General features: G+C 71.6%; 335 protein-coding genes, 2 tRNA genes and 1 riboswitch (1 of these 338 running past the window's edge). Of the genes, 155 read left to right on the forward strand and 182 right to left on the reverse strand.

Annotated elements, in window-relative coordinates:
- On the forward strand, positions 1 to 200 hold the 3' end of the coding sequence (locus G569_RS0102575; RefSeq protein ID WP_371683443.1) for an ABC transporter permease. The gene continues 682 nt to the left of window position 1, outside the view; 200 of the gene's 882 nt are visible here — the last part of the coding sequence; its start codon lies beyond the left edge, outside the window; it ends in the stop codon at positions 198 to 200.
- A 2-nt stretch (positions 201 to 202) separates the two neighbouring features.
- Complete coding sequence (locus tag G569_RS0102580; protein WP_028062253.1) at positions 203 to 1,009, forward strand: ABC transporter permease; 807 nt, start codon at positions 203 to 205, stop codon at positions 1,007 to 1,009.
- 16 nt (positions 1,010 to 1,025) lie between these two features.
- Here G569_RS0102580 and G569_RS0102585 read toward each other — a convergent pair whose 3' ends face one another.
- The gene (locus G569_RS0102585; RefSeq protein WP_211232891.1) at positions 1,026 to 2,231 is read right to left on the reverse strand and encodes a chymotrypsin family serine protease; all 1,206 of its coding nucleotides are present in this window, start codon (positions 2,229 to 2,231) and stop codon (positions 1,026 to 1,028) included.
- A gap of 175 nt (positions 2,232 to 2,406) precedes the next feature.
- On the opposite strand from G569_RS0102585, the gene G569_RS0102590 reads away from it, so the two are divergent.
- Positions 2,407 to 3,372, forward strand: a complete 966-nt coding sequence (locus G569_RS0102590; RefSeq protein ID WP_028062255.1) for a dihydrodipicolinate synthase family protein — start codon at positions 2,407 to 2,409, stop codon at positions 3,370 to 3,372.
- A gap of 11 nt (positions 3,373 to 3,383) precedes the next feature.
- Here G569_RS0102590 and G569_RS64430 read toward each other — a convergent pair whose 3' ends face one another.
- From G569_RS64430 to G569_RS45020, 3 genes are read right to left on the reverse strand one after another with little or no spacing between them, the layout of a single operon-like run.
- A complete protein-coding gene (locus tag G569_RS64430) occupies positions 3,384 to 3,794 on the reverse strand; it encodes a hypothetical protein (protein WP_211232892.1) in 411 nt (136 codons plus the stop codon).
- Positions 3,791 to 4,507 carry a Kelch repeat-containing protein gene (locus tag G569_RS0102600; RefSeq protein ID WP_028062257.1) on the reverse strand — a complete coding sequence of 239 codons (717 nt, stop codon included), beginning with the start codon at positions 4,505 to 4,507 and terminating at the stop codon, positions 3,791 to 3,793. The genes G569_RS64430 and G569_RS0102600 overlap by 4 nt, the downstream gene beginning before the upstream one ends.
- Before the next feature lie 38 nt (positions 4,508 to 4,545).
- Positions 4,546 to 4,695: a hypothetical protein gene (locus G569_RS45020; RefSeq protein ID WP_157591772.1), complete on the reverse strand. Its 150-nt coding sequence runs from the start codon at positions 4,693 to 4,695 to the stop codon at positions 4,546 to 4,548.
- Positions 4,696 to 4,882: 187 nt separating this feature from the next.
- On the opposite strand from G569_RS45020, the gene G569_RS0102610 reads away from it, so the two are divergent.
- Together G569_RS0102610 and G569_RS0102615 are read left to right on the forward strand one after the other, a co-directional pair.
- The gene (locus tag G569_RS0102610) at positions 4,883 to 6,889 is read left to right on the forward strand and encodes an Ig-like domain-containing protein (protein ID WP_157591773.1); all 2,007 of its coding nucleotides are present in this window, start codon (positions 4,883 to 4,885) and stop codon (positions 6,887 to 6,889) included.
- A complete protein-coding gene (locus G569_RS0102615; protein WP_028062259.1) occupies positions 6,889 to 9,906 on the forward strand; it encodes a M14 family zinc carboxypeptidase in 3,018 nt (1,005 codons plus the stop codon). The genes G569_RS0102610 and G569_RS0102615 overlap by 1 nt, the downstream gene beginning before the upstream one ends.
- A 48-nt stretch (positions 9,907 to 9,954) precedes the next feature.
- Here the strand turns inward: G569_RS0102615 and G569_RS0102620 are convergent, their stop codons facing one another.
- From G569_RS0102620 to G569_RS0102635, 4 genes are all read right to left on the reverse strand, one after another.
- Positions 9,955 to 13,011: a M20/M25/M40 family metallo-hydrolase gene (locus G569_RS0102620; RefSeq protein ID WP_028062260.1), complete on the reverse strand. Its 3,057-nt coding sequence runs from the start codon at positions 13,009 to 13,011 to the stop codon at positions 9,955 to 9,957.
- A gap of 184 nt (positions 13,012 to 13,195) precedes the next feature.
- Entirely contained in the window at positions 13,196 to 14,050 is an 855-nt protein-coding gene (locus G569_RS0102625) for a DUF1206 domain-containing protein (protein ID WP_028062261.1), read from the reverse strand.
- A complete protein-coding gene (locus tag G569_RS0102630) occupies positions 14,050 to 14,937 on the reverse strand; it encodes a diacylglycerol/lipid kinase family protein (RefSeq protein ID WP_028062262.1) in 888 nt (295 codons plus the stop codon). Before G569_RS0102630 ends, G569_RS0102625 begins: the two co-directional genes overlap by 1 nt.
- Positions 14,937 to 15,758, reverse strand: coding sequence for a phosphatase PAP2 family protein (locus G569_RS0102635; RefSeq protein ID WP_084284065.1), 822 nt, complete (start codon positions 15,756 to 15,758; stop codon positions 14,937 to 14,939). The genes G569_RS0102630 and G569_RS0102635 overlap by 1 nt, the downstream gene beginning before the upstream one ends.
- Before the next feature lie 82 nt (positions 15,759 to 15,840).
- Here G569_RS0102635 and G569_RS57105 point away from each other — a divergent pair, with 82 nt between their 5' ends.
- Positions 15,841 to 16,713, forward strand: a complete 873-nt coding sequence (locus tag G569_RS57105) for a phosphatase PAP2 family protein (RefSeq protein ID WP_053225735.1) — start codon at positions 15,841 to 15,843, stop codon at positions 16,711 to 16,713.
- Here G569_RS57105 and G569_RS0102645 read toward each other — a convergent pair.
- Together G569_RS0102645 and G569_RS0102650 are read right to left on the reverse strand one after the other, a co-directional pair.
- Positions 16,710 to 16,937 carry a hypothetical protein gene (locus G569_RS0102645; RefSeq protein WP_028062264.1) on the reverse strand — a complete coding sequence of 76 codons (228 nt, stop codon included), beginning with the start codon at positions 16,935 to 16,937 and terminating at the stop codon, positions 16,710 to 16,712. The two genes, G569_RS57105 and G569_RS0102645, sit on opposite strands and share 4 nt — an antisense overlap.
- 372 nt (positions 16,938 to 17,309) lie before the next feature.
- Positions 17,310 to 17,391: transfer RNA gene (locus G569_RS0102650), tRNA-Tyr, on the reverse strand.
- A 76-nt stretch (positions 17,392 to 17,467) separates the two neighbouring features.
- Here G569_RS0102650 and G569_RS0102655 point away from each other — a divergent pair.
- On the forward strand, positions 17,468 to 19,078 hold the full coding sequence (locus G569_RS0102655) for an NAD-binding protein (protein WP_169542054.1): 1,611 nt from the start codon (positions 17,468 to 17,470) through the stop codon (positions 19,076 to 19,078).
- Positions 19,075 to 19,944 (forward strand): glycoside hydrolase family 6 protein, encoded by an 870-nt coding sequence (locus tag G569_RS0102660; protein ID WP_084284067.1) that lies wholly within the window; start codon positions 19,075 to 19,077, stop codon positions 19,942 to 19,944. Before G569_RS0102655 ends, G569_RS0102660 begins: the two co-directional genes overlap by 4 nt.
- Here G569_RS0102660 and G569_RS0102665 read toward each other — a convergent pair.
- From G569_RS0102665 to G569_RS0102725, 12 genes are all read right to left on the reverse strand, one after another.
- The gene (locus G569_RS0102665; protein WP_028062266.1) at positions 19,941 to 21,053 is read right to left on the reverse strand and encodes an ABC transporter ATP-binding protein; all 1,113 of its coding nucleotides are present in this window, start codon (positions 21,051 to 21,053) and stop codon (positions 19,941 to 19,943) included. The genes G569_RS0102660 and G569_RS0102665 overlap by 4 nt on opposite strands.
- Positions 21,054 to 22,391: a GH1 family beta-glucosidase gene (locus tag G569_RS0102670; RefSeq protein ID WP_053225736.1), complete on the reverse strand. Its 1,338-nt coding sequence runs from the start codon at positions 22,389 to 22,391 to the stop codon at positions 21,054 to 21,056. It abuts the gene before it with no gap.
- The gene (locus tag G569_RS0102675; protein ID WP_028062268.1) at positions 22,388 to 23,224 is read right to left on the reverse strand and encodes a carbohydrate ABC transporter permease; all 837 of its coding nucleotides are present in this window, start codon (positions 23,222 to 23,224) and stop codon (positions 22,388 to 22,390) included. Before G569_RS0102675 ends, G569_RS0102670 begins: the two co-directional genes overlap by 4 nt.
- A complete protein-coding gene (locus G569_RS45030; protein ID WP_157591774.1) occupies positions 23,221 to 24,216 on the reverse strand; it encodes a carbohydrate ABC transporter permease in 996 nt (331 codons plus the stop codon). Before G569_RS45030 ends, G569_RS0102675 begins: the two co-directional genes overlap by 4 nt.
- Positions 24,216 to 25,595 (reverse strand): sugar ABC transporter substrate-binding protein, encoded by a 1,380-nt coding sequence (locus G569_RS0102685; protein ID WP_028062269.1) that lies wholly within the window; start codon positions 25,593 to 25,595, stop codon positions 24,216 to 24,218. The genes G569_RS45030 and G569_RS0102685 overlap by 1 nt, the downstream gene beginning before the upstream one ends.
- Before the next feature lie 98 nt (positions 25,596 to 25,693).
- On the reverse strand, positions 25,694 to 26,728 hold the full coding sequence (locus G569_RS0102690) for a LacI family DNA-binding transcriptional regulator (protein ID WP_028062270.1): 1,035 nt from the start codon (positions 26,726 to 26,728) through the stop codon (positions 25,694 to 25,696).
- Positions 26,729 to 26,848: 120 nt separating this feature from the next.
- The gene (locus G569_RS0102695) at positions 26,849 to 28,738 is read right to left on the reverse strand and encodes an Ig-like domain repeat protein (RefSeq protein ID WP_084284068.1); all 1,890 of its coding nucleotides are present in this window, start codon (positions 28,736 to 28,738) and stop codon (positions 26,849 to 26,851) included.
- 66 nt (positions 28,739 to 28,804) lie between these two features.
- Positions 28,805 to 30,385, reverse strand: coding sequence for a hypothetical protein (locus tag G569_RS0102705; RefSeq protein WP_028062272.1), 1,581 nt, complete (start codon positions 30,383 to 30,385; stop codon positions 28,805 to 28,807).
- A gap of 8 nt (positions 30,386 to 30,393) precedes the next feature.
- The gene (locus tag G569_RS0102710) at positions 30,394 to 31,758 is read right to left on the reverse strand and encodes a DHA2 family efflux MFS transporter permease subunit (protein ID WP_028062273.1); all 1,365 of its coding nucleotides are present in this window, start codon (positions 31,756 to 31,758) and stop codon (positions 30,394 to 30,396) included.
- Complete coding sequence (locus tag G569_RS0102715) at positions 31,755 to 33,200, reverse strand: ATP-binding protein (RefSeq protein ID WP_028062274.1); 1,446 nt, start codon at positions 33,198 to 33,200, stop codon at positions 31,755 to 31,757. The genes G569_RS0102710 and G569_RS0102715 overlap by 4 nt, the downstream gene beginning before the upstream one ends.
- A 19-nt stretch (positions 33,201 to 33,219) precedes the next feature.
- Entirely contained in the window at positions 33,220 to 35,940 is a 2,721-nt protein-coding gene (locus G569_RS0102720) for an AAA family ATPase (RefSeq protein WP_028062275.1), read from the reverse strand.
- A gap of 59 nt (positions 35,941 to 35,999) precedes the next feature.
- The gene (locus G569_RS0102725) at positions 36,000 to 37,874 is read right to left on the reverse strand and encodes an Ig-like domain repeat protein (RefSeq protein ID WP_028062276.1); all 1,875 of its coding nucleotides are present in this window, start codon (positions 37,872 to 37,874) and stop codon (positions 36,000 to 36,002) included.
- Positions 37,875 to 37,929: 55 nt separating this feature from the next.
- Here G569_RS0102725 and G569_RS0102730 point away from each other — a divergent pair, with 55 nt between their 5' ends.
- A complete protein-coding gene (locus tag G569_RS0102730; RefSeq protein WP_053225739.1) occupies positions 37,930 to 38,619 on the forward strand; it encodes a DUF8091 domain-containing protein in 690 nt (229 codons plus the stop codon).
- Here the strand turns inward: G569_RS0102730 and G569_RS0102735 are convergent.
- Together G569_RS0102735 and G569_RS45035 are read right to left on the reverse strand one after the other, a co-directional pair.
- A complete protein-coding gene (locus G569_RS0102735; protein WP_028062278.1) occupies positions 38,613 to 39,860 on the reverse strand; it encodes a hypothetical protein in 1,248 nt (415 codons plus the stop codon). The two genes, G569_RS0102730 and G569_RS0102735, sit on opposite strands and share 7 nt — an antisense overlap.
- A 58-nt stretch (positions 39,861 to 39,918) precedes the next feature.
- Positions 39,919 to 40,776, reverse strand: a complete 858-nt coding sequence (locus tag G569_RS45035) for a DNA-3-methyladenine glycosylase family protein (RefSeq protein WP_157591775.1) — start codon at positions 40,774 to 40,776, stop codon at positions 39,919 to 39,921.
- Between the two features lie 37 nt (positions 40,777 to 40,813).
- On the opposite strand from G569_RS45035, the gene G569_RS0102745 reads away from it, so the two are divergent.
- From G569_RS0102745 to G569_RS0102755, 3 genes are all read left to right on the forward strand, one after another.
- The gene (locus tag G569_RS0102745) at positions 40,814 to 41,230 is read left to right on the forward strand and encodes a hypothetical protein (protein ID WP_028062279.1); all 417 of its coding nucleotides are present in this window, start codon (positions 40,814 to 40,816) and stop codon (positions 41,228 to 41,230) included.
- 33 nt (positions 41,231 to 41,263) lie between these two features.
- Positions 41,264 to 42,742 carry a CYTH and CHAD domain-containing protein gene (locus tag G569_RS0102750; protein WP_028062280.1) on the forward strand — a complete coding sequence of 493 codons (1,479 nt, stop codon included), beginning with the start codon at positions 41,264 to 41,266 and terminating at the stop codon, positions 42,740 to 42,742.
- Positions 42,743 to 42,803: 61 nt separating this feature from the next.
- Positions 42,804 to 43,541: a ParA family protein gene (locus G569_RS0102755; protein WP_028062281.1), complete on the forward strand. Its 738-nt coding sequence runs from the start codon at positions 42,804 to 42,806 to the stop codon at positions 43,539 to 43,541.
- 43 nt (positions 43,542 to 43,584) lie between these two features.
- On the opposite strand, the gene G569_RS0102760 is transcribed toward G569_RS0102755, so the two are convergent.
- Positions 43,585 to 44,712 (reverse strand): sigma-70 family RNA polymerase sigma factor, encoded by a 1,128-nt coding sequence (locus G569_RS0102760; RefSeq protein ID WP_064750239.1) that lies wholly within the window; start codon positions 44,710 to 44,712, stop codon positions 43,585 to 43,587.
- 236 nt (positions 44,713 to 44,948) lie between these two features.
- On the opposite strand from G569_RS0102760, the gene mptA reads away from it, so the two are divergent.
- The gene (gene mptA, locus G569_RS0102765) at positions 44,949 to 45,932 is read left to right on the forward strand and encodes a GTP cyclohydrolase MptA (RefSeq protein ID WP_028062283.1); all 984 of its coding nucleotides are present in this window, start codon (positions 44,949 to 44,951) and stop codon (positions 45,930 to 45,932) included.
- Positions 45,933 to 46,038: 106 nt separating this feature from the next.
- The gene (locus G569_RS0102770; protein WP_028062284.1) at positions 46,039 to 47,865 is read left to right on the forward strand and encodes an MGH1-like glycoside hydrolase domain-containing protein; all 1,827 of its coding nucleotides are present in this window, start codon (positions 46,039 to 46,041) and stop codon (positions 47,863 to 47,865) included.
- Here G569_RS0102770 and pgsA read toward each other — a convergent pair.
- The gene (gene pgsA / locus G569_RS0102775; RefSeq protein ID WP_028062285.1) at positions 47,828 to 48,382 is read right to left on the reverse strand and encodes a CDP-diacylglycerol--glycerol-3-phosphate 3-phosphatidyltransferase; all 555 of its coding nucleotides are present in this window, start codon (positions 48,380 to 48,382) and stop codon (positions 47,828 to 47,830) included. The two genes, G569_RS0102770 and pgsA, sit on opposite strands and share 38 nt — an antisense overlap.
- A 37-nt stretch (positions 48,383 to 48,419) precedes the next feature.
- Here pgsA and G569_RS45040 point away from each other — a divergent pair, with 37 nt between their 5' ends.
- Genes G569_RS45040 through clpP form a run of 3 tightly spaced genes read left to right on the forward strand, consistent with a single transcriptional unit; the run spans position 48,420 to position 50,882 of the window.
- Positions 48,420 to 49,667 (forward strand): hemolysin family protein, encoded by a 1,248-nt coding sequence (locus G569_RS45040; protein ID WP_084284072.1) that lies wholly within the window; start codon positions 48,420 to 48,422, stop codon positions 49,665 to 49,667.
- A 34-nt stretch (positions 49,668 to 49,701) separates the two neighbouring features.
- Positions 49,702 to 50,280: a response regulator gene (locus G569_RS45045; protein WP_084284073.1), complete on the forward strand. Its 579-nt coding sequence runs from the start codon at positions 49,702 to 49,704 to the stop codon at positions 50,278 to 50,280.
- A 20-nt stretch (positions 50,281 to 50,300) separates the two neighbouring features.
- Positions 50,301 to 50,882 carry an ATP-dependent Clp endopeptidase proteolytic subunit ClpP gene (gene clpP / locus G569_RS0102790; RefSeq protein ID WP_028062286.1) on the forward strand — a complete coding sequence of 194 codons (582 nt, stop codon included), beginning with the start codon at positions 50,301 to 50,303 and terminating at the stop codon, positions 50,880 to 50,882.
- On the opposite strand, the gene G569_RS0102795 is transcribed toward clpP, so the two are convergent.
- Positions 50,871 to 51,650, reverse strand: coding sequence for a fumarylacetoacetate hydrolase family protein (locus G569_RS0102795; RefSeq protein ID WP_028062287.1), 780 nt, complete (start codon positions 51,648 to 51,650; stop codon positions 50,871 to 50,873). The genes clpP and G569_RS0102795 overlap by 12 nt on opposite strands.
- Positions 51,651 to 51,725: 75 nt before the next feature.
- On the opposite strand from G569_RS0102795, the gene G569_RS57110 reads away from it, so the two are divergent.
- Positions 51,726 to 53,201 (forward strand): sensor domain-containing diguanylate cyclase, encoded by a 1,476-nt coding sequence (locus tag G569_RS57110; protein ID WP_053225743.1) that lies wholly within the window; start codon positions 51,726 to 51,728, stop codon positions 53,199 to 53,201.
- 75 nt (positions 53,202 to 53,276) lie between these two features.
- Positions 53,277 to 53,436, forward strand: a riboswitch (cyclic di-AMP (ydaO/yuaA leader).
- Positions 53,437 to 55,440 (forward strand): peptidoglycan DD-metalloendopeptidase family protein, encoded by a 2,004-nt coding sequence (locus G569_RS57115; protein ID WP_084284075.1) that lies wholly within the window; start codon positions 53,437 to 53,439, stop codon positions 55,438 to 55,440. It begins immediately after the preceding riboswitch.
- A gap of 88 nt (positions 55,441 to 55,528) precedes the next feature.
- On the opposite strand, the gene G569_RS0102810 is transcribed toward G569_RS57115, so the two are convergent.
- From G569_RS0102810 to G569_RS45065, 3 genes are all read right to left on the reverse strand, one after another.
- Entirely contained in the window at positions 55,529 to 56,158 is a 630-nt protein-coding gene (locus G569_RS0102810; RefSeq protein ID WP_028062288.1) for an HAD family hydrolase, read from the reverse strand.
- 56 nt (positions 56,159 to 56,214) lie between these two features.
- A complete protein-coding gene (locus G569_RS63650; protein WP_053225745.1) occupies positions 56,215 to 56,610 on the reverse strand; it encodes a hypothetical protein in 396 nt (131 codons plus the stop codon).
- A gap of 71 nt (positions 56,611 to 56,681) precedes the next feature.
- A complete protein-coding gene (locus tag G569_RS45065; RefSeq protein ID WP_053225746.1) occupies positions 56,682 to 58,355 on the reverse strand; it encodes a DEAD/DEAH box helicase in 1,674 nt (557 codons plus the stop codon).
- Positions 58,356 to 58,451: 96 nt separating this feature from the next.
- Here G569_RS45065 and G569_RS0102825 point away from each other — a divergent pair, with 96 nt between their 5' ends.
- Positions 58,452 to 59,342, forward strand: coding sequence for a thioredoxin domain-containing protein (locus G569_RS0102825; RefSeq protein WP_157591776.1), 891 nt, complete (start codon positions 58,452 to 58,454; stop codon positions 59,340 to 59,342).
- A 148-nt stretch (positions 59,343 to 59,490) separates the two neighbouring features.
- Here G569_RS0102825 and G569_RS45070 read toward each other — a convergent pair whose 3' ends face one another.
- Positions 59,491 to 61,935 carry a M6 family metalloprotease domain-containing protein gene (locus tag G569_RS45070; RefSeq protein WP_084284078.1) on the reverse strand — a complete coding sequence of 815 codons (2,445 nt, stop codon included), beginning with the start codon at positions 61,933 to 61,935 and terminating at the stop codon, positions 59,491 to 59,493.
- A gap of 121 nt (positions 61,936 to 62,056) precedes the next feature.
- Positions 62,057 to 64,513, reverse strand: a complete 2,457-nt coding sequence (locus G569_RS45075; protein WP_053225748.1) for a M6 family metalloprotease domain-containing protein — start codon at positions 64,511 to 64,513, stop codon at positions 62,057 to 62,059.
- Positions 64,514 to 64,645: 132 nt separating this feature from the next.
- Between G569_RS45075 and G569_RS0102840 the strand changes: the two genes are divergently transcribed.
- Positions 64,646 to 65,890: a clostripain-related cysteine peptidase gene (locus G569_RS0102840; protein ID WP_028062290.1), complete on the forward strand. Its 1,245-nt coding sequence runs from the start codon at positions 64,646 to 64,648 to the stop codon at positions 65,888 to 65,890.
- Here the strand turns inward: G569_RS0102840 and G569_RS45080 are convergent.
- The gene (locus tag G569_RS45080; protein WP_084284081.1) at positions 65,836 to 66,183 is read right to left on the reverse strand and encodes an STAS domain-containing protein; all 348 of its coding nucleotides are present in this window, start codon (positions 66,181 to 66,183) and stop codon (positions 65,836 to 65,838) included. The two genes, G569_RS0102840 and G569_RS45080, sit on opposite strands and share 55 nt — an antisense overlap.
- Before the next feature lie 20 nt (positions 66,184 to 66,203).
- Here G569_RS45080 and G569_RS57120 point away from each other — a divergent pair, with 20 nt between their 5' ends.
- On the forward strand, positions 66,204 to 66,746 hold the full coding sequence (locus G569_RS57120; RefSeq protein ID WP_157591777.1) for an acyltransferase: 543 nt from the start codon (positions 66,204 to 66,206) through the stop codon (positions 66,744 to 66,746).
- Here G569_RS57120 and G569_RS45090 read toward each other — a convergent pair.
- The gene (locus G569_RS45090) at positions 66,712 to 67,908 is read right to left on the reverse strand and encodes a glycosyltransferase family 4 protein (protein ID WP_245602343.1); all 1,197 of its coding nucleotides are present in this window, start codon (positions 67,906 to 67,908) and stop codon (positions 66,712 to 66,714) included. The two genes, G569_RS57120 and G569_RS45090, sit on opposite strands and share 35 nt — an antisense overlap.
- A gap of 19 nt (positions 67,909 to 67,927) precedes the next feature.
- Here G569_RS45090 and G569_RS0102860 point away from each other — a divergent pair, with 19 nt between their 5' ends.
- Both G569_RS0102860 and G569_RS57125 read left to right on the forward strand, forming a co-directional pair.
- Entirely contained in the window at positions 67,928 to 68,365 is a 438-nt protein-coding gene (locus tag G569_RS0102860) for a GNAT family N-acetyltransferase (protein ID WP_053225749.1), read from the forward strand.
- 12 nt (positions 68,366 to 68,377) lie between these two features.
- Entirely contained in the window at positions 68,378 to 69,841 is a 1,464-nt protein-coding gene (locus tag G569_RS57125) for a GGDEF domain-containing protein (protein WP_028062292.1), read from the forward strand.
- Here G569_RS57125 and G569_RS0102870 read toward each other — a convergent pair.
- The 5 genes from G569_RS0102870 to G569_RS0102890 form a co-directional block, all read right to left on the reverse strand.
- Positions 69,801 to 70,226, reverse strand: a complete 426-nt coding sequence (locus G569_RS0102870; RefSeq protein WP_028062293.1) for a hypothetical protein — start codon at positions 70,224 to 70,226, stop codon at positions 69,801 to 69,803. The genes G569_RS57125 and G569_RS0102870 overlap by 41 nt on opposite strands.
- 50 nt (positions 70,227 to 70,276) lie before the next feature.
- Entirely contained in the window at positions 70,277 to 72,238 is a 1,962-nt protein-coding gene (locus G569_RS45100; protein ID WP_028062294.1) for an alpha-amylase family glycosyl hydrolase, read from the reverse strand.
- Positions 72,235 to 74,352, reverse strand: a complete 2,118-nt coding sequence (gene glgX / locus G569_RS0102880; RefSeq protein WP_037494236.1) for a glycogen debranching protein GlgX — start codon at positions 74,350 to 74,352, stop codon at positions 72,235 to 72,237. Before glgX ends, G569_RS45100 begins: the two co-directional genes overlap by 4 nt.
- Positions 74,352 to 76,079, reverse strand: coding sequence for a malto-oligosyltrehalose trehalohydrolase (treZ, locus tag G569_RS0102885; RefSeq protein WP_211232894.1), 1,728 nt, complete (start codon positions 76,077 to 76,079; stop codon positions 74,352 to 74,354). Before treZ ends, glgX begins: the two co-directional genes overlap by 1 nt.
- 63 nt (positions 76,080 to 76,142) lie before the next feature.
- Positions 76,143 to 77,066, reverse strand: coding sequence for a nucleoside hydrolase (locus G569_RS0102890; RefSeq protein ID WP_028062297.1), 924 nt, complete (start codon positions 77,064 to 77,066; stop codon positions 76,143 to 76,145).
- A 39-nt stretch (positions 77,067 to 77,105) separates the two neighbouring features.
- On the opposite strand from G569_RS0102890, the gene G569_RS0102895 reads away from it, so the two are divergent.
- Positions 77,106 to 78,314: a fibronectin type III domain-containing protein gene (locus tag G569_RS0102895; protein WP_028062298.1), complete on the forward strand. Its 1,209-nt coding sequence runs from the start codon at positions 77,106 to 77,108 to the stop codon at positions 78,312 to 78,314.
- Between the two features lie 386 nt (positions 78,315 to 78,700).
- On the opposite strand, the gene G569_RS57130 is transcribed toward G569_RS0102895, so the two are convergent.
- From G569_RS57130 to G569_RS0102925, 6 genes are read right to left on the reverse strand one after another with little or no spacing between them, the layout of a single operon-like run.
- The gene (locus G569_RS57130) at positions 78,701 to 79,654 is read right to left on the reverse strand and encodes a GGDEF domain-containing protein (protein ID WP_028062299.1); all 954 of its coding nucleotides are present in this window, start codon (positions 79,652 to 79,654) and stop codon (positions 78,701 to 78,703) included.
- 39 nt (positions 79,655 to 79,693) lie between these two features.
- Entirely contained in the window at positions 79,694 to 81,871 is a 2,178-nt protein-coding gene (gene glgB / locus G569_RS0102905) for a 1,4-alpha-glucan branching protein GlgB (protein ID WP_028062300.1), read from the reverse strand.
- Between the two features lie 55 nt (positions 81,872 to 81,926).
- On the reverse strand, positions 81,927 to 83,237 hold the full coding sequence (locus G569_RS0102910; protein ID WP_028062301.1) for a TolB-like translocation protein: 1,311 nt from the start codon (positions 83,235 to 83,237) through the stop codon (positions 81,927 to 81,929).
- 49 nt (positions 83,238 to 83,286) lie between these two features.
- Entirely contained in the window at positions 83,287 to 84,672 is a 1,386-nt protein-coding gene (locus tag G569_RS0102915) for a maltokinase N-terminal cap-like domain-containing protein (protein ID WP_028062302.1), read from the reverse strand.
- Positions 84,669 to 86,348 (reverse strand): maltose alpha-D-glucosyltransferase, encoded by a 1,680-nt coding sequence (gene treS, locus G569_RS45110; RefSeq protein WP_053225750.1) that lies wholly within the window; start codon positions 86,346 to 86,348, stop codon positions 84,669 to 84,671. Before treS ends, G569_RS0102915 begins: the two co-directional genes overlap by 4 nt.
- On the reverse strand, positions 86,348 to 88,273 hold the full coding sequence (locus G569_RS0102925) for an alpha-1,4-glucan--maltose-1-phosphate maltosyltransferase (RefSeq protein ID WP_028062303.1): 1,926 nt from the start codon (positions 88,271 to 88,273) through the stop codon (positions 86,348 to 86,350). The genes treS and G569_RS0102925 overlap by 1 nt, the downstream gene beginning before the upstream one ends.
- A gap of 31 nt (positions 88,274 to 88,304) precedes the next feature.
- On the opposite strand from G569_RS0102925, the gene G569_RS0102930 reads away from it, so the two are divergent.
- Positions 88,305 to 89,519, forward strand: a complete 1,215-nt coding sequence (locus G569_RS0102930; RefSeq protein WP_028062304.1) for a 4-alpha-glucanotransferase — start codon at positions 88,305 to 88,307, stop codon at positions 89,517 to 89,519.
- Positions 89,520 to 89,926: 407 nt separating this feature from the next.
- Here G569_RS0102930 and G569_RS0102935 read toward each other — a convergent pair whose 3' ends face one another.
- Positions 89,927 to 90,325, reverse strand: coding sequence for an MmcQ/YjbR family DNA-binding protein (locus G569_RS0102935; protein ID WP_053225751.1), 399 nt, complete (start codon positions 90,323 to 90,325; stop codon positions 89,927 to 89,929).
- A gap of 87 nt (positions 90,326 to 90,412) precedes the next feature.
- Here G569_RS0102935 and G569_RS57135 point away from each other — a divergent pair, with 87 nt between their 5' ends.
- The 3 genes from G569_RS57135 to G569_RS0102950 are packed head-to-tail and all read left to right on the forward strand — an operon-like array spanning position 90,413 to position 93,579.
- Positions 90,413 to 91,996: a S8 family serine peptidase gene (locus G569_RS57135; RefSeq protein ID WP_053225752.1), complete on the forward strand. Its 1,584-nt coding sequence runs from the start codon at positions 90,413 to 90,415 to the stop codon at positions 91,994 to 91,996.
- Positions 91,997 to 92,020: 24 nt separating this feature from the next.
- On the forward strand, positions 92,021 to 92,932 hold the full coding sequence (locus tag G569_RS0102945; protein ID WP_028062306.1) for a class I SAM-dependent methyltransferase: 912 nt from the start codon (positions 92,021 to 92,023) through the stop codon (positions 92,930 to 92,932).
- Entirely contained in the window at positions 92,929 to 93,579 is a 651-nt protein-coding gene (locus tag G569_RS0102950; protein WP_028062307.1) for a DUF3159 domain-containing protein, read from the forward strand. The genes G569_RS0102945 and G569_RS0102950 overlap by 4 nt, the downstream gene beginning before the upstream one ends.
- Here the strand turns inward: G569_RS0102950 and G569_RS0102955 are convergent.
- Both G569_RS0102955 and G569_RS64435 read right to left on the reverse strand, forming a co-directional pair.
- Positions 93,494 to 94,237 carry a GDSL-type esterase/lipase family protein gene (locus G569_RS0102955; RefSeq protein WP_028062308.1) on the reverse strand — a complete coding sequence of 248 codons (744 nt, stop codon included), beginning with the start codon at positions 94,235 to 94,237 and terminating at the stop codon, positions 93,494 to 93,496. The genes G569_RS0102950 and G569_RS0102955 overlap by 86 nt on opposite strands.
- The gene (locus G569_RS64435; RefSeq protein ID WP_028062309.1) at positions 94,234 to 96,192 is read right to left on the reverse strand and encodes a S8 family serine peptidase; all 1,959 of its coding nucleotides are present in this window, start codon (positions 96,190 to 96,192) and stop codon (positions 94,234 to 94,236) included. Before G569_RS64435 ends, G569_RS0102955 begins: the two co-directional genes overlap by 4 nt.
- A gap of 48 nt (positions 96,193 to 96,240) precedes the next feature.
- Between G569_RS64435 and G569_RS0102965 the strand changes: the two genes are divergently transcribed.
- From G569_RS0102965 to G569_RS0102975, 3 genes are all read left to right on the forward strand, one after another.
- Positions 96,241 to 97,380: an aldo/keto reductase gene (locus tag G569_RS0102965; RefSeq protein ID WP_028062310.1), complete on the forward strand. Its 1,140-nt coding sequence runs from the start codon at positions 96,241 to 96,243 to the stop codon at positions 97,378 to 97,380.
- 79 nt (positions 97,381 to 97,459) lie between these two features.
- Complete coding sequence (locus G569_RS0102970) at positions 97,460 to 98,911, forward strand: hypothetical protein (RefSeq protein ID WP_028062311.1); 1,452 nt, start codon at positions 97,460 to 97,462, stop codon at positions 98,909 to 98,911.
- 13 nt (positions 98,912 to 98,924) lie between these two features.
- Positions 98,925 to 99,476: a YqgE/AlgH family protein gene (locus G569_RS0102975; RefSeq protein WP_028062312.1), complete on the forward strand. Its 552-nt coding sequence runs from the start codon at positions 98,925 to 98,927 to the stop codon at positions 99,474 to 99,476.
- Between the two features lie 75 nt (positions 99,477 to 99,551).
- Here the strand turns inward: G569_RS0102975 and G569_RS0102980 are convergent, their stop codons facing one another.
- The 5 genes from G569_RS0102980 to G569_RS0103000 form a co-directional block, all read right to left on the reverse strand.
- On the reverse strand, positions 99,552 to 100,412 hold the full coding sequence (locus G569_RS0102980; protein WP_028062313.1) for a hypothetical protein: 861 nt from the start codon (positions 100,410 to 100,412) through the stop codon (positions 99,552 to 99,554).
- Positions 100,409 to 100,945 carry an RNA polymerase sigma factor gene (locus tag G569_RS0102985; protein WP_211232895.1) on the reverse strand — a complete coding sequence of 179 codons (537 nt, stop codon included), beginning with the start codon at positions 100,943 to 100,945 and terminating at the stop codon, positions 100,409 to 100,411. The genes G569_RS0102980 and G569_RS0102985 overlap by 4 nt, the downstream gene beginning before the upstream one ends.
- Before the next feature lie 75 nt (positions 100,946 to 101,020).
- Positions 101,021 to 101,689, reverse strand: coding sequence for a response regulator transcription factor (locus tag G569_RS0102990; RefSeq protein ID WP_028062315.1), 669 nt, complete (start codon positions 101,687 to 101,689; stop codon positions 101,021 to 101,023).
- A 91-nt stretch (positions 101,690 to 101,780) separates the two neighbouring features.
- A complete protein-coding gene (locus G569_RS0102995) occupies positions 101,781 to 103,118 on the reverse strand; it encodes a sensor histidine kinase (RefSeq protein ID WP_028062316.1) in 1,338 nt (445 codons plus the stop codon).
- Positions 103,119 to 103,123: 5 nt separating this feature from the next.
- A complete protein-coding gene (locus G569_RS0103000; RefSeq protein ID WP_028062317.1) occupies positions 103,124 to 104,695 on the reverse strand; it encodes an HDOD domain-containing protein in 1,572 nt (523 codons plus the stop codon).
- Between the two features lie 74 nt (positions 104,696 to 104,769).
- Here G569_RS0103000 and G569_RS0103005 point away from each other — a divergent pair, with 74 nt between their 5' ends.
- Positions 104,770 to 105,342 (forward strand): FHA domain-containing protein, encoded by a 573-nt coding sequence (locus G569_RS0103005; protein WP_028062318.1) that lies wholly within the window; start codon positions 104,770 to 104,772, stop codon positions 105,340 to 105,342.
- On the opposite strand, the gene G569_RS57140 is transcribed toward G569_RS0103005, so the two are convergent.
- The gene (locus tag G569_RS57140; RefSeq protein WP_053225754.1) at positions 105,320 to 107,314 is read right to left on the reverse strand and encodes a serine/threonine-protein kinase; all 1,995 of its coding nucleotides are present in this window, start codon (positions 107,312 to 107,314) and stop codon (positions 105,320 to 105,322) included. The two genes, G569_RS0103005 and G569_RS57140, sit on opposite strands and share 23 nt — an antisense overlap.
- A 206-nt stretch (positions 107,315 to 107,520) precedes the next feature.
- Here G569_RS57140 and G569_RS0103015 point away from each other — a divergent pair, with 206 nt between their 5' ends.
- From G569_RS0103015 to G569_RS45125, 3 genes are all read left to right on the forward strand, one after another.
- Positions 107,521 to 109,134 carry a putative manganese-dependent inorganic diphosphatase gene (locus tag G569_RS0103015; protein ID WP_306764988.1) on the forward strand — a complete coding sequence of 538 codons (1,614 nt, stop codon included), beginning with the start codon at positions 107,521 to 107,523 and terminating at the stop codon, positions 109,132 to 109,134.
- Between the two features lie 18 nt (positions 109,135 to 109,152).
- On the forward strand, positions 109,153 to 109,356 hold the full coding sequence (locus G569_RS0103020; RefSeq protein WP_028062320.1) for a hypothetical protein: 204 nt from the start codon (positions 109,153 to 109,155) through the stop codon (positions 109,354 to 109,356).
- A 116-nt stretch (positions 109,357 to 109,472) separates the two neighbouring features.
- Entirely contained in the window at positions 109,473 to 110,627 is a 1,155-nt protein-coding gene (locus tag G569_RS45125) for a family 20 glycosylhydrolase (protein WP_053225755.1), read from the forward strand.
- Here the strand turns inward: G569_RS45125 and G569_RS45130 are convergent.
- Both G569_RS45130 and G569_RS0103035 read right to left on the reverse strand, forming a co-directional pair.
- On the reverse strand, positions 110,518 to 111,384 hold the full coding sequence (locus G569_RS45130) for a Type 1 glutamine amidotransferase-like domain-containing protein (RefSeq protein ID WP_064750240.1): 867 nt from the start codon (positions 111,382 to 111,384) through the stop codon (positions 110,518 to 110,520). The genes G569_RS45125 and G569_RS45130 overlap by 110 nt on opposite strands.
- Positions 111,371 to 112,114 (reverse strand): Type 1 glutamine amidotransferase-like domain-containing protein, encoded by a 744-nt coding sequence (locus G569_RS0103035; RefSeq protein ID WP_037494240.1) that lies wholly within the window; start codon positions 112,112 to 112,114, stop codon positions 111,371 to 111,373. The genes G569_RS45130 and G569_RS0103035 overlap by 14 nt, the downstream gene beginning before the upstream one ends.
- Positions 112,115 to 112,274: 160 nt before the next feature.
- Between G569_RS0103035 and G569_RS45135 the strand changes: the two genes are divergently transcribed.
- On the forward strand, positions 112,275 to 113,426 hold the full coding sequence (locus tag G569_RS45135; RefSeq protein WP_053225756.1) for a carboxylate-amine ligase: 1,152 nt from the start codon (positions 112,275 to 112,277) through the stop codon (positions 113,424 to 113,426).
- A 187-nt stretch (positions 113,427 to 113,613) separates the two neighbouring features.
- Here the strand turns inward: G569_RS45135 and G569_RS0103045 are convergent, their stop codons facing one another.
- Complete coding sequence (locus tag G569_RS0103045; protein WP_037494242.1) at positions 113,614 to 114,555, reverse strand: endonuclease/exonuclease/phosphatase family protein; 942 nt, start codon at positions 114,553 to 114,555, stop codon at positions 113,614 to 113,616.
- 103 nt (positions 114,556 to 114,658) lie between these two features.
- Between G569_RS0103045 and G569_RS0103050 the strand changes: the two genes are divergently transcribed.
- On the forward strand, positions 114,659 to 115,129 hold the full coding sequence (locus G569_RS0103050; RefSeq protein WP_028062323.1) for a hypothetical protein: 471 nt from the start codon (positions 114,659 to 114,661) through the stop codon (positions 115,127 to 115,129).
- On the forward strand, positions 115,126 to 115,530 hold the full coding sequence (locus G569_RS0103055; protein WP_028062324.1) for a c-type cytochrome: 405 nt from the start codon (positions 115,126 to 115,128) through the stop codon (positions 115,528 to 115,530). Before G569_RS0103050 ends, G569_RS0103055 begins: the two co-directional genes overlap by 4 nt.
- Here the strand turns inward: G569_RS0103055 and G569_RS0103060 are convergent.
- Both G569_RS0103060 and G569_RS0103065 read right to left on the reverse strand, forming a co-directional pair.
- Complete coding sequence (locus G569_RS0103060) at positions 115,475 to 116,098, reverse strand: alpha/beta hydrolase (RefSeq protein WP_211232896.1); 624 nt, start codon at positions 116,096 to 116,098, stop codon at positions 115,475 to 115,477. The two genes, G569_RS0103055 and G569_RS0103060, sit on opposite strands and share 56 nt — an antisense overlap.
- Positions 116,099 to 116,111: 13 nt before the next feature.
- On the reverse strand, positions 116,112 to 118,460 hold the full coding sequence (locus G569_RS0103065) for a bifunctional aminotransferase class I/II-fold pyridoxal phosphate-dependent enzyme/GNAT family N-acetyltransferase (RefSeq protein ID WP_053225758.1): 2,349 nt from the start codon (positions 118,458 to 118,460) through the stop codon (positions 116,112 to 116,114).
- 217 nt (positions 118,461 to 118,677) lie between these two features.
- Here G569_RS0103065 and G569_RS57145 point away from each other — a divergent pair, with 217 nt between their 5' ends.
- Positions 118,678 to 120,804: a putative bifunctional diguanylate cyclase/phosphodiesterase gene (locus G569_RS57145; protein ID WP_053225759.1), complete on the forward strand. Its 2,127-nt coding sequence runs from the start codon at positions 118,678 to 118,680 to the stop codon at positions 120,802 to 120,804.
- On the opposite strand, the gene G569_RS0103075 is transcribed toward G569_RS57145, so the two are convergent.
- Both G569_RS0103075 and G569_RS0103080 read right to left on the reverse strand, forming a co-directional pair.
- Positions 120,801 to 121,283, reverse strand: a complete 483-nt coding sequence (locus tag G569_RS0103075) for a DUF2269 family protein (protein WP_028062327.1) — start codon at positions 121,281 to 121,283, stop codon at positions 120,801 to 120,803. The two genes, G569_RS57145 and G569_RS0103075, sit on opposite strands and share 4 nt — an antisense overlap.
- Before the next feature lie 11 nt (positions 121,284 to 121,294).
- Positions 121,295 to 121,945 carry an HAD family hydrolase gene (locus G569_RS0103080; RefSeq protein ID WP_028062328.1) on the reverse strand — a complete coding sequence of 217 codons (651 nt, stop codon included), beginning with the start codon at positions 121,943 to 121,945 and terminating at the stop codon, positions 121,295 to 121,297.
- A 62-nt stretch (positions 121,946 to 122,007) separates the two neighbouring features.
- Here G569_RS0103080 and G569_RS0103085 point away from each other — a divergent pair, with 62 nt between their 5' ends.
- The 6 genes from G569_RS0103085 to G569_RS0103110 all read left to right on the forward strand — a co-directional run bounded on the left by G569_RS0103085 (position 122,008) and on the right by G569_RS0103110 (position 126,281).
- A complete protein-coding gene (locus G569_RS0103085) occupies positions 122,008 to 122,307 on the forward strand; it encodes a hypothetical protein (RefSeq protein WP_028062329.1) in 300 nt (99 codons plus the stop codon).
- 64 nt (positions 122,308 to 122,371) lie between these two features.
- Positions 122,372 to 122,881, forward strand: a complete 510-nt coding sequence (locus G569_RS0103090; RefSeq protein ID WP_028062330.1) for a ferric reductase-like transmembrane domain-containing protein — start codon at positions 122,372 to 122,374, stop codon at positions 122,879 to 122,881.
- Entirely contained in the window at positions 122,878 to 123,756 is an 879-nt protein-coding gene (locus G569_RS57150) for an FAD:protein FMN transferase (RefSeq protein WP_053225760.1), read from the forward strand. The genes G569_RS0103090 and G569_RS57150 overlap by 4 nt, the downstream gene beginning before the upstream one ends.
- Positions 123,737 to 124,156: a hypothetical protein gene (locus tag G569_RS57155; protein ID WP_028062331.1), complete on the forward strand. Its 420-nt coding sequence runs from the start codon at positions 123,737 to 123,739 to the stop codon at positions 124,154 to 124,156. The genes G569_RS57150 and G569_RS57155 overlap by 20 nt, the downstream gene beginning before the upstream one ends.
- A gap of 107 nt (positions 124,157 to 124,263) precedes the next feature.
- A complete protein-coding gene (locus G569_RS0103105; RefSeq protein ID WP_028062332.1) occupies positions 124,264 to 125,547 on the forward strand; it encodes a TolB-like translocation protein in 1,284 nt (427 codons plus the stop codon).
- The gene (locus G569_RS0103110; RefSeq protein ID WP_028062333.1) at positions 125,544 to 126,281 is read left to right on the forward strand and encodes an SDR family NAD(P)-dependent oxidoreductase; all 738 of its coding nucleotides are present in this window, start codon (positions 125,544 to 125,546) and stop codon (positions 126,279 to 126,281) included. Before G569_RS0103105 ends, G569_RS0103110 begins: the two co-directional genes overlap by 4 nt.
- Here the strand turns inward: G569_RS0103110 and G569_RS0103115 are convergent.
- The 9 genes from G569_RS0103115 to bglX all read right to left on the reverse strand — a co-directional run bounded on the left by G569_RS0103115 (position 126,253) and on the right by bglX (position 133,793).
- On the reverse strand, positions 126,253 to 126,669 hold the full coding sequence (locus G569_RS0103115) for a RidA family protein (protein WP_028062334.1): 417 nt from the start codon (positions 126,667 to 126,669) through the stop codon (positions 126,253 to 126,255). The genes G569_RS0103110 and G569_RS0103115 overlap by 29 nt on opposite strands.
- Positions 126,666 to 127,127, reverse strand: coding sequence for a CYTH domain-containing protein (locus tag G569_RS0103120; RefSeq protein ID WP_028062335.1), 462 nt, complete (start codon positions 127,125 to 127,127; stop codon positions 126,666 to 126,668). The genes G569_RS0103115 and G569_RS0103120 overlap by 4 nt, the downstream gene beginning before the upstream one ends.
- Positions 127,127 to 127,549, reverse strand: coding sequence for an acyl-CoA thioesterase (locus G569_RS57160; RefSeq protein WP_053225761.1), 423 nt, complete (start codon positions 127,547 to 127,549; stop codon positions 127,127 to 127,129). Before G569_RS57160 ends, G569_RS0103120 begins: the two co-directional genes overlap by 1 nt.
- The gene (locus G569_RS0103130) at positions 127,539 to 128,684 is read right to left on the reverse strand and encodes a GAF domain-containing sensor histidine kinase (protein ID WP_028062336.1); all 1,146 of its coding nucleotides are present in this window, start codon (positions 128,682 to 128,684) and stop codon (positions 127,539 to 127,541) included. The genes G569_RS57160 and G569_RS0103130 overlap by 11 nt, the downstream gene beginning before the upstream one ends.
- A 36-nt stretch (positions 128,685 to 128,720) precedes the next feature.
- On the reverse strand, positions 128,721 to 129,839 hold the full coding sequence (locus G569_RS57165) for a coiled-coil domain-containing protein (RefSeq protein ID WP_053225762.1): 1,119 nt from the start codon (positions 129,837 to 129,839) through the stop codon (positions 128,721 to 128,723).
- A 254-nt stretch (positions 129,840 to 130,093) separates the two neighbouring features.
- Complete coding sequence (locus tag G569_RS0103145) at positions 130,094 to 130,531, reverse strand: DUF5655 domain-containing protein (protein ID WP_028062337.1); 438 nt, start codon at positions 130,529 to 130,531, stop codon at positions 130,094 to 130,096.
- Positions 130,500 to 131,144, reverse strand: coding sequence for a hypothetical protein (locus tag G569_RS0103150; protein WP_028062338.1), 645 nt, complete (start codon positions 131,142 to 131,144; stop codon positions 130,500 to 130,502). Before G569_RS0103150 ends, G569_RS0103145 begins: the two co-directional genes overlap by 32 nt.
- Positions 131,141 to 131,431, reverse strand: coding sequence for a PadR family transcriptional regulator (locus G569_RS0103155; protein WP_028062339.1), 291 nt, complete (start codon positions 131,429 to 131,431; stop codon positions 131,141 to 131,143). The genes G569_RS0103150 and G569_RS0103155 overlap by 4 nt, the downstream gene beginning before the upstream one ends.
- Before the next feature lie 55 nt (positions 131,432 to 131,486).
- Positions 131,487 to 133,793 carry a beta-glucosidase BglX gene (bglX, locus tag G569_RS0103160; protein ID WP_028062340.1) on the reverse strand — a complete coding sequence of 769 codons (2,307 nt, stop codon included), beginning with the start codon at positions 133,791 to 133,793 and terminating at the stop codon, positions 131,487 to 131,489.
- 106 nt (positions 133,794 to 133,899) lie between these two features.
- Here bglX and G569_RS0103165 point away from each other — a divergent pair, with 106 nt between their 5' ends.
- Positions 133,900 to 135,345, forward strand: a complete 1,446-nt coding sequence (locus tag G569_RS0103165) for a glucoamylase family protein (protein ID WP_028062341.1) — start codon at positions 133,900 to 133,902, stop codon at positions 135,343 to 135,345.
- On the opposite strand, the gene G569_RS0103170 is transcribed toward G569_RS0103165, so the two are convergent.
- Entirely contained in the window at positions 135,329 to 136,084 is a 756-nt protein-coding gene (locus G569_RS0103170) for an SDR family NAD(P)-dependent oxidoreductase (RefSeq protein WP_028062342.1), read from the reverse strand. The genes G569_RS0103165 and G569_RS0103170 overlap by 17 nt on opposite strands.
- A gap of 25 nt (positions 136,085 to 136,109) precedes the next feature.
- Between G569_RS0103170 and G569_RS0103175 the strand changes: the two genes are divergently transcribed.
- Genes G569_RS0103175 through G569_RS45165 form a run of 3 tightly spaced genes read left to right on the forward strand, consistent with a single transcriptional unit; the run spans position 136,110 to position 138,430 of the window.
- The gene (locus G569_RS0103175) at positions 136,110 to 136,664 is read left to right on the forward strand and encodes a TetR/AcrR family transcriptional regulator (RefSeq protein ID WP_211232897.1); all 555 of its coding nucleotides are present in this window, start codon (positions 136,110 to 136,112) and stop codon (positions 136,662 to 136,664) included.
- Positions 136,665 to 136,706: 42 nt separating this feature from the next.
- The gene (locus G569_RS0103180; RefSeq protein WP_028062344.1) at positions 136,707 to 137,861 is read left to right on the forward strand and encodes a sensor histidine kinase; all 1,155 of its coding nucleotides are present in this window, start codon (positions 136,707 to 136,709) and stop codon (positions 137,859 to 137,861) included.
- Complete coding sequence (locus G569_RS45165) at positions 137,858 to 138,430, forward strand: response regulator (RefSeq protein ID WP_053225765.1); 573 nt, start codon at positions 137,858 to 137,860, stop codon at positions 138,428 to 138,430. Before G569_RS0103180 ends, G569_RS45165 begins: the two co-directional genes overlap by 4 nt.
- On the opposite strand, the gene G569_RS57170 is transcribed toward G569_RS45165, so the two are convergent.
- The 4 genes from G569_RS57170 to G569_RS0103210 form a co-directional block, all read right to left on the reverse strand.
- Positions 138,422 to 139,975, reverse strand: coding sequence for a cobalamin B12-binding domain-containing protein (locus tag G569_RS57170; protein ID WP_053225766.1), 1,554 nt, complete (start codon positions 139,973 to 139,975; stop codon positions 138,422 to 138,424). The genes G569_RS45165 and G569_RS57170 overlap by 9 nt on opposite strands.
- 10 nt (positions 139,976 to 139,985) lie before the next feature.
- On the reverse strand, positions 139,986 to 140,186 hold the full coding sequence (locus G569_RS0103200; protein WP_028062345.1) for a hypothetical protein: 201 nt from the start codon (positions 140,184 to 140,186) through the stop codon (positions 139,986 to 139,988).
- Position 140,187: 1 nt separating this feature from the next.
- The gene (locus tag G569_RS45175; RefSeq protein ID WP_053225767.1) at positions 140,188 to 142,452 is read right to left on the reverse strand and encodes a CocE/NonD family hydrolase; all 2,265 of its coding nucleotides are present in this window, start codon (positions 142,450 to 142,452) and stop codon (positions 140,188 to 140,190) included.
- 90 nt (positions 142,453 to 142,542) lie between these two features.
- Positions 142,543 to 143,172 carry a TetR family transcriptional regulator gene (locus G569_RS0103210; RefSeq protein ID WP_053225768.1) on the reverse strand — a complete coding sequence of 210 codons (630 nt, stop codon included), beginning with the start codon at positions 143,170 to 143,172 and terminating at the stop codon, positions 142,543 to 142,545.
- 66 nt (positions 143,173 to 143,238) lie between these two features.
- Here G569_RS0103210 and G569_RS0103215 point away from each other — a divergent pair, with 66 nt between their 5' ends.
- Positions 143,239 to 143,952 carry a phosphatase PAP2 family protein gene (locus G569_RS0103215; protein ID WP_028062347.1) on the forward strand — a complete coding sequence of 238 codons (714 nt, stop codon included), beginning with the start codon at positions 143,239 to 143,241 and terminating at the stop codon, positions 143,950 to 143,952.
- On the opposite strand, the gene G569_RS45180 is transcribed toward G569_RS0103215, so the two are convergent.
- Positions 143,939 to 144,616: an RES family NAD+ phosphorylase gene (locus G569_RS45180; protein ID WP_053225769.1), complete on the reverse strand. Its 678-nt coding sequence runs from the start codon at positions 144,614 to 144,616 to the stop codon at positions 143,939 to 143,941. The genes G569_RS0103215 and G569_RS45180 overlap by 14 nt on opposite strands.
- On the reverse strand, positions 144,613 to 145,005 hold the full coding sequence (locus G569_RS0103225; protein WP_028062348.1) for a hypothetical protein: 393 nt from the start codon (positions 145,003 to 145,005) through the stop codon (positions 144,613 to 144,615). The genes G569_RS45180 and G569_RS0103225 overlap by 4 nt, the downstream gene beginning before the upstream one ends.
- A gap of 76 nt (positions 145,006 to 145,081) precedes the next feature.
- Between G569_RS0103225 and G569_RS45185 the strand changes: the two genes are divergently transcribed.
- Positions 145,082 to 145,582 (forward strand): cupin domain-containing protein, encoded by a 501-nt coding sequence (locus G569_RS45185; RefSeq protein WP_037494251.1) that lies wholly within the window; start codon positions 145,082 to 145,084, stop codon positions 145,580 to 145,582.
- On the opposite strand, the gene G569_RS0103235 is transcribed toward G569_RS45185, so the two are convergent.
- The 3 genes from G569_RS0103235 to G569_RS0103250 all read right to left on the reverse strand — a co-directional run bounded on the left by G569_RS0103235 (position 145,579) and on the right by G569_RS0103250 (position 147,932).
- Positions 145,579 to 146,883 carry a hypothetical protein gene (locus tag G569_RS0103235; protein ID WP_157591782.1) on the reverse strand — a complete coding sequence of 435 codons (1,305 nt, stop codon included), beginning with the start codon at positions 146,881 to 146,883 and terminating at the stop codon, positions 145,579 to 145,581. The genes G569_RS45185 and G569_RS0103235 overlap by 4 nt on opposite strands.
- A gap of 107 nt (positions 146,884 to 146,990) precedes the next feature.
- Positions 146,991 to 147,485, reverse strand: coding sequence for a hypothetical protein (locus G569_RS0103245; protein WP_028062351.1), 495 nt, complete (start codon positions 147,483 to 147,485; stop codon positions 146,991 to 146,993).
- A gap of 96 nt (positions 147,486 to 147,581) precedes the next feature.
- Positions 147,582 to 147,932, reverse strand: coding sequence for a hypothetical protein (locus G569_RS0103250; protein WP_028062352.1), 351 nt, complete (start codon positions 147,930 to 147,932; stop codon positions 147,582 to 147,584).
- A gap of 159 nt (positions 147,933 to 148,091) precedes the next feature.
- On the opposite strand from G569_RS0103250, the gene G569_RS0103255 reads away from it, so the two are divergent.
- Both G569_RS0103255 and G569_RS0103260 read left to right on the forward strand, forming a co-directional pair.
- Positions 148,092 to 149,099, forward strand: coding sequence for an NADP-dependent oxidoreductase (locus G569_RS0103255; protein ID WP_028062353.1), 1,008 nt, complete (start codon positions 148,092 to 148,094; stop codon positions 149,097 to 149,099).
- Between the two features lie 70 nt (positions 149,100 to 149,169).
- Positions 149,170 to 149,427: a hypothetical protein gene (locus tag G569_RS0103260; protein ID WP_028062354.1), complete on the forward strand. Its 258-nt coding sequence runs from the start codon at positions 149,170 to 149,172 to the stop codon at positions 149,425 to 149,427.
- A 115-nt stretch (positions 149,428 to 149,542) separates the two neighbouring features.
- On the opposite strand, the gene G569_RS0103265 is transcribed toward G569_RS0103260, so the two are convergent.
- Positions 149,543 to 149,615: transfer RNA gene (locus G569_RS0103265), tRNA-Thr, on the reverse strand.
- A gap of 41 nt (positions 149,616 to 149,656) precedes the next feature.
- On the opposite strand from G569_RS0103265, the gene G569_RS0103270 reads away from it, so the two are divergent.
- From G569_RS0103270 to G569_RS45190, 3 genes are all read left to right on the forward strand, one after another.
- On the forward strand, positions 149,657 to 150,412 hold the full coding sequence (locus G569_RS0103270; RefSeq protein ID WP_157591783.1) for a hypothetical protein: 756 nt from the start codon (positions 149,657 to 149,659) through the stop codon (positions 150,410 to 150,412).
- 210 nt (positions 150,413 to 150,622) lie between these two features.
- Positions 150,623 to 151,102: a response regulator gene (locus tag G569_RS0103275; RefSeq protein WP_053225770.1), complete on the forward strand. Its 480-nt coding sequence runs from the start codon at positions 150,623 to 150,625 to the stop codon at positions 151,100 to 151,102.
- Positions 151,102 to 153,183, forward strand: a complete 2,082-nt coding sequence (locus G569_RS45190) for a putative bifunctional diguanylate cyclase/phosphodiesterase (RefSeq protein ID WP_053225771.1) — start codon at positions 151,102 to 151,104, stop codon at positions 153,181 to 153,183. Before G569_RS0103275 ends, G569_RS45190 begins: the two co-directional genes overlap by 1 nt.
- On the opposite strand, the gene G569_RS0103285 is transcribed toward G569_RS45190, so the two are convergent.
- A complete protein-coding gene (locus G569_RS0103285; RefSeq protein ID WP_028062357.1) occupies positions 153,180 to 153,671 on the reverse strand; it encodes a hypothetical protein in 492 nt (163 codons plus the stop codon). The two genes, G569_RS45190 and G569_RS0103285, sit on opposite strands and share 4 nt — an antisense overlap.
- A 42-nt stretch (positions 153,672 to 153,713) precedes the next feature.
- On the opposite strand from G569_RS0103285, the gene G569_RS0103290 reads away from it, so the two are divergent.
- Positions 153,714 to 154,574, forward strand: coding sequence for a PHP domain-containing protein (locus G569_RS0103290; protein WP_028062358.1), 861 nt, complete (start codon positions 153,714 to 153,716; stop codon positions 154,572 to 154,574).
- Here the strand turns inward: G569_RS0103290 and G569_RS60770 are convergent.
- Both G569_RS60770 and G569_RS0103300 read right to left on the reverse strand, forming a co-directional pair.
- On the reverse strand, positions 154,461 to 157,877 hold the full coding sequence (locus G569_RS60770) for a molybdopterin-dependent oxidoreductase (RefSeq protein WP_157591784.1): 3,417 nt from the start codon (positions 157,875 to 157,877) through the stop codon (positions 154,461 to 154,463). The genes G569_RS0103290 and G569_RS60770 overlap by 114 nt on opposite strands.
- Positions 157,877 to 159,079 (reverse strand): MFS transporter, encoded by a 1,203-nt coding sequence (locus tag G569_RS0103300; RefSeq protein WP_028062359.1) that lies wholly within the window; start codon positions 159,077 to 159,079, stop codon positions 157,877 to 157,879. Before G569_RS0103300 ends, G569_RS60770 begins: the two co-directional genes overlap by 1 nt.
- Before the next feature lie 45 nt (positions 159,080 to 159,124).
- Between G569_RS0103300 and G569_RS45200 the strand changes: the two genes are divergently transcribed.
- Positions 159,125 to 162,277, forward strand: a complete 3,153-nt coding sequence (locus G569_RS45200; protein ID WP_084284096.1) for an ATP-binding protein — start codon at positions 159,125 to 159,127, stop codon at positions 162,275 to 162,277.
- On the opposite strand, the gene G569_RS45205 is transcribed toward G569_RS45200, so the two are convergent.
- From G569_RS45205 to G569_RS0103320, 3 genes are all read right to left on the reverse strand, one after another.
- A complete protein-coding gene (locus G569_RS45205; RefSeq protein ID WP_037494255.1) occupies positions 162,188 to 162,949 on the reverse strand; it encodes an ABC transporter permease in 762 nt (253 codons plus the stop codon). The two genes, G569_RS45200 and G569_RS45205, sit on opposite strands and share 90 nt — an antisense overlap.
- Complete coding sequence (locus tag G569_RS0103315) at positions 162,946 to 163,890, reverse strand: daunorubicin resistance protein DrrA family ABC transporter ATP-binding protein (RefSeq protein WP_028062360.1); 945 nt, start codon at positions 163,888 to 163,890, stop codon at positions 162,946 to 162,948. The genes G569_RS45205 and G569_RS0103315 overlap by 4 nt, the downstream gene beginning before the upstream one ends.
- 62 nt (positions 163,891 to 163,952) lie before the next feature.
- On the reverse strand, positions 163,953 to 165,053 hold the full coding sequence (locus G569_RS0103320) for a DNA polymerase III subunit (protein ID WP_028062361.1): 1,101 nt from the start codon (positions 165,051 to 165,053) through the stop codon (positions 163,953 to 163,955).
- A 46-nt stretch (positions 165,054 to 165,099) separates the two neighbouring features.
- On the opposite strand from G569_RS0103320, the gene tmk reads away from it, so the two are divergent.
- Positions 165,100 to 165,678 carry a dTMP kinase gene (gene tmk / locus G569_RS0103325; protein ID WP_028062362.1) on the forward strand — a complete coding sequence of 193 codons (579 nt, stop codon included), beginning with the start codon at positions 165,100 to 165,102 and terminating at the stop codon, positions 165,676 to 165,678.
- A complete protein-coding gene (locus G569_RS45210; protein ID WP_028062363.1) occupies positions 165,675 to 167,915 on the forward strand; it encodes a RecQ family ATP-dependent DNA helicase in 2,241 nt (746 codons plus the stop codon). The genes tmk and G569_RS45210 overlap by 4 nt, the downstream gene beginning before the upstream one ends.
- Here G569_RS45210 and galE read toward each other — a convergent pair.
- Both galE and G569_RS0103340 read right to left on the reverse strand, forming a co-directional pair.
- Positions 167,909 to 168,877 carry a UDP-glucose 4-epimerase GalE gene (galE, locus tag G569_RS0103335; RefSeq protein ID WP_028062364.1) on the reverse strand — a complete coding sequence of 323 codons (969 nt, stop codon included), beginning with the start codon at positions 168,875 to 168,877 and terminating at the stop codon, positions 167,909 to 167,911. The genes G569_RS45210 and galE overlap by 7 nt on opposite strands.
- A gap of 5 nt (positions 168,878 to 168,882) precedes the next feature.
- Entirely contained in the window at positions 168,883 to 169,449 is a 567-nt protein-coding gene (locus G569_RS0103340) for a YdeI/OmpD-associated family protein (RefSeq protein ID WP_037494604.1), read from the reverse strand.
- Positions 169,450 to 169,475: 26 nt separating this feature from the next.
- Here G569_RS0103340 and G569_RS64440 point away from each other — a divergent pair, with 26 nt between their 5' ends.
- Positions 169,476 to 170,276 carry a hypothetical protein gene (locus G569_RS64440; protein WP_028062366.1) on the forward strand — a complete coding sequence of 267 codons (801 nt, stop codon included), beginning with the start codon at positions 169,476 to 169,478 and terminating at the stop codon, positions 170,274 to 170,276.
- On the opposite strand, the gene G569_RS0103350 is transcribed toward G569_RS64440, so the two are convergent.
- Positions 170,260 to 170,700, reverse strand: a complete 441-nt coding sequence (locus G569_RS0103350) for an Rrf2 family transcriptional regulator (RefSeq protein ID WP_028062367.1) — start codon at positions 170,698 to 170,700, stop codon at positions 170,260 to 170,262. The two genes, G569_RS64440 and G569_RS0103350, sit on opposite strands and share 17 nt — an antisense overlap.
- 73 nt (positions 170,701 to 170,773) lie before the next feature.
- Here G569_RS0103350 and G569_RS0103355 point away from each other — a divergent pair, with 73 nt between their 5' ends.
- The 4 genes from G569_RS0103355 to G569_RS45220 all read left to right on the forward strand — a co-directional run bounded on the left by G569_RS0103355 (position 170,774) and on the right by G569_RS45220 (position 178,472).
- Positions 170,774 to 171,616, forward strand: coding sequence for an SDR family oxidoreductase (locus tag G569_RS0103355; protein ID WP_028062368.1), 843 nt, complete (start codon positions 170,774 to 170,776; stop codon positions 171,614 to 171,616).
- A gap of 252 nt (positions 171,617 to 171,868) precedes the next feature.
- A complete protein-coding gene (locus G569_RS0103360) occupies positions 171,869 to 174,754 on the forward strand; it encodes a vitamin B12-dependent ribonucleotide reductase (RefSeq protein ID WP_028062369.1) in 2,886 nt (961 codons plus the stop codon).
- A 122-nt stretch (positions 174,755 to 174,876) separates the two neighbouring features.
- On the forward strand, positions 174,877 to 176,847 hold the full coding sequence (locus G569_RS45215) for a serine hydrolase (protein ID WP_053225773.1): 1,971 nt from the start codon (positions 174,877 to 174,879) through the stop codon (positions 176,845 to 176,847).
- A 131-nt stretch (positions 176,848 to 176,978) separates the two neighbouring features.
- Positions 176,979 to 178,472 (forward strand): LVIVD repeat-containing protein, encoded by a 1,494-nt coding sequence (locus tag G569_RS45220; protein ID WP_053225774.1) that lies wholly within the window; start codon positions 176,979 to 176,981, stop codon positions 178,470 to 178,472.
- Between the two features lie 45 nt (positions 178,473 to 178,517).
- On the opposite strand, the gene G569_RS0103375 is transcribed toward G569_RS45220, so the two are convergent.
- From G569_RS0103375 to G569_RS0103395, 5 genes are all read right to left on the reverse strand, one after another.
- Positions 178,518 to 179,309, reverse strand: a complete 792-nt coding sequence (locus G569_RS0103375) for a hypothetical protein (protein ID WP_169542056.1) — start codon at positions 179,307 to 179,309, stop codon at positions 178,518 to 178,520.
- A gap of 12 nt (positions 179,310 to 179,321) precedes the next feature.
- Positions 179,322 to 179,759 carry a hypothetical protein gene (locus tag G569_RS0103380; protein ID WP_028062371.1) on the reverse strand — a complete coding sequence of 146 codons (438 nt, stop codon included), beginning with the start codon at positions 179,757 to 179,759 and terminating at the stop codon, positions 179,322 to 179,324.
- Positions 179,756 to 179,989 (reverse strand): helix-turn-helix transcriptional regulator, encoded by a 234-nt coding sequence (locus G569_RS0103385; protein ID WP_028062372.1) that lies wholly within the window; start codon positions 179,987 to 179,989, stop codon positions 179,756 to 179,758. Before G569_RS0103385 ends, G569_RS0103380 begins: the two co-directional genes overlap by 4 nt.
- Positions 179,990 to 180,253: 264 nt before the next feature.
- A complete protein-coding gene (locus G569_RS0103390; RefSeq protein WP_028062373.1) occupies positions 180,254 to 180,568 on the reverse strand; it encodes a hypothetical protein in 315 nt (104 codons plus the stop codon).
- Positions 180,569 to 180,591: 23 nt separating this feature from the next.
- Positions 180,592 to 180,996, reverse strand: a complete 405-nt coding sequence (locus tag G569_RS0103395; protein WP_028062374.1) for a hypothetical protein — start codon at positions 180,994 to 180,996, stop codon at positions 180,592 to 180,594.
- 86 nt (positions 180,997 to 181,082) lie between these two features.
- Here G569_RS0103395 and G569_RS0103400 point away from each other — a divergent pair, with 86 nt between their 5' ends.
- From G569_RS0103400 to G569_RS0103435, 8 genes are all read left to right on the forward strand, one after another.
- The gene (locus tag G569_RS0103400) at positions 181,083 to 182,096 is read left to right on the forward strand and encodes an aldo/keto reductase (RefSeq protein WP_028062375.1); all 1,014 of its coding nucleotides are present in this window, start codon (positions 181,083 to 181,085) and stop codon (positions 182,094 to 182,096) included.
- Positions 182,093 to 182,581: a winged helix-turn-helix transcriptional regulator gene (locus G569_RS0103405; protein ID WP_028062376.1), complete on the forward strand. Its 489-nt coding sequence runs from the start codon at positions 182,093 to 182,095 to the stop codon at positions 182,579 to 182,581. The genes G569_RS0103400 and G569_RS0103405 overlap by 4 nt, the downstream gene beginning before the upstream one ends.
- Before the next feature lie 209 nt (positions 182,582 to 182,790).
- Complete coding sequence (locus tag G569_RS0103410) at positions 182,791 to 183,270, forward strand: GNAT family N-acetyltransferase (RefSeq protein WP_028062377.1); 480 nt, start codon at positions 182,791 to 182,793, stop codon at positions 183,268 to 183,270.
- Positions 183,271 to 183,733: 463 nt separating this feature from the next.
- Entirely contained in the window at positions 183,734 to 185,344 is a 1,611-nt protein-coding gene (locus G569_RS45225; RefSeq protein ID WP_053225775.1) for an NAD(P)H-dependent oxidoreductase subunit E, read from the forward strand.
- Positions 185,341 to 185,961, forward strand: a complete 621-nt coding sequence (locus G569_RS60775) for a 2Fe-2S iron-sulfur cluster-binding protein (RefSeq protein ID WP_053225776.1) — start codon at positions 185,341 to 185,343, stop codon at positions 185,959 to 185,961. Before G569_RS45225 ends, G569_RS60775 begins: the two co-directional genes overlap by 4 nt.
- Positions 185,962 to 185,963: 2 nt before the next feature.
- Positions 185,964 to 188,036, forward strand: a complete 2,073-nt coding sequence (gene fdhF / locus G569_RS45230) for a formate dehydrogenase subunit alpha (protein ID WP_053225777.1) — start codon at positions 185,964 to 185,966, stop codon at positions 188,034 to 188,036.
- A complete protein-coding gene (gene fdhD / locus G569_RS0103430; protein WP_053225778.1) occupies positions 188,029 to 188,775 on the forward strand; it encodes a formate dehydrogenase accessory sulfurtransferase FdhD in 747 nt (248 codons plus the stop codon). Before fdhF ends, fdhD begins: the two co-directional genes overlap by 8 nt.
- A 26-nt stretch (positions 188,776 to 188,801) precedes the next feature.
- Entirely contained in the window at positions 188,802 to 189,299 is a 498-nt protein-coding gene (locus tag G569_RS0103435) for a hypothetical protein (protein ID WP_028062379.1), read from the forward strand.
- A gap of 25 nt (positions 189,300 to 189,324) precedes the next feature.
- On the opposite strand, the gene G569_RS0103440 is transcribed toward G569_RS0103435, so the two are convergent.
- The 3 genes from G569_RS0103440 to G569_RS0103450 are packed head-to-tail and all read right to left on the reverse strand — an operon-like array spanning position 189,325 to position 192,001.
- Positions 189,325 to 189,615, reverse strand: a complete 291-nt coding sequence (locus G569_RS0103440) for an FmdB family zinc ribbon protein (protein WP_028062380.1) — start codon at positions 189,613 to 189,615, stop codon at positions 189,325 to 189,327.
- Positions 189,615 to 190,868 (reverse strand): formamidase, encoded by a 1,254-nt coding sequence (fmdA, locus tag G569_RS0103445; protein WP_028062381.1) that lies wholly within the window; start codon positions 190,866 to 190,868, stop codon positions 189,615 to 189,617. Before fmdA ends, G569_RS0103440 begins: the two co-directional genes overlap by 1 nt.
- A gap of 26 nt (positions 190,869 to 190,894) precedes the next feature.
- Entirely contained in the window at positions 190,895 to 192,001 is a 1,107-nt protein-coding gene (locus G569_RS0103450) for an urea transporter (protein WP_157591787.1), read from the reverse strand.
- A 170-nt stretch (positions 192,002 to 192,171) separates the two neighbouring features.
- Here G569_RS0103450 and G569_RS57180 point away from each other — a divergent pair, with 170 nt between their 5' ends.
- Positions 192,172 to 193,284 carry a helix-turn-helix domain-containing protein gene (locus G569_RS57180; protein WP_053225779.1) on the forward strand — a complete coding sequence of 371 codons (1,113 nt, stop codon included), beginning with the start codon at positions 192,172 to 192,174 and terminating at the stop codon, positions 193,282 to 193,284.
- Here G569_RS57180 and G569_RS0103460 read toward each other — a convergent pair.
- Positions 193,278 to 193,670, reverse strand: coding sequence for a VOC family protein (locus tag G569_RS0103460; RefSeq protein WP_028062383.1), 393 nt, complete (start codon positions 193,668 to 193,670; stop codon positions 193,278 to 193,280). The two genes, G569_RS57180 and G569_RS0103460, sit on opposite strands and share 7 nt — an antisense overlap.
- A gap of 20 nt (positions 193,671 to 193,690) precedes the next feature.
- Here G569_RS0103460 and G569_RS0103465 point away from each other — a divergent pair, with 20 nt between their 5' ends.
- Both G569_RS0103465 and G569_RS45240 read left to right on the forward strand, forming a co-directional pair.
- Positions 193,691 to 194,170 (forward strand): GNAT family N-acetyltransferase, encoded by a 480-nt coding sequence (locus tag G569_RS0103465; protein WP_028062384.1) that lies wholly within the window; start codon positions 193,691 to 193,693, stop codon positions 194,168 to 194,170.
- 3 nt (positions 194,171 to 194,173) lie between these two features.
- A complete protein-coding gene (locus G569_RS45240; RefSeq protein WP_053225780.1) occupies positions 194,174 to 196,987 on the forward strand; it encodes an AfsR/SARP family transcriptional regulator in 2,814 nt (937 codons plus the stop codon).
- Here G569_RS45240 and G569_RS0103475 read toward each other — a convergent pair.
- Both G569_RS0103475 and G569_RS0103480 read right to left on the reverse strand, forming a co-directional pair.
- Complete coding sequence (locus G569_RS0103475) at positions 196,963 to 197,751, reverse strand: macro domain-containing protein (protein WP_028062385.1); 789 nt, start codon at positions 197,749 to 197,751, stop codon at positions 196,963 to 196,965. The genes G569_RS45240 and G569_RS0103475 overlap by 25 nt on opposite strands.
- Positions 197,752 to 197,760: 9 nt before the next feature.
- Complete coding sequence (locus tag G569_RS0103480) at positions 197,761 to 199,113, reverse strand: FAD-binding oxidoreductase (RefSeq protein WP_037494615.1); 1,353 nt, start codon at positions 199,111 to 199,113, stop codon at positions 197,761 to 197,763.
- 110 nt (positions 199,114 to 199,223) lie between these two features.
- Between G569_RS0103480 and G569_RS45245 the strand changes: the two genes are divergently transcribed.
- Positions 199,224 to 199,838 (forward strand): TetR/AcrR family transcriptional regulator, encoded by a 615-nt coding sequence (locus G569_RS45245; protein ID WP_211232899.1) that lies wholly within the window; start codon positions 199,224 to 199,226, stop codon positions 199,836 to 199,838.
- Here the strand turns inward: G569_RS45245 and G569_RS0103490 are convergent.
- The 11 genes from G569_RS0103490 to G569_RS0103540 all read right to left on the reverse strand — a co-directional run bounded on the left by G569_RS0103490 (position 199,835) and on the right by G569_RS0103540 (position 212,631).
- A complete protein-coding gene (locus G569_RS0103490; RefSeq protein ID WP_053225781.1) occupies positions 199,835 to 200,398 on the reverse strand; it encodes a DAK2 domain-containing protein in 564 nt (187 codons plus the stop codon). The two genes, G569_RS45245 and G569_RS0103490, sit on opposite strands and share 4 nt — an antisense overlap.
- Positions 200,392 to 201,393 (reverse strand): dihydroxyacetone kinase subunit DhaK, encoded by a 1,002-nt coding sequence (locus G569_RS0103495; protein WP_028062388.1) that lies wholly within the window; start codon positions 201,391 to 201,393, stop codon positions 200,392 to 200,394. The genes G569_RS0103490 and G569_RS0103495 overlap by 7 nt, the downstream gene beginning before the upstream one ends.
- Positions 201,393 to 203,285, reverse strand: a complete 1,893-nt coding sequence (locus G569_RS0103500; protein ID WP_028062389.1) for a flavin-containing monooxygenase — start codon at positions 203,283 to 203,285, stop codon at positions 201,393 to 201,395. Before G569_RS0103500 ends, G569_RS0103495 begins: the two co-directional genes overlap by 1 nt.
- The gene (locus G569_RS62195) at positions 203,282 to 203,728 is read right to left on the reverse strand and encodes a nuclear transport factor 2 family protein (protein WP_053225782.1); all 447 of its coding nucleotides are present in this window, start codon (positions 203,726 to 203,728) and stop codon (positions 203,282 to 203,284) included. The genes G569_RS0103500 and G569_RS62195 overlap by 4 nt, the downstream gene beginning before the upstream one ends.
- Before the next feature lie 2 nt (positions 203,729 to 203,730).
- Positions 203,731 to 205,059, reverse strand: a complete 1,329-nt coding sequence (locus G569_RS0103510) for a substrate-binding domain-containing protein (protein WP_028062390.1) — start codon at positions 205,057 to 205,059, stop codon at positions 203,731 to 203,733.
- Between the two features lie 47 nt (positions 205,060 to 205,106).
- Positions 205,107 to 207,221, reverse strand: coding sequence for an ABC transporter permease (locus G569_RS0103515; RefSeq protein WP_028062391.1), 2,115 nt, complete (start codon positions 207,219 to 207,221; stop codon positions 205,107 to 205,109).
- 1 nt (position 207,222) lies between these two features.
- Entirely contained in the window at positions 207,223 to 208,746 is a 1,524-nt protein-coding gene (locus G569_RS0103520) for a sugar ABC transporter ATP-binding protein (protein WP_028062392.1), read from the reverse strand.
- A 128-nt stretch (positions 208,747 to 208,874) separates the two neighbouring features.
- Positions 208,875 to 209,912 carry a 3,4-dihydroxyphenylacetate 2,3-dioxygenase gene (hpaD, locus tag G569_RS0103525; protein WP_211232900.1) on the reverse strand — a complete coding sequence of 346 codons (1,038 nt, stop codon included), beginning with the start codon at positions 209,910 to 209,912 and terminating at the stop codon, positions 208,875 to 208,877.
- Between the two features lie 6 nt (positions 209,913 to 209,918).
- A complete protein-coding gene (gene hpaE, locus G569_RS0103530; protein ID WP_028062394.1) occupies positions 209,919 to 211,406 on the reverse strand; it encodes a 5-carboxymethyl-2-hydroxymuconate semialdehyde dehydrogenase in 1,488 nt (495 codons plus the stop codon).
- Positions 211,407 to 211,492: 86 nt separating this feature from the next.
- On the reverse strand, positions 211,493 to 211,795 hold the full coding sequence (locus tag G569_RS0103535; protein ID WP_028062395.1) for an EthD family reductase: 303 nt from the start codon (positions 211,793 to 211,795) through the stop codon (positions 211,493 to 211,495).
- Positions 211,796 to 211,809: 14 nt separating this feature from the next.
- A complete protein-coding gene (locus G569_RS0103540) occupies positions 211,810 to 212,631 on the reverse strand; it encodes an LLM class F420-dependent oxidoreductase (RefSeq protein WP_028062396.1) in 822 nt (273 codons plus the stop codon).
- A gap of 27 nt (positions 212,632 to 212,658) precedes the next feature.
- On the opposite strand from G569_RS0103540, the gene G569_RS45255 reads away from it, so the two are divergent.
- Together G569_RS45255 and G569_RS0103550 are read left to right on the forward strand one after the other, a co-directional pair.
- Positions 212,659 to 213,033 (forward strand): hypothetical protein, encoded by a 375-nt coding sequence (locus tag G569_RS45255; protein ID WP_037494261.1) that lies wholly within the window; start codon positions 212,659 to 212,661, stop codon positions 213,031 to 213,033.
- Positions 213,017 to 213,784, forward strand: coding sequence for an SDR family NAD(P)-dependent oxidoreductase (locus G569_RS0103550; protein WP_028062397.1), 768 nt, complete (start codon positions 213,017 to 213,019; stop codon positions 213,782 to 213,784). Before G569_RS45255 ends, G569_RS0103550 begins: the two co-directional genes overlap by 17 nt.
- Here the strand turns inward: G569_RS0103550 and G569_RS0103555 are convergent.
- A complete protein-coding gene (locus tag G569_RS0103555; RefSeq protein WP_028062398.1) occupies positions 213,769 to 214,620 on the reverse strand; it encodes an alpha/beta hydrolase in 852 nt (283 codons plus the stop codon). The two genes, G569_RS0103550 and G569_RS0103555, sit on opposite strands and share 16 nt — an antisense overlap.
- A gap of 29 nt (positions 214,621 to 214,649) precedes the next feature.
- On the opposite strand from G569_RS0103555, the gene G569_RS0103560 reads away from it, so the two are divergent.
- The 11 genes from G569_RS0103560 to G569_RS0103610 are packed head-to-tail and all read left to right on the forward strand — an operon-like array spanning position 214,650 to position 223,532.
- On the forward strand, positions 214,650 to 214,982 hold the full coding sequence (locus tag G569_RS0103560) for a hypothetical protein (RefSeq protein WP_028062399.1): 333 nt from the start codon (positions 214,650 to 214,652) through the stop codon (positions 214,980 to 214,982).
- On the forward strand, positions 214,979 to 215,449 hold the full coding sequence (locus tag G569_RS0103565; RefSeq protein ID WP_028062400.1) for a nuclear transport factor 2 family protein: 471 nt from the start codon (positions 214,979 to 214,981) through the stop codon (positions 215,447 to 215,449). Before G569_RS0103560 ends, G569_RS0103565 begins: the two co-directional genes overlap by 4 nt.
- Complete coding sequence (locus tag G569_RS0103570) at positions 215,450 to 216,334, forward strand: SMP-30/gluconolactonase/LRE family protein (protein WP_028062401.1); 885 nt, start codon at positions 215,450 to 215,452, stop codon at positions 216,332 to 216,334.
- Positions 216,334 to 217,134 carry an N-acyl homoserine lactonase family protein gene (locus G569_RS0103575; protein WP_028062402.1) on the forward strand — a complete coding sequence of 267 codons (801 nt, stop codon included), beginning with the start codon at positions 216,334 to 216,336 and terminating at the stop codon, positions 217,132 to 217,134. The genes G569_RS0103570 and G569_RS0103575 overlap by 1 nt, the downstream gene beginning before the upstream one ends.
- On the forward strand, positions 217,131 to 217,451 hold the full coding sequence (locus G569_RS0103580) for a gluconate 2-dehydrogenase subunit 3 family protein (RefSeq protein WP_028062403.1): 321 nt from the start codon (positions 217,131 to 217,133) through the stop codon (positions 217,449 to 217,451). Before G569_RS0103575 ends, G569_RS0103580 begins: the two co-directional genes overlap by 4 nt.
- Entirely contained in the window at positions 217,448 to 218,923 is a 1,476-nt protein-coding gene (locus G569_RS0103585; protein ID WP_028062404.1) for a GMC oxidoreductase, read from the forward strand. The genes G569_RS0103580 and G569_RS0103585 overlap by 4 nt, the downstream gene beginning before the upstream one ends.
- Positions 218,924 to 218,931: 8 nt before the next feature.
- Positions 218,932 to 220,398, forward strand: coding sequence for an aldehyde dehydrogenase family protein (locus G569_RS0103590; RefSeq protein ID WP_028062405.1), 1,467 nt, complete (start codon positions 218,932 to 218,934; stop codon positions 220,396 to 220,398).
- Complete coding sequence (locus G569_RS0103595) at positions 220,395 to 220,778, forward strand: carboxymuconolactone decarboxylase family protein (RefSeq protein WP_028062406.1); 384 nt, start codon at positions 220,395 to 220,397, stop codon at positions 220,776 to 220,778. The genes G569_RS0103590 and G569_RS0103595 overlap by 4 nt, the downstream gene beginning before the upstream one ends.
- Complete coding sequence (locus G569_RS0103600; protein WP_028062407.1) at positions 220,775 to 221,632, forward strand: NAD(P)-dependent oxidoreductase; 858 nt, start codon at positions 220,775 to 220,777, stop codon at positions 221,630 to 221,632. Before G569_RS0103595 ends, G569_RS0103600 begins: the two co-directional genes overlap by 4 nt.
- Before the next feature lie 5 nt (positions 221,633 to 221,637).
- Positions 221,638 to 222,840 carry a cytochrome P450 gene (locus tag G569_RS0103605; protein WP_028062408.1) on the forward strand — a complete coding sequence of 401 codons (1,203 nt, stop codon included), beginning with the start codon at positions 221,638 to 221,640 and terminating at the stop codon, positions 222,838 to 222,840.
- A gap of 20 nt (positions 222,841 to 222,860) precedes the next feature.
- Positions 222,861 to 223,532: a GntR family transcriptional regulator gene (locus tag G569_RS0103610; protein ID WP_028062409.1), complete on the forward strand. Its 672-nt coding sequence runs from the start codon at positions 222,861 to 222,863 to the stop codon at positions 223,530 to 223,532.
- 504 nt (positions 223,533 to 224,036) lie between these two features.
- On the opposite strand, the gene dapA is transcribed toward G569_RS0103610, so the two are convergent.
- Positions 224,037 to 224,993: a 4-hydroxy-tetrahydrodipicolinate synthase gene (gene dapA / locus G569_RS45260; RefSeq protein ID WP_053225785.1), complete on the reverse strand. Its 957-nt coding sequence runs from the start codon at positions 224,991 to 224,993 to the stop codon at positions 224,037 to 224,039.
- Positions 224,990 to 226,393, reverse strand: coding sequence for a fumarylacetoacetate hydrolase family protein (locus tag G569_RS0103620; protein ID WP_028062410.1), 1,404 nt, complete (start codon positions 226,391 to 226,393; stop codon positions 224,990 to 224,992). The genes dapA and G569_RS0103620 overlap by 4 nt, the downstream gene beginning before the upstream one ends.
- Positions 226,394 to 226,449: 56 nt before the next feature.
- Between G569_RS0103620 and G569_RS0103625 the strand changes: the two genes are divergently transcribed.
- The 4 genes from G569_RS0103625 to G569_RS0103640 all read left to right on the forward strand — a co-directional run bounded on the left by G569_RS0103625 (position 226,450) and on the right by G569_RS0103640 (position 229,658).
- Positions 226,450 to 227,508: a cobalamin-independent methionine synthase II family protein gene (locus G569_RS0103625; protein WP_028062411.1), complete on the forward strand. Its 1,059-nt coding sequence runs from the start codon at positions 226,450 to 226,452 to the stop codon at positions 227,506 to 227,508.
- Positions 227,505 to 227,930: a nuclear transport factor 2 family protein gene (locus G569_RS45265; RefSeq protein WP_053225786.1), complete on the forward strand. Its 426-nt coding sequence runs from the start codon at positions 227,505 to 227,507 to the stop codon at positions 227,928 to 227,930. The genes G569_RS0103625 and G569_RS45265 overlap by 4 nt, the downstream gene beginning before the upstream one ends.
- A gap of 76 nt (positions 227,931 to 228,006) precedes the next feature.
- Positions 228,007 to 229,275 (forward strand): diaminobutyrate--2-oxoglutarate transaminase, encoded by a 1,269-nt coding sequence (gene ectB / locus G569_RS0103635; RefSeq protein ID WP_028062412.1) that lies wholly within the window; start codon positions 228,007 to 228,009, stop codon positions 229,273 to 229,275.
- Entirely contained in the window at positions 229,272 to 229,658 is a 387-nt protein-coding gene (locus tag G569_RS0103640; protein WP_028062413.1) for a hypothetical protein, read from the forward strand. Before ectB ends, G569_RS0103640 begins: the two co-directional genes overlap by 4 nt.
- 4 nt (positions 229,659 to 229,662) lie before the next feature.
- Here the strand turns inward: G569_RS0103640 and G569_RS0103645 are convergent, their stop codons facing one another.
- Entirely contained in the window at positions 229,663 to 230,847 is a 1,185-nt protein-coding gene (locus tag G569_RS0103645) for a hypothetical protein (RefSeq protein ID WP_028062414.1), read from the reverse strand.
- Between the two features lie 65 nt (positions 230,848 to 230,912).
- Here G569_RS0103645 and G569_RS57190 point away from each other — a divergent pair, with 65 nt between their 5' ends.
- Entirely contained in the window at positions 230,913 to 231,605 is a 693-nt protein-coding gene (locus G569_RS57190; protein WP_028062415.1) for a GNAT family N-acetyltransferase, read from the forward strand.
- Here G569_RS57190 and G569_RS0103655 read toward each other — a convergent pair.
- From G569_RS0103655 to G569_RS57195, 10 genes are all read right to left on the reverse strand, one after another.
- The gene (locus tag G569_RS0103655) at positions 231,566 to 232,984 is read right to left on the reverse strand and encodes a calcium-binding protein (RefSeq protein ID WP_157591789.1); all 1,419 of its coding nucleotides are present in this window, start codon (positions 232,982 to 232,984) and stop codon (positions 231,566 to 231,568) included. The genes G569_RS57190 and G569_RS0103655 overlap by 40 nt on opposite strands.
- 51 nt (positions 232,985 to 233,035) lie before the next feature.
- Positions 233,036 to 235,198 (reverse strand): heavy metal translocating P-type ATPase, encoded by a 2,163-nt coding sequence (locus G569_RS0103660; RefSeq protein ID WP_028062417.1) that lies wholly within the window; start codon positions 235,196 to 235,198, stop codon positions 233,036 to 233,038.
- Complete coding sequence (locus tag G569_RS0103665) at positions 235,195 to 235,995, reverse strand: DUF8832 domain-containing protein (RefSeq protein ID WP_028062418.1); 801 nt, start codon at positions 235,993 to 235,995, stop codon at positions 235,195 to 235,197. The genes G569_RS0103660 and G569_RS0103665 overlap by 4 nt, the downstream gene beginning before the upstream one ends.
- A complete protein-coding gene (locus G569_RS0103670; RefSeq protein WP_245602345.1) occupies positions 235,992 to 236,210 on the reverse strand; it encodes a heavy-metal-associated domain-containing protein in 219 nt (72 codons plus the stop codon). The genes G569_RS0103665 and G569_RS0103670 overlap by 4 nt, the downstream gene beginning before the upstream one ends.
- A gap of 78 nt (positions 236,211 to 236,288) precedes the next feature.
- A complete protein-coding gene (locus tag G569_RS0103675) occupies positions 236,289 to 237,575 on the reverse strand; it encodes an RNA polymerase sigma factor (RefSeq protein ID WP_245602346.1) in 1,287 nt (428 codons plus the stop codon).
- Positions 237,497 to 237,874, reverse strand: a complete 378-nt coding sequence (locus G569_RS0103680) for a YciI family protein (protein ID WP_028062421.1) — start codon at positions 237,872 to 237,874, stop codon at positions 237,497 to 237,499. The genes G569_RS0103675 and G569_RS0103680 overlap by 79 nt, the downstream gene beginning before the upstream one ends.
- A 63-nt stretch (positions 237,875 to 237,937) precedes the next feature.
- On the reverse strand, positions 237,938 to 238,618 hold the full coding sequence (locus tag G569_RS0103685; RefSeq protein WP_028062422.1) for a metal-dependent transcriptional regulator: 681 nt from the start codon (positions 238,616 to 238,618) through the stop codon (positions 237,938 to 237,940).
- Positions 238,618 to 239,769, reverse strand: coding sequence for a ZIP family metal transporter (locus G569_RS0103690; RefSeq protein WP_053225788.1), 1,152 nt, complete (start codon positions 239,767 to 239,769; stop codon positions 238,618 to 238,620). Before G569_RS0103690 ends, G569_RS0103685 begins: the two co-directional genes overlap by 1 nt.
- Positions 239,769 to 240,779, reverse strand: a complete 1,011-nt coding sequence (locus G569_RS0103695; RefSeq protein WP_028062424.1) for a multicopper oxidase domain-containing protein — start codon at positions 240,777 to 240,779, stop codon at positions 239,769 to 239,771. The genes G569_RS0103690 and G569_RS0103695 overlap by 1 nt, the downstream gene beginning before the upstream one ends.
- Positions 240,780 to 240,817: 38 nt before the next feature.
- Positions 240,818 to 242,470 (reverse strand): S8 family peptidase, encoded by a 1,653-nt coding sequence (locus tag G569_RS57195; protein WP_084284108.1) that lies wholly within the window; start codon positions 242,468 to 242,470, stop codon positions 240,818 to 240,820.
- Positions 242,471 to 242,562: 92 nt separating this feature from the next.
- On the opposite strand from G569_RS57195, the gene G569_RS45280 reads away from it, so the two are divergent.
- From G569_RS45280 to G569_RS0103725, 5 genes are all read left to right on the forward strand, one after another.
- Positions 242,563 to 244,401, forward strand: a complete 1,839-nt coding sequence (locus G569_RS45280) for an acyl-CoA dehydrogenase family protein (RefSeq protein WP_037494263.1) — start codon at positions 242,563 to 242,565, stop codon at positions 244,399 to 244,401.
- A 67-nt stretch (positions 244,402 to 244,468) separates the two neighbouring features.
- Positions 244,469 to 245,035 carry a TetR/AcrR family transcriptional regulator gene (locus tag G569_RS57200; protein WP_053225790.1) on the forward strand — a complete coding sequence of 189 codons (567 nt, stop codon included), beginning with the start codon at positions 244,469 to 244,471 and terminating at the stop codon, positions 245,033 to 245,035.
- Positions 245,032 to 246,297, forward strand: a complete 1,266-nt coding sequence (locus G569_RS0103715) for an acetyl-CoA C-acetyltransferase (protein ID WP_028062425.1) — start codon at positions 245,032 to 245,034, stop codon at positions 246,295 to 246,297. Before G569_RS57200 ends, G569_RS0103715 begins: the two co-directional genes overlap by 4 nt.
- A complete protein-coding gene (locus tag G569_RS0103720; RefSeq protein ID WP_028062426.1) occupies positions 246,294 to 247,535 on the forward strand; it encodes a 3-oxoacyl-ACP reductase in 1,242 nt (413 codons plus the stop codon). The genes G569_RS0103715 and G569_RS0103720 overlap by 4 nt, the downstream gene beginning before the upstream one ends.
- Positions 247,529 to 248,275 carry a MaoC/PaaZ C-terminal domain-containing protein gene (locus tag G569_RS0103725; RefSeq protein WP_053225791.1) on the forward strand — a complete coding sequence of 249 codons (747 nt, stop codon included), beginning with the start codon at positions 247,529 to 247,531 and terminating at the stop codon, positions 248,273 to 248,275. Before G569_RS0103720 ends, G569_RS0103725 begins: the two co-directional genes overlap by 7 nt.
- Here G569_RS0103725 and G569_RS0103730 read toward each other — a convergent pair.
- Positions 248,248 to 248,790 (reverse strand): dihydrofolate reductase family protein, encoded by a 543-nt coding sequence (locus G569_RS0103730; protein ID WP_028062428.1) that lies wholly within the window; start codon positions 248,788 to 248,790, stop codon positions 248,248 to 248,250. The two genes, G569_RS0103725 and G569_RS0103730, sit on opposite strands and share 28 nt — an antisense overlap.
- 82 nt (positions 248,791 to 248,872) lie before the next feature.
- Between G569_RS0103730 and G569_RS45290 the strand changes: the two genes are divergently transcribed.
- The 4 genes from G569_RS45290 (at position 248,873) to G569_RS45305 (ending at position 252,698) form a co-directional block, all read left to right on the forward strand.
- Positions 248,873 to 249,979, forward strand: coding sequence for a S1C family serine protease (locus G569_RS45290; RefSeq protein WP_053225792.1), 1,107 nt, complete (start codon positions 248,873 to 248,875; stop codon positions 249,977 to 249,979).
- 111 nt (positions 249,980 to 250,090) lie between these two features.
- Entirely contained in the window at positions 250,091 to 251,140 is a 1,050-nt protein-coding gene (locus tag G569_RS45295) for an FUSC family protein (RefSeq protein WP_053225793.1), read from the forward strand.
- Positions 251,141 to 251,232: 92 nt separating this feature from the next.
- Entirely contained in the window at positions 251,233 to 252,435 is a 1,203-nt protein-coding gene (locus G569_RS57205; protein WP_169542057.1) for an FG-GAP-like repeat-containing protein, read from the forward strand.
- Positions 252,435 to 252,698 carry a DUF6194 family protein gene (locus G569_RS45305; protein WP_157591790.1) on the forward strand — a complete coding sequence of 88 codons (264 nt, stop codon included), beginning with the start codon at positions 252,435 to 252,437 and terminating at the stop codon, positions 252,696 to 252,698. The genes G569_RS57205 and G569_RS45305 overlap by 1 nt, the downstream gene beginning before the upstream one ends.
- Here the strand turns inward: G569_RS45305 and G569_RS0103755 are convergent.
- The 4 genes from G569_RS0103755 to G569_RS0103770 form a co-directional block, all read right to left on the reverse strand.
- Positions 252,679 to 253,323, reverse strand: coding sequence for a response regulator transcription factor (locus tag G569_RS0103755; protein WP_028062429.1), 645 nt, complete (start codon positions 253,321 to 253,323; stop codon positions 252,679 to 252,681). The two genes, G569_RS45305 and G569_RS0103755, sit on opposite strands and share 20 nt — an antisense overlap.
- Complete coding sequence (locus tag G569_RS57210; RefSeq protein ID WP_053225796.1) at positions 253,311 to 254,822, reverse strand: PAS domain S-box protein; 1,512 nt, start codon at positions 254,820 to 254,822, stop codon at positions 253,311 to 253,313. Before G569_RS57210 ends, G569_RS0103755 begins: the two co-directional genes overlap by 13 nt.
- A gap of 104 nt (positions 254,823 to 254,926) precedes the next feature.
- Positions 254,927 to 255,349, reverse strand: coding sequence for a globin family protein (locus G569_RS0103765; RefSeq protein ID WP_028062430.1), 423 nt, complete (start codon positions 255,347 to 255,349; stop codon positions 254,927 to 254,929).
- A gap of 70 nt (positions 255,350 to 255,419) precedes the next feature.
- The gene (locus tag G569_RS0103770; protein ID WP_028062431.1) at positions 255,420 to 256,388 is read right to left on the reverse strand and encodes an alpha/beta hydrolase; all 969 of its coding nucleotides are present in this window, start codon (positions 256,386 to 256,388) and stop codon (positions 255,420 to 255,422) included.
- A 132-nt stretch (positions 256,389 to 256,520) separates the two neighbouring features.
- Between G569_RS0103770 and G569_RS0103775 the strand changes: the two genes are divergently transcribed.
- Positions 256,521 to 256,967 (forward strand): hypothetical protein, encoded by a 447-nt coding sequence (locus G569_RS0103775; RefSeq protein ID WP_028062432.1) that lies wholly within the window; start codon positions 256,521 to 256,523, stop codon positions 256,965 to 256,967.
- Here the strand turns inward: G569_RS0103775 and G569_RS0103780 are convergent.
- Positions 256,956 to 257,609, reverse strand: a complete 654-nt coding sequence (locus G569_RS0103780) for a response regulator transcription factor (protein WP_028062433.1) — start codon at positions 257,607 to 257,609, stop codon at positions 256,956 to 256,958. The genes G569_RS0103775 and G569_RS0103780 overlap by 12 nt on opposite strands.
- A gap of 44 nt (positions 257,610 to 257,653) precedes the next feature.
- On the opposite strand from G569_RS0103780, the gene G569_RS57215 reads away from it, so the two are divergent.
- On the forward strand, positions 257,654 to 258,634 hold the full coding sequence (locus G569_RS57215; RefSeq protein ID WP_053225797.1) for an ATP-binding protein: 981 nt from the start codon (positions 257,654 to 257,656) through the stop codon (positions 258,632 to 258,634).
- On the opposite strand, the gene G569_RS0103790 is transcribed toward G569_RS57215, so the two are convergent.
- Together G569_RS0103790 and G569_RS45320 are read right to left on the reverse strand one after the other, a co-directional pair.
- Complete coding sequence (locus G569_RS0103790) at positions 258,608 to 258,973, reverse strand: response regulator (RefSeq protein ID WP_028062434.1); 366 nt, start codon at positions 258,971 to 258,973, stop codon at positions 258,608 to 258,610. The genes G569_RS57215 and G569_RS0103790 overlap by 27 nt on opposite strands.
- A 59-nt stretch (positions 258,974 to 259,032) precedes the next feature.
- Positions 259,033 to 259,710 carry a type 1 glutamine amidotransferase family protein gene (locus G569_RS45320; RefSeq protein WP_157591791.1) on the reverse strand — a complete coding sequence of 226 codons (678 nt, stop codon included), beginning with the start codon at positions 259,708 to 259,710 and terminating at the stop codon, positions 259,033 to 259,035.
- Between the two features lie 48 nt (positions 259,711 to 259,758).
- Between G569_RS45320 and G569_RS45325 the strand changes: the two genes are divergently transcribed.
- A complete protein-coding gene (locus tag G569_RS45325) occupies positions 259,759 to 260,469 on the forward strand; it encodes a metallophosphoesterase family protein (RefSeq protein ID WP_053225800.1) in 711 nt (236 codons plus the stop codon).
- A gap of 9 nt (positions 260,470 to 260,478) precedes the next feature.
- Positions 260,479 to 262,344, forward strand: a complete 1,866-nt coding sequence (locus G569_RS45330; protein ID WP_053225801.1) for a M13 family metallopeptidase — start codon at positions 260,479 to 260,481, stop codon at positions 262,342 to 262,344.
- A gap of 27 nt (positions 262,345 to 262,371) precedes the next feature.
- Here G569_RS45330 and G569_RS62200 read toward each other — a convergent pair whose 3' ends face one another.
- The 5 genes from G569_RS62200 to G569_RS0103830 form a co-directional block, all read right to left on the reverse strand.
- A complete protein-coding gene (locus G569_RS62200; RefSeq protein ID WP_157591792.1) occupies positions 262,372 to 262,548 on the reverse strand; it encodes a hypothetical protein in 177 nt (58 codons plus the stop codon).
- A 9-nt stretch (positions 262,549 to 262,557) separates the two neighbouring features.
- Positions 262,558 to 264,078, reverse strand: coding sequence for a DHA2 family efflux MFS transporter permease subunit (locus G569_RS45335; protein WP_053225802.1), 1,521 nt, complete (start codon positions 264,076 to 264,078; stop codon positions 262,558 to 262,560).
- Position 264,079: 1 nt separating this feature from the next.
- Positions 264,080 to 264,790, reverse strand: coding sequence for a spermidine synthase (locus G569_RS45340; RefSeq protein WP_157591793.1), 711 nt, complete (start codon positions 264,788 to 264,790; stop codon positions 264,080 to 264,082).
- Positions 264,791 to 264,861: 71 nt separating this feature from the next.
- Complete coding sequence (locus G569_RS0103825; RefSeq protein WP_037494264.1) at positions 264,862 to 265,731, reverse strand: NAD(+)/NADH kinase; 870 nt, start codon at positions 265,729 to 265,731, stop codon at positions 264,862 to 264,864.
- Positions 265,728 to 266,087 carry a cupin domain-containing protein gene (locus G569_RS0103830; protein ID WP_028062436.1) on the reverse strand — a complete coding sequence of 120 codons (360 nt, stop codon included), beginning with the start codon at positions 266,085 to 266,087 and terminating at the stop codon, positions 265,728 to 265,730. Before G569_RS0103830 ends, G569_RS0103825 begins: the two co-directional genes overlap by 4 nt.
- A 70-nt stretch (positions 266,088 to 266,157) precedes the next feature.
- Here G569_RS0103830 and G569_RS0103835 point away from each other — a divergent pair, with 70 nt between their 5' ends.
- Entirely contained in the window at positions 266,158 to 266,655 is a 498-nt protein-coding gene (locus G569_RS0103835; RefSeq protein WP_028062437.1) for a beta-class carbonic anhydrase, read from the forward strand.
- Between the two features lie 502 nt (positions 266,656 to 267,157).
- Here G569_RS0103835 and G569_RS0103840 read toward each other — a convergent pair.
- Together G569_RS0103840 and G569_RS57220 are read right to left on the reverse strand one after the other, a co-directional pair.
- The gene (locus G569_RS0103840; protein ID WP_028062438.1) at positions 267,158 to 268,060 is read right to left on the reverse strand and encodes an NAD-dependent epimerase/dehydratase family protein; all 903 of its coding nucleotides are present in this window, start codon (positions 268,058 to 268,060) and stop codon (positions 267,158 to 267,160) included.
- On the reverse strand, positions 268,057 to 269,007 hold the full coding sequence (locus G569_RS57220) for a COX15/CtaA family protein (protein WP_053225804.1): 951 nt from the start codon (positions 269,005 to 269,007) through the stop codon (positions 268,057 to 268,059). The genes G569_RS0103840 and G569_RS57220 overlap by 4 nt, the downstream gene beginning before the upstream one ends.
- A gap of 127 nt (positions 269,008 to 269,134) precedes the next feature.
- Between G569_RS57220 and G569_RS45350 the strand changes: the two genes are divergently transcribed.
- From G569_RS45350 to G569_RS0103880, 7 genes are read left to right on the forward strand one after another with little or no spacing between them, the layout of a single operon-like run.
- Positions 269,135 to 270,241, forward strand: coding sequence for an N-acetylneuraminate synthase family protein (locus G569_RS45350; protein WP_053225805.1), 1,107 nt, complete (start codon positions 269,135 to 269,137; stop codon positions 270,239 to 270,241).
- Positions 270,234 to 270,974, forward strand: a complete 741-nt coding sequence (locus G569_RS0103855) for an SDR family oxidoreductase (protein WP_028062439.1) — start codon at positions 270,234 to 270,236, stop codon at positions 270,972 to 270,974. The genes G569_RS45350 and G569_RS0103855 overlap by 8 nt, the downstream gene beginning before the upstream one ends.
- Positions 270,971 to 272,413 (forward strand): aldehyde dehydrogenase family protein, encoded by a 1,443-nt coding sequence (locus G569_RS0103860; protein ID WP_028062440.1) that lies wholly within the window; start codon positions 270,971 to 270,973, stop codon positions 272,411 to 272,413. Before G569_RS0103855 ends, G569_RS0103860 begins: the two co-directional genes overlap by 4 nt.
- A complete protein-coding gene (locus tag G569_RS45355) occupies positions 272,406 to 273,113 on the forward strand; it encodes an acylneuraminate cytidylyltransferase family protein (protein ID WP_053225806.1) in 708 nt (235 codons plus the stop codon). The genes G569_RS0103860 and G569_RS45355 overlap by 8 nt, the downstream gene beginning before the upstream one ends.
- Positions 273,113 to 274,960 carry a thiamine pyrophosphate-binding protein gene (locus G569_RS0103870; RefSeq protein WP_053225807.1) on the forward strand — a complete coding sequence of 616 codons (1,848 nt, stop codon included), beginning with the start codon at positions 273,113 to 273,115 and terminating at the stop codon, positions 274,958 to 274,960. Before G569_RS45355 ends, G569_RS0103870 begins: the two co-directional genes overlap by 1 nt.
- The gene (locus G569_RS45360) at positions 274,957 to 275,649 is read left to right on the forward strand and encodes an HAD family hydrolase (RefSeq protein ID WP_037494265.1); all 693 of its coding nucleotides are present in this window, start codon (positions 274,957 to 274,959) and stop codon (positions 275,647 to 275,649) included. The genes G569_RS0103870 and G569_RS45360 overlap by 4 nt, the downstream gene beginning before the upstream one ends.
- Positions 275,646 to 276,701 carry a putative sugar O-methyltransferase gene (locus G569_RS0103880; protein WP_084284117.1) on the forward strand — a complete coding sequence of 352 codons (1,056 nt, stop codon included), beginning with the start codon at positions 275,646 to 275,648 and terminating at the stop codon, positions 276,699 to 276,701. Before G569_RS45360 ends, G569_RS0103880 begins: the two co-directional genes overlap by 4 nt.
- Here G569_RS0103880 and G569_RS63660 read toward each other — a convergent pair.
- The 4 genes from G569_RS63660 to G569_RS45365 are packed head-to-tail and all read right to left on the reverse strand — an operon-like array spanning position 276,664 to position 281,132.
- On the reverse strand, positions 276,664 to 277,656 hold the full coding sequence (locus tag G569_RS63660; protein WP_028062443.1) for a glycosyltransferase family 2 protein: 993 nt from the start codon (positions 277,654 to 277,656) through the stop codon (positions 276,664 to 276,666). The genes G569_RS0103880 and G569_RS63660 overlap by 38 nt on opposite strands.
- Positions 277,653 to 278,747, reverse strand: a complete 1,095-nt coding sequence (locus G569_RS0103890) for a putative sugar O-methyltransferase (protein ID WP_169542058.1) — start codon at positions 278,745 to 278,747, stop codon at positions 277,653 to 277,655. The genes G569_RS63660 and G569_RS0103890 overlap by 4 nt, the downstream gene beginning before the upstream one ends.
- Positions 278,747 to 280,240: a glycosyltransferase family protein gene (locus tag G569_RS0103895; protein ID WP_028062445.1), complete on the reverse strand. Its 1,494-nt coding sequence runs from the start codon at positions 280,238 to 280,240 to the stop codon at positions 278,747 to 278,749. Before G569_RS0103895 ends, G569_RS0103890 begins: the two co-directional genes overlap by 1 nt.
- Positions 280,241 to 280,253: 13 nt before the next feature.
- Complete coding sequence (locus G569_RS45365) at positions 280,254 to 281,132, reverse strand: ABC transporter permease (protein WP_084284119.1); 879 nt, start codon at positions 281,130 to 281,132, stop codon at positions 280,254 to 280,256.
- A 42-nt stretch (positions 281,133 to 281,174) separates the two neighbouring features.
- Between G569_RS45365 and G569_RS0103905 the strand changes: the two genes are divergently transcribed.
- From G569_RS0103905 to G569_RS45375, 5 genes are all read left to right on the forward strand, one after another.
- Positions 281,175 to 282,713: a CDP-glycerol glycerophosphotransferase family protein gene (locus G569_RS0103905; RefSeq protein WP_028062446.1), complete on the forward strand. Its 1,539-nt coding sequence runs from the start codon at positions 281,175 to 281,177 to the stop codon at positions 282,711 to 282,713.
- Positions 282,710 to 284,557: a glycosyltransferase gene (locus G569_RS63665; protein ID WP_028062447.1), complete on the forward strand. Its 1,848-nt coding sequence runs from the start codon at positions 282,710 to 282,712 to the stop codon at positions 284,555 to 284,557. The genes G569_RS0103905 and G569_RS63665 overlap by 4 nt, the downstream gene beginning before the upstream one ends.
- Complete coding sequence (locus tag G569_RS45370; protein ID WP_037494267.1) at positions 284,554 to 285,801, forward strand: ABC transporter ATP-binding protein; 1,248 nt, start codon at positions 284,554 to 284,556, stop codon at positions 285,799 to 285,801. The genes G569_RS63665 and G569_RS45370 overlap by 4 nt, the downstream gene beginning before the upstream one ends.
- On the forward strand, positions 285,801 to 287,156 hold the full coding sequence (locus tag G569_RS0103920) for a capsular polysaccharide export protein, LipB/KpsS family (RefSeq protein ID WP_028062448.1): 1,356 nt from the start codon (positions 285,801 to 285,803) through the stop codon (positions 287,154 to 287,156). Before G569_RS45370 ends, G569_RS0103920 begins: the two co-directional genes overlap by 1 nt.
- A gap of 165 nt (positions 287,157 to 287,321) precedes the next feature.
- Entirely contained in the window at positions 287,322 to 288,350 is a 1,029-nt protein-coding gene (locus G569_RS45375) for a glycosyltransferase family 4 protein (protein ID WP_053225809.1), read from the forward strand.
- On the opposite strand, the gene G569_RS62205 is transcribed toward G569_RS45375, so the two are convergent.
- Complete coding sequence (locus G569_RS62205; RefSeq protein WP_053225810.1) at positions 288,292 to 289,110, reverse strand: glycosyltransferase family 2 protein; 819 nt, start codon at positions 289,108 to 289,110, stop codon at positions 288,292 to 288,294. The genes G569_RS45375 and G569_RS62205 overlap by 59 nt on opposite strands.
- 28 nt (positions 289,111 to 289,138) lie before the next feature.
- Between G569_RS62205 and G569_RS62210 the strand changes: the two genes are divergently transcribed.
- Entirely contained in the window at positions 289,139 to 290,296 is a 1,158-nt protein-coding gene (locus G569_RS62210; RefSeq protein ID WP_053225811.1) for a glycosyltransferase family 4 protein, read from the forward strand.
- Here the strand turns inward: G569_RS62210 and G569_RS0103940 are convergent.
- From G569_RS0103940 to G569_RS0103985, 10 genes are all read right to left on the reverse strand, one after another.
- A complete protein-coding gene (locus tag G569_RS0103940; RefSeq protein WP_028062449.1) occupies positions 290,256 to 291,023 on the reverse strand; it encodes a cephalosporin hydroxylase family protein in 768 nt (255 codons plus the stop codon). The two genes, G569_RS62210 and G569_RS0103940, sit on opposite strands and share 41 nt — an antisense overlap.
- Positions 291,024 to 291,036: 13 nt before the next feature.
- Positions 291,037 to 293,838 carry a hypothetical protein gene (locus tag G569_RS0103945; protein ID WP_028062450.1) on the reverse strand — a complete coding sequence of 934 codons (2,802 nt, stop codon included), beginning with the start codon at positions 293,836 to 293,838 and terminating at the stop codon, positions 291,037 to 291,039.
- Entirely contained in the window at positions 293,831 to 295,273 is a 1,443-nt protein-coding gene (locus G569_RS0103950; protein ID WP_028062451.1) for an ArnT family glycosyltransferase, read from the reverse strand. The genes G569_RS0103945 and G569_RS0103950 overlap by 8 nt, the downstream gene beginning before the upstream one ends.
- Before the next feature lie 7 nt (positions 295,274 to 295,280).
- Complete coding sequence (locus G569_RS45390) at positions 295,281 to 295,718, reverse strand: DUF2304 domain-containing protein (protein ID WP_053225812.1); 438 nt, start codon at positions 295,716 to 295,718, stop codon at positions 295,281 to 295,283.
- On the reverse strand, positions 295,718 to 296,479 hold the full coding sequence (locus G569_RS45395) for a glycosyltransferase family 2 protein (RefSeq protein ID WP_053225813.1): 762 nt from the start codon (positions 296,477 to 296,479) through the stop codon (positions 295,718 to 295,720). Before G569_RS45395 ends, G569_RS45390 begins: the two co-directional genes overlap by 1 nt.
- 104 nt (positions 296,480 to 296,583) lie before the next feature.
- Positions 296,584 to 297,246, reverse strand: coding sequence for a hypothetical protein (locus G569_RS0103965; RefSeq protein ID WP_157591796.1), 663 nt, complete (start codon positions 297,244 to 297,246; stop codon positions 296,584 to 296,586).
- Positions 297,239 to 298,795, reverse strand: coding sequence for a DUF2142 domain-containing protein (locus G569_RS0103970; protein ID WP_157591797.1), 1,557 nt, complete (start codon positions 298,793 to 298,795; stop codon positions 297,239 to 297,241). Before G569_RS0103970 ends, G569_RS0103965 begins: the two co-directional genes overlap by 8 nt.
- Positions 298,792 to 299,955 carry a rhamnosyltransferase WsaF family glycosyltransferase gene (locus G569_RS0103975; RefSeq protein ID WP_157591798.1) on the reverse strand — a complete coding sequence of 388 codons (1,164 nt, stop codon included), beginning with the start codon at positions 299,953 to 299,955 and terminating at the stop codon, positions 298,792 to 298,794. Before G569_RS0103975 ends, G569_RS0103970 begins: the two co-directional genes overlap by 4 nt.
- Positions 299,952 to 301,175 carry a glycosyltransferase family 4 protein gene (locus tag G569_RS45400; protein WP_053225814.1) on the reverse strand — a complete coding sequence of 408 codons (1,224 nt, stop codon included), beginning with the start codon at positions 301,173 to 301,175 and terminating at the stop codon, positions 299,952 to 299,954. Before G569_RS45400 ends, G569_RS0103975 begins: the two co-directional genes overlap by 4 nt.
- A complete protein-coding gene (locus G569_RS0103985) occupies positions 301,172 to 302,041 on the reverse strand; it encodes a methyltransferase domain-containing protein (protein ID WP_169542059.1) in 870 nt (289 codons plus the stop codon). The genes G569_RS45400 and G569_RS0103985 overlap by 4 nt, the downstream gene beginning before the upstream one ends.
- Positions 302,042 to 302,066: 25 nt before the next feature.
- Here G569_RS0103985 and G569_RS0103990 point away from each other — a divergent pair, with 25 nt between their 5' ends.
- Positions 302,067 to 303,083, forward strand: coding sequence for a CgeB family protein (locus tag G569_RS0103990; protein WP_169542060.1), 1,017 nt, complete (start codon positions 302,067 to 302,069; stop codon positions 303,081 to 303,083).
- Between the two features lie 544 nt (positions 303,084 to 303,627).
- On the opposite strand, the gene G569_RS0103995 is transcribed toward G569_RS0103990, so the two are convergent.
- Positions 303,628 to 304,854, reverse strand: a complete 1,227-nt coding sequence (locus G569_RS0103995; protein WP_157591800.1) for a glycosyltransferase family 4 protein — start codon at positions 304,852 to 304,854, stop codon at positions 303,628 to 303,630.
- Positions 304,855 to 304,875: 21 nt separating this feature from the next.
- Here G569_RS0103995 and G569_RS0104000 point away from each other — a divergent pair, with 21 nt between their 5' ends.
- From G569_RS0104000 to G569_RS0104010, 3 genes are read left to right on the forward strand one after another with little or no spacing between them, the layout of a single operon-like run.
- Positions 304,876 to 305,655 carry a hypothetical protein gene (locus tag G569_RS0104000; protein WP_028062458.1) on the forward strand — a complete coding sequence of 260 codons (780 nt, stop codon included), beginning with the start codon at positions 304,876 to 304,878 and terminating at the stop codon, positions 305,653 to 305,655.
- Positions 305,656 to 305,667: 12 nt separating this feature from the next.
- Positions 305,668 to 306,912, forward strand: coding sequence for an ABC transporter ATP-binding protein (locus tag G569_RS57225; RefSeq protein ID WP_084284127.1), 1,245 nt, complete (start codon positions 305,668 to 305,670; stop codon positions 306,910 to 306,912).
- On the forward strand, positions 306,909 to 307,760 hold the full coding sequence (locus tag G569_RS0104010; RefSeq protein WP_053225816.1) for an ABC transporter permease: 852 nt from the start codon (positions 306,909 to 306,911) through the stop codon (positions 307,758 to 307,760). Before G569_RS57225 ends, G569_RS0104010 begins: the two co-directional genes overlap by 4 nt.
- Before the next feature lie 95 nt (positions 307,761 to 307,855).
- Here the strand turns inward: G569_RS0104010 and G569_RS0104015 are convergent, their stop codons facing one another.
- The 3 genes from G569_RS0104015 to G569_RS0104025 all read right to left on the reverse strand — a co-directional run bounded on the left by G569_RS0104015 (position 307,856) and on the right by G569_RS0104025 (position 311,529).
- Positions 307,856 to 309,154: an NHL repeat-containing protein gene (locus G569_RS0104015; RefSeq protein ID WP_028062460.1), complete on the reverse strand. Its 1,299-nt coding sequence runs from the start codon at positions 309,152 to 309,154 to the stop codon at positions 307,856 to 307,858.
- Between the two features lie 122 nt (positions 309,155 to 309,276).
- Positions 309,277 to 310,158, reverse strand: coding sequence for a glycosyltransferase family 2 protein (locus G569_RS45410; protein WP_053225817.1), 882 nt, complete (start codon positions 310,156 to 310,158; stop codon positions 309,277 to 309,279).
- Positions 310,159 to 310,344: 186 nt separating this feature from the next.
- Positions 310,345 to 311,529, reverse strand: a complete 1,185-nt coding sequence (locus tag G569_RS0104025) for a glycosyltransferase family 2 protein (RefSeq protein ID WP_028062461.1) — start codon at positions 311,527 to 311,529, stop codon at positions 310,345 to 310,347.
- A 137-nt stretch (positions 311,530 to 311,666) separates the two neighbouring features.
- On the opposite strand from G569_RS0104025, the gene G569_RS0104030 reads away from it, so the two are divergent.
- Complete coding sequence (locus G569_RS0104030) at positions 311,667 to 312,800, forward strand: glycosyltransferase (RefSeq protein ID WP_028062462.1); 1,134 nt, start codon at positions 311,667 to 311,669, stop codon at positions 312,798 to 312,800.
- Here the strand turns inward: G569_RS0104030 and G569_RS0104035 are convergent.
- Together G569_RS0104035 and G569_RS0104040 are read right to left on the reverse strand one after the other, a co-directional pair.
- Positions 312,779 to 313,864 carry a glycosyltransferase family 4 protein gene (locus tag G569_RS0104035; RefSeq protein ID WP_028062463.1) on the reverse strand — a complete coding sequence of 362 codons (1,086 nt, stop codon included), beginning with the start codon at positions 313,862 to 313,864 and terminating at the stop codon, positions 312,779 to 312,781. The two genes, G569_RS0104030 and G569_RS0104035, sit on opposite strands and share 22 nt — an antisense overlap.
- A 4-nt stretch (positions 313,865 to 313,868) precedes the next feature.
- Positions 313,869 to 314,465, reverse strand: a complete 597-nt coding sequence (locus G569_RS0104040) for a class I SAM-dependent methyltransferase (protein WP_028062464.1) — start codon at positions 314,463 to 314,465, stop codon at positions 313,869 to 313,871.
- Positions 314,466 to 314,490: 25 nt separating this feature from the next.
- On the opposite strand from G569_RS0104040, the gene G569_RS0104045 reads away from it, so the two are divergent.
- Positions 314,491 to 315,615: a glycosyltransferase family 4 protein gene (locus G569_RS0104045; RefSeq protein WP_028062465.1), complete on the forward strand. Its 1,125-nt coding sequence runs from the start codon at positions 314,491 to 314,493 to the stop codon at positions 315,613 to 315,615.
- Here the strand turns inward: G569_RS0104045 and G569_RS0104050 are convergent.
- Genes G569_RS0104050 through rfbC form a run of 4 tightly spaced genes read right to left on the reverse strand, consistent with a single transcriptional unit; the run spans position 315,585 to position 319,619 of the window.
- On the reverse strand, positions 315,585 to 316,742 hold the full coding sequence (locus tag G569_RS0104050) for a glycosyltransferase family 4 protein (RefSeq protein ID WP_028062466.1): 1,158 nt from the start codon (positions 316,740 to 316,742) through the stop codon (positions 315,585 to 315,587). The genes G569_RS0104045 and G569_RS0104050 overlap by 31 nt on opposite strands.
- Entirely contained in the window at positions 316,739 to 318,205 is a 1,467-nt protein-coding gene (locus tag G569_RS0104055) for an oligosaccharide flippase family protein (protein ID WP_037494270.1), read from the reverse strand. The genes G569_RS0104050 and G569_RS0104055 overlap by 4 nt, the downstream gene beginning before the upstream one ends.
- 2 nt (positions 318,206 to 318,207) lie before the next feature.
- On the reverse strand, positions 318,208 to 319,092 hold the full coding sequence (locus tag G569_RS0104060; protein WP_028062468.1) for an NAD-dependent epimerase/dehydratase family protein: 885 nt from the start codon (positions 319,090 to 319,092) through the stop codon (positions 318,208 to 318,210).
- Positions 319,089 to 319,619 (reverse strand): dTDP-4-dehydrorhamnose 3,5-epimerase, encoded by a 531-nt coding sequence (rfbC, locus tag G569_RS0104065; RefSeq protein ID WP_028062469.1) that lies wholly within the window; start codon positions 319,617 to 319,619, stop codon positions 319,089 to 319,091. The genes G569_RS0104060 and rfbC overlap by 4 nt, the downstream gene beginning before the upstream one ends.
- A 42-nt stretch (positions 319,620 to 319,661) precedes the next feature.
- Between rfbC and G569_RS57230 the strand changes: the two genes are divergently transcribed.
- Positions 319,662 to 320,618 carry a glycosyltransferase family 2 protein gene (locus tag G569_RS57230; protein WP_028062470.1) on the forward strand — a complete coding sequence of 319 codons (957 nt, stop codon included), beginning with the start codon at positions 319,662 to 319,664 and terminating at the stop codon, positions 320,616 to 320,618.
- Positions 320,618 to 321,904, forward strand: a complete 1,287-nt coding sequence (locus tag G569_RS0104075; protein ID WP_028062471.1) for a glycosyltransferase — start codon at positions 320,618 to 320,620, stop codon at positions 321,902 to 321,904. The genes G569_RS57230 and G569_RS0104075 overlap by 1 nt, the downstream gene beginning before the upstream one ends.
- On the opposite strand, the gene G569_RS0104080 is transcribed toward G569_RS0104075, so the two are convergent.
- Genes G569_RS0104080 through rfbF form a run of 3 tightly spaced genes read right to left on the reverse strand, consistent with a single transcriptional unit; the run spans position 321,825 to position 324,864 of the window.
- Complete coding sequence (locus G569_RS0104080; RefSeq protein WP_028062472.1) at positions 321,825 to 323,060, reverse strand: class I SAM-dependent methyltransferase; 1,236 nt, start codon at positions 323,058 to 323,060, stop codon at positions 321,825 to 321,827. The two genes, G569_RS0104075 and G569_RS0104080, sit on opposite strands and share 80 nt — an antisense overlap.
- On the reverse strand, positions 323,057 to 324,100 hold the full coding sequence (rfbG, locus tag G569_RS0104085) for a CDP-glucose 4,6-dehydratase (RefSeq protein ID WP_028062473.1): 1,044 nt from the start codon (positions 324,098 to 324,100) through the stop codon (positions 323,057 to 323,059). The genes G569_RS0104080 and rfbG overlap by 4 nt, the downstream gene beginning before the upstream one ends.
- The gene (rfbF, locus tag G569_RS0104090) at positions 324,091 to 324,864 is read right to left on the reverse strand and encodes a glucose-1-phosphate cytidylyltransferase (RefSeq protein ID WP_028062474.1); all 774 of its coding nucleotides are present in this window, start codon (positions 324,862 to 324,864) and stop codon (positions 324,091 to 324,093) included. Before rfbF ends, rfbG begins: the two co-directional genes overlap by 10 nt.
- A gap of 65 nt (positions 324,865 to 324,929) precedes the next feature.
- Between rfbF and G569_RS45420 the strand changes: the two genes are divergently transcribed.
- Genes G569_RS45420 through G569_RS45435 form a run of 7 tightly spaced genes read left to right on the forward strand, consistent with a single transcriptional unit; the run spans position 324,930 to position 332,361 of the window.
- A complete protein-coding gene (locus G569_RS45420) occupies positions 324,930 to 325,739 on the forward strand; it encodes a WecB/TagA/CpsF family glycosyltransferase (protein WP_053225819.1) in 810 nt (269 codons plus the stop codon).
- A 27-nt stretch (positions 325,740 to 325,766) separates the two neighbouring features.
- Positions 325,767 to 327,023 carry a PLL family lectin gene (locus G569_RS57235; protein ID WP_053225820.1) on the forward strand — a complete coding sequence of 419 codons (1,257 nt, stop codon included), beginning with the start codon at positions 325,767 to 325,769 and terminating at the stop codon, positions 327,021 to 327,023.
- 15 nt (positions 327,024 to 327,038) lie between these two features.
- Complete coding sequence (locus G569_RS0104105) at positions 327,039 to 328,286, forward strand: nucleotide sugar dehydrogenase (protein WP_028062475.1); 1,248 nt, start codon at positions 327,039 to 327,041, stop codon at positions 328,284 to 328,286.
- The gene (locus G569_RS45430) at positions 328,283 to 329,191 is read left to right on the forward strand and encodes a DMT family transporter (protein ID WP_053225821.1); all 909 of its coding nucleotides are present in this window, start codon (positions 328,283 to 328,285) and stop codon (positions 329,189 to 329,191) included. Before G569_RS0104105 ends, G569_RS45430 begins: the two co-directional genes overlap by 4 nt.
- Complete coding sequence (locus G569_RS0104115; protein WP_028062476.1) at positions 329,188 to 330,153, forward strand: NAD-dependent epimerase/dehydratase family protein; 966 nt, start codon at positions 329,188 to 329,190, stop codon at positions 330,151 to 330,153. The genes G569_RS45430 and G569_RS0104115 overlap by 4 nt, the downstream gene beginning before the upstream one ends.
- Positions 330,153 to 331,112, forward strand: coding sequence for a GDP-mannose 4,6-dehydratase (gene gmd, locus G569_RS0104120; protein ID WP_028062477.1), 960 nt, complete (start codon positions 330,153 to 330,155; stop codon positions 331,110 to 331,112). The genes G569_RS0104115 and gmd overlap by 1 nt, the downstream gene beginning before the upstream one ends.
- Positions 331,113 to 331,116: 4 nt before the next feature.
- Positions 331,117 to 332,361, forward strand: coding sequence for a nucleotide sugar dehydrogenase (locus G569_RS45435; protein ID WP_053225822.1), 1,245 nt, complete (start codon positions 331,117 to 331,119; stop codon positions 332,359 to 332,361).
- A 15-nt stretch (positions 332,362 to 332,376) separates the two neighbouring features.
- Here G569_RS45435 and G569_RS64445 read toward each other — a convergent pair whose 3' ends face one another.
- Genes G569_RS64445 through G569_RS45440 form a run of 3 tightly spaced genes read right to left on the reverse strand, consistent with a single transcriptional unit; the run spans position 332,377 to position 335,762 of the window.
- Entirely contained in the window at positions 332,377 to 333,702 is a 1,326-nt protein-coding gene (locus G569_RS64445) for a DUF4064 domain-containing protein (protein WP_028062478.1), read from the reverse strand.
- 53 nt (positions 333,703 to 333,755) lie between these two features.
- Positions 333,756 to 334,634 (reverse strand): hypothetical protein, encoded by an 879-nt coding sequence (locus G569_RS0104135; protein ID WP_028062479.1) that lies wholly within the window; start codon positions 334,632 to 334,634, stop codon positions 333,756 to 333,758.
- 12 nt (positions 334,635 to 334,646) lie between these two features.
- A complete protein-coding gene (locus tag G569_RS45440) occupies positions 334,647 to 335,762 on the reverse strand; it encodes a glycosyltransferase (protein WP_053225823.1) in 1,116 nt (371 codons plus the stop codon).
- 22 nt (positions 335,763 to 335,784) lie between these two features.
- Between G569_RS45440 and G569_RS0104145 the strand changes: the two genes are divergently transcribed.
- Genes G569_RS0104145 through G569_RS0104170 form a run of 6 tightly spaced genes read left to right on the forward strand, consistent with a single transcriptional unit; the run spans position 335,785 to position 343,259 of the window.
- Entirely contained in the window at positions 335,785 to 336,609 is an 825-nt protein-coding gene (locus G569_RS0104145) for a beta-1,6-N-acetylglucosaminyltransferase (protein WP_028062480.1), read from the forward strand.
- 8 nt (positions 336,610 to 336,617) lie between these two features.
- The gene (locus G569_RS57240; RefSeq protein WP_053225824.1) at positions 336,618 to 338,309 is read left to right on the forward strand and encodes a glycosyltransferase family 2 protein; all 1,692 of its coding nucleotides are present in this window, start codon (positions 336,618 to 336,620) and stop codon (positions 338,307 to 338,309) included.
- 55 nt (positions 338,310 to 338,364) lie between these two features.
- Positions 338,365 to 339,513, forward strand: coding sequence for a glycosyltransferase (locus tag G569_RS0104155; protein WP_037494273.1), 1,149 nt, complete (start codon positions 338,365 to 338,367; stop codon positions 339,511 to 339,513).
- Positions 339,510 to 340,559 carry a glycosyltransferase family 4 protein gene (locus G569_RS0104160; RefSeq protein ID WP_028062482.1) on the forward strand — a complete coding sequence of 350 codons (1,050 nt, stop codon included), beginning with the start codon at positions 339,510 to 339,512 and terminating at the stop codon, positions 340,557 to 340,559. The genes G569_RS0104155 and G569_RS0104160 overlap by 4 nt, the downstream gene beginning before the upstream one ends.
- An 8-nt stretch (positions 340,560 to 340,567) precedes the next feature.
- Positions 340,568 to 341,191, forward strand: a complete 624-nt coding sequence (locus tag G569_RS0104165; RefSeq protein WP_028062483.1) for a hypothetical protein — start codon at positions 340,568 to 340,570, stop codon at positions 341,189 to 341,191.
- Complete coding sequence (locus tag G569_RS0104170) at positions 341,163 to 343,259, forward strand: O-antigen ligase family protein (protein WP_028062484.1); 2,097 nt, start codon at positions 341,163 to 341,165, stop codon at positions 343,257 to 343,259. The genes G569_RS0104165 and G569_RS0104170 overlap by 29 nt, the downstream gene beginning before the upstream one ends.
- Here G569_RS0104170 and G569_RS57245 read toward each other — a convergent pair.
- Positions 343,233 to 343,799 carry a class I SAM-dependent methyltransferase gene (locus tag G569_RS57245; protein ID WP_028062485.1) on the reverse strand — a complete coding sequence of 189 codons (567 nt, stop codon included), beginning with the start codon at positions 343,797 to 343,799 and terminating at the stop codon, positions 343,233 to 343,235. The two genes, G569_RS0104170 and G569_RS57245, sit on opposite strands and share 27 nt — an antisense overlap.
- Positions 343,800 to 343,817: 18 nt before the next feature.
- On the opposite strand from G569_RS57245, the gene G569_RS0104180 reads away from it, so the two are divergent.
- The gene (locus tag G569_RS0104180) at positions 343,818 to 344,540 is read left to right on the forward strand and encodes a class I SAM-dependent methyltransferase (protein ID WP_028062486.1); all 723 of its coding nucleotides are present in this window, start codon (positions 343,818 to 343,820) and stop codon (positions 344,538 to 344,540) included.
- On the opposite strand, the gene G569_RS45455 is transcribed toward G569_RS0104180, so the two are convergent.
- The 3 genes from G569_RS45455 to G569_RS0104195 all read right to left on the reverse strand — a co-directional run bounded on the left by G569_RS45455 (position 344,449) and on the right by G569_RS0104195 (position 347,722).
- Positions 344,449 to 345,867, reverse strand: a complete 1,419-nt coding sequence (locus G569_RS45455; RefSeq protein ID WP_084284136.1) for a DUF4153 domain-containing protein — start codon at positions 345,865 to 345,867, stop codon at positions 344,449 to 344,451. The genes G569_RS0104180 and G569_RS45455 overlap by 92 nt on opposite strands.
- Before the next feature lie 173 nt (positions 345,868 to 346,040).
- Positions 346,041 to 347,048, reverse strand: coding sequence for a sensor histidine kinase (locus G569_RS0104190; RefSeq protein ID WP_028062487.1), 1,008 nt, complete (start codon positions 347,046 to 347,048; stop codon positions 346,041 to 346,043).
- Positions 347,045 to 347,722, reverse strand: a complete 678-nt coding sequence (locus G569_RS0104195; RefSeq protein ID WP_053225826.1) for a response regulator transcription factor — start codon at positions 347,720 to 347,722, stop codon at positions 347,045 to 347,047. Before G569_RS0104195 ends, G569_RS0104190 begins: the two co-directional genes overlap by 4 nt.
- Before the next feature lie 62 nt (positions 347,723 to 347,784).
- On the opposite strand from G569_RS0104195, the gene G569_RS0104200 reads away from it, so the two are divergent.
- Genes G569_RS0104200 through G569_RS0104210 form a run of 3 tightly spaced genes read left to right on the forward strand, consistent with a single transcriptional unit; the run spans position 347,785 to position 349,893 of the window.
- Positions 347,785 to 348,522: an MBL fold metallo-hydrolase gene (locus tag G569_RS0104200; RefSeq protein WP_028062489.1), complete on the forward strand. Its 738-nt coding sequence runs from the start codon at positions 347,785 to 347,787 to the stop codon at positions 348,520 to 348,522.
- Positions 348,523 to 348,544: 22 nt separating this feature from the next.
- The gene (locus tag G569_RS0104205; RefSeq protein ID WP_028062490.1) at positions 348,545 to 349,303 is read left to right on the forward strand and encodes an SDR family NAD(P)-dependent oxidoreductase; all 759 of its coding nucleotides are present in this window, start codon (positions 348,545 to 348,547) and stop codon (positions 349,301 to 349,303) included.
- A gap of 2 nt (positions 349,304 to 349,305) precedes the next feature.
- Entirely contained in the window at positions 349,306 to 349,893 is a 588-nt protein-coding gene (locus G569_RS0104210) for a TetR/AcrR family transcriptional regulator (protein WP_028062491.1), read from the forward strand.
- Here G569_RS0104210 and G569_RS0104215 read toward each other — a convergent pair.
- The 3 genes from G569_RS0104215 to G569_RS60805 all read right to left on the reverse strand — a co-directional run bounded on the left by G569_RS0104215 (position 349,873) and on the right by G569_RS60805 (position 352,615).
- Positions 349,873 to 351,402, reverse strand: a complete 1,530-nt coding sequence (locus G569_RS0104215; protein ID WP_245602347.1) for a sugar transferase — start codon at positions 351,400 to 351,402, stop codon at positions 349,873 to 349,875. The two genes, G569_RS0104210 and G569_RS0104215, sit on opposite strands and share 21 nt — an antisense overlap.
- A gap of 64 nt (positions 351,403 to 351,466) precedes the next feature.
- The gene (locus G569_RS0104220) at positions 351,467 to 352,408 is read right to left on the reverse strand and encodes a UDP-glucuronic acid decarboxylase family protein (protein WP_028062493.1); all 942 of its coding nucleotides are present in this window, start codon (positions 352,406 to 352,408) and stop codon (positions 351,467 to 351,469) included.
- A gap of 24 nt (positions 352,409 to 352,432) precedes the next feature.
- On the reverse strand, positions 352,433 to 352,615 hold the full coding sequence (locus G569_RS60805; protein WP_371683450.1) for a hypothetical protein: 183 nt from the start codon (positions 352,613 to 352,615) through the stop codon (positions 352,433 to 352,435).
- A gap of 26 nt (positions 352,616 to 352,641) precedes the next feature.
- Between G569_RS60805 and G569_RS0104230 the strand changes: the two genes are divergently transcribed.
- Both G569_RS0104230 and tenA read left to right on the forward strand, forming a co-directional pair.
- A complete protein-coding gene (locus G569_RS0104230; RefSeq protein ID WP_028062494.1) occupies positions 352,642 to 353,169 on the forward strand; it encodes a ferritin in 528 nt (175 codons plus the stop codon).
- Between the two features lie 47 nt (positions 353,170 to 353,216).
- Positions 353,217 to 353,804 (forward strand): thiaminase II, encoded by a 588-nt coding sequence (tenA, locus tag G569_RS0104235; protein WP_211232901.1) that lies wholly within the window; start codon positions 353,217 to 353,219, stop codon positions 353,802 to 353,804.
- Here tenA and selB read toward each other — a convergent pair.
- Positions 353,749 to 355,377, reverse strand: a complete 1,629-nt coding sequence (gene selB, locus G569_RS64450; RefSeq protein WP_053225828.1) for a selenocysteine-specific translation elongation factor — start codon at positions 355,375 to 355,377, stop codon at positions 353,749 to 353,751. The two genes, tenA and selB, sit on opposite strands and share 56 nt — an antisense overlap.
- Before the next feature lie 146 nt (positions 355,378 to 355,523).
- On the opposite strand from selB, the gene ilvB reads away from it, so the two are divergent.
- Both ilvB and G569_RS0104250 read left to right on the forward strand, forming a co-directional pair.
- Positions 355,524 to 357,197: a biosynthetic-type acetolactate synthase large subunit gene (gene ilvB / locus G569_RS0104245; RefSeq protein ID WP_028062496.1), complete on the forward strand. Its 1,674-nt coding sequence runs from the start codon at positions 355,524 to 355,526 to the stop codon at positions 357,195 to 357,197.
- A gap of 176 nt (positions 357,198 to 357,373) precedes the next feature.
- Entirely contained in the window at positions 357,374 to 359,716 is a 2,343-nt protein-coding gene (locus tag G569_RS0104250) for an arylsulfatase (RefSeq protein WP_245602350.1), read from the forward strand.
- 87 nt (positions 359,717 to 359,803) lie between these two features.
- Here G569_RS0104250 and selA read toward each other — a convergent pair whose 3' ends face one another.
- Positions 359,804 to 361,138 carry an L-seryl-tRNA(Sec) selenium transferase gene (selA, locus tag G569_RS45465; RefSeq protein WP_169542061.1) on the reverse strand — a complete coding sequence of 445 codons (1,335 nt, stop codon included), beginning with the start codon at positions 361,136 to 361,138 and terminating at the stop codon, positions 359,804 to 359,806.
- 23 nt (positions 361,139 to 361,161) lie between these two features.
- Here selA and G569_RS0104260 point away from each other — a divergent pair, with 23 nt between their 5' ends.
- The gene (locus tag G569_RS0104260) at positions 361,162 to 362,778 is read left to right on the forward strand and encodes an acyl-CoA mutase large subunit family protein (protein WP_053225831.1); all 1,617 of its coding nucleotides are present in this window, start codon (positions 361,162 to 361,164) and stop codon (positions 362,776 to 362,778) included.
- Here the strand turns inward: G569_RS0104260 and G569_RS0104265 are convergent.
- Positions 362,763 to 363,785 carry a trans-sulfuration enzyme family protein gene (locus tag G569_RS0104265; RefSeq protein WP_028062499.1) on the reverse strand — a complete coding sequence of 341 codons (1,023 nt, stop codon included), beginning with the start codon at positions 363,783 to 363,785 and terminating at the stop codon, positions 362,763 to 362,765. The two genes, G569_RS0104260 and G569_RS0104265, sit on opposite strands and share 16 nt — an antisense overlap.
- A gap of 46 nt (positions 363,786 to 363,831) precedes the next feature.
- On the opposite strand from G569_RS0104265, the gene G569_RS0104270 reads away from it, so the two are divergent.
- Both G569_RS0104270 and G569_RS45470 read left to right on the forward strand, forming a co-directional pair.
- Positions 363,832 to 364,998, forward strand: coding sequence for an NAD(P)/FAD-dependent oxidoreductase (locus G569_RS0104270; RefSeq protein ID WP_028062500.1), 1,167 nt, complete (start codon positions 363,832 to 363,834; stop codon positions 364,996 to 364,998).
- Positions 364,995 to 365,699 (forward strand): GntR family transcriptional regulator, encoded by a 705-nt coding sequence (locus G569_RS45470; protein ID WP_053225832.1) that lies wholly within the window; start codon positions 364,995 to 364,997, stop codon positions 365,697 to 365,699. Before G569_RS0104270 ends, G569_RS45470 begins: the two co-directional genes overlap by 4 nt.
- Positions 365,700 to 365,848 lie beyond the last annotated feature (149 nt).

A 365,848-nucleotide genomic window follows, 5' to 3' on the forward strand; every position in this document is an offset into this window, starting at 1 on the left:
TCACCTTCTCGCTCAGCCTCGGCGACTACATCACGCCGCAGCTCGTGTCATCGACGCAGTTCATCGGCAACGTCGTCTACGCGAACGTGGGCATCGCGAACAACCTGCCGCTGGCCGCGGCGTTCGCCACCGTCCCGGTGCTGATCATGATCGTCTACCTGCTCCTGGTCCGCCGCGCCGGGGCGTTCGAGGCGCTGTAGCGATGCCGGTCTCGAAGCCGCTGCGCTGGCTGCTGCGGATCTTCTCCGCGATCACGCTCGCGTTCCTGTACGCGCCGCTGATCGTGATCGCGATCTACGCGTTCAACACGACCCGCGTCCAGCGCTGGCCGCCGGACGGGCTGACGCTGTCGTGGTTCGACAAAGGGCTGCAGAACCACGGGGCCCGCGACGCCCTGTGGACCTCGGTCCAGGTCGGGCTCGCCGCGACCGCGATCGCCCTCGTGCTGGGGACGCTCGCGTCGTACGCGCTCGCGCGCTTCGAGTTCTTCGGCCGCTCCGCGATCTCGTTCCTGATCATCCTGCCGATCGCGCTCCCGGGCATCGTCACCGGCATGGCGCTCAATGCGACGTTCACGCAGGTCTTGCACGTCGACCTGGCGCTGTGGACGATCGTCGTCGCCCATGCCACGTTCTGCGTGGTCATGGTCTTCAACAACGTCGTCGCCCGCCTGCGGCGGACGGCGGCGTCCTTGGAGGACGCCGCCGCCGACCTCGGCGCCACACCCCGGCGGGCGTTCCGCGAGGTGACCTACCCGCAGATGCGCTCGGCGCTGATCGCCGGCGGGCTGCTCGCGTTCGCGTTGTCGTTCGACGAGGTGATCGTCACGACGTTCACCGCGGGCGACGCCCGGACCCTCCCGCTGTGGATCCTCGACAACCTCTCGCGGCCGCGGAACCTGCCGGTGGTCAACGTCGTCGCCACGATCGTGCTGATCCTGTCGATCATCCCGGTCTGGTTCGCGCAGCGGCTCTCCAGCGATCCGGTGGGTGTCACCGGAGCGCGCTGAGCGGCCCGCCGAGACGTCAGCGCGTCTCCACGTCGTAGCCGGGGACGAACCCGGACTTGGCGACCGGGAGCGCGGTGAACCAGGAGCGCGTGCCGCCGGCGTCTCCGTGGCACCCGGTGCTGCTGCGGCTGTGGATGCCGTAGCCGGTGCGGGTGTTGCCGACGAGCTCGTACCACGTGCCGCCGCTGTCGCCGTGGCACGCGTCCTCGTTGTCGACGCGGGCCATGCCGCGGACCGCCGCGTCGCTCGTGGAGCCGAGCAGGCCGCAGTAGCGCGGGCCGCTCGGGTCCTGGTAGTTGGCGGCGTTGCAGACGACGTCGCCGATCGTCATCGAGGACAGGGTCGGCGCCACCGCGTCGACGTCGTCGGTGTTGTAGAGCCGTCCGCCCGCCTGGCCGGCGTAGGTCGCGTTCGTGACCTGGATGACGCCCACGTCGATGTCACCCGAGTTGAGCGCGCCGAGCATCGGGCCGATCTGCGTCCCGCCCGTGCTCCAGTTGACGCCGATGCCATTCGAGCAGTGGCCCGCGGTGTACACGAAGCGCCCGAGCGTGAACGGGTCCTGCGCCGTGTAGCCGATCGAGCATCCGAAGCCGCCGCCGGCGATCATCGCGCCGGCCGCGAGCGAGCCGGTGCAGCTGTTGCGAGCCGCGCAGGCGTCGTCGACGACCTCCAGGTGCGGGTCCGCCGTCAGCGTCACGCCCGCGGTCTTGGCGGCGTTCTGCAGGCCCGCAAGCTGGTCCGCCGGCACCGCGACCACGACACGATTGGTCTTGACGTCCAGCCCCACCTGACCCTTCGCCGCGGTGCTCAGCGGCCCGGCGCCGTCACGAATGCCGTCGGCCTGGCGCTGGAGCTGATCGAAGCTGCGCGCCACCAGCTGCGTCTCGATCTTCACCGCGCCGGCGCGGGCGTTCGCGTCGGCGACCGCGTCCGCGCTCGTGAGCGCGAGGTGCAGTGTGTTGGCCGGCGGGTCGTACCAGGCGCCGCCGTAGTACGTGCCGTCCTCCTCGATGAGGGAGTCGATGAGCGCCTTGCGGTCGACCGCCTGGTTCGCGGCGGTCGAGGCCTGCGCCGCGGTCATCTGCGGGTACGCCGCGCGGTAGGTGTCGGCGGCCGTCTGCAACGGCACGCCGTCATCGGCCGGGCCGGCCGCCGACGCCGTGCCGGCGATGCCGAGCGTCAACACGGCCACGGTCACTGCGAGCTTCCTGCTTGACATGCTGGCCCTCCAGGGGCAACTGCGTGATGGGGTCAGGGAGCTGAGACCCGGCGTCGGAGGGCGGCGTTGGCCGGTTGCAGAGTTGGCGCGTCAGGAGTCGGTCGACACGTGTCGCCCCAAGACGCGGCATCTGTCGCTGGCCGGATCGCGGGGTGCGCGGCAAGCTGATCGGCAAATGACCGCATCGATTTTCAACGGCACCCTCCCGGCGCTCATGACGCCCTGCAAGGACGACCGCACCCCGGACTTCGACGCGCTCGTGCGCAAGGCCCAGCAGCTGATGGACCACGGCATGACCGCGATGATCTATGCCGGCTCGATGGGCGACTGGCCGTTGCTGACCGACGCGGAGCGCATGGAAGGCGTCGAGCGGCTCGTGGGTGCCGGCATCCCGGTCATCGTCGGCACCGGCGCGGTCAACACCCGCTCCGCCGTCGCCCTCGCCACGCACGCCCAGCAGGTCGGCGCCAAGGGCCTGATGGTGATCCCGCGCGTCCTGTCACGCGGCTCGGTCCTGTCCGCGCAGAAGGCGCATTTCAGCGCGATCCTCTCTGCGGCGCCCGAGCTGGAAGCCGTCATCTACAACAGCCCCTATTACGGCTTCGCGACGCGCGCCGACCTCTTCTTCGCGCTGCGCGCGCAGCACCCCAACCTCGTCGGCTTCAAGGAGTTCGGCGGCGACGAGGACCTCCGCTACGCCGCCGAGAACATCACCAGCGCCGGCGACGACGACGTCCTGCTCGCCATCGGCGTCGACACCGCCGTGTTCCACGGTTACGTCAACTGCGGCGCGGTCGGCGCGATCACCGGCATCGGCAACGTCCTGCCGCGAGAGGTCCTGCACCTCACCAACCTCTGCGTCGCCGCGGCCCGGGGCGAGGCGGAGGCCCGTCAGCGCGCGCTCGAGCTCGAGCAGGCGATGGGCGTCCTCTCGTCCTTCGACGTCGGCCCCGACCTCGTCCTGTACTTCAAGTACATGCTCACGCTGCGCGGCGAGACCGAGTACACGCTGCACTTCAACGAGACCGACGAGCTCACGCCGAGCCAGGCGGGCTATGTCAGGGACCAGCTCGCGCTCTTCGACGCCTGGTACGCGGACTGGAGCCGGCTGCCCGGCGCGGTGCAGACCTACAAGCCGTGAATTGACGCGTCTCAGCCGCGCAGCGTGGCGTCGCGGGTCGTCGTCCCGATCGTCAGCACGACCTTCGCGGTGCGCTTGGCGAAGCGGCGCCGGTCAGCCATGGAGAGCTTGAGACGGACGGTGCTCGTGGCGCCAGGCTTGACGCTCACGTCGGCGCGGGCGAGGGTGCGGCCGCCCCGGACGCGCAGGGTGAGCCGCTCGGCGCAGATGCCCGGGCCTTCGCAGCGCACCTTGACGGTGACGACGCCGTGGACGGCTTTCAGCCGCGACGGCGCCGAGAGCGTCGATCTCGGGCGAGGCGGGAGCGGGTCGAGCCGCGGCGCGGGGTCGACGTGCGGCGTCGGGCTCGCCGGGTCGGGCGTCGCCGTCGCGGACGGTGTGGGCGTCGGGGTCGGCCGGGGCACGACGAGCCGCTCGCTCACGCGTTCTTCCGAGACCCCGTCCGCGACGAGCACCGAGTCGTCCGGCAGCGCGACCGCGACGTGCTCGGAGCGGCCCGCGCCGCGCGCCCGGTCTCCGTCCACGTGCCGGTCTCCGGGTCATAGACGTCGGCCGTGCCGACGTCGGCGCCGTACGGCTCCTCGTACGACGGTCCGTTGTAGCCGCCGGTGAGCACGATCCGTCCGTCACTCAGCGTGACGAGCTGCGCGTAGCCGGCGCGGCGCCGGCTCAGCGGCGCGGGCTCGGTCCATGTGTCCGTTCTCGGATCGTAGATCTCGTACGTGCCGGCGGCGGGATCGATCGCCTGCGGCTTCGTCGCACGCGAGTGCCCGCCGGCGACCAACACGCGGCCGTCCGGGAGCCCGGCGGCCAGGGCCATGGTGCGCACCACGTGCATCGGCGCGACCGGCGTCCACGTGTCGGTCCGCGGGTCGTACAGGTCAGCCGACGTGTACTCGTCGTAGATCCCGTATCCGCCCGCGGACAACACCCGCCCGTCGCTGAGCTTGGCGATGGCGGAGTACATCCGCGGCGTGCCGGTGATCGCCCCGGCGGACCAGGTCCCGCTCGCGACGTCGAACCGCTCGACGTGCTGCTGCTCGAACCCCGATCCGGTCCAGTGGAGGCCGCCGACGACCAGCGCGTCCCCGTCAGGCAGGACGACCGCGCTCGCGTCCATGTGGCTGAACGCCATCGTTCGTTCACGAAATCAGGCGCTCGGCCAACCTCGGCTCATTTGATCTGGCAGAGCAGGTCCGCCCGCACGCGCGGCCGTTGGACCGACACCTCGCGGACGCAGTCGAAGTCGCCCAGATCGATCGACAGCGAGTGATTCGCCTGAGCATTGAGCGGGACAGTATCGAGGCCGAGGCCGGACGCCACGACGAGCGCGACTGTGAGTCGGCCGCCCGCTGCGCTGAGAAATGTCCACGGATCCTGGACTAGCGCGCCCACTCCATTCATGAGAGTTTTGCGCCCTCGTTCGAAGTGAGGGTCGAAGGGAGAGGGTCCCGAGGTGAAGAGCAGGAGAGCATGCACCGCCACACTGGCGGTGCTAGGGGTGTTTGGCGTGGCGCCTGCGGCGCACGCCGCCCAATTGACGGTCGATGACGACCGTGGTGACTGCCCGGCCGCGCAGTTCACCAGCGTGCAGGCCGCGATCGACGCCGCAGCACCCGGCGACACGATCGCGATCTGCCCCGGGACGTATCGCGAAGGCACCGGAGCCGTCGCGAGCAACGCGCTGACGATCTCCAAGAGCGTGACGCTCAAGGGCGCCGGCGCCGATCTCGTGTCGATCCGCCCGAAGGTGAGCGGCGCGGGCCAGATCGCCGAGGCCAGCCAGGACATCCGCAACGGCGTCGGGGACATCGTCTCCGTGCGCGGCGGCGCTGCGCTGCCGATCACGGTCGACATCTCCGGCGTGACCGTCGACGGCGCGGGCGCGGTCGTCGAGGCCGGCGTCGTGTACCTCGACGCGCAGGGCACGATCTATCGCAGCCGCGTCACGAACGTCACCACGTCCGAGCTCGCCGCTGACTCCGGCAAGCCCGGCGGCTACCGCGGGCCGCAGTTCGGCTATGGCATCGCTCAGGTCACGGCGAACACGAGCAACCCGCAGGGCGCGACGACGCGGACGCTGACGGTCAGCCAGACCCGCGTGGAGCGCTACAACCGCGTCGGCGTCCTGATCGACGGCGCGACCAACGACCTGGCGCCCTACACCGCGTCGGGCATCGTCAACCGCGGCGTGCTGGCGAACAACTCGATCGTCGGCCGCCTGGTCTGCACCAACTTCACGACCGACGGCAACTGCTCGTCCACCGGCTCGCCCGGCAACAACCTGACGACGACCGGGCCGCTGTTCGGCCAGGATGGCGTGCGGGCGACCGCGGGCGCGAGCGTCGCTCTGACGGGCAACACCATCAGCCAGAACCTGGTGCACGGTGCCGGCGCTCCGACGCGCGGCGCGGCCACCAACAACGCCAATCTCCCGCTCGGCGCGGGCGTCCGCCTCGTCGGCGCCGCCGCGTCGACCGCTTCGCGCAACAACATCCTCGACAACGCGTACGGCGCGATCAACGTCCAACTGGACGGCACGACGCCGAACACCGCGACGCCGTTCGTGGCGGAGAACAACTGGTGGGGCCTGCGCTCGACCGGCTCCACGCTGCCGAACGCCGGCCCGGTGATCTCGCCGGCGTCGAACCCGGCGTTCCCGGAGAACCCGGTCAACGGCGCCGGCATCCCGGACGGCGCGGGCACCACGTCGAGCACCGTCGACTTCTTCCCGTATCGCAACGGCGCGCAGGCCGACCCCGAGTCGGGTCAGTTCGTCGTCTTCGACGCGCCACGGCCCGTCGACGACGCCGCGCCGACGCTGTCGCTCGTCTCCGACCGCGCGCAGGCCTACCGCGGCGAGACGATCGCGCTGACCGCCAACGCCGGTGACGACTTCGGCGTCCGGCGCGTCACGTTCTTCTTGGGCGCCGTCCAGCTCGCCGAGACGCAGGCGCCGCCGTACAAGCTGATGTACACCGTCCCCGCGGACGCCCCCTGCGACGCCCCGCGGACGTTCACGGCGATCGTCGAGGACTCGCTGGGGCAGACCACGTCGGCCTCCGTCAGCGTGGGCATCAAGTGCTACACCAGCACGGTCGGCGGTCAGGTCAGCCCGACGCTGTCGCTGACGCTCGGCGCGCCGCCCTCGTTCGGGTCCTTCGTCCCGGGCGTGGCCGCCACCTACAACGCGAGCACGACCGCGAACGTGCTGTCGACCGCCGGCGACGCGACGCTGACGGTGCTCGATCCCAGCACGCTGGCCCCCGGCCGCCTCGTCAACGGGAGCTTCTCGCTTCCGCAGGCGATGCGCGCGCGGGCCACGAACCCCGCCAACGCGAACACGCAGTTCGCGGCGATCTCGGGCAGCCCGCTGACGCTGCTGACCTACCCGGGCCCGATCTCCAATGACGGCGTGACGCTGCAGTATCAGCAGCAGATCGGCGCGTCCGACGCACTGCGCACGGGCCAGTACAGCAAGACGCTCACGTACACCCTCTCGACGACGACGCCGTGATGAGCAAACACACCATTCGCCGCAAGCTGGGCGTCGGCCTCGGGCTGGCGCTCTCTGTCGCCTCGCTGTCGATGACAGCGACCGCCAGCGCGGACGTCGATCCCCCCGGCTGCCCGCAGGACGTCACGTTCGACCCGGCGATCCGGACGTGGAGCCAGGTGTTCCCGAACAGTCCGATCGCCGGCACCAACGCGACCGGATCCGGCCAGCGCCACCTGACGGCCGACCTGTACACGTACGCGCAGGCGGTCATGGCCGACGCCGCGCAGACGAACCGCGTCCGCATCGTCGAGAAGGACATCGGCGCGACCGTCCTCGGCCGGCGCCTGAAGTACTACGCCATCGGCACGCCCGACAACATCGCCAACCTCGACGCGGGTCGCAACGACGGCGCGTTCTGGAGCGGCGTGGTCAGCGGCGAGGTGCCGGCGAGCGCGGGCCTCGCGGCCGTGCGCACCCGTCCGGCGTTCGCGTGGGTCACGGCCACTCCGCACGGCTCCGAGCCGGCCGCGGGCGAGGCGATCAGCCGGCAGCTCTACGAGCTGGCGGCGCGCACGGACTGCGCGAACCTGCAGCGCCTGAACAACCTGACGTTGTTCCTGGACCCGGCACGCAACCCGGACGGGCGCGACGCGACGAGCCGCTACACGGCGTGGGGCTTTGACCCCAACCGCGACTTCGGCACGCGCAACCAGCCCGAGAACCGGAACTTCATGCCGGAGATCAACAAGTACCCGGGCCTGTTCTTCATCGACGCCCACCAGAACACGGGCAGCTACTTCTTCCCGCCCAACGAGGATCCCGTCCACCACGAGATCTCCCAGTTCGCCCTGGACTTCATCCAGTACCGGATCGGGCCGGCGATCCAGCAGGCGATGAACGACCAGTCCATCGCCTACCGCAACTACAACACGTACGACCTCTTCACGCCGGAGTACGGCGACACGGTCCCGGCGCTGCTGATGGGCTCGGCCGGCATGACGTTCGAGCAGCCCACGGGCGACGCCTACGGCAAGCAGATCTACAACCACTACCTCGCGATCGACACGACGATCAACGTGACGTCGCGCGACAAGGTCAACCTGCTCACGGCCTGGGTCAAGCAGTGGCAGGAGGCGGTCGACCAGGGCTCTCGCTGCGAGCTGCAGCCGAACAAGCTCGTCAGCCCGCTGCACACCGAGATCACGCAGCAGCCCTCGGGCAACGTCTGCGGCTACTACTACAAGCCGGGTCTGCACTCGGGTGACACCGCGAAGCTGATGCGCGACCTGATCAGCTCCGAGGTCAACGTCTACCGGCTCGACCAGCCCGTCACGGTGACCGACGGCGTCCACGAGTTCGGGCCCGCGGGCTCCAAGACCGACACGCTGCCGGCCGGGACGCTGTTCATCCCGATGGCGCAGCCGCAGAAGCACTGGATCCAGGCGATCCTCGGTGAGGACCCGTTCATCCCGTTCCCGTACTTCTATGACGTGGTGACCTGGTCCTACTCGCTCATGCGCGGCATGGCGGGCAACGGCTTCGTGACCAAGAACCTGCCGTCGGGCACGGCGATGACCAAGATCAGCGATCCGGCCCAGCCCGAGGTGCCGGCCACGGCGAGCCCGGTGTACGCGTTCAACACGGACTCGATGCAGGGCATCGGCCTGGCGATCGACCTGGCGAACGCGGGGGCGACGGTCTACCGCGCCACCGAGCCGTTCGACTTCGGCGGCCGCCACTACGACTCGGGCGCCGGTCTCGTCGACGGCGCGACGATCTCGCTCGCCAACCTGGCGCCGAAGGCGCTCGCCCGCGACACGCCGGTCTACGGCCTGCCGCGGTTCGTCGCCCCGCGCAAGGCGATCGCGAAGCCGAAGATCGCGATGTGGACGGGCAGCGCGAACACCGTCGCCAACCCCGAGTACGGCACCCACTGCACGTCGGCCTCGGACTACTGCTGGGCGCGTTTCACGCTCGAGCAGAAGGACCGCATCCCACGCGAGCAGCTCGTCGGCCTGACGACGACGCAGATCACCAACGGGGAGCTGACGAAGCCCGAGAACGGCTTCAACGCGATCATCATCCCCCAGCAGTACTCGGTGGCCGCGACCAACGCGATCGCGCCGATCATCCAGCAGTTCGTCAACAACGGCGGGCGCTTCCTCAGCTACTACACGGGCGGCACGACGAGCGCCCGCAACATCGGGCTGACGGCGCTCAACACCCAGACGCTGAGCCCGTCGATCACGACCCCCGGCTCGACGTACGACGGCACGTTCGACACGACCAACCCGGTCGCGTGGGGCTTCGACAAGGGCGGGTTCATCTACCGCGACGCGTCGGGCAACGCGGTCTACAACCCGACCACGCTGACCGGCAACGGCGGCTCGATCCCCGCGGCGTCTGCGCCCGTCCGCTACAAGGACGGCGGCAAGTCCTACGGCTACCAGGTGAACTCGATCGGCGCGGGCAAGCTCGACGGCCGTCCCGCGGTCGTCGACCAGCCGTTCGGCGCCGGTCGCGCCTTCCTGTTCGCGTCGGACCCGTTCTTCCGGGCCTGGCACGAGTCGGTCGAGCGTCAGGCGCTCAACGCGCTGATCTACCCGCTCGGGGCGACGATCCCGGCGGACCCGGCCGGCGCACCGCAGGCCGCGCAGCCGACGGCCGAGGCCCGCGCCGAGGCGCGGACCGAGCACGAGGAGGCCGTTGCCCCGGTCGCCGCGCCGCTCGCGAAGGCGGCGCTGCCCGCCGTGGCGAACCGGCCGGTCGCGGCCAAGAACAGCACCGACAACGACATCCGCATCGTGGTCTACCGCCACGACGCCCGCGCGCTGCGCACGGCGGTCAACAAGGCGCGGCTCCCGAAGAAGCTGCGCAAGCGGATCGTCTACATCACGACCAAGGATCGCTTCACGCTGGTGATCCGAGGCGCTCGCCTGCTCGGCGACGAGCACGACCAGAACGAGTGGATGTCCCCGCTGATGCGGCAGCTGAAGGTGACCTACAAGGTCAAGCCGCTGTTCGCACAGCTCTAGGACCGTAGGGACGTGGAGGGCCGGCGCCGCCGGCCCTCCACGGATCGCTCACGGGTTGGTGGTGGAGAGCGTGAAGGTCAGCGTCTTCGCGTAGGTGCCGGTGCGAAGTGCGTCCCGCTCGCCGATGGTCTGCTTGAACGACACGTTCACGGCCTCGTTGGACGTTGGCGCACTCCACGTCTTGACGACGCCGAGGCCCTGTAGCGGCTGCGGGAGCGAGAACGCGCCGTTGACCAGGTGACCGGTGGCCGTCGCGCTCGGGTCGGTGACCGTCAGGGTCGCGTCGCCGGCGGTCGATGTCACAGTCGCCGTGGTGGTGGCGACGTAGTCCTTGGCCAGGCCCGGGGTGAACGGGCCGAGCGAGGCGGGCGCGCCCAGGCTGAGCGCGAGCGTCGCCGGAACGGTGCCCCCGACCGTCGACGGCTTCTCGTCGCTGATCCAGTTGGCGGCGGTCACGTAGACCGCGTCGGGGGAGGAGAACTCCGCGTTCTTCGTCCCGTCACCGAACAGGAAGAAGCCCCGTTGCTTGATCGCCCCGCGCCCGGGGAACGGATCCGGGTTCGAGGCCAGGTACGTCGGATTGACCGTGTACAGGTCTGTCTTGGAGTCCGCGAGGACGGGCTGCACCCCGGCGTACGGCGCATCGGTGATCGCGAGGTTGACCGACAGGTAGAGGGCGTCGGGGTTGGTGGCCGAGATGCGCGAGGAGAAGTACTTGTCCGCACTCTGCCCCGCGGGAACGGCCAGCGGCACGACCGTGTCGCCGACGAGGATGTTGAACTTGAAGTCGGCGTAGCCGCGGGACACGAACTTCGCCCAATCCGCGTCCCGCATGTAGGCCGGGCGCTCCACCTTGAACTCCAGACGCATCGGTGCGACGTACGCGGTGTTCAGGTACTCGGGGTCGTTGAGAGGCAAGTAGGGTCCTCCGGCGGCGTGCCCCAGTGCGTAACCCGCCGCAGTCGGGCTCGTGTTGCCGCGGCCGTTCCACATCGGGATGTTGAACGAGGTGGCGCCGAGCAGGGCGTGCGAGCCCAACTGGCTCTTGCCCACGGCGCCCGACGCGTCCTTGAAGGTTCCGATCGTGACGTCGAGCAGGTCGAGGTCCGCCCGGTCGGCGTTGAGCCCTGGGATGTTCGCCCACATGAACTTGGCGCCGGCAGGCCCGGAGTAGCGGGCCATCTCCAGCATGCCGTCGGCCATCAGCTTCGTCATCTGCACGGCCGAGTCGACCTTCATCCGCTCGTTGGCCGTGTGCCACCAACGCTCGTTCCCCGGGATGACGGCGCCGAAGGCGGTCATCTTGTTGCGGAAGCTGGTGGCGAGGGTGCCGCCCGTCGTGCCCTGCGGATAGGCCACGTCGCTGAGCGAATACGGACTCGCGAACTCCCCCGGGCTGCGGTTGATGGAGGCCTGGTAGCTCCCGAACTGAAGCGCCGTCAGCGGGTTGTCGTGCGTGACGTACAGCCCCGCGCCGACGGGCGAGCCGAGGGCGCCGATGGTGAACCCCTTCGCCTGGAAGGCGGCCGTGACGGCCGCCGTCGCCTCGGCGGAGTCAGCCGCGGTGACGTGCATGCTGCGCACGTACATCGGGATGCTGAGGCTGCCGGAGGCGGCCGTGTAGAAGCTGGCCGGGGTCTCCGAATTGATGCCACCCATGAGGGCGAAGGTCAGGTTCGGCGTGCCGTTGCTCGGGTTGCGCAACAGGCTCGGCGGAATCCCCATGTACTTGCCGATGTAGGCCTCCCCTTCGACACCGTCGCGGAAGAACAGGTCGGCGATGCCGTCGGCCGCTTTCTTGAACTGCATGTCGGCGCCCAAGGCGCCGAGTCCCTTCGACAGGAGGAACATCCCCCACACCACGGCGTTCTTGCCGTACTGCGGGGTTGGCATCTCCATCGCCACATCGGTGTTGATCTCGAGCGCGAGCGAGTCGCCGGTGATCGAGGTCTGCACCTTGGGCGTGGTGCCGGGAGCAGCCGGGAGCCATCCCTTCGCGGTCGCGGCGGCGGTGATCGCCGACACGAATCGGTCGCGCTCGGCGGCGCCGGCCCCCGCCACGTCGAGGGTGAAGCTGGCGCGCGACGCGATCTGCGTGGTGCTGCCGTAGGCGATGTCCTTGAGCGTCGGGTCGCCTTGGCGCAGCGTCACGCCGGCTCTGGCATCCGTCAGCCGGAAGGCCTTGGCGCTGTCCGCGGACAAGTCCATTGACACCGACGGGGTCACCGCGCCGGAGTTGCCGACGATGACCGGGAACCGCGAGTCCGACGTGTAGGCCGCGACCGGGGTCTCCTCGCGGTTGAGGTTCTTGTAGGCCCAGTTGTCGTAGAAGCTCGGGTTCGAGTTGTACGGGATCGACTGGAAGCTCGCGGTGTTCGCCGTCGAGGGCGTGCCCGGACCACCGTCTTCGTAGATGCCCATGACGATGCGGACGCGCCGGTCCATGGGCAACCCCGCCTCGAGCATCGCCTTGGCCGCGAGCAGCGTCGCCAACGTCGGGCCGCTGTCGTCCTGCATGCCGGCCCCGTAGATCCAGCCCTCCTTGATGTACGGCGAGTGGTAGGCACCAGGAGTCCCGAGGTTGCCGAAGGGGTCCCGCCAGCGCGCCAGTTGGGCCGCCGTGACGGAGGCCGTCGGCGAGTCCAGGTGGCTCAACGCCATGACCATCTCCGGCGCCTCCGGGTCACCGATCTCGGCGTAGACGTACTTGTCGGGTTGGCGTTGGACGACCACCGGGAAACCCAGGTCTCGGGCCAGCTTGACCACCCACGCGAGCTTGGCGACTTTGCGGTCGTACTCGTTCTGGTTGGCCGCGGTGTTGCTGACCGGGAACGGGTACGCCGTCGCCGCCGTGCCGCCTCGGGAGATCGAGTCATAGCTCGACCCGTCCAGCATCGCCCCGACCAGCGTGAGCGGGTCGTAGGTGCCGTCCCCCGCCCGCGCGCTGCCGACGCGTCCGGCCAACGCCTCGACCTCCGCGTGGATCGCGTCGCGCTCGGCGTCGGTCACCGATAGGTCGTACGTGACACTCGGCTGGAAGCGCTCCTCGCCGATGCCCGCCGCGGACGCGCCGGCCGCTCCCCCCATGGACACGAGCAGTGACATGCCAACTGTCACGGCAACAGACGTGCTCCGCATCAGCCTGATCCCCCCCGGATCGCGAGCCCCAAACGAACACGAAACCCTTTCAGGCCATTCTCACCTTGTCAATCGGGTGCGGGCGCTCACCCGGCCGCTCGACCGCAGGAGGGTGAGCGGCCGGACACGTCGTCAGACGCCGGAGCTCGGGTCAGACCTTCCGGAACCGCGCATCGGCGATCGAGTAGGCGCCGAAGCACACGAGCCCGGCAGCGACGACGCCCAGGAGGGTCGGCCCGTACGCGGCATGACCGAGGCGGGCGAGGGCGCCGTCGAGGGCGACCGCCTTGTCGGGATCGAAGTCGAGCGCAGCCTTGATCAGGAAGTAGCCGATCAGCGCGAAGACGACCATGCGTGCGAGATAGCCGCCGACGCCGAGGGCGGTGTAGGCCTGGCGGACGCGGTGGCTCATCGAACTGGTGTCGGAGTCCTCGAGGAACTTCTTCTTGAGGGCCTTGTAGCCCTGCTCGAGCCCGACGCCGATGATGATCACGCCGGTGATGGCCACCAGCCAGGTCCCGCCGGGCCAGCCGAGCACGCCGCCGGTCGTCTTGCCGGCCTGCTGCGACCCGCTGCTGCCGGCGCCCGAGCCGGCAAGGATCTTGATCGCCGTCAGGCAGAGGGCGGCGTAGCCGATCCCGCTCACGAGCCCGTCGATGCGCTCCTTGGCGTCTTCGGAGCCCTGGGGCCCCTGACCGAGCGCCGCTCGCATCAGCCGCCAGGACGCGTAGCCCGCCAGACCGATGGCGACCATGACCAGCAACGCGGTGCCGAACGGCTGCTTGGCGATCGTCTGCAGCGCGCCCTGTTGGTTGGTCGCCTTGCCGCCGTCGCCGAGCGCGAGCTTGATCGCCAGCACGCCGATCACGACGTAGACCGCGCCGCGCGCCGCGAGCCCGGCGCGCGCGAACCACTTGAACTGCGGCGTCCTTGCGATGCTCGCGCCCTGCGAACGTGCCTCGTTGACGGGTGCACGAACCGCTCGCGCGGCCGGTTCACTGGCCATCAGCTTGCCTCCTGACCCTCTCGCGGAACCCGCACGCGCAGGGCGCGGGGCTCGACGCGGACCTTGAAAGACTTGATCTCACTGCGTTCCCCGCCGTCGAGCTCGTACAGCACCGGGCGGTCCAGCTTGGCCTTGATCTTGTGTGCTCGCGTCACGCGCACGAACGGCGAGTTGGACGGGTCGCCGACGGCCGTCCGGGCGAGGATCCGCATCCAGCGCACGAGGCCGCCGCCCTGGACGACGCCGAGCTCGAGGTGCCCGTCATCCGGCTCCGCGTCGGGGAAGACCTCGACGCCGCCGAACAGCGAGCCGAGATTGCCGACCAGGATGCAGGTCGCCTGCCCGTCGTACCACTCGGCCCCGTCGACCTCGATGCGCGCGCCGAACTCCTCCGAGGCGAGGTTGCGAGTCCCGCTCCAGACGTACGCGGCACGACCGACCCGGTCCTTAAGGTTGTCGGCGTCGCGGATCATGTCCGCGTCGAAGCCGGCGCCCGCCATGACGGCGAAGCGCTCGCCCTTGAAGCGGCCGACGTCGAGCTTCCGGGTCGTGCCGCGCAGCCCGATCGCCACCGCGCGCTGAATGTCCTTCGGGATCCCCAGGTTGGTGGCGAACAGGTTGGAGGTTCCGGCGGGGAGGACGCCGAGCTCGGCGTCGCCTCCGGCCATGACGCCGACGCAGCGGCGCACCATCCCGTCCCCGCCCCACGCGAACACGAGCTCGGCGCCTTCCTCGAGCGCGCGCTCGACCTGCGCCGGGGCCTTCTTGGCCTTCGGGACCTCGTACCACAGGGGCGAATCGATCCCCTCCGACTCCAGGACGCGGCGCAGTTCCGGAAGCCCGCCCCCAAAGCTCTTCCCCGCGTGCGCGACGACGGCGACGCGCATCACGCGGTCCGCGCCTGACTCGCCCGCGCGGGCGTGCGTGCCTTGGCCGGGGCCCGGTGCGCGCAGGCCGCGGCGCGGCAGGCGAACAGGAGCACCGTGATCGCGCCGAGCCCGATGAGGAGGCCGCTCGCCACGTCGAGCGGATGATGCATCCCTCGATACATGCGCGACGACGCCACGATGACGGGCAGCAGCACGGCCACCACCCACGCACCGATCTTCAACCGACGATCGGCGATCTTCGAAGTAAGCAGGAGCGTGAGGCCGAGATACACGGCGACCGACGCCGCGGTGTGGCCTGACGGGTAGCTCGCGTCGGCCGGCAGGTCCTCCAGCCGGTGCACCGACGGGCGCTCACGCGGGACGACGAGCGACGAGACGCGGTAAGTCGCGGACTCGACCATCAGCACGAACGCCGCGAAGCCGGCGATCAGCCACCGGCGCATCACCGCGAAGACGAGGGCGATCACGCCGACGAGGATCGGCAGCACCGGCGCGCCGCCGACCGCCGTCCCGACCGCGGACGCGTCCGTGAGCGTCGACGTGCGGTCGCGGGCCAGGGACTCGATGAATCCCTCGTCCGCCGAGCCGATGGCGTGGATCGGGACGAGCACGTCCGTGACGAAGAGGCCGAGCAGGATCGCGAACGCCGCCAGCAGCGCGAACCCGCTGAGCAGCGCGACGAAGAACACCGTCACCGGATGTTGACGTCCCACGCGTCCGGCAAAGCGCTCTGCCGGGCCTCCCGGCCGGGCCGACAACGCCGGAATACCGTCATTTTGACCCCTGCTGCGCCCTGATTTCGGTTCTGCAACAGCCATTGACTTTTCCCCCTTCCGCTCCAGCGGGTACCTGATGGTCGGCGCGGCGATACCCGTAAGCCGCCTGACCCACTCCCATCACATGCCTCTCCTCGCACTTCTCCTGATCGCAGTCCTCGTCGGCGCCCTTGTCGCGCGCCTCAGCCTCGAGATCTCCCGCCGGCACACCGGGCGGGAGGCGACCGAAGAGGTCGGCGCCGCCATCGCCGAGCGCCCAGGGCTGCGCGCCGCGACCCAGCGCGCCGAGCCGCAGCGCGTGACCGGGTTCGCGCTCGTCGTCGGGCTCGCGATCGTCCTGGGCGGAGGGGTGCTGCTCGCGGTGCTCGCGTTCCTGGTGCGCTCCGACAGCGGCCTCGTCCGGCTCGATCGCAGCGTCGCCGACTGGGGACAGCGACACGCCTCCCCGTTCAGCGATCACGTGCTGAACGCGATCACGTTCGTCGGCCAGCCGGTCTCGATGGGCGTCCTCGCCGCACTGGTCGCCCTTGCCGCGACGCTTCGCACGCGCAACCGCTGGGTCGCGCCGTTCATGCTCGTCGTGATGGTGGGTACCGGGGTGCTCACCACGACCGTCAAGGAGTTCGCGGACCGCGCGCGACCGGCGTTGAACCCAGTCGCCGAGACGCTCGGCCCGTCGTTCCCGAGCGGCCACTCCTCATGGTCGGCGGCCTTCCTGGCGGCCACCGCGCTCATCCTCAGCCGGAATCGCACCCCGCGCACGCGCGCGCTCGTGGCCGGCGTCGCGGCCGGCCTTGCGGTCACGGTCGCCGCGACGCGCGTGCTGCTCGCGATGCACTGGCTCAGCGATGTCATCGCCGGCCTGGCGCTCGGCTGGGCCTGGTTCACGGTCTGCGCCATCGCCTTCGGCGGGCGCGTGCTGCGGTTCGGGGCGGGCGTGGAGCAGGTGCGCCACGAGACCCGCGAGGCGCCCTCCCACGCGAGCGCGCCGGGCTAGCGCTCTTCGACCCGAGCTTCTTCAGGGTCGACGCCGAACGCCTGCGCGACCGCTTCGACCGCCTGCTCGGGTGAGTCGCTCTCGACCTCGATGGTCGTCGTCGGCACCGCCGCCGCCATCACGTCGGCTTTCAGATCGGCCGAGACCCGCCACCCGGCGGCTTCGACGACCTCGCGTTGCTCGTCGGTGAGCGTGATGGGGATCGTGATGAAGTAGGAAGCCATGTGTGAAGTTGCCGGGAGCCGGAAGGCGGCGGATTGTAGAGGGACTAACGCTCACGTGCGCTCCCTTATCCGTCATCCGCCCAGACAACGCCCGGTCTCAACGGGTCGCGGCCAAGCTCGGCATGCACCTCGACCGCCATGTCCCCACCCGGTGTTGCAGCGGGACGTGGAATCGTGGCGCTTGCGTCGTCGCTGACCACGCCCGTGAGCGCTTGCCGCTGAATACCGACTTGGATGAGCCGGGCGTGGTGCCGTGGGCGGAACTCTTCACGGGACAGCCGACGACCGCGGCACGCTCCAGGCGGCGCGGCGAGAGCGTAAAATGCCTGCTCTTGCGCATTTTGTCCGCCAGCGGCCGGCTGACGGAGGTGATGGTGGGAGCAGGATTCGAACCTGCGAAGGCTGAGCCAACGGGTTTACAGCCCGTCCCCTTTGACCGCTCGGGAATCCCACCGGGCGGCGGCCAGTTTAGCGCCGAATAGGATCGCGTCCACGTGGAGGGGCCAGTGCTCATTGCCGGGGACGATGGAGTGCCCGTTCGTGTGCGGGAGGAATTGGCCGGGCAGGGGGTGCCGACGGTATCGATCTGCTCGTCCAAGCACGTGCGGGCGGCGAAGGCGGCGATCGCGGCGAGCGCCCGCGTCGTGATCGGGGACGTCACGGCTCCGGCGACGTGGGAGGAGGCGGGGATCGGGCAGGCGCGGAGCGTGGGGATCCTGGGCGAGGACGACCTGGCGAACCTGAGTGCTGCGCTGCAGGTGGCCGATGACGTGCCGGATGTGCCGATCGTCGTCCGGCTGTTCGCGACCGACCTCGCCGAGGGCGTGGAGCAGATCCTGCAGCCGCGGGGGACGGTGCTGTCGGAGATCGAGGTGTCGGCGCCGGCGCTGATCCAGGCCGCGCTGTCCGGGAACGAGGGGCAGCGGGTGACGATCTCGGGGCGGATCCTCGAGGTGAGCGAGGTCGACAAGGACGATCCTGGGCTGGTGGTCGCGTTGTGCGACGTCGAGCACCCGCTGGACGTGCTGCCGGCGCGCGATCAGCTCCCGCACCATGTGCTGGGGCTGGTGGACCGGGCGCAGGTGGTCAAGGGGGCGCGCGGGGCGCTGCCGGCGAGCGTCGCGCAGCGGGCGCCGCAGCGGGCCAAGCGGCCGTCGACCACCGAGCGGGCGCGCGCGGCGATGACCACCATTCCGCGCCGGGCGTATCTGCTGCTCGCGACGATCGTCGTGGTGTTCTCGATCGGGACGTCCGTGTTCGCGATCAGCCAGCACCTCGACGTGATCGACTCGATGTACTTCACCGCGACGACGATGGCGACGGTGGGCTATGGGGACGTGAACCTGCTCACGGCGCCCGACTGGCTCAAGCTCTTCGACATCGGCCTGATGGCGGTCTCGGCGGTGCTGCTCGCGTCCGTGCTCGCGTTCGTCACGGACCAGCTGGTCAGCAGTCGCATCGACCGCGCACTCGGGCGCTTCCCACGACCGCGCAAGGACCACGTGATCGTCTGCGGCCTGGGCAAGGCGGGCGCGCGGGTGATCGAGGGACTGCACGCGCTGGGCGTGCCGTGCGTGGGGGTGGAACGCAACCCGGAGGCGGTGGGGATCGAGATCGCGCGGCGCCTCGAGATCCCGGTGGTGTTCGCCGACGGCCGCTCGCCGGGCACGTTGCAGCACGTGCACGTGGATCAGGCGCGCGCGGTGATGGCGCTCACGAGCGACGACCTGGTCAACCTCGAATGCGCGCTCTCCGCGCGCAAGCACAACCCGAAGGTCCGCCTGGTGATGCGGATCTTCGACCCGCGCTTGGCGGAGCGGCTGGACCGCGGGATCGAGCTCGACATCACCCGCTCTGTCTCCGCGCTGGCGGCACCGAGTTTCAGCGCGGCGCTGCTCGGCCGCACGCCCGCCCAGCCGCTCAGCCTCTCCAACGTCCCGCTGCGGGTCCTCGAGACGCGCATCCCGCACCGCTGGCCTCACGCGGGCGCGCGCGTCCGTGACCTGCACGCCGGCAACGAGCTGCGCGTGCTGGCGATCGACGGCAAGTGGTTCCCCCGCGACGACATCGAGCTGCTGCCGGGCCAAGCCGTGTCGGTGGTCGCGACCAAAGAGGCGTGCGACGCCTTGACGGCGCGATGAGGCTGCTGCTTGCGCTGATCCTGCTGGCCGTCGCCGCGCCCGCGGCCCAGGCCGAGCGCGTGCTGACGCCGCAAGCGACGCTGTGGGTCGACCCGGACAGCAGCACGGCGCACGTCGACAGCGCCGACGCACGCCGGCTCGCGACGTACGCGAGCGCGACGTGGCTGACCGGCGGCGACCCGTACGGCGACGCCCGCCGCGTGACCCGAGCCGCCAACGGCCAGGTCCCGGTGATCGTCGCCTACGACATCCCCGGCCGCGACTGCGGGTCGTACTCCGCGGGAGGAGCGAAGGACGGGGCCGCCTACCGCAGCTGGGTGAGAAGACTCGCCAAAGGCATCAGCACGAGAACCGCGGTGGTGATCGTCGAGCCCGACGCGCTCGCCTCCGGCTGCGTCAAGACCAGCCTGGTCGAGTACGCGGTCACCCGCCTGAGCCGACTCCAACACACCGGGGTGTACATCGACGCCGGCCACTCGAACTGGCAGCCCGCCAAGACGATGCGGACACGACTGCGAAACGCGGCCATCGCCAAGGCCGACGGCATCGCCCTCAACGTCTCCAACTACCGCACGAACACCGAGCTGATCGCGTACGCCAAGCACATCGGCCCGTACCACTTCGTGCTCGACACGAGCCGCAACGGCCAGGGTCCGTTCGCCGGCGAGCAGGACTGGTGCAACCCGCCGGGCCGCGGCCTCGGCGAGCGGCCGACGACCACCACCAACACGCGAAACCTCGACGCATATCTGTGGATCAAGACCCCGGGCGAGTCCGACGGCGAATGCCGTTCAGGCCCGCCCGCGGGTCAGTGGTTCGCACAACGGGCCGCCGAGCTGATCAGCAACGCGAACCCGCCGCTCTAGCGGAGGATCACGCCCTCGGTCGAGGGGTCGAACAGGTGCACGCGCGACAGGTCCACGCGCAACCGGACCACGCTGCCCGGCGCCGGCCGGAACGACGGCGGCACCCGCGCGATGAACCGGCAGGAGTCGTCCACCAGTTCCTCCGCGTCGAGCATGTCCGCGGTCAACGCCGACGACGTCGGCGCATCCAGGTGCAGCAGGACGTCCGAGCCGAGCATCTCGCTCAACACGACGGGCATGCTCAACACGTCCTCGCCCTCGCCGTCCGCGGGTGACAAGGCCTCAGGCCGTACGCCCAGGACGACGTCGCCACGGAACTTCGTCCGCACGGCGAGCCGCTGGTCGCCGAGCCAGACACCGGAGTCGTCAGCGCGCGCCCGCAGCAGGTTCATCGCCGGGGACCCGATGAAGCCCGCGACGAACATGTTCTCCGGCTGCTCGTACAGCCGCTGCGGCGTGTCGACCTGCTCCAGCCGCCCGTCGCGCATGACCGCGACGCGATCGCCCATCGTCATCGCCTCGGTCTGGTCGTGGGTGACATACAAGGTCGTCGTGCCCAGCTCCTGGTGCAGCCGCGCGATGTAGGAGCGCATCTCGACCCGCAGCTTCGCGTCCAGGTTCGACAGCGGCTCGTCCATCAGGAACGCCTGCGGCGAGCGCACGATCGCGCGCCCGAGCGCCACACGCTGCCGCTGACCGCCGCTCAAAGCGCGCGGGCGCCGCTCCATCAGCTCGCCGATCCCCAACCGGGAGCCGGCGCGCGCGACCCGCGACGCGATCGAGGACTTCTCCTGCTTCTGCATCCGCAGCGCGAAGCCCATGTTCGACTCGACGCTCATGTGCGGGTAGAGCGCGTAGGACTGGAAGACCATCGCGATGTCACGGTCGCGCGGAGCGACGTCGTTGACCACCCGCTCACCGATCTGGATCGAGCCGGAGGACGCGTCCTCCAGCCCGGCGACCATCCGCAGCGCGGTCGATTTCCCGGACCCCGAGGGCCCGACGAGGATCGTGAACTCGCCGTCCTCGATCTCCAGGTTCAGCCCGTCCACGGCCTTGGTCCCGTCCGGGAAGACCTTGGAGACGTCCTCAAAGGCGATCGATGCCATTTACACGGCCCTCCGAACGCTCGCGATGTGATCCCGGTACCAGAGCGCGCTGCGCTTCGGGATCCGCTCCTGGGTGTCGTAGTCGACGCGTACGATCCCGAAGCGCTTGTCGTACCCATGTTCCCACTCGAAGTTGTCGAGCAGGGACCAGGCGTGGTAGCGGGCGACGTGCACGCCGTCCACGACCGCCCGGCGCAGCGCCTCCAGGTGGGTGGAGAGATAGGCCACGCGCGACGGGTCCTCGACGACCCCGTCGACGAGGCGCTCGTCGTCGAACGCCGCCCCGTTCTCCGTGATCCAGATCTCGAGGTCGCCGTAGTCGTGCCGCAGCCGCATCAGCAGGTCGTACAGACCACCGGCGTCCACGGGCCAGCCCATCGCGGTCGTCGGCCCCCGCGGGGTCACCGCCACCGCGTGCAATGGCGACTCGGCCGCCGACCGCACGTAGGTCGGGTTGTAGTAGTTGACGCCGAGGAATTCGATCGGGCGCGAGATGACGTCCATGTCCTCGGGGTTCAGCGCCGCGAGCGTGCCGAACGTCCGCTCGTAGTGCTCGAGCAGCTCCACCGGGTACGTCCCGCGCAGCACGGGGTCGAGGAACCAGCGGTTCTGGTGGGCGTCCATCCGCGCGACGACTTCGCTGTCGTCACCCCGCATCGGGTTCAGGTTCAGCGTGATGCCGACCGGGGTCGACACCGAGGCGCGCAGCGCATCGACGGCGAGCCCGTGCGAGAGCAGCAGATGATGCGCGGCGGCCAGCGCCGTCGGCCAGTCGCGGATGCCCGGGGCCTTGCGCCCGACGGCGTGGCCGAGGATCGCCACCACCCACGGCTCGTTGTGGGTGATCCAGCCCTCCACGACGTCGCCCAGCGAGTCCGCCATCAGCGCGGCGTACTCGGCGAAGCGCAGCGCGGTGTCGCGCACCGCCCACCCGCCGGCCTCCTGCCGCGCCTGCGGCAGGTCCCAGTGGTAGAGCGTCGCGACCGGCTCGATGCCGCGCTCCAGACAGCCCTCGATCAGGCGCCGGTACCAGGCCACGCCGCGCGGGTTCAAGGCGCCGCGACCGGAAGGCTGCACACGCGGCCAGGCGATCGAGAAGCGGTACGACTCAAGCCCCAGCGAGACCAGCAGGTCGAGGTCGTCGGACCACCGGTGGTAGTGGTCGCAGGCGATGTCGCCCGTGTCGCCGCCCATGCGGTGCGAGAACACGTCCCAGATCGACTCGCCGCGCCCGTCCTCGCGCACGGCGCCCTCGATCTGGTACGCCGCGGTGGCGGCGCCGAACCGGAAGCCGGTCGGCAGCCCCACCGAGGCGGGAAGCGGAGCGGTGGCGGTCATCCCTTCACCGCCCCTGCCGTGATGCCCTTCACGAGCCAACGCTGGGTCGCGAAGAAGGCGATGAGCACGGGGAGGGTCGAGACCACGCCGGCCGCCATCAGCTGGGCCGTCCTTTCCTGGTAGTTGCCGATGAAGTTGCGGATGCCGACCGGGATCGTCTCGGCGTTCTGCTGCGTCAGCGCGGCCACGAACAGCAGCTCGTCCCACGCGAACAGGAACGCGTAGACGAACGTCGCGACGAGGCCCGGCGCGGCCGCCGGGAGCACGATCCGCAGCAGCGCCGTCAGCCGCGTGCAGCCGTCGACCATCGCCGCGTCCTCGAGGTCCTTCGGGATCGCGGCGAAGAAGTAGCGCATGAAGTAGATCGCCACGGGCGTGAAGAACGCCGTGTAGACGAGGATCATCCCGAGGTGGGTGTCGAACAGATGGATCGGGGTGTTCTGCTTGAGCCAGATGAAGCCCATGAAGACGGGCAGCAGGAACAGCGAGCCGGGGATCAGCTGCGTGCCGACGACGCCGAGCGACAGCGCGTTGCTCCCCCGGAAGCGATGCCGCGCGAGCGCGTAGCCGGCCAGTGAGGCGAAGCAGGTCGCCAGCAGCGCCGCGGACGTGCAGATGATCAGCGAGTTGATCAGGTAGCGCTCGAAGTCGACCGACTGCCACATCCGGCTGAACGCCGTGAACGTGGGGTGCAGCAGGTCGTACGCACCGGTCGAGAGCTGGCCGTCGGTCTGCAGCGACGAGGCGACGAGCCACCCGATCGGCGCCAGCATCACCGCCAGCACCAGCCATGTCAGGGCATCGAGCCCTCGGTTCATCCAACGAGAGCTCATGCCGGCTCCAGATCGCGTTTGAAGGCCCGGTACCAGATCAGCACCCACACGCCCATGGCGAGCATCAGCAGGGTGGACGCGGCGGCGCCGAAGCCGAAGAGGTTGTTCGAGAAGGACTGCCGGTAGATGAGGGTCATCATCAGGTCGGCGTCCGGGCCCGGGTTGGAGCCGAGCATGATGTACGGGATCGCGAACTGGTACGCGGCGTAGATGACGCCGAACAGCAACTGGACGGCGATCAGCGGGCGCAGCAGCGGCAGCGTGATGTCGCGGAAGCGGCGCAGCGGGCCGGCGCCGTCGATCGCCGCGGCCTCGTGCAGCTCGGACGGGATCGCCTGCAGGCCGGCGAGGAAGAAGATCATCGCGAACGGCAGGCCGCGCCAGACGCTCGGGATGATGATCGCCCACATCGAGTTGTGGCCCAGCAGCCAGACCGGCCGGTCGGACAGCACGTGCGTGTAGTCGACGAGGACCTTGTTGACGATGCCGACGTCGGACTGCCACATGAACTGCCAGAGCACGGCGACGACGAAGCTGGGGACGATCCACGGCGCGAGCATCAGCGTGCGCACCAGCCGCATCCCGCGCATCTCGCGGTTGAGCAGCAGCGCCACGGCGAGCCCGCCGCCGAGCGTCAGCGCGACCGTCCAGAACGTGTACACCGCCGTGTTCTGCACGGCGCCCAGGAACCCCGAGTGCAGCGGGTTGGCGCTGTCGAAGAGGATGCCGCGGTAGTTCTCGAGCCCGGCCCAGGGGGCGTCCCAGAGCCGGCTGAAGGTGAAGGTGTTGAGCCGCTTGAAAGAGAGGAGGACACCGGCCGCGGTCGGGATCAGGTGCACGAGCACCATGAACGCGACGGCGGGCGCGATCAGCCAGTAGGCGAACCGCGTGCGGGAGCGTTCGGCCGAGCGGCGAGGCCGCCCCGCGCGGGCGGGGAGTTCATCCCGCGCGGGACCTGCCTCGGGGGGCGGCTGGATGGTTGTCTGAGCCACTACCCCGCCGACTGAGCCAGGAGCCCGTCGGCCTCCTTCGCCGCGGCGTCGAGCTGCGACTTCACGGTCGCCTCGCTATAGCCCGCTCCGACGCCGGCCGCGCTGTCGAGGATGTTCCCGAAGCGCGTCTTGTACGCGTTCTCGATCTGGCCCCACTGCGGGATCGGCGCGTACGTGCGCCCGCTCTGGATGGCCTCGAAGAACGCCTTGTGGTTGGGGCTCGAGTCGCCGACCTGCTGCTGGGGCTCCAGCCGCGCCGGGAACATGCCGAGCAACTTCGCGTAGTCCTTCTGCGTCTGATCCTGGGAGAGGAACTTCAGGAGCGCCCAGGCCTCGTTCTGATGCTTGGAGGACTTGAGGACCATCAGGTCCGAGCCGCCCACGAACGTGAACGCCTTGCCGCCGGGACCGGTCGGCATCGGGGCGACGCCGACGTTGGCGCGGGCCTCCTTGGACCAGGTGTCGTCCTCCGGGCGGTCGATCGAGCCGAGCACCCACGGGCCGCCGATCCAGACGGCCAGGCGGCCGCCCTTGAACTGGTTCTCGACCTGCGTGCCGTCGCGCTCGAGCTGGCTCTTGTCGAACAGCCCGGCCTGGATCAGGCCGGCCATGAACTCGACGCCCTGCTGCGCCTCGGCCGTGTTGATCGTCGACGTCTTGGCGTCGGGGGAGAGCTCGGCGCCGCCGTTGTCCCACACGAACGGCATGACCTGGTGGACGAGGTCGTACGCCTTCTTGCCGGGCGCGCCGAACGGCTCGATCCCCGGGACCTTGTCCTTGATCGCCTGCAGCGTCGCCTTGAACGAGTCGAGGTCCTTGAACGCCGTCGCCGGGTCGACGCCGGCCTTCTCGAGCACGTCCTTGCGGTAGTAGATCGAGCGGGCCTCGGTGAACCATGGAATCGCCCACGTGCCGTTCTGGCCCTCGACCTGCGTCGTGTTCCAGATGCCGGGCGCGTAGGCGCCCTTGCCGCCGATGTCCTCGACGCGGTCACTGAGGTCGCTGAACCCGCCAAGCGCGGCGAAGAACGGGACCTGCGTGGTGCCGGCCTGCGTGATGTCCGGGCCTTCGCCGGAGACGGCGGCGTTGCGGATGCGGTCGAACTGGACGTCCCAGCCGACCTCCTGCACGTCGACCTTCACGCCCGTCTTGGCCGTGAAGGGCTCGACCATCTTCTGCAGGTCCTCCTTCGGCTTGGGCGAGTTGGGCATCGTCCAGAGCGTCAGCGTCGCGGTCTTGTCGAGCGCCGGCTCTCCGCCGGACGCGGCCTTCTTCGTCGATGAACTGCTGCCGCCGTCATCGCCGCCGCAGGCGACGAGGGTGGCGGGGGCCAGAACGAGCGCGGTCACGGCAGCGACCAGCGCGAGCCTCTTGGGCACGTGAACTCCTCCTCAGAACAGGTAACAAGGATTACAAAAACGTTTTTGGTGACGAGCGAAAAGAAACGGCGGGTGTCTCTGGGGCGGGGCGAGACCTCCTACGGGAGCGGGGCGGTGGAGCCGCGGACAACGAGCTCGACTTCGAGCGTTCGCAGCGGGGGGCGATCGCCATCGCCGCCGACGCGCGCGACCAGCGCGTCCGCGGCGGCGAAGCCCAAGCCGAGCTTGTCCTGGCGCATCGTGGTGAGCGGGGGGTTGACGTGTGGTGCGAGCTGGATGTCGTCGAAGCCGACGACGGACAAGTCCTCAGGGACGCGCAAGCCGATCTGGGCGACGGCGCGGATCGCGCCGATCGCCATCAGGTCCGACGCGGCGAAGATCGCCGTCGGCGGTTCGGGCAGCGCGAGCAGGCGCTCGGCGGCGGCCCTGCCGCTCTCGGCGTAGAAGTCTCCGTACGCGACGTAGTCGTCGCGGTACGCGAGGCCGAGCTCCTGGACCGCGTGCCGGTACCCGCGCAGGCGATCGGCGCCCGGGCGGCTGTCGAGCATTCCCGTGACCGTGGCGATCCTGCGGTGCCCGAGCTCGTGCAGATGGCGCACGGCCGCGACCGCGCCGCCCTCGTTGTCGGACATGACGACCTCGACCTTGGGTCCCTCGAGCTCCATGTCGATCGCGACGAGCGGGAGGTCGGCGCGGGCGAGCCGGCGCACCTCCGGGTCGTCGGGCTCGAGGCCGATCAGCGCGCAGCCGTCGACCGAGTGGTGCCGCGCGCGCTTGAGGTAGGAGTGCGGGCCGTAGCCGTTGCCGGGCCGCTCGGAGGCGAACAGGAGCAGGTCGAAGCCGTGGCTGCCGACGCGCTGCTTGAGCCCACCGAGCACCTCGTGGAAGAACGGATGTTGGAGGTCCGGATGCCCCTCCCCCGTCTCCATGAACACGCCGATGACGTGGGTGCGCTGGGTGACGAGGGAGCGGGCGGCCGCGGCGGGCGTATAGTCGAGCTCGCGAGCGAGACGCATGATCCGCTCGCGCGTCTCGGGACGCACGTCCGTGTAGCCGTTCAGCGCACGCGAGACGGTGCCGACGGACACGCCGCTGGCTCGCGCCAGCTCCTTGATTGTGACTCTCTCCTCCATGTTCCGAAAACGGTTTTGGAAACCGTGGGCGGGAGTATGCACGGAGCATGGCAGAACGTCAAGCGTTAAGCACGAACGGCCGCCCGAGGGCGGCCGTTCGCGTCGTGCGTCAGGCGGTGGCTAGAGGCCGGTGAAGCGAGGCTTGGCCTGCTTCCTCTGCGCCTTCGGCAGCACGATCGTGATGCGCTGGGTGGTCGTGACCTTCGCGCCGCTGCCCAGCGTCGTATTGATCGTCAGCGTCGCGCGGACGCGGCGGATGCCCTGTTTGCGCGCTTTGCGAACGAACCCCGGGTCGAGGCGGAGCTTGAGCTTCTTGACCTTGCCGCCGGCGATGTGGACGCGAGCGAAGCGGGCCACGGTCGCGGTCCCGGCCGCCGCCGCGCGGGCGGCGGTCCCCGTCGTCACGGTGACGGTGCCGTCGACCGAGCACGCCTGGGCGTCGGGGCAGCGCACGGGGACGCTCAGTTCGCCGTGCGAGGTCGTGGAGAGGGACGTCGAGCGCCCGGGCGCGAAGACCGCGCCGGTCGGGGGCGCCGGCGGCGTGGGTGCCGGCGTGCCGACGCCGGTCAGCGCGACGGCATGCTCGGCCACGCTGTCCGAGAACGTCAGCGTCGCGGTGCGCGAACCGGGCGCCGACGGCTTGAACGCCACGTCGACCGTGCAGGTCGCGCCGGCCGCGACGGCCGTGCCGGAGCAGGTGTCGGCGGCCACGGAGAAGTCGCCGTCACTCACCCTGGCGGCGGCCACGCGCACCGCGAGGGTCCCGGTGCTGGTCAGGGTGACCCGCGTGCTCCCCGTGCTCCCGACCGTGACGCTGCCCGCGTCGGCCGTGGCCGGAACCGACACGCCGGTCTGCTTGAGCGTGAACGCGGCCTCGCCCTGGGACCCGGTGTAGAAGGTGCCGCCGCTGTACACCGCCTTGACGGTGTGGTCGGCGCCGGTGGCCGGCGCGGTCGTGGTGCAGGTCGCCTCGCCCGTCGTGGCGTTGACCGCGCGCGTGGCGCAGTCGGCGATCGCCGTGCCGTCGACGCTGAAGGCGACCGTGCCCTTGTTGGCCTGCGCCAGCGCGGAGATGTAGCCCGTGCTCGGCGGCGGCGTGACCGTGGCGGTATAGGTGATCCCCGCGCCCGGCTCGAGCGAGCCCGCGACCGCCGCGGTCGTGGCCGTGACCGCCTTGACGTTGACGTGCGTCGGGCCGGAGGTGCTGCTCTCGAACGGCGAGTCGCCCGAGTAGGTCGCCGTGATCGTGCGGTTGCCCGGGTTGCCGGTCACGGCCGCGGAGCAGGAGGCCTCGCCGGCGGTCACCGGCACCGACTGGCAGGCCGCGATCGGCGTGCCGCCGTCGCTGAGCGAGACCGTCCCGCCGATCACCGAGCGGTCGCTGCCGGTGGCGCGGTCGACGTGCACGTTGTAGGTCGTCTGCCCGCCGAGGACCGGGGAGCTCGGCGCGTCGACGGCGACCGTCGTCGACACCGGAACGATGAGCTGCGCGTTGTAGAGCAGGGTGAAACCGGGAACGCTGTCGTCGAAGGTCACCGTGGGCGAGGCGCCGACGGCCCCTTCCCAGTACGAGTTCGTTGCGCCCGCCGGCATCGCGGCCTTCACGCTTCCGTTGTCCCACTCGAGCGCGAGCTGGTCGCCCTGGAGGACGTCGAGGCTCGTGGTGAACGTGTTGACGCCGGCGACGCCGGACATCGGCTGCGAGGCGGCGATCACCTGGTAGCTCGGGGCGACCGACTCGCGCAGCACGAGCAGGCGGAGGTGGCAACTGCCGGGGCAGGAGTTCATCCGCGCCTTGAACGAAGTGAGGCGGCCGTCGAACGGCACGGAGTAGCTGGTGCTCCCGTCCGACGTGAGGTTGAGCCAGGTCATCCCCACGAGGACCGTGCCGGGGGCATTGACCGTCAGATCGGGCGGGCCGACGTTCGTCGGGGGGATGCCCGCGGACGCGGTCGACGTCATGCACAGCATTGCCATCGCGGCCGCCAGCACGGCGCCGAACTTCCTCATCGGACCACTCCTCGGGATCGGGGTTGCCCTCGATTCGTCGGAGCGGTCCGCGAGAACTTGAGCGTTTCAGCGCCTTCCGCGGCTCACCTTCACGCCGATGCGGGTGCCGGGCTTGCGGACCGTGCCCGCCTTCGTCGCGAGGCCGATCACGCGCCCCCGCTTCACGCCCGAGCGACGCTTGACCACCCGCGCGTCGCAGTTCGCGTTGCGCAGCTTGCGCTTTACGGAGCTCAGCGTGGCGCCGCGCTTGACCGCGGGGACCGTGCAGCGGATTCCCGGCTGCGGCTGCTTGAGCGTCTCGACGACCGTCACGTCGGTCGTGGCGCTGGTGGCCTGGCCCGCCGCGTCGGTCGCCGTGACCGTGATCCTGCTATTGCCGAGCGGCAGGTCGAACGTGGTGCTGAAGCTGCCGTCCTCCGCGAGACGGGTGGCTCTGCCGTTGACGGCGAGGCCGGCGACGCCGAGATTGTCCGAAGCGTGGCCGAACACGGTCACCGACGGCGTGGTGAGGATCGTCCCGTTCTTCGGCCCGTCGATGGTGACCGTGGGCGCCGCTCGACGATCGGCGATCGTGACGTCGCCGGTCGTGAACGTGCGCGTGGTGGTCGTCGGGTTGCGCACCTCGAGCGTGTCCTCGAGCAGGTCGGCGTCGGCGAAGCCGAACTCGCCGGGCGCGGGGTCGTAGGTGATCGAGCCGGCGTTCGCGAGGATCGTGCCGGGGCCGGTGACCGCGACGCGCTGGCCCGGCTTGTACGGCAGGAACGCAGGGGAGCCGGGGAAGCGCCACAGCGTCTTGGTGGCGCCGTGCAGGTGGGTGATCCGGATGCGGTGTGGGCGGCCGTCGCTGCTCACCCACTGGTCGCGCACGTCGGCGACCGCATGGTGCTCGGTGAACGCGATCGTGCGCACGAGTCGCACGCCGGTGTCGGTGACCCCGAGGCACTTGTCCTGGCAGGTGACGATCTTCTCGGTCTCGGTGACCGTCACGTCGTTCGTGTGCGGGTCGAGCCGGACCTTCGCCTCGACGCCCTCATAGCCGACCGGCGCCAGCGGGCGACCGTCCTGGTCGATCAGCGGGACGTCGGCCGCGGTGTAGGAGATCGCTCCGTCGACGGCGATCGCCTTGATCGCCGAGGCGGCGTACCAGACGTCGTTCTTGATCGCCTTCGCGCCGGCGCCGTGCACGGTCGCCGGGCCGGTCTCGACCGAGTAGTCGAGCACGGCGACCTGCTTGCCGCCGCTCACCGGGACGAGTCGGTACTCCGGTCCGAAGCGGGTGATCCCGACGCGTGGGCCGGTGAACGCGGCGACATCCTTCGGGCGGAGCTTGATCGGGAACGCGCGGAGCGTGCACTCGCGCGTGCCGAACGCCGTGATCGGGATCGTGGTGGCGAAGCGGCCGTCCTTGTCGACCGCCACGTTGCGCTTGAGCTCGGTCTCGTCGCAGAGCAGGTCGACGGCGTCGCCGGGCGCGCCGTCGGTGCTGCCGCCGACGTCGACGTTCTCGACCTCCTTGTTGGACGGCGTGTAGACGCGGTAGAGCGGGTCGGCGGGCGTGAGCACGCTGCTGCGCGTGATCGCCGCGCTCGCGCTCGCGGGTGCGATCGCCGCCGCGACGGCGATCGCGGTCAGGACTCTGGGGAGCAATGGGTCTCCTAGGTACGTGCGGCGTGGGGTCGCCGCATGGGGGTGGGAACGAGCGTGAGCGCGACGACCGCCGCGCCGAGGGCCCAGAGCGTGCTGACGAGGTAGACGTCGTCGGCCGCCGCGAGCGTCGTGGGCGCGCCGATGGCGAACAGGACCGCCGTGCCGAAGACGCCGCCGAACTGCCGCGCGGCGCTGGACACCGCGCTCGCCTGGCCGAAACGCTCGGTGGGGACGTGCGCCAGCGCCGCGGCCGCCAGCGCCGGGAACGCCATGCCGAGGCCGGCGCCGTTGAGCGCCATCGCGGGCAGCCAAGTGGTCAGGAAGTCGGGGGTGTCGCCGGCTGTTCTGACGATCGCCATGCCCGCGACATAGAGCAGGCAGCCGGGGACGATCACCGCCCGGTGCCCGTGGCGGTCGGCGATCCTGCCGGCGGGGATCGCGGCGATCGTGGTCGCGATCGCGCCGGGGACGACCGCCAAGCCGGCCTTCAGCAGGCCGTAGTGCCAGACGCCCGTGAGGAAGAGGACGTTGGCCAGGATGGTCGAGAAGAACGCCATCCCGAGCAGGAAGATGCCGAGGGTCGCCTTCGCGAAGCCCTCGGTCTTGAGGAGCTCCGGGTCGACCAGCGGGCGCGGGTGGGTGAGGCAGCGGCGGGCGGCGGCGAGCAGCGTGAGCGCGGCGACGGCGAGGCCGACGAGCACGTTGGAACTCGTCCACCCCCACGCCTCGCCTTCGAGGATCGCCAGCGCGAGCGCGCCGAGGCCGGTGATCATGAGCGCCGCGCCGAGGAGGTCGGGCAGGCCTTGCGCGTTCGGGTCCCTGCTCTCCTCGAGCGCGGCGTGGCCGAGCGCGATGACGGCCGCGCCGAGCGGGACGTTGACCGCGAACACCCAGCGCCAGTCGAGCTCGACGAGCAGGCCGCCGAGTGGTGGGCCGGACGCGGCGGCGAGCGCGGCCGAGGCGCCCCACAGCGCGACCGCACTCGCCCGCCGGGCCAGGGGAAACTCGGGCAGGATCAGCGCCAGGGACACGGCCATGGTCACCGCCGCTCCCGCGCCTTGAAGGGCTCGCGCGGCGACCAGCACCTGCCAGCCGGGCGCGGCGGCGCACACGACCGAGGCGACGACGAACAGCGCCACGCCCGCGAGGAAGACCCGCTTGCGGCCGAACCGATCCGCGATCCCACCCGCCGGGAGCAGGAGCGCGGCGATGACGATGAAGTACGCGTCGAGCACCCACGAGAGCCGGCGCGGGGTCGCGTCGGGGAACGACGCCGCGATCCCGGGGAACGCGGTGTTGACGATCGTCGTGTCCAGGAACGCGAGGAACCCTCCCGCGCACGCGGCCACGATCGCGGCTGTGCGCCGGCTCATGCCGCCGGCCGGTCGGACATACCGCGCGCGGCGAGGCGAGCGCCGTCGGGTGCGGCGGGCGCGTCGCCGCGCGCCGGCGTGGCGGGCCGGCCGGGAGCGTCGCCGCGCGGCGGGGCGGCGCAGGCGGCGAGGGCGCGGCGGGCGCGTTCGGCCATCGGCCGCGCGCCCGCCGCGTCGGCGACGGCGGCGGCCGCCGCCAGTGCTTCCCTCGCCTCCGCGCGGTGTCCCAGCCGCAGGTGGGCGATGCCGAGCTCGATCCGGGCGCTCGCGTGCAACAGCGTCGCGGGTGTCGGGGTCGCCAGGACGGCCTCGGCGAGCGCGGCGCGCGCCTCGAGGTCCGGCTCGGCGACGCAGCGGGCGTGCAGGGCGCGGGCGAGCGCCGTCGGCGCGCCGAACGCCCGCGCGAGGGCGATCTCATCGTCGGCCACCGCGGCCGCGTCCTCCAGGTGTCCCGCGTGCGCGAGCGAGAGCGCGAGCGTCGTCCGCCACCCGGCGGCGGCCGGGTTCGTCCGGCCCTGCGCGATGCAGCGCCAGCCCTCCTCACGCGCGGCGGTCACGGCGGCGTCGAAGTCGCCCTCGGCGAGCAGCAGCCCCGCCGGCGCCTCGCGCGTGAGCAGGGCCTCGCGCGCCTCGCCGCACGCGCCCCGGCCGATCAGCGCCGCGACGAGCACGTCGAGCCCGTCCGCGCCCGCGCGGCGGGCTTCGCGCTCCGCGTCGGCGCGACGACCGACGCGGAGCGCCAACTCGGCCGCGAGCAGTGAGACGGCCGGGTCGCCGGTCCCGAGGCGCGCGATCGACGCGTTCGCCTCGGACACGCGGTCGGTGAGGATCAGCGTGTGGAGGGCTTCGAGCGAGTGGGGGTTCTGGAGCAGGGCACTCCGCGCGAGGGCGGCGCAGACGTCGGCGCTCAGCGTGCCCGTCTGGAGGCCGTGCCAGGCGGTGGCGGCCTCGTCGCGTGTGCCGCGACGCTCGAGCCGGATCCGCTCGCCGCCGAAGATCGACGCGACGTCCGGGGTCGCGTCACCGGCATGGGGGCGCGTGGCGAGCACCACGAGCAACGGAAGATCGCTCGCGCGGCGGGCGAGCTGGGCGAGCACCTTCAGCGACGCGCGGTCCGCCCACTGGGCGTCGTCGACCAACAGGGCGATCGGCGCGTGGCGGGCGATCGAGGCGCAGTGCCAGGAGAGCGCGAGCCCGGTCTCGGCGATCGAGCGCTCCGGGGAGAGGGGCTCGTCGAACAGCGCGCGGATCGCGGTGTAGGGGACATGGCGCTCGCTCGCGACATGCGAGGCGCGGCGGGTGATCCAGCCGGCGGCGCGGGCGCGGCGCTCGAGGTTGTCGAGCAATGCGGACTTGCCGGACCCGGGCGGCCCGGCGATGACGCCCGTCGCGCCGGTCCGATCGGCGATGGCGGCCAGGAGACGTGCTGGGGAGGTGGACACCGAGTGACCGTACGGCCGCTCACGTCTCCGCGAAATTCCCCGGATCCCCAATCTTTAGAGCCAGCTGCGCGCGAGATCGCACGCCGAGCTTCGCGTACGCGCTGGAGAGATGCGCCTCGACCGTGTGCACGGTGACGAACAGCGCGTGCGCGATCTCCTTGTTCGTGTGTCCGCGCGCCGCGAGCTCCGCGACCTGCGCCTCGGTCTCTGTCAGCTCGCCCTCGGCCCGCGGCTTGCGCCCGCCGACCCGCGCGAGCTCGCCGCGCGCAAGGTCCGCCCAGCCGGGGGAGCCGAGGGCGTCGAAGCGCTCCGCGGCCGCTTGCAGCGCGTCGCGCGCGACCTTCCAACGTCGCCGCCGCCGCTGCGTGCGGCCGTGGGCGAGCAGGCAGCGGGCGGCGTCGAAGCGAAGCCCGAGCCGCTCATAGCCGTCGGCGATCTCCGCGAGATCGCCCCCGTCGATCAGGGCCGCGCAGCGCCGGGCGGTGAGCTCGGCCCACGGGTGACCTTTGAGCCGGCGCGTCAGCGCGCGCGCCTCGTCGAGCTCGCCCAGCTCGACGAGCGCCTCGACGAGGTCCGGGGCGACCGGGAACGCGCCCGGGTCGTCGACGCCCTCGCGCTCGCAGTACGCCCACACCGTCCGCAGCCGCTCCGCCGCGCCTTCAAGGTCGCCGGCGAGCAGCGCCGCGGCGCCGAGCGCGCGGGAGGACTCGAGCACCTGCCAGCGGTAGTCCCGCGCCTCGGATTCGGCGAGCGCGGGCTCACCCCACACGCGTGCGCCCTCCGGATCGCCCCGCCCGGCGGCGAGCAGCGCGCGACAGCGCTTGTAGGTCGGCGTGATGAGGAGCTGGCCGTCGTCGGTGTCCGCCCACTCGTCGAGCAGGCGGGCCGCGGCGTCCCACTCGCCGGCGCGCAGCTCGAGCTCGGTCAGGTTCAACCGCAGCCACGCGTAGGAGACCTCCTCACCCCGCTCGACCGCGAGCGCGAGGAAGCGGCTCGTCTCGGCGCGCGCCATCTCGATCTCGCCGCGCCACGAGCGCTGGAGCGCGGCGAGCGGCTCGGGCGCGTCGACGAGCTGCTCGCCCGGCCGCGCGTGCTCGCGGAACAGCGCGCAGACGTCGTCGAGGTCGCGCCCGCGCAGTGCCCGCGCCCAGCCGAGCGCCTTGATCGCGTCGAGCTCGGGGAGCGCTTCGAGCGCCCACGCCTCGGCGTCGCGGATCCGCTCGACCCCCTCGGCCGCCGTCGACAACGCGCGAAACGCGAGCACCCGCTTGCGCAACGCCGGGTCGTCGCCGGCCTCGGTGAGCGCCCGGTCCACCCGCGCGGCGTTCTCCTCGCGCGTGTGAATGCCGGAGTCCGCGAGCAGCAGCCACGCCCGGACCCGCAACGGCCCGGCCGGCAGCGCCTCGACCTCCGGCAGCAGCAGCTCGGCCAGCCGCTGCCGCTCCCCGAGGACCTCGAGGTAGGACGCGAGGGCGACGAGCCGCTCGGCCCGCGCGTCGCCGCGCGGCAGGTGGGCGACCACGGCGCCGACCGGCGAGGGCGTGGCGCGCGGGGCGCCGGCCGGCGACGAGACGGCGGCGTTCGCGCGCGGGAGCAGGTCGGCTGGGGCGGGCGGCGTCAGACGCAGGGCCTGCTCGGCGAGCGCGACGGCCTCGGGGCGGGCGCCTCGGGCGGCCGCGCGGGCGGCGGCGGTCGACAGGCGCGAGGCGAGCTCTGCGTCCGGGTGCGGCGTGGCGAGCGCGAAGTGGAGCGCGCGCTGCTCAGGTTCGCGAACCGCGTGGGCGAGCGCGGCGTGCAGGTCGCGGCGCTCCTGCGGCAGCGCTGCGGTGCGTGCCGCCGCGGCGAGGAGTGGGTGCGACGCGCGCACGCGGTCGCCGTCGACCTCGAGGACGCCCGCGGCGAGGGCGGCGTCGACGGTCGCGCCGGTCGCGATCGTCACGAGCTCGTCGAGGTGCAGGTCGGCGCTGAGGGCCACGGCGAGCAGCAGGCGCCGCTGCTCAGGGCCGAGGGCGGCGACGCGGGTGCCGAGGAGGTCTTCGACCGCGGCCGGGACCGGCAGCTCGGCGCCGCTCGCCGGCAGCGCGCGGGCCACCTCCAGCGCGAAGAGCGGATTGCCGAGGGTGGCGTCGGCGATCCGGCGGGCGAGGTCGGGCGGCATCCCGCCCAACAGCAACCGGATCGCGCTGGGGCTCAGCGGGCCGACCGCGAGGCGTTCCAGCGACCGGCGCTCGAGCGCGCGCTCGACGGCCGATTGCGGGCCCGGGCGGCGGGCGCACAGGAAGCCGACCGCTTCGGCGTCGAGCCGCCGGGCGGCGAAGGCGAGCGCGTCGGCCGATGCGGCGTCAAGCCACTGGAGGTCGTCGATCGCGACGAGCACGGGGGCGCACGCGGCGAGCGCGTTGCGCAGGCCGAGGCCGATCGCGTGCGGCTGCGGCGGCTCCTCCTCGACCGGGGAGCGGCGCAGCAGCGCGACCTCGAGCGCGTCGCGCTGCGGCTCCGGCAGGCCGTCCAACTCGATCTCGGAGCACAGGTCGATCAGCCCAGCGAAGGAGAGCTGGGCCTCGGCGCCGCTGGGACGGGCGATCAGGACCCGCAGGCCCGACGCACGGGCGGCCTCGATCCCCGCCTCCCACAGAGTCGTCTTGCCGATGCCCGGCTCGCCGGCCAGCACGAGCGCACGGCGGGTGAACCGGGTCCTGACCCGCTCCAGCTCCGTCTCGCGTCCGACGATCTCACGCATCGCTCACGTGCATTAGACGGCAGGACGCGCCCGTCGTGTCAGAGAATCTCGGCGGCGGGTCAGCCGGTGAAGCGCGGCCCGCGCACGGCGGGGAACACGAGCGTGACCCGACGCCGGGTCGCGACGCGCTCGCCGCCGGCCAGCCTCGTGTCGACCGTCAGCGTCACGCCGATCCGCCGCACTCCGCGCCTGCCCGCCTGGCGCACGAAAGCCGGATCGAGCCGCAGCTTGACCCGCTTGACCTTCCCGGCGCCGATCGTGGTCCGCGAGAACCGGGCGATCGTCGCGCTCGTGGCCCGCGCGGCGCGGGCGGCCGGCGCCGCACCCGCGCCGGCCAGGGTGCCCGCGACCGCGCACGGCTGCGCGGGCGGGCAGCGGAGCGGAATCGTCACCGACCCACCGGCGACGGACAGGGTCGTCGAGTGCCCGGGCGCGAACCCGGCTCCCACGGGGCGCGCCGTCCCGGTGCCGGTCAGGGTGACCGCGTGGGGCGCGCCGGGCGCGTCGTCGGCGAACGTCAACGTGGCCGTCTGCGCACCCGCCGCGACCGGCTTGAACGCGACGTCGACGACGCAGGTCGCTCCGGGCGCGACCGCCGCGCCGGAGCAGCGGTCGGCCGCGATGGCGAAGGCGCCGCCGCCGATCGTGACGGACGTGACCCGCAGGGCCACGCTGCCGGCGCTGGTCAGCGTCACCCGGACGGTCCCGGACCCACCGACCGCGACGCGGCCGGCGGTGGCCGTCGCCGGCAGCGCGGCGCCGGGCGTCTTGAGGGCGAAGCGGCCCTCGCCGGCGGACCCGAGATGGTGCGCCCCGCCGGAGTAGGTCGCGCCGACGACGTGGGCGGCACCGGACACCGGGGCCGTGGTGGCGCAGGTCGCGACCCCGTCGTCGACCGGACGCGCCGCGCAGGCGGCGACCGCCGCACCGTCGACGCTGAAGGCGACCGTGCCGGGATCGCGCGCGGATCGCGCGCCCGCGTCGGACGTGATCCGCCCGCCGAGCGCGGGCGTGACGACGGCGCGATAGACGATCGCTCCGCGCGGATCGAACGGTCCGTCGCCGGCCGCGGCCGCCGTCGTCGTCGTCGCGTCCTTGACCACGGTGGACGCCAAGGCGGTCGAGGGATCGAGGCCGCCGTCCCCGGAGTAGTCCGCCGAGAGCGAGTGGCCGCCCAGGCTCGTGCCGACCGTGGCCGTGCAGGTCGCCTCGCCCTGAGTCACCGGGACCGACTGGCACGCCGCGACCGGCACGCCGTCGTCGCTGAGGGAGACCGTCCCGCCGATCACCGACCGGTCGCTTCCCGTCGCGCGGTCGACCCGGAACCGATAGGTGATCGGGTCGCCCGCGGTCGCCGACGCCGGGGCCTCGAGAGCCAGTGTCGTGGCTACCGGAACCACGAGCTGCGCGTTGAACATCAGCGAGACGCCGCCGAACCCGTACGGGAGCGTGACGCTGGACGCCCCTCCACCGGTCGCGACGTCGAGGTCGTATTCGACCTGCGACCAGTTGCTGTCCGCGTCCACGACGCCGTCGTCGAGCTCGAGTCCGAGTACGTCACCGGCCTGCAGGCCGAGGCTGGTGACGACGGTGTTGAGCCCGGCGCTCACCACCGCGGGCGGCGACGCCGCGATCACGTCGTACGCGTGCGGGGTCGTCGGGCGCAGCGCCAGCAGACGGGCGTGGCAGGTGCTGGGGCACGACGCCATCCGGAGCTTGAACGAGATGATCCTGCCGGCGAATGGCATGCCCCCGCTCGTGCCGTCCTCGTTCTTCACGCGGGCAAAGATCGCGGGCCCCGTGGCCAGGGTGTTGGTCGCGGTCGTGAGGTCGGCCGTGCCCACGGTCGTCGACGGCAGACCGGCGAACGCCGGCGCGGTGACGATGCCCAGCGTTGTCAGCACGGCCGCGAACGCGGCGCCGAACGTCCTCATCAGACCGCTCCTCGGGTTGGGGTCGTACCGGTTCGTCGGACCAGGACACGCGAACTTGAGCCAGAATCTCCTGGTCGTGATCGGCGTTCTCCGCGAAGGCCCGCTCCACCGCGAGCTCAAAGCGCTGCTCGCGGCGCCGGGCGACGCGTTCGAGGTCAAGGTCGACGGCTACGTGATCGACCTCGTCCGCTCCGACGGCGAGCTGGTGGAGGTCCAGACCGGGGGCTTCTCGCCGCTGCGGGCGAAGCTCGACGCGCTGCTGGACGCCCACCGCATGCGGATCGTCCACCCGATCCCGGCCCTGCGACGGATCGTGCGCGTCGACGAGGACGGCCTCGTCCTCTCGGAGCGCCCCTCGCCGAAGAAGCCGACCGCGGCGATGATCTTCGAGGGCCTGGTCTCCTTCCCCACGCTGCTCTCGCACCCGAACCTGACGATCGAGATCCTGCTGTGCCGCGAGGACCACGTCCGCAAGCCGGAGCCGGTGCGCGGGCGGCGCTACCTGCGCGACCCTGGCGAGCGCCGGCTCACGGAGGTCCTGCAGCGCATCGAGCTCAAGACGCCCAAGGACGCCGCGGCGCTGATCCCGGAGCTCGACGAGCCGTTCACGACGAAGGAGCTCGCGAAGGCGATGCGGGTCCCGCTCCCGCTCGCCCAAAAGGCCGCCCACTGCCTGCGCGCGCTCGGCGTCCTGGAGCCGGCGGGCATGCGCGGCCGCGCGCCGCTGCACACCAAGCGCTACTGAGCGGGCGGCGGGCCAGGCGCCGGCGCCGACCCGCCGGGGACCGGCGCCGTGGGCCGTGCGCCCGTGGTCTCCTCCGCCCACTCCTTCTGCGCACGCTCGGCCGCGTCGCGCGTCTCCCACGGATACGTGAAGTACTCGCCGAGGTCGACGAGACCGAAGCCCTTCGGCCCGAGGTACTCCTTGATCTCGCTGTTGGACAGGACCCGCGGGTCCTTCAGGCTCGCCATCCACGCCCGCCACAGGTCCCGCTCGATCTCGCGCGGCTCGCGCACCGCCTTGCGCATGATCGCCAGCGCCATGGCGTCGATCTGTTGCTCGACCGCGATCGCCTCGGCCGCGGCGGTCGCGGACGCGTCCTCGGCCTCGAGTCCCGCCGCCTTCTCCTCGACCTCCTCGACGGTGAATCGCGCCTTCCCACCGCCGGACAGCCGCAACGCCTCCTTGGCGAGCTCCTGCGACGCCATCGCCATCGCGCCCTGCGACCTCGCCGACTTGCCGAACTGCGGCAGCATGTCGAGCATCCGGTCGAGGTGGCCGAAGGCCTCGGCGAACTTGTCGGGCGGCCCGGCACCCGCCGCGGTCTCGCTCGGCTTGTCCCCGCCGACGCCGACGTTGGTGCCGTCCTTGGCCCAGTCGGCGCCCTTGCCGCCGATCTGCTCGAGCTTCTCGCCTGCGCCGGCTCCGGCAGCGCCCATCACGCGCGAGCCGGCCTCGGCGAGCTGCTTGTCGCGCACGATCGCCTTGCCGGCCGCCAGACCCAGCTTCTCGAGCGTCGCGTTGGTCGACCACCATAGCTTCGCCGCCAGCTTCTCCGCCCCCGCCAGTGCGATCGCCTCGGGCGCGATCGCGCCCAGCGCGGCCGCGACCAGGATGCCCTGCACCGAGTCCTCGAGGTCCTTGTCGTCCTTGTAGGACTTGTCCGCGCGGGTGAGCACCGAGAGGAACTGGGTGTGGGCGACGCGATAGTTGGTGTTCTGCGCCTTCAGGTGGTCCTTGGACTGCCGCAGGCTCTGGATGCAGCTGTCGGAGGCCGCCCCGATCCGGTCCGAGCGCCCCTGGGCGCGCTGCGCGATCTGGCCGAGGGTGCCCTCGATCGCCGTGAGCTTCGCGCGGTCGGGTGCCGGAGCGGCCTCACGCGCCAGCATCCGGGCGACCGCGGCGTTGCCCGCGGTCTGCTGCAGGCTCAGCGCGACCGGTGGGCTGATTCTCGGCCGCTCCTGGAGGCGGATGTGTTCGTGCACACGAACAACGACCCGCCTACCGCGAGCCCGATTCCCGCCCCGGGACCCCCGCCGTTCCCTACACCCAGTCCTGCGTCAACTTCAGCCAGAACGCCAGCCCGGCGTACTCGCGGTAGCGCCGGAACGCCTTCTGGATGCCGACGTCGGTGATCCGAGACCGCCCCGTCAGACGCCGGTACGTCGGCCGCGTCCACGAGTCGAGGATCAGTTGCCGGTAGCGCCCGAGCAGCATCATCATGTGCGCGCACGCGTACGGGCCGACGCCCGGCAACGCCAGCAGCTGCTCGGTCACCTCGGCATCGGACAGCTCCGGGTCGGCGAGCGCCTCGAGATCGAGCCGCCCTTCGGCCGCGTCGGCGGCGATCGACCGCAGGTACGGCCCGCGGTACCCCGTCTTCGCCGCGCCCACGTAGAAGTCGTCGCCCGCGACCGCCATCGCCGCCGGGGTCGGGAACGCCCCGCCGACCCCCAGCTCCCGCACCAGCGCCGTGACCATCCGCACGGTCGCCGACCAGGTGCAGTTGGTCGTGCAGATCGTCTTGACCAGGTCCTCGAACACGGTCGGGCTGCGCAGCATCCGCCCGGCGCCGAGCGCCACCCACGCGAGGTCGGGATCGGCCGCGGCGACGACATAGAACGCGCTCATGTCCTCGTCCAGGCGCAGCATGTGCCGGACGATCGCCGCGAGCTCGCCCACGGGCGCGCCGTCCGCCACCTCGAGGCGCGCCGCGCCCGGCCCGTCGGGCACGACCCGCACGTCCCACACCCGCCCGCCGGCGGACAGCACGGTCTCCAGCGACGACCCGTCGTCGGCGACCACGTTCGGCGGCAGGTGCGCGACCCCGTGCGACAGCACGGTCCGGACGAAGTCGACCGGCTCCCCGCCGCCGCCCTGGAGGACTATCCGTTCGTTCACGCGCACATCATGCCGACCGCCTTTACACTTCAAAATCGTGAAGTGGTGGATCGGTTTCGCGGTGGGCTTCCTCCTCGTCTTCGGCGGCTTTCTCGCGGTGCGCGCGAACGAGACCGAGGTGTACTTCGGGCCGAGCGGGACCACCGTCAGCGTCGACTCGAACCGGTGGGGCCCGTGGCTGCGCAACCGCCGGTGGGCGCCTGTGAAGCACGGCACCGCCGCGATCCTCGTGCATTGCGGCAAGGACGCGATCTGCCGCGGCTCGGTCCTGATCGAGGTGAAGCGGACGGGCCGCGTGCTCGGTGCCGGCAACTACGACATGCGGCCCGGGACGGACGGCCGCATCCGCGTCCGCGTGGGCCAGCTGACGAAACCCACGAAGGTCCGCCTGACCATGCGCGAGGACAACGGCGCGATCGGCTGGCCGGAAGTGACGCTGAAAACAACGCGTTAACAACTTGCGCCGTGTGCCAGACTCGCCGCGGTCATGGCGGTTGTTACCCACCTGTTACCCGAGGGCGCGGACCTCAACGATGCGCGCACGCTGATCAAGGAGCACGTCGAGGTGACGTCCGGGCGCATCCGCGCCGGGACGAGCACGTTCTATGACACGTTCGACGGGCGCCTGCACGCGGCGGGGGTGACGCTGCACCACATCGGCGGGCGGTTGACGCTGACCGATCGCGAGACCGGTGAGACGCTGGCGACCAGCCCCGCGCCCGCGCGCGCCGAGCACCGCCTGTTCGACCACGACCTCGCGGACGGCCTCAACTCCCGGCTCGCGGACGTGATCGAGATGCGCGCGCTGACGCCGGTGGCCAAGGTCCGCACCCGCGAGATCACGCTCGGCGTCCTCAACGCCGACCAGAAGACCGTCGTCCGGCTCAACGTCGCCACCCACGAAGGGCTTCGCGGGCGGGTGCGCGCGACCGCGGTGCGCGGCTACGACAAGGACCTCGAGCAGGTCGACGCGCTCCTAAGGGACGGACTGAGCCTCCCCGAAGCCACCGTCCCGCTCGTCGACGAGGCCGTCGCCGCCACCGGCAAGCCGGCGGACGGCACGAGCGCCAAGCTGAACCTGCACCTCGACCCCGAGGAGCCCGCGAGCGAGGCGGCGGCCACCGTCTTCGCCCGGTTGCTCGAGGTGATCGACGAGAACTTCCCCGGCACGCTGGAGGACGTCGACTCGGAGTTCCTGCACGACCTGCGCGTCGCCGTGCGCCGCACACGCTCGCTCCAGCGGCAGTTCAAGGCGATCTACCCCGAGCGGCTCCAGCACCACCGCGAGGAGTTCAAGCGCATCCAGGCGATCACGTCGGATCTGCGCGACCTCGACGTGTACCTGCTGGACTTCCCCGCGCTGAAGGCGTCGCTGCCGGCCCAGATGCAGCCGGATCTGGACCCGCTGAAGACGCTGCTTGAGACCAAGCGGGCCAAAGCGCTGACGCAGACACGACGCGCGCTGAAGGCCGAGCGCACGCAAGCCGCCCTGAAGGAGTGGGGCGAGTTCACCCACGCCACCTATGCCTCCAAGCAGACCGTCAAGGCCCTCGCGTCGCACCGCATCACCTCCGTCTACAAGCAGATGGTCAAGATGGGCACGGCGATCGACGACGAATCGCCCGCCGAGGATCTGCACGAGCTGCGCAAGGTGGGCAAGGAGCTGCGCTACCTGCTCGAGTTCTTCGCCAGCCTCTACCCGGTCGAGGTCGGCAAGCCGTTCGTGAAGTCACTCAAGGGCCTGCAGGACCAGCTCGGCCGCTTCCAGGACCACGAGGTGCAGGCCAACAAGCTGCGCGAGCTCGCGCCGGAGGTCTCGAACCCGATGACCCTGATGGCGATGGGCGTGCTGGTGGACCGCTTCATCAAGGACGAAGCCCTGGCGCGCCTGGAGTTCGCCGACCGCTTCGCGGTCTTCGCCTCGGACGAGCAGCGCGCGATCGTCAAGGAGCACTTCGCCAAATGAGGACCCCGACCAGCGGCACGACACACCAAGCGCAGGTTTCGGGGATTCCGGGGGTGGCGCGGTGAGCCACCGCGTCCTGGCGACCTACAACATCAAGGGCGGCGTCGGCAAGACGTCCGCGGCGGTCAACCTCGCGACGCTCGCCGCCCACGGCGGCGCGACGACGCTCCTGTGGGACCTCGACCCGCAGGGCGCGAGCACGTTCCTGTTCCGCGTGCGCCCGAAGATCAAGGGCGGCGGCGACAAGCTCGTGAGCGGCAAGTCAGACGTCGACGCGCTGATCAAGGGCACCGACACCGAGGGTCTGGACCTGCTGCCGGCGGACTTCTCCTACCGCCACATGGACCTCGCGCTCGGCGACGCCAAGCGCCCCGAGCGCCGGCTCGCCCGCGTGCTCGAGCCGCTGGCCGACGAGTACGAGTACACCTTCCTGGACTGCCCGCCGAGCATCTCGCTCGTGAGCGAGTCGGTCTTCGACGCCGCCGACGCGCTGCTCGTGCCGATCATCCCGGCGACGCTGTCCAGCCGCACGCTCGAGCAGCTCCAGAGCATCCTGGACCGCAAGGGCCCGCAGGTCCTCGGGTTCTTCTCGATGGCCGACCGGCGCAAGAAGCTGCACCGCGAGCTGATGGACGAGCTGTCGACCCAGCACGACGTCCTCGACACGATCATCCCGACCAGCGCCGAGGTCGAGCGGATGGGCTCGCACCGCGCGGCGATCGTGGACTTCGCGCCCAAGTCACGCGCGGCGCGCGCGTACGCGGACCTCTGGGAAGAGGTCCGCGCGCGAATTGGATGAGGCGGGGCAGCGACACCGCCCCACCCCGATCATCCGACCTCAGTTACGTGGCGTCGCGGAGGCGCTGGGCCTCTGGGAGCGACTCCAGCTTCTTCAGCGTGTGGTTTTCGATCTGCCGGATGCGCTCGCGCGTGACGTTGAACGCCCGCCCGACCTCTTCCAGCGTGTAGGGACGCGCGCCGGTCAGGCCGAAGCGCATCTCGATGACTTCGCGCTCACGCTGCGGAAGCGCGTCCAGCGCCCGCCGCACGTTCTCCTTGCGCAGGTTCTCCGACGCCACCTCGAAGGGTGACTCGGCCGCCTCGTCCTCGACGAAGTCGCCCAGCTCGGATTCCTCTTCCTCGCCGATCGGCTTCTCGAGGGAGACCGGCTGCTGGGCCATGCGCAGGATGTCGCGTACCTCGCGCACCGAGCACTCCAGCTCGGTCGCGATCTCCTCGGGCAACGGCTCACGGCCGAGCTGCTGCACGAGCTGACGCTCCACGTGGACAACCTTGTTCAGCTTCTCGACCATGTGTACCGGGATCCGGATCGTCCGGCCCTTGTCCGCGATCGCGCGGGTGACGGCCTGGCGAATCCACCACGTGGCATAGGTCGAGAACTTGTACCCGCGGCGATAGTCGAACTTCTCGACCGCGCGGATGAGGCCCAGCGAGCCCTCCTGGATCAGGTCCAGGAACGACAGGCCGCGGCCCAGGTAGCCCTTCGCGATCGAGACGACGAGGCGCAGGTTGGCCTCCACCATCTCCTGCTTGGCGACGAGGTCGCCACGCTCGATGCGACGGGCCAGCTCGACCTCACGGTCGGCCGTGAGCAGCTGTACCTTGCCGATCGAGCGCAGGTAGAGCCGCAGCGAGTCAAGGCTGGGCTCGACCGTCAGATCGATCTCGGGCTTGCGCGCGTCCGGAGTGTCCTTCTCCGAGCGTGCCTGAGGCTCCGAAGCCGTCACGGGCTTGCCATCGGCCGTGACGATCTCGATCCCTTGGTCGAGCAGATACGTGTGCAGCTCCGTGATCTGCTCCTTGGTGACCTCCACCTCTTCCAATGAGGCAGCGATCTGCTCGACGGTCAGGATCCCCCGTTCCTGGCCCTCGGCGATGAGCGGTCGAAGTTCGTCGATCTCCGTGATCGCGGCTTCATCCGCCAGCAAAGCATCCGTCTTGGTCGCCAACCGCTCAATCCTTCGGGACGTAACTCAGGCGTTGCCCCGCCCCCGGGGCCGCCCCTTCCGTGCCTATCCGTCTGTTCGCGACATCTGCCGCCGGCGCAACTTTGTGGTTTGCCCTGAGGTGCTTCAGGGAACTTCTTGTGCGCCGTCCCGGCTTTGTAGCACGGGATACGTGGTCTGTCCTTGGCGAAACCTTGGTCCATTCGTCCATTTCGCCGTGCCCGACTACGCTGGGTGTCATGACTCTGTCTTTGGAGGACGTCCAGAGCCGGGTTCCGACGCTCTCCCTGAGCCTCTCGCGCGTGGGTGTGACCAACGTCGAGAAGGTCATCCGGATTCAGGCAAACGGCGCGGAGCAGCTGTTCTCAGCCCGGCTGGACTGCTTCGTCGATCTCGGCCCGCACCAGAAGGGCGCGCACATGAGCCGCTTCGAGGAAGTGGTGAACGACGCGATCGGCGAAGTCGTGCTCGGCGAGAGCGCGTTCCGCGCGGAAACACTGGCGCAGCACATCGCCGAGAAGGTGCGCGATCGCCAGGGAGCGCGCCGCGCCGAGGTGCACATCGAGGCGCGGTACCCGGAGCACAAGCCGGCGCCGGTCAGCGGCATCGAGACCCAGGAGATCTACTCGCTGCTCGGCGCGGCGGTGGCCTCGGAAGCGGGAACGCGCCGGCTGATCGGCGTCCGCGTCCAGGGCCTGACCGCCTGCCCCTGCGCGCAGACCATCATCCAGGCGAACTCGCACGAGCGTCTACGCGCCGAGGGCTTCACCGACGACGAGATCGAGCGGATCTTCGACGCGGTCCCCGTCGCGACGCACAACCAGCGCGGCCTGGCCACGCTGCACATCGGCTGCCCGGAGACCTGCGACACCGACATCGACGCCGAGTGGCTGGTGCAGATCGCCGAGGACTCCATGTCCTCGGAGATCTACGAGCTGATGAAGCGCTCCGACGAGGCCGCCGTGGTCGAGAAGGCGCACCGGCGCCCGCGGTTCGTCGAGGACTGCGTGCGCGAGATGGTGCGCGGCGTCACCGAGCGGCTCGACTTCCTCACCGACCAGCACTTCGTCTCCGCCCGCCAGGAGAACCTGGAGACCATCCACCAGCACAACGTGCAGGCCGAGCGCTTCGGGCTGCTGGGCGAGATCCGCGCCGAGATCGCCACCGGGGAGCAGTCCCCGAGCCACCTGTCGCTGCGTGAGTGGCTCGACGGCGCGAACTAGGTCCGGATCCACCGATCCCCGCGGCGCCTCACCGCCGTATGCACCGCCCCTGGCCGACCGTCCGGAACCCGAAGGGCTCGTCCTGAGGGTGCCCGGCCGGTCGACCATGGACGGGGCCTACGACGCCGAGGCATCCACGGCTCATCGGTGGATCCGAACCGAACTCGTCGGCACCGACCTGTCGCTGGAGACGGCGACATGGCGAACGGACGACCCGTGGGCGCCGCCGCGCCCCGGGTTCGTCGGCCGCCTGCATCTCGGCCACGAGACCGACGTGGTCGACCCGGTGCCGGTGACCTTCGTGGTCGACGGCGTCGCGGTCGAGCCGCGGGTGCTCTCGCACACCTGGTCGCCTGACCTCACCGAAACGGTCTACGGCCTCACGGACTCGCTGCGCGTCGCCGAGCGCAAGGGCGTGCGCGGCGCGGTGCTGTGCGCGGACTGGCACTTCCTCGGCGAGGGACGCGTGGAAGTCCGACCATCCGTTCCAAGACATATACGCGCGCGCGTTACGACGGTCAGCGTCTACGCGGACCTGCGTGTCGACATCCCGGTGCGCTCGACGCCGATCGCCCCGGTCAAGGCGCCCGGGACGGTGCGGTTCCGCGTCGTGCTGGGCGACGGCGAGCCGATCGGCGACCTCGACGCCCGCCCGTTCGAGGCGTGGCTGGCCCGTCACGCGCCGCGGCTGCACACGGGCTCGAAGGAGCTGGCCGAGGTCTATCGCTACCGCTGGTTCGTCGTCTATCGCAACCTGCGCCGGCCGTTCCTGTGGTTCAAGGACCACCCGATGCCGGGCGAGCTGTTCTTCGAGGGACCGGTCTCGAACTGGTTCACCGCGCCGATCGGGCTGTCATTTCCGCTGCAGCTACGGGAGGCGCGGTGGATGCGCTCGCCGCGCGGCGTCCAGGACACGTTGAACGCGTGGACGGCGAACGCCGGCGCGCTGCGCTCCTACGCGGCCGACCCGCTCACCCCCGCGATCGAGTTCGCCGAGCACCACCCGCTGCAGCTGGGCGCGGCGCGCGACGCCGCGCTCGAGTACGTCCTCGGCACCGGCCGCAGCGCGCGTCTGGCCGGCGGGAACATGCACTCGTTCCCGACCACGATCGGCTCGTGGGTGAACGGGACCGAGTACGCGCCGGACTTCTTCGCCGAGGCCGGCTGGGACCACACTCGCTCGGAGATGTTCATCGAGCCGCCCGCGCTCCCCCGTGCGGGCGCACCCGACAGCCCGCAGGCGGACCGGCTGACGCGGGTCTCGCGCGTGGACACCAACGTCTGGCACTGGGCGATGGTCAAGGCGCTCGGCGGCCCGGACCTGCGCACCGAGTTGGCGCGCACGCATCTGCACAACGGCTACTTCCGCAGCGTCGGCGAGCACGGGCCGATCAAGAGCGTCCTCAACTTCGAGGCCGCGCTGCCGTTCCTGTACGCCGACTTTGGGCCGCAGGAGCGAAGCGCCCTGGCACGGGCGATCGACGCCTGGAGCGCGCCCAAGGGCCTGTACTCGACCGCTCCCGACTGCCCGGAGTTCTCGCCCGACAACGCGTTCCGCGGCTACTCCTACCCGTGCTGCTGGAACGGCCCGGTCTGGAACTACGCGACCTCGTGGGTGCTGCACGCGCTCGGGGCGGTGGCGGAGCGCACATCCGAGCCGGCGTTGCGCGAGCGCTTCGCGCGCGTGTGGACGCAGTGGACCGCATCGCACCTCGCGCTCGGAGAACCGCTGGTCGTCGAGCATTTCCACCCTCGAACCGGCCGCCCGTACCGGCTGATCCCCGACTACTTCCACTCCGCCTGGCTGGACACGTTCTTCCGCCATGTCGTGCTGAAGCCGCTGGTCGACGCCGGTCCGCTGCTCGTGGAGGGCGTCCCCTACAAGGAGACCGAGGTCAACTTCGAGCGTGGCGTGCCTGGCGCGCGCGGATGAGGTTGCGGAAGCCGAAGAAGTAGTCCGCGCCGCTGATCACGGTGATGATGACCGTGGCCCAGACGAGCGCGTCGACCCACGGCGGCGAGTCCTCGACCAGGATCAGGACGAGCACCATCGCCACCTGGAAGACCGTCTTGAGCTTGCCCCAGGCGTTCGCGGGGATCACCTCGCCGTGCTCCATCGCCAGCTGGCGCAGGCCGGTGACCGCGAACTCGCGGGCGATGATCACCATCGCCACCCACGCGGAGAGCCGGTCCAGGCTCACGAGGCTCACGAGCGCCGCCGTGACCAGCAGCTTGTCGGCCAGCGGGTCCATCAGCTTGCCGAACGTCGACACGCTCTTCTGGCGCCGCGCGATCCACCCGTCGAGGGCGTCCGTCGCCGACGCCACCACGAAGATCGCGGCGGCCAGCTTGTCCCCGCCGCCGCCCTCCTGCACGAGCGCCGCCACCAGGACGGGGACGAGCAGGATGCGCAGGAGCGTCAGGACGTTCGGCAGGTTGAGCTCGAACACCCAAGGAAGAATCTAGCTAGCCTCGTAAGCCTCCGCCTTGGAAGATCTCTTACGCATCCTCGCGTTGCTGGCCCTGATCGGGGGCAACGCGTTCTTCGTCATCGGGGAGTACTCGATCGTCACCGCCCGCCGGGGTGCGCTGCGCGCACGGGGCGGGAAGGGCGCGCAGTCCGCGCTGCGGCTGATGGAGGACCCGGTGCGGGTGATCTCCACGGTGCAGGTCGGGATCACGGGAATCGGCATCCTCACGGGTGCGGTGGGCGAGCCGGTCGTCCGCGATCTGCTCGGCGACTGGCTGCCCCACTGGGCGTCCTTCATCATCGCGTTCGCGGTCGTGACGTACCTGAGCGTGGTCTTCGGCGAGCTCGTGCCGAAGGCGCTGACGCTGGACCGCGCCGAGACGCTGGCGGCGATCGTCAGCCGCCCGGTCGAGCTGCTGGCGAAGGTGCTGCGCCCCGTGGTGTGGGTCCTGCAGGGCTCGGCGGGCGTCCTGTTGCGGCCGTTCGGCGTCACCGAGGTGATGGCCGGCGAGTCCGTGCGCACCCCTGAGGAGCTGCGCGACCTCGTCGACGAGGCCGAAGGCTCCGGCGTGATCCCGCGCGCCCAGGAGGAGCTCCTGCACAACGTCTTCGACTTCGCCACGCGCGAGGTGCGCGACGTGATGGTCCCGTCGCCGGATGTCGTCTGGCTGGAGGCGTCTTTGACGGGCCGCGAGGCCCACGCGGTCGTGGTCGAGCACTCGCACTCGCGCTACCCGGTCGGCAAGGAGTCGCTCGACCACCTGGGCGGGATCGTGCACGTCCGCGACCTGATCGCCGAGCCCGAGCGGCCCGTCGGGGAGCTGGCGCACGAGGCGATGGTCGTCCCCACGACCAAGGACCTCGGCGCGCTGTTGCGTGAGCTGCGCGAGGCGCGCCAGGTGATGGCGATCGTCGTCGACGAGTACGGCGGTGCCGCGGGCATCGTGACGCTCCACGACGTGCTGGAGGAGCTGGTCGGCGAGATCGAGAGCGAGTACGACCTGCCCAACAACGAGCTCAACTGGGTCGCCGAGGGTTCGGTCGAGGTTTCCGGATCGATGACCATCGACGACTTCAATGAGGCCGTCGGAACCGCGTTGCCCCAGCGCGGGCCGCGGACGCTGGCGGGCCTCGCGTTCGACGCGCTCGGCCGCCGCCCGGAGCCCGGCGACGTGGCCGAGATCGACGGCGTGAAGCTGAAGATCGAGGCCGTCGAGGACCTCCGGATCACCAAGCTTCGCATCGACCTTTCACCCGCTCTTTAGTCCAGGTTCAGGGGTGTCGAGAAGGGTGTGAACCATGACGCGAGTCGTGGTCATCGACCCTCAGCCGGCGGTTCGCGCCGGTCTCGCCATGCTGTTGCGCGCCGAGCCGGGCCTGGTCCCGGTGGGTGCCGCCGTTGGTGCCCATGACGGCCTCGAGCTGGTGTCGCGTCAGCGCCCGGACGTCGTCCTCCTCGATCCCCAGCTGAACGACGGCGACGGCCTCGGGACGTGCCGCCGCCTGCGTGCGCTCGACCCCGCCCCCAGGGTCGTGCTCTACAGCTCGGGCGCAGACCCGACCCTTTCCGTCACCGCGCGCGTCGCCGGCGCCGACGGACTGGTCGACAAGGCCGCGCCGGCGGAGGAGCTCTTCGAGGCGATCCGCCTGGTCGCGCGCGGCGCCAGCGCCCTTCCGCCGCTGGACCGCAAGCAGCTCGACGCGGCCGCCCATCAGGTCGAGCCCGAGGACCTCGCGCTCCTGGCCATGCTGATGGACCGCACGGAGCCCGCCGAGGTGGCGGCGACGCTGCGGCTCGACAAGCGCAAGCTGTCGCGCCGGATCGAGAAGCTGCTCGGGCGGCTGCGCAAGCGCCCGCCGCGCTCTCTCGCGACCTGAAGTCGTAGAGTGGGGCAGCAATGCCTCTTGTCCCCATGGTCATCGAGCGCACCGCCCGTGGCGAGCGCGAATTCGACATCTTCTCGCGGCTGCTGAACGAGCGGATCATCTTCCTCGGCTCCGCCGTCGACGATCAGGTCGCGAACCTGGTCGTCGCGCAGCTGCTGCACCTCGAGTCACAGGATCCCGACAAGGACATCTCGATCTACATCAACTCGCCTGGCGGGTCGATCTACGCGGGCCTGGCGATCTACGACACGATGAACTTCATCAAGCCCGACGTGGCGACGATGTGCGTCGGGATCGCGATGTCGATGGGCTCGCTGCTGCTGGCGGGCGGCGCGAAGGGCAAGCGCTTCGCGCTGCCGAACTCGCGCATCCTCATCCACCAGCCGTCGGCCGGCTTCGAGGGCCAGTCGACGGACATCGAGATCCACGCCAACGAGATCATCAAGACGCGCAAGCGCATCGACCAGATCTACGCCAAGCACACGGGTCAGACCGAGGAGCAGGTCCACCGCGACATGGAGCGCGACCGGTTCTTCAAGGCCGACGAGGCCGCCACGTACGGCCTGATCGACCGGGTGATCTCAACGCACTGAGTGCTCGAGGGCCCCAAGGCCCTCGACCTCCACTCGCACGCTGTCGCCCGGCTGCAGGTACTTCGGCGGCTTGAAGGCCTCGCCGACGCCGGACGGGGTCCCCGTCAGGATGATCGCGCCGGGCTCGAGGGTGCAGGCCTCGGTGATGAAGTCGACGAGCTCCTGCGGCTTGAAGATCAGGTCGCTCGTCCTCCCGTCCTGGCGGGGTTCGCCGTTGACGTGGGTGGTGAGCCTGAGGTCGGCGGGATCGATCTCGTCCGCCGTGGTGATCCACGGGCCCCACGGGCAGGACGTGTCGAAGCCCTTGGCGCGCGACCACTGGGCCTCGGAGCGCTGGAGGTCGCGGGCGGAGACGTCGTTGGCGACGGCGTAGCCGGCGATCGCGTTGTCCGGGCCCATCACGACGACGAGCTCGACCTCGTAGTCGAGCGCCTGGCTCGCCTTCGGGGTCTTGACCGGGCCGGACGGGCGCGTGCTCGAGAGCGGCAGCTTGAGGAAGACCAGCGGCTTGGTCGGGCGCTCGGAGCCGAGCTCGGCGATGTGGGCGGCGTAGTTGCGGCCGATGCAGAAGATCGCGGGCGGGCGCGGGACCGGCTCCAGGAGCTGGACGTCGGTCAGGGCGTGGACCTGGCCGTCGGCGGGGGTGCGATCGCCGGATCGCAGGCGCTCGAGAACGGTGCCGGTGGCGAAGGCGACGATCTCGTCGCCGCGCACTTCTCCGGCCTGTGCGGCGGTTTCTCCGGGGGCGATGAATGTCGCGAGCTTCATGGGGCTGCGACCCTATCGAGACTCGACAGATGACCGGCTTTAGAACTGCCGCCGTTTTGTCGATGATGGTGGGCGATGGACGTCAGCGCGATCCAGGCGGCCGCGGCCGCGACCACGGCGACGTATCGGTCGTTCGCCGACGCGACCCGCTCCGTGCTCGATCTGCTCGAGCGCCATAAGCCCGGGTGCGCCGTCTACATGGCCCACCTCGACCGTGGGCAGTTCATCCACCGCATCGTCGATGTCCGCGGTGGCGGCGACTTCAGCCTCCGCTCCAACCAGGCGCTGCCGCTCGGGGACGCGTTCTGCTCGCACATGGCGGAAGGTCGCGGGCCGCGCCTGTGCGCGGACATCAGCCGCCACGAGGTCTACGGGCGGCTGGCGATGCAGCAGCGGGTCAGCGCGCGCTCCTATCTGGGTGTGCCGCTGGAGCTGTCGGACGGGACGCGGGTGGGCTCGCTCGCCGCGCTCTCCCGTTCGCGCAACCACTTCACACCCGCCGACGAGCAGCTGTTCGTCATGCTCGCGCGCGTCCTCGCGTCCGAGCTCGAGAGAGAGTCCAACGCACGAGATTTGCGCAGGTTCAACGACATGCTTCGAGATCAGGCCAAGGGAATGGGAGCGATCGGCCGGGTCGCCAAGGCGCTCGCCGCGGGCGACGACGCCCGCCAGTCGATCTGCGAGGCCGCCTGCGAGGTCATGGACGCCCCGGTGGCGTTCCTCCTGGAGCCCAAGGGCCGCGACTTCTCCTCGACCGCGATGGCCGGCGTCACGGTGCAGCCGGTGACGATCCAGCCGCGCGGCGACGGTCCGGGCTCGGGCAAGGCGTTCACTGCCAAGGAGGCGTACTTCGTCGCCGACGCGCGCAACCACCCGGCTTTGGCCGCTCCGCTGGTCGAAGCGACCTCCGCTCGCTCCGCCGTGTTTGAGCCGATCCTGCGCGACGGCGAGGTCTGCGGCGTCCTGATCGTCGTCTGGCAGCGGCCGCTGGACGCGCTGCCCGAGGCGTCCGCGGGTGTGTTGCGGCTGGTCGCGGCGCAGGCCGCGATCGCGATCGAGCACGCGCAGCTGCGGGCGCGGGTGGACGCTCTGGCACTCACCGACCAGCTGACCGGTCTGGTGACGAAGCGGGTGTTCGAGGAGGAGCTGCCGCGCGAGATCGCGCGCGCCCGCCGTGGTGACACGCCGCTGTCGATCGCCTGGCTGGACCTCGACCACATGAGCGCGTTCAACATGCTCCGCGGCGAGGCCGAGGGCGACCGGCTGGTCAAGGAGACCGCCGCCGCCTGGCGCAACGAGCTGCGTGACGTCGATTCGGTCGCCCGGATGGACGGGGTCGAGTTCGCGTTGATCCTTCCGTCCTGCGGGCTGGGCGAGGCCGTCGAGGTCCTCGACCGCGTCCGTGCGGCGACACCGCGCGGTCAGACCGCTTCCGCGGGCGTCGCCCGCTGGAACGGCGAGGAGCCCGCGGAGCTGCTGATGCTCCGTGCGCAGGACGCTCTGGCGGCGGCGAAGTCGTCCGGGCGCAACGTCACGATTCCCGCAGAGTGAACTTTCCCTGCCGGGGCAGGGTTCCCGGCAGGTTTACAGAAGTCCGCTCTGGCGTCGTGTACTCTCCACCGCCAGAAAAGAGCACAGCCGAGTCTGCTCGCCTCCGGGTGAGCGGAACGGGGGACCCAAACGGCCAAGGTCAGGCCGATGGGGCGAATCGCCGCCGTCTTGGTGGCGTAGCGCAGGCCAGCGCGAGCCCGACAGCTAACCCCGTAGGCGTGAGGCCGAAGGAGTTATGAGATTGTCTGCTCAGGTCTGGTCTTTCCAGAACGAAGCACCGTATAACCGCGACCTGAGCGATTTCGAGCTCTGGGAGCGTTCGCTGCGCCGGTCACAGCACCGGCGTGAGATCACCGAGGCGGCGCGCAAGGGGGCGGCGCGGCGCAAGGGTGCCGCGGTCGCCGTCAGCGCGTCGATGGCCGTCGGTCCGGCCGCGTCGCCGTTCGCCGCGCTGGCGTCGGCGTCGAATGGCGGGGGTGCTCCCGCCGTGCAGCCGGTGTCCTCGTCGTCGGCGATCTCGATGCCTTCGGGTTCTCTGGTCGCGTTCGGCGACACGGGCGCGGCCGTCGCCGCCGTCCAGCGCCAGGTCGGTGTGGACGACGACGGCATCTTCGGCCCGATCACCCAAGCCGCGGTCTCCGACTTCCAGAAGCGCTACGGGATTCCCGTGACGGGGCGTGTGGACGCTCGGACCTGGCAGGCGTTGTTCAAGTCCAACGTCACCTACGTGGGCGGGTCGGGCAAGACGGTCATGACCGTCTACAACCGCGGCGGCGGGACCGCCGCGCCGGCCGGCCAGGACGGGCCCGCGCCGTCGACGTCCACGCCCTCGTCGGGCACCTCGAAGCCCGACTCCTCGTCCAAGCGCTCGGTCTCGACGCCGACGACGACGGCGCCCTCCCCCGGCTCCACGTCGACCGACGCCGCCACCAACCGCGCGGCGACGACCACGCCCAAGAGCGTGCCGACGACCCCCGCCTCGACGCCGAGCACTCCCGCGCCCGCCGCCGGCGGGTGTGGGGCGGGCAAGATCGCCACCCCGGTCTCGGGCACCGTCACGGGCACGTTCGGCGAGGCGCGCACCGGCCACACCCACGCCGGCCAGGACATCGCCGCCCCCACCGGCACCGCCGTCCGCGCCGCCCAGTGCGGTGTCGTGACGACCGCCGGCGCCGACAACTCCGGCTACGGGAATCTCGTGTGCATCCAGCACGAGAACGGCGTCTCCACGTGCTACGCCCACCTGTCGGAGATCGACACCACCAAGGGCGCCTACGTCCACGTCGGCCAGGTGATCGGCAAGGTCGGCTGCACCGGCTCCTGCACCGGCCCGCACCTCCATTTCGAGGTCCGCGAGAACGGCAAGGCCACCAACCCGGCCCCCTACCTCGAGGGCTCCAAGACCATCCCGGGCAAGACCTCGACGACCGCGACGTCCACCAACGTCAAGGCGACGACCTCGACCGCGAAGGCCACCGCGGCCCTCGCCTCCGCCCCGGCGACGACCGCCACGTCCCCGGCGACGGCGCAGGCGACCACGACCGCTACGGCCGCAACCGCCCCGACGACGGCGCAGGCGGCGACGACCCCGGCCGACGGGTCAGCGCCCGCCGCGGCCCCGACCGACACCTCGGCGCCCGCCGCCGCCCCCACGGACACGTCGGCGCCGGCCGCAGCCCCGTCCGACACGTCAACCCCGGCCGCGGCCCCGACGGACACCTCCGCCCCCGCAGCCGCCCCGGCCGAAGCATCAGCGCCCGCAGCCGCCCCGGCCGAGAGCGCCCCCGCTCCGGCCCCGGCCGAGTCCGCGCCCGCCCCGGCGGAGTCCGCTCCGGCGCCCGCCGCCGAGGCACCTGCCCCCGCGGAGTCGGCGCCCGCGCCCGCCCCGGCCGCCGAGGCCCCGGCACCTGCCGAGAGCGCCCCCGCTCCCGCCCCGGCCGCCGAGGCGCCCGCCGCCGAGGCACCTGCCCCCGCCGAGTCCGCCCCGGCCCCGGCTCCGGCCGCGGAAGCACCCGCTCCGGCACCGGCCGCCGAGGCGCCCGCCCCGGCACCGGCACCCGCCGAGTCCGCCCCGGCCCCGGCTCCGGCCGCGGAAGCACCCGCTCCGGCCCCCGCTCCCGCCGAGAGCGCTCCCGCTCCCGCCCCCGCCGCCGAGGCGCCCGCCCCCGATCCGGCGCCCGCCGAGTCCGCACCCGCCGAGGCACCGGCCGAGTCCGCTCCGGCGACGCCGGCCTCCTAGCTCCACCAACTCGCGTGACTGCTCCCGCCGTGTCGGCGGCGGGAGCAGCCACCGCGCGCCCCGCCCCGCCCCGCCGAACCTAAAGGGGTCAGGCCCCTTTAAGAATCGCCGTGACCGCCTCGTCGAGGTTGGCGGCGGTGGCGTCGGCCGTCGTCGCTTCGGGCCAGGCGGCTTGGATGACGCCCCAGGGGCCGCGGCGGAGGTGGACGGTGAACATGCCCGCGGCGGCGGCCGGGAGGATGTCGAAGTCGACGCGGTCGCCGATGTACGCGATCTCGGTCGGCGGCAGTGCCAGTTCGGCGGCGATGCGCGTGAAGAACGCCGGGTCGGGCTTCGAGACGCCCCAGTCCGCCGAGGTGGCGACCAGGTCGCCGTCCGCGATCAGTTCGGCCAGTGAGGCCTCGGCGCCCGCGGGCTGGTTGCCCGCGAAGCCCACGCGCACGCCCGCCTCGCGCAGGCGTGCCAGGGCAGCCGGGGCGTCGGGGTAGACGTCGTAGAGCTCCTCGTGGCGCGGGATGCCGGCGGCCTCGCGCTCCTTGAACGCGCGGGCGAGGTCGAAGCCCGGACGGCAGAGCTCGAGCGCGTGGCGGTGCGGCAGGCGGCCCTCGACGGTCGCGCCGATCGCGGCGAACAGTTCCTGCCGCGTGACGCCGAGCCAGTCGGCCCACACGCCCCACGCACGCTCCTCGCTCAGCAACGTCTCGCCGAAGTCGAACACCGCCGCGCCGACACGAGGTGTGTCGGCTTGGTCTGGCCTGGCCTGACGAATCCGGCTCACCTCGTGAGCCGGGCGCGGACCTCGGCGTCGCCGCGCTCGGCGTCCTCGTCGGTCCAGCGCCAGCGGACGCCGTCGTCGACCACGAACGTCGGCTGGGTGTGGTCGTTGATGCGCTCGACGTCCACCCGCACGACCGCGATGCGCTCGGCCTCCTCCTCGACGACGGCGCGCCCGACCGCGGTGAACGCGAGGTTCCCCGCCGCCAGCACCGTGACCGCACAGCGTGGGTCGTCACGCAGGCGGGCCAACGACTCGCGGCGTAACGCCAGCGCGAGGACGAGTTCCCGCGGCCCCCGCCGGACCGCGGTCGATACAGGGATCGCATGCGGCTCGCCCGCCCCGGTCGACAACACCGCGACCGTCCCCGTAGGCCACGAGGGCAACTCGTCCATTGCCGCGAGGCTACCCGGCCGGGCCGGCGTGAAGAGGCGCGGCCGCGCGGGCTGCGCCGCCGCCGCGCCGGTCAGCGGCCGTTGAGGCGCGTGACCTCCTTCTCGAGCAGCCGGTTCGCGCGCTCGAGCTGGTCGTCGGTGGACTTGTTCACGGACGCGGCGCCGACCTCGCGGTTCACGCGGCCGTTGATGACGCGGTGCTCCTCGCCCGTCTTGCGGGCGATCACGCCCACCAGCGCGCTGCGCTCGGCGCGCAGGCGCTCGCGCTTCTCGAACGCGGTCTCGGGCTCCAACGCCGCCGGGACCGCGGCCGCCGGAGTCGTCGTGAACGCGGCCAGCGCGGGGGACGCCGTCGGCGGCGCCGGCTCGGCGAACAACTGCAACGCGTCGCCCGGTTGGGTCGTCTGCAGCACGTCCTCGTCGCGGCGGGCGGAGGACCACAACGCGCGGAACGCCTCGCCGGCCTCGCCGCGCTCGCCGCGCTCGGCGACCGGCTCGCCCTTGGGCTCGAAGACCAGCGCGTGGTTGCGCTCCTCCTCGATCTCGACCGCGAGCTTCTTCAGCCGCGGGTCCGACGGGAGGAAGACGTGCGCCATCTGCGACTTGGGCGCGGGCGTGCGGCGGATGAAGCGCCCGATCACCTGGCGGAAGAAGAGCTCCGTGCGCGAGGTCGTCGCGTACACGCCCACGCGCAACCGGGGAACGTCGACGCCTTCCGAGACCATCAGCACCGAGACGAGCCACGGCGCCGACCCGGCCGAGAACGCGGCGATCCGCGCCGAGGCGTCGGCGGCATCCGAATGGACGACGTCGGGACGATCGCCCGTGATCCGCGCCAGCCGGTCGGCGAGCTTGTCGGCGTGCTCCTTGTCGATCGCGACGACCAGGCCGCCCGCCTCAGGGTGGTCACCCGCGCGAATGCGACGCAGCTCCTCGTCGGCGTCGCGCAGCACATGGGTGATCCAGTCGCCCTCCGGGTCCAGCGCGGTCCGCAGCCGCCGCGCCGCCTCGGGCGCGGGCAGCACGACGTCGAAGTCCGCCCGCCGGACCCGCCCGTCGCTGACCCACTCCATGTCCCCGCCGTAGGTGTGGAACGTCACCGGCCGGCAGACGCCGTCGATCAGCGCCTGCGTGTAGCCGTAGTCGTAGTCCGCGGCCGAGACGCCCTCTTCGTCGTACATCACCCACGGGATCGGCGAGTTGTCGGACCGGAACGGCGTGCCGCTCAACAGCAACCGGAACCGCGCCCGCGAGAACGCCGAGATCGTCTTCAGGCCCCACGTCGCGTCCTCGCCCATGTGGTGCGGCTCGTCGGCGATCAGCAGCGTCGGCCGCTCCGCGCAGCGCCGCCTGTGGACCTCCGGGCCGGCGGCGACGGTCGCGTACGTCACCGAGACGCCCATCCGGTCCCGCGGCTCGGGACCCGCCGAGTTCGGCCGGTTCGGCTCCAGCAAGATGCCGTAGCGGGCGGCGTCCAGCGCCCACTGGCGGCAGATGTGGGTGGTCGGCGCGACCACGGCCACGCGCGAGACGCGGCCCTCGGAGAGCATGCGGTGGGCCACGTGCAGCCCGAAGGTGGTCTTGCCGGCGGCGGGGGTCGCCGAGGCGAGGAAGGACTCGCCGTCGTGGTCGAAGACCTTGGCGGCCGCGGCCTGCTGCCACGCACGCAGGGGACGGCCGGTGGGCCAGGACGGCAGGGAGCGGCCCGCCGAGGGGCGGGGAGGAGCATCGATCTCGTACGTCACGGGACCCGAGAGGCTACGAGCCGGGCAAGACGGACCCGCTGCCCGGAAAAAGCCCGCTCAGAGCGACCTTTTCGCGTTGTTGTACCGTCAATGATCGTGTCCTCTCTCCAAGTCACGCATTTCTCCGACCCCGGCTGCCCCTGGGCGTGGTCGGCATCTCCAGCGATCGCGGCCCTGAAGTGGCGCTACGGCGACCAGCTCGAATGGCGCAACGTCATGATCGGTCTGACCGAGACCGGCGCCGTCTACGAGTCGCGCGGCTATACGCCCGCCGGCCAGGCGCGCGGGTACCGCAGCTTCCGCGAGCGCGGGATGCCGTTCGCGACCGAGCCGCGTGAGCGCGTTCACGGCACGTGGCCGATGTGCCGCGTGGTCGTCGCCACCCGCCGGCTCGCCCCCGACCGCGAGTACGCCGTCTTCCGTGCGCTGCAGCTCGCGCAGTTCACCACGACGCTCTTCCTCGAGGAGGACGCGCAGCTGCTCGAGGCGATCAGCTGGGTCCCCGGCATCGACGCCGAGCAGATCGTCGCGGCGGCCCACGACCCCGAGACCGAGGCGCTGTTCGCGGAGGACAAGGACCTGGCCCGCACCGCGGCCAACTCGCCGACGGAGTTCCAGGACAAGCACGCGAACACCGACGGCCGCGTCCGCTACACGGCGCCGAGCATCCGCTTCACGAACCGTCAGGGCGTGACGCTCGAGGCCGGCGGCTTCCAGTCCTTCGAGGCCTACGACGTCCTGATCGCCAACCTCGACCAGTCGCTGACCCGCCGCCCGCCCGCCGAGGACGCCGCCGAGGTCCTGAAGGCCTTCCCCGACGGTCTGACGACCGCCGAGGTCGCGCTGATCATGACCCAGGACAAGTACGCGCCCGACCTCAATAAGGCCGAGGACTCGCTGATCGCGGCGATCGACGGCGAGGCGGCCACGCGCCTGGCGTTCGGTCACGACGCGCTCTGGATCCCGCCCGCGCTCGTCGCGGCCTGAGAACTGCGCGGGGGCGCCGAGGCGCCCCCGCAGAGATTGGCACCGGGGGGCTGCCGCCCCCCCGGAACCCAGATTGGCACCGGGGGGCTGCCGCCCCCCCGGAACCCAGATTGGCACCGGGGGGCTGCCGCCCCCCGGAACCCCCCGCTTAAGGTGTCGTCGTCGACAGCGTGAAGGTCAGCGTCTTCGAGTACGTGCCCGTGCGGAGCGCGTCAGAGGACTTGACCGTCTGCTTGAACGAGACGTTGACCTGGTCGTTGGAGACCGGGCCGCCGTACGTCTTCAGCGTCGCCGGCAGCGTCGAGTAGGTACCCGACGTCGAGCCGGCCGCCTGCAGCGCCTCCGGCAGCGAGAACGTGCCGTTGACGAGCTTGCCCGGAGCCGTGGCGGACGGATCGGCGACCGTCAGGGTCGCGTCACCGGCGGTGGAGACCACGTTCGCCGTCGTGGAGGCGAAGTAGTCCTTGCCCAGGCCCGGCGTGAACGCGCCGAACGAGGCCGGAGCGCCCAGCGTCAGCGCCAGCGTCGCCGGGACCGCGCCGCCGACCGACGAGTCGGCCAGCGTGCAGACGGCCGAGGCCGTCTTGGACGGATCGCTCTCGGAGACCGCGTTGAGCGTGATCGTGCCGGCGCCCGTGCCCTTCTCGATGTAGACCGGGACCGAGACCGACTCGCCGAACTTCGCCGTCGCCAGCGCGTTCTTCAGGTGCGCCGCGTAGCCCGTGCCGGTCGCCGTCGCCGACAGGCGGTAGACGTCCGAGCCGAGGTAGGCGTTGGCGTCCTGCGGGTGCAGGGTCGGGTTGGTCGCCGCCGCGACGCCCGTGTTCTTCAGGTTGAACGTGCAGGTCGAGTAGCCCTCGGCGTTGCCGAGCGTCGGCGACGCCAGCGACACGCCGCGGGTCTGCGGGCCGGCGCCGTCGAGGGAGCGGACCGCGACCGTGTAACGCAGCATGCCGTCGGCATCGGTGCGCTTGTTGATGATGTAGAAGTGCAGGCGGTTCGACTCCGCCTTGAACTCGTACGTCGAGCCCGAGTTCAGGCCGACGTTGAACGAGCCGTCGTTGGTCTGGCGCTCGTCGCCCACCGTGGCCTTGACGGGCGTGCCGTCCGCCTTGAGGTAGTCGACCTGGTTGATGTCCTGCGGGTTGGAGTCGATGTACCAGACGAAGCAGGAGAACGACCCGCACGAGGAGTTGCTGTTCTTCGACTTGCCGATGAGGACGCCGTGGCCCGGGGCGTAGGAGTCCGAGCCGACCTGCTGGACGACCTCCATCGTGTAGTCGTTGAAGCCCGCGGTGACGGCCGAGCCGGTGGCCGTCGTGTACCACGGGCCCTCGCACGTCGGGTTCGTGTGGTAGCGGCACGGCGGGTTCTTGTCGCCGCCGTCGAGCAGCACGCGCACGCCGGCGAGATCGCCGCCCGGCGCGACCTCGCGCGCCTTGACCTCGGCCACGGCGATGCCGGACTGGGCCAGGCCGCCGCGGTTCAGGCGCAGGATGTCGCCGTCGGAGATGAAGTTCAGGAAGCGCTTGTTGCGCAGGTTGTGCTGCGCGCCGAGGGCGCCGCCCTGGGTCGGCGGGATCTGGAAGCGGGTGTGCTGACCGCCCGGGCCGTTGAACGAGCCGCGGCTCATCATGTCCCACATGCCCGACGCGGTGCGCTGCTGCTGCGCCGCGAACGGGTTGTTGTAGTTGTCCGGGATGCTCAGGTTGTGGCTGAGCTCATGGGCGTAGACGGCCATGCCGGAGCTCTCGGCCTCGGTCGAGTTGTTGCTCGAGGCGTTGGGCCAGATGTTGGTCGCGACCGCCCACGAGGACCACGGCACGTACCGGGTCGGAGCCCAGTTCGCGGTCTTGGTCGGGTCGTAGGCCTTGGGGCCGAACGCGTCGGACACGGTGTCCTGCGAGAGGAACTTCATCTCGCCGAACTCCTGCCACGTCGAGCTCTGGTCCTCGCCGGCGACGGTGTAGAAGACGTTGTCGAACTCGGCGTACTTCGGCGCGTTGGGATCCGCGTCCCACGCGGCGCGCAGGTCGGTGCGGATGTTGCGGTTGCACGGCGTCTCCACCGGCGTCGGGCAGTAGCGGTTGTCCGACGTCCCGGCGTAGCCCGAGATGAAGTACTGGTAGGCGCGGTACGGCAGCTTGTACGGGCCGATCGGCGTCAGCTCGACGCCGTAGCGCCCGAACGAGTCCTCCATCCAGTACCGGTTCATGGTCTGGAAGTTGTTCAGCGCCGACGGCTTGTTGAGGAAGTCGGCGTAGAACTGCGGGACCTGGGCGCGCGGGATGCTGTGCGCGGCCGTGGTCGGCGTGCCCCAGATTGTCGAGCCCGCGGGCTGGGTGACGATGAACTCACGGTCCGTGAAGTCCGCCATCACGAGCGCGACCTTCCACTTCTTGACCGTCGGCTGGATGCTCGGATCCGAGTAGTCCGGCCCGGGAAGCTTCTTGTAGTCGGCCCAGGTCAGGTTGTCCTGGAACGACCAGTTCTGCGGGTCGAGCGGTGCGGGCGGCGCCGCCAGCGCCGAACCGACCACTCCAAACGAAGCGACCGCCATCCCGGCGGCCGCGAGTACTGCGCGTGCCCTCATAGAAAGACCCCTCCGTCTGTGGACTCCGCATGCTCATGTTCTGCACATGAGAAGTCAACGAGCGTGGAGTGAAATCCACAGGCGGGGCGATTGAACAATCGTCGCCCCGCCCGGGGTCGATTTACGGAGTTGTGGTTGAAAGGGTGAACGTCAGCGTCTTGCTGTACGTGCCCGTTCGCAGCGGGTCGCTCGCCTTCACCGGCTGCTTGAAGCTCACGTTGACCACGTCGTTGGACGCCGGCCCCCCGTAGGTCTTCAGCGTCGTGGGCAGCGGCGCGTAGGTGCCCGACGTCGAGCCCGCCGCCTGCAGCGCCTCCGGCAGCGAGAACGTGCCGTTCACGAGGCGGCCCGGAGCGTTGGTGGACGGATCGGCGACGCTCAGCGTCGCGTCACCCGCGGAGGAGACCACGGTCGCCGTCGTCGAGGCGAAGTAGTCCTTCTGCAGACCGGGCGTGAAGGCCCCGAACGACGCCGGTGCGCCCATCGTCAGCGCGAGCGTGGCCGGGACGGTCCCGCCCACGGTGTCCCCGGCGCCGAACGAGCAGGAGACCGACATCGACTTCGACGGATCGCTCTCCGACGTCGCGTTGAGCGTGACCGAGCCCGAGGCGGCCGCGCCCGCGGCCTTCTCGATGTACACCGGCACGTCGACGGTCTCGCCGAACTTCACCGCCGCCAGCGCGTTCTTGAGGTGCGCCGTCCAGCCGGTCCCGTTCGCGGAGGCCGTGAGGCGGTAGATGTCGCTGGTCAGGTAGGCGTTCGCGTCCTGCGGGTGCAGCGTCGGGTCGGTCGCCGCCGCGGCCCCGGTGTTCTTCACCGGGAAGGTGCAGGTGGAGTAGCCCTCGGCCGTGCCACGGCTCGCTGCCCCGACCGACACGCCGCGCGTCTGCGGGCCCGCGCCCGCCGTCGAGCGGACGCCCACCTTGTAGTGCAGGATGCCGTCGGCGTCGGTGCGCTTGTCGAGGATGTAGAAGTGCAGCTTGTTGTCGGTCGCGACGTACTCGTACTCGCCGCCCGAGTTGACGCCGACGTTGAACGAGCCGTCGTTGAGCTGGCGCTCGTCGCCGCTCGTGGCCTTGATCGGCGTGCCGTCGGCGCGTACGAAGTCGACCTGGTCGATGTCCTGCGGGTTGGAGTCGATGTACCAGACGAAGCAGCTGTAGGAGCCGCAGGTCGAGCTGCCCGTCTTGGACTTGCCGATCAGCACGCCGTGACCGGGTGAGAACGAGTCCGAGCCGATCTGCTGCACGACCTCCATCGTGTAGTCGTTGAAGCGGCCCTGGATCGCCGCCGTCGGCGACGAGCGCCACGGGCCCTCGCAGGTCGGGTCGATGCCGGCCTGCGACGTCAGGCAGACCTTGTTGAGGTCGCCCTCGCCGTCGAGGTTGATCCGCACGCCCGCGAGCGCGCCGTTGGGCTGGACCTCACGCGCCTTGACCTCGGCCACCGCGAGGCCGGACTGTGCCAGGCCGTTGCGGTTCAGCCGCAGCAGGTCCCCGTCGGTGATGAAGTTCAGGAAGCGCTTGTTGCGCATGTTGTGCTGCGCGCCGAGCGCCGAGCCCTGCGTGGGCGGGATCATGAAGCGCGTGTGCTGGCCGCCGGGCCCATTGAAGGAGCCGCGGCTCATCATGTCCCACATGCCGCTCGCGGTCCGCTGGAACGGCGCCGAGAACGGGTTGTTGTAGTTGTCCGGGATGCCGAGGTTGTGCGAGAGCTCGTGCGCGTACACGGCCATGCCGGCGCTCTCGGCCTCGGTCGAGCTGTTGCCCGATGCGCTCGGCCAGACGTTGGCGGCCGCGGCCCACGAGGTCCACGGGATGTAGCGCGTCGTCGCCCAGTTCCCGCGCGCGTGCAGCGGGTTGATGTGCTTGGGGCCGAACGGGTCGGTCACGGCCTCGGGACCGGTGAAGCGCATCTCGCCGAACTCCTGCCACGCGCCCGACTCGTCCTGGCCCGCGGAGGTCCAGAACATGTTGTCGAACTGCGCGGCCTCATACGGGTTGCCCGGGGCGTCGATGTCGGCCAGCCAGGCGTTGCGCGCGGCGTTGAAGAAGTTCTGGTTGCACGGCGTCGGGTTGGGCGTCGCGTTGCCCGGGCTCGGGCAGTCCGCCGTCGTGTTCTGGAAGTTGGCGATGTGGTACTGGTAGCTCTTCAGCGGCATCCGGTACGGGCCGAACGGGACGACCTCGACGCCGTACTTGCCGAAGGAGTCCTCCATCCAGTAGCGGTTCATCGTCTGGAAGTTGTTCAGCGGCTGCGGCTTGTTGAGGAAGTCCGCGTAGAACTGCGGGACCTGCGCGCGCGGGACGCTGTTGGCCAGCGCCGTCGGCGTGCCGAAGACCGTGCCGCCCGCGGGCTGCGAGATCGTGAACTCGCGATCGTCGTAGTCGACGAGGATCAGCGCGATCTTCCACTTCTTGACCGTCGGCTGGATGCTCGGATCCGAGTAGTCCGGCCCGGGCAGCTTCTTGTAGTCGGCCCAGGTCAGGTTGTCCTGGAACGACCAGTTCTGCGGGTCGAGCGGAGCCGGGGGTGCCGCCGAGGCCCCCGCAGCCACACCGAGCGAGGCGACGGCCATTCCAGCCGACGCCAATACAGCACGTGCCCTCATAGAAACCCCTCCGTTCCTGTGGTGGCCGAATGCTCATCTCACACTCATGAGATGTCAAGCAGAACGTGGAGTGATCTCCACGACTTGTAGGGTCCGGGCATGAGCGCGAAATGGACCGTCATGGTGTACGTGGCGGGCTACAACAACCTCACGGAGTTCGCGGGCAAGGACCTGGCGGAGATGCGCAAGGTCGGCTCAGGCGACGAGGTGAAGATCACCGCCTTCGTGAAACGGCTCGAGCAGCAGGCCTCGCACCGCATCGTGATCGGCAAGGACGGCAAGAACGAGGAGCGCGAGAACCTCGGTCGCGACGTGGACTCCGGCTCGCCGCAGACGCTCGTGGACTTCATCCGCTGGTCGCAGGCCAAGGCGCCCGCGGACCGCTACGCGCTGGTCATCTGGAACCACGGCTCGGGCTGGGACCCGCTCGACTTCGACGAGCTCTACAAGCAGGTCAAGGCCGCGGGCGTGACGCCGCGCGAGCTCGACGCCCGCGCCGGCTCACAGATCGGCCGCAGCCTCTTCCGGCCGACGATCGAGACCGCGCTCACGCAGCCGAACGCGCGGCTGCGCGCGATCGCCTCCGACGACGGCACCGGCCACTCGCTCGACACGATCGAGCTCGGCAGCGTGCTCAAGAAGGCGCACGAGATCCTCGGGCGCCCGGTCGACCTGCTCGGCATGGACGCGTGCCTGATGAGCTGCCTCGAGGTCGCCTACCAGGCCGAGAAGGACGTCCGCGCGGTCGTCAGCTCGGAGGAGCTCGAGCCCGGCGACGGCTGGCCCTACGACAAGATCCTCGCCGACCTGCGCTCGAACCCGTCGATCGACGGCGCCGGCCTCGGGCGGATCGTCGTCAAGCGCTACATCGAGTCCTACAAGCACGACGAGGGCTCCTGGCCCGTGACGATGTGCGCGATCCACAGCGCGGGCATCGAGCCCTTCGCGGACATCGTCGACGCGTTCACGATGGCGCTGCGGCGGACGATCAAGGACGACGACGTCGATGCCACGCGGCTCCTGCGCGCGCACACGCGCTCGACCCGCTTCGACGGCGACCTGATCGACCTCAAGACGCTGTGCGAGCAGGTGCGCGCGCAGCCGTTCGAACCGGCGGTCAAGAACGCCGCGAAGAAGGTGATGGACGCGCTCAAGCCCGGCGGCGACTTCGTGGTCGCGAACGCCAACCTCGGCGAGAGCGTCGAGCACTGCGGCGGCGTGACCGCTTACCTGCCGGCCCCGACCGACGAGATCTCCCCCTACTACAAGGACCTACGGTTCGCCCAGCGTCACGGCTGGGACGAGTTCCTGCGCTCGTACCGGCGCGCGGTCCGCGGGACGTAGCGGCGCATGCCCGTCAGCTCGAAGAGGCGCTCGACGGGCGCGGGACCCTCCGTGAGGGAGAGGTCGACGCCGTGCAACTGCGCCCGACCCGCCAGCCGCACGGCAAGGCGCAGGCCCGAGACGTCCATGAAGCGCAGTTCGGAGAGATCCAACACGACGGGCCCGTGGCCGTCATGGAGCACGCTGTCCATGCTGCCCTCGAGCGTGGGGACGGTCGAGCAGTCAAGCTCGCCATGGACCTCGATATGCGTCGTCTCGCCGATGCGCCGGAATGCGGTGCTGAAGCGTTCGATCGGTTACACCCTAGCGCGTCGTGTTTGAAATGGTGAAGGTCGTGTGGATGCGGGCGCGCTCGCGCGGGCGCCTGCGGGCGGCGCCGTCGGTGCGTGTCGCGCGTGGCGCGCGCGTGCATGTCGCGCCGGGCGCGCGGGTCGTGCTCGGCGCGGGTGTGCGGCTCGGCCCGGACGCGCGGATCGACGCGGTGGCGGGCCTCGTGCGGGTCGGCTCGGGCGCCTCGATCGGCGAGCGCGCCGTGATAATCGCCCACGAGTCCGTCGAGATCGGCGCGCGCGTGGCGGTCGGCGACTGGGCCGCGCTCGACGACAGCGCGCCGACCTACGACGACGTCGAACGCCCCGTCCGCGCGCAGCCGCTGCGCACCGCGCCGATCCGCGTGGGTGAGGGCGCCGTGCTGGGCCCGCACGCGTCGCTGGGCCCGGGCGCGAGGGTGGCCGCGCGCGAAGCGGTCCCGGCCTACGCGGTGCTCCCGGCGCCACCGAAACCGCCCGCGGCGCGCGGCGGCGCGGCGCGGCCCCGCCCGGTTAGGTCCGCGCGGCGCCGCGCGGACGGGCCGTGACGAGCGTGTCGTAGACGGCGGTGGTGTCGCGGGCGACCTCGGCCCAGTCGAAGCGCAGGACGTGCTCGGACGCCTCGGCGACCAACCGGTCGCGCAGCTCCTCGTCGGTCAGCAACTGGAGCGCCATGCGCTCCAACGACCGCACGCTCGACGCGCGAAAACGCAGGCCGACGCGCCGGCCGCGCGGGACGACCTCGCGCAGGCCGCCGGTGTCGGCGACGATCGTCGGGCAGCCCGAGGCCATCGCCTCGAGCGCGACCAGCCCGAACGGCTCGTAGATCGACGGGACGAGGCAGAGGTCGGCGATGCGGTAGAGCGAGTGCAGGACGTCGTCGCCGGTCCAGCCGATGAACGTCCCGTGCTCCATCAACCCCAGCCGCGCCGCCTGCTCTTTCAGCTCGGCTTCGGCGGTGCCCGAGCCCGCGATCAGGAAGCGCACCTTCCCCACCCGCCGGATCAGCCCTGGCAGAGCGTCCAGCGCGAGGTGGAAGCCCTTCTCGTAGACGAGCCGGCCGACGAGCAGCACGAGCTTCTCGTCGGGCGCGGCGAACTTCGCCCGCAGGCGCGGGAGGTCGGCGACGGGCTGCAGGTCGGACGGGTCGATGCCGTTCGGGATCGCGGTGATCTTCGAACGCGCGACGCCGAAGACGTCCGCGACCTGCTCGCGCATGAACTCGGAGCAGGTGATCACGTGGTCGGCGGCGCGGACCATCCGGCGCTCGACGCCGTGGATGTGCGACTGCGGGTGCTTGTGCACCCACCCCTGGTGGCGGCCGTACTCGGTCGCGTGCACGGTCACGAGCCACGGGACCCGCCGCCGGCGCGCCAGCGACCGCCCCGCGGCGGCGACGAGCCAGTCGTGCGAGTGGACGACGTCGAAGCCGCCGCCGAGCTCGGCTCCGGCGGCCAGCATGTCCTCGTTCATGCGGTCGACCCACGCGATGAACGCGTCGAGGTCGTCCTTCGGGAACTCCGGCTCGCGGAGGCGGTGCACGATGACGCCGTGCCGATCCTCGACCTCCGCCAGCCGCCCGCCGCCGCGGGTCACGACGTGCACCTCGTGCCCGTCGCGCACCAACTGCTCCGACAACTTGCGCACGTGCCGCGCGAGGCCGCCCTCGACGATCGGCGGATACTCCCACGACAACGTCAGAATACGCACGGTCTGGCACCCTAGCGCCATGCCGCTGCGACCCGCGCAGCCCGCGGACGCCCCGAGCGTCACGCGGACCTTCCAGGCGGCCCGCGACCACTCGCTCGCGTTCCTGCCCAAGCTGCACACCGACGCCGAGGATCACGCCTTTTTCGCGAGGATCGTGGCCGGCGGCGGCGTGACCGTCGTCGAGGAGGAGGGCGCGGTGGTCGGATTCCTGGCGCTCGACGGCGACGTCGTCGACCACCTCTACGTCCACCCGGACCACCACCGCAAGGGCCACGGATCCGCTCTCCTGGCGCACGCGAAAACGCAGAGCGAGCAGCTGGAACTGTGGGTCTTCCAGCGCAACCATGGCGCGATCGCGTTCTACTCGGCGCACGGCTTCGCGATCGCGCACAGCACGAACGGCGCCGACAACGAGGAGCGCGAGCCGGACCACCGCATGCGCTGGTCCCTACGATGACGTGACGGGTCCATGGATCTAGCCCCTGTCGCAGCCACCGAGCCCCAGCGCCTCGCCGCCCTGGGCAGCACCGGGCTGCTCGAGTCCCCGCCGGATCCGGCGTTCGACGAGCTGGTCACGCTGACCGCACGCCTGCTGGGCTCGCCGATCGCCGCGTTCAACCTGGTCGACTCGGACCGGCAGTGGACGAAGTCCGGCTTCGGCATGGCCAACGGCGACCAGGCGCCGCGCGCGGACTCGTTCTGCGCGCACGCGATCGCCGCCGACGACGGCCCTTTCGTCGTGCCCGACACCAGTCAGGATCCGCGCTTCGCCGACAACGCCATGGGCCTCGGGTTCTACGCCGGGACGCCCGTGACCGCGGGCGGGCAGCGGATCGGCACCCTGTGCGTCGCCGGCGAACAGGCGCGTGAGCCCCCGACCGCCGACGAGCTGGAGACGTTGCGCGTGCTCGCCTCGGCGATCACCGCCCACGTCGAGCTCGCCCGCCGCGAGCGCGAACGCGCGGAGGAGACCGCGACGCTGCGGCGGCTCGGCGACCTCACCAGCCGGCTCGCGCGGGTGTCGGACTCCGCCGAGCTCGAGTCCGAGCTGTGCGCCGCCGCGTGCGACCTGGTCGCCGCCGACGCCGCGGCGCTGTGGACGGCGCTGCCGAGCGGCAACCTGCTGGCGGCGGTGGACGTCGGCCTCGGCATCGCCGGTACCGAGCTCCCGCCCGGTCACGGCGCCGGTACCCGCGCGGCCTTCGACCGCGGCCAGCGCGAGTACCGCACCCGCGGCAACGGGATCGGCGTGCAGGGCTTCGGCGCGGCGGCGATGCAGCCGCTGGGCGTCGGCGACCGGATCATGGGCGTGCTGTCGGTGCTGTGGAAGGCCGAGCCCGGGGTGCGGCCCGAGCGTGAGCTGCAGCTGCTGGAGCTGCTCTCGAGCGAGGCGGCGGTGGCGATCGAGCGCACGACGACGATGTCCGAGCTCGAGAAGCTCACGCGGGTGGACGCGCTGACCGGGATCGGCAACCGCCGCGCCTTCGACGAGCAGCTCCTGCGCGAGCTCAAGCGCTCAGAGCGCGAGGGGAACAGCGTCGCGCTCGCGATGTTCGACCTCGACCACTTCAAGAACTACAACGACACCCACGGCCACCCGGAGGGCGACCGGCTGCTGACGGAGGTCGCCGCCGCCTGGCAGGGCTGCCTGCGCGCGACCGACAGCCTCGCCCGCTACGGCGGGGAGGAGTTCGCGCTGATCGCGCCCGGCTGCACGGAGGCCGACGCGGTCGCGCTCGTCGACCGCCTCCGCGCCGCGGTCACCGAGGGGCAGACGTGCTCCGCCGGCGTCGCGTTCTGGGACGGCGGCGAGTCACCCGCCGAGCTGCTCGCCCGCGCCGACGCGGCACTCTACGAGGCCAAGGTCGCCGGCCGCGACCGGACGAAACTCGCTACTCGGCCGGGAACTGCTCCAGCACCCACTGAGGGCTGAGCGGCTGCCGCCGGTACGAGCGGCCGTTGATCAGCACGTAGTCGCGGGTGCGCAGGTCCATCGGCAGGTCGCGCTCGATCGGGTACCACTCGTTGTGCTGCTCGATCAGGACATTGAGCTCGTCGAACCGGCAGCGCTCGGCGAACGCCCGCCACCGCTCGGCGAACAGCGCGTGGTCATCCCCGCACTCCTCCCGCAACACGCGGTGCGAGCGGGCGAGCCGCCGCTTCTGGTGGGCGATCGAGTTGTCGATCTCGGAGATCCGCTCCATCCAGCGCGGGCGAACGCCCGCTTTGAGGTAGGCCTCGACGGTCCGCTGCGCCATGCGGGCGCGGCTGGAGATCGGCTTCCCGAGGCCGGTCGTCGCGTCGAGATCCTTCCTCACAAGACGTTCGGCTGCACTCCGATCCATCGCAACTGAGTCTAGGAGCGCGGCTAGAGACGCGACAGTAGGGCGAGCCCGTCGAGGGTGAGCGTGCCGGAGACGGTGCGCTCGCCCAGCACGTCGCGCCAGTCGCCCGGCGGCAACGTCAGCGCGACCGGCTCGCCGCGCAGCAGCACCCCCGCCACGACCGCCTCGCCGCGCACGAACGCGATCGCGTCCGGCCCCGCCGCCAACGGCGCGTACGAGCCGGCGAAGACCTCCGGACGCTCGGCCCGCAGGCCCAGAGCGCGCAGGATCAGGTCCAGCTTCGGCGGCGGGTCCTCCAGCGCCGCCCGGCGCTCGTCCCAGTCGACCTCGCGCCGGTTGTCCGGGTCGACGAGCGAGAGGCGCAGCAGCTCGTCGCCCTGGTAGATGTCCGGCACGCCCGGGACGGTCAGCTTGAGCAGGAGCTGGCCGAGCGCCGCGCGGTCGCCGGCCTCGGCGACGCGCTCCTGGAACGGCAGGAAGTCGCGCAGGAAGTCGCGGTGGGTGAGCAGGGCGCGGGCGAAGCGCTGGACGGCTTCCTCGTGCGCCTCGTTCACGGCGATCCACGTCGTGTGCTGCTTGGCCTCGCGCATCGCCTTCATCAGGTACTGCTCGAGCCGCTCGGGTGAGATCGGCCAGACACCGAGCAGCGTCTGGAAGATGAAGTGCTGCTCGGCGGGCGTCGGCGCGCCGCCGGCGGTCAGCGAGCGGCAGGCGTTCAGCCACGTCCTGGTGTGCGCCGCGAACTCGTCCGCCATCCCCGCCAGCGCGCCGATCCGGGCGCGGACGTCACCCGAGCGCTTGGTGTCGTGGGTCTGGGTGACGAGCAGGTTCTTCGGCGGTCGCGCGGCGTTGGCGGCGTGGAAGGCGTCCACGCTCATCGAGAAGCGGGACGGGTTCCCGCCCACGTCGTTCAAAGCGAGCAGCCGCGCATAGCGGTAGAACGCCGTGTCCTCGACGCCCTTGGCCATCACCGGCGGCGTCGTCTGCTGGAAGCGGGTGACGAACGCGTCCCAGCCGGGCGTCTCGAGCTCGAGCACCCGGGCCATCGACGTCGAGAGCCCGGCCTCCTCGATCGCGCGACGGTCCTCGGCCTCGACGCGGCCCGTCCACGGCTCGACGTAGGTGCGGTAGACCGGGAACGACGCCAGCGCGCGCTCCAGGCCGGTCACCCGCGACGGGGCGTCGCGGAGCAGCCGCTCGACCTCGGGCGCGAACGTCGTCCGCGCCTGCTCGAGCTTGGCCTCGAACGCCCAGTCGCCGAAGCGCCGGTCGTCGCCCGAGATCTCGACCCACAGATCGGTCAGCGGCGCCTCGCCGGAGGGGTCGACGAACAGCGCGCAGACGTCGTTGAGGAACTCGTAGCCGACCGTTCCCTCGACCGGCCAGTCGCGCAGCGGCTCGCCGGGGTCGAGGATCTTCTCCACCCACACGTGCTCGACGCCGCCGTCGCGCAGCCGTGCGAGGTAGCCCGCCGGGTCGGCGAGACCGTCGGGGTGGTCGATCCGCAGCCCGTCGACGACGCCCTCGCTCACCAGCCGCAGCGCGAGCGAATGCGTCGCTGCGAAGACCTCCGGATCCTCCTGGCGCAGCGCGGCCAACTCGTCGACGTCGAAGAACCGGCGATGCCGCCCCGTGACCTCGTCGATGTCGAAGAACTTGGTCCGCAGCGCGCGGTCCGCCCAGAAGCGGTTGGCGGGGTCGGTCGCCATGTGGTTGGGGACGATGTCGAGCACGATCCCCATACCGGCCTCGCGCACGGCCGCCACCAGCGCGTCGAAGGCCTCCTGACCGCCGAGCTCGCGGGAGATCGACGACGGGTCGACGACGTCGTAGCCGTGCGTGGACCCCTCGCGCGCCTGAAAGGACGGCGGGAGGTAGACGTGCGACACGCCCAGCCGGGCCAGGTACGGGACGAGCGCGGCCGCCTCGGCGAAGCCGAACCCGGGACCGAGCTGCAGCCGGTACGTCGCCCGGAAGTCGGTCATTCCGAGACGCGGCGCAGCAGCACCAGCGAGTGGTGGACCAGGTCGACCGTCTCGCCGGCGGCGATGTCGACCTCCTCGGCGTCATCTTCGGCTGTGTTGAACACCAGCGTCCAATGTTCGCCGAACGCCGCCTCCGGCAGCGTGAACTCGTGGTCCTCGTGGTGGCCGTTGAACAGCAGCAGGAACGACTCGTCGAGCACCTGGCGCCCGCGCGAGTCAGGGGAGGCGATCTCCTCGCCGTTGAGGAAGACGCCGACGACCGGGGGCGAGCCGCCCCAGTCCTCGTCGCGCATCCGCTCGCCGTCCATGCTGAACCACGCCGCGTCGGGGAGGCCTGAGCCCTCGACCTCGCGGCCGAAGAGGAACTGGCGGCGCCGGAAGACCGCGTGCGCGCGGCGCAGGGCGATCAGCTTGCGGCTGAACTGGAAGAGGTCCTGGTTGGCCTCCAGCAGCGTCCAGTCGAACCAGGAGACCTCGGAGTCCTGGCACCAGCCGTTGTTGTTGCCGCCCTGGGTGCGGCCGAACTCGTCGCCGCCCAGGAGCATCGGCGTGCCCTGGGAGAGCAGCAGCGTGGCCAGGAAGTTCCGCTGCTGGCGGCAGCGCAGCTTCTCGATCTCTGGGTCGTCGCTCGGGCCTTCCTCGCCGCAGTTCCAGGACCGGTTGTCGTCGGTCCCGTCGCGGTTGTCCTCCTTGTTGGCCTCGTTGTGCTTGGAGTTGTACGAGACGAGGTCGCGCAGGGTGAAGCCGTCGTGGGCGGTGATGAAGTTGATCGAGGCGAACGGGTGGCGCCCGTCGTCCTGGTAGAGGTCGCTCGAGCCCGCCAGGCGCTGGGCGAACTCGCCCACGTGGGCCTCACCGCGCCAGAAGTCGCGCATCGTGTCGCGGTAGATGCCGTTCCACTCCGACCACAGCACGGGGAAGTTGCCGACCTGGTAGCCGCCCGGGCCGACGTCCCACGGCTCCGCGATCAGCTTCACCTGGGACAGGATCGGGTCCTGGTGGATGACGTCGAAGAACGCGCTCAGGCGGTCGACGTCATACAGCTCTCGGGCCAGGGCCGAAGCGAGGTCGAAGCGGAACCCGTCGACGTGGCAGTCGATCACCCAGTAGCGCAGCGAGTCCATGATCAGCCGCAGGACGCTCGGGTGCATGACGTTGAGCGTGTTGCCCGTGCCCGTGTAGTCCATGTAGTGGCGCGGGTCGTCCGGGACGAGGCGGTAGTAGGACTGGTTGTCGACGCCGCGGAAGGAGAGCATCGGCCCGAGGTGGTTGCCCTCGGCGGTGTGGTTGTAGACCACGTCGAGGATCACCTCGATCCCCGCCTTGTGCAGCGCCTTGACCATGCCCTTGAACTCGCGCACCTCCTGGCCGGCCTTGCCGGTGGCGGCGTAGGGCGAGTGCGGGGCGAGGAAGCCGATCGTGCTGTAGCCCCAGTAGTTGGTCAGCCCGCGGTCGGCGAGGAACGCCTCGTCGGCGATGTGGTGGACCGGCAGCAGCTCGATCGCGGTGACGCCGAGCTCCTTCAGATAGCCGACGGCCGCGTCGCTCGCCAGCCCCGCGTACGTGCCGCGCAGGTCCTCGCGCACGTCGGGGTGCTGCATCGTGAAGCCCTTGACATGGGTCTCGTAGATGACGCTGTCGGCGAGCGGCGTGTTCGGCGGGCGGTCGTCCTGCCAGTCGAAGCGCGGGTCGATCACGACGCACTTCGGGATCGCGGCGGCGTCGTCGGAGTCGTCCGGCGTCAGGTCGTCGTCCTCGCCGCCCACCGGGATGTACGGGTGGACGTTGGCCTCCTCGAACAGGATCGGGCCGTCGATCGACTTCGCGTACGGGTCCAGCAGCAGCTTGGCGGGGTTGAACCGGTGACCGGTCTGCGGGTTGTACGGGCCGTGGACGCGGAAGCCGTAGCGCTGGCCGGCGTGCACCCCGGGCAGGTAGCAGTGCCAGTTCAGCGACGTGCGCTCGGTCATCTCGATGCACGTCTCGTCGTCGTCGGAGCCGTCGAACAGGCACAGCTCGACCTTGGTGGCGTGCTCGGAGAAGATCGAGAAGTTGGTGCCCTCCCCGTCCCAGGTCGCGCCGAGCGGGAAGGGGGCGCCGGGCCAGACCTCCATCAGCGCACCAGCGCCCCGGCCAGCGCGGGCAGGACGACGAAGCCGGGCTCGAGCGTCGGCTCGTGGGTGGCCAGGACGACCTCCTCGGTGCGCTCGCGCGGCACGTGGACCGGCGTGCGGCCGAAGTTGGCCAGCAGCGTGTACTCGCCGCGGCGCACGGCCAGCCAGCCCTGCTTCTCGTCGAAGTCGACCGCGTCCACATCCCCCGGGGGCAGCAGTTCGCGGCGGGTGCGGATCAGCTCGGCGTGCAGCTCGAGCATGCCGTCGGGCTCGCCGGTGCGGGTGAGCTTGGAGCGCAGGAAGGTCTCCTCGTCCTGGGGATCGGGCACCTCCGCGCCGCTGAACTCGGCGAAGGAGGCGAACTCGCGCCGGCGGCCCTCGCGGGTCGCGTCGGCGATCTCCGGGTCGATGTGATCGGAGAAGAACTGAAACGGCGCGCGCTCTCCGTATTCCTCGCCCTGGAACAGCATGGGCGTGAAGGGTGACAGGAGCGTGCAGAAGGCCGCGAGCGGGCGGGCCTCGACCGGCAGCCGGTCGCCCAGCGCGCGATTGCCGATCTGGTCGTGGTCGGCGGAGAAGACGACGAAGCGCTCGGCCGGCACGTCATCCGCGCGGGCGCCGAACCGGCGCTTGCGGAAGTTCGAGTAGGTGCCGTCGTGGACGTGCGGGCGGTGGTAGGCCTTGCCCAGCAGCTGCAGCGAGTCGAACTCGGCGTACCAGCCGTCGGTGTCGCCGGTCAGGAGCGTCCGCAGCGCGTGATGGAAGTCGTCCGCCCAGGCGGCGTCGCAGCCGTGGCCGCCGAGCTCCGGCACGCGCATGACGCGCGGGTCGTTCAACCCCGACTCCGCGATGACCAGCGCCCCCGGCCGCGTCTCGTGCACGCGGCGGGCGATCTCGGCCACCAGGTGCTCGGGGCTCGAGTCGACGATCGCGTGGATCGCGTCCAGCCGTAGGCCGTCCAGGTGAAAGTCGCGCACCCAGCCCTCGGCCGACTGGCACACCCACTCGCGCACGGCGTCGCACTGCTCGTCGTCGACGTTCAACCCGGCGCCCCAGGGCGTGTGGTGCTTGTCGGTGAAGTAGGGGCCGTAGGCGAGCAGCGCCTTGGTCCCGGAGGCGCCGACGTGGTTGTGGACGACGTCGAGCAGCACGGCGAGGTTCAGCGCGTGGGCGGCGTCGACGAGCTGCTTGAGGCCGTGCGGCCCGCCGTAGGAGGACTGGGTCGCGCTCTGGTAGACGCCGTCGTAGCCCCAGCCGCGCGCGCCGGGGAACTCGGCGACGGGCATCAGCTCGATCGTCGTCACGCCGAGGTCGGCGAGCTGTCGGAGGTACGGGATCGCGCCCTCGAAGGTCCCCTCGGGCGAGAACGTGCCGACGTGCAGCTCGTAGATGACGCTGTCGGGGAGGTTCGGCGCGCGGAACTCGCCGTCGGTCCACTCGAAGGCGCTCGTATCCACGATCCGGGATGGTCCTCTCAGGCCCTGCGGCTGCCAGCGCGAGCACGGGTCCGGCAGCTCGACCCCGTCGAGGACGTAGGTGTAGTCGTCCCCCTCGCCCGCGTCGACCGTGGCCTCGAAGATCCCGAAGCCCGTGTCTTCGAGCGCGTGGTCGGTGCCGTTGACGCGCAGGCGGATGGTGTCCGGGTTCGGCGCCCAGACCCGGAACTCCGTGCGGCCGTTGCGCAGCGGGAACGCGCCCAGCCGGCGCTGGAACGGGAACTCACCCACGGCGCCACCCCGGAACGCCCGAAACCGGACGGTTGGTCCCTCGCATTCGGTTGCCGGGCTCGCTCACGCGAGGGAGGCGATGCGCTCGGTCAGCAGGTCGATGAAGGCGTCGGCGTCCACGTCGGTGGCGACGAGCGCGTTGTCCGGCTTCTCGGTGCGGCGGAGCTGATCGACCACCGTCCGGCCGCGCCCGGGGCCGTGGGTCACGTCGATCTCCACGGGGAAGGGCTGCGTCGTGATCACGTCGGGCTGGATGACGTGGGCGACCGCGAGCGCGTCGTGCACCGGCGTGTCGCTGTGGCCGTAGACCCGCTCGTGGAACTGGCGGTAGAACCCGTGCAGGTCGGCGACGACGGCGCCGGCGCGGCCCTTGTCCCTGAGCGCGTCGGCGCGTTGCGCCGAGAGCATCGCCCGGTGGGTGACGTCGAGGCCGACCATCGTGATGTCGAGGCCGCTCGTGAAGACGCGGTAGGCGGCGTCCGGGTCGGCCCAGACGTTGAACTCGGCGCTCGGGGTGACGTTGCCGAGGCCGATCGCGCCGCCCATGATCACGATCCGCTCGATCTGGGGGCTCAGCTCCGGGTGGGTGGCGAGCAGCAGCGCGATGTTCGTCAGCGGGCCGATCGGGATCAGCGTCAGGCGTTGCTCTCTGAGCTTTTGCGCCATCAGCTCGACGGCGTGGATCGGCTCCGGCTCGCGTGACGGAGGCGGCAGGTCCGGGCCGTCGAGCCCGGTCTCGCCGTGGACGTCGCTGGCGGAGTTCGCGGTGTGGATCAGGCCCCGATCCGCGCCCGCGGCGACGGGGATGTGCTGGGCGTCGACGACGTCCAGGACCCGGATCGCGTTCGCCGTGACGCGGTCGAGGGTCTGGTTGCCCGCGACGGTCGTGACCGCCACGAGGTCGAGTTCTGGGCTCGCGACTGCCAGCATGAGAGCCATCGCGTCGTCGTGGCCCGGGTCGCAGTCGATGATCACCGGCTTCGGCATTGCGCATCATCTTGGCGCGTCACGTGTTCTCACGCTGTCATGCACATCGCCGCTCTCCTTCTCACCGCCGCTCTGGCGGCGCCAACCGCCACCACCGGCGGCGCCGAGTCGATCACCACCGGCTCCGCGGCCGTCACGGGCACGGTGAACCCGGGCGGCGAGGCCACCACGTACCAGTTCGAGTACGGCACGTCGTCGTCCTACGGGCTGACCACGCCCGCCGTCGACGCCGGCTCCGGCTCCGCTGACGTCGCCGCCAAGGCGACGCTCCCGGGCCTCACGAACAACACGACCTACCACTACCGGCTGGTCGCGACCAACGCCACCGACGTCGCCCGCGGCGCCGACAAGACCTTCAAGACGAGCGCACCCGCCTCGGCGCCGACGATCCCGTCGCGCCGGGCGACCGCGGTGAACGCGGGCGGCGCGACCCTGACCGCCAGCGTGAACCCGAAGTCGCTGGCGACCTCCGTGCACTTCGAATACGGCACATCCACCTCCTACGGCGCCTCGACGCCCGAGCAGGCGATCGGCGCCGGGAGCGCGAACGTGGCCGTGGCCGCGCCGATCGGCGGCCTCAAGCCAGGCACCCGGTACAACTTCCGCGTCGTCGCCACGAGCGCCGCCGGCATCACCCGCTCGTCGAACAGCACCTTCACGACCTCGAAGGCCCCGACCGCCGTGGCGATCACCCCGTCGACGATCCGCCCGATCTGGGGCACCGGCCTGACGATCACCGGCTCCGTCTCGGGCGCCGGCTCGCTGCCCGTCGCGTTGGAGAAGCAGGACTGGCCCTACAGCGCGGGGTACGTCGAGATCGCTCGCACGAACGCCAACGCGAGCGGCGCGTTCAACTTCACCGTCGGCGCCCTGGTCGTCACCACCCACCTGCGCGTCGTGACCCGCACCGCCGTGCCGGTCACCAGCCCGGTCACCACCGCCTCCGTCGCGGCCAAGGTGGGCCTGAAGTCCAAGCGCCTGAAGCGCAAGCGCGTCCGCCTGGAGGGCGCGATCTGGCCCGCCGTCCCCAACGGCCGCGTCTCCCTGCAGCGCCAGACCGCGAGTGGCAAGTGGGGGTTCGTCAAGTCGGGGAAGATCTCCGCGTTGGACGTCACCCGCTCCCGCTACCGGATCTCGGCGATCTCGCGTCGCTCGCGCGCGGTGAACTACCGCGTGGTCGTGTTGGCGCGCAATGGTGGGGCGAACGTGCCGGGGACGTCGCGGACGATCACGGTGCCGGCGCGGTAGTCGTCGGGTGCCGTGGCATCTGTGGGCGGGGCTCGGCCTGAGGAACGTCCATCTGCACTCCGAGGGGGGTGGCCTACGTTTCGTCCCTGTACGGGGGCGAAACGTAGAACACCCCCACGAACGCGCCAGCTCGACCAGTGCGGTTTCGGTCGAGAAGCGCCGCCACCGGCGAAAGTGACCACGATCGATCTCGCACGGTCTCCGTGGACCGTAACTTGACGGTCTCCCTGCACGGCGCGGCGAGTCAGCACGGCCAGGCGCAGCGGCGGACGGCGGCACGACCGACCAGGCCGGGGCGCAGCAGCGCTCCCCCTCCCTCATTGGCTGCCTTTCCCCGAATACCGGTACGGCCCCAAAACGGCACGGCGCCCACCGATGCCGCGGCGTCACGCGGCGCGGGCGTCCTTCAAAGCGTGGAGCTCGCGGTCGAGGCTGCGCATGAGGGTGAAGCGGTCGGTGCCGTCCTGCGGGGCGACGGCGTAGGAGACGGTGAGGGAGAGCGGGCCGTCGCCCGCGTCGACCTTCAGGGCGGCGTCGCGCAGCGCGCCCACGAGGCGGTTCGCGGCGTCGGCGCCGGCGCCCGGGGCGACCAGGGCGAGCTCGTCGCCGCCGATGCGGGCGAGGCAGTCGCCGCTGCGGACGGCGGCGGAGGTGTGGGCCGCCAGCTCGCGCAGGACGCGGTCGCCGGTGGTGTGGCCGAAGCGGTCGTTGATCTGCTTGAAGTGGTCGACGTCGGCGAGCAGGAGGGTGAAGCGCTCGCCGGTGGACAGCGCATGCGTGAGCGCCTCGTCGAAGGCGCGGCGGTTCGCCAGGCCGGTCAGCGGGTCGACGCGGGCCATGCGGTGCTGGTGACGCTCGGCGTTGACCAGGCGGCGCTTGAGGAACTGGATCGTGGCCACGAGGCCGGCGTAGGCGACCGCGTAGGCCATCGTGCGCCCGACGAGCAGGTGCTGGGCTCCTCCCGGTGAGGTGACGAGCGGCGAGGCGTAGGTGGCGATCTCCATCACCGCGAGCGGCCACGCGTAGTGCGGCGGGAAGAAGTAGGCCACGTAGAGCATCGGCAGCACGAGCATCGGGCCCATGTAGGCGTCCGCGCCGCCGGTCAGCCAGAGCGCCGCGCAGACCAGGGGCTGCAAGAGGACGACCGCGATCGCGTGCCGGCCGATCGACGCGCGCTCCCACGGGATCGTCCGCGTGACGCAGGCGACGGAGTAGACGACGGTCAGCGCGACGAGGCCCCAGAACCACGCGTCGTGGTCCGAAGGGGCGTCGGGCAGCAGCCGCCCGGCGACGGCCACGACGGCTCCGGCCAGCCAGAGCCAGCCTGAAACCGGTCCCATGAGGTGGCGTTCCGACTCCACCTCCTCTGAATCGACCGATCAGTCGGTTTCTTCAGGCACCAGCCACAGCGCCGCGAGCGGCGGGAGCGTCACCTCTGCGGAGTAGTACTGGCCGTGCCAGCCGACCGCCTCGGCCTCGAAGCCGCCCATGTTCCCCACGCCGGACCCGCCGTAGTAGGCCGCGTCGCTGTTGACGGCCTCGCGCCAGCGCCCGCCGCGCGGGAGCCCGATCCGGTAGTTGGTCCGCACCGCGGGCGAGAAGTTGCCGACGAACAGCGCCACCCGCTCAGCGTCGCGCGTCCGGCGCGCGAAGGCGACCACGTTGTCGTCGGCCGCGTTGGCCTCGGTCCACCAGAACCCGGTGCCGTCGAAGTCCATCTCCCACAGCGCCGGCTCGGCCTTGTAGGCGCGGTTCAGGTCCCGCACGAGCGACTGGATGCCGGCGTGCTCGGGGTTCTCCAGCAGGTGCCAGTCCAGCGAGCGGTTCTCGCTCCACTCGGCCTCCTGGCCGAACTCCTGGCCCATGAAGAGCAGCTTCTTGCCCGGGTGCGCCCACATGTAGGCGTACAGCGCCCGCAGGTTCGCGAGCTTCTGCCAGCGGTCGCCCGGCATCTTGGTCAAGAGCGACCCCTTGCCGTGCACGACCTCGTCGTGCGAGAGCGGCAGGATGAAGTTCTCCGTGAACGCGTAGACCAGCGAGAAGGTCAGCTCGTGGTGGTGGTAGCGCCGGTAGATCGGATCGTGCTCGAAGTACGCGAGCGTGTCGTGCATCCAGCCCATGTTCCACTTGAAGCCGAACCCGAGCCCGCCCAGGTACGTGGGCCGTGAGACGCCCGGCCAGGCCGTCGACTCCTCGGCCGCCGAGATCACGCCCGGCTCGCGGGCGTGGATGACCTCGTTGAACTCCTTCAGGAACCCGACCGCGTCCAGATCCTCGTTCCCGCCGTACTGGTTCGGGACCCACTCGCCCTCGTTGCGCGAGTAGTCGAGGTAGAGCATCGAGGCGACCGCGTCGACGCGGATGCCGTCGGCGTGGAACTCCTGCAGCCAGAACAGGGCGTTGGAGACCAGGAAGTTGCGGACCTCGTGGCGCCCGTAGTTGAAGACGAGCGTCCCCCAGTCCGGGTGGGCGCCGCGGCGCGGGTCCGCGTGCTCGTACAGGGCGGTGCCGTCGAAGCGCGCCAGCGCGAAGTCGTCGCGCGGGAAGTGCGCCGGAACCCAGTCGAGGATCACGCCGATCCCGTTCTGGTGCACGCGGTCGACGAACTCGCGGAAGTCGTCGGCCGAGCCGAACCGCGGCGTCGGCGCGAAGTAGCCCGTCACCTGGTAGCCCCACGAGCCCGTGAACGGGTGCGCCATCACCGGCAGCAGCTCGATGTGGGTGAAGCCCATGTCCTTGGCGTAGGCGCTCAGCTCGTCCGCCAGCTCCAGGTAGGTGAGCGCGCGGTTGCCCTCGAGCGGGTTCAGCCGCCAGGAGCCGAGATGGACCTCGTAGATCGACATCGGCCCGTCCAGCGCCGTCGATTTGGCCCGCTCGGCGAGCCATTCCGCGTCGCCCCACTCATGCTTGGCCGCGCTGACGACCGACGCCGTCTTGGGCGGGAGCTCGGTCTCGAACGCGACCGGGTCGGCCTTGAGGCGGATCTCGCCGTCCTGGGCGAGGATCTCGTACTTGTACCGGGCGCCCTCGCCCACACCGGGCAGGAACAGCTCCCAGATGCCGGACGAGCCGAGCGAGCGCATCGGGTGGATGCGCCCGTCCCAGTAGTTGAAGTCCCCGACCACGGACACCGCCCGCGCGGACGGTGCCCAGACGGCGAACGCCGTGCCCACGACGCCGTCGACCTCGCGGACGTGGGCGCCCAGGCGCTCCCACAACTCCTCGTGGCGCCCCTCGCCCAGCAGGTGGACGTCGAGCTCGCCGATCGTGGGCAGGAAGCGGTACGGGTCGTCGATCGTGATCGTGCCGGACTCGCCGTAGTCGACCTCGAGCTGGTACGCGTAGGGCAGCTTCACGCCCTTGACGTGACCCTCGAACACGCCGCCCGGGTGGACCTGCTCGAGCGTCTCGTGGGTTCCGTCCGGGCCGACGAGCTCGACCTTCGCCGCCGCCGGGCGGAACGTGCGGATGACCACAGACCCGTTGTCCGGATGTGCCCCGAGGTAGGCGTGCGGGTTTGCGTGCTGGCGGGCGATCAGTTGGTCGGCGTCACTCATGTCTGGTCGATGCCTTCCCTGTCCGGCGGACTTGCAAGCCCAATTTCGGGCGAGTCTACGCTTTCAACGTCACCGTCCGCGACACGCCCCCGCCGTTGACCGTCAACGTGACGCTGCGCAGCTTGGCCAGCCGCTTCGCCGCCTGCTTCGTGAACTTCAGCCGCACGTCGGCGCCGGCCTTGGCGCTCCCGGAGGCGACGGTCATCGCCTTCTTGCCCAGCTTGGCCTTGCGCGCGACGGACTTCGAGATGCTCGCGGTGACCTTGACCGTGCCCGGCACGCCCGTGACCTTCACGACGAGCCCGCTCTTGAGCGCGGCCTTGAGCTTGGCGCCGTTGACGCTCAGCGCCGGCTTGACGGCGGGCGGCGGGGTCGGCGTCGGCGACGGCGTCGGAGTGGGCGTCGGCGTGACGCGCGGCTGCGGGTTCACGTCGGCCGGGCCCCAGTCGGGCTCCGAGCCACCCGCGATGAACTCCTTCCACGCCCACTTGTCGCAGTCCGCGTCGCTCGCGGGATGCTCGCCCGCGATCTCCAGGCCGAAGCTGTCGGCGACCACGAGCCGCCGGCCGTCCGGCGCCCACGACGGGCCGCCGAACTTCTCGTCCTTGCTCGTCAGGCACATCATCGTCGGGACGGCCGGGGGCGCCGCGCCGACCTTCAGCGTGAGCAGCCGCGTGTCGGCGCCGTAGCCGCGCAGGACCGCGAGCATGTCGCCCTGGCGGTTGAGCTCGGCGTCGTCGAGGTCCGTGCTGTTCGCCTGCCCCACGAGGTCCTGGTCGTCGAACCAGTGCACGTCGGTGGTGCCGGGCCCGAGGTCGTGCGTGTTGACCTGGTGCAGGTAGCCGGCCGACGAGAGCGTCCGCGTGTTGCCCACCCACGACGGATTGCGGGTGAAGAGGTTGCCCGACAGCTGCTCCGGCGGGGTCAGGTGGTCCGCCGCCGTGTAGCCCGTGGCATAGCGCGCGCCGCAGCTCGCGCCGATCGGGCACGAGTACGAGACGAACGTGTACCCGATCTTTGTCCCGTCCGGCGAGATGGCGACGTCGACAGGGACTCCGTCGAGCGGGTGCGAGATCGAGTCCATCAGCGGCGCCGGGTCGAGCTCGTTGATGACCTCGCCGTTCTGGCGCAGCCGCACGATCTTCGTGCCCTTGGAGACGGCGATCGTCCCATCGTCCGCCTGCGACGGCGACAGGTACGGATGCTCATACGACCCGTCCGTGGTCACCTGCGTGAGCTTGGAGCCGTCCGGGCTCACCAGCCACACGTTGTAGTCCTTCACAAACACGATCGAGTCGGCGCTCGCGACCGCGGGGGCGGCGAGTACAGCGGCCGAGACGGCCAGCGCGAGGAATCCCTTCTTCATAGCGGCGGACGGTACGTCCGGACCGCCACGTCTCAAATCAGGGAGTCCCCTAGTCCGCGTCGAGCAGCCGGACGATGCCCGCGACGGGGATCGGCACCCAGTCGGGGCGGTTGTTGAGCTCGTAGCGCAGTTCGTACACGGCCTTCTCGGTCTCGAACACCGCTAAGAGCTGGTCCGTGGCCTGCTGGCCGGGTGGGAGCAGCGAGCCGTCCACGGCTTCGTAGTACTTCTCGAGGAACCGTTCGCGGGCGCGTTCCTCCCAACCATCCGGTGCGTCCATGCCGCGCAGCAGCTTCGCCCCCGCGGTGACGTAGGAGAACGAGCGCAGCATCCCGGCCACGTCGCGCAGCGGCGAGCGCTTCAGCCGCCGCTCCGGCAGCGGCCGCGCCGGCTCGCCCTCGAAGTCGAGGACCACCCAGCCGCGGTCGCCGAGCATCGTCTGGCCGAGGTGCAGGTCGCCGTGGGTGCGGATGACCTTGCCGCCCGCGTTGACGTGCGACAGGGCGGCGAGCTTCTCGCGCACGTCCTGGCCGCGGCCGCGGATCGGCGCGCAGGCCTCGGTCTCCGGCAGGTCGAGGAAGACGCGCTCGATCTGCTCGTCGACGTCGGCGGTCAGGATCGCCAGCGCCTCCATCGACGGCTCGTCCGGCGAGAACGCCGGGTCGGAGTTGTCCGAGCCCAGCGCCGAGTGCAGCTCGCCGATCACCGTGCCGAGCGCCGCGAGCTTGTCGAGCAGCCCCTCGGGGTCAGAGACGAGCTCGTCCAGCGCCAGCTCCCACCCGTCGCGGAAGCCGAGCAGGAACTCCTGCAGGATGCCCAGCGTGGCGTCGATCAGGCGCCCCTCGACCTCGTACCACCCGGCCAGCGAGGCGATGTGCGGGAACCCATGCGCGGAAAGGAAGCGCAGCAGCTCGAGCTCCGGGTTCACGCCAGGCTCGATCTTGCGGAACGCCTTCAGGATCAGCTCGTCGCCGAAGACGATCGAGGAGTTGGACTGCTCGACGCCGACGGGCCGCACGTCCACGGGGGCGGCGGGGGCGGTGTCCGCGGTCGCGTTCGGCGCCCAGCGGAAGATGAACTCGTCCTGGCCGACCTGGAACTCGCTGTTGGAGCGCATCCGGTGCAGCAGCTCGCGCCCGGCGGCGGGGTCGGCGAGGGCGTCGTAGACGGTCCAGCCGTCGGCCTCGGCGATCACCCGCTCGTCCCAGCCCTCCTCGGCCGGACGCAGCCCCAACGGCACCTGGTACGTCTCGTGCGTGCCGGTGGGGAAGCGCGCCTCGACCAGGCACAGCAGGAGCATCGGGGACTCCTCGCGCAGGGTCACGCTGTCGACGATCTCGATCTGTGAGACCTCGCGCGTCTTGGACGCGAACCAGCGCTGCGCGACGATCCAGTCGTTGAGGGCCTGCTCGTCGAGGGTTGAGAGGTCGATCATTCAGGCTCGTCCTTCACGAGCTGGAACCAATAGAAACCCCGCGGTGCGAGCGTGAGCAGGTACGGCAGCTCGCCGATGCGCGGGAAGCGCGAGCGCCCGAAGATCTCGACGGGCGAGTAGCCCTTGTACGCGGAGAGGTCCAGCTCGACGGCCTGCGCGGAGCGCGCGAGGTTGTGCACGCAGAGCATCACGTCGCCCTCGTACGTGCGGATGTGGGCGAAGATCCGGCTGTTGGACGGCTTCTGCGGCTCATACGTGCCGAGGCCGAAGACCGGGTGCTCCTTGCGCAGCGAGATGAACCGCCGCAGCCAGCGCAGCAGCGAGTAGGGCGTGCGCATCTGCGCCTCGACGTTGACCGCCTGGAAGCCGTAGACCGGGTCCATCAGCGGTGGCGCGTAGAGCTGGGCGAAGTCGGCGCGCGAGAACCCGCCGTTGCGATCCGACGTCCACTGCATCGGCGTCCGCACGCCGTCGCGGTCGCCGAGGTAGACGTTGTCGCCCATCATGATCTCGTCGCCGTAGTACAGGACCGGCGAGCCGGGCAGGCTGAAGAGGATCGCGTGCAGCAGCTCGATCTCGTCGCGCCCCGCGTCCAGCAGCGGCGCGAGTCGCCGGCGGATGCCCACGTTGATCTTCATCCGCGGGTCCTTGGCGTACTCGGCGTACATGTAGTCCCGCTCCTCGTCGGTGACCATCTCGAGCGTCAGCTCGTCGTGGTTGCGCAGGAACAGGCCCCACTGGCAGTTGTCCGGGATGTCGGGGGTCTGGGCGAGGATCTCGTAGATCGGGTTGGCCTCCTCGCGGCGCACCGCCATGAACATGCGCGGCATCACCGGGAAGTGGAACGCCATGTGGCACTCGTCGCCGTCGCCGAAGTACTCGACGACGTCCGCCGGCCACTGGTTGGCCTCGGCCAGCAGCACGCGGTCCGGGTAGTTGGCCTCGATCTCCGCCCGCACCCGCTTGAGATACGCGTGGGTCTCCGGCAGGTTCTCGCCGTTGGTCCCGTCGCGCTCGTAGAGGTACGGGACGGCGTCGAGCCGGAAGCCATCCATCCCGAGGTCCAGCCAGAAGCGCAGGACCTCGAGCATCGCCTCCTGGACCTCGGGGTTGTCGAAGTTGAGGTCCGGCTGGTGCGAGAAGAAGCGGTGCCAGAAGTACGCGCCCGCCTGGTCGTCCCAGGTCCAGTTGGAGGTCTCGGTGTCGGTGAAGATGATCCGGGCCTCGGTGTAGCGGTCCGGCGTGTCGGACCAGACGTACCAGTCGCGCTTGGGGCTCTCCGGCGAGGAGCGGGCCTCCTGGAACCACGGGTGATCGCTCGACGTGTGGTTCATGACGAGGTCGGCGATCACGCGGATGCCGCGCTGGTGTGCGGCCTCGATGAAGTCGCGGACGTCGTCGACGGTCCCGTAGTCGGGCTGGATCTGGAAGAAGTCCGCGATGTCGTAGCCGCCGTCGCGCAGCGGGGACTTGAAGAACGGCAGCAGCCAGATGCAGTCCACGCCCAGCCACTGCAGGTAGTCGAGCTTCTCGGTCAGGCCGCGGAAGTCGCCGGAGCCGTCCCCGTTGGCGTCGAAGAACGCGCGGGTGTGGATCTCGTAGAAGACCGCGGTCTTGAACCAGAGGGGCTGGGCCTCGAACCAATGGCCCGGGTCGTTGCGCGTGCCTGCCGCCACTAGAGCACCTTCAGGATGTGGGTCTGCTCGCCATGCGGATCCAACCGCACGTAGTTTGCGCCGATCCGCCAGTCGTAGTGCGCCCCGGTCATCTGGTCCTCGACCACGAACACCGGCGCGGTGCCGAGCGCGGCCGGGATCGTGACGCTGCCCACCTGGGCGTTGTGCGGGTCCAGGTTGACCGCGCAGATGATCGTGTTCCCCGGCATCATCTTCGCGTAGGCGAGGATCTGGTCGTTGGCCGCCTCGAGCCAGAACACGTCCGAGAGGTGCTGCAGCGCCGGGTTCTCGTGGCGGATCTGGTTCAGCCGCCGGATCATCGGCAGCAGCGGGCCGTTGAGGTCACGCTGGCGGACCTCGTACTTCTCGGAGTTCATGTACTCCTCCGAGCCCTCGCGCACCGGGACGTTCTCGAAGTTCTCGAACCCGCTGTAGATGCCGTACGACGGGCTCAGCGTCGTCGCCAGCACGAGCCGGGAGACGAACGCCGGCGGCCCGCCGTGCTGCAGATACGCATGGAGGATGTCCGGCGTGACGGGGAAGAAGTTCGGCCGGAAGTACTCGCGCTCCTCGCCCCAGGCGAGCTCGTCGAAGTACTCGATCATCTCGTGGCGCGAGTTCTTCCACGTGAAGTACGTGTAGGACTGCGTGAAGCCGAGCTTGGCCAGCTCGCGCATCACCGCGCGGCGGGTGAACGCCTCGGCCAGGAAGACCACGTCGCGGTCGACCTTGTGCACCTCGCGGATGATGAACTCCCAGAACGGGAACGGCTTCGTGTGCGGGTTGTCGACCCGGTAGAACTTGATCCCGGCGTCGGTCCAGTGCAGGAAGACCTCCAGCCACGCCTGCCAGAGCGACTCCCAGTCCTCGGTGTCCCAGTTGAAGTTGTAGATGTCCTGGTAGCGCTTGGGCGGGTTCTCGGCGTACTTGAGCGTCCCGTCAGGGCGCTGCTGGAACCACTCCGGGTGCTCGGTCAGCCACGGGTGGTCGGCGGACGCGTTGAGGGCGATGTCGAGCGCGACGTCCATCCCGTGGGCGTGGGCGGTCGCGCACAGGTCGCGCACGTCCTGCTGGGTGCCGAGCTCCGGGTGCACGTCCAGGTGCCCGCCCTCGGCCGCGCCGATCGCGTACGGGGAGCCGGGATCGTCCGGGCCGGCGGTCAGGGTGTTGTTGCGGCCCTTGCGGTTCTTGCGCCCGATCGGGTGGAACGGCAGCAGGTAGAGGACGTCGAAGCCGAGGTCGGCGATCTCGGGGACGCGCGCCTCGACCGCCTTGAAGCCGCCCCACGAGCGCGGGAAGAGCTCATACCAGGCGCTGAAGCGGGCCTTGACGCGGTCCACCTCGAGCGGGATCGGCGGGTCGAGCGTCGTCGCGCCCTCACGCGGATACACCCGCTCCATGGCGTCGAAGAGCTCCGGCCCGAGCGCGACGTCGAACTTCTCGTGCATCGGGGCGTTGGAGTCGAGCACGTCGATCGCGTGGCGGATCGAGCCGTGCTCGTCGGCGTCGACCGCCCGCTTGAGCAGGACCAGCCCTTCCGAGATCTCGCCGCTCAGGTCCTCCCCGAGATCGGCCTCGACCTTGCGCCGCAACTCGTCGTGGTAGGTGGCCCAGCGGTCCGTCCACGCCTCGAAGGTGAACTCCCACCGGCCGGTGGTCTCGACGTGGAAGTCACCCGCCCAGCGCACGCCGTTGATGTGGGCGTCGACCGTGTGCAGCTCGTTCTCGAGCCAGCGCGTGCCGCCCGGCGCGCGGTACTTCACCACCGCGCGGAGTTTCTCGTGTCCATCCCGGAAGATGTCGGCGGAGACGGCGACGGTGTCGCCGACGGTGCGCTTGACGGCATAGCGCCCGTTGTCGAGGACTGGCGCCGGCTTTGCGATCCTGATCCGGCGCGGAGGTTCGCTGCGCTTCGGTGCGGGCATCTCGGCGTGGAGTATCCGACAAGTCGATCACATGAACCTCTCTCGTACATCCGGGGTCCAACTGCACCCCACGTCGCTGCCCTCCGGACGGCTCGGTCCGGACGCCTATGCGTGGGTCGACTGGCTGGCCTCAGCCGGCCAGACCTGGTGGCAGATGCTCCCGCTCGGCCCGCCCGACGAGCACGACTCCCCCTACAAGTCGGCGTCCGCGTTCGCGGCCTCGCCGAAGCTGCTCGGCGAGCCGGGCGCGCCGGTCACGGCGGCTGAACGGATCGCGTTCCGCGACCGCGCGAGCGAGTGGATCGAGGACTGGCTCGCGTTCGCGGGCGAGGACGCGATCGACGACCAGGTGCGCTTCGACCGCGAGTGGACCGCGCTGCGGACGTACGCGAACGAGCGCGGGGTGAAGCTGATCGGCGACATCCCGATCTACGTCGCCCCCGGCTCCGCGGACCAGCTCGCGCACCCGGCGCTGTTCAAGCCCGGCGCCGTCGCGGGCGTGCCGCCGGACGCCTTCACCGACAAGGGTCAGCTGTGGGGCAACCCGCTGTATGACTGGCGCGAGCTGCGCCGCCAGGGCTACGCGTGGTGGATCGCGCGCTTCAAGCGGGTCTTCGAGCTCTTCGACCTCGCGCGGATCGACCACTTCCGGGCGTTCGTCGCCTATTGGGCGGTGCCGGCCGACGCCGAGTACGCGCTCGAGGGGGCGTGGAAGCGCGGGCCGGGACGCGCGCCGTTCGACGCCGCCCGCGATGCCCTCGGCGAGCTGCCGCTGATCGCCGAGGACCTCGGTGTGATCACGCCGCCGGTCACACGCCTGCGTGAATCGCTCGGCCTGCCGGGGATGAGCGTGCTGCAGTTCGGCTTCACGCCGGGCGAGGAGCACACCGTGCACGTCCCGGAGAACAACACACGCGACCAGGTCGTCTACACGGGCACCCACGACAGCGACACGATCCGCGGCTGGTACGAGTCGATCACCCCCGCCCAGCACGCGCTCGTGGACGCCTGCCTCGCCCGCCACGGCATCGCCGACGACCCCAACTGGGCGCTGATCCGGCTCGTCTTCCGCTCCCCCGCGGTGATCGCGATGATCCAGATCCAGGACGCCCTGAACCTGGGCAAGGAAGGCCGGATGAACCAGCCGGGCTCGGTGGGCGCGTGGGGCTGGAAGCTCGACGCGCTGCCGTCCGCCGATGTCGCCGCGCGGCTGCGCGCGGCGTCCGAGGAGGCGGGCCGCGCTTAGGGGGCCAGCGCCGTGGTGCGTGCGACGGTTCCGTGCGCCGGAAAGGCAAGCACTGAGGGAGGGAGCGGTCGCGGCGCACCATCCCTCTCTCCCTCCGCCGACCGCGCGATGCTCGCCTCGTCGCTCGCGGCCGGGTCCAAGGGAGACCGACAGTTACAGATCGTGGTATTCCGCTCCTGGCTGCCGTGATCGGCCTGAGGAACGTCCATCGGCACTCCGAGGGGGTGGGCGACATCGAGGTCCGCACAGGACCCTCACGTCGCCCACCCCCACCAACGCGCCAACTCGAACAGTGCGCTTTCGATCGAGAAGCGCCGTGGCCGACGAACGTGATCGCAACCGATCTCGCATGGTCTCCGTGGACCGTAACTCGAACCACGGCGCCCGCTCCAACAAGAGCGGCCCTACTACTCGCGGGCGGCGCGTGCTTGCGCGACGAGCGTCTTCGGCGCGACCTCGGCGTACGCGTCCTCGATCGCCCCCGCGATCTCGTTCCAGTCCAGGCCGCGGTTCAGGTGGACGCCGAGCCAGCCGCGGTGGCCCACGTAGGGCGGGCGGAAGTAGTGACCGGGCTCGCCCGCCACGAGCGCCTCCTGCATCCCCGCCGGCGCGGCGCACCAGATCGCGAGGCGGCCGTCGCCGTGGTGGTCGTCGAGGTACATCACGAACGTCTTCTTGCCGCGGACGAACCAGGCGGGGGACCCGTGGCTGGGGCGCTCGGTCACCTCCGGGAGCGCGAGGCACAGCTCGCGCACGCGGTCGAGCTCGGTCACGTCAACGAGTGTTGCATGTCCGCGCGCGGACATTCCCTGATTGCGCCGCGCGGCGCGTCAGCGTGATCGTCCGTTCCGCGGTTTGATGCGGGCAACATCGTCCGGTTTAGCGTCGCCTGAATGGGCCGCATCCTGGCGGTGCTCGCGACGTTCATGCTGTTCGTCTCGCCGGCCCGCGCCGACCCGCAGCCGGCCGAGGAGCAGTGGGCGGCCTCGCCCCAGACGGTGCTCGACCTTCCCGGCGCGTGGCAGCTCTCGCAGGGCAAGGGCGTGGTGGTCGCCGTGCTCGACTCCGGGGTCCGGCTCAGCCACCCCGACCTGCGCGGGAACCTGTGGACGAACCCGGCGGAGATCCCGGGCAACCACCGCGACGACGACGGCAACGGCTACGTCGACGACGTCCACGGCGTCGACCTCACCGGTGAGCACTCGCTCAACGACGCCCAGGGGCACGGCACGCACGTGTCGGGGACGATCGCGGCCGCGCGCAACGGGAAAGGCGTGGTGGGCGTCGCCTACAACGCGAAGCTGATGGTCGTCCGCGTGCTCGACGAGCGCGGCTCCGGGACGACGAAGGCGCTCGCCGAGGGCATCCGCTACGCCGCCGCCAACGGCGCGCGGATCATCAACATCAGCCTCGAGACCACGGCCGACGACCCGCGCATCCGGGCGGCGGTCAAGGCGGCCTCCGCGGCCAACGTCCTGATCGTCTGCTCCGCCGGGAACATGGGCGCCAACATCGACCGCCGCCCGCTGTTCCCCGTGTCGATCCCCGCCGACAACCTGGTCGGCGTGGCCGCGACGGCGCCCGCCGACGGCGGCGAGGCGATCACGCAGTTCTCGAACTTCGGCCCGCTCACCGTGCCCGTCGCCGCTCCCGGCGACGGCGTCGTCTCGACCGCCAACGACGGCGGCTACGAGTCGCGCTCGGGCACTTCGATGGCCGCGCCGCACGTCGCCGGGGTCGCCGCGCTGATGGCCTCGGTGGCGCCCAACCTGTCCGCGCAGGAGCTGCGCGGCGAGTTGCTCGAGCACGCGGTGAAGCCGCCCACGCCCGGCAAGCCCGGCTACGTCGACGCGCTCGGCTCCGTCCAGGCCGCGATGGCGGCCGCCGACCTGGCCGGGCGGGCGGGCATCGGCGCCAGGCCGGAGGTCCGGATCCTCGGGTCGAGCCGGCGCGGCAGGGTGATCCGCGCGCAGCTGGCCAAGAGCGAGAACGTCCGGTTCATCCGCGTGCGGCTCGACGGCAAGGTCGTCTCCGTCCTCAATGGCACCCGCACGCCGCAGACGCTGATCCTGCGCAACTTCAAGGGCCGCACGCTGCTGGCCGAAGGCCTCGGCCCCAACGGCGGCCGGATCGCGTCGGCGACCGCGCCCGTCGGCGGCGCATCGCCCGCGCCGGACGTGATCGCGCTCAGCGGCTCGAGCACAGCGGGCGCCGAGGTCGCCGAGGTGCTGCGCAACCGCCCGCACGCGACGGACTTCCAGCTCGTCAGCGGCGGCACGGAGATGGGGCTCGCCGACGCCGCCCGCGGGATCGTCGACGCCGGCCTGGTCGACCGCCCGCTCACGACCAGCGACCCACCGGGCCTCGTGTTCACGCCGTTCGCGGGCAGCTCCACGGTCGGCTTCGTCACCCGCGGCGCCCCGCCGGAGGAGCTGGGCCGCATCCTGCGCTGGATCGCCGCGTCAGCCACGCCCTGACGCGGCTACGCTCATGTGCGCCAAATGGTCGCTCCGCCCACCGAGCACGAGATCCTCGACGTCAACCGTCGCTACCACGACGTGGCGGCCGACAGCTACGACGCCAAATGGGGCATCTCGTTCGGCGAGATCGGCCACCAGCAGGTGCTCGGCAAGATCGCCAAGCTGCTCGGGCCCAAGCCCGGACCGTTCGAGCGCTCGCTGGAGATCGGCTCCGGGACCGGCTACTTCAGCCTCAATCTCCTGCAGACCGGCGTGATCGGCGAGGCGACCTGCACGGACATCTCGCCAGGGATGCTGCAGGCGCTCGAGCACAACGCGCAGCAGCTCGGCCTGAACGTCGAGACCGCGGCCTGCGACGCCTCGCAGCTCCCGTTCGACGACGAGAGCTTCGACCTCGTCCTCGGCCACGCCGTGCTGCACCACCTGCCGGACCTCGACGCCTGCTTCGCCGAGTTCATGCGGGTGCTCAAGCCGGGCGGGACGCTGTTCTTCGCGGGTGAGCCGAGCCGGTCGGGCGACCGCATCGCGGCCTACCCGAAGCGCGCGGCGATCAAGGTCGCGCCGCTCTGGCGCAAGGCGGTCAAGGCCCGCCCCGCGCCCACCCACCACGGCGCCTCGGACGAGCAGGAGCACGCGCTGGAGGCCGTCGTGGACGTGCACGCGTTCGTCCCCTCCGATCTGGAGACGCACACGCGCGCAGCGGGGTTCGTGGACGTCCAGGTGCGCGGCGAGGAGCTGCTGGCGAACTGGTTCGGGTGGTTCAACCGCACGCTCGAGGCGACCGCCGAGCCCAAGGACGTGCCGATGGGCTGGATCAAGTACGCCTATCACGGCTACATCGCGCTCCAGCGCGTGGACCGCGCGCTGCTCGAGCCGCGCCTGCCCCCGCGGATCTTCTACAACCTGATGCTCGCGGCCCGGAAGCCCGGGTGACGACCCCGCCCGAGCACCCGCCGAGCCCGGTCGACATCCTGCGCGACAAGCGCGCGATGGTGGACACCGGGACGGGGCCGATCGCGTTCGTCGTCGTCTACGCGATCTGGGGCCTGCAGACCGCCGCGATCGTGGCGATCGCGCTCGGCGTCGTGATGGCGATCGAGCGCCTCGTGCGCAAGAAGACGGTCGTCAACGTCCTCGGCGGCCTGTTCGTGACCGTGATCTCGGCCGTGATCGCGTGGAAGACCGGCAAGGCGGAGACGTACTTCGTCCCGCGCGCGCTGATCCAGGCCGGATACGCGATCGCCTTCGCGGGCTCCGCGGTGATCCGCCAGCCGATCACGGGCTTTCTGGTGATGGCGCTGTTCCGCGCCGACGCGAGCTGGCGGGAGCTCCCGGCGGTCAAGCGGGCGATGACCGAGCTGACGCTGGGCTGGGCGTTGCTGTTCGGCTTCCGGGCGGCGCTCTACGGCGTGCTGATCGTCACGGGTCGCGTCGGCTGGCTCGCGGCGGCCTCGGTGGCGATCGGGTGGCCGCTCTTCGGCCTCTGGATGTTCCTCAGCTATCGCTTCGTGCCGCTGCGGCTGCAGCAGCTCGGCGCGCCTGACCCACGGCACCACGAAGAACCCGACCCTGCTCCTTGAGCGTGCGGTAGACGTAGGTCCAGTCGCCTTGCAGGCGCTGCTTGCGGGTCCCGATCGCCGGCCGGATCAGCGTCGACGGCGCGACGCGCACGCGCATCCCGTCGGCGGCCAGCACGGACAGCGCCCGCTCGGCGATCCACACCTGCCCGAACGCCGTCGGATGCACGTGGTCGACCATCACGAGGTTGCGGGCGCCGAAGTCGCGCAGGTCCAACAGCAGCGCGCCGCGCTCACGCGCCGCGGCCTCGATCACCGCGTTCGCCGCGGCCGCGCCCGCCGCGCGCGGGCGGCCGAGGTCGAGCGGGAGCGTGACCAGCAGCAGCCGGTCGCAGCGCTCCGCGAGCACGTCGAGGATCGCCGCGTGGTCGGCCGCGAACGCGGCCGGGTCCCAATCCGGCCGGCGAACGTCGTTGACGCCCACGTAGAGGCAGCCGAGGTCGTAGCGGCCGTCCGGGTCCGCGGCCCGCGCCAGGAACGCGGGCACCTGCTCGCCGCGCACGTCGGCCGCCCGCGCCCCGTCGACGGCGTACGTCGTGAACGGCAGCCCGAGCCCGCGCGCCACCCAGAGCGCCCATGACTGCAGCGCCACGCCCCACTGGAGCTCGCCGCCGCCGTTGGTGATCGAGTCACCGAAGGCGAGCACCCCGAGCCGGGTCACACCTTGAAGCTGACGGCCTTGACCTTGCCGGCGAACGTCGCCGTCACGCGGTACGTCGAGGTCGTCTTCGCGCTCTTGCCGCGCACGGTCACCGTCTTGCCGCGCGCGTTCGCGGTCAGCGACTGCGACTTGATCCGCTTCCACACCAGACGGCCCTTCTTGCGCTCCTGGCGCTCGACCTTGAGCGCGACCTTGCCCTGGCGCGACAACTTCACGGTGACCTTGGCCGTCTTCTTGCACTGCTTGCCCTTCGGGCACTTGGAGATCTTGGCCGAGAGCGACACGATCACCGCGTCGGGGACGACGGTCGGCGTCGCGGTCGGCGTGGGCGTCGGTTCAGGGGTGTCCGGCGGCTTGACGACGATCGGGCAGCCGTCCGGCGGCGCGCCGAACTCGGTCGGGCAGCGATCGTCCATCGATGGGATGCCGTCGCCGTCGGCATCGTCCCCCCTCGGGTTCGCGTCGCAGGCGTTGCCGACGCGGTCCCCGTCGGTGTCGGCCTGGTCGGCGTTGGCGACGGTCGCGCAGTTGTCGCTGGAGTCGGCGATCCCGTCACCGTCGGTGTCGGGGCAGCCGCGCATCGCGATGGTGCCGGGCTGGTCGGGGCACAGATCCTGCCCGCGGTCGTCGCGGACGTGGTCGTGGTCGCGGTCACACGACACCCACGTCTTGGACTCCCCGCCGCCGCTCCCGAGGCGGCCGGGCGCGTCGGCGGCGCGGGCCACGTTCAGACGGCCCCCGGCCACGGAGATCCCTTCCAGCGGCGTCTTGTAGTCGACGGTGTCGCGCAGCTTCTGGGCGATCTGCGCGGGCCCGAGCCGGGAGTCCGTCGACAGCACGATCGCGGCCGCGCCGGCCACCATCGGCACGGCCATCGAGGTGCCCGTGCCGTTGAGCCACGGGTTGGACCCACGCACCGTCGAGTAGATCGCGACGCCGGGCGCGAACAGGTCCACGCTCGTCTGACCCACGTTGCCCCAGCAGGCCGGGTCGTCCTTGACGTCGGTCATGCCGACGCAGAGCAGGTTCGCGATGTCGGGATCGGCGCCCGGGCGCTTGGTCGAGCACGGGTAGACCGGCTCCTGGTCGACGTCGGCGCCCTCGTTGCCGGCGGCGACCACGAACAGCGTGTTCGGGTAGGAGTCGAACAGGTCCACGAACGTCTGGTTGAGCGCCGGGTCGGGCACGCCCGGCTCGGTGCCGAACGAGGCCGTGACGACCGGGATCTGCTGGCGGCCGGCCGCGGTGAAGGCGTCGATGACCGCGGAGAGCTTCGCGACGCCGCAGTTGTCGGCCACGCGCAGCGGCTTGACGTGGGCGAGCGGGGCGACACCGGCGATGCCGCCGTTGTCGCGCAACGCGGCGACGATCCCCGCGACCTGGGTGCCGTGATCGGCGAATCCGACCGGGTCGCCGGCCGAGCAGCCCTCCGTGACGAAGTCCTCGCCGGGCTCGACGTTGCCGGCGAGGTCGGGGTGCGCGGCGTAGACCGACTGGTCGGCCACGCCGACGGTCACGCCCTGGCCCTCCATGATGTCCCACGCCTCGACGGCGTCGATGTCGGAGTCCGGGATCGGATTGAGGTCGAGCACGATCTTGGCGAGCTTGGACGGATCGTTGTCGAGCCACCACTGCATCGACTGCTTGTCGTCGTCGGAGGCGACGCGCAGTTGCACGTTGGGGACCGCGTAGCGCACGTCGGGATCGGCGTTGAGCGTCGCGACGGCGTGGGCCTGCTCGGCGTCGGGAACGGTCACGACCTCGGTGTCGGCGAGGTCGAGCGTCCGGTCGTGCCGAACGCCCGCGTCGGCACGGATCTCCGCCCGCTGGTTGGCGCTCAGGCCGGGGTCGCGGCGGACGATCACCTCGGCCGCATTCGCCGCCGCGGGCACGGAGCAGCCGATCACGCACAGGAGCGCGACCGCGCACGCCAACCCCACGCGCGAGTGCGTCACCCTCGTATCATCGGGCATCTCGTGGGGGCCCTGAGTGAACACTTTGGAGTGCAAGGTTGGCCTGAGCTGACAACTGCCGCTATCGGGACATGGAGCGGCGGTCGCTTCATGCACTTCGGAGAGCCGGTCGACGACGACCGTCTCGCGGCGCTGCTGCGCCCGGACGAGGGTATCGCGACAGTTGTCACAGCGGACACTTACGGCGCCGGGGCCGCCGACCAACTGCTTGGTCGCGCGCTCGCCGGCCTCCCCCGCTCGGATTTCGCCATCGTGGGCGCCATCGGACACGATTTCTACAGGGGCGAGCGTGAGGGTGCCAAGGGCTTCCCTCGATTCACGGATCCCCGCCTGCGCGGCCCTGAGGACTACGCGGACTACGTGCGGATGGCGACGGAACGTTCTCTGGAGCGATGCGGGGTCGATTCGTTTGATCTATTGCTCCTACACAACCCGGACCGCACGGGTTACACGAGCGAAGCGGTGTGGGACGCGTTCTCCTCGGTCAAGGAGGCCGGCCTCACGCGGATGCTCGGTGTCGCCCCCGGTCCCGCGAACGGCTTCACGCTGGACGTGATCGACTGCCTGGAGCGCTTCGGCGACCGGATCGACTGGGCGATGGTGATCCTCAACCCGCTCGAGCCGTGGCCCGGCGAGCTGGTGCTGCCCGCGGCCGAGCGCCACGGCGTGAAGCTGATCACCCGCGTCGTCGACTACGGCGGGCTGTTTCACGACGACGTCCTGCCGGGACACGAGTTCCCTCGCTATGACCATCGCGGGTTCCGGCCGGCCGGCTGGGTCGAGGCGGGGCGCGCGAAGCTCGACGCGATGCGCCCGATCGCCGAACGCCATGGCCTGACGATGCTGCAGCTCGCCTGCCACTGGAACCTTGCCCACGGGCCGGTCGAGTGCGTGGCGCCGACGCTGATCTCCGAGCCGGGGAGCGACAAGTCGATCGAGGACAAGCGGGCGGAGCTGGCCGCGGTCCGCGGGCCGAGCGTGCTGAGCGCGGAGGAGGTAGCGGAGATCCGCGCGATCGGCGACAACCGCGGCTCGATGCTCCTCAAGGGCGCCGCCCCGGACTTCGAGGGCGAGGCGTTGCCCGACCGCTGGCCGATCACCCCGGAGCTGACGGCGCTCGCCGGCCGCTGGGGCATCTCGCCTGGTCGTGACCTGACAAGAGCGGCTTAAGAGCTTCAGCGCCCCGTCGATCACAGGGGGCGTGATGATCCGCCTCCGGCCTCTTGGAGCTGCTGCCTTCGCGCTCGCCATGTTGGCGCTGCCGACGTTCGCCGTCCCGCACAAGGACCCGAACCTCCTGACGCACCGCGACACGCGCACCCAGCTCCAGGACGTCAACCTCGCCGACGTCGTCACGACCGCGCAGGCGGCCGCCGGCGACGGCTCCGACGGACTCCCCACCACCTGGTGCGGTGACGAGACCGGCGGCGACCAGGCGCCGGTCACGCCGGCCGCCAAGGCCCAGTTCAAGCTCGTCTACGCCTACGCCGCCGACCGTCCCGACCGCTTCAACCAGTGGAAGGACGCGCTGCAGGCCAACGTGGCGATCGTCCAGCGCTTCCTGTCGGCCCAGGATGGCGGCACGAAGGCGCTGCGCTTCGACATGGGCACCGCGTGCGGGCCGCAGTACGTGGACATCCAGAGCGTTCAGCTGCCGGGCGCCCGCTCGGCCTACGCCGACAACTTCTCCGCGATCGCCGGCGCCGTCAACCGCGCGCTCGGCGCCGCGGGCGGCCCGCGCAACGCGATCATCCTCGCCGACGGCCTGTCCGGCTCGGCGCAGGAGTACGGCCTCGGCGAGACCGTCATGGGCTCGACCGGCGAGCGGCCCGGCTCCGTGAACATCCACAACCGCGGCGGGCTGACCTCGATCCTCTTCAGCCGCGACGGCGCGAACGCGCCCGGCGCCGCCCGCTGGGGCTGGTGGCCGGAGGGCTTCCTGCACGAGATGACGCACAATCTCGGCGCCGTCCAGTGGGGCGCGCCGCACTCGACGCAGCCGCTCGGCGGCAGCTCGCCGCAGTACGGCCACTGCTGGCAGGGCGCCGACGTCATGTGTTACGTCGAGGACGCGGGCGCCTCGCATCCGATGCAGCAGGACTGCTCCGGCCTGCCGGGCGCGATCCCGCAGAGCTACGACTGCGGCCGCGACGACTACTTCAACCCCGCGCCGGCCGCCGGCTCCTACCTGGCGACGCACTGGAACACCTACGACTCGGCCTTCCTGGCGCCGTGCGGCGAGATCGCCCCGGCCTGCGGCGGCGGGACGCTATGGGTGCCTGAGCCGCCCGCCGCGACGTCCGCCCCGTCGGTCGCCGGCAACGCGCGCCGCGGCCAGACGCTGACGGTCCGCGTCGGCGCCTGGACGAACGCGCCCACGGCGTACGCCTACCAGTGGCAGCGCCTGGTGCCCAACGGCTGGGAGGACATCGACGGCGCCACGGCCGCGACCTACATCGCCACGACCGACGACCTCGGCCGCCGCCTGCGCGTCACCGTGGTCGCCTCCAACGAGGACGGCAGCGCGAGCGCGGCCTCCGCCCCGAGCGCCGCGATCGGCGCCACGGGCCTCAACCGCGCCGCGAGCCAGACGTCCAAGAAGGGCAAGAAGATCCAGGCGAACGCGTCCAAGAAGAAGAAGGCCGCGGCCAAGAAGAAGAAGGCCGCCAAGAGGAAGAAGGCCACGCGCGTACGCGTCTAGGCACAATGCAGGGATGGCCGAGTCGCTGCGCGGCAAGCTCATCCTCGCATCGCCGGTTCTGCGGGACCCCAACTTCATCCGCACGGTCGTCCTGATCGCCGAGCACACCGACGAGGGCGCGATGGGCCTGGTCCTGAACCGCCCCGCCGCCTCGACGGTCGGCGAGGCCGTGCCGGACCTCTCGTGGCTGGCCGGCGACGAGGCGCCCGTCTACGTGGGCGGCCCGGTCGCCGAGACCGCCGTGATCGTGTTGGCCGAGTTCGACCGCCCGGAGCTCGCGGGCGCGCTGGTCGAGGACGACCTCGGCTTCATCGGCGCCGACGCCGACGACCCCGAGCGCCTCGGCGGCGCGATCCGCCGCGCCCGGGTCTTCGCCGGCCACGCCGGCTGGGGCCCGGGTCAGCTCGAGGACGAACTGGCGGAGGAGGCGTGGATCATCGAGCCGCCCACCCGCGAGGAGATCTTCACGCTCGACCCGACCGAGCTGTGGGCGTCCGTGTTGCGCCGCAAGGGCCACCGCTACGCGCTCCTCGCCACCATGCCACCAGACCCCTCTCTGAACTAGCGCCAGGGGTCTGGCCCTTTTGGTCGCTCCGCACCCAGCGACCCCGGCGCCGGAACCTAAAGGGGCCTGACCCCTTTAACTCATCGAGTTCGCGATCTCGAGCGCACGCGCCTTGGGGATGTTCCCCTCGACGCGGATCAGGTCACCGTTGCGCTCGAGCAGCAGGACCGTGTCGGAGACGCGCTGCTCCTCGAACGTGCCGCCGCTGGGCGATTCGTAGGCGAACCCGTGCGCGCCCTTGATCCAGTAGCCGTCCTTGACGCGCTCGACCGTCGCGCCCATGCCGACGGTCTTCTGGATGAACGGCGACACGCGGGCCTTGAAGACCTGCACGAGGATCGGCCCGGGATAGACCAGCGAGACGACGTGGGTCCCGTCGGGAAGCGATGTGTCGTAGGCCTCCGGTTTGCCGAGCACGCCCGGCGTGCGGGTCCCCGCGGGGAGCGCGATCGCGGGCCCGAGGTCAAGCCGCGCGCCGATCTTGGGCTCCACGCGCTCGATCTTCACGGACTTCAACCCGAGCCATTCGAGCACGGTCGACCGCGCCGCGGGCGACGCGGCAAGGGTGCCGCCGACGGCCACCAGGGCCGCGGCGAAGACGTACGCGAGGCGGGCGCGCCACGTGCTGGGCGTGGGCAGGCGCCGCCGGCGCCGGGCGGGCGCGGCGCCGCGCGCGGCCTCGCCGCCCGCCGCCTCGCCGCCCCGCGCGGCCTCGCCGGCCGCCGCCCCGCCGCCCCGCGCGGCGTCGCCGCCCACGGCCTCGCCGCCCCGCGCGGCCTCGCCGCCCAGCGCCTCGCCGGCGCCCCGCGCGGCCTCGCCGCCCGCCGCCGCGCGGCGCGGGTCCGCCGCGATCCGCGTCATCACTGCCGCCGCCAGGTCGGGGGTCGCCGGCCAGTCGACGTCCAGCTCGCGCAACGCGGCCTCGAGGTCGCTCATGCCGTCACCTCCCCGCGCAGGCGTTCGAGGGCGCGCGAGGTGCGCGACTTCACCGTGCCGGGCTTGACGCCGAGGGCGGCGGCGGTCTCGGCCTCGGAGAGCTCGAGCAGATAGCGGCAGCCGAGCACGAGCCGGTCGTCCTCGCGCAGGCGGGCGAGCGAGCTCAGCAGCGCGGTGCGCGCCTCGGTGGCGAGCACGGTCGCTTCGGCCGAGCCGGTCTCGGTCTGCGGCGTCAAACGCAGCACGAGCGCCTGCCGGCGGCCGGCGGAGCGGCGCCGGTTGCGCGCCTCGTTGGCCACGATCGTCAGCAGCCAGGGGCGCCACGGCTCGCCTTCGCGGAAGCGGCCGAGCGCGCGCCACGCTTTCACGAACGCGTCCTGGGCGGCCTCTTCGGCCTCGGCGGCGTCCTGGGTGATCAGCATGGCGGTGCGGAAGGCGATGTCCGAGTGCGCGCGGACCAGCGACGCGTACGCGTCGCCGTCACCGCGGCGGGCGAGGGCGAGCAACTCGCCCTCGGTCAACTCTCGAGCCACCGCCCCCTATACACCGGGGTACTGCAAGTGGTTCCCGCGCCCCCAGACCCTGGGGCGCGGGTGCGACCGGGACTCTTAGTCCCGAAGTCGGTAGCCGGCCCCGCGGACCGTCTCAAGCTGGTTGACGCCGAACGGGCGATCGATCTTGTCGCGCAGGTAGCGGACGTAGACGTCGACGATGTTCGAGCGGTTCTCGTAGTCGTAGTCCCACGCGTGCTCGAGCAGCTGGTAGCGCGAGAGCACCTCGCCCGGGTGACGCATGAACGTCTCCAGCAGCTGGAACTCCTTGGCCGACAGGCTGACCTCGGTGTCGCCGCGCCAGACGCGACGGCCGGCCGGGTCGAGCTTGAGCGTGCCGACCTCGAGCACCGCCGGGCGCTCCACCGGGCCGCGACGGGCAAGGGCGCGCAGGCGCGCCAGCAGCTCGGCGAACGAGAAGGGCTTGGCCAGGTAGTCGTCGGCGCCGCCGTCGAGGCCGGCGACGCGGTCCTCCACGGTGTCGCGCGCGGTGAGCATGATCACCGGCGACCAGATGCCCTCTTCGCGCAGACGACGGCACGTCTCGAAGCCGTCGATGCCCGGGAGCATCACGTCGAGCACGATCGCGTCATAACCCGTCGAACCGGCCATCCACAGAGCGTCCTCGCCCTTGATGGCCACGTCGGCGGCCAAACCTTCCGAGCGCAGACCCCTGCGGATCAGGCTCGCCATCTTGATCTCGTCCTCGACCACCAGCACGCGCATGAACGGTTCCTCAGAGTAGGGGTGAAAGCATCATGCGCTAACCCCATGAGTTGAAGATGAGAATTATGAGAGGGTTCTCATGAGCGCGATCTTATGAAGGCAACGCGATCCACACGTCCGCGCCGCCCTCGATGTTCTTCGCGTGCGCGGAGCCGCCATGCGCACCCGCGACGGCGGCCGCGATCGCGAGCCCGAGACCGGTGCCGCCACGCGTTCGCGCCTCGTCGGCGCGAGTGAAGCGCTCGAACGCGCGCGGCAGGAAGTCCGGCGGGAAGCCGGGTCCCTCATCGAAGACGTGCAGCTCGACGCAGCCGTTCTCCCGGCGCGCGCTGAGCACCACGTTCCCGTGGCCGTACGTGAGCGCGTTGTCGACCAGGTTGGCCAGCGCCTGCTCGATTCGCGCGGGGTCGGCGTTGAGCGACACGCCCTCGGAGGGATCGGCGGTGATCGGGCGCCGCTCGACCTTCGCCCGCGTCTGGAAGCGCCCCGCGACGCGCTGCAGCACCTCACCCGCCACGAGCGGCTCCGGATGCACCGGCAGCCGCCCCTGGTCCGAGCGCGCGATCACCAGCAGGTCCTCGGCGAGCGACGAGAGCCGCTCGGCCTCCTCGGCGGCTGAGCGCAGCGCGTCCTCGAGCTCCTCCTTGGTGTGCGTGCCGCGCAGGGCGAGCTCGAGCTCCGTGCGCAGGATCGCCAGCGGCGTCCGCAGCTCATGCGAGGCATCGCTCACGAACGCCCGCTCGCGTTTGAACGCCACCTCGAGCCGCGCGAGCATCTCGTTCAGCGTGCGCCCGAGCCGCCCGATCTCATCGTTGGTCGGCGGGACCGGAAGCCGCTCGCTCGTCCCCGCCGCGGTGACGGCGGCGGCGTGGCGGCGCATGCGCTCGACCGGCCGCAGCGCCGCGGCAGCCAGGACGTAGCCGACCACGGAGGCGATCAGCAGCGCGATCGGGCCGCCGATCGCCAGCAGCGCGTGCAGCGCCCCGAGCGCCCGCTCGCGCTGCGCCAGCGGCTCGCCCACGACGACGATCTCCTGCGTCCTGTCCGCACGCACGGGCCTCGCGAGCAGGCGCACGGACGCGCCGTCCCCGGTCCGCCGTTCGACGATCACGTCGTCGCCGTGGCGCACCTGCATCACCGACGCGTGATCGAGCAGCGAGGCGGCGCCGGCGCCGGTCGTGGTGTCGATGACGGTCCCTTCCGCGTCGAGCACCTGGGCGAAGGACTCGCCCGTGGAGTCCAGCGCCGATCCGCCGCCGTTGCGAGCGGCGACGACCGCGGCGGCGTCACCCGCCCGCGCCTCGAGCCCGTCGTCGATCGTGTTGTCGAGGTTGTTGGCGACGAGCACGCTGAGCGCGATGCCCGCCCCGGTCAGGAGCACCGCCATCACGCCCGTGAACGCGAGCGTGAGCTTGAACCGCAAGGGCATGCGATTCAAGAAACCCACCTGCCCGCGTCGTCGGCCCACTTGAGCGCAGCAAGGTACGCCTCCGCCAGCTCGGTCGGATCCGCGCCCTCCGGGAAGTGGCCCTGCTCGTAGCGCAGCACGGTCCCGAGGGTGCGCCCCATCGGGCCTTCCAGGCGCAGCAGCGCGCCGGCGATCTCGTCGGAGAACGGAAGCGTTTCGAGCACCTGCTCCATGCTGGCGTCCAGGAGCGCATCCGCGACCGAGAACAATCCAACCGTAAAGAGCCGGTCGCGCTCCTCCTCGGTCGCGCCGCGCCCGAGCAGCTCGCACATCCGCCCGCGCAGCAGCGCCAGCGCGACGACCTGGTCCGGCGCCTCGGGCACGGAGGACAGCGCGACGACGGTCGCCCAGCGGCGCACGGCGCGCGCGCCGAGCAGGGTCAGCGCCTCGCGCACGGTGTCGATCTTGCGCGGGAGCGCGAAGAACGCGGAGTTGACGTGGCGCAGCAGCCCGACCGAGAGGCCGATGTCGGCGCCGATGATCCGCTCGAGCTGCTCGAAGGAGACGTTCGCGGTGCTCGTCAGCTCGCCCAGCGCCTGCAGCGAGGCCACGGCGCCCACGCCGCCCCGCTCACCACTCGGGCGGGCGAAGAACTCGCCCTGGAAGTGCGAGAAGCCGAGCAGCCGGCAGCGGGTGAACTCGTCGGCGGTGGCCACGCCGGTCGCGACCAGCTCGAGCCCCAGCTCGGCCGGCCCGGCGAGCAGCGCGCGCAGCTCGTCGTCGTCGCGCCCGGCGACGCCGACCTTGACGATCCCGCAGTGGGCCAGCAGCGCGGCCGCGCCGTCGAAGTCGTCCAGCGCGAGCGCGAACCCCTGCGCCTGCAACGCGCTCGCCCGCTCGACGGAGGCCTCGGGCGTCAGCTCGAGCACCATCCGCGCGCGGTCGAGCTCCGGCGGCGGTTCGCCCTCGAGCGCCACCCATACCGGCCGCCCCGCGCCGAGCTCGAGCAACCCCGCCGGCGAGAACCCCGCCAGCACGTTGCCCGCGCCGATCAGCTCGTAGGCGACGACCTCGCGGCGGCCGTCGACGACCGGCGAGCGCACGACCGCCACGCCGGGTATCGCCTTCGCCGGCGGGACCGCGGTCAGGTCGCGGTCGATCCCCTGCCACCCGCGCCCGGACCGCACCGAGCGCGAGTCGACCGTCCGGTAGCTGGAGTCCGCGTGCCGGCGCCGCAGCACGCCGGACCACCCGAGCGCCTGATCGTCCGGGTGCGTGAGCTCGGCCAGGGTCAGCCCGATCAGCTCGTCCCGGCCGAGCAGCGCCGCCCCGGCGGGGCTGGAGAACCGCAATCGCCCGTCCTCGTCGACCGCCCACAGCCAGTCCTCGGCGGCGTCGACCGCGTCGCGATAGGGGATCAGCTCGTCGACCTGCCCGCGCAGCTCGGCCAGCCGCTCGCGTTGCGCCTCGACCTCGGCCGCGAGCCGGGAGCGTTCGGCCTCGGCGGCGTCGCGCTCGGCCTCGACGGCGCGCAGGCGGATGAACGCGGCCACACCCACCACGACCAGGACCACCGCCAGCACCACCGCCACCGTCACGGCGGCAATGGTGTCACCCCGTTCACACCTTGGTGGCAGGTTTCGTGCGGGGCGCGACGCGACGATGGCGGCAGATGTTCCTCGCCTATCGCGATCCCGACGGCCTCCGGCAGCTCTACGCCCTCCCGAGCGCGCTCTCGCGGGTGACGATCGGGCGCCGCTCGAGCTGTGACGTCGCCCTGCCGTGGGACGACCAGGTCTCGCGCGTGCACGCCGAGCTGCTGCGGATGGGCGACGCGTGGGTGGTGTGCGACGACGGGCTCTCGCACAACGGGACCTACGTCAACGGCCGGCGCGTGCACGGACGCCGGAGGCTGATCCCGGGGGACGTCCTGCGGGTCGGCGCGAGCACGCTGACGGTCGGCGAACAGGCACCCACCGCCGCGACCACGCCCACACGCCCGGCGGGCGCGGACCGCGAGCTGCCGCGCGTCACGCCCGCCCAGCGCCGGCTGCTCGAGGCGCTGCACCGCGGCGACGGCTCCGCGCCGCCCTCCAATCGCGAGATCGCCGCGGAGCTCGGGATCTCGATCGACACCGTCAAGGGCACGCTGTCGGTCCTCTACGAGCGCTTCGGGCTCGAGCACCTGCCGCAGAACGCGAAGCGGGCGGCGCTCGCCGCGCTCAGCGATAGTCGATCCGAGTGAGCGAGTTGTCGCCCATCCCGGTGACCCACACCGACTTGCCGTCGTCCGCGAGCCCATACGGGTTGAAGCCGACGTGGATCGGCTCACCGATCGGTTCGAGCGTGTCGGGGTCGTACACGATCACGGTGTTGTCGTTGCGGCTCGCCACGTAGAGCCGGCCGCCGGCGAGGACCGACTGCGCCGGCGAGCGGCCGGCGGCGGTGGTGCGCAGGCTCCGGCCGTCGGTGCCGACCCGGGCGATCGCGTCGTCGCCCGCGAGCGTGATCCACAGCGCGCCGTCGGCGTAGCGCATCGTCGTCGTGTCGGACCCGAGGCCCGTCCAGTCCTGGAGCGTCGACGAGCCGGGGGCGAGCCGCGCGAGCCTCCGGGTCGCCTTCTTGATCACCCAGATCCAGCCGTCGCCCGCCGCCAGGCCGCTCACGCCGTCGTTGACCGCGATCGTCTGCTGGAGGTTCCCGTCGTGGTCGTAGCGGAGGATCCGGCCCGGACCGTCGCCGAGCTGCAGCGCGACCCACACCCCGCTCGAATCGACCGCCAGGCGGAGCGGGTACCCGGGGACCTTCCAGCTCTGGCGGACCTTGCCCGTCCGGCCGTCGAGCCGAGAGACCTCGCGCTCGTCGCCGGACGCGACCCACACGCTGCCGTCGTGCTCCGCGATCGCGGTCACGCCGGAGCCCACCTTCGGGTGGAACGTCCGCTCGTCGCCGGTGGCCGATTCGATGCGGGTGATCCATGGCATCCGCGTGCTGGCGATGAACAGGTCGCTGCCGGACCGCACGACGCCCGCCGGGCGGTCCGAGATGTCCTTGAAGCGCTTGACGTGCTTGGCCACGGGGCTGGCCGATGGCGTGGCGGTGGGTGAGGGCGAGGGCGTCGCGGTCGCGGTGGCGGTCGGGGTGGTGGCCGCGACGCCGCGTGGCGCGTCCCCGCGCGTGAGCAGGACCACGAGCACCGCCACGAGCGCGGCCACCAGCGCACCGCCGATCCAGACGCCGGCCCCAGGTCGCCTCCGCTCGGGCCTCGCCACCTTGGCGGGCGCGGTGCGGGTCGAGGCCTCGGCGGCGAGGCCCTCCTCGGTGGGCGTGGAACCTGGCGCGGCGGCGCCACGGGCGACGAGGCGCTCCGGCTCGGTCGGCACCGTGCCGCGAGCGGCCGCGCGCGCGGCGCGGCCGAGGTCGCCGGCGGACGGGTAGCGCTGGTCCGGCTCCTTCGCCATCGCCCGCCCGACCACCGCGTCGAACTCGGCGTAGAGGCCGCGACGCACGCTCGACGGGACCGGCGGCGGGGCGGAGAGCTGCGCCCACAGCTTCGCCTCGTCCCCCTCGCGCACGAACGGGACGCGCCCGGTGAGCGCGAAGTGCAGCACGCCGCCGAGCGCGTACACGTCGGCGCGGGCGTCGATGCGGCCGCCGCGGATCTGCTCGGGCGCGACGTAGTCGAGCGTGCCCACCCACCCGGCCCCGGTCTTCGTCCCGCTCGTCCGGGTCAGGATCTGCTTGGCGAGGCCGAAGTCGGTCAGGTAGACGTGGCCGCCGGGGTCGACAAGCAGGTTCGCGGGCTTGACGTCGCGATGGACGAACCCGGCGCGGTGGATGGCGTCGAGCGCGGCACCCGCCTGGGCGACGAAGTCCGCCGCCTCGACCGGGTCCAGCGCCCCGCCCGCGCGGACCAGTGAGCGCAGGTCGCTGCCGGCCACGAAACGCATCGCGATGTAGGCCAGCCCGTCCTCGGAGCCGGCCTCGTGGACCGGGATCACGTTCGGGTGGTCGACGCTGGCGGCGGCCCGCGCCTCGGCCAGGAAGCGCTTGCGGACGTCCTCGTCGTCCAGCAGCTCCGGCGCGATCACTTTCAGCGCCACGACCCGCTCGAGCGCGAGCTGGCGCGCCCGGTAGACGACACCCATCCCGCCCCGCCCGACGAGCGACTCGATGCGGTAGCCGGCCACGATCGTGCCGGGCTCGAGCGAGGCCATCTCCGCTGTATAGCCGAGTCCGGGAAGTTGGGCAATGCATCTGAACCAGTCGGCGCGCTCGTGCGTATGGACCCACGAGGACCGGAACAGACGCCCGCTTAGGACCCCCCTCCTGAAGGGCGTCACCTTCTCCCGCGGCCCGGCCACGGTCGGCCGGGCCGCTCGGAGTTCCAAGTACATTTCCGGGCATCGACGCCCTGCCCATCATCTACGTCACGGGTCACCGCAACCCGGACACGGACTCGATCGCCTCCGCCGTCGGCTATGCCGAGCTGATGGGGCGCCTCGATCCGCGCAACCGCTACGTCCCGGTCCGCCTCGGCGACGTCAACACCCAGACGCGGTGGGTGCTCGAGCGCTCCGGCGCCCGCGAGCCGGAGTTCCTCCCGCACGTGATGCTGCGCGTGCAGGACGTCATGCGCGAGGACTTCCCGCAGGCGACGGCCTCAGAGCCGGTGCGTGAGGTCGGCCTGCTGATGTCGCACCACGACATGGACCTCGTGCCGATCACCGACGGCGACGGCGCCCTGGCGGGGGTGCTGACCGAGCGCGCGCTGGCGCGGCGCTACATCCGCGAGTCGCGCGAGCCGTCCGAGCTCGACGCGCCGGCGTCGGTGGGCGCGGTCGCCCGCGTCGTCGAAGGGAAGCTGGTCAACGGCTCGGACACCGCCGAGGTCACCGGCCAGATCTGGTGCATGGCGATGGACATCGGCTCGCTGCCGAGCGAGATCGGCCCTGGGGACGTCGCCGTGGTCGGCAACCGCGAGGACGCCCAACGCGCCGCGATCGAGCTCGGCGTCGGCCTGCTGGTCGTCACCAACGGCACCGAGCCCAGCGCGGACACGCTGGCGCTGGCCGCCGAGCGCGACGTGCCGGTCGTGACCTCGCCGCTGGACTCCTACGTGACCGCCCGCATGGTCACGCTGTGCGCGCCGTGCCGGTCGCTGATCGACCCGGACCCGCTGACGGTCCGGCCGGACGACCTGCTGTCCGACGTCGCGGACGAGGTCAAGGAGGTGCACTACCGGGCCGCGGTCGCGGTCGACTCGTCGCGCCGGCCGATCGGCCTCGTGACCCGCACCGACCTGCTCTCACCGCGCCCGCGCCGGGTCCTGCTGGTCGATCACGCCGAGCAGGCGCAGAGCGTGATCGGGGTCGAGCAGGCCGAGATCGTCGAGATCCTCGACCACCACCACATCGGCTCGATCGAGACGACGGTGCCGGTGCGGGCGACGTTCGACCCCGTCGGCTCGACCGCGACGCTCGTGGTCGAGCGCTTCCGTCAGAACGGCCTGGAGCCGAGCCGCTCGACGGCGATCCTGCTGACCTGCGCGATCATGTCGGACACCGTCATCCTCAACTCGCCGACGACCACCGAGCGCGACTGGGCCGTGGTCGAGTACCTGCAGCGGGTGCTGGCGCTGGACCCGATGGCGCTGGGGCGGGAGATGTTCACCGCCACGTCGGACCTCGCGGGTGTGCCGGCCGAGGCGATCGTCGCCCGTGACGCGAAGGAGTACGAGGTGTCGAGCGGCGCGACGATCGCGATCGCGCAGGTGGAGACCGTCGGCCAGGGGCTCGACGATCGCCGCCAGGAGCTGCAGGACGCGATGGACGAGGCGCGCGAGAAGCGCGGGTACGGGCTCTACGCGCTGATGGTGACCGACATCCTGGCCAAGGACACCGACCTCTACGTGTCCGGCGACGCGGGACCGTTGGAGGTCGCGTTCGGGACCGAAGCGCATGACGGCGTCATCCCGCTGCCGGGCGTGATGAGCCGCAAGAAGCAGGTCGCGCCGAAGGTTCTAGCGGCGCTCTGAAAGGGGTAGCTTGTTCCTATGCGACTCAGAAAGCAGAAGTCCCGCAAGGATCAGCTCGCTGACCTCGCCGTCGACTACCTGAAGCTCAAGGCCGTGTCCAAAGCGGTCAAGGGCGCCGGCAAGACGGCCAAGGGCGCCGCGGTCGTGGTCGGCGCCGGCACCGCCGCCGTCGTGGCCACGAAGGTGGTCCGGGGGCGCCACAACGCCCAGGCGGCAACCTGATTCCTCCGCTCATTCCGGCCCCGGCCGCTTATGAGGAGCGGCCGGGGTCGCCCGTCAAGGTCGGCGACCCCGTCGTCGTCGACTTCGACGGCCCGGCCGAGAGCTACCAGCTCTCCGTGGGCGAAGACGGCGTGCAATTGGCCGCGGCCGACGACGCAGGCCGCGCCCGCGGCCTCGCCACGCTGAAGCAGCTCGGCCCGGCCGTCGCGCCGTGTTTGATCGAGGACGCGCCGCGCTACGGCTGGCGCGGCTTCATGCTCGACGTCTCGCGCCACTTCTTCGGTGTCGAGGACGTGGTGCGGCTGATCGACCTCGCCGCGCTCTACAAGCTCAACGTCCTGCACCTGCACCTGACCGACGACCAGGGCTGGCGCATCCCGATCACGAAGTGGCCGGAACTGACGGTGTCGGGCGCCGCGACGCAGGTGGGCGGGGGCGCCGGCGGGTCGTACACGCATGAGGAGTACGCCCGGATCGTCGCCCACGCGGCCTCCCACCAGATCACCGTGGTCCCGGAGATCGACGTCCCGGGCCACGTCAACGCGGCGCTCGTCGCCTATCCCGAGTTGGGCGGCGGAGCGCGGCCGGAGCCCTACACGACCTGGTCCTCGCCGGGCCTGTCGCTCGACGTGGCGTCGGAGATCGCGATCCGCTTCCTCGACGACGTCGTCGCGGAGCTGGTGGCGTTGACGCCGGGGGACTACATCCACCTCGGCGGCGACGAGGTCGAGGGCATGGACCACGAGGCCTACGTGAAGTTCATGTGGGACGCCGCGAGCGTCGTGCTGCGCCACGGCAGGACACCGATCGTGTGGGAGGAGGCCGGCGTGGCCAAGCTCCCCGAGGGCACGATCGTCCAGCACTGGTCGAATCCCGAGCCCGCCCGGGCCGGCGCCGCCCAGGGCCTTCCGTTGATCATGTCCCCCGCGCCCCACACCTACCTCGACCAGAAGTACGACGACTCGACCGAGCTCGGCCTGAAGTGGGCGGGGAACGTCGACGTGCGCGACTGCTACGAGTGGAACCCCGACGACGTCATCCCGGAGGCCACGGTGCTCGGCGTCGAGGCCGCCCTCTGGACGGAGACCACCGAATCGCGCGACGACGTCGACTCCATGGTCTTCCCCCGCCTGCTGGCGACCGCCGAGGTGGGCTGGTCAGCTACGCGCGACTGGGAGGACTTCCGTGCTCGCCTCGCGGCGCACGGCCCGCTCCTGCGCGACCTTGGCGTCGGCTTCCACCCGTCGAAGCAGATCGACTGGCCGGCCTGAGCGCGCGGACACGGCGGAACTCGGCGATCTCGGCCGTCGGGCCGTAGCGGTCGGCGATCTCGAGCAGGCGCGGTTCCAGCTCCTCCTCGCCGTCCGGACCGAGCCGCAGGGCGCGGCGGTTCGGGCGCGAGCTGACGACGTCGGTCAACGTGGCGCCGGTGAACAGGAGCGCGACGCCGTCGTCGGCCGCGTAGCCGGGCGGCATCGTGCCGTCGGCGATGAGCGTGCGGCAGATCGGCAGGCGGGTGGGCTCGCCGTCCATGTGCACCGACATCGAGCCCGGCAGGAAGCCCAGGCCCGGCGAGGGCGCGGGGTGGCCGAGGGACTTGGTGATGCCCCACTCGAACCAGCACATCGCGCCCGCCGACAGGCCCGCCAGGACAACGCCGGACTCCCACGCCTCGCGCAGGATCACGTCCAGGCCGAGAGCGCGCCACACCGCGAGGAGGCCGAGCATCGACCCGCCGCCCACGTAGATGATGTCCTGGGCCAGGAGCGTCTCGCGCAGAGGGATCGGGCGCGAGCCGAGGCGGAACAAGGAGATGTGCATCGGCTCGCACGCGCGCGAGCCGAACGTCGCGTGGAACTGGCGGATCTGCGCCTCGCCGTCGCCCGAGGCGGTCGGCAGCAGGCAGATCTTCGGCATCGCGCTGCCCTCGGCCAGGCCGAGGATGAAGTCGTCGAGGGCGGGGTTCTCCGGCTCCATCGTGAAGCCGCCCCCGCCCATGGCGAAGATCGTCGGTTCAGGCCGCGGCAAGCGTGATCTTCGGCCGTTCACCGAGGTAGGTGGCCTCCAGTGGGAGCTCCACGACCTCGTCGCCGACCGCCTCGACCCGGTACGCACGCGCCTCGGGGCGCGAGAGCACGACGCGATTGAGGTCCTCGCCGACGAAGTGGAGCGCCGCGCCGTCGGAGGCCGCGTACCCGGCGGGCAGCGAGCCGTCCAGCAGCGCGGAGTGATACGCCGGCCGCCGGTTGTCCTCTTCCTCGTAGTGCACCGCGTTGGAGTGCGGGAGGAAGCCCAGCCCGTCGTAGGGCTTGGCGTCGTGGTGATAGGCCGTCAGACCTGACGCGAACCAGCAGAGTGACCCAGCGGACACGCCGACAAGGATGACACCCGCTTGCCACGCCGCGCGCAGATCCTCGTCGATCCCGTGCGCGCGCCAGACGCCGAGCAGCGACAGGATCGAGCCGCCGCCGACGTACACGATGTCCTGCTTGAGCAGGTGCTCGCGCACCTTGCCCGGGCCGCGGTCGCGGCGGAACAGCGAGATGTGCGACGGATCGCAGATCTCGCTCGAGAAGTGCCGGTAGAAGCGCACGACGTAGTGGTCTGCATCGCCCGAGGCGGTGGGGAAGAAGCAGACCCGCGGCTTCTTCCGCCGGGCCAGCGACAGCACGTAGTCGTCGAGCAGCGGATTGCCCGGCTCCATGCTGAATCCGCCGCCGCCGTAGGCGATGATCTGTGGTGGACGTCCACGTGCCATGGGGCCGAATGTACGGTCGATGAGCGGACCCTTGTCGGTACCGCGAGTACAAGCCGTTTCGACCGCTAGTCCTGCGCTCGACCCCAGGGCGATAAGACCCGCAAAAGGCTGGACCGCGCGGAGGGACACAGGGGCGTGAACGCTGGGCACGCTGGCGTGCATGACACTGCCGGAATGGGCTGCTTGGAACGTCGACCCGGACCTCGAGCCCTGGACGGTGGGCGTCGAGGAGGAGGTGATGCTGCTCGAGCCGGACGGCTCGCCGGCCTGGCGCTCCGAGGACGTGCTGCAGGCGCTGCCGGAGTGGCTGGTCAAGCACACGCGCGGCGAGACGCACGGGCTCGCGCTCGAGCTCGCCACCGACCCGCACCGCACCGTCGCCGACGCCACGGCGCAGCTGCGCATGCTGCGCGCCGGCCTTGCGGAGACCGTCCACGGGCTCGGGCTGCGCGCCGCGGTCGCCGGGACCCACCCGCTCGTCCGCGCCGAGGACGTCCAGGTCTCCCCCGGCGCCCGCTACCAGTACCTGCACTCGTCGCTGCGTGAGCTCGCGCGGCGCGAGCCGACGTTCGCGCTGCACGTGCACGTCGCCGTGCCGGACGCCGAGCTCGCGGTGCGCGCCTTCAACGGCATGCGCGCCCACATCCCGGTCCTGCTCGCGCTCGCCGCCAACTCGCCCTTCACCCGCGGGCGCGACAGCGGTCTGGCGTCCGCCCGCACGCCCGTCTTCCAGGCGTTCCCGCGCACCGGCATCCCGCGCGAGTTCCCCGACTACGCCTCCTACGCGGAAGCGGTCGACGTGCTGCTCCGCTGCGGCGCGATCCCCGAGCCCACGTTCATCTGGTGGGACGTCCGGCTCCAGCCCAAGCTCGGCACGCTCGAGGTGCGGGTGATGGACGCGCAGACCCGCATCCGCGACACCGCCGCGCTCGTCGCGCTCGTCCAGTGCCTCGTCAGGATCGAGGCGCTGCAGGGCATGGCCGAGCCCGAGCTCACCCACGCGCCCGAGGTGCTCGACGAGAACCGCTTCCTCGCCGCCCGCGACGGCATCCGCGCGCAGCTGCTGGACCCGCACCGCGACCGCAGCGTGCCGGCGGCGGGTCGGCTGGCCTCGTTGGTCGACGCCTGCTGGCCGCACGCTCGCGCGCTCGGGTGCGAGCGCGAGCTGAAGCTGCTCGCCCACCTGGCCGGCGATCCCGGCGCCGTCCGCCAGCGGGCGATCGCCTCCGAGCGGGACGGCATCCCGGGCCTCGTCCGCTGCCTGGCGGGCGAGTTCTCACCCCCGCGGCCGCGCCTCGCCGCGGCCGCTTAACCCCGCGGTCGACCAGGGGTCGGTCCTCTTTCGACACTCGGTCCGTTGGAGACCGGGCCGCCCATCTCCAGACTCTTTAGAGGAGAAAGGGTGCTGCACACCGGGCTTCTGGACTCTCCTCCCTCGGAGCCCGGCTTTCGGTGGCGGACCTTCCCGGCCAGGCCTGGACAACCTGGCCGGGACTCCGCTACCCCTTCGGTAGCCGGAGCGTCGCGATGATCGCCCGGTGGTCGCTTCCCGGGATGCGCACCACGGTCACCCGCTCGACCTCGACCCGCTTGTCCACGAGGATGTGGTCGATGGTGATGGGCAGCGCGCGGCGCGGGAGCGCGGGCCAGGTCCAGATCCAGCCCTTGCCGGCCGCGTCGGCGGCGTCGGTGTAGCCGCGGGCGAGCAGGCGGCGGAGCTCGACGTGGTCGAGCGTCGCGTTGAAGTCGCCCGCGAGGATGCGCACGTCGCCGCGGCCGTCCGAGCCTGGGAGCGCGGCGAGCGCGTCCGACCAGCGCGGCGCGGCGAACGAGCTGACGGGCGGCGCCGGGTGGACCGCCTTCAGCCGGACCGGCGGCGCGCCGCGCACATCGAGCAGGACCTCGGGCTCGGCGTGGCCGGTCACGTCCGGGGCGGTGTCCCTCGCGAGCACGGGCAGCCGCGACAGCACGCCGGTCCCCGACGCGCCCTGGCCCGGCTCGACCGCGCGCTGCGGGAACGCCGTCTTCGCCCCCACGCGATCGAGCTTGGTCATCTGCTCGGGCCGAAGCTCCTGCAGCGAGAGCACGTCCACGTCGTGCTCGCGCGCGATCCGCAGCAGCGCCCGCGGGTCCCCACGCCCCAGGTACACGTTCGACGTCATCACCACCAGCCGAGGCCCCGCCGCGTCCCGGTCCGGCCCGCCGACCGCCCGCGGGACGAGCGCGAAGGCGAACGCCAGCATCGCCACGCCCGCCACCCCCGCCACGACCCACCGCCGCGCCACGAGCCCCACCGCCACCGGCAGCCACGACGACAGCGCGGCATACGGCGTGAACGCCAGCACCGCGACGAACGGATACGGCAGCTCGACCCCGAACGTCCGCACCACCGCCCACACCACCCAGGGCGCAGCAACCGCGCCGGCGACCAAAGTCCGCATCGGCGCCCAACCTAAACGTGCCGGGCACCTTTAGGCCCGAGTTGCACGGAACCTCCACGAGTGGGGCGGTGTAACAGCCGCACTCCACCGAAAGGAGCGCGCCGTGCGCCGCCTGCTGCTCGCCGTCTGTCTGTTGTTGCTGTTCGCCCCCGCCGCGCGGGCGGGTGGGTGGGCGACCGTGTCGCTGAGCTCGACGCCCACCGACAAGCACTGGGTCGTGGACCTCACCGTGCTGCAACACGGCCGCACGCCGCTGAACGACCTGCAGCCCGTCGTCACGATCCGCAACGGGGCGACGAGCAAGGACTTCGCGGCCAAGCCGACCGGCAAGGCCGGCACCTACCGCGCGGACGTCGTCTTCCCGACGGCGGGCCGGTGGAGCTACGAGATCGACGACGGCTTCATCAGCCAGATGCCGCACACCTACCCGCCGGTGCAGATCGGCGAAGCGACCGCGGCGGCGAGCGACGACGGACCCAATCTGCTGTGGCTGGTGCCCGGCATCGCGCTGCTGCTCGCCGCGGCGGCGCTGCTGCTCCGGCCCCGCCTCGGCCGGCACCCGCAGGCGGCGTGAGAGCCACCATCCTCGCGGCCGGCGGCCTCGCCTGTGCGGGGGCGGCGATGACGATCGCCGCCTTCGCCGGCGGAGGCCACGCGGCGCAGCCCGCCGCGCCGTCACAGGTAAACCGCGGCGCCCAGGTCTTCGCCGAGCAGGGCTGCGGCAGCTGCCACACCTTCAAGCCCGCCAACGCCCGCGGCGGCCTCGGGCCCGACCTCGGGCTCTCGCTCCAGGGCAAGGACGCGCGCTACGTGCTGCAGTCGATCGTCGACCCGAGCGCGGTGCTCGCACCCAACTACGGCGACCTCATGCCGCACGACTTCGAGCGGCGGATCGCCCCGAACGACCTCGGCCTGCTGGTCACGTACCTGCTGACGCCAGAAGCGCCCGCCCCTTCTCGATCTCCGCGTCATTGACGAGGTGGTCCATGCCCTCGAAGACGTCGACCTCGACGACCGCCCCGAGCGTCGAGAGCATCGAGGAGGTCTCCTGCACCCGCCAGGCCGGCACCCAGCCGTCCGGGTCGGACGTGCCCATATAGACCGGAGTCCCCTCGAAGGAACCGTGCTGCGGCGGGACGGTGCCGCGCGGCCCGCAGAACCCGCCGGTGTAGATCAGCAGGCCGCCGTACCGACCCGGGTGGCGCAGCGCGTACTCCGACGCCAGGCAGGCGCCCTGTGAGAACCCGCCGAGAACCACCTTCGAAAGCGGCACCTCCAACGAGTGCAGCAGCGAGTCGACCGCGCCGATCGCCGAGCTCAGCCACGGCTCGTTCTCGGCGAACGGCGCCAGGAACGAGCCCGGCCACCAGCTGTTGTCCGCCGCCGCGGGGGCGATGAAGCTGACCTCGTCGTCGCCGAGGCGCTCGGCGAGCAGGAGCACGTCGTCGGGGCTGCGGCCCCGGCCGTGCAGCAGGACGCAGACGGCGCGGGCATCCTCCACGGACGGCCCGCGCCGCACAACCGGTTGGCCCTCGTGGATCACACGATGCAGCTAATCACGCCCCGTGCGTGTCCGCCGCCAGGGCGGCGAGGACCTCGGAGGAGTAGTGGTCGGCCGCCTGGGCGAAGGCGACGCGCTCCTGCACGTGCGCGCCGAAGCGCGTCTTCTCGAACGTGGCGCCCATGCCGAGCAGGACGCGGCGGGAGCCGAGCTCGCGCGCCCGCAGGATCGCGCGGCGCATCGCCTGCCGGTACGCGCCGTGCGTCCGGACGACCGCGTAGTCGAGCCCGACGACCATCGGCGCGTAGTGGCGCGCGCCGAGGAAGTGGGCGCCGAAGGCGACGACCTGTCCGGTCTCGCGCAGCGTCAGCGTCATCAGCTCCCACGAGGCGTGCGCGAGCATGTCGCGCAGGAACGTCTTCGGCAGCGGGAACGAGTTCAGGTCGCGCCCACGCTGCTGGACCGCCAGGTAGAGGCCATAGAGATGGTCGAGCTCGGCATCGCTCACCGACCGCCCGCCGGCCCGCAGCCACTCGACGTCGTACGCGTCGTCGAACGGCAGCACCGACTTGCGCTGGTGCACGCGCGCCTTGGACGTCAACGTCGCCAGCCACTCCTCGTCACCGCCCGCGACCGGCTCGTAGACCAGCGAGTCCGGCAGCGACGTGCGGACATAACCGCGCTCCTTGACCGCGTCGGCGAGCTCGAGGTCGGCGGAGTGCAGGTCGCGGAACACGATCGTCCCCGCGCCCTCGGCCTTCGCGTGCTCGGACACGGCCGCCATCAGGAGGTCGAGCGCGCCCTTCCAGTCCTTGTTGCGGTCCAGGTAGAGGTGGTCGCCCTCGGTCAGCAGCGAGCCCATCGCGAACGTGCGCGACGTCAGGTAGTACGGATCCTCCACGCGCCGCCGCTCGACCAGCTCGGAGACCTCGGCGGAGGACATCATGTCGTCCTTCCACAGCGCGGCCGTGAAGTAGGCCGCCAGCACGGGGACGCCCTCGGCGTCGCGGACGAGGTAGTAGTGGAAGTCCCACTCGTCCTCGGGCCGCACGCCGCGACCCACCGCGAACGCGGTCTCGAGGTACTTCAGGCCGTCGACCGTGAACGTGCCGCGCTCGCCCAGCAGGTGGTCCCACTCGGCGGCGTCGAGCGCGTCGGCTGAGCGGTGATGCTCGAGCGTCAGCGCGGGCTTGCCCTCGCCCACGATCTTGATGTGGCGCCGGCGCGCCGCCTCGTCGGCCTGCGCGAGCGCGGCCGGGACGTGCTTCGCGAGCGACTCCACGAGCGCGCGCACGTCGTCGAGCGTGTGGTGCAAGGTGAGCGTCACGCGCACGCCCGTGTGCTTCATCGGCACCGCGGGGAACGTGCCGAAGTTCGTGTAGTGGCCGTCGTCGACGAGCCGCTGGAGGACGTCGTGGGTGAGCGTCGGCAGCCCGAGCGGGATGTAGCGGATCGGCGTGACGTCGCGCGAGGCCAGCGGGATGCAGAACTCGTCGGCGAGGTCGGTGAAGAGCTCGATCCGCTCGCGCAGCGCGGCCTGCATGACCGGCAGCTCGTCGGACAGATGGATCTTGGCGGACTGGATCGCGGCGCCGAGCAGCGGCGGCTGGACCGGGCCGGAGAAGATCATCGGGCCGCCGGTCGTGCGCACCTTGCGCTTGAACTCGGCGTTCGGGAACACGATCGCCCCGCCCGCGCACGCGAACGACTTGTTCAGCGAGCACGCGGCGACCAGCCGCGGGTGCATGCCCATCGCGTCCAGCGCCGGCCCGCGGCCGTGCTTGCCCGCCCAGCCCACGCCGTGCGAGTCGTCGATGTACATGTGCAGCTGCGGGTAGCGGTCCAGCAGCTCGACCAGCTCGGCGAACGGCGCCAGGTCGGCGAACATCGAGTAGACGCCGTCGGCCATGTACCAGATGTGCTGGTGGGTCGGCGCGAGGCGCTGGATCATCGCTTCCAGGCGCTCGATGTTGTTGTGGCGGATCAGCTCGACCGTCGCGCCCTTCACGCGCAGCTGGTTGGCCGCCATCTGGACGCTGGCGTGGACCTGGTGGTCCAGCAGCACGGCGTCGCGGGACTCGACCAGCACCGGCAGCGTCGCCAGGTGGCCGAGCGACGTCGTCGGCGTCACCAGCACATGGCCGCCGAACATCTCGTCCAGGAGCGGCTCGAGCTCGTTGTACTGGGGTGACTGCAGGTAGGACCGCGAGGACGAGAACTGCGTCCCGTAGCGGTTGACGGCGTCGATGACCGCGGCCTTCATGCGCGGATCCAGCTCCAGACCGAGGTAGCTGCAGGACCCGAAGTTGATGTGCGGCTCGCCGCCGAGCAACACGGTGCGCCCGTCGAGGGCGTGATCGTCGATGTCGATGTGGAGGAGACCCTTGCTCGCTCCGGTCGTCATCACTTCATCCAGAATCGCCAGGCGCTCTTCAGCAGTCGGCACGTAGTTCCCCCGAGGGTTGAGGTTCAGGGGTCCCTTCGGCAAATGGTGCGTTGGACTCAAGTGTGCGTTTTGTCCGGTCAGCCTCAAGACGACGCCGTTCCGTCCGAAATCACTGGACAAGGTGCTCCACCTTCGGTCACTCAAGCTGCCGCCAACGCTCTTTGCGCGTTTCCGGATGCTGTTGCTCGTCCTCGCCGAGGTCGGGACGGTCAGCGTCGCCTTCATGTCGGCGTTCACCTCGCCGTCGATCCCCGAGAAGTTCACGGGCGTGCTGCTCTCGCTGGCGCTCGGGATCTACTGGATCCGCGGCTACAAGCGCGGATCGTTCTCGGTGGCGCTGGAGCCGCTGGAGGCGGCGGCGATCTTCCTGATCCTGCGCGTGACCCCGGGCGACCCGCTGCTCCCGGTGCTCGGCCTCGCCTTCCGCAGCCTCTACGGCGGGCCGCTGTTGGCCGCGGTTCGCTACGCGTTCTACCTCGCGGCGCTGTTCGGCGGCCACATCGGCCGCGGGCAGCTGCAGTTCGACGGCGACGTCACCCGCGCGATGGGCCTCGCGCTAGCCCCGATCCTCTGCCAGTCCCTGTCGGTCGCGCTGCGCGCCACGGAGACGATCCAGCGCCGCCTCACCTCGATCGTCCAGAACTCCACCGACGTCGTCACGATCGTCGGCGCCGACCTGCGCATCCGCTGGCAGGCGGCCTCGATCCGAGGCGTGCTCGCCCAGGACCCCGACGCGCTCGTCGGCAGCCCGTTCGGAGAGCTGATCCATCCGGATGACCGCGCCGCGCTCGACGGCTACTTCGCCGAGGCCGCCGGCAAGCCCGATCACGCTCGCAACCTGACGCTGCGCCTCGCCCACGGCGAGGGCGGCTTCCGCGACTTCGACGTCGTCGCCGCCAACCGCCTGCACGACACCGCGGTCGACGGCTACGTGCTCAACATGCGCGACGCGACGGACCGCCGCGAACTGGAGTCGGAGCTGCGCTCGCTCGCCGCCCAGCGCGAGCACGACGCGATGCACGACCCGCTGACGGGCCTCGCCAACCGCCGCCGCCTGTTCGCCCGCCTCGAGGAGACCACCGCCGCCGCCCGCGCCGCCAAGACCAAGCTCGGGCTGATGCTGATCGACCTCGACCACTTCAAGGAGCTCAACGACACGCTCGGCCATCAGGCGGGCGACCGGCTCCTGCGCGAGATCGGCCCGCGGCTGGAGGCCGGCGTCCCCGACGCCGAGCTGGTGGCCCGCGTCGGCGGCGACGAGTTCGCGGTGCTGCTCAAGCCCGGCACGACCGTCGAGGACGCCGAGGACATCGCCGCGCGGCTCGCCCGCGCCATCGAGGAGCCCTTCCGCTTCCAGGGCCTGACCCTGCTCGTCCGCGCGAGCGTCGGCATCGCGATGTTCCCCGAGCACGGCCGTGACGTCGAGACGCTGATGCAGCGCGCCGACATCGCCATGTACTCCGCCAAGGCGCGCGGCGTCGGCGCCGAGGTCTACAGCGCCTCGCGCGACGGCCACTCGCGCGCCCGCCTGGCGCTGATCGGCGAGCTGCCCGACGCGATCGAGTCCGGCCAGGTCGTCGTGCACTACCAGCCCAAGTTCAACCTGGAGACCGGCCGGGTCGCCGGCGCCGAGGCGCTCGTGCGCTGGGACCACCCGCAGTTCGGCCTGCTCGGCCCGGGCGCGTTCCTGCCGCTGGCCGAGCAGACCGGCCTGATGCGCCCGCTGACCCTGCGCGTGCTGGACGACGCCCTCGCCCAGTGCGCCGCGTGGCGCGACGAAGGGCTCGACCTCCCCGTCGCCGTCAATCTCGGCGCGCCGAACCTGCTCGACCTCGGCCTCCCCACGGACGTCCACGAGCTGCTGGCCAAGTGGGACGTCGACCCGGGCATGCTCCAGCTCGAGATCACCGAGACGATCGTCGCCGCCGACCCGGTGCGCGTGATCGAGATCATGAACCGGCTCGGCGAGCTCGGCATCTCGCTCTCGCTCGACGACTTCGGCACCGGCTCCTCGTCGCTCGCCTACCTGCGCGAGCTGCCGGTCCAGGAGCTCAAGATCGACAAGTCCTTCATCCTCGGCATGGACGAGGATCGCGAGGCGGCCACGATCGTCGAGACGATCGTCGACCTCGCCCACAACCTCGGCCTGCGCGCCGTGGGCGAGGGCATCGAGACCGAGGAGGCCTACCGCCTGCTCGCCTCGAGCGGCTGCGACTTCGGCCAGGGCTTCCTGATGGGCCGCCCGATGCCGGCCGCCGAGCTCACCGCCCTCGCGTCTCGCGAACCCGTGTCGCGGCTCTAGCCGCCCGGCTTCACGACCATCAAGAAGACGGCCAAGACGATCAGGAAGCCCGACAGGGCGCCCATCGCGCCTTCGCGCTGCGCCTGCCTCTGATAGTCCTCCGAGAGCGTCGTCGCGCCGTCCGCGAGCTCCTTCTCGGCCATCGCCGCCAGTTTGCGGTCGGTCGGGATGAAGTACGCGCCCTGCAGGCCGCCGAGGACGATCGCGATCACGAAGGTGATCCCCAGCCACGGCTTGCTCATCAGGTCGGCGTCGACTCCCTGGTAGATGCCGGTGATGATCAGCAGCAGCAGCGCAGGCGATGCGAGCTTGCGCAGCACCTCGATGTTCATCCGGTGGATGAACGGCATGTAGCGGACGTCCAGGCGCATCGCGAGCGGGAAGGCCACCGAGAGCGCGAACGTCGCTCCGAGGCCGACGACGGCGCTTGAGATGTGCAGCCAGAGCGAGATGTTGTAAAGGCTGAAGTTGGCGAGCACGACCCGGGACCCTATTCGCCGAGCAGGACGTTTGCGGTCGCGAGAAGCTCCTCCGGCTCATGAATGATCCGGTCGGCGCCGGCCTCGCGCAGCTCGTGCGGCGTCCCGATCCCCCACGTGACGCCGATCGCCGGGATGCCGTGAGCCTGGGCGGCGAGGACGTCGAAGGAGCGGTCGCCGACCATCACGGCGCGGGTCGGCCCCAGCTCATGGAGCGCGCGGCCGAGCGTCTCGGTCTTGCCCTCGGCGCGGGCGGCCAGGTCCGGCCCGGCGACGACGGAGAAGTGGTCGCGCAGGCCCATCGCCTCCAGCAGCGGCTCGGTGAGCGCGAGCGGCTTGGAGGTCGCGACCGCGAGCCGGTGGCCGTCGAGCGCCGCCAGCGCCTCCGGGATGCCGGGCGAGACCGTCGTCTCGGTCAGCGAGGCAGTCCTGTAGCGCTCGCGGTAGCCGTCGATGCAGGCGTCGACGATCGGCGCGTCGTGGGCGACGCCGAGCAGCTCCCCGAAGCCATAGGCGAACGGCGGGCCGATGTACGGCAGCAGCTCCTCATCCGGGCGGGTGGGCAGGCCGAGCTTGGAGAAGGCGTAGTTCACGCAGGACAGGAAGACCGCGCGCGAGTCCACGAGCACGCCGTCCAGGTCGAAGATCACGGTCGAGTTCATCGCCCAGGATCCTCTCAGGGTTCTCGCAGGCGGCTCTCGGCGACCGACCCGATTCTCATGGCATGCCCTCCGCACTCGCCCAGGAGAAACTCGCCGCCCGCGCCCGCCGGATCTCGAACCTCCGCAAGCGCATCGTCGCCTCCGTCCTCGCCGCGTTCGTCCTCGCCTGGGGCGTCGTCGCCTTCGACGGCTCGATGGGCGCCGAGACCACGACGGTCGCCTCGACCGGCACGACCGCAACCTCCACCGACACCACCACCTCGACGGACACCAGCTCCTCTACCGCTTCGACCGACACCTCTTCGCAGCAGAGCTCCTCGTCGCAGGACGACGGCTCGACGATGAGCACGAGCCAGTCATGAACGAGCCCGGCTTCCCGCAACGAGGGACCAACCGTCGGGTTTCGGGCGTCCCGGGGGTGGCCCCGTGAGCGAGCACGCGTTCTGGATCACGAGCCGCGCCGCGGGCATCATCGCCCTCCTGGTCTCGAGCCTGGCGGTCGCGGTCGGCCTCAGCCGGCGCGGAAAGGACTGGCGGATCGTCCACGAGTCGCTCTCGCTGGCGACGATGGTCGCGCTCGCGGTTCATGCGCTCTCGCTGCTCGGCGACTCGTATCTCAGACCGAGCTTGGCCGACCTCACGATCCCGTTCGTCTCCGGCTATGAGCGACTGTGGATGAGCGTGGGGATCGTCGCCGGCTGGGCGTTCGTGATCCTCGGTCTCTCCTACTACGTGCGAGCCCGGATCGGCATCCAGCGGTGGCGCGTCCTGCACCGCTTCACCGCGCTCGCCTGGGTGCTCGGCATCGCCCACGCCCTGATGATGGGCACCGACGCGGGCACCGCCTGGTTCCTGCTCGCCGCCGGCCTGTTCGTCGTCCCCGCCGGCGCGCTGCTCGTGCGCCGCTTCACCCCGACCACCCCCGTTCCCGCATGAGATTCACCTGCTTCGGATCACGCTGCGGCGTCTGGGCCACGACCACCGAGGCCGAGGAGGAGGCGCGGCGCTGCCTGGAGAACTGGCACATGCGCTTCAGCCGCTTCATCGCGACCTCCGAGCTCAGCCGCCTCAACGCCGACCCGCGCGACGTCGTCCCCGTCAGCACGACGATGACCCGCCTGGTCGAGACCGTGCGCGAGGCCGCCGAGGCCACCGGCGGGCTCGTCGACGGGACGCTGGTGGGCGAGATCGAGGCCGCCGGCTATCTGGGCGACCTCGGCGCGCCGCTGCCGCTCGAGCTGGCGCTCGGGCTCGCCCCGCGCCGCCGCCCCGCCGCGCCGAACCCGGATGCCCGCTGGGACGAGATCCTCGTCGACGGCTGGGAGATCCGCCGCCCGCGCGGCGTGCGCTTCGACAGCGGCGGGCTGGCCAAGGGGCTGTTCGCCGACCTGATCGCCGAGCGCCTCGGGGACGAGTTCGCCGTCGACTGCGGCGGCGACCTGCGCTTCAGCGGCGCGCCTCGGCGGCTGGAGGTCGCCGACCCGTTCGGCGGCGCTCCGCTGGAGGTCTTCGAGCTCGAGCGGACGGCCGTGGCGACGAGCGGGATCGGCCGGCGCAGCTGGCTCGGCCCCGACGGACGCCCGGCACACCACCTGCTCGACCCCGCGACCGGACGCCCGGCCTTCACCGGCGTCGTCCAGGCCACCGCGCTCGCCCCGACCGCCGTCGAGGCGGAGTGGCGGGCCAAGGCCGCGGTCCTGAGCGGACCCGACCGTGCCGCGGACTGGCTCGAGCACGGCGGTGTCGTCGTGCTCGACGACGGCACGCACTTCACCATCCAAGGAGCACGACATGAACAAGCGAGCGTTTAGACGCATCGCGGTCTTCGCGAGCGCCGCGGCGCTCACCGGCGGCGCCGTCGCCGGCTGCGGCTCGGACGCCGCGACGACCAACGGCACCACGCAACAGCAGCAGAACGGGCAGCCACCGCAAGGCGGCGGGATGGACTTCAGCGCGCTCGCCACCGAGCTCGGCGTGTCCACCGCCAAGCTGCAAGCTGCCATGCAGAAGTTCATGCCGCAGCCGGGCGAGCAGGGGCAGCGGCCCTCCGGCGGTAGTCCCGGTGACATGGCCGCCAATCTCGCGAAGGAGCTCGGCCTGAGCGAGTCGAAGGTCAAGGCGGCGCTGGAGAAGGTGATGCCGCAGGGCGGGCCGCCCAACGGAGGCCAGGCTCCCCCGAGCGGTACCCCATCCGCCGCAACCACGTCGTAGGGATAACGCCCGATTCGCGCTGGCGGAGATCCGCCAGCGCGGGGGCGTTCCCCGCGGCAAGCTCGCGGCAAGGGGCGGGCAAGGCCGGAAGATGAGAGTTCCGCGCCATGCTCCCACGTCTCACCCTCGTCGCGGTCGCGCTCAGCCTCGTAGGCGCAGCGCCCGCGGCGGCTGACTCGATCGCGTACATCCAGAACAACGACATCTGGCTCGCGACGCCCGACGGCGCCCGCAAGCAGCAGGTCACCCACACCGGCGGCTACTACTACGTCTCCCAAGCCGACGACGGCACGATGGCCGCGCTCGTCGGCGGCGAGAAGATCCAGAAGCTCTCGCGCACCGGCCAGGTGCTGGCCGAGTTCTCGACCTACGTCTCGGACGGCTCGCCGGTCGGCGGTCCCGTCACGCAGTTCCACGGTCCGTTCGACCCTGAGATCTCGCCCGACGGCTCGAAGATCGCCTTCGAGTACTTCAACGACACCTACGACGCGGCGCCCGGGTGCAACGAGCTGACCGTCCCGCCCTGCTACGCCTACACGCAGAGCCAGGGCGTCGGGATCACGAACTCGACCGCGTTCACCGGCGTCGACGCGTACGGGCTGCTGACCGGCTGGGTCGCCCCGCACTGGGTGTCCAACGACATCCTGCTGCGTTCGTCGGCGGGCGCGAACCTCAACGACGACGCGGTGTTCTCGACGGTCGGGACGCCTGGTATCGACCCCTGGTTCTATGACCCCAACCAGGGCCTCGGCGTCAAGGACGTCGAGCTCTCGCGCGACCAGCAGACCGTCGTCGGCATCGCCGGCTTCTACGACGAGAAGCTGCGCGTCTACCGCACGACCATGTCGCCCTTCGGCGCCCCCGACTGGGACCACACGCCGTTCACCAACCACGAGAACGTGCCGGTCGCCCAGCAGTGCTACGAGCTGCCGGGCAAGTTCGAGAGCACCACGCTCGCCCCGAGCAGCAAGGCGATGGCCTACAGCACCGCCGAGGGCGTCTTCGTGGCGGCGATCCCGGACGGCTGCGCGCCGGGCGCTCCCGGCACGCTCGTCTTCCCCGGCGCCAAGCACCCGGACTGGGGCGTCGCCGACGTTCCGCCCGCGTCCGCGTTCGAGACGGCCACGCCCACCCCGGCCGACGCTCAGCCGCCCGCGACGCGCAAGCTGACCCTCTCCGTGTCCCGCTCCGGCAAGGTCACCGTCACCGTGCCGGGTCCCGGCAAGGTCACCGTCACCGCCAAGCGCAAGGCGCGCACGGTGGCGAAGGTGTCCAAGACGGCCAAGGCCGCGGGGAAGGTCACGTTCAAGCTCAAGCTGCGCGGCAAGGTCACCGTCACCGCGAAGCAGGGCGGGTTGACCGCGAAGAAGGCGCTAACAATCCGGGCATGACACTGGAAGGAACGGTCGCGCTCGTCACGGGCGCGAGCAGCGGCATCGGCGAGGCCACCGCGCGCGCCCTGACGGCCCAGGGCGCGAAGGTGGCGCTCGTCGCGCGCCGCAAGGACCGGTTGGACGCGCTCGCCGCCGAACTCGGCGGCCTGGCGATCGAGGCCGACGTGACGGATCGTTCGCAGGCGATCGCCGCCGTGGAGAGCACGGTGGGCGAGCTCGGACGGCTCGACACCGTCGTCAACAACGCGGGCGTGATGCTGCTCGGCGACCTCGTCGACGCGCCGGTCGAGGAGTGGGACCGGATGATCGACCTCAACCTCAAGGGCCTGCTCTACGTCGCCCACGCGGCGCTCCCGCACCTGTTGCAGTGGGCGCAGGCAGGGCCGCGCAACGTCGCCGACCTGGTCAACATCAGCTCGGTCGCCGGGCGCCGGGTCGGCCAGGGCGGCGGGATCTACCAGCTGACCAAGCACGGGGTCGGCGTCTTCGCCGAGGCCCTGCGCCAGGAGGTCACGGCGCGTCACGTGCGCTCGTCGCTGGTCGAGCCGGGCGCGACCGAGTCCGAGCTGGTCATGCACGTGCGCCCGGAGGTCCGCAACAACCTCAACCCCAACACCTACAAGATCCTCGAGGCCGGCGACATCGCCGACGCCGTCGTCTACATCGTCACGCGTCCCCGCCACATGGCGGTCAACGAGATCCTCATCCGTCCGACGGAGCAGGTGCGCTGACGACGGCGATCGCCTCGACCTCGATGAGCCGGCCCGCCTCGGCCAGCGTCTGAACGCCGATCAGCGCGTCGGCGGGCTTGTGAGCGCCGAACGTCGCCTGGCGGGCGGCCTCGATCACCGGGATGTACTCCGGGCGCATCCCGGGCACATAGATCGTGAGCTTGGCGACGTCCTCCGGCCGCGCACCGGCCGCCGCGAGGGCGTGGCCGACGTTCTCGAACGCCTTGTGCGCCTGGACGCCGAGGTCGCCGGGACCCACCAGGTTCCCGTGCGCGTCCTCGGCGACCTGGCCGGCGATGAAGACCAGCGTGCCGGGGCTCGCGACGACGACGTGCGTGTAGGTCTGCGGTGTGGCGAGCGTGCCGGGGTTGACGAGGCGCAGCGTCACGGCCGGCCGCTCACGGCCAGCGTCTGGTTCGCGTAGCGGGCGTCGCCGGTCACGTCTTCGCCCATCCACTCAGGGGCGGTGAAGGCGTGGGCGGCGGCCTCGTCGGCGAACTCGACCTCGGCGGTCAGCAACCCTTCGAGCGCACCCTCGTAGACGTCGACCTCGGCGGTGAGGCCCCCGTCAAGCGGGACGAGGTAGCGCGTCTTGACCACCCTCCGGCCCTCGGTCAGCGGCCACAGGCGGTCGAAGTCGGCCGCGTCGAGCGCGACCTCCTCCTCGCCGCGCGCGAGGCCCTTGCCGGTCTTGACCGTCAGCGTGTGCTTGGCGCCCTTGCGGCGGACGCGGACCTCGGCGCCGGCGGGGTCGAGCGCGAGGTAGCCCTGCTCGAGACGATTGGACTCGTGCGCGTCGAGCCCGTCGGGGCGCGCGCTGAGCCGGTACTTGCGTTCGACCTCCATCAGAGCTCCTCTCGAAGACGTTCGGCGATCGGCTCCGGGAAGGGCGCCGCGCGGCCGCTCGCGTAGTCGTAGCCGACGAGCGTCCCCCAGCCTTCGGCGACGAGCCGCCCGTCACCCTCGCAGACCATCCGGAACGCGATCCTCACGCTCGAGCGGCGCAGCTCCTCGGGGCGCACGTCGACCCGCAGGTCTTCCTCGTAGAAGCCCGGCGACGCGAAGCGCACGTGGGTCTCGGCGAAGATCATCCCGAAGCCGCCGGCGCGCCCCATCGGGTCGATCGCGGGGAAGAGCCCGCGCATGTAGGCGACGCGGGCGCTCTCGAAGAACTGGTGGACGGCGACGTTGTTCAGGTGCGCGTTCGTGTCCAGATCGCCGTAGCGGATCCGGTCGCGGAACGAGTACCGCCAGCCGTCAGCGTTCAACCGGGATCACGAGCCGGACGGCAGTGCCACCGCCGCGGGGCGAGTCGACCGAGAACGCGCCGCCGACCGCCGCGGCACGGTCGGCCAGGGTCTCGAGGCCGCCGCCGGGCTTGACCGCGGCGCCGCCGATGCCGTTGTCGCGGAACTCGATCGTCAGCTGGTCGCCGCCGTCGGCCACACGAAGCTCGGTCTCGGTGGCGTGGGCGTACGCGCCCGCGTTGGCGATCGCCTCCGCCACGACCAGGTAGGCCGTCGTCTCGAGCATCGCCTCGAAGCGCCGCCCGGGAAGCTCCCGCAGCTGCACGGCCATCGGCGCCCGCGCCACCAGCACCTGCAGCGCGGCCGCGAGGCCGCGCTCGGACAGCACCGCGGGATGCAGCCCCCGCGCCAGCTCTCCCATCGCCGCGCTCGCCTCCATCGCGTCGGCCAGCACCTCGGCCAGCAGCGCCTCCTCCGGGGAGCCCGGGATCGCGCGCCCGCAGGCGACGCGCAGCTTCAGGGCGAGGGCGACGACGTGCTGGTGCGCGCCCTCGTGGAGCGCGCGCTCGAGGCGCCGGCGGGCCTCGTCGCCGGCCTCGACCAACCGCGCCCGGGAGGCGGCCAGCTCGGCGCGCGCTTCGGCATTGGCGAGCGCCTGGGCGAGCAGGCCGCAAAGCCCGACGAGCCGCCGCTCGCACCCGGGCGGCAGCGCCTCCTCGTCCGCCCCGGACGCCACGAGCACGCCCCACGCGCTGCCGTGGCGCAGCACCGGCGCCGCGACGGTCACCTGCAGCCCGGCCTTCTTGAGCGTCGCCGGGACGTCGCCCTTCGAGCTCGCGGTGTAGACCATCCGCGCCGGCAGGAGCGTCGCCTGCGCACGCCCGATCGCCGTGGTGTCGCGCTCGAAGTCGAGCTCGGCGTTGACGGGCAGGCTGTGGGTCCCGCCGTTGCGGTGGACGCCCACGATCACGGCCCGTTCGCCGCCGATGAAGCGCATGACAGCGCCCGCGTCGACGTGCAGCAACTGCGAGACCTCGGCCGAGACGGCGCCGAACAGCGAGTCCAGCGGCTCGTCCCTGGCCACGAGCATGGCGATTCGGAGCAGGGCCGCCTGCTCTTGCACGACCTGGATGTCCTCGACACCCCGGACCAACATCCCCGCAGTCTCGCGGCTTGGCGTCACCGCCGCAACTCAGAGACCCGGGGGGTGGCGGGCGACGAAGCCCGCGGTGCTGCGCATCTGGCTCGTCCAGCGGGTGCCGCCGCCGGAGAGCGCGCTGGTGTCGTAGCGGCGGCCGTCGACGACCATGAACGCGTGGCCGGCGTTGGCGTAGACCGTGATCCGGCGTCCCGGGCCGGGCTCGCCCCAGCTCATGAAGCCGGTGGAGTCGAGTGAGCCGTTGAGGAGGCCGCCGGCCGCGAGCGCGTAGGAGATCGAGCCGGAGCAGTCGTAGCCGCCGCTCGCGCCGCCGTGGCCGCCGCCCCACACGTAGGGCGTGGTGGCGATCTGGTTGGCGGCGGCGACCACGCGCGCGACCACGTCTCCGCCGCCACCGCCGCCACCGCCCGTGTTGCCGCTCATGCCGGGCGCCGCGCTCGTGGCCGAGGCGGCCATCGCCGCGCGCCGGGCGGCCGCGCGCTGCCGGCGCTCGATCGCCGCGATCCGACCCTGGACCGACGCGAGCTTCGACGCGCTGGCGTTGCGCTTGCGCAGCTGGTCCTGCTCGCGGTTGAGGAGCGCGGTGCGGATCGCGTCCGCCTGGTTGCGGTCGTCGTCGGCCTCCCGCGCGAGCTTCGAGTAGGTCGTCCGCAGCTCGGTGAGGTCCTTCGTCATGCCCTTGACCTTGATCCGCGCGTCGCGCGTGTCGCCCAGCACGGAGGCGTTGCGGCGCGCGATCCTGCGCAGGAACTCGAAGCGCTCGACGAGGTCGGTGAACCCGTCGGCGTTGAGCACGACGGTGGCGAACGTCGGCTCGCCGTCCATGTAGTTGTGGCGCAGGTTCTCGGCGAGCGTCTTCTCCGCCTCTGCCTGCTTCTTCTCCAGTCGCGTCAGCCGCACGCGGGTGGCGACGAGCTTCTTCTGCGTGTCGTCGAGCTGCGTGCGCCGCTTGCGCGCCCGCTCGTCGAGCACGGCCAGCCGGCGCTCGGCGTCCGCGAGCCCTTCACGCGTCGCGGCGATCCGCGACTCCTCGGCCTTGACCGCGGCCTTCAGCCGCGACGCCGCGCTCCGCAGGCCGTCCTGCGCGTTGGCGGGCGCCGCGAGCGCCAGGATGAGTGCCGCCAACGGCAGCAGGAGACGACCGATCCGCATTTCGAGGCCTCGACCCTAGTTCCTGCCGGGCCACAAACCTGCAAGCGGTCGTGCAGAAGGGTGCGGCCAGCCCCCCACCGCACGGCGATCACCCCACCTTTAGACGCCTGCCAGCCCACTGATCCGAAAGGGCTTCGATTGCGAATATTCATCTTGCAATGACGCTCATCGCCAACAGCCCCCGTCGCCCCGCCTCGCACGCGTTCACCACCCCCGTGGTGCGCGAGGTCGAGCGTCCGCGCGCCTCCGCCGGCTCAGCCTGGTAGCTGCTTCTGATCGCCGACGGCGTAGGCCTCGGCGAGCCAGGAGCGGACCTCCGGGTCGACGTCCTCAGGCGCTCGCAGGACGAGCCGGTGGACGTAGTGACGCGGAGGGATGAACTCCACCCGCAGCCGCTCGCTCTCCACCGCGCGCAGCAGCACGAAGTGGACGTTGAGGTGCGTTCGGCGCGGCCGCTCCACCGCCGCGAATCGCATCCGCGTCTGGAACGTGATCCGCGACTTGGTCGCGTTGACCGTCACCGGCCCGTTCAGCTCGGCCGCGCTCAGGTAGGCGTCGAAGACGGCCCGCATCCCGGGCGCGGCCTCGAAGTGCGAATCGAGGTCGACGACCGCGCACGAGTGCGGCATGTTGCGGCTGACGAACGTCTGGCCGCAGGTCTCACAGCGCCACAGGTCGGGCTCGGACGGCACCGACGACCACGATCCCGAAAAGCCCGGCGAGGAGCAACTCGCCGACGTAGGGATCGGTCGACTCGATCTGGTTCTCGGCCACAGGGTCCGTCACGTTGGCGGGAACGACGTTCGGCGCGAGCCGCGGCAGCGCGGCGTAGGTCCCGACCGACACGACGAAGACCGCCAGGCACGTCACGAACGCCGTGCTGAGCGCGCGCCGGCGCGCGGCGACCGCGGCCAGGCCGATCACGATCAACGCCCACTGCGGGTGCTCGCGCACGGTGGCGGAGAGCAGCAGCGCGCCCCACCAGATCAGCCCGGCGGCGAGCGCGCTCACCGACGGGTCGGCGTACGCGGCGGCGAGCAGGCACGTCAGGGTGACGGCGCCGACGATGACGAGCCCCTCGGGGTCCGCGCCGTGGCCCGGACCGCTGAACATCAGGGTGGGCACGGCGAGGACGAGGGCGAGCGTCGCGACCCGCAGCCAGGCCGCGGACCGGGTGAACAGCGCCCGGATGCACCCGAGCGCGAACCGCCGGCGGGCGCGCGGGTCGTCGATCGCCGCGAGCTCGGCGAGCATCGCCTGTCCCCAATCGCCACGCGCGAGCATCCGGATCACGAGCGCGGTCATGCCGGCCTCAAGCTCGCGCCGTGGGCGGGAACGCCGATCTCGGCCGCGGCTCGCTCACCCGCGCCGGTGATCCGGTAGAGGTGCCGCGGTGGCCGCCCGGCGGGCGGGTCGCTCTCCCATCCCGCCTCGAGCAGCCCGCGTTCGGTGAGCCGCATCAGGATCGGATACAGCGTGCCGGCCTCGAGCCCGACCTCCTTGCCGAGCTCGTAGCCGTAGCGCGGTGCCGCCGGATCGCGCGCGAGCGCGGCGAGCACAGCGACGGTCTGCGGTGAGGGGCGACGGGCCATGACGCGGAACTCTATATAGGTAGAGTTCCGCGTCTACAGGACCATCGTCCAGGGTTCAGCGAACCGTGAAGACCTGCTTGTTGTCGCTCTGCGACGACGAGTCGCCCGCGTAGACCTCGATCGCACCGGGCTCGACGCGGTACTTGCCCTTGTTGTCCCAGAAGCCCACGTCGGAGGCGTCCAGCTTCCAGGTCACCGTGGTCTTCGCGCCCGGCGCCAGCGTCACGCGCTGGAAGCCGCGCAGGCGCCGCACCGGCTGCGACAGAGACGCAACCGGATCGTGGATGTAGAGCTGCGCGACGTCGTCACCCGCGACCGCGCCCGTGTTGGTCACGTCGACCGACGCGGAGATCGAGCCGCGCGACGACATCACCGGCGAAGAGAGCCGCAGGTTGTCGACCTTGAAGGTCGTGTACGAGAGCCCGTAGCCGAACTCGTAGAACGGCGCGCAGGAGCCGATGTCGCGGTGGCGCGAGTTGTACTTGGACGTCGCGTCACACGGGCGGCCGGTCGGCTCGTGGTTGTAGTAGATCGGGATCTGCCCGACGTTGCGCGGGAAGGAGACCGGCAGCTTGCCGCCGGGGTTGACCTTGCCGAACAGCACGTCGGCGACGCCGTTGCCCGCCTCGACGCCACCGAACCACGCCTCGAGGATCGCGGGCGAGGCCGCGTCGACCTTGCTCAAAGTGAGCGGACGCGAGTTGAACAGCACGACCGCGAACGGCTTCCCGGTCGAGGCGACCGCGTCGATGATGTCCTGCTGCTTGCCGGGCAGGTCGAGGTTCGAGCGCGACTCGGCCTCGCCGCCCATCTCGCGCGTCTCGCCGACCGCGATGATCACCTGGTCGGCGGCCATGGCGGCGGCCTTCACGGCGGCGACGTCGACCGTCGAGCACTCGCCCGCCGGATCGTCGAGGTCGTTGTGGCTCATCGTGCAGCCCGGCGTGTAGGTCGTGTTCGGGTTCTGCTTCTTCATTCCAGCGAGCAGCGAGACGGCATCGTTGTCGTCGCCACGCCCCCACCACGGGCCGAGCATGTCGTGCGCGTCGTCGCCCAGCGGCCCGATCAGCGCGGTCGACTTCGACGGCGAGATCGGCAGCACCGGCCCGTTGTTCTTGAGCAGGACGACCGACTTGCCCGCGGCCACGCGCGCCGCCGCGCGGTTGGCCGGCAGCAGTTGCTTCTTCTGCGCGTCGGCGACGTTCACGTACGGGTGATCGAAGAGCCCCGCGCGGAACTTGATCCGCAGGATCCGGCGCACGGCGTCATCGATGCGCTGCATCGACACCCGCCGCTGCGCGACCAGCTGCGCGCCGAAGTCGCGGTAGTTGGTCGAGACCATCTCGGAGTCGGTACCGGCGTTCAGCGCCTGCGCCGCGGCATCGGGCCCGTCCTCGGCGACGCCGTGCCCGCACGGCCCGTCGTTCGGGTTCACCGGCGGGCAGGCGCGGGTCTCGGCGACCGCGGTGTAGTCGCTCTCGATGAACCCGTCGAAGCCCCATTCGCCCTTGAGCACGTCGGTTTCGGTGAACGGGTTCGAACAGCCGGGACGGCCGTTCAAGGAGTTGAACGAGCACATGACCGTGTCCGCACCCGCGTCGACCGCGGCCTTGAACGGCGGCAGATAGACGTTGCGCAGCCGCGCCTCGGACATGTCGGTCGTGTTGTAGTCGCGGCCGCTCTCCGGCTGCCCGTAGGCGACGAAGTGCTTCACGCTCGTCACCGTCTTGTCCGGCGCCGAGTAGTCGCCGCCCTGCGCGCCCTTGACCCGCGACGCGGCCATCACCGAGTTCAGGTACGGGTCCTCGCCCGCGGCCTCGACGATCCGGCCCCAGCGGGGCTCGTGCGAGACGTCGACCATCGGCGAGTAGATCTGCTTGATGCCGACCGCCGCGGACTCGAACGCGCCGATCTTGTGGTCGGCGAAGGCGACATCCGGGTCAAACGAAGAGGCCGTCGCCAGCGGCGTCGGGAAGATCGTCCGGAACCCGTGGATCGTGTCGAACGCGAACAGGATCGGGATGTGCAGCCGCGACTGCTCGACGGCCATGTGCTGGTACTTGTCGATCAGCGCCGGGTCCGTCTCACTGAACACCCCGCCGATCGGCTTCTTCGCCTCGTCCGGGTTCGCCTTCATCTGCCCATCCGAGAGCAGCGTGAGCTGCTGCAGCTTCTCATCGAGGGTCATCTGCCGCAGCAGCCGGTCGACCTTCTGCTCGATGCCGCGATCACCCCCTGGGCGCTGGCCTGCCAGCGCCTGCTCGTCACCCGTGCGTGACGCAGCTCCGGCGCCCGCGACTCCGAGCGCGCACAACGCCATCGCCGCTCCCACGGCGATGGGGACACGACCCCTGCGAGACATGGCACTTCCTCCCAACGACTCAGACAGCCGGTCGATCCCCACATGTTCGGTCGTGCAAACCACGGGGTACGGACCCTGCGGGAAGTCCACGCGTTGGGAGGCGCTCATGAAGTCCAGGACCCTCGCGGCAGTGCTTGCGCTGCTCGTGTTCATGCCGGTGGCGAACGCATCGGCCAACGGAGGAGATCTCCGTCAATACGCCGAGACGACGTGGGCGTCGATGGCCGCGATGACCGACGATCAGTCGGGCCTGCCGGCCGACGTGCTCAACGCCGACGGCACGACCAGCGTCCAGACGTCGACGACGAACATCGGCGCGTACATGTGGAGCGCGGTCGCGGCCGAGCGGCTGGGGATCATCCGCAAGCAGGAGCTCGTCGCGCGGCTGAGCAAGACGATCACCTCGCTCGAGCACATGGAGCGCTACGGCAACACCGGCCAGTACTTCAACTGGTACGACCACCACACCGGCGCGAAGCTCCTCAGCTTCCCCGACAACCCGAACTTCCACCCGTGGCTGTCGTCGGTGGACAACGGCTGGCTCGCCGTCGGGCTTCGGATCGTCGAGAACAGCGTCCCGCAGCTGCGCAAACGCGCGGGCACGCTGTTCGACGCCATGGACTGGGGCTTCTACTACGTGCCCGACCGCAACGCCGTCCTGTTCCACTACCAGCCCGAGCCGCTCGACGCGCCCTGCTGCTACGACACCGTCGTCAGCGAGTCGCGGATCGTCGACTACCTCGGCGTCGAGCGCGGGCAGCTGCCGCAGAAGTCCTACTTCAGCCGGCACCGCACGTTCCCGGACACCTGCGACTGGTCGTGGACCGAGACCAAGCCGGTCGGCGGCGTCACCCGCAACTACTTCGGCGTCGACGTCTTCGAGGCGGGTCTGCCGTACGCCGGCATGCGGGTCGTGCCGTCGTGGAGCGGCAGCATGTTCGAGGCGCTGATGCCCGCCCTGTTCGTCCCGGAGGAGAAGTGGGCTCAGCGCTCGTGGGGCATCAACCACCCGCTCACCGTCCAGGCGCAGATCTACCACGGCCTCAAGGAGGCCGGCTACGGCTACTGGGGCTTCTCGCCGTCGAACAAGCCGGAGGGCGGCTATGACGTCTACGGCGTCGACGGGATCGGCTCGGACCCGAACGGCGGCGCGTCCAACGAGGACAAGACGCTGATCGATCACGGGTTCGGTGACTGCCCCGGCCGTCCGGCGGTGCCCGATCCCCCGCAGTCCGCCTACACCAACGGCGTCGTCACCCCGCACGCCTCGTTCCTCGCGATGCGCTACGCCCCGCGCGAGGCGCAGGACAACCTGCGCAAGCTCGCGCGGGACTTCCCCGGCCTCTACACGAAGTGGGGCTTCCGCGACAGCGTGAACGTCCAGACCAAGCGGGTCTCCGGCGCCTACCTGTCGCTCGACCAGGGGATGATCATGGCCGCGCTCGGGAACGCGCTCGGCGACGACGTACTGCGTAAGGCCTTCGCCGACCGCGATCTCGAGCGCGCCGTGCGCCCCGTGATCGGAGTGGAGCAGTTCAGCGCTGGGCGGTGACCCGATAGCGCTCCGCCGGCTCGCGCCGGGACATGTTCGGCACCAGCGCGAGCCGCGCGGCCTCGAACGCGTCCCAGTCCGCGCGGTCCGGCAGCGACAGGATCGTGATCAGCTCGCCGGCGTCCAGGCCGGCGAGCGCCGCGTCGACCGCGTCGTCGATCGGCATCACGATCTCGGGGTCGAGGTGCTCGAGCGGGAGGCCTGACTTGTCCCAGAGCTCGGTCCCGACGGCGCCCGGCATCACGGCCTGGATGCGCATGTCGGGCTGCTCGGCGGCCAGCACCTGGGTGAAGGTCAGCGTGTAGGCCTTGCTGGCCGTGTACGTGGCCATGCCCGGGAGGTGCAGGATCGGGACGACGGACGCGATGTTGACCAGCGTCCCGGTCCGACGTGCCGCATAGGCCTGAGCGAGGCGGGTGAACGCGGACACGTTGAGGTCGATGACCCGCTGGAGCTCGTCCGGGTCGGCGTCCGCGACCGGGCTGGCGTAACTCATCCCGGCGTTGTTGACGAACAGGTCGATGTCGGCGAGCCGATCGGCGACGCGGGTCACGTCCGCCGGCACCGTCAGGTCGGCGACGAGCACCTCGACCTGCGTGGGCAGGGTCGCGGCGAGCTCGCGCAGCTTGTCCTCGCTGCGGGCGACGAGGACCAGGTCGTAGCCGCGGTGCGCGAGACGGTTGGCATAGACGGCGCCGAGCCCTGAGGAGGCGCCCGTGATCAGAGCTTTAGATGTCATGCGTCATCTATAGCACGATAAGATGATGAATGACAGCTATATGGCACGATCTTCACGAAAAGACACCGAGAAGCACCGGCAGCAGGTGATCGACGGCGCGGCCACGCTCCTGCGCGAGCGCGGCGTCGACGGCGTCAACGTCGGCGCGTTGATGGCCGAGGCCGGCCTCACCCACGGCGGCTTCTACCGCCACTTCGCCTCCAAGGACGAGCTCGTCCGGCTGGCGCTGGAGAAGGCGATGGCCGACCAGACCGACTGGCTTGCGGCCCAGAGCGAGCAGGGGCTGATCGACTTCTACCTCTCCCCGGAGCACCGCGACGACCCCGGCCACGGCTGCACGATCGGCGCGCTGGGGTCCGAGGTCGGCCGCGCCGGTGAGGACGAGCGGGCGGCGTTCGCGGAGGGGGTCAGGCGCTACATCGACACGTTCGCCTCGCTCTCGGGCGTCGAGCGCGAGGAGGCGCTCGCGCGCTACTCGACGATGGTCGGCGCGCTCGTGATCTCCCGCGCCACCGCGGGCGACCCGATCTCCGAGGAGGTGCTCGGGGCGGCGCGGTCAGCGCTCGCTCATGGGGAGTAGCGCCTATGTAAGGACGGCGGGTGCCCGTGGCACGGTGGAGTCATGGGTCTCGTCCAAGCGCTCCGCGACCGCCTCGGCCCGCCGTACACGGTGCGCTGGCTGGCGCTCTACACCGCGGCGCGCCTCACCGCCTGGGCGATCGCGCTCGCGCTGATGCTGTGGGGCGGGATCGCCCGCGCCGACGCGATCCTGCTGCTCTACGGCCCGCTCAGCACCGCCGCGCTGGCGGTCTCGCCGAAGCTGCGCCGCTCGCCGGTGGTGTGGGCGGTCGACGTCGCGGCGACGCTCGCGCTCGTCGTCGACTCCGGCGACTGGCGCAGCCCCTACTACCTGCTGTGGCTGGTCGCGCTGGCGTTGCCCGCCGCCTACCTGCCGCTGCGCCACGCGGCCTGGCTCGCGCTCGGCGCGCCGATCGCGTTCCTGTTCGTCGCGATCTGGGGCGGCCCCGCGCCGGGCCATCTCCAGGTCACCTCCACCGAGACGCTGGCGATCCACCTCTCGCTCCCGACGCTGCTCGTCGGCGGGCTGGCGTACGTGTGCGACACGCTGCGCCGGCTCTCGGAGGAGCGCTCGCAGCGCGAACGGCTGGCGATCGAGGCCGAGCGCCGGCGGATCGCCTGGGAGCTGCACGACTCCGCCAAGCAGCGGCTGCACGCCGCGCATCTGCTCGTGTCCTCGCTGTCCGGGCGCGTGGGTGAGCCGCTGGAGCGGATCGTCGCCCGCGCCACGGTCGAGCTGGAGTCGGCGGCGTCGGACATGGACTCGAGCCTGGCCGAGCTGCGCTCGCCGCTCGAAGGCCGGCGCTTGGACGATGCGCTGCGCGAGCGTGCGGCGGAGCTCGCGCCGGACGGCGTCCCGTCGATCACCGTGAGCGGCCGCGCGCCCGCGCTCCCGCCCTTGATCGGCGCCCACGTGTACCGGATCGGCTCCGAGGCGATCACCAACGCGCTGCGCCACGCCGACGCGCGCGTGATCGCGGTGCGCATCGACGCCGACCGCACCCACCTGCGCCTGCGCATCGCCGACGACGGCCGCGGGCTGCCCGACGAGCGCCGCCCCGGCGCGAACGGCCTGTTCGCGATGGAGAGCCGCGCCGCGACGATGGGCGCCACGCTGCGCTTCTCGGCGGCCGAAGACGGGCGCGGCACGGCGATCGACCTCGACGTCCCTCTCGACCAGAACGGAGTCCCGACATGATCCGCATCGTCGTCATCGACGACCATCCCGCGCTGCGCGCGGGCCTGCACACCGTCCTCGACGCCGAGCCCGGCATGGTGTTCGCGGGTGAGTGCGACGGCGATGAGGAGCGCGTGTGGCCGCTGCTGAACCGCACCGAGCCCGACGTGGTGCTGCTCGACTACCACCTGCCCAAGAGCGACGGCCTGCAGCTCTGCTACCGGATCAAGCAGCGGATCCCGGCGCCGCGGGTGATCGTCTTCAGCGCGTATGCGGGACCGGCGTTGTCGTTGCCGGCGGCTTTGGCGAAGGCCGACGGGCTGCTGGACAAGGGCGTCCCGGCGCGCGATCTGTTCGAGGCGATCCGGCTGGTGAACAAGGGGGAGCGGCTGTTGGAGCCGCCGTCGCGGGCCGTTCTGGCGGACGCCGAGTCGCGCCTGGGCGAGGACGACATGCCGCTGCTGGCGATGCTGCTCGACGGGACGCCGGAGCGCGACATCGCCCGCGTGCTGCGGGTCGAGCCGCGCGAGGTCCAGTACGCGGTCCAGCGGGCGCTGAGCGCGTTGCGGCTCGAGGTGCCGTCAGCGTGAGGCGATCAGCCGGCCGACGTCCGCGGCGTCGTCGGCGATCGTTATTCCGAGCTCGCGCAGGCCTGGGCGGGCGTCGATCGGGAGCGCTCCGCCCGTGTCCTCGTTGAGGACGCCGCCGAAGATCGTCAGGCCGTCGTAGCCGGCGCGCAGCTCTCGCCCGAGGGTGAGCGCGCCGCCGTTGTAGGAGCCGACGACGACGGCGTCGACGTCCTCCTGGGTCGCCGCCGCCGCGACCTGGGCGGGCGTGACGCCGCTCGCGAGCACGATCACGTCCGCGCCCTGCTGGGTGAGCGCCTTGGCGAGCGCGTCGCGGATGACGTCGTGGACCTCGAGGACGGCGAGCAGGACGCGGGTGCCGTCGAGGCGGGGCGTGTTGTCGGCGATCCGCGCCGCTTGTCGCGCGACCACGCCCGCCTTCCAGGTCGGGCGGCCGTCGCCGGTGTCGAGGCCGGCGGGCTGGATGCGCCTGAGGGCGAGCAGGACCTGCTCGGGGTCTTTGACGTCGACGCCGTCCGCTTCCAGCCGTGCGAGCGTCCGGTCGCGGAACGCGCGCGCGTCCTGCGCGAGCTGCGCGCCTTTCGCCTCCAGCGGCGCCCAGTGAGTCGACGGGCGGCGCGCTTCGCGCTCCACCTCGCGAGCGATCAGCTGGACCTCGAGGATCTCCTGCGCCGATGGGATTCGCTCGGCCTCGGTGAGTGGGACCGGGTTGATCGCATGGCCGGTGGGGCGGTGGAGCTGGGCGCCGATGTCGACCGTCAGGTACTCCCGCAGCACCCGCTCGTTGGCTGCGTGGTCGGCCGTGTAGTCGACGGTGTTGCCGTAGACCATCGTGCCGATCGAGTCGCGGTCGCGGAGGTCGTCGAGCGCGAAGTGGACGATCGCGCGGTCGTCGGGATCGGGGATCAGGCCGCCGTAGGAGTGGGCGAGCCGGGCGCCGAGGAGGCCTTGCACCACATAGAGCTCGAGCGCCGCCCAGCCCGCGTAGCCGCCGTAGTGGGAGAACTGGACGGCGGGGCCGTCGTCGAGGTAGGAGTGCACGAGAGCGCCGGGCGTCTGTGCCATGCGGCGTAGGGCGCGGGTGGTCGCGTGGGTGAGCTCGGCGTCGTCGTAGCCGCCCGGCGGCTCGAAGGCGAAGAACTGGCCGAGGTTGCCGATCGACGTGATGCCCGCGTCGAGCGCGGCGCGCGCGTTCTCCTCCCCCGCCGGCGTGCCGATCATGTGATCGCCGAGGTGCGGCTGGACGGGGAGCCTCGCGACCTCCGCCCAGTCGTCGGGCTCGAGCCGTGGGCCGGTCTCGCGCCGCGCGTCGGCTCGTTCGGCTGCCGGCAGCCCCATCGCGCGGTCGAGGCACAGGCCGAAGCGCTCGATCGTGTGGCCCTGTTCCGCGAGCTCGCCGTGCACGAGGCGGACGGCTTGCGCTGTCGCCGGCCAGTCGGTCAGGCCGACGTGCATGTGGAACGTGATCCGCCCTTGATCACGTGCGCGTTGCTTGAACTCGAGCTCGTGGGCGACGCCGTGGGCGGCACAGAACGCGGTCCGTTGCACCGCAGTACTTCTACAGGGTCGCGCGACACCCCATACGCCGGTCGCAGGTCACCGCGTCACTGCGCACCACGAGCACGAGGTCGTTGTCCTCGATCACCACGTCCGGCGGGTCGGTCGGCCGCCGCGGCGCCCCCCGAACCGGGGTGGCGCCGCTCAAAGCCGCAAGCGTCGGCGCCGCCACGCCGAGCACGAAGGCCCGGCGCGTCAGCACGTCACGGCGAGGTCGTCGACAGCGTGAACGTCAGCGTCTTCGCGTAGGTGCCGGTCCGCAGCGCATCGGTCGCGCCCACGTGCTGCTTGAAGCCGACCGTGACGACGTCGTTGGACACCGGCGCCGTCCACGCGGCCCGCGAGAACGTCACCTCCAGCGGCGACGGCAGCGCGTACGCCCCGTTCATCAGATGGCCGGGATCGGAGACGCTCAAGGCCGCGTCGCCGGCGCTCGAGATCACATTCGCGGTCGTCGACGCCGCGTAGTCCTTCGCGACCCCGGGGGTGAACGCGCCGAACGAGGGCGAAGCGCCGAGCGTCAGCGACAGCGTCGCGGGCACGGTGCCGCTCACCGGCGCGTCGACATGCGTCGACGCCGCATCCGACAGCGCGCCCGCCTCTTCCAGCGCCCGCATCCCGCCCACGACCGGGATCGTGATCTTCGACGCCCGCGCGTTCAGCGTGATCGTGGTGCCAGTGGTCCCGTTGCGCTCGAGGTTGGAGAAGTTCGCCATCAGCACGACGCCGATCCGGTGCCCGGCCGGGATCGTGTAGTCCACCGGCAGGATCGGGAACTTGAACCGGTACTCGGTCCCCACGACCGCCGGCACGTCCGCACGCAGCGAGTCGCGGTTCGACGAGTCCAGGATCCCGCGCGAGATCCGCCAGCCCTGCGTGGCGGTGATCGTGACGGTCGGCTTGATCGGCTGCTGGTAACAGGCGTCGTAGTCCATCACCTTGCCGTCCGGGCCGACGCGGGTCGAGGAGGAGCCCCAGCAGTCGCTCGGCGCGTCCGCCGGCGTGGAGATGCCGTCGGCCGTGCGCGTGATCTGTGTGCTCGGGCCGTAGTCGACCAGCATCGCCGAGAGGTTCGACTGCGGCTTGTCCAGCGACGCGCGCAGGTCGAGCTGCGGGGTGCCGGAGACGCGCAGGTCGGTCTTCAGCGTCGGCGAGAGGAAGACGCGGCGGTTGTTCTGCGTCGTGCCCGCGGCGATGTTGAGCGCGGTCGCCTCACTCTGGTTGGAGAGGTCGGTCCAGCGCAGCGTGTCGGCGTTGCCGCCCGCGCGAGCGCCGAGGAAGCCCGGCGTGGTCTGCGTGTCGCCCTGCAGGTAGACGTCGACGTCGGCGGAGCCGGGCAGCGGCCAATCCGCGTGCGTGGACCAGTTGTCCTTCGTGTCCTCGATGTCGACGCGCGGCTCGGACATGATCCCGTTCTGGACGCCGTAGAGCCAGTAGTCGAACCACTTGTGCAGCTGGTTCATCCACTCCGCCCGGCGGGTCATGAACGGGTCGATGTGACCCTCGCGGCAGATCCACAGCTTGCGTGGGACGTTGTTCTGCGCCAGGCCCGCCCACCACTCGGAGAACTGGTTCGGCTTGACGTTGTCGTCCTGCAGGCAGTGGGTGACGAACACCGACGCCTTGACCTTGTTCACGTCAGGCCGATAGTTGCGGACGTCCCAGAACGCGTTCATCGTGCCGTCCGCGTCGGCGTCGTTGGCGCTCAGCAGGTCGCGGATCGGCGCGCAGTAGGCCCGCCGGTTGGCGTCGGTGACGTAGTTGGAGAGGAACGCCGGATAGTGCGTTGAGCCGATCACACCGCCCATCCGCGAGTAGTCGTACCAGGAGGAGATCGCGCTGATCGGGACGATCGTCGTCAGCCCCTGGACGCCCGTCGCGGCGACGCCGTTGGGCAGCGTGCCGTTGTAGGAGCGGCCGATCATCGCCGACTTGCCGTTGTCCCAGGTCGCGACGACCGGGTCGGCCGTGCCGGTCACGGCCTTGTAGCCGGGGATGCGGCCCTGGAGCCAGTCGACCACGGCCTTGATCGACAGCACGTCGCTCGGCCCGCCGTTCACGGCGCAGCCGGTCGAGTTCGCGGTGCCGTCCATCTCGGCGAGGATCACCGCGTACCCGCGCGGGACGAAGTAGTTGTCGTACCAGAGCGGCCAGCGATCGTTGATCCCGTCGCCGTCGAGGTCGCCGATGCACTCGCCCACGAACTGGCCGCAGTCGGCCGTGTAGTACGGGCTCGGCGCGACGATCACCGGCACCGGATCGTTCGTCTTCGGGCGCATGATCTCGATCGCCGTGCGGTCCTCGACCCCGTCCATGTCGGAGTCCTGCCCGTTCGGGATGTACACCCGCTCGCGGATCGCCTGGTCGTAGTCGAAGACCGGAGCGGTCTTGCCGTCGACGATCGTCTGTGCGTGCGCGGCCGCCGGCAGCGCAAGGCTCACCAGAACGGCCAGCAGGATGCCCCTCATTGATGCTCCCCCCGGAACGTTGTGTCCTCCTCCGCTCCGGGACTCTGCACCCGCGGGCCGCCTGCGTCCAAGCGCGGCGCGTGGAGTTCTCTACACGGGCTTGGCCGCGAGGGCGCCGGCGAGGACCGGGATCAGCATCCGCTCGAGGTCATCCGGGCAGCAGCCGTCGAGATCCGTGCGCGCGGTGCCGGCCACGAGCCCGCGCAGGATGCCCGCGACACAGTCCCAGCGGAAGCGCAGTTCCGCCTCGGAGACGCCCGGAAGCGCCTGTCCGAGGCGTGACATCAGCTCGGCGTCGACGCGCGCGAGCGAGGCTTTGATCCAATCGCGCAGCTCACCCTCCGGGGCGCTCAGCGTGCGGTCGAAGATCCGCAGCAGCGCACGGTCCGGGCTGGTCGGGTCGCTCAGCGCGGCGATGATCGGCCGTGCGATCGCCCTCGCGACGTCCTCGACGGTCGCGTCGGCGTCGAGCGCCTGAAGCCGCGCGAGCTGCTCCTCGAGCAGGCGGGTGATCGCCGACTTGGCGGTCGCGCAGCACAGCGCCGAGAGCGAGCCGAAGTGGTAGCTGACGCTGGCCACGTTGGTGTCGGCCTTGGTCGTGATGTCGCGCAGCGTGACCGCGTCCTCGCCGCGCTCGGCGAGCAGGGTGAGCGTCGCGTCCATCAGCCGCTGCTTGGTGCGCGCGCCGGCGTCCTTGCGTCGGTCTGTGACGCTGTCCACACGTGTATTGAAGCAAATGCTTGAAGACTTTGCTTGCATGTGCAAAGGTAAATCAATCGCTTGATCATGCTTCGCCGACTCCACCCAGAACTGCTCTTCTTCCTCGCCGCGTACCTGCTGTACATCGGCGCGCGGTGGGTGTTCGCGGGCGACCCGGACGCCGCGCGAGAGCACGCGATGTGGATCGTGGGGTTCGAGCACTCGACGCACGTCTCGGTCGAGGGCTCGGTCCAGCGGGCGCTCGACGGCCCGTTCGTCAGCTGGCTGCTGAGCAACGTCTACATGGCGGCCCAGCTGGTGGTCCTGCCGGGGACGCTGTTCGCGCTGTACCGGTGGGCGCGGCCGGTCTACGTGAAGTTGCGGGCGACCGTGCTGGCGACCTGGATGATCGCGGTGCCGATCCACGGCCTGTGGCCGGTCGCGCCTCCGAGGCTGGCGGGCATCGGGATGGTCGACACCGTGAGCGACCAGCTCGTCTCGCTCTCAGGCCATTCGACGATCTTCTACAACGCGTTCGCCGCGGTGCCCTCGCTGCACGTCGGGTTCGCGTTCGCGATCTCGATCGCGCTGGCCTTCGCGCTGCCGCAGCGGTGGGCGAAGGCGCTCGCGCTCTTGTGGGGGCCGCTGGTGACGCTGGCGGTGATCGCGACGGGCAACCACTTCGTGTTCGACGCCGCGGCCGGCCTGGTGGTCACGGCCGCGGGGTTCGCGGTCGGCACGCTGCTGCCGCGCGTCGCGCACCACTGGTCGGACCCGCGCGCCGCCCTCAGTCCAGCGTGAGGTTGAGCGTCTCCAGCGCGGAGACGAAGTCGGGGTCGTCGGGCTCGATCGCCTCGTTGTCCTCGAGGATCGCGTCGAGCTCGGAGCCCTCGAAGATCCCCCAGTTGGCGAGCTCGTCGCCGAGCCGGCTCAGGTAGCGGATGCCCGCGAACGCCTCGGGGCGCTCGAAGACGTAGCGGGAGACCTCCTGCGTGAGCGCGCGGGGCGTGCGCTTGCGGATGTCGCCGGCGTCGAGGTCGTCGAGGCCGTAGTGGATGAGCCGGTGCGCCAGCGCGTGCCTCAGGTGGGCGAGCGAGCGCGAGTGGGAGATGTCGACGAAGTCGAGGCTCGCAGCTTCGGCCGCGCCGACGCAGCGGGTCTCGAGCCACTCTCGCGGCACCGTCGCCGCCGCGATCGTCGGGTGCTCGGGGTCGTCGTCGATGGTCGCCAGCTCGGCGATCAACTGGAGGTCGGCCCTGAACCGCGCGAGCGTCTCGAGGAACGCGCCGCGCCGCTGGCCCGCCGCGTAGAGCACGCGGTACTCGCCCTCGGGGTCGTCGTAGCGGTTGCCGAACGTGTTGTCCGGCCCGGCGTAGGTCCACGGCGCGAGCGCCCACGCGTCCGGCGCGCGGCCGACCCGGTGGAGCGGCCCGTCCGGCCGCACCACCTGCAGCTCGGGCTTCACCCCCCGATCAGGAACGCGCGCTCGGCGGCGACGATCGCCGGCCCGACCTCGTCCAGCGCGCCCTCCCTGAGCAGCCGCGCGGGCGAGCGGTCGTCGAGCTGCGGGTTCAGCCCCTGGAACCAGGCCTGCGCGATCTTCGGCGAGTCGGCGTTGGCGATCGGCAGCGCGACCCTGAGCGCGAACCGGAGCCGCTGCTGCACCTCGTCGCTCGGCGTGCGCTCGCCCTCCGCCCACTGGTTGACGGCGCGGGTCTCGTTCACGCCACCGAGGTAGGCGACGAGCTTCGCGCCGAGCAGTTCCCTGAGTTCGGTCGCCACGTCCTCGAAGTCGGCGCGCGTCGCGTGGGCGTGGGCGACGAGATCGGGACGAGCGTGGTCGGCAACAGCCATGAACCGAGAGTATCACGCCCCGATCCCGAGACAATCCCAGGTTAGATCACGCGTCGATTGGGTACGTACCCGCTTCATGGCGGAAGCGCGGGTCGAAGCGGGCGTGCCGGTCACCGCGGGTTGGTTCGTGGTCAACGCGGCCGACGCGCCGTGGCTGCACAACGAGATGCGCGCCGTGTGCAAGTTCGGGGGCGAGGGCGAGGCGCACTTCGACGACCTCGGCGTCGCTTTGTATTGGCTCGAGCCGGGGCAGCCGATGGCGATGTACCACCACGAGGCAGGGCAGGAGGACTTCCTGGTGCTGCGGGGACGCGCCCTGCTGATCGTGGAGGGCGTCGAGCGTCCTTTGCGCGCGTGGGATCTCGTGCACTGTCCCCCGCGGATGCCGCACACGATCGTCGGCGGTCCCGAGCCCGCGTTGGTGCTGGCCGTCGGCGCGCGCAAGGAGCGCGGGAGCGCGCGCTATCCGGTCGAGCCGGCGGCGATCCGTCATGGCGCGGGCGTCGCGTCGGCGGACGAGGCACCGTACGCGCGCTTCAGCACGCCGCGGCTCGGGCCGCCTCCGCCGGTCTTCTAGATCTCTTCCCGCTTGTAGGTGCGGCCGCCGTGCTCCTTCAGGATCGGGTTGATCTTGGCCAGCGCGGCGGTCTTGAGCTTGCCGACCTTCTGCAGGTCCGCGTCCGAGCACTTGGAGGCGCATTCGCGGTTCTGGCGCAGGGACTCGGTGATCGCGGCGTCGAAGGCCACGAGCGCGGCCTTGAGCTGCTTGTCGTCCGCCTGTTTGTCAAGCGCGCGGATGTCCTTCAGGAGCTTGGAGCGGTTGGCGATCGCGGCCTTCATGTCCCCGCTCACCGCCGACTTGCGACCTTTGGCCGAGAACCGCACGAGCTCGTCGAGCGTCTTGACCTGGGCCTCGATCGGGGCGGCCGTGGCCTTCGGCTTCGGGGTCTTCTTCGGCGTCGGCTCGGGCGTGGTCGCGACGGGGGTGTCCACCGGCGCGGCGACCTGCTTGGGCTCGTCGCCGCCGGTGAGCACGACGACCGCGGTGGTCACGATCGCCGCGAGCAGCACGATCGCGGCGACGATCCCCGCCGTCTTGCCGTCGATCCGCGAGCGGTTGGGGTTGACCGGTTCGGCGGCGCGCTTCTTCGGCTGTGTCGTCTCCTGCGGGGCGAGCGCGGGGAAGCCATGGCGCGTCTCGGCATAGCCGGGTGGGCGGTCGGCTTCCGGGGCTCGTTGCGCGGCGGCCGCGGCCTCGCGGGGCGTCGCGTCGGGCTGCGCGATGTCGGCGGGCTTCTCGCCGGTGTCCCAGTCGGGGCGCGGTGAGGAGATCTTCCAGAGCGAGGCCGCGGTGACGTAGCCGGGCGGCGTCTCGTCGGAGGGGTGGGCTTCGTGGGGCGGCTCCGCGGGCGCGGGCGGCTCGGGCGCGGCGGGCTCGGGCGCGGGCTCCGGTGCCGGCGGCGGCGCGGCGTCGGCGGGCGGGTGCGGCGAGGGCACCACGGGCGGCGCGGCGGCCGCGGGCGACGGAACGACGGGCGGCGGCGCGGCGGCGAGCGGATCTCCCGAGCCCATGCCGGCGAGCGGGTCTCCCGCGGCGATCCCCGGTCCCGCCGGCACGGCGGGCAGCCGGCCCGACATCAGCGGGTTCCCACTCCCCACCGACGGCCCGGCGTTCGGGTCCGGCGGAGGCGGCTCCGGCGGCGGGCGGAGTGTCGGCGCCGTGACCGCGGGCGGCTCCGGCGCCGGCCGCAACGCCGGTCCGGTCAGCGCGTTCGGCTCCGGGATCGGGGGCGGCTCTGGCGGCGGTTTCAACGCCGGCGACGTCAGCACCGAGGCGGGCATCCCGCACGCGTCGCACACCGCCGCGTCGGCGTCCAACTCGGTCCGGCAATAAGTGCAGATCTGGCGCCCTTCACTCATGTCGTGCGGGCGAGCCTAACCGCACCGGCGAGCCGCGTGGGCCTCACCGGTGCGGTCGGTGCGCATCAGGCGGCGTGCTCGTGCCAGTTCTGACCGACCTGCCCACCGCCGCGGAACCGCAGCTCCACGGTCCCGTTGGACTGGCGGGTGAGCGACGTCAGCGTCGCCCGATTGTCGAACCGCCCGTCGTTGGTGAACCCGCGGGTCCACTGCTGGTTCTTCGACGACGCGTTGCAGATCGCCAGGAACGGCCGCGTGTTGCCGACCGAGGCGGACAGGCACATCTGGTTGCTGAGCCCGACCGTGCTGGCGAGCTTGTACGTGGCGAACCCGCCGCCGACGTCCGTCTTGATCCACTTCTGACGCGAAGCGTTCACGTTGGTCGGCGCGAGGCTCACGCTCGTGCCGAACGCGCTGACCGGACCGGTGAGGGACTCGCCGGTCGCCGTCGAGGCGTGCAGGCGGACCGTCGTCGTCGCCGCATCGGCCTGCGAGGCCATCGGGACCGCGATCGCCAGCATCGTGCCGAGACCGACGAGAGTGGAACGGAGAGAGATCACTTGGTTGCTCCTTGAGGGATCGTTGATGCCTGCAAGGACGCGGCGTTCCGGGAGCCATTCCTCGGCGAGGGGGAGGCGGGGGACCTCCAGGGGGAGCTACTCGAAGAGCTCGGGATGCGTCGCGGGAGCGATGCAGTGCCACGTGTTCACGGGCGGATCGATCATCCGCTCCGTGAACGGGATGAAGCGCGGTTCGATTCGTGTGGTCGCCTCGACCGCCGCCTCCGTCACCGACCAGATGTCGTCGGCGTCCTGCACCGAGAACTCGAGCGACTCCGGGTTGATCCAGATGAAGAGCGTGGTGTCCCCGATCGTCGACCACCCGGGCTGCTCGATCCCGGGCGCGACCTCACTGCGCGGCATGTCGGGGTTGTGCGGGTTCTCGCGCGGCTCGGCACCGACTGCCGCCACGATCCCGAGCGCGTCCTCGACGGAGTGGATCCGCAAGTGAAGCCTGAGCGTGTCCCCATCCCCCGCGTGCCCACCGAACGCGCGGCAGAACCGGAACCAGCGCAGCCGCTTCGCCCACGCTCCGAGCTGCTCCGGCGTGTGCTCTTCGAACAGATACTGGCGGGCCCGCTCCTCGATGGTGTGAGGTTGTAGACCATGTCGTCGTCCAACCAGCAGATCCGCCTCGCCGCACGCCCCGTCGGCCTGCCGAAGCCCTCCGATTGGGAGCTGACCACCGAGCCGGCGCCAGGAGCCGGGCCGGGCGAGTTCGTCGTCGCAGTCGACTACCTCTCGATCGATCCCGCGATGCGCCGCTGGATCGACGCCAGCCCGTTCTATTCCGCACCGGTCGCCATCGGAGATGTGATGGAGGCCGGTGCGGTCGGGCGCGTCATCGCCTCCGAGCATCCCGGCTACGCGGTGGGAGACCACGTGTACGGCGGCTTCGGCGTCCAGGAGCTCGCACGCTCCGACGGCGCGGGAGTGACGAAGCTCGAGCCGCTGCTCGCCCCGCTCACCGCCTACCTCGGCGCACTCGGCATCCCGGGCCTCACCGCCTATTTCGGCTTGCTCGACATCGGTCGCCCGAGCCCCGGCGACACCGTCGTGATCTCGGGCGCGGCAGGCGGGGTCGGAAGCGTCGCCGGCCAACTCGCCCGGATCAAAGGCGCCCGCGTGATCGGCATCGCCGGCGGGCCCGAGAAGACCCGCTGGCTCACCGACGAGCTCGGCTTCGACGCCGCGATCGACTACAAGCGCCAGGACGTCACCGCCGAGCTCGACGACCTCGCGCCCGACGGCGTCGACGTCTTCTTCGACAACGTCGGCGGCGAGATCCTCGACGCCGTTCTGACGCACCTGGGCCGCGGCGCTCGGGTCGTCCTCAGCGGCGGCCTTTCGCAGTACAACGCCGAGCAGCAGCGAGGCCCGTCCAACTACCTGGAGCTGCTCCGCACGCGATCGTCGATGACCGGCTTCATCACCCCCGACTACGCCGACCGCTACCCGGAGGCCCTCACCGACCTCGCCGGCTGGCTGCGCGACGGCCGCCTGATCTCGCGCGAGCAGGTGATCGAGGGCGGCGTGCGCGCCTTCCCGGACGCGCTGGTGCGCCTCTTCGCGGGGGAGAACCTCGGCAAGCTCATGGTCGCGATCGCCCACTGACCCACTTGAAAGCAACGGCCGTTGCGACCACACGCGCTACCGTCGTCGGTTCCCGATCGAGAGGGCCGATATGGCCGGTGCGACCATCACCTTCAGAGTCGACGACGCCGAGCGCCGCGAGCTCGTCGCCCGCGCCGCGCGCGAGAAGGTCAACTTGTCCGACTACATCCGGGTTCGGCTGGGGCTGCGTGCCCAAGGCGCTCAAGGAGACCTCGACGTGGAGATCGGCTCGGAGCTCGAGCGGAGCCTGCAAGCGCAGGTGGCCGACCACGAACTGCGCCTGCAGGCCCTCGAGGCCGGTGGTGGCGCCGAGCGCGGGCAGGCGTGACGGGCAGACCCGCGGGACGCGTGGCCTTCCACGCGGTGCGTCGAGGCCTCCGGCGGGGCGTTGGACCACCGCTGGAGACCTCGGAAACCGCGCCCTAGAGCGCCGTGCGCCGAAGAGCCGACGACCGGACTCGAACCGGTGACCCCTTCATTACGAGTGAAGTGCTCTACCAGCTGAGCTACGTCGGCGCAGGGCGCAGGGTAGCGAAGGATCGGGCTACATTCTCGGCGTGTTGCGACGAGTCGCGAAGTTCGCGGTGGTGGCGACCGTTGCGGCGCCTGGGTTCAGCAAGGAAATCGGGGATGGCGACGTCTTCCGGTGGACGCATGCCGGCGGGATCGGAGCCCTGATCGGCGCCGCGTGGACGGAGGGCGAGGCGGCCGAGCGACAGATCAGCGTCAGCGACCAGGACGTAACCGAAGCGATCGCGCCCCCGCACGACGGGCTCAACGCCAAGGACCGCCGCTACGAGGCCAAGGTCAGCCTGCTGGATGCCGCGCTCAAAGCGCCGATCCTGCAACAGGCGGCGCAGTCCGTCACGCAGCAACAGATCGACGACTACGTCACACAACACCCGAAGCTCGCGCCCGAGCAACGACGCGTCCGGGCGATCGAAGCACGCAGCACCCAAGAGGCGAGACGCATCAAAGCGGCCATCCAGCGCGGCCTGACGTGGCGAGCGGCGGCGCGGCGCTATAGGACGGTCGTGACGCACGATGTCGGCGACGTGAACATCGACCGGGCGCCGGTCCACACGGTCCTCCGGTTCAGGCGAACTGTCTTTGAGGTGACCAGCATCCGGCCTGCGAGGCCCCTGCCGATCGACCAGCAGAAGGCCCAGGCGTGGGAACTCCTGGCGGGCGAGGCGCAGCAGCGCGCGGCCAACGAGTTCGAACAAGCGATGCAAGCGAAATGGCGTCCACGCACGACTTGTGCGGCCCCCGCGAGCGCGAAGGACTTCTGCAGCAACTCCCCAACGGGCTAGAACCGTCCCACCCGCGAGCACAGCGCCGAAAACTCGTACATCCGCCGAAGTTCGGATACCTCCGTTGTTGCGCTGATCGTGCGTCCCTATCGTCGCTGCAACAACCGTTGACGAAGGGGCTCGGCGCCCCATGTCCGAAGTACGAGGAGCAGAGTGTTTGATGCGGTGGCCACGGATGGTCCTCCGCCCCCGGGATCGAGGGGGGCGCGTGTGAGCGATCGCTTCCAGCGATCGCGGGTGCCGATGTTGCCGACGGTCTTGTTCGCGGATGCGAGCGAGGACTACCGGTCGATGGCGCGGGATGCGCTCCTCGAAGGCCGGAACGCGACCGACATGCGGACGGTCGCGGATGGGACGGAAGTGCTCGCGTATCTCGAGCGGGTGGGCGCCACGAAGGGTGCGGTGACACCGGCGCCGAGCCTGATCGTCGTCGACGCGGATCTGCCGGGCACGCCGGCAGGCACCGAGTTGATCAAGGCGCTCAAGAGCAACCCCAAGACGAGGCGGATCCCGGTCGTCGCGCTCGGCGCGGACGACGACGCGGCAAAGGTCGACGCCGCGTACGAGGCCGGCGCGAACACGTACATCGTCAAGCCGGTCACGTTCCTGGCGCTCGTGCGCCTCATGAAGGTCTTCACCGCCTACTGGCTGGAGACCGCCGAACTCCCGCAGGACCAGGACAGCGCCTGATGCGCGTCCTCGCCGTCTCCGCCGACAACGCCCGCCACGCCCCCGTCCGCGCACTGCTGCGGGCCGAGGAGGTCGAGCACGTCACGACGCTGGACGCGGCGAAGCAGGCGGCGACGCGGACCCACTACGACGTGATCCTCGTGGACCGCGAGATCGACCCGCCGGGCACGGACGGTCTCGACCTGGCGGCGCAGCTCGTCCAGGCCGCCAGGCAGACGCCGGTGATCGTGCTGACGCACACCGCCGACAAGCAGGCCGACCAGAAGGCCGTCGACGCCGGCATCGCGGACTTCCTGCTCGTCCCCGGTCTGTCCTCGGACCGGCTCGAGCACGCGATCCGCTACGCGATCACCCACCAGAGAACCCTCCAGAGACTCGCCGAGTCGGAGGAGCGCTATGCCCTCGCCCAACGCGGCTCCAATGACGGCATCTGGGACTGGGACCTGACCCGCGACACCGTCTTCTACTCGCCGCGCTGGAAGAGCATGCTCGGCTACAAGGAGCACGAGGTGCAGTCGACCCGCGGGGAGTGGCTCGGCCGCGCCCACAGGGACGATCGCGCCCCGCTCACCCACGCGCTCGACGCCTACGCGCGCGGCGACAACTCCATCGAGAACTTCGAGTTCGAGCATCGCCTCCAACACCGGGACGGCGAGTACCGATACATGCTCGCCCGCGCCACGGCGGTGCGAGACGCCGACAAGAAGGCCACCCGGATCGTCGGCTCGCTCACCGACGTCACCGAACGCCGCGAGGCGGAACGCCGCCTGCAGCACGACGCGCTCCACGACACGCTCACCGGCCTCCCCAACCGCACGCTCTTCATCGATCGCGTCGACCAGTCGATCCGCCGGGCGCTCAGAAGACACCCGGACACCTGCGCCGCGGTGCTGTTCCTCGACCTCGACCGCTTCAAGATCGTCAACGACTCGATGGGGCACGCCGTCGGCGATCAGCTCCTCATGTCGGTCGCCAAACGCCTCGAGGCCGCCCTGCGGCCCAACGACACCGTCGCCCGCCTCTCCGGCGACGAGTTCACGATCCTGCTGGACGACGTCAACGAGGCCCGCGAGGCGACGATCATCGCCGAGCGCGTCCTGCACTCCCTGCAGGCGCCGTTCCTGCTCGACGGGCGCGAGGTCTTCATCGGCGCCTCCATCGGCATCGCGCTCGCGACGGCGCGCAGCCACCCCGAGCAGGTGATGCGCGACGCCGACGTCGCGATGTACCGCGCCAAGGCGGACGGGAAGGGCCGCCACGCGGTCTTCGACGCCGAGATGCACGAGCAGGTGATGCGCCGGCTCAATCTCGAGCACGAGCTTCGCAGCGCCATCGAGAACGGCTCGCTCGAGGTCGGCTACCAGCCGATCGTGCAGGCCGCGACCGGCCGCATCGTCGGCTTCGAGGCGCTCGGGCGCTGGCCGCATGGCGAGCCGGCGGAGGTCTTGGCGATGGCGGAGGAGACGGGGCTGGCCGTCCCGCTCGCGCGTCAGGTGATGAGGACCGCGTGTGCGCAGCTCGCGGGCTGGCGCGAGCTGCCGCGCGGGGCGGGCCTCACCGTGGGCGTCAATGTCAGCGGGCGGTCGCTGGCGGAGCCCGACTTCATCCCGCACCTGCGGCGGACGCTCGCCGAGACCGGGCTCGACGCCCGCGCGCTGAGGCTCGAGGTGTCGGAGGCGGATCTGACCCGCGGGCGGGCGGATGAGGCGACGCGCCAGGTGCTCGAGCAGACGCTCGCGCAGGTCGGCGTGCGCACGCACATCGACCACTTCGGGACGGGCGCGTCGCCGCTGCGGCTGCTGCACCGCTTCCCGGGCGACGCGATCAAGATCTCGCCCGCGCTCGTCGCCGGGATCGGCCACGACGCGGGCGCGTTCGAGATCGTGCGCGCGGTGGTGGGACTGGCGCACAACCTCGGGCTCGAGGTGATCGCCGAAGGCGTGGAGAAGCGCGAGCAGCTCGACTATCTCAAGGTGCTCGGTTGCGAGTTCGCGCAGGGCCCGCAGATCGCTCCCACGCTCACGGCTGAGGGAGCGCGGGCGCTGCTGGAGTCAACAGCGCCCTCGCACCTACCGGTCTAGTAGCGCGTCGGCTCGTCGCGACGGGTGGGCACGTCCTCGCGGTCGAACCGGGCGGGGCGCTCGTTGGGGGCATCGTCGAGCGTGCCGGCGCCGTTGCGCTCGTGACGGTCGTCGACACCGTCGCCGTCGCGATCGTGGCGACCCGCCACGTCGGCGAAGCGATCGCGCTCTGACTCGTCGATCAGCTCGTCGTCGGCCATGCCGCGCTCGTGCAGGCCCGCACGCTCCTGGTGCAGCTCCGCCTGAGCTCGCTCGGCCTCCGCCTCCTTGGCGGCGATCCGTGCCCTCTGTTCGGCCTCGGACGCTCGCGCCTCACGGGCAGAAGCCTCGGCACGCTGTTCCTCGGCCGCGCGTTCGCGGCGGGTGTTGAGCTCTCGCTCACGCTTCTGCATCTCGGCCTTGGCACGCATTCGCGGAACCATGAACGCGAGAAGAGCGATCACGATCAACGCGACGACGACGATGGCGATGATTGCGCCGGTGGTCATCGGAAACCTCCTTCGCTGGGGTTGCTGTCAGCCTTCCCGTCGATGCCCACCGAGCAAACCGCCCCGACGTTCGACCTGCAGGCGCACTCCACGCATTCGGACGGGACGCTGCCGCCCGCCGAGGTGGTCGAACGGGCCGCGAACGCCGGTGTGACGCTGTTCGCGCTGACCGACCACGACACGGTCGACGGGGTCCCGGAAGCACTCATCGCGGCGCGTGTTAAGAACATCGACCTGATCCCGGCGGTCGAGCTGTCGTCCGTGCACGACGCCTATGAGGACCTGCACATCCTCGGCTACGACCTCGACCACACCGACAGCACGCTGCTCGACGCGCTGGAGGACTTCCGCGCCGACCGCGTCCGCCGCATCTTCGCGATGGCCGACCGCCTCAGGGAGCTCGGCTTCGCGCTCGACGACACCGCGATCCGCGCCCACGCCGCCCCCGGGCGCCCGCACATCGCCGACGCGATCCTCTCCCACCCGGCCAACGCCGAGCGTCTGCGCGACGAAGGCATCGACGGCAAGAACGCGCTCTTCCCCGCCTACCTGGTCCCGGGCGCGCCCGGCTACGTGCGCCGCACGCGGCCGACGGTGCACGACGCGATCGACGTCATCCACGCCGCCGGCGGCCTGGCCGTCTGGGCGCACCCGTTCTGGGACCTCTCCGACCCCGGCGACACGCTGCGCGCCTTCGCGCGCGACGGCCTCGACGGCGTCGAGGCGTTCTACGTCTCCTTCACCGAGGAGCAGACGATCGCGCTCTACAACGCCGCCCGCGCGCTCGGCCTACTGACGACCGGCTCGACGGACTTCCACGGGCCGGCGCACGAGCACTTCAATCGTTTCCGTGGGTTCAGCCTGTACGGCCTGGAACCCGACCTCGGCAGCCTCGGCCAGTAGCGCCTTGACCTGCGGCGCGCACCCGCCGCAGCCGGTGGCGGCACGGGTCGTGCGCTTGACGTCGTCGAAGTCGCGGCACGCCTGGATCTGGCTGCGCCGCACGCCGTTGCAGACGCAGACGAGCGGGTCCGCGTCGCCCTCGGTCGCGAACGCGGGCGCGTCGCCGAGCACGATCGTGCCGACGAGCTCGCCCGCGCGGTAGACCTCGCGCCGGTAGTGGCCGGCGCGCGTGTCGAGCGCGATCACCTCGTCGTCGCCGTCGAGCTCGCCGCTGCAGAACAGGTCGATGCCGGCGACCTTCAGCCGCGTGGCCGCGCGGGCGGGGAGGTACGCGGCGGGGGTGCCGGCGATGTCCGCCGCGGCGGCGCGCGCCATCGCCAGCGCGGGAGCGACGAGGCCGACGAGCACGCCGCGGTGCTCGGCGCACTCGCCCACGGCCCAGACGCCGGGGACGTTCGTGCGCAGCGAGTCGTCGACGAGGATGCCGCGGTCGATCTGCACCCCCATGGTGCGCGCGAGCGTCGTTTCAGGCTGCACGCCGGCGGCGACGATCACCAGGTCGGCGGCGATCGTCGCGCCCGTGCTGAGCTCGACGCGGTCGTCATGGATCGCGGTGGTCATCGCGTCGCACGCGACGTCGATGCCCTGCGTCGCGAGCGCGCGCTCGAGCATGCGGCCGGCGGTCGCGTCGAGCTGGCGCTCCATCAGCTGCCCGGCGAGGTGGACGACGGTCACCGCGATCCCGCGGTTGGCCACCGCCCGCGCGGCCTCCAGGCCGAGCAGCCCGCCGCCGATCACCACCGCGCGACGCGCGCCGTGGGTGCGCCCGCGGATCGTGCGCACGTCGTGGCGGGTGCGGAACGCGATCGCCCGCTCGATCCCCTCGATCGGCGGGATGAACGGCTTCGAGCCGGTCGCGAGCACGAGCGCGTCGTACGGCACCTCGCCGCGCGCCGTCCGCGCGACGCCGTCGCGGGCGTCGAGGATCGCGCCGCAGAGCGTGATCCCGCGCTCGCGATACCAGCGCTTGTCGTGCAGCGGCAGGTCCGCCGCCTCGCGCACGCCCGCGAGATGGTCGGTCAGGCCGACGCGGTCGTAGGGCAGCCCGGACTCGTCGGACGCGATCGTGATCGCGAAGTCGCCGTGCTCGAGCAGGGTCTCGGCGGTCGCGACGCCGGCGGGGCCGCCACCGACGATGAGGACGCGCCGCGGGCGCGCGGCGGTGCGCGGCGAGGCCGCCGAGCCGGGCGCGGCACCGCGCGCGACGCCGTGGCGGCGCGCGACGACGGGCTCGACGCGGATCGCGATCGCCTTCAGGCCCGGCTGGCGAGACACGGGGTCGGTCTCGCGGTGGGTGAGGTCGTTGACGCCGCCCGCGCCGGTCGGCGCGTGCAGCGCGCCCCAGTGGAACGGCGCGAACGCGACCCCGGGGCGCAGGGAGTCGACGAAGCGGGCGCGCAGCTTCACCGAACCCCGCCGCGAGACGACGCGCACGATCTCACCCTCGCCGACCCACGCCCGCCGGGCGTCGTCCGGATGGAGCTCGATGAACGGCTCGGGCTCGGCGGCGACCAACTCGGGCGACTTCGCGGTGCGGGTCATCGTGTGCCACTGCGACGCGATCCGGCCCGTCGTCAGCACGAGCGGGTGATCGGCGTCAGGCGGATCGGCCACACCCACCGGCGACGCGGGCGACAACGCCGGGCGCCCGGAGGCCGTCCAGTAGCGACCGTCCGTGTACAGCCGCGCCGTACCCGGGTCATCCGCGGACCGGCACGGCCACTGGATGGTCCCCTCGATGTCGAGCCGGTCGTGCGAGACGCCCGACTGGTCGCACGGCCGCCCCGCGGTCAGCGCGGCGAACTCGTCGTACACCTCGGCGGCCGAAGCCCAGTCGAAGCCGGAGAAGCCCATGCGGCGAGCCGCCGCCGCGAAGATCTCCCAGTCGGCGCGCGCCTTGCCCGGCGGCGCGATCGCCGCCCGCATCAGCGTGATCCGCCGCTCGGAGTTGACCATCGTCCCGGCCTTCTCCGGCCACTGCGCCGCAGGCAGCACGACGTGGGCGAGCGAAGAGGTCTCGGTCGGGTGGTAGGCGTCCTGCACCACGACGAGCTCCGCCCGGCCCAGTGCCTCCCGAGCGCGCGCGGCGTCGGGCATCGAGACCGCCGGGTTGGTCGCGCAGATCCAGACCGCCTTCACGCGGCCGTCCTCCAGCGCCTCGAACAGGTCGGTCGCGGGCAGGCCCGGCTTCTCGGAGATCGACCCGGCCGGCAGTCCCCACGCCGCCTCCACCTCGGCCCGGTGATCCTCGCGCACGACTTTGCGGTAGCCCGGCAGCAGGTGTGCCAGCCCGCCCGTCTCGCGCCCGCCCATCGCGTTCGGCTGCCCGGTCAGCGACAGCGGCCCGGCGCCCGGGCGCCCGATGTTCTGAGTCACCACGCACAGGTTCAGCAGCGCGCGGTTGATCGCGACGCCCTCGATCGACTGGTTGGCGCCCATCGACCACAGCGCCATCGACGGGCCGGCGGCGAAGACGGCAGCCGCCGCGGCGATGTCCTCCGCGGCCACCCCGCACGCCGCCGCGGCCGACTCCGCGGTCCACTCCCCCGCCAACTCGTGGCCGGCGAGAAGCGCGTTCAGCAGCGCGAGATCCGTTCCCGGCGCGATCTGCAGGTGGAGGTCGGCGGCGGCGGCCGCATCCGTCCGTCGCGGGTCGACCACGATCAGCGTCGCGCCCCGCTCCTGCGCCGCGACGATCCGCCCCCAGAGGATCGGATGGCAGGCCGAGGCGTTCGAACCCAGCAGCAGGATGCAGGACGTCTGCTCCAGGTCGGCATACGCCGGCGGCGGCCCGTCCGCTCCCAGCACCGCGTCGTACGCCGCCACGGCCGAAGACATGCACAGCCGCGAGTTCGAGTCGACGTTGTTGGTGCCCAACCACCCCTTGGCGAGCTTGTTGACCGCGTAGTAGTCCTCGGTCAGCAGTTGCCCGGAGATGTAGAAGGCGATCGAGCCCGGCCCGTGCTCGGCGCGGATCGCCAGCAGGCGCGAGGCCACGACGTCCAGCGCGTCATCCCACGACGCGTCGACGAACCGCTCGTCCAGCGCGTCGCGCACCAGCGGCCGCACCGCGCGATCGGCGGCGCGAGAGGCCGCGGGCAGCGCCAGCGGCTTGCGGCAGGTCAGCCCACGGTTGACCGGATGGTCCTCATCGCCCCGAACGGCATGCAGACGCCCGCCACGCACCTCGGCGACGAGCCCACAGCCGACGCCGCAGTACGGGCACCCGGTCCTGACGGTCATCAGACCGGGGCGTCCGCCAATCGTGCCCAGCCACGGCGCCACATCGGACGCAGGACGCCCACCCCGATGAACGCGGCCAGCGCGACCAGGGCGACGAGGGAGAGCCCCGCGCCGTACCCGCCCATCGAGTCGTGCAGCCCGCCCAGCGCGATCGGCAGCAGGAAGCCGCCGAGCCCGCCGGCGGCGCCGACCAGACCGGTCACCACGCCGATCCGCGCCTGGAAGCGCAGCCCCACCAGCTGGAACGTCGCGCCGTTGCCCAACCCCAGAGTCGCCATCACGACCGGGAACCCGACCGCGGCCCAGCCGAGCGGCGGCAGCGAGGAGAGGAGCAGGAGCAGCGGCGCCGCCAGCCCGTAGACGAAGGTCAGCACGCGCGTCCCGCCGAAGCGATCCGCGAGATGCCCGCCGAACGGCCGCACCAGCGAGCCCGCCGCGCCGCCGACCGCTGCCAGGGACGCCGCGTCGACCTTCGAGAGCCCGTACTGGTCGTGGAAGAAGATCGGGAGGAAGCTCGAGAAGCCGACGAACGCGCCGAACGTGACCGCGTACAGGCCGCACAGGCGCCAGGTGTCGCCCTCCCGGAGCATCGAGCCGAACAGACCGAGCGTGAGCCGCTGCGCCGGCGCGGGCGGCTCCTTCGCCAGCACGCGGAACGCGATCAGGACCAGGGAGGCCGGGATGATCGCCAGCCCCATCGTCGCGTGCCAGCCGATGTGCTCGGCCACCCGCGGCGCGATCAGCGCGCTCGCGACCGTGCCCGAGTTGCCGGCGCCGGCGATCCCCATCGCCAGCCCCTGGTAGCGCGCGGGGTACCAGCGGCTCGCCAGCGGCAGCGAGATCGCGAACGACGCGCCCGCGACGCCGAGCAGCACGCCCACGCCCAGCAGCTGGCCCGGCGTCGTCGCCCCCAGCCAGCCCCAGAGCAGCGGCGCGATCGCGATCAGCATCGAGATCGTGCCGACCCGGCGCGGGCCGAACCGGTCCGCCAGCACGCCGAACGCGATCCGGCAGACCGCCGCCGAGAGCAGCGGAACGGCCACCAGCACGCCCTTCTGCGACGCCGACAGCCCGAGGTCGTCGGCGATGTATGCGCCCAGCGCGCCCAGGATCACCCAGATCGCGAACGAGATGTCGAAATGGAGGAGAGCCGCGACCAGAGACGGCGTGTGGCCGGCGCGCCGGAAGTCGTGCATACGCATGACCGATTGGATCGGCTGATCCGCTCTCATCTTCAGTGCGCTTGAATGAGTGCCATGGTGCGCATCGGCATCCTCGGTGCGCTCCAGATCGAGCGCGACGGGGCCGCGGTCGAGATCGCCGGCGGCCGTCTGCGGGCGCTCCTCGCACGGCTCGCGCTGGCCGGCGGCAAGCCCGTCAGCACCGGCGCCCTGGTCGACGCCGTCTGGGACGACGAGCTCCCTTCCGACCAGCAGCACGCGCTGCAATCGCTGGTCTCCCGCGCCCGCCGTGCGCTCGGCGACGCCGACGCGATCGCCCCCGCCCCCGGCGGCTACACCCTCACCGCCGACGGGGTCGACGCGCACCGCTTCGAGCAGCTCGCCGCCGAAGGCGCCAGCGCCCTGCGCAACGGCGACCCGCAGCGCGCCGCCGACACCCTCGACGAGGCTCTCAGGTTGTGGCGCGGCCGCGCGCTCGCCGACCTGAACTCGCAACCGCTGCAGGCCGCGGCCGCCCACCTCGAGGACCAGCGCCTGAACGCGCTCGCCGACCGCGCCGAGGCCGAGCTCGCCCTCGGCCACGGCGCCAAGCTCGTGCAGGAGCTGGAGGCGGCGCTGGCCGAGCACCCGCTGCACGAGCGGATCGGCGCGCGGCTCATCTCCGCCCTCTACGCCGCCGGCCGCCAGGCCGACGCGCTCGCCGCCTACGAGCGCATCCGCACCCGCCTCGACGAGGAGCTCGGCGCGCTTCCCAGCCCTGAGCTCCAAGAGGCGCATCTCAAGGTCCTCAAGGGCGACACGCCCAAGCCGCGCGGCAAGCGCAGCAATTTGCGGGCGCCGGTCACGAGCTTCGTCGGCCGCGACAACGAGATCGCGCGGATCGGCGACCTTCTGGAGAGCTCCCGGCTCGTCACGCTGGTCGGTCCCGGCGGCGCGGGCAAGACCCGCCTCGCGGGCGAGGCGCTGCAGCCGTGGGTGGAGAAGGTCCACGACGGCGTCTGGATGGTCGAGCTCGCGCCGGTCACGGCCGAGGTCGAGATCGTCCCCGCCACGCTGGCCGCCCTCGGGCTGCGCGAAGCCGCCGTGCTCGAGCGCCGCGACATGCCCGTGCGCGACGGCCTCGAGCGCCTGCTCGACACGCTCGAGGCGCGTGAGACGATCCTCTTCCTCGACAACTGCGAGCACCTGATCGGTGGCGCCGCGGAGCTCGCCGACCAGCTGCTGGCCGGCTGCCCCGACCTGCGGATCGTGGCCACCAGCCGCGAGCCGTTGGCGATCGCGGGCGAGAACCTGATCCCGATCCCGCCGCTCGGCGACGACGCGATCCGGCTGTTCAAGGACCGCGCTCAGGCCGCCTCACCCGGTGCCGAGCTCGACGACGACCTCGTCGCCGAGATCTGCCGCCGCCTCGACGGGCTGCCGCTGGCGATCGAGCTCGCCGCGGCGCGCCTGCGCACCATGCCGATCGAACAGCTCGCCGCCCGCATCGACGATCGCTTCCGGCTGCTCACCGGCGGGAGCCGCGCCGCGCTCCCGCGCCACCGCACGCTGCGCGCCGTGGTCGACTGGAGCTGGGGCCTGCTGGAGGAGCACGAGCGCGAGCTCGCCCGCCAGCTCGCGGTGTTCAACGCGGGCGCGACCGAGGAGTCGGCGGCGGCGGTCACCGGTGACCCGCATGTGCTCGACGGCCTCGCAAGCCTGGTCGACAAGTCCCTGCTGCAGGTGGTCGGCGACCGCTACCGGATGCTCGAGACGATCCGCGAGTACGGGCTCGAGAAGCTCGACGACGCGGGCGAGCTCGAGTCCACGCGCACCGCGCACGCGCGCTACTTCGCGCAGGTCGCGGTCGACGCCGAGCCGAAGCTGCGCACGAGCGACCAGCACGAGGCGTTCCAGCGGCTGAAGATCGAGCACGACGACGTGATCGCCGCGCTGCGCTGGCTCGGCGAGTCCGGCGATCGCCGGACCGCGCTGCGGCTGGTCGTCGCGCTGCTGTGGTTCTGGATGCTCACCGGCGCGCAGGACGAGGCCCAGACCTGGGTGCGCTTCGCGGTCGAGGTGCCCGGCGACGCCGACCCGGTCGACCTGCTGATCGGCGAAGGCATCCTGGCGATGATCGAGGCCGCGACCGGCGGCCGCGAGGCCGGCGAGCAGCTCAAACCGCTGGCCGAGCGGGTCGAACGCGAGAGCGATGGACGCCCGCTGCTCGCTCTGGCCCGCGTGATCCTCGCGCTGTTCTCAGGTGACGACGACATCGCCCAGGCCCGCCTGGCCGAGACGCTGGAGCATCCGGACCGGTGGACGCGCGCGGCGGCGATGTTGATCCGCGCGCACGTGGCCGAGAACAGCGGCGACCAGGAGCACATGCGCGCCGACCTCGAGCAGTCGATGGTCCAGTTCCGCGAGATCGGGGACAACTGGGCGCTCGGCATGACGCTCTCCTCGCTCTCGAGCTGCCTGATGATCGCCGACGACCTCGACGGCGCCGAGACCGTGCTCGACGAGGCGACCGAGCTGCTGGACACGCTCGCCAGCCAGGACACCGCCTCGCTGCTCTGGTTGCGACTGGCGGAGGTGAACATCCGCCGCGGCAACTTCGAGGCGGCCCGCGAGCACGTCGAGCATGTCGTGGCCGAGGCCGACCTGCGTCGCGAGGAGGCCGTGATCGTGCGCGCGACGCTCGCCCGCATCGAGCTGCTGGCCGGGAACACCGACCGCGCCCGCGAGATCGTCGACGGTCTGCGCGAGCGGGTCAGCGGGCTCCCCGACGCCCGCCCCGACCAGGAGCACGCCCGCGCCTTCACGCAGGCGATGATCGCCCGCATCGCGCTCGAGGACGGCGACCTCGACGCCGCCGCGCAGGTCATCGACCGGGCCATCGAACTGGCGGTGGCGACGACCGATATGCCGATCGTCGCCATCGTGGGCTCCACGTCGGTGGAGCTGTCCTTGAAGCTCGGGCGCGTCGAGGACGCCGCCGAGCAGCTCGGCGCCTGCGTCGTGCTGCGCGGGGCGGAAGACCGGTCCAACCCCGAGCTCGCGTGGCTGTACGAGGCGATCGCCGGTCATGAGGCGGCCTACGAGCGGGGCCGCGGGATGACCCGCGACGCCGCCATCGCCCGCCTCGCATCATGCGCGCCGGTTGTAGGCGCGGAGGGCCAGCGGGACGAAGACCGCGACGAGCGCGCCCATCCAGCCGACGGTCCAGAGGACGTCTGAGGCCTCGACGCCGCCGAGCAGCAGCCCGCGCAGGCTGTCGACCAGGTGCGTCATCGGGTTGATGTCGGTGAAGGTCTGCAGCCAGTCCGGCAGCGTGTCGGTCGGGACGAACGTGCTGGCGCCGAACGTCAGCGGGAACAGCGCGAGGAAGAGGATGCCCTGGACGGAGCCGGGCGTGCGGGCCAGCATGCCGATGAAGACCGAGACCCAGCACAGGCACAGCGCGAAGCCGATGGCGAGGGCGCAGGCGGCGAGGACCTGGAAGACGTCGGTCTCGGCGCGGAAGCCGATGATGTAGCCGAAGCCGAGCGTGATCGTGATCAGCAGCACGTAGCGGACGATGTCGCCGAGCACGGCGCCGACCAATGGCGCCGAGCGCGCGATCGGGAGCGATTTGAAGCGGTCGAAGACGCCCTTCTCGATGTCGGAGTTGAGGTTCACTCCGATGGCGACGCCGCCGAAGGCGATCGTCTGGGCGATGATGCCGGGGAGCAGGAACTGCAGGTACTCGTGCTGGGAGCCGCCGGAGATGGCGCCGCCGAACACGTAGGTGAACAGCAGGATGAAGATGATCGGCTGGAGCGTCACGTCCAGCAGCGCCTCCGGGTTGCGGTAGACGCCGATCAGGTTGCGTTTGGCCAACGCGGCCGAATGGCGGGCGAGGCGGATCATGCGGGGACCTCCTGGGGCTTGCGCGTGAGCGCGAAGAACACCTCGTCGAGGCTGGGCAGGTGCAGGGAGAGCTCGGTGACGGCGATGCCGGCGTCGGTCAGCCGGTAGACGGCCTCGGCGAGCACGGCGTCACCGGCGACCGGGACGCTGACGGTGCCGCGGGCGGGATGGTCCGGCCGCGCGCCGCTCAGCTCGGCGACGATCAGCTCGACCTCTTCGAGGCGGGCGGGGTCGACAGGGCGGACCGAGAGGGTCTGGCCGCCGACGATGCGCTTCAGGCCGTCCGGCGTGTCGTTGGCGATCACGCGGCCGTGGTCGATGACGGTGATCTCGTCGGCCAGCGCGTCGGCCTCCTCGAGGTACTGCGTGGTCAGCAGGACGGTCGAGCCGTCGGCGACGAGGTTGCGCACGACGCCCCACATGTCCTCGCGCTTGGCGGGGTCCAGCCCGGTCGTGGGCTCGTCGAGGAAGACGATGCCGGGGCGGCCGACCAGGCTCGCCGCGAGGTCGAGGCGGCGGCGCATGCCGCCGGAGTAGGTGCGGGCGGGGCGGTCGGCGGCGTCGGAGAGGTCGAACCAGGCGAGCAGCTCCTGGGCGCGCGCCTTGCTCTCCTTCTTCTTGAGGTCGAGCAGCGCGCCGATCAGCTCGAGGTTCTGGCGGCCGGTGAGCAGCTCGTCGACGGCGGCGTACTGGCCGGTGAGGCCGATGTTCTCGCGCACCCGGGCGGGCTCTTGCGCGACGTCATGGCCCGCGACGATCGCGGAGCCTTCGTCGGCCTTGAGCAGGGTGGCGAGGATGCGCACCGCGGTGGTCTTGCCGGCGCCGTTGGGGCCGAGGACGCCGTGCACGGTGCCCGTGCGGACGGCGAGGTCGACCCCGTCGAGCGCCTGCGTGTCGCCGAAGCGCTTGCGCAGGCTCCGGGCTTCGATGGCGTAGTCCATGGCAGCAGCATCGGCGGTGGCGCTCGCACGCCACTCGCACGCCGCTCACACGGGCGTGACAGCTATGCGAGGGTCTCTTCGAGGCGGTACGCGAGGGCCTCGCACGCCAGCTCCTCGCTGACGTTGAGGATCAGGCGGGCGCGGGTGTCGTCGACCAGCTCGATGGCCTTGCGGAGCGCCTTCTCGTCGCGGCCGGCGTCCTCTTGGAGGGCGTCTTGCCGGTCGGCGTGGAAGGCCAGCTCGGGCACTCCCGCCGCGAGGCAGGTGAGATCGCGGTACCAGAGGCCGGTGAGCTGGAGCGCGTGGTCGAGCGCCTGCGTGGCGGCGCGCCGGTCGGCTCGGCGTGCGCGCTCGGTGAACTCCGTCTCGCGCCGCTTGTGCTCCTTCTTGGGCAGGTACTGGAGCTCCTCCACCAGCGCGACCTCGATCTCCTCTTTGGCCTTCTGGCCTTGGAGGCGCGCGCGTTCGAGCACGGTGCGCCAGGGGCGCTCGGTCCCGGTCGTGCCTTGGAGCGGCGCGCGGGCGAGGCGTTCCGCGGCGGCCCGGAGCGCGGGTCCGTCGCCCAGCGCGAGCGCGAGCGCCTTGTTCGCGTCGCCGAGGCTCAGCCGCGCGGCCGCCTCCGCGGTCTCGGGCGGCACTCCCCGCGACTGCAGCTTCTGCGCCAGCTGGCCGGGCCCGGGCGGGTCGAACCGCACCGCCTGGCAGCGGCTGGCGATCGTCGGCAGCACCTGCGTCAGGCGGTCCGTGAGCAGGAGCAGCACCACGTACGCGGGCGGCTCCTCGAGCGTCTTGAGCAGCGCGTTGGCCGCCTCGTCGTTCATGACGTCCGCGCGCTCGAGGACGAAGATCCGGTGGGTCGCCTCGAACGGCGTGTGCGCGGCGGCGGCCACGACCGCCTCGTCGACGTCCCTGCGCAGCATCTCGTGCGCGCCGCTCGGGGTCACCCACGTCAGGTCGGGGTGGCTGCCGTGCTCCGCGCGGGTGCGGACGTTCTGCGGGTCCTTCGCACCGCGCGCGAGGAGCTCGCCGGCGAAGGCCCGGGCGGCCGCCCGCTTCCCGGAGCCTGCAGGCCCGTGGAGCAGGTACGCGTGGGCGGGCGCGTCCTTGAGCGCCGCGCCGAGCACGGCCTTGGCGTGTGGGTGGTGTTCGAGCGTCGCGAGCACGGGTGATTGATCCTAGGCGCCGCGCCGGTTGTCAGACTCAGCGTCGATGCTGATCACGGTCGAGGGCTCCGACGGCGCCGGAAAGTCGACGCTCGTCGAGGCGCTCGCGCGCGAACTGGGCGCGACCGCGCTGCGCGACCCGGGCGGCGTGACGCTCTCCGAGCGCATCCGCGCGCTCTCGGCCGACCCGGACCTGCAGATCGACCACCGCACCGAGGCGCTGCTGTTCGCCGCCGCGCGGGCGCAGATGGTCGCCGAGAAGGTGCGGCCGCTGCTCGAGGCGGGCGAGATCGTGCTGATCGACCGCTACATCGACTCCTCGCTCGCCTACCAGGGCGGCGGGCGCGAGCTCGGGGTCGACGCGGTGCGCGCGCTGAACCTGTTCGGCACCGGCGGCCTGCTGCCCGACCGCACGATCCTGCTGCGCATCGACCCGAAGCGCGGGCTCGCCCGCATCACGGACCGGCCGGCGGGCAGGCTCGAGCTCGCGGGGGGCGAGTTCTTCGCCCGCGTGGCTCAGACCTACGACGCCCTCGCGGCCGCCGAACCCGATCGCTTCATCGTCCTCGACGCCACCCAACCCCCCGCCACCGTCCTCGCCGCCGCGCTGAAAGCCCTCTCGTGAAGCGCGCCCTCGACCTCCTCGCCGCCGTCTTCGCCAACCCCGCCGCGGGCGCGCCGCTGCTCGACGAGCTGCGCGGCCGCTGGCCCGAGCTCGCGCCGGAGGAACGCGCCGCGCTCACACCGCTGGCGAAGCTCGCCGCCGACCGCGTCAAGGCCGCCCCGAAGGACGACCCTGACGGCTACTGGGCGTCGCTCGAGCAGGACGCGCCGCCGGTCGAGGACGAGTGGTCGCCGGAGGCCGCGGGCGTCGAGCCGGAGGCGCCGGTCGCGCGGCGCGGCGATGGGCCGCCGACGGCCGCGGGCGTCGAGCGGGAGGCGCCGGTCGCGCGGCGCGGCGATGGCCCGCCGGCCGCCCCGGGCGGACCGCCCACCGGCGAGGCCGCGGCGCGGCGCGGCGATGGCCCGCCGGCCGCCCCGGGCGGCGACGACCCGCCCGCGTGGCGGCGGGACCTCCCCGCGCAGACGCCCGCCGGGCGTGCCGCCTCGGCCGACCAGGGCCAGCTCGCCTTCGGCGCCGCACCGCCCGCGCCGCCCCGCGCCGCCGCGCCCGCGCGGCGCTCGGACGCCACGCCCGAGTCGCTGCTCTCCCTCCTCGGCCTGGACTCGTTCCGCCCCGGGCAGAAGGAGGCCGTGCAGGCCGCGCTCGACGGGCGGGACGCGCTGGTGGTCATGCCGACCGGCGGCGGGAAGAGCCTCTGTTACCAGCTGCCCGCGCTCGCGAGCGAGGACCTGACGGTCGTCGTGTCGCCGCTGATCGCCCTGATGCGCGACCAGGTCGCGCGGCTGACCGACCTCGGCCATCCGGCGGTGATGCTCGCCTCCGGGGAGGACAACGCGCAGGCGCTCAACGACATCCGCGCCGCGCGGGCGACCGTCGTCTTCGCCGCCCCCGAGCGCTTCGCCAGCACGGCGTTCCGCAACGCGATCAGCCAGCGGCGGATCGCGCTGTTCGTGGTCGACGAGGCGCACTGCGTGTCCGAGTGGGGCCATGACTTCCGCCCCGACTACCTGCGCCTCGCGAGCATCATCGGAGAGCTCGGCCACCCGCCCACGATGGCCTGCACCGCGACCGCGACGCCGAAGGTCGCGGAGGAGATCGTCGCCCGCCTCGGGCTCCGGGACCCCGAGCGCGTCCGGTCCGGCTTCGACCGCCCGAACCTCTCCTTCGACGTGCTGCCGTTCGACGGCGAGGGCAGCGTCGCCCGCAAGCGCGCGACGCTGATCGCCGGGCTCCAGCAGAACGAGAACCGTCCCGCGGTCGTCTACTGCGGCACCCGCAAGTCGACCGAGGAGACGGCGCTGATGCTGCAGCAGGAAGGGCTGAGCACCGCCGCCTATCACGCCGGCATGCCCGCCGACCAGCGCAACCGCGCGCAGGAGCTGTTCATGTCCGGCCAGGCGGACGTCGTCGTCGCCACGAACGCGTTCGGCATGGGCGTCGACAAGGCGGACGTGCGCTCGGTCTGGCATGTCGCGCTCCCGTCCTCGCTCGAGGCCTACTACCAGGAGGCGGGCCGAGCGGGCCGCGACGGCGCGCCCGCCAAGGCCGTGCTCCTGGCATCACGGAGCGACCTCGGGCGGCTCGTCCGTTTCATCCGCGAGGCCGAGGTGACCCCTGAGCAGGTCGCGGGCCTCGTGAACCGCATCCGCGGACAGGCAGAGCTCGAGGCCGGCGACGACAAGGACCGGATCCTGCTCGCGGTGGCCGAGCGGGCGGGTGCGGTCGAGCTCGCGCCGGGCCAGGGCGGCCGCGTGCAGGTCAAGCCGACCGGCCGCCTGGACCGCGCACGCGTCTCCCAGCTCTGCCGCGCCGCGACCGACCGCCGCTGGCAGTCCTACCGCAGCATCGAGCACTACGCCGCGACGGGCGACCGCTGCCGGCGCCGCCAGCTGCTCGATCACTTCGGCGACGACGAGCCCGGCCGGCCGATCGGCCGCTGCTGCGACGTCCACGACCCGCCCACCTGGCTCCCGCCGATCTCCGCCAAGCCGAAGAAGCTCGCCCCGGTCGAGGACGGCCCGCCCGTCTCCGACGACGAGCTGGCGCCGCTGAAGGCCTGGCGCCGCGAGCGCGCCGAGGGCAAGCCCGCCTACACGGTGGCGACCGACGCGACGCTGCGCGAGGTCGTGCGGCGCAAGCCCCGCACGGAGCGGGAGCTGTTGCAGATCAAGGGGATCGGCGCGTCCTTCGTCTCAAAGCACGCCGAGTCGCTGCTGGAGCTGCTCGAGACTCAGTAGCCGTCCGGGTGCGCCTGGTGCCAGGCCCAGGCGTCGCGGACCATGTCGTCGAGCGAGCGCTCCGGGGCCCAGCCGAGCTCCGCCCGGGCGCGGGCGTTCGAGGCGACGAGCCGGGGCGGATCTCCGGGTCGGCGCGCCTCCTCGACGGCGACGATGTCGCGGCCGGTGACGCGCCGCGCGGCCTCGATCACCTCGCGCACCGAGTTCCCGGTCTCCGAGCCGAGGTTGAAGATGTCGTGGCGACCGACCACGGCGCGATCGAGCGCGAGCAGGTGCGCCGTCGCCAGGTCCTCGACGTGGACGTAGTCGCGCACCGCGGTCCCGTCGGGTGTCGGGTAGTCGGTGCCGAAGATCGCGACGCTCGGGCGCTTGCCGGCCGCGGCCTGCAGCACCAGCGGGATCAGGTGCGTCTCCGGCGTGTGGTCCTCCCCGAGAGGCCCGCTCGCGCCCGCGACGTTGAAGTAGCGCAGCGAGACCGCCGCCAGCCCGTGCGCGCGGGCCTCGTCGGCGAGCATCCGGTCGATCGTCAGCTTCGAGTTGCCGTAGGCGTTGACGGGCGCGTTCGGCGTGTCCTCGGTGATCAGCTCGACCGGCGGCTCGCCGTACGTCGCGGCCGTCGAGGAGAACACGAGGCGGCGCACGCCGGCGGAGCGCATCGCGTCGAGCAGGTTCAGCGCCCCCACGACGTTGCCGCGCCAGTAGCGCTCCGGGTGCTCGACGGACTCGCCCACCAGCGAGAGCGCCGCGAAGTGCACGACGCCGTCGAAGCCGCCCTGCAATGCGCGCGTCGCCGCGTCGGCGTCGAGCAGGTCGGCCTCGATGAACGCGGCGCCGGCCGGCACGGCCTCGCGGTGGCCGCGGTAGAGGGAGTCGAGCACGGTGACGTCGTCGCCGCGGGCGATCAGCCGCTGGGCGACGATCGAGCCGATGTAGCCGGCTCCGCCGGTCACGAGGAGGCGCATGCGGGCTAGTAAAGCGTCTCGCCGCGCTCGAGCATCGCGACGAACTGCTCGAGCCGGCGCGCCCGCGTCTCCGGCCGCTTGGCGTCGTGCAGGCGGTAGAGGATCGAGTACCGGTTGGTCGAGTTGAGCGTCGCGAAGAACTCCGCGGCGGCGGGCCGCGCGTCGAGCTCGGCCTGCAGGTCCGGCGGCACCTGCATGTTCGCGGGCGAGTCGTAGGCGGCGTCCCAGCGGCCGTCGGCCTTCGCGCGCTCGATCTCCGCGTGGCCGGGCGCTTGCATCTCGCCCGCCTCGATCAGCTTCTCAACCAGCCCCACGTTGCGCTTGGACCACTTCGAGCGCGCCCGCCGCGGCGTGTACTTCTGCAGGAAGTATCGCTCGTCGAGCGGTTTGCGCTGTCCGTCGATCCAACCGAAACAAAGCGCCACGTCGAGCGTCTCGGTCACGACGACGCTCTCGACCCCCGCTCCCTTCTTGGCGATCTTGATCCAGATCCCGTCCGAGGAGTCGTGGTTCTCCGCCAGCCAGGCGGTGAACGCGGCTTTGGACGCAAACGACATCACCGGTTGATCCATGAGCACCGACGGTACAGTGGAGATTCATGCGTAAGCGCCCGATCACGGCCTTGATGGCCGCGCTGGCGCTCCTGACCGTCACCTGCACTGCGTCGTTCGCGCAGTCCCCCACCCCCACGGCGACCACCGCCCAGGACGATGGGACGGGGGCCTATCCGCCGGATGACGCGTCCAAGGAGGTCAAGGCGGTCTACTCCGACTACCGCGACGGCGGCGTGATCGAGGTCTGCGACCACACCCGCGACGTGCTCCAGCAGACGCTCGACAGCATCCCGGCGTCCGTGGACCGCGACTTCCCGGACTTCCGCGAGGCCGTGAAGGCCGGGATCCAGAAGCACGACAAGGGCAAGTGCGATGACGCGACCGCGACGGCGACGGCGACGGCGACGGCGACCGCCACCGCCGAGGCGACGGAGACCGCCTCACCCGACGACGGGACGCTCCCGCCGCCGCAGGAGAGCTCGACGCCGGACGCCGGCGCGCTGCCTCCGCCGACCGACGAGGGCGGGTCGAGCCCGACCCCCGACGCGGGCGCGCTGCCGCCCACAGAGTCGACCACGCCGGTCCCGACGCCGACCCCGACGCCGCCCGAGGCCGCGATCACCCCCGCGCCGTCACCGACGCCCGCCGTGGTCACCCGCTCGAGCGCGAGCGGGTTGCTGATCCCGGGGATCCTCGTGGCGATCGCGCTGCTCGGAGCGCTGGCGCTGACGTTCGTCGCGCTGTCCGGCCGCTCCCCGCGCACCCGCCACGCGTTCAGCGAAGCCGCCTACCGCGCCAAGGGCACGTGGGCGGACTTCAGCGACTGGCTCAGATTCGGCCGCTGAGGGTCACGCCGCTGGTCTCTTCGACCAGCTGCCCCAGCGTCACCTGATCGAGCTCGGCTACGAGCGCCTCGACCGCGCGCCGCTCGATCTCCTCGAGCTCTGACTGGATCCGCTGGCCGACGGTGCATTCAGGGGCGGCGGCGTGAACGCCGAGGACGCCTTCGTCGCCGTGGACCGCCCGCCAGACCGCGCCCAGGGTGGTCTCGCAGGCGGCACCGTCGAGCTGCCACCCGCCGCTCGGGCCCGGCTTGGAGCGCACCATCCCGGCACGCCTCAGCGGCGCGAGCACGCGGCGGACGTGTTCAGGGCTCGTCCCCGCGCTGCCGGCCAGGAACTCGGAGCTCACCAGCTCGGGCGACTCGCTTCCCAGCAGGGTCAGCACGTGCACCGCGAGCGAGAACTGCGTGTTGGTCGGCGCCGGCATCCAGCAAATCGTAACCGATGCTGATACGGTTCTATTCGTAATCGCTCTGCTTACGAATTGACGGAGGACTGGCATGAAGTACGCCATCACCGGCGCGTCCGGCACCCTGGGCCGCCTCACGACCGAGGCGCTGCTGGCTCGCGTGGACGCCTCGGACGTCGTGCTGATCACGCGCGATCCGAGCAAGCTCGACGGCAACGGCGCCGAAGTGCGGGCGGGCGACTTCAGCGCCCCGGAGACGCTCGACTTCAGCGGGATCGACCGGCTGCTGCTGATCTCCACGGACGCCGTCGGCGAGCGCGTCGCCGGCCACAAGGCGGCGATCGCGGCCGCGGTGGCGGCCGGCGTGCAGCGGATCGCCTACACGTCGATCCCCAACCCGTCGCACAACAATCCGGCGTTCGTGGTGCCCGACCACCGCGAGACCGAGCTCGCGCTGATCGCCTCAGGAGCCCACTGGACGTTCCTGCGCAACGCGATCTACACCGAGATGTACCTCGCGTCCGCCCCGGGGGCGATCGCGAGCGGGACGCTGGTCACCAACGTGGGTGACGGCCTGGCGGTCAACGTGTCGCGCCAGGACTGCGCCGAGGCCGCCGCGGCCGTGCTCGTCGGCGACGAGCACGACGACAAGGCCTACGACATCACCGGCACCGAGCCGATCAGCGCCGACGGCCTCGCCGCCCTCTACAGCGAGCTCTCCGGGAAGCCGGTCAGCGTCCAGAACCTCGACGACGACGCGTGGGTGCAGGCGATGTCCGCGCACCTGCCCGAGGCCGCGGCGCGCGCTTTCGCGTCGTTCGGCGAGGCCACCCGCCGGGGGTATGCGGCGGTCGTGTCCACGGCGGTCGCGGATCTGACCGGCCACGCGCCACGTTCGCTGCGCGAGGTGCTCGCCCCGGGCCTCTCCGGCTGACGAAGTCCTCGCTGTTTCCGGGGTGTTCGAAAAGACGCCGCGAAGGTACGGCTAGCCCGCTATTTCGGACCTTCGCGGCGATACAATGGAGGGACACGGAATCCCGGTTTTGCAGGCGCTTTAGCACAGTGCGCCCGTCGCCCCCGCAAGCTCTCGCCGGGTGAAGTTCTGTCCGACGCGGGGTGCAATCTTCCCGGTCCGGATTTGAGGTCCGTGCCGGGAGTCGGCACGCTGAAGGGAGAACGCAGAGTTATGGAGCAGACCACGCCGCATCCAACACTTGAGACCACGTCACGGCCGGCCGAGGCCCTGACCGTGCGGCGCCTGTTCACGCGTCCTGGCGTTCATCCCTTCGACGCCGTCGAATGGGAGCTGCGGACAGCCGCCGTCGGCAAGTTCCACCAGGACGACGTGGAGTTCCCGAAGTCCTGGTCGCAGAACGCGACGAACATCGTCGCCCAGAAGTACTTCCGCGGCCAGCTCAACTCGCCCACGCGCGAGCGCTCGGTCAAGCAGATGGTCTCGCGCGTCGCCGGCACGATCGCCGACTGGGGTCGTGAGCGCGGCTACTTCGCCTCCGAGGAGGACGGCGACACCTTCGAGGCCGAGCTGACGCACATCCTGCTCAACCAGATCGCGGCGTTCAACTCGCCCGTGTGGTTCAACGTGGGCTTCGAGGAGTCCCCGCAGTGCTCGGCCTGCTTCATCCTCTCCGTCGAGGACACGATGGACTCGATCCTCGACTGGAACACGCGCGAGGGCCGCATCTTCCGTGGTGGTTCAGGGTCGGGCATCAACCTGTCCAACATCCGCGGGTCGATGGAGCCGCTGGCCAAGGGCGGCACCGCGTCTGGACCAGTCTCGTTCATGCGCGGGGCGGACTCGTGGGCGGGCACGATCAAGTCCGGCGGCAAGACGCGCCGCGCGGCCAAGATGGTCGTGCTCGACGTCGACCACCCGGACATCCGCGAGTTCATCTGGTGCAAGGCCAAGGAAGAGGACAAGGCCGCCGCGCTGCGTGACGCCGGGTTCGACATGTCGATCGACGGCGACGGCTTCCACTCGATCCAGTACCAGAACGCGAACAACTCCGTCCGCGTCTCGGACGAGTTCATGCACGCGGTCGAGGACGACGCGGACTGGAACCTGATCGCGCGCACGACCGGCAAGCCGGTGGGCGAGCCGGTCAAGGCCCGCGAGCTGATGCGCGAGATCGCCGAGGCCGCGTGGCGCTGCGCCGATCCGGGCGTCCAGTACGACACGACGATCAACCAGTGGCACACGTCGCCGAACTCGGGCCGCATCAACGCGTCCAACCCGTGCTCGGAGTACATGCACGTCGATGACTCCGCGTGCAACCTGGCGTCGCTGAACCTGATGAAGTTCCGCCGGCCGGACGGGACGTTCGACGTCGAGTCCTTCCAGCACACGGTCGACATCATCCTGCTCGCGCAGGAGATCATCGTGTCGCCGTCGAGCTACCCGACGGAGGAGATCGGCAAGAACGCGCGCGCGTTCCGCCAGCTCGGGATCGGCTACGCCAACCTCGGCGCGTACCTGATGGCCAACGGCTTCGCGTACGACTCCGACGAGGGTCGCGGCGCGGCGGCGGCGATCACGGCGCTGATGACCGGCCGCGCGTACGCGCAGTCGGCGAAGATCGCCGCGGCGATCGGTCCGTACGAGCGCTACGCCGAGAACCGCGAGGCGCACAACAACGTCATGCGCATGCACCGCGACGCCGCGTACGCCGTGCCGGAGCACGCCGTCGTGGACGAGCCGCTGCTGGCGGCCGCGCGCGAGACCTGGAACGAGGCCGTCGCGCTCGGCGAGCTCTACGGCTACCGCAACGCGCAGGCGTCGGTCCTCGCGCCCACGGGCACGATCTCCTTCCTGATGGACTGCGACACGACCGGCATCGAGCCGGACTTCTCGCTGGTCAAGTACAAGGAGCTCGTCGGCGGCGGGACGATGATCATCGCCAACCGCACGGTGCCGATGGCGCTGCGCACGCTGGGCTACGGCGAGACCGAGATCGAGCAGATCGAGGCCTACGTCGCCGAGCACGGCACGATCGTCGACGCCCCCGGCCTGCGGCCCGAGCACCTGCCGGTGTTCGACGTCGCCGTCGGCCAGCGCCCGATCTCCCCGGCCGGCCACATCAAGATGATGGGCGCCGTCCAGCCGTTCCTCTCGGGCGCGATCTCCAAGACGGTCAACATGCCGCAGACGTCCACCGTGGACGACATCGCCGAGGCCTACATCCAGGCCTGGCGGCTCGGCGTGAAGGCACTGGCGATCTACCGCGACGGCTCCAAGACGGCGCAGGCGCTGCGCACGGACGCCCAGAAGACCGAGACCCTGCCGACCAAGGCCTCCGACGCGCTGGCCGCGGGTGAGGAGATCTTCACGCAGGCCGAGGTCGACGAGCTGGTCAAGGTCGCGGCCGAGACCGCCGTGGCGAAGTTCAAGGCCCGCGAGGACGAGCCGCTGCGCAAGCGCATGCCGCGCGAGCGCAAGTCGATCACCCACAAGTTCTCGCTCGGCGGCCACGAGGGCTACATCACCGCCGGCATGTACGAGGACGGCTCGGTCGGCGAGATCTTCCTGACCGACATCGGCAAGGAGGGCTCGACCCTCCGCGGCATGATGAACTCGTTCGCCACCGCGATCTCCATCTCGCTCCAGTACGGGGTGCCGCTGGAGACCCTGGTGCGCAAGTTCGCCTACATGCGCTTCGAGCCGGAGGGGATCACCACCAACCCGGAGATCCCGTTCGCGAAGTCGATGCCGGACTACATCATGCGCTGGCTCGCCTCCCGCTTCCTGGACTCCGACGTCCAGGAGGAGCTCGGCATCCTCACCCCCGAGGTCCGCGCGAAGAAGATCGGCGAGGACGCCAACGCCGCCGCCTCCGGCGGCTCGTCGCGCCCGGCCAACGGCAACGGCACGCCCAAGGCGCTCGCGCCCGCGCCCGTGGCGCCCACGACGCAGCTCACGCAGACCCCGCCCGTCGTCCCGGCCCGCATGATCGGCCTCGACCTCGGCCCGGCCTGCAACAACTGCGGCGGCATGATGCAGCGCACCGGCTCCTGCTACACGTGCTCGAGCTGCGGCAACAACACCGGCTGCGGCTGAGATTGAAGGCGGGGTATTCCCGCCTGCCATGATCCTTCCGAAGGGCCGCCACGAGGCGGCCCTTCTTCGTTCGGGCATCTCAGTTCGGTTGCTTATCTCTTTTCGATCAGGTAACCTTGCGCATGGACTTCGTCGCCTACCACGATCGCACCAGCGCTGATCATCAGGCGCAGTTCAACAGCCTCTATCCGCAGGGCTATCGCATGACGAGCCTCAGCGTGTACGGGGCACGCGGGGACGAGCGATACGCCGCGGTGTGGGTGAAGCGCGCGGGCCCTGACTGGTCGGCCGTGCACGGCGTCAACGCGGCCGGCTACCAGGCGGCGTTCGACAACGCGGTCGCCAACGGGTTCGTCCCCGTGCTGCTCGCGGCGACGGGCCCGGCGACCGATCCGGTGTTCGCGGGGACGTTCGAGCAGCGCCCGGGGCCGGTGCCGCTCACCCGGCACCGCCTCACCCGCGGGGACGCCTCGAACCCCGGGGCGATCGAGCACTGGATCGCTCAGGCGCGCGCGAACGGATGGATGCCGACCACCGTCGCGATCTACGGCACCGCGCCGAACCACAACTACGCCGCGATCTGGGTCGACAACCCCACCGGTATCTGCTGGACGATGGACGGGCTGGACGACGGCGCCGGCGATCATCAGCAGCGGTTCAACGCGCTCGTGCCCGCGTCCACCCGCCCGGTGCACGTGGCGGTGGCGCCGGACGGGCGCTACGCGTCGATCTTCCGGGACGACCGGATCGGCGACTGCGTCTTCCGGCACGAGCTGACCAGCGCCGGCTATCAGCAGGAGTTCGACCGGCTGGTCCCGCAGGGCTTCTGGCCGGTGTCGGTGCAGGCGGGCGGCGTGGGTGCGGGCGCGCGGTTCGCGGTCGCTTTCGCCAAACAGGACCAGCCACTGCCGCTGAGCTGGCGCGCGCCGACGGGGCCTGTGGCCAACGCGACGATCGACGGGATCCTGCAGACGCACATGCAGCAGGAGCGTGCCCGCGGGGCCGCGCTCGCGATCGTCTTCCGCAACCGGCTGGTGTACGCGCGTGGGTACGCCTGCGCCGAGGCGGACTATCCCGCCGTCCTGCCGACGACGTTCTTCCGGCAGGCGAGCGTCTCCAAGACCGTCATCGCGCTCGCCATCCACAAGCTGATCCAGGACGGCCGGCTGAAGCTGTCGACGAAGGTCCAGAGCGTCCTCAAGCTCACGCAGCCGAACGGCACCCCACCGCCGGCGGCGACGTTCGGCAAGGTCACGATCCAGCACCTGCTGGAGCACAGAAGCGGGTTGCCGTCGAATCCCTACGGCGTCGAGCCGCAGGTCGCGGCTGCGCTGGGAACGACCCTGCCCGTAAGCGGCAAGTCGACCGACCGCTACATGACCACGCTGCCGGCCAGTCCGCCACCGCAACCGCCCGCCTACAACAACTGGGGCTATTTCCTCCTCGGTCATGTCGTGATGGCCGTGACCGGGAAGCCGAACCTGCACTCCGCGCTCCACGAGGTCCTGTTGAAGCCACTCTCGATCACCGGGCTGCGTACATCACGCACGCGCGCGGAGAGCCAGGCCGCGGACGAGGCGCGGTACCACCCGACGTTCCTCACCACCGGACCGAGCCTCGTAGAGCCCGACCGCCGGCTTCGGCCGACGGGCTCCGGTGGCGGGTACAACTACGAGCGCGACGACGGTGGCGGCGGACTGTCCGCGAGCGTCGTTGCCATCGCCCGTCTGCTGGCGATGCTCGCCGTCAGGAACCACAACCCAGTCCTCAAGCCGGCGTCGATCACGAACCTGTTCACGCTCGCCGCGAACAACGGCGGCCACGGGTTCGACAACTCGATCATCCTGAACTCGGGGACGCACGCGTACTACGGGCAAAAGGGCGGGCTGCTGTACGAGAGCAGCCAGAACTGCGTGCGCGTGCAGACCGACGACTTCTCGATCGTCACGTGCTGGAACCGTTCGGAGGTGGGCGGCACGAACGGCGGCTGGTGGTACCCGGACTTCCCGGCAGTCCTCACCGCCGCACGAGCGACCACCTGGTCCTCCACGGACCTCTTCCCCCAGTTCGGGATGCCGACGATCGGTCCCTGAGCGCATCGTGAGCGCAATCGGAGTAGGTTCGGACGCCACTCGGTAACCACTTTTCGGAGGGAGGCTCCGTGAGAGTGAGAGGGTCTGTACTGGGAGCGCTAGGGGTCGCGCTCGTGTTCGCTGCGCCTGCCATGGGTCAAGGCAAGAACGTGCAGCTCGTCAAGACGATCCCCGAGGGCAAGTGGGCCACGGCGATCAACTTCCTGGAGTACGGTCACGGCAGCAAGACGCGCGACGTCATGGTCGTGACCGGGCGGTTCGGCCTGAAGTCGTACTCGCTGGACGACCCGGCCAAGCCGCAGTTGCTGGACGAGATCTCGTCGGAGCGGCTGAAGCTGCCGGGCGACCCGGACGTGGACTACACGCCCGACCCGGCCAAGGACGGCGACCCGCACTCGACGTTCTGGCAGAACGAGGACATGGACGTCGATCAGGAGCGCAAGCTGGTCCTGATCTCGCGCGATCCGCGCTCCTACAACGGCACGACCGGGACCGACCCGGGCGATTCGACGACCGCGACCAACATCGCCGGCGTCTACGTCATCGACGCCAGTGACCCCGAGGCCCTCCGCCTGCTGTCGTTCCAAGAGCTTCCGACGGGGCACACGACGACGTGCATCAACCGCTGCCGCTGGCTGTGGACCGGCGGCCCGGCGTCGACCGCCAAGCAGAAGCAGCCGCCGCTGAACTGGACGTTCGGGCGTCCGATCATCGCCACCGATCTGAGCGATCCGCGCCGCCCGAAGGCGTACCCCGCGCAGCCGGTGGATCTGTTCCGCCGCGACGGCGTCACCGCCTACTCGCATGACGTCCAGGTCGACGACGCGGGCGTCGCGTGGGTCTCCGGCGACGGCGGCACGCGCGGCTACTGGACCGACGGCCGCCACTTCGACCCGGTCAAGCGCGTGAACCGCAACGCGACGCCGCTCGATCCGATCCCGTACGCCGGCGGGGGCCTGCCGAAGGAGGTGGTCAACGACGACACCGGCGGGTTCGAGCACAACGCGTGGCGCCCGATCGGCAAGAACGCCCCGCGCGGCGACGACCGTTACAAGCGCGGCGAGCTCCTCCTGGCCACCGAGGAGGACTTCGGTCCGGCCAACGAGGCGTGCAGCAAGCAGGGCATGTTCAGCATCGCCACGTTGAAGGGCAGCTACAACGGCGAGGCCTGGGCCTCGACGCCGCAGAAGCCCTTCCGCCTGCAGGTCGTCGGGACCTGGAACCCGTACCAGCAGGAAGGCTCACGCACAGGCCCGATCCCGCCCGCGGCAGACTTCTGCTCGGCGCATTACTTCGACGTCGACGGCAGCCTCGTCACCTACGCCTGGTACGGCGAGGGCACGCGGTTCCTGGACATCTCGAACCCGGCGAAGCCGCGCCAGGTCGCGTACTGGCGGCCCGACGACACCCTCGTCTGGGCCTCCTACCTGCACAACGGCTACGTCTACACCGCCGACCACGTCCGCGGCATCGACATCCTCAAGCTGACGACGGGAGCGAAGACCGCCAAGCGCGAGGTCGTCGCGCCGCCCGCGTCGGCCACCCACCGCGCGTTCCTGACGCGGATGGCCAAGCAGTACAAGCCGCAACCCGGCACCGCCGGGCTCTGCTTCCTGTCGGTCTAAGCCACGCACACGGGGCCGCCGCCTACACGGCGGCCCCGCGCCGCGCTACCGCCAGCCGGAGTAGGCATTCGGCTTGGTTCGCGTGACGCCGTCACCGACGGTGACCTGGCAGGAGTCGACGGTGAGTGAGCCGTCGCCGGACGCGGTGAAGCGCGCGAAGAACTTCTGGAAGCCCGGCCCGTTCGGGTTGTTCGTCCCGTCGCAGGTGATGTACACCCGCTTGAGCGGATCGACCGGTCCACTGGCCTCGACCGCACTGAACGTCACCGCTGCGTCACTGCCGAAGGGCCCGCCCGCGTAGCCACTGCTGTTGAGCAGGCGCGTGTAGCCGCTGAGCACGTTGATTCCGTCGAAGCGCAGGAACAGCGAGAACCACGCCCACGCCGTGCCGAGGCTCTTGGTCGAGTCGACGAGCAGGATCGCGTACTCGCGCTCGGTGACGGTCGCCCGCTGGGTCGCGCCGACCATCCGGAACTGGACGTGCTGCATGCTGAGCGCGCCCAGGTCGGCCTGGCGGAGGCTGACGGCCAGCGAGGCAGCACCGATCGACGCGCTCGCCGGGTCGACCTCCCTCGCCAGTGTGGACGCGTCACTGTCAACCGGCACCTCCACCACCGGCTCGGACTGCGGGAACGGCAGCCCGGGATCGGGCGGGAGCTCGCCCGAGCCTTCGCGCGCGGCGACGTCAGGCGGCTCGTCTTCACGGGCGAGCCAGCGCGTCACGGCGGCGTTGCCGGCGGAGCGTTGAAGCGCGAGGATCGGATGCGGCGCGTCCGTGCCCGGCCGCGGCAGGTCGAGACGCCGCGCCGTCCGGCGCGCGCCATCGCGCATATGCATTGCGTACTCCTTCTAGTCGTCGTGCGAGAGGCGCCGTCTGCGGCGCACCTCCAGCGCCCCGAGGCAGACCGCGAATACCGCAAGGGCCGCGATCGCCGCCGGGACCAGGTCGGCCGCGGCGACGCCCCACACGAGCGGGACGACGAGCAACGCGACCAGGATCGCCACGGCCCCGCCGAGCACGCCGAGGCGAATCGCACGCGCGCCGTGGACGTCGAGCAGCGTCGCGTGACGACGAGCCATCAGCGTCGCGTTGGCGATCAGGGCCAGCGCGACGATCGTGATCACATCCTCGGCGCGCACGCTGGCATCCCAACCGTTGCGGACGCCCGCGAACGCGCACCACGCAACGAGCACGGCCGCCAGCACCCGGAACGAGACCGCGCCCGCGTGATCGCGGACCTGGCGCTCGCGCTCGTCGATCGTGGCATTGCGGCGGATGCTCCTCATGACGGCTCCGGTCGGGACTGTGGATCGAAGAGGCGCTCGACCGTCGTGCCCAGGACAGCAGCGATCCGCAACGCGAGGAAGACCGACGGCGCATAGTCGCTGGTCTCGATCGACACGATCGTCTGCCGGCTCACGCCGACCCGTTCCGCCAGCTCCCGCTGCGTCATCTCGGCCGCCCGGCGTTCGCTGCGAACCAGGTTTCCAACAACGGGTTCCGGGTCGAGAGCCACAGGCGCGAGTGTCTACGATCCTTGACATCGTGTCAAGGATCGTAGACACCGAACCGGAGCGAGTAACCGGACCGGGGTCACCCGGCGTTGGTCGTCTCACGAGCCGCGCCCTGTGCGATCACGAGCGGGCCGGCGGACCACGGGCGAGTCGGGGGCAGTGGCGATGACCGGTCGCGAGCTAGTCGAGCGAGCCGCCGGCGCAGCCCCACCCAGCGCAGAACGTGAACTCGAGGAGGGCGACGACCACGATCCCGGCGTAGGCGGTCAGTGGCAGCGTGGCCGCGAGCCACAGTGCGCCCGTGTCCGCGCGCCGCGCACGCGGTATCCGAGGGCGTAGAAGGCCAGCGTCGGGAGGGTCGCGGTCACGAGGACGGCGGCGAAGAGGACGAGGCGCGACACGGGGTCGGCATCGAGGCTGAGGCCGAACAGCAGGCTGACGGCCGCGACAGCGCCGAGCATCGCCTTCAGCCCAAGGCTCAGCCGGCCGGCGTCCTCCCCGCGCGCCTCGCGCCCGGCCAGGCAGGCGAGGAGCGTCCATACCGCGGGGACAGGCCACAGCAGGAGGGCGAACCCGACCACGGTCGCAACCCTCCCTACCGGCGTCAGGAGAGCCCGCAGCTCGGGCTGCAGATCACGTCGTTGATCAACGCGATGCCGGCGAGCGCCGCGTAGCCCGTGAACGGGATCGACGCGGCCAGCCAGAGCGAGCCGAGGACGCGGTCGCGGCGGACGCGGTAGCCGAGCGAGTAGAACGCGACGACGGGGACCGCGCAGACGACGAACGTGACGATGCCCTCCGCGACGCCCGGGTAGCGCGCGGTGCGGTCGGTCTCGTCGCCGGCCACCTCCAGCGCGACCAGCAGCGCGAACGCGGACGCGAGCATCAGGAGGACGGCCAGCGGAAGGCTCATCCAGTCCGCCCCCGCGCGGCGCGCCCAGCGCCCGCACAGCACCGGCACGAGCGCGGTTAGCGCCGCGGCGAGCCATCCGAGCAGGAGTCCGAGCATCCGCCGACGCTAGTCAGCGTCGGCGCGCCTTTGGATATTTCGATCCGACTACTATTATGGAAGTCACTTCGATGATGGGAGCGACGATGCGATACCGGACGTTCGGGCGGCTGACGGGCCTGCGGGTCTCCGAGTACGCGCTCGGGGCGGGGAACTTCGGGACGAGCTGGGGCGTCGGCGCCGAGCCCGCCGAGGCGCGGCGGATGTTCGACCGTTTCGCCGAGGCGGGCGGCACGCTGATCGACACCGCCGAGACCTACCAGTTCGGCGAGTCCGAGACGCTGCTCGGGGACTTCCTGGCGGCCGACCGCGATCAGTTCGTCGTCGCCACGAAGTACTCGGTGGGCAACGACCGTCGCGGCATGGTGCGCGCGGTCGAGGGCAGCCTCGAACGGCTCAAGACCGACCGCATCGACCTCTACTGGGTGCACCACCAGGACGGCGTGACGCCGATCGAGGAGGTGCTGCGCGGGCTCGACGACCTCGTCTCGAGCGGGAAGATCCTCCACGCGGGGCTGTCGAACTTCCCCGCGTGGCGGGTCGCGCGGGCGCAGACGATCGCCGAGTTGCGCGGGTCCTCGCCGGTCGCCGGCATCCAGGTGGAGTTCAGCCTGGTGGAACGCAGCGCCGACCGCGAGCTGATCCCGATGGCGGAGGCGCTCGGGCTGGGCGTCGCGCTGTGGTCGCCGCTCGGCGGCGGGTTGCTGACCGGCAAGTACCGATCCAGCGACGCGGGACGGCTGACCGACTGGAACCGGCTCATCCACACCGAGGATTCCGAGCAGAAGACGCGAACCGTGGACGAGGTGCTCGCGATCGCCGCAGAGCTCGACGTTCCGCCCGCGCAGGTCGCGATGGCGTGGCTGCGCGATCGCGACGCGCGCTCGGCGACGTCGCTGGTCTCGATCATCGGGCCGCGCACCGTCGAGCAGCTCGACGACTACCTCGCGGCGCTCGACGTGACGCTGACGCGCGAGCAGGCCGCTCGGCTCGACGCCGTCAGCGCCCCCGCGCTCGGCGTGCCGCACGGCGTCGCCGCCGAGGTGCGCGAGCGGTTCGTGGGTGCGGACTTCGACGTCTCGCCGGTCCCGGTCGCATGAGGCGAACGAGCTTCGCCGACGCCGAATGCCCGATCGCGCTCGGTCTGGAGTCGGTCGGCGAGTGGTGGACGATCCTGATCCTGCGCGACGTCTTCGACGGCTTCACCCGCTTCGACGACCTGCAGCGCAACCTCGGGATCTCGCCCTCGATGCTCGCCCGCCGGCTGAAGGCGATGCTCGACGCAGGCCTGCTGACCAAGCGCCGCTACTCCGAACATCCGCCGCGCGACGAGTACGTCCTCACCGAGGCGGGCGCCGCCTTCCGCCCGGTGATCCTCGCCCTCTACGCGTGGAGCGAGGACCACGTGACCGGCCACGCGCGCAAGCTGATCGCGATCGACAAGGCGACGGGCGAGGAGATCGACCCCGTGGTCGTCGACCGCCGCACGGGCCGCCCGGTCGACGAGCTCGACGTGGCGTTCACGGCCGGCGAGGCGGCGGGCGAAGGGATGCGCCGGCGCTACGAGGAGGCGGCGTCGCGGTGAGGCGCGGCGGGCGCGCGGTGAGGCGCGGCGGGCGCGCGGTGAGGCGCGGCGGGCGCTCGGTGAGGCGCGGCGGGCGCGCGGTGAGGCGCGGCGGGCGCTCGGTGAGGCGCGGCGGGCGCGCGGTGAGGCGCGCGGGCGCACGGTGAGGCGCGGCGGGCGCGCGACGCCGCCCGTGCCGACGCCGGCGGCGCGCTAGCCTGCCCGCGGCCGTGGCCCTGACGATCCGCCCCGCGACACCCGACGAGTTCGCCGCCGTCGGCGACCTGTGCGTCGCCGCGTACGAGCCGTTCCTCGACCACGCGGGCGACTACGTCAACACCTTGCGTGACGCGGCGTCGCGGGCGGCGAGCGCCGAGTTGCTGGTCGCGGTCGACGAGCAGCTGCTCGGGACGATCACGTTCGTGCCCGACGGCGGGCCGCTGGGCGAGATCGCGAAACCCGACGAGACGGAGTTCCGCATGCTCGCGGTCTCCCCCGCCGCGCAGGGGCGAGGGGTCGGGACCGCGCTGCTGCGGCACATCGTCGACGCCACCGCCCAGGACGGCCGTAAGGGCATCGTCTGCTCGAGCCAGCCGGCGATGCGCGCCGCGCACCGGATCTACGAGAAGGTCGGCTTCACCCGCGACCCGCAGCGGGACTGGTCACCGCTCCCGGGCGTCCAGCTGCTCGCGTTCGCGTTGCGCTTCTAGATCGGGCACTCGTACGCGCCGGGCGGGCACGCGACGAGCCCGGCCACGATGATCCAGCCCACCCCTGTGTAGAACGCAAGCGGGATCGTGCCTACGAATCAGGCCACGCGCGTGCTGCGTCGCGAACCCGAACGCGTAGGCGACGACGACCGGGAGCACCCCCGAGCCCGAGCACGGCCAGCGCGCAGCCGAAGACGACCTCGCCCGAGGCGACGCCGGCCTCGCGCGCCGTCACGGCGATGGAGCCGACGATCACGGCAGCGATCGCCGGCAGTCGCCGGCGTGCGTTCGACGGCGTGGCAGACCACGGCGGCGCGGCCGAAGTGGCGGTCGCGGTCCAGGGCTGTCAGGTAGTCGAGTTGGCGGACGAACACGATAGATCGCGTCTATCAGAACATTGGTGGTGCCAGTTGGACAATTGCGGCTCATGTCGCGACGATGCCCCGCTGTGTCGCGTAATTTGGTGGAACTGGTCCGGCGCCATCACGAGCAGGGGGCGCCCACCGCGCTCGAGGTGCTCAAAGAGGCGATGGATCGACGGGGGGAGATCACCGACGACGACCGCCGGGTCGCCGCGGAGCGCTCGGGGCTGCCCGAAGCGGCGGTGCACGGCGTGTCGACCTTCTACGACGACCTGCTCGTCCCGCGCGGGGAGCGCCACGTGCGCGTGTGCACCGGCACGGCCTGCTTCGCCGCCACCGGCGACGCCCACGTGGAGACCGTCGAAGCCGCCCTCGGCCTGAAGCTGGGTCAACGGGCCGACGACAAGTCGCTCAGCCTGGCGGAGACGGTCTGCCTGGGCTACTGCCACGCGAGCCCCGCGGTCCGCGACGGCGACACGATCGACGCCGGACCGGGCGCGATCGAGCGGCTGCTCGCCAACCGGACACAGCCGGCGCCGGAGCCCGTATTCGCCAGCCTGCTGCCAGAGCCCGTCCTCACCCGCCCCGGCGACTGGTCCGGCTACGCGAACGCCCTCCAGGGCACGCCCGAGGAGCTCCTCCAAAAGGTCAAGGCCGCCGACGTGAAGGGCCGTGGCGGCGCCGGCTTCCCCGCCGGCGTCAAGTGGGAGTTCGCGGCGCGATCCCCGAACCCGGACAAGGTGATCGTCGCCAACGGCGACGAGGGCGACCCCGGCTCCTACATCGACAAGCTGCTGATGGAGGACAACCCGCACCTGCTGCTCGAGGGCCTCGCGCTCGCGGGCTACGCCGTCGGGGCGCGCCACGGCTTCATCCTCGTCCGCTCCGAGTACCCGCGCTCCAAGCCCGCGCTGGACAGGGCGATCGAGGAATCGAGACACCACTTCGCCGACCACTTCGACATCACCGTGATCGAGGGCGCCGGTTCCTACGTCGTGGGGGAGGAGACCGCGCTGCTCGCGTGCCTCCAGGGCTTGCGAGGCACCGTCTCGGCACGCCCGCCGTTCCCCGCCGAGCGCGGCGTCCACGGCCTCCCCACCGTGGTCAACAACGTCGAGACCCTGGCCAACATGGCCTTCATCGCCAAACACGGGGCGGAGGCCTACAAGGCGCTCAGCCCCGCCCACGCGACCCCCGGCAGCAAGATCGTCTGCTTCAACGAGCGCTTCGCCAAGCCCGGCGCCTACGAGGTCCCGTTCGGGATGACGCTCCGCGAGTTGTGCGAGGACGTCGCCGGCGGCATGGCGTCCGGAAAGGCGATCAAGGCCCTGCAGATCGGCGGCCCGCTCGCCGGCATCCTGCCCGGCCACAAGCTCGACACGGTCTTCGACTTCGACGCCCTCAAGGCCGAAGGGTGCATGGTCGGCCACGGCGGGATCGTCGCCTTCGAGGAGGGCACCGACATGCACGCGGTGGCCAAGCACCTGCTGCACTTCGGCGCCGCCGAGAGCTGCGGGAAGTGCTTCCCGTGCCGGATCGGCCTCCAGCGCGCGCACGCGATGTTCCAGGACCACGCACCGGTCGACCGCGCGAAGCTCGAGCAGCTGCTGGAGACGCTCGAGCTCGGCAGCCTGTGCGCCCACGGCGGCGGCATGCCCGCCCCGATCCGCAGCCTGATCGCCCACTACCCCGAGGAGCTGGGGCTGACGTGATCACGCTCACGATCGACGGCGAGGAGGTCACCGTCCCGCCCGGGACGACGATCCTGCAGGCCGCGCACACGCCCATTCCGACCCTCTGCTTCGACGAGCGCCAGGCCCCGTTCGGCGCCTGCCGGGTGTGCCTGGTCGGCGTCGAGGGCGCGCCCGGGCCGGTCGCCTCGTGCACGACCCTCGCGCGCGAGGGCATGAAGGTCGACACACAGGATCCGACGGCCCGCCGCGTCGCCACCGCGGTCGTCGAGCTCGTCCTGTCCGAGCTCCCGCAGGCGCCCGCCGAGCACACCGAGCTCGGCCAGGTCATCCGGATGCTCGAGGTCGAGGACACCCGCTGGCCGGGGCCGCAGCACGAGTACAAGCACGACGAGCGCCACCCGTACCTGGCGCTGCAGCACGAGCTGTGCATCTCGTGCGGGCGCTGCGTGCGCGCGTGCGACGAGGTCCAGGGGACGTTCGCGCTGACCGCGGTCGGCCGCGGGTATCACGCGAACATCGCCGCGGGCCTCGATCAAGGCTTCAAAGCGTCTGCCTGCGTCTCGTGCGGCGCCTGCGCCGACACGTGCCCGACGGACGCCATCACCGAGATCTCCCTGCTAAACCTGGCGAGGTAGCCATGTTCGATGCCACCGTCACGACAACCTGCGGCTACTGCGGCGTCGGCTGCCGACTCGAGGCACACGCGCGCGACGGCAAGGTGGCCGCGATCAGCCCCGCCCTCGACGGACCCGCCAACGAGGGTCACACCTGCCTGAAAGGTCGCTTCGCGCACCAGTTCTCGCGCCGCCGCGACCGCCTGACGACGCCGCTGATCAAGGAGAACGGGACCTTCCGGATCGCCACCTGGGAGGAGGCGCTGCACCGCATCTCCACCGAGCTGACGCGGATCAAGCGCGCCCACGGCCCCGATGCGATCGCCGGCCTGGCCTCGAGCCGCGCCACCAACGAGGACTGCTACGCGATGCAGCGCCTGATGCGCGCCGCGATCGGCACCAACAACATCGACAACTGCAGCCGCGTCTGCCACTCGCCGACGTCGTTCGCGCTGCGCAAGTCGTTCGGCCTGTCGGGCGCGACGGGCTCCTTCAAAGACTTCGACCACGCCGACGCCTGCATCCTGATCGGCGCCAACCCGACCGAGGGTCACCCCGTCGTCGGCGCGCGGATCAAGCAGGCGACGCTGCGCGGGATGAAGCTGGTGACGATCGACCCGCGTCGCATCGAGCTCTCCGACTACGGCGTCCTTCACCTGAGCCCGCGCCCCGGCACGAACGCCGCGGTGATGCTCGGCATCGCCCACGTCATCCTCCGCGACGGGTTCACCGACCCGGACTTCATCGAGCGACGCACGCTCGGCTACGACGCGCTGCTGGAGCTCCTCCCGCAGTACACCCCCGAGGCGGTCGAGGAGATCACGGGCATCCCGGCCGACGACATCGTCAAGGCCGCCCACATCTACGGCGAGGCCGGGAACGCGTGCTTCTCGTGGGGCCTCGGCGTGACCGAGCACAAGTACGGCTCCGAGGTCGTCCAGCTGATCTGCAACATCGCGCTGATGACGGGCAACGTCGGCCGCCTCGGCGCCGCGCTGCTGCCGCTGCGCGGGCAGAACAACGTCCAGGGCTCGTCCGACATGGGCGCGCTGCCCGACACCTACACGGCCTACCGGTCCGTGGGCGACGAGGACACCGCGAAGCTCTTCGAGGACGCCTGGGGCGTGAAGGTCCCGCGCGAGAAGGGCTACTCGATCCCGCAGATGTTCGACGCCGCGGTCGCCGGCGACCTGAAGGCGATGTACATCTTCGGCGAGGACGTCGCCCAGACCGATCCGAACACCGCGCACGTCGTCGCCGCCCTGGAGAACCTCGAGTTCATGGTCTGCCAGGACATCTTCGAGACCGAGACGACCAAATACGCGGACGTGATCCTGCCCGCGAGCTCGTTCCTCGAGAAGGAGGGGACGTTCACCAACGCCGAGCGGCGCGTGCAGCTCGTCGCCCCCGCGATCACCCCGCCCGGCGGCGCCAAGACCGACTTCGAGATCATCGACCTGGTCGCCAAGTCGCTGGGCTATGACTTCGGGTGGGACAAGCCCGAGGACGCGATGGACGAGGTCGCGCGGCTCACCCCGCACTGGAGCGGCATCACGTACGAGCGGCTCGGCCGCAAGGGCCTGCAGTGGCCGGTCGCCCCCGACGGCACCGACGCGCCGATCCTCTACGAGACCGAGTTCGAGCTTCCCGGCGGGAAGGCGCACTTCGCCGCGCTGCCATACAAGGCGCCCGGCGACGCCGCCGACGACGAGTTCCCGCTGATCCTCGTCACCGGCCGCCGCCTGCAGCACTACAACGCGGGCACGATGACCCGCCGCACGGGCAACCTCGAGCTCAACGACCGCGACTATCTCGAGATCCACCCGGACGACGCCGAGCGGCTGTGGATCTCCGACGGCGACACGATCTCGATCCGCAGCCGCCAGGGCCGCACGGAGATCGAGGCGCAGGTCACGGACCGCATCGAGCCCGGACACGTCTTCACGACGTTCCACTTCCCGGAGACCCGCACGAACCTGCTGATCGGCAACTCGCGCGACGTCAACACCTCGTGCCCCGAGTACAAGGTGATCGCGGTCGACGTGCGGCCGATCGGCGAGGAGGCGACGATGATGCCCGCGCTGGCGAGTGCGTGAGCTGAGCCGGACCGTCGAGTACGACGGCATCAGCGACGAGGTCGCGATCGAGGAGCCGCTGGAGATCCGCGTCGACGGCGCGCCGCTGGCCGTGACGATGCGGACCCCCGGCCACGACGAGGAGCTGGCGCTGGGCTTCCTCTACGGCGAAGCCCTGATCACGCGGGTCCACGCCGCCGGGCTGACGGACGACTTCGCCAACAACACGATCGAGGTCGAAGGCCCGCTGGCGCGCGATCCCAGCGCACGCTCGTTCTATACGACGTCGTCGTGCGGCGTGTGCGGCAAGGGTGCGCTGGAGGAGGTCGCGGTCCACGCTCCGCGACTGCCGGAGGGCCCGGCGATCGACCGCGCGCTGCTGGCCGACCTGCCCGAGCGCCTGCGACAGCCGGGCTTCGCCCGGACCGGCGGCCTGCACGCCACCGGGCTCTTCACCACCGCCGGCGAGCTGCTGCTGGTGCGCGAGGACGTCGGGCGCCACAACGCGATGGACAAGGTGATCGGCCGCGCGCTGCGCGACGGCCTGCTGCCGCTCCACGACCTCGTCCTGTGCGTCTCCGGCCGGCTCTCGTTCGAGCTCGTGCAGAAGGCGGTCGTCGCGGGCGCGCCGATCCTCGTCGGCGTCGGCGCGCCCACCTCGTTGGCGATCGAGCTGGCCGCCGATCGCGGCCTGACCCTGGCCGGATTTGCCCGCAAGGGCTATACGAACGTGTATACAAATCCGCAGCGCGTCACATAAATGCCCAGGTGGGGTATCCCACCGTTATGGAGTTCCAGGAGCACCACTTCCGCAATCTCGGACGCGCGCGCGACCATCTGACGGAGACGATCGTGAGCCTGCAGTCCGCGACCGAGCGGATGACAGGTGACGACTGGATCGACGCGACCGCGTTGCTCAACGACATCTCGCAGGACATCGGCCCGCGACTGTCACAGCTGCGCACCAAGGCATCCGAGCGCTTCGACGAGCACACGCGCACCGAGCACTTCGAGGCGATGCGCACCGGCCGGATGCCGTTTCCAGACGAGCGGTTGCCGGTCGCGACGCCGCTCGAGCGCCTCCCCCCGCCAACCACCGAGCTCCCACCACGCCTGGAGGCGCCGAACGCGAAACGGGGCGCCGCGCTCGTGGCCAAGCATGGCGGCGTCGACGCCGCGATGATGGCCTACGAGCCCGACAGCCCCGAGTTCGACGACATCCAGGCGTATCGCTATGTCTCGACGGGCAAGCGCCCGCCCGGCTGGATTCCTCCTATCGTCTGAACATAAAGGGGCCTGACCCCTTTAACTACGGGCGTGGCAGCTTCGCCAGCTGCGGGGTGAGCGTCGCCATCGGCGTGGGCTTGCGGTTGCCCTTCGCCGGCAGCGACGTCACAAGGTCCGGCTCGTACCTCGTCTTCTGCTCGTGGTCGAGCGCGGCGACGAGCTCGCGCGGCGCGAACGAGACCATCGGGTTCGAGAACACCCGGACGGCCTCGCCCGCGCACTCGGGGCACTCGACCGACGCGGGTGCGGTGCCGATCGGCCGCATCACGTCGAACGCCCCGTCGCGCTCGCACCGGTACTCGTAGATCGCCATCAGTTGGCCGACCGCGGAACGGCCATCCCCTGCTTGACCTGGTGCGGCTTGCCGGGGCCGGGCGCGACGTCGAAGTCGAAGATGCGCCGCGGGATGTAGACCGTCGCGCACGAGTTCGGGATGTCGACGACGCCGGAGAACCGGCCTTCGATCGGCGCCGAGCCCAGGATCATGTAGGCCTGGATGTCGGAGTAGCCGAACTGCATCAGGTAGTCGATCGCGTGGTGGCACGCGCGCTCGTAGGAGAGCTGCGAGTTCAGGTAGTGCTGCTTGCCCGCGAGGTCGACGGAGACGCCGGAGAACGCGATCCACTCCGAGTACTGCGGGTCGCGCAGGCCCGGCATGAAGATCGCGTTCTCGTAGATCCCGTACGTCGCCATGCCGCCCTTGATGACGTCGACGTGCAGGTCCATGAACCCGCCCATCTCGATCGCGCCGCAGAACGTGATCTCGCCGTCGCCCTGCGAGAAGTGCAGGTCGCCGAAGGAGAGCTTCGCGCCGGGCACGAACACGGGGTAGAAGACCCGCGTCCCCGCCGTGAAGTTCTTGATGTCCTGGTTGCCGCCGTTCTCGCGCGGCGGCGCGGTGCGGGCCGCCTCGCCGGCGATCCGGTCGTACTCGGCGCCTTCCAGGCGGCCGATGATCGCCGAGTCCGGCAGCGGCGGGAGCGCCAGCGGCGGCACGCGGTCCGGGTCGGTCTTGATCAGGTCCGTCTCGCGCTTGGTCCACTTCGCCAGCAGCTCCGCCGACGGCGCGGTGCCCATCAGGCCCGGGTGGTGGATGCCCACGTAGGAGCACTCGGGGATGTGCCGCGACGTGGCGACGTCGCCGGTGAAGTCCCAGATCACCTTGTACGCGTCCGGGAAGCGCTCGGTCAGGAAGCCGCCGCCGTTGGACTTGGCGAACACGCCCGTGTAGCCCCACCCCATGCCGGAGAACGGGCCCTCGTCCTCCTGGTCGCACGCGTCGATCTCGAGGATGTCGACGACGAGCAGGTCCCCCGGCTCCGCGCCTTCGACGTGGAACGGCCCGGTCAGCACGTGCACGCCGGCCAGCGGCGCGTTGCGGACGTCCTCGGCGGAGTCGTCGTTCTTGATCGCGCCGTCGAACCACTCGCGGCAGTCGGCGCGGAAGACGTCACCCGGCCGGACGCTGACCACGGCCGGCACGTCCGGGTGCCAGCGGTTGTGCCCGACGTGCTTCTGGTCGGTGAACTTCTTGGTGTTATCGAGCGGGAACAGATTCTTCGGCATGAGCCAACTCCTCCACTTCGATTGGTCTACGCAGGGACGGGAGCGGTCCCGGTTGAAGCCGGTCGCGGGGCACGCGTGCGGGCGAGGTGCTCCTCAGGCGTCGTGATGTCGGCGACCTCGACCGCCACGAGCTTCTCCGACGCGCCCTTGAGCAGCACGAAGGTCAGCGTCGCGAAGCAGAAGGGCAGCGTGAGGGCGGGGAGGCCCCAGGGGATGAAGAGGGTGCCGATCGCGCCGAAGAGCAACGCGGCGAGCACGGCGCAGCCGACCGCGAGGATGCCCGAGCGGACCGACAGGACGAAGAACACGCCGCCGATCGCCAGGCAGGCGTCGAAGGAGTTGAAGCCCCACAGCCCGTTGTAGATCGCGACGCCGCTGGCGCCGAGCGCGAGCCCGGTGCACATGCCCACCGCCGAGCCCACGACGGCGAAGACCGCGGCGATCCGCGAGCACACGGCGATGCCCGCCACCATGATGATTCCCGACCACACGCTGTTGGCGAAGAACAGCTGGCCGATGCCGCGGAAGACCGCGTTGAAGACGCCCTCGATGTTGTTCGCGGAGCCCGCCTGGGCGGCGGAGCGCAGCGTGTTGGACACCGAGCCGGCGGTGACCTGCGCGTCGGCCGGCGCGACCAGGCCGCCGACCCGGCCGTTGGCGTAGCCGAGGGCGCCGACCAGGAACAGCAGCGTCATGAAGTTGAACGCCAGCGTGAAGGGCGGGACCGTGAAGGAGCCGATGAACACCCGCGCCAGCGCGGCGTGCAGGATCGTGGAGAACGCCGCGATCACGACGATCCAGACGATCACCATCTCGTCCCAGGTCGGCTGCAGGAAGAGCGAGAGGCCCGCGCCGACGAGCACGCCGTTGAAGCCGAACAACCCGGCGCGGATCGCGCCGCGGTCCATCCCGATCGCGGCCGCGGTCGCCGTCGACGCGACGAGCCCGAGCACGCCGGCGAAGCCGAGCCACGCCTGGGCGACGAACATCGCCACGATGATCGCCAGCCCCGTGACGGGGTTGTTCATGAAGCAGACCTGCCCGACCCCGCGCAGGCAGGAGTCGATAAAGGCCAGGAGCGGATTGCCGTCGGCACGCTCGCCCCAGGCCTGCATGGTTCCGTTGACCGACACGCCGCCTCCTCGTTCGGGTGGTCGTCGCGCCGGATTCAATGGCGTGGTCCGACTGCGGTCAAAGCATCGACAGCACTGCTTTCACACCCGCGGCCAGTAGATTCCACCGTGTCCGATGCACCGGGCTTGCGGGAGTAGCCATGCTTGACGGCACTACGTCCGATCTCCACGTGAGTACTGGCCTCGACGCGCTCGATGCGGCGCTCGGCGGCCTGTTCTGGGGCGACAATGTCGTCTGGCATCTCGACGGCGCCTCGCCGGAGCTGTTCTACCGCGCGATCACCCGCCTGGGCGACGTGTTCGAGTCAAAGACGTCGGTGTCGATCGCCGGCACCGCGAGCTACCGCGACGTGCCCGGAATGGTGGTCGTCGACGCCGGCTCGCGTGGCGCCTTCGCGCAGCCCGCGGACCTCCTGCGCGAGGTGTTCCGCCTCAGCCAGCCGCGCGGGCACCGGCTGATCCTGTTCGACTCGATGGACGCGATGGTCCACGCGTGGGGCGCGAACCGCACACGCGACTTCTTCACCCGCTGCTGCCCGATGCTGCTCGAGCTCGGCGCGATCGCCTACTGGTCGATGAGCCCCGCCACCCCCGCGGCGGTGCAGGACGCCGTCCACGCCGTCACCCAGTGCGTGCTCGACGTCGACGACCGCTCGATCCGCGTCGCCAAGGCCGAGGGCCGCGACGACAGCGTGCTCGGCACGGTGCTGCACTGGCATCAGGAGAGCGGGCGGCCGATCGTCGCGCCCGCGGAGATCGTCGGGCGGATGGCGGCCGCGCTGCGCGCCGTGCGCCGCACGCGGCATCTCAGCCAGCACGACCTCGGCGACCTCGCGGGCGTCTCGGCCAGCGCGATCTCCCAGGTCGAGCGGGCGGAGCGCGGCCTCTCGCTCGCGACGCTCGTCCGGCTCAGCGCCGCCCTGGACGTGACGATCGACGACCTCCTGCGCGGCAAGGAGCCGGGCGCCTACCGGATCGGCCGCAGGACGGACGACCCGCAGGCCGGCTTCGAGCACACGGTCTCGCTGCTGCACGGCGACGATCTCTGGATCGACCTCGTCCACCTCGGCCCGCGCGAGTCCGGGACGCCCGTCGCCTCCCCGCCCGGCATCGGCGTCGTCGCGGTCGGCAGCGGGCTCGTCCAGGTGCAGGTGGCGGGCCAGAGCCCCGCCGTCCGCCACGGCGAGGTGCTGATCGCCGACTCGGAGTGCGTCGCCGGCTGGCGCAACCTCGGCGCGGTCGAGGCCGAGCTCTTCTGGATCGTGTCGGCGCGCCGTCAGTGATTCGGCGGCGGCTCGTCCTTGGGCGCGTAGCGGTGGTGCAGTGCCAGGAGGTTGCCGTCGGGGTCCTGGAAGAACGCCTGATGGCACACGCCCGAGTCGAGGATCCCGCCGCGGAACTCGATGCCGTGCCCCTCGAGCTCGGAGCGCTTGGCCTCGACGTCGTCGACCGCCAGCGCCACCATCGAGCTGCTCGGACGGAACTCCAGCCCGAAGGCGTCGGACTGCATCACGGCCAACGTGAGGTTCCCCGCCTGATACTCGGACGCGGGCATCTTCCCCCACGTCTTCACGAACGGCAGCCCCAGCGTCTCGCCATAGAACTTGGCGGCGCGGGCGTGGTCAGAAACCTGCAGTGCGACGAAGTCGACGCCGGTGATGTCGGACATGAGGCGGACAATACGCGGCGATGACCGTTCGCCTGGATCCCTGGACCGAGGACGACCTGCCACTCGTGCAGGCGTTGCTCGGCGACCCCGCGATGACGGAGTACCTCGGCGGCCCCGAGGACCCCGACAAGATCGTCGAGCGCCACGCCCGCTACGTCGCCACCCCGACCGCCTTCAAGATCGTCGTCGACGGCGTGCCGGCCGGGTGGGTCGGTTACTGGGAGCACGAGTGGCAGGGCGAGACCATCTACGAGATCGGCTGGTCGGTTCTGCCGGGGTTCCAGGGGCAAGGTGTGGCGACCGAAGGGACACGGCTCGCGCTTGAGTCCGCGCGGGCGAGCGACGGCCCCCGCGTCGTCCACGCGTTCCCGGTGCCGGGGAACGGCCCCTCCAACGCGATCTGCCGCAAGTGCGGCTTCACACTGCTGGGCGAGGTCGACTTCGAGTTCCCGAAGGGTGTCTGGTCGCCATGCAACGACTGGAAGCTCGACCTCGGGTAGCGCTTGGAGTTCCTGGTCCTGGGCACACTCGAGGTTCGCCGGGACGGCCACGCGCTGACCGTCACCGGAGCGCGGCAGCGTGCCGTGCTGGCGCTGCTCGTCCTGCACGCCGGCGAGCCCGTCAGCGGGGAGCAGCTCGCGATCGGGCTCTGGGGCGAGGACGCCTCGGCCGCGGCGGCCAAGACGATCCAGGTGTACGTCTCGCGGCTGCGGGCGGCGCTGGCCGACCCGGGGGTGCTGGTCACGACCGACGCGGGCTACGTCCTGCGCGTGGCGCCGGACGCGATCGACGCGATCCGCTTCGAGCGGCTGTACCGCGCGGGTGCGGAGACGCTGCGGACGGGCCGCGCGGGCGTCGCGGCGACGCAGCTGCGCGAGGCGCTGGCGCTGTGGCGCGGACCGGCGCTTGCGGACTTCGCCGGTGAGGGTTTCGCCCAGCCGGAGATCGCGCGGCTCGAAGAGCTCCGGCTCGCGGCCGTCGAGGCGTGCGCGGAGGCCGACCTGGCCGCGGGGCGGCATCGCGAGCTCGTGCCCGAGCTGCGCCGGCGCGTCGCCGACGAGCCGCTGCGCGAGACCGGCTACCGCCAGCTGATGCTCGCGCTGTCGCGCAGCGGACGCCACGCCGACGCGCTGGCCGTCTATCGCGACGCGCGCCGGACGCTCGTCGAGACGCTCGGCATCGAGCCGAGCGCCGAGTTGCGCGAGCTCGAGCGGCGCGTCCTCGCCGACGAGGCCGGCGCCCCGGCCGAGCCGGGGAAGGCGCGCGTCCCGCGGCCGCCGACGCCCACGGTGGGCCGCGACACGGATCTCGAACGGCTCGGCTCGCTGTTGGCGCGGCACTCGCTCGTCACGGTCGTCGGGCCGGGCGGAGTCGGCAAGACCCGGCTGGCCGTCGAGGCCGCTCGCGCCGGCGCCGCGACGCATCCGGACGGCGCGGATCTCGTGTCGCTCGCCGGCACCAGCGACGGTGCGGAGGTCGCGTCCGCGATCGTCCGGCAGCTCGCGATCGCGCTGATCCCGGGGGAGGACGCCGGAGCCGCGCTGGTCCGCGAGCTCGAACGCCGCGAGCTGCTGCTCGTGCTCGACAACTTCGAGCACCTGCTCGACGCGGCGCCACTGGTCGCGCACCTGATCGAGTCGTGCCCGCGGGTGACGGTGCTCGTGACCAGCCGCGAACCGCTGCGGGTGCGTTCGGAGCGGATCTTCCGGCTCGAGCCGCTGACGCTGCACGCCGCGGTGGAGCAGTTCACGACGCTCGTCGAGGCGCGTGATCAGGTCGTGACGGACGCCGGAGCGGCGGACGAGATCTGCCGGCGGCTCGACGGCCTGCCGCTCGCGATCGAGCTGGCCGCCGGCCGGATCGGCGCGCTGTCCGTCGGCGGCCTCGCCGCGCGCCTGCGGGAGGGCCTCGACGTCCTCGGACCCGGCGCCCGCGACGCCCCCGAACGCCAGCGCACGCTGGCGACGACGATCGCGTGGAGCTTCGATCTCGCCTCCGCCCGGGAGCGATCCGCGGTGACCGCGCTCGCCGTCTTCGCCGGCGGGTGCACGCTCGAGGCGGCCGAGACCGTGAGCGGAGCCGCGCTCGAGGTGCTCGACGCGCTCGTCGCCAAGAACCTGGTCGTCGCGCGGGACGGCCGGCTCACCCTGCTCGAGACGATCCGGGAGTTCGCGCTCGCGCGGCTGGTCGACGGAGGCGCCGTCCGCGCGCGCCACTGCGCGTACTTCCTCGGCGTCGCCGAGCAGGCCGCGGGCGAGATCGACCGCACCGGCGCGTCGGGGCTGCTCGCGCGACACGACGTCGAGGTGGACAACTTCCGCGGAGCGCTGAGTTGGGCGATCGAGAACCGCGACACGGAGGTCGCGCTGCGGCTCGCCACCGCGCTGCACCCGTACTGGCGGGCACGCGAGCTGCGCACCGACGCCGCGCGCTGGCTCCAGGCCGCCCTCGCGCTCGAGGGCGACGACGTCCCGGTGTCCGTCCGGACGCGGGCGCTGAACGCCTACTCGGAGCAGATCGCCAGCGTCGGCGACATCGGACAGGCCGAGGCGGCCGTGAACGAGAGCCTGGCGATCGGCGGCCCGTCCGATCGCGCCGCCGGCCTGTGCGCGCTCGCGTTCCTGAGGCTCCGGCGCCACCGCGTGACCGAGGCCTACGATCTTGCCGGAGAGGCCGAGCGGCTCGCGACCGACGCGCAGACGCGACTGAACGCGATCGAGATCCGGGCGATGATGGCGCCGACCCTCGACGAGGCCCTCGCGCTCGGCGGCGTCGCGCTGGACGCCCATCGGGCCGCCGGCCACGAGCGCAAGCTCGGGCGGCTGCTGGCGAGCCTTGCCTACACCGCCCTCTTCCACGACGACCCGGCGACCGCCGCGCGGCTCTGCGCCGAGGCGTTGGACGTCGCCTCGGAACCCGCCGACCCGTTCCTGGTCACGCTCGCGGAAGGGAACGCCGGCCTGGCCGCGCTCTTCGTCGGCGACCTCCCCCGCGCGGCGCAGGCGTTCACCCGGCAACTCCGGATCGCCGACCGGCACGGCTACGACTTCACGATCTTCGAACCGCTCAGCGGCTTCGCGGTGCTCGCCGCGTGCGCCGGGCGCGACCGGCTCGCTGCGCGGCTTCTGGGTGCGGCCCGCGTCTCATCGGCCGATTGGCATGACCCGCTGATCGCCGAGCGCCTCGAAGCCCGCTTCCTCGCGCCGGCACGCGCGCGGCTCGGGGCGGCGGCCTGGGAGGCCGAGGAGGCGGCGGGCGCTCGCGCGGACCGCGCGTCCGTGCTCGCCGCGGCCTACGACGCCGGCGACGCTCTCTGATCGCCGCGGCCGGCGAGCCAGCTGACGAGGTGGCCCAGGCTCTCGGCGGCCTGCTCGTCGGTGCCCTTGAACTGGCTCTCGTTGAACTGGACGTCGTGCAGGCGACCGTCGGTCACGGTGAGGCGGAAGACGAGGATGCCGGTCCAGGAGCGGTACAGGTTCACGGTGTCGCCCTCCTGGAAGACGAACCACTTGTTCTCCATCTCCTCCGGGACGGTGCCGAGCGCGAGGGTCGCGGCGGCGGGGGCGTCGAGGTGCGTCTCGAAGGCGAGCGGCCGCAGCGGAGGGTCGGGCTCGGTCTTCCAATCCGTGCGTCGGGCGGCCCGTAGCGGCGGGGTGCGGAACAGCCGCGCCTGGTCGAACGAGTGGAACGTGTCGTCGTCGTGCAGCCAGAAGCGGATGTCGGGGATCCGTGACTCGACGGCCGCGTCGAACGCGACCTTCGCCACGCGGTACGGGTGGAACGCGGCGCCGAGGGCGGGAAGCGCGATGCTCGACACGCCCAGTGCCGCCGCCTGGCCGAACACCGCCTGGTAGGTCGCGCCCAGCCGCTCCTCGAGCGTGGGGACGACAGTGTGGATGACGAAGCGGGCGTGCAAGTCGCCGGCGTGGGTGACGCCCGGCCGCTTGATCAGCGCCATCGCCTGCTCGAGGCGCGGCCCGCCGGCGCGCCGGAGCGCCTGCTCGAGCGCGCCGCCGGCGCCGCAGACGATCGCGTCCGCCTGCGCCGTCGTGATGTCTCCGCGCTCGAGCTCGATGCTCACACCCGCAATCTACGGCGTGATGTTGTGGTTGCCGTGGAACACGTTGGCGGGGTCGTACCGGCGCTTGACCTGCCGGAGGCGCTCGTAGTTGGGGCCGTAGGCGGCGCGGATCGCGTCGCCCGCCTCGTCGTCGGCGAGGTAGTTGAGCCAGCGGCGGTCGGCAAGGTGCGGCGCGAGCGCCGCGTGGGTGTCGCGGGTCCAGCGGATGTTCGCGTCCGTCGTGTCCGGGTCGGTCCACACGGTCGGGAGGAACAGGTTCCAGCCGGGCTCGCGGTGCGGGACGGCGGTGTCCGTGGCGCCGATGCGGGTGACGGCGCCGTGGAAGTGCTCGAGCAGGATCGCGCTCATCGGAGACGGGGCGCGCTTGAAGTGCTCCACCGCCGCGTCGATCAGCGCGTCGGGAAGCCCGCGGGTGAAGCTGGCGCGCCAATAGTTGAGCGAGCCATCCGGGTAGCCGGCGTCCAGGAGCGTGTTCATCGTCTCGTAGGGCAGCTCACCGACCTGGACCATCGCCGGCGAGCCGAAGCCGGTGAACGGCTCGAGCTCGCGCTTGGCGGTCTCCGGGTCGCCGGTGTGGAACACGACGAGCGCGGCGAGCTTGGCGCCGTCGGGGGCGTGGATCAGCCCCGCGAACACGGTCAGGTCGTCGGGCGCGCCGGCGACGGCGTCGCGGTAGAAACGCAGCAGCTCCGGCGCGGCGTCCAGCGGGTGGGCGATCAGGCCGCCGGTGACCGTTCCCACGCGATGCAGGCGATACGTGAGCGCGGTCGCGACGCCGAAGTTCCCGCCGCCTCCGCGCAACGCCCAGAACAGGTCGGGATGCGTGTCCGCGCCGACCTGCAGAACCTCGCCAGCGGCGGTGACGAGCTCGACGGACTCCAGGTTGTCCGCCGCGAGCCCGTGCTTGGCCATCAGCCAGCCGAGCCCGCCTCCGAGCGTCAGGCCGGCGACGCCGGTGGTCGAGACGACGCCGCCGGTCACCGCGAGCCCGTGCGGTTGCGTGGCGGCGTTGACGTCGGCCCACGTCGCGCCGCCCTGGACGGTCGCCGTCCGCGCGCCGGCATCGACCTTCACGGCGCGCATGTCGGCGAGGCTGATCATCAGCCCACCGTCGGACACGGCGCGGCCGGCGACGTTGTGCCCGCCGCCGCGGACGGAGACCTCCAGGCCGGCGTCGCGGGCGAGCCGGAGCGCCTCGACGACGTCCCGGCTGCTGCGCGCCCGGACGATCAGCGCGGGGCGCCGGTCGACGAGGCCGTTGTAGACGGCGCGCGCGGCGTCATACCCGTCGTCCTGGGGTGAGAGGACGGTTCCCGCGACACGATCGCGCAGGGCACGCACGTAGGCGTGGTTGGACAGCACGGTCAAGTGCTTCTCCTTCGCTTGGGGAGCGTTCCGATCGGCCTAGTTATTACGACCGTTCGTTTTGGGTGTTAGATCGTACGACCGTTCGTGATAACTTGTCAAGCACATTGGCCTCCACCGAGGGCATCCGAGACGGGCGTCGCCGCCGCAGCGACGGCGAACGCACCCGCGCGCTGATCCTCGAGCAGGCGGCGAGGCTCGCCACCGTCGAAGGGCTCGGCGGCCTCTCGATCGCGCGCCTCGCGGACGCCGTCGGGATGAGCAAGGGCGGCCTGTTCGCCCACTTCGGCTCCAAGGAGGAGCTCCAGCTCGCGACGTTCGAGGCCGCGCGCGAGATCTTCACGGCCCGGGTCGTCGAGCCCGCCGCCTCCGCCACGACCGGGGGCGAACGGCTGCGAGCCTTGACCGCCGGGTACCTCGCCTATGTCGAGGCCGACACGTTCCCCGGCGGCTGCTTCTTCGCCTCCGCCCTCGCCGAGGTCGACATGCAGCCGGGCCCGGTCCGCGACGCGCTCGTGGCGTTCCTCGGCGACTGGATCGCCCGCCTCGAGGACGCGATCCGCGAGGCGCAGGCCGACGGCACCATCGGCGCTGAAGAGGAGCCGGCCCAGCTCGCGTTCGAGATCGAGTCGGCGCTGCTCCTCGCCAACGCGCAGTACGTCGTCATGCGCACGGACGAGCCGCTGCGCCGCGCGCGGACCGCGATCGAGCGGCGGCTCTAGCCCGCCGCGGCTTCGAAGAACAGCGCCACGAGCGCGGCTCCGGGGTCGACGACGCCGGCGGCCGCGTCACCGACGTAGGTCGCGCGGCCGCGCCGCGCGACCAGGTCGGCCGTCGCGTCGGCGCCCGCGCGGGCGGCGCGGGCGGCGGCGTCCAGACCCTCGCCCGCCGCCAGGGCGTCCGCCGCGGGCTGGAGGGCGTCGACCATCGTCCGTTCGCCCACCTGCGCGCCGCCGAGCCGGCGGACGGAGGCTACGCCGGCGCCGACGCCGTCCGCCAGCGTCGCCAGGTCGAGCTCCGAAGCGTCACCGGCTGCCTTGGCCAGGGCGCGGAAGAACATCCCGTACAACGGGCCGCTCGTGCCGCCGGTGCCGAGGTACGCGGTCGACAGCGCCGCGAACGGCGGGGCGTCGCCAAGGCCGCGGCGGGTGCTGCGCACCGCTGTCCGGACGCTGGCGCCGAAGTCGCCGTCGCCGGCGAGGCGGTCGAGCTCGCCGAGCGCGTCCGCCTCCGCCTCGGCGGCGTCGAGGAAGCGCTCGACCCACTCCCGCGCGTTCACCATGTCAGCGCGGGCGTGCGGACCGGCGCGTCCCAGAGCGCGAGCGTCTCGGCGTCCATCCGGACGAGCGTGACGCTGCAGCCGGCCATGTCCAGCGCGGTCAGGTAGCTGCCCACGAGCGCTCGCGCGGTCACCACACCGCGCGCGTCGAGCCGCCGCGCCACTTCGGCGAAAACCACCTGCAGTTCCAGCCCGTGGGTCGCACCGAGGCCGTTGACGATCACCAGGACCGACTCGCCGTCGGCCAACCCAAGAGCGTCGGCGAGGGGCTCGACGAGCTGACCCGCCAGCTCGTCGGCCGACGCGAACGGACGCCGTTCGATGCCGCGCTCGCCGTGGATGCCGACCCCGAACTCGACCTCGTCGTCGCCGAGCTCGAACGACGCCCGCGACTCGCCGGGGTGCGCGCAGGCGGAGAGCGCGACGGCGAGCGACCGCGACCCGTCGGCGACCCGCCGGCCCAGGGCCGCCAGGTCCGCCAGCGAGGCCCCGCGTTCCGCCGCGGCGCCGCAGATCTTCTCGACGGCGATCACGGCCGCGGTGCCGCGGCGGCCGGGGGCGCGGTCGTCCTCGAAGTCGGTGGCGAGGTCGTCGTCGACGACCACCTGCTCGACCGCGATGCCGTCCTCGGCGGCGAGCTCGGCCGCGAGCCCCGCGTTGAGCTTGTCACCGGTGTAGTTCTTGAGGATGTGCAGGACGCCGGCGCCGCCGTCGATCGCGCGCGTCGCCGCCTCGAACTGCGCCGCCGTCGGGCTGGAGAAGATCGCGCCCGGGACCGACGCGTCGAGCATCCCGACGCCCACGTAGCCGCTGTGCAGTGGCTCGTGCCCGGACCCGCCGCCGGAGAGCAGGCCGACCTTCCCCGCCGCGGCCGGCTGCGCGCGGGCCACGAAGTCGCCCGCGCGGTCCCACCGCACCAGACCCGCGTTGGCGCGCTCGAAGCCCGCCAGTGCCTCCCGCACGTAGTCGTGCGGGTCGTTCACGAACTGCCGTCGCATCATCGAACCTCGAGCTCGTCGAACGCCGGGTGGCGCAGAAGATGGAAGATCTCGGGACTGTTGAACGGGCACATGACGGCTGAGCGCCCGTGCTCGGTCCAGTAGTAGTTGTGCGCCCGCGGGTCGCTCCAGACCTTGCGCGCGTTGCGGGCGTCGACGTCCTCGTTGAAGCGGTCGTAGGCCTCGCGCCGCGGCTCGATCGCCCGCGCGCCGCCCTCGATCAGCCGGTGCATGCACTCGATCGCGTAGCGGACGACGAAGTCGTGGAACGTCGCGGGCCCGAGGACGCCGTTGGTGTTCGGCCCATAGACCGACCACAGGTTCGGGAAGCCGGGGTACATGCAGAACCGGTGCGCGCGGGCGCCGCCGACCTCCCACAGCCGGTCGAGCGTGATGCCGCCGACGCCGGTGACCTGCATCGGATACAGGTACTCGGAGGCGTGGAACCCGGTCGCGTAGACGATCGCGTCGACCTCGTGATGGACGCCGTCGCCGTCCTCGATCCCGGTGGGCGTGATCCTCCGGATGCCGCTCGTCACCAGCGTCACGTCATCGCGTTGGATCGCGTCGAGCACGTTGTAGTCGGTGTCGACCACCACGGCGCGCGCCGACCACGGCGGGTGCGGCGGGGTCATCTTCTCCCGCAGCTCCGGGTCGGCGACCTTGCTGTGCAGGAACGACAAAGACGCCTCGCGCACCACCTTGTTGCGCGCGCTGACCGCGTACGGGTCGTCGAAGCCCGGGTCGACCTCCGTCATGCGCATGAAGGCCTTGCCGGTGCCGAACATGCGCAGCCGCATGAAGTTCGTGTAGTACGGGAGGTGGCGGTCCAGCCACGGGACCTCCTCCTCGAACGGCGAGAGGTAGCCCTTGACGCCGAACAGCCACTGCGCGGTGCGCTGGAACGCCACCACGTGCTCGGTCACGAGCGCGAGCTCAGGGATCAGCTGGTAGCCGGTGCAGCCCGTGCCGACGACCGCCACGCGCTTGCCCGCGACGTCGGCGTCGTCGGGCCAGCGCGACGTGTGCCACGACCGGCCTCCAAAGGAGTCCATGCCCTCGATCGACGGGACCCGCGGGCGGTTGAGGAAGCCCACCGCGGTGATGACCGCGTTGGAGCGCAGCGTCCGGCGCCCGCCTGGGCCGTCGACCTCGATCTCCCACTCCGCCGCCGTCTCGTCCCAGGTGAGGGCGAGGACCTCGGTGTCGAACTGGATGTCCTCGCGCACCCCGAACTCGTCGGCGACCCAATCGAAGTAGCGCCGGTTCTCCGCGGCCCCGCAGAACGGGCTCGAATAGGGGAACTGCGCGCCGAAGATGTGGGTGTAGGCGCGACTCGGCGTGTCCACCCGCGCGCCGGGATAGCGCGTCTCCCACCACGTACCGCCGACGCCCGAGTCCTTCTCGATCACGGTGTACGGGATGCCGGCGCGCTTGAGCATCACCGCCGCGTCGAGCCCACCGAACCCGGCGCCGATGACCGTGACCGAGAAGCCGAGCTCGGCCGGCGGGGTCCAAGCGAGCGCACGAGCCCACGGATCGAGCCCGAGTTCCTCGCGGCAGTACTCGTACTCGGCGTCGGAGAGCTCCTCTCCCAACACCAGCGGGATGCTCCGTCGCAGCCGTTCCTCCGGCCCGATGTCCACGGGACCCGAGTCGCGAATCCGCCGCAGCAACGCGGCGGCCTTCGCCCGCAGCAGCGCCGCGTCCTCCTCCGACGCCACCATCATGAACGTCTGGAAGCCCGCGGGATCGACCGTGACCCGCGTCGCCGCGGCCTCCTCGTCGCCCGTGAGCTGGTAGAGGAGGCCGCGGAGCACCATCGGCTCGGCGTGGGCGACGGCGCGTTCGATCTGTTCGTCGCTGAACGCGACCGTCACCGCCGCGGTCATACGGCGGGCACCAACGGGCTGACCGTCCGGCGCAGGAAGCGCCAGCGCCCGTCCTCCCGGATCAGCTCGTCCTCGTAGCCGCCCAACGTCGGGAGCAGTGGGCGGTCGTCGTCGCCGCGACGCACGTGCATCCACAGGCTGCTCGCCGTGGCACGGTCGCCGTCGACCACGATCGTCGGATCGCCGATCCAGTGCCACAGCGTGGACCCCGGTGCCGGCGGGTTGTCCGGCAGCACCGCGACGAGCATGTCGTGGATCCCGTCCGGCCCTGTGGCCGAGCCCGACTTCCCGCTCCATGAGCCCTCGGCGGCGAACAAGGCGGAGTACGCCCGCATGTCGCGGGCGTCCAGTGTTCGCCGGTACTCCTGGAGGAGCTGGCGGATCTCCTCCCGGTCCTCGAGGACGCGCACCCGCGCGCGGAGGTCGTCGAGCTCGGCCGACACGGCTACTTCGCCTCCGCCGGACCCGGCTCGTGGAAGTACTCGTCCAGGCACTTGTCGTCGCACCACGCGGTCTTCGGGCCCGGGAGCTCGAGGTCGGACGTGAGCGGGAGACCCGGCTGGGCGTAGGCCTTCAGGTTCGTGTTGTCGATGGCCACGGCGGGCATCGACAGCAGGTTGTATTTCGGCTTCTTGTTGGCCAGGATCCGCAGCGCCGCGTTGAAGTACACGTAGCCGCCCTGGAGGCCGTTGATGCAGCCGCCGACCGTCTCGTAGTGGTCCATGTTCTTCAGCCACCACGACAGATCGCCCGCGTAGCACTGCTCGACGCCGACCGGCGGGACCTTGATGCCGCGCGACTCGAACGCCTGGACGACGCCGGCGAACATGCCGCCGTCCTGCAGGACGCCGTCGATCGGCTGCGGGTGCGCCGCCAGGTACTGCGACACGACCTGCTTGACGGTGCCGTTGTCCCAGTTGCCGTACAGCACCGAGGCGACCTTGATGTCCGGGCAGTTCTTGAGGTCCTGGACCTTCTGGTTGTAGAGGACCTTGTCGTTCTGATTGCCGGCGATGCCGCGGACGATCAGGATGTTGCCCTTCTTGATGATGCCCAGCGTGCCGGCGTCGGCCTCGACCTGGTTCTGGGTCCACGTCGACGTCTGGTACTTCGAGCCCGGGGCGGGCGGGACGTCGGCGAGGATGATCGGCACGCCCTGCTCACCGAGCTGTTCCATCGTGGCCGACTCGGCGACCGAGTCCGCGGGGTTGACGATGATCGCGTCGACGCCCTGACGGGCCATCTGCTTCATCGCCGAGATCTGGCTCTCCGGCGTCGATTGCGCGAGGGTCGGCGGGATGTTGGTGACCAGGTCGCCCTCGACCAGGCCCTTCGCCTTGGCCGCCGCGAACTCCTCCTTGAGCTGCTTGAGGACGTTGTTCTGGTACTGGTTGGAGATGCCGATCGTGATGTAGCCGATCTTCCACGGGGGCTTGGCCGTGATCTCCTTGGTGGCCCACGGGCTGATGACGACCTCTTCCGGATAGCTGCCGTAGATGCCCTGCAGGCGCGGGGACATCGACTGGAAGGCCTCGCCCTCCTTGTTCTTGGGCCCGACCGGAACGGTGTCACCACAGTTCGTGCCGACCTTGACCGCGGCGGGCCCGGTGGGCTTGACGTTGATCTCCTTCAGGGACTGCTTCTGGCTCCCCGAGGAGGTGGCCTTGTCACCATCGCTGCCGCTGTCGCTCCCACAGGCGGCCACCGTCAGTGCGGCCGCGGCCACGAGGCTCACCAACGCCACGCGCCAGCGCTTCTGCGCATTCTCGCTCACTGCACTCCTCTCCCCCATTGATGGTTGCCGTCCTCCAACGCGACCGCTCAGACGCGGTCGCGAAGCCTCCGCTCGCGGCCATAGATGGCGACGGCGACGAGGATGATTCCGCCGTAGACGATGAATTCGACCGCCTTGCTGGCGCCGTGCCCGACGAGGACGGTGATGAGCACGGTGATGAAGACCGCGCCGATCGCGGTGCGCGTGTAGTCGCCGGGGCCACCGAAGATGGTCCCGCCGACGATGACCGCGACGACGCTCTGGAACAGGTACGCGTCACCGCCGGTGTCGACGACCTGGCCGGCGAAGCCGCCGATCAGGATGCCGACGAGCGTCGAGGTGACGGCGCTGAACGCGAACGCCGCCATCCAGACGCGGCGCGTGTTGATCAGGGCGTAGTCCGCCGCGCGCGGATTCGCCCCGGTCGCGAACAGGTTGCGGCCCAGCCGCGTGCGGTGCAGGAAGATCGCGAACAGCACGATCACCACGACCCAGATCGAGACGGCGGGCGGGATGCCGATGCCGAACGTCTTGGTCACCGGCATCGCGAGCTGCTGCATCCACTCGGTCGGATAGCCGTTGGCCTGCTCGCCGATCTGCACCTTGACGAGGCCGATGACCAACGACCCCATCGCCAGGGTCACGACGAGCGGGTTGATCCGGAAGCGGTGGCAGATGTAACCCGCGAAGCCGCCGAGGACCGTGGCCGTCGCGAGCGCGAGCGCGAGCGCCGTGGCGAAGTTGATGCCGTACTTCAGGTTCAGCGCCGTGACCGTCAGGCCGCCCGCGACGATGAACCCGGAGACCGAGAGGTCGAAGCCGCCCATCAGGATCAGCAGCGTCTGGCCGCAGGAGGCGAGCCCGACGAGCGCGGCGAGCACGAGGATCGAGCGGATGCTCACCCACGAGCCGAGACCCGGCAGGGTGATCACGCCGACCGCGAACACCACCGCGAGCGCCACGAGCTGGATCAGCGGGAACCGCTGCTGGATGCGGACGAGCGTCGCCCACAGGCCGGCGCGCTCGGCGGCGACCGCCGTCTCGCCGCTCCCGACGGGACCGATCTCCATCGTCGACAGCTCCAGCCCCGTCCGGCCGCGGTTGCGGCGGTGGAGCACCGGCATCCGTTTCGCCTTCAGGCCGCCGATCCCCGTCTCGGGAACCAGCGCACCCTGGATGACGACGGCGACGATCAGGATCGCGCCGTAGACGATCTGCAGCCACGCGGGGTTGATCTCGAAGCTCGAGAGCAGGTTCTGGAAGAGGTAGATCGTGAAGGCGCCGAACGCGACGCCGATCAGGCCGCCGCGACCGCCCGCCAGCGACGTGCCGCCGAGGACGACCGCCGCGATCGCGATCAGCGCGTACTGCGTCGAGGTCGAGGCGTTCGTCGACCGCACGAGCGCCGTGAGCGCGAGCCCGCCGAAGCCGGCGAACAGGCCGCCGAGGGCGTAGCTCCCGACGCGGACCGCGGTGACATTGACGCCACTGGAGAACGCGGTCGCGTCATTGGAGCCGACCGCGTAGAGGAGCCCGCGGAAGGGAACGCGCTTGAGCCCGTACCAGATCAGGAGCGGGACACCGATCGTGAAGACGGCGCCCGGGATCGGCCCGACCTTGCCCGCCAGGTGGTAGATCCACCGGTCACCTTCGCCCAAGGACGTCGGGTTCGGGGCGATGAGCAGGTTCACGCCCTGCAGGGCGAAGTACATGCCGAGCGTCACCACGACCGCCTGGATCCGCAGCAGCGTGATGATCAGGCCGGTGATCAGGCCCGCGAGCGCGCCGACGCCGAGGACGATCGGCACCGCGATGGCACCCCCGAGGCCGTGCGGCGCCAGCCACACGACATACACGGCGCCGCAGAAGACCAGCAGCGGCGAGATCGAGAGGTCGAAGCCGCGGCCGATGATCGACGGCGCGCTCGCCATCGCCGCGAGGATCATCGGCGCGGCGATCGCGAGCTGGTCGGAGACGCCGAAGTTGCCGCTGTCCTTGATCAGCGTCGCGACGAGCACGACGACCATCAGCAGCGCGGCGAAGCCGTAGCTGTTGTGCTGGGCGAGGTGGGTCAGCCGCTGCTTGGTCGTGCGCGCTGCGGCCGGCTCGGCCGCGACCGCGGACCCGGTTTCCAGCGCGGGCTCCATCTTCACGTTCGCCACCTCAGGCCTCGTCCTGCTCGCCGAAGAACGCGGAGACGAGCCGCTCGCGCGTGACCTGCGCGCGGTCGAACTCCTTGAACAGCTCGTGCTCGCGGAAGACCAGGACGCGATCCATCAACTCGACGTGCTCGTCAAGCTCGGTCGACAGCATCACCACCGCGAGCCCTTCCGCGGCGAGCGCGCCGAACAGCGCGTACAGGTCGTTCTTGGCGCCGATGTCGATCCCGCGGGTGGGGTCGTTGAGCAGCAGGACGCGCGGCCCATACGCCAGCCAGCGCGCGATGATCACCTTCTGCTGGTTGCCGCCCGATAGGGTCGTGATCGAGTGCTCGGGGGAGCCGAGCACGATGCCGAGCCGGTTGACGTACGAGGCGAGGCGCCGGCGCGACGAGCGCGTCCGCACGAGGCCGAAGCGCGCGTCGCGGCCGAGCGTCGGCAGCGCGAAGTTCTCGCGGATCGACATCCAGCTGAACACGGCGTCCAGGCGGCGCTCGCGGGGGACGTAGGCGATGTCGTGGTCGGCCGCGTCGGCGGGCGAGCCGATGACGGCCTCGCGGCCGTCGAGGTGGCGGACGACCTCGCCCTCGGTCACCACGCCGCCGCGCAGCGCCTCGAGGAACGTGTTGCCGCCGTGGCCTTCCAGGCCCGCCAGGCCGATCAGCTCGCCAGCGTGGACCTCGAGGTCGATCGGCTGCCCGTCCGGGCGCAGCTGGAGTCCCCGGACGCTCAGCACGACGTCGCCGCGGCGCTTGGCGACGGGCGCCAACCGCTCCTGCTCCTCGCTGCCGAGCGCGTCCGCGCCGGTCATCAGGCGCACGAGCTGCTGGTGGGTCCAGTGCCCGCGGTCCAGGTCGCCCACCGTGGAGCCCGAGCGCATCACGGTGATGCGGTCGCCGATCTTCTCGATCTCGTCCATCCGGTGGGTGATGAAGATCACGCCGACGCCCTGGCGCGAGAGCGCGCCGACCATGGCGAACAGGCGGTCGCGCGTGGCGACGTCCAGCGCGGAGGTCGCCTCGTCGAGGATCAGGATCTTCGGGTCGCGCAGGAGCGCGCGGACGATGCCGCAGGCCTGGCGGTCCGACAGCGAGAGCTCCTCGGCGGCCATGCCGAGGTCGACGTCGCGGCCGAGCAGCTCACCGAGCACCTCACGGGCGCGGGCGCGCTTCTCGCGCGCCGACACGCGAGTACGCCAGGTGTCGTCGATGCCGAGCCAGACGTTGTCGAGCACGGAGCACGACTCCGCGACGAGCACCTCCTGGAAGACGGTGACGATGCCGCGCCGCTGGGCCTGCTGCGGCGTCGACATCGGCGCGATGACCTCGCCGTCGAGCGCGATCTCGCCCGCGTCGGGCAGGTGGACGCCGCTCAGGATCTTGACCATCGTCGACTTGCCGCAGCCGTTCTCGCCGACCAGCGCGAGCACCTCGCCCGCGCGCAGCTCGAACGACGCGTCGCGCACCGCCTGGGTCGCACCGAACGCCTTCGCGACGTTGCTGACGCGGAGGAGCGTTGCCTCGGTCACGGCCGGGCCGCCGCTCAACCGCTCTGTTCGTGCGGTGTTCACTGCCCTCCTCGCTCCCTCTGATCCGGGGCGGCTAGAAAGCCGCAAGATCATTTTGCCAGATCATATATGTTTTGGGTGAAAGATTCTCACGCCATGACCTGGGTGCGCGCCTGCCGCTCGTCGAGGCTCGCGGCCATCGTCGGGACGAGCCGGCCGTCGGCACCCAGGAGCTCGGTCGATTCCTCGTACCAGCTGTCCGGCGCGACGGCGCCCCAGAACGAGCGGCAGCGCGGGTCCGCGACCGACCAGCGCAGCGGCCGGTGGTCGGGATCGCCCGTGTAGTAGTCACACGCGTAGAGCTCGATGCGGTGGCCGTCCGGGTCGCGCAGGTAGACGAAGAAGGCGTTGGAGACACCGTGGCGGCCGGGCCCGCGCTCGATCGCCGAGGCGGCGCCCGCGGCGGCCAGCTGGTCGCAGGTGCGCAGCACCCCGCCGGGTTCGGCCACCCACACGCCGACGTGGTGCAGGCGCGGCCCACGGCCGAGCGTCAGCGCCACGTCGTGCACGCCGGGCTTGCGGTACAGCCACGCGCCGGCCAGTCGCTCGTCGGCGGGGTCGCCGTCGGTGGAGATGTACTCCGAGCAGCGGAAGCCGAGCTGCTGCCAGAACGCGAACGTCTCCTCCATCGCGGGGCTGTGGAGGTTGAAGTGGTCGATCCGCATGATCGGCGCGCCGCGCTGCAGGTCGAAGCGCTGCAGCTGGGAGTCGACCTGGCCGATCTCGTGGAAGAACTCGAGCGGGAAGCCGAACGGGTCCTGCGCGCGCAGCGCGCGACCCATCTGCGGCAGCGCGCCGTCCACCCACCAGACCGTGGAACCCAGATCCTCGAGGGCTCGCGCGAGCGCGTCGAGATCGGCGTCCTCGCGCATACGGAAGCCGAGGCGGGCCGCGGCGGCCTCGTCGGCCTGGCGCAGCACGATCGAGTGGTGCAGCCGCTCCTCCCACCCGCGCAGGTAGAGCGCGTCGTCGGTCTCGGCGCTCACCACGAGGCCGAGCAGGTCGACGTAGAAGCGCCGCGAGGCCTCGAGGTCCGAGACGTGCAACTCGACGTAGGCCGCCCGCAGGATGTCGAACGGCAAGGGGCCGGATCGCGCCTCGAGCAACTCGGTGATGGTGAGGGACACGACCCGTCAGTCCTCCTGATCGGGCCCGGCGAGGCCGAGCCTGGGGATGGGGTGGCTGCCGAGCGCCACGTGGACGATCTCGACGTCGCAGTAGAACTCGAACGCGTAGTCGCCGCCCTCGCGCCCGATGCCCGAGGCTTTCACGCCGCCGAAGGGCGTGCGCAGATCGCGGACGTTCTGTGAGTTGATCCAGCACATCCCGGTGTCGATCGCGTGCGCGACCCGGTGCGCGCGCCGGATGTCGTTGGTCCAGACGTAGGCGGCGAGGCCGTACTGGGTGGCGTTGGCCAGCCGGATCGCCTCGTCCTCGCCGTCGAACGGCGTGGCGACGAGCACGGGGCCGAAGATCTCCTCGCGGAAGACGCGCATCGTCTCGGTGACGTCGCCGATGACCGTGGCCTTGAGGTAGTTGCCGTCCGGCAGGTGCTCGGGGCGGTCGCCGCCGGCCAGCACCGTCGCGCCCTCCTCGCGGGCGGACGCGATGTAGGCGAGCACGCGCTCGTAGTGCTCGGGGTGGATCAGCGGCCCGAGCTCGGTGCGCGGGTCGAACGGGTCGCCCACGCGGATGTTCCGCGCGCGCTCGGCGATCGCGCCGACGACGTCGTCATAGAGGGGCCGCTCGACCAGCAGGCGCGAGCCGGCCGTGCAGCGCTGGCCGTTCATCGTGAAGATCTGGGCCACGGCGGCATCGACGGCCAACTCGGGGTCGGCATCGGCGAACACCACGACCGGCGACTTGCCGCCGAGCTCGATGCTCGAGCGCTTCAGCGTCGGGGCGCCGGCGGCCATGATCGTGGCGCCGGTGGTCGACTCGCCGGTGAAGCAGATGAGGTTGACGCCCGGGTGACTCGACAGCGGCGCGCCCGCCGTCTCGCCGAAGCCGTGGACCATGTTGAACACGCCGTCGGGCAGGCCGGCCTCGCCGAGCAGCTCGGCGAGGCGGGTGGCGGTCAGCGGCGACCACTCGGCCGGCTTGAGGACGACCGTGTTGCCCGCGGCGAGCGCGGGCGCGATCCGCCACGTCGACAGCATCAGCGGCGCGTTCCAGGGCATGATCAGCCCGGCGACGCCGACGGGCTTGTGGATCGTGTAGTTGAGGAACTGGTCGCCGACCTGGAACGAGCGGCCGTGCAGCTCGGTGATGACGCCGGCGTAGTAGTCGAAGTTCTCGGCCGAGCGGGCGGCGAGGCCGTGCATCTGCGCGATCGGCATGCCGATGTCGCGTACCTCGAGCTCGATGAGCTCCTGCGCGTGGTCGCGCAGCGTGGTGGCGATCCGGCGCAGCGTCTTCGCCCGCTCGGCGACGCTCAGGCGCGGCCAGATCCCCTCGTCGAAGGCGCGGCGGGCAGCGCAGACCGCGGCATCGACGTCGGCGCTCTTGCCATCGGCGACCTCGGCCAGCGGCCGATTGGTGGTCGGGTCCAGCGCGATGAACGTCGTCCCGTCGAGACTCTCGGTGAAGCGCCCGTCGATCAGGTGGCGCTGAAGCGGCATCCGCTCCCGCTCGACCGCCTGCTGATCCACTGCGTTCCGTTGACCGATCTCCATGTCGGCCAGATCATATATCTTTTCTGATCGATTCAGTCAACCACGGCGATGAGCACGGTCGCGCCACCGGTCGCGTAGTTCGGCACGTCCTCGCCCGGCGCCTGACCCTCGGGCGTCGCCATCGACGCCTGCAGCTCCTGTTCGCTGTCGAAGTAGAGCTCGACGACGCGGTAATACGGGGGCGGGCTGCCGTCGGGCGTGGCGACGACGAGCGCCTTCTCGAAGCGGCGCAGGTTCGGCATCTTCTCGACGAGCGGGACATGCACCTCGTCGAAGTGCTTCTCGAAGTGCGCGGGGTCCGTCGGGTGGCCGTACAGGACGGTGAGCTTGATCATCGTAATCGGAAAACCTATACGATCACTGCCGGAGCGAGCCGGCGCCAGGCTTCGCGCGGCGGCATGTCGTCGACCGCGTCGATCACCTGGATGCAGACGTGGTCCGCGCCCGCGTCGAGCTGCGCCCGCACCCGCGCGGCGATCGCCTCCTCGTCGCCCCAGGCGACGAGCGCGTCGACGAGCGCGTCGCTGCCGCCGTCGGCGAAGTCCGCGTCGCCGAACCCGAGGCGACGCAGGTTGGCGACGTAGTTGGGCAACTCGAGGTACGCGGCCACGTGCGCGCGGGCCGGACCGCGGTCGCTCGCCAGCACGACCCCCTGCTCGACGCCCAGCACGCGGCCGGGACCGAGGATCTCGCGCGCCGTCCGCGTGTGCTCGACCGTCACGAGGTACGGGTGCGCGCCGGCGGCGCGATCGCGTGAGAGTTCGAGCATCTTCGGCCCGAGCGCGGCCAGCAGGCGGGTGTGGGCGCCCAGGGCGTCCAGCTCGTCGAGGTACGCGCGCATCGCCGACAGCGGCCTTGCGTAGCGCTCGCCGACGACCGCGTCGTGGCTCGCGCCGAGCCCGAGGGTGAAGCGCTCGCCCAGCCTCGCGGAACCCGCCGCGACCGCGCGCGCGTCGTGCATCCAGATGTTGAGGATGCCGGTGAGCAGCCGGATCGAACGCGTCGCGGCGAGCAGCTCCTGGCACGCCCCGAACACGTCGCCGCCGACGTCCGGGATCCACAGCGCGCCGTAGCCGAGCTCCTCGAGCTCGGCCGCCGCGTCGCGCGCGTCCCCCCGATCGCGGCTGAACCGCAGCTCGCGACTCCACACCCCGACCCGCCCATTCCACATGCGGCAAGATCGTATAGGATTTCACTTATGGACGGACTGCACATTGTCGTCGCACAGCCGCCGTCTGGAGTCTCGGACGCGGACTTCAATCACTGGTACGACGCGCACCTGGACGAGATCCTGTCGGTCAAGGGGTTCCGGTCGGCGCAGCGCTTCCAGCTCGAGCCGGTGGTCGGCGGGGACGTGCTCCCGCACCGGTTCATCTGCGTCTACGAGATCGACGGCGACCCGCGCGAGGCGGTCGCCGAGCTCGAACGCGCCGGGATGGGCTCGGCGGACTCCTACGGCGACATGAAGGACGACGACGAGGGCGAGTTGCCGCTGCCGGGCTGGTGGGACGGCGTCCGGTTCGCATCCTGGAACCTGCTGCCACTGGGAGAGCGCCGTGGACCTCGGGCTTGAGGGGAAGGTCGTCCTGGTCACCGGCGCGGCGTCCGGGATCGGCCGCGCGACGGCGATCGCCTTCGCGCGCGAGGGCGCGGCGCTCGCGCTCGTCGATCGCGACGCCGGCGGCCTGCGCTCCGCGCGCGAGGAGATCAGCGCCGCGGGCGGGCGCGCGACCACGCACGTCATCGACGTCAGTGACAGCGGCGAGGTCGACGACGCCCACGACGAGGTCGCCGTCGAGCACGGGCAGATCGACGTCGCGTTCAACAACGCGGGCGTGATCGAGCCCTTCAACTGGTTCCACGAGACCCCGGAGGACCACTGGGACCGCGTGATCGGGGTCAACCTCAAGGGCGTCTGGCTGTGCATGCGGGCGCAGCTGCGCCACATGTACGCGCGACGCGGTGGCGTGATCGTCAACACCTCGTCGGCCGCCGGCCTGGTCGGCGCGCCCGGTGCGAGCCCGTACACGACGGCCAAGCACGGCGTGATCGGGATGACCCGCACCGCCGCGCTCGAGTACGCGACCTCGGGCATCCGCGTCAACGCCGTCTCGCCGGGGACCGTGGCCACACCGATGAACGCGTCGCTCGACCACTTCAAGGACGACCCGTTCGCCGACGCGCCCGTACGCCACGGCCACCCCAACGGGCGACTCGCGCGGCCGGATGAGATCGCCGACGCGGTGCTCTTCCTGGCCAGCGAGCGGTCGACGTTCGCGACCGGCTCGACCCTCGTCGTGGACGGCGGCTACACCGCGCAGTAGCGGTCGATCGCGTCGACGACGTACTCGAGCCCGGCGGCGCTCCCGGGCAGCACGCCGATCATCCCGAAGAAGCCATGCATCTGGCCCTCGAAGCGCTTGTGCGAGACGTCGACCCCGGCCTCGCGCAGGCGCGCGACATAGGCCTCGCCCTCGTCGCGCAGCACGTCGTGCTCGGCGGTGAGCACGACCGCGGGGGGCGCGCCGGCGAGGTTCGGCGCCCGCAGCGGCGCGAGCGTCGGGTCCGGCGCATAGTGCCCCAGGAACCACTGCATGAGCTCGCGGGTCACGACCAACTGGTTCTCCGGGTCCAGGTACGACGCGGTCTCCGTGTCGGTGTCGGTCACGGGCTCGATCAGGACCTGGAGCGCGATGGCGGGCCCGTCCGTCCGCTGTGCGACGACGGCGGCCAGGTTCCCACCCGCGCTGTCGCCGGCGACGATCAACGGCAGCCCGGCGGCGCGCTCGGCCGCCCATCGGACCGCCGCCACCGCGTCTTCGACCGCTGCCGGGAACGGGTGCTCGGGTGCGAGCCGGTAGCCGGGGAGCACGACGGTGCAGCGCGCACGATCGGCGAGGACCTGGCCGAGCGTCTCGATCTCGCCAGGCGCGCCGGCCACCCAGCCGCCGCCATGGAAGAAGACGATCAGTGCGCGCGACTCGCCGTGCGGGACGAGCTCGATCGTGGCGCCATGTCGCACCACGCGCGCCATGTCGGGACCCTCGCCCCAGCGGCGCGCCATCTCGATCCCGAACGCCCGCATTCCCTCGACCGTGAGCTCCTCGTCGCCGCCGGCGAGCTCGTCCAGCAGTGCTTTCGTCGGATCGTCAAGTGGCATCGTGTATCAAATGCTATAGGATCTCCTTTATGGGAACGCGCAACCTCTACCTGGTGTTCAGCAGGCCGCCGGACCGCGTCTCCGAGGAGGAGTACCAGCGCTGGTACGACATCCACGCGCGCGAGAACATCCAGTCGCCGGGCTTCATCAGCGCACGCCGCTTCGCCGTGACCCCGGCGCGCGGGGACGACACGCCGCTCACCCACCTCGCGCTCTACGAGTACGAGGGCGAGCAGCACACCTGGCGCGACGACCTCGACCGCCGCATCGGCCTCGGCCAGATCCAACTCCCGGAGTGGTTCCGCGAGATCACGTTCCAGAGCTGGGACTGCTCGCCGGTCAGCGACCGGATCGATCCATGAACGACGTCGACCGGCTGCTCTCGCTGGAGCAGATCCGCGCGCTGATCGCCACCTACGCGATCAGCTTCGACGACAAGGACTGGGATCGATTCGGCACGCTCTGGACCGAGGACGCGGCGTTCGCCGTCGTCGGTCAGCAGGCGTTCGAGGGCCGCGACGCGATGCTCGAGTTCCTCACGACGTGCCTGCCCGACGACTACGGCGGCAAGCACATGAACTCGCCGCCGCTGATCGAGCTCGCGCCCGACGGCGAGAGCGCCACGGCGTACACGGACGTGGTGTGGATCCCGCAGAACTTCGAGAACGCGATCGTCGCGCGCTACCGCGACTCGCTGGTGCGGCGCGACGGGCGCTGGCTGTTCGCCCGGCGTGAGGAGACGCCGCTGCAGTTCAAGCCGGGGCCGCCGCCGATGTCCGACACGGCGGTCGGGGTCAGCGGCGCCACGATGCGCACGGAGGGGGTCTAGATGGAGCTCGCGGATCTGATCGAGCCGGGGGCTGAGCTGCGCAAGCTCGGCGAGGGCTACCAGTTCACCGAGGGCCCGGTCTGGGTCGCCTCACGCAACTGCCTGGAGTTCGTCGACATCCCCAGCGACGTGCGCTGGCGCTGGACCGAGGAGCGCGGGATGGAGGTCTCGCTCCAGCCGATGTTCAAGGCCAGTGGGCTGGCGCTCGACACGGAAGGCCGGATCGTCGCCTGCGAGGGCCTGTCGAGTTGCGTGGCGCGGTTCGAGAACGGCCGGCGCGAGGTGATCGCCTACCACTACAACGGCGTCTACCTCAACAGCCCGAACGACCTCGTCACGCGTTCGGACGGCAGCATCTACTTCACGGACCCCGACTACGGGCGCTGGAACGACTGGATCGGGCTCGAGCGCACGAAGCTGCTGGGCTTCCGCGGCGTCTACCGGATCGCCCCCGACGGTGAGCTGCACCTGGTGGTCGCCCAGGACGAGTTCGACCAGCCCAACGGGATCACGTTCTCCCCGGACGAGACGCTGCTCTACGTCAACGACTCCTCGCAGCGCTACGTCAAGGTGTTCGACGTCGCGCCCGACGGGTCGCTGAGCAACGGGCGCCTGTTCGCCGAGAACATCGGGTCCGGCATCCCGCGCGACGGCAACGTCGACGGGATGGAGTGCGATGAGCACGGGAACGTCTGGGTCACCGGTCCGGGCGGCGTCTGGGTGCTCACCCCAGAGGGCGAGCACCTCGGCACCGTGGCGACGCCGGAGGTGTGCGGGAGCCTCGCGTGGGGCGGTGAGGACATGCACTCGCTGTTCCTGATGACCTCGACCACCGTCCACGTGGTGCGCACGAAGGTCGGTCCGCCGCCGCTGCCGGGGTCGTGATGAGCGACATCCGGCTGTACATGTTCGACGGCGGCATCACCCACCTGCCGCTGCGCAACTTCACGTTCGGCAAGGGCGGCGACGGCGAGATGATCACCACGCCGACGCCGTTCTTCCTGCTCACCCACCCGCGCGGGAACGCCGTCATCGACGGCGGCAACCCGCCGGAGGTCGCCGTCGACGCCGCCAAGCACTGGGGCCCGATCACGGAGATGTCGACGCCGGTGATGCGCCCCGACCAGGCGTTGCTGCCGTCGCTTGAGCGCGTGGGGATCGACCCGGCGAGCATCCGCTGGGTCGTCCAGACGCACCTGCACCTGGATCACACCGGGGGCGTCGCGGTGATCGACCGGCTGCCGAACGCCGAGGTGCTCGTGACGCGCGCCGAGTACGACCACGCGCACGCGCCCGACCCGCTCACGCGCATCAGCTACGTGCTCGCCGACTACGCCAAGCCCGGCGTCCCGTGGGCGATCCTCGAGGACGCCGAGGACGGCTACGACGTCTACGGCGACGGCACGCTGATCGGCTGGCGTTCGCCGGGCCACTCGGCGGGCCACATGTCCTTCGAGGTCAACCTGCCCAGCGGCGACACGTACCTCCTGTGCGGCGACGCCGCCAACGCGCGCGACCACTGGGACAACGGCGCGCTGCCCGGGTTCATGTTCTCGGCGGCCGACACCGCGCGCTCGCTGAGCCGGCTCAAGCGGCTGGCGTGGCGGCGCGACGCGATCGTCGTCACCGGTCACGACCCGGGCCTGTGGGACGAGTTCAAGCGGGCGCCCGAGTTCTATTCGTGATCGCGGCGATCGCCGAACGCTTGATCCCGGGCGCGCGCGAGGCGGGCGTCGACATCTACATGCAGGCGCACCGCGACGCGTTCGCCGGTGCGCTGGAGGCGCTCGCGGGGTTCGAGGAGGCGGCCGACCAGGACGCGCTGCTGCTGGCGCTCGAGCGCGAGCGGCCGGACCTCTTCGAGCCGCTGCTCGCCCACGCCCGCCAGGGCATGTTCGGCGATCCGTCGTACGGCGGGAACATCGGCCGCGCCGGCTGGGCGCTGCTCGGCTACCCCGGCCCGCGGCCCGTCTGGACCGCCGCCGAGCAGGAGCTCGTGTGACCGACGTCGTGCTCGTCGGGCTGGGCGGGGCGGGCGGGATCGCGGCCGACGTGCTGACCGCGGCGGGCGCCGAGGTCGTCGCGCTCGAGGCCGGCCCGCGGCGCAGCGCCGCGGAGATGACGTTCGACGAGATCCGCAACGACGTGCGCGAGTGGCTGGCCGAGCCGAAGGCGCGCGGCGAGCTGCCGACGTTCAGATATCGGGAGGACGAGCCGGCCGGCGAGTCACCGCACCCGATGCTGATGGCCAACGGCGTCGGCGGCTCGACGCTGCACTACCCGGGGCTGAGCGCGCGGCTGGACTCCTACGACTTCCGCGACTGGCCGATCGGCTACGCCGAGCTCGAGCCCTACTACGCGCTGACCGAGCGCGCGATCGGCGTCACGAGCGACCTGCGCCGCACCGGCTGGACCGAGCTGATGAGCGACGCCGCGACGCGGCTCGGCTGGCATCCGCACCCCGCGCCGGCGGCGATCGACGCCGCGCGCTGCACGTACTGCGGCTTCTGCACCTGCAACGGCTGCCACGTGATGGCCAAGGGCTCGACCGACGCGACCGTGATCCCGCGGGCGGAGGCGAGCGGGCGGCTGCACGTCCGCACCGGCGCGCGGGTCGTGCGGATCGAGGCGCGTCGCGGCCGCGCCACCGGCGTCACCTACGTGCAGGACGGGCGGACGCTCTTCCAGCCCGCCGCCGCGGTCCTCCTCGGCGCCTTCGTCTACGAGAACGCTCGCCTGCTGCTGCTGTCCGGGCTCGGCGGCGACCAGGTCGGCGCGGGCTACATGGCGCACGCGACGCCGTTCGTGCACGGCCGGTTCCCGGGCCGGCGTTTGAACCTCTTCAACGGCCTCTGGTCGCAGGCGACGTGCGTGCGCGACTTCGACGCCGCGATGCTGACGGCGTCGCACGAGTTCAAGCCGATCGCGGCGTCCGGCCTGCACCCGCCGTCGGTGCCGCGCTGGGGCGCGGCCTGGAAGGAGTGGCTGCGGGCCAACGCGCAGTCGGTCGGGACCGTTAACGCCCAGCTCGCGACCCTCCCCTACGAGCACAACCGGCTCGACCTCGATCCGCGGCGGCGCGATCCCCACGGCGTCCCCGTCGTGCGGGTCACGCACCGGCTCGGCGAGCACGAGCGGCAGGGCTACGCCTTCATGCTCGCCCGCTTGGAGGAGTGGCTGCGCGAGGCGGGCGCCGATCTGACCTGGGCGCCGGACGGGTTGCTCGTCGACGCGCGCCACTGCTACGGCGGCACGACGATGGGCGACGATCCCGCGACCTCGGTCGTCGATCGCTGGGGGTTCGTGCACGGGATGCCGAACCTCGGCGTGCTCGGGGCCTCGACGTTCTGCTCGACCGGCAGCGTGAACCCGACGCTCACGGTGCAGGCGCTGGCGTGGCGCACCGCGACCCGGCTTGCAGGATCAGATATGTTTTCTGATACGAAAACCACGGTCGTTGAGGAGAACGCATGAGCAGCGTGATGACGGCGCAGGAGATCGGCGGCAACGCCGTCCCCGAGGTGCCGACCCAGTTGTTCATCGGCGGCGAGTGGCGCGACGCCTCCGACGGTGCGACGTTCGACGTCGTCGCTCCCGCCTACGAGCAGCATCTGGCCACCGTCGCCGCCGCGAGCGACGCGGACGTCGACGCCGCCGTGCGCGCCGCCACCGGCGCGTGGGGCGCCACGACGCCGGCCGACCGCGGGCTGCTGCTGTTCCGGCTCGCCGACCTGATCGAGCGCGACATCGAGCTGCTCGCCACGATCGAGGGCTTCGACGTCGGCCGCCCGGCGTTCGAGCCGCGGCTCGTCGACCTCCCGAACGTCGTCGACGTCTTCCGCCATTTCGCGGGCTGGGCCGACAAGATCGAGGGTCGCTGGATCACGCCGCAGCCGTTCTTCGGCCAGCCGCGTCAGGCGTACACGATCCGCGAGCCCGTCGGCGTCGTCGGCGCGATCACGGCCTGGAACGCGCCGACGCTGATCGCCGCGTGGAAGCTCGCGCCCGCGCTCGCGGCCGGCAACACGGTCGTGCTCAAGCCGGCCGAGGACGCGCCGCTGAGCACGCTGCATCTGGCGCGCCTGATCGAGGAGGTCGGGTTCCCGGCCGGCGTCGTCAACGTCATCCCGGGCCTCGGGTCCTCGACGGGCGAGGCGCTCGTCGCCCACCCGGGCGTCGACAAGGTCTCGTTCACCGGCAGCCCCGAGGTGGGTCGCGAGGTGGGCATCCAGGCGGCGCGCGAGTTCAAGCGCGTGACGCTCGAGCTGGGCGGCAAGTCGCCGCAGATCATCCTCGGCGACGTCGACCCGGCCGCGGTGGTCCCGGGCGTCGCGATCGGGCTCTGGGCCAACCAGGGCGAGGTGTGCGCCGCCGGCACGCGGATCCTGGTCGCTCGCGAGCGCTACGACGACGTCGTCGCCGGCCTCGCGGAGGCGGCGCGCGCGGTGTCGCTCGGCGACCCGTTCGACCCGGGCACGACGATGGGCGCGCTGATCAACGCGCGCCAGCTGGACCGCGTCACCGGGTACATCGCGCAGGGGCGCGAGCAGGGTGCCGAGCTCGTCGCCGGCGGCGGGCGGCCGCAGCGGCCCGGGTACTTCGTCCAGCCGACGATCTTCGCCGGCGGCGACGCCGACATCTCGATCGCGCGCGACGAGATCTTCGGCCCCGTCGGCTTGGTGCGGGCGTTCGACGACGTCGAGGACGCGATCGCGCAGGCCAACGACACGCGCTACGGCCTCGCCGCCTACGTGTGGACGCGCGACATCTCGCAGGCGCACAAGGTGGCCGCGAGCGTGCGTGCCGGCAGCGTCTGGATCAACGGCGGCGCGCCGCCGGACCCGCGGACGCCGTGGGGCGGCATGCGGACCAGCGGCGTCGGGCGCGAGCTGGGCTGGGCCGGGATCGAAGCGAACACGGAAGAGAAGACGGTGACGTTGACGCTATGAACGAGCAACTGTTCGAACGCGGGATCGAGATCCGCGAGAAGATGTGGGGCCCCGCGGGGGCGCGCCAGAAGGTCGAGGGCTCGACGCCGTTCACGCGTCCGCTCGAGGACCTGGTGACCGTCTACTGCTTCGGCGAGACGTGGGGGCGCGAGCAGGAGCTCAGCCACGACATCCGCAGCATGCTGACGATCGGGATGCTGATCGCGCTCGGGCGCTCGCACGAGATCCGCGTGCACGTGCAGGGCGCGCTCGCCAACGGCGTGACCGTGGAGCAGATCCGCGAGGTGCTCCTGCACTCCGCGATCTACTGCGGGATCCCCTCGGCGGTCGACGCGTTCCGCAACGCGGAGGCCGTGCTGCAGGAACTGGGCGCGCTGTGACCGTCGTCGGCTTGGTCGGCCTCGGCAACATGGGCCAGCCGATGGCCCGCAACCTCGTGGCGGCCGGCTTCGAGCTGGTCGTCCGCGACACGGACCCCGCGCGCGCCGCGGAGTTCGGCGGCGACGCCGGCTCCCCGGCCGCGTTCGGCGCGTGCGACGTCGTGGTCACGATGCTCCCCAACGACGCGATCGTCCGCGACGCCCTGATCGGCTGGGGGCTGGGGGCGGCGCTCGAGCCGTCCGCGGTCGTCGTCGACATGAGCTCCTCCAACCCGACGGCGACCCGTGCGCTGGGCGCCGAGCTCCCCGTCGCGCTCATCGATGCGCCGGTCTCCGGCGGCGTGCCGCGGGCGCAGACGGGGACGCTCTCGATCATGGTGGGGTCCGACGACGAAGATGCGGTCGCCCGCGCGCTGCCCGTGCTGGAAGCGCTCGGCGACCGCATCTTCCGGGTCGGCCCGCTCGGTGCGGGGCATGCGCTGAAGGCCTTGAACAACTACCTCGCGGCCGCCGCGTACGCGGCGACCGCCGAGGCCTTGGCGATCGGGCAGGCGTACGGGCTGGACCCGGAGACGCTGATCTCGGTCGTCAACACGTCGACGGGACGCAGCTTCAGCACCGAGCACGTGTACGCCGAGCACGTCGTCACCGGCCGCTACGCGACGGGCTTCATGGCGCAGCTGCTGGCCAAGGACGTCGCGATCGCCGCCGACATCGCCCGCAGCGCGGGGATCGAGGCCCCGGCGCTGGAGCTCGTCAACGAGCGCTGGGCCAAGGCGATCGCCTCGCTCCCACCGGGCGCCGATCACTCCGAGGCGCACAAGCCGTGGTACGTCGGGGAGGCCGTGCATTGAGTGCGTTGGTCGGCTCACGGCACGGCTCCGGGCCCTCCGACGAGGGCGAGATCTCGCTGGAGGCGCTCGAGCAGAACCCGTACCCGATCTACCGCCGGCTGCGTGACGAGGGCGTGGTCTGGGTCGAGGCCGCCGGCCGCTGGCTGGTCACCCGCTGGGACGACCTCGACGCCGTCGAGCGCGACTCGGACGCCTTCACCGCGATGGAGGAGGCGTCGCTGCAGACGCGGGTGATGGGGCGCACGATGCTGCGCTCGGACGGCGCCGCGCACCGGCGGCTCCGCCGGGCGGCGCAGACGGCGCTCAGCCCGCAGGCGATCGAGGGCAACTGGCTGCCGGAGTTCCGCCGCATCGCGGATGAGCTGATCGACGGCTTCGAGAGGCGCGGCGCGGCCGACCTGATGACCGCGTTCTGCGGGCCGTTCGCGGCCCGCTGCCTCGGTCGCGTACTCGGCTTCACGGACGCGTCGGATCGCGACCTGCAGTTCTGGTCGCAGGCGCTGATGGACGCCACCGCCAACTACGCCGACGATCCGGACGTGTGGGCGGTCGGCGAGATCGCCGCGAGCCAGGTCGACGCCGCCACCGACGCGGCGATCGAGCGCGTCCGCGCCGTTCCCGACCACTCCGTGATCAGCGCGATGGTGCACGCGGACGGCGACGGCCGGCCGCTGACCCGCGACGAGATCGTCGCGAACACGAAACTGATGATCGGCGGTGGCCTGAACGAGCCCCGCGACGGGCTCGGCTTCGCGATCTGGGCGTTGCTCACCCACCCGGAGGCCCGCGCGCTGGTGTCGGCGGATCCCGGTGCGTGGCCGACCGTCACCGAGGAGGCGCTGCGCTGGATGTCGCCGCTGGCGATGTTTCCGCGCCAAGTTGCCAAGCCCGTGCGGCTCGCGGACACGATGTTGGAGCCGGGCGCGCGACTCGGTCTGCTCGTCGCGTCAGCCAACCGTGACGAGCGCCACTGGGCGGACGCCGACCACTTCGACGTGCGGCGGCCCAAACAGCGCACGGTCGCGTTCGGCGTCGGGCATCATTTCTGCCTCGGCGTCTGGATGGCCCGCCACCAGATCGGCGGCGCGGCGCTGCCGGCGCTGTTCGGACGACTCGACGAGCTGGCGCCGGATCTCGATAATCCGCCGGAGATCCGCGGTTGGGTCTTCCGTGGGCATACTCGCCTGCACGTCACCTGGTCGCGGTAGCGTAGGCCCCCGGCTTAGACATGGCCCCTACACCAAAGCCCAAGAACCTCACCAAGCAAGAGCGCGTCTACCGCGAGGTCCGCGAACGGATCCTCAGCGGCGCGTACGGTCCCGGCTACCGCGTCGTGATCGACGCGCTGGCCGAGGAGTTCGAGGTCTCCGCCCTCCCCGTGCGCGAAGCGATCCGCCGCCTCGAGGCCGAAGGGCTGGTCATCTACCGCCCCAACGCCGGCGCCCAGGTCGCACCCGCCGAACCGGGCGTCTTCGACGAGGAGATGACCGTCCTGGCGATTCTCGAGGGCTACGCCACCGCCCTCGCCGCCCCGGAGCTCAGCGCCGCCGACATCGAGCAGCTCACCGCGGTCAACGACCGCATGATCCTGGCGATGGAGCAGATGGACTCGCTCAGCTTCGGCCGCCTCAACCAGGAGTTCCACGGCCTTATCTACCAGCGCTGCCCCAACGCCGCCCTGGTCGCCATGCTCCACGACGTCGCCCGCCGCCTCGACGCGATCCGCCGCACGGTCTTCATCCAGATCCCGTACCGCGGCGCCGAGTCCGTCAGCGAGCACCGCGGCCTGATCGACCTACTGTCGAGCGGCGCCCCGTCGACCGAGATCGAGGCCGCGGCCCGCCAGCACAAGCTCCACACGGTCGAGTCGTTCCGCGCCTGGCAGCGCGAACACGCCTGACTTTCTGTGCGGGCTCGTGTTGGAGCCGGCGTGGCTCGTGCGTCTTGCTGGTCGCGCGCTGGGAAGGCAAGCACTGAGGGAGGGGGACGCTTCGGCGCCCGGCCCGGCCGGTCGTGCCGCCGTCCGCCGCTGCGCCCGGCCGTGCTGACTCGCCGCGCCGTGCAGGGAGACCGTCAAGTCACGGTCCACGGAGACCATGCGAGATCGATCGTGATCACTTTCTCCGGTGGTGGCGCTTCTCGACCGAAACCGCACTGTTCGAGCTGGCGCGTTCGTGGGGGTGTTCGACGTTCCGCCCCCGTACAGGGGCGAAACGTTCGCCACCCCCCGCGGAGTGCAGATGGACGTTCCTCACGCCGAACACGGCAGCCGAGAGCGGACAGGGGTGTCCAGTACCACGATCTGTAACTGTCGGTCTCCCTTAGACCCCGCCGCGAGAGCGGGAGCCGATAGACGCGCAGGACGAAGGCTCGAGCACCCGCTGGCTCTCAACCCCCTCCCCCCTCACCGGCTGCCCTTCCCGAATACCGGCACGGGCGGCAACGCCACAGCGCCCACCGATGCCACGCCCTCCAACAACGCGCTCACCCGCGTCTGCGACGCCTCGCTGAGCGCCGCGAGCGGCTCACGGGCGAATGCCGACGGCAGGCGGCCGAGCCGCTCCATCACCCACTTCGCCGGGACCGGGTTCGTCTCCATGAACGCCGCCTCGACGAGCGGGTGCAGGGCGTAGTGCAGGTCCTGGGCCCGTGAGTGGTCACCCGCGACGAACGCGTCGTAGAGGTCGGCGACGATCCGCGGGGCGAAGTTGCCGACGCAGGAGAGGTGGCCGCGGCCGCCCAACACGAGCATCGGGTAGCAGAGCAGTTCGATTCCGGACAGCGCGATGAAGTCGCGGCCGCACTCGTCCAACACGTAGGAGACGTGCTCGAAGTCGCGGGTGGTCTCCTTGATGCCGACGATGTTGTCGAACGCGCGGCGCAGCCGGCCGACGGTGGCGGGCGTGATGTCGACCGCGGCGCGGATCGGCACGTTGTAGACGAGCAGCGGGAAGTCGGGGAACTCGTTGGCGACGCGCGCGTACCAGTCGAACAGGCCCTGTTGCTGGGCGCGGCCGTAGTACGGCGTGACGACCAGGGCGCCGGCCGCGCCGAGGCGCTGGGCCTCGGCGGTCAGTTCGAGCGTCTCGCTCATCAGGGCGCTGCCGGTGCCGGGGAGGAACGGGACGCGGTCGTCGATGGCGGCCGCTGCGGTGCGCATCACCGCGATCCGCTCCTCGACGGTCATCGAGGTCGGCTCGCCGGTGGAGCCGCCGACGGAGATCCCGTGCGTGCCCTGCTCGAGTTGCCAGTCGATCAGCGGCGCGATGCTGTCGAGGTCGAGCGACCCGTCGGCGGCGAAGGGCGTGACGAGCGGCGTGATCGCCCCGCGGATCGACGTCGGGTCTGCGGCGAATCTCATCGGTTCTCCTCGCGCCAGTGCTGGTAGTCGGGGCGGCGCGCCTCCGACAAGGGGTAGATCCCGCGGATCGACTCGCCGGCCTGCACGCGCTCGAGCGCCCACGCCTCACGGTGCTCCTGCTCGAGCGCGTCGCGCGCAACCTCCTCGGCGAGCGCCGCCGGGAGCACGAGCACGCCCTCGGCGTCGCCGACGATCACGTCCCCCGGCACCACGAGCGTGCCGCCGCAGCCGATCGGCACGTTGGTCTCGAGCGGGTGGTGGAGCAGGCCGAGCACCGCGGCGTGCGGCGCCTGGTAGTACGTCGGGATGTCGAGCGCGCAGAGCGCCGGGCTGTCGCGCAGGCCGCCGTCGGTGACGATCCCCGTGGCGCCGCGGGCGAGCGCCCGCGCGGCGAGGATGTCGCCGATCGTCCCCGCGCCCCGCTCGCCGCGCGCGTCGATCACGAGCACCTCGTCGGGTCCGATCGACTCGACGGCCCGCTTCTGGGCGTTCAGCTCGGCCTTGTCGGCGTCGCGGAAGTCCTCCCGCAGCGGCACGTAGCGCAACGTGTACGCATAGCCGAGCAGCCGCAGGTCCGGGCGGGTGGGCCGCAGGCCCGCCATGAACGTGTTGGCGATGCCGCGGGAGCGCAGCTGGGTCGTGAGCGTCGCCGTGGAGACCTCGCGCAGCGCGCTGCGCGCCGCGTCGGACAGCGTGTACGGGCGCGGCGCGCCGGTCCCCCACGCCTCGCCGCGCACCGCGGCGGAGACCTTGGGCTGCGCGCCGTGGCCCGCGAGCGGCGCCTCGGACTCCACGACGCGATTGCGGACGCGGCCGACGCCTTCGAGCTCCACCTCGATCTCGTCCCCCGGCTCCACCGGTCGCGAGCCCGCGGGCGTGCCGGTGAGGATCACGTCGCCCGGCTCGAGCGTCACGAAGCGCGAGAGGTCGGCGACCAGCAGGCCGAAGTCGAAGAGCAGGTTCGCGGTCGAGTCTTCCTGCACGACCTCGCCGTTGACCCGCGTGCGGAGCGTCAGCGCGCGCAGGTCGAACCCGTCGACTTCGATCGGCGCGCCGAGCGGCGTGAAGCCGTCGTGCCCCTTGGCCATCAGGTTCGAGCCGCGGTCGGCCCAGCGCAGGTCGTAGAGGCCGATGTCGTTGGCGGGCGCGATCCAGCCGATGTGGCCGGCGCCCTCCGCCGGCGTGACCTGGCGCGCCCGCGTTCCGATCACGACCGCGACCTCGCCCTCGAACGCGAGCAGCTCGGTCCCGCGGGGGCGTACGACGACGTCGCCGTCGGCGGCGAGCGACGACGGCGGCTTGAGGAAGTAGGACGGCACCGTCGGGGTGCGGCCGCGCTGCGCCGCGCGGCTGCGGTAGTTGAGGTGCACGGCGATGATCTTCGTGGCAGGTGGTGGCATCACCGATACAAGATCATATACGTTTTCCGATGTGAAAAGCGACGAGGAGAACAAGGATGACCGTCCGCGCTGACAATCTCGGCAGCCTGCTGCGCCCGACCTACCTGCTGGACGCCCGCCACGACGGTCTGGACCAGGACGCGCTGCGGGAGGTCGAGGACCGGGCCATCGAGGAGGCGATCCGTCTCCAGGAGGACGTCGGCCTGCCCGTCGTCACCGACGGCGAGTACCGCCGCCGGTTCTTCTTCTCGACCGTCGAGGTCCTGCTCGACGGCATCGATCCGCTGGGCTTCGTCCGCCACCACCGCGACGAGGAAGGCGTCCAGCACGAGCTGCGCACGCCGACGCCCGTCGCCCGGCTGAGCCGGCGCGGCACGCTCGCCGACTACGAGGTCGAGTTCCTGCGCCCACGGACCAAGAAGCTCGTCAAGGTCACGATGCCGCCGCCGTCGCTGCTGGTCAACTACTTCACCGACGGCGTCTCGGACAAGGCCTACAAGGACCGCGAGGAGTACCGCGAGCACCTGATGGAGTTGCTCAACGAGGACGCGAAGGCGCTCGTCGCGGCCGGCGTCGACCACATCCAGCTCGACGCGCCCCACTACGCCTACATCCAGAAGCTCGTCAAGGACGTGACCGACCGCAACGCCACGCTCCGCCATCTTGTCGAGACCGACAACGCCGTCTTCGACGGCATCGAGGGCGTGACGAAGTCGCTGCACATCTGCCGCGGCAACGACCGCAGCCACTACACCGGCACCGAGCCCTACGACGAGTTCGCCGCCGCGATCTTCCCGCACACCGCCGCCGACCGCCTGCTGCTGGAGTACGACGACGAGCGCTCCGGCGGCTTCTCCCCCCTGCGCCACGCCCGCGAGGACCAGACCGTCGTGCTCGGGCTCGTGACCACCAAGCGCTCGGACATGGAGAGCGCGGACGAGCTCAAGCAGCGGATCGAGGAGGCGTCGCAGTACATGCCGCTGGAGCGACTGGCGCTCTCGACCCAGTGCGGCTTCGGGTCCAACAGCGAGGGCAACGCGATCACCTATGAGGCGCAGCGCGCGAAGCTCGAGTTGGTGGTGCAGGTCGCCACGGACGTGTGGGGACACGCATGAACGTGGAGGCGCGCCTGCAGGCGCTCGAGGACCGCGAGGCGATCCGCGACCTGCTGATGGAGTACCGCCGCGCGCTGGACGAGAAGGACTTCGACGCGTACGCGGATCTGTTCGGCGAGGACGGCGAGTTCGTCACCGACGGGTTCACGGTTCGCGGTCGGTCCCAGATCCTCACGATGCTCGCCGACCTCCAGGCGACCGGCGCGCTGACCGTCAACGCCGGCGACGACCGCCACCTCGTCACCAACGTCGAGATCGAGGTGGACGGTGACCGCGCGACGGCGCGCAGCACGTGGGTGTACGTGACGCGCGAGAGCGACGAGCCAAACCTGGCGATGGTCGGCCACTACGAGGACCAGCTGCGCCGGACGCCCGCGGGCTGGCGGTTCGCGCGCCGCGCGGCGCCGCGCGACATCCCGTAAGACCGTGTCGAATGACGTGCTCGTTCTATGTCGGATTACACGGTCGGCATGAACGATTCGCAAGACGATCGGCGGCGTGAAGACCTTTGAGCGCCTCGAGTCCGAAGTCCGCAGCTACAGCCGGCACTTCCCGCGCGTGTTCGCCGCCGCGCGCGGCAGCCGGCTGATCGACGAGAACGGCCGGTCCTACGTCGACTTCCTCGCCGGTGCCGGTGTCCTCAACTACGGCCATAACGAGCCGCGGCTGAAGCGGCAGCTGATCGAGTACCTGGCCGAGGACGGCATCACCCACGGCCTCGACATGGCCACGGCCGCCAAGCGCGACTTCCTCGAGACCTTCGAGGCGGTGATCCTGCGTCCGCGCGGCCTCGAGTACAAGGTCCAGTTCCCCGGCCCGGGGGGCGCCAACGCGGTCGAGGCCGCGCTCAAGCTCGCGCGCAAGGTGACCGGGCGCCGGCGGGTGGTCGCGTTCACCAGCGGCTTTCACGGGATGTCGCTCGGCGCGCTGGCGGTGAGCGGCAACCGGCGTGCGCGGGCCGCGGCCGGCGTCGACCTTCCCGACGCGACGATCATGCCCTTCGACGGCTACCTCGGGGCGGGCGTGGACACGCTGGACGTGCTCGCGCGCTCCCTGGCCGACGACCACAGCGGGCTCGACACGCCCGCGGCGTTCATCGTCGAGACCGTGCAGGGCGAGGGCGGCGTCAACGTCGCCTCGACCAAGTGGCTCCGCGGCCTCGAGCGGCTCGCGCGAGAGCACGGCGTCCTGCTGATCGTCGACGACATCCAGGCCGGGTGCGGCCGCTGCGGCTCGTTCTTCAGCTTCGAGGAGGCCGGGATCACGCCCGACATCGTCTGCCTCTCGAAGGCGATCAGCGGCCTCGGGCTGCCGATGGCGCTCACGCTCCTGCGCCCCGAGCTCGACGTCTGGGCGCCGGGCGAGCACAACGGCACGTTCCGCGGGAACAACCTCGCGTTCGTCACCGCGACCGCGGCGCTCGAGCAGTATTGGCGGACGTCCGAGCTCCAGCAGCAGGTGCGGATCAAGGGCGACCTCGTGACCGAGCGGCTGTGGGAGATCGCGCTGCTGCGACCGGGGATCCGGGCCGAGGTCCGCGGCCGCGGGTTGCTGCAGGGACTGCACCTCGGCGTGCCGGGCCTGGCCCGTGAGGTCGCCGAGCGCGCGTTCGCCGCGGGGCTCGTGATCGAGACCGCCGGCCGGGACGACGCGGTGCTGAAGATCATGCCGCCGCTGACGATCTCCCTCGACGAGCTGACCTTCGGCCTCGACGTGATCGAGGCCGCGATCGACGCGGCGGGCGGGTACCTGCGCGAGGTCGCATGAAACGCCGGTGGCTGTGCCGGTACGGGCCGGCGGAGCTCCTCGCGATCGTCGGCGCGTTCGCCGGCTTCGCGCTCGGCGACGCCCTTTGGACCACCGCCGCGGCGGCGGCGTACGCTGCCGCGATCGGCGACAACGTCGCGTACTACGGACTGCTGCTCGTCCGCGAGGCGAGGGCGCGCGGGGTGGTCGCCGCCGCCCGCGGGCTCGTCGTCGAGTTCGGCCCGGCGGAGCTGCTCGACGCCGCGCTCGTCCGCCCGGCCTGCATGGCGCTCGCGGTCGCCTCGCTGGGGCCGGTCATCGGCGTCGTGGTGGCCAAGCTCGCGGCCGATCTCGTCTTCTACGTCCCCGTCATCGTCACCTACGAGGCGACGCGAGCCGGCTGAGGCGTCACCGGCCGAACTCGTGCAACGGCAAGGGGATGCTGTCCAGGAGCGTGAGCTGAGCGCTCGCGATGTCGGGAGGCGGGCCACCCCAGACGCGTTGGACGACCTCCTGGGCCTCACGCTCGCCAGGGTCCAGATGAAGGAACGGGCCGGTCCGGCTGACGGCGGTGAACGTGTTGTCGGCGCCGAAGTGGATCGAGAACGCGGTGCCCGAGGACCGCTCGTCTCTGAGGACGATCGTCTTCGTCCAGCCGCTCGTCGCCGCCGACACCATCGGATCCTTCTTCAACTCGGCCAAGGCGGCGGCCGCGCCCTGCGGGATGTAGGCGCCGGTGCCGGCCGGCGTGATCTTCCAGTCCGCCACCGGTTTGAGCACGTCGCCATAGATGCCACCGGTCGGGCTCGTGTAGTCGGCGAGCTCGTACTCGTAGACGAACCGGCCGCCGCCGAAGGGGTGCTGCAGCCCCGCCGTGTACGCGTTCGCCTGCAGCAGCAGCGACTTCGCCACCTGATGCGCGATCGCGGGCTGGTTGACGGTCGGGATCGAGTCGCGGGAGCCGGGATCGATGTACGCCGGATCCAGGAGCCGGCGCATCATCAGCAGCCGCGCGCCGACGTCGCTCCCGCCTTCGGCCTCGTGCCACGAGTCGGTGGCGACCCGGACGATCTGCTGCTTGAGATGGTTGGTGATGCCGTCGATCGTGTCGCTCATGACGCGCCGGAACACGCCGGCGTCGACCTTGCCGGATGTGTACGGGGCGCCCATGCCGATGCCGATCCCGGCGAGGCTGACGACGAACGCCGTCGGCCCCGTGGCGAAGCAGGCGGCCGCCCACAGGAGGTTGCCCGCCAGCGCGGTCAGGAGCGGCGCGTAGTCGGTCATGCCGTCGCGCATGGCGAAGTCGAAGTCGTCGAGCCCTTGGTGGGCCGCTCCCCAGTACTGGCCGATCCACTTGTCCGCGATCTCCTGGAGCTCGAGGACGGTCGGCTTGGACGGGTCGAAGACCGGCTCCGTGTCCGGGACGGCGGTGCGCGCCAGCATCCCCGTCACGGCGCGGTTGCCGGCGCTGCGCTGGAGCGCCAGCACCGCGCCCGCATGCAGACCGCGGGGGAGCTGCGGTTGCGGCGCGGGTGGCGCCGCCGTGCGGTCCGCGACGTTGCGGCGGGGGGCGGGCGTGGATTCGAACATGACCCCCTAGACCCGCTCCCGTCCGGTGAGGTTGGCCGGATGTGGCGAGCGCCTACGCTGGGGGCGTGACGGAGGACGCGCGGCGCTCGATCGACGGATTCGCGGAGACGCTCGCGTGTCTCGGGCGGACCGGCGTCGGCGGAGCGAGCGAGATCCGCGCGCCGGGTCTCGTCGGCGCGCACGTGCCGTGGGCACGGGACAACCACTGGATCGACGCGGCGGTCGCGCGCCCCGGCGCCGACCTCGCCGACGCGCCGCACTGCGTCTGGAGCACGGACGGCTCCGGCGAGATCGCGATGCCGTGCATGGCGCTCGACCTCGACGGCTGGGAGCCGCCGCGCGAAGGCCCCATCGACACGCCGCCGCTCGACGTCGCCGGCGCCGTCAACGACCGCGCGTACGGTCAGATCGACCGGCTCGCCCCGCTGATCGCCGCGATCGACGACCCGCGCGTGCGCACCCACGGCGTCCGGATCGACGGCGAGTGGGCGTGCGTCACCCTGGCGCTGCTGCTCGACGACGACGTGAGCGTGCAGTACGTCGCCACCGAGCCCGCATACCGGCGGCGCGGCCTCGCCGCGTGGGTCGTGGGCGCGGCGATCGCCGAGGCGCGCGCCGATGGGGCGCGCACCGCGACGCTCCAAGCGAGCCCTGACGGCTTCGGCGTCTACGAACGCCTCGGCTTCCGCACCGTCACGACCCTCTTCGCATCGATCGCTCAATCGGCGAACGCGGACAGCGCCCCGTCCCGCGGATAGCGCGTCAGCGTGCGCCACGCCGGCGGGAGCTCGTCCGGGTCGTTCCCGGGCCGGAAGCGCCCGGTCTCACTCGGCTGGTAGCCGGTTCCGCCGTCGTGGTTGGCGATCTGCAGCGAGCCGCCCGTGCCCATGACGCCGATCCAGTACGGCAGACCCGCCGCGAGGGCGACGGACGGGACGGCGACGTCGTTCCAATCGCCGCGCAACGGCGCGAGCCGCTCCGCCGTGGTCAGCAACTGCCCAGGGTGGCCGTTGGCATCGGCGTAGATGCCGACGACGAGCCGCGTGGCGGTCGTCGCGGCGCCGGTGCGGACGCTCACCTTGCTCACGGTCCTGCCCGTGCTGGCGATCGCGCGGTAGGCCTCCGGGAGGCCGGGATCGAGCGTGCTCATGCCGGGACCGACCTGGTCGGTGCCCAGCGCTCCGGCGAGGCCGGCACGCGGGTTCGGGCGATGGGCCATCAGCGCGGCCGCGTCCGCGAGCGCGTTCTGCACGCGCGCCAGGGTCGGATCGCTCGCCTGGACGGACTCGCAGTCGGCGGCGACGACGTCGTTCGCGTCGGCCCAGACGGTGTCGTTGCCGGCGCCGCACGTGACGGTGTCCGGGTCGCCGCCGCCGAAGACGTCGACCTGGTCGTTGCCGGGACCCGCGTCGACGACGATCGGATCCTGCTCGTCGGCGATCACGTCGCCGCCACCGCCGCCGTCGACCGTCACGCCGGGCCGGCCGGTCGCGGCCTTCGCGATCAGCACGTCGCTGCCGTCGCCGCCGGTGACCGTTCCGACCTTCGCCCCGCGGAGCACGATCTCGTCGTCGCCGGTCCCGCCGTCGAGGATCGAGCCGTAGCCGCCGCCGACGATCAGGTCGTTGCCCGATCCACCGTGGTGCTCGTCCTGTTCGGCCTCGGCCGTGAAGATGCGGTCGTCGCCTCCCCCGCCGTCGCCGTACGCGCCGCCGCCGACCGCCATGATGATCGTGTCGTCGCCCGCGCCGCCGTAGCCGAACGCGACCGTCGGCCCGCCCGCGACGAAGTCGTCGTCGCCGGCCTCGCCGTAGACGGTGTTGTCGCCGCCGCTGACCGAGTCGACGATCGCGACGTCATCGCGATCGCCGAGGTAGACGGTCGAGTTCCCGGTCGGGCAGACGACCGGCCCGAGGCCGCTGCACCCCTGGCCGGCCGTCAGCGGCGACTGGTAGTCGAACCACCGCTTCACGCCCATGCCGTTGATGAACTGGTACTCCATCTGGACGGCGTTGACCTCCCCCGGAGCGGCGCGGAAGGTCAGGCCGCCGTCGATCTCGACGGTGGAAGCCGAAGCGACCGCCGGAGAACACATCGTGAGCGCCACCAAGGCCGAAGCCGTGCCTGCTCGCCTCATATGATCAGGGAAGCTATTCTGATCGAAAGAGCTTCGCTACTACACTTTTGATCAGGTACTGAAGCGACGCAGGCGCAGTGCGTTGAACACCACGCTGAGGCTCGAGAGCGCCATCGCGAGGCCCGCGATCACGGGGTTGAGGAGCCCGGCCGCGGCCAGTGGCAGCGCCGCGACGTTGTACCCGAAGGCCCAGCCGAGGTTCTGCTTGATCGTGCGCAGGGTGGCGCGCGAGAGGCGGATCGCGTCGGCGGCGGCGTTGAGGTCGCCCGAGACGAGCGTCAGGTCGGAGGCCTCGATCGCGACGTCGGTGCCGGTCCCGATCGCCAGGCCGAGGTCGGCCTGGGCGAGCGCGGGGGCGTCGTTGACGCCGTCGCCCACCATCGCCACGACGCGGCCCTCGGCCTGCAGGCGGCGAATCACGTCGGCCTTCTCGGACGGCAGGACCTCGGCGATCACCTCGTCGATGCCGACCTCGGAAGCCACGGTGCGTGCGGTCGTCGCGTTGTCGCCGGTGAGGAGGATCGGCTTCAAGCCGAGTGCCTTGAGGCGGGCGATCGCCTCGCGCGAGGAGGGCTTGACCGTGTCGGCGACGACGAAGACCGCGCGGGCCTCGCCGTCCCAGCCGCCGACGACCGCGGTGTGGCCGCGGGCCTCGGCCGTTCGGCGGGCGGCGTCCAACGCCGGCGGGATCGAGTCGAACAGCGCGGGGCGCCCGGCCAGCACGTGGCGGCCTTCGACGACGCCCTCGACCCCGAGCCCCTCGCGATTCGTGAAGTCGTCGACGGACGCGTAGGTCTCGGTCGCGGACGCGATCGCGCGGGCGATCGGGTGCTCGGAGAAGTGCTCGAGCGAGCCCACGAGGCGCAACGCGTCGTCGTCGCCGATGACCTCGACGAGCGACATCTTCCCGCTCGTCACGGTGCCGGTCTTGTCGAGGACGATGGTGTCGACCTTGCGGGTGGACTCGAGCACCTCCGGCCCCTTGATCAGCAGGCCGAGCTGGGCGCCGCGGCCGGTGCCGACCATCAGGGCGACGGGCGTCGCCAGGCCGAGCGCACACGGGCAGGCGATGATCAGGACGGCGACGGCGGCGGTGAACGCGAACGCCGCGCTCTCGCCGGTGCCGAGCCAGAAGCCGAGCGTCGCGACGCTCAAAGCGATCACGACCGGGACGAAGACGCCCGAGACGCGGTCGGCGAGCCGCTGGACGGGCGCCTTTCCGGTCTGCGCGGCGGTCACGAGGCGGGCGATCTGGGCGAGCGCGGTGTCGGCGCCGACCTTGGTCGCGCGGACGATCAGCCGGCCGCCGGCGTTGACGGTCGCGCCCGCGACGTCAGAGCCGGGGCCGACCTCGACCGGAACGGACTCGCCCGTCAGCAGCGACATGTCGACGGCCGAGCGGCCCTCGACGACGACGCCGTCGGTCGCGACCTTCTCGCCGGGGCGGACGAGGAACTCGTCGCCGACCTGCAGGGTCTCGATCGCGATCGTGCGGCCGTCGACGAGCGTGACCTCCTTGGCGCCGAGCTCCAGCAGCGCCTTCAGCGCGGCGCCGGCGCTGCGCTTCGCGCGGGCCTCGAAGTAGCGGCCCGCGAGGATGAACGTGGTGACGATCGCGGCCGTCTCCAGGTAGATCTCGTCCGAGCCCTCGCCCTGCGAGGGGATCAGGTCGAAGCTCATGCGCATGCCGGGCATGCCGGCGTCACCCAGCACGAGCGCGTAGAGCGACCACAGCCAGGCGGAGAGGGTGCCGAGGCTGATCAGCGTGTCCATCGTCGCCGTGCCGTGCTTGAGGTTCGCCCACGCGGCGCGGTGGAACGGGAACGCGCCCCACAGGACCACGGGCGTGGTCGCCGTGAGCGCCAGCCACTGCCAGTTGTCGAACTGCAGCGCGCCGATCATCGACACCAGCAGCACGGGCACCGACAGCACCGCCGAGAGGATCAGGCGGAAGCGCAGCGCGGCGGTCTCGTCAGGCGCCGCCGGCTGCTCCTCGCGCGCCGCGGGCAGCGTCGCGTGGTAGCCCGCGGCCTCGACCGCGCCGACGAGCGCGGACGGGTCGACCGCCGCCGGGTCATAGTCGACGGTCGCCTTCTCGGTCGCGTAGTTGACGCTCGCCTGCACGCCCTCGAGCTTGTTCAGCTTGCGCTCGATCCGGTTCGCGCACGAGGCGCACGTCATGCCGGTGATCGGTAGCTCGATCTGCGCGCTCATCGCGTGAACTCCGCCGTGTGGACACGGCCGTCGTGCTTGAACTGCAGGTACAGGTGGTAGCGCGACTCCTTGTCGAGGTCGGTCTCGAACTCGACGCCATGACCCTCGGTGGGGTGCACGTGCAGGAACGCGAGATCGCCCTCGCGCAGCGCGACCAGGTGGCCGCCCGCGCCGAGATACGGCTCGGTCTCGACCGGCTTGCCGGCGCGCGTGATCGCGAAGCCCAGCTCGCCGCCGTGCGGGGTCATGGTCACGGTGTACCCGTCGGTCTCGGCGACCGTGGCGGGCTGCGGGAACGGGAGGTAGTCGGCGTCGCCGTCGACGGTCAGGTCCGCCGCCAGCGTGTGCGGTGTTCCGCCGCGCTGGAAGTCGGCGAAGACGCGATACGCGCCGGCGTCGGCCAGCGTGATCGGCGCGCTCCACGTGCCGTCGGCCTCCATCACCGGGTGCAGGTGCTGGAAACCGCGCCCGTCACGGCGCACGACGATCAGGTGCATCCGCTTTTCGTGCGTGACCTCGAAGTCGCCCGCCTTCGCCCCGGCGATCCGGAACCGCAGCGCAGCGGCCTCGCCGCGCGGGAGCGACGTCGCCGCCAGCTCCAGGCGCATGCCGTCCTCGGCGACGGCGAGGCCGCGAACCGGGTCGGCCATCGCGCCGTGCTCGTCGCCCATACCCCCGTGGGGTTCCTTCGGGGTCGTCGCCCCCTCGCGATCCGGACCGACCGCCTTGCCGGCGACCGCGGCCACGCCGAACACCACGGCGAGCACCAGCGCGAACCCTGCGAGCTTCGCGATCACGCCGGCACCGCGTCGTAGCCGGCCTCGTCGATCGCCGCGACCACCGCGGCGTCGTCGATGGCGGCGCCGGACACGGTCACGAGCTTCGAGGCCAGGTCGACGTCGACCGCCGCGACGCCGGCGACATCGCCGACCTCACCGGTCACCGCCACCACGCAGTGCTCGCAGCTCATGCCGTCAACGCGGTAGATCAAAGTCATGGGAGCGTCCTTCACGTCGGAGACAGTATACGGCCTAGGGGTATCGGCCACAGTCCGAAAGATACCCCCCTAGGGTATTTTGTCAAGCGCGAGTCAGCGCACGGACCGCAAACGCCGCTCGAGGAACGCCCGCTCGGGGCCGCCGCCGGTGAGTTCGAGCGCCCGCTCGTAGGCGGCCGCGGCGCGGTCGGTGTCGCCTGCGCGGCGCAGCAGGTCGGCGCGGGCGGCGTGGAAGTACCGGTAGCGCTCGAGCGCGGGCGCGAGCGTCTCGATCCGCGCCAATCCGGCGGTGAGGTCGCCCGCCATCGCGATCGCCACGGCCCGGTTGAGCTCGACCACCGGGTCCGGCGTGAGCGCGGCCAGGTGCGAGTAGAGCGCGGCGACGTTGCCCCAGCGCGTGTCGTCCGCGTGCCGTGCGTTGACATGCTCGACCGCGATCGCCGCCTGCAGCACGTAGCGCCCCGGCGGGCCGCGCCGCAGCGCCCGAGCGGTCAGCGACGTCGCGCGGCCGATCAGCGCGCGGTCCCAGAGCGAGCGGTCCTGGTCGGCGAGCAGGACGAGGTCGCCGCGGGCGTCGACCCGCGCCGCCTGCCGCGCCTCGTGCGCGAGCAGCAGCGCGTACAGCCCCAGCGCCTCGGCAGATTCCGGCATCAGCGACTCGACCACCGCCGCCAGCCGCAGCCCTTCGGCGCAGAGCGAACGCCGGATCAGCGTGTCACCCGCGCTCGCGGCATACCCCTCGTTGAACACGAGATAGATGACGTCCAGCACGGCCTCCAGGCGCTGCGGGAGCGCCGCCTCGGCCGGCACGACGAACGGGATCCGCGCATCTCTGATCTTCGCCTTGGCGCGTGTGAGCCGCTGCGCCATCGTCGGCTCGGGCACGAGGAACGCGTGCGCGACCTCCGCGGTCGACAGCCCACCGAGCAGCCGCAGCGTGAGGGCGACCTGCGCCTCTGGGGCCAGCGCGGGATGGCAACACGTGAAGATGAGACGCAGGCGCTCGTCGGCGATGCTCGGGATCACGGCCTCGTCCTGTTCTGGGGGAGTGAGGTCGGTCGCCAGCGCGCGGAACCGCCGCTCGCGCCGGAGACGGTCGATCGCGCGGCGGCGGGCGACGGCGACGATCCAGGCCGCCGGGTCGCGCGGCTCGCCCTCGCGGGGCCACACCGTGACCGCGGTCGCGAACGCCTCCTGCACCGCCTCCTCGGCGAGGTTCCAGTCGCCGAGCGCGCGGATCAGCGCCGCGACCGCGCGGCCGAAGTGCTCGCGGAACGCGCGCTCGACTGCGTCGCCGGAGCTCAGGACGCGGCGCGCTCCGCGTAGCGGTCGTAGTCCATCACCGGGCGGATCTCCGTCACGTGACCCTCGCCGTTCCACGGCGTGCGGGCGGCCCACTCGAGCGCCTCGTCGAGGTCCTTCACCTCGAGGACGATGAACCCGCCGAGCTGTTCCTTGGTCTCCATGAACGGGCCGTCGGTGACGTGGCGCCCGGCCCCGTCGACGCGGATCGTCGTCGCCGCGTGGGCGCCTTCGAGCCCTTCGCAGGCGATCAGCACCCCGGCCGCGCCCGCGGCCTCACCGAAGGCCGCCCAGCCGTCGAACGTCGCCTGGATCTCCTCCGGCGAGGACGCCAGGTCGACCTTCTCCTCGCCGTACAGCGTCAACAGCACCTTCATCGCCACACCTCCGTCACTCGGGATCATCCAGGGGACGAACGACCCGCGCGCGATCGACAGTGTCTACGCGCCACGTTCGACGCGCATCGCGCGCGCCAAGGTCCCGCCGAGCACGTGCAGCTGATCGCCGAAGCGGACCGTGAGGGGGCCGTCGAACGGCTGGCGCTCGAGCACCTCGAGGTCGTCGCCCAGCGCGACCCCGCGCTCGGCGAGGTAACGGAGCATCGCGGGATCCGAGTCGCTCACCCGCACGAAGCGCCCGCGGTCGCCCGCCTCGAGATCCGAGAGCCGGCACGAGTCCTCCTCGAGGATCTCGAGGTCGGCCGTCGGGATCGGGTCGCCGTGCGGGTCGTGGGTCGGGTGGCCGAGCTTGGCCGCGATCCGCGCCTCGAGGTATTCGCTCAAGACGTGCTCGAGCGCTTCGGCCTCCTCGTGCACGCGGTCCCACGGGACGCCGAGGTGCTCGGCCAGGTAGGTCTCGAGCAGCCGGTGGTGGCGCATGACCTCCAGCGCCACCCGCTCGCCGGCGGGCGTCAGGGCGACGCCCTTGTAGCGGACGTGCCGCACGAGGCCGCGCTCGTCGAGCTTCTTGACCATCGCGCTGACGGAGGCCGGGGTCACGCCCAGCCGCTCGGCCAGCGCGTTGGTGGCCACGGTTCCGTCTCCCTGGCGGGCCAGGGAGTAGATCGCCTTCGCGTAGTCCTCGATCGCTTCCGACGGGCGCTCCCGCTCGGCCGCCGCCATCAGGCGGCCACCAGGAGGCCGGTCGCGAACATCAGCGCCATGCCCCCAAGGATGCCCGTCACGGACGCCGGATGCAGTGCGCGTCCCTCCCCATCGCGCAATGACGGCCAGAGCGTGACGATCACCTGCACGATCGCGCCCGCCCCGAACCCGAACAGGAACGCGGCCATCGAGGCGTTGTAGGCGCCCGCGCCGATCCAGGCGCCGAGCACCGCCGGACCGCCCGCGAGCAGGCCCAGCACCGCGAGCTTCCCCGCCGATGCCTTCTCGCGCGCGAGCGGCGCCACGATCGCCAGCCCCTCGGTCGTGTTGTGGATCGCGAACCCGATCACCAGGAACGCGCCCAGCGCCAATGCGCCCGCGGAGTACGCCGCGCCGATCGCGACGCCCTCGCCGAGGTTGTGCAGCCCGATGCCGAACGCCACGAGCACGGCGGATCCCGCCCCCGCTCGGCGACCCAGCCACGACGACACGCCCGCCAGCAGCAGGTACGCGACCCCCGCGCCCACGAACACCAGCGCCGCGCCGCCGAACGCCTGCGAGCCCTCGCCCGCCAGCTCCAGGCCTTCCAAAGTCGCATCGACGGCGAGAAATGCCAACAGCCCCACGGTCAGCGCCATCAACGCCCGCAACCACTCGGGCGGGACCCGCCGCAGCCACGGCAGCCACAGCATGCCCAGGGCGATCGGGATCACGCCCACGTAGACGCCGAGCAGCGCCATCAGCCCGAAGAAGCCGGCGTCCGCCGACGGCGTCTCGACCGCGACGGGGATCTCGTGCACGATCGTCCCGCCGCTCGACGTGACCAGCGCCACCTCGTACGCCTCGCCCTCGACCCACGGCTGGACGACGTGCACCGTGGCCGTCTCGAGCCGCCCGATCGGGTCCTCGGCGCCGGTGAACTGCGCGAAGCCGTCATTGACGACGACCTGCGCGACCGAGACCGCGTCGGCCCCGTCGTTGCGCAGCGTCAGCGCGATCTCGCCCGGCTTCAGAACGGTCCGCTCGACCGCCAGCTCCTCCGCCGGCGGCCCGCGACGATCGCCCAACCCGGGCGCGTCGAGCGCCGCGAACAGCCCGATGCCGGCGACGATCAACAGCAGCGGCACGAGCCCCAGCACCCACACGGGAAGACGCACGGCGGTCGTCATCACGAGACCTCGAAGAAGCCCTGCCAGCCGAGCTCGGTGAACTCGGACTGGTGCGCGTGGAACATGTACTTGCCCGGGTGCGGGAAGCGCCACTCCGCGATCCCGCGCTGGCCCTGGCAGAGCATCACCGTGTCGGTCAGCTCCGACGGGGTCTTCGACGTGCCCGTCGGGTAGTAGTCGAACAGGTTCCCGTGCAGGTGGAACGAGTTGATCAGGTCGTACTCGAGCACGTTGACGATGTAGACCCGCACGAGCTCGTTCAACCGCGCCTGGATCGGACGGTCCATGTAGGCGAACCCGATCGAGTTGGCCGCGTAGACCTCGTTCGCACGGTCGAAGTTCGTGTCGAACCCGTTCATGACCATCACGAGCTCGTCCGCCTCCTCGCGCGGCTCGGCCGGATCGATGATGAACGCGCCGTAGAGCCCCTTGGCGATGTGCTCGGCCAGCGGCCGCACGTGGCAGTGGTAGAGGTGCAGCCCGGCCGGGAGCGCGTCGAACTCGTAGACCGTCGAGCCGCCCGGCTCGATCTGGCCCGCGCCGAGCCCCGGCACGCCGTCCTGTTCGGCCGGGTGGATGCCGTGGAAGTGGATGGTGTGCGGGTGCTGTGAGCCGTTGGCGAAGCGGATCCGCAGCCGCTCGCCCTCCCGCGCCCGCAGGGTCGGCCCCGGAATGCGCCCGTTGTAGGTCCAGGCGGCGAACTTCACGCCCGGCATGACCTCGATCTCCTTGTCGACCGCGATCAGCTCCCACTCGCGCACGACCCGCCCGTTCACGCGCGAGGTCTTGCCCCAGTCGAAGTCGCGGACGATCTCGTGCGGATCGAAGCCGTTGGCGGCGTGGTCGACCGCGACGCCGCCGCGGAAGTTGGCGTGGCTTGCGTCGTGGCCCGCGTGTCCCTGGTGGCCCTGCATTGAATGCCCGCCCGCGGAGCCGGCGCGAACGAGGGCGGCGGCGCCGAGCAGGGGGACACCGCCGGCGATCAAACGACGTCGAGTTAGCTCTGGCACGCCACGAATTGTGGCATACCTAACTTTTCGATGGGAACTTAGTGAACCCGGATGACCTTCGAGGCCGCGGCGGTCGGGCTGACGGTGACGGTCAGCGTGTAGGAGCCGCTCTTGAGCCGCTTCCCGGTGGGGAGCCTGCGCCGCAGCAGCACCGTGTTGTCGCCGGCCTGGCCGAGCAGCTTCCAGCTGGCGACGGTCTTGGCGCCCGCGGCCTTGACCGTGTACTTCACCCACGCGCTGCGCGAGAGCCGGAACCCGACCCGGAGCTTGCTGCCGAGCGAGCCGGTGAGCTTGAGGTTGGTCAGCGTGAGCGCCGCGGGCGTGACCGGAGCCGGCGTCGGGGTCGGTGCGACCGGCGGGGGCGGCGGAGCCGGGGGCTCGGGCGTGGGCGTCTCGACCGGCGGTTCGGGCGTCGGCGTCTCGGTCGGCGGCGCGCTGCCCTGGATCGTCGTGACCGCCGCGTTCGCGTTCAGGCGCCCGCCGCTGACCGACCACGTCTCCCAGCCCGGCTGGACGTCGACCGAGTGCAGCAGCGCATAACGCAGGAACGCCGTCGTGGCGTCCGGTCGGGCCGACAGCGCGAGCGCGGCGGCGCCGGCGACGTGCGGCGACGCCATCGACGTGCCGTCCTTGAAGCCGTAGGAGCCGTTGGAGAGCGTCGAGTAGATCCGCACTCCGGGAGCGAAGAGGTCGACCGTCGCGGGACCGTAGTTCGAGAAGCCGGCGACCTGGTCGCGGTTGTCGCTGGCGCCGACGCAGATCAGGTTGCTCTCCGGCAGGGCGCACGGGTAGGCGTCGGGGTCGGTGTCGGAGTCCGCGCCGTCGTTGCCCGCGGCGACGACGTAGAGCGTGTTCGGATGCGAGGCGACCGCGTCCTCGATGGCCTGCGAGAACCCGCCGCCGAGCGACGCGTTGACGATGCGCACGCCCTGGTCGCCGGCGTAGGCGAACGCCTCGGCGATGTCGCTCGACCAGCCGGAGCCGGAGTTGTCGAGCACGCGCAGCGGCAGGATCTTGGCCAGCGGTGCGACGCCGACGACGCCGAGGCTGTTCTCCCCCTCGGCGGCGATCGTCCCGGACACGTGGGTGCCGTGACCTTGACCGTCCTGGGGAGTCGCGTCGCTGGAGACGAAGTCCCAGCCGTGGACGTCGTCGACGAGGTGGTTGCCGTCGTCGTCGACGCCGGGGAGCCCGTTGGCCTCGGCGGTGTTGGTCGCGATCTGACCGTCGAGGTCGACGTGGGTCGAGTTGATGCCGGTGTCGACGACCGCGACGGTGACGCCCGTGCCCTCGCTCTGGTCCCACGCGGCGACGGCGTCGATGTCGTCGCCGGCGGTGCCGAGCTGTCCGCCGATCATCTGGCCCGTGTTCTCGAGCGCCCACAGCGTGCCGAAGCCGGGATCGTCCATGGCGCGGGTCAGGCGCACGCGACGGTCGGGCTCGGCGTAGACGACGTCGTCGTCGGCGCGCAGATCCGCGAGCGCCTTGGCGGTGTTGTGGGCGCTGACGAGCTCGGTGTCCTCGACGGGGAGCGGCTTGACGAGCTCGACGCGGGCGTCGGCGCGCAACTCGGCGCGCTCCGTGTGATCGAGCCCCGGGACGCGTTGGACGATGATGTCGCCTTCGGCGGCCTGCGCCGAGGCGGGAACGGCAAAGAACACGACGAGCGCGGTCATGACCAGTGAACGCATCACTTGGCTTATCGGCAACCGTCGGCCGAACTTGAGCGTGCGAACGATCACACGTCCGCTTGCTTGAATTTATATCCGGGTAACTTGGTCGTATGGGCACGACTGAGACGCTCCGGGCACTGCTCGACGGTCGCTATCCGGAGACCCGCGACCGGGTCCGCTGGTGGCTGTCGGAACCCGGCAACGAACCGATCGACGACCTCGGCATCGAGGAGCACCGCGAGCGCGTGCTCGCGTGGGCGCGGGAGCTCGCGTCCGAAGGCGACACCGGGATCGGCTACCCCGTCGAATACGGGGGCGAGGGCGCGCCGGGCAAGAGCGTGACCGCGTTCGAGGCGCTGGCGATGGGCGACCTGTCGCTGTTGGTCAAGTGCGGCGTGCAGTTCGGCCTCTTCGGCGGAGCGATCCTCCACCTCGGAACCGAGCGGCACCACGAGCGCTATCTGCGCGACGTGGCGACGCTCGCGCTGCCGGGCTGCTTCGCGATGACCGAGACCGGCCACGGCTCCAACGTGCACGCGCTGCGGACGACCGCGACCTTCGAGGACGGCGAGTTCGTCATCCACACCCCTGACGACGACGCCCGCAAGGACTACATCGGCAACGCCGCCCGCGACGGGCGCATGGCGGTCGTCTTCGCGCAGCTGATCACCGGCGGCGAGGTGCAGGGCGTGCACGCGCTGCTCGTCCCGATCCGCGACGATGCCGGCGACGCGCTCCCCGGCGTGCGACTCGAGGACTGCGGCGCCAAGCTCGGCCTCAACGGCGTCGACAACGGGCGGATCTGGTTCGACCACGTGCGCGTCCCGCGCGAGAACCTGCTCGACCGCTACGCGTCGGTGGCGCCCGACGGGACCTATTCGAGCCCGATCGAGAACCCGACCAAGCGCTTCTTCACGATGCTCGGCACGCTGATCCAGGGCCGCGTGAGCGTGTCCGGCGCCGGCATCAGCGCGTCGAAGGTCGCGCTCACGATCGCCGTCCGGCGGGCGCTCGAGCGGCGCCAGTTCGGTCCGCCCGGCGAGCCCGAGGCGCTGCTGATGGACTACCGCACCCACCAGCGGCGGCTGCTCCCGGCGATCGCCAAGACCTACGCGCTGGCGTTCGCGCAGCAGCGGCTGGTGAACGAGCTCGACGAGGCGTTCGCGGGCGACGACGAGCCCGCGCGGCGCCAGCTGGAGACGTTCGCGGCGGCGCAGAAGGCCATCTCGACCTGGCACGCGTCCGAGACGATTCAGAGCTGCCGCGAGGCGTGCGGCGGGTCGGGCTACCTGCGGTCGAGCCGGTTCGCGGCCCTGAAGGCCGACACCGATGTGTTCACGACGTTCGAGGGCGACAACACCGTCCTGCTCCAGCTCACCGCCAAGAACCTGTTGACCGATTGCAAGGACCAGGTCTCGGACCTCGATCCGCTCGGGCTGGCGCAGTTCGTCGCCGGGCAGGCGCTGGGGCTGCTGGCGGAGCGCACACCGCTGCGCAAGCTCACCGACGGCGGCGACCTGCTCTCGCGCGAGACCCAGCTCGACCTGTTCCGCTGGCGTCACGAGCACCTGCTGGAGAGCGCCGCGCGGCGGCTGAAGCGCGGGATCGACGCGAAGCGCGACCCGTTCTCGGTGCTCGTCGACAGCCAGGACCACGTGCTCGAGGCCGCGCGCTCGTGGATCGACCTCGTGATCCTCGAGGCGTTCCCGACCGACGAGGCCGTCGCGCCGCTGCGCAACCTCTATGCGCTGCACACGATCGAGGCCGAGCGCGCCTACTACCTCGAGCACGGCCGGATCTCCGGCAGCCGCTCGAAGGCGATCATCAAGGCCGTCAACCAGCTCTGCGCCGAGCTGCGGCCGGACGTGCGCGCGCTGGTCGACGCGTTCGGGGTGCCGGAGGCGGTGCTCGGCGACGCGCGCGTCGTGGCGGAGAGCGTCCCCGCATGAGGAGCCCGGCAACCGGGGGACGTCGGCATCATGCGTGCGGTTTCGGGCATCGCGAGGCGGAGGCTCGATGACAGCGCGGCTGCCGCGCGCCGAGCGCGAGCGGCAGATGCTCGAGACTGCGGGGGCGCTGTTCGCCGCGCGCGGGTACGCCGACGTGACGATGGACGAGGTCGCGGCAGCCGTCGGGGTGACGAAACCGCTGCTCTACAACTACTACGGCAACAAGGAGCAGCTCTTCCTGGCCTGCATGGAGCCGGCCGCGGAGGCGCTGCTCGAGTCCGTCGTCTCGGCCGTCGCGGCCGCGTCCGACGCCCCTGGCGCGCTGCGCGCCGGCATCCACGCCTTCTTCGCGTTCCTGGACACGGACGTCGAGTCCTGGCGGCTGCTGCACGACGAGACGCTGCCCGCGGGTGGCGAGATCGCCACGCGGGTGCGCGCCTACCGCGCTCGCATGGAGGGGCTCGTGACGGCGGCGATCCACTCGGAGAGCCGCGCGGTGGAGCCGCTGGCGGTGGCGATATTCGGCGCCGCCGAGGCGCTGGGCCGCTGGTGGCTGACCGCCGAGGACATGACCGCCGAGCGCACGGCGGAACTCTTGATTCGCACGATCGAACCTGGATTGAGGAGTCGATGAACACGAGACGCGTCGCCATCGTCGGCGGCAACCGAATCCCCTTCGCGCGGTCCAACGGGACCTACGCGCACGCGTCCGACCAGGACATGCTGACCGCGACGCTCGACGGCCTGGTCGAGCGCTTCTCGCTCGAGGGCGAGCGGCTCGGCGAGGTCGTGGCGGGTGCGGTCTTGAAGCACGCCCGCGACCGCGACCTCACCCGCGAGGCCGTGCTCGGCTCCAAGCTCGCCCCTGAGACGCCCGCCTACGACGTCCAGCAGGCCTGCGGGACCGGCCTGGAGACGGTGATCACGGTGGCGAACAAGATCGCGCTCGGCCAGATCGACGTGGGGATCGCGGGTGGGGTCGACACGGCGTCGGACGCGCCGATCGCGGTCAACGAGGATCTGCGGCACATCCTGCTCGACATCAACCGGGCGAAGTCGCTGCCCGGGCGGGCGAAGCAGCTCACGCGGCTGCGACCCGGCCAGATCGTGCCCGTGATCCCGCGCAACGCCGAGCCGCGGACCGGGCTCTCGATGGGCGAGCACGCCGCGAAGACCGCGGCCGAGTGGGGAATCGCGCGCTCCGAGCAGGACGAGCTCGCGGCGGCGTCGCACGTCGCGATGGCCGCCGCCTACGACCGCGGCTTCTACGCCGACCTGATCACGCCGTATCTCGGCCTGGAGCGCGACGAGAACCTCCGACCGGACTCGACGGTCGAGAAGCTGGCGAAGCTCAAGCCGGTGTTCGGGGACACGATGACCGCGGGCAACTCGACGCCGCTGACCGACGGCGCGTCGACCGTCCTGCTGGCGTCGGAGGAGTGGGCGGCTGCCCGCGGGCTGCCGGTGTTGGCGTATTTCGTCGACGCGCAGACCGCGGCGGTGGATCACGTGCACCGCGGCGAGGGGCTCTTGATGGCGCCCGCGTACGCGATGCCCGTGCTGCTGGACCGGAACTCGATGGGGCTCGGCGACTTCGACCTGTACGAGATCCACGAGGCCTTCGCGTCGCAGGTGCTGGCGACGCTGGCGGCGTGGCGGGACCCGGTGTTCGCGCGCGAGAAGCTCGGGCGCGACGCAGCGGTCGGCGAGATCGACCGGACACGTTTGAACGTCAATGGCGGATCGCTGGCGGCGGGACATCCGTTCGCCGCGACCGGTGGGCGGATCGTGGCGTCGCTGGCGAAGGCGCTGAACGAGCGGGGCTCCGGCCGCGGCGTCATCTCGATCTGCGCCGCGGGCGGTCAGGGTGTCGTGGCGATCTTGGAGGCGGCATGAGCGATCGGTATTCGCAGTTGGTGAAGCTGCCGGTGGCCGGGACGGTCGCCAAGCGGATCGGGCTGCCGCAGCCGGTCACGCTCCAGCGTGGGGGCGAGTTCAGCGGGCGCGTGCTGCTCGGCGGGGCCGGGCGGCTCGCCGAGGCGGCCGCTCGCGTCTTGAAGGAGATCGGCGCCGACAGCGCCACGGCGCTCGACGATCCCGTGCGCACCTCGGCCGCCGCCGCGGGCCTCGACGCCGCCGTGTTCAACCCCCAGGCGCCGGCCGATCGCACGTTCAAGGCGCTCGTGTTCGACGCGACCGGGATCACATCGTCGACGGAGTTGGTGGAGCTGCAGCGCTTCTTCCACCCCACGGTGCGGCGGGTCGAGCCGTCCGGGCGGGTGATCGTGCTCGGCGGCGGGCGGCGCGCGCTGGAGGGCTTCACGCGCTCGCTCGGCAAGGAGATCGGGCGCGGCGCGACGGTCAACCTCGTGCAGGTCGAGCCCGGTGGGGACATCGGGCCGACGCTGCGCTTCCTGCTCTCACCGCGGTCGGCGTACGTGTCCGGGCAGGTGTTCCGCGTCGGGTCCGGCAGCGCCGTCGCACTGTCGGGCCGAACCGCCTTGGTCACGGGCGCGTCGCGCGGGATCGGCGCGGCGATCGCCGAGGTCCTGGAACGGGAGGGCGCGTCGGTGGTCAGGCTCGACCTGCGCGAGGCCGACATCGAGCTCGACATCACGGCGCCCGAGGCGCCGGAGCAGCTCGCCGACCGGTTCGCCGGCGGTCTCGACATCCTGGTGCACAACGCGGGCGTGACGAAGGACCGCACGCTGGCGAAGATGCCCGAGGAGCGTTGGCAGTCGCTGATGGAGGTCAATCTCCTGGCGCCTGAGCGGATCACCGAAGCGCTGCGCCTGAACGACGACGGGCGGATCGTGTGCGTGTCCTCGCTGAGCGCGATCGCGGGCAATGCCGGCCAGACGAACTACGCGACGTCCAAGGCGGGGCTGCTCGACCTGGTGAGCGATCTGGAGCTCGAGCGCGGGATCACGATCAACGCGGTCGCGCCGGGGTTCATCGAGACGCAGATGACGGCGGCGATCCCGATCGCGATCCGCGAGGCGGGGCGGCGGATGAACTCGCTGCGCCAGGGCGGGCTGCCGGTCGACGTCGCCGAGACGGTCGCGTTCCTGGCCGGCTCGGGCCTCGACCGCAACGTGATCCGGGTCTGCGGACAGTCGCTGCTCGGATGCTGACGACGCTGAAAGCCGCGCTTCCGTTCGGCTCCTCGATGCCGGAGGAGACGCTGAAGCGCACCGTGACGGTCGATCGCGACGCGCTGGCCAAGTACGCGCACCTGTGCGGCTTCACGCTGCGCGACGAGCTCCCGCCCACCTACCCGCACGTGCTGGCGTTCGGCGCGCAGATGGAGCTGCTGGCGCGGGCGCCGTTCAGCGCGGTCGGCGTCGTGCACATCGCCAACCGGATCACCCAGCACCGGCCGCTGCTGCTCGGCGAGGAGCTCGCGCTGAGCGTGCGGATCTCCGAGCTGCGGCCGCACCGCCGCGGGCGCGTGTTCGACTTCCTCACGCACGCGCGTGTGGATGACGAGCTGGTGTGGGAGAGCGCGTCGACGAACCTCAAGCGGGGCGAGGGGGACGAGTCGGTGCGCGACGAGTGGGCGTTCGAGGACGTGCCTGTGCTGGCGCAATGGCGGCTCGCGGACGATCTCGGCCGCCGCTACGCCGCGGTCTCCGGCGACCACAACCCGATCCACCTGCACGCGTGGGCGGCGAAGCCGTTCGGCTTCCCGCGCGCCATCGCCCACGGGATGTGGACGAAGGCGCGCTGCCTGGCCGCGCTACGGCTTCCGGACGCCTTCACCGCCGAGGTGCGCTTCAAGAAGCCGATCCTGCTGCCGGGGACGGTGACGTTCGGCGAGGCGGAGGACCGCTTCGCCGTGCACGGTCACGTCGAAGGGCGTTTGAGCACGTAGGTGCTCTGGACCATGTCCTGCGGGAGCCGCTCGGACGAGACCAGCTGCACCTCGGGCACCGAACGCGCGAACAGCGGGATGCCCTGCCCGAGCACGGCCGGGACGTAGGACACGATCAGCTCGTCGAGCTCGCCCGCCTCCGCGAACTGGCTGGCGAGCTCGCCGCCGCCCACCACCCACACGTTGCGATCGCCGGCGGCTTCCCGCATGTCGGCGATGTGCTCGGCGACGGCGCCCTGGACGAAGCGGACGTCCGCGCCGTCGGGGGTCGGGAGGTCGCGGTGGGTGAAGACCCACGCCGGGACGCCCTCGTACTCCCACGCGTGCGTGAGCATGATCTCGTAGGTGCTCGCGCCGATCGCCAACGCCCCCACCTGGGCGTAGAACGCGTTGTAGTTGTCGTCGCCGCCCTCCAGGGGGTTGTCCGCGGCGTCGAAAAGCCACTGCAAACCGCCGTCTTCTTCAGCGATGTAGCCGTCCAACGAGGCGGCGGCGTAGTACTGGACCAAAGGCATATATGAGGTTCTTACTCATAAGCCATCAAGGGATTATCAGCGCCGTAGGTGGCGCTCAGCGACCGCGTCGATCCTCTGGTTCATGAAGATTGCCAAGCCGCTCCTCCCCATCGCCGTCGCCGCGGCGATCGGCGGCGGTGCCGGCGCCGTCGCTACCTCCGCGCTTCACGACGACTCCGCTACCACCGTCCGGACCATCACGACCACCCGCACCGTCTCCAACCCGACCTCGGGGACGGTTGAAAGCCCGCACGACGTCTACGCCAACGCCAAGGACTCCATCGCCTACATCACGACCCAGGTCGGCACCGGCTCGGGCTTCGTCATCTCCGATGACGGCTACATCGTCACCAACGCCCACGTCGTCGAGGGCGCCAACGGCCAGATCAAGGCCAAGATCGGTGACGGCAAGACGCTCTCGGCCAAGCTCGTCGGCCAGGACGCCTCGACCGACCTCGCGCTGCTGAAGGTCGACGCCTCGAACCTCAAGCCGCTGGCGCTGGGCGACTCCAGTACCGTCCAGGTCGGCGACCCCGCCTACGCGATCGGCAACCCGTTCGGCCTCGACCGCACGCTCACCACCGGCGTCATCTCCGCGCTCCAGCGCCAGATCTCCTCGCCCAACGGCTTCTCCATCGACGACGTCCTGCAGACCGACGCCGCGATCAACCCCGGCAACTCCGGCGGCCCGCTGTTCAACGCGCAGGGCCAGGTGATCGGCGTCAACTCGCAGATCGAGTCGACCAGCAACACCTCCGACGGCGGCCAGGCCGGCAACGTCGGCATCGGCTTCGCGATCCCGTCCAACACGGTCAAGAGCGTGATCTCGCAGCTGCGCGCCACCGGCAAGGTCTCGCACGCCTACCTCGGCGTCCAGACGCAGGACGTCTCCGGCACCGGCGCCCAGGTCGCGCAGGTCACGGCCGACGGCCCCGCGGCCAGCGCGGGCCTGCAGACCGGCGACGTCATCACCTCGATCGGCGGCAAGTCCGTCGAGGACTCGACCTCCCTGTCCGCGCTCGTCGACGCCCACAAGGTCGGCGACCAGGTCCAGGTCGACGTCACCCGCAACGGATCCAAGAAGTCCATCTCGGTCAAGCTCGGCCAGCGGCCGGACACCACCGAGTCCGCGCAGCTGCAGCAGCAGGAGCAGCAGCCGCAGGTCCCAGACTTCGGCGGCGGCTGGTAGCCCGCCACCGTTGGGAGGAAGCGGCCACGAGGCCGGCGCGCTCGGGTATGTCGCGCCGGCCTCGTCCGCGTTTAACGCCTCGCAATGTGGTTGATCGCTAAACCAAGTGGCATGAACCGCTTGCGCGGAAGCCTTTGGCCGATCCTGCAGACCGCTCTGGCCGCGACCGCCGCCTGGCTCGCGGCCGTTGCGCTGTTGCCGGACGGGCGGCCGTCGTTCGCGTCGATCGCCGCGGTGATCTGCCTCGGGGCGTCGTATGGGCAGCGGGGGTCGAAGGCGCTGCAGCTGATCGCGGGCGTGGTGCTCGGGATCACGGTCGCGTCCGTCCTCGTGGCGTTGATCGGGACCGGGTCGCTGCAGATCGGGCTGATGGTCGTGCTGGCGATGAGCGCCGCCGTGCTGCTGCGCGGTGGGGAGCTGCTCGTCGCCGAGTCCGCGGTCTCCGCGATCCTGCTGGTGTCGCTGGACCCGAACACGAGCGACGTCTCGTTCACGCTCAACCGGGTGCTGGAAGGCCTGATCGGCGGCGGGGTCGCCCTGGTCGTGACCTCGTTGGTGTTCCCGCCGGACCCCGCGCTGCACGTCGGCCGCGCGGCCCAGGCCGTGTTCAGCGGGCTCGGCGCGGCGTTGGAGCGGGTCCAGGCGGCGCTGACCGAGGGCGACGCCGGCGAGGCCGGCGAGGCGCTCGCCGCGGCACGCGCCCTCGACCCCTTGGTCGACGAGTTCGACGAAGCGCTGCGGATCGGCCGCGAGACCGCCCGGATCTCGCCCCGCCGCCGCGCCTCCCTGGCCGAGCTCGAGCGCTACGGGGCCTCCTTCGCGCAGGTCGACTTCGCGGTCCGCGACACCCGCGTGCTCGCCCGCCACGCGGTGCGGTTGGCCCGCTCGGGCGACGCGATCGACCCCGCGCTCCCGGACGCCGTCCACGAGCTCGGCCTGGCCGTCTGGTCGCTGGCGAGCGCGTACGACCAACCGGAGCGCGCCGACGCCGTCCGCGGCCACGCGCTGCGCGCCGGCGCCTTGGCGGGCGAGGCGGGCGGCGGGGAGGTCGCGGCCCAGATCCGCTCCACCGCGGTCGACCTTCGGCGCGCGGCGGATCTCCTCTCCTCCGAGTCACTTGAAGCACCAACCGAGGAGCTACTGGCGGTCGTCACCGTCTAACCGAGCCCGGCAACCGGCTGCGCGGGACCGACCGTGCGGTTTCGGGCGTTCCGGGGTGGCCGTGTGGGCGAGACATGTATGGTCCGCCGCTCGTGCGGATCGCTGTGCTGTTGGTTTTGATCCTGTTCGCCGTGCCCGGCGTGGCGCGGGCGGACTGGAGTGGAGACGGACCCGGGGACGTATTGACCGTCCATCCCGACGGAAGCCTGCTGCTCTATCGCGGCAACGGCGCCGGCGGGTGGCTGACCGGCAAGGGCGAGAGCCTCGGCGGCGGGTGGAGCGCGATGACCGCGCTGATGGCGCCCGGCGACTTCTCCGGCGACGGCAAGCCCGACCTGCTCGCGCGCGACAAGGACGGGCGGCTGCTGATGTACCGCGGCGACGGAGCCGGCGGGTGGGCCGGGACGCCACAGGTGGTCGGTTCGGGGTGGGGCCCGTTCACCGCGGTGTTCTCGCCCGGAGACTTCACCGGCGACGGTCATCCGGACGTGCTCGCCCGCAACGCCGACGGCGCGCTGCTGCTCTACCGCGGCGACGGGGACGGCGGGTGGGTCACCGGGAAGGCCGAGCCCATCGGCAGCGGCTGGGGGCCGTTCCAGGCCGTGCTGCCCGCGGGCGACTTCTCCGGCGACGGCAAGCCGGACGTGTTCGCGGTCGCCACCGACGGGACCCTCTACCTCTATCGCGGCAACGGCGCCGGCGGGTGGGAGACCGGCAAGGGCGAGCCGGTCGGGAGCGGCTGGGCGGGGTTCACCGCGCTCGCCACGGGCGGCGACTTCAACGGCGACGGCAAGGCCGACGCGCTCGCGCGGACGACGGACGGCTCGCTGTATCTGTACCGCGGCACCGGCGCGAGCGGGTGGGTCGACAACGGCACCAAGATCGGGAGCGGCTGGAACTCGCTCGCCCACATCACGCTCGCGCCGTCTTCGCCACCGCCGCCGCCCCCGCCGGCTCCTCCGCCACCGCCGCCCGCACCCGCGGCGCCGCTGCCGGACGGCAACGTCGCCCTCAACGCGGGCATCCGCTGCACGCCACCGGGCGGCCTGCTGCGGGTCAGCGTGAAGGTCCGCAAGCGCGCCGGGAAGGCCGCGCCGCGGGTCTCGAAGATCCTCTTCTACGTCCACAACGGCCCGCGCCGCACCGATCGCCACAGGCCCTACACGGTCCGTCTGCGCCTGCATCGCCCCGCCGGCCAGAAGGGCCGCGTCTACGCCCGCGTGTACTTCCGCCGCACCGGCTCGAAGAAGCTGCACACGAAGACCGTCTCGCGGCGCTTCGTGATGTGCGGCTGATGTCCGCCGACGAAGCCTCGAATCTCAACCGTCCGGGCGTATTCCGTTTCAACGTCTCGCTCGGCCGCGAGCGCTTCGAGGCCGAGCTCGGCTACCCGCCCTCGAGCGTCCCGGACAGCCTCGACTACGCGGCGTTCGACGTGCTGCTCCCGCACCCGGTCTACGCGACCCAGTCCTGGGCCTCGATCGTGTGCCCCGGCGAGCGCACGGACGCGCTGGCGCGCGAGCTGATCGAGTTCGCGGCTACGCGCGCAGGTAGGTGAGCACCGCCAGCACACGGCGGTGCGTCTCGGGCGTGGCGGTCAACCCGAGCTTGGAGAAGATCGCGGTCACGTGGCGTTCGACGGCGCGGTCGGAGAGGAACATCCGCTGGGCGATCGCCGTGTTGGAGCGGCCTTCGGCCATCTGGGACAGCACCCGGCGTTCGCGCTCGGTCAGCTCCTCGAGCGGGCCGCCGCCGGTCGAGCGGCCGAGCAGGTGGGCGACGACCTCGGGATCGAGCGCGGCGTCGCCGGCGGCGACGCGGCGGACCGCGTCGACGAACGCGTCGCCGTCGGTGATGCGGTCCTTGAGCAGGTAGCCGAGCTTCTCCGCCCCGTCGCCGAGCAGGGCGAAGACGTAGTCCTCGTCGAGGTACTGCGAGAGGACGAGGACCGCGGTGTCGGGAAGGTCGCGGCGGATGTGCCGGGCCGCGCGCAGCCCCTCGTCGGTCTGGGTGGGAGGCATGCGGATGTCGACGACGGCGACGTCGGGGCGGGTCGCCGTGGCCGCGGCGATCAGCTCGTCGAAGTCGCCGGCGAGGCCGACGACCTCCATCCCCGCCGCCTCGAGCACGCGGGCGATGCCCTCGCGCAGCAGCAGCGAGTCCTCGCCGATCACGACCCGCACGGGATCACTCCGGTCACGCGGGTGCCACCGCCCACGGGGCTGTCGATGGTGAGCGACCCGTCGAGCGCGACGAGCCGGTCCTGCATCCCGCGCAGGCCGGACCCGGCGGCCGGATCGGCGCCGCCGCGCCCGTCGTCGGTGATGGTCACGGTCAAGCTCGCCCCCTCGCGCCCCACGTGGACGTCGGCGCGGGTGGCCTCGGCGGAGCGGACCACGTTGGTCAGCGCCTCCGCGACGAGGAAGTACGCGGCGGCCTCGACCGGCGCCGGGCAGCGGTCCTCGCACTCGTACTCCAGGCCGACGGGGAGCGGTGTCCGGCGCGCGAGCGTCCGCAGCGCGGCCACCAGGCCGAGCTGGGTCAGCACCGCCGGGTGGATGCCGCGCGCGAGCTCGCGCAGCTCGTCGGTGGCGAGGGCGAGCTCCTCGCGGACGGCGGCGATCTGCTCCGCCTCCGGCCCGGAGAGCGTGTTCTGGAGCAGCTTCAGGTCGAGGGCAATCGCCAGCAGGCGGTTCTGCGCGCCGTCGTGGAGGTCGCGCTCGAGGCGGCGGCGGGCCGCGTCGGCCGCGGCGACGATGCGGGCGCGCGACTCGCGCAGCTCCCGCTCGCGCTGGAGGCGGTCGGTGATGTCGCGGACGTAGCCGGTGTACATCGGCGGGCCGGGGACGTCGATGCGGGTGATCGTCAGCTCGACCGGGATCTCGCGGCCGTCGGCGTGCAGCGCGGTGATCTCGATCCGGCGGCCGATCAGCCCGCCGGACGGCTGCGCCAGCCCGCGGCGATGCGCGGCGCGCATCGCGTCCGGCACCAGCGCGGACGCCAGCTCGCGCCCGATCAGCGACTGCGGCGGGTGGCCGAAGAGGTCCTCGACCGCGGCGTTGACCTCGACGATCCGGCCGCCCGCGTCGATCGTGATCACAGCGTCCAGCGCCGCGTCGAGCATCGCCCGCTTGCGCGCCTCGGACTCGCGCACCGCGGCCTCGGTGCGGCGCTGCTCGACGAACTGGCCGGCGAGGCGGCCGAGGCTCGCGAGCGTCGCCATCAGGTCCTCGTCCGGCTCGTGCGTCTCGACCGTGAGGAACTCCATCGCGCCGCCGGAGTGCGCGAGCGGGATCGCGAACGCGGAATGCAGGCCGGCGGTCCGCGCGTCCTGCCCGCGCGGGAAGTTGGGGTCGGAGCCGACGTCGGCGATCCACGCCGGCCGCCCGCGGGCCTGCACGCGCCCGGGCAGCCCTTCACCCGGGCCGAGCACGAGCGTGCGCGAAGCGGCGGCGAACCGCTCGAGCGGCTTGCCGCCCGCGGACCAGGTGGCGACGCAGTGCAGCGCGCCGCTGGCGACCGGCAGCCAGATGCCGCCGTAGTGCCAGCCGAGGCCTTCGCCGACCGCGGCGAGCAGGCGCGGGAAAGCGTCGTCGGCCGAGGCCGTGTCGAGCAGGGCCTCGGCGACCGCGTGCTCGACGCGCAGCAGGCGTGAAGCGCTGAGCGGAGGAGGAGCGAGCATGGGTGCTGCGAGCGACATTACGCCACGCGACCGGTGCGCGCGGGATGAACGCGCGCACCGGCCCCGGCGCCGAGCGCCGGGACCAGTCGGCGCTTCAGGTCTCGTCAGGCGGCCAGCGCCAGGTCGGCTTCGGCGGCGCCTTCCAGCATCGCGCCGGCGACCACCCCGAAGGCCTCGGTCCAGGCCTTGGCGTAGCGCGGCTCCCAGTCCGGGCCCGCGACGTGCGCCATCGCACCGATGAGCACGTTGCCGACCACCGGGTAGTGCTCGGGGCGCGCGCCATACCCGACGTGGCGCGCGCCGAGGCGCTTGAGGGTGGGGACGACCGAGTCGAGGTCGCGCAGCGACTTGCGCAGCAGCACGAGCGCCGACAGCAGCATCGCGTGCTGCTTGCGCATGTCGGTGCCCTCGAACAGCGGCTTGACCGACGGAGCGACCGCGAACAGGTTCGAGTAGAAGATGTCCATCAGCTCGTCGCCCTTGGGCGCCACGAGGTCGAAGCTGGTTTCCAGGGCGTCGATGTCCATGGCGGAAAGCTTCCGCGATCAGCCGGGTCTACTCGATACGGTCACCCTCCGCGTCGCTGGCGGCAAACCGTCAGGCGAGGCGTTCGTTGATGAAGCGGATCGCCTGCGCGGTGGCGGCCTTGGCGGCCTTCGTGTCGCGCGTGGCGTCGAGCATCATGAAGTCGTGGATGATGGCGGCGTAGCGCGTCGCCTCGACCTCGTTGCCCGCCTCCCGCAGCAGCTCCGCGTAGGCCTCGCCCTCGTCGCGCAGGACGTCGGCTTCGCCGGTGATCACGAGCGCCGGCGGCAGGTCGCGCAGCTGGTCCGGCGTCGCCCGCCGCGGCGACGCGGTGATCTCCGCCCGCTCGTCCGGGTCGGTCGTGTACTGGTCCCAGAACCACTGCATCATGTCCCGGCGCAGGTGGAAGCCCTCGGCGAAGCGCTCGTAGGAGCCGGTGTCGAAGTTCGCGTCGGTGACGGGGTAGAAGAGCGCCTGGCCGCGGAACGCCGGCCCGCCCTGCGCCTTGGCCATGAGCGTCACCGCGATCGCCATGTTGCCGCCGCAGGAGTCGCCGGCGACGACCACGCGTTCGCCGTCGAGCCCTTTGGACGCGCCGTCGGAGACGATCCACCGCGCGGCCGTGTACGCCTCCTGGTTGGCCTGCGGGTACTTGGCCTCGGGCGAGCGGACGTAGTGCGGGAAGACGACCGCGGCGCCCGTGCCCGCGACGAGCTCACGCACCAACCGGTCGTGGGTCTTGGGGTCGCCGAACACCCAGCCGGCGCCGTGCAGGTAGAGGATCACCGGCAGCGGGCCGGTCGCGCCCTTCGGCTTGAGCAGGTGGATCGCCACCTCGCCGTGCGGGCCGCCGGGGATCGTGAAGTCCTCGACGTCGACGTCGGGGCGCGTGACGTTGGGCTCGGACTGGACCTGGTCGAGCACCTTGCGCCCGTTCTCCGGGCCGAGGTCGGTGAGGAACGGCGGCTTCGCGTTGGCGTCGGCGAACGCCTGCGCGGCGGGTTCGAGGGTGAGCGTCTCGATGTGGGTATGTGCGGCCATGCCCCACAGGCTTCCGTCCGGCGTGGGTCGCCGCCATGCCCGCCCACCGGACTCCGGAGTACGGCTGGCCGGACGTGAGCTGTCCGGCCGGTGGTGGTGTCCGGCGCCGCGGGCGGGCGGGACGCTACGTCCATGTCCTTCTCGAGATCGATCACCTGGCTCGCCGGCGCCGGGGTCGCGGTCGCGCTGGCGTTCGCTGTCGCCGTCGTCGCGCACGCCGACCAGCGGGGCCCGCTGTCGACGCCTCAGGGCACCGTGCGGTCGTTCCTCACCGACGCGGTCGTCGACCACGACCCGGTGGACGCCTGCGGCTACCTCACGCCACGCGCCCGCAAGAGCTTCGAGCCCGGCCAGGATTGCGCCAGCCTGTTCGCGTCCGCGCGGCTGGACGGCGTCATTTCCGACCGCGGGCTGGCCCGCCTCACCTACCGGGTCACCGCGGACGGCAGCGCGCGGGTCGTGCACGCCGGCGGCCGCTCGTTCGTCCTGCTCCCCGCTTCACCGGAGGCGCTGGCGGAGTTCCACGCGCCGCCGACGGACTGGCGGATCGACTCGGGGATCGCGGGTCTAGCGGGGTGAGCGCAGGTACTCGAGCACGGCGAGGACGCGGCGGTGCTCGGTCGGCGTCGTGTCGGTCAGGTTCAGCTTGCGGAAGATGCGCCCGACGTGCTTCTCGACCGCGTTCTCGGTGACGACGAGCTGCTCGGCGATGCCGACGTTGGACAGGCCCTCGGCCATCGCGGCGAGCACGTCGAGCTCGCGCGGGGTGAGGTCGGCGATCGGGCCGCGGTGCTTGCCGCGCCCGAGCATCAGCTTGACCACCTCGGGGTCGAGCGCGGTCCCGCGACCGGCGACGCGGCGGATCGCGTCCACGAACGCGTCGACGTCGCCGACGCGCTCCTTGAGCAGGTAGCCGACGCCCGACGGATCGTCGCCGATCAGCGCGTTGGCGTAGGACTCGTTGCAGTGGCCGGAGAGCACGAGCACGCCGAGGTCCGGCCGCTCCTCGCGCAGCTGGACCGCCGCGCGCAGCCCGTCGTCCTCCCCGTGCGGAGGCATCTGCACGTCGACGATCGCGACGTCCGGCTTGTGGGCGCGGACCTTGCGGACGAAGTCGTCGGCGTCGCCGGCGCGCGCGACGACCTCGACGCCCTCGTCGCCGAGCAGCCGCGAGATCCCTTCGCGCATGAGCACGTCGTCCTCGCCGATCACCACGCGCAGGGCTGTCCGGTCGTCGCTGATGGGGCAGCACGATAATGCCCCGGATGACGAACCGTGACGGCCCGCTGGTGAGCCTGGCGTTCGCGGTGCTCGTCGTCGCCGCGGTGACGCTGGTCCTGTACCCGATCTCCGACATCGATCCGGGCGTCTCCAGCGGCGTCCTGTACGTCCTCGGCGTGCTGATCGTCGCCACCACCCGCGGGCTCTGGATGGGGTTGGTGACCGCCGTGCTGAGCGCGCTCGCGCTCGACTACTTCCACACCGACCCGACCGGCGACCTGCTCGCGGGCAAGTCCGCCGGCGACCTGGTCGCGATCGGCAACGTGATGGTGACCGCGGTCGCCGTCGCGCTGATCGCCCATTACGGGCGCCGGCGCGCGGTCGAGTCCGAGCAGCGGCGCGTGCGCCTGCAGGAGGTCGACGCGTCGCGCAGCCGGGTCCTCGCCGCCGCCGACCGCGAGCGCCGCCAAGTCGTCCGCGACCTCCACGACGGCGCGCAGCAGCGGCTCATGCACACCGTCGTGACGCTCAAGCTCGCCTCGCGCGCGGTCGACTCCGACCCCGTGCAGGCCAAGGCGATGTTGGGCGAGGCGCTCGACAACGCCCAGCAGGCGACCAACGAGCTGCGCGAGCTCGCCCACGGGATCATGCCGTCGGTCCTCACCCACGGCGGCCTGAGCGCGGGCGTGGACGCGCTCGTGGCCCGGATGCCGTTGCCGGTCGACTGCGACATCGCCGACCAGCGCTTCCCGGCGGAGCTCGAGGCGACCGTCTACTTCGTGATCGCCGAGGCGCTGACGAACGTCGCCAAGCACGCCGAGGCGAAGGAGGCGCGGGTGAGCGTGCGCACCGAAGGCGAGGTGCTCGTCGCCGAGGTCGCCGACGACGGCGTCGGCGGGGCGTTCACCGGCGGCTCCGGGCTGCTCGGGCTCGAGGACCGGCTGGAAGCGGTCGGCGGGCGGCTGCACGTCTCCAGCCCGCCGGGCGGGGGCACGACGCTACGCGTCGAGATTCCCCTCCAGTAGCTCGACCAGGCGCCCGTCGGCGAGCTCGTCCTTCGTCAGGAAGCCGATCGCTCCCGCGCGGGCGATGCGGGCGGCACGGCCCGCGTCGGCGTCGCCTGAGGTGAGGACGACTCGCGGCGCCCACGGGAGGGCGGCGAGCATGCGCGAGAGGCCGATCCCGTCGCCGTCGGGGAGGTTGACGTCGACGAGCGCGGTCGCGGGCCTGCAGGTCCGCGCCGTGGACATCGCACCCGCGCAGGTCCCGGCTTCGCCGACGACGTCGAACCCGGCCGCGGCCAGCACGCGCACGGCGAGCCGCCGGAAGCCCTCGTCGTCGTCAACGATCAGCACGGAAACCATCGATTCCATTGTCTGCCCATCCGCGCCGGGCGCGTATCCGGGCAGCCGGACAATGGCCGTCAGGCTCCGACCGCCACCTCGAGGCGCAGGTCGGCACCGGTGACGCGATAGCCGGAGCCGAGGCCCTCGACGCGGGCGACGCGGTCGCCGTCGTAGACGAGCACGGTGCCCTCGTCGACCGCCCAGCCCTCGGGCGCGAGCCCGGCGCGAACGGCGTGGATGAGCCGCGTGACCGTCCCCCACTGGGTCGCGTGGACGTCGACCGCGAACGGCACCAGGCCGAGGCCGGGACGCACCGTGAGCGGCTCGAGATCCTCGCCCGCCTCCTCCGCGCAGACGTCGCGGCCGCCGTGGCGCCAGCCGCCGACGATCGCCCACTCGCCCGCGATCGCCGCACCGGCCGAGAAGCCGCCGTAGACGACGTCGGGCGGGAGCCAGTCGCCGCCCACGAGCGCCTCCTGATAGCCGGGCGTCCAGCCGCCTGCGACGAACACGCCGCCCGCGCCCTCGACGTCGGCGGCGGTCGGCGGCCGGTCCTTGGAGACCACCACCGCACGCACCTCGTTCGCACCTGACGCGGTCAGCGCGCCCGTCCAGCGGTCGACGTCGGTGTCGTCGCCTTCGTCGAGCACGATCGCGACGATCGCCCGCTCTCCCACGGCGTGGACGAACGGAGCGTGGGAGGCGCGCACGGCATCCTCGCCGCGGCCGCCGCCGATCAGGTACACGGATCGCATCCGCACAGGATCACCCGTGAGCCGGACGCGCAACTGTATGGTTGCGTCATGAACGTCCTCGCCCTGTACGACATCCACGGCAACATCGACGCGCTCGAAGCGGTCCTCGCCGACCCGCGGGCGGCGAGCCCCGACGTGGTGCTGGTCGGTGGCGACGTCGTCCCCGGCCCGTTCGCCGCCGCCACGCTGGAGCGTCTCGCCGGTGCCCGCTGGATCCGCGGCAACGGCGAGCGCGAGGTCGCCGAGGCGATCGACGGTCCCGAGCCCTCACCGGACGACCCCGCGCGCTTCACGGCCAAGCTCACGCTCGACCAGATCGGTGCCGAGGCCGCCCGCCCGCTCGGCGAGCTCCCGCTCACGGTCGAGATCGACGGCGTCCTCTACTGCCATGCGACGCCGCGCGCGGACGACGAGATGGTCACCCGGATCTCCTCGCCCGAGCGCTACGCGACGGTGCTGTCGGGCGTCACCGCGCAGACCGTCGTCGCGGGCCACACGCACCAGCAGCACGACGTGATGGTGGGCGCGATCCGGTTCCTGAACGCCGGCAGCGTCGGCATGCCGTACGAGGGCGACGGCGCCGCGCGCTGGCTCTGGGTGGCCGACGGCGAGCCGGAGCTGCGTCGCACCGAGTACGACTCGCTCGCCGCGGGCCGGCGGATGCTCGGCGCCTGGCCGGACGCGCGGTCATTGAACGCGTCGCTCGTGGAGCCGGTCGACCCGATGGAGATCACACGGTTCTTCGAGGGCCTGATCTAGCCTTGGCGGATGGCCCTCCCCGCGTCCGACCGAGACCTCTCCGCCGACCCCGGCGTCGACTTCTACCGCTTCGCCAACGGCGGCTGGCTGGACGGGAACCCGATCCCCGCCGGATACGGCGCGTGGGGGTCGTTCGAGGAGGTCAGCCGGCGCAACGAGGTCGCGCTGCGGGAGCTGCTCGAGCGGGCCGCCGAGACACCCGGGGACCTGCTAGGGGACGCGTACGCCGCCGGGATGGACCTGGAGGCGATCGAGGCCGCCGGGACGGGGGCGATCACGGAGCTGCTGGCGGCGGCCGAGCGGGAGGACGTGGCGGCGCTGCACCGGGCGGGGATCTTCGTGCTGTTCGGGTGGGGCGTCACCGCCGACCACGACGACACGGACCGCAACCTGCTGTGGCTGTCGCAGGCCGGGCTCGGGCTGCCGGATCGCGAGTCCTATTTCGACGAGTCGGCCGCGGAGCTGCGCGGCGCGTACGTCGAGCACATCGACGCGCAGCTGCGCAACGCGGGCGTCGCGGGCGACGGCGCCGCGGTCCTCGCGTTCGAGACGCGGCTCGCCGAGCTGCACTGGCGCGCGGAGGAACGGCGCGACACCGACCGCACCCACAACCGCTTCGAGCGCGCGGCGATCGTCGCGTTGCTCGGCGACTACCTCGACCGGCTCGGCGCGCAGGCGGCCGCTTCCGTCAACGTCGAGAACCCGAAGCTGATCGAGGGCCTGCAGGCCGTGCTCGACGACACGCCGCCCTCGACGCGCCGCGCCTACTTCGCCTTCCACGTCGTCAAGGCCGCGGCCGACGCGCTGCCGAAGCGCTTCGACGACGAGGACTTCGCGTTCTACGGGCGTCGGATCCGCGGGCAGCAGGAGCAGCACGAGCGCGCCAAGCGGGTGATCGACGCGATCGGCTCAGACCTCGGCGAGGCGCTGGCCGAGCGCTACGTCACGACCGCGTTCTCGCCTGAGGCCAAGGAACGGGCGGAGCGGATGGTCGCGGCGATCCTCGAGGAGATGCGGAGCTCGATCCGCACCCGCGAGTGGATGAGCGCGGAGACCCGCGCCAAGGCCGAGATCAAGCTCGACGCGCTGCGGGTGAAGATCGGCTACCCGGACGAGTGGCGCGACTGGTCCGCGCTCGAGCAGCACCGCGACACCTACGCCGCCAACCGCCTCGCCGCCGCGCGGTTCGAGCTCGAGCGCCAGCTGGCCAAGCTGCCCGAGCCGGTCGACCGCGGCGAGTGGGAGATGCCCGCCCACATCGTCAACGCCTACTACCACCCGACGCTCAACGAGATCGTCTTCCCGGCGGGCATCCTGCAGCCGCCGCTGTTCGACGCCGAGGCCGACGACGCGGTCAACTTCGGCGGGATCGGCATGGTCGTCGCGCACGAGATCACGCACGGCTTCGACGATCAGGGCCGGCGCTTCGACGCCGACGGCGCCCTGCGCGAGTGGTGGACGCCCGAGGACGCGGAGCGCTTCACGGCGCTCGCCGACCAGTTGGTCGCCCAGTTCGACGCTTACGCGATCCTCGAGGACGTCCACATCAACGGCCGCCTGACCTTGGGCGAGAACATCGCCGACCTCGGCGGCCTCGCCCTGGCGCAGCGCGCCCACGCCCGCGTCGCCGACGGGGCGCCGGCGATCGACGGCCTCACACCCGCGCAGCGCTTCTTCCTCGCCAACGCGACGCTGTGGCGGGCGAACATCAGCCCGGAGCTCCAGCGCACGCTCGCGGGCATCGACCCCCACAGCCCGCGCGAGCTGCGGGTGCTCGGCCCGGTCTCCAACCTCACCGCCTTCCGAGACGCCTTCGGGCTGCCCGACGACGCGCCGATCATGCGCGCCCCGGAGGAGCGCATCGAGATCTGGTGAACCTAAAGGGGCCTGACCCCTTTAGGTTCAGCGCGCGAAGCGCTCGAAGACCGTCGTGACGACGGGCTCGCCGCAGTCCAGGCAGGTGCGGTCGAGCAGCGAGGACGGGCGTGACAGGGAGGTCCCGCCCAGCCCGCAGGACGGGCAGTGGAACGCCGTCTCGACGAAGCCGGCGGCCTGTAGTGCTTCCGTGACGTCGGCCATGCCTCGAACCTAGCGGGCCGCCGCCTGGGGTTCCCGCCCTATTGGGGAGTGTGGGGCCTGGACGGAATAGGCGCCCGCGGCGCAGTCCTCGCAGCGGACCTCGCGGCGCGGGTTGCGGATGCCGACCAGGCCGAGCACGCCGCCGAGGGCGACGAGCGTGGCGCAGATGCCGATGCCGACGTGGAAGGCGTCCACCGAGGCGGTGATCGATTGCGGCATGCCGGGGATCACCTCAAGCGTCTCGCCCGCGGCTCCGCCCATGCCGTTGACGTAGACCGCGCTGACCACCGCGCCGATGCCCGCGACGCACAGCAGGCTCGCCACCCGCGCAATCGCGTTGTTGACGCCGGAGGCGATGCCGGCGTTGTTCTCGTCGGCATCGGCGAGCACGGTCGCGGTCAACGGCGCGACCGTGGCGACCAGGCCGAACGAGAAGATCAGCAGCGCGGGGAAGAGCTCGGTCCAGTAGTCGACGTCCTGGTCCATCCGCAGCATGAGCGCGATCCCGACGGCGGCGACGAGCGGCCCGCAGCCCATGAACAGGCGCGGGCCATAGCGATCCGCGAGGCGGCCGGCGCGCTTGGCCAGCAGGAACGACACGACCGTGGTCGGGAGGGTCGCGAGCCCGGCCTGCAGCGCCTCGTAGCCCGCGACCTGCTGCAGGAAGAGGGTGAGGAAGAAGAACATCGTCCCCAGGCCGCCGTACATCGCGAACGTCTGCAGGTTGCCGAAGGCGAAGTTGCGGCGCTTGAAGAGCTCCAGCGGCAGCATCGGCTGCGGGGTGCGCCGCTCGTGGAACACGAACGCGACCAGCAGCGCGATCCCGGTCAGTCCGACGAGCCAGACCTCGGGCGAGCTCCAGCCGACGGTCGGCTGGCGGATCAGCGCGAGCACCGGACCCGCGAGGCCGAGCACGGTCAGCAGGGCGCCCAGCCAGTCCAGGCGCACGTCTCGGCGGCCGGGCGACTTCGGCACCGCGATCATCACCAGCGTCAGCGTGATCAGCACGAACGGGACGTTGATCGCGAAGATCCAGCGCCAGGAGGCGGTGTCGACGAGCCAGCCGCCCGCGAGCGGGCCGATCACCATCGCGATGCCCGACCAGGCGGTCCACGAGCCGATCGCGCCGCCGCGCTCGTCGGGGCCGAAGGTGGAGATGATCACCGCGAGCGCGCTCGGCGTCAGCAGCGCGCCGAACACGCCCTGCAGCGCGCGCCCGACGATCAGCACCTCGATCGTCGGCGCCAGGGCGCAGAGCATCGAGACGACGCCGAAGCCGCCGACGCCGATCGAGAACACCCGCCGTTCCCCGTACAGGTCGCCGAGCGAGCCCGCGACGAGGATCAGCGAGCCGAGCGTCAGCAGGTAGGCGTTCGACACCCACTGCTGGCCGGCGAGCCCGCCGCCGAGGTCCTCGCGGATCGCCGGGAGCGCGACGTTGACCGCGGTCGCGTCGAGGCCCGCCACGAAGGACCCCATGATCGCGGCCGCGAGGGCCAGCCGTTTCTGCCGCGCGCCGATGACGGACACGCTACCGAGCCGTCTGCACCTGCTCGCGCGGCACGGCGTTGCGCGCCGCCCGGTCGAGCGCGGCGACCGGCAGCGGCACGGCGGAGGCGAAGAGGACGCAGTTGCCGGGCGCGCGGCCGCGGAGCACGCCGGGCGGGGCGACCCACAGCACGTGCTCGAAGACCTCCTCGATCAGCGCCGAGTGGCCGTGGACCTCGTCCAGCGGCGGGATGTCGATCACGTTGAGGGCGTAGACGCCTTGCGGGCGCAGGACGCGCCTGATGTGGGCGAGGAACTGTGGGCCGGAGACCCGCGCCGGGACGTGCGGGCCGTCGAACGCGTCGCCGATCACGAGGTCCGCGGACTTGTCGGGCCGCGCGGGGAGCAGGTCGGCGGCGTCCCCGACTTTGATGCGCATGCGTGGCGTCGCTCTGAAGCCCATGTGCTCGCGGGCGAGCGCGACGACGCCGGGATCGAGCTCGAAGACGAGTTGGCGCGAGGCCGGTCGGGTCGCCTCGATGTAGCGCGGGAGGGCGCACGCGCCGCCACCGACGTGGAGGACGTCGATGCCGCTGTCGGATGGGCGGAACGCGTCGATCAGGTCGGCGATCCGGCGCATGTAGGCGAACGTGAGGAGCTTCGGGTCGTTGATGTCGACCTGGCCGGCCTCGCGGCCGTCGAGCAGCAGCGTCCGGGACGAGGGCCGGTTCGGGTCGGCGACCACCTCCGCCATGGCGTGGAGGGTGCGGACCTCGACCGGCGCGGGGGCCGGGCGGCCGCGTCGCTCGCGGCCGCGACGATTCACTACTGCGGAGCCAGCTCGGACGAGTCGGTCAGCTGCAGCTTGCGCCGCGCGCGCTCGTAGAAGCCCTGGGGGAACAGGCGCAGGATGCGCGCGGGGGTGTCGCTCATCGCGAACTGGATGCAGTCGCCGGCGTTGAGCTCGGCCACGCGCTGGCCGTCCGCCTCCAGCAGCAACGGGGCGGAGCGGTCGAGGACGTGGACGCGCAGGCTCTCGGAGGGGTGCAGGAAGACCGCGCGGTCGAAGGCCGCGTGCGGCGCCACCGGCGTGACCAGGAGGCCGCGGTGGCGGGGGGACACGATCGGCCCGCCCGCGGCGAACGAGTAGGCGGTCGAGCCGGTCGGCGTGGCGATCACGAGCGCGTCCGCCGTGTAGCGGGCGAACACCTCGTCCTCGACCTCGACCGCCAGCGCCGCGGGACCGTGACCCGGGACGCGCGAGAGGGCGGAGTCGTTGAAGGCGTTGAAGGCGGTCGGGAAGCACGTGCCGGTGACCGTCATCACCGCGCGCTCCTCGACCCAGTGCTCCTCGCGGTCGATCCGGTCCAGCGCGTCCGGCAGCTCGTCGAGGTTGACCTCGGCCAGGAAGGCGAGACGCCCGAGGTTGACGCCCAGGACCGGCACGCCGTACTCGGTCGCGAGCTTGAGCGCGCGCAGGATCGTCCCGTCGCCTCCGAGTCCCATCAGCAGCCCGGCGCCGACCGCCAACTCCTCCTCGGGCACGAGCACGACCTCCGGCGGCATCAAGTCGCGGGCCTCCTCGAGCCCCCGCACCTGCTTGCCGTGACCATCGGCCCAGCGGACGACGCATTCGATCATCGCGCGGCTGTCGCGCCGCGGATGCACCACGACGCCGATGGACCCGGGTTTCACGAGTCGTCGCGGTGGACGGTGTCGGGGGAGAAGGCGGGCAGGCAGACGGCGACGTACTCGGCGCCCTCGGGCGTGGAGTAGCGGACCCATTCGCCCGCTTTGGCGAGCACGGCCTGGCCGGTGTTGACGACCAGGGTCCCGCCCTCGTGCTCGACGTGCAGCGCACCGCCGATCACGAGCGTGTACTCGTCGAAGTCGGGGCGCTGGCCGGGCTCCACCCACCCCGCCGGCGACCGCATGTGCGCCAAGCTCAGGCGCTCTTCCCCATTGTTGACGCGACCGGCGTATTCGTCGATCAGCTTCGGCTTGGTCCCCGCGGCCTCGACGCGCGAGGGCGACTCGATCAGCTCGGGCATGTGCTCGCGGAGTCTAGGGTCACCGGTCCTTCATCGTAACCCGACCACATTTCGGGTATTTTGCCGGGCCATGAGCGTCACCGACGACCTGCTGGCCAATAACGCGGCCTACGCCGAGAACTTCGACAAGGGCGACCTCCCCCTTCCCCCGGCCAAGAAGGTCGCGGTGGTCGCCTGCATGGACGCCCGCCTCGACGTGCACGGCCTCCTCGGCCTGGCGCTGGGCGACGCCCACGTGATCCGCAACGCCGGCGGCGTCGTGACCGACGACGAGATCCGGTCTCTGGCGATCTCGCAGCGACTGCTCGGCACGGAAGAGATCGTCCTGATCCACCACACCGACTGCGGCATGCTCACCTTCACGGACGACTCCTTCCGCGCCGACCTCCAAAAGGACACGGGCATCAAACCGCCTTGGTCCCCGGAGTCCTTCACGGACCTCGACGACGACGTGCGCTCGTCGATCGGACGCATCAAGGCGAGTCCGTTCATCCCGAACAAGTCGTCGGTGCGGGGGTTCGTGTACGACGTGCATACGGGACTGCTGCGTGAGGTGGACGCTTCGTAGCTTGGCCGTGGCATCGGTGGGCGGTTGTGGCGTTGTGTGGCCGTGCCGGTATTCGGGAAACGGCTTGCGGTGAGGGGGGAGGGGGCAGAGAGCCAGCGGGTCCTCGAGCCTTCGTCCTGCGCGTCTATCGGCTCCCGCTCTCGTGGCGGGGTCGTGAGGAACGTCCATCTGCACTCCGCGGGGGGTGGGTTACGTTTCGCCCCTGTACGGGGGCGGAACGTCGAACACCCCCACGAACGCGCCAACTCGAACAGTGCGGTTTCGGTCGAGAAGCGCCACCACCGACGAAAGCGACCACAACCGATCTCGCACGGTCTCCGTGGACCGTAACTTGACGGTCTCCCTGCAGGGCGCGGCGAGTCAGCACGGCCAGGCGCCACGGCGAACGGCGGCACGACCGATCAGGCCGGGGCGCAGCAGCGTCCCCCTCCCTCAGTGCTCGGCCGTTCCCCGAATACCGGCACGGCAGCGCAACGCCACGGCGCCCACCGATGCCGCGGCGCTAAGCGGTCATCCAGGCCAACGTGCGCCGCAACCCCTCGGCCAGCGGCGTTGACGCCGTCCACCCCAGCCGCGAGCGGGCCGCGGCCGGGTCGAGGCTCGAACGGGCGATCTCTCCCAGCCGCGCCGGGCCGGTGACGGTGGACAGGTCCAATGTGCGCGCGAGGTCGAGGAGGCTCGTCTCGACGCCGGTCGAGAGGTTGATCGCGCCCTCCTCGGAGGAGCGGCCGGCGGCGGAGAAGCCGGCGACGACGTCCTCGACGTAGACGAAATCGCGGGTCTGGGTGCCGTCGCCGAAGAACGTCACCTCGCGGCCGTCGGCGGCGGCGGCGCAGAAGATGGCGATCACGCCCGCCTCGCCGTGGGGGTTCTGGCGCGGGCCGTAGACGTTCGACATGCGCAGCGCCAAGGTCGAGATGCCGTGCAGCCGGCTGAAGAGCGCGAGATACGACTCGGCGGCGGCCTTCGAGGCGCCGTACGGCGACAGAGGCGCGACCTCGGTGTCCTCGGCGATGGGCAAGGACGGCGGGTCGCCGTAGACGCCCGCGGTCGACGCGAGGATCACGCGCCGCGCGCCCGCGTCGCGCGCGGCCTCCAGCACGGCCGCGGTGCCGCCGACGTTCTGGTGGGCGTCCATCGAGGGGTCGCTGACCGAGCGACGGACGTCGATCTGGGCCGCGAGGTGGTAGACGACCTCGGGACGCGCGGCCCCGAAGACCGAGAGCATCGTGGCGACGTCGGTCACGTCGCCGCGCACCAACGACACGCCGCGGGCCTTGGCCGCGGACAGGTTCTCCTCGGTGCGCAGGTGGTCGACGACGGTGACCTCGTCGCCCGCGTCGAGCAGCACGTCGACGAGGTGCGAGCCGATGAAGCCCGCCCCGCCGGTGACGAGCGCTCTCACCGGCTCTGCGCGAGCTCGCGCTCAGGCTCGAGCGTCGGCGCGGGCGGTCCCACCGGAGCGCCGATCCGGCCGGCGGCCGCGGTGGCGACGAGCAGCGCGATCCAGGTCAGTGCGCTGAGCACGACGTGGAACCAGACGATCTCGGCGGGCAACTCCATCGAGTACTGCACCAGGCCGACGAGGCCCTGGCAGGCGAGCAGGACGCAGACCGCGGTGACGGCGTTCTGCGTGGCGGCGTTCATCTTGCGGGCGCGCACGAGGAACCAGACGCCGACACTCGCCAGGCCGAGGAACGTCGCCAGCGCGCCGTGCTGGTGGATCGCCCAGTCGAGCGTCTCCGCCCCGCGCCAGTCGAGCCGCGGCACGATGTCGCCGGTCCCCTCCCCGCCCGCGTGCGGGCCGGCGGCGGTGGCGATCGTCCCCAGCGACAGCGTCAGGAACCCCGGCAGCAGCAGGAAGCGCACGCTCCAGACACTCAAGCGATCCGTCGTGCGGGGTCGTTCTCCCGGTTCGAACGTCGCCCGCCAGGCCAAGGCGACGCACGCGACGAGCAGCAGCATCGACAGCAGGAAGTGGCCGATAACCCAGCCCGGGTCCAAGCCGTAGATCACCGTCAGGCCGCCCATGACGGCCTGACCGAGCACGCCGAGCGGCAGCAGCAGCGCGATCCAGCACAGGTCGCGCCGCACCGGGCGGCGGAACCACGCGAAGATCGCCGCGGCGAGACACGGGATCGCAACCACGGACGTCATCACGCGGTTGGAGAATTCGATGATGCCGTGCGTGTGCAGCTCCGGCGTCAGCCGCGTGCCCTCGCAGCGCGGCCATTCCGGGCAGCCGAGCCCGGAGCCCGTGAGACGCACCGCGGCGCCGGTGAAGACGATCAATGTGCACACGCCGAGCGCCGCGTAGGCGATCTGGCGATAGCGGGCGGGAGACACCTGCATCGACCGCCATTGTGTCAGCAACCGACCCCCCTTCTAGACTTCCGGCCCTGACGCGCGCCTTTCGCGGGAGCCGTCCGTCTTAACGAGGAAACCTCCACGACCCGCGATCAGGAAGGACCTGCCACCCGTGCCTGACCAGTTTGATAACCCGCGCGCGCTGCGACTGAACGACTTCGAGATCTCCGACACGAGCGACTGCTACGTGATCGCCGAGATCGGCCACAACCATGGTGGCTCGCTCGATTCGGCGCATGAGCTGTTCGCCGAGGCGAAGGCGGCGGGGGCGCACGCGGTCAAGCTGCAGAAGCGCGACAACCGCTCGCTGTACACCAGGGAGGGCTACAACAAGCCCTACGAGAACGAGAACTCGTACGGCGCGACGTACGGCGAGCACCGCGAGTACCTCGAGTTCGGCAAGGCGGAGTACGAGGACCTGATCGCGCACTCCAAGGAGATCGGCGTCACGTTCTTCTCGACGGCCTTCGACATCCCGAGCGCGGACTTCCTCGCCGAGCTCGACATGCCGCTGTACAAGATCGCTTCTGCGGACCTGATCAACACGCCGCTGCTCAAGCACGTGGCCAAGATCGGCAAGCCGATGATCCTGTCGACCGGCGGCGCCACGCTGGAAGACGTCAAGCGCGGCTACAGCACGGTCGCCGAGATCAACCCGGAGGTCGCGCTGCTGCAGTGCACGGCGGGCTACCCGGCCGCGTGGGAGGAGCTCGACCTGCGCGTCATCTCCACCTACCGCGACCTGTTCCCGGACGCGGTCGTCGGCCTGTCCAGCCACGACAACGGCATCGCGATGGCGGTCGCCGCGTACGTCCTGGGCGGGCGCATCGTCGAGAAGCACTTCACGCTCAACCGCGCGCTGAAGGGCACCGACCATCGCTTCAGCCTCGAGCCGCAGGGCCTGCGCAAGCTCGTCCGCGACCTCAAGCGCACGCGTGTGGCGCTCGGCGACGGCAACAAGTCGATGTACCCGTCGGAGACCGAGCCGATCATCAAGATGGCCAAGAAGCTCGTCGCCGCGCGCCCGCTGCCCGCCGGCCACACGCTGACCGAGGCCGACATCGCGTTCAAGTCGCCCGGCGACGGCCTGCCGCCCTACGAGCTCGACCGCGTCCTCGGCCGCACGCTCACCCACCCGGTGATGGAGGACGGCGCGCTGACCTTCGAGGTGCTCGAGCCGGCCGACGAGCAGGTCGGTTCCACCACGCACGGTGACTGACCTCACCGGTCAGGTCGCCGTCGTCACGGGCCTTTCGGGGCGCCTCGGTCCCGTCTGGGCCAAGGCGCTCCGGGACGCGGGCGCGACGGTCGTCGGCGTCGACCTCAACGCCGGCGAGAACGTCTACGCGGCCGACGTGACCGACCGCGCCGGCATGGACGCCGCGCGCGAGCAGATCACCGCCGACCACGGCGCGCCGACGATCCTCGTCAACAACGCGGGGATCGACCAGCCGCCGGGCGCGGGCGGAACCGGCTACGCGATCGAGGACGTCCCCTTGGAGGCGTTCACGAAGACCGTGGACGTCAACCTGGCCGGCACGTTCAACGCGATCCAGGTCTTCGGCCCCGCGATGGTCGCGGCCGGCCGGGGCTCGATCGTGAACATCGGCTCGTTGTACGCGAGCATCGCCCCCGAGCCGGCGTTCTACGACCACATCCCGGGTTTTCTGAAGCCCGCCGCCTACGGCGCGTCGAAGGCCGCCGTACTGAACCTGACGCGCTACTTCGCCCGCCTCTGGGGCCCGCACGGCGTGCGCGTGAACGCGATCTCGCCCGGCGGCGTCGAGGGCGGCCAGGACGCCGAGTTCCTGGCCAAGTACACCGCGCGCGTCCCGCTCGGGCGGATGGCGCAGGAGGCCGACCTCGGCGGCCCGCTCGTCTTCCTGGCCTCCGAGGCCTCCCGGTATGTGACCGGGCAGCACCTGCAAGTCGACGGAGGATTCACCGTATGAGCGCCCCCACGGCCGTCCGCACCATCGGCAACGTCATCGGCGGCGAGGAGCGTCCGGCCGCATCCGGCGAGACGATCCCCAAGTACGCGCCCGCGACGGGCGAGGTGCTCACCCACGTCGCGCGCTCCGGCAAGGCCGACGTCGACGCCGCGATCACCGCCGCGCAACAGGCCCAACCCGCATGGGCGCGCGAGACCCCCGCGCAGCGCGGCGCGATCCTGCGCCGGATCGCCCAGCTGCTCGAGCGCGACGCGCAAGAGCTCGCGGAGATCGTCGCCGCCGAGACCGGCAAGTCCCCCAAGGACGCGCTCGGCGAGGTCGGCGGCGCGATCGAGATGGGCTACTTCGTGGCCGGCGAGGGCCGCCGTCTATACGGCAAGACGACCACGAGCGCCGTCCCGAACCGCCAGGCGATGATCGTGCGCCAGCCGCTCGGTGTCGCGGGCCTGATCATCGCCGCCAACACGCCGATCGCGAACGTCGCGTGGAAGGTCTTCCCCGCGCTCGTGTGCGGCAACGCGGCGGTCCTGAAGGCGAGCGAGGACACGCCCGAGACCGCGCTGGCGTTCGCGCGGCTCGCCGCCGAGGCGGGCCTGCCCGCGGGCGTGCTGAACATCGTCCAGGGCCTCGGCCCGGAGGCCGGGCAGCCGATCGTCGAGGACCCGCGGGTGGCGATCGTCTCCTTCACCGGCTCGACCGCCGTCGGGCGGATGATCGCGCGGGTCGCCGGCGAGCGGCTAGCGAAGGTCTGCCTCGAGCTCGGCGGCAAGAACCCGTTCGTGGTCTGCGACGACGCCGACCTCGACGCCGCCGCCACCGCGGCCGCTCTGAGCGCCTACTCGAACGCGGGCCAGCGCTGCGCCGCGGGCAGCCGGATCATCGTCTTCGACGCCGTCTACGACGACTTCAAGGCGAAGCTCCTCGAGCGCACGCAGGCGCAGAAGGTCGGCCCCACCGACGACCACGACTTCGGCCCGGTCATCAACCAGCGCCAGCTCGACAACATGCTGGCCAAGGTCCGCGAGGCCAAGGAGAACGGCGCCACGATCCTCGCGGGCGGCGAGCGCATCGGCGACGAGGGCTACTACATGGCGCCGACGCTGATCGAAGGCCGCATCGACAACGAGCTCTTCGGCCCGATCACGACGCTGCACCGCGTCTGGAGCTTCGACGAGGCCGTCGAGCTGGCCAACGACACGCCCTACGGCCTGACCGCTGCGATCTGGACCGCTTCAGTGCACCGCGGGCAGGAGTTCCTGACCCGGATCGCGAGCGGCGTCGCTTCCGTCAACGGCCCGACCTACGGGTCCGAGCCGCACATGCCGTTCGGCGGCCTCGGTGACTCGGGCACGGGCTGGCGCGAGGCGGGCACCGAGGCGATCGACGTCTACTCCGACCTCAAGACGATCTACGTCAACCACGACCCGTCCCTTGTCTAACGCCGTCGCCCTCGTCCCGGCGCGGGCGGGCTCCAAGCGCGTCCCTGGCAAGAACATCGCCGACCTCGCCGGCCATCCGCTGATCGCCTACTCGATCGCGGCGGCCCGCGAGTCCGGCCTGTTCACCGACGTGATCGTGTCGACCGACAGCGGGGAGATCGCGGAGGTCGCCGAGCGCTACGGCGCGACCGTGCCCGGCCTGCGCCCGACGGCGATCGCCGGCTCGACCTCGCCGGACATCCTCTGGGTCCAGCACGCGCTCGAGGGCCGCGACGAGGCGCTGTTCTCGATCCTGCGCCCGACGAGCCCGTTTCGCACCGCCGCGACGATCCGGCGCGCCTGGGACCAGCTGCACGCCGTCGAGGGCGCGGACTCGATCCGCGCCGTCCGCAAGGTCCGCGAGCACCCCGGGAAGATGTGGCGGATCACCGGCGACGTGATGGTCCCGTTCATGGCCCAGACCGACGGCGAGGTGCCGACGCACTCGCGCCAGACGGCGTCGCTGCCGGAGGTCTACGTCCAGGACTCGTCGCTGGAGATCGCCTACACGCGGATCGTGGCCGACGGCGAGATCGCCGGAAGCACCGTCGTCCCGTTCCTGACCGAGGGCTACGAGGGCCTCTCGATCGACTATCCCGACGAGCTCGACGCCGCCCGCGTCCTGGCCGCGGAGCACCCCGACCTCCTCCCAAGGATCTGATGGAAGCCGCCACCTTCGCCGCCAACGCGCCGATCGCGCTGACCTACGTCCCGCCGGCCGAGCTCGCCCGCATCCGCGAGACGCGGGACCCGGTCACCCGCGCGGCCGCGCTCGCCGACGCCAACCGGATCAACGCGCTCTCGAGCATCATGGAGGCCGGCTCCGGGCACATCGGCACGTCGTTCAGCGTCGCCGACATCCTCGCTTGGCTGCACCTCGAGGTGCTGACCGGCGACGACGTCTGCTTCTCCTCCAAGGGCCACGACGCACCCGCCGTCTACGCCGCGCTGGCGTCCGTCGGCAAGCTCGACTTCGAGCTGCTGCACAAGCTGCGCAAGGGCGACGGCCTGCCCGGGCACCCGGACATCCACGCCACGCCTCAGGTCTTCACCAACACGGGAAGCCTCGGCATGGGTGTCTCCAAGGCCAAGGGCTTCGCCCGCGCCGCCCGCCTCGACGGCGGCCGTCGGCGCGTCTTCGTCATCACCGGCGACGGCGAGCTGCAGGAGGGCCAGTTCTGGGAGTCGCTCAGCCAGGCCGCCAACGAGGACTTCGGCGAGATCACGGTGATCGTCGACCACAACAAGATCCAGTCCGACACGTGGGTCGAGCACGTCAACGACCTCGGTGACCTCGAGGCCAAGGGGCGCGCGTTCGGCTGGGCCGTCGCACGCTGCGACGGCAACGACATGGCGGCGCTGTCGAGCACGCTCACCGAGCTGCTGGAAGACCTCCGCCCGAAGCTGCTGATCGCCGACACGGTCAAGGGCGCGGGCGCGGAGATCTTCACGCCGCACGCGCTGGAGAAGTCCGGCACCGCGCTCTACGCGTACCACTCGGGCGCGCCGTCGGAGGAGCTCTACGGCATCGCGATCGCCGAGTTGGTGGGCAAGCTCGCCGACACGCTCGGTCGCGACCCCGAGCTCGAGGCCGGCGAAGCCCCGCGCCGGGTCGCCCCGCAGACGCCGCAGAAGCTGGTCGACGCGTACGGCAGCGCGCTCAAGAGCGCCGCGGACCGCCGCGAGGACATCGTGGCGCTCGACGCCGACCTCTACCTCGACTGCGGCCTGATCCCGTTCCGCGGCGCGCATCCCGGCCGCTTCGTCGAGTGCGGCATCGCCGAGATGGACATGGTCTCCCAGGCCGGCGCGCTGGCGCTGGGCGGCAAGCTCCCGGTCGTCCACTCCTTCGCGTGCTTCCTGACGCCGCGGGCCAACGAGCAGATCTACAACAACGCGTCCGAGGGCACGAAGGTCATCTACGGCGGCTTCCTCGCCGGGATCGTCCCCGGCGGGCCGGGTCACTCGCACCAGTCGGTCCGCGACATCGCGCTGATGGGCAGCGTCCCCGGGATGACGTGCCTGGAGCCGTTCTCCATGTCCGAGGCGGCGCGCTGCGTCGAGTACGCGGTCGACGAGGCCACCGGCCCCGTCTACCTTCGGTTCGTCAGCGTGCCGTGGGAGCTGGGCTTCGAGCCGCCCGAGGCCGCGCCGCTGCAACGCGGCCGGGGCACCGTGCTGCGCGCCGACGGCGACGTCGTGCTGGTGACCACCGGCCCGGTGCTCGTCTCGCAGGCGTACAACGTGTCCGAGGTTGCACTGGTCGCGCTGCCGTGGCTGCGCGACGTCGACGGCGCGTGGCTGGCGGAGATCGCGGGCGGCCGGCGGGTCGTCGTGCTCGACAACCACGTGCTCAGCGGCGGCCAGGGCGACGCGGTGCGCGCCGCGCTGCCCGGTCACGCGGTCGAGGTGTTCGGCATCGACCGCGTACCCGCGGGCGGCACCAACGACGAGGTGCTCCGCGCCCACGGCCTCGACACCCACTCCCTGCGGGAGCGCCTGCGGTGACCACGTATCTGTTCTGGGACATCGACGGCACGCTGCTCAACACCGCGCGGGCCGGCGTCTTCGCGCTCGAGGAGGCCACCGAGGAGGTCCTCGGCGAGCGGATCGACCTGACGACGATGCGGACCGCCGGGCTGACCGACGCCGAGATCGCCCGCGTGCTGGCCGAGAGCCGTGACCGGGCCGACGAGGCGACGGTCGGCGCGCTGCTGGACGCGTACGCGCGCCTGCTGCCCGACCGGCTGCCGTGGCGCCAGGGCTGGGTCTACCCGAACGTCGTCGAGATCCTCGACGCGCTCTCAGGCCGCGACGACGTCGTCAACATGCTGCTCACGGGCAACATCGCCGGCGGCGCCGAGGCCAAGCTGCGCCACTACGGCCTCTGGGACTACTTCAGCGCCGGCGGCGCCTTCAGCGAGTACGGCTCGGACCGCCCCTCGATCGCCCGCCGCGCCGCCGAGCTGGCCGGCAACCCGGACGGCGACCGGATGGTCGTGATCGGCGACACGCCCCACGACATCTCCTGCGGAAAGGCGATTGGCGCGCGCACGCTCGCCGTGGCCACCGGCCCTGGCTACGACCTCGAAGAGCTGGAAGCGTGCGATCCGTGGCGGGCGCTGCCCGAGCTTCCCGATCCGGCCGACTTCGAACGCCTGATCGATCCGGACCGCGCTAGCCTTCCGCCGCGATGAGAGACCGCCTCCGCTCACTGATGAAGGGCGGGTCGTCGCCTGCCGCCCCGTTGGATCCCGCATTGCGCAGCTTCCTCGCGCAACTGGAGGAGGCCAAGGCGCGGTCGCGCCCGAGCGTCTTCTGGCAGAAGCAGCTCGAGGACCACGTCGCGTACGACGCCGGCTCCGACGAGGACATCGCGGCCCTGACCGAGCGCGTGACCCGCGGCTACGGCTTCGAGGACCTGCCCGAGACGGTCAGCGCCCCAGCTGAGGACCCGGCCTACGTCGCGGCGTGGGACGCCCTCAAGCGCTCGCGCTCGATCGCCAAGCAGCTGGACCCGACCCGCATGGGCATCGACAAGGCGACCTACGAGCACATGCGCGCGCTCGGGTTCCTGCAGCTGCAGGGGCTGCTCGACGACTACCTGGAGTTCATCGCGCCGCTGCAGGTGCGCTCGACGATGTCGACGGCGCGCCACTGGTACTACGCCCGTCAGGTCGACGCCTGGGCGAAGGAGACGCACGGCGACAAGGCGCTCGACGTGCTCGAGGTCGGCGCCGGCGCGGGCAACCTCGGCATCTTCCTCACGCACATGGGGCGCGTGAACTCGTACACGATCGTCGACCTCCCGCAGATGCTCGTCCACTCGGCGTTCACCGTCTGGCGGCAGCTCGACGAGCCGCAGCTGCGCTTCGAGAGCGCCCCCGAGCCGGGCACGTGGACCTTCATCTCGGACGGCCTCGCGCACGAGATCCTGACCGAGCGCTCCTTCGACCTCGTCCACAACTACAACTCGTTCATGGAGATGGATCAGAAGGCCCGCGACGGGTACCTCGACATCTTCTACCGCACCGCCCGCCCCGGCGCGCTCTTCGTGAACATCAACCGCCGTCAACCCGCCCTGCCGCAGCCGGACGGGTCGACGTTCGACAACAACCCGCTGCTGTACCCCTACCGCACGGACGACCGGATCCTGGCCTGGGAGGAAGACCGCTTCCAGACCGTGACCCGTATCAAGCTCGAGGTCCCGATCACGTTGACCGTGACACGAGCTGCCGTGATCGCTTGAGCCCCGCGTAGGTGACGTCGACCGCGACCCGCACGGGTCGCGGCGCCGCCGCCACGCTGCGGGCCCCGTGGTGCATGACGCGGTTGACGAGGAAGTTGGCCTGCCCACGGGCGAGGATCGCGCCCGTGCGGCCCGCGTAGACGGTCCACAGGCGCGCGCGCTCACCCGCCGGGCGGCCCTTCAGCGCGCCGCGCCCGAGCGCCGCGTCGGCGGCGAGCAGCGTCAGGTGCGGGAAGACCCACGGCAGCCGCGACCAGCGCGGCGCGCCGTCGGGGAAGATCGCGTCGCGCTGGCGGTCGGCGGTCACGACGTGCTCGTAGCGGCGCCGCCAGAGCGTCCGCGGGACCTGCACGAGCGAGCCCTTCATCGCCAGCTCGGCGATCAGCAGCCGGTCCGGCAGCAGCACGCGCCGGAACCGCATGCCGTCCAGCGCGTCCAGCCGGATCAGCCCGTAGACCATGTCGCCGGCCACCATCGTGCGGCTGGCGTCGCTCACGCGCGTGGAGGGCAGTGGCGCGGTGTACTCGCGGTCAGGCCACTCGAGGCGAAGCACCTCGCCGCCATCGCCGACGCGGACGTTGCGCGGGTAGGCCAGCACGGCGCCGGGGTCGCCTTCGAGCGCGTCCACGAGCTCGGAGAGGAAGCGCGGGTGCCAGGCGTCGTGATCGGAGGCGGGCAGGAAGTAGCGGGCGTCCGGGAAGCGCCGGCGCGCGAGCTCCAGCGTCCGCATCCAGTTGCCCACGAGCCCGAGCCGGCGCTCGTTGACCTCCACGCGGATGCGGGGGTCGCGCTCGGCGTACCCGCGCGCGACCTCGACCGTCTCGTCGGTGGAGCGGTCGTCGCAGACGACGATCGCGAAGTCCTGCAGGCGCTGGCCGAGCAGGGTCTCGAGCGCCTCCGGGAGGTGGGCGGCCTGGTTGTACGTCGGGAGGCCGACGACGACGAGCGGCGTCACTTGTCCACGCGCCGCCAGCCGACGACGTGCCGGTACCCGAACTCCTCCTTGCCCGGCTTGCCGAGCGTGCGGCTCGCGGCCTGGGCCAGCAGCGCGCGCACGCCGCCCGCGGGGAGCTTCGGGAGCATCTGCGTGTACTGGATGCCGGGCAGGACCGTCGTCTCCTGCGGCCAGTAGTACGGCGAGATCAGGTCGCGCACGCTGGTCATCTGCGGGTTGTACGGCGAGCGGTCGCGGTTGAGGCTGTAGAGGTACGGCGCGCCCAGCTCGTGCGCGTGGCGGACGTAGCCCGCGACCTGGTCGGCGGTCATCTCCTGGAAGGAGACGGTGTTCATCGCCAGGTCGAGCCTCGGCGGGCGCGTCTGGTCCAGGAACGTGTTCGGGACGAAGACGAAGTCCGCGTCGGGCGGGCCGAGCGGGCCGTCCGGGTGGTCGGGGTCGAAGAAGTGCAGCTTCGCGTCCGGGAACGCGCTGGCCAGGTACGTGGCCGAGAACAGGAACAGCTCCGGCAGGTCGGTGAGGACGTACTTGACGTCCGGGAACAGCGTCTTGAAGACGTACGCCAGGCCGCCCCAGCCCGTCCCGATCTCCCACACCGTCTTGCGCTCGTCCGTCTTGCGGAGCTCGTCGAGCACCGCGCCCTTCTCGAGGGCGATCATCACCTCGAAGTACTTGAGCGTGTCGAGGTTGTAGAGCTGGCCGTCGATCTCGTGCCCGAAGCCGCCGAGCACCTCCGGCTCGGGCACGAGCAGCTCGCGGCCGCCCGCCACCTCGATCAACGCGTCGAGCTTGGCCTTTAGCTGCGCGCGCCGGTTGTCCTGGTGCGTGCGGTACTCGTAGACCTTCAGACCCGTGACGTGGTAGCTGTGATGGCGCAGGCGCTTGATCAGCAGCGGGGAGGCGTCGAACAGGTACTCGAAGCCCGCGAGCTCCTCTTCCCAGTAGTCGCTCGGCGCGGCGGTCCCGCCGCGGCGTTCGCGATCGAGCGCGCGGAAGCGCAGCACCTCCTCGCGAGCGCGTTGGTAGGCACGGAATTCACGGCTCGCGCTCAGGCGCTCGAGCTCGGCCGGCAAGTCATCGATCGCAGTCATCAGCCGCCCCATGGTGGCAGGAGTCGTTTGGCAAGTCCTCGCAGACGAGTCGGGCTCGTCGCGGTCAACAGCGCGACCGAGAGCCAGATCAGCGGCGCCGCCGCGCGTGCCCTCGGACCGGGCGGCGGGGCCGGAACCGCGGACGCCGCGCGCTCGATCGCGTCGGCGACGAGCGGTGTCGCGGGCCGCTCGAGCCCGTGCGGGCGCACGAAGGAGCCGAGGAACGCGCGGCCTGCCGCGCGGGCCGCCTCGCCGTCGGCCAACGTCGCGCCGAGCATGGCCGCGTGCTCCTGCAGATCATGCGCGACCGCGACCGGCCCGCCGCCGTTGCGCGTCAGGTAGCCGAAGTGCACCGTCCCGCTCTGGGTGGCGGTGAAGTCCTCCGACTCGATCGTCAGCACGGGCCGCCCGACGATCGCGGCCTCGACCATCGCGCTCGTGTTGATCCCGACCACGGCCTCGGCGTGGTAGAGCGAGTCGTAGTAGTCCGCGCGGTCGTCCTCGTCGACCGGGTTCGCGCCCGCGCGCGGGTAGACGGCGACCGCGTCGAGGTCGGAGAGGTCCGCGTCGCGCCACGCGCTGACGTTGTACGGGTGCGGGCGCACGAGGACGCCGACGTCGTCCAGGCCCGACCGGCGCAGCGCGGCGATCCAGCGGCGAACGAAGTCGACCTCGGCCGCCGGGGCGGAGATCGACGCCGTCGAGCCGACGAAGAGCACGAACGGCTTCTCGGCGGGCAGCCCGACGCGCGCGGCGAACGCCTCCCGCGTCCCGCTCGGGCGGCGCGCGAACCAGCGGTCGAACGGCTGCGCGCCCGTCACCTCGATCGTCTCGGGAGCGATGAAGTGCAGCTCGGTCGCCTCGTCGCGCTGCAGCTCGTTCCACACGAGCACGCGGTCCACGCGCTCGCGGATCATCCCCTTGGTCGTCAGGTGATCCCAGCTGCCGACGGCGAGCACGGCCGGGATGCCGAGCGCGTGGGCGGCCTTGACGACGTCGGTCTGGCGCGACGCGTCGGTCACCAGCGGCGTCACGACGACCACGTCGGGGCGCGCCTCGGCGACGACGCGCTCCATGCGGCGGCTGGAGGGGATCGCGTGCTCGAGCGCCAGCAGCGCCTTCAGCGCGCGTTCGACGCGCCGCGCGGGCTGCGTCGGGAGCCGCGTGAGCCCGCGCGCCACGCCGGCCAGCAGGTGCTCGAGCCGCCGCCGGAGATAGTCCGCCTGCGCGAAGCGCGGGTGCAGATAGCGCACGTAGTCCGTGGTCCGGCGCAACTCGGTCGCCACGGGCTCCCAGAAGTCGCGCCGGCCGCCGAGGGCGCCCGCGATCGTGACCCCGGCGGGCCGGTCGTCGAGCGCGCGCAGGCCCTCGGCCTGCTTGCCCGGCTCGTCGAAGCGAAGCGTGACGTGATGGCCGCGCGCGGCGAGCTCGCGGACGACGCCGTCGTAGTACCGCAGGTAGCCGGGATAGTGCATGACGAACAGCACGTTCATGGCGACCCCGGGCTCAGAGCGAGTCGACCGCGACGGCCTCGGCGCGGCCGAAGTACCAGAGGCCGGAGGCCCCGACGCCGACGATCAACACACCCACCCACGCGAGGCCCCAGGCGCTCACGATCCCCGCGTCGAAGAGCCCCCAGCGGAACAGCTCGACGACCGGTGTCATCGGGTTCACCGTCGCCAGCGGGCGCCAGGTCTCGGGAATCGCGCTGAGCGGATAGATGACGGGCGTGATGAACATCCAGAAGCCGAGGCCGTATGTGAGGCCATAACGGATGTCGCGCGCGTTCGCTCCGAGGATCGACGTCCAGATCCCGAACGTGAGCGCGAGCGCGGCGGACAGGCCCAGCGCGGCGACCGCGGCCAGCAGCTGCGCGCTCAGCTCGATGTGGATGGGGTCGCTGAAGATCGCGTACCCCACGAGCGCGAGTACGAGCAGCACGAGGTAGACGCTCAGCTCCCACAACGCGGGAGCGAAGCTCGCGATCGGGATCAGGAGGCGCGGGAGGTAGATCTTCGTCAACAGCCGGCGGTTGATCTCCAGGCTGCGGGTGCACCAGATCAAGCCGCTGTCGAACAGCTTCCAGGCGGCGGTGCCGGCGAGGAAGAAGACGGGGTACGGGATGCCGTCCGACGGCGCATTGAGCAGCGCGCCGAACACGAGCGCGCGCGACGCGACGTCCATCAGCGGGCGCAGGAGCAGCCAGACCCGGCCGAGCACGGTGCGGGCGGCGAGCTTGTCGATCGCGCGGTCGCCGAAGAAGCCCATCAGGCCGCGGTAGCGGACGAGCTCGCGGAGGCGCTCACCGACCCCGGCGCGGCGCGGCTCGATCACGTGCACTTCGTCATGCGCCCCCGTCGGGGACGTGCTGAGGCCGCTTGCCATCGCAGGCAGAGGCTAGCGGGGCTGCTTCTACCATCTCGCGCCGTGCGCGTCCTCTTCGCCATGCAATATCCCGGCTATCTCCGGTATTACGACTCGACCGTCAAGCAGCTCACCGAACGCGGTCATGAAGTCCTGATCGTCTTCGACACCCCGCACAAGCAGGCCGAGGGGCTCGAGGCGCTGGAGGGCGTGGACGGCGTCATCAATCTCGGCACGCTGCCGCGCCGGGCCGACATGTGGGAGCACTTCGCCGCCAACCTGCGCGGCACGCTCGACTATGTGCGCTACCTGCTCCCGGAGTACGAGCAGGCGCAGTACCTGCGCCGCCGCTGGGAGCGGTTCGTGCCGCCTTCGATGAGCTGGCTCACGCGCCTGGATTCGCTGCCCGTCTGGCAGGTCCGCGCGGCGCACCGCGTGCTGCTGGCGTTCGAGCGCGCGATTCCCTCCAGCCAGCGCTTCGAGGGCTTCCTGCAGGCGCTCCAGCCCGACCTCGTGATCTGCACGCCGCTGCTGACGACATTCGGGCAGACCGATCTGATCAAGAGCGCCGGCGTGTTGGGGATCCGCACGATGATGGGCGTCGCGAGCTGGGACCACCTGACGACCAAGGGCGTCATCCGCGCCGATCCGCAGCGGCTGCTCGTCTGGAACGAGCGCCAGCTCGAGGAAGCGCAGCGCTACCACCGGATCCCGCCCGAGCGCGTGGTCGTCACCGGCGCGCAGAACTTCGACAAGTGGTTCGCGCGCACGCCCTCGCGCGACCGCGCGGCGTTCGCCGAGCGCGTCGGCCTGCCCGGCGACAAGCCGTTCGTGCTGTTCACGGGGTCGACGGCGTCGATCTCCGAGCCCGATGCCGAGCTGCAGTTCGTCCGGCGCTGGATCGAGACGCTGCGCGCCTCGGAGGACCCGCACGTGCGCGACCTGGCCGTGCTCATGCGCCCGCACCCGTACAACTCAGCCCACTGGGCCGAGGCGGACTTCGGCGACGTCGACGGCTTCGCCGTCTGGCCGCGCAACGGGGCGAACCCGGTCAACGAGGACGATCGCGCCGACTACTACGACTCGCTGTACCACGCCGACGTCGTGGTCGGCGTGAACACGAGCGCGATGATCGAGGCCGCGATCGCGCGTACGCCCGTGCTCACCGTCCGCGACGAGCACTTCGCCGAGACCCAGGACGGCACGTTGCACTTCCGCTACCTGCTGCTCGAGAACGGCGGCTTCGCGCGGTCGGCGCAGACGCTGCAGGAGCACACGGGGCAACTCGCCGACGTGCTCGCCGAGCCCGAGCGCATGCAGGTGGCGATCGAGAGCTTCCTCGGCTCGTTCGTGCGCCCGCACGGTCTCGACCAGGACGCGACCCCGCTGGTCACCGACGCGATCGAGAAGCTCGCCGCGCGCGGACGCACCAAGCGCCTCGTCCCGCCGGTCTGGAACCTCCCTCTGCAGGCGGTCATGTGGCCGGCGGCGTGCTGGCTGCGGCTGCGCTACGAGGCCATGAAGGTCGTGCACGTCGGCCGGGCGGTCAAGCGCACGACCAAGGCCCGGCTGGCCCGCCACGACGCCGAGGCGCACGGTTGAGCGAGGGTCCGGTCGCCGTCATCGGCGTCCCGCTGTACAACGGCGGCGCGTTCTTCGAGCGCGCCATCGGCTCCTTGCTGTCCCAGACCGAGCGGCGCCTCGCGCTGGTCCTCGTGGACGACGGCTCGTCCGACGGGACGGGCGAAGCCGCCGAGCGCGCCGCCGCCCGCGACCCGCGCGTCGTCTACGTGCGCAACGAGCGCCGGCTCGGGCTCGTCGGCAACTGGCGCCGCTGCTACGAGGAGGCGATGACCCGCTTCCCGCAGGCCGACTACTTCGCCTGGGGCAGCGACCACGACGTCTGGGAGCCCCGCTGGCTGGAGGAGATGATCGCCGCGCTGGAGGCGCATCCGGACTGCGTGCTGGCCTACCCGTACAGCGTCCGCGTCGGTCCCGACGGCGAGCACCTCACGCACCATCGGCGGTACTCCAGCGCGCATATGCGCGACCCGCTCGATCGCCTCAAGCACACGTTCGCGGCGATGGCCGCCGGCAACAAGATCTACGGCCTCTTCCGCACCGACGCGATCCGCCGCGCGGGCGTGTTCCGCGACGTCCTGCTGCCTGACCGGCTGTTGCTGGCGGAGGCGTCGATCGAAGGCGGGTTCGTCGAGGTCCCCGAGATCCTCTGGCTGCGCCGTCAGCTCGGGCAGGCGACGATCGCCCGCCAGCGGGTCACGTTGTTCTCCGAACCGCCGAGCTACATCAACTTGCCGTGGTGGCTGCAGCACATCGGCGTCTTCACGCACGCGTACCTGATCCGCGGCGGCGGGCGCTCGCGGCGTGAGGGCGCCTACTGGAGCGCGCAGTACGCGCGGACGGTGCTGATGTTCCAGTACCGGCGTACGCGGCGCCGGCGCCGGCTGCCGTTCGCGCTCCAGCGCAAGCATCTCCGGAAATGGGTGCACCGGCACTTCATCGCCCCGGCGGCGGAAATCGTCGCCAGTACCCTCGAAGCTATGCGTTTCCCGCTCCGGCGCCCCGCGAGGCCTGAGGCCGATCCGGCGCCGCTCACCGTCGCCCCGCCCCCCACCCCGAGTGAGGATGTCGCGTACTCGCGCGCGCCGACGGTGGTCGAGGCGCAGCTGACGGAGCTGACCACCGAGCTGGGCACGGTGAAGAAGACGCTGATGGCCGGGATGAACCGGGTCGCGCAGATCGAGGAGTCGATCGCCGACAGCCGGCGCGCGATCGTGCGCCAGGAGGGCGCCCGCGTCAAGGTCGAGGACCCGCGCTTCACCGAACTGGTGCGGCCGGTCGTGGAGTCGGAGCGGACGATGCTCTCGGTCCCGCGCCTGTACACGCTGTACAACGCGGTCTCCAACTCGGCACGCCCCGGCGTGGCGATGGCCGAGGTCGGAACCTTCCGCGGCGGCACCGCCTATTTCCTCGCCTCTGCCGCCGCCGAGCGGCTCGGCGAGGAGGTGCCGCTGTTCGTGTTCGACACCTTCGAGGGCCATCCCGAGCACAAGATCACGTCCGAGATCGAGCCCGAGCAGTACGTCGGCAACTTCTCCGAGACCACCTTCGAGGACGTGCGCGAGTACCTGTCCGGCTTCGAGAAGGTCCAGGTCATCGCGGGCGAGGCGACCGCGAGCCTGCGCGAGCTGCCCGACCAGCAGTTCGCGCTCGTGCATCTCGATGTCGACCTCTACCTGCCGACGCTCGAGTGCCTGCGCTACTTCGTCGAGCGGCTCGTGCCCGGCGGCGCGATCGTCGTCGACGACTTCGGCGCCCCGAGCTGCCCCGGCATCATCCAGGCGGTCGACGAGTTCCTCGCCGAGCACGCCGAGTTCGCGTGCTGGCCGATGCTGACCGAGCAGGCGGTGTTGGTGCGCAAGTGAGCACCGCGATCGACGCCTCCGAGCTCGCCAAGCGCTACCGCGTGCGCAAGGGCGGCGGCGGCACGCTGCCGCCCCTGCTGCCGTGGCTGCACCGGCGCCAGTCCGCCTTCGTCAAGGAGGTCTGGGCGCTCGAGAACGTGTCGTTCAAGCTCGAGGCAGGGGAGCTGCTCGGGATCGTCGGGCCCAACGGCGCCGGCAAGTCGACCCTGCTGAAGATCCTCGCGCGGGTCACGCCGCCGACCTCGGGGCGGGCGGTCGTCCGCGGGCGCGTCGTGTCGCTGCTCGAGCTCGGATCGGCGTTCCAGGCCGAGGCGACGGGCCGCGAGAACATCTATCTCAACGCGGCCTTGAATGGGATTCCACGCGCCGACGTGCGCCGGCGGATGGATGAGATCGTCGCCTTCGCCGAGCTCGAGGACCACATCGACCTGCCGGTCGGCAAGTACTCGAGCGGCATGTACCTGCGGCTGGCGTTCTCGGTGGCGATCAACATGGAGCCGGACGTCCTGCTGGCCGACGAGGTGCTCGCGGTCGGCGACATCGCGTTCCAGGAGCGTTGCCTGCGGCGCGTCGAGGAAGAGGGCAAGCGCGGCCTGACCGTGCTGTTCGTCTCCCACGACATGGACGCGATCCGGCGCCTGTGCTCGCGCGCGCTGTGGATCCAGAGCGGGCGGGTCGTGCAGGACGGCGACTCGGACGAGGTCACCGAGGCCTACGAGTCCTCCGCCTGGAAGGCGACGGGAGCGAAGTCGCTCGACAGCGGCGCACACGTCCACGAGGCGGCCGAGTTGCTCGACGCCACGCTCGCCGGCCCCACCGGCGCGCAGATCGGCGCCGTCAGCGTCGACCAGGACTTCTACGTCAACGTGCGCTTCGCGGTCCGCCGCCCGGGGGTCGGGCTGCGCGTGGTGCTGGTCTTCCACGTGCGCGGGGCGATCGTCTTCCGGGTCGTGCAGCCGACGGTCGAGGAGATCGCCGAGCCCGGCAACGTGACGATCCGCGCCCGCGTCCCGGGCCATCTGCTCGCCGACGTCGACTACACGGTCAAGGCGAGCGCCTGGGTGCACTACCAGGGGACCGAGAGCACGATCGTCCGCCATCAGGCGCTCGGGTTCCGCGTCTACCAGAGCGAGCGTGCCGACACCGCGCGCGGCGACTACGAGTGGCCGCTGGGCGGCGTCCTGCAACCGCGGCTCGACTGGGAGACGATCGGCGAGCCGCTGGCGGTCGACGCCCCACGCTGATGCGCTTCCTGTTCACGACCCTCCAGTTCCGCGAGTCGGACTTCTACGGCCGCGTGGGCGCTGAGCTCACGCGTCGCGGGCACGACGTCGCCCACGTCGTGTACTCCCGCCGTGGGGCCGAGGCGCTGCGCCGTACCGGCGTGAAGGCGGAGTGCCTGACCGACCGGATGGCGGCGCTCGGCCCGATCGCCGACCCTGAGGGCGAGGGGCGGCGGATCGTGGAGCGCTACGGACTGCCGACGCTCCGTGACGTGTGGAAGACCGACTGGCCGTGCAACGGCAAGTCCGACGCGTACTGCGTCGAGCGCACGGTGCGCCATTTCCTCGCGCTGGAGGCGATCTTCGACGAGCTGGGACCCGACGTGGTCGTGCCCGAGGTGGGCTCGGAGACGATGCGCACCGCGACGCACGAGATCGCGCTCGCCCGCGGAGTGCAGGTCCTGTTCCTCTTCTACACCATCTTCGCGAACCCGCTTCGCCTGTACCGCAACACGATGCACGCGCCGATCGTCGGCGCCGACGAGCTGCGCGCGCTCAGCGACGCCGAGCGGGCGGAGGTCGACGCGTTCACCGCGCGCTTCACGGCGGCCGACAAGCCGATCCGCGAGTACCGCGCGGCCACGATCACGCCCGCCAAGCTGCGCGACTTCGGCCGCCACGTCGCGGTCTCGGCGACCGCGGACGCCGACAACGACTACCTGCAGCCGCACCGCTTCGTCACGAACGTGCTGCGCGAGCGCTCCCGCGCGGTCGCCGCGCGCCGGCTCTATGCGCCGCTCGGCGACCGGCCGTACGTCTACTTCCCGCTGCACGTGGTCGACGACTACAAGATCAAGCGCGTGATCCCGCACTGCTACGACCAGGCGTCGATCATCGAGCAGGTCGCCGACGCGCTCCCGCACGGGTACGAGCTGGTGCTCAAGGAGCACCCCATGTCGATCGGCCGCAACAAGCTCTCGCTGCTGCGGCGCGTGGCCCGGATCCCGAACGCGCGGCTGGTCGCGCCGCACACGTCGTCGCACGACCTGATCAAGGGCGCCGACGCGATCGCCGTGATCTCGTCGACCGTCGGCCTCGAGGCGCTGCTGTATGACAAGCCCGTGTTGACGCTCGGCCAGCCGTTCTACTCGGGCTACGGCGTGACCGTGGACGTCGACTCGTTCGCCGAGATCCGCACCGCCGTGCCCGCGCTGCTGCGCTTCACGCCCGACCACGAACGGACGCAGCGCTTCCTGCACGCCGCGATGCGCGCGTGCTATCCGGGCAAGCCGGTGTTGGTCGACGACTCCGACGCCAACGCGCTCGCGCTGGCCGGCTCGCTCGACGCCGCGGTCCGCGAGCCCGTCCCCGCGTAGTGGCCGCGCCCGGAACCACGCTCGGTTCTGGCGGGCCCCGCCCGCCCCTGCCGGCCCCCGGCCGGCACACACGTACCACCAGTATGCGAGCGCCGACCGTGGCCCGGCAGGAGCGACCGGTGATCTGGCCAGCGATCGACCGTGGTCCCGAGCGCGGCCACTAGGTTGCGCGTCGCCTACGACGAGACCGGGCTCGAGTTGGACGCGACCGGCTCGGCCCGCGCGGCGCGCTGCCTGCGCGACGCGCTGGAGCCGCTCGCCACCGTCGTCGGGCTCGCTCAGCCCTCGGGGCCCGGAGGCCGCTACGGCCGCGGGCTGATCCGCGAGCTCGCGTGGTACCCGTTCGGCCTGCCGCGCCGGGCGCAGACGGTGCGCGCGGACGTGCTCGCCTGCCCGATGCCGCTGGCGCCGCCACGGCGGGTCCAGGTCCCGGTCGTGCTGACGATCAACGACGGGATCGTGTGGGACCACCCGGAGTGGCTGACCCGCGCGCACGCGCTCCACGCCCGGCTCGTCCTCGCCCCCGCCGCCCGTGCCGCGACCCGCGTGCTGGTGCCGTCGCAACACACGCGCGAGCGGGTGCTGGCCAACGTCCGCGGGCTCGACCCGGAGCGCCTGGTCGTGACGCCTTATGGCATCGATCCGCGCTTCTCGCCCGGGCCGGGACCGGACCGCGCCCCGTACCTGCTGGCGGTCGGCACGCTGCAGCCGCGCAAGAACCTCGAGGCCGCGCTGCGGGCGTTCGAACGGCTCGACGGCGGGCATCGCCTGGTCGTCGTCGGCGCGCGTGGTTGGCGCGACGAGGAGCTGCTCGCCCGCGTGCACGGCTCGCCCGCGGCGGCCCGGATCGACCTGCTCGGCCGCGTCGACGACGACGAGCTGCTGGCGCTCTACCGCGGCGCGGCCTGCCTGTTGTACCCGTCGCGCGCCGAGGGCTTCGGCTTCCCGCCGCTGGAGGCGATGGCCTGCGGGACCCCCGTGGTGTGCACGGCGGCCGGCAGCCTGCCCGAGGTCACGGGCGACGCCGCGCTCGTCGTCGAGCCCGACGACGATTCCGGGATGGCCGCCGCCGTCGAACGGATCCTGGCCGATCCGGCGCCGTGGCGCGAAGCCGGGCTCGAGCAGGCCGCGCGGTTCAGCTGGGCGCGCTGTGCGGAGCTGACGGTGGCGGCGTACGCCGCAGCCGCCGCATGACCTCGTAGCTGGAGACGATCCCCGCGCTCAGGACCTGGTTGGCGAGGACCGCCGCGCGGTGGCCGTCGCCGTGCCGGCGCGCCTGCTCGGCGTGCTCCCGGAACTGCGTGCGGAACCCGGACATCGAGAGCGTGCCGTCGACCATCCGGAACGACGACAGGTAGCGGCGCAGGATCAGCGGCTCGTGCTTGCGGGCGATCCGGAGCTGGATGTCGTAGTCGACCGAGATCCGGTAGCGCTCGTCGAAGCCGCCCGACTCCGCCAGCGTCTCGCGCCGGAAGAACGTCGCGGGCGCGCTGATGAAGTTGTGCGTCAGGTACAGGTCGAGCGAGTACCGGTCCAGCAGCCAGTTCTTGTACGCCGTGATCGGCTTGCGGATCTCCTGCCCGGTGCCGTCGATGATCCGGCAGTACCCGGTCAGCCACATCGCGTCCGGGTGCTCGGCCAGCGCCGTGCCGACCGCGGTCAGCGCGCCCGGCTCGTACACGTCGTCGGCGTTGAGCTCGCCGATCACCTCGCCGGTCGCCATCGCGATGCCCTTGTTCAGCGCGTGGCTGAGCCCCCGGTCGGACTCCGAGATCCAGCGGATGCCCTCGGCCCCGCGCAGCAGCTCGACCGTGCCGTCCGTCGAACCCCCGTCGACGACGATGTGCTCGAGCCCCGGATAGCCCTGGGCCCGCACGCTCTCGAGCGTCGCCGGCAACGTCGCGACGGCGTTCAGGCAGGGCGTGATGATGGTGAGGGTCGGGAGCTCCGGCACGGCTACGAGGCTAGCTAGCCTGCTTCGCTTGCATGTCGCGCTCAGCCTCTTGACGCTCGATCCCGGCCACATGGGCGGGTCTGAGACGTACGTCCGGGGCCTTCTCGCGGCGTTCGCGGCCGGTGGTGGACCCGAACGGGTCACGGTGCTCGCGGGCGAGCAGGCGGCGCGCACGCTGGACGCCGGCGACGTGGTCGACGTGCGGCCGATCGCGTTCGCGCTCGGCCACGGGGCGGCGGGGCGGGCGGTCGGGCTCGCTCGCGGGCTCGCGTTCCCGCCCACGGCGGCGCGCGTCGTCGTGGACGGAGCCGACGCGGTGCACTTCCCGCTGACGGTGCCGATCCCGCGCAGCACCGCCCCCGCGGTCGTGACGCTCCACGACGTGCGCCACCTCGACGTCCCCGACACGTTCTCGGCGGCCGAGCGCGCGTACCGGCGCGTGGCGTACGACCGCGCGGCGCGGCGCGCCGCCCGCGTGGTCACGGTCTCCGAGCACGCGCGCAGCCGGATCGGCGAACGCCTCGGCATCCCCGTGGAGCGCATCGCCGCCGTCCCGCACGGCATCGACCACGAGCGCTTCACGCCCGCCGGCGACGACGGGCCGCTGCAGGGGCTCCCGCTGCCCGCCGAGCCCTTCGTGCTCTATCCCGCGAACCTGTGGCCGCACAAGAACCACGAGCGGCTGTTGGCGGCGCTGGCGCAGGCCCCGTCCGCGCCGGCGCTGGTGCTGACCGGCGCGACCTACGGACGCCTCGACGCGTTGCTGGAGAGCGCGCGGAGGCTCGGTGTCGGCGAACGCGTCCGTCACCTCGGGTACGTCCCGGCCGCCGCGCTCGCGCCGCTCTACCGGCGTGCGGCGGCCGTCGTGTTCCCGAGCCTGTACGAGGGCTTCGGGCAGCCGCCGCTGGAGGCCATGGCCTGCGGCTGCCCGGTCGCCGCCTCCGACGCGGGCGCCGTCGCCGAGGCGTGCGGGGGCGCGGCGCTGAGCTTCGACGCGCGCGACGTGACCGCGATCGCCGCGGCGATCACCCGCGTGACCGGCGACGAGCCGTTGCGCGACGAGCTGCGCGAGGCGGGGCTCGAGCGCGCGCGGGGCTTCACGTGGGCGCGTGCCGCCGCGCGGCACGCCGAGGTCTACGCCGACGCTATGCGACGCGGCGCAGGAACCCGCTCGGCGCGTACGTGATGTTGCGGCCGAGGTCGGACTCGTTGAACCGCCAGCTCGGCTGCTCGATCACGAACTCGGGATGCTTGGCGGCGAAGTCCTCGACCGCGGTGATCGGGTTGTCCTCGTCCCACGACGGCGTGCCGCGGGGCGTGTCGGCCACGGCGGCCATGATGCCGTCGAACGCGACCAGGTAGGAGCCGACGGAGACCAGCGGGGCGTACTTCTCGAGCTCCTCGGTCACGTGCTCGCGCGTGTGGTTGGAGTCGAGGATGACCAGCACGGTCTCGGCGTCGCCGACGTCCTCGCGCACCTGCGCGACGAGCCCGTCATCGACCGAGCTTCCCTCGTAGAGCGTGATCCGGTCGAACAGCGGGTGCGCCTCGATCGCCGCGCGGTTGTGCGCGCGGATGTCGATGTCGATGCCGATCACGCGGCCCTTGCCCAGGGCCTTGAGCAGCGACGCATAGAAGATGAGCGAGCCGCCGTGCGCGACACCCGTCTCCACGATCACATCCGGCTGCAGGGTGTGGATGATCTCCTGCATGCGGACGAGGTCCTCGGGCTCCTGGATCACGGGGATGCCCATCCACGTGAACGTGTAGCTGTGCTTCTGGTTCCAGCCGACCTTCAGCCAGAGGTCCGACAGCAGCTCGAAGCCCTCGGTCGAATACAGCGGCACGTCCGTGACGCCGCCGTCGTTCTCGATGGCGATGACCGCCTTGGTCGTGTCGATCGTGTAGTTCATGTTCTCCCTTGGTCTAGCAGCGTGGACCGACGCCGATCCCGGCCACCCGGATCCCGGCGCCTGAGATCCGCACGTCGATGGCACCGCGTTCGGCCAACCGCGGCAGGCCGACGAAGAAGCCCCGCGTCTGGTCGGCGCTCACCGAGCCCGTCACGGGCTTCGAGCCCTTGACCTTGACGTTCCAGGTCGCCGGCCCGGTCGTCGGTCCGATCAGCGAGATCGCCGCGCACTGGGCGCCGGGGCGCAGGCCGGTGCCGTAGAAGCGGACGGTCGCCCCGTCGCCCTCGGTGAACGCGCCGTTGGCGTCGATGCCCTTCGCGCTCCAGGCCATCGTGGCCGGCTTGGCGACCTTGATCAGCGCGATCGCGATGTACGGCGGCGCGGCCACGATGTCGCCGCGCACCCGCGCGGTGCCGACCGGGGTCGGGATCACGAGGTAGTCCGGCAGCGGCACGTTGCTGGTGATCTTGCCGGTGCGCTCGTCGAAGCCGACCTCGCCGACCATCTTGATGTTGGGCAGGACCGCGTTGCCGGGCGGGCCGAGCGCGTACACGCGGTCGATGCGCTGGTTGTAGAACTGCACCTCCTGCCAGAGCGGCCCGAAGCCCGGGGCGTTGCCGGCGCCCTCGAAGAACTCGCCGACCGTCGCCCCGGCGGGCACGTTCGTGTCCACGAAGGCGCGTTCGCGCGTGCTCGGCCCGGAGCGGCTCCCGGCGCCGTCGACGTACTTGCCGAGCGCGTACTGCGCCTGCAGCGGCACGCTGAACGCGACGATCGCGACGAGCACTGCGACGGGGGCACCGGCGATCCGCGTGGGCGCCCAGCGGATCGCGGCGGCGAGCGCGAGCCCCGCGACCAACAGGCTGAGCCCGACGAGCGTCAGCGGCGCGATCCCGTGGTCGCCGATCACCGAGCGCACGTTGAGCCCGATCGCGTTCGTATAGAACATCTCGACGGGCGAGACGAAGAAGCCGAACGGTCCCTGGTCGGGGTTCCACGACACCCGCAGCACGAGCAGCGCCAGCAGCACGGAGGCGATCGCCACGCCCAGCGCCGAGACCTCGCGGCGCGCGAGCGCCAGCGTCGCGGGCAGCAGGACGAGCGGGGCGAAGTAGATGACGTAGCGCTCGTCGGGCCCGGCGGTGTTGAGCGAGTACAGGAGCGCCAGCGACGCCACGGGCACGAGCAGCGCGAACGCGAAACGGCGCGGATCGCGCGAGCGCACGATCTGCACCGCCACCCACGGCAGCCCGATGACCGCCGGGAAGAACCCGGTCCCGATGACGACGCGCGAGAGGTAGCCGCCGAACTTCTCGAGCTCCTCGACGAGGTCGAAGCCCAGCTGGGTCTGGTAGCCGCCCGCGAGCCGCGTCTTCAGTCCGCCGACGCCGCTGACCAGCAGCAGCAGCCCGAACACGATCACCGCCCACACCACGATGTGGTCGCGCAGCACCTGCTTCACCCGCGCGGACAATGGGCCGGTGCCGGTCCGCAGCCCGGTCGCCGCGAGCACGACCGGCAACACGGGCAGCAGCAGGATCAACCCGCTGCGCGCCGCGGCCGCGACGACCAGCAGCGCGAGCGCGCGGACGTCCCGCAACGGGCTCGGCTTGGCGGCGGCCTCGACGATGCTCCACAACGCCCACATGCAGGCGGGGTAGGCGACGTTCTCGGTCAGGAAGCCGGTCGTGACGACGGCCCACGGGACGAGGATCGCGACCGTCGCGGGCAGCAGCGCCCAGGGCTTCGAGAGCCCCTGCGCGCGCCCGATCAGGTACACCGGGATCGCGGTCGAGACGTAGGCGATCGTGTTCAGGACCCGGCCGGCATTGAGCGAGGTGGGCGAGTCGAACAGGGCGGTCGGGATCGCCAGCAGCCACACCTCGAGGCGTTGCAGGCCGCGCCCGAACAGCGCGAAGTCGAACAGCCGCCCGGGGAAGCCGTCCTGCACCCAGCGGGCGAGGAAGACGTACTGGTTCTCGTCGTTCTGGAAGACGTGCGTCCCCAGGCTCCAGTGGGCCAGCCACAGCGTCACCACCGTGCCGATCGCGATCAGCCACGCCCAGCCCGGGATCGCGGCGAAGCGCGTGCGCCACCGCTCGGAGTCCCACGCGTACTCCGGACCGGAGCGCGCCGCGCCCAGCTGCGCGTCGTCGGCGACCAGCGCCGACCCGATCGCGCGCCACAGCGCGACCGGCACGAACGTCACGAGAGCGATCGCCAGCACCCACAGCCACCAGGCGCCGAAGGGCTTGAGCGTCGAGGCGTGCGTGGTCACCTCACCGAGGCGCGAGACGATGCTGTGCTGTCCGGACTCGAGGATCCGCAGCGGCAGCTCCCCGGCGAACACCTGATCGTTGACCTTCAGCGTGGGTCGCGCCGCCGCGCGGCCGTTCTCGTTGCCGACCAGCGCGACCGTCTGCGAGCCCGCGTTGCGCACGCAGAAGGTCCCCATCGTGTCGGTGGGCGGCGGCTTGAGCGGGACGTCGATCGCGCGTGTCGCGGTCCAGCCGCCGGCGACCTTGGCGCTCGTGCGGTAGCCGCTCTTCCCGTCGCCCGTCACGGTGATCTCGAGCGGCGGCGCGCCGCCGTCGCCCGCGATCGCGCCGAAGCGCGCGACGCGGCCGTTGTCGGCGAACAGGATCTGGTCGACGCACGCCTTCCACCCGCTCTGCAGCGGGACCGGCATCTGCGCGCCGGTGTATGCGGCGGGCGTCGACGCGATCACCTCGCGCGGCTTGGTCAGGTACCCGATGACGGGCAGTGCCGCGATGACCAGCACCGCGACGAAGACGATCAGCGGGCCCTTACGCATAGAAGCGCGTGAAGGTGAGCATCAGGCCGGACAGGTTCAGCGCGAGCAGGCCGCCCAGCACGAGCGCGCCGGCGAGCGCGCTCCAGCGCGGGCGCAGCGAGCTCACGACGAAGGCGACGGCGAGCCCGAACACGCTCACGAGCGGCAGCAGGTAGCGGCCGGTGATCAGCGGGTCCGGGCCGGTCGCGAGCGCGCGATAGGACGCCAGGTGCAGCAGCCCGAGCATCGACACCGCGATCGCCGCGAGCACGGCCAGTTGGGCCCAGCGGGCGCGCACCGCGGTCCAGCGGCCCACGAGGAACGCCGCCAGGCCGGCGAGGCCGATGGCGGCCACGCCCTGGATCAGCGCGTAGACCTTCGCCGGATAGCCGACCTCGAGGCTCGCGAAACGCCCGAAGAAGCCCTCGATGAACATCTGGTGGTACCCGTAGGACGGGCCGATGCGCGGGCCCATGAACGGCAGCCGCGGGAAGTAGAACTGCCACGTGTTGGAGATGAAGCCCTTCAGGCTCATCGCGCCGCCGTGGCTGATCGTGACCTCGCCGCCGTAGGCGCCCGTGTCCGGCGTGAGCAGGAAGCGATACGCCGCGGCCGCGACGGCCAGCAGCGCGACACCCGGCGCGAGCATGCGGCCCGCTTTCGCGATCGACGGCCGCCAGCGCAGCGCCACGATCACCAGCACGAGCGCCAGGGCGGGGAGCATCGCGATGCCGCGCCCGTGCGTCAGCGCCGAGGCGACGGCGAGTGCGCACGCGACGAGGATGCGGCGCGCGCTCGGGCCGCGGTTGACCAGCCGCAGCGCGGTGAACGTGAACGCGCTCCAGAGCGCGATCAGCAGGTTGTCGGCGTTGACCGTGCCGCTCATCATCGTCATCTGCGGCAGCAGCGCGACGCTCGCCGTCGCGAGCACCCGCGGCCACGTCGCGCGGAAGAGCTCGCTCGCGGCCAGCCACGTGAACGCCACGGTCAGCAGGAACAGCACGCCGCTCGACAGCCGCATCAGCGTCAACCGGTCCCAGAACGAGAACAGCGAGCCGATCTTGTACGGCACGACCTCGAACGCGTAGTACAGGGGCGGGTTCTTGGCCAGGGGGTTCGCGCCGGTGCCGTCCTTCGCCGCGGCCGGCCCGAGCGCGTCCAGCGTCTGCTGGAAGTGACGTTCCTCCACCTTCGACCACGCGGGGCGGGCGTCGGAGACGCCCGCGAGCTGGTTGAGGTTGAAGTAGTAGAGGGCGTTGGCGACCTGGGTCGAGTCCGGGTGATAGCCCGTCGTGACCGACGGCCGGTGCCCGGTCTCGGCCAGGTGCTGCGAGTAGTTGAAGTGCGCGGGCTCGTCCGGCCCCTGGAACGGCGCCAGCGTGAACGCCCAGGCGACGCTCAGCAGCGCCGCGACGCCGAGCAACAGCGCCAACGGGCGCGGGATCCGCCGGAGCATCCCTCGGCTAGCGCTTCCCAGACCGGCGAAAACCGCGCGATCCGAGCTGCGCGAACGCCTCTTCAGGCTCGTCGTCCGCGTCATTCCCATTCGCTTCGACCTCTTGCCGGCGCATCCGCTCTTCGAGCATCGCGATGCGCTGGGCCAGGATCTTCGTCTGATCGCTCAGGCGCGACACCGCGATCGAGAAGTGCAGCAGCATCCACAGCACGAACCCGAAGGCCACGATGAACAGCGCGTTCGGCGGATACGCGACGCCGACCGACTCGGCGATCTTGTCCAGCGCGCCGCGCCAGACCGCCAACGCCAGCAGGACCAGGCTCGACAGCAGCCACAACATCGCGTAGCGCTCGAGCAGGCGGCGCCGGCGGACGAGGTCGATCACGCCGACCAGCAGCATCGCGGCGACGCAGATGATCAGGATCTGGATGCGGCTCGAGTCCATCAGATCGCGTGCTCCGCGGGGACGTGCGCGGCGTCCGTCGGCCCCGGCACCGCGCGCCGGCGCAGCAGCCCGACGAACAGCGCGAGCAGGACCTTGATCATGTAGTACGCCGACTTGCCCGAGCTGATCGACGACTGGCCGCCGCCGCGGTTGAACATCCGCACCGGGACCTCGAGCATCCGCAACCGGTGGTTGTGGAGCATCAGCACCGCCTCGACCTCGGGATAGTCGTGCGGGTAGTCAGCCGAGAACAGCTCGATCGCGCGCCGGTTGTAGAGCCGGAAGCCTGACGTCGGGTCCGTGATCGTCTGCCGCACGATCCGCGAGAGCAGGAACGCGAAGACGTGGATGCCGGTGCGGCGCGAGATCGGCGGGAGGTACTGACCCGGCTCCAGGAAGCGCGACCCGCAGACCACGTCGACCGTCGGATCCTCGGCCATCACGGCCTGCAGCGTGGCGATCTCCGCCGGCTCGTGCTGGCCGTCGCCGTCGACCTGGATCATCCAGCGGTAGCCGTTCTCCTTGGCGAACACGAAACCGGCCTGCACCGCGCCGCCGATGCCGAGGTTGAACGGCATCTCCAGCACGTCCGCGCCCGCCGAGCGGGCCTCGGCCGTGGTCGCGTCCCTCGAGCCGTCGTTGACCACGATCACGTCGCACCACGGCGCCTTGGTGCGCACCGCGCACACGACGGAGGCGACGGTCGCGGCCTCGTTGAAGGCCGGGATGACTACGAGGTGTTCGTTTCTGACTCGGGTCACGCTGAGGTTCCGTTCCCCACAGACACGTTTCCGAGCGGGGAAAGTTGCGCGCAGCCGGGCGCAGCGACGCCGGATCAGCCTACCAACGGCCCTAGCGGACTCCTTCAGGCTGCGGCTCGGCGCAAGGCCCAGACGACGCCGGCCGGAACGCCCAGCACCGCGAGCGCGAGCAGCGGCCACAGCAGCCACGGTCCCACGATTCCCGGGCGGAACGCGCTCGCGCGGTCGACGATGTCGCCGAGGTGGGCGAGCGGCGTGCCGGTCGCGCCTTCGTAGAACGCGAGGTACGCGTCGGCGTCCACCGGCGCGCCGTCGATCCGGCCCTCCGGACGCGACTGGGTGCGGGTCTCGGCGGTCGCCGTCAGCGAGACTGGGGTGTTGCCGCGACGGGCGATGCAGACCGTGCCGAGCCGCGCGTCGGGCGGCGGGGTGATCCGCGGTGCCACCGTCGTCGCGTCCGCGTAGCCGGCGGGCACGGTGGCGCGCGCGCTGTAGCCCGGCGCCGCGAGCGTCACCGCCAGCTCCGGTCCGGGCGCGCCGCCGGTGATCGCCGTGAAGCGCACCTGGCGCGCGTCCGGCGGGATCGTGACGCGCGAGATGCACAGCGGCTGGTTCGCGGGCAGCGCGAGCGGGGTCACGTTGAACAGCGGCCGCGGCGAGGGTGTCGAGGCCACGAGGTCGTGGTCGCGCAGCAGGAACGGCACGAAGAACGCCGCCGCGACGAGGCACACGACGGCGGCCGCGACGGTGATCGGCCGCCTAGACATAGAACCGCACCAGGGTCATGCCGAGGCCGCTGATCCCGAGCAGCGCGCCGGTCAGCAGGAGCGTGGTGCCGGTCGCCAGCGAGGCGCGGCGCGGCAGCGCCCGCACGATCGCCGCGATCGCGAGCCCGAACAGCGGCAGCAGCACGAACAGGTAGCGGCCGACGATGATCGGGTCGCCGGCTTCGATCTGCAGGCTGCGATACGCGGCGAAGTGCAGCGAGGCGATCAGCACGACCGGCGCGGCCCCGAGCATCAGCGCGACGTCCCAGCGCGCGCGGATCGCCGCGCGGGCGCGGAAGAGGGTCACCGCGAGCGCGGCCAGCCCGGCGAGCGTCGCCACCGCGAGCAGCCGGTAGACCGTTTCCGGCCAGCGCACCTCAAGCGACGCGAAGACGCCGTAGAACGTGTCCACGAACGCCTGCTGGGCGCCGTAGTCGGGGCCGATCGCCTGGGTCATGAACGGCAGCTTGGGCAGGTAGAACTGCCACACGTAGGACACGAACTGGCGCACGTCGAAGCCCGCGCCGCTGGTCGAGTCCAGGACGCCGAGGCCCGCGACGAGCGCGAGGAGCACGCCCGCCGCCGCGACCGCGGCCCCGCCGACGAGCACCTTCGTGCTGAAGCGGTGCCGTAGCCCGAGCCCCGCCGCCAGCAGCGCCAGCAGCGCGAGCGGGGCGCCGCGCGGGTGGGTGAGGACCGCGGCCGCGGCGAGCGCCGCCAGCCCGCCGGCGGTGAGCGGCGTCAGCCCGCGGCTCACCACCCGCACCGCGAGCGTCAGGAACAGCGCCCAGATCGCGGTGAGCAGCGGGTCGGGCGAGACGCCCGCGACGACGAACGCGAACTGCGGCTGGACGGCGACGGCGCCGGCCGCGATCGTGCGCGCCCAGGTGTCGTCGCCGAAGATCTGGCCGGCGAGCCGCCAGGTCAGCGCGATCGTCAGCAGGTAGAGCGGCAGGTTCGCCAGTCGCATCGCGAACAGCCGGTCGAAGAAGTCGCCCCAGGACGCGAGCTCGTAGGCGACCCCGGCGTACAGGTACGAGCCGGGCGGGTTGCGCGAGGCCGTGTTCGGGCCGGTCTTCGCGTCGCGCGCGTCCGGCCCGAGCGTGCGGTCGTGGGCGTGCCACAGCCGCTCGTCGAGCCCGGTCCAGTACGGGCGCGCGCTGAGGTTCCCGACCAGCGGGCGCAGGCCGGCGTCGAGCCCCACCGCCTCGAGTTCGGGCGAGAACGGATCGCCGTCGCCCTCGAGCGGCGGCCGCTCGTGCGTCTCGACCAGCCGCTGCGTGTACGCGAAGTGCACCGACTCGTCCGGCGCCTGCAGCGCGGGCAGCACCAGCATCCAGGCGAGGAACTGGACCGTCGCGACGAGGAGGAGCGCGACGAGCGGCGCGCGCGTGGCCGCGCGGGGCCGCGCCTCGCCGCCCAGCCGCGTCCCGGCGCCCGGCCGCGCCTCGCCGCCCCGCGGCTCGCCGCCCGGCCGCGCCTCGCCGCCCCGCGGCTCGCGGGCCGGCCCCGTCCCGGCGCGGGGCGGCGTGGCGTCGGCGTCGCTCATGGGCGCGCGGCCTCGAGGCCCGCCTCGACCGCCGCGGCGGCCGCTTCCCACGTTCTCGTCGCCGCCCACGCGTGGCCGGCCTGCGCGCGGGCGCCGCGTTCGTCCAGCAGTCGTTCGAGGGCGCTCGCGAGCGCGCGCGGCGTCGGGTCGGCCAGCTCGATCGGCGAGTCGCCGAACGCGGCCTCGGTGCTCGGCGTCCTGAGCTCGACCGCGGGCAGCCCGCAGGCGACCATCTCCTGCGCGACCAGCGAGTGGTTGGTGAGCGAGAGGACGAGCCCCGCGCTCGCTCCGGCGTACGCGCGGGCGACCTCCGGCGGGTCGAGGATGCCGAGCTGCGTGAACGGCGTCTCCAACGGCGCCGCGTCGCCGTACAGCGCGATCTCCGTCTGCGGGCGGCGGGCGTGCAGCTCGTTCAGCGCCAGCAACCCGAGCGGGACCGCGCGGCGCGCCGTCGCGGCGCGGGCGTAGAAGAGGACGCGGTCCGCGCGGGGGACGTCCGGCTGCGGGCGGTAGGTCGAGTGGTCGATGCCGAGGTCGAACGGCGTGGCGATCAGCCCGCGCGCACGCATCCGCTCGGCCAGCCATGTCCCGGCCGTGATGGCAGGCAGCCGGAACGCCTGCTCGGCCCACAGCCGCTCCGCGGACGCCGGGTAGAACTCGGGCTCGTCGTCCTGCACGAGGTGGGCACGCGCCTCGCAGCCCTTCAGCCGCAGGACGGGCGCCACCGTCTGCCAGCCGGTCGCGACCGCGACACCGGCTCCGCTCCAGGCGCTCAGGTCGTCCTGGACGGGCGCGTCGAACGGTCCGAAGAACGCCTTGAACGCGGCGGCGCCGCCGGAGGTCTGCTGCGGGTCGTGGATCCACAGCTCGCACGGATGGCCGCGCGCCTCGAGCCCGCGCACGAGGTTGGAGATCGTCGTGTGCCCGCCGCTCCCGCGCCGGAACCCGGGGACGATGAACGCGACCCGCCGGTCCCCGCGCGCGGCGACGAGCGGGACGACGCCGTCGCGCTCGAGCGCGGCGATGTCGGCGAACGGCGTGACGAGATCCTCCGGCGTCTTCTGCGCCGCGACGAGCTGCGTGGTCAGCCGCCGCGCGGGCGAGCTGCGCAACGCGCGCTGTGCGACTGCGCTCTGGGCGAGGCGTTTGAGGCGCGTCATCTCCGCACCGCGCGGCGGGCGGCGCCCCACGCGCGTTTCGCCGGGCGGGACAGCCAGCGCGCGCCCGGGCGTTGCAGCGCGCGGTCGACGGCCATGATCGGGGCGGCGCGGTAGCGCAGGCGGTCGCGTTCGGCCGCGACCAGCGCGTGGCGCTCGATGCCGCCGCGCAGCTCGGCCAGCAGCCGCGCGTCGAACGGGCGGCCGGCGAGCGGCTCGCGGCGGGCGATCTCGCGTAGCGCGGCGGCCATCACGGTGCCCTGCTGCGACCACGACGGCCAGCCGCGGGCGGTCGCCAGCGCGCCCCAGCGCAGGCGGTGCAACAGCGCGTTGTCGGTGGCGAGCAGGTCGAGCGCGCGGGCGGTTCCGCGCGGGTCGTCCCAATCGACGACCAGCCCGTTCTCGCCGTGCTCGACGTACTCCTCGTGGCCGGTCACGGCGGTGATCACGCACGTCGCGCCGCGATGGAAGCCCTCGAGCGGCGGCCCGAACATCCCCTCGACCCGCGAGAGCTTGAGGACGACGTCGTGCTCCTCGTAGACGACGGCGAGCTCGCGCTGGGACACCGGTCCGAGCGCGATGTCGGCGCCGGGCAGCTTGCGCGCGTCCGGCGTGATCGTCGTGACGATCCTCGGCGCGCGCATCTGCTGGACCGCCTCGAGCGCCTCGCCGACGCCCTTGAACCACACGCCCGGGTTGCCCTCGATCAGGATCCGCAGCGGCTCGCCGCCGCCGCGCACGGCCGGCGCGGCGACCGGGGTGAAGACGTCCTTGTCGATCCCGTTGCGGACGAGCAGGCAGCGGCGCTCGGGCATCAGCGACTCCAACGCTTCAGCGATCCACCGTGCTTCGGTGATGACCTCCAGCGGCAGGTCGTACGTCAGCGCGGCGGCGAGCCGCGGCGCCTCGTGCGGCATGTAGAAGCGGTCCTCGAGCGACTGGACGAAGTACGCGTGGCGCCCCGCCTGCAGCTCGAGCGCCGCGCCGAGCGTCTCCCACCACGTCGCGACGACGACGTCGTAGCGCAGCGCCCGCGCCCGCTCCATCCCGTGCACCGCGACCTCGGCCAGGCCGGGGAAGCCCCACTCCGGCTCGGCCTGCTCGCGCGCGAGCACGAGCTCGACGTCGAAGCCGTGCTTGCCCACGAGCTGGCGCGCGTGCTCGATGACGACGCCGACCCCGCCCGAGAGCTGCAGGTCGTTGACGACGAACGCGACCCTCACGGAAAGTCGAGCGGCGCGGTGGTCGGCGTCTTCCCGAGCTTGGTCTCGAGCTCGTTCATGTAGCCGCGCCACTCCCCGAACTCGCGCTGCGCCCACTGGATGCGGTCCTCGTAGAACGCGAGGTTGGCCTCGCGCTGGCGCTCCCAGCGGCGCTGCTCGGCGAGGTCGGTCTGGGCGACCGCGCTGCGCGGCAGGATCTCGCCCGCCCGGGCGCCGAACGCGACGAGGTAGTGCGAGGGGACCGCGTCCGGCAGCGGCGCGAAGGCGGGCGCCTCGAGCGCCGACGTCCCCTCCGGCACGATCGACGATCCCTGCATCGGCACCTGCTTGGCGACGACGTGGTCGGCGGGCAGCAGCCGGCGCAGCTCCTCGAACGCTCCCTCGCCCCACATCGTGGTGTGCCAGGGGGACTCGATCGGCCAGAACGCATCGTTGGGGACGCTGGCGACGACGGTGAAGTCGCGCTGGGTCGCCAGCTCGACGAGCAGCTCGACGACCCCCGTGTAGCGCTCGAGGTGCTCGATCACCTCGAAGCACGTCGCGACGCCGTCGCGGGCGTCGCCCAATGCACGCCGCACCTCGTTCAGGCCGTCCTCGGAGGCCAGATCGGCGACCACCTCGACGGTCGCGCCGGCGGGGACGTCGCGGGCGGCTTCGTGCAGCGCATCCTCGGAGGCGTCGACGAGCACGGCGCGCGCCGCCCCCTCGCCGCGCAGCGCCGCCGCGGCGGCCACGCCGGCGCCGCACCCGAGGTCGAGCCAGACCGGCGCGGAGCGGACCAGCGGAGCGGCCGTCTCGTAGCGCAGCTGGTGCTCGATCCGGATCGACGGCGGCGTCTCGCCGGTGATGCGCTCCTGCCATTGCATGGCGGCCAGCGTACACTCACCCCCCGTGCGGAGATCCTTGCCGACGGCGCCCGCGAGCATGCGTACGCCGATGTCGGCGGGTCCGATCGTGGGCTGGGGACGCGGCCCCTATCCGACCCCGCGGATCGGCGCCGCGCTGCGGCTCGCGTTCGTCGGCCAGGCCACCTACTTCGAGGCCTGCGCGCTCGACGAGCAGTCCGCGCGGGTGCGGACGCGCTTCTTCGAATACCGCGCGGGAGCCGACGCCGAGGCGATGCTCGCGCACGTCCGTTCGTTCGCCCCACACGTGGTCGTCGTGTTCCGCCCGGAGGTGCTGCCGCCGGGGATCTTCCACGGGTTGCGCGCCGCCGTCCTGGGCTTCCTGACCGAGCCGGTCCCCCGGACCCGCGGCAACCGCGCGCATCCAGACCTGAAGCGCCGCCGCGCCGCGCTGGCGGCGATGGACACCGGCAACGTCGACCGGCTCGTCGTCTTCGACCCGCTGATCGCCCCGACAGCGTCGGCGTTCATGCCGGTCTGGCGCTCGGTTCCCCTGCCCGTGGCCGACTCGTTGTTCGGCCCGGTGCGCGTGGGCGGGGGCCGCCCGTCGATCCTCTTCGTCGGCCGTTCCACCGACCACCGCGAGCGCTTCCTGGCGCGCGCCAAGAACGAGCTGGACGTGGTGCACGCCGCCCACGGCATCGGCCCCGAGGAACTCGCGAACCTCGTCGCCCAGCACGAGATCGCCGTCAACCTCCACAACGAGCCGTACCCGTCCTTCGAGAACCGCGTGTGCCTGCACCTCGCGGCGGGCCAGCTGGTCGTCTCGGAGACGTTGTCGCCGACCCACGGGCTCGAGCCCGACATCGACTACCTCGAGGCCGCCGACCCGGACCAGCTCACCGCGATCCTCCATGCCGCCGTGCGGTTCCCGGCGGCGTATCTGCGGGTGCGGCACCGTGGCCGTCGCAAGGCCGAAGCGTTCCGCGCATCGCACGTCTACCCGCGGTTGGTGGACGACTTCCTGAACGACCTGCGGGTGTTCGGGACCGCGCGCTCGTAGGGGGCGTGGCATCGGTGGGCGGTCGCGTGTTGTGCTGCCGTGCCGGTATTCGGGGAACGGCTTGCGGTGAGGGGGCGGGGGCACAGAGCCAGCGGGTCCTCTCGCCTTTGTCCTGCTCGTCTATCGGCACGGTCGTTACAGATCGTGGTACCGGACACCCCTATCCGCTCTCGGCTGCCGTGAGCGGCATGAGGAACGTCCATCTGCACTTCGCGGGGGGTGGCGAACGTTTCGCCCCTGTACGGGGGCGAAACGTCGAACACCCCTACGAACGCGCCAGCTCGGACAGTGCGGTTTCGGTCGAGAGGCGCCACCACCGGCGAAAGTGATCACGATCGATCTCGCATGGTCTCCGTGGACCGTAACTTGACGGTCTCCCTGCACGGCGCGGCGAGCCACCGCGGCCGGGCGCAGCGGCGGACGGCGGCACGACCGACCCGGCCGAGGCGCAGCAGCGACCCCCTCCCTCAGTGCTAGGCCGTTCCCCGAATACCGGCACGGGAACACAACGACGCAACCGCCCACCGATGCCACGCCCGAAACCTCAGACGTCTTCGCCGCGGCGCTTCTTCTGCCAGCGCCCTGGCGCGCGGACGACGTTCTCGATCGTCGTCCGCCCACGCACCGCGGTGCGGTACGCACGCGACGCTCGGACCTGCGCCGCGATCTGACGCGCGGCGGCCAGGTCGGACGCCACGCGCTCGCCGTCGGACAGGGCGCCGCCGAAGTCGCGGGCCAGGCGTAGGCCGAAGCGCGCCGCGTCCGGTGGCGGCTCCTCCAGGACCAGGCGCAGCACCCGCGCCATCTCCGAGCCCTGCTCCTCCCACCCCGGCCACGCGCGGGCGGTCTCCAAGGCGTTCTCGCGCAGCCGGCGCAGCAGCGCACGGTCGCGGGCGAGCAGCTCGAGCGCGCGTGTGGTGCCTGCCGGGTCGTCCCAGTCGACCACGAGGCCGTTCTCGCCGTGGACGATGTACTCGTCGTGGCCGGTGACCGGGGTGACGACGCAGGTCGCGCCCTTGTGGAAGGCCTCGAGCGGCGGGCCGAACATGCCCTCGACGCGCGAGAGCTTCAAAAGCACGTCGGACTCCGCATACAGCTCCGCGAGCTGGGCCTGGCTGACCGGCCCGACCGCGCGGTCGACGGGAAGGCCGACGCCCGAGCCGTCGCCGGCGACGATCGTGACGTGCCGCGGCGAGGTCATCGCGCCACACGCCGCGACCGCCTCGTGAACGCCCTTGAACGCGACGTTGGCGCTGCCCTCGATGATGATCCGCAACGCCTCGCCCGCCTCGGGAACGGCGTCCACGGGCGCGAAGACGTCCTTGGCGAGCCCGTTGCGGACCACGTGCACCCGCTCGCCAGGGTGCAGCGCCTCGAGCGTGCGGGCGATCCACGACGCCTCGGTGATGAAGCGCACCGGCAGGCCCTGGGCGAGCCCGGCCGCCGTGCGCTGCGGCGAGGCGGGCGGGTAGAAGCGGTCCTCCAGCGACTGGATGAACCACGCGTGCCGTTCGGCGCGCAGGTCGAAGAGGTGCGACGTCGTCTCCCACCAGGTGGCGAGCGCGATGTCGTACGCGACGTCCCGCGCTTCCTCCAGCTCGAGGACGCGCACGCGGTCGAGCCCGTGGTGGGTCCACTCGGGCCGTTCGGCGGCGCGGGTGAGGACGAGGTCGACGTCGAAGCCGTGGTGCGAGAGCTGGACGGCGTGGTGCACGATCACGCCGACGCCCCCGGACAGCTGGAGATCCTGGGTCAGGAAGGCCACGCGCACGAGCCGGGCTATCGTAGCCCCGTGCCCCTGCGCGTCGCCTTCGTCGGCCCGGCGGCGACGTTCGGCGCCCACGCGCTGCACGCTCCGGCGGACGGCGTGGAACCCGTCTTCGTCGATGCCCGCGACGGCGCGTCGGTCGACGCGGACGTCACGATCGCGCTCGATCCCGCCCGCGTGCCCGACACCGGCGGCGCCACGCTCGCGATCGTCGGCCCACGGGACCCCGCGCCCGAGGGCTTCGACCGCGTCCTGCGCACCCCCGGCCCGCACCTCGCCGCCGGCGCCTGGCGCTCACGCCCACTTCCGGTCGACGACCGCCTCTACCACGACCCCTCGCCTTCCGCACGCCCGCCGAAGGCGCTCTTCCTGGCGAAGGCGACACCGCGTCGCGAGTGGATCGTCACCCCCGCCAAGCACGACCACGACGTCGTCCACTACACGCACGGCCTCACCGGCGACGCGCTGTCGGCCGCGCTCGAGCACGCCGACGTCGGCATCGCCCTGCACGCCGAAGGCGAGCAGGGGTTCCCGTCGCAGACCCTCCTGCACCTGGCCGCCGGCCAGCTCCTGCTGAGCGAGCGCCTGTCGCCGAACTGCGGCCTCGAGCCCGGCATCGACTTCCTCGAGATCGACAGCCGCGACCATCTACTCACCTACCTGATCCAGCTGCGCTGGCGGCCGGATGCCTACGAGCGCGTCCGGGTCCGCGGCCGGTTGAAGGCCGAGGAGCATCGCGCGTCGCGGGTCTGGCCGCGGATCGCCCGCGACCTTCTCCAAGACCTTCGCGTCTTCGGGCGTTAATACCCTGCACCTGTGACCCCAGACCGCCCAGCCGTCGCGATCCGCGGGGTGTCGAAGACGTTCGAGCTGCCCACCGAGCGCGTGCAGACGCTCAAGGAGCGCGCCCTGCACCCGCTGCGCCGCAGCCGGACGGACACCCTGCACGCGTTGCGCGACGTCAACGTCGACGTCGCCAGAGGCGAGTTCTTCGGGATCGTCGGGCGCAACGGCTCGGGCAAGTCCACGCTGCTCAAGTGCCTCGCCGGCATCTACGCGGCCGACCGCGGCGACATCTACCTCGACGGGCGCCTGTCGGCCTTCATCGAGCTCGGCGTCGGCTTCTCCATGGACCTCCCGGCGCGCGACAACATCATCATCAACGCGACGATGCTCGGCCTGAGCCCGCGCCAGGCCCGCCATCGCGTGGACACCGTGATCGAGTTCGCCGAGCTCGGCCAGTTCACCGACCTCAAGCTCAAGAACTACTCGAGCGGCATGCTCGTGCGGCTCGCGTTCGCGGTGATGATCCAGGTCGACGCCGAGATCCTGCTGATCGACGAGGTGCTCGCGGTCGGCGACGCCGCCTTCCAGCAGAAGTGCTTCGACGAGTTCGTGCGCATCCGCGAGGCGGGCAAGACGATCCTGCTCGTCACCCACGACATGGGCGCCGTGCACCGCTTCTGCGACCGGGCGATGCTGCTGGAAAGAGGCCGCGTCGTCGAGACCGGCGACCCCGACGACGTCGGCAACCGCTACCTGGAGCTCAACTTCTCCGAAGCGGCCCGCAAGGACGCCGAGGCCGACAAGCTCGGCTCGACCGAGCGGATCGGCGACGGCACCGCCGAGATCGTCGACGCGTGGTTCGAGGACGAGGCCGGCGCCCGCGTCGGCAACCTGCCGACCGGCGGCCAGGCGACGTTCGCCGCCCGCGTGCACTTCCACGCCGACATGGACGACCCGCTGTTCGGCGTCGTGCTGCAGAACGACCGCCGCGAGACCATCCTCGCCGCGTCCAACCTCTGGTCGAACCCCGAGATCGGGCGCTTCGCCGAGGGCACCGAGATCGAGTACCGCGTCCGCTTCCACAACCTGCTCACGCCCGGCCGTTACCACGCGACGCCCGCCGTGGCGAAGCAGGGCGGCGGCATCAACTGGGTCGACCGGCGCGAGCGGATGCTGTCGCTGCTGGTCAACGGCCACACCCGCACCGACGCGGTCGTCGACCTTCCGTACGAGGTCGCCGTCTCGCCCGCCTCGCGCGAGGAGGTGCCGTCATGAGCCTCGTCGACACCAGCGTCCTCGGCACGCCGATCAAGGGCCCCTCCGCGCTGGGCAACGACCCGCGCCGCCTCTGGCACCTGGCGCGGACGATGGCGGTCAGCGACTTCAAGCTGCGGTTCTTCGGCTCCGCGCTCGGCTACCTCTGGCAGCTGATCCGGCCGCTGATGCTCTTCGGCGTCCTCTACACGGTCTTCACCCAGATCGTGCGGCTGGGCTCCGACGTCGAGCTCTACCCGGTCGCCCTGCTGCTCGGCATCGTGATGTTCACGTTCTTCAGCGAGGCGACCGGCGGCGCGCTGAGCTCGCTGGTCGACCGCGAGGCGTTGATCCGCAAGGTCGACTTCCCGCGCCTGGCCGTGCCGCTCTCGACGGTCCTGACGGCGCTGATGAACGTCGCGCTGAACCTGATCGCGGTCGTCGTCTTCCTCCTGCTGGCCGGCGGGAGCATCCGCTTGAGCTGGCTCGAGGTGCCGCTCCTGATCGGCGCCCTCGCGCTGTTCACCACCGGTCTCGGGATGCTGCTCTCGTCCCTGTTCGTCCGCTACCGCGACATCAAGCCGATCTGGGAGGTCGCGCTGCAGATCCTCTTCTACGGCACCCCGATCTTCTATCCGATCGACATCGTCGTCGACCGGGCCCCGGTGCTCGCCAAGGTGATGATGCTGAGCCCGTTCGCGGCGATCGTCCAGCAGGCCCGCCACGCGCTCATCGCCCCCAGCCACCCGAGCGCGACCGCGATCGCGGGCTGGTGGATCCTCGGCACGATCGCGATCTTCATCGGAGTGATCGTGCTCGGCTACCGCGTCTTCTCCAAGCGCGCGCCGAACATCGCCGAGCAGCTCTAGCGGCTCCCGCGACTCAGCGCACGCACAAGATCGACCTCGCGCCCGGGCCGGGCGGGGCGCTTGCAGCGCCGTCACCCGGCCCGGGGCAGGCTCGCTCACGGACCGGTCGCGAACTGGATCCGGTCGTTCGTGCCGTCGAAGCGCTGCCAGTCGGCGATCGTGTTGCCGGCGCCGTCGATGCCAACCGGCGGCGACAGCGCGTTCTGGCCCGCGGCCGAGAGCTGCGTCGGCGCGCTGATGGCGCCCGCGGCGGACACGGTAGCCGCCTCCGCGCGCGTGTTCGTGCCGTCGGAGCGCTGCCAGCCCACCACGGCATCGCCCGCTGCGTTGACCGCGATGTGGGGGAAGACGGCGTCCTCCCCGGCGTCCGACAGCGTGCTCACCAGGCCGGGAACGCCGGCGGCCGACAGGGTGCGCGTCTGCACGCGCCAGTTGCTCCCGTCGCTGCGGTACCAGGCGAAGACGGCGTTGCCGGCCGCATCGACTCCCACCTCGGGTTGGTAGGCGAACTCACCCGGGTCGGAGATCGTCTGGACGATGCTCAGCACGCCGGCGGCCGACACCGCGCGCGTCTGGATCTCGTATTCGGTCCCGTTGAACGCGTACCAGGCGAACGTGGCATTGCCGGCCGGGTCGACGGCCACGTCGCCGGGGTAGGCCTCCTGGCCGACGAGCGACAGCGTGCGGACCGCGCTCAGCACGCCGGCGGGCGACAGTGAACGGGCCTGGACCCGGCGCGAACCGAGGACGCCGCGGGTCCAGATGAACGCGGCGTCGCCGTTGGCGTCCATGGCGACCCGGGGCTGGATCGCGTCCTGGCCGCCGGCCGACAGCGTTATGATCGGTCCGACGGCGCCCGCCGCCGACAGCGTGCGCGCATAGACGCGGTCGTTGGCGCCGTCCCAGCGACGCCATGTGAAGACGGCATTGCCGGCGAAGTCGACCGCGACGTGCGGATCGACCGCGTCCTGCCCCGTCGGCGCGAGGTTGAGGATGGGACCGAGCACGCCGGCCGCGGACAGTCTGCGCGCCTGCGCGATGTCGTAGGTGCCGTCGTTGCGCAGCCAAGTGACGACCGCGTTGCCGGCTCCGTCGATCGCCACCTGATTGCCGAACGCGGACTGCCCGCCCACGGACAGGGTCCTGACCAGCCCGAACACACCCGCGGCGCTTCGGGTCTGCGCTTGTATGCGGTCGTTGGTTCCGTCGGATCGGCGCCAGGCGAAGACGGCGTCACCGGCGTCGTCGACTGCGAGGGATGCCGATCGAGCGTTCTGCCCGCCGGCCGAGAGATCGGCGGGCGCGGTCCAGGCCGCGAGGGCCGCTGCTGGAGCGACGGCAAGGACCGCCGCGGTGGAAACGACGCCCGCCGCGGCGAGCGCATTCGTGCGCAACCTGCGACCGGCGCGAGTACCCAACGTCTGGGTAAACATTCAAGGCCCTTCTGTTGATGAACGGTGTCGCAGCAAAGGACCCGTCGGGGCTCGCAGAAGTTGGCCACTTACACGCGATCGCTCTAGGCCCGCTCCTCCAACGAGCACCACTCGCGCACGCGCGCCGGCAAACGGTCGGCGCGGGAGCCGAGTGCCCCGCCGACGGCGCGCACCGTGTGGTGGCGGAGCGAGCGGATGACCTCGCGCGCGGTGACCGGGTCCATCGCGCCGATGTCGTCGCGCACCTCGCGCTGCAGCGTCAGGGGGGCGAGCGGCTGCACCCAGCCGTGGACGTCGTGCAGGGCGCGCCACTCGTCGAACGCCCGCCTGAACTGCTCCAACGGGCCGTAGTCGTGCCAGTGGATGACCGCCGCGCCGGGCTCGAAGACCTTGGCGTAGCCGGCGCGGAGCATCGCGCTCGCGAGCGCCTGGTCCTCGGCGTACTGAACGTCCGGGAACGGGACGGAGCGCCACGCGGAGCGGCGCACGGCGCCGTTGGACGACGTGAAGAACGTCTCCAGACCCGGGCCTGACGGCGTTCGCGTTCGGTCGACTCGCGTCGCAGCCGGAAACCACGAGGAGAGCTCGCGCGCGATCGCCACCGGAGCGCCGGGGCCCGCCTGTGCCGGCCCGTAGACGAGCGCGACGTCGTCCGACGAGAACCCGTCCAACAGCGCCTGCAGCCAGCCGGGAGATGCGGGCAGCGCGTCCTGGGTGAGGAACGCGACGACGTCGCCGGACGTGCGCGACATCAGCTCGTTGCGCGTCCCGCTGTGCGAGAAGCGCTCGACGCCGAACACCTCGGCGTCGAAGGACCGGGCGAGATCCGCCGACCCGTCCACCGACGCACTGTCGGCGATCACCAGCTCACACGGAACCGTCTGGGCGCGCACCGCGGCGAGCACCTCGCCCAGCCGCGCGCCCCCGTTGCGAACCGGGATCGCGACGCTAACGCGTTCGGTCACGTCGGGTCGGGCGGATCGCTGGCCAGATCACCGGTCGCCCCTGCCCCTGTCTGAAGGCTTCGCCTTCGCCACCGCTTCGCTCGCCCGGTGGGCGTGCGCATACCGGGGCGTACGTGTGCGCCGGACGGGGCGCGGTAGGGGCGGGCGGGGCCGGCCAGAATCCGTTCGCCCCGGCGTGATCGGACGCTACTTGCTGCGTCGCAGACCCAGGATCGAGAGCAGGAACGAGGTGAAGAAGATCTGCAGGCCGACGATGACGAGCGATGCGGCGAGCACGGCCAGGCGCTCCTCGGACAGCTGCCCGAAGCCGCGCTGGACCCAGATGATCACGATCGCGCCCATGACGACGAACCCGAGGAACGCGACGAGGCCGCCCAGGACGAGCCCGTGCTCGAGCCTGAACCGCGCCCGCATGCGATCGAACCAGGGGTCCTTCTCGTTCATGAAGTAGGTGCCGTAGGCGTGTGCGCACAGGCCGAGGGCGACGATCTGGACGCCGACGATCATCAGCAGCGCGCCCGCGACCATCGTGTGCAGGTCCCACTCGCGGCCGAAGACGTCGATCTGCAGCAGCGCGACGAGCGAGACGAGCGTGCCCAGGAAGAGCATGATCGCGCCCGGCAGCATGAACAGGTACGTCGGGCTGTGGACGAGCAGGAAGCGCAGGTGGCGCCAGCCGTCGCGGAAGCTCGAGAGCTTGCTCTCGCCGCCGCGCGGGTGGTACTCGATCGGGAACTCCTCGATCCGCAGCTTCTCCTTGGAGGCGCGGATGACCATCTCGGAGGCGAACTCCATGCCGGTCGTGCGCAGGTCCAGGCGCGGCAGCACGTCACGCCGCAGGGCGCGCATGCCGCAGTGCGCGTCGCTGACGCCGGTGCGGAAGAAGACGTTCAGGATGCCCGTGAGCACCGGGTTGCCGACGTAGCGGTGCAGCCACGGCATCGCGCCCGGATGGATCTGGTCCATGCGGTCGCCCATCACCAGCTCGGCGCCGCCGTCGAGATGCTTGACGAACTTCGGGATCTCGCGGAAGTCGTACGTCAGGTCCGCGTCGCCCATGACGATGTAGCGCCCGCGGGCGGCGGCGAAGCCGGCCAGGTAGGCGCTGCCGTAGCCGCGGCGCGGCTCGTGGATGACGCGCGCGCCGGCCGCCGCCGCGAGCTCCGCGCTGCGGTCCTCGGAGGCGTTGTCGGCGACGACGACCTCGCCGGGGATGCCGAACTCGGACATCACGGCCAGGGCGGTGGTGACACAGCGCTCGATGTTCGCCTCTTCGTTGAGGCACGGGATCACGACCGAGACGATGAGCTCCTCGTCGTCCTGGTGATCGAGGGGTTCGAGCGAGGGAGGTGAAGGCTGAAGTGTGCTCATGGCAAGGCCGGGACGCGTCTGTCCCGATGATCGGCTAACGGGCGACAAAGCATTAAGTCGCGCAGAAAGCCGCGAGCCAGGGTAGCCAACGCCGCGGCGGGCTCCTGCAGGCGGTGTGCCACCCTACCCGCCCGCCCGTGCGCATCTGCATCGTCTACGACTGCCTGTTCCCCTACACCGTCGGCGGCGGGGAGCGCTGGTACCGCAACGTCGCGCAGCGGCTCGCCGCGGACGGTCACGACGTCACGTACCTGACGCTGCGCCAGTGGCCGAAGGGTGAACGCGGCGAGGTCCCCGGCGTGCGCGTGATCGCCGTCGGGCCGCGGATGGCGCTGTACGGCGCGAACGGCAACCGCCGGATCCAGCCGCCGCTGGTCTTCGGCCTCGGCGTGCTCTGGCACCTGCTCCGCCACGGCCGTCGCTACGACGTCGTGCACACCTCGTCGTTCCCGTACTTCTCGCTGCTCGCGGCGGCCGCATTGCGCCCGCTGCACCGCTACCGGATCGTCGTCGACTGGTTCGAGCTGTGGAGCCGCGAGTACTGGAGCGAGTACCTCGGCGGCATCGGCGGCAAGGTCGGCCGCGCCGTGCAGAACCTCTGCCTGCGCGTCCGCCAGCACGCGTTCTGCTTCGCCGAGCTGACCGCCCGCCGCCTGCGCGAGGACGGCCTGCGCGGCGAGGTGACCGTCCTGCGCGGGATGTTCTCCGGGCCCGAGACGCCACCCGCTCCGGTCCCGGCCACCGACGTCGTCGTCTTCGCCGGCCGCCACATCCCCGAGAAGCGCGCACCCGCCGTCGTGCGCGCCGTCGCGCAGGTGCCGGACCTCCACGGCCTGATCCTCGGCGACGGCCCGGACTACGAGGAGGTCAAGGCCGAGATCGCGCGCCTGGACGTCGGCGACCGCGTCGAGGCGCCGGGCTTCGTGGAGACCGCGCGGGTCGAGCAGGAGCTCGCGCGGGCGCTGTGCCTCGTGCTCCCGTCGCGTCGCGAGGGCTACGGGCTGGTCGTGGTCGAGGCCGCCTCGCTCGGCACGCCGTCGGTGCTCGTCCGTGACCCCGACAACGCGGCCACCGAGCTGATCGAAGAGGGCGTCAACGGCTTCGTCGCGGACGCTGTCGAGGATCTCCCAGAGGCGATCGAGCGCGTCAGATCCGCAGGGCCGGAGCTGCGCGCCTCGACCGCCGACTGGTACGGCCGCAACGCGAGCCGGCTGTCACTCGCCGGCTCGCTCGACACGGTCGCGGAGAGCTACGCGAGCGTTCGCTCGTAGCTGGCCGCGGTCAGCTCCGCGGTCCGCTCCCACGTGAACTCGGCCACGCGCGCCAGGCCGGCCTCGCGCAGCCGCGCGGCCTCGGCGGGAATCCGCCGCAGGGCGTCGGCGATCGCCCGCGGGTCATGCGGGTCGAACAGGAGCGCCGCGTCACCCGCCACCTCGGGGAGCGACGTCGCGTCGCTGCACGCGACCGGCACGCCGCGCGCCATCGCCTCGAGCACCGGCAGCCCGAAGCCCTCGGCCAGCGAGGGGAACACAAACGCCGACGCGAGGGCGTACAAGCCCTCGAGATCCTCGGCCGACACCCACGCCGGGAACACCGCCCGCAGTCCGAGCGAGGCCGCTCGCGAGCGCAGCTCCGCCTCGTGCGGCGTCGCGTAGCCGGGCATGACCACCACCGGGCGGTCCTCGAGCAGCGCGACCGCCTCCAGCAGCCGCAGCAGGTTCTTGTGCGGCCGCTTGGCGCTGACGGTCAGCAGCACCGGACCGTCGCCCAGCTCCAGCCGCGCGCGCAATTCGGCGGCCGGCGTCGGCGCCACCGGCGGCCGCGGCGTCACGCCGAGCGGCACGACGTCGACCTTGGCCTCCGGCGTGCCCAGATGCTGCGCGAGGTCGCGGCGGGTCGAGGCAGCGTCGACGATGATCCGGTGCGAGCGGCGCGCCGCGGCCGGCACCAGCGCGCGCATGCCCAGCGCCCGCACGCCGAAGTGCGCGTCGGGCACGACCAGGTAGTTGAGGTCGTGGATCGTCGTGACGCGCCGCGGCCCGCTGACCAGCGGCGCGGTGCTCGCCAGCGAGTGGATCAGGTCGCAGCCGTGGGCGGCGGAGGCCCGCGGCACCGCGAGCTGGTCGCCGCGCACCCAGTCGACGCGGTTGCGGGCGTCGAGCCCGAGCACGACCGTGTCGACGCCGAGGTGCTGCCCGGCGGCCGCCCGCGACACGAACGCCGTCAGCCGCAGCCCCGGCCTCGCCGCCAGCCGCGGGATCAGCTCGCGGGCGTAGACCTCCATGCCGCCGATCTCCCCGGGTACGAGGTAGACGAGGTTGAGTGCGACGTGCACGGGGCTACGCGTTCGGCACGCGGGCCGTCAGCCACACGTTCCGGCGCCAGACAGGCAGCCACGCGAGGGCGGTGAACGGGAACGGGCGGCGGTTGTCCTTGGTGCGCGCCGAGACGATCGAGGTGCCGGGGAAGACCGACTCGTACCCGACGTGCTCGACGTCCCAGCCCTGGTCGGCGAACAGCAGCCGGAACGCCTTGCGGGTGAACGGACGGCGGTGCGTGTAGTCGTCCCACACCCACCGCTGCGCGTCCGGGGAGGACGCGAACACCCGCCCGCCGGGGACCAGCACCCGCTGGACCTCGCGGACGACCGCGACGGGGTCGCGCACGTGCTCGAGCAGGTCCTTGAGGATCGCCCCCTCGAACGCGTCGTCCTCGAACGGGAGCGGCTCGTCGACGTCGGCCAGCAGCACGCGCCGGCCCGCGGCGGCCGCCGCCTCGACCGCGGCGGGCGAGCCGTCGATCCCCGTGTAGTCGGTGAAGTGCGCCGCCAGCCACGCGCTTCCGCAGCCGACGTCGAGCAGCTTCGTGTCGCGCCCGAAATGCCGCGTGACGTCGCGCCAGTACCCGGGCTGCTCGTGCCACTCGAAATACCCCATGGGGCGTTGAGCCTACGATGCTGCGGTGCCACTGCGCCATGTCGGCTTCAACGCGCTGTTCCTCGATCCAGGGGTCTCGGGCGGCCCCGAGACGTACCTGCGCGGGCTCGTCCCGGCGATCGCGACCGAGTTCCCTTCACTGCAATTGACCGTCGTCACGACCCGCCGCGGCGCCCGCTCGCTGCGCGCCGACGGCTGGACCGACTTCGCGCGGATCGTGCACCTCCCGTGCGACGAGGGAGAGCGCGGACGGCGCCTCGCCGCCGAGCAACTCCTGCTCGGCACGGTCGCGCGCCGGCGGCGCTTCGACGTCCTGCACTCGCTCGCCTCGATCGGCCCCGTGCTGCCGTCGGTGCCCGCCGTGGTGACGCTGCACGACGTCACGTTCTTCCGCATCCGCACGTTCGGCCTCACGACCACGCTGGCGATGAAGGCGATCGTGACCGGCGCCGCGCGCACCGCGTCGGCGCTGATCTCCGGGTCGGCCGCCGCCCGCGACGAAGCGTGCGAGGAGCTGCACCTGGACCCGGCGCGCTTCACCGTCGTCCACCACGGCGCCGGGCGGCTGCCGGACACGGTGCCCACGCCCGCCGCGGACATCCGCGCCAAGCTCGGCCTCGACGGGCAGCGCGTGGTGCTCACCGTGGGCGCGATCCGCCCGCACAAGAACCAGGGGGTGCTGGTCGAGGCGCTCCCGTCGCTGCCCGCCGACGTGGTGCTCGTGCTCGCGGGGCGCCCGGAGCTGGGCGCCGAGGAGCTGGGCGAGCGGGCGCGTGCGCTCGGCGTCGCCGAGCGGGTCGTCACGACCGGCTACCTCGACGACGCCGACCTCGAAGGCCTCTGGCGGGTGGCGTCCTGCTTCGCCTTCCCGACCCGCGCCGAAGGCTTCGGCCTCCCGCTGCTGGAGGCGATGCAGCGCGGCGTCCCCGCCGCGTGCTCGGACATCCCCGTGCTCCGCGAGGTGGGCGGCGACGTGGCGCGGCGCTTCGATCCCGACGACCCGGCCGGGGCCGCCGCCGCGGTGCAGGCCGCGATGGCCGATCCGGACGCCGCCGAGCGCGGCCGCGTCCAGGCGCAGGCGTTCTCGTGGGAGGCGTCGGCGCGCGGGACCTACGCGGCCTACGAGCGCGCGCTGACGGCGCGCCGGTAGCTCTCGAGCGTCGCCGCCGCGGTCGCCTCCCAGGTGAACGCGCGGCAGCGCTCGTACCCCGCCTCGACGAGCTGCGCGGCCAGGACCGGGTCGGTGAGGACGCGCTCCAGCGCGCCGCGGATCGCGTCGACGTCCAACGGGTCGAACTGCACGGCGGCCGACCCGACGACCTCCGGCAGCGAGGAGACGTTCGAGCACGCCACGGGCACCCCGCGGCGCATCGCCTCCAGCAGCGGCAGGCCGAAGCCCTCCTGCAGCGACGGCAGCGCGAACACCGCCGCGAGCCGGTAGAGCCCTTCGAGCTGCGCGTCGGTGAGCCAGCCCGGAAAGCGCACCCGGTCCGCCACACCGAGCTCCTGCGCGAGCGCGCGCAGCTCGGCCTCGTGCGGCGTCGCCGACCCGACGAGCACGAGCTGGACGTCGTCGGCCAGCCCGGCGACCGCGCGGATCAGCCGCGGCAGGTTCTTGTGCTCGCGCTTCTGCGCCACGCACAGCACGACCCGCGCATGACCCAACCCGAGCTCGGACCGCAGCCGCGCCTCCGGCTCCGGCTCGGTCACGCCGCCCTCCGGCACGCCGTGCGGCACCACGTCGATCTTGGCCTCGGGCAGCCCGATCGTCGCGACCATGTCGCGCTTGGCCGCCTCCGAGATCGCGATCACGCGGTCCGCCACCCGCGCGCTCGGCAGCGCGGTCGCCTTCATCATGAACGTGGCGCGGGCGCTCATCGTCTGCGGGAAGTGCAGCCAGATCAGGTCGTGCAGCGTCACGACGCGGGCGACCCGCGGGGAGACGAGCGGCACGATGTTCGCCAGCCCGTGGATGACGTCGAGGTGCCGCCGCGCCGCCGACCACGGCTGCGCCGCCCACTGCGCGGCCCCGGTGAGGAGCGGGTTCCACGGCTTCGGCGAGTCGTAGTCGACCGGGAACGTGACCCACTCGACCTCGCCCGCCCAGTCCGCGGCGCGCACCTCCGGCGGCACGACCCGGCCGACGAAACCCGTGAGCCGCAGGCCGGGCTCGGCCTCGAGCAGCGCCGGGATCAGCTCGCGCGCATACGTCCCCGCCCCGCCTGCGCCGTCGACGAGGTAGACCAGGTTGAGCCCGACGCGCAGCGGCCGGGTCATGTGGCCGATCCGCGCAGCCGTCGCGCCTCGATGTAGACCTCCTCGGGGACACCGCGCACGAGCACCAGCACGAGCAGGTAGACGCCCACGCCGAGCAGCGCCTTGGCCAGCGATGGGATCGGGACGAACCAGACCGCGAGCGCCGGCGCCAGGGCCACCAGCGTGCGCGGCATCATCCGCAGCCACTGCCCCACCGGGAGTCCGCGCCGCGCCAGCACCCAGCAACTCGCGACCAGCGCGAGGATGTCGGCCGTCATCGTCGCCACCGCGACGCCCTCCGCGCCGTGGGTCGTGCCGAGGATGCCCGAGCCGATCCCGTTCAGCAGCAGCGCTCCGCCCCAGATCAGCAGGATCGGCCGGTGCGCGCGCAGGCTCAGCAACGCGTAGTTGACGGTCACGCTGAGGAACACCACGAACAGGGTCACGCCCTGGATGCGCATCACGTCCGCGGCGGGCGCGAACTCCGCCCCGGCCACGACCTCGATGATGAAGCTCGCCCCGAGCACCAGCCCGAGAGCCAGCGCGGCGCCCGCGACGGTCATCGCGTGGAACATGCGCCCGATCCCGTAGGAGAGCCGGTCGCGGTCGTCGCGGGCCGCGCGGACGAAGATGGGGAAGGCGCCCGCGACCGCGAGCTGGGGGACGCTGATCAGGACCTCGGTGACGCGGAAGGACGCGCCGAAGTAGCCGACCTGGTCGGGGTCCGAGACCAGCGAGAGCACGATCAGCGCGACCCGGAAGTAGACCAGCGTGATCAGCACGATCGCGGCGAACGGGACGATGTCGCGCATCAGCTCGCGCCACTCGCCGAACGCGAACCGCGGCCGCATCGGCATCTTCCCGCGGACCAGCCAGACCGTCGCCAGGACGGCCACCAGCGAGGCCGGGATCAGTACCCCGAAGAACCACACGAGGCTCGCGCCGAGCGCCACCAGCAGGGCGATCCCGATCACCGAGGCGAGCTGGCGCACGAACTCGAGCACGGTCACCCAGCCGAGCCGCAGATCGACCAGCAGGCGCACCGACAGCGTGCTCTGGAACGTCTGGGTGATCGCGCCGATCCCGGCCAGCACCGTGCCGAAGACCATCGCCGAGCCGTAGCCCGCGATCGCGGCGAACGCGACCGCCCCGGTGAGGCCGATCACGCCGAGGAAGAGCCGCATCCCGATCATGTTGCGCAGCAGCGAGTCGTGCTCGGACGGGTCGCGGTCGACGAGCTCGCGCAACGCGACACCGGTCAGCCCCGCGTCGGTCAGGCCCGCGACGATCGAGACCAGCGCGACGACGGTCACGTAGCGCCCGCCGTCCTCGACGCCGAGGTGCCGGAACAGCAGCGCCGCCGACAACGTCGTGATGACGATGCCGGCGCCGAACCCCGCGATGCGGATGACGCCGCCGCGGATCGCCGCGGGACCGGCCGACGGCGTGTCGAGCAGGTCCGGGGGGTCTTCCTCGGTCGCCATCGTCACCGCAGCGCCTCGAGCGAGCGGGCAAGGCCTTCGTCGAGCCCGACGAGCGGGACGACCCCGACCTCCTCGCGCAGCCGGCGCGCGTCGGCCACGAGCCGCGGCGGGTCGCCCGGGCGCTCCGGCAGCGCGCCGAACCGCGGCAGCTCCGGGGCGCCGGCGATCGCCGCCAGGCGCTCGACCACCTCGCGCACCGCGACGGGCTCGCCGGACCCGATGTTCACCGGCCCGGTGACGTGGCCCGACGCGAGCGCGGCGAACGCGGCGGCCGCGTCGGAGACGTGCAGGAAGTCGCGGACCTGGTCGCCGCGGGTCGTCGGCACCTGCTCGCCGGCGAGCAGCGCGCGCCCGACGCCCGGCACCAGCCGCCCGGCGGGCTCACCCGCCCCGTAGATGAAGAAGATCCGGCCCCAGGCGAGCTCGAACCCCGCCTGCTCCGCGAACCCCGCCGCGACCGTGTGCAGGCCGTGCTTGGCCGCGCCGTAGAGCGTCGCCGGCCGCAGCGGCGTGGCCAGTTCCTCGCAGCGGTCGCCGAGATCGGTCCAGTCGTACTCGGCGCAGGTGCCGGCGAGCACGGCGCGCTGCCCGCCCGCCGCCGCGAACGCGCGCAGCAGCGCCAGCGACGCCTCGACCCACCGGACGTTCTCCGGCGCGCTCCAGAACTTGCCGTGCTCGACGTACCAGGCGAGGTGGACCAGCACCTCGGGGCGCACCGTCGGGACCACATCGGTGGCGGCGAGCAGGTCGGCCCGGTGCCAGACGAGCGCGTCGTCGCGCGGCTCGCCCGTGGTCACGGCGTGCACCTCGTGGCCGGCGGCGAGGAGCCGGCCGGCCACGTGGCGGCCGAGGAAGCCCGTGGCCCCGGTGAGCAGGACGCGACTCACGCTGCGAAGTCTGGGTACTCGGCGTCGCGCTGGGACATGATCCGTGGTGGCGCCGGCCACTGGATCCCGAACGCGCGATCGTCCCAGCGTACGCCTCGCGCCGCGTCGGGCACGTACGGCGTGGCGATCTGGTACAGGACCTCGCTGGCATCGGCCAGCGTCAGGAAGCCGTGCGCGCAGCCCTCCGGGATGTACAGCGCGAGGCCGTTCTCCGCGCTCAACTCGGTGCCGAACCAGCGCAGGTGCGACGGCGAGTCCGGCCGCAGGTCGACGACCGCGTCGAAGATCGCCCCGCGGGTGCAGCGCACGAGCTTGACCTCGCCGTGCGGCGCGGCCTGATAGTGCATTCCGCGAAGGGTCCCGGCGCGCGCGTTGAACGAGGTGCTGCACTGGTCGACGCGCACGTCGAGACCGCGCTCGGCGAACTGCGCGATGTCGAACGTGCGGGCGAACGAGCCGCGCTCGTCCTCGATCCGCTCGAGCTCGACGATCAGGACGCCGTCGACCGATGTGTCGCGAAAGCGCACACGCCCGAAGGTTAGAGAGGGGCCCCTAATACGATGCAGCGCATGGAGTCGCCGCGTCCGCGGGTGCATATCGGCCTGCCCACGTACAACCGCCGCGACCGGCTCGCGCGCGCCATCGAGTCGGTGCTGGCCCAGACGCACACCGACCTCGAGCTGATCATCTCCGACAACGCCTCGACCGACGGCACCGAGGAGCTCTGCCGCGAGGTCGCGGCCCGTGATCCTCGCGTCCGCTATGTGCGCCACGCGGCCAACCGCGGCTCGACCGAGAACTTCAACTTCCTCTTCGCGGAGCTGCGCGACGAGTACGTGATGGTGCTTGGCGACGACGACTGGATCGACCCGGGGTACGTCGAGGCGTGCCTGGACGTGCTGCTCGCGCACCCCGACACCGCCGTCGTGGTCGGCCGCTCCAGTTACTACTCGGCCGACGGGAGCTATCACGACGAGCTCGCGGACCCGCCCGAGATGCTCGACGAGGACCCCGCGCAGCGGGTCCGCGACTACTACCGCGTCGAGCCCAAGGGGGAGACGTTCTACGGGCTCTGGCGAGGCGCCGCGCTGGCCGCCTCGGCGCCGATGCGCAACGAGCTCTACAACGACGGCGTCTTCGCCGCCACGCTCGTGTTCGAGGGCAAGCTGCGCGCGACGCGCGCGGTCGCCGTGCACCGCGCCCGCGGCGGGACCAGCGAGGACTGGCCGAAGCTGCTGCGCACGCTCGGCAAGCCGGCGATCCAGGCCCGGTTCCCGCAGCTGGTGATCTTCGTCAACGTCTTCAGCGACATCGCCTGGGGCCATCCCGCGTACCGGAAGCTGCCGCTCGCGCGGCGGGTGCGCCTGGCGTTCGACTGCGCGTGGATCACGTTCTCGTTCCGCGGCCTGGCGTTCAGCCTCTTCGGGCCGGCGATCGCGAACCTCGGCGCCCGCCCCGGGATGCGCTGGATGCCGCGGGCGCTGGCGTCCGCGCGCCGCCGCTGGGGCGTCGGGGAGCAGAGCTGATGCAGCTCGCCGTCGTCGTCCCCACCCGCAACCGCGCCGACATCGCGCCCGCCGCGGTGCGCTCCGCGCTCGACGACCCGCGGGTGCGCGTGGTCGTCTCCGACAACTCGACCGACCCGGAGCAGCTCGAGCGCCTGCGCGCGGCCTGCGAGGCGCTCGCCGACGAGCGCGTGCGCTACCTGCGCCCGCCGGAAGGCCTGCCGATGACGCCGCATTGGCAGTGGGCGCTGGACCGCGCGCTCGAGGACCCGGCGACGACCCACGTGCTCTACCTGAGCGATCGCCGCGCGCTGCGGCCGGGCGCGGTGGCCGAGGCGCTGGCGATCGCCGAGCGCCACCCCGCCACCGTGCTGACCTTCGGCGACGACGTGCTGATCAACGACGAGGAGACGCCGGTGCGGGTGGTGGAGCGGCGCTGGACGGGCCGGCTGCTGCGCGTCGACGCCGCCCACATGCTGCGGATCTCCGCGCGCGGCATGTCGCACGTCGCGCTGCCGCGGATGCTCAACGGCATCACCCCGCGCACCGTGCTCGACGACATCACGCAGGCCTACGGGAACGTCTTCGACTCGATCGCGCCCGACCACTGCTTCGGCTACCGCTGCCTGGACCGCGTCGACTCGATCCTGCACCTGGACAAGGTCCTGGTCGTCCAGCGCGCGATGGGCCGCAGCAACGGCTACAGCCAGATGCGCGGGATCGTCAGCCCCGACAACGCCGACTTCATGCGCGAGCTGCGCGACCTGAAGATCAACCAGTACACGCCGGTGCCCGAGCTGCTGACGGTGACCAACGCCGGCTTCAACGAGTACGAGTACGTGCGCGGCGAGCGCGTGTCGCGCAAGCTGCCCGCACCGCCGCGCCACTTCTACCTCGGCGCCAACGCCCGCGACGTCGCGCTGCTGCAGGACCCCGCGCTGCGCGAGCGGATGGAGGGCGTGCTGCGCGAGCACGGCTGGACGCCGCGGATGCGGGCGCGCTACACGCTCGCTCTCGCCGCGTCGGCCGCGGGCTACTACGGCCGCCACGTCGAGGCGCTCGTCGCACGGCTGCGCAGCGCCCCGCCCACGGTCGTGGAGTTCGGCGACGCCGAGCTGGCGCTCGCCTACGCGCTCGAGCACCCCGGCGAGCCGAGCGCCGAGGCCGACCACCTCTGGCCGCTGCTGTCGCGCCCGGGGTCCGCGCACCGCGTCCCGGGCTACGGACCTACGGCAGGACCCGCAGCTCCGGCGTCCGCACCACGAACCGGCCGCCCCAGTCGCGAATCGACGCCAGCTGGCCCATGATCTCGTCCTTCAGGTTCCACGGGAGGATGAAGACGAGGTCCGGGCGCGTCTCGGCGATCGCGTCGGGTGAGCGGATCGGGATGTGCGTCCCGGGCAGCAGGTTCCCCTGCTTGTGCGGGTTCAGGTCGGCCGTGTAGTCGACGAAGTCCGGGCCGATGCCGCAGTAGTTGAGCAGCGTGTTGCCCTTGGCGGGCGCGCCGTAGCCGACGATCGTCTTGCCCGCACGCTTGAGCTCGATCAACATCGACAGGATCTGCCGCTTGTCCTCGACCACGCGCTTGCCGTAGTCGAGGTAGGTCTGCAGGTCGAGGTAGCCCGCGTCCTGCTCGCGGGCGAGGAGATCCGCGGCCCGGTCGGTCCGCGTCTTGGCGGCATCGTCGTCGTGGCAGCCGTAGATGCGCAGCGAGCCGCCGTGCGTCGGCAGCTCCTCGACGTCGAACAGCCGCAGCCCGTGAGCGGCGAAGACCTTGCTGACCGTCGAGAACGAGAAGTACGAGAAGTGCTCGTGGTAGATCGTGTCCCACTGGTTCTCGTCCACCAGGCGCATCAGGTGCGGGAACTCCATCGTGATCACGCCGCCGGGCTTGAGCAGCACCTTCATGCCGCCGACGAAGTCGTTGAGGTCCGGGACGTGGGCGAGCACGTTGTTGCCGAGCAGCAGGTCCGCCCCGCCGCCGTCGGCGAGCACCTCGCGGGCGGTCTCGACGCCGAAGAAGCGCACCAGCGTGTTGACGCCCTTCTCCTCGGCCGCGACCGCGACGTTCGCCGCCGGCTCGATCCCGAGCACCGGGATGCCGGCCTGGACGAAGTACTGCAACAGGTAGCCGTCGTTGGACGCCAGCTCGATCACGCGGCTGTCGCCGTCGAGCTGCCAGCGCTCGGTCATCGCCTCGACGTAGCGCCGCGAGTGCTCCAGCCACGACGACGAGTACGACGAGAAGTACAGGTAGTCGCCGAAGATGTGCTCGGGCGACTCGAACTCGCCGAGCTGCACGAGGAAGCACTGCGAGCAGACGTAGGTGTGCAGCGGGTAGAACCGCTCCATCGCGTTGGCGTGGTCCGCCGGCACGTAGGAGTTGGCCAGCGGGGACATGCCGAGGTCTGCGAACGTGTGCTCGACGGGAGCCGCGCAGAAGCGGCAGGTCAACGTGGTCATCGGGCGGCCAGGGTATTGAAGGCCTGCAACTGCGCCAGCGTGGTGACGCGCATGTCGTCACCGTCACGCAGCGCCGAGTACCACTCGACGACGGCCGCGAGCGTGCGTTCCAGGTCCCAGCGCGGCGTCCAGCCGAGCCGCGCCCGCGCACGGCTGGAGTCGACCTTCAGATAGCGCGCCTCGTGCGGGTGCTCGCCGGTGTCGTGGTTCCAGCTCAGGCCGCCGGGCCAGAGGGCGTCGAGGCGCTCGACGATCCAGCTCACCGGCCGCGCCTCGCCGTCGGCGGGCCCGAAGTTCCAGGCCGTCGCGGCGCTCTCGTCCTCCCACAGCGCCTGCGCCAGCACGAGGTAGCCGCTGAGCGGGTTGAGCACGTGCTGCCACGGCCGCGTCGCGCCCGGGTTGCGGATCTCGACCGGCTCGCCGGCGACGGCCGCGCGCATCACGTCGGGGATCAGCCGGTCCGCGCCCCAGTCGCCGCCGCCGATCACGTTCCCCGCCCGCGCGGACGCGAGCCGCAGTCCGTACGAGCGCCGGTACGCGCTCGTCACCAGCTCCGCCGCGCCCTTGGAGCTCGAGTACGGGTCGTGGCCGCCCATCGGCTCGTCCTCGCGGTACGCCCACTCCCACTCGCGGTTCTCGTAGCACTTGTCGGAGGTGACGTTGACGACAGCGCGGCTGCCCGCCGCGCGCGCCGCCTCGAGCACGTTGACGGTGCCCATGACGTTGACCTCGTAGGTCTCGCGCGGCTCGTCGAACGAGCGGCGGACGATCGGCTGCGCGGCGAGGTGCAGGACGATCTCGGCGCCGGCGGCGGCACCTTGCAGCGTCTCGAAGTCGCGCACGTCGCCGCGGACGTCGCGGACGTCCTCACCCACCCGCGCGAGCTCGAACAGCGACGGCTCGGTCGGCACCTCGTCGGAATAGCCGGTGACCTCGGCGCCCATCGACGCCAGCCACAGCGACAGCCACGCGCCCTTGAAGCCCGTGTGGCCGGTCAGCAGGACGCGCTTGCCGCGCCAGAAGCCGGGATCTACGTCCACACGCGCCACGGCGGCTTGCCCGAGTCCCACATGGCCTGCAGCTGCAGCAGCTCGCGGCGGGTGTCCATCGGCTGCCAGAAGCCGTCGTGGCGGTACAGCGAGAGCTCGCCGTCGCGGGCGAGGCCCTCGAGCGGCTCGCGCTCCCACACGAGCTGGTCGTCGTCGGTGAGGTAGTCGCGCACCTTCGGCGAGAGCACGAAGAAGCCGCCGTTGATCCACCCGCCGTCGCCGTGGGGCTTCTCGGCGAAGCCCGTGACCCGCTCGCCCTCGGACTCGATCGCGCCGAAGCGCCCGGGCGGCTGCACCGCGGTCACGGTCGCGACCGTCCCCTTCTCACGATGGAACGCGACCAGCTTGGAGACGTCCACGTCGGCCACGCCGTCGCCGTAGGTGAAGCAGAAGTCCTCGTCGCCGACGTAGTCCAGGACGCGGCGCAGGCGCGCGCCGGTCATCGCCGCCTCGCCGGTGTCCACGAGCGTGACCTTCCACGGCTCCGCGGTCTGCCGGTGCACCTCGACCGAGTTCGACGCGAGGTCGAACGTCACGTCGCAGGAATGCAGGAAGTAGTTCGCGAAGAACTCCTTGATCACGTAGCCGCGGTACCCGAGGCAGACCACGAACTCATCGATCCCGTGCGCGGAATAGATCTTCATGATGTGCCAGAGGATCGGCCGTCCGCCGATCTGGATCATCGGCTTCGGGCGGGTCTCGGTCTCCTCACTGATGCGGGATCCAAGCCCTCCGGCGAGGATGACTGCTTTCATGACGGCGGCACGCTAGCGAAATTCGATACCGCGACTTTTCGCATGCGCACCCGTTGAGAGAGTCGATGAAGGCCGGCACCAGCCAACTGATCACCCCCGTCGCCCCGCCGCCCGCGGTGTCGACCGAGCCCGTGCTCGGCGTCCCGCTCGCGATCACGGACTACGAGGCGACGCTCGACTGGATCGACGCGGCGGTGGCCGCCGAGCACCGCGGCTACGTGTGCGTGGCCGCCGTGCACACCGTGATGGCCTGCCAGGAGGATCCGGCGCTCAGCGCCGCGGTCCAGGGCGCCGACTTCACCGTCCCGGACGGCCAGCCGCTCGTGTGGGCGCTGCGGGCGCTCGGGCACCCGCTCGACGACCGCGTGTACGGGCCGGAGCTGATGGACCGCGCCTGCGCACGGGCGGCCAGGACCGGCCAGCGCTTCTTCCTCTACGGCGGCCGCAACCAGGGCGCGCTCGTCGAGCTGACACGGATGCTGCGCCTGCGCCACCCGGGCCTGAAGATCGTCGGCGGCTACGCGCCGCCGTTCCGCGAGCTGACCGACGCCGAGGACGAGGCGGTCTCGCTCGAGATCAAGCGCTCAGGCGCGGACGTCGTGTGGGTCGGCATCGGCGTGCCCAAGCAGGAGAAGTGGATGGCGCGGATGCGCGACCGGTTGGACGTCCCGGTCCTGATCGGCGTCGGCGCCGCGTTCGACTTCCACGCCGGGATCATCCCCCAGGCTCCGCCGGTGATGCAGCGTTTCGGCCTCGAATGGCTCTACCGGCTGCGCCAGGAGCCACGCCGCCTGTGGCGCCGGTACCTGACGTACAACCCGCGGTTCGTGCTGGGGTTCGCGCGCCAATACGTGCGCGGACGCGGCGCACGCTGACGCGGGGCGCGCTACTTTCGGAAGGAGATGCGACGGACCGCATGCCTGCTGTTCGCGGTCGCCCTGCTGTTCGGCACGGCCGGAGCCGGGGCGGCGCGCGCTGACGTGTTCGACGACAACCCCGCGACCGCGTCGCGTGGGCCGGGTGAGGCGTACGTGTTCGTGCGTGCCGCCAACGGCGAGATCTACGCGCGGCATCGCATCGACGGCGGCTGGAGCAGCTGGGAGTCGATCGGCGGCAACACGACCTCCGGCCCCGCCGCGGTCGCGTTCGACGGGACGATCCAGGTGTTCGCCCGCGGCGCGGACGGCGCGGTCTGGCAGACGTCGATGAACACGGACAGCACCTGGCGGGCGTGGAACTCGCTCGGCGGCTACACGACGTCGGCGCCGGGGGCCACAGTCCGCCGCGGCAACGGCTACCTCGACCTCGTCGCGCGCGGCGGCGACAGCCAGATGTGGCAGCAGTCGTTCGTCCCCGGCCGCGGCTGGTCGGGCTTCGCGCCGATCGGGGGGAACCTGACGAGCGCGCCCTCGGTCAACTCGCAGGCGCCCGAGCTCTTGAACATCTGGGCGCGCGGGACCGACGGAGCGATGTACCAGAAGTCGTGGAACGGCTCGGCGTGGATCGACTGGGGCACGCTCGGCGGCGGGATCTTCGGCGCCCCGACCTCGATCTCGCGTTCGGAGAACGTGATCAACGTGTACGTGCGCGGAAGCGGCGACGCGACCTACCAGCGCAGCTGGGGCCCGTCCGGCTGGTCGGAGTGGTTCCTGCTCGACGCGGGTGCGATCTCGAGCTCCCCGGCCGCCGGCTCGGACGCCGGCAACCGCGAGTACCTGTTCGCCCGCCGCGGGAGCGACCACCTGCTCTACAAGGAGTGGGTCTCGGGCACGTGGACCGCGTGGAACGACCTCGGCGCGATCGCGCTGCCGCCACCGCCTCCGCCCCCGCCGCCGGCCAGCGCGCCGCTGCCCGACGGGCGCATCAACCTCCTCGCGGGCGTGGGCTGCACGCCCGTGGGCGGCAAGCTGCGCGTCAGCGTCTCGGTCAAGAAGCCGAAGGGCAAGAGCAAGCCGCGGGTGACGAAGATCGTGTTCTTCACCAAGGGCAAGGGGCGGGCGGTGCGCGTGGACCACAAGGCACCCTTCCAGGTGCACATCCCGATCAACGAGCGGGCCGGCGCCACGGGCCGTGTCTACGCCCGCGTGTACTACAAGCGCACCGCGCGTGGCAAGACCTCTCGCAAGGTCGTTTCCAGGCGCTACAAGGTCTGCCGCTAGCCTCCTAGCCTCCCTATGCCCTCCTACGACGTCTGTGTCATCGGACTCGGCCGCATCGGCCTGCCCCTGGCCCTGAGCTTCGCCGACGCGGGCTTGTCGGTCCTCGGTGTCGACAACGACACCAAGCGCCTCGACACGCTCCGCGAGCGCCGGATGCCGTTCAAGGAGCCGGGCACCGACGAGCTGCTCGCCCGCGTCGACCTCGATCTCTCGCCGCGCGCCGCCGACGCCGCGCAGGCCGACGCGATCGTGCTCACACTCGGCACGCCGGCGATGTCGCACATCGAGATCGACATCGGCGCGATCCGCGCGGTGCTCGACGACCTGCTCCCGCTGGTGCGCCCCGAGCAGCTGATCGTGCTGCGCTCCACCGTCGCCCCCGGAACGACCGAGTTCGTCGCCGGCTACCTCGAGAAGCACCGCGGGTTCCGCGTCGGCGAGGACCTCTACGTCGCGCACGTGCCTGAGCGGATCGCCGCCGACCGCTTCATGGAGGAGATCTCGACGCTGCCGTGCATCATCGGCGGCATCGGCGAGGCGAGCGGCGAGCGCGCGGCGAAGCTCTTCGAGCCGCTCGGCGCCCCGATCGTCCAGACGACGCCGGTGCAGGCCGAGCTGGCGAAGATCTGGACCAACATCCTGCGCTACGCGACGTTCGCGCTGCCGAACCTGCTGATGATGGACTGCGAGCGCTACGGCGCGAACGTCTTCGACGTCATCGAGCTGATCAACCGCGACTACCCGCGCGGCGGCATGAAGGCGCCGGGCTTCACCGCCGGGACGTGCCTGCGCAAGGACTTCGCGTTCTCGGAGGAGCGGTCGAGCGCGCCGGGCATGCTGCTGGCCGTCTCGCGCGTGCACGAGACCGTGCCGCTGTTCCTCGTCGACGGCGTCAAGCGCCGGCTCGGCGGGTCGCTGCGCGAGCGCCGCGTCGCCGTGCTCGGCCTGGCCTTCAAGTCCGACACCGACGACGAGCGCGACTCGCTCTCGCACAAGCTGATCCGGCTGCTCGACCGTGAGCTCGCCGACGTGACGGTGCACGACCCGGTCGTGGCGACGCCGACGTCGAGCTTCGAGGAGGCCGTGACCGGTGCCGACGTCGTGATCGTGGCGACCAACCACAGCGAGTACTCGACGCCCGAGTCGCTGCGCACGATCGCCGAGCTGGCCGGCCGCGACTGCCTCGTGGTCGACCCCTGGAACGCGCTGGGCACGTCCCAGGTGTTCGCGTACGTCGCCGAGGTGGCGGCGCTCCGCGCATGACGCGTCGCGCGTGGGCGGCGTTCGCCGCGATGTCGGTCATCTGGGGGATGCCGTACCTCTTCATCAAGGTCGCGGTCGACGACGGCATCTCGCCGGCGTTCCTGTCGTTCGCCCGGGTGCTGCTGGCCGCAGTCGTGCTGCTCGCGCTGGCCTGGCGGGCGGACGCCCTGTCCTCGCTGCGCGGGCACTGGCAGTGGGTCGCCGCGTACGCGGTGGCGGAGATCGCGCTGCCGTTCCCGCTGATCGCGGCGGGCGAGCAGCGGGTGTCGTCCTCCCTGGCGGCGATCCTGATCGCCTGCGTGCCGCTGCTGGTCGCGGTGATCGCGATCCGCTTCGATGCGTCCGAGCGCGCGACCGGGATCCGGCTCGTGGGCCTGTTCGTGGGCCTCGCGGGCGTGGTCGCGCTGGTCGGCATCGACGTCGCCGGCAAGACCGACGAGCTGATCGGCACCGGGTTGATCGTGCTCGCGGCGGTCGGCTACGCGATCGGGCCGATGGTGCTCAAGCGCAAGCTGGCCCACCTCGATGCGCGGGCCACGATGGGCGGCTCGCTCGCGATCGCGGCGGCGCTGCTCGCGCTCCCGGCGGCCGTGTCGCTGCCGAGCGAGACGCCGACGCCCGAGGCCGCGTTCTCGCTGGTCTTCCTCGGCCTCGTCTGCACGGCGCTGGCCTTCGTCGTCTTCAGCGTGCTGATCCGCGAGGCCGGCCCGAGCCGCGCGCTCGTCATCACGTACGTGAACCCGGTCGTCGCGGTCGCCCTCGGCGTCGCGATCCTCGGCGAGCGCCCCGGCGCGGGCGCGGTCGCCGGGTTGCTCTTGATCCTGGCCGGTTCCTGGCTCTCCACGGATGGGCGGCTGCCCCCGGGGTTCCGCCGGCGTCCGAGTGGTGGGGTGGTACCTGCATGAGCCGTGTTCTTGTCACTGGCGGCGCCGGGACGATCGGCGCCGCCGTCGTCCGGCGCCTGCTGCGCGACCCTGACTTCGAGGTCCGCGTCTCCGACCAGCGCGAGGCGCCGGACTGGATGCGCGAAGGCTGCGAAGTGCACCGCGGCGACCTGCGCACGCTCGACGAGGCGCGCAAGGCGATGCGCGGGTGCACGCATGTCATCCACCTCGCCGCGATCGTCGGCGGGATCGCGAACTTCCACAAGCTCCCGCACACGCTGACCGAGGTCAACAACGCGCTCTACAACGGGGTCTTCCGCGCGGCGCTGGACGAGGACGTCGAGCGCTTCACGTACGTCTCGTCCTCGATGGTGTTCGAGAACGCGACGCAGTACCCGACGCGCGAGGACTACCTGCCGGAGTGCCCGGTGCCGACCTCGGCGTACGGCTTCTCGAAGCTGACCGGCGAGGTGTACTGCCGCGCCGCGCACGCCGAGCACGGCCTGCCGTACACGATCTGCCGCCCGTTCAATGCCTACGGGCCGGGCGAGATGCCCGAGAACGAGCCGGGGATCGCGCATGCGGTGCCTGACCTGATCCGCAAGTCGCTGCGGCAGCTGAAGCCGCTGCCGATCTTCGGGACGGGCGAGCACACGCGCACGCTGACGCACGTCGACGACATCGCCGACGGGATCGTGGTCGCGACGGGCTCGGCGGCGGCGCTGAACCAGGACTTCAACATCTCCGCGAGCGACGAGCTGACGGTCGCCGAGATCGCCCGCATCTGCTGGCGGCTGAGCGGCAACGACCCCGACGAGCTCGTGTTCGAGCACCTGCCGAGCTTCGAGGTCGACGTCGTGCGCCGCTGGCCGTCCGTCGAGAAGGCCGAGCAGCTGCTCGGCTGGAAGGCGAAGATCGGCGTGGAGGAAGGGATTGCGGCCACCGTGGCGTGGCTGAGGGAACGAGAGGAGGCGACGGCCTGATGCCGAGCGCGTTTATCACCGGCATCACCGGTCAGGACGGGTCCTATCTGGCGGAGCTGCTGCTGGAGAAGGGCTACAACGTCCACGGCATGGTCCGTCGCGCGTCGACCGAGAAGTTCGACCGGATCGAGCACCTGCGCGAACGCATCACGCTGCACCAGGCCGATCTGCTCGACCAGCGCTCGCTCGTCGACGCGCTGCGCGCCGCCAAGCCGGACGAGGTCTACAACCTGGCGGCGATGTCGTTCGTCGCGGTGTCGTGGATCCAGCCGACGCTGACCGCGGAGTTCACCGGCGTGGGCGTGACGCGGATGCTCGAGGCGGTGCGCGAGGCGTGCCCGGAGGCGCGCTTCTACCAGGCGTCGAGCTCGGAGATGTTCGGCAAGGTGCTCGAGACGCCGCAGACCGAGACGACGCCGTTCTACCCGCGCTCGCCCTACGGCGTGGCGAAGGTCTACGGCCATCACATCACGGTCAACTACCGCGAGTCCTACGACCTCTTCGCGGCGTCCGGCATCCTGTTCAATCACGAGTCCGAGCGTCGTGGCCTCGAGTTCGTGACGCGCAAGATCACGTGGCACGCCGCGGCGATCAAGCACGGGAAGAAGACCAAGCTCGGGCTCGGCAACCTCGACGCGCGCCGCGACTGGGGCTATGCGAAGGACTACGTCGAGGCGATGTGGCTGATGCTGCAGCACGACAAGCCCGACGACTTCGTGATCGCGACGGGCGAGACCAACACGGTCCGCCGCTGCGTCGAGATCGCGTTCGACGAGGCCGGTCTCGACTGGGAGCCGCACGTCGAGCTCGACCCGCAGTTCCTGCGCCCCGCCGAGGTCGACCTGCTGGTCGGCGACCCGTCGAAGGCCAAGCGCGAGCTCGGCTGGGAGCCCAAGACGAGCTTCGAGGAGCTGATCCGCCTGATGGTCCGCTCCGACCTCGAACTGCTATCGAAGTAGGGCCATGAAGATCGGCATCGTCGGGCTGGGGTACGTCGGCCTCCCACTGTCGGTCGCCTTCGCGGAGGCGGGGTGCGACGTGATCGGCCTCGATGTCGACCCGGGCAAGATCGCCGCGCTGCGCGAGGGTCGCTCGCACATCGAGGACATCCCCGACGCGCGACTCGGCGCGGCCCTGGAGCGCTGCACGTTCACGACGCGCTACGTCGAGCTGCACGAGGCCGACGCGATCCTCGTCTGCGTTCCCACGCCGCTGACCCGCAACCGCGAGCCGGACCTCGGCCCGCTGCTGTCGTCGGCGCGCTCGCTGGCGGGCGTGATCCGGCGCGGGCAGACCGTGGTGCTCGAGTCGACGACGTTCCCCGGCACGACGCGCGAGCACCTGGTGCCGCTGCTCGAGGAGTCCGGCCTGCGGGCCGGCGAGGACTTCGCGCTGGCGTTCTCGCCCGAGCGCGTGGACCCGGGCCGCACCGACTACACGCTGCGCACGACGCCGAAGGTCGTCGGCGGGCTCACCGCCTCCTGCACCGAGGCCGCCGTGGGCGTGTACGCGCGGGTCTGCGACTCCGTCGTCCCGGTCTCGACGCCCGAGGTGGCCGAGCTCTCGAAGCTGCTCGAGAACATCTTCCGCTCGGTGAACATCGCGCTGGTCAACGAGATGGCAATGCTCGCCGACCGCATGGGGATCGACATCTGGGAGGTCGTCGAGGCCGCCTCGACCAAGCCGTACGGCTTCATGCCCTTCCAGCCCGGGCCGGGCATGGGCGGGCACTGCCTGCCGGTCGACCCCTTCTACCTGACGTGGAAGGCGCGCGAGTACGACCTCTCGACCGAGTTCATCGAGCTCGCCGGCAAGGTCAACCAGCAGATGCCGTACTTCTGCCTGGAGAAGGCGGAGCGGGCGCTGAACGACGTGTCCAAGCCGGTGCGCGGGTCGCGCATCCTGGTCATCGGCGTGTCCTACAAGGCGGGCGTGGGCGACATCCGCGAGTCGCCGGCGCTGAAGATCATCCGGCTGCTGCGCGAGCGTGGCGCCGACGTCAGCTACCACGATCCGTTCGTCCCGGAGCTGCCGGAGCTCGGGCTGAGCAGTGTCGAGCTGCCGGCCGCCGCCGACGGCGTGGACCTGGCGCTGATCGTCACCGCGCATCCGGGCGTGGATCACCGCGACGTGGTCGAGCGCGCGCAGCGCACGCTCGACCTGCGTGGCGTCACCCGTTCACTGGGAACGGGCGCGCTGCAGCTCTAGAACACTGCCGGCGATTCACGGCCGCGCTGCCCGGCGGGCCAGCAATATCACGCTCGTGTGCCGAGTCGTAGCGTTGCCAAATGCGTCTCGCGCAACGATCGTCACGCGCAGCGTCAGCGACCGTCTTCGTTGGAGGGCGTTGTGGACGAACGGCGAGAGGCCAGGCCGCACCGCCGCACTCCCTTTACGGCCGGCACGAAACGGGACCGTCGAGATCCGCGCCCGCGCCTGCGGACTCGTCACGCTGAAGGCCACGACGCCAGTGACGTCCTCGTCAAACGAGCCGATCGGATAGAGGAACCGCCGCTCCCGGTCCTCGCGGACCCGCTGCACCTGGCCGTCCGGGAGCCGCGGGCCGGTCGTGTCGGGCCGACCACGAACATTGGTCGGCGTCGCCGTCGGTGGCGTCGCCGTCGGTGTTCGCGGTGGCGTCGCCGTTCCAGTCGCAGTTCCTGTCGGCGTCGGCGTGGGTGTGGCGGTCGGTGTCACGGGCGGGGTAGTTGGAGGCTTGGTATCCGCTCGTCGCCGCAAGTCACAGTCCCGGACCGCGTGCTGACCTCCAGAGGCTGCACGCTTGCGTGCCGCCTCGTAGTCGTCGATGTGGACCGCAGGCTGGAACGTCACCTGTTCGATGTCGCCGCGCGGAACGCTCAGCAGGCTTCGCCATGGCCGTCCTCCACGCTGATCATCGTCGACACAGATCATCACCAGCTCGGAAGACGAATACGCCAGAAGAAGACCTTGAGCTCCCGTGCCGTTCTTGCGGACGTACTGGAGCGGCTCGAACCGGGGATTCCCCGCCTCCCGATCAGTGATGAGAACGTAGCTAGATCCCCACACGAGCACCGTCACGCCGGCGACGACGGCCGTGCGGTGGGGCCAACGACGGACCACGGCGACGGCGACCAGCCCAACCAGCAGCCCAACGAGACCGACGACCAAGAGCCAGCGGAATGCGGTAGGGGTCTCTGACGTGACCTGGTCAACGATCACGAACGACACAGCGCCCGCGGCAAGCCCGAGGAACAGCACCGGCACTGCGCGGTACGGGGGGTATCGGCTGTACGCCGGGCTTACCGTGGCCGCGACTCCGACTCCGACGCCGATCGCGACGATCACTGTCACTCCAATCGCGCTGATCCCCTCCGCGACGAGCTGTTCGCGAGGGAGCAACGCCGCCGTGCGGACCGGGTTCGGAAGCTCTGCCGCGGCGATCCGATTCTGCATCCGGATACCGCCGATGACGACGAGCAAGCCGACGAACGCCCCGAGCCCGGCTAGGACTTGGACGACCGCTCCGACAACGCCTAGCAGTGAACGTTCGTCAGGTTCATCGTCCATCAAGGCACAGCATCACCGGCGGAGCGGTGATGCTGCAACCCTGAGCGCGTACGTCAGCCGTTCTTGAAGGCCGCGAACGCGGCTTTCTTGGTCCCGTCGGCGTCGAGCAGGCCCTTGTAGGTGCTCGGGACGTTGGAGTCGTCGATCAGGCCCTTGTAGCCGAACGTGTAGACGTTCTTGTCGGCCTTGGTGACCTTCAGCGCGGCCTTGATCCAGGCCGCCTGCTTGGTCGGGCTGAGCGTCAGGTGGACCGGGCTGAGGAAGAGTTTGTGGTCGCCGACGCGCTTCTCCAGCGCCTCCAGGCTCTTCTTGGTCGGCGGCTTGGAGCCGGAGATGTCGTGGCCGTAGAAGTCCATCCGCGGCGCCTTGCCGTTGGGCAGCTTGAGCTTGGACACCCAGCTCGCGACGTTCGCGTTGGTCGACTGCCCGCCGACCACCTTGTTGAGCTTGGACGCCGCCTTGAGCTTGGCGTAGGCGCCGTCGAGCATCTGCGCGTACTTCGAGCCGCCGCCCTTGTATGGACCGTCCCAGATGCTCCAGAGGTGCACGGTCTTGTAGCGCTTGGCGGCCACCTGGACGAACGTGGCGAAGTCGCCGGTCTTCTTGGACCACTTCGGGGTGCCGGTGACGGTGAGCGCGACCTGCAGGCCGGCGCTCTTGGCCTCCGCGACCGCGGTGTCGATCTCGTCCGGCCACTCGTAGGACGGGTCCTCGACGTCCTTGGCGTCCAGCGGCTCGAGGTCGGCGACCTGGCTCCAGTCGAGCGTCGTCTGGTAGATGCCGGCGCCCAGTTCCTTGTAGACCGGGAACTGCGATTGCGCGTCGATCTCCACCGGGCCCCAGATGGCCTTCTTGGTGGTGACGGCGGCGTGTGCGGACGTCGCGGACACGGCGACGAGGGCGAGCGAAAGCGTTAGGGCGCGACGGACCATGGTGGTGTCAACCTAGCCGCGGGTCCGAAGTTTCGGACCGTAGAGGGCTTGGAGTCGGTTCGCGATCACTTCGGGGGCGCTGCGCGCGCGGGCGGCCCGCAACGCGCGCTCTCCCGCGTCGCGGTCGCGATATCGCGCGGTCAGCACCGCCTGCAGCGCGGCGACGTCGCCTGGCGGGTACAGGCCCTCCTCCGGCACCGCCTCCTCGAGCCCGCCCGAGGCCGCCGCGACGGTGGGCAGCGCGGCGGCCATCGCCTCCAGCGCGGCGAGCGGGAGGATCTCGGCGTAGCGGCTGGGGATCACCGCCACGGCGGCGCGCTTGCGCAGCTCCGCGAGGCGATCGGCGGTCACGTGGCCGACGAACCGCGCCGTGTGCGCCGCGGCTTCGAGCGCCGCGCGTTCCGGCCCTTCGCCCGCGACCACGAGCGGGAGATCCGCGCGGTTGCAGGCCTCGACGACGTCGGCGAAGCCCTTCTCGGGCGTCAGGCGGCCGGCGGCGAGGACGTATTCGCCGGTGTGCGCGTCCGAGTGGGTGGCGAAGGTCCGCTGCACCGAGCCGAGCACCTCGGCGCGGTCCACGGGCGCCCCGAGGTCGAGCAGCCGTTGGCGGGCGAACGCGGAAGGGACGACGATCGCGTCGGCGGCGTCGATCAGCCGGCGTTGTTGGCGGGCGAGGCCGGCGGCGTAGACGAGCGCCTCGGCGCGCGAGCCACGACAGTTGTGGAGCACGCCGGGCAGCGTGTTGCGGCCGTGGCAGCGGGTGCAGTCCTGGCCGCCGGTGAAGCAGGTGCCGACGGCGCAGACGAGGCGGTAGTTGTGCAGGTGCAGCACGGTGCGTGCGCCCGCCTGTCGTGCCGCTTGCAGCGCATTGGCGCCGAACGTCGGGTGGACGTTGTGGGCGTGGACGACGCGGGCCCCCGTCCTCTTGACCGCCTCGGCCACGTCCTGCGGCCTGGTGCCGCCGGTCAGCAGCCCGCGCGCCGCCTGGCGTGCGCCGACCTGGTCCGACTCGCGCTCGAGCGTCGTGACGTCCTCGCCGAGATGGGTCGTGATCAGCCAGCGCAGATCCTCCACCGCCCGCTCCTCGCCGCCCGCGTGGCGGTAGCGGTGGTGCAGCAGCGCGATCACGGGCTGCAAGGCTAGACGGCCAGTGATCGCCTACCTGGTGATGTCCTACACGCACCCCGAGCTGGTGCGGCGCCTTGTGGCCCGGCTGCAGGGCGGCGTCGTCGCCGTGCACCACGACGACCGCCGCTCCACGCTCGGCGACGTCGACGCGCTGCTGATCCCGCCCCGGCCGATCGAGTGGGGCCACGGGTCCCAGCTGGCCGCGATCCTGCGCTGCTTGGACTGGCTGCGCTCCTACGAGTGGGACTGGCTCGTGCTGCTCTCGGGCCAGGACTACCCCGTCCGCCCGGTGCCGGAGATCGAGGTCTCGCTGCTCGCCACCGACGTCGACGCGTTCATCCGGTTCCGTCCGGTGCCGCCGCGCGTGCTGCGCCGCGGCGCCGTCGACGAGTTCGCCCGCCGCTACGCCTACCGCTGGCGCAAGTTAAAGGGGCCTGACCCCTTTAGGTTTCGCCTCGATCCGTTGGTGCAGGTGCGGACGTTGCCTTCCGGGACGTACGTCGGGCTGCCCGCGCGGCCGCCGCTGCCCGTGTTCCACGGGTCGGACTGGTTCTCCTTGTCGCGGCGGGCGGTCGACACGGTCCTCGCCGCGCCCGAGGAGGTCGTCGACCACTTCCTGCACACGATCATCCCGACCGAGGCGTTCGTGCACACGGTGCTCGCGAACTCGGGGCTGCGGCTCGCGAACGACCACCGCCGCTACGCGGTGTTCGACCCGCCGTCGTCGCCCTCGCCGCGGGTCTTCGGGCTCGCGGACGTCGGCGAGGTGCTCGCCTCGGGCGCCGACTTCGCGCGCAAGTTCGAGGACGAGCGCGTGCTGGACGAGATCGACCGCCGAATACCCTGACCGCGCGCATGGAAGCCCCGCCCGCCTCGATCCTCTTCCCGACCCGCGACCGGCGCGAGTACCTGGCGGTCGCGCTCGCCTCGGTCGCGCCGCAGGCGGCGGCGCGCGGCGCCGAGATCGTGATCGTGGAGGACGACGCCTCCGATCCGGCGACCGCGCAACTCGCCGAGCGCTATGGCGCGCGGTACTTCGCACTGGGCCGCAAGCGGGGCATCAACGTCGCCCGCAACGCCGCGGTCGCGGCGGCGGACGGCGAGCTGCTGTGCTTCCTCGACGACGACGTCGAGGTGTGGCCGGGCTGGCTGGACGCGCTGCTCGGCGCCTCGCGCGAGTTCGAGGCGCTCGGCGGCCCGATCCGCCCGCGCCTGGAGGGCTCGAAGCTGCGCGCGTGCGGACGTGAGCCACTCCCGGTCACCGCCCTCGACCTCGGCACCGAGGATCGCGACGCCGAGTTCGTGTGGGGCGCGAACATGGCCCTGCGCCGTGCCGCGATCGAGCGCGTCGGCCCGTTCGACGAGGTCCTCGGCGGCGCCGGCGACGAGGAGGACTGGCAGCGCCGCCTGCGCGCCGCGGGCGGCCGCGTCGGCTACGTCGCCGCCGCGGGCGTCGACCACCGCCGCACCGGCGCCGACGCGCGGCTCCGCTCGCTCGCCCGCGCCCAGTACTTTCGCGGCCGCGCGTCGCGCCGCTACGACGTCCACAAGGCGCGCGCCGCCGCCTCGCCGCCCGGCGCCGCGGCGCCCCTTGCGCCGCCCACGCTCGGCGCCGAGCTGCGGACCCTTGCCGGCTGTCTGTGGCACATCGCGCGGCGACGGTGCGGCGTCGGGGTCACGTTGACCGCGGCGACGTGGGGGCGCGTCGTCGAGACGCTCGATCCCGCGCCCGCGCCGCCGAGCGCGACCGATCCGGACTATCTCTCGGGTCGTTCGGGGACGCTCGGGCGGCGGACCGCGCTCGTCGGGGCGGCGAAGGACCTGTGGGCGCGGGCGTCCGGGCTGCGTGGACGGGTCGCGTTGGCGCGGGCCGCCCGTCGTGGGCCCGTCCGGCGGGTGCACGTCGTCGGGGTGGCGCGGCCGGAGCAGCTGCGCACGGTCGCGCGGCTGCGGCGCGAGCTCGCCCGCTCGCGCCACGACGTCGACCTGCACCTCGTCCCGCCGGCCCCCGGAGCGGGTAAGTGGACGAACGTGAACGCCGCCCTGCTCGCCACGCCGCCCGCGGGCGCCGACTGGCTGCTGATCGTCGACGACGACGTCGTCCTCCCGCGCGGCTTCCTCGACCGCTTCATCGCCGCGGCGGAGGCGTTCGGGCTCGAGCTCGCGCAGCCCGCCCACGCGTTCGCCTCGCACGCCGCGTGGGACGTCACGCGGCGGCGCCCGGGCGTGCTCGCCCGCCGCACGCGGTTCGTCGAGATCGGCCCTGTCACCGCGCTCTCCGCCCGCGCCGCCGCCGAGCTCCTCCCGTTCCCGGACCTGCGGATGGGCTGGGGCCTCGACGGCGCCTGGAGCGCGCTCGCCTCCGAGCGCGGCTGGCCGATCGGCGTCGTCGACGTCACGCCCGTCCGCCATCTGCGCCCCGTCGCCGCCTCCTACCCGCGCGACGCGGCGATCGCCGAGGCCGAGGCCTTCCTCGACGGCCGCGCGTACGTGACCCGTGACGAGGCCGCCGAGACGCTCGCGGAGTACCGGGGGCTGCCCGCGTGACGCGCCCCGCCGCGCCCACGCCGCCGGTCGCCCGCCGACCCCTCGCCGGGCCCTGATGCGCGTCCTCGTCGTCGCCGAGTACTACCCGCGGGCGGCGGACCCGGCGCTCGGGGTGTGGGCGCATCGGCAGGCGGTGGCCGCACGCGACGCGGGGGCGGAGGTCGAGGTGCTCGTCCTGCACCGGCCGGTGCCGTCCAAGGCGGCGCTGCGGGCGCGCGACCCAAAGGCGCTCGCCGCGCCCTTCACGCAGCCGCTGAAGACGACGCTCGACGGGATCGCCGTGACCTACGTGCCGTTCGTCGCGCCTCCGCGGCCGCGGTCGTACGGCTCGTGGGGCGCGTGGGCCGCGCCGACGCTGGCGCTGGCCCTGCGGCGCAAGCGGTTCGACCTCGTCCACGCCCACTACGCCGCACCCGCCGGCGACGCCGTGCGGCGGGCCGGGATCGACAAGCCGCTCGTGATCAGCGTCCACGGCGGCGACGTCCTCGCGGTGCCGGGGTATCGCGGTGGCACAGCGGCCGTCACCGAGGCGTTCAAAGCCGCGCGGCTGACGCTGGCCAACTCGACGGCGATCGCCGAGCGCAGCCGTGAGCTGGGCGCGCGGGACGTGCGGGTGGTCCACCTCGGCACCGACGTCCCGCCGCCCTCGCACACCGACGCGACGACGCTCGTGACCGTCGGCAACCTGATCGCCCGCAAACGACACGGCGACGTGCTCCGCGCCCTCTGGCTGCTCCGCGACCAGCACCCAGAGCTGCACTACGTGATCGTCGGCGACGGTCCCGAGCGCGCGGCGCTCGAGCACCTCGCAGACGACCTCGAGCTCTCCGACCGGGTCGCGTTCCGCGGCGCGCTCCCGCCGCAAGAGGCGCTGGCCGTCGCCCGCTGGGGCGGGATCTTCGTGCTGCCGAGCATCGACGAGGCGTTCGGCGTCGCCTACATCGAGGCCATGGCGGGCGGGATCCCGGCGATCGGCTCGCGGGGGGAGCCCGGCCCGGAGGAGATCGCGAGCTGCGGCGGCGGGATGCGGCTCGTCGCGCCTGGCGACCCCGAGTCGCTCGCGAACGAGCTGCGTGAGCTGCTCGACGACGCGACCTACCGCAAGGAACTCGGCGCCGCCGCCCGCGCGAACGTGGAACAGCACTTCACCTGGGAACGGTGTGGACGGGAGACGGTGCGCGCCTACGAGGACGCGCTGCGGTGAAGCCCGGGCCCTCCCGAGCCGCCAACGATGCCGCGTACGCGCGGGCGGCGTCGTCGCGCGCTGACACGCGGCCCGTCCTCTTCGTCACCAACCACGCGCCGCCGTTCCGCGTCCCCGCGTTCCAGGCGCTGCACGAGCGCGAGAACGTCGTCTTCGCGCTGATCGGCGGCCACGTGCGCCACGGTGGCGGCGGAACCCGGCAGCAGCAGTTCCCGTTTCCCGCGATCTTCCCGCCCGAGCGCACCGTCGCCCGCCTCGCCGCCTCGGGCCGTTACCGCGCGGTGATCGCGGGCCTCTCGGGCAAGGTCGCGCTCCCCGCCGCCTACGCCGGGGCACGCGCCGGCAAGGTCCCGTTCGCCCTGTGGGCGACGATCTGGCGCCACCCCCGCACGCCGCTCCACGCCGCGTCCTACCTCCCGCTCCGCCACATCTACAGAAACGCGGACGCGATCGCCACGTACGGCCCGCACGTCAGCGCTTACGTGCGCACGAAGCACCCCAAGGGCGAGATCTTCGAAGCGCCCCAGAGCGTCGACACCGCCTTCTGGACCCAACCCGGCACCCCCGAGCGACACAGCGACTTCCAGCTCCTGTTCGCCGGCCGCCCGGTCCCCGAGAAGGGCTTCGACGTCCTCCAGCAAGCCGCCGACGCCCGCGACATCGTCGTCGCCACGAACCGCACGCCCACCGAAATGCGCAACCTCTACGCGGGCAGCGACGTTGTGGTCGTACCGTCGGTTCCCACGCGCGACTTCCTCGAGCCGTGGGGCCTCGTCGTCAACGAAGCCTTCCACCAAGGAACTCCCGTGATCGCCACAGACGCAGTCGGAGCCGCCGCGGGCGGGCTCGTGCGCCACGAACGCACGGGTCTGATCGTCCCTGCAGGAGATGCACATGCGCTCCGAAACGCCATCGACCGGCTCAAGCGCGATCCCGCGCTGCGGCGCCGGCTCGGCGACGCCGCACGCGAAGCCGTGGCCGCGTACACGCCCCAGTCCTGGGCGGAAGGTATGTCCCAAGCGCTCACGAAAGGGCTGCTAGCGTGAATTCGCCGATGCGACGGACCATCTTTCTGGCCCTGCTCGCGGCATTGCTGTTCGCTCCCGTGGCCCGGGCCACGCCTCCGATCGAGATCCAGCGCGACTGCGCGGACGACGGTCAGCTGCAGGGCGACTACAGCGTCGCCGATCTGCGCAAGGCCCGCGCGGAGCTGCCGACCGACGCCGACGAGTACTCCGACTGCCGCGACGTGCTGAGCCGCGCGATCACCAAGGCCGTGGCGGCGTCCAAGACCCCCACGCCGACCCCAGCCACCTCCGGCGACAGCGGCGGCGCCGGCGGCTCGACCAGTGGCGGCGACAACGGCGCCGGCGGCTCAAGCACCCCGAGCAAGGACACGAGCACCCAGGACCAGCAGGACGCCGCGGTCCTCGCCGCCCCCAGCTCGCCGCAGGACGCGCAGGCCGTCGGTGCCGCGCAGGCCTTGGGCGAGAAGCAGATCAAGGCCGAGCTCGTCGCCCGCTCCCCCGACCAGGAGCGGTTGGCCGCGTCGGTCGGGCGCAACGGCCTGCCCACGACCATGATCGCCGTGCTGGTGCTGATCGCCGCCACGCTCGTGGCCGCGCTCCTGCCCGTGATCCGGCGTCGCCGTGACCTCCCTGGGCACCCGAGCACGTAGGCTCTACGTCCCACCGCGGCGGGGGATCACGATCCCCCGTGTCGAGCTGCCCATCCCGGGCGGCGGCGGGACGATCCTCGGCTTCGCGGTCGCCGCCGCGATCGTCGCGTGCGCGTTCGCCGCGCGCGGCGGCTCGCAGCTCGAGCGCACGACGTACACCGAGGTCGCCTTCATGCTGATCGGCGCGGCGCTGTGCGTCGCCGCGCTGATCCTGCCGCGCCCCGAGCGCACCCCGAAGAAGCTGCGCGGTGTCTACGCGCTCGCCGCGTTCGGGCTGCTCGCCGTCTTCACCGCGCTGTCGGTCACCTGGTCGCTGATGCCCAACGACTCGTGGCTGGAGACCAACCGCACCCTGTCGTACTTCGCGATCTTCGCCGGCGGCCTCGCCCTCGGGCGGCTGCGCCCGCAGAGCTGGACCGCGCTGCTCGCCGGCATCGCGATCAGCGCCGTCGCGCTCGCCGCCTGGTCGGTGCTGACGAAGGTCTTCCCCGCCGCGTTCGCCACCGACGAGACCTACGCCCGCCTGCGGCCGCCGTTCGACTACTGGAACAGCGTCGGCCTGGCCGCCGCGCTCGGCGTCCCCGCGCTGCTGTGGCTCGGGGTGCGTCGCTCAGGCCACGCCGCGCTGAACGCGCTCGCCTGGCCCGGCCTCGGCCTGCTCGTCATGTCGCTGATGCTCGCCGTCTCGCGCGGCGCGCTGCTCGCGGTGGCGATCGGCACCGCGATCTGGCTGATCGTCGTCCCTCTGCGACTCCGCGCCGCGGTGCTGATCGGCGGCGTCCTCGTCGCCACGGTCCCGCTGGTGGCGTGGGCGTTCGCCCAGGACGGCATCACCGGCGACAACGCGCGGATGGCGCTGCGGACCGACGCCGGCCAGGGCTTCGGCGCACTGCTCCTGCTGCTGCTCGTGGCGCTGTCGGTCGCGGGCCTCGCGGTCGGGTTCATCAGCGCCGTCAAACCGCCCGGCCCGAAGGCCCGCGCCCGCGCCACCCGCGTCCTCGTCGGCGCGCTGGCGGTCGTCCCGGCGATCGCGATCCTGATGCTCGCCAACGCCCCGGGTGGGATCTCCGGGCAGGTCAGCAAGGCCTGGCACCAGGCGACCGACCCGGCGATCTCCGGCCCCACCAACTCGCCGGAGCGCCTGACCGCCACCTCGTCCGGCCGCGCCCGTTATTGGCGGGAGGCGATGAAGGTGCACGCCCAGGCGCCGTGGCTCGGCACCGGCGCGGGGTCCTACGGGACGCTGCGGCTGCGCTACCGCCTCGACGCCCGCCAGGTCCAGCACGCCCACGGCTACGTCGTCCAGACGCTCTCGGATCTCGGGTGGGTCGGCCTGGCGGTCTCGCTGCTCGCCGCCGGCGCGTGGCTGACCTGCGCCGCCCGCACCGTCGGCGTCCGCCGCCGCGACCGCGGTTCGCCGTGGAACGCCGAGCGCGTCGGCCTCGCGACGCTCGCCACCGTCGTGATCGTCTTCGGCCTGCATTCGGCGATCGACTGGACCTGGTTCGTCCCCGGCAACGCGCTGCCGGCGCTGATCGCCGCGGGCTGGGTCGCGTCGCGCGCCACGCTGCGCGAGCGCCTGCACGGGATGGAGGAGCCGCGCCGCGCGGTCCCGCGCGAGACGCTCGTGGTCGCCGCCGCGATCGTCACGCTGCTCGGGCTGGTCGCGGCGTGGAGCGCCGTCCAGCCGATCCGTGCGGACCACGCCCAGACCGAGTCCCTCATCCGGCTGGACAAGGGCCAGATCGTGGCGGCGGCGTCGATCGCCCGGATCGCCCACGACCGCAACCCGCTCTCGACCGACCCGCTGTTCGACCTCGCCGCGATCGAACAGGCCGCGGGCCGCGACCCGCAGGCCAAGCAGGCGCTCAATCAGGCGATCGACCTCGAGCCCGCCAACCCGGAGACCTGGCGCCAGCTCGGACGTTTCCAGCTCGACCAGCGCGACTTCAAGGGCGCGCTGAGCTCCTACCAGATCGCGTACTACCTCGATCCGCGCTCCCCGCAGAGCACGACCGACATCGTGATCTCGTCGCGGCTGCTAGCCGCGAACGGCCAGCACGGCTAGCGAGCGGCGCCGCAGCACGGGGCGGATCCACGTCACCTCGAAGCCCGCGGCGTCGAGCGTCGCGGCCAACGAGCGGCGGGTGAAGAAGCGGACGTGCTGGCCGAGCGGGTCGAAGTGCGCCTCGAAGCGCGTGAGCGCGATCGCGGCGGCCTGCAAGCGCCCGTGGTACGGGACGGTGGCGAGCAGGCGGCCGTCGCGCTTGAGCACCCGCCGCGTCTCCTGCAGCAGCCCCAGCACGTCCGGGACGTGCTCGAGCACCTCGCTGCACCAGACGAGGTCGAACTCGCCGTGCCCGAACGGGAGCGTGCCGTCGGGCTCGAGCAGCCGCACGTCGCCCGTCGCCCGCTCCACGGCCGCCTGCGCGATCTCGACCCCGACCGCGTCGTCGAGCACGCTCAGGAACGCGCCGGTCCCCGCGCCGAGGTCGAGCACGCGGTCCCCGGGCCGGACCTCGTCCAGCAGCAGCGCCTTGCGGGCCTCCCACTCCCACGGAGGCCCGTCGGGCCCGTCCTCCCAGAACGCCTCGTAGAACGACCGCATTCGTACCATTGAAGCCGCATGTCCGATCGCCGCCTGCCGGGTGCCGATCTCCGCACCCTGCTGCGACCGGCGCTCCCGACGCGCTCGTCGGCGCAGGCGCTCGCTGAGGACTTCATCCCGGCCCTGCTCGCCGCGCGCCCAGGCGCGACCGTCGTCGACCTCGGCTGCGGGCGCGGGGACTCCGTGGACGCGTTCCGGGCGGCCGACCCGGGCGTGCGCTGGATCGGCGTCGAGGTGGGCGACAGCGAGTACGAGACCCGCTCGGACGTCGAGCTGCGGATCTTCGACGGCATCGCGCTCCCGTTCGAGGACGCGAGCGTCGACATCGTCTTCTCCAAGCAGGTCCTCGAGCACGTCGAGCGCCCGCACGAGCTGATCGCCGACGTCGCCCGCGTGCTCAAGCCCGACGGGCTCTTCGTCGGCTCCACCTCGCACCTCGAGCCCTACCACGGCCGCTCGACGATGAACCTCACGCCGTACGGCCTGCTGCGGCTGCTGCAGACCTCCGGCCTGGAGCTGGAGACGATCATGCCCGGCATCGACGGGCCGACGCTGTTCGTCCGCCGGGCGCTGCGCGGCCCGCACTTCTTCGACCGCTACTGGGCGCGGCGCTCGCCGTTCAACACGTTCGTCGACGGGGTCGCGCGGGTCACCGGGTGGGACGCTGAGGATCGCAACGCGTTGAAGCTCCTGTTCTGCGGTCAGTACTCGTTCGTCGCGCGGCGGCCCGCGCGAGGTTGAAGCCCGCCGGGCCGTCCTCGGCCAGGCACGGTGGCGGCACGACGCCGGCCAGCGCGGGCGTCGCGTCGGGGCCGAGCGTCATCAGGTAGCCGACGTCGATCCGGCCGGTGCGCTCGTAGCGGTCGAGGTTGTGGGTCGCGATCCGGCGGTCCGGGTCGGCGAGCGCGAACGCGAGCACGGTGCTCGCCGTCAACGCCACGAGGGCCCGCGGTGAGCGCGTGACCAGCATCAGCGCGAACAGCGCGGCGAAGTACAGCAGCGCGGCGTGGGCGCAGAACCGCAGGCGCGTGAAGCCGTAGGTCTCCTCGTAGAGCCCGAGCCGCCGCAGCGCCGAGACGCACACGACCAGCGTGAGGACGCACAGCGCCGCGGGCAGGAGCCGCTCGCCGGGGGCCCAGCGGCGCGCCGCGCCGAGCACGGCGAACGTGAGCGCGGCGACCGCGAGCAGCTGCGCGAACCCGGAGCGCGCGTACTCGGCGTAGGTCAGCCCGGCGGTGTCGAGCACGTGGCGCTGGCCGCCGAACAGCGTCGAGGCCTGGACGGCGATGAACAGGGCGAACAGGGCCGTCAGCGTGCCGAGGGCGATTCGCGCCTCGACCGCGCCGAGCGCATGGCGCGCAGGTCGCGCGGCGACGTGCACCGGCCACAACCGCGCGTGCAGCAGCCCGCCGCCGAGGGCGACGAACAGCGCGAGCACGCCGAGGCGCACGACCGGCTGCTCGACGCTGAGGTCGCTCGGCACCACGTCCTCGACCAGCTGCGCGAACGCGGCGTCGGCGCTCATCAGCAGCGGGACGAACACGGCCAGCAGCGCGGTCGCGAGGATCGCGCCCCGCGCGGCCGGCCCCGCCGCGCGGAACGAGACGCCGCGCGCCGCGGACCAGCCCGCGATCATCGAGCCGACGGGGAGCCGCAGCCACAGCAGGTTCAGGCCCGCGGCGAGCTGCCCCCAGCGCACGCCGCCGGAGACCGCCAACGAGGCGAGCGCGGCCGCCATGAACAGCGACGGGATCACGACCCAGCTCGCCGCGCGCAGGAACGGCACGAGCGTGAGGCCCGCCGCCAGCACCCACCACGCGCGCGTCCAGCGATCCGGCTCGCGCGGCTCGGCGACCCGCAGGTCGACGTGCGGGATCGCCGCCGGCACCGCGACGAGACCGGCGATCGCGCCGAGCGCGAGCAGCGCGATGACGACACCGATCCCGAGCGGCTGCCCGACGACCGTCGCGGCCGCCAGCACACCGACCGCCAGGATCCCTCGCGCGGCCCAGACGGGCGTCTCGGCGCGCGCCAACCTAAAGGGGTCAGGCCCCTTTATCTGTCCCATGTGACCCTCCTTGGGTTCGTCGAGAAATGTTCGGTCCGACCGATGTGGTGCAGCCGCCAGTGCGTCGCGCCGCCCGCGCTCGCGATGCGTGGCTCTGCCACGTGAGCAGCGTGGGTGGTGCGACGCGCTGCGGATGTGCCGCAGCGGGCGCACCGGTATTTGTCGGCGGACCCCTAGCGGGGAAGTTCCACGACGACGCGGCAGCCGTGCGGCTCCCGGTCGCGGACGGCGATCGTGCCGCCGTGGGCGTCGACGATCCAGCGCGCGATGGCAAGACCGAGGCCGGTGCCTCCGTCCCGCGCGGCACGCGCCGCGTCGACGCGATGGAAGCGCTCGAAGACCCGCTCCGCCTCACCGAGCGGGATGCCCGGCCCTTCGTCGGCGACCTCGATCGTGGTCACGCCGGCCGTGGCGGCGTGGGCGCTCAGCCACACGCGGCCGTCGGCGGGCGAGTGGCGGACCGCGTTCTCCAGCAGGTTCGAGATCACCTGGTGCATGCGCTCGGCGTCGCCGACCGCCCGCAGGTCGCCGGGCTGGACGGTGACGCGCAGCCACACCGGGTGGGCGTGGAAGTTCTCGCCGAGCTCGCACTCGCGGGTCGCCTGCTCGAGCAGCGGGCGGATCGGGAACGGTGCCGGCTTGAGCGCCAGCGCCCCGCTCTCGAGCTTGGACAGGTCTAGCAGCTGCTGAACGAGCCGGCCGAGCCGCTCGGTCTGGAACAGGGCGGTCCTCAGCGCCGCCGGGTCGGGCGGCTCGACGCCGTCGACCAGGTTCTCCAGCAGCGCCTGCAACGCGCCGAGCGGCGTGCGCAGCTCGTGCGAGACGTTGGCGACGAGGTCGCGGCGCATGCGGTCGACGTCGGCGAGCTCCGCCGCCATCGCGTTGAATGCCCGCGCGAGGTCGCCGACCTCGTCGCGCGAGGTCGCGGTCACCCGGCGCCCGTAGTCGCCGCGCGCCATCGCCGATGCGGCCGCCGCCATCTCACGCAGCGGCGACGTCATCCCCCGCGCCAGGATCTGCACGATCGCCAGCGCGATCACCGCCGCCACCAGCGTGCGCAGCTCCAGCGACCAGCCGAGCCGGAACCCGATCGCCAGCACGATCACCGTGCCCGCGACCGTGGACACGATCACGACGCCGAGCTTGACCTTGATCGACTGCAGCCGATCGAGGGGCCTCATCGGCCCGCCTCCAGCGCGTAGCCGACCCCGTGCACGGTGCGGACGAGGTCCGAGCCCAGCTTTCGCCGCAACCCGCGCACGTGGGAGTCGACGGTCCGCTGGCCGGACCCGTCGCGCCAGCCCCACACCTCGGCGAGCAACTGGTCGCGCGAGAACACGACCCCCGGCCGCGCCGCGAGCAGCGCCAGCAGGTCGAACTCGGTCGGCGTGAGGTGCACGGTGTCGCCGGCGACCTTGACCAGCCGCGCGGCCGGATCGATCTCGAGCGCGCCGAGCACCACCGCGTCCCCAGGCGGCGCCGGCCGCCGCTCCACCCGCCTCAGCAGCGCCCGGATGCGCGCCACCAGCTCACGCGGCGAGAACGGCTTGGTCATGTAGTCGTCCGCGCCCACCGCCAGCCCGACCAGCAGATCGGACTCCTCGCCCCGCGCCGTCAGCATCAGCACCGGCACGGGCCGGTCGCGCTGCACCCGCCGGCACACCTCGAGCCCGTCCAGCCCGGGGAGCATCAGGTCGAGCACCACGAGGTCCGGCCGCACCTGATCGCACAACGCGACCCCGGTGTGCCCGTCATGCGCCAACCGCACGTCGAACCCCTCGGCCCGCAGCCGGGCGGCGACGGCGTTGGCGATGACCTCCTCGTCCTCGATGACGCAGATCAGCGGCCCTTGCACGGCACCGAGTGTGTCACCGGTCTATGGGAACGCGCGGCGGATCTTGTGGCGATCCTGTGCAGGTGCAACTCACACTGATCCGCTCCGCCACGCTCCGCCTCGTCTACGGCGGACACACGCTGCTCGTCGACCCGCAGCTCGATCCCGCGGGCGCGCGCGAGGCCGTCCCGAACACGCCGAACCCGCGCCGCAGCCCGCTCGGCGATCTCCCGGTGCCGGCCGAGCAGGTCGTCGAGGGCATCGACGCGCTGCTCGTCACCCACCTGCACCGCGACCACTTCGACGACACCGCGCGGGAGCTGCTGCCGCGCCATCTGCCGCTGTTCTCCCAGCCGCAGGACGCCGAGCGGCTGCATGCCGACGGGTTCACGGACGTCCGGCCCGTGCACGGGGACGCGAAGCTCTCGGACATCCTGATCGCGCGCACCGACGGCCAGCACGGGGTCGGGGAGATCGGCGCGGCGATGGCGCCGGTGTCGGGCTTCGTGCTGGCCGCGCCCGGCGAGCCGACGGTCTACATCGCCGGCGACACGATCCTCTGCGACGAGGTGCGGGCGGCGGTCGCCGAGTACGACCCGGACTACATCGTGGTCAACGCGTCCGCGGCCCAGTTCAACGAGGGCGGGCCGATCGTGATGGACAACGACGACGTCGCGGCGCTCTCCGCGGAGGTCCCCGACGCGACGATCGTCGCCGTGCACTTCGAGACGGTCTCGCACAGCACGCAGACGCGGGCGGACCTGCGGGCGTTGCACCTGCCGAACGTGCGGATCCCGGATGACGGCGAGACTCTGGACTGAGCGGTCCACTACACTGGACCGCATGGTCCAATCTCTTCATGGTCGTACAGCACTGATCACCGGGGCGACGAGCGGCATCGGCCGCGCGATCGCCGAGGCCTACGCCGCCGCGGGCGCCCACGTCGCCGTGTCCGGGCGCGACGCCGCGCGTGGCGCGGAGGTCGTCGAGGGCATCCGCGCGAGCGGCGGCAGAGCCGACTTCGTCGCCGCCGACCTCGGCGCGTCGATCGAGGCCGTCACCGCGCTGGCGAACGCGGCGACGGGCGTGCTCGGCCGCGTCGACATCCTCGTCAACAACGCGGGCGTGTACCCCCCGACGCAGACGCTCTCGCTCGACGAGGCGACCTTCGACGCGGTGATCGCGGTCAACGTCCGCGCCCCCGTCTTCCTCACGCAGGCGATCGCGGGCGCGATGGTCGAGCGCGGCGAGGGCGTGATCGTCAACGTCAGCTCGTGGATCGCCACCGTCGGCGTGCCCACGGGCGCGCTCTACGCCGCCAGCAAGGCCACGCTCGACCAGCTCACCCGCAGCTGGGCGGCCGAGCTCGGCCCGTCCGGCGTGCGCGTCAACGCGGTCGCCCCCGGGATCACGATGACCGAGGGCAACGCCGGCCACGGTGACTTCCTCGGCGAGGCGACGAAGCGGTTCCCGGCCGGGCGGCTCGCGCGGCCGGAGGAGATCGCGAGCGCCGCCGTGTTCCTGGCGTCCGACAACGCGTCCTACCTGCACGGCGAGACGCTCTACGTGGACGGAGGCGCGGCTTCGACTCGTACGCTGTAGCCATGGAGCGCGAGCTGACCGCGCGCGGCGCGGCGACTCGCGCCCGCATCGTCGACGGCGCCGCGACGCTGATCCGCGAGCGCGGGATCGCCGCGGTCGCCATGGACGACATCCGCGCCGCGACCGCGACCAGCAAGAGCCAGCTCTTCCACTACTTCCCGGGCGGGCGGACGGAGCTGCTGGCCGCGGTCGCCCAGCACGAGGCCGACCGCGTGCTCGACGACCAGCGCCCACCGCTCGACGATCTCTCCACCGCGGAGTCCTGGCGCGCGTGGCAGGCGCTCGTGATCGAGCGCTACACGCTCCAGGGCGAGCACTGCCCGCTGGCCGCGCTCACATCCGAGCTCGGCAAGTCGAGCCCGGAGGCCCGGGCGATCGTGCGCGATCTCATGGACCGCTGGGAGGCGCTGCTCACCGCCGGCGTGCGCGCGTTCCGGCCGGACACGCCTGACCCGGACGAGACGGCGGGGATCATCCTCGCCGCCGTGCAGGGCGGCGTCGCGCTGCTGATGAGCACGGGCAGCCCGCGCTATCTGGAGGCCGCGCTGGACGCGGCCACGGAGCGGCTCCTAGAAGGCGCCGCGGCGTGAAAAGACCGCGGGAATGGTCTTGAGCAGGATCGCGAGATCCAGGCCGACCGACCAGCGCTCGAGGTAGAGGAAGTCGAGCCGGACGAGGTCGTCGAAGTCCAGCTCCGAGCGGCCCGAGATCTGCCACAGGCCGGTGACGCCCGGCAGCACGAGGTAGCGCTTCTTGTGCCAGTCGTCGAGCATGTCGAAGTCGCGCTGGGGCAGCGGCCGCGGCCCGACGAGCGACATCTGCCCGCGCAGCACGTTGATCAGCTGCGGCAGCTCGTCCAGCGAGTAGCGGCGCAGCACGCGGCCGACGCGGGTCACGCGCGGGTCCAGGCGGATCTTGAACAGCGCGCCGGAGACCTCGTTGAACTTCTCGAGCTCCTGCTGGCGCTCGTCGGCGTCGGTGAACATCGTGCGGAACTTCAGGCAGGCGAACGGCTCGCCGCCGATCCCGGGCCGGAACGAGCGGTAGATGATCGGCCCGCGCGAGGAAAGCCGCACGGCCAGCGCGATCGTGGCCAGCAGCGGTGCGAGGACCAGCAGCAGGAAGGCCGAGACGACGATGTCGAACGAGCGCTTGACGAAGAAGTCGATGCCGTCGAAGACCGGCGGGCGCAGCTCGAACAGCGGGACCGACGCGCCCGGCACGAACTCCGCGCGCTGGACGAGGATCTCCATCGTCGAGGGCGCGATCCGCACCGTGACGCCGCGCTGGTGGCAGGTGTCCACGAGCTCCACCGCGCGCTCCTGCGGGAAGTCCGGGTCGGCGATGATCACTTCCTGGATGCGGTAGACGTCGAGCACCCGCGCGACGTCTTCGATCCGCCCCAGCGACCGCAGCCCGTTGTCCGGCCGCGGCGTGAGCGAGATGAAGCCGACCATCTCGACCGGCGCGTGCACCTCGTCCGTGAGCGCGTGCGCGACGTCCTCGATGTGACGCCCGGAGCCGACCAGCACGGCGCGCCGGCGGTAGCCCGCGGCGCGCAGCATGGCGCCCGTCACGCCCTCGTACGCCCAGCGCACCGAGCCGATGATGATCACGGCGAACACGAACGTGCCGTAGAAGATGTAGTAGCTCGAGTACTGCTGGTCGTTGACCAGGGCGAAGATCAGCGAGACGACCGTGACCTGGAATAGCGAGGACACGATCCGCGCGAGGCCCGGACGCTGCGCGCGCTCGGCGTACAGGCCGGAGCGGGCGAACAGCAGGACCGTCACCAGGTAGGCGAAGGCGATCGTCCGGCGCGCCTCGTGGAGGTTGTCGCCCCACGCCCACGCGCCGTCGCGGATCACCGACTTGACCATCAGCGCCACGACCAGCGCGGCCAGCAGGCCGGCGAAGTCCAGCGCCAGCAGCGAGATCACCCGCGATGCCTTGCGCAGCGTCTCCATCCGCAGCAGGAACGAGAGCGCCGGCGGCCGCTTGCGACGCACGTCCACGGGCGGCAGGACGAGCGTGTCGCGCGCAGGGGCGTTCGACGGCGTCCGGGGCGCCTCGGGGATCTGTGTGGGTGCGTCTGCCACTGGCTTCGTTGGCCTCAACGGGCGGCGGGTGAGGATGTCTCGCGGTTTCGTGGTTTCAGCTCGCCTAGCGACCGGTGAGCGCGGCGGTACCGGCGGCGTCCAGCGTGCGCCGGAGGCCGTCACGCAGCTCCACGGTCGGTTCCCAGCCGAGCAGCTCGCGGGCGAGTGAGATGTCCGGCTGGCGGACTTGGGGATCGTCGGTCGGCAGCGCCTCGAACACGATCTCCGAGCGCGAGCCGGTGACCTCGAGCACGGCCTTGGCCAGCTCCAGCAGCGTGAACTCGTTCGGGTTGCCGATGTTGACCGGCTGATGGATGCCGGACTCGGCGAGCCGGATGATCCCGTCGATCAGGTCGTCGACGTAACAGAACGAGCGCGTCTGATCGCCCGTGCCGAACACGGTGATCGGGCGGTCCTGGAGGGCCTGGCGCAGGAACGTCGGGATCGCGCGCCCGTCGTGCGGTCGCATCCTCGGCCCGTACGTGTTGAAGATCCGCACGATCGCGGTGTCCACGCCCTGCTGGCGGTGGTAGGCCATCGTCAGCGCCTCCGCGTACCGCTTGGCCTCGTCATAGACGCCGCGCGGCCCGATCGGGTTCACATGGCCCCAATATGACTCCGGCTGCGGATGGACCTGCGGGTCGCCGTAGACCTCGCTCGTCGACGCCGTCAGGAACCGCGCGCGGTGCAGCTTCGCCAGACCCAGCGCGTGGTGGGTGCCATAGGAGCCGACCTTGAGCGTGTGCAGCGGCAGCCGCAGGTAGTCGATCGGGCTCGCCGGGCTCGCGAAGTGGTAGACGAAGTCCACCGGCTCCTCGACGAAGAACGGGACCGTGACGTCCTTGTGCAGGAAGACGAAGTTCCCGCCGCGAAGGTGCTGGATGTTGGCGAGCGACCCGGTCTCGAAGTTGTCGACGCAGATCACCCGGTGACCGCGGGACAGCAGCGCATCACACAGATGTGAGCCGAGAAAGCCGCTGCCACCGGTGACTAGGCAGGTGGCCATGTGGGCGGCAGGATAGCCAGACGGCTAGTGACGGGCCGCTTTCAGGGCCTTCTTCGTCACGTCCACGTGCAGCACGAACGTCCCGTTTGAGCGCTTTTCGGCGAGTCCGGCGTTGACCAGCCGCTTGCACACCACGGGACACTTCTTGCAGCGTGGCCTGCTCTTACAGCAGCGCTTCTTGGGCTTGATGACTTTGGCCACCCTAATCCTGGCTACAGATAGCATCACCCGCCATGGCCGCCGAAGCCTTTGTCTCTTTGCTTAACGAGCAGATCGCTCACGAGTACGCCGCGCACCAGCAGTACGTGGCGTGCGCCGTGTACTACGACGCCGAAACGCTCCCGCAGCTCGCCCGCTTCTTCTACGCGCAGGCGCTCGAGGAGCGCGACCACGCGATGATGATGGTCCAGTACCTGATCGACGCCGACGAGGAGGTCGTCATCCCCGGTGTCGCGGCGCCGCAGGTGGCCTTCGAGGACGTCGTCGCACCCGTGGCGCTCGCGCTCGACCAGGAGAAGCGGGTGTCGGCGCAGATCAACGCGCTGGCCGGCGTCGCCCGTTCCGAGGGCGACTACACGTCCGAGCAGTTCATGCAGTGGTTCATCAAGGAGCAGGTCGAAGAGGTCGCGACCATGTCCGATCTCCTGAAGGTCGTCGAGCGCTCGCGCAACGACGTCATGGAGGTCGAGAACTACATGGCCCGCGAGCAGTCCGGCGGCGAGGGGACCGACCCCACCGCGCCGCGGCCCGCCGGCGGTTGAGGTCCGATCAGCTTCGCGCCGCGTCCTCGGGTGTGTGGGACGCGGCGGTGTCGCATCCGTTCGTCCGCGAGTTGGGCGACGGGTCGTTGGACGAGGCCGCGTTCCGGTTCTACATCCGCCAGGACTACCTCTTCCTCGTCGACTACGGACGGCTGCTCTCGTTGGGCGCCGCGCGGGCACCGCGGCTGGCGGACATGCGCAAGTTCGCGGGGCTCGCGTCGTCGGTGTTGGAGACCGAGATGGAGCTGCACCGCGCGTTCGCGGCCCGCTGGGGCGTGGACGACCTGCACGCCGTGACGGTCGAGCCGGCGACCGCGGCGTACTGCGACTTCCTGCTGCGGGTCGCTGCGCTCGGCGACTACGCCGAGCTCACGGCCGCGGTGCTGCCGTGCATGTGGACGTATGCGGAGATCGGCGCGTCCTTGAAGGCGACGTCGGATCGCTACCGCGAGTGGATCGACATGTACGCGTCGCCCGAGTTCGCGTCGCTCGCCGACTGGGCGCGCGGGATCGTGGACGAGGTCTCAGGCGACTTCGACCGCATGTCGGCGGCGTTCACCGCCTCCTGCGAGCACGAGGTCAGGTTCTGGGACGCTGCCTACGCAGCACGTGGGCCTCGCTCCGGCGCAGCGTGAGCTTCGCGGCGTCGAAGTGCTCGAGGTAGGCCTGCGCGTACTTGCGTGAGGTCCGCAGCACGTCGCGCAGCTGGGCGAGCGTGATCTGGCCGTCGCGTTCGATGATCTCGACGACGAGGTCGTGGACCTCGTCGAGCGCGTCGGGGTGGACGTGCATCGCGGGGCCGAGCCGGGTGAGCCGGTCATGCTCGCGCAGCTCGGCCAGCAGGGCGGGCGCGTCGTCGAGCGGCGGCTCCGTGCCCGCCTCGCGATAGCGCTGCTCGAGCGCGAGCGCGGCGTCGGAGAGCGGCGCTCGCTCAGGCGCTTTCGGCGCCGGCGCGGGGATGGACTCGGGCTCCGCCTCGCCGCGTTCCATCCGGGCGAGGCGGGCGAGGAGGTCGCGGCTCGGCCCGTGGCGCTTCGGCTGCGGGTCGAGGACGACGCCGCCGCCGAGCGTGTCCGGCGGCGCGAGGCTGCGGATCACGAGGCGGTCGCCCGCGGCGGGAACGATCGGCTCCTCCAGCCGCAGCTGGCAGAACCGCCCGCCGAGCTCGACGAGCCGCGCGGCGGTCTCGCGCGTGCCGTGATGGACGCCGACGCGCGCGCCGCCCTCGGGCCGCGCGTCCGGCGTGGCCCACGAGAGCGCGACGTCGACCCGGAACGTCGCGCGGAGTGGTGCGCCGCCGCTCTCCGCGGCGCCCGCCGCGCCGCCCGCACCCGCCGCGCCCGCCGCACCCGCCGCGCCCGCCGCGCCCGCGGCGCCCGCCGCGCCGCCCGCACCCGCCGCGCCCGCGCCGCCGCGCGGCGGCGCGCCGACGACCACGTCGCCGCGCGCCACCTCGTCCCGTGCGAGCACCAGGTTCAGCGCGACCCGCTGGCCTGCTTGCGCGCGTTCGACCGGTTCGTCGTGGACCTCCACGCTCCGCACCCGCGCGGTCCTGCCCGCCGGCAGGACCGTCACGGTCGCGCCGCGCTCGGCCACGCCGGACCAGAGCGTGCCGGTCACCACGGTGCCGGCGCCGTGGATGCTGAAGACGCGGTCGACGTGCAGGCGCAACGGCCCGTCACCCGCTCGGCTCACCACGCGCGACGCCGCGCGCGACAAGGCGGCCCGCAACTCGTCGAGCCCCGCGCCCGTGCGCGTCGAGACCGGCACGAGCTCAGCGCCCGGCAGCAGCTCGGCCGCCTCGGACGCCGCCCGCGCCGGGTCGGCCAGATCGGCCTTGGTGATCGCCACGACGCCGACCGACACGCCCAGAGCCGCCAGCACCGCCGCGTGCTCACGCGTCTGCGGCATCACGCCGTCGTCGGCCGCGACGACCATCAGGTACAGGTCGATCCCCGTCGCGCCCGCGACCATCGTGCGCACGAAGCGCTCGTGGCCGGGCACGTCGACCACGCTCAGCCGACGCTGCCCGAGCGACAGCGGCGCGTAGCCCAGCGCGATCGAGATCCCGCGCGCCTTCTCCTCCGGCAGCCGGTCGGTGTCGTGACCGGTCAGGGCGAGGACGAGCGCGGTCTTGCCGTGATCGATGTGGCCCGCCGTCCCGACGGTCAGCGGTGTGGCATCATTGAGCTCGTGACCGGCCTGCACGCCTTACGAGTATCCCCCGGCGTGCACCTCGCCGTCCGTTAGTCCGCGCCCCCGGCGCCCAATTCTCCAAGGAGTTCCCTCATGGCCCTTTGCCTCGTCGTACTCATTCCCGTCTCCACCACCCTCACGACTCATCCCAAGCGCACATGCGCGGCGCCGACGCCCTGATCCGCGCGCTCGAGCGCGCGGGAATCGACACCGTCTTCGGCATCCCCGGCGGGGCGTGCCTGCCGATCTACGACGCCCTGCACGACAGCACCATCCGCCACGTGCTGATGCGCCACGAGGCCGCCGCCGGACATGCCGCCGAGGGGTACGCGAGAGCGACCGGGCGCATCGGCGTCGCCATCGGCACGTCCGGCCCCGGAGCGACGAACCTCGTCACCGCGATCGCCGACGCCGCGATGGACTCGACGCCCACGCTGTTCATCACCGGCCAGGTGAAGACCACGCTGCGCGGCACGAACGCCTTCCAGGAGGCGGACGTGATGGGCATCACGCAGCCGCTCGTCAAGCACTCGATCGCGGTCGAGAGCGCGGACGAGGTCGCCCAGGCGGTCGTCGACGCGCTGCGCATCGCGACCTCCGGACGCCCGGGACCGGTGCTCATCGACGTGCCGGTGGACATCGCCAATGCGCCTGCCCGGGACACGACGCACCCGCCCTACCTGCCCGGCTACCGCCCGCGGGAGCGGCCGAACGGCCGCCAGATCCGCCGCGCGGCGGAGGCGATCGCCAACGCGAGACGGCCCGTGCTCTACGCCGGCGGCGGCGTCACCAACGCCGACGCGTCCGACGAGCTGCGTGAGCTCGCGGCGCTGACCGGCGCGCCCGTGACCACCACGTTGATGGCGCTCGGGACGATCCCCGCGAGCCACCCGCAGTGGCTGGGCATGCTGGGCATGCACGGGACCAGGGTCGCCAACTGGGCGATGGACGAGGCGGACCTGATCGTCGCCATCGGCGCCCGCTTCGACGACCGTGTGACCGGCGCGATCGACGAGTTCGCGCGTGACGCGAAGATCGTGCACATCGACGTCGACCCGTCGGAGATCGGCAAGATCGTCACCGCGCACGTGCCGGTCGTGGGCGACGCGAAGCTCTCGCTGTCCGCGCTGATCGAGTGCTACGGGAAGCTGGACGCCGACCCCACGCGGCTGGCCGAGTGGTGGCGCCGGATCCGCGGCTGGCAGGCGGCGCACCCGCTGCGCGAGCCGGAGCCGGCCGAACCCGGCTGCGTGGCGCCCGAGTTCGCGCTCGACCGCCTGGCGGCGAGCCTCGGCGACGCGATCGTGACCACCGACGTCGGCCAGCACCAGATGTGGGCCGCGGGCCGGCTGGGCTTCGAGACGCCGCGGCGCTGGATCACGAGCGGCGGGCTCGGGACCATGGGCTTCGGCCTCCCGGCCGCGCTCGGCGCCCAGGCCGCGTCGCCCGACAGCACCGTCGTCTGCGTCTCCGGCGAGGGCTCGTTCCTGATGAACGTCCAGGAGCTCGCGACCGCGGTCGAGGAGCGGCTGCCGGTCAAGGTGCTGCTGCTCGACAACGCCTCGCTGGGCATGGTGCGCCAGCAGCAGGACCTGTTCTGGGGCGGGCGGCGGACGGCGGTCGACCTCGGCGCGTCGCCCGACTGGGAGCTGCTCGCCCGCGCCTTCGGGTGGGCCGCGCGCTCGATCGGCGACGGCGAAGACGTCGATGACGCGCTGGCCGAGACGCTCGCCGAGCCGGGTCCGGCGCTCCTGCACGTCCGGATCGCGCCCGAGGCGAACTGCCTGCCGATGTTCAGGCCCGGCGGCGCGGCGCGGGAGATGATCGGCTGAACCCCATCCGAGTGCCCGCCCCGCGCCAGGGGCGCGGGCGGGCGCCTCGTCGAGTTCGCGCCATAACCCTTATCGGGTGATGACCGCGGGTGATCGAGCGGAGAGGGTGGTGGGAGGAACAACCGGTCGAAAGGAACATCGTGAGCCAGGCTGGGTCCGATGGACTGCATCGCGGCGTGTTGCCGATCCCCGACAGGCCGTTCGAAGGAGCTCTCCCGTTCGACGCGAAGGACCCGGACGCGTCGTTCCCGGCGATCGAGCCGCTTCGGCCACCGGCGGGGGCGCCCAACGTGCTCGTCGTCTTGCTCGACGATGTCGGCTTCGCCGCCTCGAGCGCGTTCGGCGGACCGTGCTCGACGCCGACGGCTGAGCGGCTGGCACGCAACGGCCTTAGGTACAGCCGCTTCCACACGACGGCGCTGTGCGCGCCGACGCGGGCGGCCTTGCTGTCGGGGCGCAACCACCATTCGGTGGGAATGGGGGTCATCACGGAATTGGCCACCTCGGCGCCCGGGTACAACTCGGTTCGCCCCAATACCTGCGCCCCGTTGGCGCAGACGCTGCTGCTGAACGGCTATTCGACGGCCCAGTTCGGCAAGTGCCACGAGGTGCCGGTCTGGCAGACGAGCCCGATGGGCCCGTTCGACGCGTGGCCGACCGGCGGCGGAGGCTTCGAGTACTTCTACGGGTTCATCGGCGGAGAGACGAACCAGTACTACCCGGCTGTCTATGAGGGCACGACGCCGGTCGAGCCCGCGACGACGCCGGAGCAGGGCTACCACTTCACCGTGGACATGACCGACAAGGCGATCAAGTGGACGCGCCAGCAGAAGTCGCTGATGCCCGACAAGCCGTTTTTCATGTACTTCGCGCCGGGCGCGACGCACGCTCCGCATCACGTTCCGACGGAGTGGTCGGACAGGTACAAGGGGCGCTTTGACCAGGGGTGGGATGCGCTGCGCGAAGAGATCCTGACCCGGCAGAAGGAGCTCGGAGTCGTGCCCGCCGAGACCAAGCTGACGGCCCGCCACGACGAGATTCCGGCTTGGGATGACATGCCGGATGAACTGAAGCCGATTCTCGCCCGCCAGATGGAGGTCTACGCCGGCTTCCTGGAGCACACCGACTACCACGTCGGTCGGCTCGTCGATGCGCTCGACGACCTCGGCGTGCTCGAGGACACGCTCGTCTACTACATCATCGGCGACAACGGGGCCAGCGCTGAAGGCGGGATCAACGGCACCTTCAACGAGACGTTCATCTTCAACGGCGCCGCGGCCCTCGAGACGCCCGAGTTCATGGCGGCGCACATCGACGACTTCGGCACACCGAAGGCCTACAACCACTTCGCGGTCGGCTGGGCGCACGCGATGGACACGCCATATCAGTGGACGAAGCAGGTCGCCTCACACTGGGGCGGAACGCGCAACGGCACGATCGTCCACTGGCCGCGCGGGATCGCCGCGCGCGGCGAGATCCGCTCGCAGTTCCACCACGTCATCGACGTCGCCCCCACCGTGCTCGAAGCGGCCGGGCTCCCCCAACCGACGACCGTCAACGGGGTCGCCCAGCGGCCGATCGAGGGCGTGAGCATGGCCTACTCGTTCGACGGGGCGACCGAGAATGACCGCCACGAGACGCAGTACTTCGAGATGTTCTGCAACCGCGGCATCTACCACCAGGGCTGGACCGCGGTCACCAACCACAGCGTGCCATGGGTGGTGGCGGGAGCTTTGCCGCCGTTCTCGGACGACGTCTGGGAGCTCTACGACACGACGACGGACTGGAGCCAGGCGCACGACCTCGCCGCCGAGATGCCGGAAAAGCTGGCCGAACTGCAACAGCTCTGGCTCGAGGAGGCGCGCAAGTACAACGTGCTCCCGCTCGACGACCGTCGCGTCGAGCGCTTCAACGCCGACCTCGTCGGCCGCCCGGAGCTCGTGAAGGGAAAGTCGCAGCTGCTCTTCGGTGGCATGGGACGCCTCAGCGAGAACAGCATCCTCAACACCAAGAACAAGTCTCACGCGGTCACCGCGGAGGTCGTCGTGCCCGAGACGGGCGCCGAGGGCGTGATCCTGGCCCAAGGCGGCGCGTTCGCCGGCTGGAGCCTCTACGTGAAAGATGGCCGCCCGATCTATTGCTACAACCTGCTCGGCCTGCAGCGTTTCAAGATCGGAGCCGACGCCGCGATCGCGTCCGGAACGCATCAGGTGCGGATGGAGTTCGCCTACGACGGCGGCGGCCTGGCCAAGGGCGGCACCGTCACGCTCTACGTCGACGGTGACAAGACCGGTGAAGGTCGCGTCGAGGCCACTGTGCCACTGATCTTCTCCGCGGATGAGACCGCTGACGTCGGACAGGACTCCGCGTCCCCGGTCAGCGACGACTACGAGGGCGAGAGCAGCGTCTTCACCGGCACGGTCAACTGGGTGCAGGTCGATCTCGGCGAGGACGCAGAAGACGCCGACCACCTGATCATGCCTGAGGAGCGCCTGCGCGTCGCGATGGCGCGCCAATAGCAAACGACCCAACGGGCCAAGAACGGAAACGAGCGATGACAGACACATCCCTCGATGACCTCGCCCCCTGAACGGGTCTGACCCCGTTTATCTGAACGGGGTCAGACCCCGTTTAACCGCGGCGATGACGAGTGGGAGCTCGTCGTCGGCGAGCGTGCGCGGGTCGAGGAGGAGCCTGCCGTGTTCGAGGCGGCCAAGCACGGGCGGGTCGCCGGCGCGCAGCGGCGCGGCGAGTGACTCCGGCAGCGCGACGACCGGGCCGGGAAGCTCGAGCAGCGGGAGCGCGCCGCCGCCGATCCGGGCGACGCTCTCGACGACCTCGCCCCCCACGGCCTCGGCGAGTCGCCGGGCGCGCGCTTCGAGCACGGAGCGGGGCGCGCGGAGCATCGCGAGCACGGGGATCTGCGCCGGGTCGTCGCGATGCAGCCGCAGCGTCGCCTCGAGCGCCGCGAGCGAGAGCTTGTCGATCCGCAACGCCCGCGCCAGCGGATGCCGCTTCGCCGCTTCGACCGCCTCCGCGCGGCCGACGATGACGCCCGCCTGCGGCCCGCCGAGGAGCTTGTCGCCGGAGAAGACGACGAGGGCGGCGCCGGCCGCGACCGAGCGCCGCACGGAGGGCTCGGCCGCGAGCTCGCCGCGCGCCGCGGAATCCTCGCCGCCGCCCACGGGCGCGTCGAGCGGCCCCAGCGCTCCCGAGCCGACGTCGTCGATCACCGGGACACCGAGCTCGCACAGCGCCTCGACCGGCACGTCCTCGACGAAGCCCAGCTGGCGGAAGTTGGACTGGTGGACGCGCAGGATCGCGGCCGTGTGCTCGTCGAGCGCGCGCTCGTAGTCGGCGAGCCGCGTGCGGTTCGTGGTCCCGACCTCGACCAGCCGCGCGCCCGCCTGGGCGATCACGTCCGGGACGCGGAACCCGCCGCCGATCTCGACCAGCTGGCCTCGTGAGACGACGACCGAACGACCCGGCCCCGCCAACGCCGCGACCGCCAGCAGCGCCGCTCCCGCGCCGTTGTTGACCGCCAGACCGGCCTCCGCGCCGGTCAGCGAGCACAGCAGCGGCTCGATGTGCGCATGGCGCGAGCCCCGCGTGCCCGCCGCGACGTCGGACTCGAGCGTCGAGTACCCCTCCGCGACCCGCGCGACCGCCTCTCGCGCGGCATCCGCGAGCGGCGCGCGACCGAGGTTCGTGTGGACGATCACGCCGGTCGCGTTCAGCACCCGCCGCAGCGAGCACCGCTTCGCATCCGCCACCCACGCCCGCGCCCGCGCGCCCAGGTCGGCCTCCCCGGACCCACCCCCGAGCAGCTCCGCCCGCCGCTCGGCCAGCACCGCCCGCGCGGCGGCGAGCGCCAACGCGCGCGGCGCGTCGACCTGCGCCGCCAGCGTGTCGACCGGCGGCAGATCCCGGACACGAGCCACGGCCACAGCGTAATCTCAGAGCCATGGCCATCGAGGACAAGGACGCGGATTCGGTCGCGCCGGTCGTGGGTCCCGACGATCCGCGCCGGTTCACGGACTCGGGCATCGAGGTCAAGACGCTGTACACGAGCGCGGACCTGCCCGAGGACCTGGACCTCGGCAACCCGGGGGAGTTCCCGTACACGCGCGGCGTGCACGCGGACATGTACCGCAAGCGCACGTGGACGATGCGCCAGTACGCGGGCTACGCGTCGGCGAAGGAGTCCAACGAGCGCTACAAGTACCTGCTCAAGAACGGCTCGACGGGCCTGAGCATGGCCTTCGACCTGCCGACGCAGCTCGGCCTGGACTCGGACGATCCGCGCAGCCTCGGCGAGGTCGGGCGCACGGGCGTGGCGATCGACACGCTCGAGGACATGCGCACCGCCTTCGACGGGATCCCGCTCGACGAGGTCTCGACCTCGATGACGATCAACGCGCCCGCGGCGGTCCTACTGCTGCTCTACGAACTGGTCGCGGAGGAGCAGGGCGTCGAGTCGCAGAAACTCCGCGGGACGGTCCAGAACGACATCCTCAAGGAGTACATCGCCCGCGGGAACTTCATCTACCCGCCCGAGCCCTCGATGCGGCTGACGACGGACCTGTTCGCCTACTGCAAGGCGAACATCCCGAAGTGGAACACGGTCTCGATCTCCGGCTACCACTTCCGCGAGAAGGGCGCCTCGGCGGTCCAGGAGGTCGCGTTCACGCTCGCGAGCGGCATGGCCTATGTGCAGGCGGCGATCGACGCGGGCCTCGCGGTCGACGACTTCGCCCCCCGCCTCGCGTTCTTCTTCAACGGCCACAACAACGTGTTCCAGGAGGTCGCGAAGTTCCGCGCCGCACGAAACATGTGGGCGCACGCGATGGCCGACCGCTTCGGTGCGAAGGACCCGAAGAGCCTGATGCTGCGCTTCCACACGCAGACGGGCGGGGTGACGCTCACGGCCCAGCAGCCGATGAACAACGTCGTCAGAGTGGCCCTTCAGGGGTTCGCGGCCGTCTGCGGCGGGACGCAGAGCCTTCACACGAACGGGTTCGACGAGGCGCTCGCGCTGCCGTCGGAGCGCGCCGCCAAGCTCGCGCTGCGCACCCAGCAGGTGATCGCCCACGAGTCAGGGGCCACCGACACCGTGGACCCGTTCGCCGGCTCCTACTACGTCGAGTCGCTCACCGCGGAGATCGAGAAGCGCGCCTGGGCGCTGATCGAGAAGGTCGACGAGCTGGGCGGCTCGGTCGACGCGATCGCGTTCATCAAGAACGAGATCGAGGAGTCGGCCTTCGGCTACCACGAGCGCTACCGCACCGAGCAGGACATCGTCGTGGGCGTCAATCGCTACGTGGAGGACGCAGCCGAGGTCGAGGAGATCCTCAGCGTCGACCCCGAGTCCGAGCGCCAGCAGCTGAAGCGACTCAAGGCGTTCAAGGAGAACCGGGACAACGACGTGACCGCCAAGCGTCTGCAGGAACTGCGCGCCGCGGCGGAGGGCAGCGACAACCTGCTGCCGCCGATCCGCCAGGCGCTCAAGGACCACGCCTCGGTCGGCGAGGTCTGCGGCGCGCTGCGCGAGGTCTTCGGCGACTATCAGCCGGAGATCTGAAGCGCCTCGTCGAGATCCCGCCAGAGGTCCTCGACGTGCTCGCACCCGACGCTGAGGCGCAACAGCGACGGGCCGCGCACGTCGATCAGCGACTCGACCCCGCCGAGCGACTTCGCGTGCGTGAACACCCGCACCCGCGCGCACACCGCCGCCGGATCGGCGACCTCGAACGACAGCATCGCCCCGAAGGCGTCCATGAAGCGCGAAGCCCGCTCGCGCCATTCCAGCCCGGGGTAGTGAACCGCCCGCACCGCCCGATGGGCTGACAAGCGCTCGGCCAGCGTCGCCGCGGTGCGCGACGAGGCCTCGAGCCGCAGCGGCAACGTCCGGAGCCCGCGCAGCGCGAGGAACGCCTCCAGCGCGCCCGGCGTCGCACCCACCTGCGCCCGCGCGTGCCGCAGAGCCGCCGGATCGCGCGTGCTGATGACCCCCATCAGCAGGTCGGAGTGCCCGCCGATGAACTTGGTCGCGCTGTGCATCGAGAACGTCGCGCCCAGCTCCAGCGGCCGCTGCAGCAGCGGCGACGCGAACGTCGAATCGACGGCGACCGGCACGCCCGCCGCGCACAGGACGTCCAACTCCGCGACCTCCAGCAGCGGATTCGACGGCGACTCCAGCCACAAGAGGTCCGCGCCTTCCGCGGCGCGCAACGTCGCGCCGGTGTCCGTCGTGTCGACCGTGACCAGCGAGATCCGCCCCACCGCCGCCCGCGTCGCCAGCAGCGAGCGCGTCCAGGCGTAGCCGGCGACCGGGGCGACGACCCGCGCCTTCGCCGGCAGCGTCTCGATGATCGCCGCCGCCCCCGCTGTTCCCGACGAGAACGCGACCGCGGCACCGCCCTCCAGGGCGCCGATCGCGTCCTCGAACGCCTCCCAGGTCGGCGACCCCTCCTCGCGGGCGTAGTCGCCCCCGTGAAAGCTCGAGGCGAGCACGAGCGGCGCGTTCAGCGGCGCGCCCGCGACCCGCGGCCCGCGCCCGGCGTGGATGGCGATCGTCGAACGGTCCATAGTGCATATTGTTGACAATCTGCAATCGAGTTGGCAACCTGCTCGAATGGCCGCCCGCAACACACCCGTCCCGGACAGCGCCGACGTCGTCATCGTCGGCGGCGGGGTCGTCGGCACCAGCGCCGCCTTCCACCTGGCAGAGGCGGGGGCGAAGGTCGTCCTGCTCGAGCGCGACCAGCTCGGCAGCGGCTCGACCTCGAAGGCCGCGGGCGGCTTCAGGACGCAGTTCAGCGACCCGCTGAACATCGAGATCGCGCGCCGCAGCGCCGCGGCCTTCAAGGCGTTCAACGACCGCCCGGGCTGGGACATCGGCCTGCACGCGGTCGGCTACCTGTTCCTCTTCAGCACCGAGGAGCAGGTCGAGGACTTCACCGCGAGCACCGCGCTGCAGAACGAGCTCGGCCTCGAGACGCGCATGGTCACGCCGCAGGAGGCGAAGGAGCTGAGCCCGCTCCTGGAGGTCGACGGCATCATCGCCGCCAGCTACTCGCCGCAGGACGGTCACGCGACCCCCGAGGCGGTCGTGATGGGCTACGCCTTCGGCGCCCGCGAGCTCGGTGCGCATCTGGCCACAGGCCGCGAGGTCACGGCGATCGACGTCGACGGCGGCCGCGTCGAGGCGGTGCACACGAAGGACCACGTGGTCAAGACCGACACGGTGATCTGCGCGGCCGGCGCCTGGTCGCGCGCGTGCGGCGAGCTTGTCGGTATCGACCTCCCGGTCACCCCGCTCCGCCGCCAGGTGCTCTTCACCGAGCCGATGGAGGATCTGCCCCGCGACCTCCCGCTGACGATCGACTTCGAGACCTCCTTCTACTACCACGGCGAGGGCCCGGGCCTGCTGATGGGGATGAGCGACCCCAACGAGCAGCTCGGCAACTTCTCGACCGAGACCACGGACGACTGGATCCCCGCGCTGCTGGACATCGCGCAACGCCGCGCGCCCCGGATCGCGAACACCGGCATCCGCGGCGGCTGGGCCGGCCTCTACGACATGAGCCCGGACCACAACGCGATCATCGGCGAGGCCGACGGCGTGAGCCGCTTCCTCTACGCCACCGGCTTCTCCGGCCACGGCTTCCTCCAGGGCCCGGCGACCGGCGAGCTGCTGCGCGACCTCGTCCTGCAACGCCCGACGTTCGCCGACATCGCGCCGCTGAGCGTCGAGCGCTTCGCGCGCGCCGACCTGCGCCCCGAGCGCAACATCGTGTGATCGCGCTCGGCCACCGCGGCCCCGCGCCCTCCAACGTCGACGTCGCCGTCGACGCGCTGCGCGCCGCGATCCTCGACGGCCGGCTCGAGCCCGGCGTCCGCCTGAAGGAGATCCCGCTGGCCGAGCAACTCGGCATCTCGCGCGGCCCGATCCGCGAGGCGCTGCGCCTGCTCGAACGCGACGGCCTGATCGAGCTGATCCCCAACCGCGGCGCGATCGTGCCTCTGGTCAAGGCACTCGACGTCCTCGAGGTCTACGCCCTGCGCGCCTCGCTCGGCTCGCTCGCCCTGCACAAGTCGATGCTCGAGGACCGCGTCCCCGAGGCGGACCTCGAGCACGCGCTCGACCGGCTGCGAGCCGCGACCGCCGCCCACGACGCGCGCCGCGCCGCCGACGCCGACCTCGCCTACCAGTCGACGATCATCGCCGCCTCCGGCCTCCCCCGCGCGACCCGCGAGTGGGACCGCCTGACCTGGCAGGTCCGCGCCTTCCTGACCGCACTGCACATCGGCTACGACGACAAGCTCGAGCGCTTCCTCGCCGAGGACGAGGCGCTGCACGCCGCGATCGTGCGCCGCGACGCCGCCGAGGCCGAGGCGCTCTGGCGCAGCAAGTACGAGCGCTGGGTCCGTGACCTCGTCGCACTCCTCCCCGAGGCGTTCGACGAGGCCCTGTGGACCGCGCTCAGCCAGGGCGCCTAAGAGCCCGCTGAAGAATTCCGGTGCGCCCGCTGCGGCACATCCGCAGCGCCTCGCGCCACCCACGCTGCTCACGGCCCAGAGGGCCGCATCGCGAGCGCGGCCGGCCCGAGCCACTGGCGGCTGCACCACATCGGTCGGACCGACCATTC

Origin of the sequence: Solirubrobacter soli DSM 22325 (assembly GCF_000423665.1) — a bacterium.
Lineage (GTDB): Bacteria > Actinomycetota > Thermoleophilia > Solirubrobacterales > Solirubrobacteraceae > Solirubrobacter > Solirubrobacter soli.

Bases quoted from the DNA above. Each gene is read 5' to 3' on its own strand.
- G569_RS0102580 (WP_028062253.1), top strand. From the start codon at position 203: ATGCCGGTCTCGAAGCCGCTGCGCTGGCTGCTGCGGATCTTCTCCGCG.
- G569_RS0102585 (WP_211232891.1), bottom strand. From the start codon at position 2,231: ATGTCAAGCAGGAAGCTCGCAGTGACCGTGGCCGTGTTGACGCTCGGC.
- G569_RS0102590 (WP_028062255.1), top strand. From the start codon at position 2,407: ATGACCGCATCGATTTTCAACGGCACCCTCCCGGCGCTCATGACGCCC.
- G569_RS0102600 (WP_028062257.1), bottom strand. From the start codon at position 4,507: ATGGCGTTCAGCCACATGGACGCGAGCGCGGTCGTCCTGCCTGACGGG.
- G569_RS0102615 (WP_028062259.1), top strand. From the start codon at position 6,889: ATGAGCAAACACACCATTCGCCGCAAGCTGGGCGTCGGCCTCGGGCTG.
- G569_RS0102620 (WP_028062260.1), bottom strand. From the start codon at position 13,011: ATGTCACTGCTCGTGTCCATGGGGGGAGCGGCCGGCGCGTCCGCGGCG.
- G569_RS0102625 (WP_028062261.1), bottom strand. From the start codon at position 14,050: ATGGCCAGTGAACCGGCCGCGCGAGCGGTTCGTGCACCCGTCAACGAG.
- G569_RS0102630 (WP_028062262.1), bottom strand. From the start codon at position 14,937: ATGCGCGTCGCCGTCGTCGCGCACGCGGGGAAGAGCTTTGGGGGCGGG.
- G569_RS0102635 (WP_084284065.1), bottom strand. From the start codon at position 15,758: ATGGCTGTTGCAGAACCGAAATCAGGGCGCAGCAGGGGTCAAAATGAC.
- G569_RS57105 (WP_053225735.1), top strand. From the start codon at position 15,841: ATGCCTCTCCTCGCACTTCTCCTGATCGCAGTCCTCGTCGGCGCCCTT.
- G569_RS0102645 (WP_028062264.1), bottom strand. From the start codon at position 16,937: ATGGCTTCCTACTTCATCACGATCCCCATCACGCTCACCGACGAGCAA.
- G569_RS0102660 (WP_084284067.1), top strand. From the start codon at position 19,075: ATGAGGCTGCTGCTTGCGCTGATCCTGCTGGCCGTCGCCGCGCCCGCG.
- G569_RS0102665 (WP_028062266.1), bottom strand. From the start codon at position 21,053: ATGGCATCGATCGCCTTTGAGGACGTCTCCAAGGTCTTCCCGGACGGG.
- G569_RS0102670 (WP_053225736.1), bottom strand. From the start codon at position 22,391: ATGACCGCCACCGCTCCGCTTCCCGCCTCGGTGGGGCTGCCGACCGGC.
- G569_RS0102675 (WP_028062268.1), bottom strand. From the start codon at position 23,224: ATGAGCTCTCGTTGGATGAACCGAGGGCTCGATGCCCTGACATGGCTG.
- G569_RS0102690 (WP_028062270.1), bottom strand. From the start codon at position 26,728: ATGGAGGAGAGAGTCACAATCAAGGAGCTGGCGCGAGCCAGCGGCGTG.
- G569_RS0102695 (WP_084284068.1), bottom strand. From the start codon at position 28,738: ATGAGGAAGTTCGGCGCCGTGCTGGCGGCCGCGATGGCAATGCTGTGC.
- G569_RS0102710 (WP_028062273.1), bottom strand. From the start codon at position 31,758: ATGAGCCGGCGCACAGCCGCGATCGTGGCCGCGTGCGCGGGAGGGTTC.
- G569_RS0102720 (WP_028062275.1), bottom strand. From the start codon at position 35,940: ATGCGTGAGATCGTCGGACGCGAGACGGAGCTGGAGCGGGTCAGGACC.
- G569_RS0102725 (WP_028062276.1), bottom strand. From the start codon at position 37,874: ATGAGGACGTTCGGCGCCGCGTTCGCGGCCGTGCTGACAACGCTGGGC.
- G569_RS0102750 (WP_028062280.1), top strand. From the start codon at position 41,264: ATGGCGGTTGTTACCCACCTGTTACCCGAGGGCGCGGACCTCAACGAT.
- mptA (WP_028062283.1), top strand. From the start codon at position 44,949: ATGACTCTGTCTTTGGAGGACGTCCAGAGCCGGGTTCCGACGCTCTCC.
- G569_RS0102770 (WP_028062284.1), top strand. From the start codon at position 46,039: ATGGACGGGGCCTACGACGCCGAGGCATCCACGGCTCATCGGTGGATC.
- G569_RS45045 (WP_084284073.1), top strand. From the start codon at position 49,702: ATGACGCGAGTCGTGGTCATCGACCCTCAGCCGGCGGTTCGCGCCGGT.
- clpP (WP_028062286.1), top strand. From the start codon at position 50,301: ATGCCTCTTGTCCCCATGGTCATCGAGCGCACCGCCCGTGGCGAGCGC.
- G569_RS0102795 (WP_028062287.1), bottom strand. From the start codon at position 51,650: ATGAAGCTCGCGACATTCATCGCCCCCGGAGAAACCGCCGCACAGGCC.
- G569_RS57110 (WP_053225743.1), top strand. From the start codon at position 51,726: ATGGACGTCAGCGCGATCCAGGCGGCCGCGGCCGCGACCACGGCGACG.
- G569_RS57115 (WP_084284075.1), top strand. From the start codon at position 53,437: ATGAGATTGTCTGCTCAGGTCTGGTCTTTCCAGAACGAAGCACCGTAT.
- G569_RS63650 (WP_053225745.1), bottom strand. From the start codon at position 56,610: ATGGACGAGTTGCCCTCGTGGCCTACGGGGACGGTCGCGGTGTTGTCG.
- G569_RS45070 (WP_084284078.1), bottom strand. From the start codon at position 61,935: ATGAGGGCACGCGCAGTACTCGCGGCCGCCGGGATGGCGGTCGCTTCG.
- G569_RS45075 (WP_053225748.1), bottom strand. From the start codon at position 64,513: ATGGCCGTCGCCTCGCTCGGTGTGGCTGCGGGGGCCTCGGCGGCACCC.
- G569_RS0102840 (WP_028062290.1), top strand. From the start codon at position 64,646: ATGAGCGCGAAATGGACCGTCATGGTGTACGTGGCGGGCTACAACAAC.
- G569_RS0102860 (WP_053225749.1), top strand. From the start codon at position 67,928: ATGCCGCTGCGACCCGCGCAGCCCGCGGACGCCCCGAGCGTCACGCGG.
- G569_RS57125 (WP_028062292.1), top strand. From the start codon at position 68,378: ATGGATCTAGCCCCTGTCGCAGCCACCGAGCCCCAGCGCCTCGCCGCC.
- G569_RS45100 (WP_028062294.1), bottom strand. From the start codon at position 72,238: ATGACCGACTTCCGGGCGACGTACCGGCTGCAGCTCGGTCCCGGGTTC.
- glgX (WP_037494236.1), bottom strand. From the start codon at position 74,352: ATGGAGGTCTGGCCCGGCGCCCCCTTCCCGCTCGGCGCGACCTGGGAC.
- G569_RS0102890 (WP_028062297.1), bottom strand. From the start codon at position 77,066: ATGCCGAAGCCGGTGATCATCGACTGCGACCCGGGCCACGACGACGCG.
- G569_RS0102895 (WP_028062298.1), top strand. From the start codon at position 77,106: ATGCACATCGCCGCTCTCCTTCTCACCGCCGCTCTGGCGGCGCCAACC.
- G569_RS57130 (WP_028062299.1), bottom strand. From the start codon at position 79,654: ATGGGACCGGTTTCAGGCTGGCTCTGGCTGGCCGGAGCCGTCGTGGCC.
- glgB (WP_028062300.1), bottom strand. From the start codon at position 81,871: ATGAGTGACGCCGACCAACTGATCGCCCGCCAGCACGCAAACCCGCAC.
- G569_RS0102910 (WP_028062301.1), bottom strand. From the start codon at position 83,237: ATGAAGAAGGGATTCCTCGCGCTGGCCGTCTCGGCCGCTGTACTCGCC.
- G569_RS0102915 (WP_028062302.1), bottom strand. From the start codon at position 84,672: ATGATCGACCTCTCAACCCTCGACGAGCAGGCCCTCAACGACTGGATC.
- G569_RS0102925 (WP_028062303.1), bottom strand. From the start codon at position 88,273: ATGCCCGCACCGAAGCGCAGCGAACCTCCGCGCCGGATCAGGATCGCA.
- G569_RS0102930 (WP_028062304.1), top strand. From the start codon at position 88,305: ATGAACCTCTCTCGTACATCCGGGGTCCAACTGCACCCCACGTCGCTG.
- G569_RS0102935 (WP_053225751.1), bottom strand. From the start codon at position 90,325: ATGTCCGCGCGCGGACATGCAACACTCGTTGACGTGACCGAGCTCGAC.
- G569_RS57135 (WP_053225752.1), top strand. From the start codon at position 90,413: ATGGGCCGCATCCTGGCGGTGCTCGCGACGTTCATGCTGTTCGTCTCG.
- G569_RS0102945 (WP_028062306.1), top strand. From the start codon at position 92,021: ATGGTCGCTCCGCCCACCGAGCACGAGATCCTCGACGTCAACCGTCGC.
- G569_RS0102970 (WP_028062311.1), top strand. From the start codon at position 97,460: ATGTTGGCGCTGCCGACGTTCGCCGTCCCGCACAAGGACCCGAACCTC.
- G569_RS0102975 (WP_028062312.1), top strand. From the start codon at position 98,925: ATGGCCGAGTCGCTGCGCGGCAAGCTCATCCTCGCATCGCCGGTTCTG.
- G569_RS0102980 (WP_028062313.1), bottom strand. From the start codon at position 100,412: ATGAGCGACCTCGAGGCCGCGTTGCGCGAGCTGGACGTCGACTGGCCG.
- G569_RS0102990 (WP_028062315.1), bottom strand. From the start codon at position 101,689: ATGCGCGTGCTGGTGGTCGAGGACGAGATCAAGATGGCGAGCCTGATC.
- G569_RS0102995 (WP_028062316.1), bottom strand. From the start codon at position 103,118: ATGCCCTTGCGGTTCAAGCTCACGCTCGCGTTCACGGGCGTGATGGCG.
- G569_RS0103005 (WP_028062318.1), top strand. From the start codon at position 104,770: ATGTTCCTCGCCTATCGCGATCCCGACGGCCTCCGGCAGCTCTACGCC.
- G569_RS57140 (WP_053225754.1), bottom strand. From the start codon at position 107,314: ATGGCCTCGCTCGAGCCCGGCACGATCGTGGCCGGCTACCGCATCGAG.
- G569_RS0103020 (WP_028062320.1), top strand. From the start codon at position 109,153: ATGCGACTCAGAAAGCAGAAGTCCCGCAAGGATCAGCTCGCTGACCTC.
- G569_RS0103035 (WP_037494240.1), bottom strand. From the start codon at position 112,114: ATGGCACGTGGACGTCCACCACAGATCATCGCCTACGGCGGCGGCGGA.
- G569_RS45135 (WP_053225756.1), top strand. From the start codon at position 112,275: ATGACACTGCCGGAATGGGCTGCTTGGAACGTCGACCCGGACCTCGAG.
- G569_RS0103045 (WP_037494242.1), bottom strand. From the start codon at position 114,555: ATGCGGACTTTGGTCGCCGGCGCGGTTGCTGCGCCCTGGGTGGTGTGG.
- G569_RS0103065 (WP_053225758.1), bottom strand. From the start codon at position 118,460: ATGACGACCGGAGCGAGCAAGGGTCTCCTCCACATCGACATCGACGAT.
- G569_RS57145 (WP_053225759.1), top strand. From the start codon at position 118,678: ATGCTGTTGCTCGTCCTCGCCGAGGTCGGGACGGTCAGCGTCGCCTTC.
- G569_RS0103080 (WP_028062328.1), bottom strand. From the start codon at position 121,945: ATGAACTCGACCGTGATCTTCGACCTGGACGGCGTGCTCGTGGACTCG.
- G569_RS0103085 (WP_028062329.1), top strand. From the start codon at position 122,008: ATGCCCTCCGCACTCGCCCAGGAGAAACTCGCCGCCCGCGCCCGCCGG.
- G569_RS57150 (WP_053225760.1), top strand. From the start codon at position 122,878: ATGAGATTCACCTGCTTCGGATCACGCTGCGGCGTCTGGGCCACGACC.
- G569_RS57155 (WP_028062331.1), top strand. From the start codon at position 123,737: ATGAACAAGCGAGCGTTTAGACGCATCGCGGTCTTCGCGAGCGCCGCG.
- G569_RS0103105 (WP_028062332.1), top strand. From the start codon at position 124,264: ATGCTCCCACGTCTCACCCTCGTCGCGGTCGCGCTCAGCCTCGTAGGC.
- G569_RS0103110 (WP_028062333.1), top strand. From the start codon at position 125,544: ATGACACTGGAAGGAACGGTCGCGCTCGTCACGGGCGCGAGCAGCGGC.
- G569_RS0103120 (WP_028062335.1), bottom strand. From the start codon at position 127,127: ATGGAGGTCGAACGCAAGTACCGGCTCAGCGCGCGCCCCGACGGGCTC.
- G569_RS0103130 (WP_028062336.1), bottom strand. From the start codon at position 128,684: ATGTTGGTCCGGGGTGTCGAGGACATCCAGGTCGTGCAAGAGCAGGCG.
- G569_RS57165 (WP_053225762.1), bottom strand. From the start codon at position 129,839: ATGCGGATCGGTCGTCTCCTGCTGCCGTTGGCGGCACTCATCCTGGCG.
- G569_RS0103150 (WP_028062338.1), bottom strand. From the start codon at position 131,144: ATGACCGCGCTCGTGATCCGGATGCTCGCGCGTGGCGATTGGGGACAG.
- G569_RS0103155 (WP_028062339.1), bottom strand. From the start codon at position 131,431: ATGGCCCGTCGCCCCTCACCGCAGACCGTCGCTGTGCTCGCCGCGCTC.
- bglX (WP_028062340.1), bottom strand. From the start codon at position 133,793: ATGTCTCGCAGGGGTCGTGTCCCCATCGCCGTGGGAGCGGCGATGGCG.
- G569_RS0103165 (WP_028062341.1), top strand. From the start codon at position 133,900: ATGAAGTCCAGGACCCTCGCGGCAGTGCTTGCGCTGCTCGTGTTCATG.
- G569_RS0103170 (WP_028062342.1), bottom strand. From the start codon at position 136,084: ATGACATCTAAAGCTCTGATCACGGGCGCCTCCTCAGGGCTCGGCGCC.
- G569_RS0103175 (WP_211232897.1), top strand. From the start codon at position 136,110: ATGAATGACAGCTATATGGCACGATCTTCACGAAAAGACACCGAGAAG.
- G569_RS0103180 (WP_028062344.1), top strand. From the start codon at position 136,707: ATGGGTCTCGTCCAAGCGCTCCGCGACCGCCTCGGCCCGCCGTACACG.
- G569_RS45165 (WP_053225765.1), top strand. From the start codon at position 137,858: ATGATCCGCATCGTCGTCATCGACGACCATCCCGCGCTGCGCGCGGGC.
- G569_RS45175 (WP_053225767.1), bottom strand. From the start codon at position 142,452: ATGAGGGGCATCCTGCTGGCCGTTCTGGTGAGCCTTGCGCTGCCGGCG.
- G569_RS0103215 (WP_028062347.1), top strand. From the start codon at position 143,239: ATGCTTCGCCGACTCCACCCAGAACTGCTCTTCTTCCTCGCCGCGTAC.
- G569_RS0103225 (WP_028062348.1), bottom strand. From the start codon at position 145,005: ATGGCTGTTGCCGACCACGCTCGTCCCGATCTCGTCGCCCACGCCCAC.
- G569_RS45185 (WP_037494251.1), top strand. From the start codon at position 145,082: ATGGCGGAAGCGCGGGTCGAAGCGGGCGTGCCGGTCACCGCGGGTTGG.
- G569_RS0103255 (WP_028062353.1), top strand. From the start codon at position 148,092: ATGTCGTCGTCCAACCAGCAGATCCGCCTCGCCGCACGCCCCGTCGGC.
- G569_RS0103260 (WP_028062354.1), top strand. From the start codon at position 149,170: ATGGCCGGTGCGACCATCACCTTCAGAGTCGACGACGCCGAGCGCCGC.
- G569_RS45190 (WP_053225771.1), top strand. From the start codon at position 151,102: ATGCGCGTCCTCGCCGTCTCCGCCGACAACGCCCGCCACGCCCCCGTC.
- G569_RS0103285 (WP_028062357.1), bottom strand. From the start codon at position 153,671: ATGACCACCGGCGCAATCATCGCCATCGTCGTCGTCGCGTTGATCGTG.
- G569_RS0103290 (WP_028062358.1), top strand. From the start codon at position 153,714: ATGCCCACCGAGCAAACCGCCCCGACGTTCGACCTGCAGGCGCACTCC.
- G569_RS60770 (WP_157591784.1), bottom strand. From the start codon at position 157,877: ATGACCGTCAGGACCGGGTGCCCGTACTGCGGCGTCGGCTGTGGGCTC.
- G569_RS0103300 (WP_028062359.1), bottom strand. From the start codon at position 159,079: ATGCGTATGCACGACTTCCGGCGCGCCGGCCACACGCCGTCTCTGGTC.
- G569_RS45200 (WP_084284096.1), top strand. From the start codon at position 159,125: ATGAGTGCCATGGTGCGCATCGGCATCCTCGGTGCGCTCCAGATCGAG.
- G569_RS45205 (WP_037494255.1), bottom strand. From the start codon at position 162,949: ATGATCCGCCTCGCCCGCCATTCGGCCGCGTTGGCCAAACGCAACCTG.
- G569_RS0103315 (WP_028062360.1), bottom strand. From the start codon at position 163,890: ATGGACTACGCCATCGAAGCCCGGAGCCTGCGCAAGCGCTTCGGCGAC.
- tmk (WP_028062362.1), top strand. From the start codon at position 165,100: ATGCTGATCACGGTCGAGGGCTCCGACGGCGCCGGAAAGTCGACGCTC.
- galE (WP_028062364.1), bottom strand. From the start codon at position 168,877: ATGCGCCTCCTCGTGACCGGCGGAGCCGGCTACATCGGCTCGATCGTC.
- G569_RS0103340 (WP_037494604.1), bottom strand. From the start codon at position 169,449: ATGGATCAACCGGTGATGTCGTTTGCGTCCAAAGCCGCGTTCACCGCC.
- G569_RS64440 (WP_028062366.1), top strand. From the start codon at position 169,476: ATGCGTAAGCGCCCGATCACGGCCTTGATGGCCGCGCTGGCGCTCCTG.
- G569_RS0103350 (WP_028062367.1), bottom strand. From the start codon at position 170,700: ATGCCGGCGCCGACCAACACGCAGTTCTCGCTCGCGGTGCACGTGCTG.
- G569_RS0103355 (WP_028062368.1), top strand. From the start codon at position 170,774: ATGAAGTACGCCATCACCGGCGCGTCCGGCACCCTGGGCCGCCTCACG.
- G569_RS0103360 (WP_028062369.1), top strand. From the start codon at position 171,869: ATGGAGCAGACCACGCCGCATCCAACACTTGAGACCACGTCACGGCCG.
- G569_RS45215 (WP_053225773.1), top strand. From the start codon at position 174,877: ATGGACTTCGTCGCCTACCACGATCGCACCAGCGCTGATCATCAGGCG.
- G569_RS45220 (WP_053225774.1), top strand. From the start codon at position 176,979: ATGGGTCAAGGCAAGAACGTGCAGCTCGTCAAGACGATCCCCGAGGGC.
- G569_RS0103375 (WP_169542056.1), bottom strand. From the start codon at position 179,309: ATGCATATGCGCGATGGCGCGCGCCGGACGGCGCGGCGTCTCGACCTG.
- G569_RS0103380 (WP_028062371.1), bottom strand. From the start codon at position 179,759: ATGAGGAGCATCCGCCGCAATGCCACGATCGACGAGCGCGAGCGCCAG.
- G569_RS0103395 (WP_028062374.1), bottom strand. From the start codon at position 180,996: ATGCTCGGACTCCTGCTCGGATGGCTCGCCGCGGCGCTAACCGCGCTC.
- G569_RS0103400 (WP_028062375.1), top strand. From the start codon at position 181,083: ATGCGATACCGGACGTTCGGGCGGCTGACGGGCCTGCGGGTCTCCGAG.
- G569_RS0103405 (WP_028062376.1), top strand. From the start codon at position 182,093: ATGAGGCGAACGAGCTTCGCCGACGCCGAATGCCCGATCGCGCTCGGT.
- fdhF (WP_053225777.1), top strand. From the start codon at position 185,964: ATGTTCGATGCCACCGTCACGACAACCTGCGGCTACTGCGGCGTCGGC.
- G569_RS0103435 (WP_028062379.1), top strand. From the start codon at position 188,802: ATGGAGTTCCAGGAGCACCACTTCCGCAATCTCGGACGCGCGCGCGAC.
- G569_RS0103440 (WP_028062380.1), bottom strand. From the start codon at position 189,615: ATGGCGATCTACGAGTACCGGTGCGAGCGCGACGGGGCGTTCGACGTG.
- fmdA (WP_028062381.1), bottom strand. From the start codon at position 190,868: ATGCCGAAGAATCTGTTCCCGCTCGATAACACCAAGAAGTTCACCGAC.
- G569_RS0103460 (WP_028062383.1), bottom strand. From the start codon at position 193,670: ATGTCCGACATCACCGGCGTCGACTTCGTCGCACTGCAGGTTTCTGAC.
- G569_RS0103465 (WP_028062384.1), top strand. From the start codon at position 193,691: ATGACCGTTCGCCTGGATCCCTGGACCGAGGACGACCTGCCACTCGTG.
- G569_RS0103490 (WP_053225781.1), bottom strand. From the start codon at position 200,398: ATGGTGAACGCGCGGGAGTGGGTCGAGCGCTTCCTCGACGCCGCCGAG.
- G569_RS0103495 (WP_028062388.1), bottom strand. From the start codon at position 201,393: ATGCGACGGCAGTTCGTGAACGACCCGCACGACTACGTGCGGGAGGCA.
- G569_RS0103500 (WP_028062389.1), bottom strand. From the start codon at position 203,285: ATGACCGCGGCGGTGACGGTCGCGTTCAGCGACGAACAGATCGAACGC.
- hpaE (WP_028062394.1), bottom strand. From the start codon at position 211,406: ATGCCGCTTCAGCGCCACCTGATCGACGGGCGCTTCACCGAGAGTCTC.
- G569_RS0103535 (WP_028062395.1), bottom strand. From the start codon at position 211,795: ATGATCAAGCTCACCGTCCTGTACGGCCACCCGACGGACCCCGCGCAC.
- G569_RS0103540 (WP_028062396.1), bottom strand. From the start codon at position 212,631: ATGTGGAATGGGCGGGTCGGGGTGTGGAGTCGCGAGCTGCGGTTCAGC.
- G569_RS45255 (WP_037494261.1), top strand. From the start codon at position 212,659: ATGGACGGACTGCACATTGTCGTCGCACAGCCGCCGTCTGGAGTCTCG.
- G569_RS0103555 (WP_028062398.1), bottom strand. From the start codon at position 214,620: ATGCCACTTGACGATCCGACGAAAGCACTGCTGGACGAGCTCGCCGGC.
- G569_RS0103560 (WP_028062399.1), top strand. From the start codon at position 214,650: ATGGGAACGCGCAACCTCTACCTGGTGTTCAGCAGGCCGCCGGACCGC.
- G569_RS0103565 (WP_028062400.1), top strand. From the start codon at position 214,979: ATGAACGACGTCGACCGGCTGCTCTCGCTGGAGCAGATCCGCGCGCTG.
- G569_RS0103570 (WP_028062401.1), top strand. From the start codon at position 215,450: ATGGAGCTCGCGGATCTGATCGAGCCGGGGGCTGAGCTGCGCAAGCTC.
- G569_RS0103575 (WP_028062402.1), top strand. From the start codon at position 216,334: ATGAGCGACATCCGGCTGTACATGTTCGACGGCGGCATCACCCACCTG.
- G569_RS0103590 (WP_028062405.1), top strand. From the start codon at position 218,932: ATGACGGCGCAGGAGATCGGCGGCAACGCCGTCCCCGAGGTGCCGACC.
- G569_RS0103595 (WP_028062406.1), top strand. From the start codon at position 220,395: ATGAACGAGCAACTGTTCGAACGCGGGATCGAGATCCGCGAGAAGATG.
- G569_RS0103610 (WP_028062409.1), top strand. From the start codon at position 222,861: ATGGCCCCTACACCAAAGCCCAAGAACCTCACCAAGCAAGAGCGCGTC.
- dapA (WP_053225785.1), bottom strand. From the start codon at position 224,993: ATGAGATTCGCCGCAGACCCGACGTCGATCCGCGGGGCGATCACGCCG.
- G569_RS0103620 (WP_028062410.1), bottom strand. From the start codon at position 226,393: ATGCCACCACCTGCCACGAAGATCATCGCCGTGCACCTCAACTACCGC.
- G569_RS0103625 (WP_028062411.1), top strand. From the start codon at position 226,450: ATGACCGTCCGCGCTGACAATCTCGGCAGCCTGCTGCGCCCGACCTAC.
- G569_RS45265 (WP_053225786.1), top strand. From the start codon at position 227,505: ATGAACGTGGAGGCGCGCCTGCAGGCGCTCGAGGACCGCGAGGCGATC.
- G569_RS0103640 (WP_028062413.1), top strand. From the start codon at position 229,272: ATGAAACGCCGGTGGCTGTGCCGGTACGGGCCGGCGGAGCTCCTCGCG.
- G569_RS0103645 (WP_028062414.1), bottom strand. From the start codon at position 230,847: ATGTTCGAATCCACGCCCGCCCCCCGCCGCAACGTCGCGGACCGCACG.
- G569_RS0103655 (WP_157591789.1), bottom strand. From the start codon at position 232,984: ATGAGGCGAGCAGGCACGGCTTCGGCCTTGGTGGCGCTCACGATGTGT.
- G569_RS0103660 (WP_028062417.1), bottom strand. From the start codon at position 235,198: ATGAGCGCGCAGATCGAGCTACCGATCACCGGCATGACGTGCGCCTCG.
- G569_RS0103680 (WP_028062421.1), bottom strand. From the start codon at position 237,874: ATGAAGGTGCTGTTGACGCTGTACGGCGAGGAGAAGGTCGACCTGGCG.
- G569_RS0103685 (WP_028062422.1), bottom strand. From the start codon at position 238,618: ATGGCGGCGGCCGAGCGGGAGCGCCCGTCGGAAGCGATCGAGGACTAC.
- G569_RS0103690 (WP_053225788.1), bottom strand. From the start codon at position 239,769: ATGACGACCGCCGTGCGTCTTCCCGTGTGGGTGCTGGGGCTCGTGCCG.
- G569_RS57195 (WP_084284108.1), bottom strand. From the start codon at position 242,470: ATGCGTTCACTGGTCATGACCGCGCTCGTCGTGTTCTTTGCCGTTCCC.
- G569_RS45280 (WP_037494263.1), top strand. From the start codon at position 242,563: ATGGGCACGACTGAGACGCTCCGGGCACTGCTCGACGGTCGCTATCCG.
- G569_RS57200 (WP_053225790.1), top strand. From the start codon at position 244,469: ATGACAGCGCGGCTGCCGCGCGCCGAGCGCGAGCGGCAGATGCTCGAG.
- G569_RS0103715 (WP_028062425.1), top strand. From the start codon at position 245,032: ATGAACACGAGACGCGTCGCCATCGTCGGCGGCAACCGAATCCCCTTC.
- G569_RS0103720 (WP_028062426.1), top strand. From the start codon at position 246,294: ATGAGCGATCGGTATTCGCAGTTGGTGAAGCTGCCGGTGGCCGGGACG.
- G569_RS0103725 (WP_053225791.1), top strand. From the start codon at position 247,529: ATGCTGACGACGCTGAAAGCCGCGCTTCCGTTCGGCTCCTCGATGCCG.
- G569_RS0103730 (WP_028062428.1), bottom strand. From the start codon at position 248,790: ATGCCTTTGGTCCAGTACTACGCCGCCGCCTCGTTGGACGGCTACATC.
- G569_RS45290 (WP_053225792.1), top strand. From the start codon at position 248,873: ATGAAGATTGCCAAGCCGCTCCTCCCCATCGCCGTCGCCGCGGCGATC.
- G569_RS45295 (WP_053225793.1), top strand. From the start codon at position 250,091: ATGAACCGCTTGCGCGGAAGCCTTTGGCCGATCCTGCAGACCGCTCTG.
- G569_RS45305 (WP_157591790.1), top strand. From the start codon at position 252,435: ATGTCCGCCGACGAAGCCTCGAATCTCAACCGTCCGGGCGTATTCCGT.
- G569_RS57210 (WP_053225796.1), bottom strand. From the start codon at position 254,822: ATGCTCGCTCCTCCTCCGCTCAGCGCTTCACGCCTGCTGCGCGTCGAG.
- G569_RS0103765 (WP_028062430.1), bottom strand. From the start codon at position 255,349: ATGGACATCGACGCCCTGGAAACCAGCTTCGACCTCGTGGCGCCCAAG.
- G569_RS0103770 (WP_028062431.1), bottom strand. From the start codon at position 256,388: ATGGCCGCACATACCCACATCGAGACGCTCACCCTCGAACCCGCCGCG.
- G569_RS0103775 (WP_028062432.1), top strand. From the start codon at position 256,521: ATGTCCTTCTCGAGATCGATCACCTGGCTCGCCGGCGCCGGGGTCGCG.
- G569_RS57215 (WP_053225797.1), top strand. From the start codon at position 257,654: ATGACGAACCGTGACGGCCCGCTGGTGAGCCTGGCGTTCGCGGTGCTC.
- G569_RS0103790 (WP_028062434.1), bottom strand. From the start codon at position 258,973: ATGGTTTCCGTGCTGATCGTTGACGACGACGAGGGCTTCCGGCGGCTC.
- G569_RS45320 (WP_157591791.1), bottom strand. From the start codon at position 259,710: ATGCGATCCGTGTACCTGATCGGCGGCGGCCGCGGCGAGGATGCCGTG.
- G569_RS45325 (WP_053225800.1), top strand. From the start codon at position 259,759: ATGAACGTCCTCGCCCTGTACGACATCCACGGCAACATCGACGCGCTC.
- G569_RS45330 (WP_053225801.1), top strand. From the start codon at position 260,479: ATGGCCCTCCCCGCGTCCGACCGAGACCTCTCCGCCGACCCCGGCGTC.
- G569_RS62200 (WP_157591792.1), bottom strand. From the start codon at position 262,548: ATGGCCGACGTCACGGAAGCACTACAGGCCGCCGGCTTCGTCGAGACG.
- G569_RS45340 (WP_157591793.1), bottom strand. From the start codon at position 264,790: ATGGCGGAGGTGGTCGCCGACCCGAACCGGCCCTCGTCCCGGACGCTG.
- G569_RS0103830 (WP_028062436.1), bottom strand. From the start codon at position 266,087: ATGCCCGAGCTGATCGAGTCGCCCTCGCGCGTCGAGGCCGCGGGGACC.
- G569_RS0103835 (WP_028062437.1), top strand. From the start codon at position 266,158: ATGAGCGTCACCGACGACCTGCTGGCCAATAACGCGGCCTACGCCGAG.
- G569_RS57220 (WP_053225804.1), bottom strand. From the start codon at position 269,007: ATGCAGGTGTCTCCCGCCCGCTATCGCCAGATCGCCTACGCGGCGCTC.
- G569_RS0103860 (WP_028062440.1), top strand. From the start codon at position 270,971: ATGAGCGCCCCCACGGCCGTCCGCACCATCGGCAACGTCATCGGCGGC.
- G569_RS0103870 (WP_053225807.1), top strand. From the start codon at position 273,113: ATGGAAGCCGCCACCTTCGCCGCCAACGCGCCGATCGCGCTGACCTAC.
- G569_RS0103880 (WP_084284117.1), top strand. From the start codon at position 275,646: ATGAGAGACCGCCTCCGCTCACTGATGAAGGGCGGGTCGTCGCCTGCC.
- G569_RS0103890 (WP_169542058.1), bottom strand. From the start codon at position 278,747: ATGACTGCGATCGATGACTTGCCGGCCGAGCTCGAGCGCCTGAGCGCG.
- G569_RS0103895 (WP_028062445.1), bottom strand. From the start codon at position 280,240: ATGAACGTGCTGTTCGTCATGCACTATCCCGGCTACCTGCGGTACTAC.
- G569_RS45365 (WP_084284119.1), bottom strand. From the start codon at position 281,132: ATGGCAAGCGGCCTCAGCACGTCCCCGACGGGGGCGCATGACGAAGTG.
- G569_RS0103920 (WP_028062448.1), top strand. From the start codon at position 285,801: ATGCGCTTCCTGTTCACGACCCTCCAGTTCCGCGAGTCGGACTTCTAC.
- G569_RS0103940 (WP_028062449.1), bottom strand. From the start codon at position 291,023: ATGAACTACACGATCGACACGACCAAGGCGGTCATCGCCATCGAGAAC.
- G569_RS0103945 (WP_028062450.1), bottom strand. From the start codon at position 293,838: ATGCGTAAGGGCCCGCTGATCGTCTTCGTCGCGGTGCTGGTCATCGCG.
- G569_RS0103950 (WP_028062451.1), bottom strand. From the start codon at position 295,273: ATGCTCCGGCGGATCCCGCGCCCGTTGGCGCTGTTGCTCGGCGTCGCG.
- G569_RS45390 (WP_053225812.1), bottom strand. From the start codon at position 295,718: ATGGACTCGAGCCGCATCCAGATCCTGATCATCTGCGTCGCCGCGATG.
- G569_RS0103965 (WP_157591796.1), bottom strand. From the start codon at position 297,246: ATGTCTAGGCGGCCGATCACCGTCGCGGCCGCCGTCGTGTGCCTCGTC.
- G569_RS0103970 (WP_157591797.1), bottom strand. From the start codon at position 298,795: ATGAGCGACGCCGACGCCACGCCGCCCCGCGCCGGGACGGGGCCGGCC.
- G569_RS0103975 (WP_157591798.1), bottom strand. From the start codon at position 299,955: ATGACGCGCCTCAAACGCCTCGCCCAGAGCGCAGTCGCACAGCGCGCG.
- G569_RS0103985 (WP_169542059.1), bottom strand. From the start codon at position 302,041: ATGCAATGGCAGGAGCGCATCACCGGCGAGACGCCGCCGTCGATCCGG.
- G569_RS0104010 (WP_053225816.1), top strand. From the start codon at position 306,909: ATGAGCCTCGTCGACACCAGCGTCCTCGGCACGCCGATCAAGGGCCCC.
- G569_RS0104025 (WP_028062461.1), bottom strand. From the start codon at position 311,529: ATGAGCACACTTCAGCCTTCACCTCCCTCGCTCGAACCCCTCGATCAC.
- G569_RS0104040 (WP_028062464.1), bottom strand. From the start codon at position 314,465: ATGGGGTATTTCGAGTGGCACGAGCAGCCCGGGTACTGGCGCGACGTC.
- G569_RS0104050 (WP_028062466.1), bottom strand. From the start codon at position 316,742: ATGACCCGGCCGCTGCGCGTCGGGCTCAACCTGGTCTACCTCGTCGAC.
- G569_RS0104055 (WP_037494270.1), bottom strand. From the start codon at position 318,205: ATGGCGACCGAGGAAGACCCCCCGGACCTGCTCGACACGCCGTCGGCC.
- G569_RS57230 (WP_028062470.1), top strand. From the start codon at position 319,662: ATGGAGTCGCCGCGTCCGCGGGTGCATATCGGCCTGCCCACGTACAAC.
- G569_RS0104075 (WP_028062471.1), top strand. From the start codon at position 320,618: ATGCAGCTCGCCGTCGTCGTCCCCACCCGCAACCGCGCCGACATCGCG.
- G569_RS0104080 (WP_028062472.1), bottom strand. From the start codon at position 323,060: ATGACCACGTTGACCTGCCGCTTCTGCGCGGCTCCCGTCGAGCACACG.
- rfbF (WP_028062474.1), bottom strand. From the start codon at position 324,864: ATGAAAGCAGTCATCCTCGCCGGAGGGCTTGGATCCCGCATCAGTGAG.
- G569_RS45420 (WP_053225819.1), top strand. From the start codon at position 324,930: ATGAAGGCCGGCACCAGCCAACTGATCACCCCCGTCGCCCCGCCGCCC.
- G569_RS57235 (WP_053225820.1), top strand. From the start codon at position 325,767: ATGCGACGGACCGCATGCCTGCTGTTCGCGGTCGCCCTGCTGTTCGGC.
- G569_RS0104105 (WP_028062475.1), top strand. From the start codon at position 327,039: ATGCCCTCCTACGACGTCTGTGTCATCGGACTCGGCCGCATCGGCCTG.
- G569_RS45430 (WP_053225821.1), top strand. From the start codon at position 328,283: ATGACGCGTCGCGCGTGGGCGGCGTTCGCCGCGATGTCGGTCATCTGG.
- G569_RS0104115 (WP_028062476.1), top strand. From the start codon at position 329,188: ATGAGCCGTGTTCTTGTCACTGGCGGCGCCGGGACGATCGGCGCCGCC.
- gmd (WP_028062477.1), top strand. From the start codon at position 330,153: ATGCCGAGCGCGTTTATCACCGGCATCACCGGTCAGGACGGGTCCTAT.
- G569_RS45435 (WP_053225822.1), top strand. From the start codon at position 331,117: ATGAAGATCGGCATCGTCGGGCTGGGGTACGTCGGCCTCCCACTGTCG.
- G569_RS64445 (WP_028062478.1), bottom strand. From the start codon at position 333,702: ATGGACGATGAACCTGACGAACGTTCACTGCTAGGCGTTGTCGGAGCG.
- G569_RS0104135 (WP_028062479.1), bottom strand. From the start codon at position 334,634: ATGGTCCGTCGCGCCCTAACGCTTTCGCTCGCCCTCGTCGCCGTGTCC.
- G569_RS57240 (WP_053225824.1), top strand. From the start codon at position 336,618: ATGGAAGCCCCGCCCGCCTCGATCCTCTTCCCGACCCGCGACCGGCGC.
- G569_RS0104155 (WP_037494273.1), top strand. From the start codon at position 338,365: ATGCGCGTCCTCGTCGTCGCCGAGTACTACCCGCGGGCGGCGGACCCG.
- G569_RS0104165 (WP_028062483.1), top strand. From the start codon at position 340,568: ATGCGACGGACCATCTTTCTGGCCCTGCTCGCGGCATTGCTGTTCGCT.
- G569_RS57245 (WP_028062485.1), bottom strand. From the start codon at position 343,799: ATGCGGTCGTTCTACGAGGCGTTCTGGGAGGACGGGCCCGACGGGCCT.
- G569_RS0104180 (WP_028062486.1), top strand. From the start codon at position 343,818: ATGTCCGATCGCCGCCTGCCGGGTGCCGATCTCCGCACCCTGCTGCGA.
- G569_RS45455 (WP_084284136.1), bottom strand. From the start codon at position 345,867: ATGGGACAGATAAAGGGGCCTGACCCCTTTAGGTTGGCGCGCGCCGAG.
- G569_RS0104190 (WP_028062487.1), bottom strand. From the start codon at position 347,048: ATGAGGCCCCTCGATCGGCTGCAGTCGATCAAGGTCAAGCTCGGCGTC.
- G569_RS0104205 (WP_028062490.1), top strand. From the start codon at position 348,545: ATGGTCCAATCTCTTCATGGTCGTACAGCACTGATCACCGGGGCGACG.
- G569_RS0104210 (WP_028062491.1), top strand. From the start codon at position 349,306: ATGGAGCGCGAGCTGACCGCGCGCGGCGCGGCGACTCGCGCCCGCATC.
- G569_RS0104220 (WP_028062493.1), bottom strand. From the start codon at position 352,408: ATGGCCACCTGCCTAGTCACCGGTGGCAGCGGCTTTCTCGGCTCACAT.
- G569_RS0104230 (WP_028062494.1), top strand. From the start codon at position 352,642: ATGGCCGCCGAAGCCTTTGTCTCTTTGCTTAACGAGCAGATCGCTCAC.
- ilvB (WP_028062496.1), top strand. From the start codon at position 355,524: ATGCGCGGCGCCGACGCCCTGATCCGCGCGCTCGAGCGCGCGGGAATC.
- G569_RS0104260 (WP_053225831.1), top strand. From the start codon at position 361,162: ATGGCCATCGAGGACAAGGACGCGGATTCGGTCGCGCCGGTCGTGGGT.
- G569_RS0104265 (WP_028062499.1), bottom strand. From the start codon at position 363,785: ATGGACCGTTCGACGATCGCCATCCACGCCGGGCGCGGGCCGCGGGTC.
- G569_RS0104270 (WP_028062500.1), top strand. From the start codon at position 363,832: ATGGCCGCCCGCAACACACCCGTCCCGGACAGCGCCGACGTCGTCATC.